Origin of the sequence: Paenibacillus piscarius (assembly GCF_022234545.1) — a bacterium.
GTDB lineage: Bacteria > Bacillota > Bacilli > Paenibacillales > Paenibacillaceae > Paenibacillus_AQ > Paenibacillus_AQ piscarius.
Genome location: NZ_JAIEUI010000003.1, coordinates 168,500 through 528,393 on the forward strand (window position 1 = coordinate 168,500; position 359,894 = coordinate 528,393).

Sequence of the window (359,894 nt, forward strand, 5' to 3'; positions counted from 1 at the left end):
TGACGGGTGCGACCGGGCCGACAGGAGCAACGGGAGCAGGCGTGACCGGCGCGACGGGGCCGACTGGGGCAACGGGAGCAGGAGTGACGGGAGCAACCGGGCCGACAGGAGCGACGGGAGTTGGAGTGACGGGTGCGACCGGGCCGACAGGAGCGACCGGGGCTGGAGTGACGGGAGCGACCGGTGTGACCGGGGCAACGGGGGCTGGAGTGACGGGTGCGACCGGGCCGACAGGAGCAACGGGAGCAGGCGTGACCGGCGCGACGGGGCCGACTGGTGCAACTGGTGCGACAGGAGCCACTGGAACAGGCGTAGCGGGGGTAACGGGAGCGACCGGCGCAACAGGCCCGAATATTGCAGCGGAAGGGTTCTCGGCGTTCTTGCCCTCGCTCTCGGTCTCGACCAGTACCCAGCTTGCCGGCTGGACAGTGACCTCACCCTACTATGACAGTGCCACATTTAATGAGACTACAGGGAACTATACAATTCCGGCATCAGGCCGGTATTCGTTTGAGGCGACCATTAACTACAGTACTACGGCTGCAATCACGATTTCATTAGGAGGAGGGGTTGATCCGGCCTTTGTCGTGCGGAGAACCTCGCCAACGGTAACCGATCTGGTCACCGGATTGTTCCCGCTGCTCAATGTTAACGTTGCGCTTGTACTGACGCTGCGGACGATTCTTGGGAACGGCACCGTAACGCTGGCCGGGGAGTTTGATCTGACGGCGGGCGATGTGATTGGGCTCTTCTATGTAGCAGACGGTTTAACGATTCCGCTGGATCTTGGAGGCACCTCTTCCGGCGTTGTCTGGTCCGCCTGCCGGCTGACCTAAGGCTTCAGCGATAAGGGATGAAGACCGCTTATATGGCACAGCAAGGCGTTCCACAGCTAATGTGGAGCGCCTTGTTCGATTTCCAGCCTGATAATCGTATCCTCTGAGAGCTGTGCCTGTATCGTCCCCCTCATCGACTGGATAATCGTCCTGGCTATGGATAAGCCCAGACCGAGATGCCCATGGGCCTCTAAGTGCTCCTCCGTATAGAAACGCTCAAAGATCTTCTCCGCCTTGCCGGCAGCAAGCCGTCCCACTCGTTCTTCACCCGCAGAACCAGGTGCTGACTCAGGGACTATCTTGTTATCGAATGAGGGGAGAGTCCGCGCAGCAGACACGCGCTGCGGAGGCTTCCGAACAGGCTGGAGGTCCAGTCGTAACAATTCACCTTCTGCAGGTCAAGCGGCAGAGCCCATAATGTTGACCCGGGAGCAGAGGTCCTGCATTTCATGGAGCATGTGGCTGGGGATCAGAAACGTAATATTGTCCTCCCGGGCCAGCCGCTTGATCAATTCTTTCATCTCACGCAGCCCGAGGTAAAGTTTCGATAAAGTACCGCCCGGCGCGGTGATAGGAACAGCAAAGAAGCTGGAACCGGAACAATCCGGGGTCCAGCTTCTCTTAGATCACAGGGTTATTGCGGCAGTTCGATAAAATCATCCTTGAACCGCTCATAATCGGCGGCCCGGCATTCCAGCTTGAGGCGTGTGCCCTGCTCCTCATAGCTGACCGCCTGCACATCGGCGTGTTCATTGAAGTAGGAGACCAGGCTGCCCTGGTCAAACGGGACCAGAATCTCACACTGGATATAGTCTGTGAAGATCCGGCTGCGGATCAGGGTGACCAGTTCCTTAATTCCGCGGTTCTGCAAGGCAGAGAGGGTCACCGAGTTCTCTTCCACCTGCGGATACGGCTGGCCGGTAAGATCGGCCTTGTTGCAGGCATACACCGTAGGGATATTATCAGCGCCCAGCGCCTTCAGTGTCTCCCGGGTGACGGCCATATGCTGCTCATGCTGCGGATCGGCAATATCCACCACATGAATCAGCAGATCTGCTTCCGTGACCTCTTCCAGCGTCGAGCGGAAGGCCTTCACCAGATGATGGGGCAGCTGGCTGACGAAGCCGACGGTATCGGTTAAGAGAAAGGTTTTGCGGCCGGGCAGCTCGATGCTGCGCACGGAGGTCTCCAGCGTAGCGAACAGCATATCCTTCGCCAGCACTCCTTTGCCTGAGCCGGGATGATAGGTCTCCACGAGGGTGTTCATCAGGCTCGACTTGCCGGTATTGGTGTAACCGACCAGACAGACCACCGGCACCTCGTTCTTATGCCGCTGCTTGCGCTGTATCTGCCGCCGCGATACCTGCACCTGCAGTTCAAGCTGCAGCGCGGAGATCCGTTCCTCGATCCGTCTGCGGTCCAGCTCCAGCTTCGTCTCGCCGGCGCCTCTGTTCTTCAGGCCGGACCCGCCGCCTTGTCTGCCGAGCGAATCACGAAGCCCGCTCAGGCGGGGAAGCATATACTGCAGCTGAGCGACCTCCACCTGCAGCTGGGCTTCCTTGGTCTTGGCCCGCTGGGCGAAGATATTAAGAATCAGAATGGTCCGGTCGATCACCTCGCGGTCCAGGGCAGCCTCCAGATTGCGGATCTGGGACGGGGACAGCTCATCGTTGAAGATGGCGACCGTGGCTTCATGCTGCTCCATCAGGAGCGCGAGCTCCTGGATTTTGCCGGTTCCGAGGTAATGCGAGGGATTGACCCGGCTTGACTTCTGGCTAAGCTCTGCTGCGACCTCAATGTCGCAGGCGTCGGCCAGATTGCGCAGCTCCTCCATTGAATAGGCGAAGTTCGTATCATGCTGCAGCTGTATGCCGACGATGACTGCTCTTGGTTGTACGGTTTCCATATATTAATCATCCTCCATAGTATAATTTGAGCGCAAAAAAACACAGGCGATCTGCCTGTGCGCACAGTAAGTGGAGGAACTGCAGAATAGGGTGATACAGCAATGCCCCGTCATAGACCACTAATCGGATGGAGATCTCAGCCGCCGGGAGTACACCGATTGCCGGGGCCTATCCTTCGGCAGGTACGTTGACCTGAACCTGCTCTGACAGCTCCTGCTCCGGGAGCATAAGTCTCCTGAGCGCCGGAAGCTGAGGACACCTGTCCCTGTCTTGGCAGCGGATTGAATCCTGATCCCGGTTGTCCGGCCGATTGTCTATTGTCTATGGGAAGCAATGTTATGGGTCGCCAGTAATGGACAGACCTATCCTGAGTCCTCTGCACAGGGCAGAGCTTTCGCGCTATGAACATTGGTTAGCCGCGTAAAGTACGAATCCGGATAAAGTCTATTATCACTTGCAACCCTCCGTTCTTCAAAAGTTAAATTGATTCTAACACAGCTGCCTTCATCTGGCAACAACCCCCAGTTCCGGCAGTTTTCCTGAGATGTGCGGCTGCTCTGTCTGCCAATGGACCAGAAACTTCCAAATTCACGCTGCATATGCTATAGAAAGCAGCTTTCATGGGAGGGTGATCACTATGCCAGTACTGACGACCAATATGTTAACAAAGAACCCTACCCCGGGAGCAGGGTCCATCAGTCAAGCTGTGGTGAAAATCGTGAATAATGGAACCAATCAAGGCTCTTTGTATCTGACAGGGCTTAACGGCGACGTCAGTCCGGAAACCTTATTTGCCCAGGAGTTATTCCAGCTGGGATACCGGGAGGTTGTCACCCGGACCTATAATGTGACGCATCCCTTTTTCCAGTTCAATGTCTTGTACTCTCTGGAGCAGATGCGGGTCCGTATCTATCTGGTGGACAGTAACGGGCTATGGATTTCCGTTCCGGTCCAGCCGGTTGCGCTGAACCGGATTACCTCGGAATTCCGGGGTAACATTGCTGTGACCGCCAGTGACACCGCAGTTATCAGCTTCCGGCGGAGCGCCACCATTACTATTCCTGAAGCGGTTGCCGCTGAGATCCGGCCGGACGGACTGGAGATTCTGGCCTCGACTCCGATCCGCTATAAAATCATCGCCGGCGGGACCGTGAACGGTGCCTTCGTGAATTACCCGACGCCGACAACCGCCATTCCTGTCACCGAGACGGCGCTGCTGGTGAATTATACCTGTACGGCGGTCACCGGCGGAAGAGTCATTACACAGGGCATCGGCTCAGGGATATCCGGGGCGTACCAGAATGTCGCTGTGAATCTGCTGAGCCAGCAGCTGCTCTATAATCTGCAGGACAGCCCGGTCACACTGGTGGTCAGCTCGCTTGCCGGCGAGGATAATATGGCCGCTGCCTTCCGGATGGCGGAGCAGTGGTGAACGCTTGGGCTTATCCCACCCATTCCCGTCGCAGGGTGAACAGGTCCTTCAGCGCGTCTGTGGACAGCTCGGTGATCCAGCCCTCCGAGCCGGAAATGACGTCATCACTGAGCTGCTGCTTCGTCTCCAGCATCTCGTCAATCCGTTCCTCCAGTGTACCGAGCGAGATGAACTTGTGCACCTGCACATCCCGGGTCTGGCCCATGCGGTAGGCCCGGTCAGTGGCCTGATTCTCCACCGCCGGATTCCACCAGCGGTCGAAGTGGAATACATGATTGGCGGCGGTCAGATTGAGGCCAACCCCGCCCGCCTTCAGCGAGAGGATGAAGACATTGGGCTGGCCGGATGGAGCTCCGGCGCTGTCCGCTGCGGCTTCGCCCGCAGGCACCGCCGGAGCCTGGAACTGCTCGATCATGCGGTCGCGTGTCTTCTTCGGGGTGCTGCCGTTCAGGTACAGCACCGGCTCCTGCAGCTCCTGCCGGAGGACGGCCTGGAGCATCAATCCCATTCCCACGTACTGGGTGAAAATCAGGCAGCGCTCGTTCTCTTCCCGCAGCTCGCGGACCATGGCGAGCAACCGCTCCAGCTTCGCGGAGCGTTCGATCAGCGGGCCGGTGTCCAGCGCACCTCCGTCCTCCGGCTGAGGCAGCGCCTCCTTGGTCAGCAGCGCCGGATGGTCGCATAGCTGCTTCAGACTGGTCAGAGCAGCCAGGATGGCTCCCTTGCGCTCGATGCCCTCCAGCTTCTGCATCCGCTCCAGCAGGGTGTTCACGTGCTGGTCGTAGAGGGCGGCCTGCTCTGCGGTCAGATGAATATACGTCTTCATCTCGTTCTTCTCCGGCAGATCCAGCTGAATGGCCGGGTCCTTCTTCTTGCGGCGCAGCATGAACGGCTTGACCAGCCGCTGCAGATCGGCGGTCCGCTCGGCATTCCGCTCCTTCTCTACCGCACCGGCGAACCGGTCCTGGAATCCCTTGGCGGTGCCCAGATAGCCCGGCGTAATGAAGTCATAGATCGACCACAGCTCGGACAGCCGGTTCTCGATCGGCGTTCCGGTCAGGGCGATCCGGTGCAGCGCCGGGAAGCTGCGCACAGCGGCGGACTGCTTCGTTCCGGCGTTCTTGATATTCTGCGCTTCATCGAGGCAGACGGCGGCCCAGGTGAACTGCTTCAGCAGCTCCTGGTCCAGCGCTGCGGTTGCATAGGAGGTCAGGACGACATCGGCCTGCGAGGCCGCGCCGTAGAAATACCCGGCGTCCAGCCGTCTGCTTCCGTAATGCAGCATCACGTTCAGGGAGGGGGCGAAGCGCTGCAGCTCCTTCTGCCAATTCCCGAGCACCGAGGTCGGACAGATAATCAGCGCCGGCCAGCCTGGGGGATCGGTCTGCCGCCGGGCGGCCTGCTCACCGGAGGCGGTTGCCTCTGCCTCCAGTTCCTTCACATGAAGGAGGTAGGCAATGAGCTGTACGGTTTTGCCGAGGCCCATGTCATCAGCGAGGCAAGCGCCCAGGCCGAAGCGGCGCAGGAATGCCAGCCAGGCGAAGCCTTCATGCTGGTAACTGCGCAGCTCGGCGCGCAGGCCGGCCGGAACCGGCGGCTTCGGCCACTGGCTGTGCTGGGCAAGCTGGCCGATCAGCTTCACGAGATGCTCGTTCAGCTCGACCTCCAGCTTCACCCGGGCGGCCTCTGCTTCAGCCTGCTCTGCTGCTTCCTCCGGCGAGCCGCCGTCCTCCCCGCTGTTCAGCAGGTGAAGCTGGAGCACATCCTGGAAGGACATGCCGCCCGACTTGTCCATCCCGGCCATGGCCCGCTGGATCTGCGCCAGCAGCGCAGGATCGAGCGCAATCCACCGGCCGCGGAACTGCACCAGCCGTTCTCCGCGCGCCACCAGATCGGCGAACTCCGCCTCGGACAGATCGGCGTCGCCGATGGAGATGCGCCAGTCGAAGTCGACGAGCGCATCCAGCCCGAACAGCGACTGCCCGCGTCCGCCCTCGGCGCTGCCGGAGCTGATCCGCGCCCGCAGGCGCGGCTTCCTGCGGCTGGCGGCTTCCCACCACGCCGGCAGCAGCACCTGCCAGCCGGCCTCCAGCAGGAGGCGGCTGTCTACGCTCAGGAACCGCCACGCGGCCTCGCCGCTCAGCGGTTCCGCCAGCACATCGGCACCATGCCCGATGTGCTCCGGCAGGCTGCCGCGCAGCCGCGGCAGCCATCCTTCCGCCCGCTCGCGGACATGCGCCTCCCACGCGGCGGGCCACTGGCCATGCGGCTCGCCGTCCCCGGAGAGCCGCAGCGGCACAAGCGCGGACTCGTCGCGCTTGTCCTGCAGGAGCAGCCGGAGCCGCCATTGCGGCAGCTCGGCGTCCGGCTCCAGCAGCTGCAGCACCGGCCGGAACGGCGCGGTGTCTGCCTTCCAGCCGATGGACATCAGCCAGCTGTCCTCGTCCATCCCGGCCGCTGCGCTAGAGTTCCCGCTGAACAGCAGCGGGAACTCACTGCGCAGGTCACCGGCCTGCGCCTCGGTGCCGTAGTACCGCTGGAAGACCGCCGCTGAGAAGGCGGCCTGCAGCCCTTCGGCGAAGCCGCTGCGCTCCTGCAGGCTGTGCAGCGCAGCCGCATCGTCCCAGTCGGCTTCGGCGGCAGCCGCGAGCGCCTTGCTGTCCCAGGCCCAACGGAGCTGGCCTTCCCGGTAGGCCGCCAGGCTGGGCGCGTAGCGCTTAGCTTCCAGCAGGCCCGCCAGCAGCGGGGCCAGCCGGACCAGCAGCTTCGCATCGCCCTGCCAGCTCCAGCCGACATGGCGGAGCAGCCGCAGGTCGGCGAAGAACGGGAGCACCTGCTCGGCCGGAAGCACCACCAGCTCAACCTCATCGGCCTTCGAGGTGCCCAGCTCCGTGCCGTAGAAGGATTCCTCATGCCAGGCAAACAGCTGATGCTTGAGCAGGACGCCGGGCATGTAATCATCCCGGTCATCCACCCCGTAGATCAGCGCGTCCCCGTACTGGCTTAAGGCAAGCTGGACTGTAATATTGCGCATCATGGTCGTCATGGAATCAGTTTTCCCTTCCGCAGCTCCTCCTGGAGCGCGCGCAGCCGGCTGTGCTTATCGGTAAAGCTCTCCAGGAACTCGTTCCAGCGCGCTTCGCGTTTTGTTTTTTTGTACAGCTTCGCCAGGCGCTTCAGCAGCTTCACTGCCGCCTTATAGCTGTGCCGGTTCTTCTCCAGCACGAAGCGCTCCACCGCCTGATGATAGAACGGCAGGAGCAGCTCCGGCGCATTCTTCTCCACCGGCTGCAGGTCGCTCACCCGGAAGTGGGCAGGCGTGTGGCCGGAGGATAACTGCATGTCCATCCATTCCTGCCATCTGTCGTAGGCCAGCAGCTGCTCCTCATAGATCTCGCGCGACAGCGGGAGCATGGCCGACAGAGCTTCCCACATCTGCGGCTCCGCCTCAGGCAGATGCCGTACCGCCTTATCCCAATAGCTCGCATAATCCCGCAGATTATACAGGCGGCTGCTGAGCAGCGGCCCGACGGCGGCCAGCCACTGCGCCAGACGCTCCCACTGGCGGGCTTCCGCCAGCGGGGTCACGAAGCTCATCAGCTCCTCCGGGTGCAGCCCGGGCCGCTCGGCGGCGGTGCGCAGCTCCTCCAGCGCGGCGGTATCGTCATGCAGGAACGCCAGCATCCGGCTTCTGGCCAGCAGCAGGGCATGGCGGGGCGCCGCAGCGCCCAGTTGCTCTCCGGCCTTGTCCAGCTCCTCCAGCTCGCGGGTGTACAGCTCAGTTCCCTTTACATTCGGTGCAATCCAGTGAATCCACAGCAGCGCATAACAAGCAGCAAAGTAAGGCTGATCCCGCGAACGGTCACGGGATTCTGCCAGCATCTCGCTGCGCAGACAAGCGATGGTATCATCGATTCTGGTCCATTCTTCAGGGGCTTCCGCCAGCGGCAGGCCCTGGTTCATAAGGATTATGATCTGCTTTTGCAGCTCGGAAATGGCAATGGAGGTGTAGTAGCCGACAGAGTAACCAAGGGAATAGATATTGGATGCCAGCGGCTGGCCTCCGGGCTTAATCAGACTGTCCAGCACGCAGAGGCAGGAGTGGAGCTTGAAGAGCTTGGCGGCAGCAGGTGCCAGCTTGGGCTGCGCCCCGGAGATGGCGGCCAGTGCCCGCTCGGCATACTGCGGATTCCGCACCGTATGGGCCAGAGGCTCAATGGCGAGAAATATGAATTCACGCCACTGCTGCACCGTTCCTCCGGGAAGCTGTGCTGCGAGCTGCTTCAGATGTTCTTTGCGCTGTCCGGGAGGGACGGCATCCGCATACGAGGGAAGCTTGGGCCGGTCCACCAGGGCCTTGGCATTGGCGATGGAATGCACCGGCTTCTCCACCCGCTCGGCATAGCTCATCAGCACCGCCGCCATATGCTTGCACAGCCCGGATACGGGACAATCGCAATGGCTCTCCTCCAGATCGTCCAGATCGATAGAGACCGCATAGTCCTCCCTGCCTTCGACCAGCGACATGATCCGATGCGGCGTGATCATCCGGAAGGCCTGCACACGCTGCTGCTTATAATATTGAAATCCCCGTTTCAGGGTCAGATCATCGAAATTACCGGCGACCTCTGCGATGAGCTTGTCCCATCCGGCATCGTCCAGTTCATATAGTTGCTGCATGGCTATCGTTCTCCTGTAGCAGATTAGGTGAATCCGTCGTTCCATTATATCATTATTGTATCGCGTATCCCGGAAAAGTCTGAAATCCTGGCAGGTATGATATGGTTGACGGCCAGAGGGGCCATGCTTGTGCATTGTAGAGAAATCCTGCAGAAAATACAACAATCCTGCCTTATAGGAAACGGTCTATGCTGAAATCCTGCACGAAATGCAACAAAGCCAGCGCAAACTTGCTCTAAACACCGAAGTTCCTGCAATTTATGCAACATAGTGCCGTTGCCCATAAGTTTTTTTGGAAGAATCCTGCAAAATATGCAACAATGACGAACGGGTTCATCAGGGAGTACTTGGTGGAGTGACTGCGGAGGATGATTACAAGGTGAAGGTGGAGAGGTGAAATTTTGTTTTTGGACAGGAGAAAATCAAGTCCGTGAAGAGGGTACCGGACACGGCAAAATATCTGGACCGGTATACCCTTTTCCCGGGAGCTAACTTCGGCATATAGATTCCTTACTCCGGTATGGCCCGGATCAGCTCCGTATAAGAGAGGCCGGGGAATTTAAAAGTTGTTACAGTGCCATCGTTAAGCCTGTGATAACCGCTATACACCCCATTGTTGTAGCTAAAAGAATCCTGAAACAGATCGGAAATATACGCAGGCTGTACACCGCCGAATGTAGTAGCAGGATAACCGGGGATATCTGCCTCTGAAGCCTGCCATATGGCTGTTGCTGCTGTTTCAGTAATCTCAACCACGGTGGTTATTTCTCCATTGCTGTAGGCATAGCGGGTGGCGTCCTTTGAGGCAAAGGAATAGCTGAAGCATTGGGAGTGGTCACTTTGCACACTTGTACCCGGTTTGAAAGAGTAGCGGACCGGCATCGAAATGGCCGCCAGGCGGGCCTGCTTAAGGTCTGCTGAATGGATAGTCTGGGCATTAGGAGTGAAATTCCTGGACTGAATGAAGATGATCTCCCTTATCTTTTCATAGTACACGCTGTATCCGAATGCCTCACTGACGAACTTTGCGGGAACCATGATTCGTCCGTTGTAATTGTTGGCTTCACTATCCATCTGTACAGGCGCGCCATTCTTGTAAGCCACCGATTGCCCCTGAGTCATTTCAAAGTGGTCATTAGAGGAATTCGTGACTGTGACCGTATGGCGGGTAGCGTCCCAGGAATAATGGAGCCCCAGGGAAGCAAGCGTGCGGATGGGAATCATCGTTCGGCCAGACTGTATGAAAGGACTGCTGTCAGCAGAGATAAAAGCACCATCGATGTTAACCTGTATAGGTCTTGCGGTTGACCGGGCCGGGCCGGAAGCAGGGGCTGCCAGAATAACGTTGGGAGGCATAAGCATGAACAGCATAATGCAACAGGCAGGAAGCCAATTTTTTAATGAAGACATAGACCAATCGCTCCCTTCCAGTAATTTGTATATATTGATTATAGCGTGAGAGTGAGGGGGTAACAAACGTCACCCTGGCCCGTAAAAAAGCCCTCCAAATGCCTTTATGGCTGGTAGAGGGCTTATAGGGAATGTTGTATTTTACTTCTTCGCTACAGGAATCCATACCTCGCATATACATTCATCGTGCTCATCGTTCGTCCAGAAGTATTTCTCGATGCACGGACCTTCTACTTGCTCGAAGCCTGACGACGGGAACCATTCCGAATAGATCCGCCGCCACACACTCTTGATCTCCGATCCAAGCTCCGGGTCATTTGGCACCTTATCCAGGCAATCGAATACAGCATACGTCTGGTCAGGCACAGTCAGGTGGTCAAGCTCTTCCGGTACCTCCATTCCTTCCGGCAGTTCCATTCCCATCAGATACCGTTTGGTCCCATCCTCACGGAAGTCATAGTAATAACCGAACAGCAGCGAGCCCGCAGGTCTGCCTGCCATTTCGTTAATACGGTCATGCGTCCCATCGTTCCAGATTTTCTCTACAAACGCAGGGATTTCACTATAGGCATCCTGATGGATAATAAATTGGATAACGTACTTAATTCAAGCAGTCAATAATAGCATTATTAGCTGATGTTTTCCACTTTCTTCCTCACATAGTTTTTCCAATGGTTTGTTCATCTGTCTCACTGTCGTAATCTTGCTCTCCTATCTCCATAGGCTGCATAAGCCGAAACGAATCGTTTATACTGGCGGTAAGAGGTGATGGAGATGGACCCGCAATTGTTTGAGCGCATCTATGAAACGGTGGTGCGGCGTGAGCCGACCTATGACGGCATCTATTATACGGCGGTGCAGACGACGCATATTGTCTGTCGCCCGTCCTGCCGGGCCCGGACGCCGAAGGCCTCGAATGTGGTGTTCTACGGCTCCTTACAGGAGGCTGTAGAGGCAGGCTTCCGGCCCTGCAAAAGATGCCGCCCTGAAGAAGGAGGCACCCTCCGGCCGGATGCGGTGCTGGCGGCGCAGGCGGATGCCATCATGGACAAGCGGTTCGGCAGCAAGCTGACTCTGCAGGCGATGGCTGCAGAGCTGAAGGTCAGCCCGTTCCACCTGCAGCGGACCTATAAGCGCGTCACTGGCCTGTCGCCGGCAGCGCGGCTGGATGCGTTGCGTGTGGAAGAAGCCCGCAGGCTGCTGGCGGAGACGGAGGCGGGAGTGGCAGAGGTTGGTGCGGCAGTGGGGTTCCGCACGCCGTCCCATTTTGCCGCCTGGTTCGCGAAGAAGACGGGGCTGTCCCCTACCTATTACCGCACCAAGCATCAAGAAGGAGGAGATTCGCATGAAGCCAAACCGGAATAACAGCCGGAGCGCAGATACAGTAACGATCTATCATCATACCGTGAAGCTGGGGGATAGGGAGTGGACGTTGTGGGCCAGCGATAAGGGGTTGATCCGCTTGTCCTACCCGCAGGACGGAGGCCAATTGCCGGCTGTCTGGCTGAAAAGATATGCTCCCGTCTGTGCATTCATAGAGGGAGCGGAGAGGTTTGAGCAGCTTGGCGTGATAGGGCTGCTGGAGCGGTATTTTGCCGGTGAGCCGGTGGATTTCAGCGGCCTTGCGCTGGATTTGTGGGGCACACCGTTTCAGCAGGAGGTCTGGCGGGGGCTGCTGACGATTCCGTATGGCGGGATTGCCAGCTACAAGGAGCTGGCGGAGCGGATTGGCAGACCGCTGGCCGTCCGTGCGGTAGGGATGGCTATCGGGCAGAATCCGGTGCCGGTCATAGTGCCTTGTCACCGGGTCATCGGCGCGAACGGCACACTGACCGGTTACCGGGGCGGTCTGCAGCTGAAGCAGGAGCTGCTGGAGCTGGAAGGCATTCTGAATGTGAAGGCGGCGGGGCATGAACGATTTGCTTTTTGAGCTGCCGCTGCCGGAGGATTTCGACCTGGATGCCTGTCTGGAATATATGAACCGTTCGCCGCTGGAGTGTCTGTTCCGCACAGATGAAGCGGGAGTGACCCGGTTGTTCAGGATAGAGGGCGGCCTGCTGCTGGTGCGGCTCAGTGTGTCCGAGGATCATAGGCTGAGTGTAACCCGGCTGCATGGAGCGATCCCTAGTGTGCTGGAGCAGGAGGCGTTGGCCCGCTACATTGTGGAATGGTTTGATCTGGACCGGGATCTTGCCCCGTTCTACAAGCTGGCGGCGGCGGACCCGCTGCTTGGGCCGCTCGCTAGCGAGCACCGGGGACTGCGGATCATCGGCATCCCGGATCTGTTCGAGGCGCTGTGCTGGGCGATTCTGGGCCAGCAGGTGAATCTGGCTTTTGCCTACAGGCTGAAGCAGCGCCTGACCGCAGAATACGGTGAAGCGCTGGAATGGGAGGGGCAGACCTACTACCGGTTCCCCGAACCCGGGGTGTTCGCGCAGGTACAGCTAGAGGAATTATGCGCTTTGCAGTTAACCCGCAGCAAGGCGCAGACCATTCTTACCGTCGCCGGGCTGATCGCAGCCGGAGAACTAAGCCGGGAAGAGCTGCTGGCGCTCCCGTCTCCGGAGGCTGCCGAGCAGCGGCTGCTGCAGATCCGCGGGATCGGTCCGTGGACCTCGCAGTATGTGCGGATGCGCTGCCTGCGCGATGCATCCTCCTATCCGGTCGGCGATGTCGGCCTGCAGAACGTGATCAAGCATCTGACCGGCATGGACCGCAAGCCTACGCCGGCGGAGCTGCTCGACCTGGCCCGGCCGTGGCAGGGCTGGGAAGCCTACGCCACCTTCTACCTGTGGCGGGCGTTATATTAGAACGAAGCCCTGTCCCGCCGGATTTCGGGGGCCAGGGCTTCGTTTGTGTTGGTCTAGCTGATCCGCCCGATCCTGAATGTATGTGGAAAACCGATTACATTTGGCGGCGCGATGGCGGACGGGCCGAATGTAATCGAAAAACCGATTACATTGGGCGGCGCGTTGGCGGACGGGCCGAATGTAATCGAAAAACCGATTACAATGGACGCCGCGATGGCGGACGGGCCGAATGTAATCGAAAAACCAATTACATTCGGCCGGCACGCAGGCACACGGGCTTTGAGCATAGTGTTTCCCCCAATGTGTGTTGCCCGCATTGCCCATCGGCCCGATGTTATCTCAGCCTCACCGCCCGTTCACCGTGAAGATCTGGAAGCATACCCCGAACTTGTCGGTCACCATGCCGTAAGCGGGACTGTAGTAGGTGGGGGCCAGCTCTATATCTACGGTTCCGCCTGCCTTCAGCGCCGTATAGAGCTGCGCCGCTTCATCGGCCGTAGCCACTGAGAGACACACATTGATGCTGTTGCCCCGGCTGCGCGGCATCCCGGCCTCATAATCCCCCACGAAGAATTTGCTCTCTCCCGCCAGCAGCACCGCATGGGCAATCTTCGCCTTCTCCTGCTCCGTCATCGGACTCTCCGGGTTCTGCGGGCCTTCGCCCATCGTTTGCTTGAACAGCACCTTAGCGCCCAGCACCTCCTGATAAAAGGCAATCGCCTCCTCAGCAGATCCGTCCACCAGAATATAAGGGTTCACTTGCAGATTCATGTCACATTCGCTCCTTAGAGTTTAATTTGCCTTGGCTTACCGGCTATGGTTATAGTGTAATCTGTGATAGTGACAGGTTCTGTCATAGTTATATTGAAGCCATAAATAATATCAAAAGGCGAAAAGAAGCGGAGGGGAAATTTGGAACTGTAGGAGCGGGAGCGTCCGCCTTTGTCACCGGATTTCTACCGCGAGTAGCGGTATAATCAGAGAAATCTGGGGACAACAGCGGCCGGAAGTCCAAATGTTCACCGTAGTGACGTTTACGCTTGGAGTAAATAAGAAGTGCTGAAAGGAGCGAAACACCATGCCGAAATCCAAAAGACTGCTGGACCTGATGATGACGGTCAACCGCAAACGCAAATTTACCGTCAGGGAGCTGGCCGAGGAATTCCAGGTCTCATCCCGGACCATTCTCCGCGATTTGCAGGAGCTGGGGGAGCTGGGCGTGCCGCTCTACTCTGAAGTAGGGCCGCATGGAGGTTATCAGGTGCTGAAGGAGCGGATTTTGCCGCCGATTGCGTTTACGGAGGAGGAGGCGGTGGCGATTTTTTTTGCGAGCCATGCGCTGCGCCACTATAAGTATCTGCCGTTCAAGGAGGAGTCCTTGTCAGCCCTGCATAAATTCTATAACTATATGCCTGGCGATGTCCGGGACCGGATTGATGAGATGAAGCACCGGATTGACTTCCTGACCCCGGAGCGGCAGGCGGAATTCCCGTATCTCTCATTGCTGCTGGAGGCGTCCACCGGGCAACAGGTGCTGCTAATTGATTATGAATCGAAGGGGCGGCGCGGGGAACGTTGGATTCAGCCTGTGGGTATCTATGCCAACAGCGGTTTATGGTATTGTCCAGCGTACTGCTTCCTGAGTGAAGGGTTCCGTGTGTTCCGCTGTGACCGGATGTACTCCGCAGGGTATGGAGAATCCGGGCCGGAGGCGCTTGATCTCAGGGAGGTCCACCTGGACAACATGGCTGAGTTCAGCCGTCCGGCCCGGAAGGAAACGGCAAGCCCCATCCGGCTGTTGGTGGAGCTTGGGAGCGGGGGCGTTCAGGCTTGTGAGGCGGAGGTGTGGTCCCGGCAAATGTTGCACATCCGTCCAGACGGCACGGGCTGGCTGGAGGGGGAGGTACCGGAGAGTGATTTGAGCTTCTTCGCGCGGTTAGTGATTGGCCTGTGCAGTGAGGCTACTGTACAAGAGCCGCCGGAGCTTAAGGCAGAGGTGAAGCGGATGCTGGCAGATATGCTGGCCAAATACGATGAGCAGGGCTCCGGCTCGGGGGCCTGATGTTAAGCAGGCCCTAAGAGCCTACCTCAGCCACACTCCGGCCAGCCGGCGGATGCCTTCATTGATCAGCTCCTCGGCGATCCCGGCGAAGCCCAGAATGAATACGGGCTCATCCCGGTCCGGCTGATCCCACCATGTATAAGACATCGGGGTGACGCGGATGCCCTCCGCTTCTGCGGCAGCGGCAAGCTCCTTCGCGCTGCCTGCGCCCGGCGCGGTCAAGGTGAGCAGCAGATGGAAGCCGGCATCCGTTCCGCTGAGCAGAGCGGAATCGCCGAAATGCTGCCTGATTGAGCGCAGCAGCGCATCATGCTTGCGCTGGTAGAGCAGGCGCATCCGGCGCAGGTGCTGCTCGAAATAACCCCGCTCCATGAAGTAATGCAGCGCAATCTGATGCAGCCTTGAAGCCGAGTGCTCCAGGTACAGCTCGCTTCTCAGACTGTGATAGAGCGGCAGCAGCTCCTCCGGCAGCACCATATAATGAATGCACAGCGCTGGAGCTACGGACTGTGCGAAGCTGCACATATAGATCACCGGACTGCCCTCGGCTAGCCCCTGAAGCGCCGGGATCGGCCGCCCGTGATAACGGAATTCCCCGTCATAGTCATCTTCAATGATATAGCCGCCCGTGGACCGGGCCCATTCGAGCAAGGCGAGGCGTTTGGCGATCGGCATCGCCATACCCCGGGGGAACTGATGGGAAGGAGAGAGATACACCGCGTCTGCACCACTGTCATGTAACTTGTCCAGATTCAGTCCGTCTTCCTCCAGCGGAACCGGCATGATCCTGTAACCGCTGCGCTTGAAGGCTGCGGGCAGCAGATGATAGCCGGGATCTTCAATGCCCAGCGCGCTCACGCGGTCCTTCAGCAGAAGGCACAGCAGGGAGCACAAGGTATACTGGTCGCCTGCAATTATGATCTGCTCCTCTGTACAGCTCAGCCCGCGGAACCGCCGCAGATGGGCAGCGATGCTCTGACGGAGCGCAGGCTCGCCCTGCGGATCGCCATATTGCAGCAGGTCGGCATTCGCAAGCTGCTCCTGATAGAGACTGCGCCAGACCTTGTGCGGGAACAGGGAGAAGTCATTGCGCGAGATGTGAAAATCAAAAGCGAACCGCCGCGAATCGCGGGGTGTGATTGGACGGCCCGCCTGGCGCGGCCGCTCCCCGCTGTCTGCCGCACTGCCGCTGCTGTGAACCGGCAGAATATAGTAGCCGCTGCGCGGCCTGCTGGCAATGAAGCCTTCCGCCGCCAGCTGCTGGTAAGCCAGCTCCACCGGAGTGGCGCTGATCCCGCATAACGCCGCCAGCCGTCGGATGGAGGGCAGGCGGGTCCCGCTCTCCAGAGCCCCGCCGAGGATCGCTTTGGTGAAATAATCATAGAGCTGTATGTAATAAGGAATCCCGCTCTGTTCATTCAATTTCGGCACAAGCAGCATAGCAGCTCCTCCATCTGTCCTTTGAAATCTTACGATTCTGTATATTTTATAGTATGCAGTTCTATATTACTATAAGGGCAATTATAACAATGGGAGTGGACAGGAATGAACAGGCAAACCGCGCTTTTAACAGGAAACAAGATCGTTCTGCGCCCCCTCAACGGGGAAGACGCGGAAGTATACTATCATTTGTTCTACGGGGATGAAGTCCGCAGGCTGACCGGAACCAAGAAGCATATCACCAAAGAGCAGATTGAGCAGTATATCGCCCATAAATCCGGGGATGACAGCTCCGTGCTGCTGCTGATAGCGCTGAAGGAGACCGGTGAGGTGATCGGCGACATCGCGATTCAGGATATCGATCCGGACAACCGGAACGCTAATCTGCGGATCGCCATCGGGGACGGGCGCCATCAGGGCAAGGGGTACGGGCGTGAGGCGCTGCTGCTTCTGCTGGACTATGGCTTCGGCATCCTGAATCTGCACCGGATAGAGCTGGAGGTCTACAGTTACAATGTCCGGGCTGCGCATGTCTATGAGTCCATCGGGTTCGTCCATGAGGGTATCCGCCGCCAGACGCTCTACTATAACCATGAGTACCATGACGTCATCATGATGGCGATGCTGGAGAGTGAATACCGGGCGCGTTATCTGAAAAAAGAGCAGTAAGGTCAAAAAAGGTCAATTTTTTAAAAATGTTAAAATTTATACGAAAAACCTCGCCGAAACGCCGGATTTTCCCGGTTTTTCGGCTTATACGGGTTTTGTCATCCTCAGGGACCCGGACTATAATAAAGCCATAAGGTCAAATAAAGTCAAAGTCAAACCACGACCGAAAAAAGTCAAATGAGAGGAGAATGGATTATGTTTGATTTGGTTCCTTTTGGCAAACGCAGAGATGATGCATTCGGGATGCTGGCGAAGTCGCTGAATGAGATGTTTAACGATGATTTCTTCTCACCGCTGACCAGCCAGGCGCTGAGCTTCCGGACCGACATCCGCGAGAGTGAAGGGGCGTATCTGATTGAGGCTGAGCTTCCGGGCTTCAAGAAGGAAGAGATCGACATCGATTACTCCAGCCCTTACTTGACGATCAAGGCCGTACGCAAGGAAGAGAACAGCGAGGAGAGCAAGGAGCATCAGACGGTACGCCGGGAACGGCGGTATGGCGAATATGTTCGCCGCTTCTATGTTCAGGATATTGACGATGCGGGCATCCGCGCTTCCCTGAGAGACGGAGTGCTGAGCCTGGAGGTGCCGAAGCGGCAGAAGCCGCAAGGCAAACGGATTGAGATCCAGGACGGCGGCAACGATTCTAACCCGCAGCTGCAATAAAAGAGGAAGCAGAGCTTCCAAGCCCGGCTGAAGCAGCCGGCTATCAGGGGAATCCGGGCTAAGCGGCTGCGGCCGCGGCCCATCCGGTTCCCCGGGCGGCAGAAGGAGTTCACCGGGCTTTTCATATAGCAGTTCATATCAAAGGCGCATTGTAGTGGGGATCCCGGCTATGATGCGTCTTTTCCCGAAAGAAGAAGTTGAATGATCGTCCATTCTGGGAATAGGCTGAATAGAGAGCGGTATCCTAAGAGAAGTAGGGTTCCCATTATACGAGAGGAGGAGGTACCGGTGGCAGCCAACTATTATGATACGCTGGGTGTCGGCAGGCAGGCCTCGAAGCAGGAGATTAAGAAGGCCTATCAGAAGCTGGCCAAAAAATGGCACCCCGACGTCAACAAAGCCCCCGAGGCGGAGGCGAGGTTCAAGGAAGCAGCCGAAGCCTACGAGGTGCTGGGCGATGAGGAAAAGCGCAAAATCTATGACGAGGAGCTCCGCTACGGAGCCGGCTTCGGCGGCTCCCGGGGGCAGCGCGGTTCGGCCTCCTCCGCGTCATGGGAATCCCCATTCGGCGCAGGCTGGGGCAGCGGAGCTGCCTCCGGAGGAATCGGGGAGGATGATCTGTTCGGCATGTTCTTCGGCAGCCGGGGAGCGGCGGACCGCGCGGGCTTCGACTTCTTCTCCGGCAGCGGCAGCGGCCGCCCTGGGGGAGGCCCATGGGCCGATGAGTTCAGCACGATGCAGGCCCAGCTTGAGATTACGCTGGAGCAGGCCTACAAGGGCGGAACGGTCAGCGTTCAGGCGGCGGGCCGGGACCTCAGCGTGCAGATTCCGGCCCGCTCAGCCGAAGGCACGGTAATCCGGGTTCCTGGCGGCGGCAGCGGGGCCGGGCAGACTGGCGATCTGCTGATCTCGCTGCATCTGCTGCCGCATGAGATCTATGAGCCGGACGGCGGCGACCTGTTCGCCACCGTTGAGATTGCCCCCTGGCAGGCCGTGCTCGGCGGGGAGGCCAAGGTGCCATTGCCGGACGGCAGCAGCGTGAAGCTGAAGATCCCCGCCGGATCTGCCGGCGGCAGAATACTGCGCCTCTCCGGCAAGGGGCTGAAGCGCCCGGACGGGACAAATGGCGATATTCTGTACGGGCTGGACATAGTCGTTCCGTCAGCTGTCTCGGAAGAGGAGAAAAAGCTGTACCGCCAGCTTGCCGAGGCCGGCAGCTTCCAGGCCGGAGCCAAGCGCAATAGTCCCGGCGGCCCGCAGCGGCGCAGGGCGACAACAGGGTAATGATGAATATAAGGCCGGTTGACCGGCATCACATATAACACTCCCATTGAGAGGCGATGATACTATGGATTTCAACAAGCTGACCCAGAAGCTGCAGGAAGCTGTGGCCGAGGCGCAGTCGCTGGCAGCCTCTGCCGGGCATCAGGAGATCGACAATCTCCATCTGCTGAAGGCGCTGCTCCAGCAGCATGAAGGCTTGCTGCCCCGGCTGCTGCAGAAGATGAATATTCCTGCAGAGGGGCTGCTGCAGGGGGCGGATGCGCTGCTGCAGCGCAAGCCGAGTGTAAGCGGAAGCGGAGCGGGCACGATGCGCCGCTACGCCTCGCCTGCGCTGGTTGCCATGCTGGAGCAGGCCGAGCAGGAAGCGGCCAAGATGCAGGACGAATTCGTGGCCGTGGAGCACGCTGTCCTGGCAATGGTCTCCGATTCCGGCAGCGGGAACCGCGAGCTGCGCGGGCTGTTCACCAGCCGGGGCATCACCCGGGAGAAGCTGCTGGAGGTGCTGGCTGACATCCGCGGCCATCAGCGGGTGACCAGCCGGGAGCCGGAGGCTACCTACGAGGTGCTCGAGAAGTACGGCCGCGATCTGGTGGCGGAGGTGCGCGCCGGCAAGGTCGATCCGGTGATCGGCCGCGATGCCGAGATACGTCGGGTCATCCGTATCCTCTCCCGCAAAACCAAGAATAACCCAGTCCTGATCGGGGAGCCGGGCGTCGGCAAGACAGCGATTGTCGAAGGGCTGGCCCACCGGATTGTCCGCCGGGATGTGCCGGAGGGGCTGAAGGATAAGACGATTTTCTCGCTGGATATGAGTGCGCTGATTGCCGGAGCGAAGTACCGCGGGGAGTTCGAGGAGCGGCTGCAGGCGGTGCTGAAGGAGATCCGCGAGAGCGACGGGCGGATTATTCTGTTCATCGATGAGCTGCACACGATTGTCGGTGCGGGCAAGACTGAGGGAGCGATGGATGCGGGCAACATGCTGAAGCCGATGCTGGCCCGGGGCGAGCTGCACTGCATCGGGGCGACCACGCTGGACGAATACCGCAAATATATCGAGAAGGACCCGGCGCTCGAACGCCGCTTCCAGCAGGTGCTGGTCAGCGAGCCGGATGTCGAGGATACGGTCTCGATCCTGCGCGGGCTGAAGGAACGCTTCGAGGTGCATCACGGGGTCAAAATCCACGACAGCGCCCTGGTCGCCGCCGGGGTATTGTCGAACCGCTACATCACCGACCGCTTCCTGCCGGATAAGGCGATTGACCTGGTGGATGAAGCCTGCGCGATGATCCGCACGGAGATTGATTCCATGCCCGGTGAGATGGACGAGGTGACCCGCCGTCTGATGCAGATGGAGATTGAGGAAGCCGCGCTCAAAAAAGAAACCGACGACGCAAGCGCCCGCCGCCTGGAGAGCCTCCAGCGGGAGCTGGCTGATCTGAAGGAGAAGCATCTGGGTATGACCGTCCGCTGGGAGAAGGAGAAGTCGGCCATTCAGGGCATCCGCGACCTCAAGAAGCGGCTGGAGCAGGCCCGCAAGGATCTGGTCGATGCCCAGGAGGTCTACGATCTCAACAAGTCCGCCGAGCTGAGCTACGGGATCATCCCCGATCTGGAGCGCCAGCTGAAGGCGGCGGAGGAGGCGGCGCAGCAGGACCAGGAGACCCGGCTGCTGCGTGAGGCCGTGACCGAGGAGGAGATCGCCGATATTGTCTCGCGCTGGACCGGTGTTCCGGTCAGCAGGCTTGTTGAGGGAGAGCGGGATAAGCTGCTGCGGCTGGAGGATACGCTGCATGAACGGGTGGTTGGCCAGGATGAGGCCGTCCGGCTGGTGGCGGATGCCGTGCTTCGGGCCAGAGCCGGGATTAAGGACCCGAACCGCCCCATCGGCTCGTTCCTGTTCCTGGGGCCGACCGGGGTAGGGAAGACCGAGCTGGCCAAGGCGCTGGCGGTCTCGCTGTTCGACCGCGAGGACGGCATGATCCGTATTGATATGTCGGAGTACATGGAGAAGCACAGTGTCTCGCGGCTCGTGGGCGCTCCTCCGGGATATGTCGGCTATGAAGAGGGCGGCCAGCTGACGGAAGCAGTGCGCCGCCAGCCGTATACAGTGGTCCTGCTTGATGAGGTGGAGAAGGCTCACCCGGATGTATTCAATATTCTGCTGCAGCTGCTGGATGACGGGCGGCTCACCGATTCGCAGGGCAGGATGGTGGACTTCAAGAACACTATTGTGATCATGACCTCCAACATCGGCTCGCCGCATCTCATTCAGGGCACCGACGACAACGGCGATCTGACAGAAGCCGTTAAGGACCGGGTGATGAAGGAGCTAAGCGCTCATTTCCGGCCGGAGTTCCTCAACCGGGTGGATGATATCGTGATGTTCAAGCCGCTGACTATGAAGGAGACGGAGAGAATAGTCGTGAAGCTGGTAGACGGCCTGCGTCTGCGTCTGGCTGAGCGGAACATCGGGCTGGTCCTCAGCGGCCGGGCCGTCCGCTTCATTGCCGAGGAAGGCTTCGATTCCGTGTACGGCGCCCGGCCGCTGAAGCGGTTCATTCAGCGCAGCCTGGAGACGCGGGTCGCCCGCGCGCTGATTGCCGGAGAAGCTGCGGAAGGCTCTGTGATGACCGTCGACGAAGCGGGTAGAGAGCTGACGGTCAGCATCGCCAAGCAGGAAGCTGCGGAGACCGTTACAGCCGAATAAAAGGTGACCCTGCCGCTCAGGGCCACCCGCCAATCAGAGCGGGCAACGCCACAGGTAGTCAGGCGTTGCCCGCTTGTTCATGTGTTTTCCTCCACCTGGATGAAGGCCAGAATCTCGGTAACGATATGGGATATGGCATCCTCCCGGGAAATGAGGATATGCTTGCTGACCATTTCGATGTCCTCCTGAAACAGCTCGATAATCCGCAGCATCGCCTCCGGCTGCTTCTGTCTTGCTGCTGTCAGAAGCTCTGCGAACTGGCTGTCTGTGACAGCTGCCGGAGCATCTTTTGCTTCCATTTGTTTACCCCCTGTTGACTCATATGCAGCTGAGCGGCAACCTCAGCCTCCGTCATCTCCTGCAGATAGATCTTCTGCAGAATGACCTTCCCTTTGGCAGGCAGTGTATCCAGTAATTGCTCAACTGACAACCGGTTGATCATATCCTCCGCTTCATCCCGCTGGGCGGGGCGGATATCCATGAAGGTGCACTCGTGCCTGCGGGTCCGCTTGCTCCGGTATTGTAAGCGCCAGCCGATCCGGTAGATTTCCTTGCGGTAGCGCTGAATCATTTGCTGTTCCATGCGGATATGCCTCCTATTCGATATACAACTTTCTAATTATAGGGAAATATTGGGTAACCATTTACAACCTAAATACGAACTTATGTTCTGTTATTTTAGCATATTTGACAGCAGACCTACAGTAATAGGCAAAAAAAGAAGCCCGTTATCCGGGCTTCTTACAAGTCTGCGGTTTGAGATTCATAGGCATTCCCGCTGCTGGCTGCCTATTCGCTCCAAGGTACCAGACGGGGATGCTGGTCCATAATGGACTGGTATTGCTCCTTCCAGCCGTAACGGCCGTCCGGGTCCAGCACCATATAGCGCAGGTATTTCTCCAGCCGGAATTCCGGCTTCGACCAGCCGAGATGCTTCAGCCGCAGATTGCTTAACTGATGGGGCAGCTCGAAGATATTCTCCGGCAGGCGTCCACAGTGCTGCGGCAGGTCATTCCAGAGGTAGGTGAAGTCTTCGCGGTAGCGGATCAGGAACGGGCGGTAGCTGTGGTGGGCTTGCCAGTACATATCCTCCCGGTACTTATCTTCATCCCAGAAGTCGTAGAGCCGGAAGCAGAACAAATCGCAGGTGTCCGTTCTCAGCAGGGAGTCCACCTCTTCGGCGAAGCGGGCTTCAAAGACTTCATCCCCGTCCAGATTCAGAATCCACTCCGGACGGGTTGCAACCACCGCCTCCCACTGCTGTCTGCGAAGCTCCGATTCATTGCTGAAGCGGGAGACCGGATTCTGAATCAGATGAAGCGGAATGCCCTTAAGCACCTCACGGCATAATTCAGCCGTGTCATCTGTGCTGCCGTCATCGATAATGACGGCCTCATCAATGTATTTGCAGTGTTCCTCCAGAATCTGCCTCAGGAATCTTGAGGCTTCGTTCTTGACGATCATCGTGAGCGTCAGCTTGGGCCTGCGTTCAGCCTCTCCTGCGGGAGCTGCGGCTGGCTCAGCTTCGCCGCCTGTATCTGCAGGCAGCGGCTCCTTGGTTAGACGTTGCCGCGCTTCGGCCTCCGTCCACAGCGTATCCCACTGGTCAGCGGCTTCCTGGACTCTTTTATCAGCGGGCTCTGCTGTCTCCATCCGGGTTTCCGCAACTGCTGCCTCCGGGCCCTCTCCGTCCGCCGTACCCGAGGTCCGCTGAACGAACTCCTCCACCAGCTTCAGGTCGCTGTCCCTGTAGAGATGCAGCGCCGGGAAGTGGGTGTCGACGAAGAGCGGAATACCGAGCGCTGCGGCCCGGATACAGAAATGGCGGTCTTCTCCCCAGTAGGAAATATTGCGCACCCTGTCGTAGCTGATGCCTGACGCTATGGCCCGGCTGCTGATCAGAGTGCAGGCACCCAGCCCCCCAACCTCATAGATTCCCGGCTGCTGCAGCTTCATCAGGAAGGCGAGGAAGCGGCGCCGGATCTCTTCCGGCGAGGGCTGCTCTCCGGGCAGGATCTCCCACTGATTGTATTCGTCATGCATCCACACCTGCGGCTGCAGCAGAGTATCGGGCTGCCACTGGGTCCAGAAGATCTCCGAGATGATATCCTTGCCTGTGCCGATCAGATGCCGCAGGGTATCCGGCTGGAGAATCAGGTCCGAGTCGATCAGGAACAGATAGTCATAGCCGAAGGCCTCCGCCCGCCGGATCATCAGATTCTTGAACCCGGCTACCTTCCAGACCAGATTGGAGTGCCAGATATGAGTATTCTCATCACGAATATAGTCGTCATTATAACCGGAGGCCTGCAGGAAGACAGATCTGCCGCTCTCTGCGAACTGCCGGAGCAGCAGGCTTGCGGCTTCGTCCTTGTTATCATCAATCAGATAGAAATCGAGTTCAATAGATTCCAGATTCAGGCACGTCAGAGCATTCAGGAATTGCTCCAGAATGGCCGGTTTCTGATGGACCGGGCTGCCCAGCAGCACCCGGGTACGCTTCTCAGTCATAGCAGGCACTCCAGAATAAGCTCAGCATAGTCAAACATCCCCTTGGATTTTCAAATAATTGGTATTTATTATATATATTCAATATATTCAGAGAAGTACCGTACTTCCCCTATTTTCACGAAATAATAAGCCGCCCTCATCGAGAGAATCTATTGATGTCTGTCCGGGGGCTGTTGTACAATACCGCTAATATAGATGAAGACCCGAAGGGCAGACAGGAGTGAGAGAGTGGACAAGCAACCGTTAAAAGTACAGCAGCTAATCAATTTGCTTCTTGCGATGAATCCGCGTGCCGAGGTGTTCCTGCATACGAAGGCCGGAGAGCTCCGGCCGCTGTTAGATGAGGATGTGGAGGAAATGTATGCGCCTGCACATCCAGCCAAGACGGCAGTCCATATTAGGGTGCAGGAACATTCTGACATCATGGCTGAGGAGGAGACCCCATGAAGCAGGCTTTGATCAGATTGGAACGGGGACAAGAGGTCCGGCTGGAATTGTTCGAGCAAGAGGCTCCGGGAACGGTAGCTAATTTTGAGAAGCTGGCGAACAGCGGCTTTTATAACGGCCTGGCCTTTCAGCGTGTGGTCCGCGGCTTCGTCGCCCAGGGCGGCTGTCCGGACGGAACCGGCAGAGGCGGTACGGCCCCTATTCCCTGCGAGACACAGGGGAATCCCCATAAGCATGTGCGCGGCGCATTGTCGATGGCGCATTTCGGGCCGGGCACGGGCTCCTGCCAGTTCTTCATCTGCTATGATACCTTCGATTACCTGGACGGCTGGCATACGGTATTCGGCCGGGTTACGGAAGGAATGGAGCATGTCGATGCCTTACGTCGCGGGGACAGGATGAAGGAGGTCCATGTCTGGTAAGGACCATGGGAAATTCATACATTGTAATTCCTAGTATTCCGATATATAATAACTCAACAACAAGCGAGAGCGCTTATAGACATGGAGGAGAGAAACAATGCGTAAAGGGATATCAGGGGTCGTCATACTTATTTTGTTAACATTAATGATCAGTGCTTGCGGTAACGGAAACAATGCGGCATCCCCGGGTGCCACCGCCGGTACCTCAGCGGAGGGAACACAGCAGCCTGCGGCCGGCGAGCCGAAGGATGGCGGAAATCTGATCATAGGGGTCGCCTCCGATCCTGTAGTACTGAATCCGAACTATGCGGGTGACCGTGTCAGCCTGACGATTGACCAGGCGCTATATGCTCCGCTGTTCCAGGTGAACAACGGCAAGAAGACCTTCTACCTGGCAGACAGTCTGACACCGTCAAGCGATAATCTGACATATACCTTGAAGCTTAAGGATGGACTGACCTGGCATGATGGAGAGAAGCTGACGGCGGATGATGTGGTATTCACCATCGACAGCATTCTGGACGAGAAGCAGAACAGCTTCCTGCGGGCCAACTTCCTGATCGGCGACAAGGCCATCAAGGCCGTCAAGGTTGATGATCTGACGGTGGAGTTCAAGCTCCCGCAGGTGAGCCCGGCTTTTGAAGCCACACTGGTTCAGGTATTCCCGATTCCGAAGCATATTTACGAGAATGAGACCAATATTGAGAAGAGCACGAAGAATGCTTCTCCTGTCGGCTCAGGTCCTTTCAAATTCAAGGAATACAAGGCAGGCGAATATCTGACGCTGGAACGCTTCGACAATTACTTCGGCGGCAAGCCGCATCTGGATTCGGTCACCTACCGGATTGCCAAAGATACCAATGCTGCGAATCTGGCTCTGCAGAACGGCGAGATCAATGTGCAGTATCTGGACCCTAAGGATGTCCCTACGATTCAAGCGACGAATAATTTCGAGATTCTGCCATACAGCGAAGGCCGCCTCGCCTATCTGATGTTCAATGCGAACAGCGATACCGGCGCCCTCGCTAAGAAAGAAGTCCGTCAAGCCCTGTCCCTGGCGCTCAGCCGCGATGAACTGATTCAGACGGCCTATACCTCCAATGAATATGCTGATCCGGCCAAGTCTTTCCTGACCCCGGATGCGCTGTATTTCACGAATGATGTAACCAGCTTTGACAATGATGCCGCCAAGGCGAAGGAACTGCTGGCCGCTGCCGGTGAGAGCAACCTGAAGCTCCGGTACATCGTACAGAGCGGTAACAAGGCGCAGGAAGCCATCTCGCTGTATGTACAGCAGAAGCTGAAGGCAATCGGCGTGGAGGTTGAACTGCAGAACATGGATTCCTCGGCCTGGGTGCAGAAATTCATTGATCTGAAGGCCACTGACTACGAGCTGGCACTGACCGGCTATATCATGGGCTATGACCCGGATGCGTACCGTATCCTGTTCACCACGGACAGCTCTTCCAATTACTCGCATTATTCCAACAGTGAAGTTGACAAGCTGATGAACGACGGTGCAGGCGAAGCCGATCCGGCCAAGCGTGCAGAGATCTACAAGAAAGCGCAGGAGCTGGTAGCCGAGGATGCACCGATCTATCCTATCGCCTATACTAAGACTGTGGTAGCGGTATCGAAGAACTACGGCGGTATTGATGAAGCGGTGCTGAAGCCTGTTGTCATCTTCGAAGACCTGTCCAAGATTTACAAGAAATAATCTGCCTCACAAAATAAGCAAGGCAAACAAATAAGCTGGTCCCCCAGCTTATTTTTGCCTGTTAAGAGCTGGGAGAAGCTGCGTATGAGACAACTCATCGTCCGAAGGTTGCTGCAAACATTGCCGATGCTGTTTTTCGTATCGGTGGTCTGTTTTACTATGATTAAGCTGGCTCCGGGAGATCCGGTGCTGTCATTCGTGACGCCCAATATGCATGCTGATGATATTGAGCGCATCCGTCATAATCTGGGGCTGGATAAGCCGGCTTATATCCAATATTTCATCTGGATCAAGGAGATGGTCCAGGGCAATTTCGGGTACTCGCTGGTTAATCACCAGCCGGTGCTGGATCAGATTCTGGACCGCCTGCCCGCAACTGCGGGTCTGATGGGCAGCGCCATTGCCCTGGCTGTCCTGCTGGCCATTCCGCTAGGCCTCGTGGCCGGTGCGAACCGCAACCGCTGGGTAGACAAGCTGATCAATTTTATCGCTTATATCGGCATCTCTATCCCCTTATTCTGGCTGGCGATCCTGCTGATGTATATGTTCGCGATCAAGCTGCACCTGCTTCCAAGCATGGGGATGCGCACCATTGGTGTGGAATCGCCGCTGGATGTGCTGAAGCACGGGATCTTGCCTTGTACAGTGCTGGCCTTCAGCTTCCTGTCCGGGTATGTGCGCTATATCCGCTCCAGCACGATCGGACAGCTCAAGGAGGAGTACGTGCAGATCCAGTATGCTTTTGGCTCGAAGAAATCTACTATTCTGTTCCGGCATGTGCTGAAGCATGTGCTGCTGCCGGTGATCACGCTGATCGGTATGTCGATGGGGGATCTGGTGGCAGGTGCGATTGTTACGGAGACGGTATTCTCCTGGCCGGGGATTGGCTCCCTGGGGATGACGGCGGTGAAGGGGATGGACTATCCTGTCATTATGGGAATTACCCTGTTCTCTTCCTTGATGCTGATCTTCGGTAATCTGGTGGCAGATATTCTCTACAGCGTTGTTGATCCAAGAATCAAACTGAAGGGGTGACCTCATGAATCGCAGTAAATGGAAAAACCTGCAGTCCGAGCTGTTTACGAACGGTCTGGGTGTCGCTGCTCTTGTCATATTGACGGTGTTCACGCTGGGGGCGGTCTTTGCCTTCCTGTCCGGTCACGATCCGAATGCCATGGATGCGATGGCACGCCTGACAAAGCCCGGCGCCGCGCATCTGTTCGGCACTGACGATTACGGCCGCGATTATCTGTCCAGAGCGTTATACGGAGGCCGGGTCTCGCTGCTGGTCGGGTTCGCCTCCATGGTCGTAGCGACCTTGGTGGGCGTGCTGGTTGGGGTAATCAGCGGATATTTCGGCGGCTGGATTGATAATCTGCTGATGCGGATGCTGGATATTATCATGTCGATTCCGTCCTTCCTGATCCTGCTGCTGCTCAGCGTCTACCTGAAGCCGAGCATCGGCAATCTGATCATTATTATTGCTCTCTTGATGTGGATGAATGTGGCCCGTGTCGTCCGTGCGGAGACGCTGACGATTAAGGAACGGGAATATGTGCTGTACGCGAGAGCCTCCGGGCAGAGTGCCTTCGGCATGATCTGGCGGCATATCCTCCCGGGACTGGTCCCGGTAATTATCGTAGGGGCAACGAATAATATTGCGTCCGCCATTATGATGGAATCATCGCTCAGCTTCCTCGGCTTCGGGGTGCAGCCGCCGAATGCGACGTGGGGCAGTATGCTGAACAGTGCGCAGGGGTATATTGCCCAGGCCCCTTATCTGGCGCTGTTCCCCGGGCTGATGATCCTGTTGACCGTTCTGAGCTTCAATGTGCTGGGAGATATTGTGCGGGTCGGCTTTGAACCAAAGCTGATCCGGAGATAGGAGAGTGGAACATCATGACAGAACGGCTGCTGAGCGTTGAAGATCTGCAGGTATCCTTCGCTACCCGGGACGGGGAGAATCAGGCTGTCCGCGGGGTTAGCTTCCATATCGATGCCGGTGAGACGGTGGGCATTGTCGGAGAATCCGGGAGCGGCAAAAGCGTTACCGCCAAGGCCATCATGTCCCTGATTACGCCGCCGGGCCGTATGACGGCCGGGAAGCTGGAATTTCGCGGCGCAAGCCTGAAGGGGCTGACAGAGAAGCAGTGGCGCTCTTTGCGCGGCAACCGGATCGCGATGGTCTTCCAGGACCCGATGACCTCACTGAATCCGGTCAAGCGCATCGGCCAGCAATTAACGGAGGTCATCCGCAGACACCGGGGACTGGATAAAGCGGCGGCATATACCGAAGCAGCAGAGCTGCTCCGCCAGGTGGGCATCCGCGACCCGGAGCAGCGCCTGAAGCAATATCCGCATGAGTTCAGCGGAGGGATGCGCCAGCGGGTGATGATCGCGATGGCGCTCTCCTGCCAGCCGGAGCTGCTGATTGCCGATGAGCCGACCACAGCGCTGGATGCGACCATCCAGGCGCAGATCCTCGATCTGTTCAAGGAGCTGAAGGAGAGGGAAGATACGGCGGTCGCGCTGATCACGCATGATCTCGGCGTCGTAGCCCAGGTCTGCACGCGGGTCATCGTGATGTACGGCGGATTGGTAATGGAGGAGGGCACGGTGCAGGATATCTTTTACCGGCCTAGTCATCCCTATACCCAAGGTCTGCTTCGTTCGATTCCGAAGCGAGGCGGCGGCACCCGGGAGCGGCTGATACCGATTGAGGGCTCGCCGCCGGACCTGCTTGATCCGCCGCCCGGCTGCCCGTTCATCGACCGTTGTCCGCACGCCTTCGCCCGCTGCAATGAACGTCCGCCGGTGACCGAGCTTGCTCCGGGCCACCGGTCGATGTGCTGGCTGGCCGGAGGCCTGGAAGAGCAGGCGGCCGCCGCCGCAGGGAGGGATTTCACTTGAGCGAGAACAAGGTGCTGGTAGAGGTTAACAATCTGAAGAAGCATTTTCCCAAGGGGAAGGATCTACGCGGACGGGATAAGAGTGTACTTAAGGCCGTGGACGGGGTCAGCTTCCAGATCCGCCAGGGCGAGACCTTCGGTCTGGTCGGCGAATCGGGGAGCGGCAAGTCCACGGTCGGCCGCTGCCTGCTCCGGCTGTATGATTATACGGACGGTGAGGTGTTCTATGACGGGAAGCCGCTTGGCAAGCTGGGCGAGAAAGGGCTGAAGCCCTTCCGCAGGCAGATTCAGTCGATCTTTCAGGACCCGTATTCCTCACTGAATCCCAGCCTGAATGTGCTGGAGCTGATCAGCGAGCCGATGAGAATTCACGGTCTCTACCGGGGCGAAGAGCGCAAGGAGGCGGTGGCAGAGCTGCTGGAGAAGGTGGGGCTGAAGCGGGAGCATCTGTACCGCTTCCCCCATGAGTTCAGCGGCGGCCAGCGCCAGCGGATCTCCATTGCCAGAGCCTTGTCGGTACGCCCTGAATTCGTGGTGTGCGACGAGCCGATCTCGGCGCTGGATGTCTCTGTGCAGGCTCAGGTTGTTAATATGCTGGAGGATCTGCAAGCCGAGTTCGGGCTGACCTATCTGTTCATCGCCCATGATCTCTCCATGGTCCGGCACATTTCGGACCGGATCGGCGTGATGTACGGGGGCCGCCTGGTGGAGGTGGCAGAGAGTGACGAGCTGTATGACAATCCGCTGCATCCGTACACTAAGGCGCTGCTGTCGTCCATTCTGGAGACTGACCCGCTAAAGGCCAGCCAGAGGATACAATTGGAGACTTACGCGGCAGGGCGCGGGAGCGAGGAGGCCGCAGTGCTGCGGGAAGTGAGTCCTGGACATTATGTGGCCGGGGACTATGGCAATTGACTTATACGACAAGGGAGGATACACCAATGACAGAAACGAAGAGCAAGGTCAAGCTGTCGCAGTGGGATGCCCTGCTGCTGGAATCGCTGCGTTCGCAGGGCTGGTCAGACCAGGATCTGCTGCATAGAGTAACCGGAGGGGACCTTCCGGTGGATGAGAGTAAATACGAGTTCGATTACGGGCAGCTGGCTGCCCTTGCAGATGAACAGCCGGAGCTGTTCCGCCGGGCTGTGCTGGACGGCTACCAGATCAAATACAATACCATCCGCGGCATCCGCAGCTGGATTGATGTTGCACTGGGAATTGAAGCGAAGCTGGAGCTGGAAGAGGGCCGGGAGGCTGTGGAGGCAGAGTTGACGGAGGATGAGTATAGCCTTCTGCTGGGCGTGCTGTCCTTCGGCTGGCAGATCACCGGCGGATCAGCGGCTGACGGCAATGCCAAGGTCTATACAATTGAACCGGTTCAGCGGTAACATCCGGGGAACGGGAAGCGGCGGCTGCGGTCATCGCAGCCTGCCGCTCCCGCCGGATAAGCCCGCATCTACATATTCAACTGAATTCGGCGGGTGCTAAGCACACCCTCCAGCCCGGTTGGGTCCGTGCTGACCTTGCGGGCCACGAAGGCTTCGGCCCGCTCCGAGGTGCGCAGGCGCAGCGGCTTGGTCTCCTGCCGTACCAGCTCCCACATCACCTCCGCGACCGATTCTGCCGTCTGCGGCTCCACATTGCGCTCCAGGAAGGCTGCTCTATAGGCATCCAGAATCGGCTTGTACTCGTCTTCCAGCACACCGCCGGTACTGGCGACATGCCCCATTACGGTTGAATTGAACTCCGTGGCGATCGCCCCCGGTTCCAGCAGGGTGATATCGATATTGAATTGCGGCTTGTAATAGGTGGCGAGACTCTCCAGCAGCCCCTCCACCGCGAATTTGCTGGCGCAGTAGATCTCGTTCATCGGCTGTCCGACCAGCCCGCCGACACTGGAGGTGGCCACAATATGGCCATATCCGGTCTTCCGCAGCAGCGGAAGTGCCGTACGGATGGTATGCATCACTCCGTAGACATTGGTATCGAAGACCTCCTGAATCTCTGGAAACGGTGCTTGCCCGAGCGCTCTAAGGTAGCCGTACCCGGCGTTGGCGAATAATACATCCAGCCGGCCCTGCTCGTGTTCAATCCGGCTGATGACCCGCTGAATACTGTCCGGATCGGTAACCTCCATTTCGGCAAAATGCAGATGCTCCACCCCGCGGTACAGCTCCTGATCACGCGTCAGATGACGGGTTCCGGCGTAGACGGTCCACCCCTCGTGCGCGAACTTCAACGCGGTGGCGAGGCCGATGCCTGAGGAGGCTCCGGTGATACAGATTACTTGTGAAATAGACATATTCATTCAGCCTCCATTTCTTATTCATTTCCATTCATTGTCTAATTTCGCCCACATTATAGCATATCTAAGTAGATATTGAGGCAAGATAAATGAAAGTTTATATTTTCGCGGTCACAGCGGGGCATTGAAGTTGCTATAATTGTTTTCGGTACGGTACACTGTAAATAAAAAATCCGAATTGCCCGCGAATGGAGAGGAACAAGGAAACAATGGATGTAATCAAGCGGTATTTTGCAAATGTAACGGTCCGGCGCTTCCTGATATTGGGACTGATTGGACTGCTGCTCTACAGTATCAGGGATATGCTGAATCTGGTGTTGCTGACGTTCCTGATCGCTTACGTGATGAACAGCTTTCAGGTGCTGCTGAGCAGACGGATCAGCAAGTTCGTGAAGGTGAACAGCAAGGTCATCATCATCATACTGTACGTGGCGCTGATCAGCATGATCGTCATGGCACTCGTCAAATACATGCCCAAGGTATTCTCGCAGATCAAGCAGTTAACCACTTTTCTCGGCACGCTGACCGCCGATGATATTCCGCAGAATGAGATTATGCAGTACCTGTTCCAGAAGGTCCGGGAACTCAACTACCAGAGCTATTTGAATCAGGGAATTGAATATGTGTTCAAAATCAGCAACTGGGGAACTACCTTCGTCCTGTCTACCATCCTGAGCCTTGTCTTCATTCTGGAGAAGAATAGAATTGTCAGCTTCACCTCCCGCCTGAGAGACAGCAAGATTTCCTGGTTCTACGTAGAGCTTGAATATTTCGGCAGAAAGTTCATCTCCTCCTTCGGTAAGGTAATTGAAGCACAGATCCTGATTGCGCTCTTCAATACTTTATTTACCGTAGTCGGACTGTGGGTGCTTGGCTTCTTTTTCGAGCCGTTCCCGTATCTCTTTGCCCTCTCCATTATGATCTTCATGCTCAGTCTGATTCCGGTCGTCGGCTTCGTCATTTCGCTGATTCCGCTCTGCATCATCGGCTATAACACGGGCGGACTGATGATGACGATCAACATTCTGGTGATGATTGCCCTGCTTCATGTCATAGAAGGCTACTTCCTTAATCCGAAGCTGATGTCCTCCAAAATGAACCTGCCGATGTTCTACACGCTCGTAGTGCTGTTGTTCTCCGAGCATTATATCGGGGTCTGGGGACTGATTCTCGGCATTCCGATCTTCGTCTTCTTCCTGGACATTCTGGAGATTAGCCGGGACAATAAGTCTTCGCTGGAGTGATACAGAGGGCCATATGATCTGCAAGCAATAGGTACGTATAGAGGTGATATTCAACCTGCTGAAGGTTCGGGTATCGCCTTTTTTAACATTCAAGTAGGGGGTAACAGCATGATCAAATATCCGGTATTAGAAAAGGGAGCCGTCATTGGCGTAACTGCACCCTCATCAGGTGTTCCGCAGGAGCTGCATGAACTGCTGAAGCTGGCTGTAGAACGGCTGCAAAAAAGAGGGTATGGCGTCGAATGCGGATCCACAGCGTGGACACAGGAAAAGGCCAAATCCGCTCCGGCCGCCGTCCGTGCGGCTGAGTTCAACGCGATGATGGCCGATGAGCGCATCGGACTGGTGGTCCCTCCCTGGGGCGGAGAGCTGCTGATCGAGATCATGGAGCAGGTGGATTTTGCGGAAATGAAGTGCAAATGGATTCTCGGTTATTCCGACATCAGTGTGCTGCTGCTGGCCGTTACGCTGAAGACAGGCATCGCTACGGCTCACGGCACGAACTTCATTGATCTGCGGGGTGAAGAGACCGATCCGACTACGGCCATGTGGGACAAGGTATTATCTACGCCAAGCGGCGGGACTGTTCTTCAGCAATCCTCGCAGCAGTATCAGCAGGAATGGGGAACAGGTGAGTCTTCGCCCCATGTGTTCAACCTTACAGAGCAGACGGTCTGGAAGACGGTGGGAGATCAGAAAGTGACGATGCAGGGCCGCCTGCTGGGCGGATGCATTGACGTCATCCGGCATCTGATCGGTACGCCCTACGGAGATGTCCGGCACTTCCAGCAGCACTATATCAACAACGAGCCCATTCTGTGGTATCTGGAGAACTGCGAGCTGTCGGTCGCCGATCTGCGCCGCTCCCTGGTGCATATGAAGCTGGCCGGCTGGTTTGAGCATTGCAGCGGCCTGATGTTCGGCCGCAGTGCGGCGAACCGCCCTATGGAAGGCTACACCGTAGAGGATGTCTATCAGGAGCTGGCGGATGAGCTGGGCCTCCCGGTGGCCTACGACATCGATTGCGGCCACCAGCCGCCGCAGGTTACTTTGATCAATGGAGCCTATGCAGAGGTGGAGGTCAGCGAAGGGAAAGGGACGGTGAAGCAGGTTTTCCGGGCGTGAGGGTGCCGTAGCAGCATCATTGCCTGAGTGATTCATGAACTGTACCGGCAGTAAATCTAATGTACCATGCACGTTCTCACCAAGTTTTTATCTTTTTTTGTAACGAAACGTTCGCGAACGGGTCTTATAGAGGTAAGGTGGTGAACAAGTGGGCGATGTGGAGCACATCTACAAGCAATATTTTCAGGACGTATATTTGTTTGCTTTGTCTCTAAGCCGGGACCAGCAGATGGCCGAGGAGATCACGCAGGAAACCTTCGCCAGGGCAGTGAAGAATATCGACCAGTTCAAAGGCAACTGCAAGATCAGCGTTTAGTTGTGCCAGATCGCCGTGGAGGCTCAGTTTGAGCGGCGGGACTAGATGAGGGCGGTTCTCCTTTTTTATCCAATTAAGGATTGAATCCTTCGTTTCTCATACCATAAGCAGTCCGCTCTGAAACAGGTATATTCGTCATATATAATGTGAATTTATGTCGAATTTAGTTGAAAAAAAGTGTTGGGATTATTCAAGAATTGCCCTATGCATGGCTGGCATCCTGTATAATTTATGAATATACAGACAGCCATAGCTGCCGATTCCTGAGCAGTGATTCCCTCACGAAAGAGAGTAGTGACTATGAAATCCATCGCCTGGGTAACTGACAGTACCAGCACCATTGACTATGAATTCGCCAAGAATAACCACGTGTATATCGTTCCCCTTCGTCTAATCGTCAATAATGAATGCTATAGAGAGAATATAGATATTAACGCCGATCAGTTCTATGACAAAATGCGGCAGCATGACAAGGTAGGCAGCTCCCAGCCGCCGATTGGCGAGTTCGTGGAATTATACGAGCGTCTGAAGGAACAGTATGACGAGATTATCGCCATCCACTGCTCCTCCGAGCTTAGCGGAACCTTCAACACCTCAATGCAGGCAGCAGATATTGCTGGAGTGAACGTAATAGGTATCGATTCCAAAGTAGGCGCTTACCCCATCCGTGAGATGCTGCTGCGCGGTATTCACTGGCAGCAGGCAGGCTGCTCTGCACAAGAGATCAAGAACAGAATTGATAATATAATCGGGGAAATGTCCTTCTATATCATCCCTGCCAGCCTGAGCCAGCTGCACCGCAGCGGACGGCTCTCCGGCTCTCAGTTCCTGCTGGGCCAGCTGATGCGGATTCATCTGCTTCTGAGGTTCGATGAGGGCAAAATTGTCGTCGTTGATAAAATCCGCACCTTTAAAAAGACGAAGCAAAAGCTGCTGGAGACCATCCAGGAGGAGATCGGCCGTTTCCAGGATGTATGTATTATGCACGCCAACAATAAAGAAGAGGCGCTGAGCCTGGAGTGGGCCATTAAGGCCATGTCCCCTTCGGTGCGTACAGAGATTATGACCTTTGTTCCGGTGGTAGGCGCTCATATGGGCGAGGGAACTCTGGCGCTGTCTTGGATTAACCGTACGGCCCTGAACAGTATTGACACTGAGGATGAAGTGCTGGAATTTGTGCTCTAGAAAAGGAGCGGAACGATGTTCTTATATCATTATTATGATGCAGCTGTGGGGCCGTTTGTCAGTATATCCGATTTGCCGGGCGATCAGGCGAGGGCTGTGCTGGAGATGATTAAGCAGACCAAGCCCAGGGCTCAGAGCGCGCAAAGACATGATAAGTATGTGGAATACCGACGGAACTGCGAGAGCATCATCCGGGCGGAATTTATACGTAAGGGTGGTCTGGTCCACCGTTCCTCCCCGCATTATATGGTAGTTGAACATAGTCCGTGGCTAAGCACGTGGTACGAGAACAGCGCTTGTCTCAAGATTCCGATTGAAGAGTTCGATGTGAATACAGTCTCCTTCACTTATGGGGACTCCATGCCGACCTTCAGCCTGCTAGTTAACGATGGCAAAGAGTACAGGCGCACCCTGTATACCTATCCCGAGATTGTGAGCATCATTGACAAGTACGGGTTACCGCAGAATTGGAACAATGACGGAAAATACGGTCCCGAGCGGTACGTCGAAGCGCATATCTGGAGTGATGAGACGGTTGAGAGGTACCGGAGATCAAGGTGACAGCGCCTTAGCGTCTGTGCTAAGTCAACGAACCGAATATGGACCCGATACATCTGCAAGCCCTCGCATCAAAAAAGAGCAGGGATCCCAAGTGATTGGAGAACCGCTGCTCTTTGAGGTTTGTTTTATTTCAATTCAATCTGGCCTTGCTCGGTTCCCCAGATCCCAGTCTGGACATTCAAAATAAAGCCAGTCATATCCTCTGGAATTTCAAATACTATATTACCTGTCTTAGCCAATCCAGGATTGATTCCCTCATATAAAAAGTAGTCCCCGGAAGTAGTAAGTAGAGTTGATGGATTATATGAAACTTCATCCTTTAGAAGCTGAAAGAAAGACGAATCTGTGGTAATCATCTTCTTACCAGCATTTTTAACCGTTACATTTACAACGAGGAAGATGCTTCCATCAGAGTCAGGTTCATAGGACAAGAAATCTCCATCTTTAATTTTCTTTGTAGTATTCACTTTGTTTACCTTAAAGACAACATCGCCTACTTGCAGCTCTTCTCCCTTTTTTGCAAGTTTCTTTTCTTCTTTCTTCGAGGATTCCTTTTTTTCTGTAGAGTTTGCTGTGGTATTGCTTGAACTATCCTTGTCTGAACCCATATAACCTATGACAATGACTAATACAATTAAAGCGATAAAGCCCAGACACCCCAGTTTAAAAAACTTCTTCAAGTAAAGCCCTCCCAGTAGGTAATTTGTACCATCTTGTTGTACTCTCAATATATCGGAATTTACAGAAGATTCTTTATATGTATTTGGACTTTTATGAAAAAAATTGTTTTTTTAGGTCGGGTGCACCAGTATGATTTTGTTAATCTGGTCTCATGCACTTATAGGACATCATGCTGACCTTTAGTCCTAAGATGAATGAATGTAAAGTAGCCTTCCTTACACGAATGGCTAATGCTCCCTGAGCAGAAATTGCTCGAATGGACAAGAGGGAGGATCTTCACAGATCCTATCGGGGAAGTAACAGAAGTGCGTAAGGTCCTAGCTTATCTGCCAGATGATATCTGGCGCTATAAATTGAGATATGCCTGGAGTTCATTCCGTCATCTCTATGTGGCAAAGCTCGCTGAACTTCGGGGAGAAACCTTGTCAGCCCGGCTACTCATAAACCGGATGGTGGAGCAGGCTGTGCAATTGGTATTTCTATATAATAAAAGGTACCGGCCGGGGACCTACAAATGGATGTCCAGGGATCTGGGGCAGATCAGCCCTGTGGTCAATGAGCATGTCAAGCAATTTGAGGGTATCCTGATGGAATCCTCCATTACAAGCAGTTGAACAAATGGAAAGATTATTAACTAATCTAGTGGACCAACATAACAAAATGGAGCTGACCGAATATATTGAACTTCAGCCAGCACCCTTCTATGCAAGAGGCCTGCAATCGTATTCTTATGTAAATATAGAGGATGCGCTACTGGCTACGTTGCCCGGTGAGCTCCAGCAGCTTGAAATCCCGGGTGCGCTGGATCAGTTGATTACAAGTGATCAGGTGTTGATCTGGGCGGATCATTATTCCAAATTCGGGCCAGTATACAGTGCCAAGTCCGATATAACAAGAACCGGAATAGGAGACATGATTGTCTAGCCGGAACAGGGAGCTGCTATGCAGCAGCCTTCCCGTATCCCGTCATAACCGTTCGCAGGAAAAACAAAGGATAAATCATTAAGTACAGATTAAATCCCCACCAGTAAACATCAAAATCATGAGCAAATGCCCAGAAGGCAATGGCCTGAAGGCCGGAGCAGAACGTGAGGACAAGTGAAATTAGCGCCCAGGGTCTCCAGGAAGGCAGCTGTCTCCGGTATAAATACAAGCTGCTTAGGCCGGTAATGGAGATCAAGATATCCAGAGGAAAAAAGGACCAGTTCCAATGAACCATGATCGGATTGTTGTAATCTTTGAACGCCATCGACTCTGGAATGATGTGAAAGTAAGTGATGATCCAGTACAAGATGAATCCAATATCTGTGACAACGAAAAAAGGTTTAAGTAGTTTCATAGGCCCCCGTAAGTTTAGAATATGTATTTATGTAAAATTATACAATGATAGCCGCCTTTTGCAACCTGGAGTTGCAGGAGGCGGCCCTTTTCGTTCAACCTACGCTCGATTTTGGTTTCAGCCTCTCTGTGCTACTATTGGCTTGCTGAGTAATGGTAGGGGAGGGAGATTCCTAATGATAGACAATAACAGAGCCGCCAGAAATATATTGAACCTAAGAAAAAGGCTATCCCTGACACAAACAGAGCTGGCCGGCATACTGGGCGTAAGCCATCAAGCCGTCTCCAAGTGGGAGCAGGGAGACTGTCTGCCGGATATCGGAGTATTACTGAAGCTTGGGCAGGTCTCCGGGACATCGGTGGAGGAACTTCTGTTAGGGGAGAGCATTAGTGACGGTTCAGCTTCTGAGAAAATTGTAAGCCTTCCCACCGAACTGCCGGATGAGGTTTGGACGCAAGCCTTGGAGCGTATCCAAGGCCGCATCTCGCCGCCCAGCTTCAACACCTGGTTCAAGGACACGCAGGGGAAGCATCTGCGGGAGACTTACTGCGTCTACAGTCCGAGCCGTTTTGCTGCAGAATGGTTATATCACCGCTATTCCAATTTGATTGTACCGATTCTCGAAGACATAACGGGCACATCCGGCCTTAAGGTCGAGTTCTGCTCTATGGGAGCGTGGGACATCTACTGTAAGGACTAGGTTTCTGCCCGGTAGGTTTTGCCAAGCTGGTGACCCAGACCAAAATAATGGCGGAAATTGTAGATGAGCGGACTCCATTTCAGAGGATCGATATGATTGTCATCAATGATAATATCCTGGTGGGCATGTACATGAACAGCCTGTGCCTCAACGATGGCAAAGCCTGGCGAATGATCGGGTACCCGGATATGTTGGATGCTTGCTTCAATTTGTAACGGGCATTCCATAATTCGTGAAGGCTTCACCGTTTGGGAGGCATCGGGAGTAAGTCCGCTGGCAGCATATTTATCTTTTTGATAGGAGTACCCATGTTGTTGCTTATCATCAGGGACAGGATGTTTACCCGTATAGGGAGCAAGCCGCTCCACCTTCTCCCACAGCGAGGGACCGGGGATGTTTATGACGCATTCGGGAAGCCGTTCCAGGTTCTCGATGGCTTTTCCGCCAAGGCCAATTCCTAGTACTATACAGTCTCCCAAAGCCCAAGAGGATGTAATAGGACTGATATTTACGCTATCATCCTCATTCAAGGTGCTCAGTAAGACGACAGGAGTTCCATAGTATAAAATCTTGGGTTGAATCGTTTCAGTGTGTATCATTTGCTTCGTATGGTCCATTGTAATGCTCCTTCCATGTTGTATATCCCCCTTAAGTGTATAATATAAATAATTCAATACTCATCGAAGTATGGAATACAACAAGGAGGGGTTAGGATGCAGGCCAATCCGAATGCTGCCATCATCGCAGCTCTAGTGAGTGAAGCTTCAAGGGCGGCAATATTAACCGTTCTGCTGGATGGAAGGTTCCATGCGGCAAGCGAGTTAGCACAAATGGCCAGAATCAAGCCGCAAACGGCAAGCTTTCATTTAGCGAAGTTGGTCGAGGCTAACGTGGTAGCTGTACAGAAACAAGGGAGACACCGTTACTTTGCGATCCGTGACCAGGAGGTTGCGCGGGTGATGGAATCCTTATTGTCGATTGCCCCGCCTGTGGAGGTTAAATCTTTACGGCAATCCTCGCAGGACGAGGCAATGCGTTATGCCAGAACGTGTTATGACCATCTCGCCGGGAATGTAGGGGTGCGATTAACGAATGCATTGCTAAGAAACGGTATTTTGCTTGAAGAAGAGGACAGATATATAGTGACGGAGCGTGGGGAGCGATTTTTTGCCGATTTCGGCGTTGATTTGAAACAAGCTGCAACGAAACGCCGTCTATTCTCACATCAATGCCTGGATTGGAGCGAACGCCGCCACCATTTGGCAGGAGCCCTGGGGAATGCCCTCCTGGAGAGAGTCCTGGAGCTGGACTGGGTGCGGCGTCTGCCGGATACACGTGCGGTACAAGTTACCGATGAGGGTAAAGCTGGTTTTGAAGAGGTATTCTCGTTGGATCTGAATTAGGGCCGAATGTATGCGAAAAACCGAACACAATCACATTGGGCTGGCGCAGAGTCCAACGTGCCGGACGAGTAACTTGAGAGCACATAAAAAAGCTGTCCCAGCGCAGTTTATCTGCAAATGGGACAGCTTTTTAAATACATTCAGTTAATCTCAGCCTCCCCGCTCCACTCACCCGAATGAAGTCTGCACACTCTGTGCCACAATCTCTCTCAGCTCCGCCTTCTGTGCGTTGAACTGCTGCGGAGTGATGCTGCCGCTGGCGAGTCTGGCTTCGAGCTGCTGCGTCAGCTGCTTAACCTGCAGGTTAATAACCTGCGTGATATTGCCGCCATTCTCTTCTGCGATCGCTTGCAGGGATTTGCCTTCATACAATTCGTCGTACAGCTCTTCATCCGAGGCGGCGTTCAGGTTCAGGGCATCCAGCAGCTCATCGGTATCGGCCACATCCGAGGTGGACCATTTCGCTACAGGCAGGGTATGTAATGCCGGCTTGCCCCAGGCCGTTCCTCCGAAGGACATCGCGACAACCATCGTTCCGACGATCATGACACGCTGAATATTGATATGTTTTATATGCATTGTTGTTATCCTCTTTTCGCGTTAAGGTTATATTGTTAAGACTCACGATTTACGGCTGGTAGTGAACTTCAACTATCTACAGTTTACCCAACTATACTGAAATGAAGCTTAAGCCTTCTTAAAGATAACCTAAAGCTTGGGCGGATCGCTGGTTTCACCGAACAAGCACACACGGAAGGATGAGTCACCTATGAAAAAAATACTGGTCGTCGACGACGAGCCGGCCATTGTGAGTGCGATTGCCTACGCGCTGCGGCGGGAAGGCTATGAGGTCGATACCGCCGGCGACGGGGAGGAAGCGCTGGGCAAGGTGAATACCTTCCGCCCCCATGTGCTGGTGCTGGATGTCATGATGCCGAAGCTGAGCGGATATGATGTATGCCGTAAGCTGGAGGACCGGGATGATATCGGCATTATTCTGCTGACCGTTAAGAACGATATCGTTGATAAAATCGTCGGTCTGGAGCTTGGCGCAGACGATTATATGACCAAGCCGTTCGAGATCCGCGAGCTGCTCGCCCGGGTCAAGGCGCTGCTGCGCCGGCTGGAGAAGAATACGCCGGAAGTCCGCAGCGAGCGGCTGGAATACGGCCTCCTGCAGGTATACCCGGACCGCCGCAGCGCCGAGCTGAGCGGGGAGCCGCTGGAGCTGACCCCGAAGGAATTCGATCTCTTGCATCTGCTGCTCTCACACCCGCAGCGCGTGTATATGCGCGAGGAGCTGCTGGAGCAGGTATGGGATATGGACTACGCCGGGGGGACGCGTACCGTGGACATCCATATCCAGCGGCTGCGCAAAAAACTGGGCGAGCCCTACCAGAATATCCTGCAAACCGTCTACGGTGTCGGCTATAAGGCGGTGCCCGCCGGGAGCTACCCATGAGGATCAGCATCAAGCTGAAGTTCAGCCTGTTCCTGGCGGTGCTGCTTATTCTGGCTGTCGGTGTGCTGAGCTATTTCGTGCTGCGCGGTGTGGAGCGCAATGAGCTGAGCCAGACCGAACGCATTCTGGCCCAGCATGTCACAACCGTCAACCTGCGTGTGAAGCAGACGTATTATACCGGTGCGCGACTCACGCCGCAGGCTTTCATGGAGCAGCGGGGCAAGGCGCTCGCTGCCGAATTGGCCGGATTCACCGGCCTGGAGGTGACCTTGTATGACAGCCAGGGCCGGCAGGCAGGCACCTCGGCGCAAGGCGGGCCCGGGCCGGGTGAGGGCAAGCCGGATCTCAGCACGGCGCTGGACTACGCGCTGAATAACAAGGTGGCCTACCAGAGTGAAGGCGGCCGGCTGTTCTACCTGGCCCCGCTCCAGGGGCCGGAAGGGCAGATGGGCGTAGTGCAGCTGCAATATTCGCTGGAGGGCGCGCGCAGCTTCCAGCAGACGCTGCTGAATCTGTTCCTGACCACAGGCGGCGCGGTGCTCGTCTTCAGCTTCATCCTCGGCTACCTGTACTTTAACCGGGCGGCTGCGGCTATCGGGCGGCTGAAGAAGTCGGCGGAGGATATCCGCCGGGCCGACTATATCACCGCTCCGCCGGTGAAGCGCAAGGATGAGCTGGGCGAGCTGGCCGAGGGCATCTACTTCATGAGCCGGGAGATTGAGCGCAGCATAGCCGCCAAGGATGAAGAGCGGCGCAAGCTGCAACTCGCTGTAGAGAAGCTGCAGGCGCTGGAGCAGCAGCAGAAGCAGTACATCGGGAACATCAGCCATGAATTCAAGACGCCGCTGACCTCGATCAAGGCGTATGTCGATCTGCTGAATATGTATGACGATGACCCCAAGCTGCTGCATGACGCCAAGCTCAATATTGCCAAGGAGACAGAGCGGCTGTATGAGATGGTGGAGAAGGTGCTGCAGCTTACGGCGCTGGAGAAATATGATTTTGAATCCCAGGCGGAGCTGCTGGAGGTGGAGAGCGCGCTGCGGGATATCTGTGACCGGATGCGCGGCAAGGCGGCGCGGTATGGGCTGACGGTCACGCTGGATGCTAAGCCTGCCCATATCTGGATCGACCGGGAGAGCTTCATGCATATCTTCATTAATCTGCTGGACAATGCGATCAAATATAATGTCCCTGAGGGCAGCATCCGCCTGCACAGCGAGGTAAGGGACCAGCGGGTATGGATTACCGTGGAGGATTCGGGAATCGGCATTCCGGAGGACTCGCGGGAGAAGATTTTTGAGCCGTTCTACACAGTCAACCGTGACCGTTCGAGAGCTTCGGGCGGGACGGGGCTGGGACTGTCTCTGGTCCGCAATCTGGTGGAGAAGCAGAACGGGACCATTGCTTTGCTGGATAGGCCGGGCGGGGGAGCGGCGTTTGCGCTGTCTTTTCCGCTGGTGGACTGATGGGGCGCATGTTTACAACTTGGATACATTTGGTGTGCAGTTTGGAAATAAGCATCGGGTATGCTTGGAGCACCAAGAGCTGGAGGGAAGCCTGAACATGAATGCGGAGAAGAACAGATTACGCGGCAAGACGTGGCGCATGCTGCTCTGCGGGGCTGTGCTGCTGTCTGCGGCCGGCTGTGCGGCGGAGAATACGGATACACGGCAGGTGGTGGAGAAGTCCGGCCAGAAGATTACCGTTCTCGATAATACCAGTGAACCGGTCTATACAGAACTGAAGCTTGAGGATATCCGCAAGGTAGAGGGAGTGCGGGGCACGGACTTCGCCAGCGAGGATGTGATGGTCGTCACCCGGGAGAACCGCAGCCTGAAGGCACAGGTCATTGAAGGACAGGAGCGCTATCCGCTCAATCTCTATTTGCACACCCTCTCCACCGGAGAGGAGACGCCCCTGCGGGAGGGAGAGCTGAACTATGGTGCGCCGCAGATGTCCCCGGACAAGACGCATGTATTCTTCAAAGAGCTGTATGATGTGACCGGGTTCGGATATATCATGGACCTGGCTGGCGGCGCTCCGGTGAAGGTAAGCGATGCGGAGTTTCGGATTGAGGAGGGGAAGTGGGCGGATGACGGGCATGTGATTTTTCCGGATATGGAGGGCAATATTATAAGCGCAGACGTGTCCGGCAAGCAGGAGATCCTCTTGAAGACAGGCATCCCTTACGTGCATGAGGTGGTTCAGACGGGCAGCCGGATTCTCTACATCACAGGGGAAGACAGCCAGCTTAGCGCCTACGATACCGTTACGAAAGAGACCAGGGTGCTGGGACAAAACGTCGTCTGGGCCGTCCCGTCCCCGGACGGAAGCAGGCTCGCCATCGTGGAACGTATCGGCCGGGGAGAGATGACACTGAAGCTCTGCGACAGCGAGGGCAATGAGCAGTCTCCGGTAGCCTCAGGACAGCAGGTATTCGGCACGAGCTGGTCGCCGGACGGCCAGTTACTGGCGTATGCGGTTACGGCTTCAGGCTCTACGGATGACCAGCAGGACCTGTTCATCACCAGAGTGGAGACGGGAGAACAGACCCCTGTGCTGAATGACATTCATGTGGCTGACCCACTTCATTGGAGTCCCTCCGGCAAGAAGCTGCTGGCCACAACCACGGTGCTGAAGGATAATGTCTACCAGTTCCTGACCTATGTGGTCAGCCTGTCGTAACCTTTCTTATGCTCAAAAAACAAAAGGCTGTCCAGGTAGCCCTCAACGGCTTAACCTGGACAGCCTTGCTTGTATCCGGAGAACAGCTATACAGCCAGAATTAAGGCTGGAGGGTGATCGTAGTCTCCAGATTCTTCAGATACGTCCGTGTGCCCTTGCTCTCGCGTCCCGGAAGGAAGTTGCCTATACTGTCATGCTTCTGCCCGACAATGCTGAAGTCATCGTTCTTCACCGTAAGTGTGTACGGCTTGATGGTGATGGTCTTCGGTGTGGCGGCAAAAGGAGGATACAGCTCATTCAGATGATATTCCGTCTTCGGTCTGCTGTTATAGAACCCGTATTGATTCGGGTCCATCGAATTCCCCTGGTCATCTACAAGCTCATAGTACATCATGCTGGCATGATAGTCGCCGGACTGCTCTGCAGATTGCGGCACCTCACCCTGGCTGCTCAGAACCAGACGGGTGGATACCGGGGTGACCTTCAATTGCTCGACCGTGTAGCTGAAGGAGCCTTCAGTTTTGGTGATATTCGGAGTAACGACCAGGGCGTTATCCATGATTTTGACCGGGGCCGTGAATTCAAAGGTTTCATTCACTTGCTTGACCTTAACCTGAATCGTCAGCGTGAAGGCATCCGGCAGATTCAGATCCCCGGTCAGCTCTCCGCGGTAGGCATTATCCTGATAGGGAATATCGCCGAATCCTCCCGAAGTGAATTTAATCTTCTGCCCGTCCGCCAGTACAACCGGTGACTCAATCAACTGCCCCATAGTAGCTTCGCCGGACAGATCCAGTCCGCCCTCATGCTCCAGCTGGAAGCTTAGCCGTGTTCCGTCATAGAGCAGATCAGTCAGCTTCAGGGTAACACCGTCATGGGTGACGCTCAGTCCGGGCTGGGATAAGATCCCCTGGCTCATGGCCAGCTCCACCGACTGCGGGCTGGTTCCCTGATACAGGATGCCGATCCCCGGAATTCTCTTCAGTGTATCCGCCATCACGGGCGATACGAAGCCTGCGCCCAGAATGCCTGCACCCAGCACTCCAGCGACCGCTGCGGCAACGGCTGTTTTTTTGAGCATCCCCGGCGTGTTCTTGGCAGCTCTTATTCTATGGACTCTACTCATTTCATTCTCTCCAATCTTGTTCATAATGATCTTGCTTAACTCCAGGTCAGGCTTAACGGACTCCCGGATATTTTGTTCAATAGCATCCATTTCAGGATGTCTTGTTCGCCCCTGATATTGTTCCATGCATCCTCGCCCCTTCTTTATGGCTTGCGCGCTCCAGCAGCTTTCTGCGCAGCCGTTCGTATTTTTTGCGGACTGTAGTGGCCTTAAGCCCCATAATCGCGCTGATCTCGTCAAAAGTATATTGCTCCACCGCTTTCAGCAGCAGAATATGGCGTTCTTCTGCAGTCAAATAGGTCAGCAGCTCGGAGGTTACGGATTCGGCTGGCAGGACCTGTTGCTGCTGCTGCTGGCTCTCTTTGAAATGCTCAACTAACCGGAGCCAGCGGCTCTGTTTCTTTTTCAGATTGATCAGGTGGTGATATGCGATCTTGTACAGCCAGGCTGAGAAGGAAGTGCTGTTGCCATAACGGTGAAGGTTCGCATAGGCACGGATGAAAATATCCTGGACAGCATCTTCGGTTTCGGTATGGTTCTTAAGAATATAGAAGCAGTAGGTATAAATCTGACGTTGAAACTGCTTGATAATCAGCTCATAGGACTGCTTGTCTCCTGCCTTCACAGCCGCTACAGCATCCTCAATCCTGGAGTTTCTGTCGTCCGTTTCCCCGGGGACGGTTGCGTGCACTGCCTCACCTCCTTTGGCTTGATACCTATATAACAATACGGGAGCCGTGTTTTGTGACATGATTTTATTTAAGTTTAATTCATACTTGACAGGTGGGTTTAAGGGGTATATGATAACAGCAATACTTCACCGCTAATTAAATGAACAGTGAAAGAATAACACAATCGATAATACTTGAGCTGATTGGACCGCCAAAGGCTCCCGCAGATATTCCCGTACAGGGGATATTTCGGGGGCCTTTTTGTGTCCCTGGATCGGCAGCAGAGGAGAGGGCGTATGGAGAATACACAGTGGGAGCGGCTTGCGGCAGCGGATCATCTGTTCCGTAAAATGGTGCGCAGGTTCGTCAAGGAACGTGACCGCGTAAGCGTGGAGGGGGTGGCCCTGCCGGGAATGCTGATGCTGCACAAAATCATCCGCGACGGGGAGCAGCGGCTCAGCGATCTGGCGGAGGAGCTGGATTTCACCTCAGGTGCCATCACGGCGCTGAGTGACAAGCTGGAGGCCGGCGGATATACGATGCGCAGGCGCAAGGAGGATGACCGGCGGACGGTGCTGCTGGATATTACCGCCCGCGGCCGGGAGATGGTGGCGCGTAACGGCAACATCGGTGCGAAGTGTATTACGCTTCTGTTCGAGGGCTTCACGGACGAGGAGCTGGAGCAGCAGAGCCGGTTCTATCAGCGGATCATCGGCAATCTCGAAGGATTCGCGGATACGCTGCTGAAGCTGGCGCAGGAGAATACTGCCGCTGCCGTTCCCGCAGAGCCTGAACAGAAGCGCACCGGTGGGAAGGGCAATTATCTCAGCTACTGAGAATGAAAGGTTATACTACCATAACGATAGGGAGAGATGGACATGGGACATTCCACTATATATCCGACAGGGGCAACCGTATATAACCCAAGTAAGGCATGGAGCGGCTATACGGTGTTCCAGGCAGGCGATGAAGGCGTAGTGCTGATTGATATGAACGGGAAGGAAGTACATCTATGGCAGGGCCTGATCGGCTTCCCGGCCAAAATCCTCCCCGGCGGCTACGTCCTCGGGAGCACCGGCAGAAGAGATCCCAAATTCGGCATTCAGGATAATGTTGATCTGGTGCAGGTCGATTGGGAGGGCAATGTGGTCTGGAGATACAACGGCTATGAGCATATCGAGGACCCGGGAGTGGAGCCGCTGTGGTATGCCCGCCAGCATCATGATTACCAGCGGGAGGGCAATCCAACCGGTTACTATGCTCCGGGACTTGAGCCTTCGGTTAACAGCGGGACAACACTGATTCTGGCCCACAAAAATCTGTACAATCCTGCAATTTCCGACAAGCAGCTCCTGGATGACACGATTATTGAGGTGGACTGGGAGGGCAATGTGCTCTGGGAGTGGGCCGCCAGCGATCATTTCGCCGAGCTGGGCTTCGACCAGGCGGCACGCAATGTTCTGTTCCGCGATCCCAATACCCGCTCCTTCGGCGACCTGGGCGGCGGTGTAGGCGACTGGCTGCATATCAACTCTGCGTCATATGTGGGGCCGAACCGTTTCTATGATCAGGGAGACGAGCGCTTCCACCCGGACAACATCATCTGGGACGCCCGTGAGGCGAATATTATCGCGATCACCGACAAGCGCAGCGGGGCTATCGTCTGGCGTCTCGGACCGGATTATTCCCTGCCTGAGGTGAAGCATATCGGCTGGATCATCGGCCAGCATCATGCCCACATTATTCCGAAGGGGCTGCCGGGCGAGGGCAATCTGCTGGTGTTCGATAACGGCGGCTGGGGCGGCTACGGCCTGCCGAATCCGGCTTCGCCCTTCGGCCAGAAGAACGCGCTGCGGGATCACTCGCGCGTGCTGGAGATTAACCCGGTAACGCTAGCGATTGAGTGGCAGTATACTGCGGCGGAGGCTGGCTTCTCCATTCCGACCGATTCTTATAAGTTCTACAGCCCGTATATCAGCTCGGCGCAGCGGCTGCCGAACGGCAACACCCTGATTACCGAAGGCTCCAACGGGCGGCTGTTCGAGGTGACGGCAGCGCATGAGCTGGTCTGGGAGTATATCTCCCCGTACACGGACCGCCGCAATACGAATATGGTCTACCGTTCGTACCGTGTACCCTATGCCTGGGTGCCGCAGCTGTCGGAGCCGCAGGAGATTCCCATCGAGCCGCTCGATATCTCCAGCTTCAGAGTGCCGGGCGCTGCGCCGAAGGGGGCGGATTCGGTTGTGCGTGTGGAGGCGACACTTCCTTTCATAGAGGGGGCGGCATGTGTAGCTACTACGGATGAAGGCGGTGCATTACGTTGACCCGATCATGGTACAGCTCAGTCATCCTGCTCTTATCCTTATCTCTTACACTGGTACTTGCCGGTTGCAGCTCCAAGGGAGATGCGGCGGCTTCTGCAGGAGGCGGCAACGCTGCACAGAAGGCGTTGAAGATCAGGATTGCCGATATCAATACGAATCCAATCTTCCGGGTAGCTCTTAAACAAGGGATTTTTCAAAAACACGGCATCGATGCCGAGATCATCAACTTCGGGACACCGGCGGAGGGGGTCAATGCGCTGTTCATCAAGCAGGTGGATGTAGCCTTCGGTGCGGACTTCCCGGTGTTGAACGCTGTTGCCAAGGGCGACTATTCGATCATTGCCTCCGCCGGGCAGGCGACTGATCAGGCAGCGGCCGTATGGAAGCTGTATGCCAGGGACGAAATCCAGTCAGCCGCTGACTTGAAGGGCAAGAATCTGAGCTTCCTGCGCGGAACCTTCCTGCCTTATCTGTGGGATGAGTACCTGAAGGAGCAGGGCATCGCACTGAGCGATGTGAAGCTTACCGGGCAGGGAGCGTTCGACGAAGCCTTCATCGCCTTGAAGCAGGGCGATGTCGATGCCGCCTGGTTCAGCGGATCGGCGCTGACGGATAAGCTGGCTGCGCTTGAGGGCGTGCACGAGCTGACCGATATGTCCAAGACTCCGGTGCGCCTGGGGATGGGACTCGTTGCTGCGGATACTTATGTGCAGGACCATGCTGAAGGCGTAGGGGCCTTCCTGGCTGCGGTGGATGAAGCCTCGGCCTACGCACAGGCGCACCCGGAGGAAGTGGCGGAGCTGATGTTCCAGGAAGTGAAGCAGCCGAAGGAAGCGACATTGAAGGATCTGCCGGCGAATCCGTGGAAGGTGGGCTTCACCCAGGCCGCTTATGACAGCCTCGCCGGACAGAAGAAATATATGGTGGATACAGGGATTATTACACAGGATTTCGATCTCGGCAGCAAGCTTAAGCTGGAGCCGCTGAAGCAGGTCCTGCCGGATAAAGTGACGTACAGCAAATAAATGATTTTACAGGAGGTGCCCCATGTCTTTAGTTGCTACACCAACGGTAAGGCAGCATGCCATTCATATGGAGCAGTTGAATAAGAGCTACGGCGAGCCGGCGGCCGGGGACGTTCACTATATTATCAAGGATGTGAATCTGGTGATCAAGGGCGGGGAGTTCTTCGTGCTGCTCGGCCCAAGCGGCTGCGGCAAGTCCACGCTGCTGAATATGATTGCCGGGTTCGTCTCCAAATCGGGCGGCCGCCTCCGGGTGGATGACCTTGAGGTGAATAAGCCGGGCCGGGAGCGGGCGGTGGTGTTCCAGCAGGCGGATTCTTCCTTGTTCCCCTGGCTGACGGTGCGGGAGAATGTGGAATTCGGATTGCGGATGAAGAAGGTGGCCAAGGCAGAGCGCCGGAGTATATCCGGCCGGTATATTCAGCTTGTCGGGCTGAACGGGCATGAGGACAAATTCCCGAAGGCACTGTCGGGCGGGATGAAGCAGCGGGTGCAGCTGGCCCGGGTGCTGGCGAATGATCCGGCGATATTGCTGATGGATGAGCCGTTTGGCGCGCTGGATGCCATGACCCGGCGGACGATGCAGAAGGAGCTGGTGCAGATCTGGCGGGAGACGCATAAGACGGTGATTTTCGTGACCCATGATATTCAGGAGGCACTGCTGCTGGGGGGACGCATCGGCATTATGTCGGCAGGACCTGCCTCCAATATCACCGATGTCTACGATAACGGCCTGCCTTATCCGCGCGATGTGGCTTCACCTGAGTTCTACTCGCTGTATAACCGGATTCAGAGCCATTTTGAAGAATAGGACGGGGAGGTGACCCTTGATGAGATGGATTGAGAAAAAATGGGTATCCGTATCGCTGCTATGGCTCACGCTACTTGGCATTTGGCAGCTTGGCGCCTGGCTATATGGTCCTGACGTTATTCCTGGCCCGTGGGCTACGCTTCAGGGCGGACGGGAGCTGGTGGAGGACGGGACGCTGGTGCACTATATCGGGGTCAGCCTGTACCGCGTACTGATCGGCTGGGTGCTGGGCAGTCTGCTGGCGGTTCCGGCCGGGCTGATCATCGGCAAAGTGAATGTGATCCGCCTGTTCGCCGAGCCGTTCCTGAATTTCATCCGCTTCATTCCGCCGATCGCCTTCATTACGCTTTTCCTGGTCTGGTTCGGCATCGGGGAGCAGTCGAAGATCGCGCTGATCATGTACGCCACCTTCTTCATCGTGGTGCTGAATACCCTGACCGGGGTCATGTCGGTGGAGGAGGATAAAATCCGCTCTGCCCGCAGCATGGGGGCGGGGGAATGGCAGATTCTGCTGCATGTGATTGTCCCGGCTACGGTTCCGTATATTTTCACCGGTGTGCGGCTGGCGATGGGGACCTCCTACATGGCGATTATCGGCGCAGAGATGATTGCCTCGAACGAAGGGGTGGGGTATCTGATCTGGAATTCGCGGCTGTTCTTCCGTACCGACTGGATCTTCGTGGGGCTGATCAGCCTCGGCTTCATGGGCTTCTTCACCGACCGCGCCTTCGGCTGGCTCGGCCGGAAGGTGCTCTACCGGTATGGTGTGGTGAGTGCCGGGGCGGGGCGGAGGACTGGTCTGGAGGACAAATAGCGGAAATGGCACCAAGAGATTCATGTTATAATGGGGAAGCTGCTGTAAGCAGGATGATCAGGAAGGAGCATTCCCCTTATATGGAGGCAACTGCACAGGAAGTAGCGGAGTGGATGGTCAAGGAAATCCGGTTCACCGGAACCCTGCACCAGAGCGCTGCGATTGAATATGTGAAGGCCAACTTCGGCGAACAGTTTGTATTCGTGAACGAGAACGGCAACGCCTCGTTGTCCAAGGAAGTGAAGAAGGCATTCCGCAAGCTGCACGGCGGCCGGATTGCCTGGGACCGCGACGGGTTCCTGTGGGCCTGGACGTAAGAGACAGCCGGGGCCGCAATAGTCCGCATCAATAAAGGGAGTGCCGCAGAAATTGCGGCACTCCCTTTATGATTGTTCATGGCTTATCGACACGAGCGGAATGAAATCGAAAAACCGATTACAATTGGCCAGTGGCCGGCTCGTGGGCGAAATGAAATCGAAAAACCGATTACAATCGGCTAGCGGACGCCTCGTGGGCGAAATGTAATCGAAAAACCGATTACAATCGGTCAGCGGGCGACCTGTGGCCCAAATGAAATCGAAAAACCGATTACAATTGTCCAGCCGCCGGCTCGTGGGCGAAATGTAATCGAAAAACCGATTACAATCGTCCAGCGGCCGGCTCGTGGGCGGAATGTAATCGAAAAACCGATTACAATTGTCCAGCGGCCGGCTCGTGGGCGAAATGAAATCGAAAAACCGATTACAATCGGTCAGCGGCCGGCTCGTGGGCGAAATGAAATCGAAAAACCGATTACAATTGTCCAGCCGCCGGCCCGTGGTCCAAATGAAATCGAAAAACCGATTACAATCGGCCAGCCGCCGGCCTGAGGGTCAAATGAAATCGAAAAACCGATTACAATTGGCCAGCACGCCGGCCCAGGGTCCAAGACGGTCCCACTACAACGGGACCTCCCGGGTGCCCGTCTCCATCGGGGAGCTGCACAGCGGGCAGCGCTTGGCGGCCGGGCTGGCAGCATCACTACCCGCGCCCGGCTTCCTCCGCGTCCATCCCGGACAGGCCTTGCCGGTACAGGTCCAGACCGGGACGATATGGGTTCTCGCGGCGGTGGAATCCGAACCTGAGAACCGTGAGCCCGCAGCACCCTGGCCGGAGCCAGAGCCATGGCTACTGCGGGCCGCAGATGTCCGGCCCGCAGCGGCCCCCGCCGATCCCGCTGCCTGCGGGCGGGCCGCCGCACGGAAGGCGGAGAGCATGAAGCGGGACACCTCCGCCTTCTTGCCCCTGTGCCTGGCTGGCGAGCTGATGAACAGCTCCTCGCGTGCACGGGTAACCGCAACATAGGCCAGCCTGCGTTCCTCCTCCAGCAGTGCGATGCCCGCTTCAGCTGCGGCTCTCGCCGCTGACGGGTTGATTACCGTTACTGAGGCTCTGGCCGGCTTGCGCTCCTTCAGCCGGTCATGGTCCAGTGCGGAGCTGTGCGGCAGAATTCCCTCTGAAGCCCCGATCAGGAAGACGACGGGGAACTCCAGCCCCTTGGACTTATGGATGGTCATAAGCGCAATCCGGTTGCCCTGCTCCTTGAGGCCCGGCTGCCGGTTCTGCTCATTGCGCTCTGTAACATTGTCGATGAATTCAAGGAATAGCGGAATCGTCGCGAACCGCTCTGCTGAAGCCTCCAGCTCATCAAGCATCTCCTTCAGCGTCTCCCGGTGCAGCGTCGCCTGGTGGCGCTCGCTTCCTTCAATGAAATAATCATAGAAATTCGTGCGGATCTGGCGGATCGCCTGCACCGGTGCAAGCTCACGCAGGCCGCGGATCAGGTCCAGCCGCTCGCGGAGCTTGGCCGCCTGGAACGCCTCGATGCCCGGCAGGGACAGCAGATGAATCAGCGGGCCCTGCTTCGCCTGCACCGCCTCCATGCGCCGGATATGCTCCATTCCCTTATCACGGTTCAGGTAGAGGGTGGGGAGAATATTCTCCATTGCGGCGAAGTTCCGGCGGTTAATGGAGAGGCGTAAGTGATCCAGCACCGGGGAGATTAGCCAGTGCTCGTAGAGCAGCTGGCCTTCCCCGTAATCGACATATGGAATATCGCGCAGCAGCAGCAGCTCGAGGATGGCCCGGTTGCTGCTTGTTGCGCGGTACAGCAGGGCGAAGTCACGGTATTCCCTGGCTCCGCGCTCAATCTCGCCTTCGATATGCGTGACAATCTGTTCCGCTTCCTCATCTGCTGTCTGCGGACGCAGATAACGGGGCGGGATACCGCTGCTCCGGGCTGCTTGAAGCGTCTTGGCCCGCCGCCGCGAGTTATGGCGGATAATGCCGTTCCCGAGCCCGATAATCGCCGGCCCGGAGCGGTAGTTGATATCCAGGGTAATCACCTTGGCCTGAGGATACAGCTTATCGAACTCCAGAATGAACTCGCTGCGTGCACCGTTGAAGGAGTAGATCGTCTGGTCATCGTCGCCGACCACCATCAGGTTGTCCTGCGGGCGGGCGATCATCTTGACCAGCTCATACTGCAGCAGGTTCGTATCCTGGAACTCATCGACCATGACATAGTGATACTGCTGCTGCAGCTCATGCAGCAGATTCGGCCGCTCCCGAAGCATCTGGTAGGCGAGCAGGAGTACATCGTCGAAGTCGATTTTGCTGTGATCGCTCTTCCATTGCTCGTAGCGGAGCAGGATCGCCTTCATCTCCTTCTCCGCCTCCGTAGTCTCGGGCAACTGCCTGGGCATGCCGAGGTTCATCTTCCAGCCGGAGAGCAGGGTCAGCAGATTCTCGGGAGGGTAGGCATCCTTCGGCAGCCCCAGCTCCCGCATAATCTGCTTCAGCAGAATGTGCTGGCGGCGGGTCTCGTGGAAGATCTCCTGCCGCAGCCCCTGCCGCCGCAGGAAGTACAGAAAGAACGAGTGGAAGGTGCGCGCTGCAAGGCGCGAGGCATCTCCCTCGTTCACGCCGGGCAGCAGGGCGATCCGCTCCCGCATCTCGGCCGCTGCCCTGCTGGAGAAGGTCAACAGCAGCAGGCGGCCGGGGGCGATGCCGCGTACAGACAGCAAATACCCGGTTCTGCAGATCAGCACCGAGGTTTTGCCGGAGCCTGCTCCGGCCAGCGTCAGCAGCGGCCCGAGATGATGCCGCACTGCGGCAATCTGCGGCGGATTCAGCAGAATGCCGCCCTCCTCCAGCCTGCGGAAGTAAGCCGCATCGCGGTCCTCCGGCTTGACCGTCTCCCGGCTCGTCCGGGCCGGGGCAACCTTTGCCTGCGGGATGGTCTCGCCGCTCGCCCCAAGCGGAATATTATGAAATGCAAGCTTGTTCATGAATTCACCTTCGTTTACTTCAACTTCTCGGCCCGTTTTGGCCAGTATCCACTATACCATTGCCCGGGCGTTTCTGCACAAAGAATGAGAGGATTCGCCCGAAATAACGCCATTTATCATAAAGTCCATTTTTTGATAGTTGAAGTTAATATATTGGACAAGACAGCTGTCCGGGAGTCCGGGGAATCAGGCTATTGGATCAGCCGGTTCCAGGTACGGCGTTCAAGCATCACACTATAGCTGAGGTCAGGAGGAGAACGTGTGTTTATTCCAATTCTAATGGAGTTGACTACAGCCGAGCGGTTAGCAGTGATCCTGTTTCTTATACTTAACCTGGGCGCGATATCCTTGTGTTTCGTTCAGCGCTCAGGAACCAACCGCCGCTGAGACGAAGGAGCTGTCCCAGAAGCTATGAGACGGCTGCTTGGGATAGCTCTTTATGCTAGAGAGATTCAGCGTGAGCACTTGGGGGAGGGGGAACGCTGGAGGGACGCTCCGCAACAGAACGATGTTCCCATACTACCTAGGCGTCAGCAAATATATGCTATTTTTCGCATATATAATTCCCACAATAAAAGGGGCTGTTACTTTTGGGACAGCCTCTTCAAGCTTTTTATAAAAGATACCCTGCAGACTTACCCGTCTACCCTTTGTTCTTGTCCAAAAGATGCCGTATGCCTGCCGCTACACCATGCTCTATGTTACTTAATGTAATGAAGTCGGCCGTCTCCTTCAGCACCTGGGCCGCATTCTCCATAGCAATCTTGTATCCCGCCATTTCAAACATCGGCAGATCGTTGTAGCTGTCCCCCATTACCGCCACCTGCCGGACAGGAATGCCGTAATGGTCAGCGAGCTTCTTAACCCCTGCGCCTTTGTTCGCCTCTTCATGATTAATCTCAATATTGCTGATATGCGATGCGGTAATAATTAGGCCGGGAATGGCCGCGAACCGCGCAGAGGCTTCCTTCAATTGCTCCCGGTTCAGGGAGAATACGAGCGTCTTGTAGATCCGCTGATCCGCATCACTCCAGATCTCCTCCATACTCTCCACATAGGTTACTGCCGCTTGCCGGAACTGCTGTTTAATCATAGCCTTGACCAGCCAGCGCGATTCTTCGGGCACTTCATCCTCTTTGAGCGAGGTCAGCTTCTTCTCCAGTTGCACCCGCTTATCCAGCTCCACATATACGTTATCCTGAGTGTACACCTCATAATATAAGTCCTGAATGCCGTTCATCCAGCGGAGGGCGGGGATCACATCCTCTTTGTTCAGCGGGGTGCTTGCGGCCACCGTCCGGTCATGCAGCGTGACCACGGCTCCGTTCAGACTCACGACAGGACACTCCAGATCGGCCAGCCGCAGTTGGCGTTCTGCATCCATATAAGCACGTCCGGTAGCGATGATGACGATATGTCCCAGGCTCTGCGCATGAAGGATAGCCTCCTTGTTCTCTGGGCTTATCTCCCCTTGCCCGTTCAGCAGCGTTCCGTCCATATCCAGTGCAATCAGCATATTCTTAGTCTCCTTTTCTGTAAGTCATTGTTGTGTTTCCGGGGGCATTGCAGCTCTGCCTGTATCTTATCATTATTTATCTGAAAATTGTAAATCCGGTTTTCACAGCTATCCTGCTTACAGCCGGGTACAGATTTTCAGAAAGGCGTTCCCCCGTGGTACAATGAAAAGCAGACCTGAAACGGGTGGGGAAGCCACCTATGGCCGTTATGTAAGGGGGATAAGTTACTTATGAAATCCAGAAATCTAGCTACGATCTCGCTGGCCGTGATGGCCTGCGGGTTCCTGTTCACCTTATTTCTGCCGGAGAATCTGGCGGTGATTCTGCTGAGAGGCGGGTTTGAGGCAGGGCTTGTCGGGGGGATCGCTGACTGGTTTGCCGTGACGGCCCTGTTCCGTCATCCGCTGGGCCTGCGGATTCCGCACACCTCGCTGCTGCTGAAGAACCGGGATAAGCTCGTCCAGTCGTTAATCTCAGCCATGGAGAATGAGCTGCTGAACAAGGAGAGCATTGAGAACAAGCTGCGCAAAATCAATATTATAGCACTGGGAGCCGCCGCGCTGACCCGGTTCTTCTCCAGAAGGAGCGCCAGAGCGGAGCTGCTGGACCAGTTGAAGGGCTTCGTGCTGCGGCTGCCCGCAGAGAAGGCGGTTCCGCTTCTGCAATCGGCCGCTGTGGCCTATCTGCGTGAAGCGAAGCTTGGCGAAGCCGCCGACAAAGTGGCCACCCGCCTGATGAATGACGGCAAGGATATCGCCGCTCTGGATTATGCGCTTGAGGGGATCTCGGCCTGGAGCGCACGGCCGGAGACGCGGGCCATGCTGGGCAGGATCGCCAGCGAGAAGCTGGCCGAGGTGAAGCTGGGCGGGCTGAAGGGGATGGCCTTCCAGGCTTTTGTCGGATTCGTCGATGCCGACATGCTGGGTGAAATGCTCCAGGGCATGGTGCAGTCCACCATCCGTGACTTCAAGCAGGAGGATAACCCTAACCGGGAGCAGGTCATCCGGGAGATCAGGGTTGCACTGTTCCAGCTGGTGAGCAATGAAGAGGTGATCGGCTCGCTGAAGACTTGGGCGGTGAGTGAGCTGCAGGGGGAAGCGGCTACGGTATTTCTGCAACAGCAGCTTGAAGGGCTGCGCAGCAAAGCCGTTGCGCTAATCGAAGAGGATCAGGCCGGGGGCGGCCGCAAGCTGCTGCAGCTGTATGCTCTCCTGGTCCGGCGGATCAGCCTGGAGAAGGAATGGCTTCAGACGATTGAGGGCCGGATTCGCGGTACGCTGATTTCCTTCGTGGAGGGCAATCATTACCGGATCGGACAGCTGGTCAAGGAGAATCTGGACCAGATGGACGATGCCTCCCTGGTGGAGATGCTGGAGCAGAAGATCGGCAAGGATCTGCAGTGGATCCGTGTCAACGGAGCGGTATGCGGATTTGTGGTCGGGCTTGGGCTGACCGTGATTCAGCTGTTCTGAGAGAATACGGCATATACCATATAGAGGCAGCAGAGCATTCCCGGAGGCCGTTCCGTGAGGACGGAGACGGGCGGACGGCTCTGCTGCCTCTTAGTTATGTCTGCAAGCAAGAATGCAGGCTACAACAGGTTCTTGCCGTTGCTGATCGTATAGGCCTCCTGAACCGGCAGGACGAAGATTTTGCCGTCGCCGAATGAGCCATGCTCCCCGGTTCTGGCCGTGCGCATAATAATACTGATTACGTCATCCTTATCATCATCCTGGACTACGATCATCAGCAGCTTTTTGGAAATTTGATTGTAATGGTTGGTCCCGACCTGAATCCCCTTCTGTTTGCCCCGGCCGAGCAGATCCATCTTGCTGATGGAGGGGAAGCCGGCCAGCAGCAGTTCAGCCATGACTTCATCAGCTTTCTCAGGTCTTACAATCGCTTTGATCATTAACATAACGATGCACCCTTTCTACAGCGGATAGTGTGTGTTGTAGGGGTTGCCAATCCTGGTGACTGGTCTGCAACGCATTGTTTAATGGTACCGCTTACATGTTTAGTATAAGAATATGTGCGGCCGCATCCTGCGAGAAGGATCACACAATCTGTATTACATAATGTCGCATCCCGGCCTCATCCGGCCCCTGCCCCGCCGGAGCAGCCTAGCCGGAGCTTCCTCCGGCTACTTCGGGGCTGCAAGCTCCAGGTAGAGATGCTCCAGCTGCTCAGCGGTATGCTGCCATTCGAACCGCTCCAGAGCGTCTGCTCTTCCCTGCATTCCGGTCCTGGCAGCCAGTGCCGGGCTGCTTGCGATCTGCTTCATACGGCTGGCAAAAGCAGCCGGGTCTCTGTACCGCTTCACCAGATATCCGTTGTGGCCGGAGATGATAATCTCCCGGATTCCCCCGTTGCTGGAGGCAATCACCGGCAGTCCCGAGGCCATTGCCTCCACATTAACCAGCCCGAAGGATTCATGCCGCTGCGAAGGGCAGACGAAGCAGTCGGCGGCCTGGTACAGGGTGTGAATCTCCCCGTGCGGGATGTTGCCGAGGAACGTCACGGAGATTCCCAGCCGCCGGGCGAGCGATTTCAGCTGCCGCAGATAAGGAGGCTTGCCTCTGCCTGCGATAAGCAGGTGGCAGGGCACCTGCTGCTTCAGCCGGTGCATGGCCCGCAGCAGTACAGGCACGCCCTTGCGCGGGATGACACGGCCTGCGAACAGGACCGTGAAGCCTGCGGGCAGGCCGTGCAGCGCCCGCAGGCGGGCCTTCTCTTGCGGATTGGGCGGACTGAAGCGCGACAGGTCCGCTCCCAGAGGCACGAGGTGCAGTCTGCGCCGGATGCCGGGGAACCGCCGGGCAAGCCGCTGCTCCAGGGAGCGGCTGTTCGCCGCGACCGCATCGGCCATAGCGAGGCTGCGGGCAGTCCGGGCTCCCGGCGGCACGAAGGTCAGGGAATGGATGAAGGCCAACACCGGCGTCCCGGGATGCTGCCGCTTCACGGCTGCGGCCAGCAGCGGCCGGTTATCGATCTGAAGGAGATCGAACGGCTCTGCCGTCTTCAGGTAGCCGAGAACGGAGCTGCGGTACCTTGAAGGGGTGCCGGAGGGCAGCCGGATGATCCGGACCTGCTCGGTCTCGGCAGTGTCAGGGAGTCCCGGAGCCCTCCGGCTCACGATCGTCACCTGATGCCTCCGCGCCAGTCTCCTGGCGATATTCCAGATGCAAATCTCTACCGAGCCGTCCCCGGGGACCGGGAACTGCTCCGGTGCAATCATACAGATACGCATTGTGGCTGCTCCTCCTGCTCCGAACCTTAGGTAGTTGTTCTCTACCTAACATATGCGCGCATGCTCCGGGAAGCTACTGGCGCGGCAAGAAGCCTGCCGGACCTTGCCGAAACGACGCCGCTTCAGCTGCGGGCCTGCTTCAAGGCGGCGGCGATCACGCCGGCAACAGCCTGCTCATGCTCTATAATCTTCAGCTTGCAGGCTGCAATCTGCCGGTAACCGGACACGGCCGAGGATAAGGCCTGGCCGGCTAAGGATGAGTTCTGCTTGCGAATCGCTGCCCGGAAGTCGCTCCAGTCTGCGGTTAGCCGCTTGTTCAGCGCAGCGGCTGCACTTTTCTGTGACTTGATCCTGCTCTGCAGGCTGTCGATGCCGGCCAGCGTCTTGCGGACAGCCGCGACCTTGCGGGTCCGGGTAGCCTTGGCCGCCTTCAGCTGCGCTTCCTTGTCACGGATCTCCTGGCGTGCAGCCTGCACAAGCAGCTTCATTGCTTCAGACTGGGCCCGCAGCACGGCATTCAGCGTCTTGTCCTTCAAGCCCTTGAGCAGGGAGATCCGCTTGTTCAGCGCACTGTATTGGTCGAACAGCGGCTGATAGCGTGCCTTGGCGCTGGTGACAGCTGCGCTCAGCCGCGAGATGGCAGCGAGGTCAATGTTCTTGACTGCCTCCTTGGCTGCCTTCAGCGCCTCAGTATTCTGATCATGCAGTGCCCGGATTTCTGTCTCCCGGCTGTCATATTGCGCGGACAGGAGTGACAGCTCACTGAACAGGCCCTTCAGCCGTGCTCTTCCGGCACTGTCTGCTGCCGCTGCCGTCAGACCGAAGGAGGCCTCGACGGATGAGGTAATCACCGTCGTTGAGGCGGCAGCCGTTCCGGCGGGGGGAACCAGAGCCAGGAGCAGGGACAGCATCAGCAGGGGGACGGTATTGCGCAGAGTGTTCATTGTATTCCTCCTCTTGAAGTGTTTATGACCCGGATAACGCCAAAAAGCACCCGCAGCAAAGGCCAACAGGCCTCTATTACGGGTGCTTCCAGCGTAATGAGTCATGAATGTAGATTTACTTTTAAATATATCGGGGAATGCTAGAATAGTCAATATTTTCAATTCAGATCATGCTTGTGGTTAAGAGTTCTCCTGATTTTGTTCCGCAGACTTCTTGGCGTATACTGTGAGAACGGATTGGGAGCAGAAGGATACCAGAGGGCCAGCCGAAGCGCCGGACCCATGAAGAAGGAGGCTGTATGTTATGGATCACTTGGCTGGAAATACAAGCATTCTGGATCAAGCATTCCAGTTATCTCCGGTGGGGATGGCAGTACTGTCTCCCGAAGGGGAATGGATCAAGGTTAACCCTGCGCTGTGCAATATGCTGGGCTGCAGCGAAGCAGATTTGCTCACAGGGAATCTGACTGGCTGTAATTGGGTCTTGCAGGATGACGGGCAGGAATTCTCTGTTCAGAGCATTATGGAAGAGCTTGCCCGGCTGCAGGGGCAGTCCCTGCAGAAGGAGTACCGCTTCTGCGGTCCTGGCGGCCAGCCCTTCCGGCTCTCGTTGACGTTTATTCCGGCCGGATTGCAGCTCCCGGCGCAGAATATCATGGTATACGCGCAGAATGTGACAGAACGCAACATTGCCGACCAGCTGACGGTGGACAGCCGCGATCTGTACAATCTGTTCATCAAAGATGACCAGAGCATGATTTCCTTCTCCCTGCCGGACGGAACGTTAACCTTCATATCACCATCCTCCTACTCCCAGCTCGGATATCATCCGGATGAGATTATCGGGAGGAACCGCGCAGAATTCTATCACCCTGATGATGTGGAGGAGATCAACAGCTCGAACAGCCTGCTGGAGAACGATATCTCCATCCGCCGCCTGCGCCACAAGGAAGGGCATGATCTGTGGTTCGAGACGTCCTTCCATGTACTGCGTGATGAGAAAGGTGAGGTTACCCGCATTTTGGGGATCGGCCGCAATGTCACCCGGCGCAAGCACAGTGAGGAGGCCCTTGCGTCCGCCCAGCGGGTGGCCAGAATAGGCTCATGGGGCTGGGATCTGGTAAAGGGGAAAATCACGTTCTCTGAGGAGCTGCGGCGTATTTTGCAGTATGGCGTGTACTCCGGCGATGTGAGTCAGGCAGCGTTCCTGGAATTGGTTCATCCCGAAGATATTGCGCTTCTGCAGGAAGCTGTAGAGCGGGCCGTACGCCAGGGGGAAGCTGGAAATACCGCTTTCCGGATGATTTTGCCGGAGGGCGGGGTTCTGATGGCGCATGTTCAGTGGGATGTGACCACAGGACCGGAAGGCCGGCCGGTCCGGCTGTTCGGCATGATGCAGGATATTACCGAGCGTATGCTGATGGAGGAGCAATTGCGCGAGAGTGAGCGGAACTTCCGGCTGATGTCAGAGAACTCACTGGATCTGATCTCCCGCCATTCGATTAAGGACAGTATCTTCCTGTATTGCTCTCCCGCCAGCCTGTCCCTGCTCGGCTATACGCCGGAAGAGATGACCGGCACCAGCGCTTATGATTATCTGCATCCCGATGACCGGGCGATAATTATGGACCAGATGGCCGAGAGCGAGAAATCGGGCATTATTCCGCCGTTCTCCTTCCGCTACCGCCACAAGAACGGCACGTACATCTGGTTTGAAACGAACAGCCGGTATATTTTTGACGGGCAGGGCCGGAAGACAGAGATTATTGCGGTTGGCCGCGATATTACAGAACGCAAGCAGTTTGAATCGAAGCTGCAGGAGAACGAGCAACGCTACAAATCCCTGTTCGAGTACAACCCTGCGGCGGTATATTCCATGAATCTGCAGGGCGAATATCTCACGGCGAATGCCAATCTGGAGGAGCTGAGCGGATACTCGCTGGAGGAGCTGCTGGGGAATTATTACGGGCCCCTAGTCGCTGAGAAGGATATTGAGAAGACGCTGCATCACTTCACCCTTGCCAGCCAGGGGGAGCCGCAGAGCTACGACCTGACGGTGATCCACAAAGACGGGCATCCGGTGGAGATCAATACGATCAATATCCCGATTGTTGTCGATAATGAGGTTGTAGGGGTATATGGAATCTCCCGCGATATCACGGATCACATCCGGTATACCGAGCAGATCGAGAAGCTGAGCAATGATTATACCCTGATTCTCAATGCGGTGTCTGAAGGGATATTCGGTCTGGATAACGAGGGCAGAGTGACCTTCATTAATCCTGCGGGCGCACATATGCTGGGCTTCGGACAAGACGAGATTACCGGCCGCCATTACCTGGACCACATTCAGCAGACTGCGCTTGACGGCAATCATTACCAGCCGGAGGAATCGCCTCTGATCCGGGCAGTACAGGCAGGGCAGTCCTATCAGAGCAAGGATGCGGTGCTGTGGCGCAAGGACGGCTCCAGCTTCCTGGCCGAGTACCAGGTGACCCCTCTGTTCGATAAGGGCGAGCGCAAGGGAGCGGTTGTCGTCTTCCGTGACATCACAGATGAGCAGGAGATTATCCGGGCGAAGGAGCTGGCGGAGAAGGCAGACCAGGCCAAATCCGAGTTCCTGGCAATCATGAGTCATGAGCTGCGTACCCCGATGAACGGCATTATAGGCATGACGGATCTGCTGGCCGAGACGGAGCTGGATGAGGAGCAGCGGGGGTACGCAGGGATTATCAGCGAGAGCAGTACATCCCTGCTATATATTCTTAATGAGATTCTGGATTTCAGCAAGATTGAAGCCGGTAAAATGACACTCACCCACGAACCGGTCAGCCTGCGGGAGTTACTCGACAACATTACCGAACTCTTCATGCCCAAGGCGCGGGAAAAGGGTATTGAACTCTCCTCCCGGATCGCCGGCGATGTGCCGGAGCTGATTATGGGCGATGCTGCCCGCCTGCGCCAGGTGCTGGTGAACCTCGTCAGCAATGCCGTTAAGTTCACGGAGAAGGGACAGGTTGCCATCCGGCTGGATGCGGAGGTCTGCGGGGAGAACCGGGAGCTTACCCTGAGATTCAGCGTAAGGGATACAGGGATCGGCATCCCGCCAGAGAAGCAGCCGCTGCTGTTCCAGTCCTTCTCCCAGCTCCATCCGTCCATCAACCGCAAGTATGGGGGGACCGGACTGGGCCTCGCCATCTGCAAGCGGCTGGTTGAGCTGATGGGCGGGGCCATCACCGTGGAGAGCGAGGTGGGTGCAGGCTCTGACTTCTACTTCACCCTGCCGGTGGGCACAGACCCGGAAGGTAGCCGGGCGGACACAGCTGACGGATCCGGCGAGCCTGATCCTGCAAGAGGAGAGCTTGCGGAACGGGCCCATGCGGAGGCTGAACTGGGCCGGGCGCAATCGGCAGCGGGCAGTGAGCTGCCGGTCCCGGCAGGGGAGGACTGCCCTGAGGCAGGTGTTAGCTCCATGCGGATACTGATCGCGGAGGATCACCCGGTCAACCAGAAGCTGCTGCTGACGATGCTGGGCAAGAAAGGCTACACTGCAGATCTGGTGGATAACGGTGAAGCGGCACTGCAGGCGGTTCTTCATGAGCCGTACGATCTTGTATTCATGGATGTGCAGATGCCGGGAATGAGCGGTCTTACGGCAACGGACAGCATCCGCCGTGAGGCTTCGCTTGAACATCAGCCTTTCATCACGGCAGTAACTGCCTTCGCGCGGGAAGAGGACCGGGAACGCTGCCGTGCAGCGGGAATGGATGACTTTGTGAGCAAGCCGTTTCTGAGCGCGGATATTGACCGGATATTGAGGAAATGCCGCAGCAGGCAGGTGATTTCATGAGCCGCGGGCCTTCCGGGCAGCGGCTCAGAGCAGAGGCTTATACGCAGTGGGAGACCGGTGTGGCCTCCCCTGCCTCGGCCTGCGGCCCGGCAACGATGGCTGCGCTGGCGGAATATTGGCATTCGCATCAGAACAGGGGGTTCGTCCCCGGTGTCCGTCATTTTGGTTCCAAAGCCGCGCAGATTAATTATATTTATACTCATCATGGGGGGACGCCCTGGGGCATGAGCGCCCGCAGCTTCGCAAGAGGGCTCAGGGCATACATCACCCAGGCGGCTCCCCCTGAATATGACCGTAACACGACTGTGAGAATATCGCTGTTCAATGACATTGCCCGCTACAGAGCCGAGATCGATGCCGGGCGTCCCTTGGCCCTGAAGTTCGATAAGTGGTTCAGCCTGCGCTGGCGGGGCAGGTATGTCTATGATTATCATTGGGTCCTCGGAATCGGCTATGAGAATCAGCAGGACGGCTCCTGCACACTGCTTGTTCATGACAACGGAGTGCGGCATCAGGGCGGCGGCTATACTCCGGGCAGAGAACGTCAGATCTCTTATGAGGCAAACAGACGGATCATTACCATGGTATCGCTGGACATCCCCGCGGGGCCTCAATGAAGATGAAATCTCAAATTCAAACGTTTGCACAAAACGCGCCGTTAAGATAAAATTTCATATGAATACACCTGATATACATAGGCTTTCAAGTGAATTTCCCGGGATTAAAGCCATATATTGCAGGTAAGGATAAAGGAGGCGGTCAGCCTTGTCAGTACAAAAAGAAATGAAGGAACCCATTCACTACGGAGATCCGGCGGCTACCGGCGGGATATCCGTGTTTGACCGTGAGTTCGACGAGCTATTCGGTTATGACGGAGATGATCTGGGTCTGAGCTATTCCTCAGCGGGCTCTGACATCTGTCTGTGGGCACCGACCGCCGGGGAGGCGGTACTAATCCTCTATGACTCCTGGCAGGAGGCAGAGGGACAGCGGCTTCCGATGGCCCGCGACGTCCGGGGGACCTGGAGAATCAGCGTTCCGGGCGATCTGGACGGAAAATTCTACACCTATGCGGTGCTGATCGGGGGACAGTGGCATGAGGCGGTTGACCCTTATGCCCGCGCGGTCGGTGTGAACGGCGACAGAGGCGCTATTCTGGATCTGCGCAAGACGGACCCTGTGCGCTGGACAGAGGACAAACCGCCGCTGGAGGACCCGGTGGATGCGGTAATCTATGAGCTTCATCTTCGTGACCTGTCGGTTCATCCGGCCAGCGGGATTAAGCACAAAGGGCAATACCTGGGCCTGGCGGAAGCGGGAACCCGCGGCCCTGAAGGGATTGCGACCGGGCTTGATCATATCGCCGGGCTGGGCGTAACCCATGTGCAGCTACTGCCTATCTATGATTATGCTACCGAGAGTGTGGATGAGACCCGGCTTGCGGAGCCCCATTATAATTGGGGCTATGATCCCAAGAACTACAATGCGCCTGAAGGCTCCTATGCCACAGACCCGTATCTTCCGGGCCTGCGTATCCGGGAGCTGAAGACGATGATCCAGGCGCTGCATGACCGCGGCCTGCGGGTCATCATGGATGTGGTATACAATCATGTGTATGACGGCTTCCGCGTCAATTTCACCAAGCTGGTCCCCGGCTATTATCTGCGTTATAAGAAGGACGGGCAGTTGTCGAACGGCTCCGGCTGCGGGAATGATACCGCCTCCGAGCGGAAGATGATGTCCCGCTTCATTGTTGAATCCGTGCTGTACTGGGCTAGGGAGTACCATATCGACGGCTTCCGCTTCGATCTGATGGGCCTGCATGATATAGGGACGATGAACGAGATCCGCCGCCGTCTGGATGAGCTGGACCCGTCGATCCTGACGATAGGTGAAGGCTGGGTAATGGAGACGGAGCTGGCCGAGGAGCTGCGGGCGAACCAGTCCCAGGCCAATCAGATGCCGGGCATTGGGCACTTCAACGACGGCTTCCGCGATGCAGTGAAGGGCAATATCTTTTTGCATGACCAGAAGGGCTTCATCAGCGGCGGCATCGGCTTTGAGCGCAATGTGAAGGTCGGCATCGCCGGAGGGATTTACTACGCCCCGGGCCTCGGCCAATACGCCCAGGAGCCGCAGCAGAGCGTCAACTTCGTGGAATGTCATGACAATCATACATTGTGGGATAAGCTGCTCTTGTCTACGGCAGGGGGAGAAGACGGTCAGCGCCGTGCCATGCACCATCTGGCCTCGGCCATCGTGCTGACCAGCCAGGGCATTCCGTTCATCCATGCCGGGCAGGAGTTCCTGCGGACCAAGGGGCTGGTGGAGAACAGCTACAAATCACCGGTCGAGGTGAATTGGCTGGATTGGGAACGCTGCGCAGAGCATGGCGAGTCGGTCGATTACATGAAGCGGCTGATTGCGCTGCGCGCAGCTCACCCCGCCTTCCGGCTGCGGACCGCCGATGAGATCCGTGACCATCTGGTCTTCGAGGAGGCTCCGGCCCATTCGGTAGCCTTCACGCTCCGCGATCATGCCGGCGGTGATCCCGCACAGCATCTGTACGTACTGTACAATGCGAACCCGGATGGCGCAGCATTGAAGCTGCCTGAGCTGGGCGAATGGAGCGTCGTATTCAGCGGAGCGCATATAGCCCGTCTGGACAATGGCACTTTAACGGCTGATGGCATCGGCATGATCGTACTTGCTGTTAACTAACTCATACGTATCAAGCAGAAGCAGGCTGTCTGGGCAGCCTGCTTTGTGCTTAAGTAGGAAATTATGATTTTCGTTCGGTGTGGATAAGTTGTGCGTGTAGGCGCGTGAGCCTGATATGGTCGAAAAACCGACCATAATAGTGATGCCGCACGAGTTTTGTTCTGTGCGTGGACTATGAACGGTTGCATGAACCAGCTGAATGAAGCGCCTGGCTAGAATGTATGCGGAAAACCGAATACAATGTGAGGAGCAGTAGTACCCGCCACTAATCCTTACATCGGATTTTAAAAGCACACATCAGAGCCGAAATGGCAGTGAGCAGCCACACCAGCAAACAGAGGCTGGCAAGCATCGGAAACAAGTCTACCTCAAACATAGAACGCCCAAGACCAGTCTGAACAGCTATTAACAAAATGGCCATCAGCCAAGCGATGCAGCCTGTGTGCAAGAGCAGGCGTTGTCTGTCCTGCCGATAATTCGAATGCTCCAGCAGCCAGGCCGGTAACAGTAGGGTTTGGAGGGAGTGGAAGCCAATGCCATGCAGCACAATATAATTGCCTCCAGCTGTGGTAAAACGGCCTTGTAAGCTCATCATCATCAGTCCGGCCAGATTAGCGATGAATACCGACAGCAAGGCATAACGGATACCGGTGATAAGTATAGGGCGCGATAAGGGAGCCTTCATTTTCAGAAATTGGACCGCCAGCAGAATACCCCCGATGACAAAAGAAAGAGATAGGACGCCAAATAAAGCTCCCGCAAGGGTGTCCACCAGGCTGCCGGCTTTAGAGAACCGGGGATTGAAGCCCCGGAAATTCTGTAGGGTTTCAATTGCATAGCTGTAGGAAGCAGCAACAATATTAAGCCGGCGAACCACTTTTCTCATACGGGTGGTAAAGCCTGCAAGGGGAAAGATCGCAGCAATGGATAACAGAAAAATGCCTAAGGCTGCTGCAAATGAGAATACATTTTGAATATTCCCCTCCGGCAGTACAACTGCTCCTTGAAAGAACATAATGACAGCAGCATATCCCGCAATAGCAAACCCAAGCAGGCCAAGCATAACGAGCGTTTTTTCACGCTTAAAAATAGATACGGCAGATATTAATAACCCGTTGAATATTGGGTGCACGATTAGCTCACCTCTTAAATTTATTTATCAATCAATAAGTAATCCTCAAAATAATGGCAAGCAGTAACAGATCCGAATCCATCCGTTTGCTGCTTGCACATCCTTCAGTTTTTAGTTGAAAGAATGGATTGTTTTATTTCTGTTAAATCAAGCACCTCGGATAACGTGACCAGCAGCCCCATGCTCATGAAACGGATTGCCTTTTCTTCCGCATCGGGTAACCCGGCTCTCTGAAATTTTGCAGTCACTTCATCAAAAATAGTCTTATAAAGCTCAGCAGAATGCTGTTTGATCCCTGCTTCCGATATGGTGTAAGCCTGCATGACCATCAATACCTCGGAACGGTGTGTCTCCATTAAGCTAAAAAAACTGGCGCCCATAGCGCCAACCAACTGGTCAGCAGGTGCCTCGACCGCCATAAAAGTGTCATGAATCCGCTCGTAGGCACGTTTTAACACAGCTATATATAAGTCTTCTTTGTTGTCAAAAAAATGAAAGATGTAGGGCTGTGTAACTCCTGCGGCTCTAGCTACCATAGCAGTAGTTGTCCTGTAGTAGTCATATTCTGCAAACAAGGTTAATGCGCTTTCCATTATTTTCTGTTTCTTATCTTCCTTTGCTGCCATTGCGATCAGTTCCAATCATTTATTTATCGTGCGATAAATAAATCATATAAAAGTATGATTTATCTGTCAATGCTATACTAAGCTAAATACAGTAGAACTTAGAAGGACGTGAAAAAGATGAGCAATTATATTAAACAAATCCGGGCCTTAGTCGGAACCCATCCCCTCATTATGGCAGGAGCTTGTGTGATTTTGCTGGATTCTCATGGGCGATTATTATTGCAACAGAGAACAGATAACGGCATGTGGGGATTACCTGGAGGCTCCATGGAGCCGGGGGAAGAGATGATCGAGGTGGCGAAGCGGGAGCTTTGGGAAGAGGTAGGACTAGAGGCGCTGGATTTAGAGCTTCTGGATTTATTTTCCGGGCCGGAGCTGTATTACCAATATCCCAATGGAGACGAAGTACATAATGTTGTTGCAGCATATCTGTGCAAGGATTACCAGGGAACGATTAGAGGAGACGGGGATGAGGTGCAGGATATTCAGTTTTTTGAGCTGGATCGATTGCCAAGTCACATAAGCCCTCCAGACCGGCCCATCATATCAAGGTTTCTAAGAGATCAGTTGTAGCACCATCAAAGTTCAGAAATAAGCTCCGATTTTAACGCTCTTTGGAGGAAAATCTCCAAGGAGCGCTTTTTAGTATCTGGTTATCTGAGTCGGCACTAGTACCCGCAACCCCGCTGTAGCCCGCTTTTTCAAAAATAATTCACCATCTATCATGAATACTACTTCATCTGTCGTAGTAATTGTGCTACACTGAACTTAATTACTACGACAGATGAAGTAATAGGAGGCAGACCATTGATCAGCAGTGATGTGATCAGGGGATATAACGATACGATGATCCTCTACATGCTTCTGGACGGGGAGTCTTACGGCTATGAGATATCCAAGAACATCCGTAAGCTCTCGGAGGAGAAGTACATTATGAAGGAGACGACGCTCTACTCAGCGTTCGCCCGGCTGGAGAAGAACGGGTATATCGATTCTTTTTATCTGGATGAGACGTTCGGCAAGAGACGCACCTACTACCGTATCACTCCCCTGGGCCTGGCTTATTACCGGGCGAAATGTGAGGAATGGCAGGTCACGCAGGAAGTCATTAACCAATTCATAAAGGAGCTGTGAAGAACCTTGGATACCATTATCGGCTATCTGAACAATATGTTCGCTTCCCTGCCCGGAACAGAACAGATGATGAAGCTGAAGCAGGAGCTGCTTGGCAATATGGAGGAGAAGTACTATGAACTGAAGAGTGAGGGCAAGTCGGAGAATGAGGCGGTCGGCATCGTCATTTCCGAATTCGGCAATATCGATGAGCTGATCAGCGAGCTGGGGCTTGAAGAAGCCCATAAGGATCCGGGACAGCGGCTGCCCATGCTTGACGAATTTGTTGTAGAAGATTTTATCGCTGCCAAAAGAAGATCGGGACTGCTCACCGGGCTCGGTACCTTTCTGATTATGCTGGGTGCTTCCTTGCTGATCTTCAGTACCGGCCTGGCAGAGAACGGGTTCATGGATTCGGTATTCTCTGAGGACGCCATGACCATGCTTGGACTGGTGGCTCTGTTCCTGCTGCTTGTGCCTGCGATTGCAATCTTCATGTACAGCGGCAGGAAGATGGAGAAATTCAAATATCTGGAGTCCGCCGAATTCACCCTGCCTTACCCTTTGGAAGCGTATATTGAGCAGAGACAATCCGCTTTTGCCGCGACCTATACGCTGTCGCTCATCATGGGTGTCTGTTTATGCGTATTGTCACCGGTTATTATCTTCGTAGCCACTGCGTTTGGAGATGAATACAGCTCCTATGGGGCAGCGGTTCTGCTGGATGTGGTTGCGGTGGCGGTGTTCCTTTTCGTATATTACGGGAGTATCCGGGGGGCCTATCAGATCCTGTTGAAGTCCGGGGATGTCAGTGGAAAATAGCCGGGTAACAGGATAACTGCTGCCACAGCCTCGCCTCTTCAGTCGTCTGCCACAAAAAGTTAAAAAATAAGGTGACATAGCTCATGTCCGTCTCCTGCAGATGATGTTAATATGAAGGCATTTATTCCCCTTATTATAACTGTGCAAGAGCCTGTACCGGGGTGGTTTTCAGCTCCGTTACAGGCTGTTGCTTCACTGCTTTACAGTGACAGATTTGCAGGCGGTGACAGCAGAGAATGTTTCTTTGCTTAAGCCGGGTGCGGGCATAAATGCCGCTGTGTACCTCTTTTGGCGGCCAATCAGAGAGACTCGGAGGATGAGAGGGATGGGTAAATCAACCGGATTTTTGGAATATGAGCGGCGGACGCCTGCCGAATGTGAGCCTATGGAACGGATTAAGCACTGGAATGAATTCTCTGTTCCCTTAGATGAAGAACAGCTGCGGGAGCAGGGGGCCCGCTGTATGGATTGCGGAACCCCCTTCTGCCATGTAGGGCGTATGCTGTCCGGGATGGCGAGCGGCTGTCCGCTGCATAACCTGATACCAGAGTGGAATGACATGGTGTACCGCGGGAACTGGCAGGTGGCGCTGAAGCGTCTGCATAAGACCAATAACTTCCCGGAATTCACGGGACGTGTCTGTCCTGCACCGTGTGAAGGCTCTTGCACAGTAGGGAAGAACGGTGATCCGGTAACAATCAAGTCGATTGAAAAAGCGATTGTCGATAGAGGGTTCGCGGAAGGCTGGATCGTACCTGAGCCGCCGCTGACCCGGACGGGCAAGAAGGTTGCCGTCGTAGGCTCCGGTCCTGCCGGGCTGGCCTGTGCCGCCCAGCTCAACAAAGCGGGACACAGTGTAACGGTATATGAGCGGGCGGACCGGATCGGCGGTCTGCTGACCTACGGCATTCCGAACATGAAGCTCGATAAGAATAAGGTGCAGCGCCGGGTGGACCTGCTGGCGGCGGAGGGTATTACCTTCGTCACCCGTACCGAGATCGGCCGAGATATTACAGCCGCACAGCTCCAGGAGGAGAACGATGCGGTGGTTCTCTGCGGCGGTTCTACGAAGGCGCGCGACCTGCCGCTGGAAGGCCGGGAGCTGCGCGGCATCCATCAGGCGATGGAGTTCCTGACGCTGAACACGAAGAGCCTGCTGGATTCCGGGCTGGCGGATGGAGAGTATCTGTCGGCGGCTGGCAAGGATGTGGTCGTCATCGGCGGCGGAGACACAGGAACGGACTGTGTAGCGACCTCCATCCGCCACGGCTGCCGCAGCGTAATCCAACTGGAGATTATGCCGCAGTCGCCATTGACCCGCCAGCCGGGCAACCCTTGGCCGGAATGGCCAAAGGTGCTGAAGGTGGACTACGGGCAGCAGGAGGCGGCTTCCCTGTATGAGGAAGATCCGCGCCGCTATCTGGTGAATACGAAACGTTTTGTGGGCGATGCGGACGGCCGGGTGCAGGAGCTGCATACGGTGCGCATCGAATGGAAGCGCACGGAAGACGGGCGGATGGCGCCGGTCGAAATACCGGGCAGCGAGGAGGTCATTCCGGCGCAGCTTGTGCTGCTGGCGCTGGGCTTCACCGGACCGGAGGAGACGGTGCCGGAACAGCTCGGCGTGGAGCGTGATGAGCGCTCTAACGTCAAGGCCGAATTCGGCCTACAGGCCACGAATGTGGAGGGAGTCTTCACCGCCGGCGACATGCGGCGCGGACAGAGCCTTGTGGTCTGGGCGATTAACGAAGGCCGCCAGGCCGCCCGCGAGGTAGACCGCTACCTGATGGGCTCGTCTAATTTGCCTTAAGGCATGGCGAAATAAGGGAAGCTAGTTTGAGTGTGGTGTTCCATTGTGAGACGCTAGGTCAAGCGATGTCCGTCAAGGAACGCCTGATAAGGTGAGTTCTGCCAAGTATGTCTGCCAAGAGACGCCCCTCCCGGGCGTCTTGCTTAGATAGATAAGAATTTATATGTTTTGGGGTCCCCGCAAAGTACCTGAGTCACCACCTACGCTAAAGCCCCACTTTGTGGGGTTATTTTGCGTTCCCCGCCCCGGCTGCTCGTTTATAGTAGGATGCAGGTGTGAGGTGGTGCGTTTTGCGTTTAATGTTGCACATAATGCAATTTCGCCCCGGCAATAGGCGGGGTTCAGGCGGAATTGTTGCACAGAATGCAGGATTCAGCCTGCTATTTCGCCCGGAGGAGAAGGAATGCTGCTTTTTATGCAACATTTTTGGAATAGGCCTGTGGCTGTAAATAGAATGTTGCATTTTGGGCATGATTTTGGCCGAGAGCTTCAACAGGTTTGGCAAAAAGCGTTATAGTAGAAGCTAGTTGGCAGTCACACTTTAATCTATATTCACAGAAAGGAAGCACCCACATGAAATTAATGTTCATTTCCGATATTCACGGATCGCTGTTCTGGCTGGAGCAGGCGCTGGCGAAGGCGGAGGAGGAGCAGCCGCACACGCTGGTGATGCTGGGCGATTTCCTGTATCACGGGCCGAGAAATCCGCTGCCGGAGGGATATAACCCCCAGGGGGTCGCCGACAGGCTGAATGCTTACAGCCAAGCGGGCAAGTCGCTGGCAGCTGTAAGAGGTAACTGTGACGCCGAGGTGGACCAGATGCTGCTGCAGTTCCCGATGATGGGCGATTATGTGCTGATTCTGCACGAAGGCCGGAAGATCTACGCGACGCACGGACACGGGTTCAGCATCGACCACTTACCGGCGCTCGCCCCGCAGGATGTATTCATCCAGGGGCATACGCATCTGCCGGTGGCGGAGGTGAAGGAGGGGATTACCGTCCTTAACCCCGGGTCGATCGCCCTGCCCAAAGAGAACAACCCGAATTCCTACGGCGTTCTGGAGAACGGCGAATTCCTCATTAAGGACTTCAGCGGCAAAATCATCAAGCAAATTACGCTGTAACAGGCTTAACAGGCCGTCTCCACTCTAAGATCCCTCTGGATATTTCCAGAGGGATTATTGCTGCGCGGCAATTGAGCGCACCGGCATATTATTGTATGATGGGTGAGGAGCTTCGCGGGCGTACAATACAGCCCGGCTTCAAAATACGAACAGCAGAGGTAACGATAATGTATCCAAGAGATTTACACTATACAATGCCGGCGGAGTGGGTGAAGCATGAACGGACCTTCATCTCCTGGCCGGTGCAGGATTCCATGGTGCATCCTGACAATTACGAAGCGGTTAGTGCAGGCTATGCCGAGATTATCCGGGCCATTGCCGAATTTGAGCCGGTGACCGTGATTGTCAACCCGGACGAGCTGGAAGCCGTAGAGCAATTGGCGCTAGGCGCTAATGTGACGCTGCTCCCGATCAAGCATAATGATGCCTGGCTGCGTGACAACGGTCCGACCTTCGTCGCTGGTCCGGACGGCAAGCTGGCCGGGGTGAACTGGAAATTCAATGCCTGGGGCGGCAAATACTCGCCTTGGGATCTCGATGACGCCGTAGCGCCGCAGATTCTTGAACACCAGGGGATCACCGCATTTGATGCCCCGCTGGTGATGGAGGGCGGCTCGATTCATACCGATGGTGAAGGCACGATACTGACCACCGAGGAATGCCTGCTGAACCGCAACCGCAATCCGGAACTTAGCCGTGAGGAGATTGCTGATTATGTCAAGCAATATACCGGAAGCGAGTCGATCATCTGGCTGAAGCGCGGCCTCAGCGGAGACGAGACGGACGGGCATGTTGATAATATCGCCTGCTTCGCCGCGCCCGGCAAGGTGATCATCCAGGTGTGCGAGGATCCGCAGGATGAGAACTATGCGATTACGCAGGAGAACCTGCGTATTCTGGAGCAGGCCACCGATGCCAAGGGCCGCAAGCTGGAGATTGTCCGCATCCAGCAGCCGCCCCGTGTGGACTTCGAGGGCAGCCGCCTGACGCTGAGCTATCTGAATTTCTACTTTGTGAACGGCGGTATCATTCTGCCGGTCTTCGGCGGCACGGCTGCTGAGACGGACAAGCTGGCCGAAGAGACGCTGGCCGGGCTGTTCCAAGGCCGCCGCATCCGCACGGTGAACGGCATGGCCGTCATCGGCGAAGGCGGCAATGTACACTGCACCACCCAGCAGATGCCTGCGGTGGAGGGAGCTTAACAAATGTTCACCGTAGCGACGACCAAGCTGTGAGTCCTAAGTGTTATAAGTTCATATAAGGAGGAACACCCATGAGACAAGTGAAAGTAGCTGCAACCCAAATGAGCTGTTCCGGCAACATAGATGAGAACATCCGCAAGGCGGAGACGCTGGTCAGAGAAGCTGCCGCCCAGGGCGCGCAGATTATTCTGCTCCAGGAGCTGTTCGAGACCCCGTATTTCTGCCAGAAAGAGAAGTCGGATTATTATGCCTACGCCACTGAGCTTGAGCAGAACAAGGCGGTGAACCATTTCAAGGCGGTCGCCAAGGAGCTGGCGGTGGTGCTGCCGATCAGCTTTTATGAGAAGAAGAATTATGCGCGGTACAACTCGCTGGCTGTGATTGATGCCGACGGCACCGTGCTGGGCAAATACCGCAAGAGCCACATTCCTGACGGCCCCGGCTACGAAGAGAAGTTCTACTTCAATCCGGGCGATACCGGCTTCAAGGTATGGAATACCCGTTACGCCAAAATCGGAGTCGGCATCTGCTGGGACCAGTGGTATCCTGAGGCTGCGCGCGTAATGAGCCTGATGGGCGCGGAGATTCTGTTCTATCCGACGGCGATCGGCTCCGAGCCGCAGGACGGCTCTATCGATTCCAAGGATCACTGGCAGACCTGCATGCTGGGTCATGCGGCGGCTAACCTGATTCCTGTTGTGGCCTCCAACCGGATCGGTGAAGAAATTGACGAGGATTCCAGCATTAACTTCTACGGCTCGTCGTTCATCGCCGGTCCGCAGGGCAACAAGGTGGCCGAAGCCGGACGGGATGAGCAGGCCGTGCTGGTCAGCGAGTTCGACCTGGATGCCCTTGAGGTGGGCCGGATCGAGTGGGGAATCTTCCGCGACCGCCGTCCGGAGCTGTACCGGATGATCGCTTCCTATGACGGGGATTTGACCTTTTAACGTACCCAGTACCTATGGTCTGACTATTGAGCAGCCGGAAATGCTGCCGGGATAACTTCCTGGTGCATTCCGGCTGTTTTGTTGTACCCTTCACCATTGATGTGTCACAAAATATATTTATTAATGTCATTATATATAACATTAGTAGTAAATATAATTGTCACATACGCTTTAATCTGATAAAATCTCCCTAAGTTATTTCTATAAATCAGGGGGGATTGGAGTATGAGTAGCAGCAAAAAGTGGATTGTGTCAGGTATAGTGGCATTGCTGGCTCTGGCGATTGCCGGATGCGGTGCGGACAAGAATGCCGGAGGCGGCGCAGCTGGAGAGAGCATCAAAATCGCCACCGATGCCAGTTATGCGCCGATGGAGTACATGGATACGGATACGATCAAGGGCTTCGACATTGATTTTCTTAAGGCGGTCATGGCGGAGGCGGGAATGGATTACACCGTGACCAACACAGGCTGGGATACCATGCTGACCAGTGTGAAGCAGGGCACTGAATATCAGGCGGGGGTATCCTCAGTATCGATTACAGATGAACGTAAGGAAACCTATGACTATTCCATCCCTTATTTTGAATCTACGAACATGATTATGGTTAAGGAAGGCAGCGACATTAAATCCGCCCTGGACCTGAAGGGGAAGAAGGTTGCGGTTCAGGCGGCCACTACAGCGGATGAGCTGATGAGCGGGATCATGGGCGTGGACAACGGCAACCTGAAGCGGTTCGACAGCAACGCGGTAGCGCTGATGGAGCTGAACGGCGGCGGCGCGGATGCGGTGGTAGCCGACATTGCCATCGTGAACGAATACATTAAGAACAATCCGAAGGAGAAGCTGACCGGCATTATCGACAAGGAGAATTTCGGCTCGGAGTACTACGGCATTCTGTATCCGAAGGGCAGTGAGCTGAAGGCCAAGCTGGACCCGGCAATCAAGAAGGTAATCGACAGCGGCAAATATGCGGAGATCTACAAGGAATGGTTCGGGGAAGAGCCGGATACCTCAGCGCTGTTGAACGCGCAGTAAGGATTAGGACGGCAATAACCGGGTATGCGTAATGATTGCTATTGCGCGTGCCCCTTTTTGTGAGGAGGGGAGAGTTCTATGGATTTCAGATTGGATATTATTGCTCATTATTTACCGGTCCTGCTCAAAGGAACATTGTTCACCATAGGCGTGTCGCTGGTCTCTATCCTGTGCGGGTCTCTCTTGGGGCTGTTTATCGGCTTCGGCAAAATGGCACCCAGATGGTATCTCCGCTGGCCGTTCCACGCCTATATCAACATCTTCCGTGGTACTCCGCTTTATGTGCAGATTCTGATCGTCCACTTCGGTCTGATTCCGCTGTTCTATGGCAAGACCTTTGCGCTGATGAGCGCATTTGTGGCGCTGTCGCTTAACTCTGCCGCGTATTCCGCCGAGATTTTCCGCGCCGGGATCCAGTCGATCGACCCCGGGCAGCGGGAGGCGGCGCTCTCGCTTGGAATGAACCGGCGCCAGGCGATGCGCTTCGTTATTCTGCCCCAGGCGGTCAAGCGGATGGTCCCGGCCTTCGGGAACGAGTTCATCGTCCTGGTGAAGGATTCCTCACTGCTGGCGCTGATTGCCGCCCCGGAGATTATGTACTGGAGCAACACCATGAAGGGCCAGTATCTGCGCATCTGGGAGCCGTATCTCACCGCAGCGCTGATCTATTTCATTCTGACGTACACTCTCAGCAAGCTGTTGCTTTATGTTGAACAGAAGGTGTGAAGCTGCCGGGTGCTGCGGAGGGCGCACAAAGTAGAATATTGTCATTTAATCGGTTATATTATAGGAGTAAGAATTAGACAATACGTCCATTAATGTTTAGCTGCCAGCGGTGGCGGGGAGGAGGCTCTGGGATATCTTTTTTTAAAGTATATCATTCCAAATGATAGAAGGAGAATACGATGAGCACATTCAAAAATTGGCTGAATACCACCAAAAACGGACTGACGGATCAAGTGAAGAAATTTAAAAATAAAGACTTTATGAACGCGGTAGTCGCGGGCTGCGCACTGGTGGCGGCGGCTGACGGCAAGATCGAGGATTCCGAGAAGAATAAGATGGCAGGGTATATGAACCTCAGCAACGAGCTGAAGGTATTTGACATGAGAGATGTAATTGCCCAGTTCAATTACTATGTCAGCAACTTCGAGTTCTCGCCGGAGATCGGCAAGCAGGAAGCGCTTAAGGCCATCGGGAAGTTCAACGGCAAACCGGAGGTTGGACGCTTAATTGTGGGCGTATGCTCGGCAATCGGTGCGGCTGACGGGGACTTCGATGAGCACGAGAAAGCGGTTGTGCGGAATATCTGCAGCGTGCTCGGACTCAGCCCAAGTGAATTCAGCCTGTAAGGGCAAGCTGGAATACATGTGCCAAATGGATGAAACTTAGGCCATTTCCCATCGTATCAGTGATAGAACAAACCGCAAGGCAAATTCTACTTGGAGACGGAGGTACATCAAGTTGGCTGGAATCAATCTGGTAAAAGGTCAGAAGATCGACTTGACTAAAGGCAATGCCGGTCTGTCTAACGTAATCGTAGGACTGGGCTGGGACCCCGCTGAACCGTCAAGAGGCTTCTTCGGGATCAAGAAACAGGCGAATATTGACTGCGATGCGTCTGCACTGCTGTTAAACGAGAACGGCAAGCTGACCAATAAGCTGAACCTCGTCTGCTTCCACAACAAACAGAATGCGAACAATTCCGTCGTCCACTCGGGAGATAACCTGACGGGTGAAGGTGACGGAGACGATGAACAGATCATGGTGAATCTGAAGCAGATTCCTGCCGATGTGCACAAGGTGCTGGTAGTCGTCAACATCTATGATGCGGTGAACCGCAAACAGGATTTCGGCATGATCAAATCGGCGTATATCCGGATTGTAAATGCGGCAGGCAATGCAGAATTGGTTAAGTTTAATCTGACGGATAATTACACAGGCTACACGGCGCTGATCTGCGGTGAGCTGTACCGTCACGGCGCAGAGTGGAAGTTCGCAGCCATCGGGGAAGCGGCCCACGCAGCGCATATCAATCAGCTGGCAGAACGCTATATCTAAATCCTAATTTGAGAAAAGAGGGCTCTATTCATGGCGATTAACTTATCCAAGGGACAAAAAATCGATCTGACCAAAACCAACCCCGGCTTGTCCAAAATTACCGTCGGTCTCGGATGGGATACAAACAAGTACGACGGCGGCAAGGACTTCGACCTTGATGTGTCGGTATTCCTGACCAATGCTAACGGTAAAGTGGATAAAGAAACCAACTTCATCTTCTTCAATAACATGCAGAATGAGAACAGCTCGGTTGTTCATACCGGCGACAACCGTACCGGTGAAGGTGACGGGGATGATGAGCAGGTTAAGGTAGATTTGGCTAACGTTCCGGCTGATGTGGATAAAATTGCGTTCACGATTACAATCTATGAAGCGGAGTCCAGAAGCCAGAACTTCGGACAAGTCTCCCGTTCCTATGTGCGTATCGTCAATGATGCAAACAGTGAAGAGCTGGTCCGCTTTGACCTGGGCGAAGACTTCTCCGTGGAGACCGGCGTAGTGGTCGGCGAACTATACCGTAATGGTGCAGAATGGAAGTTCAATGCCATCGGCAGCGGCTACAAGGACGGCCTGGCCGGACTGACACGCGATTACGGCCTGCAATAAGCCGGTAAGCTTTGAATTGAATCTTTTAAGGAAAGAGGGTTTTTGACAGTGACGATCAGTCTTTCCAAAGGACAGCGGATTGATCTTACCAAGACCAATCCGGGTCTGACGAAAGTAGTTGTAGGACTGGGCTGGGATACCAACAAATACAGCGGCGGCAATGACTTCGACCTTGATGCGTCGGCATTTCTGCTGCATGAGGACGGCAAGGCCAAGGGTGAGGACGATTTCGTCTTCTATAACAACCCCAGCGGCGGCAAAGGCTCTATAACCCATACAGGGGATAACCGTACCGGTGAAGGCGAAGGGGACGATGAGCAGATTATCGTTGACTTCAGCCTGGTGCCGGCGAACATCCAGCGGATCGGGATTACGGTTACCATCTATGATTATGAAGCCCGTGCGCAGAACTTTGGACAAGTCTCCAATGCGTTTGTACGCGTGGTGGATGCTACAAGTGACCGCGAGGTGCTGCGGTTCGATCTCGGCGAGGATTTCTCCACCGAGACGGCTGTGGTCTTCTGCGAGTTCTACCGCCACGGAGCGGACTGGAAGTTCCAGGCGATCGGCAGCGGCTTTGCCGGCGGACTCGGCGCACTCTGCAAGAATTACGGACTGGATGCACAGTAGTCACAGCTTAGCTTGTAAGGCGGGATCTTTACGATCCTGCCCTTTTTATACACAAAACTGGTGAAGCTTGCGCTCTATCTATCGGCAAAGGTGGCAAACGAATGAGTACAGAAGTAGTCAAAGGACAGAAAGCAGACCTGACCAAAGGGAACCCCGGGCTCCGCAATATCACGGTGGAGATCGGGTGGAAGGCTCCGTCTTCTATGGATATTGATGCTTCCGCATTCCTGCTTGGAGATGGGGGGAAGGTGAGCGGGGACGACGATCTGATCTTTTACAATAACCCGTCCACCTCTTATATCACTTATAAGGATGTTCCGGGGACGGCTGCGGGCGGCCGGAAGCAGTTTGCCGTTGCGCTGGACCGGATTCCGGCTCATATCCAGAGGATCGCCTTCACGCTTACCCTGTATGATGGCGAGAACCGCAGGCAGAGCTTCGGGCAGATGAGCGAGGCGGACTGCCGGATCCTGGATCAGGCAAGCGGGATGTCTGTTCTGCGGTGTAACCTTGGAAACCAGTTCTCTGTAGAGACAGCAGTTGTGGTTGGAGAATTATATAGATACGGCCAAGAATGGAAATTCAATGCGATTGTTGCCGGCTTCTCAGGCGGGCTGAAGGCGCTCTGCGGCAACTATGGCATCGAGGTGGAGGATGAGCCGGCTCCGGCCCCTGTTCCGCCTCCGAAGCCGCCGGAGCGTACAGCAGCACCGCCGGAGCGCACCCCGCTCCAAGTGCCGCCGCGCACGGAGCCGTCCTCCAGGCCGAATATTGTCATCCCTCCTCCGCCTGGAGCTGCACAGAGGCAGGAGCCTGAACCTCCGCCGGGGGTGAATCTCAATCTGAAGAAGATTGAGCTGAAGAAGAAGGGCGATTCGATCAACCTGAAGAAGTCAGCCTCCGGTCTGGGAGAGCTGTTGATCAACCTGAACTGGAACCAGAAGCAGGGCGGCGGGCTGTTCAGCCGCGGCAAAGGCGGAGTCGATCTGGATCTTGCCTGCCTGTTCGAACTGAAGAACGGTGCCAAAGGGGTTGTGCAGGCGCTGGGCAATGCCTTCGGCAGCCTGCAGCAGCCGCCCTATATTATGCTGGATGGAGATGACCGGACGGGTTCCGTAACATCCGGCGAGAATCTGCGTATAAACGGAAGTAAGGTTTCGCAGATTGAGAGAATCCTGGTGTTTGCCTTCATCTACAAGGGCGTCACCAACTGGTCCGAGGCGGATGGGGTGGTTACCCTGAAGCAGGATGGCGGGCCGGATATCGTTGTACATCTGGACGAGCATAACAACCGTAAGGGCATGTGCGCCATTGCAATGATCCGGAATGTGGAGGGCGAGACCTTCAGCATCGAGCGTCTCGTGCAATATTTCAGCGGTCATAGGGAGATGGATGAGGCTTATGGCTGGGGGCTTCGCTGGGTAGCGGGAAGCAAATAATTTGATATCACCGGAGGCGCAAGTGGAATGGACTGGTTCAGTGATTTTTTTAGGAGTATCGGTGAGAATTACGGGCATTTCTTCTCATGGAGTGATATTGCAGGGACGCTATCCGACCCTGTCAGCTGGGGGATTATCGGGAGTCTGATCCTGCTGGAAGGTCTGCTCTCTGCAGATAACGCGCTCGTGCTGGCGGTTATGGTTAAGCACTTGCCGAAGGAGCAGCAGCGTAAGGCTTTGTTCTACGGGATACTCGGTGCTTATTTATTCAGATTCCTGGCGATTGGTCTGGGAACCTATCTCGTCAAATTTACGCTGGTTAAGGTGCTTGGGGCCTTGTATCTCTTCTATATTGCCTACAAAGGGTTGTTCAAGGGCAGCGGTGAAGATGGCGAGGTTAAGAATAAAGGCGCCTCTTTCTGGAAGACGGTACTCCTGGTTGAATTAATGGATATTGCGTTCAGTATTGACAGCGTGGTGGCTGCATTCGGTCTGAGCAGTGAGGTCTGGGTGCTCTTCCTGGGCGGTATTCTCGGCGTGCTGATGATGCGCGGCGTGGCGCAGGTCTTCCTCAAGCTGATTGCCAGATATCCTGAACTGGAACAGACTGCATTTATACTGATTGCCCTGATTGCCGGTAAAATGCTGGCCGGTGCATTCGGCTATGAAATGCCGCATGTGTTATTCTTCGGTATTCTGATCGTAGTGTTTGTAGGCACAATCCTGTACAGCGCCAGCAAACGCAAAAAAGAGGAAGGCCGCAAAGCCTGATTCATCTGAAATCAGCCTGATTTGCATCATTCATATTTTATTGCTGTACAGGAAGGCGGGGGTTCACGGGAAGGGTGGACCCCAGCGTGCTTCCGGGTAATCGTTATATTGTTATAGCTTGGCCTTTGTTGTTTGAGATAGCCGGATGCCGTCCCTTAAGAGGACGGCATATTCGGTTCTGCTGGTCTTTACAATCGGGGCTATTCGTTTTGTGCATTGCACAACATTAAGGAGGAAGGGCCTTGAGATATTTCGATTACCTTACGCCAGAACAGGAAGCCTCATTATTCCATGTTCCGCCGGTCTCATTTGATCATACTACCTGCAAGGATTTACTCGCTTACGCCGTCGGAGCAGCCCTCTACATGCCTGCTACCCGTTCCAGTGTTGCCGAAGATATTATTAAGCTTAGAGCTTCGGGGCTCGTAACGGTAATCATAGATCTGGAGGACGCTATAGGGGATGGCGAAGTGGATTATGCCGAAGAATCGGTCGTCAGGCATCTGGCGTTCCTGTCCGCTTATGCGGAGAATGAGCCGGGGGCGCAGGGCAGTCTTCCGCTGTTATTCATCCGCGTGCGTAACCCGGAGCAGCTCCGGGATCTGATCTTCCGGCTGGGGTCACTGATTACGATGCTGACCGGCTTTGTTTTCCCCAAGTTCTCCGTTGATAACGGCACGGATTATTTCGAGGCCATTGCCGATTACAATCATACACGGAGCTATTCCGATCCGGTGCTCTACGGAATGCCGATTCTGGAGAACGCACCGATTATCTACCGGGAGAGCCGGATGAATACCTTGCTTGCGATCCGCAGTCTGCTGGGAAATTACCGCGAGTATGTGTTGAATGTCAGAATTGGAGCCACCGACTTCTCCAGCCTGTTCGGGCTCCGGCGCAGCCCGGATACCAGTATCTATGATCTGACGCCGATCCGTGACTGCATGTCGGATATCATTAACGTATTTGGCCGTGTGGAGGAAGGATACGTGATCTCGGGACCGGTGTGGGAGTATTTTGCCAGCAAAGGACACCGGGTACTGCGCCCGCAGCTTCGCGAGACCCCCTTCGAGGATACCTACGGCAAGCATGGCCGCGAGATGCGCAACAACTTCATCTCAAGCTCGATGGACGGGCTGTTCCGGGAAGTGATTCTGGACAAGGAGAACGGGATTGTAGGGAAAACCATCATTCATCCCTCCCATCTCAGACCTGTGCAGGCGATGTACACCGTGATGCATGAGGAGTATGTGGATGCCTTAAGTATTGTGGAGAGCAACGATGGCAGCCGCGGGGTGTTCAAGAGTGAATATTTCAATAAAATGAATGAAATCAAGCCGCATTTGAACTGGGCCAGACGCATTCTATTACGATCTCAAATATACGGGGTGTTACATGAACAACAGCATTTTGTCGGACTTCTGCCCGAGAACGAATATACACACGTTTAATATCGTCGAGAATCTGCAGGTTACGGTAACGGAGACCTCCAACCCTTTTCATATGCCTGTGGAAGCCCTGTTCTCTATGGCCGCCCGGATCAACAAGAAACGTTCTTTCCTATTCGTCAGTAAGGTGCTTGGCAAGCATATTCCAGTCAATCCTTATACCCCGCTGCTTAGCGGCGCGGCCCTGGCTTTACTTCTATACCGGGAGAGAGGCGGGGAAGCCGCCAGCCCGGAAGTTATGGACCGGCTGATGGACCAGGCCGTCCACGGACTAATCCATCCTGATCGTGCGGAGGAAGCCTATCATGCGCTGCTGGCTGCACGCCTGGTGCTGCCTGAGCCGGTTCTGTTTATGGGATTTGCGGAGACGGCGACGGCCCTGGGGCACAGCATGTACCATGCGTTCGCCGGTGGAGCGGCTTACATCCATACAACCCGTGAGCAGATTCCCGAGCTGGAATCGGTGGTTACCTTCGAAGAGGAGCACTCCCATGCGGTAAACCATCTCTGTTATGCGCTGGCTGCGGGCCTGTTGTCCGGTACTGAGCCGGTTGTGCTGGTGGACGATGAGATTACGACCGGCAACACAGCGATCAATACAATCCGTGACATCCAGTCCAAGTTCCCGCGCCGGGAATATGTAGTGGCTTCACTGCTGGACTGGCGGAGCGGCAGGAATATTCAGGCTTACCGGGAGCTGGAACAGGAGCTGGGTATCCAGATTACGGCGCTGTCTCTTCTTCAGGGAACCATTGAGGTTCAAGGCACCCCGCTGCTGTCGCCTGCAGGTGATAACGGGGCTTCCCGGCCTTCCGGTGAGGCGGAATTAGTAACGACTTATGTCTTAGACGGCTTGGAGCGTCTTCCGGTCACCTCGGTGGACGGGCAAGGGATGGTGAATCCGGCTCCCTACTTGAAGCACAGCGGCCGCTTCGGACTGGAATCTGCCGATAATGCGCAGCTTGATGCCGGTGTAAGCCGGGTAGCCGGTCAGCTCCGTGGACTCCGGGAAGGCTCCCGCACCCTGGTGATGGGCGTTGGCGAGTTCATGTATCTGCCGATGCGGATTGCGGCAGAGATGGGCGAAGGCATCGCTTATCAATCCTCTACCCGCAGTCCGATCCATCCGGAGCGGCGTGCGGATTACGGGGTACACAGCGCTGCCGGGTATCCGTCCCCGGGGGATGCGGAGATTATGAACTTCATCTATAACATAGATCCCGGCCAATATGACGAGATCTTCGTCCTGCTGGAGCGTGAGGTGCCCCGTGAGCGGATTGCCCCAATGACAGATATTCTACAGAGGCTGGCCGGCAATAAGGTCCACCTTGTTGTGCTCGCCTCAGAACCAGAGACGGGAGGCTTATGCTGATGAAGGCAATAGAGCTTGATGCGATCAAGAACAAGAGTATTTCTCCTCCGGTTCCGCTGGGCAGCTACCCGGCTTCCGATGTAACCTTCCTGCTGAAGGACCTCAGCGATGTGTCGCTGGAGCGGGGAACGGCTGAGCGGGAGGAGGCGATCCAATCCGGAGTGCATTATTCGGAGATGCTTCCGGTAGAGTATCAGCCGACAGAGCAGTACATCGGACTGTTCCATGACACGCTGCGGCATACGGCCGGGAAGGTGGCTCTGGCTGTAGCGGTTGTCTCCGAGATGATTGTCGCCCGGCGGGGGATAGCGAATACCGTGCTCGTCTCCCTGGCGAGAGCGGGTACACCGATCGGGGTGCTCATCAAACGGTATATCCTTGCGCAATATGGGGCCGATCTTCCGCACTACAGCATCTCGATTATCCGCGGCAAAGGCATTGACGAGAACGCCATCCTGTATATGCTGCAGCAGCATGGGGCAGAGGCCGATTTGCAGTTCATTGACGGCTGGACCGGGAAGGGGGCCATCCGCCAGGTGCTGATTGAGGCTTGTGAGAGCATGTACACCAAATACGGCATCAAGCTGAATGATGATCTGGCTGTACTAGCCGACCCGGGGTATTGCTCCGGCACCTTCGGCACCCGGGAGGATTATCTGATCCCCAGCGCCTGCCTGAATTCCACGGTGTCCGGCCTGATGAGCCGCACTGTGCTGCGTGATGATCTGATCGGGCCGGAGGAATTCCATGGGGCCAAATTCTACAGGGAATGGCTGGACAGCGATCTGTCGAATGTATTCGTGGATACGATTACCCCGCATTTCCCGGCAGTGGCGGCAGAGGCGAACCGCCAGGCGTCTGAGATGCTTGCACACCCGCCGGAGATCACCTGGCAGGGGCTGGCGGATATCCGCAGCATCCAGGAGACCTTCGGCATTGACAATATTAATCTGGTGAAGCCGGGGGTGGGCGAGACGACCCGCGTTCTGCTGCGCAGAGTGCCTTGGAGAATTCTTGTCGACCGGCTGGATAATCCCAATCTGCGGCATATCCTCCTGCTGGCTGAAGACCGCGGTGTACCGGTGGAGGTCTACCCCGGGCTGGCCTATTCCTGCTGCGGCATCATCAAGCCGCTGAAAGGGGAGAGTGAATGATCTACGCCAGCGATCTGGACCGCACCCTGATCTACTCGCTTAATGCAATAGGCGTTCCGGAGGATACGCCCGGTCTCGTTCCGGCAGAGGTGGTCGAAGGCCGGACGGTATCGTATATCTCCCGGCAGGCTCTGGCAACACTGAAAGAGCTGGCTGACAGAATCGTGTTCATGCCCGTAACAACGCGCACGATTGCGCAGTACCGCCGGATTAACCTGTTCCAGGAGACGCTCATTCCCGATTATGCCATCACCAGCAACGGGGGCAATATTCTCGTGGGCGGAGTGGTGGATGAGGAGTGGCGTGCAGCAGTCGGCCGCCGGGTAGCCTGCGGCTCCGCTGCTGCTGAGGAGGCGGGGAGGCTCGTGCACTCTGTCGTGCGGGACGAATGGATCATCACCGAGCGCTATTGCGATGAGCTGTTCTATACCTTCGTGGTGCACCGGGAGGCTCTGCCGCCGGATGAGATTGCCCGTATGGCCGGGAGGCTGGACAGCCTGGGCTGGAAGGTATCGCTGCAGGGCCGCAAGCTGTATATCGTGCCGGAGGCTGTGAACAAAAGCGACGCCATCCATCATGTCCGGCGCACCGTGCATGCCGAGCCGATGGTCGCTTCAGGAGATTCCCTTCTGGACAAAAGCCTGCTTGCCGCGGCGGACTATGCTATCGTCCCCTGCCACGGAGAAATATTTGCCGAGCAGCAGGCGGGTCTAGTACACTTAGAGTATCCATTTACGAAGCAATCGGGTGTTTTTGCCGGGGATGAGATTCTGCAGTATGTCCAAGAGATTTATACTAATCTGACAGCATTGGGAGTTGGGCCGCAGCAATGAAGAAGGTCAATATATATTTTAACCGCTGGTTCTCCGTGGCGTATCATTACATGAATCTCATCCGCAGCAATGAAGACGGTATTCCGGTACAGATTTTCGCTACCCACCCGGACATCCGCCATATGTCGCTGCAGGGCGCGGATGTGGCCGGGACCGAACCCGCGCTTACCGGCATTGAATACGTGCAGTTCTGCGTTGATTTCTGCCGCCGCAACGAGATCGATATCTTCATCCCCCGGCTGCATATGCTCGATATTGCCCTGCACCTCTCCCTGTTCGACGCCGTCGGCACGAAGGTGCTGGTCTGCCGCGACCTGGACCTGCTGGAGATGCTGATGGACAAGGGCAAATTCTATGAGAGCGTCAAGGCGACCGGAATTATGACGATTCCTGATTACCATGTGGTCAGTAATGCGGAGCAATTCAGGGAAGCTTATGAGGATCTCGCCGCCAAGGGACATAAGGTGTGCTTCAAGCCTACTGAGACCGAGGGCGGCCTCGGGTTCCGGATCATCGACAATGACCGCAATCCGCTGGAGGAGCTGTTCGGCCATGTGACGCCGCTGATCTCCTTCGGGGAGGCCTACCGCATTCTTGCGGAAGCGGAGAGCTTCCCGGATCTGATGGTGATGGAGCTGCTGGAGGGCTATGAATACAGCATTGACTGTCTGGCGGATGAGCACGGCAGCCTGCTCGCGGCGGTGCCGCGGCGCAAGGCGGGCGGACGCCTGCGGCTGATGGAGCATGTTCCCGAGCTGCTGGAGGTCGCCCGCAGGACGGCGGAGACCTACCGGATTCCCTTCAATTTCAATATCCAGATGAAGTACAGCGGCGGTGTGCCGAAGCTGCTGGAGATTAACCCGCGGATGTCGGGCGGTTTGCACATCTCCTGTCTGTCCGGCATCAACTTCCCGTACCTGGCTGTCAAAAGCGCTCTGGGCGGCGAGGTCAAGCCTGCTGCGTTCGAGCACAATGTTCTGGCCAGTCATGTGGAGCAGCCGCTGATTATGAGAACAAACGGGGATTCCGTCATCACGGAATCCCTGAATGGAGCGTGACCGGATTCACGCTCATACGAGGTGAGAGGGAATGCAAGCTAAATTCAGAGTATTGGTATATGCCGGTGCCGGTTATGTCCTGGCTGTTCTGACCAGCGGATTTCTGCCTGAGCTGGTCTCGCTGCTGCTTCCGGTTGCCGGGGCCGCACTGGCGCTGCCGGAGTTCCGGCGGTCCAGAGTGAATCTTCCGGTTGAGGTGATCCCTGCCGGACAGGAGCCGAAGGCCGTTGCCGGGGGGGCAGGCGCTGCGCCGCAGACTCCGTCCGCTGCCGGGCTGCCCGCCGCGGCGGGACAGGCCTCCCCGGCCCAGCCCGGAGCCGGACACGGGGGAGAGACGCCAATCGGAGCGGAGTTCGCTCCGGTGGTGGAGTACCTTAGTATCCTGGAGGATATGATTATCTCCGAGGGGCAGAAGGATACACTGGATAATGAGATTGTCGAGAAGTCGCTGGCGCTGTTCGCCAGGCTGCAGCGCGTAATTCCGCTGCTGCAGGAGCTGGGCAACGGCGAGATCAACCATACGGTCCGCAGGCTGGTGCTTAAGGATCTCAACGGGGTGATTAATCCGTTCCTGCGCCTGGGCGGCGAAGCCAAGACCAAGAACCGCAGAATGCTGCTGAACGGTCTGCGCGATGTGGATTCCAAAATATCCGATATCGCGTCCACGATTGAGCACAAAGACCTGATGGAGCTTCAGACCAAGGCGGAGCTGATTCATCAGCGCTACAACAGCTCCGAACTATAGGAAGAGGAGGAGAACCATGTCCACACAATTAATTGAGCTTAAGAAGGAAGATGAGCAAAAGGTCGTTCAGGAAGCTTCCCAATTAATCGAGCAGGTTGCCAAGACGGATACCGTAGCCCTGGATTCCCTGATGGATGATATCGGGAGGCTTGGCGTGAAGACACAGGAGAAGGCGGGACAGACCTTGAAGCTGCTGGACCGCCCGGTCAATGACCTGATGAGCGGCAAGCGGGTGGAAGTGCCGAACATGATTATGAAGCTGCGGAATGAATGTGAGACACTGCAGCAGAGCAAGAATGTCAGCTTCTTCGGCAAAATGCTGCGCAAAAGCCCGCTGAAGAATTACGTCTACAAATATCAGTCGGTCCGCACCAACATTGATGCCATCATCACCGGTCTGCGTGACGGCCGTGATACGCTGGAGGAGAGCATTGTTAATATGCGCCAGCTTAAGCGCACCTCCATGGAGGAGATCTATAACCTCCAGACCAAGATCGCCTTCGGCAACAAGTTGAAGGAGCTGTTCGAAGCCGAGATCGCGAAGCCGGAGAATGAATCCCGCAAAGCGTATCTGGAGCGCGGGCTCCGCAAGGTGATGGTGCGGATTCAGTCCATGACCGAGATGATTCTGCTCTATAATCAGGCAATTGCTGCAACAGATATCATCAACGACAACAATGACAAGCTGATCGATTCTGTCAATAACGCGATTGACAAGACATCGAACCTGATTACCGTCTCGGCGATGATTGCCATGTCCCTGGCCGATCAGGAGAATGTCATCAACGCGGTGGAAGCGACCAACAAGACCATCGAAGATCAGTTCAAGGAGAATGCGCGGCTGCTGCGCACCACAACAGAGAAGACAACAGAGCTGCTCTCCAAGCCGTCCATGTCGCTCGAAGCCGTGAACCAGGCTATAGGCGATCTGCTCAGTGCTCTGGATACCTCGGAGCAATCCAACCGGCGGATCATCGAGAGCTGCCAGGATTACACCTCCAAGATGTCCACCATCAACACCCAGCTCAGCAACCGGCTGGGACTGAACGAAGGCTCACAGCCGCAGGCCCTGAAGCAGGCGGAGAACGGGCTGAGCAGCTTTTTGAACTGATGATTTGATTGGCAGCGATTAGATAGTCATTCATATTGCTCTGCTCTTCCTCATAAGTTGTCACTAAGGCGACCTATGGGGGAGAGGATAAGCGGATGATGATTCTGGGATGCTTGATCGTAGTGCTTATCATCGTAGCCAGCAGTGAGAAGGCAGAAACGATCGCCATGCTGAATGACCGGGATGATAATGGCTGCTGAAGCAGTGCAGTAGAGTGCGAGCAGACTCCATGAATATTGACGTTCTGTGATTCAAGCAATTTCCAGTGGTTTATTGGGTATAATAACCTGGAGGCTGTACATCAGCCTCTCATAATCACTGAAAATACGAAGCGGATACGGAGGTACAAGTGGAGAACGAGGCACTGCTGCAGGTTGAGAAGCTGGCACTGAAGAAACAAAGGATCTTCCGGCAAAGCGTATGGCGGTATATTGCCAGAGCCATGCTGGCCAGCATGTTTATCGGATTTGGCGTTATCGTAGCCTTCAAGACCGGCAACTTCTTCTACATGGAACACTCGCCGATGACCTATCCGATGGCTGCGATCACATTCGGCGCAGCCATCATCCTAATTTCCTATGGTGGAGGGGATTTGTTCACCGGAGACACATTCTATTACACGTACGCGGCGCTCAGACGCAAGCTGGCCTGGACCGAGGTTGTGCGGATGTGGGTGGTCAGCTATCTCGGGAATATCCTTGGAGCTACAGCGTTTGCTCTGCTTATTTTTCTGACGGGATTGTTCTATGATTCCTCGGTGAACGGGTTCCTGCTGAATGTAGTAGCCCACAAGATGGAAGCCCCGGCGCTGCAGCTGTTCTTCCGGGCCATTCTCTGTAACTGGCTCGTCTGCCTGGCCTTCTTCGTGCCAATGTCGATGAAGCATGACGGAGCCAAAATGTTCGCGATGGTGCTCTTCGTATTCTGCTTCTTCATCTCCGGGTATGAGCACAGCATCGCCAATATGTGTACCTTCGCCATTGCCCTTGTCCTGGACCATCCCGGAACGATCTCCTGGGGAGGCGTCGTGCACAATCTGGTTCCGGTCACCTTGGGCAATCTCATCGGCGGCGGTGTGCTGATGGGCGTTATGTATTATTATGTCAACAAGCCGTTCCTGGATGAGGAATCCCACTGACCGGCAATGGACCATATAAAGACACAACAGCGGTTCCCCGGTAATTGGGGAAGCGCTGTTGCTGCTTGTACGGGAGGCAGTATAAACTCAGAGAATTGGAGAGCTTACAAGGATTCGCCGGAGATGTTCCAGTATAAGGGGGCGTTCTCTTTAAGTGTGCCTTCCAGTGTGCCGCCTTCCTTACGCCAGTATTCGATGCCTCCGAGCATCTCCTTAACCGAATATCCCTGGGCGGCCAGCCGCGCAGCGGCTCCAGTGGCCCCGTTGCAGGCGGGCCCCCAGCAATAGACGACCAGCACCTCTTCTTTGGACAGCTCCGGCGATTTATTGTGTATCCGCCCGTAGGGCAGAGAGAGGGCTCCCGGCAGATGGGCTTCAGCGTAAGAGCGGGCATCGCGGACATCGATCAGCCGGAAGGCTGCTACACCTTCACGAAGATCGTAAGCGACATCGGCCACATCGGTCTCGAAAGCTGCTTTGGCTGCGAAGTGGGCTGCTGCCTCCGCCGGGTCTGCTGCCGGAACGGCCAGCACCAGGGATTTTGCCTGTGTTTTCATGGGAATTCCTCCTTGAGATGGGTTGGTTTCAGTATACTAAGGATTTATAATTAGAATTATTTATAGTTCGTAATAATAAATATAGATAATAATGATAATACAGGAGGACGGCATGGAGTTAACGTATCTACGGACCTTTTGTACGGTGGTGGATAAGGGGAGCTACACCCGGGCAGCAGATGAGCTTGGCTACGCCCAGCCGAGTGTGACCGCGCAGATTGCCAAGCTGGAGGCGTTGTATGGCGCCACACTGCTGGAACGTTCAGGCCGGGGGATGGTGCCCACCTTTGCCGGCCGCAATCTGCTCCCGTATGCGCGGCAGATGCTGGCGCTGAGTGAGGAAGCCAAGGCGGTGATTACGGGCGGGGACCAGGGAATGCTGAACATTGGCTCGATTGAGACACTGGCCGCCTACTATCTGCCTCCCCGGCTCCACCGCTACCGTGAGCAGTATCCAGGAATGCAGCTAAGGGTGCAGCCCGGTTCCGAGGCGGATATCATTACAGCGGTTATGGACAGGTCTGTTCAATTCGGCTTGATCTTCGATGCGGCTTATTCAGCGGAGGAGCTAATCACTCTGCCGCTGCGTGAAGAGGCGCTGTATGTGGTAACCCATCCGCAGCATCCCTTGGCTGCCGGGCAGGAAGTTACCCCGGAGCAGCTGGAGGGAGAGATGCTCGTGCTGACAGAGCATACCTGCACCTACCGGAAGCAATTGCTGCAGGTACTCAGAGAATCCGGCGTTACTGCCCGTGAGGGCATGGAGTTCGGGAACCTGGAGGGGATCAAGCAGGCGGTGAAGCACGGCTGGGGAACGGGATTCCTGCCGCGTTATGCGGTGGAAGAGGAGCTGCGCACGGGTGCATTGACCGGCATTCCTCTGAAAGGACAAAGAGAGCCGTTCTACATTCAACTGATCTACCGTAAAGAGCTGCATCTCTCTCCAGCGTTCATCCAGTTCATTGCAGAGCTTAAGCAACCCGGAAACTAACGAAGAAATAGGAACATAATCATCCTAGCAGGCGGGAGGTGCTGGTTCTGTATATCCGTTCATCATCAGGGCTACCGAAACTGGGCAAGTAGCGGGAATGAGGTGCATAAATGCACTTGATTTCGTAATTAGTTGGAATATTGAGTTAATAAAGAGTATTAGTACACCTAAATTCCACAAAAGCTACCCTACCCCGAATGAAGTGTGAATAGACAGCCACGCAAAAAAAGGATTCAGCCCCAACTTCGGCTGAATCCTTCTCACGTCCTGTACTCCTCAGGCTACCACTTGGAGCCGCCGGAGCTTCTGCCGGAGTTGCCTCCGCCACCGCCACCGCCGCCCCATGAAGATCCGCCGGAGGAACGTCCGCCGCTGCTGCTTCCGCCGCCCCAGGAGGAACCGCCGGAGGAACGCCCGCCACCGCCGCCAAACCCGCCGCCGCCGAAGCCGCCGCCGCCCGCAGAAGGCGGCCCGGAGGAATTCCGCTTACGCTCCTGTTCTCTGCGCTCCTGCTCCTGAAGCATGGCCATTCGGGCTGCGCGCTCGGCTGCCTCCTTCTGGCGGACCAGCCGGTTCGCTTCCTCTACGAAGTAAGAGATCTGTGAGGCATAGGCACGCTCTGTGTCCTCCAGATCCTCCAGATTATACGGGCTGGAGGATAGACCTTGCTGCAATACGGCGTACTCCGGCAGTGAGGAGAGCTGGAAGCGGCTCTGGGAAGAGATCCCCCTGCTCTGCAGCAGGCGGTATGCGGCATCAACGCGGCTTTGCCCGTCGGCGAACCGTCTTTTCAACTGCTCCAGCCGCTCATACAGCGAATCCAGGCTGCTGCTGATCTGGTTGAACCGGCTCTCCGTCTCATCCTGCAGGGCAATCAGCTGGTCCAGTCCGCTGCGCGCCTGGTCATATTCGGCACGCGTATCGCTGTTCCACGATTCGACCTGCGGCAATTCTCCCGCACCCTGGCGCAGGGCGGCCCCGGCCTCTTCCAGCATCTGTTCCGCTTCGTCCAGATGCCGCTGGACGAACTTGCGCTTCCCCTCCGCGATCAGGCCTTCCAGCCCTTTGCGCCGCTGGGTGAGCTGCTCCCATCTGCTGCGCACGTTCTCCAGATCCCTGCGGTTATTCGCGCGGAGCGTGGCCTGGCGCTCCGTCATGGCGACCGCTTCCACGAGCAGTGCATCCAGCTCCGCCCCGATGCGGCGGACTTCATCCATATCGCCGCTGTGCAGCGGCGCCTCCAGCGAACGGGCAACAGACTCAGCCTGCTCCAGGCGCTCGTACGGCTTCACCTTCATATTGTGCAGGGAGTGCTGGTCAATCATTCCGGCTATGCGGGTGCGGGTAGTCCCGAGTACGCCGGGAAAGCCCTTCAGCTTCTCTTCATACACCTCAACATCCTGCATATCCTGTTCAATTCTCTTCTGCGTCTCCTGCGCCTTGGCGGTAATCTCCTGGGCAGCAATGGGGTCAAATAACTCAAGCTCCTCTGCCTTGGCGGTATCTGCGGCGAGCTCCTGCAGATCTTCGGCAATCTCCTGCAGCGGATAACCGGTCTCCTGCGACGCTTCCTGCAATTGCTCCATCAGCTCAGGCGCGTCCTGCTTCAACTCTGTAATCTCCTGCTTGACATTCCGGTCGGCCTCGCTGACGATGGCGATCTTCTGCTCCTCTTCCTCAAGCGCAGCGCGGAACTCACCTTCTGTCCGCTCCAGCTCTTCGGCCGCGATCTTAAGCTCCGACAAGCGGAAGAACGCAGGCAGCGGGGCTTGCCCGGCGGTCTGCAGCGCAGACAGCTCTACCATCCGGGAGGTCAGGCGCTTCGAGATGCCTTCGACCAGCTCTCCGGTCTTGCCCTGCACGATCCCCTGAAAAGACTGAAGCGAATCAAGCGCACGGTTCGCCCGTACCAGCAGGTCCGCAACCGCCTCCCGCTGCTCAGCAAGTGCCTTCCGTCGGCGCATGCCGGTAATCACAACATAGAGCAGCAGAACCAGCACAGCAGCTCCGATCAATGCCGCTGCGAGCGGCAGGAGAGACTTCACGCGGCTTGGGCCGCTGCCGTTCCCGTTGACGCCAGTCCCGGTGCTGCCAGTGCCTGACGTAGTCCCGCCGGTCTCCGGCGCAGTGCTGCCAGACCCGCCAGTCCCTGGCGCAGTGCTGCCGGCCCCGCCGGTGTCCGGCGTAACTCCGCCAGTCTCCCCGTTCACGGCACCGCCGGACCCGCTGTCCATACCGGCGCTCTGCCCGCTGCTGCCGATCGTGTCCAGCGCCTTCATCACCGCGCTGATCGCTCCGGCGAAGTCCCCGTCTCTGGCAGACGGGTTGAAGTACGTCTCCAGTACGCTGCTGACCGCTGCACTGCCTGAGCCGCCGCCTTGCTCTGCGGACCAGGAATCCAGCGCACCTTGCAGCCCCTGATTAATGAAGCTGAGCTCCGTTTGCCGGTCTCCGTAGCTGATCAGCAGCAGGATGTCCCGGGGCTTCAGACCCCAGGTGTCATAGACATCGGCAGCATAGTCTGCCGGATCTGCGCCGTCCAGTGAGTCTATAATCAGAACATGGAACGTGTAGCGGTCGGTATCGGCCAGCCGGGTAAGGGTATCCATTTGCCGGGAGTTCAGCAGCCCGGCTTCATCGGTAACGACTCCCTGCGGCGCGGGGACCTCGGCAGCAGCGTAGACCCCGGGTATCCATAGCAGCGACAACAGTAAGACCAAGGCGAGGATTTTTCTCAATCTGACACACTCCGATCTGTAAGCTATTCTTCATAGTATGCTGTTTATTATACTACATCATTAAACATTCCGAAGGCGGCTTCCGCCACCTGCCCTTAATAAGACCTGAATCCGCCCATAAGCGCATAAAAAAAGCGCACCCCCTCGCAGGGATGCGTCTATATCACGGAATGGACTATCTGGCTTGCAGGCAGAGAATATATTGCAATCTGGACTTGATCTCTTTTTGCCATTTCAGATCTCCGACTTTCACAGCAAGATTGAGCAGATCCAGATAATCGTCAACCTGCAAGGCGGTCCGGGTAGTGGCTGCGTTCATGGGTCTTCAGTCTCCTTTTAACTCAAATATAGAAAATGGATGGGTGATAGAAATCCAATAATGATAATCATTATCAACTGTTATTGATATTATCCACATTTTAACCGTAAAAAGCAATATAAATCTAAAATTTTTTGCTTCTGAAGTGATAAAGAAAACGTTGCTGCGGTATTTGCGCATTTTATCAGATTTGAAGCAGGATATGCAGGAACCCTACCATATTTTGTCGAATAAGGTTGTATACATACGTTAGCCGATTTCACTTGGACAAAGGAGAATTGCGATGAAGCGGTGTCAATTGTTGCTTCTCATCAGCATGGTGCTCTTACTGGCGCCCCCCGCTGCCGCTAATGCCGAGAGACAGGAGATTAAGTATCAGGCAGAACTGGAGTATCCGCCCTATAAGTACATACAGAATGGCTATTTGACAGGATTCGACATTGATCTGACAAGTATGGTGTTTGAGAAGCAGGAATACCGGGTCCGGTTCAGCACCGGAGAATGGGAGGAGACATACCGCAAGCTGGCCGAGGGCACGATTGACACCACCGGGCTTATGGCTGTAAGCGAGGAGAGGAAGGAGAGCGTCCTGTTCTCCAGACCGGTGCTGAAGAGCCACATCTCCGTCTATTCGCGTCAGGGGCTCCGGGATGAGGTGAAGCTGGACACATTAAGCAAGTACAGGATCGGTGTAGGCAAGGGGCAGCACGCCGAGACCATCCTGCAGAGCAAGGTGGGCATTCCGCCCTCAGAATACATAGAGTATGCCACTGTACCGGAAGCGGTAAAGGCCCTGGAGCAAGGCGAGATAGACCTTCTGTTCGAGAATCAGGAGGTTGTGGATTATCTGATTACTACACAGGGGCTAACCGGAAATATCATACGTAAAATGAGTAATTTATACCCCCGGGATGTAGCATTTGGCATCAGCAAGTCCAGGCCGGAGCTGGTCTCTTATGTGAATGCGCGGTTAACGCGCCTGGAACGCTCGGGGGCTTTTGAGGAGCTATACCAGCAATATTTCTTCGTCCATTCCGATCACTATAATGCAATGAAGCGCAGCCGGGTGATCTCCGGCATTGCCTTTGGAACCGCTCTGCTCATCACAGCCGGCATTCTGCTCCGCATCTATATCCGGCGCCTGCGCCGGACGATTCACGCGGAGCAGGAGTTCTTCAAGGATGTGATCGAGAATACCGGAGTGGTGGTCTGGGCAGTGCATGAGGATAAACGCACCGTGCGCTTCAACAGGTATGCCGAGGCCATGACCGGACTGAAGGAGAAAGAGGTGCTCGGCGTAAGTATTGATGAGCTGCGCGGGCTTGAGGGCGGAGCAGCTGTGCTTCGGGACCTCCTTAGCCGGGCGGTACGGCAGGATTATGTGACTAATGTAGAGCTGAGGCTTCCCGACCGTTCCCCCGGCGCGCCTTATTTCTCTGTCCGCACCACCCTGATTAAGGGAATGGATGATGATGCGGAGAACCTGTATGTGCTGGTGGGTATCGATATTGATGAACGGAAGCAGAATGAGCTTAAGCTTCAGCTTAGCTATGAGGAGCTGGAGTCCACCTATGAGGAGCTGTCGGCGACGGAGGTGGAATTGCAGGACCAGTTCAGGAAGCTGGGGGCCAGTGAGCGCCGGTTCCGTCTGGCCTCGGAAGGATCGGGCGCTTATATGTGGGAGCTGGACTGGGAGAGCGGCGTCTACAAGCTCTCGGACCGCTGGTACGAGGTGATGGGGTATACAGAAGAAGAGATCAACGCCTTCGATGGAGGCGTTCTCAGCATTATTCACCCCGACGATCAGGAGTCGGCGCGCACTGCAAGACAGGAGCATCTGACCGGATTAACTCCGGTCTATGAGACAGAATACCGGATGAGAACGAAGCAGGGGGATTATATCTGGTTCGAGGTGCGGGGCAAGGCGATCGTGGACCCGAAGCAGCAGATTGTCCTGTTCCTTGGCTCTCTGATCGATATCAGCAAGCGCAAGCAGGCGGAGTTCAATCTGAGCACCAGCTATCAGGAGCTTGAAGCGACCTACGAGCAGCTTACCGCGACCCAGCAGGAGCTTGAGGGACAATATGATATGCTGCTGGAGAACCAGAAGAATATGCACCGGCTGGCTTACGTGGACTCGCTCAGCAATCTCCCGAACCGCCTCAGTCTGCTGGAGACGATGGAGAAGTATTTCCGGACCCCCGGGGGCAAGGCGGCACTGCTGTTCGTGGATACGGATAATTTCAAGTACATTAATGACACGTTGGGGCATAAATCCGGCGATATTCTGATCCGCAAAGCCAGCGAGCGCCTTCAATCGGTCATGCGCGAGGGGGATCTTCTGTCGCGTCTCGGCGGAGACGAGTTCGTCATCTTCCTCAAGGACATCAAGGGCCGTGAGGAGGTGCTGGAGCTGGCGGAGGAGATTATGCGTGCCTTCCGCAGGTCTTTTCTGATCGGGGAGAGCAATCTCTATGTCTCCTCCAGCATCGGTATTTCCTATTATCCGGAGGACGGGGAGACAACTGAAGAGATGCTGATGAATGCCGATGTGGCGATGTACAGGGCCAAAGAAGAGGGGAAAGGCACTTACGTCGAGTATGACAAATCGATGCATACCGTCTTCAATGACCGGATGAACATTGAGAAGCATCTGCGCAGCGCGATGAACAATAATGAATTCGAGCTGCACTATCAGCCGCAGATGGAGCTGGGGACAGGGCAGATCTCAGGCTTCGAGGCGCTGATACGCTGGAACAGCCCGGTTCTCGGATTCGTCTCGCCGCTCTCTTTCATCAAGGTAGCCGAGGATTCCCGGCTGATTATCTATATCGGGGAGTGGGTGCTGCGTGAGGCCTGCAGGTTCATGAACCGCATCCATGGGCTGACCGGAATCCCTTACCGGATATCGGTGAATATCTCCATTATCCAACTGCTGCAGGAAGACTTCGTGGAGATGGTGCTGGATAGCCTGAAGGAGAGCGGCCTGGCCGCGAGCAGCCTGGAGCTGGAGATTACCGAATCCATATTCATGGAGTCATTCGTGAGTACGGTCGGCAAGCTGGAGGCCCTCAAGGTCCGCGGCATCCGGATTGCTCTGGATGATTTCGGGACGGGCTATTCCTCGCTCAGTTATCTGCAGCAGCTGCCCATCTCCACGCTCAAAATGGATAAAATCTTTATCGACTCCCTGGCGGATAAGGCCTACAGCGAAGCTTTTGTCCAGATGATTATTGTCCTGGGGCACAAGATGGGCCTGGATGTGGTGGCCGAAGGCGTCGAGGATGAAGCGCAGCTGGACTTCCTGAAGGCCTCCGATTGTGATAAGGTGCAAGGCTATCTGATCAGCCGGCCGGTGCCGCAGCACGAGGTCATTGGTATGCTTGTTCCCCAGGAAAGAGATCAGGCAGAGGACCGGGAATAGAGGGCTTACAGAATTACCATCCTGTTCTTGCCGGTCTTCTTGGCCTGGTACAGGGCATCGTCCGCCTGCTGGAAGGTAGTGGTCTTGGAATCACTGCCTTGGTAGTCATGCATTCCGATGCTGACGGTAACCGGCTGATGATCCATTTCCCTGACCGGTAGACGGGCAATGCCGCTGCGTATGCGCTCCATGATCTGCCGGGATTCCTCCAGGGGCTTGGCGGTCAGGATAATGGCGAATTCCTCCCCGCCGTAGCGGGCGGCGAAGTCATCGGTTCCTATATGCTCCAGCATGACGGACGCCACCTGCTTCAGCACAATATCCCCGACCCAGTGTCCGTACTGGTCATTGACTTTTTTGAAATTATCGATGTCCACAATCGCCAGCTGCATGGGAAAAGGATTGCTCTGCTGATGGTCGATCAGCCAGCCCAGATATTCATGGAAGGTCTTATGGTTGTACAGGTCGGTCAACGGGTCGATTTTGGACAGACGGTCCATAATAATATTCTGAATACGCAGATCCTGCTCTGCCTTAACCGAATTCTCCAGCGACTGCATGAGATTACGGCCGCGGGCAATAACCCCGAACCCGGCCAGAGCCGTTCCGGCGAAAATCAGCGTAATGATGATGTTCTGGACACGCAGCGTGTAATCGTAGATCGAGGTATTAAGGAACAGAATGCTCACGTAGAGCAGGCAGATCACCGAAGAAACTTTGAGATAGTTCACCTTCAGACAGATCATGGAGACCAGCATCGGCAGTACCATTATGAGCGGCTTCACATGATAGTCCGGACTAAGATTCATTATAATCAATAACCCGAACAGATGGCTTGTAAGAATGATCGATATTTCGGATAACAACGGCTTACATCTATGGATAACTTCCAGAATCAGCAGAAGAGCCAATAGAATGGAGTCAGGAATTGCAATATGCCGGATGAGATAATCGGTGCTGGAGAACGAGGCCGGTCGGGTATCCATCGCTACAGCCACATAGAGCTGGGTTGTCAGATAGACCAGGAACACCACCCAAAACGCATTCAGGAGCATACGGTTCCAGTGCAGTTGACGGGGAGTTGGCGGCGGGATATGCATTTGATGTTCCTCTTTTCCGTTTTCCAGTGACAATATACTTAACTATATTCGACAAAAATCTGTATTTTCCTTCATAGTTCGGGGTGAGGAGTCGAATTGGGGTAATGTTCGTGTTTTGTGAAGATTGTTAGCTTTGGTCTTAATGTATTGCAGAATAAATAGTCTAAAAGCGAATTATTCGGTGTATTTATCATTGACACATTCGCATAAATTCTGTAGAATTCCAATTGCCCCGGAAGTTCGGGCGCAGCTGTTCGTATATCCTCAATGATAAGGTTTGAGGGTTTCTACAGGGGACCGTAAATTCCTGACTACGAATAGGGTGCATTTTGCATACCTATAAGTGGTCGGGATTTTTTGTTGTGATTGTAAGTGAAATGATATTTATCTATCACTGGAACGCTTCAGACTGCTGAGAATCAGGGACGAAGCCGTTTCACCCCGGGAGGAACATAAGAAGCTATGAATAAATACGATGTGATTGTTGTGGGAGCCGGTCCGGCCGGCATCTTCGCCTGTTATGAATTGACGCTTAAGGCGCCTGAGCTGAAGATCCTGCTGGTGGATAAGGGCCATGATATTTACCGCCGCCGCTGTCCGATTCTGGAGGAGAAAATCCAGCTCTGCCCGCCGGCCTCCGGCCGCAAGGAATTCGCGGGTTGTCTGCCGGCCTGCTCCATTACTGCGGGCTTCGGCGGCGCGGGCGCGTACAGTGACGGCAAATTCAACATCACCACGGAATTCGGCGGCTGGATGACGGATTATCTGCCTCCCTCCAAGGTGACGGAGCTGATCGAGTATGTGGACCGCATTAACCTGGAGCATGGGGCGACACCGGCAATTACCGATCCGACGACAGAGAGTATCCGCGGTATTGAGCAGCGGGGGTATGCTGCCGGTCTGAAGCTGCTGCGGGCACAGGTCCGCCACTTAGGCACCGAGCAGAACCTGGAGATCCTGAAATCCATCTATGAATATTTGAAGACACGCATTGATATGTTGTATAAATCAGAGGTAGAGGATATTGTGACCGTGAAGGAGGATGGCGGCCACCGCATTACAGGCATTACGCTGAAGAACGGGGAGAGCTATGAAGCAAGGCAGGTGATGATCGCCCCCGGACGGGACGGCTCGGCCTGGCTGACTGAAGTGCTGAAGAAGCGCAGGCTCAAAATGTACAATAACCAGGTTGATGTAGGGGTGCGCGTGGAGACCTCGGATGTGGTGATGCGGGAGATCAATGAGCATCTGTATGAGGGCAAATTCATCTTCAATACCTCAGTGGGCACGCGGGTCCGTACCTTCTGCAGCAATCCTTCCGGTCATGTGGTGGTGGAGAACCACAGCGGGGTGATGGCGGCGAACGGCCACTCCTATAAGGACCCTGCGCTGGGCTCAAAGAATACCAACTTTGCGCTGCTGGTCTCTCACACCTTCACCGAGCCGTTCGATAAGCCGAATGAATACGCGAGGGAAATCTGCAAGCGGGCCAACGATCTGTCGGGCGGCGGAGTCATTGTGCAGAAGTACGGGGATATCCTTCGCGGCCGCCGGTCTACGGAGACACGGATAAAGGAAGGGTTCCTGGAGCCTACACTGAAGGAAGCGGTGCCGGGTGATCTGGGATTGGTCCTGCCGTACATCACCATGAAGAGTCTGATTGAGATGGTTGAAGCTCTGGAGAAGGTGACACCGGGGATTGCTTCCGAGCACACGCTGTTCTACGGCGTGGAGGCGAAGTTCTACTCCGCCCGGCCGAAGCTGAACGAACAATTCGAGACCGAAATCTCCGGGCTCTACTGCGGCGGGGATGGTGCCGGCATTACCCGGGGCCTGGCGCAGGCCGGAGCAGCCGGCGTCTGGATCGCCCGGGCGATAATGGCGAACCGGGGAGCAGCAGCTCCGGCGGCGCAAACAGCCGAACGAGCATAGGCGAATCTGCTCTGCATGCTATACGGTATTCCTGAACCTATATCCCGAAGGAGAGTGAGAAGATGCTGTATATCTTTGGCGGATTGCCGGGAACCGGTAAGTCTACGTTATCATCAGCTCTGGCAAGAGAACTTCAGGCACCGTATCTGCGGGTTGATGTCGTAGAACAGGCTATGCGCGTTGCCGGGAGGGAGGTTAAGGGACCTGAGGGTTATATCATTTGTTACGAGATAGCGCGGCAGAATCTCCTTATAGGTCTGGATGTGATCGCTGACACGGTCAATCCTATCGGCTATACACGCCAGGCTTGGCGTAACGTAGCGGAGTCTCTTGGTCTGCCGTATGCCGAGATCGAGGTGGTCTGCTCAGACGAACAGGAGCACAAGGAACGTATCAACACGCGGACAACAGATATTCCAGGCTTCACACTGCCGGCTTGGGAGGATGTGAAGAACAGGTATTACGAGGCCTGGGACAATGATCACATCGTGATCGACACGGCTCATCACACGGTGGCGGAGAGCTTGGTGTCATTACGGGAGCAGTTACGTTTGAAGAATATTGTAGAATGATGGCTGCATAAAAATAGTTTCCTTAATTTAACTCTGCTGATATAATGTTAGAATACATAACATGATAGAGTGGAGTGAGCGTACAGGATGGGAATTCACCGGGGGAAGGCTGCTGTAACCATTGTTCTGCTGCTGTGTGTAGGTCTATACGGCTCGTGGCTTGAGATGTATTGGATGCATAAGCTGGTCTATCTGCTGCTGGCGGCGGCGCTTGCCGGATTCGTGCTGGACAACTGGCGCCGCGGGGCGCAGAGTATCCGGGAGCTTGCGGATTCCAAGGGCAGGGTGGAGCAGCTCGGCAATGAGATTGTGGTTACCGCAGACCGGCTGCATGGCGCGCTGGAGGAGATTACCCGCCACACTGAAGGGCTGCAGCAGACCGCAGATTATTCCCATGCCTATGAGGTGGACCTGCAGGTCCGCAGCAATGAGGCGAAGGCGAATATTGAGGGCGCTTTTGCCAGGATGGGCGGAGTTGCGGCAGTGACCGGACAGATTGAAGAGCTGGCCGGAAGACTGGATACAGTCATGCAGGCGGCGCGTGCGGGAATGGCTGAGATGGTGGATTCCCTGAAGAATACGGATGAGGTCATGGAGGAGCTCCAGGAGAGAAGCGGAGATATGCAGGACAAATTCACCGCATTAAGCGGGCATATTGCCATGGTCGAGGAGATGAACTCCCTGATTGTCGGCATCGGCAACGAGACCTCGCTGCTGGCCCTTAATGCCTCTATTGAGGCCGCGCGGGCGGGGGAGTCAGGCCGGGGCTTCGCGGTCGTGGCCGGACGGATCAGACAGCTTGCCGATCAGAGCCGTGACTCGGTAGAGCGCTCCTCAGCTGTGCTGCTTGATCTCAACCGCGGCATGCGAGAGGTGCTGGATTCGGTCACGAAGGAGCAGGCGGCGGTGGATCATGGTGTGAACGAAGTGACTACCGTCAAGCAGCGCCTTGGGGAGATCGCGGCCCGGGTTGAAGAGGTAGGCACCGTGGTGACGGAATCGGCAGCAGCGGCAGAGCGGCAGAGCCGGCTGATTGAGGAGATGACCGGCGAGCTGAGCGGCGCGGTGGGGATTGTCAATGAGACGATTGCCGGCGTCGATCTGACTCTGGAGCAGGTCACGCTCCAGCGGACACAGATCGGGCAGCTTAACGGGATCAGCGCCAGCCTGCTGCTCGAATCCCAGGCCTTGCAGCATTCAGTGAACGGCATTGCCGGAAGCGGAGCCATCGAGATGAGCCAATACACGGAACGGCTCCGGGAGATGCAGACCTTGCTTCAGGACATTACGGGCCGGCCGGAGATGTACAATCCAGAAGCAGATGCGGATGTCCATGGCAGAGTGCTGACAGCGTGTATGCGTCAGGTGCCGGATGTGCAGGCGATCTGGTCGAACCGGACAGACGGTACATTCATCTACTCCGAGCCTGCGGCCGGACTGCTGAATGCGAAGCGCCGTGACTGGTGGAACGGAGCGATGCAGGAAGGAGAGTTCGTATCCCAGCCGTATGTATCGGCGATTACGAAACGCTCCTGCATCACCCTCTCCAGAGCGATCAAGGACGAACACGGAGAGATCGTCGGTGTGGTGGGAATTGATCTGGCGGTGTGAAGATACAATATGGCTGCTGTACAAGGAGCAGGACAAAAAGCAGGCTATCCCCGGCGGGAACAGCCTGCTTTTTGTTTGCACAGGACAGCGGCAGTCACGGCTGTGACTGCACATAATATGTGACTGCACATAATATGTGACTGCACATAATATGTGACTGCACATCATAGCAGTGACCGGCCGCTAACGCTTCCCTGCCGGCAATATCTGCAGACCTGTCCAGATGCTATGCCAGTTCTTACGGGCAATCCTCTTCTCATAGACTGGCCAGAGCTGCGGATTGGCTGCGAAGTAAGGCGTGGGCCGCACCACCAGCTGAAGCGCATCCTCTACGCCATGGGGAGCTGCCAGAATCACTTCGCCGTCTTCACGGAGGGAGAGGCCCAGTGCTGTCGCCGTCTCCGGGAACTTGGACATGGCATCCGTAGACGACCGGTAAGGCTTCAGGTCATTGACCTTATGCATCCGGGCCTGGTTCTTGACCGACCAGGGGATTCCGGGATGCTGCTGCTTGAGGCGGGCCTCCAGGGCTTCATCCGCTTCCGGGCGCAGCTCGCTGCGGTCATAGTAGATAACATCAATATCCTGAAGCGGGGTCCGCTCCGTATATCCGTGCTGCACATCCCAGATCTTGGAGCGCACAAATCCGGCGCATACCCACCAGTCCGGCAGTTGCAGCGTTGCGGCTGAGGCCAGAATTTCCATCATCCAGGCATCCTCCTTCACCACCCGGAGAATGTCCGATTCATTATGGAGCTGCATATTTGGCACCTCTTTCTTAGCGCAGAATGATGGGATACAGGCAGGCGTTATTCCTTAGCGCTGTACCTAATCAGTCCATTATATACCATCCGTGCGGCATCATCATCGGGCTTAGAGAAAGAGACAAAGAGATTGGCTTGGAGAAGAGACGTTCATGCGCTTGCGTAAGCGGTTGGGGATGTCTCTTTTTCATTTTGGGGGGAGTGATGATGTAAGCGGAAAACCGAACACATTCGGCGTTACGTGGGGGCGCGGGCCAGATGTATGCGAAAAACAGTATACAATGGACTCGCGAAAGGCACGCGGGCTAAATGTATGCGAAAAACAGCATGCAATAGGCACGTTGAGGGTGCGTAGGCAGAATGTAATCGAAAAACCGATTACAATGGTCACGACGATGGCGCGAGGGCTGAATGTAATCGGAAAACCGACCACAATGGGCACGTTGAGGGTGTGTAGGCAGAATGTATTTGAAAAACCGACTACAATGGGCAACATCGAGGGTGGCTGCCGAAAACAGGAGGATGGTGGTATGAGCGGGGATGGCGGAGGAAGAGGAAGAGGAAGAGGAAGAGGAAGAGGCGGGGCAGCGGATAGGACTAAAAAGGCATCCGAGAAGCATAGGGTTACGCTCCAGCGGATGCCTTGGTGTTCATCAGATAAATAGTTGGAGTGCGGTGGGGCTGGTGAGTTAGCCTTCCAGCAGCAGCGACTCTGGGTCTTCCAGCAGCTCCTTGACCTTGACCAGGAAGCTGACTGCTTCGGAGCCGTCCACGATCCGGTGATCGTACGATAAGGCAATGTACATCATCGGGCGGTTGACGGTACGCTCCTCATCCAGCGCGATCGGGCGCAGCTGGATTTTGTGCATTCCGAGAATACCGACCTGCGGGGTGTTGAGAATTGGTGTGGACAGCAGGGACCCGAACACACCGCCGTTCGTGATCGTGAAGGTTCCGCCCTGCAGCTCCGGCAGGCTGAGCGTGTTGGCCCGCGCCTTGGAGGCCAGCTCGCCAATGCGGCGCTCAATCTCAGGGAAGCTCAGCCGGTCCGCATCGCGGACGACCGGCACGACCAGGCCTTCCTTGGCGGCGACGGCAATGCCGATGTCGTAATACTTCTTCAGCAGGAGATCTTCACCGTCGATCTCAGCATTGAGCATCGGATACGCCTTCAGCGCGCCGATGACGGCCTTGGTGAAGAAGGACATGAAGCCGAGTCCGACTTCGTGCTTCTCTTTGAAGGCATCCTTGCGGCGTTTGCGGATGTCGAGAATCGCGGTCATGTCCACCTCGTTGAAGGTGGTCAGCATCGCTGCCGTCTGCTGCGCTTCGACCAGGCGGCTGGCAATCGTCAGCCGCCGCCGCGACATGCGCTTGCGCTCGGTCGCTTTGCCGTCCTCGGCGTGCGGCGCCTTGCCTGCCGCTGCCGACGGCTTCGCCGGCTCCGGCCGGGCCGCCGCCGGAGCCGCTGGCGCAGCCTCCTGCGGCGCTGCTGCGCCATGGCCATTCACATCGGCCTGACCGATCCGGCCGATAGGGTCGCGGGCAGTGACCTCGCCGAGGTCGATGCCCCGCTCCCGGGCCAGCTTGCGCGCCCCCGGCGAAGCCAGGGCCGCAGCGCCGTCTGCCGCCGCACCTTCGGCGGCAACAGGGGCCGCAGCAGCGGGTGCAGCTGCTGCTGGCGCAGGCTCGGCAGCGGCAGGCGCGCTGCCGCCCTGCGATGCGCCGGCCGCGCCCGGCTGGCTGCCGCCAGCGGCCGCAGCCGCCCCGGCGGCGGTGTCGATGATGCCGATGGCTTCGCCAACGGCAACGTTATCGCCCGCCTGGCGGAGGATGGAGGAGATGACGCCGTCCTCCTCCGCACTGATCTCCAGATTGACCTTGTCGGTCTCAAGCTCGGCAAGCACATCCCCCTGGCCGACAGTGTCGCCCTCTTTCACCAGCCATTTGTAGATCGTTCCCTCGGAAATGGATTCGCCCAGATCGGGTACTTTAATTTCGGACACAGGCCGTTACCTCCCCAAATATAGTGGATTGTATGATCGTGAGACCGTCCTGCTGCAATCAGGAGGACGGCACTGGCGCTTGCACTTGAGTACCTAGCTTCAGGGCTTCCCTGACTATCCGCCGCTGCTCGTAGGTGTGAACCTCCGCATAGCCGCTGGCCGGGCTGGAACGCTCCGGACGGCCGATATACTGGACGGACACGTTCTGCGGCGCAATGGCGCGGAGCCGGGATTCGGCGTACGTCCAGCCGCCCATATTCTTCGGCTCCTCCTGCACCCACACAATCTCCTCCAGCGAGCGGAGTGAGCTAAGCTGTGCAGCAAGCTCCCGTTCCGGGAAGGGATAGAGCTGCTCCATACGGAGAATATGCAGTCCGGACCAGTCTGTACCGCGCCCGGCCTCAAGCTCGGTCTGCAGGTCAATGGCAACCTTGCCGCTGCACACGACCAGACGCTTCACCTCTTCCGGCTTGCTGCCCAGCAGCGGCTCAGGAAGCACCGGCTGGAAGCTGCCGGAGGCGAGGTCTGCACCCGGCGAGGTGCTGCGCGGGTTGCGGATCAGGCTCTTCGGCGCCATGATCACCAGCGGCCGGGCATCCGCCTGCCCGCAGAGTGCAGCCTGGCGGCGGAGCAGGTGGAAGTACTGGGCGGCGGTGGTCAGGTTGGCAACGGTCCAGTTCTCCTCGGCGGAGAGCTGGAGGAACCGTTCCAGCCGGCCGCTGGAGTGCTCCGGTCCCTGGCCTTCATAGCCGTGAGGCAGCAGGATCGTGAGATTGCTGCGCTGTGTCCACTTCGCCCGTCCGGCCGAGATGAACTGGTCAATAATGACCTGGGCGGCGTTAGCGAAGTCGCCGTATTGCGCTTCCCAGATGACGAAGGTCTCCGGTGCGAATACGTTGTACCCGTATTCGAATCCGAGCACCGAAGCTTCCGACAGCGGACTGTTATAGACGCCGAAGGAGGCGCGGGAATCACTGATCTGGTGCAGCGGCGAATAGAGCTCGCCGTTCTCGCTGTCATGCAGCACCAGATGGCGGTGCGCGAAGGTGCCGCGCTGGGAATCCTGGCCGCTGAGGCGGATCGGAGTGCCGTCCTTCAGGATGGTAGCGAAGGCAAGGGTCTCCGCCAGCGCCCAGTCCACACGTTCCCCGTCATTCAGCGCATCCTTGCGGCGCTGCAGAATCCGTTCCAGCTTCGGATAGACCTTGAAGCCGGACGGTACACGCAGCAGCTCGCGGTTGATTTCCTGCAGACCGGCGAGCGGGAAGGCGGTCGGGCGCTTAGGAGGAAGGTCGGATTCCAGCGCTACAGCGGTCTTGGACTCTGCGCCTTTCTGTTTGCCTTCTTTCATCTGCTCGAACGCCTTCTGCAGCACACTCTCGGTCTCGGCAATCATGGCTTTGACCTCATCCTCAGTCACTACCTTCTCGCGCTGGAGACGTTCGGCATACAGACGGTAGACGGTAGGATGGTTACGCACCTTGCCGTAGACTACGGGCTGGGTTGTATCGGGATCATCCATCTCATTATGGCCGTGACGGCGGTAGCCGATCAGGTCAATCAGGAAGTCCTTCTTGAACATATGGCGGTAAGCGCTGGCCAGACGGACAGCAGCAATGCAGGCCTCGGGATCATCAGCATTGACATGCACGACCGGAATCTCGTAGCCCTTGGCCAGGTCACTGGCATAGTGGGTGGAACGGGAATCCTCGCTCTCTGTAGTGAAGCCGATCCGGTTGTTGACGATGATATGCACAGTCCCGCCGTTCTGATATCCGGTAAGCTTGCCGATATTCAGCGTCTCCGCCACAATGCCCTCGCCCGGGAAGGCGGCATCGCCGTGCATCAGCACAGCCACCGCTTTGTTCGTGTCCAGCTTCGGCAGACCCGGAGTGTGACGCTCCTCCTGGGCAGCGCGCGTGAAGCCTTCGACTACCGGATTGACGAATTCAAGGTGACTCGGGTTGTTGGCCAGTGTAATCCGGGTGCGTACCGTTTCGCCCTGGCGGACGGCGCGGTCAGCGCCAAGATGGTATTTCACATCGCCGGTCCAGCCGTAGTTGATCCCCATGGAGCCTTCAGAAGGGAACAGCTCCTTATTCGGCGAATGATGGAATTCCGAGAAAATAATATCATAGGGCTTGCCCAGAATATGCGCCAGCACATTGAGCCGGCCGCGGTGAGCCATCCCCATCAGGATATGCTCTGCGCCGTCATGGGCGGCGGCCCGCACGATCTCATCCAGCATCGGCACAAGCGCATCGTTGCCCTCTATGCTGAACCGCTTCTGGCCGACGAAGGTCTTGTGCAGGAAGGTCTCGAAATGCTCCACCTGCACCAGCCGCTTCAGCAGCTCTTTGCGCTCTTCATTGTTCAGCGGGGCAGGGGAGGTCATCGACTCCGCCTGGCTGTTCAGCCAGCGCAGCTCGCGTTCATCATGCACATGCCCGAATTCATAAGCAATAGTCTGCGTATAGGCCTGGCGCATTCTGTGGACAGCATCCATCGCAGTCCGTACATCCTCAGGGGCGTTGTCCCAGATGAGGGAGGCAGGCATAGCGTTAAGGTCCTCGCGGGTAAGCTCGTAAGTCTCCAGCTCCAGCCACTTGGCCATCGGGTTGCTGCTGCGCTCCAGCGGGTCAATGTTGGCGGCCATATGGCCATATATACGAATATTGGCGATCAGCTTCGAGGCCTTAACGGCCTTCTTCAGCCAGTTGGCATCGGCTGTAACCGCCGGAGCCGGCGTTCTCTCTGCATCCGGGGCCAGAGGCGGCGGGCCGGATACCGTGAACAGATCGCGGTAATGTTGTTCGACAGAGGAAGGGTCCTTGACAAACTGGTCATATCTCTCCTGGATGTAGCCCAGGTTGGGGCCGTAATATTTACTCCAAACCGTGTCGCTATAGGGCTCTTTGATTGCCATGAATAGGTCCTCCTAACGGATAAACTCCACATCGGGCAGACAAGAGTGCCACTTGGCGGAGTTACAATGTTTGCGGTTTCATTCTCACCTTATTGTGCTACTTTCCGGCAGGGTAATCAATTCATACTTTGTTCCAATCCGTTCGCAAAAAGGTATGATTCATCATAGAATTCATACGCAACTATCATCAATAAATTGCGTATAGCCTTCTCCGCCCCGAGGGGGCTTCCCTATATGTTTAGACATATCGATGAAATATGAATAAATAACCTTTTAGATGTTTGATTTTTGGGGAAATGGGTAATTGTTTCTATATATATTGTCCCAAAGCGGAAAAAGATTCTCATAAGTATATGTACCCTGCTGCCGGACCTTTGAACGGGATTTGGAAATATTTATACAAGCCAATGGCAATTTCAGCTAAGGTTCTTCACAACTTCACATAAAAAAATTCCAGAAATCGACACACTATTTGCGTATGATCTTGTATAATGTAGTTGCGTAAGAGCGGTTTCATGTATTCATGCCAGATCCTTTCATGTAAAGGGTCCAGTTAAGGGTAAACCTGCCGAAAGACAGGGGCACAAAGTCTCGGATCTAAAGTAGAAATACTATGATGGCCGGACTGCCTGGGGACGCGCAAATTCTAGGAGGAGATTTCTTGGATAAGTCCAACCAGGGGAATGACGAGCTGCGGGCAGTTGATTTGGATTTAGAATGGGTGTACTTGCTGATGTCTGCCCGTGAGGCAGGGATTCAGGCGGAGGAGATCCGCCGTTTCTTAAGCGAGAAGGCACTCCAGGCGATGTAGGACGGTCATCATATGGGGATACATACAGCAAAGGCACAGCGTAACGTACGCTGTGCCTTTGCTGTATGCGCGGCAGGGAGGTGTTGTCGCTGAAAGCGGCCTTCCCGGCTGGCCTTCCTGCGGCAAACTGCCGCATCTAGTGATCCTTTTGCTCCATGCGCCATTTCTGATAATCGAGGAATTCCTTGAACTCGCGCTTGCTGATTCCGGAAGCCATTGCTTCCTGAACGAGCCTGAACCATTCCCCGTCCAGCGCCGGCTCCTCAGCCTCCACCGGCGTGCCATACAATACGGTGTGAATAGATACCTGAAGCGCATCGGCGATCTTCTCAATGAATTGAATAGAGGGGTTCGATTGAATATTCCGTTCCACATTACTGAGGTATGATTTCGCTACATCCGCCTTATCCGCGAGCTCGGACAGAGAGTACCCCTTCTCCAGACGGAGTTTGTGGATGCGGCTTCCCAACGTATCTGACACGATTACACGCCCTCCGTACTTTTTTGCTACCAGTATAACAAAAATCCGCACCACGGACAAAAACAGAAGCCGCAGGGCAAGGGCTGCAGAGGGCAGGTGGCGGTCAAACGGCAAACGGCATATCCCGCCGGAGAGCTGGACATGCCGTTTTTATGCGCAAGGCTGTGCTATTTAGCTTCCCCGATGCCCTGAAGGGCATCGAAGGTCCAGTTCAGCGCCAGGCTATCGCCCTGGAAGGCGTTCTGGTCCTGGCCGTTGTCCACGAATTCGAAGGCGACCTTGAAGGTCTTGGACTGGGCAGCGCTGATGCCTCCCGGTACGGCGCCCAGCGTCACGAGATCATAGCTTGGAATATTCTTCAGATCCTTCAGCGAGATCTCGGAGAGCACATAACCGTTCGTGGAGCCGCCGGTATACGTATCCTTGAGCAGCTTGACCTTGAAGTGGGCTCCGAGATCCTGGCCCGCGTTATCCCCCTTGGCATCGGTTACCGTGTAGCTGGTGGACAGCTTGAGGAGCTTGATATCCAGCGTGCCTTCGTTGGACAGCGTGAAGGTGCGGACCGTATAATCCCCCGGCTTCAGATTAGTCAGAGCAACAGGTGTATTGAAGGAAGAGCCGAGCTTCAGTGTGCCTGCTGCGAAGGTGGCTGTGCTGTTAGCGGTCGAGCTGAAGTAGGCGAAGGTGCCTCCCCCGATGAGAGATAATCCGAGTGCTGCCGATGCTGCGCCAAGACCCAGTGTTTTTTTGATACCCATGATTGAATTCCTCCTTAGATTATGTTAGTTAGGGATTTACTTCTGCGTGCCTGCCTCCTGGCTGGCTTCAAAGTTCAAGGTCAGTGCCAGTGAATCGCCCTGATAATAGTTCTGCGGCTGGAGTGTTTCCCTGAAAGCGAACTGGATCGTCAGATTGTCTGAGGTCCCTGCCTTGATGCCGGACTTCTCCCCGCCCAGAATGGCCCCGAGGATGCCACGTGCGACCAGATCCGGGCTCTCATTCTCCAGATCAGCGAGGGAGATGACCAGCAGCGGCGATTCCTTCTTATCCTTGTTGACAAGGAAGGTCACGATAATATCGTCCTTGAAATTATGCGTGCCGTTGTCGCCCAGGGCATCATTAATGGAGGATGAGGTGTGCAGCACGACTTTGGGGATGTTCAGTGTCCCGTCATTTTTCAGTTTGAAGTCTCTAAGCACAGTATCTCCCGGCTTGAGGTTGGTGAGATTAACGATGACAGAGGGGTCGGATTGCAGTGATAAAGTTCCATTGTTAAAAGAAGCTGAGCTGGTAGAAGTGCTGCTGAAGTAAGCGAAGGTGCCTCCCCCGATCAGGGTTAATCCTAAAGCTGCCGATACCACGCCGAGACCTAGTGTTTTTTTGACATTCATGTGTTCATCCCTCTCTCATAGTTCTTGAAAAGTTATTGTGGCTCCGCGTTACGTAAACGGGAGAATACAATCATCTTATGGCATCAGCTCCGGCAGCTCATCCGGCCCGCCTGGTGCGGGTGGAGTCTTGGGCTTGGCTTCAATGGCAGCAACGGCCTTCCAGGAGGTATATAGCGCATAAATCAGCAGCAGCAGTCCCGGGACAATCATCAGCACGACGCTTCCGGCTCTGGACACCGCGAAATTCATGGCATACCCCACATAGGGGACGGTGACGCCGGTATATTGGCCTACCACATTCTTCGAGCTGACTGCTGCGGTATCGGCAACATCGTTATTGTCGCCCTTGGTGGTATAGCTGGCTTCCCCCAGCGCGCTGTTAAGCTCGGCAGCGATGACCCGGTGGGTAATCAGCAGATTGTCGGGGTTCAGAAAAGTGATAACATCGCCCTTCTGGAAGCGGGTCATGTCCCCGCCCGGCTTGATCGCTACAATGGAACCGGTCTGGATGCCAGGCTCCATGGAGCCGGATAAGACGGTTTTGATCTGGTAGCCGAAGAAGGAGGGCTCGCCGCCCGAGGCTTTGGAGATGATCACTGCGGTGATAAGCACCAGGAAAATCAACATTATCAGTGCAGAAACCGCTGTACTGGCTATCTTGCGGATGCGCATGTTAATCGCCGCCTTTGCTGATATGGGTTAATGGGGCAGGTGAAGGTTGTGCAGGTGAGTCCAAAGGTACAGGTGTTGCGGCGGGCTGTCCGCTGCCAGGTTCAAGGACGGGTGAGCTTTCTTCGGCAGTCTCCGGGAGCGGTTGGCCGGGGTCGGCTGTGCCGACCGGTGCAGGAGATGGGACGGGTGCGGCCGCCTCTGGCTGAGGAGAAGCCGTCTGCCCCGGGCTAGGCTGTTCGCCTGTCGGTGGTTCTGCTCCAGACTGTGCTGCTGACGCTTCGGCTGAAGGGGGCGGGCTGGAAGGCGCGGGCGAGGGAGGGGGAGTAACACCTCCGGCTGGAGGTTCTTCCTCTTTCTGCTCTTCTTTCGCCTTCAGGGCCTGCTCCGCGGCAGCTTTCTCCTTGGCCTCTGCAAGTGCCTTCGCTTGTTCCCGGAGGGCTGCCTGTGCCCCGGCAATCTCACTCTGCTTCTTCTGCAGGGCGAAGATGGTGGAAGCCAGATTGTCCCTGGCGGCCGTCAGTTCTGAGTTCAATTGGCTGTAGGTGGCCTGAAGCTCAGGAGCCATTCCTGAATCGTCACTGTAGACAGCCGTTATGACACTTGTTACGCGGAAGCCGGGACCGTCCTGCAGCAGCACGCGGTCAGGATTGCCGGTCGGCAATGATCCGCCAATGTCATGAATCGAATTCAGATAATGTATAATTCCGCTCAGTGTCTCATTCATCGATTCCGACAGAATGCCGCTGGACTGCAGGCTCTCCTCAATCTGCCCGAAGAACCGGGTATCCCGGATTTCCAGGCAGCCCGGGTCGAGATTCTCCATATACCCTCCGAGTTGATGCAGAATGGCCGCTGCCCGGCCCATCTCCTGCAGAATCTGCTGCCAGACCCCGGCATTGAGGCTCAACTGCTTCTCCAGTGCGGTAATCTCGCTGCCGGCCTGTAGCAGTTGGGCTGAGACATCCTCTGCGGCCTGGGTCAGTTCCTCTTCTGATTCATTTTCGTTGTTAAAAGAAGAATTGTATGTTCCGCTAAGATTATAGCCTTGAAGGGAAGCCTTCAACTCATTGACTGTACGCAGGTGTCCGCTGAATTCAGTCAGCAGCCGTTCAATCTCTCCGGGGAATACGGAGCAGAGCCCGATCGAGCTATCCTGTTCCTGGGGGGTATTGAACCCTCCGTATGTACTGCCAATCTGGCCTGACGTGTACATCAGCAGTACAGATACAGCCACTCCGGATTGCAGCATCCGCAGGCCAAGCCTCCTGTTTTTGCGTTTGCGCCTTTTGGCGGATCTGGGGTACATCCCTCAGCCCCCTTCCATCACATACTGACAGGTAGTTCTTTATATTCGTTCTTTATTAAGAACGTTATCGTAAAGAAATCATACACCGCACCCCCTCTAAAAGAAAAATGTTAATTTCCGCGAAATACCCGTGATAAAGCGCGAATCATTTGAATTATCGCGTATTATCTCGATAGAACGCTGTTTTTCACAAATGTTCTTTATAGAGAACGGGAGAGGATGGGGATGTTCAGGGATAACCTGGGAACGGGCAGAATCCGAAGAGCGGGAAGCCGGGGAGCGGGAGTTGGGGTGGCTGGGGAGTGAACTAAAGTGTCCCCGCGAAAACGGCATGAGGAGCAATAGTGCACCTGAATTGGCGGAGGCCACCGCTGCTCTCTTTATAGAGTAATATTAGTTTCTCATTTGAGTTACATAGACTATGCTGCATAGGTCACGCACATCACATACGTATCAGTTGGATTAGAACCCGCCGGAAACAGGCGGTGCGAAGAGTGAAGGGGATAAATCCCTCTGAACCCGCCGGAAATTGGCGATGCGAGGAAATGAAAGGGAAAAATCCCTCTGAATCCGCTGAAAACAGGCGGCGTGGGCAAATCAAAGGGATAAATCCCTTTGGACCAGCAGAACTCAGGTGGCGTGAGGAAATCAGTGGGATAAATCCCTCTCATTCTGCCCAAAACAGGCAGCGTAGGACAGTGGGGGCGGCCTCTCACCGCCCCTGGTTCGTAGCGCACTCTGCGCCCGTACCCCAGGCCCATACCACGCATCCTAGGCTGCGTACCGCTCCTCCTTATGCACTTGACTCAAGGCAGCTTCTCCCCGCGCGAGCTGACGTACAGCTCGTACCACTCTTTGCGTGAGAGCTCGACCTGCTCCGCGCCGCTGCAGGCGGCAATCCGCTGCGGGTTCACGGTGCCGATCACCGGCTGGATGGCTGCCGGATGAGCCATCAGCCAGGCCAGCACGACGGCTTCGGCCGTGGCGCTCTTCTCGTCAGCAAGCGCCCGCACCCGGGCCGCTGTATTCACGACGTTCTCGGGCTGGCCGTCCAGAGGCCGTCCGCTGAACAGCCCCTGAGCCAGCGGCCCCCAGGCCTGGAGCTGGATGTTTCCGGCCCGGCAGTACTCGATCGTGCCCTCCGGGAACGTAACCTCCTTCCATTGGTCACGGTTCACGCTGAGGACCGCATCCACCCAGCTGATCCGGGCCAGGCTCATATGGAGCTGGTTGACGATGAATGGCTCATCGCAATAAGTCTCCAGCAGCCTGATCTGGGCGGCGCTCATATTGGAGACGCCGAAGTGGCGTACCTTGCCGGAGGCTTTGAGCTGATACAGTGCCTCGGCGACCTCCTCCGGGTCCATCAGGGGATCGGGGCGGTGCAGCAGCAGAATATCCAGATAGTCTGTGCCGAGCCGCGCGAGCGATCCGTCCACGCTGGATAGAATATGCTCCTTGGAGAGATCCATCCGGTTGGTGGTATCGCCCGGCTCGATCAGCCGGATGCCGCATTTGGATTGCAGGATGATATCCTCCCGCAGGCCCGGACGGGCTTTCAGCAGCTGGCCGAACACCTTCTCCGCCTTACCCCGGGTATAGATATCTGCATGATCAAAGAAATTAATGCCGATTGATAGCGCCGCTTCCAGCGCTTCCTCGGCCTGCTTGAGATTCGCTGCGGTAAGCGGCTCATAGTCCCAGCCGCCTCCAAGTCCCATGCAGCCCAGCGCAATGCGGCTGGCAGGAATACCCCGCCGGTTCAGCGGTAACGCTCTCGACAATAGAATCCCTCCATACAATATGGCTTGCGAAGCCTGCCTGACAGCATGAACTATGCCCCTTAGAATCCGGTATGGTACTTCCGGTCGCTGGAGGAGCGGTGCTTCGTGCCTTCCTTATCCTTCTCCTCCTGCTGCTCCAGGGTCAGATCCTCGACCGGAATCGGGTCTACATGCAACTGCTCCTCTTCCTCATCGAACAGGCTGGGCTTCTCGGTAGGGTATTGCTCCGGGTGGTCACGGTCGTCCCGGATCGGCTTGTTGTCTTCGTTCATCTGGAATCACTTCCCTTTCTTACGAGTTTGTTCCCTAATAAACACAAATTCAGCCTGCTAAACATTTACAACGGACATGGCCTCAGATCCTGGCGGGCACAAGTTGCCTCAATTCAATAGAGGACTGCCACCGCTGCCGGTAACGGCAGACTGAGGCAATCCTCCGAATGAAGCCATGTCTAGTCTGGAGCAATAGGCGTACCCGTATCGTTCAGCCTGTTCGCGAGTACATCCGCCTGCAGGCGCTTCAGCCACTTCAGCTCGGTCTGGCAATGCTCATATCTGCCGTACATCAGATGCAGCACCGAGCGGGGCACCACGGAAATATGCTCCTCGTATAGCTGGTAGGCGAAGTTCACCTGATGCTCCGCCTCGCGGATGCGCTCCTCCAGCAGCTTCCCGACCTTCTCCTGGTCAATCAGATGCGTGAGGGACAAGGCGATATGTACCGGATGGTACATGGGATCGCTTTTGCGGATCTGCTGCAGGATGAGCTGTTCCATGAGGGCCTTGCCTTTGTCTGTGATCCGGTAGATCGTTTTGTCCGGGCGGTCGGGGCTGTGAATGACCTTAACCGCCTCGATGTGCCCTCCTGCGCCCAGCTTATCGACCGCATAATACACGGAACCGGTCTGCATCTTGATTACCTGATCTATGGAGCGTTCCTTCATGACCAGGGTGATCTCGTAAGGATGCATATCCCGCTCCAGCAGAAGGCCCAGAATCGCAAGCTTCATCGGCATGGGCTTACCTCCGTTCGTAACCGGCGGCAGGCTGGCCTCCCTGAGGCAGCAGCCGGTCCTTCGGCATCAGCAGAACGAAGACGACGGTCAGAACGGCCGGAACGATAGCCCACAGGAAGGTATACGAGATCGACGAAGACAGTGAATTCGTAATTTTCTCCAGTACAGGCGGCGGAATCTGCGCTCTGGCCTCGGGCGTCAACGCGGAACGCGGATCGCCGAAGGAAGCAGCCTGAGCACTGTCTCCGAAGGCTGTGCTCAGCTTGGAGGCAAAATGATTACGCTGGATGATCCCGAAGATGGTAATGCCGAGTGTCATGCCCAGCGAGCGCAGGAAGGTGCTGGTTGAAGTAGCCGAGCCCCGCTGGCGCATATCAAAGTGCTGGATGGACGACAGGCTGAGCACGGAGAAGGAGAAGCCGACTCCGAAGCCAGTTAAGGCCATGAAGACATTCAGCAGCAGGCGGGAGGTGTCCGGTGTCAGTGTGCTGAGCAGGTAGATCCCGGCCACGAAGCATACCGCAGACAGCAGCATGATATTGCGGAAGCTGGTCCGGGTCGTAAGCAGGCCGCCGGACTGGCTGCCAATAACGGTGCCGATCATCATCGGCATGAGGATCAGGCCGGAGTTCGTGGCCGAGCCTCCGTATACCCCCTGTACGTATATCGGGATATACACTGTCGCCACAATGAACGCCGAGCCGTAGAACAACCCCAGAATACTGCTGGTGGCGAACAGGCGCTTGCGGAACATGGCGAAGGAGATGACCGGTTCGGCGGCCGCTTTTTCAATGAGAATGAACGCAATAAGGAAGACGGCGAAGCCGCCGAACAGTCCAAGAATGGCTGCTGAATCCCAAGGATATTCATTGCCGCCAAGCTCCAGCGCGAACATCAGGCAGATAATGCCTGCCACGAGGGTGAAGGCGCCGCCCCAGTCAATACGCTGCTTGCTGTGGGTAACGGATTCCTTGTAGAAGTAGATAATCAGGAAGAAGGAGACGACCCCAATCGGCAGATTAATATAGAAAATCCAGTTCCAGTTCACATACTCCGTGATATAAGCACCCAGCAGAGGTCCGATGACACTGGAGATTCCGAAGACTGCACCGAACAGTCCGGTGAGCTTACCCCGCTGCTGCGGCGGAAAAATATCAAACACAATCGTAAACGCAATCGGCATCAGCGCACCCCCGCCAATCCCCTGAATCGCGCGGTAAATGCTGAGCTGGGTGATGCTCGAAGCCGTTCCGCACAGGGCGGAGCCGATCAGGAAGACGATGAGTCCGAAGATGTAGAACCGCTTGCGTCCGTACATATCGGACAGTTTGCCGAAGATCGGGGTTCCGGCCATAACCATGACCATGTAGGCGGAGGTGACCCAGACGATTTTGTCCATTCCTCCCAGATCGGAGACAATCGTGCCCATCGCTGCGGCAACAATCGTGTTATCCATGGCCGACATCAGGATGCCGAGCAGCAGCCCGGCAACGACGAGCTTCAGATTGCTCTCTTTCGTATGCATGTTGTTCAGACTCCTTTGGTGGTGTAAGTATAAGTTCGTGATTATTATATTCAAATTTGAATAGGGGGTCAATCTTTTTCGGCAAACGCTTGTACAGTAGTCCGGCAAGGTCTTCATAAAAGGTGTTGATAAGGAAGTTTACCCATTCTACATGGTATTCCTTATCGGCCAGCACTTTATTCCCGGGAGCCGATTGACATACCCATGGGGGGTATATTATAGTGAGACATAAGGAGGCTGATTCCTGTGTCAACGAATGAGAAGGAGCCTGCCGGCCAGGCGTGCGGCGAAGCCTGTCATCCTGCTGCTTCCGGGGTGCGCAAGAGCCATCACTCGCCAGAATTCAAGAACGGGCTGACAGCCCGCCTGAACCGGATTGAAGGCCAGATCCGCGGAGTGAAAGGGATGATTGAGCGTGATACCTACTGCGATGATGTACTTAATCAGCTCGCGGCGGTACAGGCCGCGCTGAACAGTGTCGGGAAGCTGCTGCTGGAGGGCCATATGAAGAGCTGTATCGTTGAGCGAATCGAAGCCGGAGAGCATGAGGTTATCGATGAGCTGCTGGTTACAGTCGGGAAGCTGATGAAATAGAGCTTGAACAACATATATCAGGAGGGAATTCAAATGTCGAACGTAGTATTGAAGGTTGAAGGCATGTCCTGCGGTCATTGTGTCAGTGCGGTGGAGAAGGCGGTTAGCGGCGCAGGAGCTGCGGCCAAGGTAGACCTGCCGGCGAAGACAGTAGCTGTTGAATATGACGAGAACAAGGTTAGCCTGGATGCAATCAAGTCGGCGATCGAGGATCAGGGCTACGACGTAGTATAAGCGGTGGAGGTAATGGGAGGGCTTGGAGCCGGGAACCCTGAAGAGGGAGCCGGCGCCAATGCCTTTTCTTTTCAATAGAATTATACCCCTTAGGGGTATACGGAGGTGCATGAGGATGGAAAAGAGTGCAAAAGCCGCCCAGGAGCAGGCTACCCTGCAGATTACCGGCATGACCTGCTCTGCTTGCGCAACGCGGATCGAGAAGGGCTTGTCCCGCATGGAGGGGGTATCCCGTGCCAATGTGAACCTGGCGCTGGAGCAGGCCACGGTCGGATATGATCCGGCGGTGGCCGGGGTGCCGCAGATCGAGGAGAAGATCCGCTCGCTCGGGTATGACACGCTGAAGGAATCAGCAGATTTCGATATTACCGGCATGACCTGTGCCGCCTGCTCGGCCCGGATTGAGAAGGTGCTGGGGCGGATGCCGGGCATTGCGGCTGTGAATGTGAATCTGGCGCTGGAGACCGCCCATGTGGAGTATTCGCCGGGCAACATCAGCACAGCGGAGATTATAGATAAGGTTAGCAGCATCGGTTATAAGGCGGCGCTGAAGCAGGACCGGAAGGACATTGCGGAGCAGCGCAGCGAAGAGATTACACGCAAACGGAATAAGTGGATAATCTCCGCGTTGTTGTCGCTCCCGCTGCTCTGGGCCATGGCCGGCCACTTCTCGTTCACCTCCTGGATGTGGACGCCTGCGCTGTTCATGAATCCCTGGTTCCAATTGGTGCTGGCGACTCCTGTACAGTTCCTGATCGGCTGGCAGTTCTACGTCAGTGCTTATAAGGCGCTGAAGAACGGGAGCGCCAATATGGATGTGCTGGTGGTGCTCGGGACCTCGGCCGCTTACTTTTACAGTCTGTACCTGACCATCGATTCCCTGAGCACGAGCGGGATGCATCATACCGTGGAGCTGTACTTCGAGACGAGTTCGGTGCTGATTACGCTGATTCTGGTCGGCAAATGGTTAGAGGCGCTGGCCAAGGGCCGTTCATCAGATGCGCTCCGCAGCCTGATGGGGCTGCAGGCGAAGACGGCGCTGGTCGAGCGGGACGGTGCTGAGCTTAGTATTCCAGTTGAAGATGTAGTGATCGGAGACATTGTGCTGGTGAAGCCGGGCACGAAGGTGCCTGTTGACGGAGAAGTGGTCGAGGGGCTGTCTGCTATCGATGAATCGATGCTTACAGGCGAGAGCATTCCGGTGGAGAAAAAGCCGGGCGATTCCGTAATAGGCGCTACGCTGAACAAGAACGGAATGCTGCGGATCAGAGCCAAGAAGGTTGGCCGGGATACGGCGCTGGCCCAGATTATCCGGGTCGTAGAAGAAGCGCAGGGCTCGAAGGCCCCGATTCAGCGGGTTGCCGATGTGATCTCCGGCATCTTTGTGCCGGTCGTGATCGGCATTGCTGCTGTAACCTTCGCGGTCTGGTATATCTGGGGTGCGCCGGGACAGTTCGCCGAGGCGCTGGAGAACGCGATTGCCGTGCTTGTCATTGCCTGTCCTTGTGCACTTGGATTGGCCACGCCGACCTCCATCATGGCGGGCTCGGGGCGGGCCGCTGAATTCGGCATCCTCTTCAAAGGCGGAGAGCATCTGGAGGGCGCGCAGGGTGTGAAGGTAGTTGTAGTCGATAAAACAGGCACCGTCACCAACGGCAAGCCGGTGCTGACCGATATTGTGGCCACAACCGGCAATGCCGCCCACGGCAAGGTGCTGGCTGAGAACCGGCTGCTGTCGGTTACCGCAGCTGCGGAGAAGCTGTCGGAGCATCCGCTGGCTGATGCCATTGTTGCCGCTGCGCAGAGCCGGGGAATTGAGCTTCCAGCTGCCGAGCAGTTCGAGGCGGTGCCGGGCCGCGGCGTCACGGCTGTGGTTGCAGGCCAGAAGGTCGGCGTAGGGACCCGCCGGATGATGCGGGAGAACGGGCTTGAGATTGATGCCTGGCTGGACATCATGACCCGGCTGGAGCAGGAAGGCAAAACGGCGATGCTGGTCTCGCTGGATGATACCATCGCCGGCGTTGTCGCCGTAGCGGATACGATTAAGGCAACCTCACGCGAGGCTGTTGCCCGGCTGCATAACATGGGTATCGAGGTTGTCATGATCACTGGGGACAACAAGGTGACGGCGAAGGCCATTGCCGATCAGGCAGGCATCCGCACGGTACTGGCAGAGGTGCTGCCGGAAGGCAAGGCAGAGGAGATCCGCCGGCTGCAGAGCGGCGGGGTCAAGGTCGCCATGGTTGGGGACGGCATCAATGATGCGCCGGCGCTGGCAACCGCCGATACGGGCATGGCGATCGGCACCGGTACTGATGTAGCGATGGAAGCAGCGGATATCACGCTGATGCGCGGCGACCTGATGGGGATTGCCGATGCCATCCTGATGAGCCGCAAAACGATGCGCAACATCAAGCAGAACCTGTTCTGGGCGCTGGCTTACAATACCCTGGGCATTCCTGTTGCGGCGCTGGGCTTCCTCGCTCCGTGGCTGGCCGGGGCAGCGATGGCCTTCAGCTCGGTATCAGTGGTGCTGAACGCGCTGCGGCTGCAGCGGGTCAAGCTGTAAGATGCGTGCGGCAAAGCTTATGCAGCGTGAGTAATTGCAGACTAACTTGAAGAACCGCCGGTGCGTCTGCCGGCGGTTCTTCGGGCTGTGTTAATGCTGGAGGCTGCGGGCGGGTGCAGGGACCGCGGCTTTCTTTTGCCGGCCCAGTAAGTTGGTGCCAATGACCCCCGCGATGATCAGGATTGATCCAATCACGTGATAGACGGTAATCTCTTCGTTCAGGAAGAACGCCCCCGCTGCAATGGACACGATGGTGGAGAGGTTGCTGAATACGCTCATGAGCGAGGCCTCGATTTTGGACAAAATATAGGTGGAGGTCAAGGTGGTAACCAGCGAAGCGATGACCCCCAGATACAGTGCCGACAGAATGAAGGTGCCGCTCTTCAGCGGGCTCAGGAAATTCCCAAGGGTGCCGCTGGCTGTATGTGCGGTTAGCGAGATAATCAGGAAGGTGGCGAAGCCGGTCCCCATCAGCAGGTAGCTAAGCTCAGCCGGGCTGAAATGGCTGGAGAGCGAGCGGGCCAGCACGCTGTAACCGGCAAATGCCAGACAGGTCAGGAACAGCAGCACAATCCCGGTCATATTGGACAGGTCGATGCGGGTCCCCTTCATAACGAAGATAAATATTACGCCGAAGACTGACAGGAAAATACACAGCTTTTGCAGCAGTGTCGTCTTCTCCTTCAGGAAGAGCGAGGCGATGATCATCGTCACCACCGGGGTGAACGCATAGAGAATCCCGCCTTCGGCTGAGGTGGCGCGCTGAAGCCCAAACACCTGGAGAGTGAAGAAGCCCAGCGGATACATCGCTGCCAGCAGCAGTGCCCGGCCGATGGGCTTGCCCCGGTAGGAGACCTTGACCCAGCCCAGGGCGACGGGAACCGACATGACGGCAAAAGAGGCAGCGAAGCGGAACGTCAGCGTATCCAGCGGTCCGGCATGAACCAGCGCCACCTTGGTGAACAGAAATGAGAAGCCGATAATGATTGCGTTGAGTACGGCGAAGCTGTAGGCCAGCTTGAGTCCTTGTTTTGGCATAGTTGCATCTCCTTGGTGTGGTGTTGTTAGTTAAAATTTAAGGGAAAGCTGGTGCAGCAACAAGGCTGAGTTTCCGTAACTGTACCGGTACAGTTTGCAGATTTCTGTATAATGAAGGGAAGATTTACAGGATAAAATGGTCAGTATAATGCCGGAGAAAGCATACAGGGGGCGGGCGATGAACAAGTATCATCAAGTACTTACGGAGATGGAGAAGCAGATGAAGGAGGGGCAGTACCGTCCGGGGGACAAGCTGCCGTCTGTGCGCAGTGCTGCGGAAATCTACAGGTGCAGTGTCAGTACGATTCTGCGGGCTTACGGGGAGCTGGAGCGGACCCATACGATCTACTCTATCCCGCAGAGCGGCTATTATATGGTCGAGAAGGCGGAGGACCCTGAAGCTGCGCCCAGCGGGGAGACCGATTTTGCTTCCGCTTCGCCGGATCTGAATGTTTTCCCTTATCTCGATTTCCAGCATTGTCTCAACAAGGCGATTGATCAGTACAAGTACCACCTGTTCACCTATGGCGATGCGCTGGGGCTGGATTCGCTGCGCCGCACCCTGGTGTCCCATCTGGCCGAGTATCAGGTATTTGCCAAAGCGGAGCGGATTCTGATCACCTCGGGGATTCAGCAGGCGCTGGAGATTCTGGCGCGAATGCCTTTTCCCAGCGGGCGGACGGAGATTCTGGTCGAGCAGCCGGGATACGATATTTATCTGCGCTATCTGGAGGCGGAGGGCTTGCCGGTCAGCGGCATCCGTCGTTCGGCGGCGGGGATTGACCTGCAGGAGCTGGAGGAGCGGTTCGCGGGCGGGAGCTTCAAGTTCTTTTATACGATGCCCAGGTATCATAATCCGCTAGGAACTACCCTCAGTGAGGCGGAGCGCAGAGCGATTGCCCAGCTTGCCGCCAAATACGAGGTCTACATTGCAGAAGATGATTATATGGCTGATCTGGGCATCGGACGGCGGTATGAACCGATCTATGCGTACGACCAGACCTCCCATGTGATTTATCTCAAAAGCTTCTCCAAGATCATCTTCCCCGGCCTAAGACTCGGTGCCGTGGTGGTCCCCGAGCCGCTGCTGGATGCTTTCCGCGCCTACAAGGGGTACACCGATACCTCGCTGCTGTCGCAGGCTGCGCTGGAGGTCTATATCAAGAACGGCATGTACGGTCATCACCGGCACAAATTGAAGGCCATGTATGCGAAAAGAATCCGGGCAGTTTATAAGGCACTTGGGCGGCATAATACAGAAGGCTTGATTGAAGCCTCTGCGGACAGCTCCGGCATCTATATCCAGTTCAAGCTGCCGGTGACCGTCAATCTGGAGCGTCTGATCCGGCGGCTGGGCGAGCGGAAGATCCGGGTGGTATCCGGGAACGGGTTCTACTTATCCGGCGAGCGGAACCGTGACAAATTCCTGCGCATCAGCATCTCCCGGGCCGCGCTGGGGCAGATTGATGAAGGAATCCGGGCAATTGTGCAGGAGGTGAAGCGGGGGAGGGGAAGGTAGTCGGCAACGGACGGTATTGGCTGTGGTTCCCTCAGGAACCTTGCAGTTGTATGAGCCTCTGGATATCGTCATAATATGCCTATAACCGATTGAAAAGAGGCGAAAGATAGTGAACCCTACGAACGAAACCATTGAGCTGCTGAACCGCCATACCTCTGTCCGCCAGTATCTGGACAAGCCGGTCAGCGATGAAATGCTGGCAGCGGTAATTGGAGCAGGTCAGATGGCCTCGACCTCCAGCAATGTCCAGGCCTACACGGTGATCGCCGTGACCGAGCCTGCGCTTAAGACACAGTTATCCGCCTTGTCAGGCAATCAGGCGTATATCGAGCAGTGCCCGGTGTTCCTGGTTTGGTGCGCCGATCTGTACCGCTTACGGGAAGCGGCGGCCCCGCATCTTGAGGGAGTGCCATCCTATGAGGACACGACCGAGAATCTGATCGTTGCTACAGTAGATGTGGCGCTGGCCGCGCAGAATGCGGCCGTTGCCGCTGAATCGCTGGGCCTGGGCATCGTGTATATCGGCGGCATCCGCAATGAGATCGCCAAGGTGTCGGAGCTGCTCGGCCTGCCGGAGCTGGTCTACCCGGTGTTCGGCATGTGCCTTGGCTATCCGGCCGCCGTGAATGGCGTCCGCCCGCGGCTGCCGCAGGCGGCGGTGCTGCACCGCAACGGCTATAACGCGGAAGCAGCGTTACAGCAGGCCCGGGTATACGACGCAATCTCCAGCGACTATATGCGGCAGCGGACCGGCGGCCAGAGCGCGGCGTCCTGGTCGGAGATCATGGCGAAGCGCCAGGCGCAGCCCTCGCGGCTGCATATGAAGGAATTCCTGCTCAGCAAGGGATTCATGCAGAGGTAGAGATTTGGTTAGCCTTCCCCGTTGTCAGCGGGGGAGGCTTTTTTTGGCTTGGCGGCGCGCAGCCCCAATACTCCACAGCCAGTAACGTGTCTAGAGAAATTATGCCAAAACTGCAACAATGCTGCCTCAATAGAAGCGGCCTATGCAGAAATTCTGCACAAACTGCAACAATGTTGCTCCATACAAGCGGTTGGTGAGATTGCAAACCCTCAAAATCGGTCAGAGGTAGGCAGATCGCCGCCAAGATGTGCAACTGCAAGGGGGAGTGGGGCGAATGTGTGTTGAAAACAACATACAATGTGCACCTGCAAGGGTGAGCCGAAGCGGGCAGAAGGATATTCCCCCTGTTGATTATTTTGCATTAACAGCAAAAATGCATTAAGAGAAAAATTGCGTATTGCGCAAATTTATAGATGGTGCTAGAATTTGGCAAGAGGCAGAATTTCGCTGGACGCCAACAACCGGGCCCGGAACCGCGCCGTAGCCTAATTCCCTCTTCCGCTTCGCGGCTGATCTGCTGCGGATGATCTTGAAATCATAGATTCGAGAAGGAGGAGAATGGTATGGTACAGGTAGACGGGCAAGAGACAAAGGTGGCTGCACGATTAACGCATAAGGTATTCTTCGACCGTGATGATATTGAGTTCACATTCCAGTGGCTGCTGTCATTTGTACACTGCGGCGGTGTGACACAGGGTGAAGTATTTAAGCTTGCACGGAACATCGATCCGAACTCTTTGACTAGCTGGAAGACTGAATTCGAGAAGGAAGCCGCTAAGATCGAAGCAACGGCGGAGAGCTGCCTGAAGAAAGGCCATCTGATCAGCGCCAGCGAGGCCTTTATCCGCGCCCACTCGTATTACCGGGCGGCCTTCTATGGAGCTTTTCCCGGTGAACCGGATTTCGTGCGGTATCACGGCAAAAGCGTGGAATGCTTCCGCAAGGCGCTTGATGCGAAGTCTGAGCGGATTCCCCATGAATGGGTCGAGGTGGAATACAAGGGATATAAGTTCCCGGGGTGCTTCCTGAAGGCGGAACACGGCGATGCGCCCAAGCCGACGATTATCTTCCATAACGGCGGAGAGACACATAAGGAGGACACTTATTTTCTCGGCGGGCAAGCGGCTATTGACCGGGGATATAACGCACTGATCGTAGACCTTCCTTATGATGTATGTGTCCGGTTCTACGAGCCTGAGGCGACGGCCAAGAACTTCCCCCGCGAGGAGCTCCATAATGTCTACAGAGCTACCACGGATTTCGTCCTGGCCCGCCAGGATGTGGACCCTGAGCGGCTGGTCGTCAGCGGCATGAGCTATGGCGGGGCCAAGACGATGGTGCATGCCAGCTGTGATGACCGCTTCGCAGCAGCAGTGCCCAACTCACCGGTGTACTCCATGGCATCGTTCATTGAACGCGGGATGCCTTCGTTCCTGAGAGGAACCGTGGAAGAAGCTGCAGAGCAGAGCAAGAAGATGCCCTACACCGGCCAGGTTCTGTTCGCCGGATCGGCCTGGTCCCATGGCTTCGACAGCATTGCCGAGTGGTATAATGTAGCCAGGGAAGCGATCGAGGTTGACCCGCAGGACGTCAAGTGTCCCCTGCTCTCCATGTATTCGGAAGCAGAGCATCCCGAGATGCAGCGGCAAGCGATCGATACTTACGAGAAGGCTCCGAATGAGAAGAACGCGCTTTTCAAAGGAACGGAAGAGGATGGTGCTGACCTGCACTGCCAGCTCAACAACCTGCCGCTCAGCTATCAGGTAATGTTTGACTGGCTGGATGAGGTGCTTGATTACAATATTCAAATTCCGGTACCGAATTAAACATACTTTGCAAGAGGATAACGGGTCTGTAGTGCTGCAATGGCAGCACCGCAGACCTTTGACTACATACAGGAATGGAGCCATAGATGGACATGACAACTGAGAAACAAGGACTAAGAGAACGCAAGAAAGAAGAGACCAGGCGGACGCTGAGCGATGTAGCCTGTAGTCTGGCCATGGAGAGAGGGGCCAGTCAGGTCCGGGTGGAGGATATCGCCGCAGCTGCCAATGTCTCTATGCGGACGTTCAACAATTATTTTGCTTCCAAAGAGGCTGCAATGGTTGGCAATGCTTATCAGCGTTCCGAGCGGATAGCAGCTGCCCTTGCCGGCCGTCCGTCCGGTGAACCGCTTCAGGAATCGGTCCGGGCTGCTGTGCTTGAGGGATTCGCCGAGACTACAGACCGGCAGTGGTATGCACGCATCGTCCTTCTCCGCGATGATCCGGCATTGTTCGGCGCGACGCGGAAGGTGGAGATCGAGATTGAACGGGAGCTCGCCAAGGTGATCGCGGAACGTACTCACAAGGATGTGAAGCTCGATCTGTACCCTGATTTATTGGCCTCGCTGCTCATGGCTGCAATACGCACAGCGGTCTTCCATTGGGTAAGCGCACCTTCCGGAGGACAGACGCTGAACGACATGCTGGAGCAGGCGCTCCTGAGGCTGAGGTTTGAATAATATGTGCATGGAGGCGCTCCTGCTGCGATAACGGAATCGTGGACAGGAGCGCCTTATTTTTGAAATAGAATGTATATGTTCCACCCGATAATTATCCTTATATTTCTCGCTGAAACGGTACCGCCCTTAAAAAGGACGGCATAGCCGTTCCGCTTGCCGGGTGACAGTTGTCACTTTAAACCGGTGACAGTCCATACTGATGCTCCACTCCGGTCTCCGGTACTATAGCAATATAGCCGAAGGGCAACAGGTAACGGAGGGATAGAGATGGAACAGGTCATCGAATTACACAATGTCAGCAAAAGCTTCCACGATAAGCTGGCGGTCAATCAAGTCAGCTTCACCCTCGGGCGCGGCTCGGTCACAGCGTTGCTTGGGCCGAACGGAGCGGGGAAAACCACGACAATCGCAATGCTCCTGGGTCTGCTTGAGCCCACAAAGGGAAGCGTGAAGGTGTTCGGTCTTCCGCCCAAGGAGCTTAAGGTGAAGCAGCGGACCGGAGCTATGCTGCAGGAGGTCAGCGTTATGGACCGGCTGAAGGTCCGGGAGCTGCTAAGCCTGATCCGCAGCTATTATCCGCAGCCGATGGAGATGGAGGTGCTGCTGCAGGCCACCGGACTGGAGTCGGCGGATCTGAACCGCTATGCCGAGAAGCTCTCCGGCGGCCAGAAGCGCAGTCTCAGCTTCGCGCTGGCGCTGGCGGGCAACCCGGACCTGCTGTTTTTTGACGAACCGACGGTTGGACTGGATACGACGGCCCGGCGGCAGTTCTGGGAGAAGGTGCGGGGGCTGGCGGCACAGGGCAAGACGATTCTGTTCACGACCCATTACCTGCAGGAGGCGGAGGATATCGCGGACCGGATTCTGTTGTTTAACCGGGGAATGCTGGCGGCGGACGGCAGCCCGGACGAGATTAAGGCAAGGATTGTGAAGAAGTCGCTGTCCTTCCGGCCGCTCGGCGATCCGCTGCTTCTGCGCAGTCAGTTGCTGGAGCTTCCAGCTGTCGAGGCTTGCTTCGAGAAGGAGGGGCGGCTGCATGTAACCACGGAGAATACGGATGAGGCGCTGCGGGCTATTTTTGTGAACGGGCTGGCAGTGAAGGATGTTCAGATCGACCAGGGCAAGCTGGATGAAGCGTTCGAGCAGTTGACCATGAATCAAGAGGAGGCGGCACTATAATGAAAGCTATGATGAACCAGTGCAGAGCAGAGCTGCTGCGGATTATCCGCAATCCCTATTATGTGTTCTGGTCGCTGCTGATGCCGATTATGTTCTATTTTATTTTTACCCGGGTGGTGAATACGGGGACGGACGATGCGAAGGCATGGCAGGCGCATTATCTGATGTCGATGGCGGCCTTCAGCGTGATGGGCTCGGCGATTATGACGCTTGGCATCCGGCTGGTGCAGGAGCAGACCAAGGGCTGGAATACGTTCATGCGGATTACGCCGCTGCCGTCCTCGGTGTATTTTATCGGCAAAATGTTCGGCCAGAGCGTCATGCATCTGTTCTCGATCCTGTGCATTTTCCTGGCCGGGTATCTGATTAACGGAGTGTCGCTGACTGCGGCGCAATGGGTGCTTAGCGGGTTGTGGCTGCTTGCGGGGTCACTTCCGTTCCTGGCACTGGGTACGATTATCGGGTCGATGAAGCGGGTGGATACGGCGAGCGGGGTAAGCAATGTGCTGTATATGGGGCTGGCAGTGGCCGGGGGCATGTGGATGCCTCTGGAAATTATGCCGAAGCTGATGCAGAAGATCGGGCACTGGCTGCCGTCTTACAATTACGGCGATGGAGCCTGGGCGATTGTAGCGGGAGAGTCCCCGCAGTGGAAGGCTATGCTGCTGCTGCTCGGTTACCTGGCCGTATTTATGCTATTATCGGTCTATATCCGAAAAAAACAGGAAGCGGTGTAATCAACAATGGTGCGTAAGCAGTTCCGGGTTTTTCCCGAAAAGATCGGTTTCTTCCCCTATATCTGGCTGATCTATCTGGTGTTCCCGGTGCTGAACCTGGATGGCTACAGCGGCTATAAGCTGATGGGGGGGTATGCGCTGCTGCTGCTGTTTCTGGTGGCGTACCGCCAGCTCTACTGGGTGACCGAGAAGGCGTATACGGCCTGGCTGGGGTTACAGTTACTGATAATTGTCGTTTTAGCTGTTTTCTACAGTCCCTACAACTTTTATATGGGTTTCTTCACCAGTAACTTCATTGGCTGGTATACCGATGTGCGGCGCTTCAAGCGGGCATTGGCAGTGTTCGCTGCTGTGCTGATTGGGTTGGTGGGTCTGTTCTACCTGCCGCAGATGCACGACCTGGATATCCTGTTCATGCTGCCCTTCGTGCTGATGATGCTGATCACGCCCTTCGGTATCCGTTCCATTAACCGGCGGCGGGTGCTGGAGAAGGAGCTGGACCGGGCCAATGAGCGGATCAAGGAGATGGTCAAGCGCGAGGAGCGGGTACGGATCGCCCGTGATCTGCATGATACGATGGGCCACACGCTGTCGCTGATTACCTTGAAGAGCCAGCTTATTGAGAAAATGGTGGTGAAGAACCCCGAGCGGGCGCAGGCGGAAGCCCGCGAGATCCAGCGGACCTCGCGGGCCGCGCTGCGCCAGGTGCGTGAGCTGGTCTCCGAGATGCGGGCGGTCTCTGTAGCCGAGGAGCTGGCAGCGGCAGAAGAGATGCTGCGCAGCGCCGAGATTGCGCTGGAGGTAGAGGGGGATGCCGCGTTGCCGGGGATCTCTGATCTGACGCAGAATATTCTCAGCCTCTGCATCAAGGAAGGGGTGACCAATATCGTCAAGCACAGCCGTGCGGACCTGTGCCGGATCGGCATTGCGCTGCTGCCCGGCGAGGTGCGGATTACGGTGGCGGATAACGGAATCGGTATAGATTGCGCCGGGTCCGGTACGGACGGGCGCGGGGATGGTAATGGCATGAAGGGGATGGCCGAGCGGCTGGCCCTGATTGACGGCTCATTGAAGCTGGAACCGCGAAGCGGCGGGGGGACGCTGCTGACGGTGACTGTACCCAGAGCCATCAAGGACAGAAAGGATGGGGAGACGGCATGATCAGCATCGTAATTGCCGAAGACCAGCGCCTGCTGCGCGGAGCGATGGCGGCACTGCTGGAGCTGGAGGACGACATAGAGGTGGCAGGCGAGGCCGGGGACGGGGTGGAGGCGCTGGCTATGATCGAGCGGTTGCAGCCGGATGTGTGTCTGATGGACATCGAGATGCCGCTGATGAGCGGCCTGGAGGTGGCGGAGCTGCTGAAATCGCGGGCCAGCGCCACCAAGATTATTATCCTGACCACCTTCGCCCGTCCCGGGTACTTCGAGCGCGGGGTGAAGGCCGGGATTCAGGGTTATCTGCTGAAGGATGAGCCGGTGGACAAGCTGGCGGAGGCGATCCGCCGCGTGGTTGCCGGAGGCCGGGAGGTATCTCCGGAGCTGGTCTTTGGCAGCCTGCGGGAGGAGAACCCGCTGTCGGAGCGGGAGCGCGAAATTCTGCGGCTTGCCGCCGCCGGCCGGAGCGCCAGTGAGATCGCATCGGCGCTCCACCTCTCCTACGGCACCGTCCGCAACTACATCTCCGAGATCCTCGGTAAGCTTGCGGTGAAGACCCGGATTGAAGCGGTGCGGCTGGCGGAGGAGAAGGGCTGGATGTAGGGCGGGGGCGGGCGGTGATTGCACGAGGTGCCAATTACAGTTATAGAAGACAAACTATGCTTTTCAATGTTTTTAATGGTACGTATTACAGCTTATGGGCTGAATGGTTAGATCTATTGTATTTCGTACAACAGATGCCCCCTAAATCCGCAGCAAACTCAAATCTGTTGTATTCTGTACAGTAGAAATCTGCGGAAGTGGCTCTTTCGGGCAAATAAACAAAAATCTGCTGTACAAAATACAGCAGATTGGAATATTAGTTGGAATATTGCCGATTCTATTGCACGAAATACAATCAGGCAGAGTGATACCGCTACAGACTACAGGTGGTGCCAAGTCACGAATGCGGTGCAGATACGCCTAGCAAGGGTAAGGGGCGTAACCGTTCCTGCCAGATCACGAGCGCGGTGCAGATACGGCTAGCAAGGGCGGGGGGCGTAACCGTTCCTGCCATGTCACGAGCGCTGTGCAAATACACCTAGCAACGGCAAGGAGCGCAACGGCTCCTGTTACGTCACCAATCTCCTCTTAACTCTGGCTCTTCTCCTGCTCCTCGCGCATCCAGCGTGAGAGCTGGCGCTTAAGCTGGAGGAACTCCGGCGCATCGGCGATCTCTTCGCGGCGCGGGCGCGGGAACGGCACCTCCACGGTGTGGAGGACCGAGCCGGGACGCCCGGAGAAGACATAGATGCGGCTGGAGAGCAGCAGCGCCTCTTCGATGTTGTGGGTGATGAACAGCACGGAGCGGCGGTTCTCCTCCCACAGCTCCAGCAGCCAGCGCTGCATCTGCTCGCGGGTCAGCGCGTCCAGCGCGCTGAACGGCTCGTCGAGCAGCATCAGCTCCTGCGGCGCAAGCATCGCCCGCAGGAAGGCGGCACGCTGCTGCATCCCGCCGGACAGCATGTGCGGGTAAGCCCGCTCGAAGCCGCCGAGGCCGGCCTTCGCCAGCCAGTGGCGCGCCGCCTTGCGCAGCGCCGGCTGCTGCGAGCCGCCCTCCAGCTCCGCGCCGAGCAGGACGTTGTCCTCTATGCTCCGCCACGGGAACAGCGCAGGCTGCTGCGGCATATAGCTGATCCGGCCGCGCTGCCCGGTCACGGCCAGACCGTTCATGCTCACGGTTCCGGTATCCGGCAGCGTCAGGCCGCCGATGATATGGAACAGTGTGCTTTTGCCGCAGCCGGACGGGCCGACAATGGAGACGAATTCCTGCGGCTCCACGGTCAGGGACACCTGATCCAGCACCTGCGTCTCCCGGCGGCGGTGCTTGAACGACTTGCTGATGCCGCTGACTTCAAGCGCAGGCGGCAAACTCCCTCTATACAGGCGTGCGCCGCCGTCCGCCTTCTCCAGTTCAATTCTCGTAAGCTCAGACACTCCGGTCAGCTCCATTCTTGTGGGTTATGCTTCCTTGCGCGGCTTCCAGCGCACCAGCCACCGCTCCAGCAGTGCAATCAGCGCGAACAGCACAAGACTCAGCAGTACGATGATGACGATCCCTACGAACATCCGGTCTGCACGGTAGGAGGCCTTCTGCAGCAGCAGATAGTAGCCGATGCCCTTGTCAGCGCCTATCCACTCCGCGACTACTGCGCCCATGACCGCATAGGTGGCCGAGATTTTGAGGCCCGAGAACAGGGAGGGCAGCGAGCCGGGCAGCTCCAGCTTGCTGAAGATCTGCCACTTGCCGGCCCCGGCCATCTTCATATAATTCATCATTACCCGGTCGCTCTGGGCCAGCCCGCCCATGGCCGCAACGGCCACAGGGAAGAAGCAGACGAGGGTGATCAGGATGATCTTGGGCAGCAGGCCGAAGCCGAACCAGATAATCAGCAGCGGGGCCAGCGCCAGGGAAGGCACATTCTGGCTGAGAATCAGCAGCGGATAGATCGCCCGCTTCAGCCAGGGCAGCAGATGCAGCAGCAGGGCCGTAAGCAGGCCGATGCCGGTGCCGACCGGGAAGCCGATCAGAGTCAGCCGCAGCGTGGCGGCGGTATGCTCCCAGATTCCGGCGGCGTTGTTCCTGGACTCACGTGCGATATCCGTAGGGCTGGGCAACTGGTACGCCGGGATGTCGAACACCATGACGGAGAGCTGCCAGATCCCCACAAAAAAGAGGACCGCCACAACGGGCGGCCACACTAGCTTCCAGGTGCCTCTCACGGCCGGTATTTCTCCGTCAGCTTATCCATGCTGATACCGCCGGGATTGTGGGCGATCTTAATCTGCGAGATCACGCTCGGACTGCCGGAGGCGATCAGCGCTTCATGCATCTCACGGACGATCTCCAGCAGCTCGGACAGCTCGCCTTCCATTGTGGTCTCCAGCGGGTTCACCTGATGCTTCACGCCCGACTTCTGAATCACCTCAATGGCCTTATCCACGTAAGGGATGGAATCCTCGTTGTTCGGGGTCTTCGGAATTACCTGAATGCTCAGCAGTGTATTAGCCATGATGAATCCTTCCTCTCCAAATTAAGTATAAGATTCCCGCCATGCGGGTTCATTATTGCTCCGGCAAAAATTCATTCGTAAACGTGCTCTCCGCATCCAGCGGCTTATCCAGCAGCTTCAGGCCGTACATCCAGTCGGCATAATTCTTCCAGATTTCGAGCTTCTGCTCGCCCCAGCGCGGGGCATCGTCTTTATACTTCGGACTCAGCCATTTCTGGCTGGCCAGCACCAGCTTCGGATCAAGGTCAGGCACAGCATCCGACAGGACCGTAGCGGCTTCCTCGGGGTTGTCGATAGCGTACTGATAGCCCTTGGATGTAGCCTTAAGAAAGGCCTTGACCACCTCAGGGTGCTCAGCGATTTCTTTCTCGCTGGTCGTCAGCACCGGGGTGTAGTAATCCAGCTGCGGCGCGTAATCCTTCAGGTACAGCATATCCAGCGGCTCGCCGCGCAGCTCGGCCTCTACCCCGGTCCAGGCGTAGAAGATCCAGGCGAAATCAATGTCGCGCTTCACCGCTGTGAAAAAGTCAGCCTCGCCGATATTCACCAGCTTCACCTTGGAGACATCCCCGCCTTCAGGGTCCATGATCGCCTTCATGGCGGCCTCCTCCGCAGGAGAGCCCCAGCCGCCGTAGGTCTTGCCCTCGAAGTCCTTCGGCGTCTTGATGTTGCGGTCCTTCGGAGCCGCGAAGCCGGAGGTGTTATGCTGAATGATTGCAGCGATCGACACAAGCGGCACATCCTGCAGCCGGGCCAGGGTGAGCGCCTCCTGGGCGCTGATGCCGAACTGGGCTTCGCCTGAGGTCACCATCGTGTCCGCTCCGGCCGCGCCCGGCTGGACAATCTCCACGTCCAGGCCCTCCTCCGCGTAGTAGCCCAGCTCCTTCGCTGCATACAGGCCCGTATGGTTCGTGTTCGGTGTCCAGTCCAGGGCGATCTTGACCGGGGTCAGCGCCTTGGGCGCATCGGTGGCTGCGGCGCTGGCTTCAGGGGCAGCTGTGCTGTTCCCGGCAGCAGGCGCGCTGGCTCCGGCATTCCCGCTGTTGTTCCCGCCTCCACAGCCCGCTACCGTGAGCAGCAGGATGGAGCTGAGCAGTAGTGTGACTGTTTTTTTGACTCCCATTTCTCTTCTCTCTCCTTCCAGCAATCCCTGTTCTGCCAACATTCAGTATAACCAATACCACCAAGTGGAAACGGCGATGCCGTCCTTTGTAAGGACGGTATCGTTTCAGCGAGAAATATAAGGACAAGTTATCGTGTGCAACATATAAATTCTTATATTTCAAAAAAGCGCCCCGGAGACCGGGACGCCTATACTTGCGTAAGGGAATTCAACTCCAGGCCGTAATAGCGCTGTGCTGATTCATTCATTCCTACGCTGGCATTATCCAGATCAGGTATAAGGGTCAGTATCTTGTGGGATACACTCTCAGCCGGCCAATTCCAGCCCCCCTGGTTCTTATGAAGTTCACGGGTATTGCTATGTTCTTACGGTGTATTATAGACGGCAGTCCCGCCGTTGTCCATAGCAGCACGCCTAATCCTTGGCATAATGCCGCTTTTTGCGGCGGCTCTTGAGGGTGATCCAGGCCTCTCTCAGCGTCAGGAACAGGCTGACTGCGATGCCGGAGAAGGTCAGGAAGAGCGCGAGGTACTCGAAGGGGGAGTAGTCCAGCATTACGCTCCAGTCGATGTTGCCCTTCAGATCCTCGATGACCTGGTTCATGCCGTAGATGCCGCTCACCACCGTGAAGACCGTCAGCACCATCAGCAGCGTATCCCGGCGCTTGGCCTGGAATTTGTCCTGATACTGGAACAGGTCGTTCAGCGTCATCTTCACCTCATCGAACAGGGCGTCGTTGCCGTACACCTTGCGCAGCTGATAGAAGATCTCCCGCCCCTGCGACTGCGTGATCAGCTCCAGGAAATAGAATTTGGCAGAGAATTTGTTGATCAGGAAAATCAGGTTCTCGATCTCGTCGTAATCGTGGTTGATACGCAGCCGGGAGTGGAGATTGGCGAGCTTGAGCAGCACAATTTTGTGGAAAATATTCAGCAGCAGTCCGTAATAATACTCCCCGTACATCTGGTTCACTAGTTGGGTGGCGATCTCCGGCTTGGCGCGGCTTACACAGCAGAAGGTCTGCTCGTTGGTCATATAGTAGGTATCCGGTGCCCAGCGGCTGTAACCGTGGTCACGGGCATACTGCTTGATGTAATCGGGGTCACTGGCGCTGATGTAAGGCCGGCCTTCTAAGTCCAGACCATCCACCTGGGAGGCCCGGTAGAGCAGCTTCACATCGATCTCATCCTGTCCCTCCGGGAGATTGACACCATAGAAGGCCTGCACCAGCATCCGCTCATCCACGAAGAAGGGCAGGGTCTCGAAGTAGGCGCCATCGGTCTCCGCCGGGTCCAGGAACGGCTCCAGTACGGATACGAGATGCTTGAATACGAAGTCCTCCACCCGCGCAAACGTCTTCTTGCGGCAATGAATGAACGTCAGCTCATCCTTATACGACACATCCTCCAGCGTGCGGAAGCGGTCGGCGAATTCCAGCGCGGTGCTGAAGGGAAGATTCTCTTCCTCAATAGCTACTCTAAGCGTCAGGAAGCCCAGCTCAAACGGGCAGAGGAACACGTCGGTAGAGAGGATGCGGAAGTTGGCGGACTGGAAGGGCATTTCCAGACGGCACGGCAGATCGTTCACCCTCGAAAAACGGCGGAAGGAATCATGGTCCTTCTCCCGCGGAAACAGCACATGGGCAGCGAACGGCAGGTAGCTGCGCTCCATTTTCTCATGGGACACGCAGTAGCCTTCTCCGTAATAGATGGACTCCAGCTCCTTATTATCAAGGAAAAACCGGGTGAACCCATCCTCCTGCAGCCGGGCGGCCAGCTCCTGGTCCACACCAGCCTTGATGGAGAACGGAAAAATAAATTGCAGCAATGCGGTATGCAGGGTCGGGTCGGCTTGCCCGGTCGTCTTGGCTTGCTCGGCTTGCTGTTCAACCATGCGCTGATGCCACATCCTTGTGTACAGACTTGTTTACAGACTTGATTCTTGTAAGCCCCATTTACCCGATTTCCCGGCGCGCTACGCTTATTTTAAAATATAAGAATTTAATGTTTCACACGATAACTTATCCTTATATTTCTCGCTGAAACGGGTGCCGTCCTTAAAAGGACGGCAAAGCCGTTTCCACTTGTGAGCAGGCTCCGGGATTCAGAATGAACGGGACGGGTACACTATGGTAGACACGAATCTGAAAGGAGCTTGATCGTCAATGGATAACAAAGAGCTGGAGAACAAAATTATACAGGCGCTGGATGACAATACGTTCGGTTCCTTCGGCACGGTGGAGGCCGGCAACAAGCCCAAGGTGCGCTACATGGCGGTATTTCATGATGGTCTGAATATTTATCTGGCTACCAATCGTAAGACCCATAAGGTAGAGGAGCTTAAAGATAATCCGAACGCTTATCTGCTGCTGGGCTATGAGCAGGGCGGCAGCAAGGATGTGGTGGAGATCGAAGCCACTGTAGAGGTAACCAAGGACGGGAGCCTGCGCTCCAAGGTGTGGAATCCGTCGCTTGAGCGCTGGTTCGAGGGCCCGGATGACCCGGATTATGTCATTCTGGAGCTGTCGCCTTCGCGGATTGAATATATGGGCCAGAATGACGAGCATGGCGTATGGCAGGCCTGAGCCGCGTGAACACAACTGGGGTCTGACCGCCTAAGGTTAAGCTTCATCTTCGGAGCCATTCACGAACCTGCGGGTTACGGAATGGCTCTTTATGCGGCTGCCGGATGATTGCCCGGGGGGAATCATGCTATAATTGCCGCAGGCTACAAGACATCTAGGGCGGAGGAGATTGCCATGAACTGTGTTGACTGTGCTGACATCGGCCCGATCGAGGATGAAGGGGAGGTCAGGCTCCGCGCCTGTCCCGGCCCGCTCACGGCTGCCATAAGAAATGCAGGCTATGAGGTCTATGAGACAGGCGATACCCCTTTCATTCTATACCGCCGGAGGGAAGAGCTGCTGAAGCTTGTCGAGCTTTTGCTGCTGCTGCTGAATACGGCCGGGCCTCAGCCGCATGACTTGTCCCTGTGCATCAAGGGCAAAGGAGGAAGCGGCCGGGCGGACCGTTGGCTGACCCCGGAGCAGCTTACGGTCCAATTCTCCAACGAGCATCTGGTTTCCATTATCAGAGGCCATGATTTCTGCAGTCATCTGCAGCCGATTGTGGACTTCCATGAAGAGATTGTCGGCTTTGAATTTCTGCTGCGTCCTCTGCCCCACGGCAATCATTTTCATCCTTATGAGCTGTTCGAGATTGCCCGGCGTACCGGGTTCCATTCCTTTCTGGACCGTGCGGCCCGGATCTCGGCGATTGAGACCAGTGCCAGACTGCTGCCTAAGGGCATCAAGCGGTTTATCAATTTCCTGCCTTCTTCTATTTATAATCCCAAGTATTGTCTAACTCATACCTTCGAGGCGATCCGGAGGCTGGACCAGAGCCCGGAGGATTACGTGTTTGAGGTGGTGGAGACCGAGCAGATTACGGATATTGCCCATCTGCACACCATTTTTGCCGAATACCGCGAGCAGGGAATGCAGGTGGCGCTGGATGATGTCGGCGCAGGCTATTCGACCCTTGAACTGATGAGCAGCCTGCAGCCTGATTATGTCAAGATTGACCGGAATCTCATTAGTTACTGTGACCAGGACCCGGACAAGCAGCATATTCTTGCCGATATTATCTCCCGGGCTGGAGTGTTCGGAGCCAGGCTGCTGGCCGAGGGCATAGAACGCCGCGAGGAGTTCCTCTTCTGCCGCAGCCTCGGTATAGATCTGGGACAAGGCTATCTATTCGGGAAGCCGGCAGCCCAGCCGCCGGCCCGGTTCGGATTCACCGCCTGAACCGCAGGCCGCAGAAGCTCTCCTCCCCGGATGCCGGCATCCGGGGATTTGTGTTGTCATTTGAGGGAAGAAAGGGCGGAAGCAAAGTGAGTGTAACCTTATTGTACATAGAAGATGACCGTGAGATCGGCAGCGCCGTGTCGGCAGATCTGCGTGAACGGGAATATGCCGTCCGCTGGCTGGAGAGCGGGGAAGGTGCGATTGAAGCGGCAGAGGGCTGCCAGCTCGTAATCCTGGATGTGATGCTGCCGGGGCTGGACGGCTTCACGGTCGGCCAGCGGCTGAAGCGGGCCTACCCTGAACTCCCGGTCCTGATGCTGTCAGCGCGCACCTCGATTAACGACAAGCTCCAGGGACTGGAATTTGCCGATGATTATCTGACCAAGCCGTTCCATCCTGACGAGCTTGCGGCCAGAATCGAGGTTCTGTTAAGACGAAGCGCTGCCGTATCGGCTGAGCCCCTGAGGCTTAAGCATCTGATTGTCGAACCGGGCAGCAGTATCGTCAAGGAGGCGGCCAGCGGACGGGAGATTATGCTGACCGGCAAACAGTTTCAGATTTTCTCGTACCTGCTCCGGCATCTGGGCCAGATTCTGACCAAGGAGCAGATCTATGAAGCGGTGTGGGGAGAGAGCTATATCGAGGGCGACAAGACGCTGATGGTGCATATCCGGTATCTGCGCGAGAAGCTGGAGCTTGATCCGGCAGTGCCGGAGATTATCGAGACGGTCCGGGGCATCGGCTACCGGGTGAGAGGATGAAGCGGGCGGGGCGTTATCAGCTACTGAGCCGTTCCCTGCTCTTCCGCTATTTGCTGATTCTGCTGGCGGCGCTGCTGTTTGTTCCCGTGATTCTTCCGCTGACGATTACACTGTACAGCCTGTTCAGCGGGCTTAGCCATGAAGCACCACCCAAGGAATACGAGCTGTATTCCAGTGTCAAAAAGCTGGAGGTCCTGTGGCATGAGGAAGCTGAGCGGCTCCTGAACCAGCCGCCTGAAGCGGTCTCGCAGCGCCTGCGCACCTTAAGCGAAACTTATCATCTGGCCAGAATCTTCTGGGTGGATGGAGAAGGCCGGACGCAGTTGGTTACAGAGCCTTCGGGGCCTCCCCTGCTATCCGGCGGGGAGACTGCCGCCTCCGTTCCTTCCCGCTGGACGGCGGCGGAGGCGGTATCGTTCATGAAGAGCAGTGCGGAGCTTAAGCCGCTGGCGATTGTGGCGTTCATCGGTGACCGGGCGGAAGCGGGCCAGGGCTTCATGGTCATGCAGATTCCCGAAGAGATTAACGAGGTTAGGAACTCGGCGGGGATCGATAAGTGGTACACGATAGTGATGCTGGTGTTCTTGCTTGTGTTTATCGCCAGCTCCTGGTTCTTCTTCATTATGATCCGGCGGAGGCTGCTGCGGCTGCAGACCGCCATGGCGTTCACCGGGAACGAAGGCCTGCCGCAGGCGGTGCCGCCGGGCAAGCCTGACGAGATCGGGCGGCTGGAGGAAGCGTTCAATACGATGGTTACGGAGCTTAAGGCCAGCCGTGCCCGGGAGGCGGAAGAGGAGGAGCTGCGCAAGCGGCTGGTAGCGGATCTGTCGCATGACCTGCGGACACCGCTGACCGTGATCCGCAGCCATCTGCATGTGCTGGGCAAGGAGGAGCTGTCGGCACGCGGCCAGTCGTCGCTTACGCTGATGGATCAGCGGATCGAGAGCCTTGGTATCCTGATTGAGAATCTTCTGTCCTATAATCTGCTGAACAGCGGGAAGATTGCACTGAACCTGGAGCAGAAGGATGTGCTGAGACTGGTGCGGGAGAGCGCCGCCGCCTGGTATCCGGTCTGGGAGAAGGCAGGGTTCCGGATTGAGATTGATCTGGAGGCGCCGCCGCTCTACTGGGAGGTAGACGAGAGCTGGTTCCGCAGAGTGCTGGATAACCTGTTTCAGAATATTCTGCGCCATGCGCGCAGCGGCCTGTACGTAGGAATAGGTACAGAGATCCGAGAGGGCAGACCGGTGATCATGATCTCGGATCATGGAGGCGGCCTTGAACAGCCGTCCGATTCCGCAGGCGCGGGGCTGGGCTTGTCCATTGTCGACCTGCTGGTTCAGCGGATGGAGCTGGAATGGACCATGGAGACTACGGGGCAAGGGACAGAGGTAGTGATCTGGAAGCGGGCAGCGGGATAATGGCTACACAGGATACCTGAGTGTGCACCGAAGCTGAATCTGCATTTTGCCGATGCTTTTAAACAAAATTTAAACTTGGTGCGTCTCTGTATTTAACCTTGGAACGGTATGCTGTTACCGAGGTGAATGAAGAATGAAGAATACAGTGATAGCAACGCGCGATCTGTTGAAGGAATACCGCGGCCGCGCGGCTGTGAAGGGATTGAATCTGAATATACAGAAAGGGGAAATCTACGGATTCCTCGGGCCGAACGGCGCCGGCAAAACCACGACGATCCGGATGCTGCTCGGTCTGATCAAGCCGACCTCCGGACGCATTGAGATCTTCGGCAAGGAGCTGCGAGCGAACCGGATGCAGATTCTGCGCAAGGTCGGCTCGCTGGTGGAGTCGCCGTCCTATTACGGACATCTGAGTGCGTGGGACAACCTGGAGGCGATCCGCCGGATTCTGGGTGTGCCCAAGACGCGCATTGCCGATGTGCTGGAGATTGTATCGCTGACCGGGGAGGAGAAGCGGCCGGTCAAGGGCTTCTCGCTTGGCATGAAGCAGCGGCTCGGTATCGCTGCTGCCCTGCTTGGCAGCCCGGAGCTGCTGATACTGGATGAGCCGACCAACGGCCTGGACCCGGCGGGCATTCAGGAGATCCGCTCGCTGATCAAGCGGCTGCCCGGCGAGCAGGGCATTACGGTGCTGGTCTCCAGCCATCTGCTCAGCGAGATCGAGCAGATGGCCGGGACGGTCGGCATTATCCGCGAGGGGCAGATGGTCTATCAGGATACGATTGCCCATCTGCAGCAGCAGGCGGCAGGAAGTCTGAGCCTGGCGGTGTCGGAGCCGCAGACAGCGCTGAAGACCGCCGTGCGGCGCGGCTGCGGCGGCGAGCTGCAGGAAGGCAGGCTCATTCTGCCCCGGATGAGTGATGCCCGGGTATCGCTCCTGGTCAAGGAGCTGGTTGAAGAGGGCCATGCGATCTACAGGGTAGAGGAACACAGGCAGTCCCTGGAGGAATTCTTCCTGCAGGTGGTCGGGGGTGGCGGACAATGATGTGGCGTGCGCTGTCGGCGGATTGGCTCAAAATCCGCGGCAAAGGCATCTGGTTCCTGGCCTTCCTCGGGCCGGCCGGCCTGATTGCCATGCAGGGGCTGAATTTCGGCCTCCGCTATGATTATCTTCGCAATCAGTACCAGGCTGACCTATGGAACGGCCTGCTCAGCAACATCGCTTCGTTCGTGCCGATTGCCCTTTACCTGGGGGGGACCCTGATCTGCTCGCTGATCGCGAATGTGGAGCATCAGACCAGCTCCTGGAAGCAGCTGCTGGCGCTGCCTGTCCCGCGTACAGCCGTCTTCCTGGCTAAGCTGCTCCTCTGCCTGCTGCTGCTTGTCGTCTCCTGCCTGCTGCTGTCCGCCGGAACCATCCTGCTGGGGCTGCTGCTCGGCTTCGGAAGCCAGCCGATTCCTTATACCGATGTGCTGAGGATCGGATTCTCTGCCTATGCTGCGGCCATGCCGGTCATTGCCTTGCAGCTCTGGCTGTCTCTGTCGAGCCGGAATCAGACGCTTCCGGTAGCTGTGGGACTGACGCTGTCGCTGCTTAGCCCATTCGGCATGTTCTTCTCGGAGTGGGTGCCGCTCTCCTGGCCCGAACTGGCAATGGGTGCTTCGCGCCCTTGGCTGTTCAGCGGAGCCGGCCTGCTGCTGGGTCTCCTCGTGCTGCTTCCCGGAGCCCTGCACTTTGCGCGAAAGGATGTGGATTAACATGCGGACCTTCTTGCGGATTATGTCTGCCGAACACCTGAAGATGGCCGGCTTCCGGACCTGGCTGCTGATTCTGCTCAGTCCGCTGATCGCTCTGCCGGTCGGTGCGCTGTCGGATATGAGGGAGGATGGGGCCGCGGTTACCTGGCAAGTACTGCTTAGCACCATGTCGACCATTCATGCCCTGCTGTTTCTTCCGGTGCTGTCGGGACTGTTCGCGGCCCTCATCTGCCGCAGTGAGCATATTGACGGCGGCTGGAAGCAGCTCCTGGCGCTGCCGGTCACCCGGGCCTCGGTCTTCCTCGCCAAATATACGATGATTATGGTCCTGCTGGCAGTGGTTCAGCTCCTGCTGCTTGGTGCTATCCTGGGCATCGGATGGCTGCGCGGAGCGGAAGGGGCCGTTCCCTGGACGCTACTGCTGAGCAGCATGTTCGGCGGCTGGTTCGCCTGCCTGCCGCTGGCTGCACTCCAGCTCGCGGTCTCCCAGGGCTGGAGCAGCTTCGGCGCTCCGCTCGCGTTGAACGTCTGCTTTACCATACCGAATATGCTGGTTGTCAATTCCTCCACCTACGGGCCTTATTATCCCTGGGCACAGCCGCTGCTGGCCATGAATCCCTACGGGGATGACCAGTTCGGCGCCTTCAACCTGCCGCTGGAGAACCTGATGCTGGTCGTGGCCGGAAGTCTGGTGCTGTTCCTGGCTGCGGGCCTCATCTCCTTCCGGCGTAAAGCGGTGTAAAAGTTACGCCGTTCCTCCTTCAATGGACAATGGGCGAAGTTTTTTCTATAATTAATCGTAGAAGATACTATTAAGCGCCCGGCGGAAGCCGGATTAGCATATGGAGGAGGGCGGGTGCATGGAGCCAGCGGCACTGGACGAATGCGACAACACATGCAATGGTTCCGAGCTGGAGCCGGAATCGGTGGCACTGATTCTGCCGGACCGCACAACAACGGATAAGATGGCAGAGATGTTCAAGGCGCTCGGTGATCCGACCCGGGTACGGATGATTTACGCTCTATCCCAGCAGGAGCTGTGCGTGCACGATCTGTCGACCATACTGGACATGGGGCAATCGGCAGTCTCCCACCAGCTCCGCTACCTGCGCAATCTGCGGATTGTGAAGCGCCGCAAGGAAGGCAAGACGGTCTATTACTCGCTGAACGATGCCCATGTGGAGCAGATTTTCCTGCAGACGCATGAGCATATCCGGCACGAATAGCACATTATGACCTGAACGGAACAAGGGAATGTCCCACAGCAGCCTATGGCTGCCGGGACATTCCCTTGTTTGTTGATTATGGGGCGGCCACGGGGGCACGTGATCCAAATGTAATCGAAAAACCGATCACATTCGGCGTGGTGTGGGCGTGTGGTCCAAATGTAATCGAAAAACCGATTACATTCTACGCTGAGTGGGCGCGTGGCTCAAATGTAATCGAAAAACCGATTACATTCGGCGCGGAGTGGGCGCGTGGCTCAAATGTAATCGAAAAACCGACTACATTCGGCGTGGTGTGGGCGTGTGGTCCAAATGTAATCGAAAAACCGACTACATTCGGTGCAACGTGGGCACTTCGGCCCAATGTAATCTCACGGTCGCCCGTTACGCCCAGGCCGGCAAGGACGGCTACCGCCGCACCGTCCCCCCCCTCCGGTTACACCGGAAGCTCTCCATGCGTAAGAGTGGCGTCCTCGATCTGCAGCGTAGCGTGCCGGAGGCCGAACCGCTCCTCCACGACCTGGAGCGCCTGCTGAAGCACCTGCTGGTGGCTCAGCCTGTCCGCGATCCGCAGATGGCCGCTTACGGCATCCATCCCGGAGGTGATGGTCCAGATATGCAGGTCATGCACCTCTGTAACGCCTTCAATGGCCAGAAGCGCTTCGCGTACTTCCTGTAAATTCACCGCCTGCGGGGTTCCTTCCATAAGAATATGGAAGGCTTGCTTGATGACGCCCCAGGCGCTTCGCAGAATCAGCAGTGCCACGAGCACGCTGATAATCGGGTCGGCGACATACCAGGAGAACAGGCTCATGATCAGACCGGCGGCCAGAGCGCCAACGGAGCCTAAGGCATCGCTGATAATGTGCAAATATGCGCTGCGGATATTGATGTTGTCCTTCGCGCCGCTCCTGCGCATCAGCGACCAGGCGCTGACCAGATTGGCCAGCAAGCCGACAGAGGCGATCAGCATCATGGAGCCGCTCGCGACAGCCGGAGGCTCGAAGAAGCGCTGATAGGCCTCCCAGATAATGAACCCTGAGATGACGAACAGGGTCACTCCGTTGAAGAGTGCGGCCATAATCTCGAATCTGAAGAAGCCGTACGAATTCTTAGGCGAGGCCGGTCTTACGGCCATAATCATGGCGACCAGACTCAAGGCCAGTGAAGCGGTGTCACTGAGCATATGGCCCGAGTCCGACAGCAGCGCCAGACTGCCGGTCACCAGGCCGCCGAAGAATTCGAGGAACATAATGCCGCCGGTGATGATCAGGGCGATCAGCAGACCTTTCTTATTGTCCGGTGCATGGGAATGGGAGTGCGAGTGAGAATGAGAATGTCCATGTGAGTGCGAACCGGAATGTGAATGTTGATGTGAACGGGAAGCTGAGCTTGATTGGTGACGTGAATCAGAATGCGAATCTGTGTGTGATGGGTGTGAATGGGTATGACTCATCGGAATGACCTCTTTTCAGATAACATATGAATGATTGCTCATATGTTAATATTATAATGCCTTCCCGCAAATTTCAAGCCAATTCTATAGGTTTAGACTCATCAACAAGAATCTATAAGAATCATCACCCCGCAAGAAGCTCATCCTATCCATATATACAGATTGATACAGAACGATAATACAGACCTGGAGAGCACGGTTCATCTATATATGTTCCACCCGATAACCTATCCTTATCATTACCAATGAAACGATAACGTTTGTAAAAAGGCCAGCGAAGCCGTTTCCGCTTGTTGTCTCCGAAATTGCCATAATTTATGCGCAGCGTGCATTGACACTTCAGGTTTCAGGGGAATATAATGTGTGTAAGTTAACATATGAACAAATACTCATATATAGCAATAATCAAGGGAGATGAGTCATTTGAGTACGGCTGAAGGTAATGTGAAACGGAAATGGATACTGGATGGACTGGACTGCGCGAACTGTGCCATGAAGATTGAGAATAAAGTCAAGAAGATCGAGGGGGTCTCCTCCTGCTCGGTCAACTTCGCCACAAAGACTATGATGCTGGAGACAGCGGCTGCATCGTCGGATGAGATTGCCGATCAGGCACAGCAGACGGTGACGAAGCTTGAGCCGCATGTGAAGCTGCGCGAGGTTCCCGCTGCGCGGGCGGTCAAGAACCCCGCAGGCGGTGCGGCCCAGGTACGCCGCGTGGCCGCTCAAGGCCACGATCATGTTCATGCCCACGGGGAGCCGCACAGTCATGAACATGATCATGCCCATGCTCATGGAGACGGACATGAGCATTCCCACGCAGGCGGCCATTCCCATGCCAAGGCCGCCGCTTCCGCCCACAGCCATGACGATGGACATGGCCACGGGCACAGCCACGAGCACGGAGCCGGCGATACCCGCCGCATCCTGCTCCGGCTGGGCGGCGGCGCGGTGCTGGCCGCCGCCGGGATGTTCCTGCCGGTGAGCGGTATCACCGAGCTGCTGATCTTCCTGGCCGCCTACCTGATCGTCGGCGGCGAGGTGGTGCTGTCGGCCGCCCGGAATATCATCCGGGGCCAGGTGTTTGACGAGAACTTCCTGATGGCGCTGGCGACCATCGGGGCGTTCGCCATCGGCGAATATCCGGAGGGCGTCGCCGTAATGCTGTTCTATCAGGTGGGCGAGCTGTTCCAGGGTATGGCGGTCAACCGGTCACGCCGTTCGATTACAGCGCTGATGGATATCCGGCCGGAATATGCCTACCTGAAGGAGGGCAGCAATCTTCGTAAGGTGTCCCCGGAAGAGGTGCGTGTGGGAGACAGCATCGTAGTGAAGCCGGGTGAGAAGGTGCCGCTGGACGGCATTATTCTTGAAGGCAGCGCCATGATGGACACTTCAGCATTAACCGGAGAGTCCGTTCCCCGTTCCACCCAGCCGGGCAGCCAGGTGCTGAGCGGATTCATTAACCGTAACGGGGTTATAACGATTGAGGTGACTAAGGACTTCGGTGAGTCGGCGGTGTCGCAGATTCTGGAGCTGGTGCAGAACGCCACCAATAACAAAGCGAAGACGGAGAATTTCATTACCAAATTCGCGCGTGGTTACACGCCGGTAGTAGTCATTACTGCACTGCTGCTGGCCGTGGTTCCGCCGCTGGTGCTGAGCGGAGCAACCTTCTCGGACTGGATCTACCGTGCGCTTGTGTTCCTCGTAATCTCTTGTCCTTGTGCACTGGTCGTCTCCATTCCGCTCGGCTTCTTCGGCGGTATCGGCGCCGCCTCCCGCAGCGGTATTCTGGTGAAGGGCAGCAATTATCTGGAGGCCCTGAACGATGTGAAGGCGGTGGTATTCGACAAGACGGGGACGCTGACCAAAGGCCAGTTCACCGTGACCGGCAATGTGCCGGCTGAAGGCTTCACAGCGGAGGAGCTGCTGCGGGTCGCAGCCTATGCAGAGAGCCATTCCAGTCACCCGATTGCCGAATCCATCCGTACGGCCTACGGCGAAGCTATTCCCGGTGAAGCCATTGCCGACTATAACGAGATCTCCGGGCACGGCATCGCCGTCACGGTAGAGGGCAAGGCAGTGCTGGCCGGGAATGCGCGGCTGATGGAGCGTGAAGGGATCAAGAGCCGGACGCCGGAGCAGCATGGAACGATTGTCCATGTCGCTGTGGATAAGGTCTACGCAGGTTATCTTGTGATCGCCGATGAAGTGAAGGAAGATTCACTGAAGGCCATTCAGGCTCTGAACGCGCTGGGCATCCGCAAGACGGTGATGCTGACCGGCGACGCCGCTCCGGTAGCGGAATCTGTGGGCCGGCAGCTGGGGATTCAGGAGATTCATGCCGAGTTGCTGCCGGGGGACAAGGTAGCGGCGATTGAGCGGCTGGAGCGGGAGAAGGGGCCGCGCGAGAAAATGATTTTTGTCGGGGACGGCATCAACGATACTCCCGTGCTGGCCAGAGCGGATGTCGGAATCGCCATGGGCGGTCTGGGTTCGGATGCGGCGATTGAAGCGGCCGACATTGTTATTATGACCGACGAGCCTTCGAAGATAGCAGATGCGATCGGCATTGCTAAGCGCACACGGCGCATTGTGTGGCAGAATATTGCTTTTGCGCTGGGGGTCAAAGCCGTCTTCCTGATCCTGGGGGCGTTCGGCATTGCCACGATGTGGGAGGCAGTCTTCTCCGATGTCGGGGTTACCGTACTCGCGGTGCTGAACAGTATGCGCGCCTTACAGCTGCCGCCGGCATCGGGCAAGCTGGCCTGAGCAGCGGCTGACGATTTATAAATGATGAAAGAATTATGAAAAAGTAAGCCTCGCAGATCCTAGAAATTGGGACTGGAGGCTTATTTTTTATTGGATCACTTATGTTTTTTGTCTATTTATGCCGATATATTAATAAGGTTTTACAGCATATGGAAGATTACAATGCGTTTTTAGGGGGATTTGGCGGTGGATGAGGCAAAAGTACGGTCCAAACTGAAAATGAATGTAAGGAAAGGAAAAGCTCTATCGCTGCAAAGCAAATGGTCGATTGCCATTGTGGCGGTGGCGATTGTGCCGCTCATCGGGGCGACGCTCTTCTTCATGCAGTACTTCGGAGGGGTGACCCGGGATGACAGCGAGGAGCGGGCGCAGAATATCCTGGAGATGAACACGGTACGGATTGAGGAGTGGCTGACCACCAAAACATCCGCAGTGCAGGAGCTGATCAAGCAGCATCCGGAGTTCGACATGTCACGGCCGGATACGATTTTTCCGGTGATTAAGGTGCTGGAAGAGAGCGATACCCAGTCCGAAGGCTACAGTGTTATTAATAAGGAAGGGATTCTGGCGAATGCGCTCAAGCTTACCGCAGATATCAGCAAGTCCGCCTACCTCCAGCAGGCCAAGTCCACGCTTGCCCCGGCTGTCGCGGAGATGTCTTTTCTGGAACAGCTGAATAAATATATTATTCCGGTCTTCGTGCCGGCGGTGGATAAGAACAATCAGTTTGCGGGAGGCATCGCCTTCTCGGTGACCCCTGACATTCTGAAGGAGATGAGCAAGAATATTCATGTGGGCGATACCGGTTACGGGTACGTTATTTCGGGAAAAGGGGACTACTACGCCTACTCGGACCCGCAGCGGATCGGCAAGAATATTACGGACTATGCGAAGACCCCGGAATTGAAGCAGGCGGTAGAGCGTATCCTTGCCCGGGAATCCGGCTCTGAGGCATACAAGGGAGAGGACGGCAAGCAGGTAATCACCTACTTCCATACGGTTCCCGGCACAGACTGGAAGCTGCTGATTACAGTTCCCGCCAGCGAGATTATGGCCAACGTCACCTCCGCCCAGACCATATCCGTTCTGTTCCTGGCCGCGGTGATGCTGGTGGTCATTGGAGTAGCGCTGTACCTGACCCGTCTGCTGGTGAAGCCGATTAAGGGAATCTCCGCCGTGATGAAGCGGGTGGCTGAAGGACATCTCAGCGAACGGGTGGCTGTGCGGTCTGGTGATGAAATCGGCCTGATGAGCCAGAGCATTAATGATATGATCGGCTCGCTCTCCGGCATTGTCGGCAAAATTGATGCTACCGTAGCACAAGTTGCAGTCTCAGCCGAAGGTGTGCTGAACTACGCCAGCCAATCCTCCAATACATCGGCAGAGATCGAGACGGTAGCCCAGGATGTGGCCCATGGCATGGGCGAGCAGTTCAAAGGCTCAGAGCAGGCGGCACGGGCAACGGAAGAGATGGCGATCGGGCTGCAGCGGATTGCGGAATCCTCCGTCAATGTATCAGACCAGGCAGAAGCTGTCAGTACGGAGGTAGAGAACGGGTACATAGAGATTCAATCGACACTTGCGCAGATGACTGTAATCACCGGGGCAGCAGAGGAGACGTCGGCACTGATCAGTAACCTGACCGGACAATCCGAGCAGATCGGGCAGATCGTCGATGTGATCTCGGAGATCTCGAATCAGACGGGATTGTTATCGCTGAACGCTTCGATTGAAGCCGCCAGAGCCGGCGAGCACGGACGCGGGTTCGGGGTGGTGGCGAACGAAGTGAAGAAGCTGGCGGAGCGCACCAACAGCGCCATCGGGAACATTGTGGAGTTAATCCGCCAGATTCAGGACTCGACCAGAGCCGCCGCTGTCTCCATGGAGAACAGTATTGCAGAAATCGGTGACGGCATGGGCAAAATGCAAAATGTCGGCACCTCCTTCGACCATATCCGTTCCTCAATCCGTGAGGTCTCGCTGCAGATTCAGGACGTCTCTGCGGTGAATGAGCAAATGTCGGCGGGCACTGAAGAGATTACGGCCTCTATCGCCGACATGCTGATTATTGCCAGGGAGTCGGCCGAGAGTGCCGAGATGGTGGCAGACGCTTCTACAGAGCAGCGCAACCTGATGAACCAGGTCGTTACCTCGGCGGAGTCCCTGAACCAGCTCATGGGCGAGCTGCGGAGTGAGATTGAGAAGTTCCAGGTAGAGTAAGCCGCGGCTTAGAGCTGCTCCTCCAGCGTCAGGCTGTCGATCCCCTTGCGGATAATGCTGCAGGAGGCGTGGAACTTTGCCATCTCAGCCTCGCTGAGGTTCAGCTCAAGCAGCTCCTGGATGCCGCCGCTGCCGATGATCGCCGGGACCCCGGCACAGACGCCGCGTTGCCCGTATTCGCCGTCCAGAATCGCGGATACAGCGATGATCTTGTGCTCGTCATTCAGAATGGAACGTGTAATATAGGCCAGTGCGCTGCCGATGCCGAAGTGGGTTGAGCCCTTGCGGGTAAAAATCTCCCACCCGGCATCTTTTGTTTTGCGGGCGATATCCTCCAGGTCCAGGGTGCTGAAGCGCTCGCGGTGCTGCTCCATAATCTGCAGCAGCGGCTTGCCGCCGATGGTGACATGGGACCAGGCCACGAACTGGGACTCCCCGTGTTCGCCAAGCGCATAGCCGTTGACGCTGCGCGGGTCTATAGTGAAGACCTCTGACAGCAGCGTCTTCAGCCGCGAGGAGTCAATGGAGGTACCTGTGCCGATAATGCGGTGACGCGGCAGTCCCGATATCTGCCATACCAGATAGGTCACGATATCTACAGGGTTGGCCGCGACAACGAAGATGCCGTCGAAGCCCCCGTCCATGATCTCGGTAATAATCTCCCGGGTGATGACAGCGGCGGCATCCAGCACATCAAGCCGGGTCTGCCCCGGCTTGGGATTGGCGCCTGCCGTCAGAATGACAACATCCATTCCTGCGCAGTCGCTGGCGGTGCCTGCATAGACCTTGGTGCGCGTTCCGGTGAAATCCATGCAGTGGGAGAGATCCAGCGCCTGTGCCATCGCACGGTCATACGTGCGGTCAATCATCATAATCTCATCGCAGACGGCCTGATTCACCATGGAATAGGCGCAGCTGGAGCCAACCATGCCGGAGCCGACGATCGCTACTTTTCTCGATTTACTTTTCAATTGCCTGTCCCCGCTCTCTAATAGGTATACCCGGCTTCTATTCTAACGGATCTCATCGTAAGTTACCTGACATAGGAGAGAAAAAACCTGCTGGACCCTCCGCAAATTTAGACATAATTGACATGAAGGGTCAGCTTGATCCGGGCTTGTTGATATAGAATATGCAGATCGCGGGCACTTGGGAAGCTGAATGTCAGGCAGGTGAACACAGACGCTGTGCTGTTGACAGGCTGTTGCAGAAATATGTATCCCGTCCTCAGGACTGCGGGAGCTGGGCTTTGGCCGGCACCATCTGAGTGTAGTGTCTATACATGAACACCCTCCAGTGCAGAATCATCCCGAACGCCAGAATGAAGAACAGTCCGCCGGATTGCGGAACGGATACATACTGGTTGATGAACTCATGGAGCAGAGTGCGGATCAGCAGCAGTCCCAGCAGGATGAAGGCGAAGCTCTTGGAGCGCTGGGCATAGACCAGACCTTCCCGTTCTTCAAACTTCGTCGTGCGGATCAGCGGATAGGCAAAAATAAACCAGCCGACCAAAAAAGCTGTCACTGCCCACCACCACGGAAAGCGGACCTCCGGGACTACGAACATGGCGAAGCCGGTGGACATGCCGAGCGGCGGAATCCAGATTTTGCGGATAGTTACCGGGCGGGCGCTGGCCTTCAGGCGGATGAAAATAACCATGAGCGCCATAAATATAGCTCCTACAGTCGAACCGACATGCAAAAGGGAGGGATTGATATTGCCCATCGTTCACATTCCTCTCTGTGATATGGATCACTTATTTCTTCATTATAGCAGATCATGGAGCCATTTCAGAATGCACACGCAAGCAGACCCGCCAGGTTGTAACCCTGGCGGGTCTGATCAGCAAATATGGTATCGACAGCTTCAGGTGAGAAGGCTGCCATTGGTCTTAAGAACGGCTACGTCCGCCAACCGAACGCATAATCAGGCTTACGATAAAGATCAGGACAATAGCACCGATCAATGAAGGGAACACATAGTAGTCGCTGATCTTAGGTCCCCAGCTTCCCAGCAGCATTCCGCCAAGCCATGAACCGAGAATACCTGCGATAATGTTGCCGATAATGCCGCCCGGAATATCTCTGCCCATAATCAGACCGGCCAGCCAACCAATTACGCCACCAACAATCAACATCCATAGTAAACTCATTGTACTTCAGCTCCTTTTGTGTGTTTGTTGTCTTCGATGACTACTATTAACCGCATGCTCGGCGTTTAAACCAAGTGTCAAATATTGCCGCCGGCCTCTAATTAGTATTTCAGTGTGTCCATATTTATGCTGTTTAATCCGGATAAGGGAACGGGTACATAAACATGTTATAGTAAAATTCAGAACATACATGTGAAGGAGCCGCTGCCATGCACCAGCCTAATGAAGTGTTATTCTATATCGGGACGTATAATGGGAACAAGGAAAAAGCTATACTGCTCGGCGCGCTGGATAAAGAGACGGGAGAGATGAGGGTTCTGGGCGGAACTTCAGGCATTGATAACCCCTCCTATCTGGCGCTTAATGCTTCACGTACAGTGTTATATGCAGTGAGTGAACAGGAGGAGGGGGAGGTTCGCGCCTATGCCGTTGATCCCGCCAGCCGGGCGCTTCACTTCTTGGGCGGCCGGGCTACCGGGGGCGGCGCACCCTGTTATGTCTCCGTAGCTCCGCAGGATAATTACATATTCGTATCCAACTATATGGGAGGCAACGTTAATGTATTCCCGCTGAACCCGGACGGGTCACTGCAGGCGATGTCCTCCCAGGTGAAGCATGAAGGCTCCGGTATCCGCAGCGACCGCCAGGAGGCCCCCCACCCGCATTCCGTCATCCCGGATCAGTCAGGGAAGCATGTGCTGGTCTGTGATCTCGGCCTGGATCAGATCGTGATCTACCGTGTAGAGGACGGAAAGCTCGTGACGCACCGCGAAGTGGGGCTGCCTCCAGGCTCAGGGCCGCGCCACCTGGCGGTGCATCCTTCCCGGCAGTGGTTCTATCTGGTCAATGAGCTGAACAATACAGTGAGTGTATTTGCGGCTGATGAGTCCAGGGGAGACCTGAAGCTGCTGCAGCATATCAGCAGCCTTCCGGAGCATTATACCGCCGGAAGCGATGATACGGCTGCGGATATCCATGTATCGCCCTGCGGGCGTTACCTCTATGTGTCCAACCGCGGGCATGACAGCATCGCCCTGTTCCATATTGATAACGCGACAGGTCTCCTGGAAGCGGAAGACTGGGTGATCTCGGGGGGACGGACCCCGCGCAACTTCGCCCTGATTGGCGGCATGCTGCTTGCCGCCAACCAGAACAGCGGCAATATCGTCTCTTTCCGCATCGACAGCGAGACCGGCCGGCTGATCCCGACCGGCAACGAGCTGGACGTGACGGCACCGGTCTGCCTGGTTGCCTTGGATTAGCCTGCTACGATGACAAAGCCCCCTACCCGCCGTGTCCGGCAGGGAGGGGGCTGTTGGTGATGGTGTAGAGCTTATGAAGGCAAGTGCGGCGAATCTGTGTGAAAACCATACATTTAGAATTGTATAATTGCTGCTTAATACGCTCCCTCCAGGGAGTCTTCCCGTTCATAGAATCCGATATCATCCAGCATAATCTTGTCGCCTTCCCCTTGCAGATAGAAGGTGATCTCTGTCAGCATCCCGGTATCAAGCGCAGGCTCTTCTTCGAGGAACCGCTCGAACGACAGCTCGTAGGTCTGGAATACGGGCTCTGTGCGGTCCCCGAACTTGCCGTCCATGATCCGTTCCTCCAGCCACGGGCTGACCGTGAACTCGGTCTGCGGCAACGGCAGAATATCGGCGGCTTCATCCAGGGGAAGCCTGGCCGCAGCGTCATTGCTGTCCGTCAGCTCCACCTCCACCTCCGGGGTGAGGGCAGCTTCGCTATCCTCTTCATCCCCATTCCGGTTCGCCAGCGAGAAGGTCAGCCCCTCTGCTGCCGATTCTGCCAGACTGCTGATGAAGGTGTCACTAAGCGTAATGCTGTAGGCTGTTTCAGAGGTCTCGGACTGCCCGTCCGGGCTGCCACTGCGTTCCAGAACGACGCCGTATGAGGGCTTGTTGTTCGCTTCGCGGTCTTTGGCAGATTCCTCGGTCCAGCGCAGGCCCTCCGCTGCGGCTGTGCCGCCCCGCACGGTGTCCCGCTTACGGTCCTCCTCATAGTCGGCGACCGTCAGATGCGCACCGCTCTGGAAGCGGTTATAGTAGGCGGTGTCCGGCAGCCACTGCGCCCCGCTGCGGTAATCCCGGAACAGCGGCCGGTATTCCGTCTTCCCGTGCAGGGTGGTCTCCAGGAATGCAGAGACATAGACCATGGCAATCTGCCGCTGCTCCGCCCCGTCCATAATCTGCGCGCGGTTCAGGAACAGGCCGGCGGGCAGCGTCTGGTCATAGAGCCCCCAATCGCTGTTGAACTGGCTGTGGTTGGCACCGGCGATGTAGAGCGAGCTTTTGAAGGCAGCGGTATTGCCGGTATAGGAGGAGCGCATATACTGCCGGTCTCCGTAGAAGTCATGCACATCGCCGTCACGGGCGCCCTGCAGCGTCAGATAGCTCACATCCCGCAGGGTGGCCTGCTTGCTGTCAATTGCTTTATCCGTAGGCGCCAGAGCTACCACGGAAGTAATGTGGAACTGCCGGGCCGCTTCCAGCGCCGGATCACCGGTGAACCAGCGTGTAGCGTCCGCCGCCATTGCTACCGCCTGGCCGCCGCGGCTGTGGCCCAGCAGTGCAGTATGGTCATAGTCTACCTTCTGGTAGAAGGGAGTGCCGGGCTCCTCCGCGAAGCTGGCGATCTGCTGCAGATGCTTCAGAATCATCCACGTCCGCACCTTATAGTCATTGTCCGGGATGCCCGACCAGGCCGAGTAATTCAGGAAATTCTCGTCCAGGGTTACGGCAATGAAGCCCCGGCTGGCTAACAATTCACCAAGATAGGCGTAGCCGTCCTCGGAGAAATCCTCCATCATATGGTTGCCGTGAACCATAAGCACCAATGGATAAGGTCCGTCCCCGTCCGGCATCCATACCCTGGCGTTCAGCGGAAGCGTCCCGGGATCGAATCCCCAGAATAGCGTGCGCAGTGAGGGCCAGGATGAGATATAGTCAGAGGCGTCCGCCGGAGCGGAGATTAATGCTGCTCCGCTTCCGTATTCCTTGCGGTGCAGATCCTGGCCGCTGCCGTAGGTGAAGGTGTTGAAGGAGTGATCTCCCGGCTTAGAGGGATCAGGGGCAATGAGCGGCGTCACCTTGCCCGCTGCAGCTATGGTCTGGAGGGAAGGCAAGGCATCCGTAGGTTTCCCTGTCCCGTACCCGTAGGCCAGTGCGAAAGGTGACAGCACCAGTACCATAGCCAGCAATCCGCCGGTAAGGCTTCTGCGGGTCCGCAATAGACCGGCCGCCAGTCCGCCTATGGCACTGGCCAGGGCACCGATGCCCGCAATAACCGCTGCAGCCTCAAGCTCCAGCCCGCCGAAATACAGAACCAGCAGCACTACACCGAAGGCACTGAGCCACGACCCCGTGAACAGCCGCGGGATGCGCAGGCCGGTTAAGGCGAGCAGGACGGCCAGGAGATTGCCTGCAAGTGCCATTCCCAGCGTTGCTGCCCCGGCCGCCAGGATGATATCCGCTGCGCTTCCGAGCCCAGTAGGAATACCCATAACGGCGATTGAACAAGCCAGAATACATAATATCCATGGGCCGCTGAGCGCCATTCTCCACAGTGTGGTATCGTACCGGTAGGTCTGTGCAATGCGTCTGCCTGTTCCGCTGAGAATACGCCTGTGCAGCCGCGGTCCCTGCGGCGCGGGAGCGTATTCTATGTTCATTCCCATGCTGATCCCCCTCCCGACATCTGCGGTTGCTTAGGCTGCCGGGACCGGCAGTCCTCCGCCTATCAACTCACTCTATGCATGCTCTATAATGGCAATCCAATTTGCTTCCATAAGATGTAGCAATAATATTACTTTGGGCTGCCAATGACAAGTGGGTCTTACAGGAACTGCCGTCACCTTAGCTTTTAAATCATTCGGGGATGCGCCGAGTGTAATCGAAAAACCGATCACAATGGACTCGCGCGGGGGTACCTACATCCGCCTCATGCCGCGCGAGTGTGTACGGGCATTCCTTACCTGTAGGCGAAGTTTTTTTCATTCTGAAAAAAAGGTTTGACAGCACGGGGAGCTTTCAGTATTATATTCCCATAACCTACTAAGTCGGTAGGAATAATCAAATAAGTTCTTACCGTACAGACGGAGGAACGCCTGCTTCAGGCTCGCAGATACGTGTCTATAGGACCGGTTTGACTTGCCGCAAGCAGGCTTTCCTGCGTCTTTTTGTGCCAGAAGATTATAAACGGGGGAGTGGTTGTGATGAGGAAAGGAATCAAGAAGGGGCTTCTCGCCGGATTCGCACTTGTATTGACGGCAGGGCTTACGGCTTGCGGCAATAACAATGCGGGAAGCGCGGGGGCGGGGAATGGTCCGGGGACGGCAACAGAAGCGCCGGCAGCGAATGCATCGGCTACACCGGAGGCAGCCAAGACGGCAGCTAAAGAGCCGGTTGAATTACTTAATGTATCTTATGATCCAACACGCGAGCTGTATGAGAACTACAACAAAGCTTTTGCCGCCTATTGGGAGCAGGAGAACGGCCAGAAGGTGACGGTGAAGCAGTCGCATGGCGGTTCAGGCAAGCAGAGCCGTGCGGTACTTGATGGCCTGGAAGCCGATGTAGTTACGCTGGCGCTCGGGTATGACATTGATGCCCTTCAGGACGCTGGACTTATCGGCGCTGACTGGCAGAGTAAATATGAGCATAACAGCTCCCCGTATACCTCGACCATCGTCTTCCTTGTGCGCAAAGGCAACCCGAAGGGCATCAAGGACTGGCCGGATCTGCTGAAGGAGGGTGTTGAGGTGATCACTCCGAATCCCAAGACTTCAGGCGGTGCGCGCTGGAATTACCTGGCGGCCTGGGGATATGCGCTGGACCACAATAATAATGATGAAGCCAAAGCCAAGGAATTCGTGCAGAATCTGTTCAAGCATGTGCCTGTACTGGACACCGGGGCGCGCGGCTCGACCACAACCTTCGTGGAACGGGGCATCGGTGATGTGCTGATCGCCTGGGAGAATGAGGCTTATCTGTCCATCAAGGAGCTGGGACCGGACAAATTCGAGATTGTGAACCCTTCGGAGAGCATCCTGGCGGAGCCGCCGGTAGCGGTGGTAGACAAGGTTGTCGATAAAAGAGGAACCCGCGAGGTAGCGGAAGGTTATCTGAAATATCTCTACTCCGAGGAAGGACAGAAGATTGCCGCCGAGAACTACTACCGCCCGACGCTGGATAGTGTGAAGGAGCAGTTCAAGGACCAGTTCCCGGAGATCAAGCTGTTCACGCTTGCGGATAAATTCGGCACCTGGAAGGAGACCCAGGAGAAGCACTTCAATGACGGGGGAATCTTCGACCAGATCTACGTGCCTGGAAGCTGATCGGCGCATAAGCCGAAGGCGGGAGGAGGAACGGGCGTATGAATGCCACCAATGCTGCTATAAAAACAAGACCGCAGCGCAGACTGCTGCCGGGGTTCGGGATGACGATGGGGTTCAGCGTATTGTATCTGAGTCTGGTTGTACTGCTGCCGCTGTCCGCGCTGCTCTTCAATTCAACCGGGTTGAGCTGGGCCAAATTCTGGGATGTGGCGACAGATGCCCGCGTGCTGGCTTCCTATCGTGTCAGTCTTAGTACAGCCGCAGGAGCGGCGCTGATTGATGCCGTCCTCGGGCTGCTGCTGGCCTGGGTGCTGGTGCGTTACGAATTTCCCGGCAAAAGAATCTTCGACGCCCTGATCGACCTGCCGTTCGCCCTCCCGACCGCTGTAGCCGGTGTAGCGCTGACCGCGCTCTATGCCCAGAACGGCTGGATCGGCGCGCTGCTGGCACCGCTGGACATCAAGGTGGCGTTCACGCCGCTGGGCATCACGCTGGCGCTGATGTTTATCGGCATCCCCTTTGTGGTCCGCACGGTGCAGCCGGTGCTGGAGGAGCTGGACCGGGACATGGAGGAAGCGGCAGCGACGCTGGGGGCCGGACGCGGCAGAACCTTCCTGAGGATTGTTCTGCCGGAGCTGCTGCCTCCGCTCTTGACCGGCTTCGCCCTGGCCTTCGCCCGGGGCATCGGCGAATACGGCTCCGTCGTGTTCATCTCCGGCAATATGCCGATGCGCACAGAGATTGCCCCGCTGCTGATCATGTCGAAGCTGGAGCAGTTCGATTATGCCGGAGCAACCGCGGTGGCCCTGATTCTGCTGCTGCTCTCCTTCCTGCTGCTGCTGGTGATTAACACTCTTCAGCATTGGATGCGGAAGAGCGCGCGTTAAGCTTTTAAGGAAGAAGGAGGAATCACTATGGCTGGTACGGTTCCCTTGCGTGTGGCCGGGCGGAGTCCGGGAACAAGGACTTCGTCCTCACCGGCGACAGAGTCCCGGGCAGTGAAATGGCTGCTGCTCTCCCTGGCCGGGCTCGTCATGCTGTGGCTGATTGTCCTGCCGCTGGCGATTGTACTGGTGGAGTCGCTGAAGCGGGGGCTGGATGTCTACTGGGCCGCACTGACCGACCCGGATGCCGCCTCGGCGCTGAAGCTGACCCTGCTCGTCGCTGCCATTACCGTTCCGCTGAACACAGTGTTTGGCATCACGGCGGCGTGGGCGGTCACCAAGTTCCGGTTTCGCGGCAAAGGCCTGCTGATCACGCTGATCGACCTGCCCTTTGCCGTATCTCCGGTGATCGGCGGGCTGATCTTCATTCTGGTGTTCGGCTCGCACGGCTGGTTCGGCCCGTGGCTGAGCGACCATGACATCAAAATTGTGTTTGCCCTGCCGGGGATCATCCTGGCTACGCTGTTCATTACGTTCCCGTTCGTGGCCCGCGAGCTGATTCCGCTGATGGAGGATCAGGGCACCCGGGAGGAGGAAGCCGCCATTACGCTCGGGGCACATGGCTGGCAGATCTTCTGGCGCGTGACGTTGCCCAATATCAAGTGGGGGCTGCTGTACGGCATTATTCTCTGCAACGCGCGGGCGATGGGCGAGTTCGGTGCAGTGTCCGTCGTGTCCGGGCATATCCGCGGTGAGACCAACACGCTGCCGCTGCATGTTGAGATTCTGTATAACGAGTATCAGTTCTCAGCCTCCTTCGCCGTGGCCTCACTGCTGCTTCTGCTGGCGCTGGTAACGATGATCGTGAAGAGCCTGCTTGTACGCCAAAATCCTCATTGACAGCTTCAGGGGGGCGTGCTAAGTTAATCCTTAGTAAACATGTCGGTAAAAACGGTTATTATTGAAAATGCCCCTTGCCCGGGGAAAGGGAGGCCTGCGGATGGCAAAACCGCTGAAAGTGGATGAGGTATGGCTGGCCCGGATCAGAGAGCTTCTCGATGATATGGAATTCGGTTCACTGCACATTGTGGTGCATGAAGGCCAAATTGTACAGATGGAGCGGACGGAGCGTAAGCGCTTCGGGAACGGTGCCGCTACTCCCCGCAGTAGTGGAGATCCCGGCAGCCGGCGGACCGATATCCGCTCCGGGGGGCGGGGATAATGTAAAAGACCTTCGATTGGGTGACCAATCGGAGGTCTTTTTACGTAAATGGAAGCTGTGGCTGCTCACAACGAGCGCATGTGCTCCCATTCCTCAAACGACAGCTTGGTTGTGACCGTCTTCAGCTTCTCGGGAACCTCTACATGACACATCAGCTCCAGACTGTTGCCGTCGGGATCATTGAAGTACACGGAGGCATTGCCCTGATTGGGGCGGACAAAGGGTTCAACCGTGGTTCTTCTTCCGAAAGGAACAGCCTCAATCTGGATCGATTTCAGCCAGCTAAGCGAATGCTTGAGATCTTCATAAGTAACCTCAAAGGCAATATGCCTCAGAGAAGGATGGTAAGGGGTCTCTACCTCCTTGCCTTCCCAAAGTCCGACCCAGCTCCGGCCCTCTACAATCCAGAAAAAGGCGGTATCCTCATCGCGCCAGGCAAATTTCAGTCCGAGCCTTTGATAGAATTCAATGGATGCTTCCAGGTTGGAAACGGGGAGATGTGCCTCATATAATCCTTTGATCATAATGGGATTCCTTTCATTGTTCAGTTATTAGTGAGTGAGAGTGCCCTTAGTACCGTGTATTGCGACGTGATCCGCTGATTCCCTCTACAAGAAGGATGAGGGCGGTAATGGCGTGCATGAACCAGCCGATAAAAGGAATCCAGGCCACCAGCGAGGTAATAACCCCAAGCGCGTTGCCGATGATCGATCCGCCTTCCCTCAGCAGAATGATAATTGCTACCGCATGGAGCAGAAAAGCAATTCCCAGCGGGGCCCACGCATTGGCAAGCACAAACGTTCCGCCGATGACCGGCAGGGCCAGAAACGCCTCGTAAGCGAAGGTTCCCCATTTAAATAATTTTCCAACAGGCGACATCCTGTTCACCAACCTTTCCCGTATTCATGGTATTAAGCTATTCACAGTTTACCCAAGGACAGGGGTTAAGAATAACCCGCAGACGCATGAGTTGCTGGCTAAGCTGCATTTATGAGTAATTGTACGCCGGGAGGGGAAGGACGTTTCATTTTCTGCGAAGATCGGGCCGCGCCTTGCCTGGGTTCCCGGGGTCCATTATATTGGTATCAGATAGCGGAAGATGAGGAGGATACCTAACATGAACCAAACGGCACAGCCGGAGATCCGGCACGAGCAGCCTGCAGTTGAAGATTATCTGGCCCTGCGGCAGGAAGCCGGGCTTAGTCCTATGAGTGCTGAGGGAGCGGCTGTCGGGCTGCCGAATTCGATGTTTGCGGTGACGCTGTATGAAGAGGGGTTACTGGTCGGCATGGGCCGGGTAATCGGTGATGGGGGCTGTTTCTATCAGGTGACGGATATTGCTGTGAAGCCTTCCTGCCAGGGGCGGGGACTGGGTAAAATCATCATGCGCGAAATCCGCGCATACCTGGAGCAGGTGCCGGAGCGTGCATATATCAGTCTTATCGCTGACGGAGAGGCAGCCCGGTTATACGCCCAGTTCGGGTTCAAGCCGGTCATGCCTGATTCACAGGGGATGTATCTGCCACGCTAAGCGGCATGAAGCAAGATTAGGAATGAAATACTATGGGAAACAGGAAAGTGAGGCAGGAACAGCATGGATATTGTAGTGTTTGGGGCATCCGGCAGAGTAGGGAGCGCCATTGTAGAGGAAGCGCTGCGCCGAAAACATGACGTCACAGCAGCAGTGCGCAGGCCTGAGGCCTTCGGGATTCAGCATGAACGGCTGCAGGTGGTGACAGCGGATGTTCTCGACCCGGCCTCCGTTGCAGCGGCCGTAAGGGGGCATGGGGAGGTGGTCAGTGCATTCGGCCCGGCGGCCGGGCGGGAGAATGACCTGCTGAAGGCGGCGGAGTCGCTGTTGGCGGGGCTGCGTACCGCCGGCGTGGAGCGGCTGATCGTAGTCGGCGGCGCAGGCAGCCTGAAGACGGAATCGGGGGAATGGCTGATGGATACTGCCGGGTTCCCGGAATCCTTCCGGGCGCTTGCTTCCGCTCATGCCCATGCCTACGAGATTTACAGCGGCTCAGAGCTGGATTACACGTATCTCAGTCCGCCGTCGGCTCTGATTGCCGGACGCCGTACCGGCCAGTTCCGTATCGGCCTGGACCGGCTGATTGTGGATGAGGACGGCCGGAGCAGCATCAGTATTGAGGATTTCGCTGTAGCCGTTGTAGACGAGCTGGAGGAAGGGAATTTCAGCAGAGCCCGGTTCACTGTGGGCTACTAGAAACCTAAGGAGGCTGGAGCTGGTGGATGTGGTGACAGCGGAGCAGATGCGGGCCTTGGACCGCGATACCATCGAGCGGCTGGGCATACCGGCCATTGCGCTGATGGAGAATGCCGGGCGGGCCATTGCCGAGGAGGTCATCGCCTTCTGCAAGCGGCGCGGCGCGGGCGGGGTGGACGGCGGAGCGGGAAGCGGACTGGCGGGCGAAGGCGGCAGCGGCGGCGCACAGAGGCATGGAGCGGGAGGCTGGCTGGCGGGCGAGGGCAGCGGCGGCGGAGCGCGGGGGTTCTCGGTCAGCGCGGACGCAGCGCTGACCTTGCCTGGGGCCGGCGGCGAGCACTGGCTCGTCCTCGCCGGCAAAGGCAACAACGGCGGCGATGGCCTCGCCGCCGCCAGGCACCTGCGTGAGGCTGGCATCGCCGTCACGCTGGTATACGCGGCCGCGCCCGAGTCGCTGGCCGGCGAAGCCGCCCTGCAGCGGGATGCCGCTGCAGCCCTGGGCGTTCCTGCCGCCGTCTGGGGCAGGGACGCCGTGGACCTTACGGCCTGCAGCGGCATCGTCGATGCGCTGCTTGGCACCGGCAGCGCGGGCGCCCCGCGCGGTGCCTATGCGGAGCTGATTGCCGCAGCGAATGCCAGCGGCAGACCGATTGTGTCCGCGGATATCCCCAGCGGGCTGGACGCGGACACGGGGCAGACGCATGAGCCCTGCATTCATGCGGCGGTGACCGTCTGCCTCGCGTTCCTCAAGCGCGGGCTGGTGCAATATCCCGGCGCGGGAGCCGCCGGGCAGGTGGTGGTCCGCTCCATCGGCATCCCCGCGGCCCTGGCCCGCGAGAGCGGCGTCCAGGCCAGCCTGCTGACGCCGGAGACCCTGCGGACACAGCTCCAGGTGGATGTGTCGCGCCGCCGTTCGCCCGAGGGCCATAAAGGCACCTACGGGCATGTCCTGCTGGCCGCAGGCAGCCTGCGCATGAGCGGGGCAGGCCTGCTGTCTGCCCGCGCTGCGCTGCGCGCCGGCTGCGGGCTGGTCACCTGGGCGCTGCCGGAGGGACTGCTGCCCCATATAATCGGCGCCGCACCGGAGCTGATGCTGGCCCCGGTATCCGGGGGCAGCGGGGAGTGGATTAACGGTACGGATGCAGAGGTGCTGCGGCTGAGTGCCAGCCGCGATTGCCTGGCGCTCGGTCCGGGGCTGGGCCGGTTCAAAGGGGATACAGAGTGGCTCCGCAGACTGTGGGAGGGAACCGGGGTTCCCCTGATTGTGGATGCGGATGCGCTGAATATACTGGCGGACGCGGATTACGGGGCCTGGAGCCGCCGCCATCCGGTCATTCTGACCCCGCATCCCGGGGAAATGGCCCGCCTGGCGGGGACTTCTGCTGCGGAGGTGCAGCGGGACCGGATCGGACTGGCACTGTCATTTGCGCGGCAGCATAGGGTGATCCTGGTGCTAAAAGGGGCCCATACGGTGATCGCTACGCCGGAAGGGCGGGCCTATATCAACATCACGGGGCATCCGGGAATGGGCACCGGCGGCGCAGGCGATGTGCTGACCGGGATGATCGCCGGCCTGCTGGCACAGGGGCTGGACGCTGCGCAAGCCGCCGCGTTCGGTGTCTACCTGCACGGGCTTGCCGGAGAACGCGCCGCCCGGAAGCGGGAGCATCCCGCCGCGCTGATCGCCGGAGATATTATAGAGGCGCTGTAATTGGCAATGTCTAAGCATAAAGAGTAGCTAGGGTCAGCAAGACTGTCCGGATGAGGTGCAATAATGCACTTGAACTTGCCGAAAGTGAGCCAGGCGAGCAAAGGAGGAGCACAAGTGCACCCGAATCCCGGGAGCCGAACCGGCAGCGGATCAGACCACAACCAGGCAAAGCAGCGGGATGAACAAGGCGAACAGCGGCAGCAGCAGCGGGTAACGCTCGCCGGCGATCTGGGCGAGACGGAACACCAGGAGCACGGCGAGTCCGGTCAGGCCGGAGGCTATGGCGCTGCCGCCCTGCTCCGAGGCCAGCCACAGACCCGCGCCATAGCCGGCTATGGCATACAGGGCGAGCGCCGCGCTCAGCATGGTAGAGCGGAACAGGCGCAGCAGCGCATCGGCAACAATGGCGGCAGGCAGGCCGTAAGCGTAAATGGCATAGGGCACCGATACAGGCCAGCCGGAGGGAATGCCATCCTCGTAGCCATGGACCAGCAGGAACAGGGAGACCAGAATGAAGGTCAAACCGGCCGCCGCCAGCTTGGTCAGGGCGTACATGCCGGCGTTCAGACGGACAGAGGGCAGATCGTAATCCTTATCATGGATCATTACTAACCATCCTTTCGGGGGGAGATGGGGGTGGACGGGGATTAACCGGGCCAAGGCATCCCAACGAAATAAGGGGGATATCCGGCGCGAACAGACCAGGCCTAACTCGTGACCATATCCCCGCCGTTCACATGAATGCAGGTGCCTGTAACATACGAAGCATCGCTGCTGGCCAGGTAGACATAGGCTCCTGCCAGCTCATAGGGCTGCGCAGCCCTCTTGAACGGAGTCTCTGTCCCGAAGACACTGACCTCCTCGGCGGAGAAGCTGGAGGGAATCAGCGGTGTCCATACCGGCCCCGGAGCGACACTGTTCACCCGGATTCCGCTGTCTGCAAGCGAGAGGGCCAGGGAACGGGTGAAGGAGACGATCGCGCCTTTGGTGGAGGAGTAGTCGATCAGTTCTTTATGGCCCCGGTAAGCGGTGATGGATGCGGTGTTGATGATACAGCTCCCCCGGCGCATGTGCGGGAGGGCAGCCTGGGTCAGGAAAAAGAAAGGGAAGATATTCGTCCGGTACGTCTGATAGAGCTGCTCCTCTGAGATATCCAGAATGCTTTTCTGCGGATACTGCACGCCATGGTTGTTCACCAGGATGTCCAGCTTGCCGAAGGTCTGCACAGTGTGCCCGACCGCCTGGAAGCAGTTAGCCTTGTGGCGCAGGTCGGTCTCGATCCGCAGGCAGCGCTGTCCAAGCTCTTCAATCCGGCGCTGGGTGGCAGCGGCATCGGAGACCTCATCCAAATATGCGATGGCGATATCAGCCCCTTCCCTGGCAAAAGCGACCGCAGCCGCCCTTCCGATACCGCTGTCGCCGCCGGTGATGAGCGCGGTTTTTCCGTGAAGGCGTCCCTTGCGGTCTTCAGGCTGCTCGCTGATGGGCAGGGGCTGCATCAGGCTCTCAAGCCCGGGCTGGCGGTCCTGGTGCTGCGGGGGAAATGCGATCGGCTGCACACGGCAGACCGTTTTTTCACCGTAATAGGGGTATACGGGGTTCATTGGGGGCTCCTCCTTGCTTATGGGCTGTTTCGTATAATGGTATGCATGAGCCCAGAGAAGGGTGCGCCGCCCGATTACATACAACAGTTATAGAATGGGAGAGAATACATGCTATACAGATCTATGATTGCAGAGGACTATGAAGCCGCTTATCACTTATGGGAAAATACAGACGGGATGGGTCTCAGCGAGGTCGATTCCCGTGAAGAGATCCTCCGTTACCTGGAGCGCAATCCGGGGATCAGCCAGGTGTGTATAGAGGATGACGGCACCCTTGCGGGTACGGCAATGTGCGGACATGACGGGCGCAGAGGCTATATGTACCATGTCGCTGTCAGCAGCAGCAGCCGTGGGCAGGGCGCGGGGCGTGAGCTGGTCAAGCGCTGTCTGGAGCGCCTCCGGGAGGAGGGCATTATGAAATGCCACCTGATGGTCATAGAGGGGAATAGCCTGGGGCGCAGCTTCTGGGCCGGCTCCGGCTGGCAGGAACGGGACGGACTGGTGCTGTTCTCCCAAGACTGCCGATAGGTCACAACTGATGTGATAGTGTAGCTTTACTGCGGAAGCAGTATAATATATAAGAGCTGTGCAAGAATTGGCATCATTCTATGTGCATTGCCCAATTTCAATAGCGGGAGACGTTAACAATGCGTTTTAAAGATGTATTCTCAATTATTGGTCCGGCGATGGTCGGGCCGTCCAGCTCGCACACTGCGGGGGCGGCAAGGATCGGCAGAGCGGCGAGGCAGGTGCTGGGGGAGTTGCCCCGGGAGGCGGAGGTTACCTTTTTTGGCTCTTTTGCCGCTACCTATCAGGGGCATGGGACTGACCGCGCGATTGCCGGAGGGCTGCTTAATTTCGCGACTGACGATCCCCGGCTGCCCGATTCGATCGAGCTTGCCGCCGAGGCCGGAATGAAGGTCACTTTCGGCCAGGGGACGGGTCTGTTCCCGCATCCCAATACGGTCCGTCTGCGGCTGGTCGGCAGTGAGAGCGGGACCGAGCTGACGCTGACCGGCACTTCTATTGGCGGAGGCAATATTGAGATTGTAGATATTGACGGCTTCAGTGTGAAGCTGACCGGCATGTATCCGACTGTGCTGATTCAGCATATGGACTATCTGGGTGTGCTCGCCAGTGTGACGGATGTGATGCGGAACGGACAGCTCAACATCGGACATATGTCCCTGGACCGGAAGAACCGCAGCGGAGCCGCCTTGACGGTGCTGGAGCTGGACGAGGCAGCCACACAGGAGCTGCTGCAGAATCTGCGGGCGCTGCCAGCCGTGAAGACAGTCAAGCTGGTTGATTTGAATGAGAATAATGTACAAGATCAGAAGGGGAAGGACATCACATCATGAATTTTCAAACACTCAGCGAACTGGCTGTGTTATGCGGGGAGCGCGGACTGGGCATCGGCGCGCTGATGCTGGAGGAGCAGAGCGCGGAATCCGGGCGCTCCAAGGAGCAGGAATTCGCCACGATGCGGCAGTATTACGGCGTGATGAAAGAGGCGGTCCAGCGCGGCCTGACGGAGGATACCACCTCGCGCAGCGGCCTGACCGGACTGGATGCCCAGCGGGTGGCGGCTTATAATGCGGCAGATGAGCCTTGTCTCGGCGGCCCGGCCGGCCAGGCTATGGCGTATGCCCTGGCAGTCTCCGAGGTGAATGCCTCAATGGGACGGATTATTGCCACGCCGACTGCAGGGTCCTGCGGCATCATTCCCGGCGTATTCCTGAGCTGCCAGGAGCGCTTCGGCTGGGACGATGATTATATGGTCTCCGGGCTGTTTGCCGCCGGGGCAATCGGCTATGTGATCGCAAATAATTCCTTCGTCTCAGGAGCGGAGGGCGGCTGCCAGGCTGAGGTCGGTTCGGCGATCGGCATGGCGGCCGGAGCGTTAACCGAGATGCGCGGCGGGACACCGGCGCAGGCGGTACATGCAGTAGGACTCGCGCTGAAGAACACCCTGGGCCTGATCTGCGACCCGGTAGGCGGGCTTGTAGAGATTCCCTGCATCGTCCGCAACGGCTTCGGTGCGGTAACGGCGCTGGCAGCGGCGGATATGGCGCTGGCTGGTGTCCGCAGCGTGATACCTTCCGATGAGGTGATCAAGGTGATGCTGGAGGTCGGCTCCGCCATGCCGGAGAAGCACCGCGAGACCGCCGGGGGCGGACTGGCGCAGACGCCGACCGGCCGCCAGATTATGAAGGACCTGCGCAAGACCAAATAACCGGAGGGTTCAGGGAGCGGCACTCAGCGGAATCGGCGGCACTAAGCCGCATTCAGCCGAATTCAGCTCAGACGGAAGCGTTCCAGCTGGTCCCACAGCCCTTCCCGTCGGAGAATCTCCGCCTGCTTCGGCCCCATGAGGTCGAAGTGGGGAAACGGCTCACGGTTATGGATATACTGTGCCGGAAGGCCATGCTCCCTGCACCATTCCCGCAGGCGCTGCAGATCGCTGCAGCCTACCTTGGTGACAGTGGTGATTCCGGGGAAGCGTTCGTCGATCCAGTAATGGGTCAGGAAGGCAATCTCTCCTGCGGCAACCGCCTGCTTCCAGCGGGCTAATTCATCCCGGTTAATTCCAAAGGCCATAGCTGTCTCATCCTTATCATCATAGTGGAATTATTATATTCAATTTACCCGGAAGGGGGAGAAGCATATGAACGGGCAAGTCAGAGCCGATATCCGTTCCGGGCTTCAGGTCGAGATTGTACTGAAGCAGGACCAGGCCACCGGCAAGCTTACACAGGGCACGGTGAAGGATATTTTGACGAACTCGCCCCGCCATCCGCATGGTATCAAGGTGCGGCTTGCTGACGGGCAGGTCGGACGGGTTAAGAATATCATCGGCTGAAGCGGAGCCGGTTGTAACAAACGCCTCGGCGGGGCTGTCTAATTGGACAGCTCTGGCCTGGGCGTTTTTTTGAAAATATAAGAATGTATATGTTGCACGCTACACACTATCCTTCTATTTCTCGCCGAAACGTATGCGAAAAACCGAACACAATGTGCTGGTGCGTTGGCGCGTGGTAGGCTGGCGGGCGGACCGCACGGATTAAGCCTCGTATGAACTCTACTATCCGTTACCAGTCTGCCGTCACCGGCCCAGGAATTGCTCCAGTGACTGGTCGGCTTTGGTCTGATTGCACAGGTTGCAGGCGCAGACACAGTTGTCGGGCGTAGTATGCCCGCCCTTGGCGCGGGGGAGCAGATGGTCGATGGTGTCCCCGTACAGGCCGCAGAAGTAACAGGTATAGTTGTCCCTGTTCAGAATATAGGCGCGGAAGTCCTTGTTGCTGAACAGGCGGCGGATGGTCCGCCGGTTCACCACGACGGCCGCATGCTCCTTGACCAGCGTCACGGCAAGCTCGAGATCGATCTCCTGATGCCAGCGGCGTCCCTTGTCGCTGTGCCCGCGCATCAGAATCATGCCCTTGGCCGAAGGGACCAGGGCCGAGGCATCCTGCGGATCAGGCTTCGGCCCGCGCTGCTGCGGGAGGCTTCTGCCCGTCTCGGCAGCGCTCCGGGAACGGCCCTTCCCTTTGGGCGTCTTCGGCCCTGAAGCGGGACCGCTGCCCCTGGCGGGCGGACGGGGCTGCCCGGCCGCAGGTCTGGCCGGGGCAGCGCCTGCTGTGCCCGAGATAGCGGCCAGCGCCTTGTCCCGCTTGGCCGGACCCGGCCCGGCCGGGCGCTCCGGCAGCGGCGGTGCCGCGCTTGGATGCACAGCCGGCCCTGATACAGCCGCCGCCGAGGCGGCGGCCGCTTCGCGGAGCTTGCGGCAGGCCCGGCAGGCGCCGCGCCGTGATGCCCCGCTGGAGCGCTTGCCGGTGCGTCTGCGGAATTCGGAGAGCGGCTTCAGCTGATGGCAGTAGGCACATTTTTTGGATGGAGGTGGAATGATTTCAGTCATAAGTAACCTTGGCAGAGGCGGCGGTTGGCCGGAACTGTCCAATCCCTTCTGTATTTTGAGAGAAATAGATAACTGCTTCCTGCTCAGCGGATTCATGATTTGTTACTAGTATAGCGTAAAGCGCAGGTATTCACACAATAGACGGTCCAAACTTCCGGATTCCCGGGAAGGATATTTAATGCTGGACGGCCGTGCCGAAAGGCGTTAGAATGGCAGTGAACATTAAAGGGCTTTCATAAGCTGCGGGGGTGAACCGGGAATGACCACGATATATGATATTGCCAAAAGGACCGGTTACTCACCAACCACAGTGTCCAAGGCGTTCAATAACTATTCGGATGTGCGGGAGAAGACGCGCCAGGAGATTCTGCGTACCGCTCAGGAGATGGGATATCTGCCCAACGCCCATGCACGTACACTGACGACCAAGAAGTCTTGGACCATCGGTGTGCTGTTTGTGGAGAATACGGGGGCGGGGATCCGCCATCCTTTTTTCAGCGCGGTGATTGAGAGCTTCAAGCAGGTTGCCGTAGCCGAGGGCTACGCCCTGATGTTCATCTCGAAGGATGTCGGCGGCAAGAGAAGCGGCTATCTGGAGAACTGCCGGATTCGCGGTGTGGATGGCGTCGTGGTATTCCTGTCTGATTACGAAGACCCGTATTTCCGGGAGCTGCTGGAGAGCGATATTCCTACGGTGGTGCTTGATTTCGAGACGGGGCTGTCGCATACGGTCTGCTCGGATAACAGGAATGGTGCCCGTCAGGCGGTGGAATATCTGGCTCAGCTCGGACACCGCAGAATCGCCCATATCTCGGGCGGCGGCAACACCTATCCGGGAGAGCAGCGGGAGCTGGGGTACAGAACAGCCATGGAGCAGTTGGGCCTTGAGGTGCCGGAGGAATATGTTACCGTGGGCGCGTATTACTCTCTGGAGAGCGGTTATGGTGCCATGAAGCAGCTAATGGGGCTGCCGCAGCGTCCAACCGCTGTGTTCGCTTCAGGTGACCTGCTGGCACTGGGTGCAGTTATGGCTGCCAAGGATCTGGGGCTGAAGGTGCCGGAGGATGTATCGGTCATGGGGTATGATGACATTGAGCTTGCGGGCTATGTTACCCCTGCGCTGACCACCGTCCGCCAGGATACCGGGCTGCTCGGAACCCGTGCAGCGGAGCTGCTGCTGGGCTCTATGAACGGCACGCGGGCCAGCCGGGAGCAGGAGGCCGCAGTGCTGCCTGTGGAGATTGTTGTTAGGGATTCCTGTGCACCTCCGGGTCCATCCTAAGATGTGCGTCCGTCCGGGAATGCCTTTTTTTTCAGCCAAATCGAAACCGGTTTCGATTTCTTTCGATTTCGGCTTCGGTCTAAGCTGGCCAACCTATAAAGGAGTGATCGACATGACAACTGTTCAAACCGTAGTCACCGCCAAAGATACGGCGGATCGCCTGAGTTCCAAGGAAGGTATCCGGTTCCAGGCCGGCATCCCGGAGGCAGCGGCGCATATCAAGCTGCTCCCGGAGCAGGAGTATCAGAGAATTATCGGGTTTGGCGGCGCGTTCACGGAGGCAGCGGCGTATACCTTGTCACGGATGAGCCCGCAGAAGCGGGCGGAGGTGATCCGGCGGTATTTTCACCCGGTGGACGGGCTGAATTACACCATGGGCCGGGTGCATATCCATAGCTGCGACTTCGCGCTCGGCAACTACACCTATGTGGAGGAGGGCGATACGGAGCTTGCGACCTTCGACATCTCACGTGACCGCAAATGGGTGCTGCCGCTGATTAAGGATGCGATGGAGCAGCGCGGCGGAACATTCACGATGCTGGCTTCCCCGTGGAGCCCGCCTGCCTGGATGAAGACGAACGGGGAGATGAATAACGGCGGCTCGCTGAAGCCGGAATATGCGGGAGTCTGGGCGCGGTATTATACCAGATTCATTGACGCTTACCGCAAGGAGGGCGTTCCGGTCTGGGCGGTATCGGTGCAGAATGAGCCGGCGGCGGTGCAGGTATGGGACTCCTGTGTATACAGTGCCGAGGAAGAGCGGGATTTCGTCAAAAACCATCTCGGCCCCGCCCTGCGCGAAGCCGGAATGGACGATGTGAATATCGTCATCTGGGATCATAACCGCGACATTATGGTGGAGCGGGTGACTCCGGTTCTGTCTGACCCGGAAGCTGCGCAGTATGTCTGGGGCACCGGCATCCATTGGTACGGCGGCGAGGAGTTCGGCAAGGTGGAGCAGGTGCATGAGCTGTTCCCGGATAAGCATATTCTCTTCACCGAAGGCTGCCAGGAGGGCGGCGTGCGTCTGGGTGAATGGTTCACGGGCGAGCGCTACGGGCGGAATATGATCGGCGATCTGAATGCCTGGACGGAAGGGTATCTGGACTGGAATCTGGTGCTGGATGAGACTGGCGGGCCGAATCATGTGGGTAATCTCTGTGACGCTCCGGTGATTGCCGATACGGTTACGGATGAGGTGCACTACAACAGCTCGTACTACTACATCGGGCATTTCAGCAAATTCATCGCCCCGGGTGCGGTGCGGATCGGCTTGGAGTCGGCAGCGGCAGATGTGCTGGCTGCGGCGTTCCGCAACCCGGACGGCAGTCTGGCCGTGGTGCTGATGAACGAGGGCGATGAAGAGCGTTCGCTCACGCTGGAGCTGGGCGGCGAAACCGCCGAGTGTGTGCTGGCTGCGCATTCGATTGCGACACATGTGATTACGCGGGGTTAACTTCCCCGCCCCGCCTCTGTCCGCCGAGTGTATTTTGTACAGCAGATAGCTGATTTATTTGATTGCGAAATTGGTTCGATTGCACTTTGTACAGCAGAATCCGGCGGAAGAGGCCATTTGGGGCAGAATGCCGGAAATCTGCGGTATGAAATACAACAGAATGCTGTTTCCGTCCAGGAAAAGCTGATTCTATTGCACGAAGTGCAGTCACGCGGAGGGGGAGCAGACTTAACGGACCTGCGCACTTGAGAGCACTCCGTTTGGCAGAGCATCGCCTTGCCCCTAAGTCTAGACATCCGGGCTCGATGGGGCCTAACAACAGTAATATTTATTAGGAGGATTATGAATGAGCCATTATTATTTCGATTCAGGAAAATTCGTCATCGAGCAGTTCCACGAAGGCAAGCCGTTCGCCAGCTTCCTGCCCGGCTTGGCCGGACTGAAGGGAGTGCCGATGTGGACGTTCTATGTGAACCGCGGACAGGGGATCAGCAGCTTCGGGGTGCGCGACAAAAACTCGCCGATTATGGAGTTCTCCCCGGCGAATATCTCCTACAAGAACGTGACCTCCACCGGCTTCCGTACCTTCATTAAGCTGAAGGGTACAGAGGAAATCTATGAGCCGTTCCAGTCTGCACGGCCGGACTCTGCCGCCAAGCGTACGATGACAATTCTGCCGAACGGGCTGACCATCGAGGAGTCCCATGCCGGGCACGGGCTGCAAATCAAGGTCCACTACTTCAATCTGCCGGGCGATGATTACGCGGCGCTGATCCGCCAGGTGGAGATACAGAACATTGGCGATGCTGTGCTGGAGCTGGAGCTGCTGGACGGCCTGCCTGAGGTGCTTCCGTTCGGTGTAGCGAACGGCGGCTACAAAGAGATGGGCAACCTGCTGCGCAGCTGGATGGATGTGTTCAACCTGGAGAACGGCATTCCGTTCTACAAGCTGCGCTCCGGCACGAACGACGATGCAGAGATCGGCACGATTGAGAGCGGACATTTCTATCTCTCCTCCACTGCCGAAGGGGAACTGCTCCGTCCGCTCGTGGATCACGAAGTGATCTTCGGCAGTAACACATCGCTGTCCTACCCGGACCGCTTCGCACTGCTTCCCCTGGCCGAGCTGCTGGCACAGGCGCAGTATCCGGCCAATAAGGTGCCGTGCGGATTCAGCGGCGCTGCCCGGACGCTGGCACCCGGAGCTTCGCTTAAGCTGAACACGATCATCGGACATGTGAATGATATCGGGCGGATTAACCGGCGGGCGGAGGAGCTGTGCCGTGAGGCGTATTTTGCCGCCAAAGCACAGGAGGCTGCCGCGCTGACCGAGGAATTAACTGCGGATATTGCCACCCGCACCTCCTCGCCGATCTTCGACGCCTACTGCCGCCAGTCCTACCTCGATAACTTCCTGCGCGGGGGATATCCGTTTATTTTTGACAACGGGGAAGAGGGCTTCGTCGTGCATCTGTACTCGCGCAAGCATGGCGATATGGAACGGGATTACAACTTCTTCTCGCTGGCGCCCGAATATTATTCCCAGGGCAACGGGAACTTCCGCGATATGAACCAGAACCGGCGGAGCGATGTCTTTTTCCACCCGCAGGTGGGCAGCTTCAACATCAAGATGTTCTACAGCCTGATTCAGGCGGACGGCTATAATCCGCTTAGTGTGCAGGGGACGACCTTTGAGATTCTGCCGGATGCGGCGGAGCAGCTCAAGGACTTGCTGGCCGGGGCGCTTGCGGAGCAGGATGCCGGACTGGCGCGGCTGCTGGACGGGCGCTTCACCCCAGGCAGCCTGATTAACTACATTGCCGATCACCAGCTTACGCTTAAGGTCAGCGAGCAGGAGTTCCTCAGCGGAGTGCTTGCCCTGTCGCAGCAGAATATTGAAGCCGCATTCGGCGAGGGCTTCTGGTCGGACCACTGGACGTATAACCTTGATCTGGTGGAAGGTTATCTGGACATCTATCCTGAACGCCGCGCAGAGCTGCTGTTCGGTGATGAGACCTATGCGTTCTACGATAGCCCGGCGTATGTGCTGCCGCGCAGCGAGAAGTATGTGATTAGCGGCGGCAAGGTGCGGCAATTCGGGGCATTGCTGGAGGACGAGGAGAAGCTGCATAAGCTGAAGCGTAAAGCCTCGGATACCCACTGGCTGCGGACGCAGGGCGGACACGGGGAGATCTACCGGACCAGCCTGTTCGTCAAGATGCTGTCGCTCGCCCTGAACAAATTCGCCACCCTCGACCCTTACGGTATGGGCGTGGAGATGGAGGCGAACAAGCCGGGCTGGAATGATGCGATGAACGGGCTGCCGGGCCTGATGGGCTCGGGCATGAGCGAGACGCTGGAGCTGAAGCGGATGCTGGTGTTCATGCTGGAGGCGCTGGAGAACGGTGCGGAGCTGCCTTCCGCTGTAGCGCTTCCGGCGGAGATCGCGGAGCTGCTGACAGCGGTCGGTCATGCGGTGACGGAAGTACTGGACGGCTCGCTGGCTGAGTTCCCTTATTGGGACCGCGTAGCTTCGGCGCGTGAGGCGTACCGGGCATCCATTCGCTTCGGTATTACGGGCGATATTCGCGAAGTTTCCCTTGAGGTGATCCGCGGAATGCTGGAGCTGTGGCTGCGCAAGACGGATCAGGGGATTGCGCGCGCAGTGGAGATGGGCGGCGGACTGGTTCCGACCTATTTCCGGTTCGAGGCGGTGCGGTTCCAGCCGGTGACGGATGAAGCCGGTGCGCCGGTTATCAGCGGTTACGGGCTGCCGAAGGCTGTGGTAGAGGAATTCGAAGGCTCTGCTCTGCCGTATTTCCTGGAAGGCCCGACCCGCTGGCTCAAAACGCTGGATAATCATGAGACGGCCAAAGATATTTACAGCCGAGTGAAGCAGAGCGGGCTGTTCGATCCGGTCACGCAGATGTACCGGACCTCGGTATCACTCGAAGAAGAAGGCCATGAGATCGGGCGTATCCGGGCATTCACCGCCGGATGGCAGGAGCGGGAATCCAACTTCCTGCATATGTCATACAAATATCTGCTGGAGCTGCTGAAGGCGGGGCTGTACGCAGAATTCTACAGTGAGCTGAAGACCTCGCTGATTCCGTTCCTTGATCCTGAGGTATACGGACGCAGCACGCTGGAGAACTCCTCGTTCATCTCCACCGGCGGCAACCCTGATCCGAATACACATGGCAGAGGCTTCGTAGCCCGGCTGAGCGGTTCTACGGCAGAGTTCCTGAGCATGTGGAGAACGATGATGGCCGGCAGCCACTTGTTCGCGATGGAAGACGGGGAACTGACGGCGGCGCTTCACCCGGCGCTGCCCGGCTGGCTGTTCGATGAGCAGGGCGAGGTCTCGTTCACGCTGCTGGGCGGAACACAGGTGACGTATGTGAATCCGCGCCGTGCCGATACGTTCGGCGAAGACAAGGCGGCGATTCAGCAGTTGAAGCTGAGCTACCACAGCGGCGAAGAACGCAGCGTATCCGGCGAGCGGCTGCGCGGCGCGGATGCCGAGGCCTTGCGGCGCGGGGAAATCGCGGCGATTCGGGCGGTAATGAATTAACGGGTATAGATAGTGGTGGAGAGGAGGTCCTTGCGGGGGCCTCCTTGCTGTTTGTCTGTTGGGAAAAAGGCGAGTGGACCAAATGTAATCGAAAAACCGATTACAATGGGCGGGCGTAGGGTAGTGGGCCAAACGTATGCGAAAAACCGAACACAATCGGCAGGTGCGAGATGTACAGGCTTGGTCAGACTCCAACTTAGGCGCAAATCCACCAGGCCAAAAGTTAGCTTATAATAATGGGGTATATATCTGTAAACATGAGAGGAGCACCATCAATAATGAGCGAACTGAAAATGGGACTGATTGAGAAATACTCCATGATTGTTCCTGCTGCTGAAAAGGAGACATGGGAGGCCAAAGGCTGGAGAGAAGAGAGCACGTTCAGGGACTTCCACTATGAGGCGGAGGAAGGCGAGGCGATGATGACGGCCAGACCTCAGACGATGACAGAGATGGACAAGGACGCGTTACTGGGCAGCAGGGTTGCGGGCTATTCTACACATCTGGGCACCTATGGCATGGGCGGGCCCGGATTCTTCGGCTTACTGCTGGAGCAGGATGGCGTTAGACAGTATCTGGTGTATGCCGTCTGGGCATCGGGCCAATATATCCTGCTGGACGGCCGGGTGATTGAATGCCATCTGAATTACAACAAGAGCCACCGGCCGTGGATCTCCAGCTGGGCAGGCGAGCCTGAGGAAGAGCAGTGGGACGAGCTGACGCCAAAAGTAACGGGGAGCCGGGTGACCGCTGTCCATCTCACCGGCGAGGAGCTACAGCTTGAGCTGACTCAGGGAAATGTCCAGCATCAGTTTGTATTCCACCAATACCATCCGGATTTGCCGCCGATGGGAAACGGTCAGCCGCGCAAGCCTGCCTTTGAGGATGGCGTGATCGGCGACTATATCGTATTGTCGGAGGAGAATGCGGTTCTGCATGTGTAGCTGGCGCAAACGTTTCGGCTTGGAGAGCTCTGCGGAACGGTCCAAGCCGAAATTTGAGCCCCCTAATACGAAATTTGAAACCTTACCGTGCCTGCCCAAAAGGCATACAATACATACATAGAGATGAAAACGCTTCACACCATAAACGATAGGTATTTTGGAGGTCCACACGATGGAGAACAAACGAAACACCAAGCCGGCTCCGGTGATGGGGGAGCTGCTTCCCGCCGCAATCGAAACCGGTTCAGGCCGCAAGCATCCGCTCTGGCGGAAGTTCTTAGCCCAGCGTCATCTGCAGACGATGGCCTTGCTCGGCGTAGCCTGGATGATTATTTTCAACTACATTCCGATCTACGGCTTGATTATTTCCTTCAAGGAATATAACATCGTCAAGTCGATTGCTGAGGCTCCGTGGGTAGGGCTTACGCATTTCAGGGAATTGTTCGACGACGACGATCTGCCGAACGTTATCTACAATACGCTGGGAATCAGTCTGATCAAGCTGCTGGTCGGGTTCCCGCTGCCGATTATATTCGCGCTCTTTCTGAATGAGGTCCGGTCTCTCCGGTACAAGAAGGCGATTCAGACGATCTCTTATCTGCCGCATTTTCTCTCCTGGGTAGTGCTTGGCGGGATACTTGCCACCTGGCTTGCCGATGTGGGGATTATCAACAATATTCTGATGGCACTGCATATCATTGACCAGCCGATTACCTACCTGGCGGAGCCGGATTACTTCTGGACCATCATCATCTCCTCTGACATCTGGAAGGAGCTGGGCTGGTCAGCCATTATCTATCTGGCGGCGATCGCCGGTGTCTCCCCTGAGATGTATGAGGCGGCGACAATTGACGGAGCCGGGCGGTTCCAGAAAATGTGGTATGTCACGCTGCCGGCCATCCGGGCCACGATCAGCATTCTGTTCATTCTGGCGGTCAGCGGGGTGCTAAGCTCCAACTTCGATCAGATTCTGGTGCTGCGCAACTCACTGAATGACAGCGCTTCTAACGTCATTGACTATTACATTTATCAGACAGGTATCGTCTCTAACCGCTTCTCCTATTCTGCGGCGGTCACCCTGGTTAAGGCAGTTATCGCACTGATCCTGCTGCTGATTGCGAACCAGGTATCCAAAAAAATCAACGACACGTCGCTGTTCTAGGACAAGGAGGAACAATCTATGTTTTCGCTCAATCGCAGAACCAAAGGCGAAGTCTTATTCGATAGCATTAACAATCTGGTGATGCTCTGCATCTGCTTCCTGACGCTCTACCCGATCTGGTATGTGCTGATTAACGCCTTCAATGACGGCAATGATGCTATGCTGGGCGGAATCTACTGGTGGCCGCGGATGTTCACCCTGAAGAACTTCGAGGCGGTCTTCGCAAGCCCCGGCATTATGCTGGCGATGGCCATTACCGTAGCCAAGACAGTAGTCGGTGTCGCCGTCCATGTATTCTTCACAGCGATGGTCGCCTATGCTCTATCCCGCAAGGATCTGGTGGGCGGCAAAATCTACATTCTGATCGGTACGGTCACCCTGTTCTTCAACGGCGGGCTGATCCCGACCTTCCTGCTGAACCGCGATCTGCATCTGCTCGATAATTTCCTGGTCTATATCATTCCGGTGATGTTCAGCTTCTTCGACCTCATTATCTTCATGACCTTCTTCCGGGAGATCCCGGATGGCCTGGATGAGGCGGCGCGGATTGACGGGGCCAACGACTGGTCGATTCTGCTGCGGATTGTGCTTCCGGTCTCGATGCCGGTTATTGCCACCATCGCGCTGTTCCACGGGGTTTATCAGTGGAATGATTATTTTACCGGGATTATCTATATCAACAACGTGGATCTGCAGCCGATTCAGACCTATCTGTTCCGGGTCGTGGCCCAGTCCAGCTCCAATACGATGATGACCGCTGTCCAGGGCAGCGCGGCCACAAGAACGGTCACTTCACAGTCGATCAAGCTGGCTACGATGGTCGTGACCACATTGCCGATCGTGTTCGTCTATCCGTTCCTGCAGCGTTATTTCGTCAAAGGCATGATGATTGGCTCGATCAAGGGTTAAGCATCAGCAAACCACAGGTAACTCCTCCAACGCCCGGGTGTCTGAAGGGCTACGGGGTTGAGCTTATAAATATTACGATCTAGAAAAGGGGTAAACAAATGGGCATGAAACATAAGCCGAAGAAAACGGTCCTGCTGATGTTGGGACTCATGCTGGCCTTATCGGCAACGGGCTGTGGTAACAGCAATAATGCTTCATCCGGAAACAAGACGAATGACAAGCCGGCGAACACGGAGGCAACAACGGCACCTGCAACAGACGCTGCAACTCCGGCGCCTGCAGCTTCGGCCGATGAACCGGGCTGGAAAAGCGACACTTCACCGATTACCTTTGACTGGTATCTGAACTTCGCCTGGTTCCCGAATAAATGGGGTGTAGACCCTACTTCCCAATATGTGACCAAGAAGACTGGCGTTAACCTTAACTTCATCGTGCCTGCAGGCAATGAGAACGAGAAGCTGAACACTCTGATTGCTTCCGGCAAGCTGCCGGACTTCATTACTCTCGGATACTGGGAAGATGCCATCAAAAAAATGATTGAAGGCGATCTCGTACTGCCGCTGAACAAGCTGGCTGATGAATATGATCCGTACTTCTACAAGGTATCGGATAAGGATAAGCTGGGCTGGTACACTCAGCCGGACGGCAATGTCTATGGCTATCCGAACTCCTCGTCCTCCCCGGCTGACTATGAGAAATACGGCGATACCTATGTATCCAACCAGACCTTTGCGGTCCGCAAGGATATCTATGAAGCGATCGGCAGCCCGGATATGCGTACTCCTGAAGGCTTCCTCGCTGCACTGAAGGCTGCGAAGGAGAAGTTCCCTGAAGTGAACGGCCAGCCGCTGATTCCGCTCGGTCTGCATGAATTCACCGAGAACGGCAACGACTCGCTGGAAGGCTACATTCAGAACTTCCTGAACATCCCTTGGGAGAAGGACGGCAAGGTGTATGACCGTGAGACGGACCCTGAGTATGTCCGCTGGATGAAGACCCTCCGCCAGGCCAACCAGGACGGACTCCTGGCTAAGGATATCTTCATTGACAAGCGTGCACAAATGGAAGAGAAGATTGTACAGGGACGTTACTTCGCCATGCTGTATCAGCGTACAGACTTCGCTTCGCAGCTCGGTACGATTTTCCAGAAGAATCCTGAGCAGGTGTACATTGCTGTAGACGGCCCGGCCAACACCAAGATGGACCCGCCGGCACTGAACGGCCCCGGGATCTCCGGCTGGACTGTAACGCTGATCTCCAAGAATGTGAAGGATAAAGCGCGTGCAATTAAGTTCCTCAGCTACCTGAACAGTGAAGAAGGCCAAAAGGATCTTTATCTGGGCGAAAAAGGCGTCAGCTATGATACAATTGACGGCAAGGACCAATTCCTGCCTGAAGCGCTGAAGCTGATGAACTCCGACCGCGGAGCCTTCGATAAGCAATACGGTTCTTCGTTCACCTTCTGGATGATGCAGAACACGAACATTACCGACCAATGGAAGCCGGAATCGGTTGAGCCTTACAAGCAATTGGAAGACTGGACGAAGGGCAAGTCGATCAACACCTCCGAGTTCCAGCTGATTGACCCGACAGGCAACTCGCCGGAAGGCATCATCGCTACCAAGCTGAAACAGCTGCGCGGCAAAATGCTGCCGAAGCTCCTGATGGCAGATTCCGATGCTGAATTCGACAAGCTCTGGGCGGAATATCTGGAGAAGAAAGAGAAGGAAGGCCAGGCCACCTTCGATGCCTACCGCCAGACCAAATATGAAGAGAACAAGAAGAAGCTTGGAATGTAAGCTTACCGAATATGGCCCAATTGCCCGCGACCTGCGGGCTTTTGGGTTTTCAACTTGTGCGAGGTGAATATGCGCGAACGAACAGGGGCATTATGGAATTCTTTCCGCTACTGGTGGGGACGGAGATCACTGCAGAGCCGGCTGATTGCGGCTTATATCTTCATTATTCTGGGACCCAGCCTGCTGGTGTCCCTCTATTCGTACAAAGCGATCAATAATACGTATAAACGGGATTCGATTGAGAAGAACAGCTATCTCCTGCAGATGGAGAAGCTGTATGTGCTCAACCAGATTGAAGCGATGGAACGGGTCGCCCAGATGGCCTCCACGGATAAAGGGGTGGAGAGCTATCTGGTCAGCGAGGATGATCCTTCGCTAGGAGAACTGATTGATTTTAATACAACTACCTTTGTGAGCTTAAGCCAGATGCAATTCAATAATCCGAATATTGAGCATCTGCGGCTGTTCTCCAGCAACAAGAATGTGCATGAGCTGTGGCCGGTGATTTTCAGTGAGGACCGGGTATCGATGGAGCCATGGTTTCAAAAGGCGCTGCAGATGGAGGGACAGCATTACTGGTCCTTTCAGAAGCGGGATCCCGACCTAATGAAGCGCTACTCCGGGGAAGTGGAGGCCGGACCGGCCAAGGTGTCGCTGCTGAAGGAGAAAAGCATTCCTGCCGGGCATCATGTCGGGATGGTCCAGGTCGATATGCAGCTGAGCAAGTTCGCGCCGAAGGCGTTCACCTCTGTGCAGGACAATGAGTCGCAGATGATGATCGCAGATGAGGAGCTGAACCTGTTCACCCGGACGGACCACTCCTTCTTGGCGGAGAATCCGGGACTCTCTGCGGCAGTTAAAGAACGGCTGGATGTCTACCGTAAGACGGGGGAGTGGGTGATGGATTATGCGGAGAACGGGAATTCGTTCCTGCTGATTCAGGCGCCGCTGGAGCAGATTAATGCTTCCCTGGTCACGGTGGTCTCCATGAAGGGCCTGATGACGGATATCTCGCGTACCCGCAACCTGATTATCGGGGCGAATATCGTTTTTATTTTCCTGGTGACCGTCATAGCCTATATTATGAATGCCTTCATTCTGAAGAATCTCCGCCGCCTGACCGAGACGATGAAGAAGGTCCGCCGCGGTGAGCCCTACGGCAGCATCCGGGTCAACGGCGGAGGTGAGGTCGGGGAGCTGGCCCATCACTTCTCGAAGCTGCTGAATACGATCAATACGCTGGTGGCCCAGGCCGTCCATAAGCAGGCGCTCTCCAAGGAAGCGGAGCTGCGCACGCTGCATAATCAGATCGATGCCCATTTTCTCTACAATACGCTGGAGAATATCAAAATGCTGGCGGAAATCGAGAACCAGCGTACAATCTCCGATGCTCTTACCCGGCTGGGCGGGATGATGCGTTATAATTTCAAGTGGAGCGGTGAATATGTGAAGCTGCGGGACGAGCTCCGCCACATTGAGAATTATATCGAGGTGATGAACATCCGGTTCGAGCACACCATCCAGTTGGAGCTTCATATCGACAGCGCCTATCTGGAGGTGGAGGTGCTCAAGATGTCGCTGCAGCCGATTGTGGAGAACAGTGTCAAGCATGCCTGGAATGCGGACGGAGTGGAGCTTACCGATCGGGTTGTCCGGATTGACGTAACCGAGGCTGAGGGCGATCTCTTCATTGTCCTGCGCGACAACGGCCTTGGGCTGACCCCGGAGCGGCTGGCGGAGCTGCATGAGGCGATCTATGCGAAGGAAGAGCCAGGAGGTGCCGCAGAAGCGTCCGGTACCGGCGGGCGTTACAAGGCGGGAGGCGTCGGACTGCGCAATGTGCATCAGCGCCTGCAGCTGTTCTACGGCGAAGCCTACGGGCTGGAGGTGCAGAGTGAGGCAGGGAAGTGGACTGCGGTCTACATGTCACTGCCCAAAGTTCTATTGACGGGGGACAACCAACTATGACTAATCTGCTGATTGTAGATGATGAGAAGATGATCCGTCAGGGCCTGAAGGCGATGATCGAACGGGAATACCCGTCTGTCTACAACGTATCGCTCGCGGGAAACGGGGCAGAAGCGCTGGAGCTGTACAGGCAGCAGCGGCAAGAGGTAATCATTACAGACATCCGGATGCCGATTATGGACGGCATGACGCTGCTGGAGCGGCTGTCTGCGGAGGCGGGGCCGGGGGAGGCTCCGGCGGTGGTTATCCTCAGCGGACATGATGACTTTGAATATGCCAAAAGCGCGATCCGCTACCGCGTCAAGGATTATCTGCTGAAGCCGATCCGCCGGGAGGAGCTGTTCGGGATTCTCGAACGGATTGCCGAGGAGGGGGCGGAGCGCGAATCCAGCAGCCGCCGGCAGCAGCAGGAGGCGGAGAGCTACCGCCGCGAGCTGCGGGCGGCCCGGCTGCGCGGGTTCCTGCTGCAGCAGGAGGGCGAGGTATCCGCTGCCCAGCAGGAGGAGCTTGCGGCACTTGCAGTGCCTTTTACCGTAGGCGTGTTGAATTACTACCACTCTGACGGCACGAGAATGAAGCCTGGCGAAGTACAGGGTCTGCTGGAGCAGCTGGCCGGGCCGCTGGAGCAGCGCTTCGCGGAGATACTGACAGACGGGGAGGGGCGGCTGGTGCTGGTCGGCAGCGGGGAGCGCTTCCGGGAGCTGGCCGGGAAGGCCGGAGCCAAGGAGCTGAAGCGGCTGCTGCTGGGAATCAGCAGGGAGACGCTTCAGGCGGAACAGTTCCGCGCTGCCTACCTGGAAGCCTGCCGGGCGCTGGAGTATACGTTCCTGTCGCCGCAGGCCAGCTTCGTGGATTATACGGAGATACAGTCCGGACGGCTGAGCTTCCCCGCCCCGGAGGAGGAGCTGCGCAAGCTGCTGAATATGCTGGGAACGGACCGGGAGAAGGAGATTAAGGGGCTGCTTGGCGTTATTTTTCAGACCGAGCATTTGCCTCATCTCGATTTGAGTTACCTGGAGAACGTTGGACGGAGCATTAACGAACGGGTGCTGGATGAGGTGTTCCGTGCGCACGGCGAAGCTTCGGTGGAGGTGCTGAAGCTCTACCGTATGGTGGGGAATCTGCATAACTTCCGCCATTTCCATGACTATTACCGGACGCTGGAGCATCTGCTCCTGAGTGTGAACGATTATATCATTGGCATCAAATCCGCCCATACGGAGCACGCCGACATGGAGGAAGCGCTGGCCTACATCGAAGCGAATTACAGCCGTCCGCTCAACATGGCGATGGTCAGCAATTATGTGTCCCTGAACTATTCCTATTTCAGCGAGGCGTTCAAGGCCTACACCGGGGAGAGCTTCGTGCTCTATCTCAAAAAGGTCCGTATCCGCCACGCCAAAGAGCTGCTGTCCGATCACCGGATCAAGCTGGCCTCCGTCTCGGAGGCCGTCGGCTTCGAGAACAGCAAGCAGTTCACGCGGGTGTTTAAGGAGCTGGAGGGCATCTCCCCCGGAGAATACCGGGCGAAGCTGATGCTGGGGCGCCATACCGGGCCGGCTGGTGATGAGGAGCCGTAAGGTGGGAACGGATGTAGGATTGGTTGTGAGTAAGAGGTCGGGTGGCAAGGCTGCCGTTTCTGGTCTATGATTGGGATAGACTGAAGCTTGGGAGGTTGCGACACTTGGAAGAAATACAAGGAACATTGATAACTGCAGATAGGCTTGCTGCCGACTTCCGGGGACTGGGCGTACAGGAAGGAATGACGATCCTGCTGCATTCCTCCTTCAAGTCACTGGGGCAGTGGGTGGCTGGCGGTCCGGTTGCCGTAATTCTGGCGCTGGAGCAGGTGCTGGGCGAAGAGGGCACGCTGGTGATGCCGACGCAATCCTCGGATTTGACCGATCCGTCCGGCTGGAGCCGGCCGCCGGTGCCGGAGGGCTGGTGGCCGGGCATCCGGGAGCATATGCCTGCCTACGACCCAAGCCTCACGCCAACCCGGGGCATGGGGATTATCCCGGAATGCTTCCGTAAGCAGAAGGGCGTGCGGCGCAGCGACCATCCGGTTGACTCTTTTGCCGCTTGGGGGAAGCACCGGGATGCCATCATTGACGGGCATGGCCTGGAGTATGCCTTCGGGGAGCGGTCGCCGCTGGCCCGGATCTATGAGCTGGGAGGCAGCGTGTTGCTGCTGGGTGTGGACCATGGGAACAACACCTCGCTGCATCTGGCGGAGCAACGGGCTGACTATGCCGGGAAGCAGGAGGTCATGGCAGGCGCGCCGATGCTGGTAGACGGAGTCAGACAATGGGTGGAGTTCAAGGATTATAACTGGAACTCGGATGATTTCGCCCAGCTTGGCGCGGACTTCGGCCGGGAGACTGGACGGATTGTCAGCGGCCAGGTAGCCGCATCCGCAGCGCAGCTGGTCCCGCAGCGGGAGATTGTCGATTATGGCGTGAAGTGGCTGGAGCAGCACCGCAGGTAATTATTGATACATATTGGGTAAAGGGGAATCGGAATTTGACGACGACTACAGTGTATATTACCAGACACGGGCAGACGGAATGGAATGTGCAGAAGCGGATGCAGGGCCACCAGGATTCGCCGCTGACTCCGCTGGGGGTGCAGCAGGCAGAGTGGCTGGGCAAGGCGATGCAGGATGTGCATCTGGATGCCGTATATGCCAGTTCAAGCCCGAGGGCGCTGCGGACGGCAGAAATTATCCGGGGCGAGCGGGAGATTCCGCTGGCCGCCTTCGACGAATTCAAAGAGATCCGCCTGGGCATCTGGGAAGGCCGGGACGCCGGGGAGCTGGAGGTTCAGTACCCGGAGCAGCATCAGCTCTTCTGGGGCGACCCCGGGCTGTTCAGCATCCCGGGCGGCGAGACCTTCGCCGAGGTGCAGGAGCGCGCGCTCGGCAAGCTGCGCGAGCTGATCGCCCTTCATGAAGGCGGCACGATACTGATCGCGACTCATACGGTGGTCGTGAAGGTGCTGATGGCTTATTTTGAAGACCGGGCGATGGAGAAGCTGTGGGATCTGCCCTACATTCACCCTACCTGCCTGTGCAGAATCGATATCACGGACGGCGTGCCGGAGATCGTGCTGCACGGGGACACGAGTCATTATGTGACCAGTGAGGGTGAGGCTGATTAGAGAGTGATTCCGGCTACCGGGACACGCATGTGATAGAGGGACAATAAACAGGCGGTGTGCGTGATGCGCACCGCTTGTTTGGCGTGGGGCGGGCGGTGGGGAGGAGCTTTAATGAGTGAGGAATGTAGGTTGGATGTACGGAGTGCGAGAATGAAGCTGGATTGGTGTGGCCTGCGCTGAAATGCTGCATGAAGTGCAGCACTGTGACTTGGTTGGAATGACTTTCGCAGAAATGCTGCATAAAATGCAACACTGAGGCTCATTTAGGAGCGATCAGCGCTGAAATCCTGCACATAATGCAACAAAGTCAGGTCTAACTCACCCTAAGCGTTGAAATTCATGCAAATTGTGCAAGATTTCGCCGTAGCCAGTAACTCATTCGGAAAAATCCTGCAGAAAGTGCAACATTGCGGTTCAAACAAAAAATGCTTTAACCCAGTTCAATCTACATGGACAGATCGCCTGTTAGGTTAACGTCCCTGGGACGCCGTCCTGGCAACTCCGGCGCAGACAGGTCACCGTCCAGCGTCTTCAGGCCGGGCAGGCAGAATGCTACACCGGCGTATAGTGCCGGAAGAAGGCCTGCGGCCAGCAGCAGAACCGGGAAGCCGTACAGCTCGGCTACAGCTCCTGCAGCGAAGGCGCCAATGGGGGACAGGCTTCCGCCGATCAGGAAACGGACCGAGTTCACCCGTCCCTGAAGCTGGCCGGGCACGAGCCGTCCGTGCAGCGAGGAGCTTAGAGAGCTGAAGAACGGCCCCATCAGCCCGGCGGCGAATACGGCGAATAAGGCAAATCCATAGCTGGGCATGAAGCCCCAGATCATGGTAATGATGCCGGACAGGCCTAAGCTGCCCAACATGACCGCGCGCCGCTGCCTAATCTCCCCTATCAACGAGATTATACCCAGCCCGGCCAGGTATCCGAGCGCAGAAGCGGTAGACAGTGTCCCCACCGCCGCCGCATCGCGGTGCAGCACCTCGCGGACATAAGGGACCATCATCGTCCAGATGGCGATGGAGCTAAGGTTGCTGACGGCGGCCATCATCATGATGACCAGCATGGCGGGGAACTGACGGTAGAAGGAGAAGCCTTCGGTGACCTCCCGCAGATAGCCGGACACTGAGAAGCCTGTGGCCGGGGTGATGGCCGGCTTGCCCGTCCGTGGCAGCCACAGCAGGGTGGCAATCGCCGCCGAATAACAGACGGCGTTGACCCCAAGCGCCGGCAAGGCTCCGCTGGCCGCGGTCAGGATGCCAGCGAGTGCCGGACCGAGCAGGGCGGCGGCACCCTTGCAGCCGTCAATGATCGCGAAGGCGCGCATCAGCTTGCCGGTGGAGGCAACACCGGGGATGACGGCCATGGCGGTCGGCAGGAACAGCGCCGAGCAGGCCCCGCTCAGACTGGCAGCGGCGAACAGCTGCCAGAGCTGGAGATGGCCGGCGAGCCCCAGCGAGAGCGGCAGCAGGAGGGCCAGCAGCCGCAGGGAGGCGAGGCAGGCCATGAACCGGACGCGCGGCAGCCGGTCGGACAGCGGGGAGCCGAGCAGGCGCAGCACCTGCTCGGGGATCATAGAGCTGAGCGCAAGCGCCCCCATCGCCAGCTTGGAGCCGGTCAGCTCATAGACCAGCCACTCCATCGCCAGCAGCCCAAAGGCATCGCCGAAGGCACTGAGGGATACCGTAGATAACAAACCGTAATAGCTGCGCTTCTGCATGAATATCACCCCTTCAGATAATCCCCAATTTGCCCGGGCAGGCCGTTCAGCGCCTCCAGCCGCAGGCTGTAGGAGGTGTTTCTGCCGCTGGTGTGCACGATGATCAGCCCTGCTGCCCGCAGCGCAATTAGGTGGTAGTGGATGGTGCTTTTGGACAGGCCGGCGGCCTTCACAATCTCGGTGAAAGTCAGCTGGCTGCCGGTAAGCAGCCGGAGAATGAACAGCCGGGTCTCATCGGACAATGCCCGGGTAAGCCGCAGCAGTGCGGCAGCCGGCCGTCCCTCCTCTGGCGGAAGTGCGTCGCAGGAATAGCTGGTGAACACATACTCATCATAGAGAGAAGATATGACCAAGGGACGTGCGTGATACTGCGGAACAAGAATGATCTGCTTCAGCGTCTCTGACGGGTACAGACGCATCCCTTGAGTCGCCGCTTCGTACACCTCCATACCATTCTTGCCGTCCAGCAGCGCTGTCCGTGCCGTGGCCTCCTGCTGCAGCCCCTCTAGAATGGCCGGATTAATGGTGCTGAAATAGCCGTCGTTCCATACGCGGATCACTTCAGCGGCAGCGTCCCGCAGCTCGGCAAGGTTCGCAGGGACAGTCTGTCCGAAGCGGCCGGAGATTTCATACATTTCTCCCGGAGACAGCGATGTGAACCAGCTGAGAAAATCCTCTACCGCACGCTCCCCGGGACAGCTCCAGATATAGGGAGACAGACTGAAATTGTCTGTAAGCTTCATGACCTCTTTCATCCTCTGGAGCTTGACGGGGGCGAACTGCGCCTGCACCTGGCGCACCCAGGGAGGCCCGGCATCCAGTGCGTTGTGATTCTGCTTGCCGACCAGCGCACTCAGGCTGGTGACGCACTCATAGATGGGCGCGAAGTCTACGGTCAGTTTGTAATCCATATGAATGTCCCGCTTTCTTGGTTCTATATTTATAGAACTGATTGTTTGTTTTATAATAAATGAACTTAATGCAATAAGCAAGCAAAAAAAAGCGGTACCCGCAGCGCTTCATACGCTGCGGATACCGCCGCCCTGGCAGATTGCCGTGGAATGCTAGTTAATGAATTGAAGCGACTTCAGAGTCTTCTCCAGCATGACAGCCGCTTCTGCGCGGGTTGCCAGCTTGGCTGGAGCAAATGCACCGTCTGGCGTCCCCTGGATAATGCCTGCGGCGGCGATCTCAGCTACCGCTGCTCTGGACCAGGCCGGGATGCTTGCGGCATCGCGGAATTTCGCCAGTCCGGCCGGGTCAGCCGTCAGGGTCTTGCCGGTGAACTTCATGGCTTTGGACAGGACTGCCGCCATCTCCTGGCGGGTAATCGGGCTGCCCGGCTTGAAGCTGCCGTCGGTGTAGCCGGTAATCAGACCTGCGGCTGCTGCTGTCTGTACAGCATCCGTATACCATGTGCCAGCACGGACGTCACTGAAGGACGTGCCTGCAGCTGCCGGTGCAAGGCCCAGCGCACGAGTGATGAGGGCTGCGAACTCTGCCCGTGTAATAGACTGGGCAGGCGAGTAGGCAGTGCTGCTGGTACCGGTGATGACCAGCTTGGAGGCCAGCAGCTCAATAGAGCTCTGTGCCCAATGTCCGGCAGTGTCGCCGAAGGCCTTGGACGATTTTACGACAGTGTAATAGCTGTTGCTGTTGCGCTTGATCGTTACCTCTGTGTGCCCGTCTGCTGTACTTGCGAAGACGGAAGGCACGAAGGAAAGCTTGCCCGTGGCCGGGTCATAGTTGACCCCGGTTGCCCCCGAGGCATTCAGTGCTCCGGTGGCCGTAAGGGTCCGCTTTACATAGGTGCTGCCGAAGCTGTTCAGCGGAACGCTTGTAGTGCCTGCCTGGGCAACGACACTGAATTCAATCACTGGACCGGCTAACGTGAGCCCATTGCCCTGTGCGGCAATGGCCTTATTCAGACCATCCAGTGCAGACTGACTGCCTGTAAGCAGTGAGACAGTGACCGTGAACTCTCCGGTACCGAGCCGTGCGGCCAGTGCTGATCCGTTCACAACGCTCAGCAGCAGAGAGTATGAGGCTCCGCCGGTCGAGGTGAAGGTAAGCACGGTGTCCGGGCGGGCAGTCGCCTGCTGGATCAACACGCTGCCGGGCAGTACAACCTGTGCGCCGCCTGCCGAGGCAGTAAGCGGGATAACCAGCTCACTGGAGCCGACTGGCAGGGCAGCCAGCTTCGCGGTTAGCTCAGCTGCTGTAAGTGTGGTAATCTGTGGCACTGCTGTACTTGAAGCAGGAGTCGGACTTGGTGCAGGCGTTGCCGTAGGCGTCACTCCCCCGGAGCCTCCCGGATTAGATCCAGCCGGATCGGTAGTTGGAGCTGGCGTTGTAGTCGGGCTTGGACTTGGAACGGCTCCCTTCAGATCGGTGATCCGGCCTTCAAGCTTGGAGGTGACCGGTTTATGGTTCTTCAGATAAGCCAGCAGCACCTCAAAGTCAGGCAGGCCCAGCTCATAATAACGCCCGTCCGCCTTGGCGGAGGCCAGTGCGCGGTAGAAGTCTCCGCCGCCTGCCATGAAGGAATTCGTCGACAGAATGTAATAGCCTGCCGGATCAATCGGCTGATAAGAGCCGTCCGCCTGCTTGATCTCTACAGAGATAATCCGTTCCCCGGCCTGGGTCACCTGACCGGTCAAAGAACTCACAATCTCCGGCTTTTTGGTTGAATCATACGTGTATTTCATTCCCGAGACATGGGCGAACCGTCCCTGGTCGGTTTCCAGGCCGCTGACTGCGTTCTCCAGAGAGGAGATAATCTCCGCACCGGTAACCTTCAGGGCGACGAGGCTGTTATTGAACGGAAGGGTGGTTAACACTTCACCCATCGTAATCTCACCCTTGTCAATCGCTGCACGGATGCCCCCGCCATTCTGGATGGCGACGACGCCTTTGATTGTACCCAGCTCATCCTTGGACACGAAGTTAGGCATCAGCTCGGTTACCTTCTCTGCAATACTGTCCGCAATCATGTTGCCGATCGGTGTCTCTTCCTTACGCACCACGCGAACGGATTTCCCGTCGATGTCGCGGTTGGTGTAGAGGTCAACGTCCGACTGGCCTACAACCTGGCTGCGGACCAATTCGAGCTCAGAATCGTATGTGGAAGCCAGCTTGGCTTTGGCCGCCGGATCTTCAGCGTATTTGGCTACATCCAGCAGCTTGCCGTTGTACGATACAATTTCGCCGTTCTTGTCGAAGACAACGTCCAGTTGTCCCAGATTTTGACCGTATTCTCCCGTCTGGACCACCAGCACCGGCTTACCTGTACCAACATTGGTAACCGGCTCAGGAGGGTTGTCGATCTTGGTATGAGAATGCCCGCCGACAATGATGTCAATGCCCGGGACAGCGGCAGCAAGATTCTTGTCTACGGTGTACCCCAGATGGGTTACCGCGATAATCTTATTAACCCCTTTGGCTTCGAGCATCGCTACAGTGTTCTTCGCGCTCTCTACATGGTCCTTGAAGCTGATCTTATCCCCCGGAGAAGATAAGCCGACCGTATCCTCAGTGGTCAGACCGAAGATGCCAACCTTCTCCCCGTAGACGTCTTTGATTACAGCCGGATAGATGTTGCCGTTATGCGTGGTGTCACCTCCGGCGATGGTAACGATATCGTTGTGATACCGGTCCGCCAGCTCACTGTTCCTGGTAGTGAAATCAATATTGGCACTGGCGAACGGGAACCTGGCTGCTTCCACGAAATTTCTCAGATACTCAGGATGCTCCTTATTCTGGTCAAATTCATGGTTACCGAAGGTCATCGCGTCATAGCCGAGATCGTTCATGAAATCGACATCCGCCATGCCTTTAAAAGTGGTGGAATACAGTGTTCCCGAGAACACATCTCCCGCATCCAGCAGCAGCGTATAGGGGTTGCGTTCCTGCTTGATCGCTGTAGCACGCTTGGCAATGGTCTCCAGATGTCCGTGCGTGTCATTCGTGTGCAGTACACGCAGAGCGAAATCGGACAGATCGAACTGGGCGACCACCGGATCATGGTCGGATGCCCGTCCACGAGATGCCGGGAAATCTGCATTGAGATGGACAACGTCCACTTCTGCGGATTCCGCAATATTTTTACTCGCCAAAATATGGTCCAGCACCTGTGAGTTTCCGTCATACGTATAGGTGTACTGTTCATTAAGCGGCAGCTTGTCAATCAGATTGTCCAGCTCATTGCCTTTGAGAATCTCTGCGGTCTTGGTGAATTGGAAATCATTCAAGTCGCCCATGGCAATAATATTCGCCGACGGGTTGGCTGCCAGTACATCCTTGACGAAGCCGTTCACGACGGCGGCAATCTGATGGCGTTGTGTTTCACTGGATAATACCGGAGGCTGAACGTTCTCAAACGGGCCGTTGTCCCCCGATTTGGAATTGAAGTGATTGGCAATTACAATGACCTTTTTGCCTTTGAACTCGAATTGTGCAGCCAGCGGCTTGCGGGAAGCATCAAAAGCCTTGTTCGCCGGATCAATTCTTCCCGGATTGGAGCTTAACTGGTCCGCAGCCGCATTATAGCTGACTGCTTGCAGAGCGGAGCCCTTCTGTCCGCTGATGCTGTCCGACAACTTGACTCTTGCTGGATTATAGAGGAAGCCTACCCGGATATTGCCGCCGGGAGCACCACCGTCCGCTTTGTCCACCGGGGCAATATCAATATACTTGTAAGCCGGTCCTCCGGCGGTCTGAATAGCTTGAATCAGCTCAGCGGCGCTGGCTTCCACGATACCGTTGTCAGTTTCGCCATTGCTGTCCTGCATTTCAACGACGCTGATAATATCCGGCTTCTTGAGATTCACAGCGATGGACTGAGCCAGCTTCTGAATCTTCGCAGTCCCTACGCCAGGGTAGTAGTTCTCAATATTGTACGAAGCCACCAGCAGCTTGTCCTCATCGACAGCAATGGTAGAGGTCTCCTGTGTGAAGCTGCTTCGGGTAATGCTTGGCAGGCTTCCCTCTGCCGGAATCACCTTGTAGTTGCCGTTGTTATAGCCGATTACGCCGGTAACATCACTGTTGAACCGGTCGCCTGTACCGACCTCCTGGCCGGGATTGCCGTAGGCGATCAACAGGCGCTGCGGATTAAGATTTTTGACGTCTTTAAGTACAAGTCCGCCTGCCGGTGTAATAACATCGTCCATAGTATTGTCCACTCTGGTAGGAATGTTATATACGGTGGAGGTACCGCCGCCGCTTGTCCAATACGGACTGAGAATCACAGGAGTCGGAAGTGTAACGAGCATTCCTTCAAGCGATTCATAGAAGTCGATAGCATCCTCAGCGGGCTGGAATTCAGTTAGGTTATCATCGTCGATAACTGAGGACGGGATGATCCGCCCGCCTTTACCCAGAACTACAGGCTCAGGAAGTTTAACGTTTTTGGCAACCGTCTTGATTGTACTGAGTGTAATTTGGGTGGAGGTCAGATTCTTGCTGCTGCCCTCATTGTACTCAGACACCATACCCGATACATTCACATGATCTCCGATATCGGGCTTCAGGCTGGTATTCGTGCTGTATACGAATATGCCTTCAGAGGTATTGTCATTGGTATCCGGCTTAGGGTCCTGTATGAAAAAGCCTTTATAATTGCCGTTCGCAAATGTATATCCATACTGGGTAACAATCCCCTCGACATCCGTAACGGTCTGGCCGGCATATTCAGAGGTATGGGATTCTCCTTGAATATCATGGATACGCGGCGGCGCGGAAGCCGTATAGGTGAAGGTGTATACTTTGCTGGTCTGCCCCGGGATGGAGGCGATTGCCTTAATTACAGTATCCTTGCTGATTGTAATTGGAGCTGTATACGTTGTGCTGGATAGGGTTGGCTCTGATCCGTCGAGCGTATAATAAATCGCTGCTCCATCAGTAGGACTCGACAGCGTGACTGTGCCTCCAGTGATAATCCGGCCGGAGCCGGGGCTGGCGGTCACAGAGAAGAGCTCTTCTACCAGGCTCTCTGCGTTCAGCGGAACGAATTGATAGACATCATTAAACTGTTCAATCACACCGGTGATTCTATCAAAATGCTTGCCTGCAATCAGTTGAGGCAGGTCGGAGTAGATTCTGAAGGTCTGCCCTCCTTGAGTGGCGGTGACATTCTTACCGTCTTTACTTGTGACCGTTACATTCTCAAGGGTAACCAGCTGAGCCTCGTAAGCTTCGCCTTTGGCAGCCGTCAGATCTGCGGCGTTAATAAGCTTAGGGGCGGGGACACCGGCATTCGGGGTAACTACACTGTAGTTAAGCCCGGCGGACGGTTTGAGTTCCTGCAGGTTACTGTAAATATCCATAACTCCTTGCACATTAACGGTATCGCCAACCTGGGCGAAATCCGGGAATCCGTACAGCACGATCGCTGCCACGGCATCCTGAATGTACATTTTTGCACCGTCGATGTGTGTAACGGTTCCTCCTGTCCACACATTCTGGCCCTTAGGCTCCGGGCGGACAGAGGCGATATCCTGTTGCTCTAGCACGGTGTAATCATAGCTTGATACCGTACTGTACACTGAATCCGATACGGCAGCATAGGTCTTGATAGTGGTGGGGGCATTCAGCAAAATGGGTCCGCTGTATGGCTTGAATTCCGCTTCTGTACCATTTGTGTAGACTGAGGCGTAGACGGATGCGCCTACGGTTGATGTACTTAGGGAGATGGCGGTGCCTGCAGGCCAGGCATTTGCCGCCGGAGAGGCCGTGACCGGTTCTACAGCCTGAGGCTGGCTATAGCGGCTGTTGCGGGGATCAGGGGGCTGGACGGTGAAATCATTGGTGTTGTTATCGGTATCCAGGCCGCGGTTGCCGGTAGGATCATCCGGAAGTGCGAGACGAATCGCCGCAGTGGTGTTTGAGAGAGCGGGTACGGCTGAAGTTTCGTAAGCATTCGCTGTTCCGTAGCCTACCAGGTCAACGACTTGATCGGAGCTGTCTAACAGATGAACCTTACCGTTCGTAGCGCTCAAATCAATGCTGCCGGTAAGGTCAGGGTCAGGGAGGCTAGCGCCACTGCCATTGGTTCCGGCTTTTTGTTGAATGAGCACATAACTGCCCGGCCGGACCGTCCCGGTTAGCGCAGTTGTATTTGAAGTGTTAAATGAGCCGTCGGCTTTGGCATAACCTACCTTCCATCCGGTCAGATCAACCGGCTGCTCCGTGGGATTGTATAATTCAATGAAGTCGTTTTTGTATTGAGCGCCGTTGTTGCCGCCGCCCCCGTAGACTTGTGAGATTACAATATTACTATTATCCGGTGTTGCCTGAGCACTTTGTCCGGCAGGGGTTACCAGTCCGAGCAGCATCAGCACGGATAGTCCTGCAGACAGCCATCTTCGCATCCTGTGAGAAATAACCATTATTCTAAACCCACTCCTCTCAAAACTATAATTGGCATCCCGATAATTCTACCATCTATATGTAAAATAAAGGGTTGCTTCATATAAATATATATTAAATTGAGACCAATTCAAAATTATAATAGAGAAGTTTATTCGAAGCGCATAAAAATAGTAGTTATGTTTAGTACAAAATCTATATAAACAGCCATTCTCCAACAGATGAGGAATGACTGTCTTTGTTAATGTTTAGGGAAATATGATTTTCTTCTATTGTGGAAACATCCAAAAGAGGCGTCAGATATGTATGTGAAAAACCGATTATAATGCGCAGGCGGATAGTGTCGCGGGCCGGATGTATGTGGAAAACAGTATACAATGGGCCTGTGCGGGGAGGAGCGGGCGAATGCATGTGGAAAACAGTATACAAATGGGGCTGTGCGGGGGTGAGCGGGCGAATGTATGCGGAAAACCGATTACAATGTGCAGGTGGGAGGGGGCGTAAGCCTGGTGAAGCTCAAAGAGGGCAAAAATCAGGGGCAATACTGCCCCTGATTTCGCCTCATGCTTTGAATGTCCCCCCGAATGCCCCAGAAGTGGACGATGCGTAGGGGGAGATCACTTAAGTTCAATCTGCTCCACGCCGCCCATATACGGGCGCAGCGCCTGCGGGATGTAGATCGACCCGTCCTCCTGCTGATGGTTCTCCAGCAGCGGAATCAGAATACGGGGCGTAGCTACCGCTGTATTGTTCAGCGTATGGCAGTACTGGAGCCGGCCGTTCTCATCACGGTAGCGGATGCCCGAGCGGCGGGCCTGGAAGTCGAGCAGGTTGGAAGCCGAATGGGTCTCGCCATAGGCTTCTCTGCCGGGCATCCAGGTCTCGATGTCATACTGCTTGTGGGTCTTCATCGCCATGTCGCCGCTGCATACGGCCATGACCCGGTAAGGCAGCTCCAGCAGCTGCAGGATATGCTCGGCATTGGCGAGAATCTCCTGCAGCAACGCTTCCGATTCTGCGGCATCGCTGCGGCACATGACCACCTGCTCGATCTTCGAGAACTGGTGGACGCGGTACAGTCCGCGCACATCGCGGCCGGCCGAGCCGACCTCGCGGCGGAAGCAGGCCGACATCCCGGCCAGCCGCAGCGGCTGGTCCAGCTCCAGAATCTCATCGCTGTACAGCGAGACCAGCGACACCTCCGAGGTCCCGGCCAGCCAGCGGTTCTCGCCCGTCAGCTCGTAGGTCTGATCCCGCCCGCCGGGGAAGAATCCGGTCCGCTCCAGCGCCTCCGGGCGGACGATCACGGGCACGTCCATCGCGGTGAAGCCGCGCTCTGTCAGCACATCCAGCGCCAGCCGCTGCACGGCGAGGTGCAGGAGCAACCGGGCCCCCTTCAGCACATAGCTGCGGGGTCCGCCAGCCTTAACGCCGCGCGGAAGGTCAATCATGTCGTGCAGCTCTCCGAGCTCGACATGGTCGCGCGCGCGGAACCCGAACATCGGCGGCGCGCCATGCCGCCGCAGCTCCACATTCGCGCCCTCATCCGGTCCGATCGGCGTATCCGCCGACACGGGATTCGGCGCGAGCAGCATCAGCTCGCCGCAGCGCAGCTCCGCTTCCGCCAGCTCCGCCTCCAGCTTCGCCAGCTCGCTGCCGATACCCCGCACCTGCGCCTTCGCCTGCTCGGCGCCCTCATTGTCGCCCCCGCGCAGCAGGCGCTCCACTTCCTTCGTCAGCGCGTTGCGCTCCGCGCGCCGCTGCTCGGTGGCCCGGCGTACCTCACGCCGCCGGTCATCCCATGCAAGGAGCTCCGCCAGCGGGAACTCCAGTCTTTTCCACTCGGCTGTCTTCCGTACAATGTCCTCATTCTCCCTGATCCAATTCATATCCAGCATCTGCATCCGCTCCTTAAGTGTGGGTGAAAAAACGCAAAAAACGCCCTCATCCATGGGACGAGGAGCGTCAGCTCGCGGTGCCACCCAGGTTGACCTCATTCGCTTCATGCAACTTAGCGGAATAAGGCCCTCTTTGGTCTTCGCGGTAACGGGCGAAACCCGGTAAACTTAGGGAGCAGAAGAGCGCTCCGGTCGCAGACGCCTCACGGTTGGATGCCGGTCATTGGCCTGGTCCCGATATAGGTTTGCCGTTTATTATAACCAGAGCACAGCGGGTTTGCAAGCAAATTGGAGTTTGACAATATTCCTTGTACTCTGCTAGGATTATTACTAATTTAAAGTATTCATGCCCGGCGCAGAGCCCGGCCTATCCTATATTATGCAGACGGAAGAGGTGCAGATATGGCCAGAATAGTCGTAATTAACGGGACGCCCTCCCTGGTCTCACGGATCAATACAGTGATTGAATATGCGGAGCATGATCTGCGGGAGCGCGGATTTGAAGTGGAGCGGATTAATGTGGCAGAGCTTCCCCCGGAGGACCTGATCCACACCAAGTTTGAGAGTGAAGCCATCGTCAAGGCGAACGGGCTCGTGGCCGAAGCCGATGCGGTGATCGTAGTCAGTCCGGTGTACAAGGCGTCTTATACGGGAGTACTGAAGACCTTCCTGGATCTGGTGCCGCAAAAAGGGCTGGCCGGCAAAATCATCCTGCCGCTCTTTATGGGCGGAAGCCTGGCGCACCTGCTCGCGATCGACTATGCGCTGAAGCCCGTATTGTCGGTGCTGGGCGCACGCCACATTCTGGGCGGTGTCTACGCGGTAGACTCCCAGGCGGTGCGTAACGACCAGGGCGTGGTCGAGCTGGCGGAGGAGCTGAAGCTGCGCCTGGACAGCGTGCTGGAGGAGCTGGCCGAGGAGACGAACCATAAGGCAGGACGTAAGGCAGAGTAATCCTCAGCGACAGAATAGGCCGTTGCTGCAAAAAAAGGCACTAAACCACCCGGATAGGGCGTTTAGTGCCTTTTTAGTTACTATCTGCTGAAGCTAAGCTCCGGCTCCCACAGGACAACCGAACCTCCCGCCAGACTCGCCGGAATATCGATGATCCGCTGGTTGCTGCTGCCCCGGTAGGTGAGGGTCAGGTCCTTCAGTGCCTCCACGAACCGCCCGTCAATCACGACCTGGCATAAGGCCAGCAGGTTCCATTCCGGCGAGCCGGAAGAGGCTATAAGCTCCTCATAGGTGTAACCGGTGTAGATCCAGACCGGGAAGTCCGGCAGCTCGGCCCGCAGCTCGTGAATGAAGTCCGCAGCCTCCTCCGCCGAGAAAAAAGGATCGCCCCCCGCCAGCGTAAGCCCGTCCAGCAGCGGATTGCCGGCGATGTCCTCAATGATCTCCCGCCGCCGCTCCGGGGTGAATACCTCGCCGAAATTAAAATTCCAGGTCTTCGGGTTGAAGCAGCCCGGGCAGCGGTGGCGGCAGCCGCTGATGAAGAGGACGGCCCGCAGGCCCTCCCCTTCATTGATGGACTCCGGGTAATAGCCGCAGATGTTCATAGATGCTTCACGCGGTCCCTTACCTCTGCCTGCTTGGCGGCATTGAAGCGGGTCTGGTAATCGCCGGTCAGATAGCCGGTGACCCGGCGCAGCCGGCGGATATGGGTGGTGTCCTCATGCGCGCCGCAGGTTGGGCAGTTCGTCCCGATCACGCCTTCATAGCCGCAGCCGGAGCAGCGGTCAATCGGGTGGTTGATGCTGAAGTAGCTGATATCCTGCTCCAGTGCGTACTGGATGATTTTGACGAACGCGGACGGGTTGCTCCGCGCATTGCCGTTCAGCTCCACATAGGAGATGGCTCCGGCGTTGCAGTATTCATGGAACGGTGCCTCCAGGCTGATCTTCTTGGCTGCGCTCAGTTCGTGGTAGACCGGAATATGGAACGAGTTCGTATAGTACTCGCGGTCGGTTACGCCCGGAATCGAGCCAAGCACCTTGCGGTCGATCTTGGTGAACTTGCCGGAGAGACCTTCTGCCGGAGTGGCGAACAGCGTAATGTTCAGGTTCAGCTCCTCGCTCTTGCGGTCACAGTATTCACGCATGTGGCGGACGATACCCAGCGCCTTGGCGTGAATCTCCATATCCTCCCCGTGGTGCTTGCCGTACATCGCCTTCATGCACTCCGCCATCCCGATGAAGCCGATCGACAGACTGCCGTGCTTCAGCAGCTCGCCTACGCTGTCATCCGGCGCAAGCTGCTCGCCGCCTTCCCAGACGCCTTCGCGCATCATGAAGTCAGAGGCCTTGGCCTTCTGCGCAGCCTGGATGTGGAAGCGGTGCAACAGGCCGTCCAGCGCGATATCCATATAGTGATTCAGGTCCTTGATGAACCCCTGTTCGTTAGCGGCGAGACGGCGGCCGGTTACCGTACCGTGTGTCAGTCCAAGGCGCACCAGGTTGATCGTATTGAAGGACAGATTACCTTTGCCGGAGCAGTGGTTGCGTCCGAAGCGGTCGCCCAGAACACGGGTGCGGCAGCCCATCGTCGCAAACTCGGTGTCCGGGTTGGCCGGGTCGTAATATTGCATGTTCAGCGGTGCATCCAGGTTGGCGAAGTTCGGGTACAATCGGCGCGCTGAGCACTCTGCTGCCTTCAGGAACAGCTCATAGTTAGGATCACCCGGCTGCTGATTAATCCCCTGCTTGCATTTGAAAATCTGAATCGGGAACACCGGCGTTTCCCCGCTGCCCAGTCCGTTCATGGTGGCCGTCAGCAGCGAGCTTATCACCAGCTGGCCTTCCGGCGAGGTGCAGGTTCCGTAGTTAATGCTAGTAAAAGGAATCTGTCCGCCGGAGCGGCTGGACATCGTATTCAGGTTATGTACCATGCTCTCAGCAGCCTGGAGGGTTTCGATTTCGGTCTCCTTCAGGGCGAAGTTGAACGCGCGCGGATACTGCTCCGCCAGATCACTGCGGCTCATTGTAATCTCGCCAAGCTGCGATGCGTCTGCATTTTCTTCAAAATATTCAAGTCCTTTGCGGAACAGCTTGGAGAAGGATTTGGTGACATAAGGAGCCAGATCATAATCCAGCTTGTTGGCGGATACGCCGCCGTACTGGGCATTCTGCTGGGACTGGAAAATAATCGCCACCAGCGACATTGCTGTCATAATCGAGTTGGGCGGACGCACGCTGCCGTTACCGGTGTTGAAGCCCTCGCGGAGCAGCCGTTCAAACGGAATAAAGATGCAGTTCGTGGTTCCGATGGTGTACTGATCCAGGTCGTGTACATAGACGACATTATCCAGGGTAGCCTGTACAAGCTGCTGCGGCATGGTGAAATTACGGGCGTACCATTTGGAATATTCACTCCCGAATTTGCTCATTTTGCCGGAGAAGCTCTCCCCGTTCAGGTTGGCGTTCTCGCGCAGCAGATCCAGATCACGGCTGTCGATAATATCCCGTCCCAGATGAATGACTTCCTCCAAAAGAGCCTCTTGTGCAGCTTGTCCCTCGTTATAACGTTTCTCCAGCAGCGTCATTATATAACTCTCTCCTCTCGGTATTGTAAGCGTGAATTGTAATCGAAGAATGATCAGGACAGCAGTAAAAAAGCATATCCCGCCGGAACGGCGGAACATGCCCGAATGCGTAACGCAGAAGCCGATACCTGAAGACAATACGTGATCGTCTTATCGTCCTTAGGTATCGGCAGCCTCAGGCCCGGATCTCGGAAGGCTGACTCTGCTTGTGCAGGCCGCATACGGACACCTTGCCTGTTCCTCGCAGGATTCTAGCGGTGCCATCCAAACAGGCAGGTCTCCTGGCTTCCGGCATCTCCTCCGGCGTCTTCCCAAGAGGGAGAATCGCCTCTCAGTGACCTTTGACGGAGGATGGTTCTCCAGCGGAACTGACCTGCCGGAGCATCCGGTTACAGTGGCGGGACCGCAGCGGTTTTGCACCGCGTTTCCCTATTAAGTCTCCTCCCGGTGAAGAGAGTGAAACACCTGTTTATACTAGATTTTGTTGTTATTTATTAAAGCTACCGCAATATATTGTGTTTGTAAATGATTTTTTGTAATCCCGCACGGGGAGCGGGTTCAGCGCTTTTACTCACAGATTAGTCCACAGGTAATCCACAACTTTCCTGCTCTATCCTCTGAAATGATTCATAAATTCTCCGAAAATATGCCACAAAGACTCCATAAATAGTGTGCGTCAAATCCTGGTGATCGGGCGGGAGGGATATTCATAGAATAGGAATACTGACTAAGGTGATTTGTAGGAGGTCCGCCAAAGAGGTACAATTAGGAAAGAAAACAGGCAAGGATGGGTACAAGATATTCAGGGGGGATGGGACAATGGCAATTGGCGAAGTGACCGTGATTCCGGTGGGCACCGGCAGTACCAGCCTCAGCAGCTATGTGGCTGAGATGCAGCGTGTGCTGCAGACAGTGGAGGGGATCACCTATGAGCTGACATCCATGGGGACGATTATTGAAGGACCGGTAGAGCGGATTCTGGCTGCGGTAGCCGCGCTGCATGAGTCGCCTTTCACTGCGGGCGCGCAGCGGGTCTCTACCTCGCTGAAGCTCGATGACCGCCGCGACAAGCCGTCCACCAGCCGCAGCAAGCTGGAATCCGTGGAGCGCAGGCTGCAGGGAGAGTAACCCGCAGGCGCGTATCACAAAAGGGTTGCGTTTTTGGCGGAAAGAGTTATAATATTTTTTGTTTGGCAGACCTCAGCGTCTGTAAGCTGGTGTAGCTCAGGGGTAGAGCAACGCACTCGTAATGCGTAGGCCGGGGGTTCAATTCCCTTCACCAGCATAGGTAAGAATGGCGATAGTGGCGCGGTAATCGGAACTTCCGAGACCGCGCTATTTGTTTGTCCCAGGAGTATTCATTTAAGAGCAGGGCAATGTCTATGTCCCTAAGTTTCACCGCCCCGACATCCAATACAGCCAGTCCAGCTTATAGGCAGCGACGAAGAGCAGGACGATCCAGCCCCACAGCATCAGCAGGCGGAAGGGCCGGGGGATGACAAGGTATTCAGAATAGAGCTTGTTCAGCAGCTTCACAGCGGACACTCCTTCCAAGGCTTTTGCCTTGATTGTACCATAATCCCCTCTGCCGTTAATCCGTCATGGAATCTATAGCAAATAAAGGAGGAAATTCATCCATGAAATGTCTCACCATCCGCCAGCCGTGGGCCACCCTGATTGCGCTGGGCGAGAAGCAATTCGAGACCCGCTCCTGGCGGACCTCACACCGGGGAGAGCTGGCAATACATGCCGGGATGCAGGTCAATAGAGCGATATGCCTGACAGAGCCTTACCGGTCAGTGTTGGCCCGCCATGGCCTTACTGCGGAGGATCTGCCGACGGGCAGGATTATTGCGACCAGTTGTCTTACCGGTTGCATAGAGATTACCTCTCATGAGGTGCAGCAGGGCTGGCCGGGCGGGAATGAATATGTATTCGGGAATTATACGGAAGGCCGGTTTGCCTGGAAGCTGGAAGAGGTGGTTCCGCTGCTTCACCCCATCTCTGCCAAGGGACGTCTTGGTTTCTGGGAATACCCTGTTCTTGAGGAGGAAATGTAGTTTCTGGCGGAAGTTCAGGTATTTTTTTGGCTGAATCAGCGGTTTGCAGGTATAATAAGGATATTCGGCTGTAAATCCTCTTATATATAGAGTAACGGAATCTGCGGCATGTGCCCCAGAACCTGAGAGACGGCCGGGAAGGAGCGTATGCATCGTAGATGGGTAGCCTTCTTATTGCATGGCTTTGTATGCTTTGTTTGTACCTTGTGTTCAAGGATCAGGTAAGCCGTAAGATCCTGTATCCGGTGGTCGCGGCAGTGATCTGCGGCACGCTGGGGTTTTGGACAGTGTTGATGTAGCTATACGCCCCAAATGTTCCTGTTGTGAAGTCCTGCCTTGCGGCAGGCTTCTTTTTTATTCCAAGTATCCGTGTATTTACCCCAGACGTTCCAGCCCCAGATATCTGCGCATCTGCAAGGCAGCTTGGGCGTTAATGACATCATCCAGCAGCAGCATCCGTTCGTGGTACCCCCTGCAGATATATTTGGCTTCGACGCCGGCCTCCAGCCGTTGCTGCTCATAGACCTTCAGTCCGCGGGCCCGCATCCCGGCACGTACCTCCTGCAGATCAGCCGCCGCCGCATGAACAGCAGACTGAATGACCTCCAGGTAGGGAGCGGGTGTGCGCAGCTCCGAGGACAACACGGAAGCGTCGTGCTCGAAGGCGGATAGAATCAGCGGCAGCAAAATATAGGATTTGACCAGCGTATTGTCCTGACTGTCTGTTCTATGCATCGGGCTCAACCTCTCTATAAGAACATGTATTCCCATTCTAACGCATAGCTTAAAAAATAATCAATGGGTTTTATTAAACGGTCCTAATAATGTGACATAATTCACAATATAAATCAGAGGATTGTTTTATATTAAATTTGAGATATTAAAGATTTAAAAATAAATGCTTCTAAAGGGGAATGACAATGAGTGTAGATGGAAGCCTCCGCCGTGGTCTGGTCTTTGGGTTATTGCTTAGCATACCGCTCTGGTTATCCTTGCTCGGCTGGTTCCAGCTCCTCTAGAATCCGTTCCATGATATAGGACATATGGACCAAAATTTAATATTTAAAATTTACGGATGGATAGAGAGCCTCCCGAAATTTCCCGTGAAGGGGCGAAAAAAGGGAGACGGTGGCAATTCCTTGCGGGATAAGGGATTGTCCCAAAAAGTTTTTCGGATAAATAGGTAAAAATCACCTTGGAACGGATTGACAAATCCGTTCCAAACCAGCTAAACTAAATTTAGTCCGAAAGTAACAAATGTCATAGACTCACTCAGCATGATTACATAAGTAATGCCAATTAAATATTCCTATCATGTACAAACGCAAACCGTATCGAAAGAGCGGGACGCAAAGCCAGGAATCTACAGCCGCACAAGTTGAGGCTAAGGTCGTCCGGCCGCCGTGAAGTTAACCCTTCGTGGCGGTCTTTTTGTTGTTATAGTTCTGCGAGAGATTCATAGATTAGTTAATAGGAGGTGCAGACTATTGAAAAAGAGTGTAAGAAAAGGAGCAGCTGTCTTTCTGGCGGGCGTAATGGCCCTGTCCAGCGCTGTTATCTGGGGGACAAATGTAAGAGCAACTTCCGGAGTGCCGTACACTCCCGCGGGTGTTTTGGGGGTTGCGGGGAATTTTAATGCTTTTATCTTCGGAGATTTCGCACAGGCCAATGACCAGATTGAGGGACGTCTTGCAGCGGGGGGGAACATTACTCTCTCAGGAGGATACGGAGTAGCAAGAGCTTACAGGGACGCTTCACCCACGGATGTGCTCGTTGCCGGCAAGACCTTCACCCACTCGGGCAGCGGTGAAATCTATGGCAATGCCGTGTACGGAACCAGCATTGCTGTGAATGAACCCAGTGTGAACATCAAGGGGGCGAAGAAGCAGGGGAGCCCGATAGATTTTGCAGCAGAAAAGCAGGCACTGGTCTCCCGTTCCGCAGAGTATGGGGCATTGTCCGACACGATTGCGATTGACAACAATGGTTACGGAACGCTTAAGATCAAAGCACCGGATGCCTTCAACGTCGTTCATGTGGATGCTGCCACAATGGCGAAAACCAACAACATTCAATTCGACATCGCTCCGGGAGCCACGTTAATCATTAACATAAGCGGATCTGCAGTCAATGTGCCGAGCTTCGCGATGAATAACGGCAAGCCCAGCCAGGTATTATTCAACTTTTATCAGGCTAGTCAAGTCAGTATTGCCTACACCTCATTCATGGGGACGATTCTCGCGCCGAAGGCGGATGTTCATTATGCAGGAGCGGAGCTCTACGGAACGTTGATCGCCCAAAGCTTCAGCGGCGGTGTGGAAATGCACCTTGGGCCGTATGAAGGAGAGGGGCCGCCGCCGAGTCCTACGCCTACTGCGACCCCGACACCGACGGCAACGCCGACCGCGACGCCAACGCCGACGCCGACCGCGACACCAACGCCGACCGCGACACCGACGCCGACCGCGACGCCAACGCCGACGCCGACCGCGACACCAACGCCGACCGCGACGCCAACGCCGACGCCGACCGCGACACCAACGCCGACGCCGACCGCGACACCAACACCGACGCCGACCGCGACACCAACGCCGACGCCGACCGCGACACCAACACCGACGCCGACCGTGACACCAACGCCGACGCCGACCGCGACACCAACACCGACGCCGACCGCGACACCAACACCGACACCAACCGCGACACCGACGCCGACACCAGAGCCGACGCCAACACCGACCGTGACACCAGGACCGACACCAACACCAGAGCCGACGCCAACACCTACAGTCACACCAGGACCAACGCCGACACCAGAGCCGACGCCAACACCTACAGTCACACCAGGACCAACGCCGACACCAGAGCCGACGCCAACACCTACAGTCACACCAGGACCAACGCCGACACCAGAGCCGACGCCAACGCCTACAGTGACACCAGGACCAACGCCGACACCAGAGCCGACGCCAACGCCTACAGTGACACCAGGACCAACGCCAGAGCCAACACCAACGGCAACACCGACCGCGACACCAACGGCAACGCCGACAGCGACACCAACGGCAACACCAACAGCAACGCCAACAGCAACGCCAACAGCGACACCAACGGCAACGCCGACAGCGACGCCAACGGCAACGCCAACAGCGACGCCAACGGCAACACCGACCGCGACACCAACGGCAACGCCGACAGCGACACCAACAGCGACGCCAACGGCAACGCCGACCGCGACACCAACGGCAACGCCAACAGCAACGCCAACAGCAACGCCAACAGCGACGCCAACGGCAACGCCGACCGCGACACCAACGGCAACGCCGACCGCGACACCAACGGCAACGCCGACAGCGACACCAACGGCAACACCGACACCAGTTACACCGGTCTCAACACCAAATCCGGGAACGCCGTCGTTTAGCTTCCCTGCAGTGCCTACGCCGACTCCGATTATCGGATTCATCGTGAGCAACAATGAGTTGGTGCTTGATGATGATCCGCTGCCGCTCGGTCCTGTAGCGACACCCGCTGCAACACCGGGACCAACGCCTTCTGCAAAGGTATCATCAGCCGCAGTAACGCCTGCACCAACAAAGACGCCAGTACCGGAGGCGGATGTCATTCTTGCAGATGACGAGGTTCCGCTGGGCAGTGTGTCTGCGGGTACGGCCGCAGGCGGAACATTGCCTAAGACGGGCGAAGCCAGTCCGGCTCCTTATTATTTCACAGGTCTGGCACTGGCCGTTGCGGGGTTGATTCTTAGACGGGCGACCAGAACCAACAGACGTAAGTAAAGAAGAGACAACATAGTTTCAACTGGCAAGGGCTGTTTCCCGGAGAAGACGTTCTCCCGGAAGCAGCCTTTTATTTAGAAATAAGGAGGTGATAGTCCGTGAGCAAATGTAATCGAAAAACCGGCTACAATGCGGCGGAGTGACGGTTTGTGAGCAAATGTAATCGGAAAACCGACTACAATGCGGCGGAGTGACGGTTTGTGAGCAAATGTAATCGGAAAACCGACTACAATGCGGCGGAGTGGCGGCTCGTGAACAAATGTAATCGGAAAACCGACTACAATGCGGCGGAGTGACGGTTTGTGAGCAAATGTAATCGAAAAACCGACCACAATGCGGCGGAGTGGCGGCTCGTGAGCAAATGTAATCGAAAAACCGACCACAATGCGGTGGAGTGGAAGTTTGTGAGCAAATGTAATCGGAAAACCGACTACATTCGGCGCTGGCATTAAGACGGCGGTCTGACCGATTTCTTACTTGACTCAATCCCGTGATATACTAGCCTCAATATTAGGGTCAGGCAGTAACTCACATTCCCTCTTAGGGAATGCTGCTTGCGGGAGGAGGAACTTTAATGTGGAGTATATACGTGCTTGTGGCACTAATTGTGATAGCCGGGGGCTTGGCGTATGCCGGAATCTATTTTTATGGAATCGCCATTAAGCGGGCGCCCAAAGAGTTCCTGGGCAAGACTCCGGACCTGAAGACCGATCCTCCGGTAGCCGGGGCTTCCTGGGGCGAAGGGGCGCAGTGGGTGGCACAGCAGAAGTTCCGCGAGGTGGAGCTGATGTCAGAGGACGGCTTGAAGCTGCAGGGCTATTATCTTGCCTCGGAGCGTGCGGCAGGGCGTACCGTTATTATTGCCCACGGATATTCCGGCAAGGCTAAGGATATGGGGGCTACGGCCAAGAATTACTATGACAATCTGGGCTACAATGTGCTGCTGCCCGATGCCCGGGGCCACGGCCGGAGTGAAGGCAATTATATCGGCTTCGGCTGGCCGGAGCGCCGGGATTATCTGCGGTGGATTCAGTTTGTGCTGCAGGAGAACGGCCCGGACGCGCAGATTGTGCTTCATGGGGTATCGATGGGCGGGGCAACGGTGCTGATGACTGCCGGAGAGGAGCTGCCTCCCCAGGTCAAAGCGGTGATTGCCGATTGCAGCTACACCTCGGTGAAGGCGCAGTTGTCCTACCAGCTGAAGCGGATGTACCGTCTGCCGGGCTTTCCGTTTGTGCCGGTGGCCAGCCTGGTGACCCGCTTGAAGGCCGGTTATACCTTTGGGGCCGCTTCAGCCCTGAAGCAGGTACGCAAGGCGAAGGTGCCGATTCTGTTCATTCATGGAGATGCGGATAAGTTCGTGCCGTTTGCGATGATGGATGAGCTGTATGAGGCCTGCAGGAGTCCGAAGGAGCGGCTGGTGGTGCACGGGGCGGGGCATGGTCTGTCTTATGATACGGATAAGAATACGTATATCCGTACCGTCGGCGAGTTCGTGGAGCGGTATATCCAAATATAAGAATTTATATGTTTCACATGATAACTTATCCTTCTATTTCTCGCTGAAACGGGTGCCGTCCTTTAAAAGGACAGCAAAGCCGTTTCCGCTTGACATGCCGGCGGCGGCTGAACGATCACTATAAATGTCCCGGAAACGTAGACGCGCCCGGTATCCGCAGACTGCGGGTACCGGGCGCTTATTATGTTCCACACATGGGGCCACTCCCTGACAACAGGGGAGCAGCAAGCCATGTTATATTCGGTATATTCATCCCCCGCCGTCCGTGAGCGTGACGGGTGTCGTTGTTCCTTGTTATTTCCAGCAGCCGTATGGGCGAGAGCAATCCTTCCAAAACGACAAAAGCCCTACCTCTCTTTTGTCCTTGCGACTCCTAGGCCGCGCCAGTGTGAATCGGAATACTATGTTCGAATTTAGTCTCATAAAAAGGAAGAGTCCTGCAAGAAAACGTAAGATTTATTGTCCAAACCGCCGATAATAAAAACAGGTGATTCATCGGCCTGACATCTTCTTGATGGGGATAAACATACACGATAACAAAATATTACTATATTATAGCATGGATTCTATTCAAACACAACTGGATATTGGGTCAAGACAGGGACGGAAATGAGGGCACCGATGAGACTATACAGAATATTTTTGAAGAACCAGATCCGTAACTACATCTTTGGCTCTGCCATAGCTGTGCTGGCGGTCGGGAGTCTGATTATGTTGTCTTCGCTGGAGATCAGCCGGGTGGAGTACTTCCGCCTTCTGCTGGTGTTAGCCTTCTCGTTCATGATTATGGCCGTCACGGAGATCGGCGTCTTCATGAACCAGATCAGACCCATACGGGCTGCATTGCTTGAAGAGAATAGTGCACTCCCTGTGCTGGAAAAAGCTTATCTCCATACCCACCAGCTGCCGAGGCGCGCCGTTCTGCGGATCATGGGCCCGCATCTTCTGGGCTTGTCCCTGCCGGCGGTCCTGATCACGTCCTGGATGATCCACAGCGGCTGGGTCTCATTCCCTTATGTCTATCTGATTCTGGGCATGTGCGGAGCGGTGCTTGTTGCAGCTATGCATGCACTCATTGAATTTTTCCTGACGTGTACCGCCATTGTACCGCTGATTAAGGAATTCAGGAACCGTGCCCTGGAGCGGCATGGGGTGGACTTCTCGCTGGAGGGCCATGTGTTCGTGCCCATCCGTCCCAAATTCCTGATCAGCTGCATGCTGATGGGTACCTTCCCGCTGTTCCTGTTCATCATGGCGACGCATATCCGCATGAACGGCAACGGTGATACGATTGCGGTGGTTGGACTTCAGAGCTACTGGGCCTGGGCGGGGATGGTGCTGCTGATCGGGACTCTGTTCTCTTCCATCGCCGCCTGGCTGCTGACGGGCAGTGTGCAGCATCCTATTAATGAGCTGTATCAGGCTATGAATCAGGTCAAGGATGGTCACCTGGTTCAGGTGCAGGATGAGTATTCCGATGAATTCTCGAACCTGGTAGCAGGCTTCAACATGATGGTCCGCGGGCTGCAGACGAGGGAGCAGCAGAACAGGCAGCTGCTGGACAGCTATTTCTCTACCCTCGCTGTGGCACTGGATGCGCGTGACCCCTATACGGCAGGCCATTCGCTCCGTGTGGCTGAGTATTCGGTCATCATCGGACAATTGGCGGGAATGACCGGCCAGCAGCTCGATGATCTGCGCAAGTCTGCATTGCTGCATGATATTGGCAAGATCGGCGTGAGAGACAGCATTCTTTTCAAGGAAGAAGCCCTTACAGATGAGGAATTCACCCAGATCAAAAGCCATACGGTCCTTGGAGAGAATATTCTGCGGCAGATTGAACCGGTTGAGAAAATGGCGCCCTATCTGGGCGGCGTCCGCTCCCACCATGAGCGCTATGACGGCCGGGGCTACCCTGACGGCTTGTCAGGGACGGATATTCCTCTGCATGGGCGGATTATCGCGGTGGCAGATGCTTACGATGCGATGACCTCGAACCGCCCGTACCGCAAAGGGATGGATCATGAGCAGGCGCTGACGATTCTGGAGCAGGGCAGAGGCAGCCAGTGGGACCCGGAGTTTGCCGGGCTGTTCCTGTCCTATTATGGCCGGAAGCCGGAGCTGTCCAAGAGCAATTGTGTTGTCAAAACAGGATAATGATGCACCTGGCCCGGCCAGTAAATTGCATAATTGAGGAGCTGAAGCGGACACTATCCAGTATATGGAGGCTCCGCTTCTGTTTTGCGTGCCTATTTTGTGAACTGCGGCTTAAATCCGACAATTCCCGACTACATTCATTGAAGGTTTGGGGGCAGACCGTTATAATTATGAAGTCTGGATTTTAATTAAAAAATAAGGGAGATTTCTATGAAACGCGCAGATGTGCTGCTGATTTCAATCGTTCTGATCGCTGCGCTCGCTTTTCTCGTGCCGAGGTGGCTGTCAAACGATGCTGATAAAGGTGGGCCCGGCAAGGAACTGAAGGCTAACATAACGGTGGACGGGAAGCTGTTCAAGACCGTAACCCTCACCAAAGAAGAGCAGACCATTGAAGTCCGCACCGAGCGGGGTTATAACATTCTGAAGGTGCATGATTATGGAATTGAGATGTTCGATGCGGATTGTCCTGATCAGGTATGTCTTGGCTTCGGGTTCATTACCCTGCCGAAGCAGACGATAGTATGCCTTCCGCACCGGGTTCTGGTTGAAATTGCAAGCGCGTCGGGGGAGGATGAAGTAGATGGCTATGTCCAGTAGTGAATCGGCTACAGCGCTGAAGCGGACGGTCATTATTGCGATTTTTGCTGCTGTTGCCGTTGTGCTGAGTATTGTAGAGGCGCAGATTCCGCTTGCCGGAATCGGCCTGATGCCGGGGGCGAAGCTGGGGTTCGCCAATATTATGATTCTGACCTGCATCTACTTCTTGCGCGGGCGTGATGTATTTGTGCTGGTGATTCTGAAGACGCTGCTGACCGCCTTCCTGCTCGGGACGCTGTCCAGCCTGCTGTTCAGCCTGTTCGGCTCGCTGTTCAGCTTCATCGCCATGTTCGCACTGGTGAAGCTTGGCCGCAAGAAATTCAGCGTCATCGGCATCAGCATTGTGGGCGGTCTTGCCCATAACACAGGCCAGCTGCTGGCGGCATCGTTTGTGTTCAATTCAACCAGTATTTTTTATTACCTGCCTGTTCTGCTGATCACCGGTATTGTCACTGGCATAGCTGTTGGCTTCGCCGTCCGGTACGTGGTTGACTCGCTATCCAGAATCTCCTTGTTTGAAGAGTTCCTGAACGGACCGGGCCATTAGCAGCGGAAGGATGAGCAACATGAATCAAGCGTACCAAGATACAGCCTCCGGCGGGAAGCCGGCGGTGATTACCCTTGAAGGAGTATCCTTCGGCTATGATCCGGAGCATCCGATTCTTCATGATATCAGCGTGTCCATCCCGCAAGGACAGTGGGTGAGCATCGTAGGGCCCAACGGCTGCGGGAAATCTACACTCGTGAAGCTGCTGAATGCGCTGCTGCCGAAGAGCGCCGGCAACATCACAGTCTGCGGGCATGTCCTGCAGGAAGAGACCGTTCAGCCCATCCGGCAATGCATCGGTATGGTGTTCCAGAACCCGGATAACCAGTTCGTCGGGCAGACGGTCGAGGAGGATATTCTCTTCGGCCTGGAAGGGTTATGCCTGCCCTATGAAGAGATGGAGGAGCGGCTCGGATTCTATACCGCGAAGCTAGGCATTGGCCATCTGCTGTCCAAGCATCCCGGAGAGCTGTCGGGCGGGCAGAAGCAGCGTGTCGCCATTGCCTCGATCCTCGCGATGAAGCCAGGCATCGTCATCTTTGACGAGGCCTCTTCCATGTTGGACGAAGGCAGCCGGGATGAGCTGATGGGTGTTCTGCGGGATATGCAGGCGGAGGGAAGCTATACGATTCTGCTGATTACCCATGATGCTGATGAGATTCTGGCTTCGGACCGGGTGCTTGCCCTGCACGGCGGAGGCATCGCGGCCGATGTGACGCCTGCGGAGCTGTTCCGTGATGCGGAGCTGCTGAAGAGCTGCCATCTGCGGGAGCCCTACACCTGGCAGCTTGCCCGGGAGCTGCAGAGCCGGGGAATTACGGTGGATGTACCTGCCGGGGAAAAGGAGCTTATAGACGCGCTATGGCCATACAACTACAGCAAGTAAGCTACACCTATGCGGATCGCAGCATGTGGAGGCAGACGGCGCTGCACGATATTAATCTACATATTGCTGAAGGCTCGCTGACCGGGATTGCCGGAGCAACGGGCTCGGGCAAATCCACGCTTCTCCAGCTCTTCAACGGGATTCTGAAGCCGACAGAAGGCACGGTTCAGGTGCTGGATGTGACAATCACGGCCGGGGAGAAGTCGCCAAGGCTGCTGCCGCTGCGCCGGCGGGTCGGCCTTGTCTTCCAGTTCCCGGAGCAGCAGATGTTCGAAGATACAGTCGAGAAGGACCTCATCTTCGGGCCGCTGAACTTCGGCCTCAGCCTGGAGGAGGCCAAGGACCGGGCACGCCAGGCGATGACCGCCATGGGCCTGGATCTGGCCCTCCTGGAGCGGAACCCGTTCCGCCTCAGCGGCGGGCAGATGCGCAAGGCAGCCATCGCCTCGGTGCTGGCGATGGACCCGGATATTGTGGTGCTGGATGAGCCGACAGCCACCCTGGACCCCGTGAGCCGCGCGGAGCTGATCGCGCTGCTGGAGCGGCTGTGCCGCGAGCAGGGCCGGACGATCGTCATCGTGACGCACCGGATGGATGAGCTGTTGCCGTACGCCGACCAGTGGGCCCTGCTGAAGGGCGGGGAGCTCGCCTTTCAGGGCAGCGGCCGGGAGCTGGCCGCTGATCCGGCGATCCTGGAGCGCTGTGGCCTGAGGGTTCCGCAGTCGCTCCGGTACTGGCAGGCCGCCGCCAAGCGCTTCGGCCTGGAGAATGAGCCGCCGCTCCTGACGGCGGAGGGGCTGGCGGAGCGGATCGCCGCCCTGCTGCGAGAGCGCGGGAACAACGGCGGAGCGGAAGAAACGGGGGATGGCCATGAATGAGCGTCTGCTGCTGGGGCGCAGCATCGACACAGGCTCCTGGGTCCACAAGCTGGATGCCCGCTCCAAGATTACCGGGATGCTGCTCTACGTAGTCATCATCCTGCTGTCCACTTCCTGGATGGCGGTGGGGCTGGTCGCGGTGTTCTCCGTCATCGTGATGGCGACCACCCGCATTCCTCTGAAATATTACATTAAGGCTGCGAAGCCGCTAAGGTATCTGATGTTATTCATCTTCATCGTACAGACGCTGTCCGTGAAGGAGGGGGAGGTGCTGTGGTCGCTGGGCTCCTTCTCGCTGCATGAGGGCGGGCTGCGGCTCGGGGCGTTCTCGGTCATCCGTATGCTGTTCCTTCTGACCTTTACGGCCCTGCTAACCTTCACAACAACCCCGGCCAAGCTCAATCAGGGGCTTGAAGGCGTGCTGGCCCCGTTCAAGAAGGTCGGGCTGTCGCCGGACCGGATTACGCTGATGATCAGCATCGCGCTGCGCTTCATCCCGACGATTCTGGATGAGGCGCAGATTATCCTGAAGGCGCAGGCCTCGCGCGGTGCGGACCTGAAGGAGCTGCCGCTGAAGGAGAAGGCGCGGATGCTGGTCTCGCTGCTGGTGCCGGTCATCTCCAGCGCCTTCCGGCGGGCGCAGGATCTGGTCTATTCGATGGAAGCGCGGGGCTTCCGTATGGGCGCGCCGCGCAGCCGGTATCACCGGCTCAGGTGGGGCGCGGCCGATACGTTGTTTGTTGCGATGTTCATAGTTCTGGGAATTGCAGTTGCATCATTGTAAGACATTTGGGAGGCTACGAGAATGGCACGTTTTTTTAATGGTAAAGAGGTTGAATTGCTGGCGCCAGCCGGAACGTTCGAGATTTTCAAGGCTGTGATTGAAGCGAAGTGCGATGCGGTGTATTTCGGCGGACCTGTGCTGAACATGAGAATGATGCGCAAGGGCTATAACTTAAGTCATGAAGAGATCCTTGAAGCGCTGGATATTGCCCGCCGTCTGGACAAAAAGGTATATATCACCGTCAACAATCTGTTCAGTGAAGAGGATGTGGAGGAGGCCAGAGAATACCTGCGATTCCTCGATACGGCCCGGCCTGACGCTCTGATCGTGCAGGATATGGCGGTGCTGGAGCTGATCCGCGAGATGGGGCTGAACCTTCCGGTCCATGCCTCCGTAATGATGAATGTGCATAATCTGGAGATGATCCATGCGCTGAAGGATCTGGGTGTCAGCCGGGTCGTGACCTCACGCGAGATGGATCTGCAGACGGCGAAGCTGCTTGGACGCCAGAGCGGAATGGAGCTGGAATACTTCATCCATGGCGATATGTGCTCTGTGCACGGGGCGAACTGTTATTTCAGCTCCCAGGTGTTCGGAATGAGCAGTAACCGGGGCAAATGCATGAAGCCCTGCCGCTGGGATTACCGGATCAAGCGTGACGGCTATGTATTCCCTGCTGAATATCCGCTGGCGGTGAAGGATATGTTCATGTATGAGCATCTTCCCGAGCTGATCGAATCGGGCATTACCTCCTTCAAAATCGAAGGCCGGATGCGCGACCAGGAATTCATGGTGATGCTGGTGAACGCCTATGGCGATGCGCTGGACCGCTACATTGCTGATCCGCTGGGCTTCGACCGGACCGTGGACTCCAAGGAGCTGTACAAGAACCGCAAGCGTGATTTCTCGACTGCGTATGCCTTCGGAAGACCTGGGCTGGCGAATATTAACCGCCGTTATGAAGGGACAGGCAAGTTCTACAGCACCGGCAAAGTATTCAGTACGCCGACGGCCGAGCGTGAGCTGTCGGAAGAGCGCGTGATGCAGCTGCGGGAACGCATGGCTGAAGACAAACGCAGCAATCCGGCCAAGCCAGAGCTTGCCGTGCGGGTGAATAATATGGAGCAGGCGCGTCTCGTTCTGGAGATGGGCGTAGATAGCCTGTATCTGCCGGGAGATGTGTTTGAGCCGGACCGGCCTTTTACGAAGCAGGATATTATGGAGCTCGGAGCGGTCAAGGGGCAGACCAAGCTGTATCTGGGGATGCCGCGGATGATGAACGAGCTGCATTTTGACCAATATGACCATCTGCTGCACGGAGAGAAACTGCCGATTGACGGGCTGATGGTGACGAATCTGGGTGCAGTCCGCCGCTACCGTACCACCGGTTATCCGATGATCGGGGATGCCAATCTAAATATTTACAACCACCTGTCTGCCGGACTATATGAGGGACTTGGTCTTACGAAGCTTACGGTTTCACCGGAGATGACGCTGGAGCATTTCGCTTCCTTTACCTCGCACTGCGAGCTGCCGCTGGAGGTTGTGGTGCACGGAACGCCGGCGCTGATGTATATGGAGCATGACCTGTTCGAGAATACCGAAGTGATGGAGCCGATCGGCGAGGAAGACAACCAGTACGTGCGTAATGATGTGCTGGTCCTCAAAACCGATAAAGGCGAGAACCCCGTCTACCGCGACCAATACGGCCGCTGCCATCTGCTGTTCGCCAAAGAGCTGTGTTACCTGCCGGTGCTGGACGAAATGAAGGACCTGGGCATTGCCACCTTCCGCATTGAAGGAGCCACTTACAGCGCACAGGAGCTGCATACCATTATTGCCGCATATCAGGCTGCACTTCACGGGCCGAAGCGGGGGGGCGATCTGCTGGGCGGACTGAAGCCGGTATATGCCGGATATACGCTCGGGTCGCTGCAATTCAACTAAACATTATTCAATTTTAAAATATCGCTGGAGCGAGTATAATTAGGGCAATGGTGTAATTATAAGTACTTTTTTTCACAAGTTCTTGGACTGTGGTCTGCCTTACATCCGCAGTTGAAAGTGAGGGTATTAACATGGAACAGAGCAATTTTATTGGAAGAGAAGCCGTAGCCGCCAAAAGAAAGCAGCACTTCTACCCGTGCACCGCACATTTCTACCGGGATGCTCCGCAGCTGGTCCGCGGACAGATGCAATATCTCTATGATGAGAATGGCAAGGAATACACGGATTTCTTCGCCGGGGTATCGGTGGTCGCCTGCGGCCATTGCAATCCGGCCATTACTTCCCGCACGATCGCGCAGCTCCAGCAGCTGCAGCACACCTCGCCCATCTATCTGACCCAGCCGAATGTGGATCTGGCGGAACGTCTGGAGGGGCTGCTGCCGGGTACACTACGCCGGACCTTCTTCGTCAACAGCGGTTCGGAGGCGAATGAAGGGGCGCTGCTGCTCGCACGGATGCATACGGGGCGCAAAGGCTTCATTGCCCTGGAGGCAGGCCTGCATGGCCGGACCAACCTGACGATGAGCGTCACCGGACTGCAGATGTGGAGAACGGATGCCTATCTGGATGAGGATGTGACGTTCATCAAGCGTCCGTATCACCCGAACCTGACGCTGGAGGAGGCTGCGGCGCAGTCGCTCCAGCAGCTGAAGGAGGTGCTCGCCGAGAAGGGCGACACCATCGCCGCCATGATTGCCGAACCGATTCAGGGGAACGGCGGGATGATTATGCCTGCGCTGTCGTATTTCCGTGAGGTAAAAGCGCTGCTGGAGCAGTACGGCGTGCTGCTGATCGACGATGAAATCCAGACCGGTTACGGCCGCACGGGAGCCATGTTCGCGATGGAGCATTTCGGCGTAGTGCCGGACATCATCAGCATGGCTAAGGCGTTGGGTAACGGAGTGCCTGTTGCGGCATTTTCGACGACGGATGAGATTGCAGCTTCGCTGAATAAGCCTTCCGCGTCCACCTTCGGCGGGAATCCGGTCTCTGCGGCTACGGCGCTGGCGGTGCTGGATTATATCCAGGGCGAGCGGTTGCCGGAGCGTGCGGCAGAGCTGGGCGGACGGCTGAAGCAGGGCCTGCTTGCTCTTCAAGAGCGCTACCCTGCGTTGATCACCGATGTGAGGGGCACGGGACTGATGCTGGGAGCTGAGCTGGCCGGGGCCGGTACGATGGATGCTGCTGCGCTGACGGACCAGGTGCTGGAGGAGCTGAAGGACCGGGGCTATCTGATCGGCAAAAACGGCATAGGCCGCAACGTCCTCGCCTTCCAGCCGCCGCTGGTGGTCACGGCAGAGAATATCGACGCCCTGCTTGCAGCAATGGATGAAGTGCTGCGAGCGATCGGTTGAAGAAAGAGGCACATGATTATGGTTATTTTTAATGCTTTTAAGAATACGGCTCTGAAATTAAAAATGTTCAGCGAACTGGTGATGTTCTCGCATACGCTATTCTCGCTGCCTTTTGCCATCATCTCGATGGTGTGGGCGGCGGGAGGCTGGCCTTCGGGCCATATGATGCTGTGGGGGCTGATCGCGCTGATCGGGGCGCGCAACGGGGCCAATGCGTTCAACCGGCTGGTGGACCGCACCTTTGACGGCAATAACCCGCGTACGGCCCACCGCCATCTGCCGCAGCGGCTGCTCGCCGAGAAGGAAGTTATCCTGTTCATTATCGTCAACTATATTCTGTTTATTGTAGCTTCCGGGATGCTGAATCTGCTCTGTTTGCTGCTGTCGCCGGTGGCGATTGTACTGATCTCATCGTATTCGTATACCAAGCGGTTCACCTTCCTCAGCCATCTGTATCTGGGGTTCGTGATTGCCTCAGCGCCAATTGGGGCCTGGTTTGCGGTGACAGGTAACATCGCATTTACGCCGTTTGTGATTGGAACGGTAGTGATGCTCTGGATCGCCGGCTTCGACATCATCTATGGGACTCAGGACATCGAGTTTGACCGCAACAACGGCCTATGGTCCATCCCGAGCTTCTTCGGTCTGGAGAATGCGCTGCGGATCTCCAAGGGGCTGCACTTCATCATGATCCTGCTGCTGCTGTTCCTGTACGTGTGGCGGGATCTCGGCTGGATGTATCTGGTCGGCATCGGGATCGCTACGGTGCTGCTGATGACGGAGCACAAGATTATTAAGCCATCGAACCGGAAGCTGATGAAGGTGGCTTCTTATAATTTGAATCAGGTGATCAGTATGGTGATATTGCTGTGCACATTGATTGATTATTTTTACGTTAGTTAGGTGCGTGGTGGGACTGGATGGGAGAGGCCGGGATGCTGCGCTGCGCTGCATGGCTGGATGGGAGAGGCCGGGGCTGCACTGCGCTGCATGGCTGGATGGGAGAGGCCGGGATGCTGCACTGCGCTGCATGGCGGGATGGGAGAGGCCGGGATGCTGCACTGCGCGGAATGTTTGGACTTTCGGTCGCTGTTAACTTCGGATTCCCTGATTGAAACCGCTGGCTGCTGTAGGAATCCGAAGTTAAAGGCGAACGCTGCCGCTCCTACAGTTCCAAAATTCCTCTCCGTTCCGTCCTGGCCTCGCCCTGGGCAACACTAACTTCAAAAAGACAACAAGCCTGCCCAGCGGGGCGGGCGGCAGAAAAAGCGCGATAAGCTTAGAGCTTCGCGCTTTTCTTGTTGGGCTTGAAATCCAAGAGCGAAACCCAAAAGCGAAGCCCAAAAGCGAAGCCCAAAAGCGAAGCCCAAAAGCGAAGCCCAAAAGCGAAGCCCCAAAGCGAAGCCCAAAAGCGAAGCCCAAAAGCGGAACCCCAAAGCGAAACCCAAAAGCGAAGCCCAAAAGCGAAACCCCAAAGCGAAGCCCCAAAGCGAAGCCCAAAAGCGAAACCCCAAAGCGAAACCCAAAACCCCCACTGCTAAATACACTCACGTACGCTTCGCTGCGTTCGCTGTTTAGCGGGGGGCAAATTTACTATTAGCGTGGCAATTGTACTATGTGCAATAGATTTCGGTGAAATTAGTCTGAAAATCGCATTGGTTGCATTCTGTACAGCAGAATTTGGTTCATGGGCGGGTAATGGGCTCTTTTTCTGAAATCTAATGTACGAAATGCAACAGAACGAGTTTGAGCTTAAGCTTTGCTGGAATCTACTGTACAAAGTACAATCACCAGCATTAGACTTCACGCGATGGGCGATGGGCGATGGGCGATGGGCGATGGGCGATGGGCGATGGGCGATGGGCGATGGGCACCTATCATAAGCTATCTTCGCCACTCGTCAGGCTAACTCATACACACCAGTCGCGACCTTGAGTGCATAACTGTACTTCGTACAATTAAAAGTTGGCTAGTAGACCGATGCCACACGTTAAATGTATTCCGTATAACTAAATATGCTGAAAAAGGGCAGTTGTGTGAATGAAGGCCCAAATAGATGTGCAGAGTGCAGTTATAATCCGAGTCGTTCAGATAGAAGGTGCTTTAGATGTACAGAATACAATTAGTGGCTGTGGAGTATGGTTGGAGTGCTAATGTTCTGCGTGTTGTGGGGAGCTGCAGCGAGCGATGGGAGCGAAGACGGGGACGAGGGTTGGAGGGGCCAAACTCCCCAGAGGCAACAAAAACGAGCCTGATTAAAGGCTCGCGCTTGGGAAATAATGATAGATGAAGCGGCGGTGCGTAAGGCTGTGGATCAACGGTCGCGTCCGGCGAAATAGCGGAGCAGGGTCTCCAGATCGGCATGAGCCGGGAAGCTGGAGAGCTGCTGCACGATGGCTGCGGCCTGGGACAGGTAGTCCTGGCTGACGGCCTCTGCGCGGGTTAGCGCATCGCTGCCCTTGACCAGCTCCAGGACATGAGCGATGTCGCCGGAAGAGGAGGCAGGTCCGATCCTGCGGATCACCGGGGCAAGCTGCGGGTCCTGCAGGGCGAACAGCACCGGCAGGGTCACCTGGCCGTGGCGCAGATCGCTGCCGGCCGGCTTGCCGAGCACATCGGCGGATTGGGTGAAGTCCAGAATGTCGTCCTGAATCTGGAATGACATACCCAGTGCTTCCCCGAAGGCATAGAGCAGCTGGGCCGTCTCCTCAGTGCTCTCTGCGGACAGTGCGCCTACCTTAAGGCAGGTGGCCATCAGCAGCGCCGTTTTGTTGCGGGACTTCTCCAGGTACTGCTCCAGCGTAAGATCATAGTCGAAGACATGCTCCATCTGCTGATATTCGCCTAAGCATAGCTGGGCAGTTGCCACAGAGGACAGATCGTGAACATAACGCTCTCTGTCGCCTGAATACTTGCTGAGCAGTTCAATGACGCGGGCGGACATATAATTGCCGATGTGCACAGCAGATAATATCCCGGTCTTCATATGCAAGGCTGGCTCGCCCCGCCGCCGCTCGGCTTTGTCAATAATATCGTCATGAATCAATGAGGCCGCATGGATGAATTCCGCCGCTGCCGCCAACTGCAGGGTACGGCGTCCGGCGGGCTTGCGTCCGAACCGGCTGCCGACCACCACCATCAGCGGGCGGAGACGTTTGCCGCCGGAACCTGTCAGCTCAAGAATACTCTGCGCCAGCTGAGACTTCTTGGGCACATCCTTATCGCGGGCTACCAGATTCTTAATTTCATTGTTTATTTCGTGCAGGTTAATATTCAGTGCTTCGTGCAGCTTCATCGTTTGGTTCCCACCTGTCAAATGGCTTTGCTGGTACGGCTTCGTTGTTTGCGCTCCTGGATGAGGAATTCATCAAACTCCCGGGCCGTATGCCGTTCTGTGAACTCTCCATTTGAACGTTCAATCTGCATTTTCTTAATCATAGGAGCCATGTAGGCCACCAGGTCAAGCTCCCGGCATTTTACGGCGAACTGCAGGTAGAAGCTGTAGAGATAATCTCCATCCAAAATGTTGCGGATCAGGTCAGGATGATGCGGGATGCATTCCATATGGCGCTGAGCGGCCACAGTAAGAATGATATAAATGCCTAGCAAATGGACTTTGCGGTCATATTCCAGATCATGGCGTTCCAGTACCGGGAGCAATGGCTCACATTCTGCCGGAGAGAGAGACAACTGAATACCGGCAACCTCTGACATTTCAGCCTGAAGCAACCGGAGCGTATCTTCAAAGAGTTTATTGTTCACAAGCTTCTCTCCTTCGTGTCGGTTTTGCCGGTAGCAACCATAGCCCTGCTTAGCCCTTCAAAACCATTGTGCTGCAATTTGCACGATTGTGCATTCACCTTGTTAAACAAGGAGAGTAATGTGTCCAAGGACACATTACTCTTAAGCATAACATATTCAGTTGACAACAGCCCGCAGGGTTAGTCGGTAAACAGATACCAGCGCCGGACGAGCGGAATCTTCTTCCACTGCTTCTTGAGCCAAGGCAGAACGTAGTAATCCAGACCGAACACGCTGCCGGAGCCGCCGATGCAGGCAATCGCTGCACCTACATACCAGAGCATTTCGGTGGCTGCCATCTTGGTGGTCCAGATCATGACCGCCATGGCGATCGTCGCCAGAGAGGAGATGGCGGTGAACAAACCAACGATGAGCATTACGCCGAAGACGATTTCGGCACAGACCATACCGATCTGGAACCATTTCGCCAGGAAGGTGTAAGAACCATCATTGTTGTAGAACAAAAGATCCATGAACCAGTTCGACGTATTATAGATGAAGCTTGGAACCGGCAGCGCCGATACCGCCTCTTTGGCAGTCGAAACTGCAGAAGCAGCGGACTGTGCATCTACGGTTGTCTTAACGGCATCTACAGCCTGGCTTGCTGCCGAAGTGGCATCAGCATAAGGGGCAGCAGGAATCAGGAAAATCTTGTTCGGATCAACCCAAATCTTACGGATCTTCTCAATCCCTTCATACAGCCACATGCCGCCTAGCAGCATACGGAGCGGAACGAGCCAGAAGTTCGGCGAGCGCTTGGAGAAGTATCCGCCGACGAAGCTCTTGCGGTTCTCCACATGGAAGAACTCGTGCATCATATATGTCCAGACCTTGTTGAAGCCAAGGACCTGCGACAGGTAGAACATATTAATGAAGTGTTTGGACAACATAGCCATGAAGCCGGTCAGCATGAAGAACTTGCCCGGCAGACCAACGTTGGCTACACCGTAGCGGCTGCCGATCGAAACCATCGTACCGTGGAAGCCTGGTTTGTAGGCTTTCTTAGGCGTTCCCTTGATATCGGCAGTAATATTGCCTGCGATAACCGGGGCTGCCTGCTCGGCATTCTCAACCATCTGAGGAACTGGACGTTCTTCGCCTTCAGGGATGTAGAAGATGTTATCCCCGACGACGTAGACATTCTTATGGTCAACACTCTCAAGGTGTTCATTGGTAACAATACGCTTACGGCCCTGCTGCTGAACATCAAGGTTGCCGACAAGCTCGGAGCCTTCAACACCGGCAGTCCAGACGATAGTGTGGGAATCCACGACGTTCTTCTCGCCGAGAGCCACGGAACCTTCGCCAACTTCAGTGATCTTGGCGCCGGTTACGATCTCAACCTTCAGCTTGCGGAGACGGGCTTCGGCCTTCTGGATCAGCTTATCCGGCAGGATCGGCAGAATCTTAGGAGCCATATCCGCTACGATCAGTCTGACTTCGGAAGGATCAATGAAGAATTCTCTGCACAGCTCGTCGCGCTGTTCAGCCATTTCACCAACGAGCTCGACGCCGGTGAAGCCTGCACCGATGATGACGAAGGTCAGCATGGAGCGGCGTACTGCCGGATTCTTCTCTCGGGCAGCCTGGGTGTACATATCGCGGATCTGGCGCTTCAGAGCTACTGCATCGTCGTAAGACCAGAAGGAGAAGGTATTCTCTTCTGCTCCGGGAATTCCGAAGAAGGTTGGCTTGCTTCCTGTACCGATAACCAGATAATCATAAGCATAAGTGGCTTTGTCGGACTTCAGCTTCTTGCCTTTGAAGTCGATGTTGCTGATTTCATCCAGAACAACATCAACCTTCAAGCCGGCGAACACTTTCTTCAGGTCAACTTTGATCGAATCCTCAGGTGCGCGATTCGCAGAAACCTCATGCAGCTCAGTCAAAAGAGTGTGATATGGATTTCGGTCGATCAGTTTGATTTCTACATCTTTGTCGTTCTTAAATTTCTTTGCCAGTTTTTTAGCCGTGAGTACGCCGCCGTAGCCGCCCCCCAAAATGACTATTTTCTTCAAGAGAAACTCACCTCATTCGTCTGATTAGCTGCAAAAGGGTAGCGAATACTTATTTCGCGCCTTCGAGTGCTTTTTGTGCCAGTGTGAAATATTCGCCAACGTGAATTGATACGCCGGAGATTGCGTCTGTTTTGCCTTCAGCATCCAGTGCAGGAGCCTGGCCTTTGTTTTCAAGGAAATATTTCTCGGCTAGGGCGATTTCTTCGTGCCATTCAGCAGCAGCGCCGCCGGCTTTCATGCCGTACTTGCCGTCTACGGAATATTGTTTCTTATCATCGCCTGCAGCATTCACACCGCTGAAATTAACAGCTACAACGTTGCCGTTAGCAACGGTAAGAGCAACTGTGGATTTCCAGCCGGATTTGGCATCCATTTCGCCTTCGGCAGTATATCCGCCGTCTTTGTATGGACCAGCTTCTGCTGGACCGGCTGCAAGAGCGGCCTGAGCAGCGCCTACGAAGTCGCTGACATGTACGGATACGCCGGAGATAGCATCGGTTTTGCCTTCTGCATTTACAGTCAGGGCTGCAGGATCTTGTTTCTCAACGAGGAAAGCTTCTGCCTTCGCTGCCTGCTCATGCCATTCGGCTTGAGCGCCGCCTTTTTCAACCAGACCGTATTTGCCGTCTTCGGATACTTTTTTCTTCAGGTCGCCGGCTTTTTTAACATTGAACGCGTCCCAGTCAGCCTTGGTGATTTTGCCGCCTTCTACAGTAAGGATAGCAAAAGTCTGCCAGCCGGTTTCCGGATCAGCGTCAACAGTTCCGTAGTAAGTTCCGTCCTGATACTTGCCTGTTTCAGCAGCAGGAGCAGCAGTTGCTTCAGCAGCAGGGGCTTCGGTTGCTGCAGCAGGAGCTGTGGTCGCTGCCGCGTTGCTGTTCTTGTCATTGCCGCATCCGGCGAGCAAAGTGCCAAGAACAAGAGCGCTTGACAGGATTACAGAAGCTTTTTTCATTTTGATATGACCTCCAAGAAAATAGTTTAAAATATATATATTAAAATGTAAAACATTTTAATAGCGTTTGGAAGTGATAAAAATCACTTTATAAATGATATAAATCACGTTTGAATCGGTCTTAAGTCCCTTTTTGTAGCAGACATACGACATATATCGGCAAGCAATAGAAAAAATTTAATGATCTCGTTTCTTGTTCGATGGCATTTTAGCACAAGCAGGGGGATTATCATGTGAAAATAATCACTTAAATATTAAATAATTTTACTTCTGAAGTATATCAAATTTTAGAATTTTTGAATAGCTTTTTAAAAAGTCTTTTATGTGACAATATATGATTTTTTTCGCACCGGAAGCCCCTGCGGGCTCCCTAGGTCTGACCCCGGCTCCGATTCAGCGAAAAGTCAGAAGGGTAATACTTCACTAGGAATTATAAGCTTATGCCAGACTATAAAAAGACAGCGAAGGAGATGAGCTTGTAGTGGATAACAATGTAATCAAAGGCAAGTGGATGCAGATTAAAGGTGAAGCGAAGAAGCAGTGGGGCAAGCTGACGGACGACGATCTGGATGTCATTGCCGGTGAAAAAGACAAGCTGGTCGGCAAGCTGCAGGAGCGTTACGGCCATACCAAAGAGGATGCCGAAGCGGAATACCATAAATGGGAGCAGTCTTACCGCAACTAATATAGGCGTGAGGTAGCAGGAAGAGGAGCGCAAATCAGATGTGATTTGCGCTCCTCTTCTGTGTGCTGCCAACCAGGAGGCACGGGATACAAAATCAAGATGCGTAAACCAGTCCGCTCTCTCATACACGTACATATGTAATAGCCCTGTTGCTTCATGTTTTCATTCCTCTATATATGATACTATAAACAATAATACAGATATCTCATCTTTTCGCCCCAGGAGTGAAGCCATGGAATATGTCAAAATATTTTTTGTAAATACAGCACTACTCATTACACTGTCCTATTTGGCAAATTTAATATACAAGCATACGGTGACCTATGCTTCTGAGCCTGTCAAAAGAATTAGCTGGGTGCTGCTGGCCATCTTCGCCGGATGGATCAGCAGCTTCTTTGGATACCGGCTGCAGGAGCATGTCATTTTTGATCTGCGGTTTGTGCCGCTCATTATCTCCACGATGGCGTATCCCCAGCCGCTGGTTCTGCTCATCATCGGGATCGGGACCGGGCTGACCCGGCTGACCTTCGGAGTGACAGATGCGGCATATGTCGGCGTACTGAACCTGTCGCTGCTGGGTCTGGTCTGTGCAGGGCTAAGCCTCTGGATGAAGCGTTCAGCGGCCTCAATGGTCCGCAAGGGCGCGATTGTCATTCTGGCTGTCAATTTGGTGAATGCGCTGAATATCGCTGTGTTCGGGGTTATTCCTACCCGGGAATACATAACGGATATTATGCCCGTTACATTGCCTGCAGGTCTGGTGCTCAGTGTGCTGTTCGCACTGATTATCCGGGACTTCCATCTGGACCTGATGCGTACCGGGCAGATCGTAAGAGCCAATGAGCTGTTGTCGGAGCAGACGGAAGAGCTGCACAAGAACAAGATTGTGCTGGAGGAACGGGCCAGGCAGCTGATGCTGGCCTCGCAGTTCAAATCGGAGTTCCTGGCGAATATGTCCCATGAATTGCGGACGCCGCTGAACAGCATTATTAACCTGTCCCAGATGATTGAAGAAAGCGGCAGTGAGCTGAGTGTGGAGGAGCTGTCCGAATACGGCGCGATCATTCACCGCTCGGGTGAAGAACTGCTCTCGCTGATTAATGATATTCTCGACCTGTCCAAGGTGGAGGCCGGGAAGCTGGATGTGGTGATCGAGGAACTGAATATCAGCGAGGTTCCGGAACTGCTGCTTCAGCATTTCGGCGTTATCGCCAGACAGAAGCAGCTTACCTTCAATGTATCGCTGGACGAAGCAGTGCCTCCTGTGATCTACACCGATCCCCAGCGGGTACAGCAGATTCTCCGCAATCTGCTCTCGAATGCCTTCAAGTTCACTGCGGCTGGGGGCGTCTCCATGAATATCCGCACAGCGGAACGGCAGGAGGGTCCTGCTCTGCGCAGCTGGGTTGTCTTCGAGGTACAGGATACGGGAATCGGCATTCCTGCGGAGAAGCATGACCTGATCTTCGAGGCTTTTGAACAGGCGGATACGAATGTGAGCCGCAAGTATGGCGGTACTGGGCTGGGCTTATCCATCAGCAGCAATCTGGCCCGGCTCCTCGGCGGCTTCATTACCTTGCACAGCCGGGAAGGGGAAGGCAGCCTATTTTCGTTATATCTTCCGCTTCCCTCCGGGACATCCTGACCCGGCCAACAACATTTGTGAATTCGGTGTATTGACAGAAACCGGGCGCGGAGTAGAATGAAGCAAAAGCCGCGTCAAAGGAGAGTCATTACCCCATGAACATCATGAGAAGCAGGCCGCAGCGCAGCCGCTCGAAGGAAGTGCGCAAAGCCTCAATACACCGCAAGAATCTGCAGATTGCAACCTTCGAGGGGATTCCTTCCACCATCTTTCAGGTGCTGCTGCAAGGCCAGTTCCTGACAGGCTTTCTGTTATACCTTGGCGCAAGCTCAAGTCAGATCGGATTCGTCCTGGCGCTGACTACCCTGGTCAATGTCGCACAGATTGGTGTGGCCTTCCTGATCCAGAAGCTGCCCAGCCGCAAATGGGCGATGGTCACTTTTATCGGGCTGCACAGGCTCCTATGGGCCTCTACGGGTCTGGTTCCGTTCATTTTTCCGCAAGAATATTGGGTTACGGCCTTCATTGGCCTCTATACCATTGCGTTCATTGCCAACACCGCCGGCGGGGTGCTGTGGAACTCTGTGATCAGCGACCTGGTGCCTGCCCGGGTCAGAGGCCGTTACTTCGGCATCCGCAATACCTTCCTGAATGCACTGGGAAGCCTGGTGATGTACGGGGGCGGTATTGTACTGGACCGTTATCCGGGCGGACAGGGATTCCTGATCGTATACATCGTCGTCTGGATCTTCTCGATCTCTAATATTATTGTGTTCTTCTTCTACCCGGATGTGCCGTTCGAGAAATCTGCGGAGAAGGACTTTCTCCCGATGCTCAGGAAGCCGCTTCAGGACAAGCTGTTCATGAAGTCTACACTGTTCCTGGCGGCATGGCTGCTGCTGCAGAACCTGACCGTTCCGCTGTACTCTTATGTCATGCTCCAGCTGCTGAATATCAATTACGAGAAGCTGTCGCTGCTGAATGTGGCCCAGACCGTCTTCATGATGGCCAGCTTCTATGTATGGGGGAATCTGAATGCCAGGCACAGCAACAAGAAGCTGCTGCTCTGGACGCTGCCGATTATCGCTGTCTCGTCCCTGATCTGGGGATTGTTATCCGTATTGCCGGTGCTGCCGGTATTGTTTGCTGCCCACATTGTGTTCGGCGTGGGTGTCGGCGGGTTCAACCAGCTTGCCTTCAACTTCATTATTGGAGATACACCGAAGGGTGAGCGTCCGATGTACATGGCGATGTATGCGGCATTGACCGGTCTGGCGGCGTTCTTCGGGCCGCTGCTGGGCGGCCGCATCTATGAATGGATTAAGGATTGGCCTCACGATATGCAGGTCTACGGGATGCAGCTTGTCGTAGGCGTGCTGATGATTGCTCTGGCACTGCTGCTGGGACGCCGCATTCTGCGGGATGAATAATACTCGGGCTGAACAATAAGGAGGGAATCCGGTGACAAGGATTGCGCTGGTATTGGGAGCTACAGGTCTGGTCGGCCGTGCGCTGACCCGGGATCTGCTTGCCGGGAATTGGGATGAGGTCCGGGTGCTGGTCCGCCGGCCGCTTGAGCTTAGGCATCCTAAGCTCAAGCGGATTCAGGTGGATTGGGACCGGCTGGAGCAGTACGGAGAGTCATTCGCCGGTGTCTCTGCGGTGTTCTGCTGCCTGGGCACGACGATTAAGAAAGCTGGCTCGCAGAAGCAATTTGAACGGGTCGATCTGGAGTATCCGCTCGCGGCGGCAGCTCTGGCCAAGGCGAAGGGCGTGAAGCAGTTCCTGGCTGTCTCCTCCATGGGAGCGAACGCGAAATCGCGGACCTTCTATAGCCGGACCAAGGGACGGACCGAGGAAGGGCTGATTGCCGCCGGCTTCCACGGGCTGCATCTGTTCCAGCCCTCCCTGCTGCTTGGCGAGCGGGAGGAGTTCAGGCTGGGTGAACGGGCGGCCGCCGTGCTGATGAAGGCGCTCGATTTCGCCATGGTGGGCAAAACCGCGAAATACCGGGCGATTCCTGCGGCTACAGTGGCGCGGGCCATGATGAATATTGCCCAGGCAGAGACCGGCGGTGTTCATATCTACACGAATGATGTTATTCATGTCATCGGCAAGCATTAGCGGATCGGCTGAAGAGGGTTTGCCAACAGCAGATCTCTGGACGTACAATGAGACCATTCATGAATCTGGCTCGGCGGTCCCAAGGCCGCAGGGTGAGCCATCAGGAGGAGAGAAACATGACTAAGAAGCAAGTAGCTACAAGCAAAGCACCAGGAGCCATCGGCCCCTACAGCCAGGCAATTGTTGCCGGGAACTGGGTGTACACCTCAGGCCAGCTCGGCATGGACCCTGAGACGGCAGTGCTGCCGGAGAGCGTACAGGATCAGGCGCGCCAGTCGCTCAGCAATGTGAAGGCCATTCTGGAAGAAGCCGGGGCCTCTATGGAGCATGTGGTGAAGACTACCGTGTATCTGAAGGACATGAACGACTTCGCCGCCGTGAACGAAGTATACAGCAGCTTCTTCACCGAGCCGTATCCGGCCCGCAGTGCTGTGGAGGTTGCGCGCCTGCCTAAGGATGCGCTGGTGGAGATTGAAGCCGTAGCCCGCAAGAAATAAGCATAGCTTATAAACATTACGAATCCCCCGCGCCTGAACAGGCTGCGGGGGATTTGTGCTGAAGAGCCGGATCATGAGGGTGACTGCATCCCTGTCTAGTAACTGCTTCTGCGCGGGGTGAGCAGCAGCCAGATGCTGTAGAGCAGGAGAAGCCCGGCGGCAATCAGCCCGGTGAAATACACTTCGTTGGTATCCTTGTGTTCCACTGCAATGGCAATGTAGGCCCAGACGAAGACCAGCGGATAGATGCTGTCCCGGTAGGGGAAGCTGACCAGCACAGCCAGCAGTGTGCCCACACAGAGCATAATGACCGCCCAGAACGGGCCGCTGAGCCCGAAGCCGCCCCAGTCGTTCTTCACCAGCACTACGCTGACATTAACAATGGTGGCGACAGAGATCCAGCCGAGGTACAGACTGAACGGCAGCTTCACCAGCCATTTCTCGCCGGTTGTGGGATTCGGAATGAAGCGGGTCCGGCGGTAGATGACGATCAGGGAGATTAGCAGCAGCACCATGGCCGCCAGCGACAGCTCGATATGCAGATAGTGCCAGAGGATCAGCCAGCCCATATTGAACAGACAGCTTAGCATGAACCAGATGCCGATCCGCTGCACGGAATCCCTTCCTCCGGCGGCGCTGCGGAACTGGTAGATCACGAACCCGGCCAGCAGCAAGTAAATGACGGACCAGATGGAAAAAGCATAACCGGCCGGAGTGAGATACGTATGATACCTGTCCGAAATTTCAGCGGTGCTGTTCCCGCCCAGCGGCAGTGCAACCGACAGGGTGTTGACGGCAATGACGCCCAGGAACAGCAGCAGATTGCCCCATTTATAAGGATTGTTAGCACTCATAGAATCACTCCCTAATGTGGAATAATAACGCGTTCTTAACCTTGGCCTATATAAAATATACCCGCATTGCCAGCGGTTCAGACCCATTTTGTCAAAAAAATGACTGACTAGTCATAAGTTTGGCGGATAGCAATCCGCAGGGTCGGGGTAATATGTAGCAGGAAGAGGCAATGAAACAGAGGTCACGGGTTCCTGGAGCGTCCGGGATCTACCTTTAATCATGGAAGGGGACTAGAGGATATGGAGAGCAGCGAGGCGATCCGCCCCGAGAAGATGGGGCCGTTGGTGATGAAGGAGACATGGAATACGCCGGGAAGCGTAGTCTCCTGGGAGCGGTCTGAGAATGTCTATATCGTGCGGGGGGAATGCGCAGGTATGGTATTTATGTTCCTTAGCGATGATATGTTCAGGATGAAGGTCTTCCACGGCAGTGTGCCGGATCTGACCACCTCGGAGGCGGTGCTGAAGGATTGCTGCATTCCGCATCTGTTCCCGGTGGAGGAGACCGGGGAGGAACTGGTCTTCAGCACGGGTGCCATCCGGCTGATTATTGAGAAAACTTCTTTTCAGCTCCGTGTGGAAAATACCTCCGGCAAGGTGATTATGCAGCAGAATCTGACCAGCTGGAACCCGCGCGGTGCGAGCCATGCGGAATATGATATGCAGCCGGACTCACATTTCTACGGGCTGGGGGAGAAGTCCAGCTTCCTGGATAAACGGGGCGAGCGGTATACGAACTGGAATACCGATGTATTCGCCCCGCATCTGCCGGAGATCGAAGCACTCTATGAATCGATTCCGCTGATCATTCACATGCACGGCGAACTCTCCTACGGGCTGTTCCTCGACAACACGGGCCGGAGTGATTTTGATATGCGCTCGCATGGGGTTGCTTTTACCATTGGCTGCTCTACCGGAGCTTACGATGTTTATTTCATTAACGGCCCTGAGATGAAGGATGTGGTCAAAAGATACACTACGCTCACCGGCCGGATCGCGCTTCCGCCGAAATGGGCGCTTGGCTACCACCAGTCGCGTTACAGCTACATGAATCAGCAGGAGGTGCTGCAGCTGGCCCGCACCTTCCGGGAGAAGAGCATCCCGTGCGATGTCATCTACCTGGATATTCACTATATGGATGAATACCGTGTATTCACCTTTGATCCCGTTAACTTCCCTGATCCGCAGAAAATGATCCATGAGCTGGGGGAGCTAGGCGTGCGCATTGTCCCGATTGTTGATCCCGGCGTCAAAAAGGACCCGAAATATGAGGTCTATAAGCAGGGGGTGCTGGAAAAGCATTTTTGCCGCTACCTGGAGGGTGAGCTCTTCTTCGGGGAGGTGTGGCCGGGCATCAGCGCTTTCCCTGATTTCAGTGACAGCCGGACCGCCGAGTGGTGGGGTGACCTGCACAAGTACTATACCGATCTCGGAATTCAGGGCATCTGGAATGATATGAACGAGCCGGCCGTGTTCAATGAGAGCAAGACGATGGATCTGGATGTGATGCATTTCAATAACGGGCGTCCGGTGACCCACGAGGAATACCACAACCTGTACGGGATGATGATGTCTAAAGCGACCTATGAGGGGCTGGCAGAGCATATGGGCGGGGAGCGCCCGTTTGTGCTGACCCGGGCCGGATATGCGGGCATTCAGCGGTATGCGGCTGTATGGACCGGGGACAACCGCAGCTTCTGGGAGCATATGGCGATGGCGATGCCGATGGTGCTGAATATGGGACTGTCCGGACTGGCCTTCTCGGGGCCGGATATCGGCGGATTCGCCCACCATACGTCGGCACAGCTGCTGGTGCGGTGGACGCAGATGGGGGTCTTTTTCCCGTATTGCCGCAATCACTCCTCCATCGGAACACTGCGCCAGGAGCCGTGGTCCTTCGGGGAAGAGGTGGAAGGGATTCTGCGTGAATTCATCGGCCTGCGCTACCGCTGGATGCCGCATCTGTACAATCTGTTCCATGAGGCTGAGAAGTCCGGCCTGCCTGTAATCCGCCCGCTGGTGCTCGAATATCCGCGCGATCCGCATGTGACGAACCTGTGCGATCAGTTCCTGCTGGGCGAGAATGTGCTGATCGCTCCGGTCTACCGGCCGGATACGGATCACCGCTCGGTCTATCTGCCGGAAGGCTGCTGGCTGGATTACTGGGACGGGGAGGTCCATGAAGGCGGACGCCATATTCTGGCCGCTGCGCCGCTGCACATCATGCCGATGTATGTGAAGGCGGGCAGCTTCGTCGCAGAGGGCCCGCTAAGGCAGTATGCGCTTGAGGAGACGGAGGAGACGGTTATCTTCCATCTCTACGGGGCAGAGGCTAGAGCGGGCTTCTCGGCAGCCTTCAGGCTGTACGAGGATGACGGCCACAGCTTCAGCTACCGCAAGGGAGAATATACGGAGCTTGCTGTGCAGGCTGAGGGAGGAGACGGGGAGCTGGTGCTGAGCTGGATGTATGAGGTGCATGATTACAAGCCGCGGCGGGATAAGCTGCGCTTCGCCCTTTGTTATCCATTCCTCACTGCCGCTGCGGTGGAGGGGCTGACAGAGATCAGTCTGGAGGAGCTGAACGATGGTTCGCTGGGCTGGGCGCGTAACGGCAAGAACGGGGCGATGATTATCCAGGTGGCGGATACCCCGGAAGGCGGAGAGCTGCGGATTCGGGCGGAAGCCGGGTAGGAAGAGGCGGAAATCACCGGATGGATTGTTCGTCAGAAAGGCCGGATTCCTTCTGTGCAGAGGCGAGTCCGGTTCTTTGGGCTGTATTGGGCACCGTCAAGAGGAGTGCTCTTGCCTCACTTTCTCTGATTTGCAGAAAAATCTGCAGAAAATCAGGAAAATAATGCGGAAGTGTTTTTAAAACGGGGTTTTTTCGTATAAGATGAAGGGATGAAGAAAGCACAGAGGAACACAGTCTTCCATTCAGGGCAGGCTGGTTCTTGCTGTTGGCTCAAAGGAATGGAGATCATCAATGAATAAGCATCTGTATGCGATATGGTTAGGGGACGTGTTATTCTGCTTCTCGGGCGAGACCTCCGAGCCGAGAGTGGATGCATGGACGCGTGTGGTCAAGCGGCTGGAGCTTCGCGGCGGCTGGCGCCCTTTGGCTGGAGCGGCACTGCGGCTGGCGGAGGTGAAATATCCTGCGGCTCCCCCTGCGGACGGCAAGCCTGCGCGGCGCAGCATGCCCGGACGTACCCTTGAGGGCCTGGCGCTGTCCCCGAAGGACGCTTTCGGGCTGCTGCTGGCCTGGGATGAAGAGGCGGTCCGTGCCCAGGGGATTGAGCCGGGCGGCGAGCTGCGCTACTGGGCGGCAGCTGCACGGTTCGCGCTGGAGCTGATGGGCAAGGGGGCCATTGTGCCCGGCGCCCGCATTCCGCGCATGGTAGGCTCGCGGCGGCGCGGCGGTGAGCAGGCGGCAGCGGTATGCTGGTCGCCGTCCTTCCGGGATACGGCGGACCGTGAATTCTTCCTGCAGCTGGCGGCCTCCATGCCGGTGCTTGCCCTCGGTACACCTGCCGCCGGGGAAGGCGAGATGTCCTCTCGTGAGGAAGCCGGCGCTTACGTGCTCTATTCCTTCCTCCAGGCAGTCATGACCGCCGAGATCAGGCAGGTGACAGCCGCGCATGAGAGCGAGCTGGCGGCATACAAGGCCAACTACCGACGCGGCTACTCCCCGCTCACAGAGCTGTGGTGGAACAGCCTGCTTACCGGCAGCCGGGATATTCCCGTACAAGGCACACCGGCGGAGGTGACGGAGCTGCTGGAGGTGGTGAACGGCACAGCGGACCATGAGATGCCGCATTTCGAGACGGAGGAAGCCGGCAGCGGACAGCTGAGCCTGGGCCTGCGGCTGGAGCCGCCTGAAGAGGACAGCGAGCTGTGGCGGCTCAGCTTCTGGGCGGAGAGCCGGGAGGAGGCTGAATTCTGGATTCCGGCGGAGACGGTCTGGAGCAGCCGGGAGCGGGAATTCACCCTGTGGGGCAAGCGCTACCGCAATATCCAGCAGCAGCTATTAGCCGCGCTGGGACGGGCGGCGAAGCTGTCTCCGGATATTCAGCGGGCGCTGGGCGAACCGGCGCCGGGCGGAGTCGACCTGCCGCCCGAGCGGCTCTATGCCTTCCTGAAGGAGACGGTCCAGCAGCTGCGCGAGCGGGGAATTACGGTGCAGATGCCTTCGCGCTGGAGCCGTGAAGGCCGGCGGAAGATTGGCCTGAGGATGCGGATGCAGCCGCCCGGCGGGGGAACCGACGGCCCGGCTCACTCCGCCCTGGGGATGGAGGAGCTGATCTCCTTCCGCATGGAGGCTTCCCTCGGCGATTCGGAGATCACGGAGGAGGAGCTGAATGCTCTGGTGGAAGCGGGCGTGCCGTTTGTGCGCTTCCGGGGAGAATGGATTGAAGTGGACCCGAAGGAAGTGCGCCAGGTCCTGAGATATATGAAGCGCAGCGAGAGCGGAGAGATGACGGCAGCGGAGTGGATGCGTCTTACTGCGGAGGATGGCGCTGAACGGCTGTGGAAGGGCATGTCCGTGACGGGGATGGAGACCACGGGTCTGCTCGCCTCGCTCATGCACGGCGATGTGCTGCGCGGGCTGCCGCTGCGTCCGGTGCCGGATGGCCTCAACGGAACGCTGCGGCCTTATCAGGAACGGGGCTTCCAGTGGCTTGCGGCGCTCAGCAACCTCGGCTTCGGAGTCTGCCTGGCCGATGATATGGGTCTGGGTAAGACGGTCCAGGTCATTACCTGCCTGCTGGACCGGGCGCTGAGTGCACCGCCCGGAGAGAGGCAGGAGCCTGTGCTGATCCTCTGCCCGACCTCGCTGCTGGGGAACTGGCAGCGGGAGCTGCAGCGGTTCGCTCCCTCGCTTAGTGTGCATATACATCACGGCGGCCGCCGGGTACGCGGAGAAGGCTTCAGGGAACTTGCCCTCAGCCATGAGATTGTGCTGACGACCTATCACCTGGCCGGGCGGGACAGCGAGGACCTGGCCGGAGTGCACTGGTCCACTGTTGTGCTGGATGAAGCGCAATATATTAAGAACCACCGCACCAAGCAGGCACAGAGCGTCATGAAGCTGACGGCACCGCACCGGATTGCGATGACCGGGACACCGGTGGAGAACCGGCTGGGGGAGCTGTGGTCGATTTTTCATTTTCTTAATCCCGGGTATCTGGGGACGTATCATTCCTTCCGCCAGCGCTATGTATCGGGAGAGGGCGGCGAGCGTCTGCAGGAGCTTCACCGCCTGGTCTCGCCGTTCCTGCTGCGCCGCCTCAAAAGCGACCCGGATATCTCAAAGGATCTGCCCGAGAAGCTGGAGCTGAAGTCCTATTGTCTGCTGACAGAGACGCAGGCTGCGCTGTATCAGGGAGTCGTGAATGAGATGCTCGGCGTTATCGGTGAACGCACGGGCATGGCCCGGCGCGGGCTGGTGCTGTCTTCCCTGACCAAGCTGAAGCAGATCTGCGATCATCCGCAGCTGTTCCGCAGCGAGGAAGGGCGGAGCCTGCGCAGTGAATCCTCCGGCAAAATGGATGTCATGTTCGAGGTTCTGGACAGCATCTCCGAGCTGGGTGAATCCGCGCTGATCTTCACACAGTATGTGGCGATGGGCGAGCTGCTGGTCAGCCGTCTGGCCAGACGTTACGGCCGGGCCCCCCTGTTCCTGCATGGCGGCATTCCGAAGCGGGAGCGTGACGAGATGGTGCATGCTTTTCAGGAGGGTGAGGGTCCGGCATTCTTCGTCCTCTCGCTCAAGGCGGGAGGTGTAGGCCTTAATCTGACCAGGGCCAACCATGTGCTGCATTATGACCGCTGGTGGAACCCTGCCGTAGAGAACCAGGCAACGGACCGGGCCTTCCGCATCGGCCAGCACAAGAATGTACAGGTGCACAAGCTGATCTGCCAGGGAACGCTGGAGGAACGGATCGATGAGCTGATTGAACGCAAAAAAAGCCTGTCCGAGCAGGTCGTCGGCTCCGGCGAGAACTGGTTGACCGAAATGTCGAACCATGAGCTCAAGGAACTGATCGAACTGCAGGGCCAGGATTGGATGTAGACGGGCTATGAAGGTGTAAACAGGGCGAAGAGTTGTGAGGCTGAAGGAGGGTGACATCGATGAGTGAGCTGCTGGAGCTGCGGCTGGAGGTGCTGCCTGGAGTGATAAAAGCCACGGGCAGTGTGATAAGCGCTGCGGCGGATGAGGCAGGGAGACCCGGTGTTGAGCAGGGAGAGCATAGTGAACAGAAGCGGCGGGTGCGGCAAAGTGTGCCGGAAGGACAGCGTGAGCTGCGGCAGAACGTGCCGGAAGGACAGCATGAGCTGCGGGGCACAGAGGGCAAGGAGCAGCAGCAGGTGCGGCGTGAAGTTGTCACGCTGCGGCTGGTGGAGTGGCCTCCCGCCCGCAAGCGTGATGTGCTGAGGTTGTTCTCCGGGCAGCCGGGCGGGCTCTACGATCTGCTGCAGGGCAGCGTAGGCGGTGTGCTGGGCGGGCTAGAGCTTGTGCCTGCGGATGCGGAGCTGGAGCAGGCCATTCTTGAACAGGGCAGGGGCCTGCTGCCCGCCGCAGAGCTGCTGCATGGCATCAGGCAGCAGCTGGTGAAGGAGCCGCTGCTTGCGCTTGCGCTGCGCGGCTTGTCCAAGGAGGAGCTGCTCTCCGGCGTATTCGCCCTCTGGGCGGATCAGGAGCTGGAGCAGCCCGGGGAGGAAGGGCCGCCTGCGCCTGTGTCGCTGGCGGCCGAGCTGGCCCGGCTGGAGCGCAAGGGCCCGGCCGTCTCCTCCGGCGAATGGCTGGCCGAAGCCGCAGCCGAAGGCTCGCTTCACCAGCCGGGGCCGCTATTCCACGAGCTGGCTCCCCGGCCGTTCCCGGCGCTGCCGGAGGTAATGGAGCCGGAAGAGGACTGGAGCGCGCTCCTGCCGCAGACTCCCAAGGCGCGCGAAGGGCTCGCTCTGCTGATGCGCCGGGCGGCCGAGTCCGCCGCCCGGCGTGCGGCAGACCTGAACAAGCCCTAACCGTCTGCCCATGCGGGCAGACCCCGCGCATAAGTAAGTTGGTGGAACGGGGAAGAAAGGGATAAATCCCACTAATCCGGTCTGAAGTTGGCGGGACGGTGAAATGAGAGGGATAAATCCCACTGATCCGGCCTGAAGTCGGCGGAACGGTGAAATGAGAGGGATAAATCCCACTAATCCGGTCTGAAGTTGGCGGAACGATGAAATGAGAGGGATAAATCCCTCCGGGGAAGCAACTGCTGCAGGTAGCAGATTGGCAGGAAAGTTGGCGATAGGAGAAATAGAAGAAATGATATGTTACTTGTATGTCCGGAGCGTGTAGATGTCTATTCAGAGGAACGCTTCTTGGGAGCACGCCAACCGGCCGACAAACTTGATGAAACACTGGGGATTAGACCAGACTAGCAACTAGCTCAGAAACGGATCACAGAGGAACAGAGGAATTAAAGCGCACAAGTACCCCTGATTCCAGCAGATGCCCGCCAAACGAGAGAATGAGGTGCACTAATGCCCCGGATTTCGCCGAAAGTCAGCTAATCGCGAAATTCAGGTGCACTAATGCCCCTCATTCCGCCGAAAGCCGGTCAAACGCAAAAATGAGGTGCACAAGTGCCCTCATTCTTGGTGACCCGGAAGCGGGTCAGCGTCAGCTATAGAGTGTAATACGCGCGCCCAAAGCTCCCTGAGACCCGTGACACTCGCTTATAAGGCTCTGAAACCCCGCTTAAGACTCGTTAAGGCTGCCGTTCTCGGACAGCTCCAGAATCTCGCGGCGCAGGCGGAGCATCCGCTGGTCCAGCTCATCGGCGGCGCGTGCGGCTTCCTTCAGCTCCTCGGCCACATGGGCGGGCAGCTGCTTGTCGAATTTGTAGTAGAGGATATGCTCCATGCTGGCCCAGAAATCCATAGCGAGCGTCCGGATCTGCATCTCAGCCTTCACCCAGCGGGTGCCGTCAAGCAGTACCAGCGGGACGGCGACGATCAGATGCAGGCTCTGGTAGCCGTTCGGCTTCGGATGGGCGATGTAATCCTTAATCTCCAGTACGCGGATATCCTCGCGGGCGCACAGGTGATCCACCAGCCGGTAGATATCCTTCACGAAGGCGCAGACAATCCGCATCCCTGCGATGTCGTGAATATGCTGCTCCATGTTCTCCAGGTTGAGCTCGATGCCCTTGCGCTGCATTTTGTGGACGATGCTCTTCGGCTCCTTGATCCGGCACTTCACATGCTCAATCGGACTGAAGCCGTCACGCACCTGCCACTCTGTGCGGATAATCTCAATTTTATTCTCAAGCTCATTCAGAGCATGTCGGTACAGCGCAGGCAGTGCCTTGAAATTCTCCACCTGCTTGGCGAAATCCTCGTTAATCTGCCACTTCTGCATATCCTTCACATGGACCTGCAATTTGTTCAATGTAACCTGTGTACTATCATTTTCTTCCACTTATACTCTCCCGGTTTCGTTATTTGTGATTCTATTTTAACCGATGTACAGCCCCGGAAGCAAAATAAAACCGGAACGTTGCCGAAGAGAAACATTCTGCCCTGAGCCGCGTATAGCTCATTATATGCACAGCAGCCCGGGTACGGGACAGCGCGGCAGGGCAGCGCGTTTATTTGTTGGTGGGTGATCCGCTGCCGTAGCCCTCGTCTTCGTAACCCGCATTTTCCAGCTTCTGCAGGACGTTCAGCCCCTCAATCTGCCGGCGTGTCTCCTCTGTGCCGTGATCGTGCAGGTACTGGAATACGCGGATGGTGGCGTCGTCGAACTGCTCGGCAGCATCATCATGATCGGCGGACTTATAGGGGACAAAAGCGCGCCGGAAGGCATAATCGTCCTCCCGGGACAGCTCATTCAGCAGGTCTTGAAGCACGGTCAGCTCCTCCCCGGACAGCAAAATTTCATATTCATTGGAGTCGTTGCGCGTCTCCTGGATCAGGCCGTGATTCACAGCTACGAAATACCGTTTGCGGTTACCGTCAGGCAAAGTGATCCCTCCATTATGTTCAGGTGATGTACCTGGGCTGAGGCGGATTGCCCGTTCACTCGGGACAGGGGGCAGGAACCGCCTATGCTTGGTATTTACCACCTGAGGGCAAATAATGAATCTGGCCTTAACTTTTGGTATGATAGAGTCACGTTTCCGCTGCCGATTGGGGCGGTAAGCATGGATGAAGGGTATATGCGGCTGGGATCAGCCTATTTCTCACTCTGGAGAAGGAGGAACTTACAATGAATTTACTGCAACGCATTAAAGACGGTGCCAGCCGGGTGAGTGAAAAAGCGCAAAGCTCGGTGGAAGTGAGCAAGCTGAATGGGCAGATCTCTGACCTTGAACATGAGATGCAGGTAGAATTCCTGAAGATGGGGAAGCTGTTCTACGAGGGGTATCGTTCGAGGGACTTGTCGGCGGCCGAGGGCCCGATGGTCGAGCTGGCACGGGCCTGCAACAAGCTCCAGGAGCAGATTGACGGCGTACGTGCCAGAATTGCCGAGCTGAAGAATGAGCGGCTATGTACCTGCGGCCGGGTTGTGGCGCTGGATGCCAATTTCTGTCCGCACTGCGGGCGCAAGCTGGAGCCGATTCCGCTGCGCAAGGAGCCGGCGGCTGACGCAGCCGCAGCACCCTCCGCCTCTGTGCCGGAAGCCAAAGTACACACGATCCTTCAGCATGAGGATGAGGAGGATCAATACTACGGCGAGGAAGAGCTGACCGAGGAGGAGCGGGAACTGGCCCGGAGAATGGAGCCGCGTACACCATATGCCAGCGTACTGCCGGAAATTGAGAAGGAAGAAGAGCCTGAAGCGTTCGAGCCGGTAGCTGCAGGCGGAGACCGCGGACGGCGCGATGCCGATGAGCTGGAGCGTGAACGGGAGCGGCAGCTGGAGCTGGACCGCCGCATCCGCGACTGGGAGGCCAGCCGGCCGGCTGATGAACCTCCGGTGCTTGAAGGGGAGACCCGGGAGATTGTGAAGTGCCAGATCTGCCGCGCAGATCTGCCGAAGGGCTCCATGTGGTGCCCGCGCTGCGGCTCGGAACAAATCTAGAAAGGGTTGTATAGACAGCTTAGGGGGACAACATAGATGGAACAGTTGCTGCTGCATCTTCGCAATTTGGGTTTCACCGAGATGGAATCCAAAATCATGGTTGAGCTGGCCACCAAAGGCCAGGCTTCGGGCTACGAGGTGGCAAAGCAGCTAGGAGTATCGAGATCGAACGTATATGCGGCGCTTCAGCGCCTGACCCAGCAGGGCTACGTGCGCTGCGGGGAAGGCGAGCCGGCGCGCTACAGTGTGCTCGAGCCGGAAGAGCTGGCAGCAGTCATCTCCGGCCGGGTCCAGGCCTCGCTGGCGTATATGGAGAGTGAGATGCCGCGCGGCGGACCGGTCAGCCCCTCCTTCTACAATGTGGAGGGCGACCGCAATGTGATGGGCGAGCTGGTGCGCCAGCTGGGTCTGGCCGCCCAGGAGATCGTAGTTGATGTATGGCGGGAGGAAGCTTCGCTGCTGCGCAGCGAGCTCGAACAGGCGGAGCTGCGCGGAGTGAAGCTCCTGTGGGCCTTTGACGGCGGAAATGCCGTTCCGGCGCCTTATCCCGTCTGGCCGCCCCTTCCGGGCAAGCCGCAGCGCAGCGGCGGCCGGAAATTCTCCTTCGTCATTGACCGGAGCTGGTGCATGCTGGGCATGCGTTATGAGGATGGAACTGCTCAGGCGGTTGTTACAGAGCATCCGGTGCTGGTGGAGCTGCTGCTGAACCATTTTACCCAGGAGATGGTGCTGTTCGAGCTGGAGGAGGACATGGGGCCTGAGCTGCAGAGGCGCTACGGGGAACGCTACAGCAAGATCTACAGCAAGTATGTGCTGCATGACCAGGAGGGCGCGGGCGAAGACCCGGCGGAGTGAACTCTGTGTGATGTGTGGTCTAAGGCAGGCAAGTAAGGGAGGTGACAAGCATGGAGTGTATTGTTCATTTTGAGGTGCATCACCCGGAAGGAATCAAGCCGCTGCGCGGACTGTTGTTTCTGGAGGAGGGCAAGACTCCCGGAGAACAAGAGCTGGTGGAGATGTTCAAGGACATGAAGTTCAATGTGCGGCTGGAGGACCGGGAGAGGTGGGTCTTCAAGCCCGCAGCGCCGGGCGAGAATTATTCGGAGATCCGCATTACCAGCTTCGATAACGGCAAGAAGGGCAGCCAGCCGGAGGGCGAGCTGAAATCAATTGTCGGCAATCTGCTGCCCCAGAAGCGGGCGGGACTGTAGCAGGAGAGTTGCAAAGACAGTGCAAATAGCAGGCCTCGGGGTTCGTGACTCCGGGGCCTGTTGTTTTGGTGGGTGCGGGTACTGAGATATGCGGAAAAGCGGTCACTTGTGGTGAGCGCGAAGGTGTATAGAAATCCGCGCCAAAAACTCCCCATGCAGAGCGGACGGATAACTCTGTCTGCATGGGGGCTTAAGTGCGGCCTGGCTTAGCCGCCCGCCAGGCTGGGCCCGGGCGCTTCTTGCGCCCCGGCTGCCGCCAGCGGCGACAGCACGCGCAGCGCCCCCGGCTCGCAGGCCACGGCCAGCGGCGCCGTGCCCAGCGCTTCGCCGTCGCCGATGGCGTGGCGCGGCTCCGCGAAGCGGACGGCTGCGCTATGGCCGCGCAGCATAGTGACATAGGGCAGACGCGTGTGCCTGCCCTTCACCACGGTCGGGAACAGCCGCAGCAATTGCCAGCGGCTGATCCCGTGCACGACGCAGACGTCGAGCACGCCGTCGGCCGGCTCCGCCTGCGGGCAGATCAGCAGCCCGCCGCCGTAGCTGGGCAGGCTGCAGACCGAGACCAGCCAGGCCCGCTCGAAGGTCTGCTCCTTCCCGTCGCAGGTGACGCTGACCCGGCAGGGCTTATACGTCATCAGCGTATGCAGAATGCCGATGATATAGGCCAGACGCCCGGCTCCTATGGCGTTGCACAGGCGCTTGTAGCGGCTGCCGTTCACATTGACGGCGACCTGGGCGTCGAAGCCGCTGGCGACCGCCGTCAGGGTCAGCCGGCCGGAAGCGGAGAGCAGGTCCGCTTCGAGGCAGCGGCCCTGCAGCGCGGCGTCCAGCGCAGCCTCCGGCGCAAGCGGGATGCCGAAACCGCGCGCGGTGTCATTGCCCGAGCCCGCCGGTATGACGCCGAGCGGGAGTCCGCTGCGCCGCAGGGCGCCCAGCACGCTGTGGATCGTACCGTCGCCGCCGATCACAAGGACGGCGCGCCAGTCCTCGCGGCGGTTGAGTGCGCGGCGCACCTGGCTCTCTGCGCCTTCTGCACTCTGCGTGAACAGCGCTTCGTAGGGCAGGGCCCGCGCCTGAAGCAGAGTCTCCACGGCGTGCCAGGTCCGCTTACCCGCTCCGCCGCCGGAGCGGGAATTTATGATGAACAGATACATGGATGTTCCTCCAGCCTGCAGATTCCTGAATGTCTACTCCATTGTAAGGAGCGGATAGGCAAAAGGGAATCTTTTTGTGCTGAGCAGGGGAACAGACTAGAGCTGCCGCAGCTGGCTCTCGGCGAGGGGGCCGGCCCAGGGAAGCTTGAACCATCTTCCGCCCAGGGCATGGTAGATCATCAGCAGCCAGACGGCGAAGCCGGTCAGAGAGAGCAGGGCGGCCACCAGGGGGCCGAGCAGCGGGATGAAGCCGCTGACTACATGGAATACCATCAGTGCCCCGAAGGCAATCAGTGATTGCAGGGAATGGAACAGGACGAAGCGGCTGCGCTTCTCCAGCGCGAGGAAGATAATGGGGCCGATGAACGGAATGAAGTAGCATAAGGCAGCGGCTAGATTGTCAGGCAGTCCGGTGGATGATCTGAAAGGTGACACAAGGCTCACTCTCCTTGAGTTAGGGACAAAGGGAGATAAACAGGCTGTATTCCTTAAGAGCCTATGAGGAATGCAGGCGAAGTATGAGCGGGGGAGGGAATCTGTCCAATAATTTCTGCCGGATTGGGTACACTAGAACCTGTAGCACAAACAGCTTGACAAGCATATCCTATTAAAAATTTCCATTTGCATATTTTACATGGAAAGGTGGAAGTTGCGCCGGAATATGCTACAATATAACGATAAGGCCTGGAAGGAGTGATTCAGCAAGTGGCTCTTCGGGTAATTAAAGTGTCAAGGCGTCCGGCTTAGGACAGCCTAACTCTCAGCCCAAATCACGGCCTGCATGTCTAGGTTACGGCGGACTTTTCATCATGCATTCTCTACAACGGAGCATTCATTTTCAATGTTTTGGGAGGGAACTGATCATGGCAAGTAAAGGTCATAACGAAGTCAAGGAAAGCCTGCGGGAAATGACACGAATTTTCCGGCCCAAAGATCCCAAGAAATTTGTGAAGGAGTACGTCCGGAAGTACCGGATCACGGGAGGCTATGAAGAAGAGCTGACCCTGGTTGTGGAGCATGAACTGGTTAGAATGAATTCCTCCGTTTCCTGAAGGGACAGAAGCGGACAGACCGGCTTGTCCGGTTTCGTGCCTGGTGATTCCGGCAATGAAGCGATGAATTGAACATATCCATGAGGATTCTCATAGACCGTTCCCGGGCGGCGTGCTGCCGCTGGAAGCGGTTTTTTTTGTATGCTTTTTGTATGCTGGAAGTCACAAGAATGTCAAATGAATTCATAGACACAATTACCGGTGAATACGCTTTAAGAGTATTGTAACAGTTTTTGAATAATTTTGAAAGCGCTTTTAAATTCAGTGCTGACAAGCATTCTGTGATTCGAAAATGATAATGTGAAATTGTTGTGAACGATTGACAAAATATGAGGCTGAACTTATATTATTAGTGATTGTTATAATTGACAGGAAAATACTCTAATCTACGAATTCGGGAAAAGCGGGGTAGATCTATGATGAAAATGTGGCAGGCCGGAAAACGCCTTCTTCCCATGACCGCAGCGCTTGGACTCATTTTAGCCGGATGCGGACGTGAGGACTTGTCGGTGCTCAGACCGCAAGGACCCGTAGCGGAAAGCTCGTATGGACTGATGAAGCTGTCGATCACGATTATGATCGTGGTGCTTCTTGTCGTCTTCTCCATTGCAGCTTATGTGTGGATTCGTTTCCGCCGGAGAAAGGATCAGGACGAAATTCCTAAGCAGGTGGAGGGCAGCTTCAAGCTGGAGGTCATATGGACCGTCATCCCGCTCATTCTCGTCGTTATCCTGGCGGTTCCGACAGTGAAGGTAGTTTTTGCTGCGGGCAATGATCATTGGGATGATAAGGATGCCATCAAGGTCAAGGTGACCGGCCACCAGTACTGGTGGGAGTTCGAATATAAGGATTACGGGGTGACGACCGCTCAGGATCTGATCATTCCTACAGGCAAGAATATCTCCTTTGAGCTGGGCACCAGTGATGTGCTGCACTCCTTCTGGGTGCCTTCGCTGGCGGGCAAGATGGATACCAATCCTGACGGAACGGTCAACCGCTTCAGCTTCAGTGCGCCGAATGAAGGCGTTTACCGGGGCAAGTGCGCGGAGCTGTGCGGGCCTTCCCACGGCTTCATGGAGTTCAAGGTGAAGGCGGTCAGCGGTGATGCCTTTGAGAAGTGGATCGCTTCGATGAAGGCTCCTGAGTCCGTCATGCCTGCCGATACGGCTTTGGCTGAGAAGTTCAAGTCCCAGTGCCTTAGCTGCCATGCGATCGGAAGTATGCCTGCTTCCCCGGCGGCTCCAAGTCTGACCGGGATCGGTTCCCGTGAATCTGTCGCGGGGATTCTGCTGAATGATGACACCCGTGAGGACGGGGCTCCGGTGCTGGAGAACCTGAAGACCTGGCTGCATGATCCGCAGAGCGTGAAGCCGGGCAACACCATGCCGAATCCGAAGGATCTGGGCTTAACTGATGCAGAGATCGACGGAATTGCCGAATATCTGGCCGGGTATACGCTGGATTGAAGCCTATAACCTAAAGTGATAGCAGCATATTTGAAAAGGGGGTACGTACCTTGGCTCACGCAGCGCAATCCCTGCAGCCCTCCCAGCCTTTGAAGCCTGGCCACAACGTCAAACGGCATACTGGGCTAATGGACTGGATCACCACCGTTGACCACAAAAAAATCGCCATCCTCTATCTCTGGGCCGGCGGACTCTTCTTCGGCATCGGCGGTCTGGAGGCCATTCTGATCCGTATTCAGCTGATCAAGCCGATGAATACCTTTCTGGATGCCCAGACTTTTAACGAACTGATTACGATGCATGGCACGACCATGATCTTCCTGGGGGTCATGCCTATCATCTTCGCGCTGATGAATGCGGTGATTCCGCTGCAGATCGGCGCGCGCGATGTGGCTTTTCCTTTTCTGAACGCGCTGGGCTTCTGGACCTTCCTGTTCGGCGGCCTGCTGCTGAACCTCAGCTGGGTGATGGGCGGCGCGCCGGATGCGGGCTGGACAGCATATACCCCGCTCTCGGGTACAGGCTACAGCAAAACGCACGGGGTGGACTTCTATACGATCGGGCTGCAGATTGCCGGTCTCGGTACACTCATCGGCGGCATTAACTTCCTGGCAACCATCATTACGATGCGCGCGCCGGGGATGTCCTTCATGCGGATGCCGATGTTCGCCTGGGCGACCTTTATTACTTCAGCTATTATTCTATTTGCCTTCCCTGCTGTCACTGTCGGTCTGGTCCTGCTGACCTTCGACCGGATTCTGGATGCCAACTTCTTCAATGTGGACGGCGGCGGGAACCCGGTGCTGTGGCAGCATATCTTCTGGATCTTCGGTCATCCCGAGGTCTACATTCTGATTCTGCCGGCCTTCGGGATCATCTCCGAGGTCATTCCGACCTTCTCGCGCAAGCGGCTGTTCGGATACAGCTCCATGGTCTTCGCGACTATCCTGATCGCCTTCCTGGGCTTCATGGTCTGGGCGCATCATATGTTCACCACCGGCCTCGGTCCGGTAGCGAATGCCCTGTTCTCGGTATCGACGATGCTGATCGCCGTGCCGACCGGTATCAAAATCTTCAACTGGCTGTTCACCATGTGGGGCGGACAGGTGCGCTTCACCACTCCGAACCTGTTCGCGGCCGGCTTCATTCCGACCTTCACGATGGGCGGGGTGACGGGCGTCATGCTGGCTTCAGCGCCTGCGGACTTCCAGTTCCATGATACTTATTTCGTCGTGGCGCATTTCCACTATGTTATTGTCGGCGGTCTGGTGCTCGGGCTGTTCGCCGGGCTGCACTACTGGTGGCCGAAGATGTTCGGGCGGATGCTAAGCGAGACGCTTGGGAAGTGGACCTTCTGGACCTTCATCATCGGGTTCCACCTGACGTTCTTCGTGCAGCATTTCCTGGGACTGATGGGGATGCAGCGGCGGGTATTCACCTATCTCCCGAACCAGCAGTTCGATACGCTGAACCTGGTCAGTACCGTCGGTGCTTTTCTGATGGGGGTAGGTACGATCATCTTCTTAACGAATGTGATTCTGACCTCCAGACGTCCTGCAGGTGTGCCGGATGATCCTTGGGAAGACGGGCGGACGCTGGAGTGGACGATTCCTTCGCCGCCGCCGGAATATAACTTCAAGCAGACACCGCTGGTGCGGGGCCTGGATGCCTTCTGGAAAGAGAAGATGGCCGGACACAAGGCCATGACCCCGGCCGAGCCGGTCGGCTCCATCCATATGCCTTCCCCGACGATTCTTCCGTTCATGATGTCGGTGGGCATCTTCATCGCCGGTCTGGGCTTCATGTTCAGCCGCGATGAGTTCAAAGATAGTATTATGAGCTTCCTGTTCAATAACTATATTGTTACGGCGCTCGGGTTGCTTATTACCTTCGGATCGATGCTGGTGCGGTCGCTGTACGACGATCACGGCTGGCATATTGAGCCCGAAGAGCTGGAAGGAAGGTGAGCGGATATGACAACAGCACATGCTGAAGCGGCGGACGGAGCACTGCCGCATGAACCGGAGAAGGCGACGCTGGAAGGACGCAATAAGGTGCTGGCCTTCTGGCTGTTCCTTGGCGGGGAAGCCGTGCTCTTCGGCACCCTGTTCGCCACCTTCCTGGCGCTGCGCAACCAGACGAATGACGGACCTACCGCGAACGAACTGTTCCATCTGCCGCTGGTCGCGGCTGCAACCTTCCTGCTGCTGGTCAGCAGCTTGACCAGTGTGTTCGCCATCCAGGCGATGCACCAGGGGAATGTTGTACGGCTGCGGAACTGGCTGGTGGTAACGGTGCTGCTCGGACTCGCCTTCCTGATCCTGGAGATCTACGAGTTCAGCGTCTATGTGAGACATGAGGAATTCGGCATGACCACCAGCGCATTCAGCTCGGCCTTCTATACCCTGGTCGGGTTCCACGGGGCGCACGTGGCGTTCGGAATTGTCTGGATTGCTGTGCTGATCGGCCAGCTGATGCACAAGGGGCTGACGGTGGTCACTGCACCGAAGATCTATGTCTCGGCAATGTATTGGCACTTTATAGATGTCGTGTGGGTCTTTATCTTCACTGTAGTATACCTGCTCGGAAAGGTGGGCTGAAGCCATGACAACGAATCAGCATTCGTCCTCCGGTTCTCCGGTGAAGCACCGGCACCGTACGGAGGGGCCGCAGCGGCATATCGTCGTGTTCGTGTTCTCGGTAATTCTGACCCTGATCGCCTTCGCTGCAGTAGCTGCCGGAGGGGTGAACGCCACCTTTGCTATTATTCTGCTGCTGGTGATGGCCGTGCTGCAGGTGTTCCTGCAGATGGGCTTCTGGATGCATCTGAAGGATAAAGGGCATATGATTCCGATTATCTTCATGCTGGGCGGCTTTTTCATCGCAGGGACTTGCATTGTAATGGCGCTCTACTGGGTATGGTGGGATTAATAACGGTCCGGGGAGGTCTCGCGTATGCTGCCGGGATTACAATATTTCAGCTTTAGTGAATTATGGAGCCCGCTGTTTCTGGCCGTGATGCTCCTCCTGACAGCCGGATATTTCGTGCTGATCGGACCGCTGGCCTCCCGTCTCGGAGGCAGCACTGCAGTCCCCTTCTGGCGGAGGGGGCTGTTCTTATGCGGAATGCTGGCGCTCTATCTGGCCCAAGGCGGACCGGTCAGCCTGCTCGGGCATATCCTGTTCTCTTACCATATGGTCAGCATGGCGCTGTCCTATCTGGTGGCGGTCCCGCTGATTATGCTGGGGATCCCCGACTGGTGCTGGCGCGCCATGCTGCGGGTGAATCCGCTGGAGGGTTTGGCTTTTCTCGCGAAGCCGGTTGTGGCCGCCCTGCTGTTCAATGGCCTGTTCTCGCTCTACCATATCCCTGTGATCCATGATTATGTCATGCTGAACTTCACGGTCCACCGCCTGTATTATGGCGTTCTGTTCCTCACCTCCGCGCTGATGTGGTGGAATCTGATCAATCCGCTGCCGGAATACCGGGCGCTGAGCGGACTGGGGCAGGTGGGCTTCATCTTCCTGAACATGGTTCTGCTGACACCGGCCTGCGGGCTGATTATCTTTGCCAGTACTCCCTTGTATGCTACCTATAGCGATCCCGCGATCTGGGCGAAGGCGATGGGGTATTGTGTGCCTCAGCGTCCGGAGGCGTTATTGCAGGCTTTTGGCGGCCCCGGCTTCTTCGGCACCCTGTCCCCCAAGGTAGATCAGCAGGTGGGCGGCATCGTGATGAAGTTCATTCAGGAATTTATTTTCGCCTCGATGCTTGCTTATGTGTTCTATCATTGGTATAAAAAAGAGAACGGACAGGAGGACACGGAGGTGTCCGCACCATCCTCTGCACTGGCGGAGGAGGTCTGACCTACAATGAGCTGGTAAGTACCGAGGGGGATATTCATGGATATTTTCACATTGTTTCCTACGATCAGCACCTCATTCATCGTCATCAGTGCGGTGCTGGTAGCCATCGGGTGGAGACAGATTATTCAAGGCAAGCGTGAGGCACACAAGAAGACCATGATTGCGGCTGCGGTGGCAGCGATTCTCTTCTTCCTGGTGTACTCTTCCCGGACGATATTCGTGGGGAATACGTCCTGGGGCGGCCCGGAGAGCCTGACGACGATCTACCATGTCTTCCTGATCTTCCACATTGTGCTGGCTACCGTCGCTGCCGTCTTCGGCATTACCACGCTGACGCTCGGCTTCAAGGCCAAGTATGCCAAGCACCGCAAGTGGGGGCGGGTAACGTCTGTCATCTGGTTCATCACCGCCATCACGGGCGTCGCCGTCTATGTATTGCTGTACATCTTCTACCCGGGCGGCCACACGAAGCCGGTCTGGGAGATCATCCTTGGCGCTTAGGCCGTGGGAGTCCTTGGTTAGCAAAAAAGCCTGTTCATCTAATCCGCGTTTGCGGGGGATGGACGGGCTTTTTGAAATGAGGGGCCGGGAGCGTACGGGCTCAATGTAATCGAAAAACCGATCACATTGCGCTCACAGGAAGGTCCGTAACCAAATATAGTCGAAAAACCGATCACAATTCGCTCATGGGAAAGCTCGTGACCAAATGTAATCGAAAAACCGATCACATTGAGCGTGCGGCAAGCGTGTAGGCCGAATAGTTATATAACTATGTGCAAATTTATGGAGAGGCAGGGCTTGCTATTGAAGCAGATCACTTTTCAGGAAATGAAACAAATCGACAAAGAAGTGATTACAGCTGAGAACTTTCATAGCATAACTTCAAAAAGATTCTATCCGCCATCTGAACAAGACGAGAGCAGCATTAAATTGATGATCTTGAACAGTATCGGTATCCAAGCCGCGCTCGCACATAAATATTTCTGCCAACGTAACTTTAAGTCTACTCATTCTACGAATGGGCAGATTGTACTGTTCTCTGCGGATATTGACGAAGCGGGGAACGGGCTTGCCATGATTTTCGACAAGGTCTTTATTTCTCTCCGGGAAGATGGGCGACCGATGAATGTACAGGTTAGTGAGCCTAATGCTCTGGCGCTTCAGGCCTTCTCAAAGCTAAGTGCGGACAATCGGATCAACCCGGTTATCCGTCACTTTTACCATGATAGGACATTCGTTCAAGACTTCACGCATAAAGCATATTTTGAGATAGAACCGGATCATAGGGAAAGCGAGCCAAATGATTTTTATAATTATTTATTGCAAGGCTCTCTGATACCGTCGTATGTTAATCCATTATCGATTGATGTGAGCGGTTTAACTATGGAGGAAATTGAGCAGGATGACCTTATCCGGCAGCTTGCTGCACAGGTGAAGAACCTCTATTTTGTCATTTACGAATCAGGAGATCCGGAATATCCTATCTTCGGTAAAAATTTAACGAGGTATATTTAATAACTAATGGGTAATAGAAAGCTTGCCCATGGACCCACACATCAAACGAATGTTCCTGGACGAACATGCTGCTGAAGGTGCTAGGCGCTTTGGGACTAGTCTCGAAGATCTGACCTTCATTGGTGGCTTTCAAAACTTTATATACTCTTACATTCTGGATGAATCCCAATACATTCTTCGTTTTACTCCTGGAACGCTTCGTACCTCTGAAGGACTTGCAGCCGAAATCGAATGGATTCGTTACCTCGCGGAGTATGGGGTGTCCGTTTCAGCTCCGGTTTTATCAGTGAACGGAAAGGATTTTGAGCGTATTCATGGGAATCCGATGGATTATTATGCAGCCTCCTTCAATTATGTACACGGCACAAAAATTGGATATCCGGAATGCTTGAGAAATCCGATGTTATACGAACAATGTGGGCGTGTTACAGGCCGTCTTCATGAATTGAGCAAGCGTTACAAACCGGTATCCAGAAGACATACCTGGGAGACTAATGAATACCTTGTGCAAGCGAAGGATTATTTACCGGCGGAGCTTGGACCCATTTTGCATGCCCTTGATGAACTAAAAGCAGAGTTGGCCAGTCTGCCTGTAACCTCAGATAATTTCGGTTTAATTCACGGTGATATCAACGTAGGTAATTTCATGGTAGACGATTCAGGGCAAATAACGCTCTTTGATTTCGATGAGTGTCAGTACAGCTGGTATGCTGAAGATGTTGCTATCCAGCTCTATTACTTGTTATATGTATTTGGGGAAGATTCGAGGTCTGAGCGTAAGGAGCAATACGAGCTTTTTATCCGGCATTTCGAGTTAGGCTATACTGAGGATGGCCGGCAGCTCCCTGATGGCTGGAAGCGTCAACTGGATTTGTTTCTTAAACTGCGTGAAATTATCGTAGTCGTCGGCATGCACCGGAGTTGGGATTTAACACAGGCCGACGGTTGGACCCGTGGGTTCTTGCAAGATAGTACGGTGCGCATTACCAAGGGGATTTCGTTAATCGAAGGTTTCAGCGAAGAGGGGTAACGATGATAGTTGGAAAAAGCACACTTAATTCCAGCGAAACGGGAACTTTCCGGCAAGTAGTTGGAAAAAGTCCACCTAATTCCACGCTTCTTACGAAACCGGCTGGAATCTTAGAAATTAAGTGTTGTTTTTCCAACTGCTGCTTATGAATGGTCAAGTCCTGCCAAATTAGATGTGCAAAATCCACTTATCTTAGCCCGCCATGTTCAAAACTGCACACTGAAGCCGTTGAACTGGTGTATCCCCGTTCCGAAACGATCAAGCCCCTGTTCCTGCAGATACCGTGCTGCCCGTTTCGCTTCCAGAAGTATCTCAGGATCAAGTCCGAGGGTGTGGTGTGAGCCGAAGACTTTGCGGACGCCGTCAATATCTGCGATGCGCAGCAGGGAACGCGTCAGATCAGCGGGATTCGTGGAAGGGTAGAAGGCATAGACGGGCAAGGTGTCATAGAGAAGATCGCCACTGAACAAGAACCCACGGCGCTCGTCCCAGAAGCACAGATGCCCCGGTGAATGCCCGGGTGTGTGATACACCGTGATGATCCGCCCCCCGCCCAGGTCAATCCGATCTCCGTCGCGAAGCAAGCCTGCGGGTTGTCCCTGGTAAGGTGTGTAGGTAGAAGGATCAAACGTCTCCGGTGCCGGGCGTGTGATGTCTCTGCTGATATCCCGGCGAATCTGCTCCAGGGACAAGCCCTGAATACCGTGAATTAACCAATTCTGATCGGCTTCGTGCACATAAATCTGCTCGAATTCCCCATGGCTGCCGATATGATCCGTATGGACATGAGTGGTAAGAACATCTATGGGCAGAGGAGTCAGCTGGTCGGTGATGCTGCGGATATTTCCTATGCCAAGCCCAGTATCAATCAGCGCCGCCTTGTCCGCTCCGAGCAACAGGAAGGAATGCACCTGCTCCCAATGTCCGTATTCGCTGATAGCAAAGGTTGAATTATCAATCGCTGTTACTGTAAACCAAGAATCATTCATTAGGCATCCCTCCATTGTTTCATGATAAAGCATACCCGTCTGCTTGTGCAAAAATATCCCAAAAAACCTGCAAGCTCCCTTCGGGAGCCGCAGGTTCCCATAAGTGGCAGCAATTACAGCCGGAACGAAGACACGCTGCCCTGCAGCTCCTCGGCCAGGCTGGCCAGGGACTGGGCGGAGGAGGCGGTCTCCTCGCTGCTGGCCGCTGACTGTTGGGTGGTGGCGGAGATGCTCTCTACCGCTGCCAGCACATCGGTGGACTGGGCGGCCTGCTCTTCGCTGGCTGCGGCAATTTCGGAGATCTTCTGGCCGGCATTGTTGACCATCGTCACAATCTGGTGGAACGATGCCCCGGTCTGCTGCGACAGCTCAGCGCTCTCCTGAACCGCGCTCACGCTGGAGCGTGTATTCACCTGCATCCCCTTGATGATGCTGGTGATCTGCTTCGTGGCCTCGCCGCTGCGCTCGGCAAGCTTGCGCACCTCATCGGCCACGACAGCGAAGCCGCGGCCCTGTTCGCCTGCTCTGGCTGCTTCAATCGCGGCATTCAAGGCGAGCAGGTTGGTCTGATCGGCGATATCCTCGATGACATCGATGATCTCGCCTACCTTCTGGGAATCCTCCTCCAGCCGGGACATTTGCCCGCTGACGGTTCTCATGCTCTCCATGGAATCCTGGATGATACGGTTTCCGTTCTCGGCAATCGACACAGTCTCATCGGAGATGACCGAGGCCTGCTCCGTATTCTGGGCTACCGAGTGGATGGCGCTGGACAGCTCTTTGAACAATTCGCTGATCGTTCCGGCATCGTTCGCAGTAGTAGTGCTGCCGCTGGCCACCTCCTGTGTGCTGGCGGAGATCTCCTCTGCGGCGGCGGACAGGCTCTGGGAATGCAGCAGGATCGCACCCACCGTCTGGCGGAGACTGGTGACCATCTCATTCACCTTGGCTGCCAGCATCCCGATCTCATCCTTGGTGTCGATGTCGGCCTGGCTGCGCAAGTCACCGCCAGATACCTTGGAGAGAATCTGGACTACCTTGGCCAGCGGCTTGGAGATAATCCGCGAGATGATATACCCAAGCAGAATGCATAGAATGACCGCGGCAATAATGATTCCTATGGTAATATTGCGGGCCGAGCTGAACAGGGCAGCGCCATCTTGTCTGGCCTGATCCGCCTCCTGGGTATTGATGCTAATCAGCTTGTTCAGAATCTCCTTCAGCGTATCCCCCTGGCTGTTCAGCGTGCTGCCGCGCAGCATCTCCAGCAGCTTATCGTCCTGTCCGGACAAGGAGAGGCTGACCAGGGAATCATAGGTGTTCAGGTATTCATTCCAGGCTGCTTCAAACGGCGCAATGGCCTGCACCGAATCCTCGCTCAGTTTAGTTTTGCGGAAGGAGGCGATGCTGTCCAGCACGTTTTGCTTTTCTCTTTTATAATCCTCGATCCGCTGCTGCCGTTCTTCCGGCGTCTTCTTGACGTATAAGTCCCTGACGATCACGCGCATGACAGAGAAGCTGTTCTGCGAGCTCTGAAGGGAAGAGACAGGCACCAGGTTGTTCACATACATATCATCCAGGCTCTTATTGATCGAACCCAGGTTGCCCAGCCCGTAGAACCCGACGAAGGACAGAATGGACGCGACAACCAGGAAGGACGAGATCAGCTTCACGCTTGTTTTTAAGTTATAGAACCATTTCATATCGGTTTCCCCCAGTACTGCTGAATTAGTTAAGCGAAAACTCCCGTAGTGCTGAAAAGACTGGCTGTATCGATAATCAGGGCAATCGTACCGTTGCCCAGAATGGTGGCCCCTGAGATGCTGCCGGTCTGGCCCATATAGGCCCCCAGTGATTTGATCACGATGTCCTGGTTGCCGACAAGCGTATCCACAGCCAGCGCCAGCCGTTTATCCCCGCGTCCCAGGATGATCAGCGGGAGGGAAGCGGCTTGTTTGCCTGCCCCGGCAGGCAATCCCAGGATGTCCTGCAGCCAGACGACCGGTATGATCCGGCCGCGGGCGGTAATGACGGGCCGGCCCCGGACAGAATGAAGCTCACTGCGGGACGCGCGGATAATCTCGGCCACACTGCTCATAGGAATCACGAAGGTGGCTGTGCCGGCATTGACCAGAAGCCCGCGGATAATCGCGAGTGTGAGAGGCAGGCGGACGCGGAAGCGGGTGCCCTCACCCTTAGTGGTCTCAATATCAATCATTCCGTTCAGCCGTTCGATGTCATTGCGGACGATATCCATCCCGACCCCGCGCCCGGATATATCGCTGATCTGTGAAGCTGTAGAGAAGCCGGGCCGGAAAATAAGCCGCAGCGCCTCGTCCTCTGTCATGCTGCCCGCTTCCTCTGCCGTAATCATGCCCTTGCGGACCGCAGAGCGGGTGATCGCTTCGGCATCCATTCCGGCCCCGTCATCCTCGATGACCAGAATGACCTGGTTATCCTCATGGGCGGCAGCGACTCTGATGGTACCCGCTGCGTTCTTGCCGGCGGCAAGCCGGACCTCAGGGGGCTCGATGCCATGATCTGCCGCATTGCGCAGCAGATGAATCAGCGGGTCGCCCAGCTCCTCGATCAGGGTCCGGTCCAGCTCAGTCTCCTTGCCTTCCAGCACCAGTTCAATCTGCTTGTCCAGGGAGCCGGACAAGTCTCTGACCATGCGCGGGAGGCGGCTGAACAGCTGCTCGATCGGCAGCATCCGCACCTTGATCATGCTCTCCTGCAGTTCCCCGGTGATCATAGCCAGGTGGTCAGCAAGCTGTCCCAGCTCGTCAGTCAGCTCACCGGTGCCGTATTGCTGATGGAACCGGCGGTTCAGGAGGTGAAAGCGGGTCTGGTCAATCACCAGCTCCCCGGCCAGGTTCATCAGCTTCTCCAGACGGTCCACCTGCACGCGGATGGTCTGCGGCTTGGTCCGGTCGGCAGCCGAAGAACCGGTCTCCGGTGCTTCCTGGATATTCCGGTCCGCCTGCTCTGCCTGCCCGGGCGGGGGCGGCTTGACGGAATCGCCGGATTCCCCCGCAGGGTCCGGCAGTTCTTCTATGTAGATACGTTCAACGTCCATGATGGACGAAATCTCATCCTTAAGCTGCTGGAGCGGGACTCTGGGCGTAAGCGTCCAGGAGGCTTCATCAATTCCGCTGTCGTGGGCCTCTATCCCGTCCAGCTCCGGCGTCATCTTCAGGACGGCGGCTAAGGTCCGCAGCTTGGCGTCGATCAGATGCAGCCGCGGCAGCTTCATTTCACAGTCCGGCGAGAGCCAGATATGAAGACGCAGGAACTGGAGTGTAAGGGAGGGCCTGGTCTGCGCGTCAGCCGGCGGCGTCTGCTCCAGCAGCTCTTCCGCCGCGAAGGCACTCAGCCTCTGCACCAGCCCGGATACATCCGTCGTCTCCCGGTCTTCTGCCGCAATCTCCCGCTGCAGCGCCCGCATTCCGTCCAGCGCCTGGAAGAACAGGCGGATCAGGGTGCCCGACACGCTCCGTTCCCCGCTGCGCATCTGATGCAGCAGATGCTCCAGATGATGGGTGACTTCCTTCAGCCGGTCATAGCCCATGGAGGCTGAAGAGCCTTTGAGGGTATGGGCTGCCCGGAAGATCTGCTGGATTCCAGCTTCTGTCTCTCCGGCCTGCTCCAGCCGCAGCACCTCATCCTCGATCAGCTGCAGCTGATCCTCCAGCTCTTCAAGGAAGATCCCGCGGTATTCCGATAAGTCAATCATCCTTCACCTTCTCCCGTATAGTCATTGTGTTCAGTCCCGCAGCAGAATCTCATCCAGCTTCAGGATGCCGACCAGCTCCTCAGCGGAGAAGCCGACCCCGTTGAAGAAGGAACCGCTGATTCCGGCAATACTGTCCGGGGCAGGCTGAATATCACTGAAGGTGGTGACCTTATTGACCTTGTCCACAATAACCCCGAGGGCTTCCTCCTGGTGATGCACCACCAGAATGCGGGTATGCTTCGTATCGGCTGTCTCCGGAAGGTCCAGCAGCACTCTCAGGCTAAGCACCGGCACAATTTTGCCCCGCAGATTGATGATGCCCTTCACATAGTACCGGCCGTTCGGCACCTCCGTAATTTCCTGCATTCGGATAATTTCATGAACCCCGGAGATGGGAACGGCATAATGCTCCTGCCCGATCCCGAACTCCACATATTGCTTCTGTAAGGCGGACTCCATAGTGTACCTCCGGCTTTTTTGAATAGTAGCGTGCTCGCACGAGTGTCCTGGCCGCAGCCTCCTTTCCCTTCAGATCATGTACGGGTTCGTCCTGCTGCCATTCTTATCTGGCCCCGCTATTAATCACCTTGTGTAATAATGGGTCAAAATACCACCAAAAATGTCGTACAATAACACTTATGCGACATGTTTTACTTCAGAGGAGTGATCGAAAAACAATGAGACAGACGGAATCCGGCAGTACCTTGTTAAGTTTGGCGGACCCGGCGGAAGGCCACATCAGCGATGACCAGATTGTGCAGATGTTTGTGGCTACCTGCTGTACTAATGTGAATACAAGCCGGAATTATAAGCGGGCCATTGCTGATTTCCGCAGATTCCTTGAAGGGACACCCCTTAGGGCAGTGACCTGGAAGGAGATGGAGGCCTACAAAATCTTTCTGATGCAGGGAGGCTACAGCTATCCCAAGCAGCTCGCGCCGGCAAGTATTGCCGCATTCCTGGCGCCGCTCAAGTCATTGTATAAATGGGGGAACAATCAGCATATCGGCATCTTCGAGGTGAATCCAACCTTAAGTGTGCGTATTCCTAAGATCACAATTACGAGCCGGAAGAACTTTTTGACCAAAAGAGAGGTGGGGGAGCTGTTAAATGAGCTGGAGCAGCAGGGCCTGCGCAATTATCTGATCGGGCTGACGCTGGTCGTATTGGGGCTGCGCGTCTCCGAGCTGACAGCGATGAAGTGGGGGGATTTCCATAAAGACCTGCTGGAGAGCTCCGTCTGGCTGACAATAGAGAACGGCAAGGGCGGCAAGCCCAGAGAGATCAAGGTGCCGCCGACCTTATGGCAGTTATATGACCGCTTGTCGGCCAGCTTGTCGGAGAAGGGCGAGCTTACTCCGGGGCAACGGATGTTCCCGGTAACGCCCAGGCAGGTGGAGCGGATTATCAAACGTGCCGGAGCAGCGTGTCAAATGGAGAAAAAGCTGACTCCGCACTGGCTGCGCCATACCAATGCAACGCTTGCCCTGCTGCATGGAGCTTCGCTTCAGCAGGTACAGGAATCGCTGGGGCATTCGCATATTAATACGACTCAGCGGTACCTTCATACTGTGCAGCAAATACAAAAGGCTGCCCCCGATTTTGTCGAGGACAGCCTGCGGATGTTTATTCAATAGACAAGGTTTGACAAAATGCCCTATAATAAACGCATTGCCGCTTGATTATGTGCGAGTGTGCGAACTTCCTGCTGTTATCTGCCCTGTCAAAGTCGCATAAGTGTTATTGTACGACAAATTTCGTCATGACATACATACATGGTTCGAGAAACCCCACGCTGTGGGGTTTTTTGCTGTGCTTTGCCCGCCGGGTCATAGAAGTTATGGAAATTATTCTGCAGGCGGGTTGACACTGGAAGTCACTGGTCATATACTGTGTATATAGATATATACAGTAAGCACAGACAACACACTGATAATAAGCGGAACTGCTGCCTGCCGCTCAAGACGAATAAAGCGAGGTTAGAGATTATGACAACATTTCAACAAGCCTGGGTTATTGTACGCAGCGAATTCCGCGGTGACCGGTGGAAGCTGCTGTGGTCGCTGCTCTTCGCCATTCTGTTCATGGGTTATTTCTCGGCCATCACAGGAATGGTCATCGATGATACGCTCACGGGACATGACAAACAGCTGCTCAGCGATGTCTTGATGGTTACGATGATGCTGATGCTAGTGATCTCCTTCTCCCGGCGGAATGTGAAGTATATCTCGGAGGACTCCTACACCCGGATGCTGGCGTATATGCGGGCGTTGCCGGTACCGGCAGCTGCTATTCTCTGTAAAAGAAAGCTGGACACCCTGTTCGCCGTTGCCATGAACGGTATCATCTACTTCAGCCTGCTCTATATACTCAGCCCCGGAATACGCGCTGAATTGCCGCCTGCTCCGTATCTGGCTTTTGCCTTTACCTGGATCGGTTACAGTCTGGTTATCGCCGGCATGTATATTATGATTGAGTTCTCGGTCAGCGGCGTTATCTACTTCTGGTCTATCTCAGTGATCTTGCTGCTGGCACTGAGCGTGTCAGGAATGGTCTATCTGGCTGGAGGCAATATTCTCCTGTTCACTGTCGCTGTCTCCAGGTCCTGGGGGCTTGGCTCTCCACTGATGTGGGGTGCGCTGGTGGCGGGTGCTCTGTCCATGCAGCTGTTCTCCAAGTGGACGATTCACCATCTGAAGCGCCGTGATCTCGTATGAGACGGGGCATAGCATTCATCCGTGGGCCAGGCTGGAAAGGCGGGTGTGAATAATGTGGATTCCGATACAGATCAATGAGAACAGCGCGGAGCCGCTGTACCATCAGATTGAGACGCAGCTGAGATCGCTGATTATCTCCGGAGCAATAACGGAAGGAACACTGCTTCCTTCCATCCGCGAATTCGCGGGTGACCTGAAGTGCAGCGTTATTACCGTCCGCCGCGTCTATCAGGATCTGGAGAACGAAGGTCTGCTGCGGACCCGGCAGGGGACGGGCACCTTCGTCTCCCATATCGGATCGGGGGCAATGGAGGACTATAAGCAGGAGACGATCCGCAAGGCGCTGGAGAGCGCCGTGGATGCGGGACTGTCCGTCCATTGCAGCGAAGAGGAGCTGATCAGGCTGTTCACTGAGATCGTGAAGGACAAATACAGCAAGCAGGCAGAAAGAGGGGAAGCTGATGGGACAGCAAGCCATTGAGCTGCGGGATGTATGCAAGAAGCGGAGGAGCAAGACCATCGGGCCGATGAATCTCCGGCTGCCGCAAGGATATATTACGGCGCTGGTGGGCCAGAACGGTGCAGGCAAAAGCACGCTGCTGAATATGCTGATGCAGCTGATTGTGCCGGATGAAGGGGAGATCCGCTGGTATGAAGAGGCTTACCGCGGCGTGCTGCCGCTGGAGGTCCGCCAGACCATCGCATACGTGCCGGAGATGCCGCAGCCGGAGGAGAACTTCTGGACACCCGGTGAGGCTGCCGCCTTCCGCAGCCATTGGTATCCTGCCTGGGACCAGAGCTACTTCGAGGAGCTGATCCGGAAGTTTGAAGTGCCGCCGAATGCCAGACTGGGCAAGATGTCCAAGGGGGAGCGCCGCAAGTTCGAGCTTGCCGCGGCTCTTGCGGCGAAGCCCCGGCTGCTGCTGCTGGATGAGCCGTCATCGGGTCTGGACCCTTTTGCCTGGAAGACGATGATTGACTCCCTGCATAAATATATGGAGGAGCATGAGGCTACGGTAGTCATCTCGACCCATATAGTAGATGAAGTTAGGCGGCTGGCTGATTACATCGTGCTGATGCATCAGGGGCAGCTGCTCGGAATGGCCGAGAAGGACAGTCTGTTCGGCTCGTGGACGGAGCTGTGGGTGCAAATTGAAGATGAGCAGGACCTGCAGGCGCTGGCAGCCGAGCTGCCGCAGGCGCTGGAGCTGAAGCAGGAGGCACCGGGTGTGGCTTCACTTCTAACCCAGCAAATTTATCTGTATGAGAAACGCATCCAGGAATTGGGCGTAAAGGTACTGAAGAGCCGCAGCCTGGAGCTGGATGAAATCCTAAGCTTATGGACCCGGGGACATCGTCCGGTTCTGATCGACCAGAAGAGAGGGGAATAAGAATGGAAGCATTGCAGTTGGAGCAAGTGGTGAAGCAGTACGGCGAGAAGACAGCAGTCAACGGAATCAGTCTGAAGGTGGAGCGGGGAGAGATTTACGGCCTGCTGGGTGCCAACGGTGCCGGCAAAACCACGACCATGCGCATGGTCCTCGGTCTGATCTACCCGGATGGCGGCCGCATCCTCTATAACGGCAAGCCCTACAGCAAGGAGCTTCAGCATCTGACCGGCTATCTTCCGGAGGAGCGCGGGCTGTACCCGAAGGTCAAGGTCAGCGACCAGATTATCTATCTGGCCCGGCTGCGCGGGATGGCGGCCAGTGAGGCCGATAAGAGTCTGAAGTACTGGCTGGACCGCTTCGATGTTCCGGAATACTACAATAAGAAGATTGAAGAGCTGTCCAAGGGTAATCAGCAAAAGATGGGCTTCGTCGCTGCCGTGGTCCACAAGCCGGAGATTCTCATCCTGGATGAAGCCTTCAGCGGACTTGATCCGGTGAATGTGGAGCTGCTGAAGGATACGGTCAAGGAGCTGCGGGATCAGGGAACCAGCATTCTGTTCTCCACCCACCGGATGGAGCATGTCGAGGAATTATGCCGCAATATCACGATTCTTGACCGCTCCAACACCGTGGTTCAAGGGGATATCCGGGAGATCAAGAAGGGATACCCGCGGGAGCATGTCGTCCTGCGCACCGCCGGTGAAGTGAACGGCCTGGCGGAGATTGCCGGAGTGACCGGAGTGGAGCGGCAGGAGCGCGGCTACCTGATCTCCATCAGCGAGATTGGCGCTGCACAGCGCATCCTGCAGGCGGCGATGGCACAAGGCGAGGTCGAGCATTTCGAGATCAAGGAACCGACGCTTAACCAAATCTTCATCAGGGCGGTGGGTGAATCCAATGAATAAAATGACAACGATTATCGGCTTCACATTCAAGAATAAGGTCAGAACGAAATCCTTCATGATTACAACCCTGATCCTCGTTCTGCTGCTCAGCATCGGGATGAATATCCCTTATCTGATCAAGGTATTCAACGGAGAAGACGGAGCCAAGGAGGCGACACAGATCGGAGTCGTTGCCGAGCAGGGCTTCAAGCCTGCAGAGCTGCTGACGGCCTATACCCCTCCGGCTGAAGCGGAGGATCAGGTGGTCTTCACTGCCTATCCTTCCGCAGACGATGCAACCCTTAAGCAGGGGCTTGAGGACGGGAAGATTGAAGGGTATCTGACCTTTGCCGCAGAGGGCAGTGAAGGCTTGCCTCCGGTGACGTATCATAGCAAGGACGGAGACATCAGCAGTAAGCTGAGAACGAATCTGCAAGCGGCTCTGCAGCAGGTGAATACCGGCCTGATTGTCGGCGACAAGCTGACCGAGAGCCAGGTGGCGGCAATCTTCGCTCCAGTAGCGATTGATACCGCGCAGCTCAGCACAGACGGGGCTGCTGGAGATGCAGAGCACGTTCAGGATAAACCGCCGATCAATTATGTAGTGGTCTATGTCCTGCTGATGTTATTCTTCATGTCCGTTATGATGACCGGGAATATGATTTCGGCTGAGATTACCTCGGAGAAAAGCTCACGCATCATGGAGATTCTCATCACCAGCGCCTCACCGCTCACCCAGATGTTCGGCAAGGTCATCGGGATCTTCCTGGTCGGACTAATGCAGATCGCCATTATCTCGGCTGCTATTGCCGTCAACCTGATGCTGCCGCACAATTCCGGTATCCTGAGTGATTTCGATATGGATCTGGGTCAACTGGATGTAGGAATTCTCGTATATGGCTTCATCCTGTACATTCTCGGATACTTCCTGTATGCCCTGATGTATGCGGCCGTCGGCTCGATTGTCAGCCGGACCGAGGACCTCGGCCAGGCCGTAATGCCGGTGATGATGGTAGGCTTCGTCAGCTTCTACCTGCCACTGTTCAGCATCTCGAACCCGGATACGCTGCTCGTGAAGGTAGCTAGCTTCGTCCCGTTCACCTCTTCGCTCAGCCTGCTGCTGCGCATCGGGGTCGGGGAGGTCGCCGTCTGGGAGATCATGGTCTCGCTGGCGATCCTGCTGGTGACAACCTTCATCTTCGGCTGGCTTGCCGCCAAGATCTACCGCACTGGCGTCCTGATGTACGGCAAGCGCCCTAGCATCAAGGAGATCAGAAAAGCGATGAAGGCTTATAAAATTTAAGAGTACATCAGCCTAACGGATTGGGAGTTACGGGGATGCTGGTTGGACTCGTGAAATTTAGAAGTAATTAAATGTATGCTAAAAGCTCATCCCGATTGGGCTGAGCTTTTAGCTATTGCGGTGACCGGATTAATCATCAACATTGACAATGCACAGTGATAGGGTTCATTAGGCCGATGGGCGATATGGGAATAACGCACTTTTTAGCTTCTTTTGGCCAATAAATAGGATAAGTTATCAATGAGAGGGAGCGTACCAATGGGAAAGGAATTGGGTGGCGGGCCTGGTTATGATGAATTAAGCGTTGAGGTCACAGTGGATGTATCCAAAAAGTATATTAACGTATCCAAGCATAAAAGGGTTTTGACACCTGTCATAAACGAAACGGTCATCTTGTATGTCAACGAGGTTAGGCTAAATGAAGATGCTGATGAAGTATTTGTGGTCACTGAGTTCTTTGAATCCCTTATGCAGCAAGGACAGCTACCCATGTATACATGCTCCTGCGGCATTTTTGGCTGTGGCGGGTTCTACGTTCATGTTAGTTATAAAGATCAGGGTGTAATGTGGGAGACCGAACAGTCTGCATATAGGAAGTTCATGTTTACAAGAGAAAATGTTCGTTGCGTTGCCCAGAAGCTCATTAAAGAACTGTCAGCTCTTAATGATCTGAGAACGGCTAGCGGACTTCAAACGTATCACAATCTGGATAGCTATAGAGCAAAGCTTGACGGATTTATTAATTACTAAGCCGGTACAATACAAACATGGGGGGACATATGACATGAGTAAAGAAGGAGGGTTGAGATGAATATAAAAAGGATGATAACCGCTGCTGCCGCCGGGTTTCAGTGTGGATCTGATTACGGAGCCTGGTACGCCGGAGGGCAATTTAGCTGAGAAATTAGAAGCATCCGGAGAGCAGCCGTATCGGCCGGAGTTCACCTCTTTTCAAGTAAAGGTAGATGAAGTAGTCACGGGTGAAGAGGTTGCCGACACGATTAACCTTATCTATAATTCGGAGTTCAAAGGAGTTGAACCAGAACTTGAACCAGGCATGAGAATTGTCGCAGCGGTCAAAAAGGGCGTCGGTAAAGAACAGGAAGGAAGCTATTCATTTACCCGGTATGGCACGTATTATGTGGTTGAAGACGACTATGTGCTGTCTGCATTTGAGGGACAGACCGAAGAGATGAAGGCCTTCTCCCGGGAGACCAATGGTTATAAGCTCGATCATCTCATTGCGGAAATTAAAGCGCTGAAGGGGAACTGAGAATTGCCGCCAGCCGGGCCGCGCTGGTTAAACCTCTCCCGATGGTGTACCTTAATACTAGTATCCGTTGGGAGTGATGAGTGGTTATGAAGAAAAGTAGAGGAATCCCCGTGCTGGTCACGGTCTCGATTGTGCTGATTATTATCAGCAGCCTGATTCCGGCAGACCGGTCTACGTGGCTGGGAGCGTTGCAGACCCTGCTGCTGGGCTTGGGGCTACTGGGCTGCTGTATGGCGTTCATGCGGTTCGCCAAGGGCGGGAAGGGCAAGCGCTGAACTGCGCCATGAGTTAGAGCCGTAGCGGAAGCTGAGGCTTTTTGCAGGTTCAGGCCCCTTGTGATGAGACTACGCTCTCCGCCTCAACCCGCCGAAGGGCGGTGGACCGCAGGCAAGGCTGAATGTGCAGCCGCCATCTGCTCGCGTATGCTTCTAAGCCGGACCTTCAGCTCGGGGATGCTGCGCTGGAGAATTCCGCTGATGTCGGACAGGGGAAGCTGCAGGCCATACCATAGAGCGCTGCGTAAGGTAGCAGCAGCGGCTTGTTCGGCGCGGGCTCCCTTTTCCAGCAGCAAGCAGCTAAGGGCATCGACAGGTCCGCTGTACTGCTGGACATAGTCGGTGAATCCGGCAGCGGCTGCTGCCTGGGGTAAGGGCTCTGGCATATGGACACGTTCCTTCCTGATTGGGTAGTGTAATTTGTGCAGGGTGAAATGCGGCAGCATCGAGAAAGGGAGTGTCCGCTGAGCGCAAAAAACCGCAGACAGAGGAAGACCTCTGCTGCGGCTAGTGGTGCAGGCGGAAGACGCCTGACGCCATAACGTGGCGGATCATGATCTCTCTCTTGGCGCTTACGAGGTTAGCTGCCGGATTCGGACGGTGAGAGTCGCCCTACCTGCCGGAAACGGCGCAAATGGCCTTCTCCTTCGGATTCACCCCAAGTCGGCCTGACGGCCGGATGGTTCCCCCGTTTTCCGCATGGCGGAAATTCAGCGTGTATGAATATGCTTATTTTCATGAATGCCTTCAGTTGCTTTCAACACGAATCATACTCTTTTCAGGAACTTACAGTCCTATCACCACCACAGAGGCTTATTCTGACTCTTCCACGCGATGATCCGTTTAATCTCACGAACCGTTCCAGTTGTAATTTCATAGCCGCTGCGCTCTGTGGCCTGGAGGTCCAGGATGTGCAGCATCCCTCCGTAAGTTCCCACGGCCAGCAAGGTCTCATCCCGGTTAACAGCTAATCCCGAAATCGTGCTTCCGGCGTAATAACGCCACAGCTCCTGCCCTTCTGCATCTATGAGCCGCAAGTAGCCATAGGCGTCGCCAATGACAACACCGTCCTCCAGAGCGGCCGCCGCATACACCCGGGCTTCCTCATTGACCACCGGATAGTCCTGTTCCGCCGGGAACTCTCCTGTCTCCGCATGTTCAAGGGACACGGCCAGGGTAGTGCCATTATAGAAGTGGCAGGCATTGTACCATACACTGCGCTGATCCTTCGTGAAGGTAGCATAGTGCGGGTAGCTGGATTCCGTATTGAAGCTGTGCACCTGGCCTGTAGTGATGTCATACAAAAGGTGATCGCTGCCCTGGCTGCCAAGAGCGATCCATCTTCCATCAGCAGATACGGCGCCATGCGCCATGTCAATCTCGATAGACTCCATCTCATCTTCCTTGTATTCTTCGAGATCCGGATGCAGCAATTTCACGCCCCATGGCTCCTCGCCCGCTTGCTGGGCCAGGAAAATTCCCTGGCTGCTGACCAGAAGCAGCGCTTGTCCCCCGTTAAAAGGAATCACTTCTTCCAAAGGTAACTCCTGTTCCAGGCTGTCCAGGTTCAAAACGGAAAAGTCCGGGCCGAGTGCTTGAATCTTCCCGTTCAGCTCACGCCAGGTGAGCTCGGCAATGACCTCTCCCTGTAACGCGCTGTTCATGGATTGCATAATGGTGATCCCTTGCTTGCCCGCAAGTGCATGAAACTGATTGTCGGGAGATGCACCAACCAGGCTGTAAGCGTCAAATACAGACAATGCTTCCTGCTTTACGGTCACCACTGTATTGCTCTCCCAAGGTGAGCCGGTGCTGAACACCACTTCATCATCACTTATGAAATGAATACCGCGAACCGCCTGCATCTCCTTCTGGAATTGCCTTTCCAGCGGCCACGTTGCCGCCGGCAATTGCGCCCGCAGCTCAGTAAGCTCACCCTGCTCATTAGCCCCTCGAATCATCTTATAAACTTTCGCGGCAAGGGACGAACGTGTATCCTCCGAGGGCTCATTCCCCGCCTGGTCCCAGCCGTCAGTCAGCCCTTTATGGACAAACTGATTAATATCGTGGGCATAACGTTCTCCCTCTTCACGCCACTTAGCTGCAATCTCATCTTCTAGCCACTTCAAATGATCAATCCTCCTGTTCATATATATATAAATATACAAAATTTTCATCCGCGAATCGCAGCAAAAAAGGTGCTGCTTCTGTTAAGAAGACAGCACCTGTCTGAAACATCCTGTTATTTGGCAGCTTCGATTAGTTGTTCAAGCTCAGGCAGATTGAAGCCTTTGACCGCCCGGTCCCCGGAGACGGTGACAGGAATGCCCATGAAGCCGAGCTTCTCGACTTCCTCCTGGTAGACGGTGCTGGCCATGACATCCCTGACCTCGAAGGGGAGGCCCTTGCTCTCCAGCAGCTGCTTCACCTGGCTGCATTCGCTGCAGCCGGAGGTGGAATAGACAATAATATTCGCGCTCATTGTCCGGTTGCTTCCTTTATCGCATTTTGGGTAATCTTCCAGTGGGAGGTATTCCAGCGGACTTCGCCGTCCTCGAGCAGGAAGATCTGCGGCGATTCATGCTTGATGCCGAAATCCTCGGCAATCCGGTTGGACACAGGACGGTCCTCAATGACATGAACGATTGCTGCAGGCGTATCGGACTGCTGCGCATAAGCCTGGAATTCCTCGTGCGCCTTGGCACTGATCGGGCAGGTGGTGCTGTGCTTGAAAAGCAGTTTTTTGCCGGGCTGGCTAATATATTGCTCCAGTTCATCCGTGGTACGGATCTGTTGAATCGACATGGGGAATCACCTTCCTGGGATAAGATTTGATGAAACCTGTTGTCAACAATTGTGTTGTTAACAACTATATTATTCCTGATTGTAGCATAGTTCAAAATTAAAGCAAAACAAAGTTCAGCCTGGCTTGCCCTCTCCAGCCCCTCCCTTGCGGGATGTTGTTAAAGGGTGGGGGCTATGCTAATGTGAGAAAGATAAGCAAGGCCCGGTGTATAAATAGCAAGGCTGAGGGGAGAGGGCGGATGAATAGGGTCGCTTGTGTGACCGGCGCGGACCGTGGACTCGGATTGCACCTTGTAGGCTCATTACTGGAGAAGAAGTACACGGTGTTCGCCGGACAGTATATGAAGGACTCGAAGGCACTGGAAGAACTGAAGGCACAATATCCCGGCAGCCTGCGGCTGATTCCTCTGGATATCGGCAGGACCGGGAGCGTGAAGGAAGCCGCACGGAGTATTGCCGGAAGCACAGGACATCTCGATCTGATTATCAATAATGCCGGGATTATTCACCGGGCGGACGATGCTACCGTGTTGGTGGATATGGATGATGAAGCCATGGCGCAGCTCTATAATGTGAATACGCTGGGGGCGCTGCGGGTCAGCAATGCCCTGATGGGGCTGCTCCTTCAGGGCCGGCAGCGGCTGATAGTCAATATCTCCTCCGAGGCCGGCAGCATCGGACGGAACAAACGGATTAACATGTATGGCTACTGCATGTCGAAGGCCGCGCTGAATATGCAGTCCTCGCTGATGCATAATCACCTGCGGGTCATGGGCGGCCAGGTGATGGTCTTCCATCCGGGCTGGCTGCAGTCCTACATGCATGGAGAGAAGAATATGGAAGCTCCGGTCCCGCCGGAGGATGCCGCTGAGAAGATCATGGCAATTATCCAGAATCACAAGCGGTATCTGGCCGATGAACCGGCTTATATTGATCTGGACGGCAATCTGTGGCCCTGGTAAATAAGGCAGGACACGCAAGGATTATCTGCGGTGTCCTGCCTTCGTATAGGTTCGGGGTATAATCTAAGAATGATGCCTGCCGGGGATTTCCGTTACAGGTACAACCTCATTCTGGTACAGCGCCTCAAGCACCTCATCCCGGAGCGTCTCCGTGAATGCGGTCCATACCTTTTTGCCGGCACCTAGCTCCTGGCGTCCAATAGACTGAAGGGTCTCCAGCCAGAGCCGTTTGTCATTAATCACTCCGAGCTGATCCTGGATGGCCTTATAGACGGCCTCGTGGGCATGGAATTTCTGATCCAGCGCAAAAGCGGCCGCATTTGCCGTATACCGCAGCTTCTTGGCGGCGATCCGCAGCTCATGAAGCGCCTCAAAGGCTTCCTTCGATCCGGCCTCAGAGCCCTTGAATAAGGCTTTGCAGGCTTTTTTCTTCTGTTCGAACGCGACCTCAAGCTCCCGCATGACCACATTCGCATCTGTACGTGCGGCAAGCTCTGCCAGTCCGCTCCCGGTCAAATGATTCCACGACGCCTCAAGCGCAGGGCCGGTCAGCTTCGGCAGCTCCTGCTTCAGCTTCTTCCGCGCCGTCTTGCGCTTCGCCTTCTGGTGCTTAATGACCGCCTTGAGCAGCTTGGCCGTCTTGGTCTGATCTGCTGCCTTCGCCGCCTTGCGCCGTTCCTTGAACGATCCGATCAGCACATCGGCATCCCTCACTCTTCCGAGCCGCTTCTGCGCCTGCTTGAGCGCGCTGTATAATTCGGTTGTAACAGAGTGGCTTGGATCAAGAATGGACAGCAGGGTCAGCAGCTTGCGGCTGTTCACTCTGGCCTGGTGGATATCTTCATCGCCGAAGCCGTTCAGCGCATCCTTGCTGTAATCCTGGAAATTAATATATAGCTTCGTCAATGCCTGTTCCCATAGTCTGGATTTGCTCATTTGCCTGTCTTTACCTTGGTGTTCAGTTGTCATGCAGCATCACTCCTAAGGGTTGTGTATAGCATGAGCTTCAGCGCAAAACTTATTAATGGTATTATTTGTTTACCTAGTTTAAGAATAACGGGTCCGGGCCGTCTTTTCAAATTCCGGGCGGCTACGCGCAAGGCTTGTGCGGCTGGAGGATGAATCGGTTACAATAAAACTCATCATGAGGATAAAGCCAGGGGGAGACAGAGATGCAGCGGTTCTTCACATGGGATAGGGGGATCGGGTATGAGAAGTGAGCCTTACCAAGTATTGGAGCAGGGAAAAGCCGGGAGGCTGCCGGAGGAGCTGGTGGTATTCACCCATCTTGGCGGGGAGGATGGGGAGTCCGCCCGGGCCGGGGATATGCTGATTCCGTTTGCTTTTGAGGAGGTGCTGTGCCGGGATGTTGGAGCCGGAAGGGTTCCGCCGGCGCTGCATCTCTGGCGTCACCCGGGCGGTGTGGCCCTGGGGCTGAGGGACAGCAGGCTGCCGTATGCTGCAGCGGCGATGCAGGAGCTGGAGCAGGAAGGCCTCCGCACTGCGGTCCGCCATTCGGGCGGTGCGGCGGTACCACTGGATGAAGGAGTCGTGAACGTGTCGCTGCTGCTGCCGAAGCCGGCCGGCAAGCTGGACTTCCACGATGACTTCCGCCTGCTGGCTTCGCTGATCGCCGAAGCGGCGGCATCGGCGGGTTATCCGCAGGCGGCGGCGCTGATCCGTGCGGAGGAGATCGCCGGATCGTATTGCCCCGGCGATTTCGACCTGTCGATCGGCGGCCGCAAGTTCTGCGGCATCGCGCAGCGGAGGCAGAGCAGCGCGTATTTCGTCCACGGGTTCGTGAACGTGGACGGCTCGGGACTCGCGCGCGGGGAACGCATCCGCCGCTTCTATGAGCAGGCTTCCGGCGGCGATGCGTCGCTGGATTATCCGCGTGTGCGGCCGGAGACGATCGCCGCGCTGGGGGAGCTGGGCGGCCCGGCATCGGCGGCCGCCTTCGTCTCCGGCCTCCGGCAGGCCATCGCCGGCCGGGGGTGCCGCCTGCTGCCGGCGGAGCTGCTGCAGCAGACGGCGGGGTATAGCCTGCGGTACAGTGATCCGCAGGTGCTGGAGGCCGCGCGCGTCCTGCGGGAGCGGTACGCCCGCTGAAGCAGCGGTACCGCCGGGTGCGGAACATCCCGGCGCTCGAACAAGCGGGTGCAGACGGTGAAGGTGTCTGCACCCGCTTGTTAGTTCTGGTGCGCTCCCGCACCCATAGCGGATTACCGCCGCACCCCGAGCTACAGCCTAACTCCAAGTTACTATCGAACCCGAACCACAGGCTGAACTCCAAGCTACTGTCACCCCCGGGCCACAGGCTGAACTCCAAGCTACTATCGCCCCCGAGCCACGGCTGAATTCCAAGCTACTGTCGCATCCAGACTCCATACTGCGCTGCAACAACCCACTCCACGCGGACTGGAATTCCGTTATTTCTCTCCATTCAGCACTTTCGCCAGACTCGCGGACTCACAATCCGTTAACTAACCTTTTCTGCCTGTTTTGCTGCTCCCAACCTCCGGATAGCGGAATCTCAGTCCGCAACGAGCAGAAAAAGGGCATTATTCACTGAATAAGGGCCTCTCAGTCCGCGTAAGCTTCCTAGCACACGCTAAGACCGAGCCCGAGCTGAGTCACCGTCCAACCGGACACTTCTTTGCCCTTATCTGCAAACAACCGCAATCACCCCTTACCGGTACAGCTCCGGCCGCCGGTCGGCGAAGACCGGGATATGCCCCCGCACCTCCCGGACCTTGGCGAGATCGAGCTCGCCGCTGAGGATCTGCTCGTTACTTGAGGCTTCGCAGACAATCTCGCCCCACGGATCAATGATCATCGAATGTCCGGCAAAAGCATTCGCCGGATCGCTACCTGCCCGGTTGCAGGCCACCACATAGCACTGGTTCTCAATAGCCCGGCTGATAAGAAGCGCCCGCCAGTGGGCCAGGCGGGGGAGCGGCCATTCCGCGCAGAGGAACAGCACCTCCGCTCCTTCCGCCATATGGGTCCGCACCCATTCCGGGAAGCGGAGATCATAGCAGATCAGTCCGGCGCACGGGACGCCGTCCAGCTCGAACAGCCCTTTGGCAGCGCCGGGCTGGAGGTAGAGATGCTCGTCCATCAGCTTGAACAGATGCAGCTTGCTGTACGCCGAGACACGCTCCCCGCTGCGGCTGAAGACATACATGGTGTTGGTAATCCCGCTCGCCTGCTTGGCGGCCACAGAGCCGGCCACCATATTCACGCCATATTCCCGGGCCAGTGCAGAGATGAAGGCGCCGGCGGTCTGTCCGTCCGGATCAGCGGTCTCGTCCAGCCGGGTCAGATCATATCCTGTGGTCCATAGCTCGGGAAGGATCAGACAGTCCGGCCGCCCGGCGGCAGCCTCACGAATTAAGCGCTCAGCGGCGGCATAATTCACCTCCGGTTTGCCGAATGCTATATCGAGCTGAATCAGGGCTATTTTCATAACAGAACCTCCCATAAATTAATTAGTTGACGGGTCAATGAATTCGGTGTAAAGTATATTTTGCAAGAAAGATTTTGCGCAATATATTTGTGTTAGGGGGTATATCTTGCGACAAGCGCTGCCGGTTGACCATCAGATCTTTGAGCTGCTGCAGGCCCTCCACAAAGGCATCGGTCCTAAGTTCGAGCGCTGTGCGGGCGTGACACCGACCCGGTTCCGGCTGCTGCAGGAGCTGTACCAAGCCGCAGAGATCAGCCAGATATCGCTGCAAAAGCTGCTGGCCATTGACCCCGCAGCCGTCACCCGCCACTTAAAGGGGCTTGAGGAGAGCGGAATGATTACCCGCCGCAAGCATCCTGACGATAACAGAGTCACCCTGGTCTCGCTCACGCCTCAAGGGCGGGAGCACATCAATGACTACAGGGAGAACAAAATCCAGTTCATCAGCGATATCCTGAACGGATTCGATGAACAGGAGCGGTTAGTGCTCGCGGACATGCTGAACCGGCTGCAGCATAACATCAATGGCATGTAATGCAGCCTTCACTCTATAATTCAACCACAAAGGAGCCAAATTTTCATGAACACTACTAAAAACAATGATTTCACCAGTATTATTACAGGACGCCGCTCGATCCGCAAATATGATCCAGCCGTCAAAATCAGCAAAGAGGAAATGACCGAGATCCTGACAGAAGCCACACTGGCACCTTCCTCGGTCAATATGCAGCCTTGGCGTTTCCTGATTATCGAGAGCCCGGAAGGCAAAGCGAAGCTGGCCCCGATTGCCAAGTTCAACCAGACCCAGGTTGAGACCTCAGCCGCAGTGATCGCTGTCTTCGGCGACCTGAACAACTTCGATTATGCTGAAGAAATCTACGGAACGGCCGTTGAGCGCGGTCTGATGCCTGCTGAGGTTAAGGAAAGACAGCTGAAGGCCCTCAGCGCCCACTTCGCACAGCTGCCTGCAGATGTGAACAGAGAGACGGTAATGATTGACGCCGGTCTGGTCTCCATGCAGCTGATGCTGGCCGCACGCGCACACGGCTATGACACCAACCCTATCGGCGGGTACGAGAAGGATCAGATTGCCGAGCTGTTCGGCCTGGACAAAGAACGTTATGTTCCGGTTATGCTGATCTCGATCGGCAAAGCGGTTGACGAAGGCTACGCTTCGGTACGCCTGCCAATTGATAAGATTGCCCAGTGGAAATAAGAGAGACCAAGAGGAGATAAGCTGATGATTATTATCCATGCATTGCTTCATGTTAACCCTGAGCGGGAGAACGATTTCCTTGCTGCGGCGAAGCCGCTGATCGCTGCAACACATGAGGAAGAAGGGAACATCTCCTACGAGCTGTATAAGCACGCAGCCGACGGCAATGTCTACATTATGGTTGAAGCCTGGCGTGACCAGGCAGCGGTGGGTGCTCATAATACAAGCCCGCATTTCACCGGATTCGCTGCCAAAGCGGGAGAATTCCTGACTGCGCCGCTTGATGTGAAGGTGTATACCGCGGAGGAACTGAGCAGATAAGCTTTTCTCGGTCAGTACTCCACGTTCAAAGATATCTGCCCCTGGATGCCTGGCAGTCTATGACTGCTGCGGCATCCTTTTTGCGTCAGCCCGTTGTCATACTTACGCCTGTTATTCTCTATGCACCGGATCATGTATAATAGCGGTAGAATGACAGATGAAGATGGGGCGAAATGAAGATGCGTATACATATTCTTGGTCAAGGTCTCCGGAAGGATGAAGTGAGCTTCAGCACCGCCGGGTTCGGGCACGCAAGGGCTATCTGGTGCGGTTCTCCCGTTCAGCCGGGGGAAGAGCTGGATGTGGAGCTGGAGGTGCCCGGCCTGCTCATGAGCTGGATCGATATTGCTCCTGCCGCAGGCGGGGATCGCGGGCTGCGGACGGAAGGGGATACCGTAATTCTCACAGGAGTGCTTGAGAATATCGAAGAGGACGGGGCCGGGTACCTGCGGATGGGCGGTGATCTGATCATGTTCGAATGCCTCGGCGAGCCTATGGTGCTTGGGGGGCTTGTGGAGATCAGGACCCGGGAAATCAGACTGTATCCGGTGAATCTGTGAGGTCGTCTGGTCCCGGGCAGGAGGAAGGAATTGCGCACCCGGCATAGCCACCTTCCGGCAAATGCGCTACACTAATATAGATTGGCAAGTACAGATAAGGAGCAGAGGTCTGATGAACAGCGATATTCAACAATTCAAGACGGAATTCTTCAAGGCGCTGGCTCATCCGATGCGGATTCGGATTCTGGAGCTGCTCAGCGAAGGCGAGAAGAATGTGAACGAGCTGCAGGCGATTCTCGGCTCGGAGGGCTCTGCGGTATCCCAGCAGCTGGCCGTACTCCGGGCGAAGAATGTGGTCACCAGCGTCAAGGAAGGAACCACCGTGATCTATGCCCTGCGTGATCCCTTGATCAAGGATCTTCTGGCCGTTGCCCGGCAGATTTTCGACAACCATCTGGTCAGCACTATCTCTCTGCTTGAAGGCATCCGCAGCGAATAACCCCGGCCTCCGGGGGCGGATTACCCCGTTGACAAGAGCGGCGGGCAGGAGTAATGTGAGTGTTATATTCAAATAATCAGATATTCAGAGAAAAGAAGGTTAGAGCATGACAGGCTGGGGCCGGTTCAAGGGCTACAACATCGCTTCGCTGCGTAAGGACATCATTTCAGGGACAATCGTCGGCGTTATTGCCATCCCTTTGGGGATGGCATTTGCTATTGCTTCAGGGGTTAAGCCGGAATACGGGATTTATACCACGATTGTGGCCGGCATTCTGATCTCTCTGTTCGGCGGCTCAAGATTCCAGATTGGCGGGCCGACAGGGGCCTTCATTCCGATTCTGTTCGCGATTGCTATGCAGTACGGATACGAGAATCTGCTGATTGCCGGCATGATGGCCGGGGTCATTCTTGTAGTGATGGGCGCGCTGCGGCTGGGGGTCCTCATCCGGTTCATTCCGAAGCCGGTGACCATCGGCTTCACCACAGGGATCGCTGTTATTATTTTCACCGGGCAGATTGCCAATTTTCTTGGCCTCCGCGATATGAAGCGGCATGAGAGCTTCGTGGACAATATGAAGGAGATTGGTGCCCATCTGCCGACTGTTAACCTGTACAGTATCCTGACGGCAGCGGTGTGCCTGGGGGTTGTGGTGCTGGGGATGCGCTTCGCGCCTAAGGTGCCGGGCTCGCTGATCGGGCTCTTATGTGCGACCGTGATCGCCGCCCTGTTCTTCAGCGGCAAGGTGACGACCATCGGCTCGGCCTACGGAGATATTCCGAATACACTTCCCAGCTTTCACTTCCCGGTCATTACCTGGGAGAAGATCAAGCTGCTAATCCGCCCGGCATTCATTATAGCAATGCTGGGAGCGATTGAGTCACTGCTGTCCGCTGTGGTGGCTGACGGCATGGCAGGTACCCGTCATGACAGCAACCGGGAGCTGATCGGCCAGGGGGTCGCCAATATCGCCGCCCCGCTGTTCGGCGGCATTCCGGCTACCGGCGCGATTGCCAGAACTGCAACCAATATCCGCAGCGGCGCTGCGTCTCCGCTCTCCGGGGTGATTCACGGCGTGGTCGTGTTCCTGATCCTGCTGCTGTTCGCCCCGTATGCTTCCAGCATTCCGCTGGCGGCCATGGCTCCGATCCTGATGGTCGTGGCCTGGAATATGAGTGAGCGTAAGGAGTTCCTGCACCTGCTGAAGCTGAAGACCGGGGATTCGCTGGTGCTGGTGATTACCTTCCTGCTTACGGTATTTGCAGATCTGACCGTAGCGGTGGAAGTGGGCCTGGTCCTGGCCGTCATTCTCTTTGTGAAGCGGATGGGTGAGGTGCACAGAGTCTCCAAGGTGCTGCCGGACCCGTCCTCGGTCAAGGTGGAGGCACATATGGTGACGGAGAGCCACGATTGCCCGCAGATCGGGATCTATAATGTCGAGGGGCCGCTGTTCTTCGGGGCTGCCTACCGCTTCGATCATACGATGCCGGAGCTTGGCCCGGACCGGCCGAAGCTGATCCTGCTGCGCATGGGCAAGGTGCCGCTGATGGATACCACAGGCGAAGCCAATCTGGCTGCGCTGGTGAAGCAGCTTGACGGCATTGGCGGGAAGCTGCTCATCTCCGGCATCCAGAGCCAGCCGCTGGAGCTGCTGAAGAGAACCGGGCTGTACGACCGGATTGGCGCGGCACAGTTCTATGACCATACCGGTGAAGCGATCAACGATGCGCTCAGCAGTGTGAACCCTGGCCGGTGCCGGGGCTGCGCACATATGGCCTTCAGGGAATGCAGTGCGCTCTGCCGCCCGGACGAAGCCGGATCCCGCAGCGGAGCCTTCAAAGGGCATGCTCCCGTTGCTGCCAGGAAGCTGAGCGAAGGGATATAAGCCAACCGCCGGAAGCCAGTTCCCAAGCAGTTGCAGCTGGGGTAATCATACACAAGCAGCGTTTCCCTTTAAGGGCAGCGCTGCTTTTTTTATTTTTGGGTGGAGGCACACTGTCAGTTAATCATCCAATATTGGACTGTGCCATCCAGTATTTGTACAATGACAGAGACGACTATACCAAGGTAAGGGGCGTAACACTTTATGAAGGAACTGAATTATTCTAGGGTCTTTGTCCTTTTGGCGGCGATGACGGCGGCGACACTCGGAGTATACGGGGTGGTGTCGCTGCGGACGGATACGTTCTATGCGTTCCTGCTCTGGAACCTGTTTCTGGCCTGGGTGCCGTTCTTCTTCTCGATGGCGGCGCATGAGCTGGATAAGCGGAGGATTGGCGGTCTGCTGATTCTGCCGCTGGGGATTGCCTGGCTGCTGTTCTTTCCGAACGCGCCTTACATCATGACCGATCTGGTGCACCTCACGGTCAGCAAGAGCAAATACATCCTGGACGGTACGATCCAGAGCCGGTACTGGTATGACCTGGTGACTCTGCTCCTGTTCACCTGGAGCGGCTGGCTCACCGGCTTCTTCTCCCTGTACCAGTTCCAGCATGTCATTTACCGTAAAAGCAATATGCTGCTCTCCTGGCTCTTCGTGCTGTTCGCCTGTGTCATGGGCGGTTACGGGGTACTGCTCGGCAGAGTCTACCGGCTGAACAGCTGGGATGTGCTGACCGACCGCCACGAGCTGTACCGGCTGGTGATGGAGAGCCTGAACTTGCAGTCGGTGTTCTTCAGCCTGTTCGTTGCCTCTGTACTGCTGGTGATCTATGCCACGATGTATTGTCTGCTGAATGTGCTTGGAGGCGATAGCCGCAGAACTTATTCCAGCGGCAGATAATCCTCATCCGCCGGGCCGGCGGCAAGTGATGCTTCAAGCCCGGGGCCGGGAACGTACTGGTACTTCTCCAGATCTACGGCCCCCCGGCCGTCAAATTCAATGCCCTCGCCTTCCAGGTAGAGCCGCTGCAGTGAGGCGGATTCATCCTCGGTGAGCGAGATCATCCCTTTGGCATTGATGACTCTGTGCCAGGGCAGCTTATATTTGCGGCTCATGCTGTGCAGGATGCGAACAACCTGTCTTGCCGCCCGCGGGCTACCTGCCGCCCGGGCGATGCCTCCGTAGGTCATGACCGAGCCTTCGGGGATGGATTGAATAATGCGGACTACCCGTTCTGTGAATGGTGTCATGATGGCGGCTCCTTTATCGATAGCGTAGCGGACTCTCCTGTGAATCTAGCTGTAATAACCATAACATATTGCTGCCCCGCAAGCAGTCCCTGCGGGGTTATTTGCCGTTCACAGGTGCTAAAGTCTGCGTTCCTGGCGAATAGGAGTCAGAGAGGCGGGGGATAATCAGAGCAATAGATCATAGACCTGCGTTAGGAGGAATGGCGATGACTGTGAAGGGAAAAGGGACTGCACTCAATAGTGAAGCTGCCGGTGAAAGAGCTGCAGAGCATCGCCCGCTAAGCGCTTCACTGGAGGAGACGGTGGCGCTTGTGCGGAAGATTTTCAATAATGACGGCACACTGAGAGTAAGAATTATTGAGAACAGCCAAGGCTCTGCTGTCCGCTGCGGGTTAGTCTATGTAGACGGAATGGTGGACCGGACTCTGATTCAGAACGGGATCATCAAGCCGGTGCTGGCTTACCAGCCTGCCGAAGAGGAGAGCAGAGACCCGGCAGGTCTGATAGAGAGCATACGGATGACCGTTATCGATGTCGCTGATGTCATGGTCTCCGAGGAGATGAGCGGGCTGATCGGGGCAATCGTCAGCGGGAAGGCGGTGCTGCTGCTGGACGGCTATGCCGGAGGTCTGATCATCAATGTTCAGGGATGGGATTCCAGAGGGATAGAAGAGCCGACTACCGAGAAGGCAGTGCGCGGCCCCCGTGAAGGGTTCACCGAATCGCTGCTGGTGAATCTGACCCTGATCCGCCGCAGAGTGCAGGACCCTGATCTGAAGTTTGAATTCACGGAAATCGGAACACGCAGCAAGACGCAGACCTGTATCTGTTATATGGAGAGCCTGGCCTCCCCCGCCATTCTTAAGGAGTTGTATGAGCGGCTGGAAAAGGTGGAGCTTGACCTCATTCTGGATACGGGTTACCTGGCTGAGCTGATCCGCGATGAGCCCTATTCTCCGTTTGAAACCGTCGGCAATACCGAACGCCCGGACACACTCGTCAGCAAAATTATGGAGGGCCGGGTTGCCGTCCTCATCGAAGGCACCCCTTTTGCACTGACCGTTCCTTATATATTCGTTGAGAATTTCCAGGCCAGTGAGGACTACAATATCAACTACTACTTCGCTTCATTTAACCGCCTGCTCCGAGTCATGGGAGCCTTCTTGTCGATCAGTATCCCGGCCGGGTATGTTGCCCTCGTGACCTATGCCCAGGAGATGGTTCCCACCCTGCTGCTGTTAAGTATTGCAACTGCCCGGCAGTCCGTCCCCTTTCCCACCATTGTGGAATGTCTGATCATGCTTACGATCTTCGAGGTGCTAAGGGAAGCGGGCGCGCGGATCCCGACCTCGATCGGCCAGGCGGTCAGCATTGTCGGGGCGCTGGTGCTGGGCCAGGCGGCCGTGGATGCGCGGATTGTCAGTGCGCCCATGGTCATTGTGGTGGGATTGACCGGGATAACGACATTGCTGAATCCGAGGCTGACCGGGCCACTGATCATAGCCAGACTTGCACTGCTGTGCACCACCTCTCTTCTGGGCATCTACGGATATTTCTTCGGTCTGCTCGGTCTGGTCATTCATCTGATGAGCCTGCGCTCCTTCGGTGTCTCTTATATGCTCGGGGTAGGCTCCATCCGGCCGCAGGATATTAAAGATACTGCTATCCGTGCGCCCTGGTGGGATATGAATCTGCGGCCGGCGGTGATAGGCATGCGCAACAGAAGACGTAAGCCGCCGAAGCGGCCGGCCAAGCGGTCATGAGGCCTGTATGGAGGATGGGGGCGGTCCTTCTCTCTCTGCTGCTGGTGAGCCTAAGTCTCTCCGGCTGCTGGAATTATACCGAAGTGGACGACATGGCGATTGTAGCCGGGGTAGCCATCGACAAGAATGAGGACGGAAAGCTGCTGCTTACCGCAGAGATTGTGGATACAGGCGGTGCAACGGGCAAGTCCCAGGCAGGCTACAAGATGGTCAGCCTCAGCGGGGATACAATGTTTGAAATCGTCCGCGATATGATCTCTATGACCGGCAAGAAGCTGTTCTGGAGCCATGCCAAAGCTATTATTTTCAGTGAGCAGGCAGCCCGAGAGGGCCTGGTCAAGTTCATTGACTGGTACAGCAGAGACACGGAGACCCGGTCGGATGTATTCATTTTCGTGTCAGGTGAGAAGACGGCCCGCGAGGTTCTCAATCTGAACAGCACCACCGAATCCATCCTGTCCTTTGAGCTGGCACAGATGATGCGGGATGAACGGTATGCGAGCATCGCTCCGACCGTGGAGATATGGGACTTCATCGATAAGCTGGAGTCTTCAGGCATCCATGCGACTGCACCGGTGATTCATATTCACCGCAAAAATGGCGAGAAAAGCGAGCGGGTGGCAGGGACCGCGGTATTCTTGAAGGACCGGATGGTGGGCAAGCTGAACGGCGGTGAGACGAAGACCATGCTGTTCATCAAAAATGAACTGCGCGGAGGGGTGCTGGCAGTGAATGATAAGCGGGGGAAACCGGCATATTCGCTGGAGGTTGTCTCGAACCAGACCAGGCTGAAGCCGGAAATGGTGGACGGCAGGCTCCGGATACAGATTCATACCTTAACCAAGACCGGGCTGGATGAGGTGATGACGCCGGAGGGATTCCTGCAGGGAGAGAGTATTCCTGATATTGAACAGAGAGCAGCTGAAGGGCTGCAGGCGGATATTCTTGCGCTGGTTCATAAGATGCAGCAGCAGTATGGTGTGGATATTTTTGGTTTTGGCGAGAGATTATACGATACTCATCCTAGGCTCTGGGCCCAAGTGAAGGACCGCTGGCCTGAGATGTTTGCCGATCTCGAAGTGAGCGTCAAGTCCAAAGTGATCATACAGAGCACCGCCAAAACTTCACGGGCCATCCGGGTGGGGGATTGAGTATGGTCATTTATGTGGTATTCATCTACGCATTGATTGCTGTAATCGATCCGTACGGGCTGCGGAAGAAGCGGATGAAACGGGATTTTCTGGTCTGCTCCGTCCTGTACCTGATCTCCTTCGCGCTGGCCTTTGCGCTGTCCATGCGCTGGGAGATCCCCAGTCCTTCACCGCTGATTGTAGATTTAGTGAAAAGGCTATATTAGAGCGCATGGCCGAAGGAGGAGGAGAGTGTGAGCAAAGAGATTATACCTGCCGGGCAGTCGATCAGCATCGCTGTATTATTTATTACGGGCGCTTCCCTGTTCCTGGGCACATCCTCTCAGTCGGGGAACAGCAGCTGGATCGCCCAGCTCCTGGCGATTCTGCTGGCTCTTCCGCTTATGCTGATCTATGCGAGACTCCATGTGCTTTTTCCGGGCAAGGATCTCTATGACATGCTGATTGAGGTGTTCGGCTCCGTCTTGGGACGGATGCTCTCCTGTCTGTATATCTGGTATGCTTTACATCTGGGGGCGCTGGTGCTGCGTAATTTCGGGGAATTCAGCAAGACTGTGGCCTTAACCGCCACTCCGATGATCGCACCGATGCTGATGATCGGCCTGCTCTGTATCTGGGTCGTGCATGCCGGCATAGAGGTGCTTGGACGAAGCGCGAAGTTCCTGCTGCTGTTCTCGCTCGTTGTTATTCTAATCATTCAGCTGCTCTCTGTGCCCAAGTTTGAATACCATCATCTGAAGCCGCTGCTGAATGCCCCGCCCGGTCTCATCTTTGCGGATACCGCAGGCTCCTTCACGTTTCCCTTCGCTGAAATTGTAGTCTTCCTGGGCGCTTTCGGCGCGCTACCGGCTAAGGGCTCTGCCAAGCGGGTACTGGTGGGCGGCACGCTGATTGCCGGCAGCATTATTATCCTCATTACGCTGCGTAATCTGCTGATGCTCGGTCCTGACATTCTGTCCGGTCTGTACTTCCCCTCCTACGTGGCGGTCAGCCGGATCAATATTGGTGATTTCGTCACCCGGATCGAAGGCTCGGCAGCGATTGTGTTCGTTACGGCGCTTTTCGTCAAGGTCAGTCTGTGCCTGTTCGTAAGCTGCAACGGGATGGCCAAAGTATTCAAGCTGGAGAGCTACCGCTCGGTAGTCCTCCAGATGGGGCTGATTATGGTCTATCTGTCGGATTTCATCTATTCCAATATTATGGAAATGGAGTCCTTCGCGTATCACATCTATAAGGTGTATGCCCTTCCGTTCCAGGTTGTGATTCCTGTGTTCCTGTGGATTACAGCTGAGTTTCTCACCCGAAGAAGGGGAAGCAGGCCGCAGGCTCCTCCAGAGCAGCAGCCCGAATGATTGCAAGCGGATAAGCCGCAGCTCTTCATCACCGCCATGCGGGGCTGGTCCTGTTTTCAACCTGTGCTGAAGTTAGCTATAATGAGAGGCAGAGCGAACCGGTTAGACAGGTTATGACAGGAAAGGCGTGAACTTAAGATGAGCGTATCCAGTATTGTAATGTCCTCCCATTGGGGCCGGGAAGTGAGGCATAAGCTGATTACCCAAGACTCCAAGGTGCTGGCTGTGGTATTCCCCGGGCAGAATTATTCAGCCGAGCGGCCGCTGCTGGAATATGCGGGCAAGCTGGCCCGTGAATACGGCTGTGACCTGCTTCAATTGGAGTACGGCTACCAGAGTGCGAGAGTCGCCTTCAAGCGCGAGGAGATCGATATTGTCGCTGAGGAATGTAAGATTGCGCTGGCATCGCTGCCCGAATATGATCAGCTGCTGTTCATCAGCAAGAGCATGGGCACCATTATTGCCGGCAAGGTGGCTGCTGATCCGGAGATAGGGGAGAAGGTGTCTCATCTGTTCCTCACCCCGGTTCCCGAGAGCCTTCCGTTCATCCGGCAGAGCCGCGGCAGTGTCATCTACGGCGGAAGTGATCCGATGTTCACCGGACAGTATCCCGCAGAGCTTGGCACGATGAAGCAGATCAGAGTGTACAGGATTGACGATGCCAACCACGCCCTGGAGGTGGACAGTGTCAATGAGTCGCTGGCCGTGCTGCTGGTTATCATTAATTTCTATCATGAATTTTTCCGGGATTCACTATAAAAGGAGATGAGAGCATGATTACAGAAGCGGCAATGCTGCAGGTGAAGCCGGGGCAGACCCATTACTTCGAACAGAGCTTCAGGGAGGCCTCTCCGCTGATTGCTTCGATTGACGGTTATTTGGGCCATGAGCTTCAGCACTGTATGGAGGATAATCATAAGTATCTGCTGATCGTCAGATGGCGCAGCCTGGAGGATCATACGGTGGGCTTCCGGGAATCCGCGCAGTATCAGGAATGGAAGGCACTGCTGCATCATTATTACAGCCCTTTTCCTACAGTAGAGCATTATACGAAGGTTAGTCTGGATTAGGGGAGAGGGCGTGTGGCTTCGATGCAGGGGAATATGCTTGGTGAGGGCAAAACAGCGGAAGTTAGAGAGTATGGGGAAGGTAAAATCCTTAAGCTCTACCGGGACTGGGTGCCTGCTCAGCAGGTGGATTATGAATACCGGCTCAGTAAGCTGATCTATGAACAAGGCGTGGCGACTCCGCAGCCGTATGAGCGGATTCAGGTGGAGGACAGACAAGGGATTGTGTACCGGCAGATTATGGGGCCGACACTGCTTAAGCTGATGGGCCGCAAGCCCTGGCGGATCTTCAGCTGCTTCAGGCAGATGGCTGAGCTTCACTATAGCCTCCACCAGTTGGAGGGCGTAGGGGAGGCTGGAGGGCAGAAGAGGCTGCTGGAGAGGCATATTTCCGCTGCCCCTATCCTGAATGAGGATGAGAAGTCGCAGATTCTGGATCAGCTGGCCCTCCTCCCCGAAGGGAATAAGCTGTGCCATGGTGACTTTCACCCGGACAACATCCTGATGGACGATAAGCTGTGGGTCATTGACTGGATGACCGGTGTCAGCGGCAATCCGGCGGCGGATGTGGCGCGGTCTTATATTATGTTCAGTATCGGAGCTTTACCAGAAGGTCCCTCTTCGTTCACGAAGCACTTCATCACCTTTGCCAGACAACGTATGACTGCACAATATCTTCGGAGATATCTTAGATTGTCCGGCCTGTCCCGGGCAGAGATTGAGCCATGGATCCTTCCGGTGGCGGCTGCGCGGCTGGTGGAAGGACTGTCCTTCCCCGAGAAGGAGCTGCTGGTCAGTGAAATCCGCAGACGGCTGGCGGCATTGTCTGCTGCACAGTAATTTTGCAGAGAAAGCAGGGCACTTATGAATACATACATTGCATGGCTGCGCGGCATTAATGTCGGCGGCAACAAAGTGATCAGAATGCAGGAGCTGAAGTCAACCCTCGGGACGCTTCCATTCAGGAATGTACGCACCTACATCCAGAGCGGCAATGTTGTGTTTGAGAGTGAGGCATTAACCGGCGACGGGCTGGCGGAAAGGATCAGCGGGAAGATCCAGGAGACCTTCGGCTTTGAGGTGCCGGTGATGATCCGTTCCCTGAAGGAGCTGGAGGCGGTGATTGCGGGCAATCCGTTTCCGCTGAGTGAGCCTGAAGACTTCAAGCGGCTCTATGTCTCGTTCCTGGCAGCGGAGCCTGCGGGTGAGGCGCTGGAGAAGCTTCGTCCCTATGAGAATGGTGCGGATCAGGTGCGGGTCACCGGCCGCGAGATGTATACCCTATATGAAACCAGTATAAGCAACTCTCCGCTGTTCAAGGTGCCGTTCGACAAGCTGCTGGGAACGGCGCTCACCGTCCGCAACTGGAATACACTGGGCAAGGTCGCGGCGCTGGCCCGCAAGTCTTAGCTGAACCTTAATACATGAACTGTGAATGGGGAATCACCCCCGTCTTTCGTCCGGATGAAACGCCGCTGCTGCGGTCCGGGCCATGAGGCGGGGGTCTTTCGTATGCTCTTGGATGCTCCTGTGCAGGGTGCAGCATTCAGCAAACATTCAGCGGGCTTTCATTATGAGTTAAGCTGCCGATGCCATAATAGGCCTAAGAAATGAACGAATCGGAGTGAAACCTATGATGAAATGGCTGAGAAAAACAAGCGCCGACCCGGTGCTGCTGCTGACTCTGCTGCTGGCAGCCGTGCTGTACGGGTACGGAATCTGGAATGATACCTATGCCAATACGTACTATACAACCGCAGTAGGAAGTATGCTGCAGAGCTTCCACAATTTCTTCTTCGCCTCACTGGATTCTGCCGGGTCGGTAACCGTCGATAAGCCGCCGGTCGTTCTGTGGCTGCAGACGCTTAGCGCGCTGGTCTTCGGGCTGCACGGCTGGAGCGTCATTCTGCCGCAGGTGCTGGCCGGTATCGGCTCCGTTGTGCTGGTCTATTCGCTGGTCAAGCCCTCATTCGGCCGGTCCGCCGCCCGGCTGGCTGCGCTGGCGATGGCGTCTGCGCCGGCAGCCGCGGCGGTCAGCCGCACGAATAATATCGATACCGTGCTGGTATTCACCCTGCTGCTGGCCGCCTGGTTTCTCTTCAGGGGTACCCGCAACGGACGGACAGGCAGCCTGCTTGCTGCTTTCGGTCTGATCGGGATTGCCTTCAATGAGAAAATGCTGCAGGCCTACATGGTCCTTCCCGCCTTCTATCTCTTCTACCTCCTGGCTGCCAAAGGGAAATGGAAGAAGAAGAGCGGGGTGCTTGCCGCCTGCACGGCCGTACTGCTGGTCGTGTCTCTATCCTGGGCAGTAATTGTGGATTCCATTCCTGCTGATAAGCGCCCTTACATTGGCAGCAGCGGCACCAACTCGGTGCTTAACCTGGCCTTTGGCTATAACGGCGTGTCCAGGTTGACCGGTGACCGCAGTACTGGCGGAAGCGGTGGGGGCGGCTTTGGCGGCTTCGGCGGCGGGGAGATGCCCGGGATGAACGGGGAAATGCCGGACTTTAACGGTGAATTCCCGCCCATGGATGGAACTGACGGGCAAGGTGGCGCAGACAGGCAAGGGATGATGAACGGACGTGATTCCGCCGCCGGGGATAATCAGAGCCGTGACAGCGGCGGGACTGCTTCAGGCCAGGACGGACGCAGTGGCGGAATGGTGCCGGGCGGTCAGGACGGCGGACGGCGCGCAGAAGCAGAGAACGGCGGATTCGGCGGGTTCGGCAGCCCGGGCGGGCGCGGTGGGATGGCCGGCGGTGGCGGCATGTTCAACACAGGCACCCCCGGCCCGCTGCGGCTGTTCCAGCAGGAGCTGTCCGGACAGGCGAGCTGGCTGCTGCCGTTCGTACTGCTTGGGAGCATCGGGATCTTAGCCAGCCTGCGCCGCAGGAACTTTACCGCGCAGCATAAGGAGACTCTGTTCTGGCTGGCCTGGCTGGTGCCTGTCATGGGATTCTTCAGTATCGCCGGATTCTTCCACCAATACTATCTGATTATGATGGCTCCGCCGGTGGCTGCGCTGGCCGGTGCAGGCTGGTCGCAGCTCTGGAGCAGCTACAAGGAACGCCGGGGCTGGCAATCCTGGCTGCTGCCGGCGGCAGTACTTGGCACAACGCTGCTCGAAGTGTACATTATCCGTCCGTATGACAATACCATCGGCAGCGGCTGGTCCTTAGGGGTACTCGCAGCAGGTATTGTAATGACGGCGGTGCTGGTCATTCTGCGGCTGCTGAAGGCTGTACGGGGTAAGCATTCCTGGTTGCATGCCGCAGCGGTAACCGGATTCCTGGTGCTGCTGATTGGCCCGCTCTACTGGGCCTTTACACCGATTACCTACGGTAATAACAGCATGACTCCCGCAGCAGGCCCGGACAGCGGCAGATCCTTCGGCATGGGGAATATGCCGGGATTGGGCAATATAGGAGATATAGCAAATATAGGCGGCATGAACACCAGGAGTGGCATGGGCGGCATGGGCGGAAGGAATGGCGCAGCCGGCATCAACACGTCACTGCTGGCCTATCTTAAGTCGCATAACACGGGAGAGCAATATCTGTTCGCGGCGATGGATTACGGAACAGCCGCGCCCTATATTGTCGACGAAGGCGAACAGGTTGTCATCCTTAACGGCTTCAATGCCTCGGATACGCCGTATACTACAGACTCGCTGAAGGCGCTGGTGCAGAGCGGGAAAGTGAAGTACTTCCTGGTTACAAGCGGAGGTATGGGCGGCGGGCGCGGCGGCAATTCGGACATCGCGGTGTGGATCACTGCGAATGGCACGGAGGTTCCGGCGGCAGACTGGCAGGGGACGCAGAACAGCGGCAATGCCGGAACCTTGTACGAGATCACCCTGAACTAACCTGCGGGAGCAGGAGATCAGGAAGCGCGAATACCCGGACGTGTGCCGGCGCGCTTCCTTACTACTTTTGAGGAGGAGCTGCCCATGAGTATTCAAGTGCGCTATTCCATCATTATACCGATGTTCAATGAAGAGGCTGTTATTCAGGAGACGTACCGGCGCATCAAAAAGGTGATGGGGTTAACTGGCGAGCCCTACGAGCTGATCTTCGTCAATGACGGCAGCACGGACAGCTGCGCACAGATGATCGAGGAGTACAGCTATTGGGATGAAAGTGTGAAGCTGATCGATCTGTCCCGCAATTTCGGGCATCAGATCGCCATTACCGCAGGTATGGATTATGCGCTGGGCGATGCGGTTGTTATTATTGATGCGGATCTCCAGGACCCGCCCGAGCTGATTCCGCAGATGATTGCGGAGTGGAAGCGTGGATATCACGTTGTCTATGCCAAGCGGATCAAACGAAACGGCGAGTCTCTGTTCAAAAAATGGACGGCCAGCTTATTCTACCGGGTGCTGCGTTATTCGACTGATATCTCGATTCCGGTGGATACCGGCGATTTCCGCCTGATGGACCGCAGGGTCTGCGAGGAGCTCAAGCGTCTGCCGGAGAAGAACCGCTTCGTGCGCGGTCTGGTCAGCTGGGTCGGATTCCGCCAGAAGGCACTCGAATACGAGCGGGAGGAGCGGCTGGCCGGCGAGACCAAATATCCGTTAGGGCGGATGCTGAAGCTGTCGGTGGACGGGATTACCTCCTTCTCTTACAAGCCGCTGAAGCTGGCTGGCGTTCTTGGAGCGCTTCTGTCCGCATCCGGGTTCCTGTACCTGCTGTACGTGCTGTACCTGGCGCTTTTTACGGATGCAGCTGTGAAGGGGTGGGCATCCATGATCGGGATCACCCTGACCTTCAACGGTTTCGTGCTGCTCATGCTGGGTATTCTGGGTGAATATGTCGGACGGATCTACGATGAATCCAAGGGCCGCCCCCTCTATATCGTTCAGGAATTTCACAGCGGCAGGCCGCAGCAGAGCGCACCGGAGCAGAGAGTCTCCAGGCTCAACCCATAACTTGGCAGGATTTATTCCACGTATTGGTTCTGTTGTATTTAATGCAGCAGAATGCTTCTCAAATTCACCAGAATGAGAATCGGCTGCATTTTATACATGTATCAAATACAATAGATCGCCCTTTACGGCGAATTAAAGTGAAATCTGTTGCAGAAAATGCAATTGGAGTTAGAACACGCACTACGGTCACAGCATTAACTCCAATAGAAAAGCATGTCTTACTCATGTAAAAAGGCTGTCCCAAATAGTCATGTAATGACCATTGGGACAGCCTCTTGATGAGCGGCCGCTGCAGCTTAAGCCTTCAGCAAATCATGATCGACATAACGCGCACCGTTCAGCTCGCTGATAATGTTCACAGCCACCTTCGCGCCGTCTCCGGCGGTGATGATGGCGTGGACGCTCATGCCGGCCACGGTTCCGGCGGCCCAGATGCCGTCGATGTTCGTTCTGCCCTCCGGTGTCACAGCGATCACCGTCTTGATTCTCGGCTCGGTGCCGTCCTTGGTCGTCACGCCGGCAGAGGCGGCCAGATCAGTCAGAACTCCTGTCGCCAGCACGACATGCTTCGCTTCATAGGAAGCGCCGCTCTCCGTCCCGATCACGAAGCCTTCGCCGCGGGCCTCCAGGGAGACGGCTTGTCCGGCTACCAGCTCTGCCCCGAATTTCACGGCCTGCTTATGTCCGGTCTCCACCAGCTCCGGCCCGCCGATTTCAGGAATCCCGTAATAGTTCTCGTACCAGCCTCTGCGGGTCATGCCTTTGTCGTTGTCGATCAGCAGTGTGGATTTGCCTGCTTTGGCAGCGAACAGGGCGGCGCTTGCACCGGCAGGACCGGCACCAATAATGGCGATTTCGTACATGAGATGATAACCTCCTAAAAGTTTTGATAGCATAGCCCTCATTGAATCACTTCGCAAAACTCGCTTCGGAAGCATACGCTTAGTTTTGATAGCATAGCCCTCATTGAATCACTTCGCAAAACTCGTTTCGCTCTGCTCTCTATTATATCGCTAACTGCCGCCTCTTAGCGAATCCGGCAGACGTGGAAGAGTCAGTGTGAAGACGGAGCCTTCACCAAGGGTGCTGGATACAGTGACCGCTCCACCGTGCGCCTGGGCAATAGACTTGGCGATGGACAACCCGAGTCCCGAGCCGCCGTATTTGCGGGTGCGGGAAGCATCGCTGCGGTAGAACCGCTCGAAGATATGAGGCAGATGCCCGGCAGCGATGCCGGGGCCGTTATCCTTCACGGCCAGCTCTGCCGTCTCACCCCGGGCATGAAGCGATATCTGAATGATACCGGTGCCGGCATCGGTATGCTGCACGGCATTGTGGAACAGGTTCAGCAGCACCTGTCTGATCCGGTCCGGGTCAGCATGGCACCGTATGCCGGAGGAGATGTCGGTAAGCACTGTGCGGCTTCCGGCCAGCACCTGCAGCTGAGGCTGCATGTCACGGATGAGCCCGTCCAGCAGCAGCTCCCGGGTCTGCATCTGCGGGGCGCTGTCCATGCGGGCGAGCAGCAGCAGATCCTCTACCAGCTGGTTGATCCGTTTGGCTTCGCCGTGCATCGATTGCAATGCGCTGTAGAGCTGCTCCCGGTTATCCGCCGCCCCGCGCAGCAGCACCTCCAGGAAGCCGTAGATCGAAGTCAGCGGCGTCCGAAGCTCGTGGGAGGCATCTGCCGCGAACCGGCGCATCTGTTCCTTGGCCTCGCGCTCCGCCTCGAAGGAATGCTCCAGCCGCTCCAGCATCCCGTTGAAGGAGCGGGCGAGCCGGTCGATCTCCAACTGGCCCTGCCCGTCCGGGAAGCGGACATTCAGGTTGCCGGCGTCAATGACCTGGGCGGTCTTGCCCATATTGGACAGGGGAATCAGTGTCCTGCGCAGCGCCGGCAGATAGAGGAACAATCCGGCCAGCAGGGCGGCGGCCGACAAGCCGCCGAAGACCAGCAGCTGCCGCAGGATGATCTCCCGCAGCGGTCCGGTCTCCGTGCTCATCTGCAGCAGCATCCGGGTGTCACCGGGCCGCCCGTAATTCATGAAGACGACAATATGCTCGCTGCCGTCCCCTGCGGGCATCAGCTGGTAGGTACCGGACAGCTTGCGCGGAGGCAGCATCAGCAGGCGTTTATATTCGCTGTCGCTCATTCTGGGTGCAGCAGCCGTGGACAGCGTCTCCTCCTGCAGATCCCTGAAGCTGCCGGCCGGGCTGTAGATAGCAATGGTGGTGCGGGCATCCAGCAGCAGCGGCCAGCGGTCACCGCCCTGGTGTCTGCCTCCGCCGGGCCATCCGGGATTGTTCAGCAGGAATTCAATCGGCAGGGAGCGCAGCTGTGCCTCCATTACCTCTGCCCGGTTGCTGTAGATTACATTCCGCATCAGTACATACTGGAGGATGCCGATCAGAATAAGTAATCCGGAGAGAATAAGCAGCGATGCGGCGAGCAGCTGCCTGCGCAGCGAGCGCAGGAACCGGAAGCGGTCGGTCATATCAGATCCAGCCGGTATCCTGCGCCGCGCAGCGTGCGGATGATCCGGTGCTCCTTGTCGCCAAGCTTCTCCCGCAGGGAGCGGATGTAGACCTCCACGATGTTCTCCTCACCGCCGAAGTCATAGCCCCACACCTTGTCCAGAATCATCGGCTTGCTAAGCACCAGACCATGGTTAATCACCAGATACTGCAGCAGCTCATACTCCGTCGGGGACAGCTCCAGCACCGCGTCCTTATAACGGATCTCCTTGCGGCGGTTGTCCACCCGGAAGGGGCCGCAGCGTACCTCGCCCAGCAGCCCCGGGAACTGGTTGCGCAGCCGCGCCTGAATCCGGGCCAGCAGCTCTCCGAAGCTGAACGGCTTGATCATATAATCATCCGCACCCAGGTTCAGGCCAGCGATACGGGTCTGAACCTCGTCCTTCGCCGTCAGCATGATGATCGCGGCATCCGCTTCCTCCAGGCGGAGCTGGCGGCACACCTCGAAGCCGTCCATGCCGGGCATCATGAGGTCGAGAATGACAACATGCGGCTTGAAGCAGGCCATCGCTGCAAGCGCGGACTCGCCATCCGGGGCTGTCTGTACTTCGTAGCCTTCATTGACCAGTCCCAGCTCCAGGAACTGTAGAATATGAGGCTCATCATCGACCAGAAGCAGGCGGATGCCTGTGTCTTGTGCTGCTTTCATCGGCCGTTCCTCCATTTTCAGTAATTATAGTATGTCCGTAGTATGACGCCGGAGGCTGAAAGCCGGCTGAAAAATAGGTCTATGGAGCCAGCGCACCGATTCACCCGGACTGTTTAAGGTTAATCATAATGGTTAATCGAATTATACGGAATTATGAAGTCATACAAGAAGTCATACAATAGGTAGTATGCATAATAATTTTATGCTTCAGGGCAGGCAATAAAGGGTTTTGACGGCAGATATAGAACACTTTAGAATATAGGATAACACCGGAGAGGGTAAGCATTTTGCCCGGCAGTCCCGGACCGCTGTCCCGATGCTCTGTTTTCTTCCCCGTTTGAAACCGAATTGTTCCCGTTGCACGCATTTTCTTATGGTCTACTTCTTTTATTACCTGTTTCATCACCCATAAGTCAAGGAGGCTCTTCCATGAAGAAAAAAGAGATGGTAGCTATGCTATTAGCGGGAGGCCAAGGGAAAAGATTAAAAGGGCTGACCAAGTCGATCGCCAAACCGGCTGTGTATTTCGGAGGAACCTACCGCATTATCGACTTTCCCTTAAGCAACTGCTCGAATTCGGGCATTGACACCGTGGGCGTGCTGACACAATATGAGCCGCTGGTGCTCCATTCGTATATCGGAGTGGGCAGCGACTGGGATTTGAACCGCAAGGACGGCGGCGTATTCGTATTGCCTCCGCATGAACGGGAGAACGGAAGCAGCTGGTACCGGGGGACGGCGGATGCGATCTACCGCAATCTGAAGTTTGTCGACCAGTTCGACCCGGAGCATGTGTTAATTCTGTCGGGCGATCATATTTACAAAATGGACTATCATGCCATGCTTCAGTATCACAAGTCCAAGAACGCTGACTGCACCATCTCGGTCATTGACGTTTCGCTGGAGGAAGCCAGCCGCTTCGGTATTCTAAATACCGAGGAGGATCTCAAGATTTACGAGTTCGAGGAGAAGCCGGCCAAGCCCAAGAGCACGCTGGCTTCGATGGGTGTATATATTTTCAAATGGAGTGTGCTGCGCAAGCATCTGCTGGAGGACGGGGAGAATACCGGCTCATCGCATGACTTCGGCAAGGATATCATTCCGATGATGCTGGACGAAGGCCAGTCCCTGTATGCGTATCCTTTTGAAGGCTACTGGAGGGATGTGGGTACGGTAGACAGCCTCTGGGAGGCGAACATGGATCTGCTGAGCGATACGCCTCCGCTGAACCTGAATGATACAAGCTGGAGAATCTTCACCCGCAATCCGAATCAGCCCGCGCAGTATGTGGCACCGGGAGCCAAGGTGTCGAGCTGCATCATTAATGAGGGCTGCATTGTGTACGGCGAGGTGAAGCATTCGGTCTTATTCTACGGGGTCGAGGTCGGTGAAGGCAGCGTCATTACGGATTCTGTCATCATGCCCAAGGTCAAGATCGGCAAGAATGTGAAGATTCACAAAGCCATCATCAGTGAGAATACGGTCATTGAGGATAATATGGAGATTGGCATCGAGCGGGAGAATGAGGATGAAATTCTGCTGATCGACAAACGTAGCAAGCGACTGAAATCGGCAGCAGCCAGAACCATATAACCACAAGAGGACGGGGGATTGACGATGAAAGAGCTGATGGGCGTAATTAATCTTGATCATGAACTGGATAGTCTGAATGAACTGACCTACTTCCGCTGCGGTGCAGCGGTCCCCTTCGCCAGCCGCTACCGGCTGATTGACTTCGTCCTGTCCAACATGATGCGCGCGGAGCTGGAGAGCGTAGGCTTGTTCGTCCGCCGCAAATACCGTTCGCTGATGGACCATCTGGGTGACGGGAAATCGTGGGATATGAACCGCAAGCATGGCGGGCTGTTCATCCTTCCGCCGGACTGGAATGACCCGACGGATACCTCCCTGGGCGACCTCCAGCATTATCACAACAATCTGGATTTCTTCAAGCGGGCATCCGCCAAATATATTGTGTTCTCCGGCAGCCAGCATATCAATACGGTGGATCTGCAGGATCTGTATCAATACCATCTGGAGCAGGGTGCAGACGTCACCATGGTCTACAAGCAGATTGATGAGCTTCAGCCGGAGCATGATCCGTGTCTGCGGGTAGAGCTTGATGACGAGAACAGGGTCACGAATATCCACCATGAGAAGCATCACCCGAATGTGTATCTGGATATTTTTATTATGGAGAAAAAGATGTTCCTGGAGCAGGTGGAGCACTGCATCGCCCATGGCGAGAGCTACTTCTTCCGGGATGCGATCCAGAAGAACCGTCACAAGTTCAAGATCGCCGCGTATGAATACAAGGGGTATCACTCCGTGATCAATTCGCTGGAGAGCTACTACAAGAATAGCCTGGAGCTGCTGAAGCAGGATAATTACTTCGGTCTGTTCAAGGAGAATCCGGTGCAGACCAAGATCAAATATGAGGCGCCGACCCGTTACCTCGACAGCTCGTCAGTCAGCAATTCGCTGGTGGCGAACGGCTGTGTCATTGCGGGCAGTGTGGAGAATAGCGTCATCTTCCGCGGTGTGCAGATCCGTAAGGGCGCCAGGATTATCAACTCTGTTATTATGCAGAAATGCGTCATTGAAGAGAACGCTGTTATTGAGAATGTGATTATGGACAAAGATGTGCACTTGAGCAAAGACCGGATTCTCGTCGGCGACAGCAGGCGTCCGTTTGTCATTGCCAAGAGCAGCAAGATATAATATCTGGATCAGGGGAATGGTGCCGCTAAAGGGATCATTCTTCTGATCCAGTGTTGTAATATAGGCGCATTTCAGACCACTTCAGGCCATTTCAGAGCCACTATAACCATCTGTTAGGGGGAACCTGCTGTTGTTCAACGATAAGGAAGCATTCAAACAAGTGTTCCGTGAGAAGCTCATCGGGAAGTTAGGCAAGCCGCTGGAAGAAGCCTCGAATGCCGACGTCTATAATATTCTCGGCAATATGATCCGCGAGAGTGCCGGTAAAGACTGGGCGGCCACCAATCAGAAGTTCAAAATCGACAAGGATAAGCAGGTCTATTATTTCTCCATGGAGTTCCTGATCGGCAGGCTGCTGGGCAATAACCTGCTGAACATGGGTGTGCTCGAGGTTGTCCGCGAAGGTCTGGCGGAGCTTGGCTTCTGCCTGCAGGATATTGAAGAGGTCGAAGCCGATGCCGGACTCGGCAACGGGGGGCTGGGCCGCCTGGCCGCCTGCTTCCTGGATTCGCTTGCCTCCCTGCAATACGCGGGGCACGGCTGCGGCATCCGCTACAAATACGGCCTGTTCGAGCAGAAGATTGTGGACGGCTATCAGGTGGAGCTGCCGGATTACTGGCTGCAGAATGATAATGTGTGGGAAGTGCGCCGCGAGGACAAACAGGTGGAGGTGCGGTTCTGGGGCCAGGTTGATACCCGCTGGGAGAATGAGGAGCTGGTGTTCGAGCACCGGGATTATGAAGCAGTGCGGGCGGTTCCGTATGACATTCCGATCATCGGCGCAGACCGCCGGCATGTGAACACCCTGCGGAACTGGAGTGCGGAGTCGATCACCCAGCCTTCAAGAGTATTCAGCTCTCTGGGCGGAAGTGATTATCACAAGTTCCTGGAATACAAGCGTTCCGTGGAGTCGATCTCGGAATTCCTGTATCCTGATGATTCCCAGTACGAGGGCAAGCTGCTGCGCCTGAAGCAGCAATACTTCCTGTGCAGCGCGGGGCTGCAGAGTATTCTGCGTACCTTCGCCAAGACAGGTCTTCCCATTGAGAGTCTTCCTGATAAGGTAGCTCTGCATATTAATGATACTCACCCTACCCTGGTGATCCCCGAGCTGCTGCGGATTCTGATGGATGTGCATGGTCTGGGCTGGGATCAGGCCTGGGACATGACGACCCGGATGGTGTCCTATACCAACCATACGATTCTGAGCGAGGCGCTGGAGAAGTGGCCGCTCGGCATGGTCAAAGAGCTGCTGCCGCGCATCTTCCTCATCATAGAGGAGATCAATGCCCGGTTCTGCGGCGAGCTGATGAGCAAATATCCCGGCGACCAGGACCGGATCAACCAGATGGCGATTATCCATGACGACCAGGTGCGGATGGCCCATCTGGCGATTGTCGCCAGCCATAGTGTGAACGGGGTGGCGGCACTGCATACCGAGATTCTGCAAAAGCGTGAAATGCGGCTGTTCAATGAAATGTATCCGCACCGCTTCAACAACAAGACCAACGGCATTACGCACCGCCGCTGGCTGCAGCACGCGAATCCGGGACTTGCCGGCCTGATCAGCGAGTCGATCGGCACCCGCTGGATGCATCAGCCCCAGGAGATGATCGGGCTGATCAAATACAGTGAGGATGCCTCCTTCCAGGAGCAGGTGGCGGCGATCAAGCGGAGCAATAAGCTGAAGCTGGCCGAATACATCACAAGCAGGCACGGCATCCCGGTGGACCCGGACTCGATCTTCGATGTCCAGGTGAAGCGGCTCCATGCCTATAAGCGCCAATTGCTGAACGTACTGCATATCATGCACTTGTATAATCAGATCAAGGATAATCCTTCGATTAATATCGTCCCGCGTACCTTCATCTTCGGTGCAAAGGCCGCTCCGAGCTACCATCTCGCCAAGCGGGTCATTAAGCTGATTAATACGGTAGCCGATGTCGTGAACCGGGATCCGGACATTAACGGGAAGATCCGCATCTTCTTCCTGGAGAATTATTCGGTATCCCTGGCCGAGAAGATCATTCCGGCCGCCGATGTCAGCGAGCAGATCTCCACGGCAAGCAAGGAGGCCTCGGGCACCGGGAACATGAAATTCATGATGAACGGTGCGCTGACCATCGGGACCATGGACGGGGCCAATGTGGAGATGCATGAGATGGTAGGGGACAATAATATGTTCCTGTTCGGACTGCGGGCAGAGCAGGTGCTCGATTACTACCAGTACGGCGGATACCATGCCCGCGATATTTACAATGGCGACGGCCGGGTGAAGGAGGTGCTGGATCAGCTGGTAATACCGGGACCGTTCTGCTCCCACGCCCAGGAATTCGATACGCTCTTCCAGTCGCTGATTGACAATAACGATGAATTCTTCGTGCTGAAGGATTTCGCCAGCTATGTGGAGACCCATGTCAAGATTGACCTGGCCTACCGCAATCCGAAGGAATGGCTCAAGAAGTCTATCATTAACATCGGTCATTCCGGCAAATTCTCCAGCGATAACACGATTAGCCGTTATGCCTCCGAGATCTGGCACATCGATCCGGTCAGACTGTAGCTGCAAGTGAAAAAGCCGCCCCACCCGGGAATGATTCCTGCGGTGGGGCGGCTTTGTTCAAAATGACTAATACTAGAGCACTTCGGAGACCATGGCGGCGAACCGTTCCAGGAAGCGCCGTTCCTCGTCGTCGAAGCGGTGCTTCAGCGGACTGTCAATATCCATCACACCGTATAGGGTATCTCCCTTGATCAGCGGCACTACAATTTCGCTATTGGAGGCAGCATCGCAAGCAATATGTCCCGGGAAGGCATGAACATCACCCACGACCAGCGTGCGGCGCTCGGCGGCTGCGGTTCCGCAGACACCGCGGCCCAGCGGAATACGGATGCAGGCCGGGAGTCCCTGGAAGGGACCGAGCACCAGCTCTGTGCCGTCATACAGGTAGAAGCCGGTCCAGTTGGTGTCCGGCAGAGAGAGCTTTAAGAGCGCCGAAGCGTTGGCCAGGTTGGCAATTGCGTTCGGCTCACCTTCCATCAGTGCTCCGAGCTGGCTGAGAACGGCCTCGAACCGTTCACTGCGGGTGCCATCATAAGGCATGGCTTGAAACATGAAGCATCACCTTCCTGTACCTTGAGTCAGTATGAATCCCATAACTGTTAACTATCAAGATAGTACAGGGAAGCGCAATACGTCAAGCATTAACAGAGACGAACCAGGTTTTTACTCTTAGTGGAAGGAATGGTGGGGGAATGGGTTCTGCCTGCACCCCTGTTTCCGGGAACTCCGGGCAGGGTAATGCTTTTATAAATACAGCAGGCTAGTAGCCAGAAGGAGTGGAACATGCGCGCCGATGTACAGAACTTGTTTATGGGAATCCACATGCTTTATTTTGCACACGAGAGGGATCTGACATTGACGGAGATGCTGCCGGAGCTGGAGAACCTGGGCTACCGGGTAGCGGAACGCGAAGTGAAGCAGGAGCTGGAACGGCTGACCCAGGAGAATTTCCTTACGGCCCATGGCGACGCTTACAGCCTTACGGGAACGGGCATTGAAGAGTTCAAAGCGATTCAGGCCAAGCTTGGAGTGTTGTGCACGGAGGTGCTGAAGCCGGCTAAGGCTGCGGGGGCATCGGGTTAAGTCTGTCGGGGCTGCACCGGATGGAACATAACATTTAGCATAAGGAACAGCGTCTGACCGTGTGGCGGCAAGCCATGGGACAGGCGCTGTTTTTGAATGCGGAGGTGTACACCTGCCGGAATCTCCTTCTGGGAATGCCTGCAATTGATGTATACTGGTAGCAGGCTGAAAGGGGACGGGATTATGTATGTATGCGGCGGGGATATACCGGAATTGAACGGTCCGAGAGTGCAGCTTCGCGCCATGGCCCGCTCAGATGCGCAGGCGCTGCTTGAGATCTGGAGCGACCCGCAGGTGGCTTCCTGGCTGAATGCCCCGCCTATGTCGTCTAAGGAAGAGGCAGAAGAGTTAATAGATCTGCTGGCCCGGTGGGCGGCGGAGGAGGATAGCCTGCGCTGGAGTATCCTTGGACCGGAGGGCGAAGTGATCGGCAGCTGCGGGTATAACTACTGGCAGCTGCAGGGTGCTTACCGGGGGGAGATCGGGTTCGAGCTGGCCCCGGCGGCTGCCGGAAGGGGCTATATGCGGGAGGCGCTGGGGCTTGTACTGGAATTCGGCTTCGGCACGATGGGGCTGAACCGGATTGAGGCCTTATGCCATCCGGACAACCTCCGGGCCGGGCGGCTGCTGAAGCGGCTGGGCTTCCGGCAGGAGGGACTGCTGCGGCAGTACCGGCACACGGCCTCCGGCTATCAGGATGTACAGATCTATTCCCTGCTCTGCGGAGAGGCAGCGCAGATTTAAGAACATAGAGAGGATTGGGGTTCATTTGAAGTCACCGGGGGAAACAGAACGGAAGTTAATTTTGACAGGCGTGCTGCTGGCTACTTTTCTGGCGGCGATTGAAGGGACAGTGACCGGGCCGGCGGGTCCGGCAATTGTCGGAGATTTCCAGGGGATGAAGTGGCTGAGCTGGATCTTTACCGCCTATCTGCTGGCGATGGCGGTCACTACACCTATTTTTGGCAAGCTTAGCGATCTGATCGGCCGCAAGCCCGTCTTCATTGGCGGGGCAATAGTGTTTTTGGCGGGCTCCCTGTTATGCGGAGTATCGCAGAGTATGGGGCAGCTTATCCTTTTCCGGGGGATACAGGGGATTGGCGCAGGGGCGCTGATTCCGATGACCTTTACGATTATCGGGGATATCTACAGCCTGAAGGAGCGGGCGAAGACCCAGGGGCTGCTTAGCTCGGTGTGGGGGATTTCTTCCCTGGTGGGGCCGCTGCTCGGCGGGTATGTGGTCGATTATTTAAGCTGGCGCTGGGTATTTGTATTCAATCTGCCCTTTGGCGTCTTATCGATTATCTTCATTTCGCGCTATCTCAAGGAGGAACGGGTGCGCCGTAAGACGAGAATTGATGTGGCCGGAGTGCTGCTGTTCGCTGCAGGCATGGGGGCGCTGCTCTTCGGGCTGACGACAGGGGGGCAGAGTCTGGCCTGGAATTCACCGCTGCTGGTATCGATTCTCGTTGCTGCTGCCTTGCTGCTTGTGCTCTTCCTCTTCGTGGAGCGCCGTGCACCGGAACCGATGCTGCCGCTGGAGCTGTTCTCGATCCGTAACATTGCGGTCTCCACCGGAGCGAATCTGCTGGTCAGCACACTGATTATCGGCTTGTCGACCTATGTTCCGCTGTGGGTGCAGGGCGTATTCGGCCAAAGCGCGGCACTCTCCGGCCTGCTGCTGGCCCCGATGTCGGTGGGCTGGATGCTCGGCTCAATCGCCGGGGGGAGAATGATTCTGCGCGCAGGGACACGCCGGACCGGGATGCTCGGGCTGTTCCTGGTGGCCATAGCTGCGGTGGGCCTGACGCTGCTGGATGCGGGCTCCTCCCAGGGGCTGCTTCTGTTCCTGATGCTGTGCTGCGGGGTCGGCTTCGGCTATGCTTCAACGGTCTTCACCATCATCGCCCAGTCGTCGGTGCAGCACGAGCAGCGCGGGGCCTCGACGGCACTGAATACCTTCATCCGCTCCCTCGGACAGACCGTGGGGGTGGCGATCTTCGGGTCATGGCTGAATTTCAGCATCGACCGGAGGCTGGCGGAGCAGCCGGGAGCGGCTGCGGCCGGAGCGGATATTAATCAGCTGCTTAATCCGCATGGCGGAAGCACCCTGACCGGAGAAGCCTGGAGCAGTCTGCAAGGGGCGCTGGAGGGCGGCCTGCATTCTCTTTTCATCCTGATGGCGGTGTTTGCAGTAATCTCGCTGGTGATCTCGGCGGGACTGCACAAGGGGGTTCCTTCAATTCAAGAGGCCGGCAGAGCGCCGAAGTCCTGAGCAAGGCAGCCTTCTGAGTGTAACTGTACAGTATATTGCACAGTAAAAAACGGCTGCGCCGTCCCGAGGGATTGCGCAGCCGTTCTCTGTGGATATGCTGTTCGACCTACTATTCGTGAATTGATTCACAACTTCGACTGCCCCAATACCGCCTACTTGCGGGGGAGCGGGGAGAGCTTCTCGGCCTGCAGGCCCATCTTCTTCAGGAGGACAATCATCTGTTCCTTCTCTTCATCGCTAAGTCCGCTGAAGGCCAGGTGCAGACGCTCCGAATATTTCGGATACATCTCATTCATCAATCGTTCGCCTTCGGCCGTAAGCTCGGCAAAAATGACCCGGCGGTCGCTGGGGCAAGGCTTGCGCTGCAGATAACCGCGTTCTTCCAGCTTGTCGATGACATACGTGACGTTGCCGCTCTGCAGCAGCAGCTTGGCGCCGATCTGCTGGATCGGCTGCGGACCCTTGTAGTAGAGCACCTCCATGACAGCGAAGGCTGTGGGATTGAAGCCCTCGATCTTGCTGCCGGTCACGGCATGTTCGTTAATGCTCTTGAATGACTTGGCAAACACCCGGTACAAATGCAGGGTCAACTGAGTATCGCGTTCATAGGATTGGATCATGCTTCTTCACCTCTATTGTTAATCGTACGGGCAAATGCCGCACGGTTTGGAATACAAATTCCCGGATATAGCTTTACAATACGTCAAACCGGGCATGAAGAACATGTCATTTGTCACAATAAGCACACTTTTAATTATTAAAAATCAAACAATTCACAAAATGTGCATCCCGGCTGCCGCTGAAGGAGGTTTGAAGCCGGCCGGCGCTTGTCCTTATAATGAGGGATATAGGAGGATGGTGGCGGCAGAGTGAATATTTTAGCAGCACAGGCCCGTCCTTGATGTTATGATCGCATTATGATGAATGCTGGCCTTATAGGAGATGGAGGACAATATGGAAGAGACAGACGAGGACCGGATCAGCCAATACGCTGATGAACGGGAGGATGACGGCGAGGATGTTGTACTGGATGTGGACATTGAAGAAGCGGGATATGAAGCAGGGGATGTACGGATTGCGGACATATCGTTCCAGGTGCGCAGAGGCGAGCTGCTGGGATTAATCGGACCGAACGGAGCCGGCAAAAGCACGACTATCAAGACGCTGCTTGGCCTGCTGAAGCACGCCAAGGCCCGGGTGAAGCTGGGCGGCGGGAACCAGTCCTATGCCTACGTACCGGAGCAGCCGGTCTTCTATGAAGACCTTACCCTGTGGGAGCATCTGGATCTGGCCGCAGCCGCCTATGGCCTCAGCTATGAGACCTTCGAATCCACAGCGGAGACGCTGCTGCTTCAGTTCGGCATGGCCGGTGTGCGCAATGATCTGCCCGCAGGCTTCTCCAAGGGAATGAAGCAGAAGATGATGCTGATGCTGGGCTTCCTGGTCCAGCCGGATGTCTATATCGTGGACGAGCCGTTCATCGGGCTGGACCCCCGGGCCACCAAGGATTTCCTGCGCCTGCTGGAGGCGGAACGGGAGCGCGGGGCCGGTGTCTTGATGTCCACACATGTGCTGGATACAGCAGAGAAAATCTGTGACAGCTTCGTGCTGATCTCCGGAGGCCGGATTGCGGCCGAAGGCACACTGGAGGCGATCCGCGCGGATGCGGGTCTGCCGGAGGGGTCGTTGTTTGATTGCTTCGACGAACTGGCATGACCCGGCAGTCCTATGCCTTCCCTACGGCAGGCAGCCTCTTCCGGCGGAGGCTGTCTTCCCATTTCCGTGAGCAATCCACAATTATCCGTACTGCGGTAGACTGGACCGTCCTGCTCTACATTCTGATTCCGGGCGGCCTGCTCGGCGGGCGCTTCTACTATGGCTTCTGGAACGGCGAGCTTCCGGGCTGGTTCAGCCAGGTGCCGTTTGTAATGATGCTCTCGCTGCTCGCGGTACTGCTCGCCACCGGAGGGATCGTCCTGCTGCTGCAGGAGGGCGATTCCCTGTTCCTGCGGCAGCGGCAGAGCTGGATCAATACGATTATTGCCGGAGGAATGGCCTATAGCCTGGCGGTTACTACACTTAAGGTAGCGGCGGTCTTCGCGCTGCTGCTCCCGTTCCTGCTCCGCGGCTACGGTCTCGCTCCGGGGGCGGTCTGGGGTCAGCTGGCATTGACGCTGACCTGCAGCTGGGCCGTCAAGCTGCTGGGCCATCTCGTCAAGGTGCAGTGGCACGGCTTCCGCCGCCGCTTATGGCTGGTGCCGGCAGTTGCGGTCCCGTGCGGCGTCTATCTGCGTCTGGCGCTCTTGTGGAAGGATAATCCGGGCCTGCTGTTCGCTGCAGCTGCCGGGTACGCCGTCCTGACCGTCCTGGCCTTCAGATTCCGCCTGCGTCTGCGCGGCACCTTCATGAACGATGTGCGCGAGGACTATAAGCAGCGGATGAGGATTGCGGCGCTGCTGCTGCGCGGGGTGCTCGACAAGCCGCGGCCGACGCGGTACAAGCCGTGGATCTTCCGCAAATCCCAGCCGCTGCTGGCCTCCCGGGAGCCCGAGAGCCGGTTCGCAGCCGCAGCGGTGAAGGCGCTGCTGCGCAATCCGGCGCACTTCAAGCTGTATCTGTCATTCACCAGTGTGGCGCTGATTGCCGTTCTGATCTCGCCGGTGGTGCTGAAGTGGCTGTTATTCGCCGTGTTGACCAGCCTTATGGCCTATTGGCTGTCCTCCTTCTGGCTGTTGTTCGCCGGAGATGACTATATCGGCATTCTGCCGTTCAGCAAGGTACAGAAGGCGGATGCCGGGACCAAGGCCATGCCGATTCTGTTAATGCCTTTTGCGGTTCTGTGTGCGGCTGCCGTCTGCATTCCGGCCTATGGCTGGTGGGGCATTCTGCTCTTTCCTGTTGTCGGAGCAGCGGCCGGGCTGTGGATCGGCCGCCTGTTCAGTACAATCCGCTTCGCCAGATACGAATGATAAACAAGCCTTCCTCCTAGGTTCGGGGGAAGGCTGTTTCGTTATCTATGTGGTTGTCCGCTGAGCGGACTTATTCGTGCTTCCCGCCCGCAGCATGTTTACCGGCGGTATATCCTGTAGAGAAGGCGGCGGTAATATTATAGCCCCCGGTATATCCGTGAATATCCAGAATCTCACCGCAGAAGTACAGCCCGGCTGTCAGCTTCGATTCCATCGTCCCCGGGTTCACTTCCTTCAGGCTGACGCCTCCGCCGGTAACGAAGGCTTCGGCAAGGGAACGCGTCCCGTAGACCTGGACCGGCATCCGCTTCAGCAGGGCGGCCAGCGCCTGCAGGCCTGTACGCGGCAGGTGATGGCCGGTAATGTCGCCGTCCAGGCCGCTCTTGGCCAGCAGCAGCGGAATCATCCGCTCCGGCAGCAGGCCCTTCAGCGAGTTGCGGATAGCCTTCTTCGGCTCCAGCTCCAGCTTGCTTACGAGCATAGCTTCGGCTTCCTGCGGATTCAGGTCAGGGAACAGGTCGATGGACAGGTCCACGGTCTCCGTTCCCGACTTCTTCTGTACCTGGCGCAGGAACTGGCTGCAGCGCAGCGCGATCGGGCCGGATAAGCCGAAATGGGTGAAGATCATATCGCCCCGGTGGGAGATCACCTTCTTGCCCTTGGGATTCCAGACGGTAAGGCTCACATCGCGCAGGGACAGGCCCTGCAGCTCCCCCGACTTGATCCATTCCTCCCGGGAGAGAATCGGCACCTCGGTCGGGAACAGCTCAGTAATCGTATGACCGGCTGCGGCCGCCCATGGGTAGCCGTCTCCGGTGGAGCCGGTCTGCGGGACCGATTTGCCGCCGGTGGCGATAATCACAGCTCCGGCCCCGAAGGCTTGGCCCGATTCCAGACGCACCCCGGCCACAGCTCCCTCTTCATACATCACCTCGCGCACCGGGCTGTCCGTCAGAATCTGCACACCCAGGCTCCGTACCCTGCCGATCAGGGCGGAGACCACACTGGAGGCCTTGTCCGAGACGGGGAACATCCTCCCGTTATCCTCCTCCTTCAGCGCGATGCCCAGCCCCTCGAAGAACTCCATAATATCCCGATTGTTGAAATGGTCAAACGAGCTGTATAGAAAACGGCCGTTGCCCGGAATATGGGCGATCAGCTCTGAAGTCTCCTTCATGTTGGTCACATTGCAGCGCCCCCCGCCCGAGATGCCCAGCTTGCGGCCGAGCTTGGCCCCCTTGTCCACCAGCAGGACAGACGCGCCGTGCTCGGCGGCGGCTACACTGGCCATCAGTCCGGATGGACCGCCTCCAATAACAATTACATCGTAACTACTCATTCATCTGCTCCTTTGCTGCATGCGGCACTCTATTAACCGCATCATACCATTCCAGGCAGAGCGAGGCCAGGCCTTAGAGGACAGAAAGGGAATAACGTTGTCAGGAATGCGCGAGTATGCTTTAATCAATAGGAACAGGAGATTTTGTCCAATTTGGGGAGTGATTGCAATTATTTATGCGGTTAAGGATATTTTATTGCAAATATCGGCTGCTTGCACCTTCCTGTTTCTGTTTCAGTGGAGGCTGGACCGGGGCCATCCTGGGAACAGGAACAATACATTCCCCGATGACCAGACGTTTCTGATGATCTGCTGTTCCCTCAGCATCACGCTATGTATGGCCTTATCGTCCACCCTGTTCGGCTTGGTCTATTTGAACTTGGCCATCCTTCCTGCCTACATTGGCATCCTGTACGGCAACTTACGCTCCAGCGCTTATCTGGCGCTGTATTTCTTCCTGTGCACCGGCCTGTTCTCGATGCCCTCGGGCCTGGATCAGCTGCTGCTGAACACAGGGGTGCTGATGTACCCGCTGCTGTTCGGCATGGCCGGCCGCTTCAAGCAGGGTGCGCTGATCGCCAAGATCGGGATCCTGTGGGGCGCGCTGTTCCCGAGTATGCTGTTCATTGTAATCGGGCCGAACCTGCATGGGCGGAGCATTCTGTCCACGCCTCCCGGCGAGGGGATTCTGGCTGCAGGCTATGTCCTGGCGACCCTGGCCCTCGGCGGCTTGTTCATCACCTACATAGATCGAGCCTGGGACAGGCTGCAGATTCAGATCCGGCTGCAGGGAATCTCCGAGAAGTTCCAGTGGGAATCGGAGAAGCTGCAGCAGATTACGAATGTGGTTCCGCTCAATATAATGGAATTCGATGACAACGGCTATGTCACCGGGCTGAATGAATATATGCTTAGCCTGATGCAGCGCCATTGTCCGCAGCTCACCCGGGAGATTATTCTGTCCCGGCCGGCGAGCCAGATCTTCGGCCACAGCATGGATCAGGCCACCCTCAGCAGGATGCAGGAGGTCCTGCGGAACCGGCAGCGCTCCAATACGAGGATCAGGGTGGATTCGCGGAGCTATCATATTTTTACCGCACCGCTTGAGCATGATTCGGGCGTGCCGAGGGGCATCGTCATGATCATACAGGATCTCACAGAAGAGGAGAAGCTGCGCAGTGAGCTGGATAATGTGGAGCGCCTATCGCTGGTCGGTCAGATGGCGGCCGGGATCACGCACGAGATCCGCAACCCGATGGCGGTTGTACGCGGCTTCCTGCAGCTGATGCGCGAGAAGAGCCCGGAGGACCTGCATTCCTATTATCATATTGTTATGGAGGAGCTGGACCGGGCCAACAGTATCATCAATGACTTTCTGTCGCTGGCCCAGACCCGGGAGTCGGACAAGGAGCCGGTCGAGCTGCATCTGGTTATTGAAGAGCTGGTGCCGCTGATCTGGGCCGATGCCAATCTCCGCGGCCAGAGTATAGAGCTGAAGCTCGGCACATCCATGCCGCTGCTCCAGCTCAATGTCAGAGAGATTAAGCAGCTCATACTGAATCTGGCCCGCAACGCCATGGAGGCAATGGATGCCAAGGGTGTGCTGACGCTGGAGACGCGGGAGCTGGAGGATACCGTGCAGCTGATCATCAGGGATACAGGAAGCGGGATTCCCCAGAGCCAGCTTCAGCAGCTGTTCTCCCCGTTCTTCACCACCAAAAACCACGGAACAGGGCTGGGCCTGCCCTTGTGCCTGAGCATTGCCGAGCGGCATAGCGGCACAATCCGGGTCGAGTCGGAGGTTGGAGCGGGGACGGCGATGATCGTCGTGTTCCCGGTAGAGGAGAAGGACAGTGCGTCCAGGAAACCGGTGTATGTATAGCAGATTCCCTTACGGCGGAGGAGGGTGAAGGGCTGCCGGACACCTTGTCCGGACGGGCTGCTTCTCTTGCTTTCACAGAGTATGTATGTATAATAAAGTTAGTAATTAGTGCAGTAACGCGGCAATGTTATCCGGGTTCTGACAACTATCTAACTAATTCCAGCAGTGAAGGAGAGTGCAGAGAAATGTCCATGTCTTTTAACCAATATATGAGGGATTCTATTCAACCCATGCGTGATGATCTGACAAGCATTGGCTTCAAGGAGCTGCTGACTCCGGAGGATGTAGAAGCAGCGCTTCCGGCAGCGAAGGGAACCTCGCTGGTCGTTGTTAACTCCGTATGCGGCTGTGCGGCCGGACAGTGCCGTCCAGGTGTAGCGCAGGCTCTGCAGAACGAGATTCTGCCGGATCATCTGTTCACCGTATTCGCTGGACAGGAGAAGGAAGCTACAGCCAAGGCGCGCGAGTATTTCGCTCCGTATCCGCCATCGTCGCCATCCATTGCCCTGATGAAGGACGGCGAGCTGGTTCACTTCATCGAACGTCACGGGGTGGAAGACCGTTCGGCTGCTGAGATCGCTGCTGAGCTGAAGGATGTCTTCAACCGTCTGTGCCAGTAAGCGCCTCATAAGGCCCATTGGTACGAATCCCGCATCAGCCATTAGCCGGAGGCTTGGCTCATGCGGGATTTTTTGTAGGATAATGTGCTGGTGCTGCAGAGAGCGACAAAGAGCGACAAAGCCGGATGAGGTGCAGAAATGCACCTGAAGTGGGCGAACTGAGCCGGTGAGCGGAAATAAGGTGCCTGACAGACGCAGGCCAAGGAGCCTGCTCTACAAGCTGAGATTACACTCGTAGCAGACTAAGATTATAAGAAACGGGGTGCAGCCTGTGAGTATGCAGGAGGAGATTATTGCAGCACTTGGCGTCAAGCCGGTCATTGATACCGGGGCGGAGATCCGCAAACGCGTGGACTTCCTGAAGTCCTATACGCGGAAGGCCGGGGCAACCGGTCTGCTGATTGCCATCAGCGGAGGCATAGACAGCGCGGTGGCGGCGGGCCTGTGCAAGCAGGCGACGGATGAGCTGAGCGCAGAGGAAGGCAAACCGTACATCACCCTCGGCGTCTTCCAGCCATACGGTGAGCAGGAGGATATCGGGCACAGCTATGCGGTAGCCGAGGCGTTCGGGCTGACGCATAATGTGGAGACCAATATCGAGGAAGCGGTCAACGAGATTGCCCTTGAGGTTGAGCATAGCCTGAAGGCGCTGGGGCAGCACCGCCATATCACCCATCAGGGTAAAGGAAATGTCAAAGCGAGAACACGGATGGTTATGCAGTATGCACTGGCTTTTGAGAACAATCTGCTCGTGGTCGGAACCGATCATGCCTCTGAAGCGATCACCGGATTCTATACGAAATGGGGCGATGGTGCGGTCGATCTTACCCCGCTGTCTTCCCTGAACAAACGCCAGGTAAGGCAATTGGCGGCAGCGCTGGGCGTACCGGCGGAGGTGGTCACCAAGGCGCCGACAGCCGGTCTCTGGCCGGGCCAGACGGATGAGACAGAACTGGGGATTACGTATGAGGAGAACAGCGATTATCTGGAGGGGAAGACGGTCAGCCCTGAAGCGGCGGAGAAGCTGGAACGCTTCTATCTTAGAACCGCGCATAAGCGCGACAAGATTCCGGGGATTTGAGCAAGATTAGCAGGATTAGAGAGTAAGGTTAGGCCCAGCCGCCGGAGCGCTGCGCTTCATGCAGCCCTTCCGGCGGTTTGTTTGCCTTGCTGGACAGGCTCCGTACAGTTAGGCCTGCCCTGCCAGTACGCTGTCAATGAACTCCCTTGATTCGGCAATAGCCATGTCGAGCGGCGGGGTGGGTCCGGCAAAAGGATGCACCGTGCCGAAGGTATGATTGCCGCCCGGAATGCGGACCCACTCCATGTCCGGCCGCAACCGGTTCAGGGTCTCTGAGCCGCGCCGCAGATGCTCGCCGTCCTCGCTCCCCTGAATCAGCACCGCCGGGAAGCGGGCCTGCTTCATCCGCTCTAAGAGATTGTACCGCTCTGCCTGCTGCTCCAGGTCTTCAATAATGACGGCATCCAGCGGCATTTGCTGTCCGGTCCGTCCATTGAGCACATGCGTCCGGCCCTGCTCTCTCATCTCGCGCTTCTGCTCCTCGGTGAACAGGTCAAGATTGGTAATTCCGTTCCAGGACAGGACGCCGGCGATTTCCCCGGGATGGTCCAGGGCATAGAGCAGGCAGACGCCACCGCCGCGGCTGTGTCCGAGCAGGAAGACCGGCAGGCTGCCGAACCGGTGATGCTGGCTCAGATAGGAGAGCAGAATCTCCATATCCCTGATCTCCCGCTGGTAGGTGTTGCGGGCGAACTTCTCCAGCTCCGTGAAGTGCTGAAGGTCTTCACCGATGCCCGCATGGGAGAAGTTGAAGCTAATCACTTCATGCTCATTGCTGAGTGCCCCGGCAACATACGGGAACATCCCCCAATCCTTGAAGCCCTTGTAACCGTGTGCGATTACAATCAGGCTCCGGGCCTTGCCCTGGGCCGAAAAGTGTGAGCAGCGCAGGACCGCATCCTCTCCTGCGGGTAATTCGAAATTACGGGGCATAAGACATACTTCCCTTCTTTGGTATTCCGGTATCCGCAGCGGTGCACTGCGGATAGACTTTTGATGGATTATCTTATAGGATAGCAGAATGCTGCTGCTCCGACTAGGAAGATCATATCATTAGACGCACGGTAAGGATAGAAGGTAATATAAGATAGATTGATGAATGTATTCTGGTGTGAGGTGAGGGCATGTGATCTACGGAATCGGCCATGATGTGCTGGAAATCGGGAGAGTTGAAGAGATTGCTGAAGGCAGCCTGGGCCGCCGGTTCGCGCAGCGGATACTCACCGGGCGGGAGCTTGTGCTGGCCGAAGGCAAGGGACTGAGGCGCGCGGAATTCACCGCCGGGCGCTTCTCGGCCAAGGAAGCGGTGGTCAAGGCGCTCGGCTGCGGCATCGGGCAGACCGTCGGCTTCCGCGACATCGAGATTCTGCCGGATGCGCTGGGCAAGCCGGTTGCCGCATTGTCGGCAGAAGCCTGGTCCCGGCTGGGACTGGCGGAACAGAAGCATGTCATTCATCTCACCATTACCCACAGCCGCGGCCTGGCCTCGGCGTTCGCAGTGGTGGAGAGAACGCAGGAATAGCGTCATAAGAAATCGAGACGGCAAGGAGAATAACGATGACAATGGACAAGTATAGCGACACACAGCAGGAAGCCAAGTTATTCTTCAGCCGCTTCCTGCTGGCATGGTATCACCTTCAGAAGCGGGACTTGCCCTGGCGCCGCCACCGCAATCCCTATTACATCTGGATCTCGGAGATTATGCTCCAACAGACCCGCGTGGATACGGTCATTCCGTATTTCAACCGGTTCATTGAACGGTTTCCGACGGTCGAAGCGCTCGCAGACGCGCCGGAGGAAGAGGTGCTGAAATGCTGGGAGGGGCTGGGCTACTACTCGCGCGCCCGGAACCTGCAGGCTGCGGCGAAGCAGGTGAAGGAGCAGTACGGCGGCCAGGTCCCGGATGACCGCGACGCGGTATTTGGCCTGAAGGGGGTCGGACCGTATACAGCAGGCGCGATCCTGAGCATCGCGTTCAACCAGCCGGAGCCGGCGGTGGACGGCAATGTCATGCGGGTGTTGTCCCGCTACTTCCTGATTGAGGATGACATTGCCAAGGGGCCGACCCGGGTGAAGATGGAGAAGCTCGCGGCGGAGCTGATTCCCGAGGGGGAAGCCGGGAGCTTCAACCAGGCGCTGATGGAGCTGGGCGCGCTGATCTGCACGCCGAAATCACCGCGCTGCCTGCCATGCCCGGTGATGGAGCATTGCGCTGCGCGCCTGGCGGGCTGCGAGGCTTCGCTGCCCGTCAAGACCAAGGCGAAGCCGCCGCGCCCGGAGGAGCGGCTGGCCGCCCTGGTGGAGGGCCGCGGCGAGCACGCGGGCCGGGTGCTCATCCGGCAGCGGCCGGCCAGCGGGCTGCTGGCCCGCATGTGGGAGCTGCCGCATTGGCCGGCGCCGCCTGAAGCAGGCGGCGGCGCGGGCAGCGCGCTGCTGCCGGAAGCGGCAGCGCTGGACCGGCTGCGCCGGTCCATGAGCCAGGCCGGGATTCACGCCCGGCCTGAAGAGCACTGGATGGCTGCGGAGCATACATTCAGCCATATTGTGTGGACCCTGCAGGTGTACCGCTGCAGGGAGGAGGCGGCGCTGCCGCTGGCAGCGGAGGGGCGCGCCGGCTACCAGGCGGCGTCCGGCCCGCAAGCGCCAGAGCCGCAGGAGCCCGCGCTGTTCGACAGCGGGGATGCCGCCCGGGATGCGGCAGACCGCGGCGCCCTGCGCTGGATCAGCCGGGAGGACATGGGGAGCTACGCCTTCCCCAACGTGTTCCTGAAGCTGCTGAACAGCTACTTCGATGAACGGGAGCAGGCCGGGGGTTAACTCCGGCTGCCGCTCCCGGGATTTTTGCAAGCACCCAAGCGTTGCGTCAGACCAAGGAGGTACAGGATGAAGACGATTACCATATATGATATCGCCAAAGAGGCCCAGGTGTCCGTAGCCACAGTCTCCCGTGTCCTCAATAACACCGCTCCGGTCAAGGAGAGCACCAGAGAGATTATTATGGCTGTGATTGAGAAGCACCAGTTCCAGCCCAATGCCCTGGCCCGCAGCCTGCTGAAGAAGGAGACCGGCACCATTGCCATGATTCTGCCCGACATCACGAACCCCTTCTTCCCGGAGGTATTCTGGGGGGCCGAGAATGTAGCCAGAGAGAAGCGTTACACGTTCTTTCTGTGCGATACGGCAGGGGAGCACAGCCGTGAGTCGGAGTACCTCAGTATTCTCCGCGAGAAAAGAGTGGACGGAATTATTTTTCTGGGCGGCCGGATCAACCTGACCCAGTGTCCGCCGGAGCTGAGCCAGGAGGTCGTAGAGCTGGCGAAGCATGTGCCGATCGTGCTGGTGAACGGGAATCTGCCCCGGAGCGGACTGCACCGTATCTACACAGATGAAGAAGAGGGGGCCGCTCTGGCGACCCAGCATCTGCTTGACTTGGGACACCGCCGGATTGCCTTCCTTGGAGGGATGGAGGAGACCTCCACCACCCAGATGAAGCTGAAGGCGGTGCGGATGAAGCTGAAGGAGCATGGGCTTACGCTGCGCAAGGACTGGACCCTGTTCCATGACTTCTCGATCGAAGGCGGCCGGACGCTGATGGACCGGATGCTGGAGCAAGGGGAGCGGCCGACGGCTGTGCTGTGCGTGAATGATTTTACGGCAATCGGTGCCTTAAAGTCTGCTGTTGAGCATGGGCTGCGCATCCCGGAGGATCTGTCCATTGTCGGCTTCGACAATTCCCCCCTGTCCAGAGCGGTCATTCCCGAGCTGACCACCGTATCGCAGAACACCAACCGGCTGGGAGAGCTGTCGGTAGAGATGCTGCATGAGCTGATCAGCGGCGGGAATCCCCGGAAGCGGACGGTGCTTCAGCCGCAACTGGTCGTGCGGGCCAGCACAGGACGCCCGAAGGCATGATTTGCGGAAGAGCCATCCGCCCTCAGGCAGCTTTCAGACGCAAGGAGAGGGCTGCGGGCACCGCAGATGTGCCGGAAGGTTTCCGGGGAATTCGCCGGAAGGGAATGAGTTGTGCGTACATTTGTGAATAAGAGCTCTTGGAAAGAAGATTCGTAGAGTAGCTTTAAAGCTGAATGTATGTGAAAAACAGCATACATTGTGTTCGCGCCAAGGTAATCTTATTCAACCTTTAGGGTGATTTTGTTCAAATATAAGAATTTATATGTTGCACACGATAACTTGTCCTTCTATTTCTCGCTGAAACGATACCGTCCTTAAAAAGGACGGCATAGCGGTTTCCACGTGTAGATAATGTTTTGGGATGTTTTAGGAAATTCACCCAAAGAATCATTGACCGGGGGATAACCAGAAGCTATAATGAAATGGATTTCATGAAACCCATTTCATTATTTTTGGCGATTTAGGTAAGCGGTTACTCCATTGCTGTGTATGGGGTGGATGGACAAACGTTATTTGTCTTAAGTTTGAATCTTTATGGTTATTTGAGAGTTTATATGCTGGCATCCGCCACTATATAAATACGCGATGAGGGGGGCTGTCCACAATTCTCAGGCAAGTAGGGCAATATCACAGAACATAGGGGAGCGTGTTGAATAGTGAAACAGTTGAAGAAGAGAAGCTCGGCCTGGCTTATGATGTTGACGGCTGTTATTACATTGGTATCCGGCTGCAGCGGCGGGGGCAATGCAGCACCACCGTCCGCAGCGCCTGCGGCGGAGGCCACCGAGGCACCGGCTGAAGCGACGCCTGCACCAACCGAAGCGCCTCCGGCAACGCCGGCGGCCAATCTGAACGGACGGGAGATCCGCATCTCCCACTGGTGGGATGCTACCCCGGTAGGGGATTCAGAGGCGGATGAGCTGGCCCGCGAGCGGATTAAGGCGGTCGAGGAGAAGTACAACGTCAAGATCAAATACCTGAATACTGAATACTGGTCAACGGCTGAGAAGCTGTCGTCATCGGTGATGGCGAGCGATCCTTTTGCCGAGATTGTGCGGCTGCCGGACGGCTTCATCTGGGGGCTGATGCACGGCGGCTTCCTCACCCCGCTGGATGATTACCTGAAGGATTCGCAGATCGACCAGAGCGTGATTGACTCCATGCGCTTCGGCGGCGATAAGGTGTACGGTCTGGAGAGCTGGTACAACCCGAACGACAGCGGTGTGTTCTATAACAAGCGGATTTTCAAGGAGGCAGGCCTGAAGGACCCGCAGCAGCTGATGGACGAGGATAACTGGAACTGGAATACGATGCTTGATGCCGCAAAGAAGCTGACCGTTGACAAGAACGGTGACGGCAAAATGGACCAGTACGGCCTGGCTGGCGCCCATTACGTCTTATCCGAGCTGCTGATCGCCAGCAACGGCGCCAAAATCTACGATGAAGCGGCCCAGAAAGCCATCTTTGATTCACCGGCATCTATGGAAGCGCTTAACTATCTGTATAAGCTGTATACCGAGGATAAAGTTCTAAAGCCCAACGAAGGGAATGACTGGGAGGACCCGGCCAAGTACTTCGCGGAAGGAACGGGTGCCATGTATCCGGGCGGCCTCTGGGAGATTGAAGGGCGTATTCAAGGCAAGATGAAGGATGAGTGGGGCTATGTCTATATTCCCAAAGGCCCGCAGGCTGACAAGTACTATGATCCGCTGAGCCAGACGGCAGCCTATGCCATCCCCAAAGGGGTCAAGGATGCCGATACCATCGTGAAGATCTGGGAGGAGCTGCAGCCGTTCGACAGCTGGCAGGAGAACCGCCGGCTGTGGCTGGAGAATATTCTGCCGGATGAAACGAGCATCGCGAATGCCATGAATGATGACGGAAAGAGTGAGCGCGTATACGGCGGCCGTTACGGCGGGCTTGGCGTCAAGGATCAGCTCGACAAGGTAACGGAGAAATTCCTCAAAGGCGAGGTCACTCCATCTACAGGCGTTGCCCAGGTGATTGGAACAGCGCAGGCGGCAGCCAAAAAGGTGCTGAGCGGCGAGCAGGACAAGGAGAAGAAAGAATAGCCTGGCCGCTTGCCATTACAGGCACACTGCCCGCCCTATACATAGCGGAGCGGCGGGCAGCCTGTTCCTATGGATCACTCTTATCAATGTAAGTCTGCTAGAGGGGGGAACACGAGTGAGAATGTCATTATCCCGTCGGAGGCTTCACCGGACACTTGTACTGATCATGCTGGTCTCCATGCTGGCGCTGCCTGCAGCAAGTGCAGAGCCGCCTGCTGCCGGGACGGAGGCGCCGGGTGCGCCAGGCAGCGGACGGGCGGCGCAGCAGCTCACTGAGGGCAGCTATGACAGTTACCTGCAGCAATATCAGGGCGAGGCGCAGCCCCGCGAAGAAATCATCATTAAGGGGGCCGATTACTCAGGCTCCGAAGGCATGACCCCGGAGCTGCTGACCGGGCTTGGCGGCGAGACAGGCAGATATGTGAAGACAGAGGAGAGCGGCTCGGTGGAGTGGCAGCTCGATGTGCCGCAGTCCGGGCTGTACCATATCACCGTGCGTTATTTTCCGGTCCAGGGCAAGAGCTCGAATATCGAACGCGAGCTGCGGATTGACGGCGAACTGCCCTTCAATAGTGCCCGCAATCTCAGCTTCGGACGGATCTGGGTGAATGAGAGCAATGAAATCCGCAGGGATAACCGGGGCAATGATCTCAGGCCGCGCCAGGTGGAGTCGCCGGCCTGGCAGGAGACGCTGCTGAGAGATACAGAAGGGTACTATGAGGAGCCGTATCAATTCTACTTCTCAGCCGGGCGGCACACCTTGACGATGGTCTCCGGCAGGGAGCCGATGGTCATTGACTATATCAAGCTGCACAGCTATGATCCGCCCGCTGCCTACGCGGAGGTCAAGCAGAGCTATGAAGCGCAAGGGTACAAAGCCACCAGCGGCCATTCAGTCAAGATTCAGGGAGAAGACGCCGCCTATAAATCCTCTCCGACCCTGTATCCGGTTACGGACCGTTCCAGTCCTTCGACGGAGCCCTATGATGTCTCCAAAATCCGCATGAACACCATCGGCGGGAACAACTGGCGGGTGCCGGGCCAATGGATCGCCTGGGAGGTAGAGGTGCCGGAGGATGGTCTCTATCATCTTACGGTCAAGGGCAGGCAGGAGCTGCTTAGAGGCATCTATTCCACACGCTCCCTGCGCATCGACGGGGAGATTCCTTTCCGGGAAATGCTGCAGATCCCGTTCTATTATGACTCAGACTGGCAGATGAACAGGCTGGGGACCGGGGAAGAGCCTTATTTATTCTATCTGAGCCAAGGCAAACATGAATTGCAGCTGGAGGTCAGCCTCGGAGCGATTGCTCCGCTGCTGCGCCAGGTGGAGGCCAGTGTGCTTGACATCAATGCCATGTACCGGAAGATTCTGATGATTACAGGCAATGTGCCTGATCCGTACCGCGATTACAAGCTGGATGAGCAGATCCCGGATATGGTCTCCGTATTCCGTGAGCAGAGCAAGCTTCTGTACAGCGTATCGGAGGAGCTGGTCCGGCTGACCGGAGAGAAGAGTGATAAGACCGCGACGTTGAATAAAACTGCCTATCAGCTGGCGGACATGGCCGACAAGCCGGAGACGGTGCAGAAACGGCTGTCCCAGTTCAAAATCAATGTGGGCAGCGTCGGCTCCTGGATTCTGGAGGTGCGGGAGCAGCCGCTGGAGATTGATTATCTGCTGCTGACCTCGCCGGATGTGAAGCTGCCGAAGGCGGGCTCCTCCGTATTCCGGAAGATCGGGCATGAGGTGTCGTCCTTCACCCACTCATTCTTCGAAGACTACAACACGATCGGCAACACCTCGGAGAACGGAGAGACCATTGATGTATGGATCGGAACCGGCCGTGACCAGGCGCAGGTGCTGAAGGCAATGATCGATGATACATTTACCCCGCAGACCGGGATCGGCGTCAATCTGAAGCTGGTGAATCCGAATGTGCTGCTGCGTGCCTCGCTGGCCGGGGAAGGCCCGGATGTGGCGATGCAGGTCGGCAATGACATGCCGGTGAACTTCGGGATGCGCCAGGCGGCGGAGGACCTGTCGGGATACCCCGGCTATGAGGAAGTAGTGAAGCAGTTCAGGGACAGCGCGCTCGTGCCATACCGGTACGGGAACCAGGTCTTCGCCCTGCCGGAGCAGCAGATCTTCAACATGCTGTTTTACCGCAAGGATATTCTGCAGGAGCTGAATCTGCAGCCGCCGCAGACCTGGGACGATGTGTACGCGATGATCCCGGTGCTGCAGAAGCACCGGATGGATATGGCGCTGCCGCTGGCCCAGACGACCGGCGTGCCGGTGCTGGAGGTTAACCGCGCCTATGCTATGCTGCTCTATCAGATGGGCGGGTCCTTTTATCTGCAGGACGGGGCGAAGAGCGGGCTCGATACGGAGACGGGACTGGCCGCCTTCAAGAACTGGACCAACTTCTATACCAGCTACAAGCTGCCGCTGATCTTCGACTTCCCGATGCGCTTCCGCACCGGCGAGATGCCGGTCGGAATTCAGGATTATACCTTCTATAACTATCTGACGGTGTCCGCGCCGGAGATTAAGGGATTGTGGGAGTTCATCCCCGTTCCGGGCACGAAGCAGCCGGACGGCAGTATCCGCAGAGATGTTGCCAGCGGCGGCACGGCCGCGCTGATGCTGAAGCAGGCCAAGAATAAGAAGGCAGCCTGGGAATTCATGAAGTGGTGGGTCGACAAGGATTCGCAGGTCCGCTTCGGGCGGGAGATGGAGGGCCTGATGGGCGCGGCTGCGCGGTATCCGACCGCCAACGTTGAAGCGCTACGGGAGCTGCCGTGGCCGACCCGCGACTACAAGAGTCTGGAGGAGCAATGGCAGTGGGTGCAGGGTGTGCCAGAGGTGCCGGGCGGCTACTTCACCGGGCGTCATCTCGACAATGCCTTGCGCGAGGTGATCAACAACGGCACGAATACCGCCGATGCCCTGTACGACTATGTGCAGGAGATCGATTATGAGATCGCTCAGAAGCGAGCCGAGTTCCATTTGGAATGACGGCAGGGAGGGACTTGTATGCAGAAAGTGAACAATACGGCCGACCCCTTGATCCAGCCCCGGCTGAGCCCTTCCAGGCTGCGTAATTACTGGGAACTGTTCGGCAAGGACGTGCGGCGGGATAAACATCTGTACGTGCTGCTGGCTCCTTATATGGTGCTGTTTATGTTATTTACTGTGCTTCCGGTCATTATCTCGATTTTCTTCAGCTTCACACACTTCAACATGCTGGAGATGCCGCGCTGGATTGGCTGGGAGAACTATTCCAAGCTGCTCTGGAACGATGATGTATTCCTGATCGGGGTGAAGAATACGCTCATCTTCTCCGTCGTGACCGGGCCGGTCAGCTATATCGCCTGCTTCCTGTTTGCGTGGCTGATCAATGAGCTGAATCCGAAGCTGCGGGCGTTTATGACCCTGATCTTTTTCGCGCCGTCGATCTCGGGGAATGTATTCTTCATCTGGCAGATTATTTTCTCCAGTGACTCCTACGGGATTATTAACGGTCTGCTGATGCAGCTGGGCGTGATCTATGAACCGGTTCAATGGCTGCAGGACCCCAAATATATGCTGGGGATTATCATGCTGGTGCAGCTCTGGCTGAGCCTGGGAACCAGCTTCCTGGCCTTCATTGCCGGGCTGCAGACCGTTGACAAGACGCTGTATGAAGCAGGGGCGGTGGACGGTGTCAAAAACCGCTGGCAGGAGCTGTGGTACATTACCCTGCCTTCGATGCGGCCGCAGCTGATGTTCGGCGCAGTGATCCAGATTACCGCTTCGCTGGCGGTTGCTGATGTGGCGATGGCGCTGGCGGGCTTCCCGAGCGTGCAATACGGGGCGCATACGATCGTCACCCACCTGGTGGATTACGGGACGATCCGGTTCGAGATGGGCTATGCCTCGGCGATTGCCACCGTGCTGTTCGTGCTGATGCTGGGCAGCAATCTGATTGTCCAAAAGCTGCTGAAGAGGGTGGGTGAATAAACGGGATGAAGCTTGCTATACCTCTGAACAAAAAAATAAACCGCTCCTGGCAGGTGGATGCGCTGCTGTTCCTGGCCCTGGCCGGATTCGGGTCGTTCATGGCGATTCCGTTAATTTATGTGATTAACAATGCGTTTAAGCCGCTGGATGAGCTGTTTATTTTCCCGCCTACGCTGTTTGTCAGGAATGCCACGCTGGAGAACTTCGCCAATCTGTTTCAGGTCATGAAGAATTCCTGGGTGCCGTTCTCCAGATATATTTTCAACACCGTATTCATCACAGCGGCGGGGACGGCCGGGCATATCCTGCTGGCCTCAGCGGCGGCTTATCCACTGGCGAAGCATAAGTTCCGCGGTTCCAAGGTGCTGTTCACCGTCGTGGTGCTGTCGCTGATGTTCTCGCCGCATGTTACGGCGATACCCAATTATATGATTATGTCCGCGCTGGGCTGGATGGACACCTACCAGGCGGTTATTGTTCCGGCCTTCGCCTATCCGCTGGGCCTGTACCTGATGAAGCAGTTCATGGAGCAGATCCCGGATGCGCTGCTGGAGGCGGCCAAGATTGACGGGGCCAGTGAATACCGCATCTTCTGGCAGGTGGTGATGCCGCTGGTGAAGCCGGCCTGGCTGACCCTGTTAATTCTGATGATGCAGATGCTGTGGGGGACAGACGGCGGCAGCTTCATCTACAGCGAGCAGCTCAAGACGCTGCATTATGCCATGGGACAGATTATCCAGGGCGGAATTGCGCGCGCAGGTGTCGGGGCGGCGGTAGCGGTGATTATGATGTCCGTGCCGATTGTGACGTTTATCCTGTCACAGAGCAATGTGATTCAGACGATGGCTTCGTCCGGCATGAAGGACTAGAGCGATGGAGGCGTTAGGGTTGAGAATAAAGTCATCGATGCTGGTACTGGTATCGGTGCTGCTGCTGGCCTGCCTGTGTCCAAGGCCGGCGGAAGCCGCACCGTATGACGGGTATACCTATTCCTACTGGGGCGAAGCGGTGAAGTCGCCGATTGCTTATCTTCCCTCGCGGGCAATCACCGGGCTTGAGGCCGGAACAGGGGCCTGGACCGCCCCGGGCGACCTGTTCGTCTCCCCGGAGGGACTGCTCTATGTCCTGGATTCAGGGAACGGACGGATTGTCGTGCTGAATCAGCAGTGGAACACTGTGCGCACTATTGAAGGCTTCCGCAACGGAGGCAAGGAAGAACGCTTCAATAACCCCGAGGGTCTCTTCGTGACGGGGGAAGGCCGGATCTATGTGGCAGATACGGAGAACCGGCGGCTGGTGGAGCTGGATAGCGCCGGACGCTTTATCCGGGAGATCGGAGCGCCGAAGGCGGATGTGATCGGCGAGACGTTCGAATATTTTCCCCGCAAGGTGATTGTAGACAAGGCGGGACGCATCTATGTCGTCGGCAGGGGTGTCTATGAAGGGCTGATCGAATTCGACAGCGACGGGCAATTCACGGGGTTCATGGGCACCAACCGGGTACAGTTCGATCCGGTGGATCTGTTCTGGAAGTCGGTCTCCACCAAGGAGCAGCGGGAGAAGATGGTGCAGTTCATTCCGCTGGAATTCAATAACGCCGATGTTGATCAGGACGGCTTCATCTATACCACGACAGTAGACAAAAAAACCTTCTCGCCGGTCAAACGGCTCAATCCCTCCGGCATCGACGTCCTGAGGGTGAACGGGGAGATCGCGCCGATCGGCGACCTGAGCATGGAGCGATCGGCGTTCATTGATATTGATGTGGCGCGAAATGGGGTCTACCGCACACTGGATGCTACACGCGGGCGGGTCTTCACCTACAATGAGGACGGCAATCTGCTGTATGTCATCGGCCAATTGGGCAGCCAGCTCGGCACGTTCAAGAATCCGGCGGCGGTGGAGAGCTACGGCAACGCCATTTACGTGCTGGACCGCGATCTGGGGAGAATTACCGAATTCAAGGTAACCCGGTTCGGCAGCATGGTGAATGAAGCCAATCAGCTGTATAGCTCCGGCAAGCATAACGAAGCCGCCAAGCTGTGGCGGGAGGTGCTGAAGCTGGATGCCAACTATGAGATGGCCTATGTCGGCATCGGCAAGTCGCTGCTGCGCCAGGGCGAATACAAAGAGGCCATGACTTACCTGAAGCTGGGCAATGACCGGGAATACTATTCCAAGGCGCTGGGCAAATACCGGCGGGAGTATATGCGCGAGCATTTCAGTGTCTATATGACCGGACTCATAGTGCTGCTGCTGGGGGGCGCTGCAGCGGTCCGCCTGGTGAAGCGGCCAAGACAGAAGGGGGTGGCTCAGGATGCCGTTTCTTAAGGATATTAAATATTCACTGCATGTAGCAGTGCACCCCTTCGACGGATTCTGGGATCTGAAATACGAGAACAAAGGGAAGCTGCGCATGGCCGTAGGCATTCTATTCGCACTTACCCTGACCATGATCGTGAAGCGCCAGTACGTGGGCTATGTGGTCAATTACAACCATCCGCTGGAGCTGAACAGCATCAATGAGCTGAAGTATATCGTCTTCCCGTTCCTGCTGTGGTGTCTGGCCAACTGGTCGCTGACGACCCTGATGGACGGCGAGGGCAAATTCATGGAGATCGTAATCACGACGGGATACGCGCTGCTGCCGCTGATTCTGGTCAACATCCCCAATATTCTGCTCAGCAATATGATTACGCTGCGTGAAGCGTCCTTTTATCATCTGCTGGATTCGCTCGCGACACTGTGGTTCCTGTGGCTGCTGTTCATCGGGACGATGACGGTGCATCAGTATACGGTGCTCAAGACCATTACAACCATGCTGCTGACACTGGCGGTGGTGGGCATTATCATCTTCCTGGGCCTGTTGTTCTTCAATCTGATCCAGCAAATTGTCAGTTTTGTCTACACCATCTATCAGGAGCTGTCCCTGCGCGGATAAGAAAGGAGGAGCCTGGCCTTGAAGAAAAAGCTAACCATCCTTGCACTCGTGCTTATGCTTGCCGGGGCAGCCGTACCGCAGTCCGCCCGTCTGGCGGCTGAACCCGCCTCTAAAGCGGCGGCGCAGCCTGATTTACAGCAGACGCAGGACACCGCTGCGCCGCCGGAGCTGTCCGCAGAGCTGGAGGCCGTTCTGGACAACGAGTATCTGACCCTGTATCTGAACCGGGCCACCACGGAGATTGCCGTCCGGGACAAGGCAAGCGGAGCGCTCTGGTATTCCAATCCGCAGGACCGCGGGGAGGATGCCGTTGCCACCGGATACAATAAGTCCCTGCTGAACGTACAGGCGGAGCTGACCTATTATGACAGCAAGGGCAATCTGATGAGCTACGACAATTACACCCACAGCGTGCAGAGCGGCCAGTTCACGGTTGAACAGACCGGGGACAGCCTGAGCATCGTGTATACGCTGGGGGAGGTGAAGAGCAGCATCGACGCCATTCCCAAGTATATCAGCGAAGAGAGGTTCCGCACCCTGATTATGGACCGGATCGACAATGAGCGCGACAAGAAAGAGATCGACAAGCGGTTCAGATACGATGAGAAGAATAAGCGCTACGAACGGAGAGATACCTCCCTCAAGGGCGTCGGCCTCAAAAAAGTAACCGGCATCTTCGGGCAGATCGGATACGGCGAGGACCAGATTGCCATTGATAAAGCAGCCTACGGCGAAGAGGAAGGCGGGGCAGCCGTAGTGACGCTCCCGCTCGAATACCGGCTGGACGGGAAACGCCTGCGGGTAAGCATTCCCGGCGATAAGGTCCAGTACCCGGAGGCGATGCATATCCAGACGCTCTCTCTGCTCCCCTTCTTCGGGGCAAGCGGAACGGAGGATGAAGGCTACAGCCTGGTGCCGGACGGCTCCGGCTCGCTGATCCATTTCAATAATAACAAGCTGTACGCCACGCCTTACCGGACTGCCCTGTATGGACCGGATGCGGCGCTTCGTCAGCTGGGGCAAATGCAGCAGGAGGAGACGGCCCGTCTGCCCGTCTTCGGCATGAAATACAAGGACCGCGGCTTCCTGGCGGTGATTGAAGAGGGGGATGCGGTCGCTGCCGTGGAAGCGGATGTCAGCGGACGGCTGAATCAATTTAACACCGTCTTCTCCAGTTATACGCTGGGCAGTCTGGAGGAAGTGACGCTGACCAACGGCTGGCGCTCCAGCACAGTGAAGCAGTTCCAGTCCAGCGTCTTCTCCGGGGATATTGCGGTGGCCTACAGCTTCCTGGACCGGCAGGAGGCCAGCTATTCGGGCATGGCCGGGCGTTACCGGGATTACTTAAGCGAGCATAAGCAATTGACGCGGTTAGAGGGAGATACGGAGCTTCCATTCTACCTGGAGCTGATCGGCGGCATTCCGAAGAAGAAGTTCTTCCTGGGCATCCCTTACACGGCGTACGAGCCGCTGACCTCCTTCAAGGAGGCCCGGACCATTCTGGAGCAGATGCAGGAGAAGGGGATCGGGGGGATTAAGCTGCGGTACACCGGATGGTTCAACGGCGGCATCAGCCATGATTATCCGAAGTCCGTCTCTGTCGATAAAAAGCTTGGCGGAGCCAAGGGGCTGAAGGCGCTGCAGGCTTATGCACAGGAGCATGGCATCGGGCTGTATCCTGACGCCACCTTCCTGCAGAGCTTCCCGGAGGCCAAGGGCCTCAAGAAGTCCCAGGCCTCCCGGCTGATTACCGGCAAGCTGGCCCAGGTCTACCCTTACAATCTGTCTCTGCTCAAGCAGGATATGAAGCAGCCCTCCGGTTATGTGGTCAGTCCCGGGGCTCTGCCTGCCGCAGTGAACGGCTTCCTGGAGGATTATGAAGAGCTTGGGCTGACCGGCTTGTCGCTGCGCGATTTCGGCGCTGAGCTGAATTCCGACTTCACGGACGGGAAGGTTATGGACCGCCAGCAGGCTGAGGGGGTTGTCACAGAGCAACTGGAGCGGATGAGCGGTCCGGTGCCTGAGCTGATGGTGGAGGGAGGCAATGCGTATGCATTGCCCTTCGCCCGCCATATCGTTGCTGCGCCGATGCAGAGCAGCGGCTTCAATCTCACGGATGAGAGTGTTCCGTTCTTTCAGATGGTGTATCACGGCTATCTGCAATACGCCGGGACCCCCTGGAATATGGCGGATGATCAGGACGCCGCGCTCGGTCTCCTGAAGGCATTAGAGACGGGAAGCGCACCGTATTATACCTGGTTCTACGCCGACCCCTCCGCCATCAAAATGACCGGCTTCGACCAGTTGTACTCTGCGGATTACCGGAGCTGGATCGATCAGGCAGCGAAGCAATATCAGGAGCTGAGCAGCGTGCTGCGGAAGGTCCATGCCCAGCCGATTACGGAGCATATGGAGCTTGCTCCCGGCGTGTTCCAGACGGTTTTTGAAGCGGGAACGGCCATTGTTGTGAATTATAACGATACACCGGTCAGCATTGGCGGAGTGACCATAGACGGGCGGAATTATTGGGTTGGAGGTGAGAAGCTGCAATGAAATTCAAGAAGCTGTCCCTGGAGCAGAAAAACAGGTATTACGGGCTGTACTTCATTCTCCCCTGGTTTGTAGGCTTCTGCTTCCTGTTCCTGACGCCGCTGCTCTCTTCTCTGCGGTTCAGCCTGAGCAACCTTCAGGTTAATGACGAGGGGTTCACACTGAAGTATATCGGATTATCCAATTACCGCGAGGCGTTGTTCTCGCATGAGTCTTATGTCCGCACCCTGACGGGATCGGTGCTGGATATTGTGCTGAACACCCCGCTGATTCTGATTTTCAGCCTGTTTTTTGCCGTGTTGCTCAATCAGAAATTCCATGGCCGAGTGCTGGCCAGAGCGATCTTCTTCCTGCCTGTTATTCTGGCCTCGGGGATTATTGCCAGCATCGAGAACGGCGACCTGATGCAGTCAGTTGTGCGGAGCGCGAATGACACTACAGGCGGAGGGCTGTCGGTTATCAAGAATCTGGAGCTGACCACAATGCTGGTTGAATCGGGGATGAGCGTTACGGTGGTCGAGTATCTGACCGGGGCGGTCAGCCGGATCTATGAGATCGTCAGCCAGTCCGGGGTGCAGATTCTGATTTTCCTGGCCGGGCTGCAATCGATTTCCCCTTCACTATATGAAGCGGCCAAGATCGAAGGCTCCACAGGCTACGAGGCGTTCTGGAAAATCACCTTCCCGATGATCAGCCCGCTGATCCTGACGAATCTGGTCTACACCATCATCGACAGCTTCATCAGTGACCAGACCAGCCGCATGGTGGTGGATACCGCGTTCAAGAGCTTCAACTTCGGGCTGAGCGCAGCCATGTCCTGGATGTATTTTGCCATCATTGCGCTGTTATTGTGGATCACGACGGCACTCATCTCGCGTAAAGTCTTCTATCAAGACTAGCGGTTGGAAGGAGGAACTATCATGAAGACGGAGACGGCAGCAATGCCGCACCGTTCCGCCAAAGAGCGGCTGCACCGGCTGGCATCAAGCGCCTACTGGACCGAATTTACGAAGAAATGGCTATGGGTGATTGCCCGGTTCGTGCTGGTGTTCGGCATCTCGTTTGTCATTCTATACCCGATTCTGCTGAAGCTGTCGATTGCCTTCAAGAGCATGGACGATCTATATGATTCCACTGTGATCTGGATTCCGCAGGCCTTCACGCTGGAGAACTTCAAGCTGGTGTTCACCGCGATGAATTATCCTGTGGTCCTGAAGAATACCCTGTTGTTGTCCTCTGCGGTTATGATTCTGCAGACTATTATTTGTGTCCTGGCCGGCTACGGCTTCGCCCGGATCAGATTCAGGGGGAGCGGACTGCTGTTCGCTTGCGTGATCTTTACGATCCTGGTCCCCTCGCAGACGATTATGATTCCGCTGTACCTGCATTTCAAGAACTTTGACCTGCTGGGCCTGCTGAAGCTGTTCACCGGCAATCCGGTGAATCTGATCAATACGTATTGGCCTTTTATCATCTCGGCGGTGCTCGGCATGGGCGTGAAGACCGGCCTGTATGTGTACATCTTCCGCCAGTTCTTCCGGGGCATCCCCCGGGAGATTGAGGAGGCGGCGTATGTGGACGGGGCGGGCTACTTTGCCACCTTCGCACGGGTAATTCTGCCCAATGCCATCCCGTCCATGGTGACGGTAATGCTGTTCTCTTTCGTATGGCAATGGAACGATTCGTTCTTCACCAATATGTATCTGAACGAGCCGAAGGTGATGTCTTCGATGATGTCCTCGGCCGGCTACGGGATTGCCACGTACATGACCGGCGGCGGCCAGGCGGCGAATTCGCTCGTCCAGGACCCGTTCTTCATGTCCATGATGATGAACACCAGCGTGCTGATGGCCATTCTGCCGCTGATTATTCTCTATGTCTTCGTTCAGCGGCATTTCGTGGAGAGTGTGGAACGTTCCGGCCTAGTCGGTTAGGAGGATGATAATGAGAAGCAGGCGGCTAATGGTTGCCGTTGGCGTTCTAGTATCGGCTGCGGTTGTCCTTGGCGTATTTGGTTTATTCCACAGCCCCGCAAGCCCCGGCAGCAACACCGGCACCAACAGTAACAAGATAGAGGAGGAAACCCCTGTGCAGCACCAGATCCCGCCGGATGCGGTAATCACGATAGACGGCAGCATCCGCTATCAGACCATCGATAACTTTGGCGCATCCGATGCCTGGTCCATGGACCCCCTGGGGAAGGATTGGACTGAAGAGAACAAGAACAAGGTGGCCGATCTGCTCTTCTCACGGGACACGGGCATCGGGCTGTCGGCCTGGCGCTTCAATATTGGAGCCGGTTCGGCAGAGACCGATCAGGCCATTATTCCTGACCCGTGGAGAAGAAGCGAAGCATTCAAAATGACGGAGGACGGCCCGTACAACTGGAGCAGGCAGGCCGGGCAGCAGTGGTTCCTGCGGGCCGCCAAGGAGCGCGGAGTGGAGTCGCTGATTGCCTTCGTCAACAGCCCGCCGGTCTGGATGACCCGAAATGGCCATGCCCAGCCGGGCCCTGATGTTGGTTCCAGCAATCTGAAGGAAGGCGCTGAAGCGGACTTCGCCGCCTTCCTGATTGATGTCCTCCGGCACTTCGAGGAGGAGGGGCTGGAATTCGATTATATCAGCCCCATTAATGAGCCGACCTGGGATTGGAATCTGGCCCAGCAGGAAGCCAGCCGGTACAATAACGAGGATCTGAAGCGTGTGATCCTGGAGCTGAACCGCCAGCTGCGCAGCAGCGGGCTTATGACGCAGATCAGCGCACCGGACGGAGTGGAGATTACCTCCCTGCTGGATGACGAGCACTACCGGGAGTTTACGGGCAGCGGCGTCTACTCCAGCGGAGCGAACAGCCTGGGTCTCGGCAAGTACCGGGAGTATATCAAGGAGCTGCTCGGTGACCCTGAGCTTAAGGCGGCGGTAGGCAACAAGATTGCCTCGCATTCCTACTGGTCTGACTACAGTCATTCGGGCGATGACCGGCTGGTGAAGCTGAGAAGGCTGCTGGACAGCAACCTGAAGCAATACGATCCCCAGGCCAAGTACTGGGTCACCGAATACTGCATCATGGGTGACTATGGCCCGGGACGGGATCTGGGGATGGAGCCTGCCCTGCAGGTGGCGCGGACGATCCATTTCGATCTAACAGAGGCGAATGCTGCCGCCTGGCAGTGGTGGACCGCAGTATCCAAGGTGGATTATAAGGACGGCCTGATCTACACTGACTTCAAGCAGGCCGGGGATGAGCAGAACATTCTGACCTCGAAGATCTTGTGGTCATTGGGCAATTACAGCCGGTTCATCCGTCCCGGCGCGGAGCGGATTGCGCTCACCGGGCTGAGCCAGGAGGCCGGCAGCGGCCTACTTGGCTCGGCATACTGGCATGAGGGGGAGCAGAGTATAGCCGCGGTGCTGGTGAATGACAGCGATGAGGACCGGCGCGTGCAGCTCACGCTAAGCGGGCTGGGACTGAAGGCTTCGTCGCTGAAGTCTTATGTGACCAGCGCACAGCTGGATTTGGCGCGTGGAGAGGATGCGGCTGCGCGCGGTGATCAGGTGTTCGAGGCGGTCATTCCCGCCAAGTCGGTGGTCACGCTGGTAGCAGGCGGACCGGATAGCGGCGGGGAAGCCGCTGTCTCTGGGCAGCAGCAGAGAGCTCAGGCGAACCGGCCGGCCCAGGCAGCCCAAGCCGAAGAGCTTCCGCCTGCGGAGGCCTATGCCGGTTACCTGTTCAGCTATTTCACCGGTGAAGGCACGGAGGACGGCGAACAGGTCTACTTCGCCCTCAGCGAAGGCAACGACCCGCTGCACTGGAAGGAGCTGAACGGGGGCCGTCCCGTGCTGACCTCCACGCTGGGCGCCATGGGAGTGCGGGACCCGTTCATCCTCCGTTCGCCGGAGGGGGACCGCTTCTATCTGATCGCCACCGATCTGAAGATCAACGGTAACTGGGACTGGGGCGCAGCCCAGACACAGGGCAGCCGGGCAATTATCGTGTGGGAGTCGGATAATCTCGTAGACTGGTCCGCGCCGCGGGAGGCGCTGGTCTCGCCGGCGGAAGCAGGCAACACCTGGGCCCCTGAGGCCTTCTATGACCCGGAGAGCGGGGAATACATCGTGTTCTGGGCCTCGCGGATGTACGCCGATGCCAGCCATAGCGGAGATGCGTATCAGAAGATGATGTACAGCAAGACACGGGATTTCCGTACTTTTACGGAGCCGCAGATCTATATGGACTACGGGTATTCGGTTATAGATACCACGATGGTCGCCCACAACGGCAAGATCTACAGATTCACCAAGGATGAACGCGAGCAGGGAGCGGAGGCTCCTTTTGGCAAAATGGTGTTCCAGGAGTCGCTGGATTCCATATTTACGTCCGCTGTGAAGCGGCTGAGTGACGGTGTAGGGGGAGTGAAGGGTATTGAAGGCCCGACCCTGTTCAAATCGAATACGGAGGAGAAATGGTATCTGTTCGTGGATGAATTCGGGGGGAGAGGGTACATCCCGCTGGAGACGGAGGATCTTGATTCCGGCGAGTGGCGTGTCGCCGCGGACTACAGCCTGCCGGCCAGTCCCCGGCACGGAACCGTGATTCCGGTAACTCAGCGTGAGTATGAGGCGCTTTCTGCCCAGTACTTGCAATAAATGATTGTAAAAAGCAAACAAAAAGACAGGTTCACTTCTGCCTTGCGGGCAAGAGGTGAACCTGTCTGCTGTATAACAGCCTATCCGGCTGAATGTGCTTACTTAGCGCTGTCGTAGCGTTTGCCGACTTCTTCCCAGTTCACTACGTTCCAGAACGCCTTGATGTAGTCAGGACGTTTGTTCTGGTAGTTTAGGTAGTACGCGTGCTCCCATACATCGAGGCCGAGAATCGGAGTTGCGCCTTCGCTGATCGGGTTGTCCTGGTTAGGAGTGCTGGTGATTGCCAGCTTGCCATCCTTCACCACGAGCCAGGCCCAGCCGCTGCCGAAACGGGTAGTTGCAGCAGTAGCGAAATCTTCCTTGAACTTGTCGAAGCCGCCCAGCTCGCTGTCAATAGCTGCTGCCAGTGCGCCGGTTGGTGCGCCGCCGCCATTCGGTCCAATCACTTCCCAGAACAGGGTGTGGTTGGCATGTCCGCCGCCGTTGTTGCGGACCGCAGTGCGGATCGCTTCCGGTACAGCGTTCAGATCCTTCAGCAGATCCTCGATGCTTTTGCCTTGCAGCTCGGGTGCCTTTTCCAGTGCGGCGTTCAGGTTCGTCACATAAGTGTTATGGTGCCTGTCATGGTGAATCTCCATCGTCAGTGCATCGATGTGTGGTTCAAGCGCGTTGTTCGGGTACGGAAGTGCCGGTAATTGAAATGCCATGGAAAAATCCCTCCTGAGTATATGTTGGATTTGAACATGATGGTGCCTACCGGTCAGATAACCGGTGAGATATTCTTATTAAAACGTATCTGGAACAATAATGCAACACTAAACAAACATAAGTGTTTGAAAAGTATTTGCGGCCCTGTAGATCGCATGAATTGTTAGGGCTGTGTAAACGCGGAGAGCCCCGGAGGCAGGACTTTTAGACTGCAATTATAACCTAAAATATGTTAAATATGAAAGTTTATTTAATGAAAACGCTTCATATAAAGCGCTTTCCAAAGAAAAATGGTGATATCGCGAGAAATATGTGCTTTAATAGATTTAAAAGCAGGTATTCCTCGGTTTTTGATGCTTTTTTCCACTTTATACTGTTATGGAAACCCCTTCTTTTTGTTAAATTCTAAGCCAAAGGGAGACTTTTACGCATGCACGTTCGTTCCTTTCAATTAAGCGACGTTACTCCAGTGACTGAATTGCTGCAGACCGCATTATCGGAAGAATGTTTCGAGAGCACGATCGAGCCCTTCTCCAGGCAGCTTTCATGGGATTCTGATCTCATTGTAGTTGCAGAGGATGACGGGGAAATCATCGGTGCGCTGATTGGTACGATTGAGAAGAATCACGGATGCTATTTCCGCATTGCTGTCCATCCGGATTACCGCCGCAGAGGAGTCGGCAGGAGTCTTGTAACGGCGATGGAGAACAGATTTCAGGCGCGCAAGGTCAGCGGAATCTATGTTGCCTTTGATGAGCACAATTCCTTTGCCATGCCGCTGTATGAAGCAATGGGTTATGACGAGAACCAGATCTTCAAATCCGTGCGCAAGCTAAGCATTGTCGGGTAACTATAGCGAACCGGCACTGTAAGCGGAAACAAGTGTAGAGTAGAGAACAATGACAGGAGATGCTTCCCGCTAGAGGACATTCCTGCATGAACTGTTTCATTATACTAAAGCATATCTTCCCTGTGTCCATTGCAAATGGGCGGGAGATATGCTTTTCTATTGTTATGGATCGGATAACCTAATGGAAGCAAGTAGGTGACCTATGAACCCTGAGCTTGAAGAAGTATTCATGCGTAGCCGCAAGCAGAGATACAGATCTGTAACCCACCGCAAGCAGGGAAGCAGGGCCGGAAGACCCTGGCTGAAGGAGCTGCGGGAGTGGATCATTATTGCGGGGATCGTATTCGCGGTCATGTCTCTGCTTAATATCTATGTGTTCAATGTGTCTACCGTCATCGGCAAGTCTATGCAGCCTACCCTGTATGAGGGCGAGAAGCTGATTATCAATAAAATCTCTTTGAGCTTCGGCAGCCCGGGCCGCGGGGAGATTGTCGTTCTGCACGACCCCAGCACCGGACCGGACCGCAAGGAGTATCTGGTGAAGCGCATCATCGGTATCCCCGGCGATATTGTCGAGGTGAAGGACCGGCAGCTCTACGTCAACGGCAAGCAGGTGGAGGAGCCGTATACGGATACCACCATTCAAGATCCCGATTTCGGCGCGCTGACGGTGCAGGAGGGGACTTACTTCGTGATGGGGGATAACCGCCATGCCGGGGCCAGCAAGGACAGCCGCTACTTCGGTGCGGTAGCGGGGAGCAGCATCGTGGGCAAAGTCTCGCTGATCTGGTGGCCCTTCTCCAGGCTGCAAACCTTCTAGCAGGGTGCCTCATCTATTCTATCCACAAAAGGAGCGCGGAAATGAACTTCAACACTCAGGCCTCTTATGCTCCGCCCCCTTCACGGTGGGAGGAGCTGAAGGCTGACATCAAGGCGGCCGCATCCGAACTCGGTATTGATGATATCGGGTTCGCCACTGCGGAGCCGTTTTTATATTTGAAGAATATTCTTCAGCAGCACCGGGACAACGGTTATGAATCCGGCTTCGAGGAGCCGGATCTGGATAAGCGGACCGTGCCGGCGCTGCCGTCAGGGGAGCAGCCGCTCTCGATTATTGCGATTGCCGTTGCCTATCCCTCCAAGCTGGAGGACCCGCCCAAGTCGGAGCCGGGCGCACGCCGCGGCATTCTGGCCCGGGCCTCCTGGGGCCAGGATTATCACCATGTCCTCCGCGAGGCACTGGCGAAGCTGGAGAGCTTCATCCGGGAGCGTGTCCCCGATGCAGTGATGGAGAGCATGGTGGACACAGGAGCACTGGTGGATAGGGCCGTGGCGGAGCGGGCCGGGATCGGCTTCAGCGCCAAGAACTGCGCGATCATCTCCCCCAAGTGGGGATCATGGATCTATCTGGGGGAGATGGTGACGAATCTTCCTCTGCCGCCCGACCAGCCTGTTGAGGAGGGCTGCGGCGACTGCACGAAATGCATCGATGCCTGCCCTACCGGGGCTCTGGTCGGTCCCGGCCAGCTTAATGCCCAGGCCTGCATCTCCTATCTGACGCAGACCAAGGGGTTCCTGAGCGAGGAATATATGACCAAGATCGGCAACCGGCTGTACGGCTGCGATACCTGCCAGATTGTCTGCCCGCATAACCGGGGCAAGAACTGGAACCACCGCCCGCAGCTTCAGCCGGATCCCGAGATCGTCAAGCCGCTGCTGCTGCCGATTCTGGACCTCAGCAACCGCGGGTTCAAGGAGAAGTTCGGCAGCAGCAGCGCGGCTTGGCGCGGCAAGAAGCCGATTCAGCGCAACGCGGTCATTGCACTCGGCAACTTCAAGGAGGCTGCGGCAGTTCCGAAGCTGACGGAGATTGTGCTTAAGGAGCCGCGCCCTGAGATGCGCGGGACGGCAGCCTGGGCGCTTGGCCGCATCGGCGGCAGCGAGGCCCTTGCCGCCGTTGAACAGGCGCTTGACCGGGAAGAGGACCTGGCGGTCCGGGAGATGCTGGAACGGGCGCTAAGCAAGCTTCGGGAGCAGAAGGAAGCGGAGCGGGAATGAGCTGGATTAAGCCTGACGGCAGCCGTAATTACCAATTGCTGTCCAGTTGTTGAAATGCTATGATAGATTCGCGTGCCTTCATCAGGCATGTCCAGACACTAGAGTACAAAGGTGGATTACAGATGAATATTGCTTTGCCTATTATTACACTTGTTGTGGGTCTGATCGGCGGTTTCTTCATCGGCGTATACTATCTGCGCAGACAGATGACCAGTATGCAGAATGATCCTGAAATGCTGCAGAAGGTTGCCAAGCAAATGGGGTATAACCTGAACGGCAAGCAGATGCAGCGTGCCCAGCAGATGATGCGTAATGGCAATCAGCCTGGGCGTGCACCGGCAGCGTCCAAGGGAGCAGCCCGCAAGAAGAAATAAGCGGAACAGTGAAATAGAATTAGAGCCAGTTGCAGTGCGGAAGGGGGAGATGTCATGGGGGGACTCAAGGAATACTTGAACGGGAAGGTAGCTGCGAACCGCGAGCAGATTGAATACCATGTTCAGAAGATATTGGAACTGGTCGGTGAGGATACCAGCCGTGAAGGCCTGCTGGAGACACCGGCCAGAGTGACGCGGATGTATGAGGAGATCTTCGGCGGATATTCGGTGGACCCGCGCGAAGCGCTGGGCGTAACCTTCGACGAGTCGCATGAAGAGCTTGTGATCGTGAAGGATATTGTCTATTACAGCCAGTGTGAGCATCACATGGCTCCTTTCTTCGGCAAAGTGCATATCGGCTATGTGCCCAGCGGCCGTATCGCCGGGCTCAGCAAGCTGGCCCGGCTCGTTGAAGCCGTCAGCCGCCGGCTGCAGGTCCAGGAGCGGATTACCGCCCAGATCGCCGACATTATGACAGAGGTGCTGAATCCGCATGGCGTCATGGTCGTAGTTGAAGGCGAGCATCTGTGCATGTGCGCCCGGGGTGTGAAGAAGCCGGGCAGCAAGACCGTTACGATGGCGACCCGCGGCACCTTCCGCGAGGATGCTGCCGCCCGGGCCGAGTTCCTGGCCCTGATCAAGGAGTAGGAATGGATAAGCCCGCCTGCCACTTCATTGTGGCGGCGGGCTTTTTTTGTAGATTAGGAATTATGATTTTCGTTCGGTGTGGATAAGTTGTGAGCGTAGGCGCGTGAGCCGGATGTGGTCGGAAAACCGACCACATCCGGCTCTAGAACGGCTGCCACACCAGCTTGCGGGCGGCGCTGTAGCGCTCGGCGACGTAAGGCCAGTTCACGACCTTCCACCAGTCCTGGATATAATCCGCACGGTTGTTCTGATGCTTGAGGTAGTAGGCGTGCTCCCATACATCGAGCGCCAGCAGCGGCACTACATCCCACTGGGACAGGTTCTGGTGCTTCTCGGCTGTCAGGATCTCCAGTCTGCGGCTGCGCGGGCTCCAGACCAGCAGGGCCCAGCCGCCGCCCTCCACTTTGTTGGCGGCCTCAGTGAACTGGGCCTTGAAGGCGTCGTAGCTGCCGAAGCTGCGTTCGATGGCGTCGAGCAGCGCTCCGTTCGGGCGGCCGCCGCCCTGCGGGGACATCACATTCCAGAAGATGGTGTGCAGATAATGGCCTGCCCCGTTGAAGGCCAGCTCCCGCTCCCAGTGCTTGACCAGATCATAATCGTTACTCATGCGTGCTTCTTCCAGCTTCTTCTCTGCTTTGTTGAGTCCGTCTACATAGCTCTGGTGGTGCTTGTCATGATGAATCCTCATGGTCTTCTCGTCAATGTACGGCTCCAGGGCATTGTAGGCATACGGCAGCGGGGGAAGGGTATGGCCGCCGATAGGGACCATCCCCGCCTCGCGTGATTCCCATAACGGAATGGTGAAGGTGCCTGTTCCCTGCAGGCTATCTGCGGCCGGCCCGGGGGCGGCAGGCTCATTCTGCTTCTGCGGATTCATGCGCATCATCCCGGAGCCGTAATCCGCAGGGGTCATGGCGGCAAGCACAGCCAGGAAATATTCGGACTCCCGGATAAAGTGGGAGATGGTGGTTCCGGCCAGGGGATAGGCATTGACCGCCGCGCTGGCCTCCTTCATGGCCTTCAGATGGCGGATGAATTCAGCCGACTGGTCACAGGCGGTGTGGACCAGCAGCTCCGTCTCAGCTGCCTGGCTTCCCGGAGCACCGGGGGCTGCAGTCTGCGGAAGGGCAAGCAGGCTCTGCGCCGCCTGCTCTGTGGCCAGGAAGACTACGGCCCAATCCTGCAGCAGCTTCACATAAGGCTCTTCCAGCCGCGGGATTATCTGGATCAGCACCTCGGCGTGTTCCTTCTCCTGGTTCTTCCAGAAGGCGATCTCTCCCAGAAGCTGCACCGGCAGCGGTGTGACATATACATATGGCATGACATATCCTCCCGTCCTTAAATTCCAACGCTTCATTATATGCGGGGGCGGGGCGGCTTATGAGACTGGCTCTGCGGAGCACAGCCAAAATAAGCATGCACAGAATGTATCCGGGATACATCTGCACATGCTTGTATACTTAGCTTATCTGCTCGCTGTGGAGCTGCCGCCTTCCCCGCTGATGGAGGCAAGCTGCACATTGCCGAGGAAGGCCGAGACCCGGCGGAGATATTCGCGCGGATGCTCGCGGAACAGCAGTTCATGATGGCTGCCCTCCACAATCCAGGAACTTGAATACGGGTTGCTCTGATTAGCGGCCAGCTCTTCGGCAATCGGATATGGCGCCTTATCATCCTTCGTCCCATGCATGAAGAGCACCGGGAACGGATAATCCTTCGACTTGACCTTGGAATAAGGAATCTGATTCAGTCCTGTGCCGTTCAGCACCGGGAAGAGCATCTCCATAATCTCCAGCGAAGGCTGGCGGGGGAGATTGATATTCTGCTTGATGTTATGGTACAGGGTGTCCGGCTCCAGCAGGAAGGTGCTGTCCAGAATCATCGCATCCACGTCCTTGGTCACAAGGCCGGCCTGCAGGGCGGTGCCTGCTCCCATCGAGAAGCCCCAGACCACAATCTGGTCAGCCCCTTCGTTCTTGGCGAACTCGATCGCCCCAAGCAGCTGCTGGGATTCTTTTTTGCCGCCGGTGGCGATATCCCTGTCGGTCTTGGAGGCGAAGCCGTAATCGAACATCACCACATTGAATCTCAGGCTATGCGCATAATGGGCCAGATCATACATGGGCACCCAGCTCTCTTCGCGGTTGGCGCCGTAGCCGTGGCTGAAGATGATCGTCTTAGTAGAGCCCTTGGACGGGATATACCATCCCTCCATTATGCGGCTGCCGTCCTTCGCCGGAAAGGTAATGTCCTCGTAAGCCAGACCTTTGGCCTCATAAGGGTTGGAATACAGAGGCGCTACCGTCGGATTCGAGAGCACCCAGGCAATATAGCCGTGCAAGGCAATGAAGCAGAAGACGAAGAAGAAGAACACGGACAACAGCAAGGCTACAACGATGTGCTTGAAGCGTATCATCCGCAGCGAAATTATAGGGGCTGAGGCGGGTTTGTCCTCGTTAGGGGTACGGGAGACCGGCGCATTATGATGACTTGTTGCCAGATTCATAAGGTCCCCTCCTATAGATTAGTTACATGAATAGTTCATATATTTAATCGTAAAATTATGCCCTTATAAAGTCAATGAAATCGCCTTTTTTGTAATGTAACTGTAAACTGTGGGCCGGCTGAAAGGCCTGATGAATATACTGGACTTTTTTTAGGCACATGCACTAAGATAGAACTATCATAATAATAATGTAACCGGGTTTCAATAGGTGAAACATGTGAAGGGGAGATCGGGGTGGAAGACCGAAAACTGACCGTACGCGCCGTAGAGCGCGCGCTGGATATCTTGCTGTGCTTCACTCAGGATCAAGATTATGACCTGAGTCTGACGGAAATCGCCGCCAAGATTGGCCTGCATAAAAGCACGGTTCACCGTCTGCTGACCACGCTGGAGGAGAAGGGCTTCCTGCAGCGGGATGAGGGGACGGACAAATACCGCCTCGGCATCCGTATCTGGGAGCTGTCGACACATCTGCCGACGCTGAATGAACCGGCGGCGCTGCTGCTGCCGGCCATGGAGCGGCTGCGTGACCGCCTGGGGGAGACCGTCAGCCTCTATTTGCGTGACAACCTGGAGCGCGTGCGCATTCAGGCGGTCCAGAGCCGCCAGGCCATCCGCCGGGTCGCGCAGATCGGCGCGCGGCTGCCGCTCTCGGTAGGCGCCTCCAGCAAGGTGCTGGCCGCCTATGCGCCGCCGGAGGTGCAGGTGCGGCTGCTGGCAGATCCGTCCTGGCCGGAGACGGTCGAGCGGAGCCAGTACCTTGAGCAGCTCAAGGAGGTCACCCGCTGCGGATATGCGACCAGCTTCGAGGAGCGCGAGCCGGGTGCAGCTGCTGTGGCTGTGCCGATTGCCGGCCGTTCCGGCGGTGTGGTGGCAGCACTCTCGCTGTCGGGACCGGTCAGCCGCCTGTCGCGGGATACGCTGGAGGAGTATGCGGTCATTCTGAAGGAGGCCGCTGCCGAAATGGGACTGATGATGGGCTAACCGGCTTGCACAATTCATTGTATATCTAGTCAAAATGAACTATCATTAATCATATTACTTCAAATTATTAATGAAGAACCAAAAGGAATCCAGAGCATGAGGTGAGGGGATGAAGGCTGTTATACCCAATTCACTGATGGGAGAAATTCAAGAGCTCCAGGATACGTTTGGCTCGGTTACAGGCCAAGCTATTGTGCTTACGGATCAGGCAGGGAATGTAGTTACCCGCCCAACGCTTTCCGGAATATTCTATCAGAAGCTGTTCATGTCTTTACAGGGTACAGAGCGGCCGTTCGAGCCTACGCTGCTGCGAATGGGGCCCTTGACGTATCCCGCTGTACTTGAGGAATGGGTCCCCGGCCTGAAATATGTTGTCAATCCGCTGGTCCCCGATTATGGGCAGACCTACTATCTGTGGTCCGGCCTGTATATGGAGGAAGGCGCCCGGGAGCTGGTGCTGCGGGCATTCGAGGCCAAGATGCGGAACCACCCGCAATATGAGTGGCTGCGGGCTGAGGTGTCAGCCATGCCCGAGCTGGACCGGGACGGAATCAGCAGGATCAGGGCGAAGCTGGCGGTGCTCGGCAATATACTCTCGAAGCTGCTGGCCGGCGCTGTGCTTAAGCCGCTGGCCCAGCGGAGCGGACAGATTATCTCCCAGCTGCTAACCAATCTGGAGGACGAGTTCCTGCAGATTGAGGTTGTGCTGCAGCATATGGCCGGCTCGCTCTCCGGTGCGGAGCTGTATGCCTTCGCCCAGGAGGGAGAGGCCGGCAAGTTCAAGGTGGGCTATTCCGCGGGCAGAGAGGCCCGCCTGCTTATGAATGCCGAGTTCCAGCAGGGAGACGGCTTCCTGGGACAGGCGGTGCTCGGCAGCGAGCCCCGGCATTGGCAGAACGCGGCCAAGGATCCTAGAGCAGTCTTCTTCACCCAGCGCGGAATCTCGCAGCCGGAGTATTTGTCATGTTATCCGGTGAAGATTAACGGCGGCCGCAGAGCGCTGCTCCTGGCCGTAGGCTTCAGCGGCACACGCCAGGTGCAGGATTATGCGCAGCATGAGCAGAGCGTTGCAGCGCTGTTGTCTCTATCACTGCGCGGGGAGCGGCTGGTGCAGCGTGAAGCACTCCGCAGCGAAGCCACCCTGCGGCTGAAGGAAGCGGCCAGGCAGCTGCCGCAGACGGCCTCGCTTCAGGAGCTGGGCGTAAGGCTGCTGGATATGATTATGGGGATGCCGTTCTCGCCTTCCTCCGTGCTGGTGTTCTTCGAGGAGGTACAGGAGGACTCACAGTCCGCCAAGGGGTGGAGACCGGAGGAGGCCGCGCTGTACGTCCAGGATCTCCGCAGCCGCTATTCGGCACAATCCTTTCTCTCCTCCACGATCATTAACGGGGAGGCGGAAGGCCAGGTTCTTCTGGAGTGCCCGCTCATTGCCGATAAAATGTTCAAAGGCATCCTGTCAGTCGGCTTCAGACAGCGCAGTGAGGCGGAAGAGTGGCTGGTCTTTGCCGGCTGTCTGGCCAGCCTGGCCAGCACAGCGATCCGCCTGATTGAGAAGGATAACAGGCATACGAAGCAGGCGGCGGTCTTCCTGGAGCATACCCATCATTATCTGCACAGCAGCCATCCGGAGCTGCACCGCCTGTCGGCGGAGGCTTCATCCATGGCGTATGAGCTGGCCCGCTATACCGGTCTGCCGGAGAGAGAGAGCGAGCAGATGAGAACGGCTGGTCTGCTGGCCCCGTTCAAGCTGGACTTCCTGCTCAGATATGGATTCTACCAGGAAGAGATTGCCCTCTTGAAGCAGGTAGACCAATTTACATCGTTCTACTTCGATATTAATAAGCCGGCTGTGTCCGTACCGGCCCAGCTGCTGGCGCTGGCGCTTCATCATACAGGCCAGGGCGCCGATAAGGAGCAGCTGCAGGACTCCGACCCGGTGTGGCTGGATTTCTCCCGCTTCCTGCTGGATAACTACATGCCGGAAGAGCTGTACAGTGAGCCGCGCGAGGCCTTCCAGTCCTTCCTGCGCAGCCGCGCAGAGGCTCAGCCGGTTAGAAGAAGCCTGTCAGCGGTGAAGCTATTGAACAGTGCAGCGCTGAAGACGCCCAAGGAGGAGTGGGGCATCTCGCCGCGTGAGGAAGAGGTACTGGAATTAATTATTCTGGGCAAGACGAATAAGGAGATTGCCAGTACTCTGTTCATCAGCGAGCACACGGTCAAGAATCATCTTAGCCGCATCTTCAATAAGATGGATGTCACCGACCGCTCCCAGATCATTGCACTGGTCTACAAACGAATTTTCGACTCCGAGCGTATTGAGATCTCCTGATATTCAGGGGCCAATCCTTTGACGCGTTATGCCGGAGCAAGAACTGAACGGGAGCTGTCCCAGAAGCCATGAAACGGCTGCCTGGGCCGGCTCTTTATGCTGGAGCAGTTACCTGCGCATCAGGCAAAATGTATGTTGTTTTCCGCATACCTAATTCCCATAACTAAGGGGCTGTCACTTTGGGGACAGCCCCTTAGTTTATGTTGCCAGCCGGCAAACTCTATGTTATCATCATAAATGATAATGATTATCAATATCATACATACTACATAGGGGGATTATCTTGCGCAACAATAAACGAAGTCTTGTCTTGTTGGTCTTCAGCTTAGTTATGGCTCTGCTGCTTGCCGCTTGCGGCCAGTCGAATAACTCCGGAGGGGGCTCCGGTGCGGCAGCCAATGCCCCGGCGCCGGAGGCTTCTTCAGCCCCTGCTGCAACATCGGCTGCAGCCGGAAGCTCTGATGACGCGGAGATGGTCACCTTCCAGGATGGAGCCGGGGAGGTTCAGGTGCCTAAGAACCCGCAGAGAATCGTGGACACCACAGCCTTTTACACAGGCTATCTCCTGGCGCTGGGTGTGGAGCCCGTAGGGGTCATGGAGGGGGCTAAGGCCAGCCCGTATCTTGCAGACATGCTTGTAGGCGCAGAAGCGCTTGGTAATGATGTCACCCCGGAGAATATTCTGTCGCTGGACCCTGATCTGATTATTGTGTACACCGGCACGGAAGGCGTTGACAAGCTGAAGGAGATTGCGCCTGTGGTGCAGATTCAATATGGGGCCAAGAATTATAAGGATCAGATGCTTGACTACGGCAAGCTTCTGAACAAGAATGAGGAGGCCAAGGCCTGGGTTGAGCAGTGGGAAGCCCGGATCGCCGGGCTGAAGCCGCAGGTACAGGCTGCTGTCGGCAATAAGACGGTATCCATCCTGAATCCATATGCCAAGGGATTGTATGTCTTCGGGCATAACTATGGCCGGGGCGGCGAGATTCTGTACGGGGAGTTCGGCCTGAAGGCTCCGGCGGAAGCGCAGAAGGAAGCGATAGACAGCGGAACCGGCTGGGCTTCCATCTCCCTTGAGAAGCTGCCGGACTTTGCCGGCGATATTATCTTCACCTGTCCATGGTCCGGGGATACTTCTGACCCGAAGGCTGTCTATGACAATGCGCTGTGGAAGGGGCTTCCGGCTGTGAAATCAGGACATGTATTCCAGCTCAACCCTGCTGCTGACACGTTTAATGATCCGATCTCCCTGGAGAAGCAGCTCGATTTCATTACAACAAGCCTGCTGTCGGTCAAATAAGCTCTTGCTGCACCCAAAAAAGCTGCGCGGAATCAGGATGAACTCTGATTTCGCGCAGCTTTTGTATTCAGGCAGGCTTATTCCACCGGCAGAGCCGATTCTGAAGCGGTCGCATCAGCCAGCATCTGGCGGAGTACGGTCTGCAGAATGCCGCCGTTACGGTAGTAGTCGATGTCCACGCTGCTGTCCAGACGGGCAGTGACCGGGAACTCGAACTGGGTGCCGTCTTCGCGGGTAGCTGTAACCGTCAGTTCCTGTCCAGGCTGTACGTTATTGTCGAGGCCGGTAATGTCGAAGGTCTCGCGTCCGGTCAGGCCCATGCTGCTCCAGCCATAGCCTTCCTGGAATTGCAGCGGCAGTACACCCATGCCGACAAGATTGCTGCGGTGAATCCGCTCGAAGCTCTCGGCGATAACGGCTTTGACGCCCAGCAGCAGCGTTCCCTTGGCTGCCCAGTCACGGGAGCTGCCGGTGCCGTATTCTTTACCGGCGATAACGATCAGATTCTGCCCGGCAGACTGGTACAGCATAGAGGCGTCATAGATCGACATGACCTCATCGCTCGGCAGGAAGGTGGTTACGCCGCCTTCTGTGCCTGGAGCCACTGCATTGCGGATACGGATGTTGGCGAAGGTTCCGCGCATCATCACTTCATGGTTCCCGCGGCGCGAGCCGTAGGAGTTGAAGTCAGCACGTTCCACGCCATGACCCCGCAGATATTCTCCGGCTGGGCCTGAGGTAGAGATGTTACCGGCCGGTGAGATATGGTCTGTAGTGACCGAATCGCCCAGCAGTGCAAGCACACGGGAGCTCCTGATGTCCTTAATGTCGCTTACACCGTCTGCCAGATGCTCGAAGAATGGCGGATTCTGAATGTATGTGGAGTTGCTGTCCCATTCATACAGCTCGCCTTCCGGTACAGGAATGTTATTCCAGCGTTCATTGGCGGTGAAGACATTCTCGTATTTACGGCGGAACATTTCCGGACTCAGGGAGAGTCCGATTGCTTCACGGATCTCGGCGGATGTCGGCCAGATGTCAGCCAGGAAGACAGGCTCGCCCTGCGGGTCATAGCCCAGCGGCTCGGTCTTCAGGTCAATATTCACCGTGCCGGCAAGGGCATAGGCGACCACCAGCGGCGGTGAAGCCAAGTAGTTGGCTTTGACCTGGGCATGGACACGGCCCTCGAAGTTGCGGTTCCCGGATATTACAGCAGCAACTGTCATATCATGTTCTGTAATGGCTTCGCTGACTTCATCCGGCAGCGGGCCGGAGTTGCCGATACAGGTAGCGCAGCCGTAACCGGCCAGATAGAAGCCCAGTGCCTCCAGCGGCTTCAGCAGATCGGCCTTCTGCAGATATTCTGTCACCACCAGGGAGCCGGGGGTCAGACTGCTTTTGACATAGCCTGGTTTGGTCAGGCCGCGCTCTACAGCCTTCTTGGCCAGCAGCCCAGCGCCCAGCATAACGCTCGGGTTGGAGGTATTCGTACAGCTGGTGATCGCTGCAATGACGACCGCTCCGGCGGACATCTTGCTGGTTGTGCCGTTCTTATGCTGCACTTCCACGGTTTCGGCGATCTTCTCATCGCTGAGGCCGTAGCCTCCTTTATCGATAGGGGTGCGGATAATTCCGTTGAAGTCCTCTTTCATATGGGTCAGCTCTACCCGGTCCTGCGGACGCTTCGGTCCGGCAAGGCTCGGAACCACAGAAGCCAGATCCAGCTCAATGGTATCCGTGAATACAGGGTCCGGAGTATCTGCGGTGCGGAACATGCCCTGAGCCTTGTAATAGTCGCCGACCAGCTCCACCAGCTCATCCGGGCGTCCGGTGCTGCGCAGATAGGCCAGCGTCTCGTCATCCACCGGGAAGAAGCCGATCGTTGCACCGTACTCCGGCGCCATGTTGGCAACCGTTGCGCGGTCCGCCAGACTGATGTTAGCCAGTCCGGGACCGTAGAATTCGACGAATTTGCCGACAACGCCCTTCTTGCGCAGCATCTGGGTTACAGTAAGAGCCAGGTCAGTTGCCGTAGCACCTTCGATCAGGCTGCCGGTAAGCTTGAAGCCGATGACATCCGGGGTAACGAAATAGAGCGGCTGTCCGAGCATGCCTGCTTCCGCTTCAATCCCGCCGACCCCCCAGCCCACTACGCCAAGGCCGTTAATCATCGTAGTGTGAGAGTCTGTTCCGACAAGTGAATCCGGGTAGACCACAGTCTCGCCGTCAACGGTCTTAGTGGCCGCTACAGAGGCCAGATACTCCAGGTTCACCTGATGCACGATTCCTGTAGCCGGAGGCACCGCACGGAAGTTATTGAAGGCGGTCTGCGCCCAGCGCAGGAAGCGGTAGCGCTCCTCGTTGCGCTCGAATTCCACGTTCATGTTATAATCCAGCGCATCGGCTGTTCCGAATGCATCGACCATAACGGAGTGGTCAATAACCAGGTCAACCGGCACGAGCGGGTTAATCTTCTTCGGATCGCCGCCCGCCTTCTTAACGGTGTCGCGCATCGCTGCCAGATCGACAACCACGGGGACGCCGGTGAAGTCCTGCAGGACAATCCGGGCAGGGATGAACGGAATTTCCTTATTGCGGTCAATACCGCCCGACCAGTTGGCCAGCTGCTTCACGTGCTCTTCAGTAATCGCCCGTCCATCGTACTGGCGGACAGCCGCCTCAAGCAGTACTTTAATGGAGAAAGGCAGGGAGGAAATATCGCCTGCGCCTTGCTCTTCCAGCGAATTCAAATGATAGTAGCGATAGTTCTTGCCGCCTGATGTCAGATTCTTGGCCAGTGAGAAATGATCCTTGCTTGGCATATATGCGCCTCCTCGTTTCATCTGATGAAACTACATTTCATAATTCCTATACTTTTAAGTATAACGTTTACAAGGGGGGGAGTAAAGTTTTTTTTACTTCAGGATGTGAGGTTTGCCGCAGCAGAAATCGCTGTAAGGCTGCTCCTCCGCAGAGTTAAATCGACGCTGTGCTGTATAGGTGCATGAAATCCTTCATATATATAGGACAGCAGCCAAAACGGCAACGAAAGGGCGGAGTATGAAATGGAGCAGCAATGGAAAAAAAGTCTCTATGTCTATGTGGATCAGCTGAACAAGGGGCGGGTTGCCCCCGGGTCCGGGCCGCGCCATACCACGATCAGGGACCTGCGGTTCGTGGAGGAGCAGCAGGAACGCTCCCGGCGGATTGCAGAGTGGTACAGACGGCGGGGCATTACTCCGCTGCGCGGCGAGACCGGCGTCAGGACCGTACGTACCGTACGGCAGAACCCGGCCGAGGTCGTTGCCGATGTGGCGCTTCACAGCGCCTTCTACTATGAGAAGGGCGGAATGACTCACCGCGAGGATGTGGTGGAATCGGAGCGCCTGACCTTCGTGCGCGAGAAGGGCGGATGGGAGATTGTGACCGTGGAGCACCGTGTGCCTGAGCGCAGCGGAGTGCGCAAGGTGGTGGAGAGCGAGCCGGCGCTGCGGCTCTCGCAGTGGGGCGAGGTGCTGCCGTCCCCGCGTCCGTCCCAGCCGCTGCTGAACCGGCGTGTCCTGGGCGGGGCCGGGCGGGAGAGCGCGGTGCGCTACCGCCGGGAGGAGGCTGCGGCGTATGCCGACCGCTGGTGGAAGGACGGGAACCCGGAGTTCGAGATTTTTGAGGTGGACTGCACCAATTATGTCTCCCAATGTCTCTTTGCAGGGGGAGCGCCTATCCACTATACTGGTAAAAGAGAAACGGGCTGGTGGTACAAGGGCTACAACGGTGCCCAGGAATGGTGGAGCTTCAGCTGGGCGGTCTCGGACAGTCTGCAGCGCTATTTGAGCGGAAGCCGCCAGAGCGGTCTGCGCGCCGAGCTCGTCGAGCGTCCCGATCAGCTGCAGCTGGGCGATGTTATCCAGTATGACTGGGACGGCAACGGACATTACCAGCACAGCACAGTTGTCACTGCCTTCGATGCAGGCGGCATGCCGCTGGTGAATGCCCGGACCGTCAGCAGCCGCCACCGCTACTGGGACTATAAGGATTCCTATGCCTGGACGGACCGGACGGCTTATCGTTTTTTTCATATTAATGACTACTTATAATTCGGAAAGAGGTTAGGGCATGGGAAACGCTAAGACTACCGTAGGATTGGTGTACGGCGGCAAATCCGGGGAGCATGAGGTATCGCTGCAGACGGCTTTTGCGGTTATGAACGCTTTTGACTACGATAAATATGAGATTGTTCCGTTCTATATTTCCAAGCGGGGCGTATGGAAGGTGGGGGCAGCGCTTGAGGCTCCCTTCACTGCGATTGAGCAGCTTAAGCTCACTGAGGCCTCCGGAGATATGGGGACCGCACTGAACGCTGTGTTCAGCGGACTCAGCGGCGGCGAGGCGATCATTGATGTGATGTTCCCTCTGCTGCATGGCACGAACGGAGAGGACGGCACCATTCAGGGGCTGTTCGAGATGGCGAATATCCCGTACATCGGCGCAGGCGTGCTGGCCTCCTCGGCGGGCATGGATAAGGTGGTCATGAAGAAGCTGTTCGGCGAGGCCGGGCTGGATCAGTGTGAATACTGTTACTTCAATGCGGCGAACTGGAAGCAGCGCAGTCATGAGCTGATTGTCGGCGTGGAGGATAAGCTGGGGTATCCGGTATTCGTCAAGCCGGCCAACCTGGGCTCCAGCGTGGGCATCTCCAAGGCCTCAGACAAAGAAAGCCTGATCAAGGCGGTGGACCATGCCTTCCGCTATGATACGAAGGTAATCATTGAGGAATTCATCGATGCCCGTGAGGTAGAGGTCGCGGTGCTGGGCAATGAGGAGCCGGAAGCTTCAGTTCCGGGTGAAATTGTCTCTTCCGGTGAATATTATGATTATGCGGCCAAGTACACCGACGGCAAATCGCAGATGCTGATTCCGGCACCAGTGGATCCTGAGGTGGCTGACCACCTGCGGGAATCGGCAATTGTGGCCTTCAAGGCCATTGAGGGCAGCGGGATTACCCGGGCCGACTTCTTCCTGCGGAAGTCTGACGGCAAGATTCTGATTAATGAAGTGAACACGATGCCGGGCTTCACCCCGTTCAGCATGTATCCGCTGCTGTGGCGTGAGACCGGTGTATCCTACCGGGCGCTGCTGGACCGCATGATCAGGCTTGCGCTGGAGCGTTACCGGTTCAGACAGGGACTCAAATACGATAATGAATAATACACGGTGATCGGCGGGAGCATTCCGGCCGGGAAGGAGCGAGGTCAAATGGGATTTCAGACAGAATTCAATTCGGTATGCAAGTTCAAGAATGAGCAGGAGCTGTATGAGCTGCTGGAGTACGGACGTACCAAAATGGTGAAGCAGGGCTTCCGTGTCTATCCGACCGGCCAGAAGGTCATCGCCTATAACCTGGATAATGTGGCGGTGGCGATTGTCAAGATCTCCGCATCGATTGCTGAAATCAACTTCCAGGGCCATGAGGTAACGGCGGTGGAGATGGATCTGGTCCGCAAGCTGAATGAGGAAGAATCACGCATCCAGACGGCCCTGGCCTATGAGATGTTCTTCGGGGATGAGGGATGATTGTCCGCTTCGGTTATGTGGCTATGTCTACAGTAATCAAGGACTGTTCTCCCTCCAAAACGATGACGATGGCAAGCTTCAGCAAGCTGGGTGACCGGGAGGCGGCACTGCGCAAGCTGGAATCGATTGCCCGGATGAATCTGCACAATACGCTCCGCCTGCTGAAGCATAATACCGGCTCGGATATTGAGGTCTACCGGATGACCTCCAAGCTGGTTCCGCTGGCGACCCATCCGGACTTGGCGGACTGGCATCCGCTAGCTGATCTTGCCGCGGAATTCGCTGAAGTGGGCAGCTATGTGAAGCGCCACGGGATGCGCGTCAGCTTCCACCCGGATCACTTCACTGTACTGAGTACGCCGCGTCCTGAGGTACTTGCCAGCTCGGTCCGTGATCTGCAGCATCATGTGGACATGCTGGAGGCCATGGGGCTGCCCGCCACCGCCAAGAACAATATCCATATTGGCGGAGCCTACGGGGACAAGCCTGCGTCAGCCGCGCGCTTCTGCGAGCAGTGCGCAGCGCTGCCGCTTGCCCTCCGGGAGCGGATGACGCTGGAGAATGACGACAAGACGTTCAATGCTGTGGAGACACTTGAGGTCTGCCGCAGGCTGGAGCTTCCGATGGTGCTGGATATCCACCATCAATGGGTGAACAATGAAGGTGAGCTTCCCTGGGAGCTGTGGCCGGAGATTCAGAAGACGTGGACAAGCGCTCTGGCCCAGAAGGATGCCCAGCCCGGTGAGCCGCTGCCGCCGAAGATTCATGTGTCCAGTCCGCGCAGCCCGTCTGACCCGCGCAGCCATGCCGACGGGGTGGAGCTGGCCCCGCTGCTTGCCTTCCTGAAGCGGATCGCCGCTGACACGCCGGCCGTGGATGTCATGATTGAAGCGAAGCTTAAGGATGGGGCTCTGTTCGGCCTGATGGAGGAGCTGCAGGGACTAGCTGCGGGCGGGAACGGAATTATGGTACGAAACGGAGCGAGCGTGAATATAGAACCATAACCGGCAAAAAACTTGACAGTTAGGCCGTTTAACTGCGCCGGTTGTGACTTGATAAGTCGGCCTAAATAAGGTACGTTGAATGCAAGTTGAGCAGCCGGAGAATTAGGCGTACTGCTAGAAACAGCGTTCCATGGGAGAACGACATGTTCAAAGAAAGCGGAGTGAAGAGATGAGTCCTGTAAGTCCTGATAACCGAAATGAACGGGAGCCCTATGTGGTTACAAGCAAGGGACATACGGCGGTAGCCATCAATGCGGCCGCCAAAGCGGGGGAATGGATCAAGACCAGACAAGGCCAGGTGAAGGAGCTGGGCAGCAAGACCTCGGCCCAGGACCTGGTTACCGAGGTGGACAAAGGGGTGGAGCAAATGATCCGCCGGCTGATCCTGACCCACTATCCGGACCATGCCATCCTTGGGGAAGAAGGGGTTCAGCCCGGAGCTGAGGCCGTCACCGCCGCCCTGGAGGAGGCGCGTGAGCATGACTATCTGTGGATTGTCGATCCGATCGACGGCACCACCAATTTCGTGCACGGCTTCCCTTTCTACTGTGTGTCGATTGCACTGGTGGTCAAGGGAGAGCTTACGGTAGGGGTTATCTATGACCCGATTCGGGACGAGATGTTCGTGGCCGAGAAGGGCAAGGGCGCATATATGCACGGCATCCGGGCAGCTGTGTCGGCGGAAGAAGAGCCGGGCAGCAGCCTGATTGCCATGGGCTTCCCGCCTGACCGGCTGATTGCCCAGCCGGCCAATCTGGCCGGGCTGCAGCAGATTCTGCCGCAGGTGCGCGGCATCCGTGCCGGAGGCTCGGCAGCCCTGCATCTGGCTTATGTAGCCGTCGGCCGTGTGGACGGATACTGGGAGGTCGGGCTTAGCCCGTGGGACTGCGCGGCAGGCGTGCTGCTGGTGCTGGAATCCGGCGGCAAGGTTACGGATACGCTGGGGAACCCTTACGATATCGGCACACGCCATGTCGTGGCAAGCAACGGCAAGATTCATGATTATCTGGTAGCCTCGCTGCAGGCAGCGGAGGCAACAGGCTTCAAGAAGCAATAGGAGGGCATGAAGGGTTATGAACGAGAATGACGATTTGGAACGGAAATTAAGCGAGCTGCTGGTAGAAGGCGAGATGGAGCAGGCTGACCGGAAGGCCAAGGAGCTCCGCCAGATTTCGCCCAAGTACGAGATCCGCATTCAGACCACCCTAGATCCCATTGTGGAAGAAACACTTCGTTACCGTAAGATAGCCTATGAGCTGGATGACCGGTACGATAAGTATATGAAGCGGGCCGGACAACCAGGCGGCAAGCCGGCCGGCAGCGGCCGGGAGAAGTCGGATTTATCCGATCACGAGGAGCAATAGGCTGGACTGCCTGCGGGCGGGCTCAGAACAGAGCGGTTTTCCGGGTTTACCGGGAAGCCGCTCTTTTGCGCAGCGGGGCGGGGTGTTAGAATGGAATTATACTAATTTAGGAGGAATACGATGCTGAAGACATGGAGAAGATTTACATCAGCCGCTGCAGGCGGGCTGCTGCTATTGGCCGCATTAATTCAAGTACCGGCGGCTGCGGCATCAGCGGAAGCCGCACAAGGGGCGGCACAGGATGTCTTTCGCATCGTGGCACTTGGAGATTCGATCACTGCCGGGTATGAGCCGGGGATGACCGATCCGGGCGTGAAGCCTTACGGCTATGCTGAGCGGTTGTTGGAGCAGGGCTGGTACCATGGCAGAACGGAGCTTAGCAATTACGGGATTCTGGGCTTGAAAACATCAGGCCTGCTTCAGTACACTAAGGCGATCCAGGAAGGAACGGCTGTGGACGCAGAGGCGATCCAGCCCGGGCTGCCCGATCCGCGAATTGCCCAGTTCGCTGCAGCTGTTCCGCAGATCAAGGCGGAGCTTGCCGCTGCCGACCTGATCACCCTGACGATTGGCGGCAATGATGTCAGCAGCCTGTTCCTGAATTACAAGACGCTGACGGATACCGACTTCGCCGCTCAGCTCGCTGAGCGTCTTACGGAGTACAGCAGCAATGTAACCGCAGCGCTGCAGAATATCCGGGCGGTCAATCCGCAGGCAACCATCCTGCTGGCCGATCAGTATCAGCCGGCTCCGCGGATTGCCTTGGGCGCTTCGTATGACAAGCTGATGAATGCCGCGGCGCAATTCACTACAGCCGCTGATCAGATTGCGGCATCGCTTAACCAGGCGGGGGCTCCTGTGAAGATTGCCCATGTTGCGGCTGCATTTGCCGGTCAGGAGGGGTCACTTACCCATATCATCGGGGCAGGTGCTGCCGATTTTCACCCGAAACAGCTTGGCTATGAACAGATTGCTAAGGTGTTCGCCGGACTGCAATGGGGGGAATACCGGACACCCGCAGTCCCTGCAACGGCTTCAGGCGCGGCTGCGCCAATGTCCATCGTGGTGAAGGGGACGGAGCTGAATACGCCTAATAAGCCGGTGCTGAAGAACGGGCAGAATTTCCTGGCCTTGAGGGATATTCTGAACGCAGTCGGTGCACAGGGGAAATGGGATAACAAGACCTCCAGCGCAACCGTCACCTACGGCGGAAGAACGGTAGTGATTACGATCGGGGCGAACACGATGAAGGTGAACGGTGCTGAGGTGGCGCTGGATACCCCGGCATTCCTGCACAAGGTCGGCAAAGAGGATAAAACCTATCTTCCGCTGGCTGCGCTGGCTACGGGGCTTGGCTTCGATGTGAACTACAGCGCTAAGCTGCGGACAGCTTTCATTAATCCATAATCCCGCATACGCTATCTATAATGAAACACTAACTCAGGCCTATATAGAAAAGGTGGATGAACGCAGTTGCCGAACGCCAAATTTACAAAAGATTATATCCTCGTGATGGATGATATTGTACGTGAAGGGGACCCGGTGCTCCGTACTGTGGCCGAACCTGTGCAGCTCCCGCTGCAGCAGTCGGACCGCGAGGCGCTGCAATGTATGATGCAGTTCCTGAAGAACAGCCAGGATGAGGAGACGGCTGCCAAGTATAAGCTGCGGTCTGGGGTGGGCTTATCCGCCAATCAGATTGGGCTGCCCCAGCGGATGTTCGTGATGTATCTGACGGACGAGAACGGCAGGAAGGTCGAGTACACCTGGGTCAATCCCAAGATCATCAGCCATTCCATGGCCATGGTGTATCTGCCGGAGAGCGAGGGCTGCCTGTCCGTGGACCGGCCCGTACACGGGTTCGTGCCCCGCTACGAGTCGGTGAAGGTACGGGGCTTCGACCTGGACGGCCAGGTCATCACCCAGCGGTTCAAGGGGTACCAGGCCATTGTGATCCAGCATGAGATGGACCATCTGGACGGCATCATGTTCTATGACCGGATTAACCAGCAGAACCCGTTCAAGCTGCCGCAGGACGTGGAGATCCGCAGCCTGTATGAGCAGAAGGGGAAGTAGCAGAGGGCCAAGCGATTTTAAATGATGAATAAGGGGGTGCCTCAGGCCATGTGTATGGCTGTTGAGACACCCCCTTATTGTTATGCAATTCTGCGTGCTGGACTGGGAGGCTCTTATTCAGAGGAATATTGCTAATTCCCAGGCTAGGCGGACACAGAGGCCGTTATTTCATTATTTTCAAGTCTCTCTTAGCTGAAAAGACAGGGTTAAGAGCCTCTGAGTCCGCAGTAGGAGTGAAAACCGGATTTTTGCATACAATAGCGTCCTCTCTGTCCGCATAAGTCTATCATTAGCGTATTGAACATTGCTAGTGACGGACTACTTCTCCGCTGCCATCGCTGCGAAGGAGGCTTCGGCTGCTTCCAGCGTCAGATCGATATCGGCGTCTGTGTGGGCGGTGGTCAGGAACCAGGCCTCATATTTGGACGGAGCCAGATTGATCCCCCGGCTGAGCATATGGCGGAAGAAGCTGGCGAACAGTTCGCCGTCGGTATCCTGCGCTTCTTCATAATTCGTGACCGGGTGGCTGCAGAAGTGCGTCGAGAAGGCGCCGCGAATCCGGTTGATGGTCAGCGGAATGCCGTGGCGGTCAGCGGAAGCCTGCAGCCCTTCGGTCAGGCGGACCGCCAGCCGTTCCATCTCGTCGTAGACGCCTTCGGCGCTAAGCACCTCCAGGCAGGCAATACCGGCGGAGATGGAGGCAGGGTTGCCGGCCATCGTGCCGGCCTGGTAAGCCGGACCGAGCGGAGCCACCTGCTCCATGACATGCTTCCGTCCGCCGTAGGCACCGATGGGCAGCCCGCCGCCGATGATTTTGCCCAGAGCGGTCAGGTCGGGGATGATCTCCTCATGATTCGCAAGACCTGCATAGGTCTGGGTGGAGCCATAATGGAAACGGAAGGCGGTAATAACCTCATCATAGATGACCAGGGAGCCGTTCTCATGCGTCAGCTTGCACAGACCTTCCAGGAAGCCGGGCAGCGGCATGACCATTCCGAAGTTGCCGACAATCGGCTCAACCATTACGGCAGCGACATCCTGGCCCCACTTCTCCAATGCTTCTCGCAGGGCATCCAGATCATTGAACGGAACGGTGATGACCTCCTGGGCAATGCTGGCCGGAACACCTGCACTGTCCGGGATGCCTAGTGTAGATGGACCAGAGCCTGCTGCTACCAGCACCAGGTCGGAGTGGCCATGATAACAGCCGGCGAACTTGATGATCTTACTGCGCTTGGTGTAAGCGCGGGCGACGCGGATGGTCGTCATAACAGCCTCGGTGCCGGAGTTAACGAAGCGTACCTTGTCCATGGACGGAATGGCTTCCTTCAGCATCTTGGCCAGCTTGATCTCAAGCTGGGTTGGCGTACCGTAGAGCAGCCCGTTCTGTGCAGCCTCTGTAATGGCAGCGGTGATATGCGGGTGGGCATGTCCGGTAATAATCGGGCCATAGGCGGCCAGATAATCAATATATTCATTGCCGTCCTCGTCCCAGAAGCGCGAGCCCCCGGCGTGTCTCATGAAGACGGGGGCGCCGCCGCCCACGGCCTTGAAGGAGCGGGAAGGGCTGTTCACCCCTCCGACGATATGCTGGAGCGCTTCCTGGTATAGCTGTTCTGATGTACTACGGTTCATAGGATATGTTCCTTTCTTATTGGCTTGTGCCCAAGGGAAAGGGCGAACCGCGGTTCATTCCCGCTGTCCGCCCGCCCCGTGTGCCAAGCATGGTTATATTGGATGTTACTTTGTTTCCGGTGATGCTGAAGGACTGCTGCCCGGTGAAGCCTCTGCTCCAGGAGTTGGCGAAGGTTCTGGTGCAGTGAGTGTATCCTCTACGAACTTCTTCAGTGCCTTCTCGCTGCTGAAGCCGATCACCTGGGAGCCGTCCTTGAGGGTCTTCTCCCGGATCAGCTTCATCGGCGGGATCTGCGCACTGCCGCCCATAGAGCTGTCATAACCTACCGTTGCCAGCTTCCACATGTCGTTAACGTCAAGGTTCGTGTCAATATAAGGCGTGACCTGACCGAGAATATTCGGGAGCTTGATGATCGAGGTGGTGCTGATCACCTTGTCCGCCACCGCTTTAAGGAATCCGCGCTGGCGCTCCGTCCGGGTGAAATCGGAGGTGGCATCGTGGCGGAAGCGCACATATTGCAGCGCCATTTTGCCGTCCAGGTGCTGGAAGCCTTTTTTGAGATCAATGTCGTATTCCGGCCCGTCTGCCTTGGTGGTGTACTTCATGTCCTTCTCGACCTCATAGTCCACACCGCCTACCGCATCCACCAGCTTAATGAAGCCCTGGAAATCGGTATAGACATAATATTGAATCGGGATGCCGAGCAGGTCGCTCACCGTCTGCATCGCCGTGTTGGGTCCGTAGGTAATGGCGGCATTGATCCGCTGGGTCCCGTGGTCAGGGATATCCACATACGTATCGCGCAGAATAGAGAAGACATAGAACTTCTTCTTCACCGGGTCCAGAGAGGCCACCAGCATCGTATCCGAACGCGGAACCTCGCCCTTCTTCACCCCGCGGGCATCCACGCCCATCAGCAGGATGTTGACCGGCTCTGTGCCTTCCCATTCAGGGGGCTTAACCGCCTCCGCCGAGGGTGTGGGCACACTCGCAAACGGAGAATCGTCGCCTGTCTTGTGCAGATTATCGAGCTGGTTGTAGATTGCAGTGAAATAATAAACCAGACCTCCTATAATTAGAAGGAGGAAGATTGCCAGAGTCCAGAGCAGCGTTTTCTTCTTTGACTTGCCGGCCTTTGCGTGCCGGTTCTTTCTAGGTGGCATTTCGTTCGTCCTTTCCGGTTCACAGTCTCTACATTATAATTTCTTTTGGGAAGACGCGTCAATTTCAGGTTCACCAACTATATCGGCAAGGAGTGGATTGTACATGAATATTACCATCGGCCAGGAGGTCCCCGACTTCACGCTCCCCGCGTCCACCGGACGGGAGATTCGCTTAAGCGAATACCGCGGCAGGAAGGTGCTGCTCTATTTCTATCCTAAGGATAATACACCGGCCTGTACACAGGAGGCTTGTGATTTCCGCGATGCCCATGATACCCTGTCCGCATACGGAGCTGTGGTCCTTGGCATCAGCACCGATCCTATAGCGTCACACAACAAATTCAGCACGAAGCACAGTCTGCCGTTTCCGCTGCTGTCAGATGAAGAGCACAAGGTCAGCGAGCTGTTCGGCGTATGGCAGCAGAAGAAGCTCTACGGCAAAGAATTCATGGGCATCGTCCGCTCCACCTTCCTGATTGATGAGGACGGAATTCTGCAGGCCGAGTGGCGCAAGGTCCGCGTGAAGGGCCATGTGGACGCAGCATTGGAACAAATCGTGAAATAATCAGTATGCTGGGAATTAATTGCATTTGTCTGTTACATTTCTAACAGCCTGGGTCAGGCGCTCTCATGATATAGTTGCCTCATATTACTTCAAATTTGGAGCAAGGTATGGGGGATAGCATGAAAATACTGCGTATCGGGCTAGACGTCGGTTCCACTACAGCCAAATTGGTCGTTATGGAGCAGGGTACCATTATATATCAGGATTATGTGCGTCATTTCAGCGATATCAAAAAAGCGGCTGTCACCCTCCTGTCAGAGGTGCAGCAGAGATTCCCGGACAGCGAAGCTGCGCTGACGGTAAGCGGCTCCTCCGGCTTGTCCTTATCCAAGCTGGGGGAGATTCCGTTTGTCCAGGAGGTCATTGCCTGCACGAGAGCGATCAGTGAGCGAATTCCGCAGTGTGATACGGCGATTGAGCTGGGCGGAGAGGATGCCAAGATCATCTATCTCAGCGGCGGGGTAGAGCAGCGGATGAACACGGCCTGTGCCGGCGGCACCGGAGCGTTCATCGATCAGATGGCCTCGCTGCTGCAGACCGACCCGGCGGGTCTGAACGAATTGGCCGTGAAGCATGAACGGATCTATCCGATTGCTTCACGCTGCGGCGTGTTCGCGAAGAGCGATGTGCAGCCGCTGCTGAATGAAGGGGCGCGCCGCGAGGATGTGGCCGCCTCGATCTTCCAGAGCATCGTGAACCAGACGATCAGCGGGCTCGCCTGCGGCCGGCCGATCCGCGGCCGTGTCGCGTTCCTGGGCGGACCGCTGACCTTCCTGTCCGCGCTCCGCGACCGGTTCACGGAGACGCTCGGGCTTACGGAGGGCGAGGTGCTGTTCCCGGAGCACTCGCAATACTTCGTGGCCATCGGCTCAGCCCTGGCAGAGGCTGAGCCCCTGTTCCTGCCGCTCTCCGGCTGGATCTCCCGCATCGCGGCGGTGGACTTCTCGCTGGACCGGGCGGAGGATGCCGAGCTGCCCCCGCTGTTCGCGCAGCCTGATGAGCTGGCAGCGTTCAGACTCCGCCACCGCGCGGCCACCGCGCCGCGCGCAGAGCTGTCATGCTATCAGGGACCGGTCTATCTCGGCATAGATGCCGGCTCAACAACCACCAAGCTGGTCGTAACCGGCGCATCAGACGAGATTCTGCATACCTTCTACGGAAGCAACAAGGGCAATCCGCTGCAGTCGGTCACGGATGCGCTGAAGGAAATCTACCGGATTCTGTCCGCTGGCTGTTACATCGCAGGAGCTTACGCAACCGGTTACGGCGAGGGGCTGGTCAAGGCTGCCCTGCGGCTGGACGGCGGCGAGGTTGAGACGGTGGCCCATTATAAGGCGGCCTCACGGTTCATGCCGGAGGTGGATTTCATCCTTGATATCGGCGGCCAGGATATGAAGTGCATCAAGATCCGGGGCGGGGCCATCGACAGCCTGATGCTGAATGAAGCCTGCTCGGCCGGCTGCGGCTCCTTCCTGGAGAGCTTCGCGTCCGCACTGGAGCTTGGTATTGGGGAATTCGCCGCTGCGGCGCTCGAAGCGGGGAAGCCGGTCAATCTCGGCTCCCGCTGCACCGTGTTCATGAACTCCAAGGTGAAGCAGGTCCAGAAGGAAGGGGCGACGCTGGCCGATCTCTCGGCCGGACTGGCTTATTCCGTGGTGAAGAATGCGCTGCAGAAGGTCATCAAGATCCGCAATCCCGAGGATCTGGGCCGGAACATCATTGTCCAGGGCGGTACCTTCTATAATGAAGCTGTGCTGCGTGCCTTTGAGCTCTTGACGGGGCGGACGGTGGTCAGACCGGATATTGCCGGTGTGATGGGAGCCTACGGCTGTGCGCTGATCGCCAGAGAGCAGGCTGCTTCAGAAGGAGCGGTCAGCACGATTCTCGGACCGGAGGAGCTGGAGAGCTTCCGCTACACGGTTGCCCCCGGCCGCTGCAGCCGCTGTGCCAACAACTGTGCGCTGACGATCAGCCGCTTCCCGGACAAAAGCTTCCATGTAACGGGGAACCGCTGTGAGCGCGGAGCAGGCGGCAAGAAGGAGAAGAACAACCTGCCGAACCTGATGCAGTATAAATATGAACGGTTCTTCGCTTATGAAGGCTTGCCTGAGGTGGCGGCGGCACGGGGGACGGTCGGCATTCCGCGCACGATGAATATGTTCGAGAATTATCCGTTCTGGCACACCTTTTTCACTGTGCTCCGGTACCGGACGGTGCTGTCCCCGAAATCAAGCAAGAAGCTGTATGAGAGCGGCATGGATACCATTCCTTCCGAGTCCATCTGCTATCCGGCGAAGATGGCGCACGGGCATGTACAGCAGCTGATCGGGCAGGGCGTGGACTTTATCTTTTACCCGGCGGTAGTCTACGAGAAGAAGGAGGATGACGCGGCCCAGAATCATTTCAATTGTCCGGTCGTCGCTTCGTATCCCGAGGTAATCCGCAATAATATGGACGGGCTGAAGGAGCAGGGGGTGCCGCTGATCAGCCCGTTCCTGACCTTCGATGATATTCCGGCCCTGACCCGGGTGCTGGCGAGGACGTTCCCGGAGGTGCCGAAGGAAGAGATTACGGCTGCGGTGCAGGCCGGGCTGGCGGAGGCGGACCAGGCGAAGAATGATGTGCGTACCAAGGGCGAGGAGACCTTGGTCTTCCTCTCGGAGACCGGCACGAAGGGGATTCTGCTGTGCGGGCATCCGTATCATGCCGACCCGGAGATCAACCACGGAATTGCCGATATGATTACCGGGATGGGGCTGGCGGTGCTGACCGAGGATTCCATCTGCCATCTGGACCGCAGTGAAGGAGATGTGGGGGTAGTGAACCAATGGACCTACCATGCGCGGATGTATCGTGCGGCCCGGCTGGCGGCTTCAAGGGATGATCTGGAGCTGGTCCAGCTGACCTCCTTCGGCTGCGGAATCGATGCGATTACCTGCGATGCGGTCCAGGAGATTATGGAGCGGCACAACAAGGTCTACACACTCATCAAAATCGACGAGATCAGCAATCTTGGGGCCGCGCGTATCCGTCTGCGCTCCCTGCAGGCGGCGATGCGCGAGCGCGAGAAGGGCGAAGTGAGGCCGCAATTGCTCTACAAGCCGCAGCCCGGTGTTCCGTTCACGAAGGAAATGAAGGACACCTACACCATACTCGCCCCGCAGATGTCGCCGATTCACTTCGAGCTGTTCGAGCGGGTGTTCCAGGATGCCGGCTACCGGCTGAAGATTCTGGAGTCGACCGGCCCGCAAGAGACGGAGGAGGGTCTCCGGTATGTCAATAATGATGCTTGTTATCCGGCGATTGTAACGATCGGTCAGATGCTGTCTGCCCTGAAAAGCGGAGATTATGACCCAGACCGCACCGCGGTCATTATGTCGCAGACCGGAGGGGGCTGCCGGGCGACCAACTATATCTCCCTGCTGCGCAAGGCGTTGAAGGATGCCGGTCTGGGGCAGATTCCGGTCATCTCGCTGAATGCCTCCGGGCTGGAGAACCAGCCGGGCTTCCGCATCAGCCTGAAGCTGGCGAACCGCCTGATTGCCGCGGCGTGCTACGGGGATCTGATGATGCGGCTGCTGCACCGTTTCCGGCCATATGAAGCTGTTCCGGGAGGTGCCGAAGCATTGTTCCGTCAAGGCATGGAGCGCTGCAAGAGCAGCCTGTCGACCTTCTCCTTCCGCGAATATAAGCGGCTGATGCGCGAGATTGTGGCGGAATTCTCACGGCTGCCGGTAATCCAGGCGGAGAAGCCCAAGGTCGGCATTGTCGGGGAGATTCTGATCAAGTTCCATCCCGACGCCAATAACCGGATTATCGACATGATTGAGGCGGAAGGCGGGGAGGCGGTGATGCCGGACTTCCTGGATTTCATCTTCTATTGTGTCTACAATCCGATCTACAAGGCCGAGCAATTCGGCAAAAGCAAACGCCTGGGCTACATCAACCCCATGCTGATCTCCTATCTCGAAATCTACCGCAAGCCGGTTAAAGTGGCGCTGGAGCAGGCAGGCCTGTCCAAGGGCCGGGAGAATATCTACGGCTTGGCCGAGAAGGCGGGCCGGCTCGTATCTGTCGGCAACCAGATGGGTGAAGGCTGGTTCCTCACCGCAGAGATGATGGATCTGCTGGATAACGGAGTAAATAATATCGCCTGCATCCAGCCGTTCGCCTGCCTGCCGAACCATATTACCGGGCGCGGGATGATTAAGGGGCTGAAGGATCTGTATCCGGGCGCGAACATCGTGGCCATCGACTATGATGCCGGAGTCAGCGTGGTGAACCAGGCCAACCGCATCAAACTGATGATGTCGATTGCCAGCGGCCTGACCAGCGGGAGGCAGGCCGCAGAGGAGCTGATACCGCCGCCCCCGGCGCTGGCAGGCAGTGTCGGCTGCCAGGGATAGGTATAAATATAGCGGACCGGTCAATACGCCGGCCCGCTTTTTTGATGTAGCGGTCTAGCAAGCCTAAGCCCGAATTACTTCTGCTTCTGCAGCTTCTCCTTTACGCGCATCGCTTTGTTCAGATGGACAAACGGATGCCGGGTGGCCGGCATCAGTACCAGACCGGCGGTCGTCTTGCCGGCCCAATAATCAAGCAGCCACTGCTCCGTATCCAGAACAGCCTGCTCCTCCCTGATTCTGCTGAATTGTGACGCACTGGCCTTGGCTGCGAATTGTCCCGGCTCCAGCTCGGAAATGACGGAACGGGTTCTCTCTGCGACAGCCCGCCGGTACGCGGCGAGTGCCTGCAGATTCACCATCCCGCTAAGGGCGGCGATATCCTGCTCACTCATCCCGTTGCCTGAATGAATGAAAGGGACCTCCAGCTTCCGGGCATACTGAGCGGAATGCAGCACCTGCTCACGGTCCGCAACCAGCAGGTTCATGGTAATATCCTCAATCCGTGCGCTGTGCCATAGATGCCAGGCGATGGAGTTACGGCTGCCGGGAGTCTTCACAGGATAGCTGCGCACGGTCGGCTCCAGCAGCTGATCCCACAAGTAATCCTCATACGTTGCCGGCTCTCTGCAGCTGTCTTCTGAAGCGTACAGGGCAGCATGCAGCGCAAGGAAAATCGTGACCGCTTCCGCATGCGCTTCAGGTCTCACAATGATCTCTGATAATTTTTTATGCTGCCCGTTCCAGTGATTCCGCTGTTCCTGGTTCATTTTCATGCCTTCTTTCCGTATTTTTTCAGAAAATTTCTGCAATTCATTGTTGACGGTTAAATAGGTAAATAGTAAAATAGTTCGCATGCGAAGTAAATAGTTCGTATACGAAGTAATATCCTGCTTGTGGAGGGAGATAGGCTTGGAGGAAAAGGAAAAACAGCTGGACGATATTCTGTCCTCTTTCCGCTGCATCACCCATAACTTCCAGCAGCTTCTGTGGAAGTATGCGGAAGAGCTTAATATTACCTCAACCCAGCTCATGGTGCTGCGTAAGCTGGCGATGCATCCTGATGTCGGCATCACGGAGCTTGCTGATCTGCTGCATCTGGGCAACAGCGCGGCCAGCGGGGTGGTGGACCGGATGGTGAAGGCCGGACTGATTACCCGGGAACGCTCGCAGAGCGACAGACGCAGCTTCAAGCTGGCCATGACCGAGAAGGGCAAGGAAATCCGTGAGCTCAGCAGACAGTCATTCCGGCGGCATGTGCAGCCTCTGGCTGAGCTTCCCGCAGAGGATGCACAGGAGCTGCTGCGGCTGCATGGTGAAATTATCCGAATTCTAGAACAAGGGAGAGACAACAAGAAGCTATGAGTACAATAACTGCTGGCCCTGCAACGTCCAAGACGGTCCGCAGAGGACCGATTATCGCCGCACTGCTGATCGGCGCCTTCGTGGCGCTGCTCAATCAGACACTGATGAACGTGGCGCTGCCCAAAATGATGGAGGACCTTAATATCCTCGCCAATACAGCCCAATGGCTGACCACCGGCTTCATGCTGGTGAACGGGGTGCTGGTGCCGGTCAGCGCCTATCTGGTGGAGAAGTTTACAACCCGCCAGCTCTTTACAACGGCAATGATGCTATTCTCCATAGGTACGCTGGTCTGTGCGATCGGAACAGGCTTCGAGATGATAATGGTCGGAAGAGTCATTCAGGCCGTGGGCGCCGGGATTCTGATGCCGCTGATGAACATTGTGTTCCTGCGTATCTTCCCGATTGAAGAGCGCGGCAAGGCCATGGGGCTGATGGCGGTTGCGATGATTTTTGCCCCTGCTGTCGGGCCTACCCTGTCCGGCTGGGTGGTTCAGAACTACTCCTGGCGCGTGCTGTTCTATATCGTGCTCCCGCTGGCGATCTTCTCGATGCTGCTTGGCATGAAGACGATGCAGAATGTTGGCAAGCTGACTTCCCCGCGGCTGGATAAGCCCGGCGTTATCCTGTCGACCCTGGGCTTCGGCGGGCTGCTCTACGGCTTCAGCGATGCCGGAACGGACGGCTGGGGCAGCACGACTGTGGTTCTCTGTCTCATCCTGGGTGTGGTCTCCCTCGCGCTGTTCGTCTGGCGGGAGCTGACCACCGATAAGCCGCTGCTGGAATTCCGCATTTTCCGTTACAACATGTTCTCCCTCACGACTGTAATCAACATCATCGTGACGATGGCTATGTATGCCGGTATGATTCTGCTGCCGATCTATCTGCAGACGATCCGCGGCTTTACGCCGATGGAATCCGGACTGATGCTGCTGCCGGGTGCGGTGCTGATGGGCATTATGTCGCCGATTACGGGGATTATCTTCGATAAAATCGGAGCCAGATGGCTGGCCGTCATCGGTCTGGCTATCACCACCGTAACCACCTGGGAATTCAGCCGGATCAGCACAGATACCACTTATACCCATCTGATTCTGACCTACACGGCGCGGATGTTCGGCATGTCCATGCTGATGATGCCGATCGTAACGGCCGGCCTGAACCAGCTGCCGCAGCGTCTCGCTTCCCACGGTACGGCCATGTCCAACACTCTGCGTACAGTTGGCGGTGCACTGGGGATGGCGCTGTTCGTCAGCCTGATGACCAACCGCACGAAGAGCACCATCACAGATGCCCTGGTGAGCGGTGCGGTCTCGAAGAGCGACAAGGCAGCGATGCTGAAGCTGACGCAAGACGCGACCATTAACGGGATTACGCATGCCTTCGCGGTGGCGACCTGGGTGACGGTGGCTGCCCTGGTGCTGGCCTTGTTCATCCGCAAGACCTCACCGCAGCCGGACTTCCTGAAGACGGAAGAAGCGGAAGGCGGACAGCCGAAGCCGAACCTGGCGAAATCACAGCGGGCATAAGCGCGTATACAGTATTAATAAGACGATCCGCATGAACCGTTAACGGTTGCCGGATCGTCTTTTTTGCTATATAAGTTGAACTAGAATTATTCAGTAAGTCGGTCGTTCTCTAAACGAAGACAAAGACGATCAA

The 359,894-nt window shown here is 56.4% G+C and carries 320 protein-coding genes, 1 tRNA gene, 3 pseudogenes and 6 riboswitches; of the genes and pseudogenes, 222 read left to right on the plus strand and 102 right to left on the minus strand.

The window, feature by feature from the left end; genetic code table 11:
* Positions 1-836: pseudogene (locus K1558_RS06745) on the plus strand (collagen-like protein); the annotation flags it as partial.
* Positions 837-892: 56 nt separating this feature from the next.
* On the opposite strand, the gene K1558_RS32990 reads toward K1558_RS06745, so the two are convergent.
* The 3 genes from K1558_RS32990 to hflX form a co-directional block, all read right to left on the minus strand.
* A complete protein-coding gene (locus K1558_RS32990) occupies positions 893-1,093 on the minus strand; it encodes an ATP-binding protein (protein WP_238650632.1) in 201 nt (66 codons plus the stop codon).
* Positions 1,094-1,234: 141 nt separating this feature from the next.
* On the minus strand, positions 1,235-1,357 hold the full coding sequence (locus tag K1558_RS32720; RefSeq protein ID WP_274528446.1) for a hypothetical protein: 123 nt from the start codon (positions 1,355-1,357) through the stop codon (positions 1,235-1,237).
* Positions 1,358-1,470: 113 nt separating this feature from the next.
* Positions 1,471-2,742 (minus strand): GTPase HflX, encoded by a 1,272-nt coding sequence (gene hflX, locus K1558_RS06755; protein WP_238650633.1) that lies wholly within the window; start codon positions 2,740-2,742, stop codon positions 1,471-1,473.
* Positions 2,743-3,380: 638 nt separating this feature from the next.
* On the opposite strand from hflX, the gene K1558_RS06760 reads away from it, so the two are divergent.
* A complete protein-coding gene (locus K1558_RS06760) occupies positions 3,381-4,175 on the plus strand; it encodes a hypothetical protein (RefSeq protein ID WP_238650634.1) in 795 nt (264 codons plus the stop codon).
* A gap of 10 nt (positions 4,176-4,185) precedes the next feature.
* On the opposite strand, the gene K1558_RS06765 is transcribed toward K1558_RS06760, so the two are convergent.
* The 4 genes from K1558_RS06765 to K1558_RS06780 form a co-directional block, all read right to left on the minus strand.
* Complete coding sequence (locus K1558_RS06765) at positions 4,186-7,221, minus strand: DEAD/DEAH box helicase (protein WP_238650635.1); 3,036 nt, start codon at positions 7,219-7,221, stop codon at positions 4,186-4,188.
* On the minus strand, positions 7,218-8,855 hold the full coding sequence (locus K1558_RS06770; protein WP_238650636.1) for an SWIM zinc finger family protein: 1,638 nt from the start codon (positions 8,853-8,855) through the stop codon (positions 7,218-7,220). Before K1558_RS06770 ends, K1558_RS06765 begins: the two co-directional genes overlap by 4 nt.
* A gap of 510 nt (positions 8,856-9,365) precedes the next feature.
* A complete protein-coding gene (locus tag K1558_RS06775) occupies positions 9,366-10,265 on the minus strand; it encodes a copper amine oxidase N-terminal domain-containing protein (RefSeq protein ID WP_238650637.1) in 900 nt (299 codons plus the stop codon).
* Between the two features lie 141 nt (positions 10,266-10,406).
* Positions 10,407-10,871 carry a GyrI-like domain-containing protein gene (locus tag K1558_RS06780; RefSeq protein ID WP_338019676.1) on the minus strand — a complete coding sequence of 155 codons (465 nt, stop codon included), beginning with the start codon at positions 10,869-10,871 and terminating at the stop codon, positions 10,407-10,409.
* 168 nt (positions 10,872-11,039) lie between these two features.
* On the opposite strand from K1558_RS06780, the gene K1558_RS06785 reads away from it, so the two are divergent.
* Genes K1558_RS06785 through K1558_RS06795 form a run of 3 tightly spaced genes read left to right on the plus strand, consistent with a single transcriptional unit; the run spans position 11,040 to position 13,075 of the window.
* Positions 11,040-11,630, plus strand: coding sequence for a bifunctional transcriptional activator/DNA repair enzyme AdaA (locus K1558_RS06785; RefSeq protein WP_238650638.1), 591 nt, complete (start codon positions 11,040-11,042; stop codon positions 11,628-11,630).
* A complete protein-coding gene (locus tag K1558_RS32725; protein WP_274528447.1) occupies positions 11,611-12,195 on the plus strand; it encodes a methylated-DNA--[protein]-cysteine S-methyltransferase in 585 nt (194 codons plus the stop codon). The genes K1558_RS06785 and K1558_RS32725 overlap by 20 nt, the downstream gene beginning before the upstream one ends.
* Positions 12,176-13,075: a DNA-3-methyladenine glycosylase family protein gene (locus K1558_RS06795; RefSeq protein WP_238650639.1), complete on the plus strand. Its 900-nt coding sequence runs from the start codon at positions 12,176-12,178 to the stop codon at positions 13,073-13,075. Before K1558_RS32725 ends, K1558_RS06795 begins: the two co-directional genes overlap by 20 nt.
* A gap of 53 nt (positions 13,076-13,128) precedes the next feature.
* Here K1558_RS06795 and K1558_RS06800 read toward each other — a convergent pair whose 3' ends face one another.
* Both K1558_RS06800 and K1558_RS06805 read right to left on the minus strand, forming a co-directional pair.
* Complete coding sequence (locus K1558_RS06800; protein WP_238650640.1) at positions 13,129-13,362, minus strand: hypothetical protein; 234 nt, start codon at positions 13,360-13,362, stop codon at positions 13,129-13,131.
* A gap of 58 nt (positions 13,363-13,420) precedes the next feature.
* Positions 13,421-13,846 carry a VOC family protein gene (locus K1558_RS06805; RefSeq protein ID WP_238650641.1) on the minus strand — a complete coding sequence of 142 codons (426 nt, stop codon included), beginning with the start codon at positions 13,844-13,846 and terminating at the stop codon, positions 13,421-13,423.
* Positions 13,847-14,153: 307 nt separating this feature from the next.
* Between K1558_RS06805 and K1558_RS06810 the strand changes: the two genes are divergently transcribed.
* Positions 14,154-15,137, plus strand: coding sequence for a helix-turn-helix transcriptional regulator (locus K1558_RS06810; protein ID WP_238650642.1), 984 nt, complete (start codon positions 14,154-14,156; stop codon positions 15,135-15,137).
* A gap of 21 nt (positions 15,138-15,158) precedes the next feature.
* Here K1558_RS06810 and pdxR read toward each other — a convergent pair whose 3' ends face one another.
* A complete protein-coding gene (pdxR, locus tag K1558_RS06815; protein WP_238650643.1) occupies positions 15,159-16,577 on the minus strand; it encodes a MocR-like pyridoxine biosynthesis transcription factor PdxR in 1,419 nt (472 codons plus the stop codon).
* 105 nt (positions 16,578-16,682) lie between these two features.
* Here pdxR and K1558_RS06820 point away from each other — a divergent pair, with 105 nt between their 5' ends.
* The 4 genes from K1558_RS06820 to clpB all read left to right on the plus strand — a co-directional run bounded on the left by K1558_RS06820 (position 16,683) and on the right by clpB (position 21,903).
* Positions 16,683-17,246 carry a GNAT family N-acetyltransferase gene (locus tag K1558_RS06820; protein WP_238650644.1) on the plus strand — a complete coding sequence of 188 codons (564 nt, stop codon included), beginning with the start codon at positions 16,683-16,685 and terminating at the stop codon, positions 17,244-17,246.
* Between the two features lie 195 nt (positions 17,247-17,441).
* Positions 17,442-17,912, plus strand: coding sequence for an Hsp20/alpha crystallin family protein (locus K1558_RS06825; protein ID WP_238650645.1), 471 nt, complete (start codon positions 17,442-17,444; stop codon positions 17,910-17,912).
* A 288-nt stretch (positions 17,913-18,200) separates the two neighbouring features.
* On the plus strand, positions 18,201-19,196 hold the full coding sequence (locus tag K1558_RS32995) for a DnaJ C-terminal domain-containing protein (protein WP_420800414.1): 996 nt from the start codon (positions 18,201-18,203) through the stop codon (positions 19,194-19,196).
* 64 nt (positions 19,197-19,260) lie between these two features.
* A complete protein-coding gene (gene clpB, locus K1558_RS06840; RefSeq protein WP_238650646.1) occupies positions 19,261-21,903 on the plus strand; it encodes an ATP-dependent chaperone ClpB in 2,643 nt (880 codons plus the stop codon).
* Between the two features lie 77 nt (positions 21,904-21,980).
* Here the strand turns inward: clpB and K1558_RS06845 are convergent, their stop codons facing one another.
* The 3 genes from K1558_RS06845 to K1558_RS06855 form a co-directional block, all read right to left on the minus strand.
* Complete coding sequence (locus tag K1558_RS06845) at positions 21,981-22,202, minus strand: hypothetical protein (RefSeq protein ID WP_238650647.1); 222 nt, start codon at positions 22,200-22,202, stop codon at positions 21,981-21,983.
* Entirely contained in the window at positions 22,145-22,486 is a 342-nt protein-coding gene (locus tag K1558_RS06850) for a sigma factor-like helix-turn-helix DNA-binding protein (protein WP_238650648.1), read from the minus strand. The genes K1558_RS06845 and K1558_RS06850 overlap by 58 nt, the downstream gene beginning before the upstream one ends.
* Positions 22,487-22,692: 206 nt before the next feature.
* The gene (locus K1558_RS06855) at positions 22,693-24,414 is read right to left on the minus strand and encodes a glycosyltransferase (protein ID WP_238650649.1); all 1,722 of its coding nucleotides are present in this window, start codon (positions 24,412-24,414) and stop codon (positions 22,693-22,695) included.
* A 228-nt stretch (positions 24,415-24,642) separates the two neighbouring features.
* On the opposite strand from K1558_RS06855, the gene K1558_RS06860 reads away from it, so the two are divergent.
* The 8 genes from K1558_RS06860 (at position 24,643) to K1558_RS06895 (ending at position 31,297) form a co-directional block, all read left to right on the plus strand.
* Positions 24,643-24,861: a hypothetical protein gene (locus K1558_RS06860; protein WP_238650650.1), complete on the plus strand. Its 219-nt coding sequence runs from the start codon at positions 24,643-24,645 to the stop codon at positions 24,859-24,861.
* Positions 24,858-25,283, plus strand: a complete 426-nt coding sequence (locus K1558_RS06865) for a peptidylprolyl isomerase (protein WP_238650651.1) — start codon at positions 24,858-24,860, stop codon at positions 25,281-25,283. Before K1558_RS06860 ends, K1558_RS06865 begins: the two co-directional genes overlap by 4 nt.
* Positions 25,284-25,380: 97 nt before the next feature.
* The gene (locus tag K1558_RS06870; protein WP_238650652.1) at positions 25,381-27,000 is read left to right on the plus strand and encodes an ABC transporter substrate-binding protein; all 1,620 of its coding nucleotides are present in this window, start codon (positions 25,381-25,383) and stop codon (positions 26,998-27,000) included.
* Positions 27,001-27,084: 84 nt separating this feature from the next.
* Entirely contained in the window at positions 27,085-28,035 is a 951-nt protein-coding gene (locus K1558_RS06875) for an ABC transporter permease (RefSeq protein WP_238650653.1), read from the plus strand.
* Positions 28,036-28,039: 4 nt separating this feature from the next.
* Positions 28,040-28,885 (plus strand): ABC transporter permease, encoded by an 846-nt coding sequence (locus K1558_RS06880; RefSeq protein WP_238650654.1) that lies wholly within the window; start codon positions 28,040-28,042, stop codon positions 28,883-28,885.
* 14 nt (positions 28,886-28,899) lie between these two features.
* The gene (locus K1558_RS06885) at positions 28,900-29,910 is read left to right on the plus strand and encodes an ABC transporter ATP-binding protein (RefSeq protein ID WP_238650655.1); all 1,011 of its coding nucleotides are present in this window, start codon (positions 28,900-28,902) and stop codon (positions 29,908-29,910) included.
* Positions 29,907-30,824, plus strand: coding sequence for an ABC transporter ATP-binding protein (locus K1558_RS06890; protein WP_238650656.1), 918 nt, complete (start codon positions 29,907-29,909; stop codon positions 30,822-30,824). The genes K1558_RS06885 and K1558_RS06890 overlap by 4 nt, the downstream gene beginning before the upstream one ends.
* Before the next feature lie 26 nt (positions 30,825-30,850).
* Complete coding sequence (locus K1558_RS06895) at positions 30,851-31,297, plus strand: hypothetical protein (protein WP_238650657.1); 447 nt, start codon at positions 30,851-30,853, stop codon at positions 31,295-31,297.
* Between the two features lie 68 nt (positions 31,298-31,365).
* On the opposite strand, the gene K1558_RS06900 is transcribed toward K1558_RS06895, so the two are convergent.
* Positions 31,366-32,211, minus strand: a complete 846-nt coding sequence (locus tag K1558_RS06900) for an SDR family oxidoreductase (RefSeq protein ID WP_238650658.1) — start codon at positions 32,209-32,211, stop codon at positions 31,366-31,368.
* Between the two features lie 212 nt (positions 32,212-32,423).
* Between K1558_RS06900 and K1558_RS06905 the strand changes: the two genes are divergently transcribed.
* The 5 genes from K1558_RS06905 (at position 32,424) to K1558_RS06925 (ending at position 36,645) form a co-directional block, all read left to right on the plus strand.
* Positions 32,424-33,458, plus strand: coding sequence for an AI-2E family transporter (locus tag K1558_RS06905; protein ID WP_238650659.1), 1,035 nt, complete (start codon positions 32,424-32,426; stop codon positions 33,456-33,458).
* Between the two features lie 108 nt (positions 33,459-33,566).
* A complete protein-coding gene (locus K1558_RS06910; RefSeq protein ID WP_238650660.1) occupies positions 33,567-34,583 on the plus strand; it encodes a S66 family peptidase in 1,017 nt (338 codons plus the stop codon).
* 148 nt (positions 34,584-34,731) lie between these two features.
* Complete coding sequence (locus K1558_RS06915) at positions 34,732-34,899, plus strand: sigma factor (protein WP_238650661.1); 168 nt, start codon at positions 34,732-34,734, stop codon at positions 34,897-34,899.
* A gap of 300 nt (positions 34,900-35,199) precedes the next feature.
* A complete protein-coding gene (locus K1558_RS06920) occupies positions 35,200-36,084 on the plus strand; it encodes a DegV family protein (protein ID WP_238650662.1) in 885 nt (294 codons plus the stop codon).
* Positions 36,085-36,099: 15 nt separating this feature from the next.
* Entirely contained in the window at positions 36,100-36,645 is a 546-nt protein-coding gene (locus K1558_RS06925; RefSeq protein WP_238650663.1) for a hypothetical protein, read from the plus strand.
* Between the two features lie 125 nt (positions 36,646-36,770).
* On the opposite strand, the gene K1558_RS06930 is transcribed toward K1558_RS06925, so the two are convergent.
* Positions 36,771-37,325 (minus strand): DUF4352 domain-containing protein, encoded by a 555-nt coding sequence (locus K1558_RS06930; RefSeq protein WP_238650664.1) that lies wholly within the window; start codon positions 37,323-37,325, stop codon positions 36,771-36,773.
* A gap of 231 nt (positions 37,326-37,556) precedes the next feature.
* Between K1558_RS06930 and K1558_RS32730 the strand changes: the two genes are divergently transcribed.
* Both K1558_RS32730 and K1558_RS06940 read left to right on the plus strand, forming a co-directional pair.
* On the plus strand, positions 37,557-37,940 hold the full coding sequence (locus K1558_RS32730) for a DUF4037 domain-containing protein (protein WP_274528448.1): 384 nt from the start codon (positions 37,557-37,559) through the stop codon (positions 37,938-37,940).
* Between the two features lie 4 nt (positions 37,941-37,944).
* Positions 37,945-38,250 (plus strand): hypothetical protein, encoded by a 306-nt coding sequence (locus K1558_RS06940; RefSeq protein WP_238650666.1) that lies wholly within the window; start codon positions 37,945-37,947, stop codon positions 38,248-38,250.
* A gap of 16 nt (positions 38,251-38,266) precedes the next feature.
* On the opposite strand, the gene K1558_RS06945 is transcribed toward K1558_RS06940, so the two are convergent.
* Positions 38,267-38,665, minus strand: a complete 399-nt coding sequence (locus K1558_RS06945; RefSeq protein ID WP_238650667.1) for a YvaD family protein — start codon at positions 38,663-38,665, stop codon at positions 38,267-38,269.
* Between the two features lie 175 nt (positions 38,666-38,840).
* Between K1558_RS06945 and K1558_RS06950 the strand changes: the two genes are divergently transcribed.
* Positions 38,841-39,365: a helix-turn-helix domain-containing protein gene (locus K1558_RS06950; protein WP_238650668.1), complete on the plus strand. Its 525-nt coding sequence runs from the start codon at positions 38,841-38,843 to the stop codon at positions 39,363-39,365.
* Here the strand turns inward: K1558_RS06950 and K1558_RS06955 are convergent.
* On the minus strand, positions 39,362-39,982 hold the full coding sequence (locus tag K1558_RS06955) for a flavin reductase family protein (RefSeq protein WP_238650669.1): 621 nt from the start codon (positions 39,980-39,982) through the stop codon (positions 39,362-39,364). The two genes, K1558_RS06950 and K1558_RS06955, sit on opposite strands and share 4 nt — an antisense overlap.
* A gap of 96 nt (positions 39,983-40,078) precedes the next feature.
* On the opposite strand from K1558_RS06955, the gene K1558_RS06960 reads away from it, so the two are divergent.
* Positions 40,079-40,768 (plus strand): ArsR/SmtB family transcription factor, encoded by a 690-nt coding sequence (locus K1558_RS06960; protein ID WP_238650670.1) that lies wholly within the window; start codon positions 40,079-40,081, stop codon positions 40,766-40,768.
* A 168-nt stretch (positions 40,769-40,936) separates the two neighbouring features.
* Here the strand turns inward: K1558_RS06960 and K1558_RS06965 are convergent, their stop codons facing one another.
* The gene (locus K1558_RS06965; RefSeq protein WP_238650671.1) at positions 40,937-41,347 is read right to left on the minus strand and encodes a hypothetical protein; all 411 of its coding nucleotides are present in this window, start codon (positions 41,345-41,347) and stop codon (positions 40,937-40,939) included.
* A 190-nt stretch (positions 41,348-41,537) separates the two neighbouring features.
* Between K1558_RS06965 and K1558_RS06970 the strand changes: the two genes are divergently transcribed.
* The 3 genes from K1558_RS06970 (at position 41,538) to K1558_RS06980 (ending at position 44,918) form a co-directional block, all read left to right on the plus strand.
* Positions 41,538-42,230, plus strand: coding sequence for a response regulator transcription factor (locus tag K1558_RS06970; protein WP_238650672.1), 693 nt, complete (start codon positions 41,538-41,540; stop codon positions 42,228-42,230).
* Complete coding sequence (locus K1558_RS06975; RefSeq protein ID WP_238650673.1) at positions 42,227-43,699, plus strand: sensor histidine kinase; 1,473 nt, start codon at positions 42,227-42,229, stop codon at positions 43,697-43,699. The genes K1558_RS06970 and K1558_RS06975 overlap by 4 nt, the downstream gene beginning before the upstream one ends.
* Positions 43,700-43,796: 97 nt before the next feature.
* Positions 43,797-44,918, plus strand: a complete 1,122-nt coding sequence (locus K1558_RS06980; protein WP_238650674.1) for a TolB family protein — start codon at positions 43,797-43,799, stop codon at positions 44,916-44,918.
* A gap of 100 nt (positions 44,919-45,018) precedes the next feature.
* Here K1558_RS06980 and K1558_RS06985 read toward each other — a convergent pair whose 3' ends face one another.
* Positions 45,019-46,170, minus strand: coding sequence for a DUF4179 domain-containing protein (locus K1558_RS06985; protein ID WP_238650675.1), 1,152 nt, complete (start codon positions 46,168-46,170; stop codon positions 45,019-45,021).
* On the minus strand, positions 46,136-46,735 hold the full coding sequence (locus tag K1558_RS06990) for an RNA polymerase sigma factor (RefSeq protein WP_238650676.1): 600 nt from the start codon (positions 46,733-46,735) through the stop codon (positions 46,136-46,138). The genes K1558_RS06985 and K1558_RS06990 overlap by 35 nt, the downstream gene beginning before the upstream one ends.
* A 276-nt stretch (positions 46,736-47,011) precedes the next feature.
* Here K1558_RS06990 and K1558_RS06995 point away from each other — a divergent pair, with 276 nt between their 5' ends.
* The 6 genes from K1558_RS06995 (at position 47,012) to K1558_RS07020 (ending at position 52,009) form a co-directional block, all read left to right on the plus strand.
* Positions 47,012-47,551, plus strand: a complete 540-nt coding sequence (locus tag K1558_RS06995) for a MarR family winged helix-turn-helix transcriptional regulator (RefSeq protein WP_238650677.1) — start codon at positions 47,012-47,014, stop codon at positions 47,549-47,551.
* 42 nt (positions 47,552-47,593) lie between these two features.
* Positions 47,594-49,042 carry an aryl-sulfate sulfotransferase gene (locus tag K1558_RS07000; RefSeq protein ID WP_238650678.1) on the plus strand — a complete coding sequence of 483 codons (1,449 nt, stop codon included), beginning with the start codon at positions 47,594-47,596 and terminating at the stop codon, positions 49,040-49,042.
* Positions 49,039-50,067, plus strand: coding sequence for an ABC transporter substrate-binding protein (locus K1558_RS07005; RefSeq protein WP_238650679.1), 1,029 nt, complete (start codon positions 49,039-49,041; stop codon positions 50,065-50,067). Before K1558_RS07000 ends, K1558_RS07005 begins: the two co-directional genes overlap by 4 nt.
* Before the next feature lie 22 nt (positions 50,068-50,089).
* Entirely contained in the window at positions 50,090-50,878 is a 789-nt protein-coding gene (locus K1558_RS07010) for an ABC transporter ATP-binding protein (protein ID WP_238650680.1), read from the plus strand.
* Between the two features lie 19 nt (positions 50,879-50,897).
* On the plus strand, positions 50,898-51,692 hold the full coding sequence (locus K1558_RS07015) for an ABC transporter permease (protein ID WP_238650681.1): 795 nt from the start codon (positions 50,898-50,900) through the stop codon (positions 51,690-51,692).
* Positions 51,693-51,772: 80 nt separating this feature from the next.
* Positions 51,773-52,009, plus strand: a complete 237-nt coding sequence (locus K1558_RS07020; protein WP_238650682.1) for a DUF6953 family protein — start codon at positions 51,773-51,775, stop codon at positions 52,007-52,009.
* Positions 52,010-52,630: 621 nt separating this feature from the next.
* Here K1558_RS07020 and K1558_RS07025 read toward each other — a convergent pair.
* Together K1558_RS07025 and K1558_RS07030 are read right to left on the minus strand one after the other, a co-directional pair.
* Positions 52,631-55,021: a UvrD-helicase domain-containing protein gene (locus K1558_RS07025; protein ID WP_238650683.1), complete on the minus strand. Its 2,391-nt coding sequence runs from the start codon at positions 55,019-55,021 to the stop codon at positions 52,631-52,633.
* 643 nt (positions 55,022-55,664) lie between these two features.
* Positions 55,665-56,537, minus strand: coding sequence for a Cof-type HAD-IIB family hydrolase (locus tag K1558_RS07030; protein WP_238650684.1), 873 nt, complete (start codon positions 56,535-56,537; stop codon positions 55,665-55,667).
* A gap of 231 nt (positions 56,538-56,768) precedes the next feature.
* Between K1558_RS07030 and K1558_RS07035 the strand changes: the two genes are divergently transcribed.
* Positions 56,769-58,010 carry a DUF445 domain-containing protein gene (locus K1558_RS07035; protein ID WP_238650685.1) on the plus strand — a complete coding sequence of 414 codons (1,242 nt, stop codon included), beginning with the start codon at positions 56,769-56,771 and terminating at the stop codon, positions 58,008-58,010.
* 119 nt (positions 58,011-58,129) lie between these two features.
* Here the strand turns inward: K1558_RS07035 and K1558_RS07040 are convergent, their stop codons facing one another.
* From K1558_RS07040 to K1558_RS07050, 3 genes are all read right to left on the minus strand, one after another.
* Entirely contained in the window at positions 58,130-58,456 is a 327-nt protein-coding gene (locus K1558_RS07040) for a P-II family nitrogen regulator (RefSeq protein ID WP_238650686.1), read from the minus strand.
* Positions 58,457-58,681: 225 nt separating this feature from the next.
* Positions 58,682-59,788, minus strand: coding sequence for a glycosyltransferase family 4 protein (locus K1558_RS07045; protein WP_238650687.1), 1,107 nt, complete (start codon positions 59,786-59,788; stop codon positions 58,682-58,684).
* 122 nt (positions 59,789-59,910) lie between these two features.
* Positions 59,911-60,732, minus strand: coding sequence for a coiled-coil domain-containing protein (locus tag K1558_RS07050; RefSeq protein WP_238650688.1), 822 nt, complete (start codon positions 60,730-60,732; stop codon positions 59,911-59,913).
* Between the two features lie 304 nt (positions 60,733-61,036).
* Here K1558_RS07050 and K1558_RS07055 point away from each other — a divergent pair, with 304 nt between their 5' ends.
* The 3 genes from K1558_RS07055 to pulA all read left to right on the plus strand — a co-directional run bounded on the left by K1558_RS07055 (position 61,037) and on the right by pulA (position 67,303).
* Positions 61,037-64,582 (plus strand): PAS domain S-box protein, encoded by a 3,546-nt coding sequence (locus K1558_RS07055; RefSeq protein WP_238650689.1) that lies wholly within the window; start codon positions 61,037-61,039, stop codon positions 64,580-64,582.
* Positions 64,579-65,199 (plus strand): C39 family peptidase, encoded by a 621-nt coding sequence (locus K1558_RS07060; protein ID WP_238650690.1) that lies wholly within the window; start codon positions 64,579-64,581, stop codon positions 65,197-65,199. The genes K1558_RS07055 and K1558_RS07060 overlap by 4 nt, the downstream gene beginning before the upstream one ends.
* A gap of 148 nt (positions 65,200-65,347) precedes the next feature.
* On the plus strand, positions 65,348-67,303 hold the full coding sequence (gene pulA, locus K1558_RS07065) for a type I pullulanase (protein ID WP_238650691.1): 1,956 nt from the start codon (positions 65,348-65,350) through the stop codon (positions 67,301-67,303).
* Between the two features lie 265 nt (positions 67,304-67,568).
* On the opposite strand, the gene K1558_RS07070 is transcribed toward pulA, so the two are convergent.
* Together K1558_RS07070 and K1558_RS07075 are read right to left on the minus strand one after the other, a co-directional pair.
* A complete protein-coding gene (locus K1558_RS07070) occupies positions 67,569-68,435 on the minus strand; it encodes a hypothetical protein (protein ID WP_238650692.1) in 867 nt (288 codons plus the stop codon).
* A 104-nt stretch (positions 68,436-68,539) separates the two neighbouring features.
* Positions 68,540-69,061, minus strand: coding sequence for a TetR/AcrR family transcriptional regulator (locus tag K1558_RS07075; RefSeq protein WP_238650693.1), 522 nt, complete (start codon positions 69,059-69,061; stop codon positions 68,540-68,542).
* Positions 69,062-69,178: 117 nt separating this feature from the next.
* On the opposite strand from K1558_RS07075, the gene K1558_RS07080 reads away from it, so the two are divergent.
* The 23 genes from K1558_RS07080 to K1558_RS07190 all read left to right on the plus strand — a co-directional run bounded on the left by K1558_RS07080 (position 69,179) and on the right by K1558_RS07190 (position 91,484).
* Positions 69,179-69,634, plus strand: coding sequence for an NUDIX hydrolase (locus K1558_RS07080; RefSeq protein ID WP_238650694.1), 456 nt, complete (start codon positions 69,179-69,181; stop codon positions 69,632-69,634).
* 234 nt (positions 69,635-69,868) lie between these two features.
* On the plus strand, positions 69,869-70,195 hold the full coding sequence (locus K1558_RS07085; RefSeq protein ID WP_238650695.1) for a PadR family transcriptional regulator: 327 nt from the start codon (positions 69,869-69,871) through the stop codon (positions 70,193-70,195).
* A 6-nt stretch (positions 70,196-70,201) separates the two neighbouring features.
* Positions 70,202-70,996, plus strand: coding sequence for a permease prefix domain 1-containing protein (locus tag K1558_RS07090; protein WP_238650696.1), 795 nt, complete (start codon positions 70,202-70,204; stop codon positions 70,994-70,996).
* 325 nt (positions 70,997-71,321) lie between these two features.
* Entirely contained in the window at positions 71,322-72,806 is a 1,485-nt protein-coding gene (locus tag K1558_RS07095) for a glutamate synthase subunit beta (RefSeq protein WP_238650697.1), read from the plus strand.
* A gap of 573 nt (positions 72,807-73,379) precedes the next feature.
* A complete protein-coding gene (gene yfcE / locus K1558_RS07100; RefSeq protein WP_238650698.1) occupies positions 73,380-73,931 on the plus strand; it encodes a phosphodiesterase in 552 nt (183 codons plus the stop codon).
* 167 nt (positions 73,932-74,098) lie between these two features.
* Positions 74,099-75,133, plus strand: coding sequence for an agmatine deiminase family protein (locus K1558_RS07105; RefSeq protein WP_238650699.1), 1,035 nt, complete (start codon positions 74,099-74,101; stop codon positions 75,131-75,133).
* A gap of 71 nt (positions 75,134-75,204) precedes the next feature.
* Positions 75,205-76,080: an N-carbamoylputrescine amidase gene (aguB, locus tag K1558_RS07110; protein ID WP_238650700.1), complete on the plus strand. Its 876-nt coding sequence runs from the start codon at positions 75,205-75,207 to the stop codon at positions 76,078-76,080.
* Positions 76,081-76,305: 225 nt separating this feature from the next.
* Positions 76,306-77,118 carry a transporter substrate-binding domain-containing protein gene (locus K1558_RS07115; protein WP_238650701.1) on the plus strand — a complete coding sequence of 271 codons (813 nt, stop codon included), beginning with the start codon at positions 76,306-76,308 and terminating at the stop codon, positions 77,116-77,118.
* A 78-nt stretch (positions 77,119-77,196) separates the two neighbouring features.
* Positions 77,197-77,844 carry an amino acid ABC transporter permease gene (locus K1558_RS07120; RefSeq protein WP_238650702.1) on the plus strand — a complete coding sequence of 216 codons (648 nt, stop codon included), beginning with the start codon at positions 77,197-77,199 and terminating at the stop codon, positions 77,842-77,844.
* Positions 77,845-78,023: 179 nt separating this feature from the next.
* The gene (locus K1558_RS07125; RefSeq protein WP_238650703.1) at positions 78,024-78,470 is read left to right on the plus strand and encodes a tellurite resistance TerB family protein; all 447 of its coding nucleotides are present in this window, start codon (positions 78,024-78,026) and stop codon (positions 78,468-78,470) included.
* Positions 78,471-78,582: 112 nt separating this feature from the next.
* Complete coding sequence (locus tag K1558_RS07130) at positions 78,583-79,179, plus strand: TerD family protein (protein ID WP_238650704.1); 597 nt, start codon at positions 78,583-78,585, stop codon at positions 79,177-79,179.
* Positions 79,180-79,209: 30 nt separating this feature from the next.
* The gene (locus tag K1558_RS07135; RefSeq protein ID WP_238650705.1) at positions 79,210-79,785 is read left to right on the plus strand and encodes a TerD family protein; all 576 of its coding nucleotides are present in this window, start codon (positions 79,210-79,212) and stop codon (positions 79,783-79,785) included.
* A gap of 48 nt (positions 79,786-79,833) precedes the next feature.
* Entirely contained in the window at positions 79,834-80,415 is a 582-nt protein-coding gene (locus K1558_RS07140; RefSeq protein ID WP_238650706.1) for a TerD family protein, read from the plus strand.
* A gap of 101 nt (positions 80,416-80,516) precedes the next feature.
* A complete protein-coding gene (locus tag K1558_RS07145) occupies positions 80,517-81,854 on the plus strand; it encodes a TerD family protein (protein WP_238650707.1) in 1,338 nt (445 codons plus the stop codon).
* Between the two features lie 27 nt (positions 81,855-81,881).
* Positions 81,882-82,625, plus strand: coding sequence for a TerC family protein (locus K1558_RS07150; protein WP_238650708.1), 744 nt, complete (start codon positions 81,882-81,884; stop codon positions 82,623-82,625).
* Positions 82,626-82,867: 242 nt separating this feature from the next.
* On the plus strand, positions 82,868-84,076 hold the full coding sequence (locus K1558_RS07155; protein ID WP_238650709.1) for an HpcH/HpaI aldolase/citrate lyase family protein: 1,209 nt from the start codon (positions 82,868-82,870) through the stop codon (positions 84,074-84,076).
* A gap of 76 nt (positions 84,077-84,152) precedes the next feature.
* Positions 84,153-85,445, plus strand: a complete 1,293-nt coding sequence (locus tag K1558_RS07160; RefSeq protein WP_238650970.1) for a phosphoribosyltransferase family protein — start codon at positions 84,153-84,155, stop codon at positions 85,443-85,445.
* On the plus strand, positions 85,445-86,599 hold the full coding sequence (locus K1558_RS07165; protein WP_238650710.1) for a cysteine protease StiP family protein: 1,155 nt from the start codon (positions 85,445-85,447) through the stop codon (positions 86,597-86,599). The genes K1558_RS07160 and K1558_RS07165 overlap by 1 nt, the downstream gene beginning before the upstream one ends.
* The gene (locus K1558_RS07170) at positions 86,596-87,432 is read left to right on the plus strand and encodes an HAD family hydrolase (protein ID WP_238650711.1); all 837 of its coding nucleotides are present in this window, start codon (positions 86,596-86,598) and stop codon (positions 87,430-87,432) included. Before K1558_RS07165 ends, K1558_RS07170 begins: the two co-directional genes overlap by 4 nt.
* The gene (locus K1558_RS07175; protein ID WP_238650712.1) at positions 87,429-88,490 is read left to right on the plus strand and encodes an ATP-grasp domain-containing protein; all 1,062 of its coding nucleotides are present in this window, start codon (positions 87,429-87,431) and stop codon (positions 88,488-88,490) included. The genes K1558_RS07170 and K1558_RS07175 overlap by 4 nt, the downstream gene beginning before the upstream one ends.
* A 31-nt stretch (positions 88,491-88,521) precedes the next feature.
* Complete coding sequence (locus tag K1558_RS07180; protein ID WP_238650713.1) at positions 88,522-89,235, plus strand: hypothetical protein; 714 nt, start codon at positions 88,522-88,524, stop codon at positions 89,233-89,235.
* A gap of 16 nt (positions 89,236-89,251) precedes the next feature.
* Positions 89,252-90,346: a toxic anion resistance protein gene (locus K1558_RS07185; protein ID WP_238650714.1), complete on the plus strand. Its 1,095-nt coding sequence runs from the start codon at positions 89,252-89,254 to the stop codon at positions 90,344-90,346.
* 349 nt (positions 90,347-90,695) lie between these two features.
* Positions 90,696-91,484 (plus strand): formate/nitrite transporter family protein, encoded by a 789-nt coding sequence (locus K1558_RS07190; RefSeq protein ID WP_238650715.1) that lies wholly within the window; start codon positions 90,696-90,698, stop codon positions 91,482-91,484.
* Between the two features lie 104 nt (positions 91,485-91,588).
* On the opposite strand, the gene K1558_RS07195 is transcribed toward K1558_RS07190, so the two are convergent.
* Positions 91,589-92,041 (minus strand): rhodanese-like domain-containing protein, encoded by a 453-nt coding sequence (locus K1558_RS07195; RefSeq protein WP_238650716.1) that lies wholly within the window; start codon positions 92,039-92,041, stop codon positions 91,589-91,591.
* A 112-nt stretch (positions 92,042-92,153) separates the two neighbouring features.
* Here K1558_RS07195 and K1558_RS07200 point away from each other — a divergent pair, with 112 nt between their 5' ends.
* A complete protein-coding gene (locus K1558_RS07200; protein WP_238650717.1) occupies positions 92,154-93,032 on the plus strand; it encodes a LysR family transcriptional regulator in 879 nt (292 codons plus the stop codon).
* A gap of 281 nt (positions 93,033-93,313) precedes the next feature.
* On the opposite strand, the gene K1558_RS07205 is transcribed toward K1558_RS07200, so the two are convergent.
* Complete coding sequence (locus K1558_RS07205) at positions 93,314-95,770, minus strand: TPM domain-containing protein (protein ID WP_238650718.1); 2,457 nt, start codon at positions 95,768-95,770, stop codon at positions 93,314-93,316.
* 175 nt (positions 95,771-95,945) lie between these two features.
* The gene (locus K1558_RS07210) at positions 95,946-96,089 is read right to left on the minus strand and encodes a hypothetical protein (RefSeq protein WP_238650719.1); all 144 of its coding nucleotides are present in this window, start codon (positions 96,087-96,089) and stop codon (positions 95,946-95,948) included.
* Between the two features lie 283 nt (positions 96,090-96,372).
* Here K1558_RS07210 and K1558_RS07215 point away from each other — a divergent pair, with 283 nt between their 5' ends.
* Positions 96,373-99,513, plus strand: coding sequence for an EAL domain-containing protein (locus tag K1558_RS07215; RefSeq protein WP_238650720.1), 3,141 nt, complete (start codon positions 96,373-96,375; stop codon positions 99,511-99,513).
* 5 nt (positions 99,514-99,518) lie between these two features.
* On the opposite strand, the gene K1558_RS07220 is transcribed toward K1558_RS07215, so the two are convergent.
* A complete protein-coding gene (locus tag K1558_RS07220; RefSeq protein WP_238650721.1) occupies positions 99,519-100,613 on the minus strand; it encodes a GGDEF domain-containing protein in 1,095 nt (364 codons plus the stop codon).
* Between the two features lie 234 nt (positions 100,614-100,847).
* Positions 100,848-100,947, plus strand: a riboswitch (purine riboswitch).
* Positions 100,948-101,075: 128 nt separating this feature from the next.
* Here K1558_RS07220 and K1558_RS07225 point away from each other — a divergent pair.
* The 3 genes from K1558_RS07225 to K1558_RS07235 all read left to right on the plus strand — a co-directional run bounded on the left by K1558_RS07225 (position 101,076) and on the right by K1558_RS07235 (position 104,728).
* Positions 101,076-102,545, plus strand: coding sequence for an NAD(P)/FAD-dependent oxidoreductase (locus tag K1558_RS07225; protein WP_238650722.1), 1,470 nt, complete (start codon positions 101,076-101,078; stop codon positions 102,543-102,545).
* A 62-nt stretch (positions 102,546-102,607) separates the two neighbouring features.
* Positions 102,608-103,117 carry a P-loop nucleotide/nucleoside kinase family protein gene (locus K1558_RS07230; RefSeq protein ID WP_238650723.1) on the plus strand — a complete coding sequence of 170 codons (510 nt, stop codon included), beginning with the start codon at positions 102,608-102,610 and terminating at the stop codon, positions 103,115-103,117.
* 87 nt (positions 103,118-103,204) lie between these two features.
* Positions 103,205-104,728, plus strand: a complete 1,524-nt coding sequence (locus tag K1558_RS07235; protein WP_238650724.1) for a methyl-accepting chemotaxis protein — start codon at positions 103,205-103,207, stop codon at positions 104,726-104,728.
* A gap of 183 nt (positions 104,729-104,911) precedes the next feature.
* On the opposite strand, the gene K1558_RS07240 is transcribed toward K1558_RS07235, so the two are convergent.
* The 3 genes from K1558_RS07240 to K1558_RS07250 all read right to left on the minus strand — a co-directional run bounded on the left by K1558_RS07240 (position 104,912) and on the right by K1558_RS07250 (position 110,424).
* A complete protein-coding gene (locus tag K1558_RS07240) occupies positions 104,912-105,490 on the minus strand; it encodes a nucleotidyltransferase family protein (RefSeq protein ID WP_238650725.1) in 579 nt (192 codons plus the stop codon).
* Positions 105,491-106,181: 691 nt separating this feature from the next.
* Positions 106,182-107,498 carry a 2-oxoglutarate dehydrogenase complex dihydrolipoyllysine-residue succinyltransferase gene (gene odhB, locus K1558_RS07245; protein ID WP_238650726.1) on the minus strand — a complete coding sequence of 439 codons (1,317 nt, stop codon included), beginning with the start codon at positions 107,496-107,498 and terminating at the stop codon, positions 106,182-106,184.
* A gap of 58 nt (positions 107,499-107,556) precedes the next feature.
* A complete protein-coding gene (locus tag K1558_RS07250) occupies positions 107,557-110,424 on the minus strand; it encodes a 2-oxoglutarate dehydrogenase E1 component (RefSeq protein ID WP_238650727.1) in 2,868 nt (955 codons plus the stop codon).
* Between the two features lie 548 nt (positions 110,425-110,972).
* A riboswitch (cyclic di-GMP riboswitch) is annotated at positions 110,973-111,057 on the plus strand.
* Positions 111,058-111,085: 28 nt separating this feature from the next.
* Here K1558_RS07250 and K1558_RS07255 point away from each other — a divergent pair.
* Positions 111,086-111,235: an anti-repressor SinI family protein gene (locus K1558_RS07255; protein WP_238650728.1), complete on the plus strand. Its 150-nt coding sequence runs from the start codon at positions 111,086-111,088 to the stop codon at positions 111,233-111,235.
* A gap of 136 nt (positions 111,236-111,371) precedes the next feature.
* Here K1558_RS07255 and K1558_RS07260 read toward each other — a convergent pair whose 3' ends face one another.
* The 9 genes from K1558_RS07260 to K1558_RS07300 form a co-directional block, all read right to left on the minus strand.
* Entirely contained in the window at positions 111,372-111,716 is a 345-nt protein-coding gene (locus K1558_RS07260) for a helix-turn-helix domain-containing protein (protein ID WP_238650729.1), read from the minus strand.
* Between the two features lie 167 nt (positions 111,717-111,883).
* Positions 111,884-112,474 carry a TasA family protein gene (locus K1558_RS07265; RefSeq protein ID WP_238650730.1) on the minus strand — a complete coding sequence of 197 codons (591 nt, stop codon included), beginning with the start codon at positions 112,472-112,474 and terminating at the stop codon, positions 111,884-111,886.
* Positions 112,475-112,510: 36 nt separating this feature from the next.
* Entirely contained in the window at positions 112,511-113,107 is a 597-nt protein-coding gene (locus K1558_RS07270; RefSeq protein ID WP_238650731.1) for a TasA family protein, read from the minus strand.
* A 75-nt stretch (positions 113,108-113,182) separates the two neighbouring features.
* Positions 113,183-113,779, minus strand: a complete 597-nt coding sequence (gene sipW / locus K1558_RS07275) for a signal peptidase I SipW (protein WP_238650732.1) — start codon at positions 113,777-113,779, stop codon at positions 113,183-113,185.
* Between the two features lies 1 nt (position 113,780).
* Entirely contained in the window at positions 113,781-115,085 is a 1,305-nt protein-coding gene (locus tag K1558_RS07280; RefSeq protein ID WP_238650733.1) for a hypothetical protein, read from the minus strand.
* An 806-nt stretch (positions 115,086-115,891) separates the two neighbouring features.
* Positions 115,892-116,869, minus strand: a complete 978-nt coding sequence (locus K1558_RS07285) for an aldo/keto reductase (RefSeq protein ID WP_238650734.1) — start codon at positions 116,867-116,869, stop codon at positions 115,892-115,894.
* Positions 116,870-116,928: 59 nt separating this feature from the next.
* The gene (locus tag K1558_RS07290) at positions 116,929-117,141 is read right to left on the minus strand and encodes a hypothetical protein (protein WP_238650735.1); all 213 of its coding nucleotides are present in this window, start codon (positions 117,139-117,141) and stop codon (positions 116,929-116,931) included.
* A 179-nt stretch (positions 117,142-117,320) separates the two neighbouring features.
* A complete protein-coding gene (locus K1558_RS07295; RefSeq protein ID WP_238650736.1) occupies positions 117,321-117,884 on the minus strand; it encodes a PadR family transcriptional regulator in 564 nt (187 codons plus the stop codon).
* A gap of 4 nt (positions 117,885-117,888) precedes the next feature.
* Entirely contained in the window at positions 117,889-119,409 is a 1,521-nt protein-coding gene (locus K1558_RS07300) for an MDR family MFS transporter (protein ID WP_238650737.1), read from the minus strand.
* Positions 119,410-119,655: 246 nt separating this feature from the next.
* On the opposite strand from K1558_RS07300, the gene K1558_RS07305 reads away from it, so the two are divergent.
* From K1558_RS07305 to K1558_RS07315, 3 genes are all read left to right on the plus strand, one after another.
* Positions 119,656-120,003, plus strand: a complete 348-nt coding sequence (locus K1558_RS07305) for a metal-sensitive transcriptional regulator (protein WP_420800415.1) — start codon at positions 119,656-119,658, stop codon at positions 120,001-120,003.
* Positions 120,004-120,036: 33 nt separating this feature from the next.
* Positions 120,037-120,237, plus strand: coding sequence for a copper ion binding protein (locus K1558_RS07310; RefSeq protein WP_238650738.1), 201 nt, complete (start codon positions 120,037-120,039; stop codon positions 120,235-120,237).
* 115 nt (positions 120,238-120,352) lie between these two features.
* Positions 120,353-122,806 carry a heavy metal translocating P-type ATPase gene (locus K1558_RS07315; protein ID WP_238650739.1) on the plus strand — a complete coding sequence of 818 codons (2,454 nt, stop codon included), beginning with the start codon at positions 120,353-120,355 and terminating at the stop codon, positions 122,804-122,806.
* 90 nt (positions 122,807-122,896) lie between these two features.
* On the opposite strand, the gene K1558_RS07320 is transcribed toward K1558_RS07315, so the two are convergent.
* Positions 122,897-123,844: a DMT family transporter gene (locus tag K1558_RS07320; RefSeq protein ID WP_238650740.1), complete on the minus strand. Its 948-nt coding sequence runs from the start codon at positions 123,842-123,844 to the stop codon at positions 122,897-122,899.
* Between the two features lie 178 nt (positions 123,845-124,022).
* Between K1558_RS07320 and K1558_RS07325 the strand changes: the two genes are divergently transcribed.
* From K1558_RS07325 to K1558_RS07360, 8 genes are all read left to right on the plus strand, one after another.
* Complete coding sequence (locus K1558_RS07325) at positions 124,023-125,363, plus strand: aminotransferase-like domain-containing protein (protein ID WP_238650741.1); 1,341 nt, start codon at positions 124,023-124,025, stop codon at positions 125,361-125,363.
* Positions 125,364-125,472: 109 nt separating this feature from the next.
* Positions 125,473-126,225, plus strand: a complete 753-nt coding sequence (nfsA, locus tag K1558_RS07330; RefSeq protein WP_238650742.1) for an oxygen-insensitive NADPH nitroreductase — start codon at positions 125,473-125,475, stop codon at positions 126,223-126,225.
* 563 nt (positions 126,226-126,788) lie between these two features.
* Positions 126,789-128,051: an alpha/beta hydrolase family protein gene (locus K1558_RS07335; protein ID WP_238650743.1), complete on the plus strand. Its 1,263-nt coding sequence runs from the start codon at positions 126,789-126,791 to the stop codon at positions 128,049-128,051.
* Positions 128,052-128,143: 92 nt separating this feature from the next.
* Positions 128,144-128,731 carry a TetR/AcrR family transcriptional regulator gene (locus K1558_RS07340; RefSeq protein ID WP_238650744.1) on the plus strand — a complete coding sequence of 196 codons (588 nt, stop codon included), beginning with the start codon at positions 128,144-128,146 and terminating at the stop codon, positions 128,729-128,731.
* 267 nt (positions 128,732-128,998) lie between these two features.
* Entirely contained in the window at positions 128,999-129,910 is a 912-nt protein-coding gene (locus K1558_RS07345) for an ABC transporter ATP-binding protein (protein WP_238650745.1), read from the plus strand.
* Entirely contained in the window at positions 129,910-130,647 is a 738-nt protein-coding gene (locus tag K1558_RS07350; protein WP_238650746.1) for an ABC transporter permease, read from the plus strand. The genes K1558_RS07345 and K1558_RS07350 overlap by 1 nt, the downstream gene beginning before the upstream one ends.
* Before the next feature lie 6 nt (positions 130,648-130,653).
* A complete protein-coding gene (locus tag K1558_RS07355) occupies positions 130,654-131,808 on the plus strand; it encodes a sensor histidine kinase (RefSeq protein ID WP_238650747.1) in 1,155 nt (384 codons plus the stop codon).
* Positions 131,805-132,407 carry a response regulator transcription factor gene (locus tag K1558_RS07360; protein WP_238650748.1) on the plus strand — a complete coding sequence of 201 codons (603 nt, stop codon included), beginning with the start codon at positions 131,805-131,807 and terminating at the stop codon, positions 132,405-132,407. The genes K1558_RS07355 and K1558_RS07360 overlap by 4 nt, the downstream gene beginning before the upstream one ends.
* Before the next feature lie 528 nt (positions 132,408-132,935).
* Here K1558_RS07360 and K1558_RS07365 read toward each other — a convergent pair.
* The 5 genes from K1558_RS07365 to K1558_RS07385 form a co-directional block, all read right to left on the minus strand.
* Complete coding sequence (locus K1558_RS07365; RefSeq protein ID WP_238650972.1) at positions 132,936-133,763, minus strand: ABC transporter ATP-binding protein; 828 nt, start codon at positions 133,761-133,763, stop codon at positions 132,936-132,938.
* Positions 133,764-133,805: 42 nt separating this feature from the next.
* Positions 133,806-134,567 (minus strand): ABC transporter permease, encoded by a 762-nt coding sequence (locus K1558_RS07370; RefSeq protein ID WP_238650749.1) that lies wholly within the window; start codon positions 134,565-134,567, stop codon positions 133,806-133,808.
* Positions 134,564-134,857, minus strand: coding sequence for a thiamine-binding protein (locus K1558_RS07375; protein ID WP_238650750.1), 294 nt, complete (start codon positions 134,855-134,857; stop codon positions 134,564-134,566). The genes K1558_RS07370 and K1558_RS07375 overlap by 4 nt, the downstream gene beginning before the upstream one ends.
* A 52-nt stretch (positions 134,858-134,909) precedes the next feature.
* Positions 134,910-135,980, minus strand: coding sequence for an ABC transporter substrate-binding protein (locus tag K1558_RS07380; protein ID WP_238650751.1), 1,071 nt, complete (start codon positions 135,978-135,980; stop codon positions 134,910-134,912).
* Between the two features lie 230 nt (positions 135,981-136,210).
* A riboswitch (TPP riboswitch) is annotated at positions 136,211-136,321 on the minus strand.
* Between the two features lie 73 nt (positions 136,322-136,394).
* Positions 136,395-137,873 carry a hypothetical protein gene (locus K1558_RS07385; protein ID WP_238650752.1) on the minus strand — a complete coding sequence of 493 codons (1,479 nt, stop codon included), beginning with the start codon at positions 137,871-137,873 and terminating at the stop codon, positions 136,395-136,397.
* Positions 137,874-138,144: 271 nt separating this feature from the next.
* Between K1558_RS07385 and K1558_RS07390 the strand changes: the two genes are divergently transcribed.
* The 8 genes from K1558_RS07390 to K1558_RS07425 all read left to right on the plus strand — a co-directional run bounded on the left by K1558_RS07390 (position 138,145) and on the right by K1558_RS07425 (position 144,951).
* Complete coding sequence (locus K1558_RS07390; RefSeq protein WP_238650753.1) at positions 138,145-138,564, plus strand: pyridoxamine 5'-phosphate oxidase family protein; 420 nt, start codon at positions 138,145-138,147, stop codon at positions 138,562-138,564.
* Positions 138,565-138,738: 174 nt separating this feature from the next.
* Entirely contained in the window at positions 138,739-139,785 is a 1,047-nt protein-coding gene (locus tag K1558_RS07395; RefSeq protein WP_238650754.1) for an EAL domain-containing protein, read from the plus strand.
* Between the two features lie 86 nt (positions 139,786-139,871).
* Complete coding sequence (locus K1558_RS07400) at positions 139,872-140,546, plus strand: response regulator transcription factor (RefSeq protein ID WP_238650755.1); 675 nt, start codon at positions 139,872-139,874, stop codon at positions 140,544-140,546.
* Positions 140,543-141,967, plus strand: coding sequence for a sensor histidine kinase (locus K1558_RS07405; protein WP_238650756.1), 1,425 nt, complete (start codon positions 140,543-140,545; stop codon positions 141,965-141,967). The genes K1558_RS07400 and K1558_RS07405 overlap by 4 nt, the downstream gene beginning before the upstream one ends.
* Before the next feature lie 133 nt (positions 141,968-142,100).
* Complete coding sequence (locus tag K1558_RS07410) at positions 142,101-143,012, plus strand: ABC transporter ATP-binding protein (protein WP_238650757.1); 912 nt, start codon at positions 142,101-142,103, stop codon at positions 143,010-143,012.
* On the plus strand, positions 143,009-143,725 hold the full coding sequence (locus tag K1558_RS07415; RefSeq protein WP_238650758.1) for an ABC transporter permease: 717 nt from the start codon (positions 143,009-143,011) through the stop codon (positions 143,723-143,725). Before K1558_RS07410 ends, K1558_RS07415 begins: the two co-directional genes overlap by 4 nt.
* Before the next feature lies 1 nt (position 143,726).
* The gene (locus K1558_RS07420; protein WP_238650759.1) at positions 143,727-144,467 is read left to right on the plus strand and encodes an ABC transporter permease; all 741 of its coding nucleotides are present in this window, start codon (positions 143,727-143,729) and stop codon (positions 144,465-144,467) included.
* A 118-nt stretch (positions 144,468-144,585) separates the two neighbouring features.
* Complete coding sequence (locus K1558_RS07425; RefSeq protein WP_238650760.1) at positions 144,586-144,951, plus strand: ArsR/SmtB family transcription factor; 366 nt, start codon at positions 144,586-144,588, stop codon at positions 144,949-144,951.
* Positions 144,952-145,387: 436 nt separating this feature from the next.
* On the opposite strand, the gene K1558_RS07430 is transcribed toward K1558_RS07425, so the two are convergent.
* Positions 145,388-146,407 (minus strand): cation diffusion facilitator family transporter, encoded by a 1,020-nt coding sequence (locus K1558_RS07430; protein ID WP_238650761.1) that lies wholly within the window; start codon positions 146,405-146,407, stop codon positions 145,388-145,390.
* A 423-nt stretch (positions 146,408-146,830) separates the two neighbouring features.
* On the opposite strand from K1558_RS07430, the gene K1558_RS07435 reads away from it, so the two are divergent.
* Together K1558_RS07435 and K1558_RS07440 are read left to right on the plus strand one after the other, a co-directional pair.
* Positions 146,831-149,182, plus strand: coding sequence for a heavy metal translocating P-type ATPase (locus K1558_RS07435; RefSeq protein WP_238650762.1), 2,352 nt, complete (start codon positions 146,831-146,833; stop codon positions 149,180-149,182).
* A 186-nt stretch (positions 149,183-149,368) separates the two neighbouring features.
* The gene (locus tag K1558_RS07440) at positions 149,369-151,402 is read left to right on the plus strand and encodes a methyl-accepting chemotaxis protein (protein ID WP_238650763.1); all 2,034 of its coding nucleotides are present in this window, start codon (positions 149,369-149,371) and stop codon (positions 151,400-151,402) included.
* A gap of 8 nt (positions 151,403-151,410) precedes the next feature.
* Here the strand turns inward: K1558_RS07440 and K1558_RS07445 are convergent, their stop codons facing one another.
* From K1558_RS07445 to K1558_RS07455, 3 genes are all read right to left on the minus strand, one after another.
* On the minus strand, positions 151,411-152,373 hold the full coding sequence (locus K1558_RS07445) for an L-lactate dehydrogenase (protein ID WP_238650764.1): 963 nt from the start codon (positions 152,371-152,373) through the stop codon (positions 151,411-151,413).
* Between the two features lie 256 nt (positions 152,374-152,629).
* Positions 152,630-153,130 carry a CcdC family protein gene (locus tag K1558_RS07450; RefSeq protein ID WP_238650765.1) on the minus strand — a complete coding sequence of 167 codons (501 nt, stop codon included), beginning with the start codon at positions 153,128-153,130 and terminating at the stop codon, positions 152,630-152,632.
* Between the two features lie 166 nt (positions 153,131-153,296).
* Positions 153,297-153,557 (minus strand): GlsB/YeaQ/YmgE family stress response membrane protein, encoded by a 261-nt coding sequence (locus K1558_RS07455; RefSeq protein ID WP_238650766.1) that lies wholly within the window; start codon positions 153,555-153,557, stop codon positions 153,297-153,299.
* A 209-nt stretch (positions 153,558-153,766) separates the two neighbouring features.
* Between K1558_RS07455 and K1558_RS07460 the strand changes: the two genes are divergently transcribed.
* On the plus strand, positions 153,767-154,819 hold the full coding sequence (locus K1558_RS07460; protein WP_238650767.1) for a lactonase family protein: 1,053 nt from the start codon (positions 153,767-153,769) through the stop codon (positions 154,817-154,819).
* Between the two features lie 134 nt (positions 154,820-154,953).
* Here the strand turns inward: K1558_RS07460 and K1558_RS07465 are convergent, their stop codons facing one another.
* Complete coding sequence (locus K1558_RS07465) at positions 154,954-157,254, minus strand: alpha/beta hydrolase (protein WP_238650768.1); 2,301 nt, start codon at positions 157,252-157,254, stop codon at positions 154,954-154,956.
* A gap of 537 nt (positions 157,255-157,791) precedes the next feature.
* Between K1558_RS07465 and K1558_RS07470 the strand changes: the two genes are divergently transcribed.
* The 4 genes from K1558_RS07470 to K1558_RS07485 all read left to right on the plus strand — a co-directional run bounded on the left by K1558_RS07470 (position 157,792) and on the right by K1558_RS07485 (position 161,019).
* Positions 157,792-158,913: a sulfate ABC transporter substrate-binding protein gene (locus tag K1558_RS07470; protein WP_238650769.1), complete on the plus strand. Its 1,122-nt coding sequence runs from the start codon at positions 157,792-157,794 to the stop codon at positions 158,911-158,913.
* A 38-nt stretch (positions 158,914-158,951) separates the two neighbouring features.
* On the plus strand, positions 158,952-159,800 hold the full coding sequence (gene cysT, locus K1558_RS07475; RefSeq protein ID WP_238650770.1) for a sulfate ABC transporter permease subunit CysT: 849 nt from the start codon (positions 158,952-158,954) through the stop codon (positions 159,798-159,800).
* A gap of 27 nt (positions 159,801-159,827) precedes the next feature.
* The gene (gene cysW, locus K1558_RS07480) at positions 159,828-160,697 is read left to right on the plus strand and encodes a sulfate ABC transporter permease subunit CysW (protein ID WP_238650771.1); all 870 of its coding nucleotides are present in this window, start codon (positions 159,828-159,830) and stop codon (positions 160,695-160,697) included.
* 100 nt (positions 160,698-160,797) lie between these two features.
* Entirely contained in the window at positions 160,798-161,019 is a 222-nt protein-coding gene (locus K1558_RS07485) for a YezD family protein (protein ID WP_238650772.1), read from the plus strand.
* Between the two features lie 65 nt (positions 161,020-161,084).
* Here the strand turns inward: K1558_RS07485 and K1558_RS07490 are convergent, their stop codons facing one another.
* Positions 161,085-161,543: a VOC family protein gene (locus K1558_RS07490; RefSeq protein ID WP_238650773.1), complete on the minus strand. Its 459-nt coding sequence runs from the start codon at positions 161,541-161,543 to the stop codon at positions 161,085-161,087.
* 46 nt (positions 161,544-161,589) lie between these two features.
* Entirely contained in the window at positions 161,590-161,898 is a 309-nt protein-coding gene (locus K1558_RS07495) for a hypothetical protein (RefSeq protein ID WP_238650774.1), read from the minus strand.
* 238 nt (positions 161,899-162,136) lie between these two features.
* Here K1558_RS07495 and K1558_RS07500 point away from each other — a divergent pair, with 238 nt between their 5' ends.
* The 3 genes from K1558_RS07500 to K1558_RS07510 all read left to right on the plus strand — a co-directional run bounded on the left by K1558_RS07500 (position 162,137) and on the right by K1558_RS07510 (position 164,957).
* Positions 162,137-162,550 (plus strand): GNAT family N-acetyltransferase, encoded by a 414-nt coding sequence (locus K1558_RS07500; protein ID WP_238650775.1) that lies wholly within the window; start codon positions 162,137-162,139, stop codon positions 162,548-162,550.
* A gap of 63 nt (positions 162,551-162,613) precedes the next feature.
* Positions 162,614-163,246, plus strand: a complete 633-nt coding sequence (locus K1558_RS07505; RefSeq protein ID WP_238650776.1) for an NAD(P)-dependent oxidoreductase — start codon at positions 162,614-162,616, stop codon at positions 163,244-163,246.
* 22 nt (positions 163,247-163,268) lie between these two features.
* The gene (locus tag K1558_RS07510) at positions 163,269-164,957 is read left to right on the plus strand and encodes an NAD(P)H-hydrate dehydratase (protein ID WP_238650777.1); all 1,689 of its coding nucleotides are present in this window, start codon (positions 163,269-163,271) and stop codon (positions 164,955-164,957) included.
* A gap of 150 nt (positions 164,958-165,107) precedes the next feature.
* Here K1558_RS07510 and K1558_RS07515 read toward each other — a convergent pair whose 3' ends face one another.
* The gene (locus tag K1558_RS07515; protein WP_238650778.1) at positions 165,108-165,563 is read right to left on the minus strand and encodes a hypothetical protein; all 456 of its coding nucleotides are present in this window, start codon (positions 165,561-165,563) and stop codon (positions 165,108-165,110) included.
* 101 nt (positions 165,564-165,664) lie between these two features.
* Positions 165,665-166,561 (minus strand): SDR family oxidoreductase, encoded by an 897-nt coding sequence (locus tag K1558_RS07520; protein WP_238650779.1) that lies wholly within the window; start codon positions 166,559-166,561, stop codon positions 165,665-165,667.
* A 108-nt stretch (positions 166,562-166,669) separates the two neighbouring features.
* Between K1558_RS07520 and K1558_RS07525 the strand changes: the two genes are divergently transcribed.
* The 3 genes from K1558_RS07525 to sdaAA all read left to right on the plus strand — a co-directional run bounded on the left by K1558_RS07525 (position 166,670) and on the right by sdaAA (position 168,797).
* Positions 166,670-167,089, plus strand: a complete 420-nt coding sequence (locus K1558_RS07525) for a GNAT family N-acetyltransferase (RefSeq protein WP_238650780.1) — start codon at positions 166,670-166,672, stop codon at positions 167,087-167,089.
* A 119-nt stretch (positions 167,090-167,208) separates the two neighbouring features.
* Positions 167,209-167,922 (plus strand): L-serine ammonia-lyase, iron-sulfur-dependent subunit beta, encoded by a 714-nt coding sequence (gene sdaAB, locus K1558_RS07530; protein ID WP_238650781.1) that lies wholly within the window; start codon positions 167,209-167,211, stop codon positions 167,920-167,922.
* Positions 167,919-168,797 (plus strand): L-serine ammonia-lyase, iron-sulfur-dependent, subunit alpha, encoded by an 879-nt coding sequence (gene sdaAA, locus K1558_RS07535; protein ID WP_238650782.1) that lies wholly within the window; start codon positions 167,919-167,921, stop codon positions 168,795-168,797. The genes sdaAB and sdaAA overlap by 4 nt, the downstream gene beginning before the upstream one ends.
* Positions 168,798-168,859: 62 nt before the next feature.
* Here sdaAA and K1558_RS07540 read toward each other — a convergent pair whose 3' ends face one another.
* Positions 168,860-169,162, minus strand: coding sequence for a hypothetical protein (locus K1558_RS07540; protein ID WP_238650783.1), 303 nt, complete (start codon positions 169,160-169,162; stop codon positions 168,860-168,862).
* 67 nt (positions 169,163-169,229) lie between these two features.
* On the opposite strand from K1558_RS07540, the gene K1558_RS07545 reads away from it, so the two are divergent.
* A complete protein-coding gene (locus K1558_RS07545; protein WP_238650784.1) occupies positions 169,230-169,424 on the plus strand; it encodes a YwbE family protein in 195 nt (64 codons plus the stop codon).
* Positions 169,425-169,667: 243 nt separating this feature from the next.
* Here the strand turns inward: K1558_RS07545 and K1558_RS07550 are convergent, their stop codons facing one another.
* Positions 169,668-170,480: an HNH endonuclease gene (locus tag K1558_RS07550; RefSeq protein ID WP_238650785.1), complete on the minus strand. Its 813-nt coding sequence runs from the start codon at positions 170,478-170,480 to the stop codon at positions 169,668-169,670.
* 259 nt (positions 170,481-170,739) lie between these two features.
* On the opposite strand from K1558_RS07550, the gene K1558_RS07555 reads away from it, so the two are divergent.
* From K1558_RS07555 to K1558_RS07605, 11 genes are all read left to right on the plus strand, one after another.
* Positions 170,740-171,762 carry a LacI family DNA-binding transcriptional regulator gene (locus K1558_RS07555; RefSeq protein WP_238650786.1) on the plus strand — a complete coding sequence of 341 codons (1,023 nt, stop codon included), beginning with the start codon at positions 170,740-170,742 and terminating at the stop codon, positions 171,760-171,762.
* 112 nt (positions 171,763-171,874) lie between these two features.
* Entirely contained in the window at positions 171,875-173,218 is a 1,344-nt protein-coding gene (locus tag K1558_RS07560; protein ID WP_238650787.1) for a glycoside hydrolase family 30 protein, read from the plus strand.
* Between the two features lie 346 nt (positions 173,219-173,564).
* On the plus strand, positions 173,565-176,792 hold the full coding sequence (locus tag K1558_RS07565; RefSeq protein ID WP_238650788.1) for a cellobiose phosphorylase: 3,228 nt from the start codon (positions 173,565-173,567) through the stop codon (positions 176,790-176,792).
* A gap of 278 nt (positions 176,793-177,070) precedes the next feature.
* Positions 177,071-177,736 carry a hypothetical protein gene (locus K1558_RS07570; protein ID WP_238650789.1) on the plus strand — a complete coding sequence of 222 codons (666 nt, stop codon included), beginning with the start codon at positions 177,071-177,073 and terminating at the stop codon, positions 177,734-177,736.
* A gap of 172 nt (positions 177,737-177,908) precedes the next feature.
* Positions 177,909-178,898 carry an ABC transporter permease gene (locus tag K1558_RS07575; RefSeq protein ID WP_238650790.1) on the plus strand — a complete coding sequence of 330 codons (990 nt, stop codon included), beginning with the start codon at positions 177,909-177,911 and terminating at the stop codon, positions 178,896-178,898.
* Positions 178,899-178,916: 18 nt separating this feature from the next.
* The gene (locus K1558_RS07580; protein ID WP_238650791.1) at positions 178,917-179,807 is read left to right on the plus strand and encodes a carbohydrate ABC transporter permease; all 891 of its coding nucleotides are present in this window, start codon (positions 178,917-178,919) and stop codon (positions 179,805-179,807) included.
* A gap of 98 nt (positions 179,808-179,905) precedes the next feature.
* A complete protein-coding gene (locus K1558_RS07585; RefSeq protein ID WP_238650792.1) occupies positions 179,906-181,606 on the plus strand; it encodes a type 2 periplasmic-binding domain-containing protein in 1,701 nt (566 codons plus the stop codon).
* 69 nt (positions 181,607-181,675) lie between these two features.
* Positions 181,676-183,574, plus strand: coding sequence for a sensor histidine kinase (locus tag K1558_RS07590; RefSeq protein ID WP_238650793.1), 1,899 nt, complete (start codon positions 181,676-181,678; stop codon positions 183,572-183,574).
* A complete protein-coding gene (locus K1558_RS07595; RefSeq protein WP_238650794.1) occupies positions 183,571-185,154 on the plus strand; it encodes a response regulator in 1,584 nt (527 codons plus the stop codon). Before K1558_RS07590 ends, K1558_RS07595 begins: the two co-directional genes overlap by 4 nt.
* A gap of 104 nt (positions 185,155-185,258) precedes the next feature.
* The gene (locus tag K1558_RS07600; RefSeq protein ID WP_238650795.1) at positions 185,259-186,062 is read left to right on the plus strand and encodes an AAC(3) family N-acetyltransferase; all 804 of its coding nucleotides are present in this window, start codon (positions 185,259-185,261) and stop codon (positions 186,060-186,062) included.
* A gap of 35 nt (positions 186,063-186,097) precedes the next feature.
* On the plus strand, positions 186,098-186,733 hold the full coding sequence (locus K1558_RS07605; protein WP_238650796.1) for a histidine phosphatase family protein: 636 nt from the start codon (positions 186,098-186,100) through the stop codon (positions 186,731-186,733).
* 445 nt (positions 186,734-187,178) lie between these two features.
* Here the strand turns inward: K1558_RS07605 and K1558_RS07610 are convergent, their stop codons facing one another.
* The 4 genes from K1558_RS07610 to serS all read right to left on the minus strand — a co-directional run bounded on the left by K1558_RS07610 (position 187,179) and on the right by serS (position 197,716).
* A complete protein-coding gene (locus tag K1558_RS07610; protein ID WP_238650797.1) occupies positions 187,179-188,450 on the minus strand; it encodes an MFS transporter in 1,272 nt (423 codons plus the stop codon).
* A 5-nt stretch (positions 188,451-188,455) separates the two neighbouring features.
* The gene (locus tag K1558_RS07615) at positions 188,456-189,361 is read right to left on the minus strand and encodes an ArsR/SmtB family transcription factor (RefSeq protein WP_238650798.1); all 906 of its coding nucleotides are present in this window, start codon (positions 189,359-189,361) and stop codon (positions 188,456-188,458) included.
* 153 nt (positions 189,362-189,514) lie between these two features.
* Positions 189,515-195,838: an S-layer homology domain-containing protein gene (locus K1558_RS07620; RefSeq protein WP_238650799.1), complete on the minus strand. Its 6,324-nt coding sequence runs from the start codon at positions 195,836-195,838 to the stop codon at positions 189,515-189,517.
* A 597-nt stretch (positions 195,839-196,435) separates the two neighbouring features.
* Complete coding sequence (serS, locus tag K1558_RS07625; RefSeq protein ID WP_238650800.1) at positions 196,436-197,716, minus strand: serine--tRNA ligase; 1,281 nt, start codon at positions 197,714-197,716, stop codon at positions 196,436-196,438.
* Positions 197,717-198,118: 402 nt separating this feature from the next.
* Between serS and ssuE the strand changes: the two genes are divergently transcribed.
* Positions 198,119-198,670: an NADPH-dependent FMN reductase gene (ssuE, locus tag K1558_RS07630; RefSeq protein WP_238650801.1), complete on the plus strand. Its 552-nt coding sequence runs from the start codon at positions 198,119-198,121 to the stop codon at positions 198,668-198,670.
* 80 nt (positions 198,671-198,750) lie between these two features.
* Here ssuE and nrdG read toward each other — a convergent pair whose 3' ends face one another.
* Complete coding sequence (gene nrdG / locus K1558_RS07635) at positions 198,751-199,275, minus strand: anaerobic ribonucleoside-triphosphate reductase activating protein (RefSeq protein WP_238650802.1); 525 nt, start codon at positions 199,273-199,275, stop codon at positions 198,751-198,753.
* Complete coding sequence (locus tag K1558_RS07640; RefSeq protein WP_238650803.1) at positions 199,272-201,257, minus strand: anaerobic ribonucleoside triphosphate reductase; 1,986 nt, start codon at positions 201,255-201,257, stop codon at positions 199,272-199,274. Before K1558_RS07640 ends, nrdG begins: the two co-directional genes overlap by 4 nt.
* 254 nt (positions 201,258-201,511) lie before the next feature.
* Positions 201,512-201,741: riboswitch (cobalamin riboswitch) on the minus strand.
* 335 nt (positions 201,742-202,076) lie between these two features.
* Between K1558_RS07640 and K1558_RS07645 the strand changes: the two genes are divergently transcribed.
* Positions 202,077-202,385 carry an MTH1187 family thiamine-binding protein gene (locus tag K1558_RS07645; protein ID WP_238650804.1) on the plus strand — a complete coding sequence of 103 codons (309 nt, stop codon included), beginning with the start codon at positions 202,077-202,079 and terminating at the stop codon, positions 202,383-202,385.
* Between the two features lie 85 nt (positions 202,386-202,470).
* A tRNA-Thr gene (locus tag K1558_RS07650) sits at positions 202,471-202,542 on the plus strand.
* Positions 202,543-202,652: 110 nt separating this feature from the next.
* Here the strand turns inward: K1558_RS07650 and K1558_RS07655 are convergent.
* Positions 202,653-202,793, minus strand: coding sequence for a hypothetical protein (locus tag K1558_RS07655; RefSeq protein ID WP_238650805.1), 141 nt, complete (start codon positions 202,791-202,793; stop codon positions 202,653-202,655).
* Positions 202,794-202,894: 101 nt separating this feature from the next.
* Between K1558_RS07655 and K1558_RS07660 the strand changes: the two genes are divergently transcribed.
* Positions 202,895-203,317, plus strand: a complete 423-nt coding sequence (locus K1558_RS07660) for an ASCH domain-containing protein (RefSeq protein WP_238650806.1) — start codon at positions 202,895-202,897, stop codon at positions 203,315-203,317.
* Between the two features lie 375 nt (positions 203,318-203,692).
* Here the strand turns inward: K1558_RS07660 and K1558_RS07665 are convergent, their stop codons facing one another.
* On the minus strand, positions 203,693-204,052 hold the full coding sequence (locus K1558_RS07665; protein WP_238650807.1) for a YhjD family protein: 360 nt from the start codon (positions 204,050-204,052) through the stop codon (positions 203,693-203,695).
* 578 nt (positions 204,053-204,630) lie between these two features.
* A riboswitch (cyclic di-GMP riboswitch) is annotated at positions 204,631-204,723 on the plus strand.
* 81 nt (positions 204,724-204,804) lie between these two features.
* On the opposite strand from K1558_RS07665, the gene K1558_RS32735 reads away from it, so the two are divergent.
* The 13 genes and pseudogenes from K1558_RS32735 to K1558_RS33285 form a co-directional block, all read left to right on the plus strand.
* Entirely contained in the window at positions 204,805-207,114 is a 2,310-nt protein-coding gene (locus K1558_RS32735; RefSeq protein WP_274528451.1) for a choice-of-anchor A family protein, read from the plus strand.
* 574 nt (positions 207,115-207,688) lie between these two features.
* Complete coding sequence (locus tag K1558_RS07680) at positions 207,689-208,633, plus strand: alpha/beta hydrolase (RefSeq protein ID WP_238650808.1); 945 nt, start codon at positions 207,689-207,691, stop codon at positions 208,631-208,633.
* Between the two features lie 621 nt (positions 208,634-209,254).
* Positions 209,255-210,790 (plus strand): HD-GYP domain-containing protein, encoded by a 1,536-nt coding sequence (locus K1558_RS07685; protein WP_238650809.1) that lies wholly within the window; start codon positions 209,255-209,257, stop codon positions 210,788-210,790.
* 210 nt (positions 210,791-211,000) lie between these two features.
* Positions 211,001-211,390 carry a NusG domain II-containing protein gene (locus K1558_RS07690; RefSeq protein ID WP_238650810.1) on the plus strand — a complete coding sequence of 130 codons (390 nt, stop codon included), beginning with the start codon at positions 211,001-211,003 and terminating at the stop codon, positions 211,388-211,390.
* Complete coding sequence (locus K1558_RS07695; RefSeq protein ID WP_238650811.1) at positions 211,374-211,937, plus strand: Gx transporter family protein; 564 nt, start codon at positions 211,374-211,376, stop codon at positions 211,935-211,937. The genes K1558_RS07690 and K1558_RS07695 overlap by 17 nt, the downstream gene beginning before the upstream one ends.
* Positions 211,938-211,956: 19 nt before the next feature.
* Positions 211,957-212,823, plus strand: coding sequence for an ATP-binding cassette domain-containing protein (locus tag K1558_RS07700; protein WP_238650812.1), 867 nt, complete (start codon positions 211,957-211,959; stop codon positions 212,821-212,823).
* Entirely contained in the window at positions 212,799-213,701 is a 903-nt protein-coding gene (locus K1558_RS07705) for an energy-coupling factor transporter ATPase (RefSeq protein WP_238650813.1), read from the plus strand. Before K1558_RS07700 ends, K1558_RS07705 begins: the two co-directional genes overlap by 25 nt.
* A complete protein-coding gene (locus tag K1558_RS07710) occupies positions 213,694-214,485 on the plus strand; it encodes an energy-coupling factor transporter transmembrane component T family protein (protein WP_238650814.1) in 792 nt (263 codons plus the stop codon). Before K1558_RS07705 ends, K1558_RS07710 begins: the two co-directional genes overlap by 8 nt.
* A 21-nt stretch (positions 214,486-214,506) precedes the next feature.
* Entirely contained in the window at positions 214,507-216,432 is a 1,926-nt protein-coding gene (locus tag K1558_RS07715) for a peptidase U32 family protein (protein WP_238650815.1), read from the plus strand.
* 131 nt (positions 216,433-216,563) lie between these two features.
* A complete protein-coding gene (locus K1558_RS07720; protein WP_238650816.1) occupies positions 216,564-217,847 on the plus strand; it encodes an aspartate aminotransferase family protein in 1,284 nt (427 codons plus the stop codon).
* Between the two features lie 18 nt (positions 217,848-217,865).
* Positions 217,866-218,750: a UbiA-like polyprenyltransferase gene (locus K1558_RS07725; protein ID WP_238650817.1), complete on the plus strand. Its 885-nt coding sequence runs from the start codon at positions 217,866-217,868 to the stop codon at positions 218,748-218,750.
* A gap of 17 nt (positions 218,751-218,767) precedes the next feature.
* Positions 218,768-218,962: a hypothetical protein gene (locus tag K1558_RS07730; protein ID WP_238650818.1), complete on the plus strand. Its 195-nt coding sequence runs from the start codon at positions 218,768-218,770 to the stop codon at positions 218,960-218,962.
* 691 nt (positions 218,963-219,653) lie between these two features.
* Positions 219,654-219,782 (plus strand): annotated as a pseudogene (locus tag K1558_RS33285) (hypothetical protein); the annotation flags it as partial.
* Positions 219,783-220,161: 379 nt separating this feature from the next.
* On the opposite strand, the gene K1558_RS07735 reads toward K1558_RS33285, so the two are convergent.
* From K1558_RS07735 to K1558_RS07750, 4 genes are all read right to left on the minus strand, one after another.
* Positions 220,162-221,142: a polyprenyl synthetase family protein gene (locus tag K1558_RS07735; protein WP_238650819.1), complete on the minus strand. Its 981-nt coding sequence runs from the start codon at positions 221,140-221,142 to the stop codon at positions 220,162-220,164.
* Positions 221,143-221,159: 17 nt separating this feature from the next.
* Positions 221,160-221,609, minus strand: coding sequence for a hypothetical protein (locus K1558_RS07740; protein WP_238650820.1), 450 nt, complete (start codon positions 221,607-221,609; stop codon positions 221,160-221,162).
* 179 nt (positions 221,610-221,788) lie between these two features.
* Positions 221,789-223,666: an FAD-dependent oxidoreductase gene (locus K1558_RS07745; protein WP_238650821.1), complete on the minus strand. Its 1,878-nt coding sequence runs from the start codon at positions 223,664-223,666 to the stop codon at positions 221,789-221,791.
* Between the two features lie 49 nt (positions 223,667-223,715).
* A complete protein-coding gene (locus tag K1558_RS07750; RefSeq protein ID WP_238650822.1) occupies positions 223,716-224,621 on the minus strand; it encodes an FMN-binding protein in 906 nt (301 codons plus the stop codon).
* Between the two features lie 481 nt (positions 224,622-225,102).
* Between K1558_RS07750 and K1558_RS07755 the strand changes: the two genes are divergently transcribed.
* The 5 genes from K1558_RS07755 (at position 225,103) to K1558_RS07775 (ending at position 229,512) form a co-directional block, all read left to right on the plus strand.
* Positions 225,103-225,306, plus strand: coding sequence for a CsbD family protein (locus K1558_RS07755; protein ID WP_338019673.1), 204 nt, complete (start codon positions 225,103-225,105; stop codon positions 225,304-225,306).
* Positions 225,307-225,538: 232 nt separating this feature from the next.
* Positions 225,539-226,951, plus strand: coding sequence for an ATP-binding protein (locus K1558_RS07760; RefSeq protein ID WP_238650823.1), 1,413 nt, complete (start codon positions 225,539-225,541; stop codon positions 226,949-226,951).
* 95 nt (positions 226,952-227,046) lie between these two features.
* Positions 227,047-228,321, plus strand: coding sequence for an MFS transporter (locus K1558_RS07765; protein ID WP_420800416.1), 1,275 nt, complete (start codon positions 227,047-227,049; stop codon positions 228,319-228,321).
* A gap of 31 nt (positions 228,322-228,352) precedes the next feature.
* Positions 228,353-229,015: an oxidoreductase gene (locus K1558_RS07770; RefSeq protein WP_238650824.1), complete on the plus strand. Its 663-nt coding sequence runs from the start codon at positions 228,353-228,355 to the stop codon at positions 229,013-229,015.
* Between the two features lie 116 nt (positions 229,016-229,131).
* A complete protein-coding gene (locus K1558_RS07775) occupies positions 229,132-229,512 on the plus strand; it encodes a RidA family protein (RefSeq protein WP_238650825.1) in 381 nt (126 codons plus the stop codon).
* A gap of 95 nt (positions 229,513-229,607) precedes the next feature.
* Here the strand turns inward: K1558_RS07775 and K1558_RS07780 are convergent, their stop codons facing one another.
* The gene (locus K1558_RS07780) at positions 229,608-230,366 is read right to left on the minus strand and encodes a tryptophan-rich sensory protein (protein ID WP_238650826.1); all 759 of its coding nucleotides are present in this window, start codon (positions 230,364-230,366) and stop codon (positions 229,608-229,610) included.
* A gap of 240 nt (positions 230,367-230,606) precedes the next feature.
* On the opposite strand from K1558_RS07780, the gene K1558_RS07785 reads away from it, so the two are divergent.
* From K1558_RS07785 to K1558_RS07795, 3 genes are all read left to right on the plus strand, one after another.
* Positions 230,607-233,057: a glycoside hydrolase family 31 protein gene (locus K1558_RS07785; RefSeq protein ID WP_238650827.1), complete on the plus strand. Its 2,451-nt coding sequence runs from the start codon at positions 230,607-230,609 to the stop codon at positions 233,055-233,057.
* A gap of 292 nt (positions 233,058-233,349) precedes the next feature.
* A complete protein-coding gene (locus K1558_RS07790; RefSeq protein ID WP_238650828.1) occupies positions 233,350-236,439 on the plus strand; it encodes an SNF2-related protein in 3,090 nt (1,029 codons plus the stop codon).
* Positions 236,440-236,498: 59 nt separating this feature from the next.
* Entirely contained in the window at positions 236,499-237,392 is an 894-nt protein-coding gene (locus tag K1558_RS07795) for a hypothetical protein (RefSeq protein ID WP_238650829.1), read from the plus strand.
* Positions 237,393-238,116: 724 nt separating this feature from the next.
* Here the strand turns inward: K1558_RS07795 and K1558_RS07800 are convergent.
* Together K1558_RS07800 and K1558_RS07805 are read right to left on the minus strand one after the other, a co-directional pair.
* Positions 238,117-238,779: a GTP pyrophosphokinase gene (locus tag K1558_RS07800; protein WP_238650976.1), complete on the minus strand. Its 663-nt coding sequence runs from the start codon at positions 238,777-238,779 to the stop codon at positions 238,117-238,119.
* A gap of 229 nt (positions 238,780-239,008) precedes the next feature.
* Positions 239,009-239,383 carry a hypothetical protein gene (locus tag K1558_RS07805; RefSeq protein ID WP_238650830.1) on the minus strand — a complete coding sequence of 125 codons (375 nt, stop codon included), beginning with the start codon at positions 239,381-239,383 and terminating at the stop codon, positions 239,009-239,011.
* A gap of 245 nt (positions 239,384-239,628) precedes the next feature.
* On the opposite strand from K1558_RS07805, the gene K1558_RS07810 reads away from it, so the two are divergent.
* From K1558_RS07810 to K1558_RS07820, 3 genes are read left to right on the plus strand one after another with little or no spacing between them, the layout of a single operon-like run.
* The gene (locus K1558_RS07810) at positions 239,629-240,444 is read left to right on the plus strand and encodes a zinc ribbon domain-containing protein (protein WP_238650831.1); all 816 of its coding nucleotides are present in this window, start codon (positions 239,629-239,631) and stop codon (positions 240,442-240,444) included.
* Positions 240,445-240,480: 36 nt separating this feature from the next.
* Entirely contained in the window at positions 240,481-241,299 is an 819-nt protein-coding gene (locus K1558_RS07815) for a TrmB family transcriptional regulator (RefSeq protein ID WP_238650832.1), read from the plus strand.
* 50 nt (positions 241,300-241,349) lie between these two features.
* Positions 241,350-241,655: a hypothetical protein gene (locus K1558_RS07820; protein ID WP_238650833.1), complete on the plus strand. Its 306-nt coding sequence runs from the start codon at positions 241,350-241,352 to the stop codon at positions 241,653-241,655.
* A 206-nt stretch (positions 241,656-241,861) separates the two neighbouring features.
* Here K1558_RS07820 and K1558_RS07825 read toward each other — a convergent pair whose 3' ends face one another.
* Both K1558_RS07825 and K1558_RS07830 read right to left on the minus strand, forming a co-directional pair.
* Positions 241,862-242,809, minus strand: coding sequence for a diacylglycerol/lipid kinase family protein (locus tag K1558_RS07825; RefSeq protein ID WP_238650834.1), 948 nt, complete (start codon positions 242,807-242,809; stop codon positions 241,862-241,864).
* A gap of 96 nt (positions 242,810-242,905) precedes the next feature.
* Positions 242,906-243,244 carry a DUF4870 domain-containing protein gene (locus K1558_RS07830; protein ID WP_238650835.1) on the minus strand — a complete coding sequence of 113 codons (339 nt, stop codon included), beginning with the start codon at positions 243,242-243,244 and terminating at the stop codon, positions 242,906-242,908.
* A gap of 428 nt (positions 243,245-243,672) precedes the next feature.
* Here K1558_RS07830 and K1558_RS07835 point away from each other — a divergent pair, with 428 nt between their 5' ends.
* The 9 genes from K1558_RS07835 (at position 243,673) to K1558_RS07875 (ending at position 251,739) form a co-directional block, all read left to right on the plus strand.
* On the plus strand, positions 243,673-243,861 hold the full coding sequence (locus tag K1558_RS07835) for a hypothetical protein (protein ID WP_238650836.1): 189 nt from the start codon (positions 243,673-243,675) through the stop codon (positions 243,859-243,861).
* Between the two features lie 416 nt (positions 243,862-244,277).
* Complete coding sequence (gene coxB, locus K1558_RS07840) at positions 244,278-245,327, plus strand: cytochrome c oxidase subunit II (RefSeq protein ID WP_238650837.1); 1,050 nt, start codon at positions 244,278-244,280, stop codon at positions 245,325-245,327.
* Between the two features lie 128 nt (positions 245,328-245,455).
* Positions 245,456-247,294 carry a cytochrome c oxidase subunit I gene (gene ctaD / locus K1558_RS07845; RefSeq protein WP_238650977.1) on the plus strand — a complete coding sequence of 613 codons (1,839 nt, stop codon included), beginning with the start codon at positions 245,456-245,458 and terminating at the stop codon, positions 247,292-247,294.
* A 6-nt stretch (positions 247,295-247,300) separates the two neighbouring features.
* Entirely contained in the window at positions 247,301-247,927 is a 627-nt protein-coding gene (locus K1558_RS07850; RefSeq protein WP_238650838.1) for a cytochrome (ubi)quinol oxidase subunit III, read from the plus strand.
* 4 nt (positions 247,928-247,931) lie between these two features.
* Entirely contained in the window at positions 247,932-248,258 is a 327-nt protein-coding gene (locus tag K1558_RS07855) for a cytochrome C oxidase subunit IV family protein (RefSeq protein ID WP_238650839.1), read from the plus strand.
* Between the two features lie 27 nt (positions 248,259-248,285).
* Positions 248,286-249,194 carry a cytochrome c oxidase assembly factor CtaG gene (ctaG, locus tag K1558_RS07860; protein ID WP_238650978.1) on the plus strand — a complete coding sequence of 303 codons (909 nt, stop codon included), beginning with the start codon at positions 248,286-248,288 and terminating at the stop codon, positions 249,192-249,194.
* A gap of 36 nt (positions 249,195-249,230) precedes the next feature.
* Positions 249,231-249,695 (plus strand): DUF420 domain-containing protein, encoded by a 465-nt coding sequence (locus tag K1558_RS07865; protein ID WP_238650840.1) that lies wholly within the window; start codon positions 249,231-249,233, stop codon positions 249,693-249,695.
* A 303-nt stretch (positions 249,696-249,998) separates the two neighbouring features.
* A complete protein-coding gene (locus K1558_RS07870; RefSeq protein ID WP_238650841.1) occupies positions 249,999-250,709 on the plus strand; it encodes a hypothetical protein in 711 nt (236 codons plus the stop codon).
* Positions 250,710-250,737: 28 nt separating this feature from the next.
* On the plus strand, positions 250,738-251,739 hold the full coding sequence (locus tag K1558_RS07875) for a phosphotransferase enzyme family protein (protein ID WP_238650842.1): 1,002 nt from the start codon (positions 250,738-250,740) through the stop codon (positions 251,737-251,739).
* Between the two features lie 206 nt (positions 251,740-251,945).
* On the opposite strand, the gene K1558_RS07880 is transcribed toward K1558_RS07875, so the two are convergent.
* From K1558_RS07880 to K1558_RS07895, 4 genes are all read right to left on the minus strand, one after another.
* Complete coding sequence (locus tag K1558_RS07880; protein ID WP_238650843.1) at positions 251,946-252,728, minus strand: MBL fold metallo-hydrolase; 783 nt, start codon at positions 252,726-252,728, stop codon at positions 251,946-251,948.
* A 113-nt stretch (positions 252,729-252,841) separates the two neighbouring features.
* Positions 252,842-254,431 (minus strand): methyl-accepting chemotaxis protein, encoded by a 1,590-nt coding sequence (locus tag K1558_RS07885; RefSeq protein WP_238650844.1) that lies wholly within the window; start codon positions 254,429-254,431, stop codon positions 252,842-252,844.
* A gap of 29 nt (positions 254,432-254,460) precedes the next feature.
* Positions 254,461-256,464, minus strand: coding sequence for a chemotaxis protein CheA (locus tag K1558_RS07890; protein WP_238650845.1), 2,004 nt, complete (start codon positions 256,462-256,464; stop codon positions 254,461-254,463).
* A 30-nt stretch (positions 256,465-256,494) separates the two neighbouring features.
* Positions 256,495-256,923 carry a chemotaxis protein CheW gene (locus K1558_RS07895; protein ID WP_238650846.1) on the minus strand — a complete coding sequence of 143 codons (429 nt, stop codon included), beginning with the start codon at positions 256,921-256,923 and terminating at the stop codon, positions 256,495-256,497.
* A gap of 218 nt (positions 256,924-257,141) precedes the next feature.
* Between K1558_RS07895 and K1558_RS07900 the strand changes: the two genes are divergently transcribed.
* From K1558_RS07900 to K1558_RS07940, 9 genes are all read left to right on the plus strand, one after another.
* Complete coding sequence (locus K1558_RS07900; protein WP_238650847.1) at positions 257,142-258,101, plus strand: tyrosine-type recombinase/integrase; 960 nt, start codon at positions 257,142-257,144, stop codon at positions 258,099-258,101.
* 351 nt (positions 258,102-258,452) lie between these two features.
* Positions 258,453-259,181: a hypothetical protein gene (locus tag K1558_RS07905; protein WP_238650848.1), complete on the plus strand. Its 729-nt coding sequence runs from the start codon at positions 258,453-258,455 to the stop codon at positions 259,179-259,181.
* 52 nt (positions 259,182-259,233) lie between these two features.
* Positions 259,234-259,662 (plus strand): GntR family transcriptional regulator, encoded by a 429-nt coding sequence (locus K1558_RS07910; protein WP_238650849.1) that lies wholly within the window; start codon positions 259,234-259,236, stop codon positions 259,660-259,662.
* Positions 259,643-260,572, plus strand: a complete 930-nt coding sequence (locus K1558_RS07915) for an ABC transporter ATP-binding protein (RefSeq protein ID WP_238650850.1) — start codon at positions 259,643-259,645, stop codon at positions 260,570-260,572. The genes K1558_RS07910 and K1558_RS07915 overlap by 20 nt, the downstream gene beginning before the upstream one ends.
* 2 nt (positions 260,573-260,574) lie before the next feature.
* Positions 260,575-261,477, plus strand: a complete 903-nt coding sequence (locus tag K1558_RS07920; RefSeq protein ID WP_238650851.1) for an ABC transporter ATP-binding protein — start codon at positions 260,575-260,577, stop codon at positions 261,475-261,477.
* Positions 261,470-262,759, plus strand: a complete 1,290-nt coding sequence (locus K1558_RS07925) for an ABC transporter permease (RefSeq protein ID WP_238650852.1) — start codon at positions 261,470-261,472, stop codon at positions 262,757-262,759. Before K1558_RS07920 ends, K1558_RS07925 begins: the two co-directional genes overlap by 8 nt.
* 258 nt (positions 262,760-263,017) lie before the next feature.
* Positions 263,018-263,509, plus strand: a complete 492-nt coding sequence (locus K1558_RS07930; RefSeq protein ID WP_238650853.1) for a hypothetical protein — start codon at positions 263,018-263,020, stop codon at positions 263,507-263,509.
* 103 nt (positions 263,510-263,612) lie between these two features.
* Positions 263,613-264,032 (plus strand): hypothetical protein, encoded by a 420-nt coding sequence (locus tag K1558_RS07935; RefSeq protein WP_238650854.1) that lies wholly within the window; start codon positions 263,613-263,615, stop codon positions 264,030-264,032.
* Between the two features lie 86 nt (positions 264,033-264,118).
* Positions 264,119-264,307, plus strand: a complete 189-nt coding sequence (locus K1558_RS07940; protein WP_238650855.1) for a hypothetical protein — start codon at positions 264,119-264,121, stop codon at positions 264,305-264,307.
* Positions 264,308-264,390: 83 nt separating this feature from the next.
* Here K1558_RS07940 and K1558_RS07945 read toward each other — a convergent pair whose 3' ends face one another.
* The 4 genes from K1558_RS07945 to ytxJ form a co-directional block, all read right to left on the minus strand.
* A complete protein-coding gene (locus tag K1558_RS07945; RefSeq protein WP_238650856.1) occupies positions 264,391-264,693 on the minus strand; it encodes a hypothetical protein in 303 nt (100 codons plus the stop codon).
* A gap of 167 nt (positions 264,694-264,860) precedes the next feature.
* Positions 264,861-265,033, minus strand: a riboswitch (cyclic di-AMP (ydaO/yuaA leader).
* A gap of 71 nt (positions 265,034-265,104) precedes the next feature.
* A complete protein-coding gene (locus K1558_RS07950) occupies positions 265,105-266,436 on the minus strand; it encodes a WD40 repeat domain-containing protein (protein WP_238650857.1) in 1,332 nt (443 codons plus the stop codon).
* 113 nt (positions 266,437-266,549) lie between these two features.
* A complete protein-coding gene (locus K1558_RS07955) occupies positions 266,550-266,789 on the minus strand; it encodes a glutaredoxin family protein (protein WP_238650859.1) in 240 nt (79 codons plus the stop codon).
* Entirely contained in the window at positions 266,786-267,112 is a 327-nt protein-coding gene (gene ytxJ, locus K1558_RS07960) for a bacillithiol system redox-active protein YtxJ (RefSeq protein WP_238650861.1), read from the minus strand. The genes K1558_RS07955 and ytxJ overlap by 4 nt, the downstream gene beginning before the upstream one ends.
* A gap of 239 nt (positions 267,113-267,351) precedes the next feature.
* Between ytxJ and K1558_RS07965 the strand changes: the two genes are divergently transcribed.
* Positions 267,352-268,074 (plus strand): SDR family NAD(P)-dependent oxidoreductase, encoded by a 723-nt coding sequence (locus K1558_RS07965; RefSeq protein ID WP_238650863.1) that lies wholly within the window; start codon positions 267,352-267,354, stop codon positions 268,072-268,074.
* Positions 268,075-268,137: 63 nt separating this feature from the next.
* Here the strand turns inward: K1558_RS07965 and K1558_RS07970 are convergent, their stop codons facing one another.
* On the minus strand, positions 268,138-269,043 hold the full coding sequence (locus tag K1558_RS07970) for a CHAD domain-containing protein (protein ID WP_238650865.1): 906 nt from the start codon (positions 269,041-269,043) through the stop codon (positions 268,138-268,140).
* Positions 269,044-269,283: 240 nt separating this feature from the next.
* Between K1558_RS07970 and K1558_RS07975 the strand changes: the two genes are divergently transcribed.
* Positions 269,284-270,183 carry a lipoate--protein ligase family protein gene (locus tag K1558_RS07975; protein ID WP_238650867.1) on the plus strand — a complete coding sequence of 300 codons (900 nt, stop codon included), beginning with the start codon at positions 269,284-269,286 and terminating at the stop codon, positions 270,181-270,183.
* A 580-nt stretch (positions 270,184-270,763) separates the two neighbouring features.
* Here K1558_RS07975 and K1558_RS07980 read toward each other — a convergent pair.
* Positions 270,764-271,543 carry a carbon-nitrogen family hydrolase gene (locus tag K1558_RS07980; protein ID WP_238650869.1) on the minus strand — a complete coding sequence of 260 codons (780 nt, stop codon included), beginning with the start codon at positions 271,541-271,543 and terminating at the stop codon, positions 270,764-270,766.
* Positions 271,544-271,649: 106 nt separating this feature from the next.
* Between K1558_RS07980 and K1558_RS07985 the strand changes: the two genes are divergently transcribed.
* The 7 genes from K1558_RS07985 (at position 271,650) to K1558_RS08015 (ending at position 276,861) form a co-directional block, all read left to right on the plus strand.
* Positions 271,650-272,078, plus strand: coding sequence for a MarR family winged helix-turn-helix transcriptional regulator (locus K1558_RS07985; RefSeq protein ID WP_238650871.1), 429 nt, complete (start codon positions 271,650-271,652; stop codon positions 272,076-272,078).
* A gap of 45 nt (positions 272,079-272,123) precedes the next feature.
* On the plus strand, positions 272,124-272,759 hold the full coding sequence (locus K1558_RS07990; protein WP_238650872.1) for a nitroreductase family protein: 636 nt from the start codon (positions 272,124-272,126) through the stop codon (positions 272,757-272,759).
* Positions 272,760-272,783: 24 nt separating this feature from the next.
* Positions 272,784-273,080: a putative quinol monooxygenase gene (locus K1558_RS07995; RefSeq protein ID WP_238650873.1), complete on the plus strand. Its 297-nt coding sequence runs from the start codon at positions 272,784-272,786 to the stop codon at positions 273,078-273,080.
* Between the two features lie 173 nt (positions 273,081-273,253).
* The gene (locus tag K1558_RS08000; protein WP_238650874.1) at positions 273,254-273,640 is read left to right on the plus strand and encodes a hypothetical protein; all 387 of its coding nucleotides are present in this window, start codon (positions 273,254-273,256) and stop codon (positions 273,638-273,640) included.
* A gap of 112 nt (positions 273,641-273,752) precedes the next feature.
* Positions 273,753-274,079, plus strand: a complete 327-nt coding sequence (locus K1558_RS08005) for an ArsR/SmtB family transcription factor (RefSeq protein WP_238650875.1) — start codon at positions 273,753-273,755, stop codon at positions 274,077-274,079.
* A gap of 106 nt (positions 274,080-274,185) precedes the next feature.
* Positions 274,186-275,964: a SulP family inorganic anion transporter gene (locus tag K1558_RS08010; RefSeq protein WP_238650877.1), complete on the plus strand. Its 1,779-nt coding sequence runs from the start codon at positions 274,186-274,188 to the stop codon at positions 275,962-275,964.
* A 201-nt stretch (positions 275,965-276,165) separates the two neighbouring features.
* The gene (locus K1558_RS08015; protein WP_238650879.1) at positions 276,166-276,861 is read left to right on the plus strand and encodes a DUF1361 domain-containing protein; all 696 of its coding nucleotides are present in this window, start codon (positions 276,166-276,168) and stop codon (positions 276,859-276,861) included.
* Here the strand turns inward: K1558_RS08015 and K1558_RS08020 are convergent.
* On the minus strand, positions 276,843-277,211 hold the full coding sequence (locus tag K1558_RS08020) for an MGMT family protein (protein WP_238650880.1): 369 nt from the start codon (positions 277,209-277,211) through the stop codon (positions 276,843-276,845). The genes K1558_RS08015 and K1558_RS08020 overlap by 19 nt on opposite strands.
* A 206-nt stretch (positions 277,212-277,417) precedes the next feature.
* Between K1558_RS08020 and K1558_RS08025 the strand changes: the two genes are divergently transcribed.
* From K1558_RS08025 to K1558_RS08070, 10 genes are all read left to right on the plus strand, one after another.
* The gene (locus K1558_RS08025; protein ID WP_238650881.1) at positions 277,418-278,974 is read left to right on the plus strand and encodes a spore germination protein; all 1,557 of its coding nucleotides are present in this window, start codon (positions 277,418-277,420) and stop codon (positions 278,972-278,974) included.
* Positions 278,975-278,988: 14 nt separating this feature from the next.
* The gene (locus K1558_RS08030) at positions 278,989-280,125 is read left to right on the plus strand and encodes a Ger(x)C family spore germination protein (protein ID WP_238650882.1); all 1,137 of its coding nucleotides are present in this window, start codon (positions 278,989-278,991) and stop codon (positions 280,123-280,125) included.
* A gap of 2 nt (positions 280,126-280,127) precedes the next feature.
* Positions 280,128-280,331, plus strand: coding sequence for a hypothetical protein (locus K1558_RS08035; RefSeq protein WP_238650883.1), 204 nt, complete (start codon positions 280,128-280,130; stop codon positions 280,329-280,331).
* A gap of 27 nt (positions 280,332-280,358) precedes the next feature.
* On the plus strand, positions 280,359-281,477 hold the full coding sequence (locus tag K1558_RS08040) for a GerAB/ArcD/ProY family transporter (protein WP_238650884.1): 1,119 nt from the start codon (positions 280,359-280,361) through the stop codon (positions 281,475-281,477).
* Positions 281,478-281,615: 138 nt separating this feature from the next.
* Positions 281,616-282,236 (plus strand): BTB/POZ domain-containing protein, encoded by a 621-nt coding sequence (locus tag K1558_RS08045; protein ID WP_238650886.1) that lies wholly within the window; start codon positions 281,616-281,618, stop codon positions 282,234-282,236.
* 14 nt (positions 282,237-282,250) lie between these two features.
* Positions 282,251-282,547 (plus strand): antibiotic biosynthesis monooxygenase family protein, encoded by a 297-nt coding sequence (locus tag K1558_RS08050; RefSeq protein ID WP_238650887.1) that lies wholly within the window; start codon positions 282,251-282,253, stop codon positions 282,545-282,547.
* A gap of 21 nt (positions 282,548-282,568) precedes the next feature.
* A complete protein-coding gene (locus tag K1558_RS08055) occupies positions 282,569-283,384 on the plus strand; it encodes a phosphotransferase family protein (protein ID WP_238650979.1) in 816 nt (271 codons plus the stop codon).
* A gap of 24 nt (positions 283,385-283,408) precedes the next feature.
* Entirely contained in the window at positions 283,409-283,954 is a 546-nt protein-coding gene (locus K1558_RS08060; protein WP_238650888.1) for a DUF1697 domain-containing protein, read from the plus strand.
* Positions 283,955-284,180: 226 nt separating this feature from the next.
* On the plus strand, positions 284,181-286,412 hold the full coding sequence (locus K1558_RS08065) for a glycosyltransferase family 39 protein (protein ID WP_420800418.1): 2,232 nt from the start codon (positions 284,181-284,183) through the stop codon (positions 286,410-286,412).
* A gap of 84 nt (positions 286,413-286,496) precedes the next feature.
* Positions 286,497-287,480: a glycosyltransferase family 2 protein gene (locus tag K1558_RS08070; protein ID WP_238650890.1), complete on the plus strand. Its 984-nt coding sequence runs from the start codon at positions 286,497-286,499 to the stop codon at positions 287,478-287,480.
* Between the two features lie 296 nt (positions 287,481-287,776).
* Here K1558_RS08070 and K1558_RS08075 read toward each other — a convergent pair whose 3' ends face one another.
* From K1558_RS08075 to K1558_RS08085, 3 genes are all read right to left on the minus strand, one after another.
* Positions 287,777-288,343 carry an FAD-dependent oxidoreductase gene (locus K1558_RS08075; protein ID WP_238650891.1) on the minus strand — a complete coding sequence of 189 codons (567 nt, stop codon included), beginning with the start codon at positions 288,341-288,343 and terminating at the stop codon, positions 287,777-287,779.
* Between the two features lie 150 nt (positions 288,344-288,493).
* Positions 288,494-289,975, minus strand: a complete 1,482-nt coding sequence (locus tag K1558_RS08080; RefSeq protein WP_238650892.1) for a sensor histidine kinase — start codon at positions 289,973-289,975, stop codon at positions 288,494-288,496.
* A complete protein-coding gene (locus tag K1558_RS08085; protein WP_238650893.1) occupies positions 289,972-290,664 on the minus strand; it encodes a response regulator transcription factor in 693 nt (230 codons plus the stop codon). The genes K1558_RS08080 and K1558_RS08085 overlap by 4 nt, the downstream gene beginning before the upstream one ends.
* 429 nt (positions 290,665-291,093) lie before the next feature.
* On the opposite strand from K1558_RS08085, the gene K1558_RS08090 reads away from it, so the two are divergent.
* The 3 genes from K1558_RS08090 to K1558_RS08100 all read left to right on the plus strand — a co-directional run bounded on the left by K1558_RS08090 (position 291,094) and on the right by K1558_RS08100 (position 295,948).
* Positions 291,094-292,257, plus strand: coding sequence for a glucose-1-phosphate adenylyltransferase (locus tag K1558_RS08090; protein ID WP_238650894.1), 1,164 nt, complete (start codon positions 291,094-291,096; stop codon positions 292,255-292,257).
* Positions 292,258-292,281: 24 nt separating this feature from the next.
* On the plus strand, positions 292,282-293,385 hold the full coding sequence (gene glgD, locus K1558_RS08095; RefSeq protein ID WP_238650980.1) for a glucose-1-phosphate adenylyltransferase subunit GlgD: 1,104 nt from the start codon (positions 292,282-292,284) through the stop codon (positions 293,383-293,385).
* 130 nt (positions 293,386-293,515) lie between these two features.
* Entirely contained in the window at positions 293,516-295,948 is a 2,433-nt protein-coding gene (locus K1558_RS08100) for a glycogen/starch/alpha-glucan phosphorylase (protein WP_238650895.1), read from the plus strand.
* A gap of 72 nt (positions 295,949-296,020) precedes the next feature.
* On the opposite strand, the gene K1558_RS08105 is transcribed toward K1558_RS08100, so the two are convergent.
* The gene (locus K1558_RS08105) at positions 296,021-296,500 is read right to left on the minus strand and encodes a GAF domain-containing protein (RefSeq protein WP_238650896.1); all 480 of its coding nucleotides are present in this window, start codon (positions 296,498-296,500) and stop codon (positions 296,021-296,023) included.
* 231 nt (positions 296,501-296,731) lie between these two features.
* On the opposite strand from K1558_RS08105, the gene K1558_RS08110 reads away from it, so the two are divergent.
* From K1558_RS08110 to K1558_RS08120, 3 genes are all read left to right on the plus strand, one after another.
* The gene (locus tag K1558_RS08110; RefSeq protein ID WP_238650897.1) at positions 296,732-297,031 is read left to right on the plus strand and encodes a hypothetical protein; all 300 of its coding nucleotides are present in this window, start codon (positions 296,732-296,734) and stop codon (positions 297,029-297,031) included.
* A 96-nt stretch (positions 297,032-297,127) separates the two neighbouring features.
* Positions 297,128-297,775, plus strand: a complete 648-nt coding sequence (locus K1558_RS08115; protein ID WP_338019674.1) for a GNAT family N-acetyltransferase — start codon at positions 297,128-297,130, stop codon at positions 297,773-297,775.
* 61 nt (positions 297,776-297,836) lie between these two features.
* Positions 297,837-299,306, plus strand: a complete 1,470-nt coding sequence (locus K1558_RS08120) for an MDR family MFS transporter (RefSeq protein ID WP_274528452.1) — start codon at positions 297,837-297,839, stop codon at positions 299,304-299,306.
* A 152-nt stretch (positions 299,307-299,458) separates the two neighbouring features.
* On the opposite strand, the gene K1558_RS08125 is transcribed toward K1558_RS08120, so the two are convergent.
* Positions 299,459-299,926, minus strand: coding sequence for a MarR family winged helix-turn-helix transcriptional regulator (locus K1558_RS08125; RefSeq protein WP_066374506.1), 468 nt, complete (start codon positions 299,924-299,926; stop codon positions 299,459-299,461).
* Positions 299,927-300,260: 334 nt separating this feature from the next.
* On the opposite strand from K1558_RS08125, the gene K1558_RS08130 reads away from it, so the two are divergent.
* Positions 300,261-301,022, plus strand: coding sequence for an ABC transporter ATP-binding protein (locus tag K1558_RS08130; RefSeq protein ID WP_238650899.1), 762 nt, complete (start codon positions 300,261-300,263; stop codon positions 301,020-301,022).
* Positions 301,001-302,275 (plus strand): ABC transporter permease, encoded by a 1,275-nt coding sequence (locus K1558_RS08135; protein ID WP_238650901.1) that lies wholly within the window; start codon positions 301,001-301,003, stop codon positions 302,273-302,275. Before K1558_RS08130 ends, K1558_RS08135 begins: the two co-directional genes overlap by 22 nt.
* 70 nt (positions 302,276-302,345) lie before the next feature.
* On the opposite strand, the gene K1558_RS08140 is transcribed toward K1558_RS08135, so the two are convergent.
* Complete coding sequence (locus tag K1558_RS08140; protein ID WP_238650903.1) at positions 302,346-303,614, minus strand: BaiN/RdsA family NAD(P)/FAD-dependent oxidoreductase; 1,269 nt, start codon at positions 303,612-303,614, stop codon at positions 302,346-302,348.
* A 160-nt stretch (positions 303,615-303,774) separates the two neighbouring features.
* Between K1558_RS08140 and K1558_RS33000 the strand changes: the two genes are divergently transcribed.
* The 3 genes from K1558_RS33000 to nadE all read left to right on the plus strand — a co-directional run bounded on the left by K1558_RS33000 (position 303,775) and on the right by nadE (position 307,197).
* A complete protein-coding gene (locus tag K1558_RS33000; protein ID WP_238650904.1) occupies positions 303,775-305,496 on the plus strand; it encodes a two-component system sensor histidine kinase NtrB in 1,722 nt (573 codons plus the stop codon).
* A gap of 185 nt (positions 305,497-305,681) precedes the next feature.
* Positions 305,682-306,116, plus strand: coding sequence for a BrxA/BrxB family bacilliredoxin (locus K1558_RS08150; protein ID WP_238650905.1), 435 nt, complete (start codon positions 305,682-305,684; stop codon positions 306,114-306,116).
* 271 nt (positions 306,117-306,387) lie between these two features.
* Complete coding sequence (nadE, locus tag K1558_RS08155) at positions 306,388-307,197, plus strand: ammonia-dependent NAD(+) synthetase (RefSeq protein ID WP_238650906.1); 810 nt, start codon at positions 306,388-306,390, stop codon at positions 307,195-307,197.
* A gap of 108 nt (positions 307,198-307,305) precedes the next feature.
* Here nadE and K1558_RS08160 read toward each other — a convergent pair whose 3' ends face one another.
* Entirely contained in the window at positions 307,306-308,130 is an 825-nt protein-coding gene (locus K1558_RS08160) for an alpha/beta hydrolase family protein (RefSeq protein WP_238650907.1), read from the minus strand.
* A gap of 193 nt (positions 308,131-308,323) precedes the next feature.
* On the opposite strand from K1558_RS08160, the gene acpS reads away from it, so the two are divergent.
* From acpS to K1558_RS08225, 13 genes are all read left to right on the plus strand, one after another.
* Complete coding sequence (acpS, locus tag K1558_RS08165; RefSeq protein ID WP_238650909.1) at positions 308,324-308,719, plus strand: holo-ACP synthase; 396 nt, start codon at positions 308,324-308,326, stop codon at positions 308,717-308,719.
* Between the two features lie 35 nt (positions 308,720-308,754).
* The gene (gene mutY, locus K1558_RS08170; RefSeq protein ID WP_238650911.1) at positions 308,755-310,014 is read left to right on the plus strand and encodes an A/G-specific adenine glycosylase; all 1,260 of its coding nucleotides are present in this window, start codon (positions 308,755-308,757) and stop codon (positions 310,012-310,014) included.
* Positions 310,015-310,080: 66 nt separating this feature from the next.
* Entirely contained in the window at positions 310,081-311,109 is a 1,029-nt protein-coding gene (locus K1558_RS08175) for a LacI family DNA-binding transcriptional regulator (protein WP_238650913.1), read from the plus strand.
* A 656-nt stretch (positions 311,110-311,765) separates the two neighbouring features.
* Positions 311,766-313,181 (plus strand): extracellular solute-binding protein, encoded by a 1,416-nt coding sequence (locus tag K1558_RS08180; protein ID WP_238650915.1) that lies wholly within the window; start codon positions 311,766-311,768, stop codon positions 313,179-313,181.
* 121 nt (positions 313,182-313,302) lie between these two features.
* A complete protein-coding gene (locus K1558_RS08185; protein WP_238650983.1) occupies positions 313,303-316,203 on the plus strand; it encodes an extracellular solute-binding protein in 2,901 nt (966 codons plus the stop codon).
* A gap of 18 nt (positions 316,204-316,221) precedes the next feature.
* Complete coding sequence (locus K1558_RS08190) at positions 316,222-317,187, plus strand: carbohydrate ABC transporter permease (protein WP_238650917.1); 966 nt, start codon at positions 316,222-316,224, stop codon at positions 317,185-317,187.
* A gap of 5 nt (positions 317,188-317,192) precedes the next feature.
* A complete protein-coding gene (locus K1558_RS08195; RefSeq protein WP_238650921.1) occupies positions 317,193-318,056 on the plus strand; it encodes a carbohydrate ABC transporter permease in 864 nt (287 codons plus the stop codon).
* Positions 318,057-318,075: 19 nt separating this feature from the next.
* Positions 318,076-319,518 carry a tetratricopeptide repeat protein gene (locus K1558_RS08200; protein WP_238650922.1) on the plus strand — a complete coding sequence of 481 codons (1,443 nt, stop codon included), beginning with the start codon at positions 318,076-318,078 and terminating at the stop codon, positions 319,516-319,518.
* The gene (locus tag K1558_RS08205) at positions 319,505-320,128 is read left to right on the plus strand and encodes a Yip1 family protein (protein WP_238650923.1); all 624 of its coding nucleotides are present in this window, start codon (positions 319,505-319,507) and stop codon (positions 320,126-320,128) included. Before K1558_RS08200 ends, K1558_RS08205 begins: the two co-directional genes overlap by 14 nt.
* Positions 320,129-320,146: 18 nt before the next feature.
* Positions 320,147-322,681 (plus strand): DUF5696 domain-containing protein, encoded by a 2,535-nt coding sequence (locus K1558_RS08210; RefSeq protein ID WP_238650924.1) that lies wholly within the window; start codon positions 320,147-320,149, stop codon positions 322,679-322,681.
* Positions 322,678-323,577, plus strand: a complete 900-nt coding sequence (locus tag K1558_RS08215) for a carbohydrate ABC transporter permease (protein WP_238650925.1) — start codon at positions 322,678-322,680, stop codon at positions 323,575-323,577. The genes K1558_RS08210 and K1558_RS08215 overlap by 4 nt, the downstream gene beginning before the upstream one ends.
* 21 nt (positions 323,578-323,598) lie before the next feature.
* Positions 323,599-324,612, plus strand: coding sequence for a carbohydrate ABC transporter permease (locus K1558_RS08220; protein ID WP_238650926.1), 1,014 nt, complete (start codon positions 323,599-323,601; stop codon positions 324,610-324,612).
* Between the two features lie 10 nt (positions 324,613-324,622).
* Positions 324,623-327,325 carry a glycoside hydrolase gene (locus tag K1558_RS08225; protein WP_238650927.1) on the plus strand — a complete coding sequence of 901 codons (2,703 nt, stop codon included), beginning with the start codon at positions 324,623-324,625 and terminating at the stop codon, positions 327,323-327,325.
* 98 nt (positions 327,326-327,423) lie between these two features.
* On the opposite strand, the gene K1558_RS08230 is transcribed toward K1558_RS08225, so the two are convergent.
* Complete coding sequence (locus K1558_RS08230) at positions 327,424-328,032, minus strand: superoxide dismutase (RefSeq protein WP_238650928.1); 609 nt, start codon at positions 328,030-328,032, stop codon at positions 327,424-327,426.
* A 431-nt stretch (positions 328,033-328,463) separates the two neighbouring features.
* Between K1558_RS08230 and K1558_RS08235 the strand changes: the two genes are divergently transcribed.
* From K1558_RS08235 to folE, 5 genes and pseudogenes are all read left to right on the plus strand, one after another.
* Positions 328,464-328,883, plus strand: coding sequence for a GNAT family N-acetyltransferase (locus tag K1558_RS08235; RefSeq protein ID WP_238650929.1), 420 nt, complete (start codon positions 328,464-328,466; stop codon positions 328,881-328,883).
* A gap of 202 nt (positions 328,884-329,085) precedes the next feature.
* Entirely contained in the window at positions 329,086-329,703 is a 618-nt protein-coding gene (gene lepB, locus K1558_RS08240) for a signal peptidase I (protein ID WP_238650931.1), read from the plus strand.
* Positions 329,704-329,744: 41 nt separating this feature from the next.
* A pseudogene (queG, locus tag K1558_RS08245) lies at positions 329,745-330,938 on the plus strand (tRNA epoxyqueuosine(34) reductase QueG); the annotation flags it as partial.
* Between the two features lie 125 nt (positions 330,939-331,063).
* The gene (locus K1558_RS08250) at positions 331,064-331,315 is read left to right on the plus strand and encodes a YneF family protein (RefSeq protein ID WP_238650934.1); all 252 of its coding nucleotides are present in this window, start codon (positions 331,064-331,066) and stop codon (positions 331,313-331,315) included.
* Between the two features lie 54 nt (positions 331,316-331,369).
* Entirely contained in the window at positions 331,370-331,963 is a 594-nt protein-coding gene (folE, locus tag K1558_RS08255; protein WP_238650936.1) for a GTP cyclohydrolase I FolE, read from the plus strand.
* A 142-nt stretch (positions 331,964-332,105) separates the two neighbouring features.
* Here folE and K1558_RS08260 read toward each other — a convergent pair whose 3' ends face one another.
* Positions 332,106-333,284 carry a Fe-Mn family superoxide dismutase gene (locus tag K1558_RS08260; RefSeq protein ID WP_238650937.1) on the minus strand — a complete coding sequence of 393 codons (1,179 nt, stop codon included), beginning with the start codon at positions 333,282-333,284 and terminating at the stop codon, positions 332,106-332,108.
* A 144-nt stretch (positions 333,285-333,428) separates the two neighbouring features.
* The gene (locus tag K1558_RS08265; protein WP_238650938.1) at positions 333,429-334,469 is read right to left on the minus strand and encodes an alpha/beta hydrolase; all 1,041 of its coding nucleotides are present in this window, start codon (positions 334,467-334,469) and stop codon (positions 333,429-333,431) included.
* A gap of 234 nt (positions 334,470-334,703) precedes the next feature.
* Here K1558_RS08265 and K1558_RS08270 point away from each other — a divergent pair, with 234 nt between their 5' ends.
* From K1558_RS08270 to K1558_RS08280, 3 genes are all read left to right on the plus strand, one after another.
* On the plus strand, positions 334,704-335,453 hold the full coding sequence (locus K1558_RS08270; protein ID WP_238650939.1) for an IclR family transcriptional regulator: 750 nt from the start codon (positions 334,704-334,706) through the stop codon (positions 335,451-335,453).
* A gap of 109 nt (positions 335,454-335,562) precedes the next feature.
* Positions 335,563-337,782: a helix-turn-helix transcriptional regulator gene (locus K1558_RS33165; RefSeq protein WP_420800417.1), complete on the plus strand. Its 2,220-nt coding sequence runs from the start codon at positions 335,563-335,565 to the stop codon at positions 337,780-337,782.
* Positions 337,783-338,065: 283 nt separating this feature from the next.
* Positions 338,066-339,085: an ABC transporter substrate-binding protein gene (locus tag K1558_RS08280; RefSeq protein WP_238650940.1), complete on the plus strand. Its 1,020-nt coding sequence runs from the start codon at positions 338,066-338,068 to the stop codon at positions 339,083-339,085.
* Between the two features lie 77 nt (positions 339,086-339,162).
* Here the strand turns inward: K1558_RS08280 and acnA are convergent, their stop codons facing one another.
* Positions 339,163-341,907 carry an aconitate hydratase AcnA gene (acnA, locus tag K1558_RS08285; protein WP_238650941.1) on the minus strand — a complete coding sequence of 915 codons (2,745 nt, stop codon included), beginning with the start codon at positions 341,905-341,907 and terminating at the stop codon, positions 339,163-339,165.
* Positions 341,908-342,150: 243 nt separating this feature from the next.
* On the opposite strand from acnA, the gene K1558_RS08290 reads away from it, so the two are divergent.
* The 8 genes from K1558_RS08290 (at position 342,151) to def (ending at position 349,100) form a co-directional block, all read left to right on the plus strand.
* Positions 342,151-343,179 carry an amidase domain-containing protein gene (locus K1558_RS08290; RefSeq protein WP_238650942.1) on the plus strand — a complete coding sequence of 343 codons (1,029 nt, stop codon included), beginning with the start codon at positions 342,151-342,153 and terminating at the stop codon, positions 343,177-343,179.
* 19 nt (positions 343,180-343,198) lie between these two features.
* Positions 343,199-344,290 carry a D-alanine--D-alanine ligase gene (locus K1558_RS08295; RefSeq protein ID WP_238650943.1) on the plus strand — a complete coding sequence of 364 codons (1,092 nt, stop codon included), beginning with the start codon at positions 343,199-343,201 and terminating at the stop codon, positions 344,288-344,290.
* A 48-nt stretch (positions 344,291-344,338) separates the two neighbouring features.
* Positions 344,339-344,656: a hypothetical protein gene (locus K1558_RS08300; protein WP_238650945.1), complete on the plus strand. Its 318-nt coding sequence runs from the start codon at positions 344,339-344,341 to the stop codon at positions 344,654-344,656.
* Complete coding sequence (gene uvsE / locus K1558_RS08305) at positions 344,653-345,660, plus strand: UV DNA damage repair endonuclease UvsE (protein ID WP_238650947.1); 1,008 nt, start codon at positions 344,653-344,655, stop codon at positions 345,658-345,660. Before K1558_RS08300 ends, uvsE begins: the two co-directional genes overlap by 4 nt.
* A gap of 169 nt (positions 345,661-345,829) precedes the next feature.
* Positions 345,830-346,717 (plus strand): inositol monophosphatase family protein, encoded by an 888-nt coding sequence (locus tag K1558_RS08310; RefSeq protein WP_238650948.1) that lies wholly within the window; start codon positions 345,830-345,832, stop codon positions 346,715-346,717.
* A 16-nt stretch (positions 346,718-346,733) separates the two neighbouring features.
* A complete protein-coding gene (locus K1558_RS08315; protein WP_238650949.1) occupies positions 346,734-347,024 on the plus strand; it encodes a hypothetical protein in 291 nt (96 codons plus the stop codon).
* Between the two features lie 120 nt (positions 347,025-347,144).
* The gene (locus tag K1558_RS08320) at positions 347,145-348,431 is read left to right on the plus strand and encodes a stalk domain-containing protein (RefSeq protein WP_238650950.1); all 1,287 of its coding nucleotides are present in this window, start codon (positions 347,145-347,147) and stop codon (positions 348,429-348,431) included.
* Between the two features lie 105 nt (positions 348,432-348,536).
* Positions 348,537-349,100 (plus strand): peptide deformylase, encoded by a 564-nt coding sequence (gene def / locus K1558_RS08325; RefSeq protein WP_238650984.1) that lies wholly within the window; start codon positions 348,537-348,539, stop codon positions 349,098-349,100.
* 318 nt (positions 349,101-349,418) lie between these two features.
* On the opposite strand, the gene K1558_RS08330 is transcribed toward def, so the two are convergent.
* Together K1558_RS08330 and K1558_RS08335 are read right to left on the minus strand one after the other, a co-directional pair.
* Positions 349,419-350,735: a glutamate-1-semialdehyde 2,1-aminomutase gene (locus K1558_RS08330; protein WP_238650951.1), complete on the minus strand. Its 1,317-nt coding sequence runs from the start codon at positions 350,733-350,735 to the stop codon at positions 349,419-349,421.
* 105 nt (positions 350,736-350,840) lie between these two features.
* A complete protein-coding gene (locus K1558_RS08335; RefSeq protein ID WP_238650952.1) occupies positions 350,841-351,899 on the minus strand; it encodes an LCP family protein in 1,059 nt (352 codons plus the stop codon).
* 103 nt (positions 351,900-352,002) lie between these two features.
* On the opposite strand from K1558_RS08335, the gene bcp reads away from it, so the two are divergent.
* Together bcp and K1558_RS08345 are read left to right on the plus strand one after the other, a co-directional pair.
* A complete protein-coding gene (gene bcp / locus K1558_RS08340) occupies positions 352,003-352,464 on the plus strand; it encodes a thioredoxin-dependent thiol peroxidase (protein ID WP_238650954.1) in 462 nt (153 codons plus the stop codon).
* Between the two features lie 125 nt (positions 352,465-352,589).
* Positions 352,590-356,870: an acyl-CoA dehydratase activase-related protein gene (locus K1558_RS08345; RefSeq protein WP_238650986.1), complete on the plus strand. Its 4,281-nt coding sequence runs from the start codon at positions 352,590-352,592 to the stop codon at positions 356,868-356,870.
* 74 nt (positions 356,871-356,944) lie between these two features.
* Here K1558_RS08345 and K1558_RS08350 read toward each other — a convergent pair whose 3' ends face one another.
* A complete protein-coding gene (locus K1558_RS08350; RefSeq protein WP_238650955.1) occupies positions 356,945-357,637 on the minus strand; it encodes a DinB family protein in 693 nt (230 codons plus the stop codon).
* A 142-nt stretch (positions 357,638-357,779) separates the two neighbouring features.
* Between K1558_RS08350 and K1558_RS08355 the strand changes: the two genes are divergently transcribed.
* Both K1558_RS08355 and K1558_RS08360 read left to right on the plus strand, forming a co-directional pair.
* The gene (locus K1558_RS08355; RefSeq protein WP_238650956.1) at positions 357,780-358,232 is read left to right on the plus strand and encodes a MarR family winged helix-turn-helix transcriptional regulator; all 453 of its coding nucleotides are present in this window, start codon (positions 357,780-357,782) and stop codon (positions 358,230-358,232) included.
* Positions 358,229-359,761: a DHA2 family efflux MFS transporter permease subunit gene (locus tag K1558_RS08360; RefSeq protein WP_238650957.1), complete on the plus strand. Its 1,533-nt coding sequence runs from the start codon at positions 358,229-358,231 to the stop codon at positions 359,759-359,761. The genes K1558_RS08355 and K1558_RS08360 overlap by 4 nt, the downstream gene beginning before the upstream one ends.
* The last annotated feature ends 133 nt before the right edge of the window (positions 359,762-359,894 follow it).

Excerpts from the sequence above, each read along its gene's own strand:
- K1558_RS07340 (WP_238650744.1), top strand. The coding sequence starts at position 128,144 with ATGACAACTGAGAAACAAGGACTAAGAGAACGCAAGAAAGAAGAGACC.
- uvsE (WP_238650947.1), top strand. The coding sequence starts at position 344,653 with ATGATTGTCCGCTTCGGTTATGTGGCTATGTCTACAGTAATCAAGGAC.
- K1558_RS07980 (WP_238650869.1), bottom strand. The coding sequence starts at position 271,543 with ATGAAAATAGCCCTGATTCAGCTCGATATAGCATTCGGCAAACCGGAG.
- K1558_RS07390 (WP_238650753.1), top strand. The coding sequence starts at position 138,145 with ATGGATAACAAAGAGCTGGAGAACAAAATTATACAGGCGCTGGATGAC.
- K1558_RS07595 (WP_238650794.1), top strand. The coding sequence starts at position 183,571 with ATGACTAATCTGCTGATTGTAGATGATGAGAAGATGATCCGTCAGGGC.
- K1558_RS07685 (WP_238650809.1), top strand. The coding sequence starts at position 209,255 with ATGAGACTATACAGAATATTTTTGAAGAACCAGATCCGTAACTACATC.
- K1558_RS06910 (WP_238650660.1), top strand. The coding sequence starts at position 33,567 with ATGATCAAATATCCGGTATTAGAAAAGGGAGCCGTCATTGGCGTAACT.
- glgD (WP_238650980.1), top strand. The coding sequence starts at position 292,282 with ATGAAAGAGCTGATGGGCGTAATTAATCTTGATCATGAACTGGATAGT.
- K1558_RS08025 (WP_238650881.1), top strand. The coding sequence starts at position 277,418 with ATGACTGTGAAGGGAAAAGGGACTGCACTCAATAGTGAAGCTGCCGGT.
- K1558_RS07790 (WP_238650828.1), top strand. The coding sequence starts at position 233,350 with ATGAATAAGCATCTGTATGCGATATGGTTAGGGGACGTGTTATTCTGC.
- K1558_RS07765 (WP_420800416.1), top strand. The coding sequence starts at position 227,047 with ATGAACATCATGAGAAGCAGGCCGCAGCGCAGCCGCTCGAAGGAAGTG.
- K1558_RS07025 (WP_238650683.1), bottom strand. The coding sequence starts at position 55,021 with ATGAACAAGCTTGCATTTCATAATATTCCGCTTGGGGCGAGCGGCGAG.
- K1558_RS07460 (WP_238650767.1), top strand. The coding sequence starts at position 153,767 with ATGCACCAGCCTAATGAAGTGTTATTCTATATCGGGACGTATAATGGG.
- K1558_RS07975 (WP_238650867.1), top strand. The coding sequence starts at position 269,284 with ATGAGAAGTGAGCCTTACCAAGTATTGGAGCAGGGAAAAGCCGGGAGG.
- K1558_RS06995 (WP_238650677.1), top strand. The coding sequence starts at position 47,012 with ATGGAGAATACACAGTGGGAGCGGCTTGCGGCAGCGGATCATCTGTTC.
- K1558_RS08075 (WP_238650891.1), bottom strand. The coding sequence starts at position 288,343 with ATGTACGAAATCGCCATTATTGGTGCCGGTCCTGCCGGTGCAAGCGCC.
- K1558_RS07185 (WP_238650714.1), top strand. The coding sequence starts at position 89,252 with ATGTCCACACAATTAATTGAGCTTAAGAAGGAAGATGAGCAAAAGGTC.
- K1558_RS07715 (WP_238650815.1), top strand. The coding sequence starts at position 214,507 with ATGGCACGTTTTTTTAATGGTAAAGAGGTTGAATTGCTGGCGCCAGCC.
- K1558_RS06845 (WP_238650647.1), bottom strand. The coding sequence starts at position 22,202 with ATGGAAGCAAAAGATGCTCCGGCAGCTGTCACAGACAGCCAGTTCGCA.
- K1558_RS08330 (WP_238650951.1), bottom strand. The coding sequence starts at position 350,735 with ATGAACCGTAGTACATCAGAACAGCTATACCAGGAAGCGCTCCAGCAT.
- K1558_RS07730 (WP_238650818.1), top strand. The coding sequence starts at position 218,768 with ATGGGAGAGGCCGGGATGCTGCGCTGCGCTGCATGGCTGGATGGGAGA.
- bcp (WP_238650954.1), top strand. The coding sequence starts at position 352,003 with ATGAATATTACCATCGGCCAGGAGGTCCCCGACTTCACGCTCCCCGCG.
- pdxR (WP_238650643.1), bottom strand. The coding sequence starts at position 16,577 with ATGCTGCTTGTGCCGAAATTGAATGAACAGAGCGGGATTCCTTATTAC.
- K1558_RS06820 (WP_238650644.1), top strand. The coding sequence starts at position 16,683 with ATGAACAGGCAAACCGCGCTTTTAACAGGAAACAAGATCGTTCTGCGC.
- K1558_RS08105 (WP_238650896.1), bottom strand. The coding sequence starts at position 296,500 with ATGTTTCAAGCCATGCCTTATGATGGCACCCGCAGTGAACGGTTCGAG.
- K1558_RS07575 (WP_238650790.1), top strand. The coding sequence starts at position 177,909 with ATGGAGAACAAACGAAACACCAAGCCGGCTCCGGTGATGGGGGAGCTG.
- K1558_RS07550 (WP_238650785.1), bottom strand. The coding sequence starts at position 170,480 with ATGACTGAAATCATTCCACCTCCATCCAAAAAATGTGCCTACTGCCAT.
- K1558_RS07610 (WP_238650797.1), bottom strand. The coding sequence starts at position 188,450 with ATGCAGAAGCGCAGCTATTACGGTTTGTTATCTACGGTATCCCTCAGT.
- K1558_RS06825 (WP_238650645.1), top strand. The coding sequence starts at position 17,442 with ATGTTTGATTTGGTTCCTTTTGGCAAACGCAGAGATGATGCATTCGGG.
- K1558_RS07925 (WP_238650852.1), top strand. The coding sequence starts at position 261,470 with ATGAATAAAATGACAACGATTATCGGCTTCACATTCAAGAATAAGGTC.
- K1558_RS07915 (WP_238650850.1), top strand. The coding sequence starts at position 259,643 with ATGGGACAGCAAGCCATTGAGCTGCGGGATGTATGCAAGAAGCGGAGG.
- K1558_RS07580 (WP_238650791.1), top strand. The coding sequence starts at position 178,917 with ATGTTTTCGCTCAATCGCAGAACCAAAGGCGAAGTCTTATTCGATAGC.
- K1558_RS08315 (WP_238650949.1), top strand. The coding sequence starts at position 346,734 with ATGAACGAGAATGACGATTTGGAACGGAAATTAAGCGAGCTGCTGGTA.
- K1558_RS07695 (WP_238650811.1), top strand. The coding sequence starts at position 211,374 with ATGGCTATGTCCAGTAGTGAATCGGCTACAGCGCTGAAGCGGACGGTC.
- K1558_RS08050 (WP_238650887.1), top strand. The coding sequence starts at position 282,251 with ATGATTACAGAAGCGGCAATGCTGCAGGTGAAGCCGGGGCAGACCCAT.
- K1558_RS07880 (WP_238650843.1), bottom strand. The coding sequence starts at position 252,728 with ATGAATGATTCTTGGTTTACAGTAACAGCGATTGATAATTCAACCTTT.
- K1558_RS06775 (WP_238650637.1), bottom strand. The coding sequence starts at position 10,265 with ATGTCTTCATTAAAAAATTGGCTTCCTGCCTGTTGCATTATGCTGTTC.
- K1558_RS07945 (WP_238650856.1), bottom strand. The coding sequence starts at position 264,693 with ATGCCAGAGCCCTTACCCCAGGCAGCAGCCGCTGCCGGATTCACCGAC.
- K1558_RS06870 (WP_238650652.1), top strand. The coding sequence starts at position 25,381 with ATGCGTAAAGGGATATCAGGGGTCGTCATACTTATTTTGTTAACATTA.
- K1558_RS07215 (WP_238650720.1), top strand. The coding sequence starts at position 96,373 with ATGAAGCGGTGTCAATTGTTGCTTCTCATCAGCATGGTGCTCTTACTG.
- K1558_RS07055 (WP_238650689.1), top strand. The coding sequence starts at position 61,037 with ATGGATCACTTGGCTGGAAATACAAGCATTCTGGATCAAGCATTCCAG.
- K1558_RS06985 (WP_238650675.1), bottom strand. The coding sequence starts at position 46,170 with ATGGAACAATATCAGGGGCGAACAAGACATCCTGAAATGGATGCTATT.
- K1558_RS07300 (WP_238650737.1), bottom strand. The coding sequence starts at position 119,409 with ATGCATACGAAAGAGAGCAATCTGAAGCTCGTCGTTGCCGGGCTGCTG.
- K1558_RS07560 (WP_238650787.1), top strand. The coding sequence starts at position 171,875 with ATGACAACTGTTCAAACCGTAGTCACCGCCAAAGATACGGCGGATCGC.
- K1558_RS07710 (WP_238650814.1), top strand. The coding sequence starts at position 213,694 with ATGAATGAGCGTCTGCTGCTGGGGCGCAGCATCGACACAGGCTCCTGG.
- aguB (WP_238650700.1), top strand. The coding sequence starts at position 75,205 with ATGAGACAAGTGAAAGTAGCTGCAACCCAAATGAGCTGTTCCGGCAAC.
- K1558_RS07995 (WP_238650873.1), top strand. The coding sequence starts at position 272,784 with ATGATTATTATCCATGCATTGCTTCATGTTAACCCTGAGCGGGAGAAC.
- K1558_RS07705 (WP_238650813.1), top strand. The coding sequence starts at position 212,799 with ATGGCCATACAACTACAGCAAGTAAGCTACACCTATGCGGATCGCAGC.
- K1558_RS07505 (WP_238650776.1), top strand. The coding sequence starts at position 162,614 with ATGGATATTGTAGTGTTTGGGGCATCCGGCAGAGTAGGGAGCGCCATT.
- K1558_RS08030 (WP_238650882.1), top strand. The coding sequence starts at position 278,989 with ATGGGGGCGGTCCTTCTCTCTCTGCTGCTGGTGAGCCTAAGTCTCTCC.
- K1558_RS07565 (WP_238650788.1), top strand. The coding sequence starts at position 173,565 with ATGAGCCATTATTATTTCGATTCAGGAAAATTCGTCATCGAGCAGTTC.
- K1558_RS07270 (WP_238650731.1), bottom strand. The coding sequence starts at position 113,107 with ATGAATGTCAAAAAAACACTAGGTCTCGGCGTGGTATCGGCAGCTTTA.
- K1558_RS07820 (WP_238650833.1), top strand. The coding sequence starts at position 241,350 with ATGGAGTGTATTGTTCATTTTGAGGTGCATCACCCGGAAGGAATCAAG.
- K1558_RS07760 (WP_238650823.1), top strand. The coding sequence starts at position 225,539 with ATGGAATATGTCAAAATATTTTTTGTAAATACAGCACTACTCATTACA.
- K1558_RS07430 (WP_238650761.1), bottom strand. The coding sequence starts at position 146,407 with ATGAGTCATACCCATTCACACCCATCACACACAGATTCGCATTCTGAT.
- yfcE (WP_238650698.1), top strand. The coding sequence starts at position 73,380 with ATGAAATTAATGTTCATTTCCGATATTCACGGATCGCTGTTCTGGCTG.
- K1558_RS07045 (WP_238650687.1), bottom strand. The coding sequence starts at position 59,788 with ATGCGTATCTGTATGATTGCACCGGAGCAGTTCCCGGTCCCCGGGGAC.
- K1558_RS07315 (WP_238650739.1), top strand. The coding sequence starts at position 120,353 with ATGGAAAAGAGTGCAAAAGCCGCCCAGGAGCAGGCTACCCTGCAGATT.
- cysT (WP_238650770.1), top strand. The coding sequence starts at position 158,952 with ATGAATGCCACCAATGCTGCTATAAAAACAAGACCGCAGCGCAGACTG.
- K1558_RS07175 (WP_238650712.1), top strand. The coding sequence starts at position 87,429 with ATGAAGAAGGTCAATATATATTTTAACCGCTGGTTCTCCGTGGCGTAT.
- K1558_RS08070 (WP_238650890.1), top strand. The coding sequence starts at position 286,497 with ATGAGTATTCAAGTGCGCTATTCCATCATTATACCGATGTTCAATGAA.
- K1558_RS06760 (WP_238650634.1), top strand. The coding sequence starts at position 3,381 with ATGCCAGTACTGACGACCAATATGTTAACAAAGAACCCTACCCCGGGA.
- K1558_RS08130 (WP_238650899.1), top strand. The coding sequence starts at position 300,261 with ATGGAAGAGACAGACGAGGACCGGATCAGCCAATACGCTGATGAACGG.
- K1558_RS07395 (WP_238650754.1), top strand. The coding sequence starts at position 138,739 with ATGAACTGTGTTGACTGTGCTGACATCGGCCCGATCGAGGATGAAGGG.
- clpB (WP_238650646.1), top strand. The coding sequence starts at position 19,261 with ATGGATTTCAACAAGCTGACCCAGAAGCTGCAGGAAGCTGTGGCCGAG.
- K1558_RS06885 (WP_238650655.1), top strand. The coding sequence starts at position 28,900 with ATGACAGAACGGCTGCTGAGCGTTGAAGATCTGCAGGTATCCTTCGCT.
- K1558_RS07405 (WP_238650756.1), top strand. The coding sequence starts at position 140,543 with ATGAAGCGGGCGGGGCGTTATCAGCTACTGAGCCGTTCCCTGCTCTTC.
- K1558_RS08290 (WP_238650942.1), top strand. The coding sequence starts at position 342,151 with ATGGAGCAGCAATGGAAAAAAAGTCTCTATGTCTATGTGGATCAGCTG.
- K1558_RS08110 (WP_238650897.1), top strand. The coding sequence starts at position 296,732 with ATGCGCGCCGATGTACAGAACTTGTTTATGGGAATCCACATGCTTTAT.
- K1558_RS07415 (WP_238650758.1), top strand. The coding sequence starts at position 143,009 with ATGATGTGGCGTGCGCTGTCGGCGGATTGGCTCAAAATCCGCGGCAAA.
- K1558_RS06810 (WP_238650642.1), top strand. The coding sequence starts at position 14,154 with ATGCCGAAATCCAAAAGACTGCTGGACCTGATGATGACGGTCAACCGC.
- K1558_RS06960 (WP_238650670.1), top strand. The coding sequence starts at position 40,079 with ATGCAGGCCAATCCGAATGCTGCCATCATCGCAGCTCTAGTGAGTGAA.
- K1558_RS08310 (WP_238650948.1), top strand. The coding sequence starts at position 345,830 with ATGAGTCCTGTAAGTCCTGATAACCGAAATGAACGGGAGCCCTATGTG.
- sdaAA (WP_238650782.1), top strand. The coding sequence starts at position 167,919 with ATGAATTTTCAAACACTCAGCGAACTGGCTGTGTTATGCGGGGAGCGC.
- K1558_RS07455 (WP_238650766.1), bottom strand. The coding sequence starts at position 153,557 with ATGAGTTTACTATGGATGTTGATTGTTGGTGGCGTAATTGGTTGGCTG.
- K1558_RS07590 (WP_238650793.1), top strand. The coding sequence starts at position 181,676 with ATGCGCGAACGAACAGGGGCATTATGGAATTCTTTCCGCTACTGGTGG.
- K1558_RS07195 (WP_238650716.1), bottom strand. The coding sequence starts at position 92,041 with ATGAAAACACAGGCAAAATCCCTGGTGCTGGCCGTTCCGGCAGCAGAC.
- K1558_RS07780 (WP_238650826.1), bottom strand. The coding sequence starts at position 230,366 with ATGAGTGCTAACAATCCTTATAAATGGGGCAATCTGCTGCTGTTCCTG.
- K1558_RS07325 (WP_238650741.1), top strand. The coding sequence starts at position 124,023 with ATGAACAAGTATCATCAAGTACTTACGGAGATGGAGAAGCAGATGAAG.
- K1558_RS07040 (WP_238650686.1), bottom strand. The coding sequence starts at position 58,456 with ATGTTAATGATCAAAGCGATTGTAAGACCTGAGAAAGCTGATGAAGTC.
- K1558_RS07050 (WP_238650688.1), bottom strand. The coding sequence starts at position 60,732 with ATGAACACTCTGCGCAATACCGTCCCCCTGCTGATGCTGTCCCTGCTC.
- K1558_RS08260 (WP_238650937.1), bottom strand. The coding sequence starts at position 333,284 with ATGCCATATGTATATGTCACACCGCTGCCGGTGCAGCTTCTGGGAGAG.
- K1558_RS08300 (WP_238650945.1), top strand. The coding sequence starts at position 344,339 with ATGGGATTTCAGACAGAATTCAATTCGGTATGCAAGTTCAAGAATGAG.
- K1558_RS08350 (WP_238650955.1), bottom strand. The coding sequence starts at position 357,637 with ATGAACCAGGAACAGCGGAATCACTGGAACGGGCAGCATAAAAAATTA.
- K1558_RS07170 (WP_238650711.1), top strand. The coding sequence starts at position 86,596 with ATGATCTACGCCAGCGATCTGGACCGCACCCTGATCTACTCGCTTAAT.
- K1558_RS07865 (WP_238650840.1), top strand. The coding sequence starts at position 249,231 with ATGGATATTTTCACATTGTTTCCTACGATCAGCACCTCATTCATCGTC.
- K1558_RS08045 (WP_238650886.1), top strand. The coding sequence starts at position 281,616 with ATGAGCGTATCCAGTATTGTAATGTCCTCCCATTGGGGCCGGGAAGTG.
- K1558_RS07885 (WP_238650844.1), bottom strand. The coding sequence starts at position 254,431 with ATGAAATGGTTCTATAACTTAAAAACAAGCGTGAAGCTGATCTCGTCC.
- ctaD (WP_238650977.1), top strand. The coding sequence starts at position 245,456 with ATGGACTGGATCACCACCGTTGACCACAAAAAAATCGCCATCCTCTAT.
- K1558_RS07615 (WP_238650798.1), bottom strand. The coding sequence starts at position 189,361 with ATGGATTACAAACTGACCGTAGACTTCGCGCCCATCTATGAGTGCGTC.
- K1558_RS07115 (WP_238650701.1), top strand. The coding sequence starts at position 76,306 with ATGAGTAGCAGCAAAAAGTGGATTGTGTCAGGTATAGTGGCATTGCTG.
- K1558_RS07000 (WP_238650678.1), top strand. The coding sequence starts at position 47,594 with ATGGGACATTCCACTATATATCCGACAGGGGCAACCGTATATAACCCA.
- K1558_RS06920 (WP_238650662.1), top strand. The coding sequence starts at position 35,200 with ATGAAATCCATCGCCTGGGTAACTGACAGTACCAGCACCATTGACTAT.
- K1558_RS08000 (WP_238650874.1), top strand. The coding sequence starts at position 273,254 with ATGAAGATGCGTATACATATTCTTGGTCAAGGTCTCCGGAAGGATGAA.
- K1558_RS07035 (WP_238650685.1), top strand. The coding sequence starts at position 56,769 with ATGAAATCCAGAAATCTAGCTACGATCTCGCTGGCCGTGATGGCCTGC.
- K1558_RS07515 (WP_238650778.1), bottom strand. The coding sequence starts at position 165,563 with ATGATCCATGATAAGGATTACGATCTGCCCTCTGTCCGTCTGAACGCC.
- K1558_RS07850 (WP_238650838.1), top strand. The coding sequence starts at position 247,301 with ATGACAACAGCACATGCTGAAGCGGCGGACGGAGCACTGCCGCATGAA.
- folE (WP_238650936.1), top strand. The coding sequence starts at position 331,370 with ATGGGGGGACTCAAGGAATACTTGAACGGGAAGGTAGCTGCGAACCGC.
- K1558_RS07640 (WP_238650803.1), bottom strand. The coding sequence starts at position 201,257 with ATGACGCTGCTGGAGAAACGTTATAACGAGGGACAAGCTGCACAAGAG.
- K1558_RS07135 (WP_238650705.1), top strand. The coding sequence starts at position 79,210 with ATGGCGATTAACTTATCCAAGGGACAAAAAATCGATCTGACCAAAACC.
- K1558_RS07520 (WP_238650779.1), bottom strand. The coding sequence starts at position 166,561 with ATGAACCCCGTATACCCCTATTACGGTGAAAAAACGGTCTGCCGTGTG.
- K1558_RS07825 (WP_238650834.1), bottom strand. The coding sequence starts at position 242,809 with ATGTATCTGTTCATCATAAATTCCCGCTCCGGCGGCGGAGCGGGTAAG.
- K1558_RS07335 (WP_238650743.1), top strand. The coding sequence starts at position 126,789 with ATGGTACAGGTAGACGGGCAAGAGACAAAGGTGGCTGCACGATTAACG.
- K1558_RS08360 (WP_238650957.1), top strand. The coding sequence starts at position 358,229 with ATGAGTACAATAACTGCTGGCCCTGCAACGTCCAAGACGGTCCGCAGA.
- K1558_RS07700 (WP_238650812.1), top strand. The coding sequence starts at position 211,957 with ATGAATCAAGCGTACCAAGATACAGCCTCCGGCGGGAAGCCGGCGGTG.
- K1558_RS07165 (WP_238650710.1), top strand. The coding sequence starts at position 85,445 with ATGAAGGCAATAGAGCTTGATGCGATCAAGAACAAGAGTATTTCTCCT.
- K1558_RS07725 (WP_238650817.1), top strand. The coding sequence starts at position 217,866 with ATGGTTATTTTTAATGCTTTTAAGAATACGGCTCTGAAATTAAAAATG.
- K1558_RS06980 (WP_238650674.1), top strand. The coding sequence starts at position 43,797 with ATGAATGCGGAGAAGAACAGATTACGCGGCAAGACGTGGCGCATGCTG.
- K1558_RS07075 (WP_238650693.1), bottom strand. The coding sequence starts at position 69,061 with ATGGCAGCAAAGGAAGATAAGAAACAGAAAATAATGGAAAGCGCATTA.
- K1558_RS06940 (WP_238650666.1), top strand. The coding sequence starts at position 37,945 with ATGGAAAGATTATTAACTAATCTAGTGGACCAACATAACAAAATGGAG.
- K1558_RS32730 (WP_274528448.1), top strand. The coding sequence starts at position 37,557 with ATGCTCCCTGAGCAGAAATTGCTCGAATGGACAAGAGGGAGGATCTTC.
- K1558_RS07570 (WP_238650789.1), top strand. The coding sequence starts at position 177,071 with ATGAGCGAACTGAAAATGGGACTGATTGAGAAATACTCCATGATTGTT.
- K1558_RS08215 (WP_238650925.1), top strand. The coding sequence starts at position 322,678 with ATGAAATTCAAGAAGCTGTCCCTGGAGCAGAAAAACAGGTATTACGGG.
- K1558_RS06765 (WP_238650635.1), bottom strand. The coding sequence starts at position 7,221 with ATGACGACCATGATGCGCAATATTACAGTCCAGCTTGCCTTAAGCCAG.
- K1558_RS07495 (WP_238650774.1), bottom strand. The coding sequence starts at position 161,898 with ATGTCGCCTGTTGGAAAATTATTTAAATGGGGAACCTTCGCTTACGAG.
- K1558_RS07425 (WP_238650760.1), top strand. The coding sequence starts at position 144,586 with ATGGAGCCAGCGGCACTGGACGAATGCGACAACACATGCAATGGTTCC.
- K1558_RS07150 (WP_238650708.1), top strand. The coding sequence starts at position 81,882 with ATGGACTGGTTCAGTGATTTTTTTAGGAGTATCGGTGAGAATTACGGG.
- K1558_RS07890 (WP_238650845.1), bottom strand. The coding sequence starts at position 256,464 with ATGATTGACTTATCGGAATACCGCGGGATCTTCCTTGAAGAGCTGGAG.
- K1558_RS06875 (WP_238650653.1), top strand. The coding sequence starts at position 27,085 with ATGAGACAACTCATCGTCCGAAGGTTGCTGCAAACATTGCCGATGCTG.
- K1558_RS08005 (WP_238650875.1), top strand. The coding sequence starts at position 273,753 with ATGAACAGCGATATTCAACAATTCAAGACGGAATTCTTCAAGGCGCTG.
- ssuE (WP_238650801.1), top strand. The coding sequence starts at position 198,119 with ATGGCCAGAATAGTCGTAATTAACGGGACGCCCTCCCTGGTCTCACGG.
- K1558_RS07905 (WP_238650848.1), top strand. The coding sequence starts at position 258,453 with ATGACAACATTTCAACAAGCCTGGGTTATTGTACGCAGCGAATTCCGC.
- K1558_RS07665 (WP_238650807.1), bottom strand. The coding sequence starts at position 204,052 with ATGCATAGAACAGACAGTCAGGACAATACGCTGGTCAAATCCTATATT.
- K1558_RS08225 (WP_238650927.1), top strand. The coding sequence starts at position 324,623 with ATGAGAAGCAGGCGGCTAATGGTTGCCGTTGGCGTTCTAGTATCGGCT.
- K1558_RS07545 (WP_238650784.1), top strand. The coding sequence starts at position 169,230 with ATGAACGGGCAAGTCAGAGCCGATATCCGTTCCGGGCTTCAGGTCGAG.
- K1558_RS07020 (WP_238650682.1), top strand. The coding sequence starts at position 51,773 with ATGGAGGCAACTGCACAGGAAGTAGCGGAGTGGATGGTCAAGGAAATC.
- K1558_RS07375 (WP_238650750.1), bottom strand. The coding sequence starts at position 134,857 with ATGGCTAATACACTGCTGAGCATTCAGGTAATTCCGAAGACCCCGAAC.
- K1558_RS07660 (WP_238650806.1), top strand. The coding sequence starts at position 202,895 with ATGAAATGTCTCACCATCCGCCAGCCGTGGGCCACCCTGATTGCGCTG.
- hflX (WP_238650633.1), bottom strand. The coding sequence starts at position 2,742 with ATGGAAACCGTACAACCAAGAGCAGTCATCGTCGGCATACAGCTGCAG.
- K1558_RS08250 (WP_238650934.1), top strand. The coding sequence starts at position 331,064 with ATGAATATTGCTTTGCCTATTATTACACTTGTTGTGGGTCTGATCGGC.
- K1558_RS08085 (WP_238650893.1), bottom strand. The coding sequence starts at position 290,664 with ATGAAAGCAGCACAAGACACAGGCATCCGCCTGCTTCTGGTCGATGAT.
- K1558_RS06800 (WP_238650640.1), bottom strand. The coding sequence starts at position 13,362 with ATGCTCAAAGCCCGTGTGCCTGCGTGCCGGCCGAATGTAATTGGTTTT.
- K1558_RS07855 (WP_238650839.1), top strand. The coding sequence starts at position 247,932 with ATGACAACGAATCAGCATTCGTCCTCCGGTTCTCCGGTGAAGCACCGG.
- ytxJ (WP_238650861.1), bottom strand. The coding sequence starts at position 267,112 with ATGTCGATTCAACAGATCCGTACCACGGATGAACTGGAGCAATATATT.
- K1558_RS07955 (WP_238650859.1), bottom strand. The coding sequence starts at position 266,789 with ATGAGCGCGAATATTATTGTCTATTCCACCTCCGGCTGCAGCGAATGC.
- K1558_RS07720 (WP_238650816.1), top strand. The coding sequence starts at position 216,564 with ATGGAACAGAGCAATTTTATTGGAAGAGAAGCCGTAGCCGCCAAAAGA.
- K1558_RS07280 (WP_238650733.1), bottom strand. The coding sequence starts at position 115,085 with ATGTACCCCAGATCCGCCAAAAGGCGCAAACGCAAAAACAGGAGGCTT.
- K1558_RS07120 (WP_238650702.1), top strand. The coding sequence starts at position 77,197 with ATGGATTTCAGATTGGATATTATTGCTCATTATTTACCGGTCCTGCTC.
- K1558_RS32720 (WP_274528446.1), bottom strand. The coding sequence starts at position 1,357 with ATGAAAGAATTGATCAAGCGGCTGGCCCGGGAGGACAATATTACGTTT.
- K1558_RS07080 (WP_238650694.1), top strand. The coding sequence starts at position 69,179 with ATGAGCAATTATATTAAACAAATCCGGGCCTTAGTCGGAACCCATCCC.
- K1558_RS07380 (WP_238650751.1), bottom strand. The coding sequence starts at position 135,980 with ATGGGAGTCAAAAAAACAGTCACACTACTGCTCAGCTCCATCCTGCTG.
- K1558_RS07785 (WP_238650827.1), top strand. The coding sequence starts at position 230,607 with ATGGAGAGCAGCGAGGCGATCCGCCCCGAGAAGATGGGGCCGTTGGTG.
- K1558_RS07265 (WP_238650730.1), bottom strand. The coding sequence starts at position 112,474 with ATGGGTATCAAAAAAACACTGGGTCTTGGCGCAGCATCGGCAGCACTC.
- K1558_RS07295 (WP_238650736.1), bottom strand. The coding sequence starts at position 117,884 with ATGCCGATGAAGCTTGCGATTCTGGGCCTTCTGCTGGAGCGGGATATG.
- K1558_RS08055 (WP_238650979.1), top strand. The coding sequence starts at position 282,569 with ATGCAGGGGAATATGCTTGGTGAGGGCAAAACAGCGGAAGTTAGAGAG.
- K1558_RS07485 (WP_238650772.1), top strand. The coding sequence starts at position 160,798 with ATGGCAAAACCGCTGAAAGTGGATGAGGTATGGCTGGCCCGGATCAGA.
- K1558_RS08295 (WP_238650943.1), top strand. The coding sequence starts at position 343,199 with ATGGGAAACGCTAAGACTACCGTAGGATTGGTGTACGGCGGCAAATCC.
- K1558_RS07875 (WP_238650842.1), top strand. The coding sequence starts at position 250,738 with ATGGACCCACACATCAAACGAATGTTCCTGGACGAACATGCTGCTGAA.
- K1558_RS08115 (WP_338019674.1), top strand. The coding sequence starts at position 297,128 with ATGCGGAGGTGTACACCTGCCGGAATCTCCTTCTGGGAATGCCTGCAA.
- K1558_RS07525 (WP_238650780.1), top strand. The coding sequence starts at position 166,670 with ATGCTATACAGATCTATGATTGCAGAGGACTATGAAGCCGCTTATCAC.
- K1558_RS07990 (WP_238650872.1), top strand. The coding sequence starts at position 272,124 with ATGAACACTACTAAAAACAATGATTTCACCAGTATTATTACAGGACGC.
- K1558_RS07795 (WP_238650829.1), top strand. The coding sequence starts at position 236,499 with ATGAGTGAGCTGCTGGAGCTGCGGCTGGAGGTGCTGCCTGGAGTGATA.
- K1558_RS07225 (WP_238650722.1), top strand. The coding sequence starts at position 101,076 with ATGAATAAATACGATGTGATTGTTGTGGGAGCCGGTCCGGCCGGCATC.
- K1558_RS08185 (WP_238650983.1), top strand. The coding sequence starts at position 313,303 with ATGTCATTATCCCGTCGGAGGCTTCACCGGACACTTGTACTGATCATG.
- K1558_RS07735 (WP_238650819.1), bottom strand. The coding sequence starts at position 221,142 with ATGAAGCTGCACGAAGCACTGAATATTAACCTGCACGAAATAAACAAT.
- coxB (WP_238650837.1), top strand. The coding sequence starts at position 244,278 with ATGATGAAAATGTGGCAGGCCGGAAAACGCCTTCTTCCCATGACCGCA.
- K1558_RS07910 (WP_238650849.1), top strand. The coding sequence starts at position 259,234 with ATGTGGATTCCGATACAGATCAATGAGAACAGCGCGGAGCCGCTGTAC.
- K1558_RS07230 (WP_238650723.1), top strand. The coding sequence starts at position 102,608 with ATGCTGTATATCTTTGGCGGATTGCCGGGAACCGGTAAGTCTACGTTA.
- K1558_RS08060 (WP_238650888.1), top strand. The coding sequence starts at position 283,409 with ATGAATACATACATTGCATGGCTGCGCGGCATTAATGTCGGCGGCAAC.
- K1558_RS07410 (WP_238650757.1), top strand. The coding sequence starts at position 142,101 with ATGAAGAATACAGTGATAGCAACGCGCGATCTGTTGAAGGAATACCGC.
- K1558_RS07015 (WP_238650681.1), top strand. The coding sequence starts at position 50,898 with ATGAGATGGATTGAGAAAAAATGGGTATCCGTATCGCTGCTATGGCTC.
- K1558_RS07775 (WP_238650825.1), top strand. The coding sequence starts at position 229,132 with ATGACTAAGAAGCAAGTAGCTACAAGCAAAGCACCAGGAGCCATCGGC.
- K1558_RS07030 (WP_238650684.1), bottom strand. The coding sequence starts at position 56,537 with ATGCTGATTGCACTGGATATGGACGGAACGCTGCTGAACGGGCAAGGG.
- K1558_RS08230 (WP_238650928.1), bottom strand. The coding sequence starts at position 328,032 with ATGGCATTTCAATTACCGGCACTTCCGTACCCGAACAACGCGCTTGAA.
- K1558_RS07220 (WP_238650721.1), bottom strand. The coding sequence starts at position 100,613 with ATGCATATCCCGCCGCCAACTCCCCGTCAACTGCACTGGAACCGTATG.
- K1558_RS07310 (WP_238650738.1), top strand. The coding sequence starts at position 120,037 with ATGTCGAACGTAGTATTGAAGGTTGAAGGCATGTCCTGCGGTCATTGT.
- K1558_RS08140 (WP_238650903.1), bottom strand. The coding sequence starts at position 303,614 with ATGAGTAGTTACGATGTAATTGTTATTGGAGGCGGTCCATCCGGACTG.
- K1558_RS06865 (WP_238650651.1), top strand. The coding sequence starts at position 24,858 with ATGAAGCAGGCTTTGATCAGATTGGAACGGGGACAAGAGGTCCGGCTG.
- K1558_RS07465 (WP_238650768.1), bottom strand. The coding sequence starts at position 157,254 with ATGGGAATGAACATAGAATACGCTCCCGCGCCGCAGGGACCGCGGCTG.
- K1558_RS08320 (WP_238650950.1), top strand. The coding sequence starts at position 347,145 with ATGCTGAAGACATGGAGAAGATTTACATCAGCCGCTGCAGGCGGGCTG.
- K1558_RS08125 (WP_066374506.1), bottom strand. The coding sequence starts at position 299,926 with ATGATCCAATCCTATGAACGCGATACTCAGTTGACCCTGCATTTGTAC.
- K1558_RS06925 (WP_238650663.1), top strand. The coding sequence starts at position 36,100 with ATGTTCTTATATCATTATTATGATGCAGCTGTGGGGCCGTTTGTCAGT.
- K1558_RS07470 (WP_238650769.1), top strand. The coding sequence starts at position 157,792 with ATGAGGAAAGGAATCAAGAAGGGGCTTCTCGCCGGATTCGCACTTGTA.
- K1558_RS07145 (WP_238650707.1), top strand. The coding sequence starts at position 80,517 with ATGAGTACAGAAGTAGTCAAAGGACAGAAAGCAGACCTGACCAAAGGG.
- K1558_RS07500 (WP_238650775.1), top strand. The coding sequence starts at position 162,137 with ATGAACCAAACGGCACAGCCGGAGATCCGGCACGAGCAGCCTGCAGTT.
- K1558_RS07815 (WP_238650832.1), top strand. The coding sequence starts at position 240,481 with ATGGAACAGTTGCTGCTGCATCTTCGCAATTTGGGTTTCACCGAGATG.
- cysW (WP_238650771.1), top strand. The coding sequence starts at position 159,828 with ATGGCTGGTACGGTTCCCTTGCGTGTGGCCGGGCGGAGTCCGGGAACA.
- K1558_RS07965 (WP_238650863.1), top strand. The coding sequence starts at position 267,352 with ATGAATAGGGTCGCTTGTGTGACCGGCGCGGACCGTGGACTCGGATTG.
- K1558_RS07585 (WP_238650792.1), top strand. The coding sequence starts at position 179,906 with ATGGGCATGAAACATAAGCCGAAGAAAACGGTCCTGCTGATGTTGGGA.
- K1558_RS07750 (WP_238650822.1), bottom strand. The coding sequence starts at position 224,621 with ATGAAAAAAGCTTCTGTAATCCTGTCAAGCGCTCTTGTTCTTGGCACT.
- K1558_RS08335 (WP_238650952.1), bottom strand. The coding sequence starts at position 351,899 with ATGCCACCTAGAAAGAACCGGCACGCAAAGGCCGGCAAGTCAAAGAAG.
- K1558_RS06905 (WP_238650659.1), top strand. The coding sequence starts at position 32,424 with ATGGATGTAATCAAGCGGTATTTTGCAAATGTAACGGTCCGGCGCTTC.
- K1558_RS06850 (WP_238650648.1), bottom strand. The coding sequence starts at position 22,486 with ATGGAACAGCAAATGATTCAGCGCTACCGCAAGGAAATCTACCGGATC.
- K1558_RS07385 (WP_238650752.1), bottom strand. The coding sequence starts at position 137,873 with ATGGTTGAACAGCAAGCCGAGCAAGCCAAGACGACCGGGCAAGCCGAC.
- K1558_RS07125 (WP_238650703.1), top strand. The coding sequence starts at position 78,024 with ATGAGCACATTCAAAAATTGGCTGAATACCACCAAAAACGGACTGACG.
- K1558_RS07010 (WP_238650680.1), top strand. The coding sequence starts at position 50,090 with ATGTCTTTAGTTGCTACACCAACGGTAAGGCAGCATGCCATTCATATG.
- K1558_RS07060 (WP_238650690.1), top strand. The coding sequence starts at position 64,579 with ATGAGCCGCGGGCCTTCCGGGCAGCGGCTCAGAGCAGAGGCTTATACG.
- K1558_RS08160 (WP_238650907.1), bottom strand. The coding sequence starts at position 308,130 with ATGCCCCGTAATTTCGAATTACCCGCAGGAGAGGATGCGGTCCTGCGC.
- K1558_RS06770 (WP_238650636.1), bottom strand. The coding sequence starts at position 8,855 with ATGCAGCAACTATATGAACTGGACGATGCCGGATGGGACAAGCTCATC.
- K1558_RS07800 (WP_238650976.1), bottom strand. The coding sequence starts at position 238,779 with ATGCAGAAGTGGCAGATTAACGAGGATTTCGCCAAGCAGGTGGAGAAT.
- K1558_RS08080 (WP_238650892.1), bottom strand. The coding sequence starts at position 289,975 with ATGACCGACCGCTTCCGGTTCCTGCGCTCGCTGCGCAGGCAGCTGCTC.
- mutY (WP_238650911.1), top strand. The coding sequence starts at position 308,755 with ATGACAATGGACAAGTATAGCGACACACAGCAGGAAGCCAAGTTATTC.
- K1558_RS07450 (WP_238650765.1), bottom strand. The coding sequence starts at position 153,130 with ATGGGCAATATCAATCCCTCCCTTTTGCATGTCGGTTCGACTGTAGGA.
- K1558_RS08205 (WP_238650923.1), top strand. The coding sequence starts at position 319,505 with ATGCCGTTTCTTAAGGATATTAAATATTCACTGCATGTAGCAGTGCAC.
- serS (WP_238650800.1), bottom strand. The coding sequence starts at position 197,716 with ATGCTGGATATGAATTGGATCAGGGAGAATGAGGACATTGTACGGAAG.
- K1558_RS33165 (WP_420800417.1), top strand. The coding sequence starts at position 335,563 with ATGAAGGCTGTTATACCCAATTCACTGATGGGAGAAATTCAAGAGCTC.
- K1558_RS07930 (WP_238650853.1), top strand. The coding sequence starts at position 263,018 with ATGGGAAAGGAATTGGGTGGCGGGCCTGGTTATGATGAATTAAGCGTT.
- K1558_RS08175 (WP_238650913.1), top strand. The coding sequence starts at position 310,081 with ATGAAGACGATTACCATATATGATATCGCCAAAGAGGCCCAGGTGTCC.
- K1558_RS07180 (WP_238650713.1), top strand. The coding sequence starts at position 88,522 with ATGCAAGCTAAATTCAGAGTATTGGTATATGCCGGTGCCGGTTATGTC.
- K1558_RS07835 (WP_238650836.1), top strand. The coding sequence starts at position 243,673 with ATGGCAAGTAAAGGTCATAACGAAGTCAAGGAAAGCCTGCGGGAAATG.
- K1558_RS07360 (WP_238650748.1), top strand. The coding sequence starts at position 131,805 with ATGATCAGCATCGTAATTGCCGAAGACCAGCGCCTGCTGCGCGGAGCG.
- acnA (WP_238650941.1), bottom strand. The coding sequence starts at position 341,907 with ATGCCAAGCAAGGATCATTTCTCACTGGCCAAGAATCTGACATCAGGC.
- K1558_RS07620 (WP_238650799.1), bottom strand. The coding sequence starts at position 195,838 with ATGGTTATTTCTCACAGGATGCGAAGATGGCTGTCTGCAGGACTATCC.
- K1558_RS08150 (WP_238650905.1), top strand. The coding sequence starts at position 305,682 with ATGTCCATGTCTTTTAACCAATATATGAGGGATTCTATTCAACCCATG.
- K1558_RS07345 (WP_238650745.1), top strand. The coding sequence starts at position 128,999 with ATGGAACAGGTCATCGAATTACACAATGTCAGCAAAAGCTTCCACGAT.
- K1558_RS07240 (WP_238650725.1), bottom strand. The coding sequence starts at position 105,490 with ATGCAGCTCCATAATGAATCGGACATTCTCCGGGTGGTGAAGGAGGAT.
- K1558_RS32725 (WP_274528447.1), top strand. The coding sequence starts at position 11,611 with ATGAAGCCAAACCGGAATAACAGCCGGAGCGCAGATACAGTAACGATC.
- K1558_RS06970 (WP_238650672.1), top strand. The coding sequence starts at position 41,538 with ATGAAAAAAATACTGGTCGTCGACGACGAGCCGGCCATTGTGAGTGCG.
- K1558_RS06965 (WP_238650671.1), bottom strand. The coding sequence starts at position 41,347 with ATGCATATAAAACATATCAATATTCAGCGTGTCATGATCGTCGGAACG.
- K1558_RS07320 (WP_238650740.1), bottom strand. The coding sequence starts at position 123,844 with ATGCCAAAACAAGGACTCAAGCTGGCCTACAGCTTCGCCGTACTCAAC.
- sdaAB (WP_238650781.1), top strand. The coding sequence starts at position 167,209 with ATGCGTTTTAAAGATGTATTCTCAATTATTGGTCCGGCGATGGTCGGG.
- K1558_RS08020 (WP_238650880.1), bottom strand. The coding sequence starts at position 277,211 with ATGACACCATTCACAGAACGGGTAGTCCGCATTATTCAATCCATCCCC.
- K1558_RS07420 (WP_238650759.1), top strand. The coding sequence starts at position 143,727 with ATGCGGACCTTCTTGCGGATTATGTCTGCCGAACACCTGAAGATGGCC.
- K1558_RS07095 (WP_238650697.1), top strand. The coding sequence starts at position 71,322 with ATGGGTAAATCAACCGGATTTTTGGAATATGAGCGGCGGACGCCTGCC.
- K1558_RS07160 (WP_238650970.1), top strand. The coding sequence starts at position 84,153 with ATGGCCGCCCGGATCAACAAGAAACGTTCTTTCCTATTCGTCAGTAAG.
- K1558_RS07250 (WP_238650727.1), bottom strand. The coding sequence starts at position 110,424 with ATGGCAATCAAAGAGCCCTATAGCGACACGGTTTGGAGTAAATATTAC.
- sipW (WP_238650732.1), bottom strand. The coding sequence starts at position 113,779 with ATGCGCATCCGCAAGATAGCCAGTACAGCGGTTTCTGCACTGATAATG.
- K1558_RS06855 (WP_238650649.1), bottom strand. The coding sequence starts at position 24,414 with ATGACTGAGAAGCGTACCCGGGTGCTGCTGGGCAGCCCGGTCCATCAG.
- K1558_RS08065 (WP_420800418.1), top strand. The coding sequence starts at position 284,181 with ATGAAATGGCTGAGAAAAACAAGCGCCGACCCGGTGCTGCTGCTGACT.
- K1558_RS07555 (WP_238650786.1), top strand. The coding sequence starts at position 170,740 with ATGACCACGATATATGATATTGCCAAAAGGACCGGTTACTCACCAACC.
- nrdG (WP_238650802.1), bottom strand. The coding sequence starts at position 199,275 with ATGAACATCTGCGGCTATTACCCGGAGTCCATCAATGAAGGGGAGGGC.
- K1558_RS06945 (WP_238650667.1), bottom strand. The coding sequence starts at position 38,665 with ATGAAACTACTTAAACCTTTTTTCGTTGTCACAGATATTGGATTCATC.
- K1558_RS07355 (WP_238650747.1), top strand. The coding sequence starts at position 130,654 with ATGGTGCGTAAGCAGTTCCGGGTTTTTCCCGAAAAGATCGGTTTCTTC.
- K1558_RS08015 (WP_238650879.1), top strand. The coding sequence starts at position 276,166 with ATGAAGGAACTGAATTATTCTAGGGTCTTTGTCCTTTTGGCGGCGATG.
- K1558_RS07810 (WP_238650831.1), top strand. The coding sequence starts at position 239,629 with ATGAATTTACTGCAACGCATTAAAGACGGTGCCAGCCGGGTGAGTGAA.
- K1558_RS08190 (WP_238650917.1), top strand. The coding sequence starts at position 316,222 with ATGCAGAAAGTGAACAATACGGCCGACCCCTTGATCCAGCCCCGGCTG.
- K1558_RS06785 (WP_238650638.1), top strand. The coding sequence starts at position 11,040 with ATGGACCCGCAATTGTTTGAGCGCATCTATGAAACGGTGGTGCGGCGT.
- K1558_RS08090 (WP_238650894.1), top strand. The coding sequence starts at position 291,094 with ATGAAGAAAAAAGAGATGGTAGCTATGCTATTAGCGGGAGGCCAAGGG.
- K1558_RS07690 (WP_238650810.1), top strand. The coding sequence starts at position 211,001 with ATGAAACGCGCAGATGTGCTGCTGATTTCAATCGTTCTGATCGCTGCG.
- K1558_RS08010 (WP_238650877.1), top strand. The coding sequence starts at position 274,186 with ATGACAGGCTGGGGCCGGTTCAAGGGCTACAACATCGCTTCGCTGCGT.
- K1558_RS07235 (WP_238650724.1), top strand. The coding sequence starts at position 103,205 with ATGGGAATTCACCGGGGGAAGGCTGCTGTAACCATTGTTCTGCTGCTG.
- K1558_RS07970 (WP_238650865.1), bottom strand. The coding sequence starts at position 269,043 with ATGACAACTGAACACCAAGGTAAAGACAGGCAAATGAGCAAATCCAGA.
- K1558_RS07105 (WP_238650699.1), top strand. The coding sequence starts at position 74,099 with ATGTATCCAAGAGATTTACACTATACAATGCCGGCGGAGTGGGTGAAG.
- K1558_RS06955 (WP_238650669.1), bottom strand. The coding sequence starts at position 39,982 with ATGGACCATACGAAGCAAATGATACACACTGAAACGATTCAACCCAAG.
- K1558_RS07490 (WP_238650773.1), bottom strand. The coding sequence starts at position 161,543 with ATGATCAAAGGATTATATGAGGCACATCTCCCCGTTTCCAACCTGGAA.
- K1558_RS06795 (WP_238650639.1), top strand. The coding sequence starts at position 12,176 with ATGAACGATTTGCTTTTTGAGCTGCCGCTGCCGGAGGATTTCGACCTG.
- K1558_RS08195 (WP_238650921.1), top strand. The coding sequence starts at position 317,193 with ATGAAGCTTGCTATACCTCTGAACAAAAAAATAAACCGCTCCTGGCAG.
- K1558_RS07895 (WP_238650846.1), bottom strand. The coding sequence starts at position 256,923 with ATGGAGTCCGCCTTACAGAAGCAATATGTGGAGTTCGGGATCGGGCAG.
- K1558_RS06805 (WP_238650641.1), bottom strand. The coding sequence starts at position 13,846 with ATGAATCTGCAAGTGAACCCTTATATTCTGGTGGACGGATCTGCTGAG.
- K1558_RS08220 (WP_238650926.1), top strand. The coding sequence starts at position 323,599 with ATGAAGACGGAGACGGCAGCAATGCCGCACCGTTCCGCCAAAGAGCGG.
- K1558_RS08235 (WP_238650929.1), top strand. The coding sequence starts at position 328,464 with ATGCACGTTCGTTCCTTTCAATTAAGCGACGTTACTCCAGTGACTGAA.
- K1558_RS06950 (WP_238650668.1), top strand. The coding sequence starts at position 38,841 with ATGATAGACAATAACAGAGCCGCCAGAAATATATTGAACCTAAGAAAA.
- K1558_RS06975 (WP_238650673.1), top strand. The coding sequence starts at position 42,227 with ATGAGGATCAGCATCAAGCTGAAGTTCAGCCTGTTCCTGGCGGTGCTG.
- K1558_RS07350 (WP_238650746.1), top strand. The coding sequence starts at position 129,910 with ATGAAAGCTATGATGAACCAGTGCAGAGCAGAGCTGCTGCGGATTATC.
- K1558_RS07680 (WP_238650808.1), top strand. The coding sequence starts at position 207,689 with ATGTGGAGTATATACGTGCTTGTGGCACTAATTGTGATAGCCGGGGGC.
- K1558_RS07290 (WP_238650735.1), bottom strand. The coding sequence starts at position 117,141 with ATGAACGAAGACAACAAGCCGATCCGGGACGACCGTGACCACCCGGAG.
- def (WP_238650984.1), top strand. The coding sequence starts at position 348,537 with ATGGATGATATTGTACGTGAAGGGGACCCGGTGCTCCGTACTGTGGCC.
- K1558_RS06895 (WP_238650657.1), top strand. The coding sequence starts at position 30,851 with ATGACAGAAACGAAGAGCAAGGTCAAGCTGTCGCAGTGGGATGCCCTG.
- K1558_RS06900 (WP_238650658.1), bottom strand. The coding sequence starts at position 32,211 with ATGTCTATTTCACAAGTAATCTGTATCACCGGAGCCTCCTCAGGCATC.
- K1558_RS08035 (WP_238650883.1), top strand. The coding sequence starts at position 280,128 with ATGGTCATTTATGTGGTATTCATCTACGCATTGATTGCTGTAATCGAT.
- K1558_RS07940 (WP_238650855.1), top strand. The coding sequence starts at position 264,119 with ATGAAGAAAAGTAGAGGAATCCCCGTGCTGGTCACGGTCTCGATTGTG.
- K1558_RS07200 (WP_238650717.1), top strand. The coding sequence starts at position 92,154 with ATGGAGTTAACGTATCTACGGACCTTTTGTACGGTGGTGGATAAGGGG.
- K1558_RS07920 (WP_238650851.1), top strand. The coding sequence starts at position 260,575 with ATGGAAGCATTGCAGTTGGAGCAAGTGGTGAAGCAGTACGGCGAGAAG.
- K1558_RS06880 (WP_238650654.1), top strand. The coding sequence starts at position 28,040 with ATGAATCGCAGTAAATGGAAAAACCTGCAGTCCGAGCTGTTTACGAAC.
- lepB (WP_238650931.1), top strand. The coding sequence starts at position 329,086 with ATGAACCCTGAGCTTGAAGAAGTATTCATGCGTAGCCGCAAGCAGAGA.
- K1558_RS08265 (WP_238650938.1), bottom strand. The coding sequence starts at position 334,469 with ATGAATCTGGCAACAAGTCATCATAATGCGCCGGTCTCCCGTACCCCT.
- K1558_RS07210 (WP_238650719.1), bottom strand. The coding sequence starts at position 96,089 with ATGAACGCAGCCACTACCCGGACCGCCTTGCAGGTTGACGATTATCTG.
- K1558_RS07645 (WP_238650804.1), top strand. The coding sequence starts at position 202,077 with ATGGCAATTGGCGAAGTGACCGTGATTCCGGTGGGCACCGGCAGTACC.
- K1558_RS07900 (WP_238650847.1), top strand. The coding sequence starts at position 257,142 with ATGAGACAGACGGAATCCGGCAGTACCTTGTTAAGTTTGGCGGACCCG.
- K1558_RS07540 (WP_238650783.1), bottom strand. The coding sequence starts at position 169,162 with ATGGCCTTTGGAATTAACCGGGATGAATTAGCCCGCTGGAAGCAGGCG.